Source organism: Actinospongiicola halichondriae (assembly GCF_049103745.1).
GTDB classification, from domain to species: Bacteria; Actinomycetota; Acidimicrobiia; order Acidimicrobiales; family Salinilacustritrichaceae; genus Salinilacustrithrix; species Salinilacustrithrix halichondriae.
The window spans coordinates 614,724-1,068,593 of sequence record NZ_CP171622.1; the positions used below are offsets into that span (position 1 = coordinate 614,724).

Annotated in this window: 449 protein-coding genes, 3 tRNA genes and 7 pseudogenes (2 of these 459 running past the window's edge); 254 read left to right on the forward strand and 205 right to left on the reverse strand. The window is 69.0% G+C overall.

Going from position 1 to position 453,870, the window contains the following annotated elements:
- Nucleotides 1–3,578 carry the 5' portion of a glutamate synthase large subunit gene (gltB, locus tag AB8619_RS03175; protein ID WP_436795007.1) on the reverse strand. Its footprint begins 982 nt before the window's first position, so 3,578 of the gene's 4,560 nt are visible here — the first part of the coding sequence; its start codon is at nt 3,576–3,578; its stop codon lies off the left edge, out of view.
- 190 nt (nt 3,579–3,768) lie between these two features.
- On the opposite strand from gltB, the gene AB8619_RS03180 reads away from it, so the two are divergent.
- A complete protein-coding gene (locus tag AB8619_RS03180) occupies nt 3,769–4,338 on the forward strand; it encodes a cupredoxin domain-containing protein (protein WP_436795008.1) in 570 nt (189 codons plus the stop codon).
- A gap of 133 nt (nt 4,339–4,471) precedes the next feature.
- Entirely contained in the window at nt 4,472–5,407 is a 936-nt protein-coding gene (locus AB8619_RS03185; protein ID WP_436795009.1) for a DUF559 domain-containing protein, read from the forward strand.
- Nucleotides 5,408–5,432: 25 nt separating this feature from the next.
- Here AB8619_RS03185 and AB8619_RS03190 read toward each other — a convergent pair whose 3' ends face one another.
- Both AB8619_RS03190 and AB8619_RS03195 read right to left on the reverse strand, forming a co-directional pair.
- Nucleotides 5,433–5,828: a YchJ family protein gene (locus tag AB8619_RS03190; protein WP_436795010.1), complete on the reverse strand. Its 396-nt coding sequence runs from the start codon at nt 5,826–5,828 to the stop codon at nt 5,433–5,435.
- A gap of 90 nt (nt 5,829–5,918) precedes the next feature.
- The gene (locus AB8619_RS03195; RefSeq protein ID WP_436796342.1) at nt 5,919–8,444 is read right to left on the reverse strand and encodes a DEAD/DEAH box helicase; all 2,526 of its coding nucleotides are present in this window, start codon (nt 8,442–8,444) and stop codon (nt 5,919–5,921) included.
- Nucleotides 8,445–8,512: 68 nt separating this feature from the next.
- Between AB8619_RS03195 and AB8619_RS03200 the strand changes: the two genes are divergently transcribed.
- From AB8619_RS03200 to AB8619_RS03210, 3 genes are read left to right on the forward strand one after another with little or no spacing between them, the layout of a single operon-like run.
- Nucleotides 8,513–9,214 (forward strand): acyltransferase, encoded by a 702-nt coding sequence (locus tag AB8619_RS03200; protein ID WP_436795011.1) that lies wholly within the window; start codon nt 8,513–8,515, stop codon nt 9,212–9,214.
- Nucleotides 9,215–9,267: 53 nt separating this feature from the next.
- Nucleotides 9,268–14,772 carry a carboxyl transferase domain-containing protein gene (locus AB8619_RS03205; protein WP_436795012.1) on the forward strand — a complete coding sequence of 1,835 codons (5,505 nt, stop codon included), beginning with the start codon at nt 9,268–9,270 and terminating at the stop codon, nt 14,770–14,772.
- 11 nt (nt 14,773–14,783) lie between these two features.
- Nucleotides 14,784–15,377 (forward strand): hypothetical protein, encoded by a 594-nt coding sequence (locus AB8619_RS03210; RefSeq protein ID WP_436795013.1) that lies wholly within the window; start codon nt 14,784–14,786, stop codon nt 15,375–15,377.
- 13 nt (nt 15,378–15,390) lie between these two features.
- On the opposite strand, the gene AB8619_RS03215 is transcribed toward AB8619_RS03210, so the two are convergent.
- Entirely contained in the window at nt 15,391–16,095 is a 705-nt protein-coding gene (locus AB8619_RS03215; protein ID WP_436795014.1) for a crotonase/enoyl-CoA hydratase family protein, read from the reverse strand.
- 107 nt (nt 16,096–16,202) lie between these two features.
- Between AB8619_RS03215 and AB8619_RS03220 the strand changes: the two genes are divergently transcribed.
- The 3 genes from AB8619_RS03220 to AB8619_RS03230 all read left to right on the forward strand — a co-directional run bounded on the left by AB8619_RS03220 (nt 16,203) and on the right by AB8619_RS03230 (nt 20,728).
- A complete protein-coding gene (locus AB8619_RS03220) occupies nt 16,203–17,645 on the forward strand; it encodes an AlkA N-terminal domain-containing protein (RefSeq protein ID WP_436795015.1) in 1,443 nt (480 codons plus the stop codon).
- 4 nt (nt 17,646–17,649) lie between these two features.
- A complete protein-coding gene (locus tag AB8619_RS03225; protein WP_436795016.1) occupies nt 17,650–18,147 on the forward strand; it encodes a methylated-DNA--[protein]-cysteine S-methyltransferase in 498 nt (165 codons plus the stop codon).
- Nucleotides 18,148–18,361: 214 nt separating this feature from the next.
- Nucleotides 18,362–20,728: an MMPL family transporter gene (locus tag AB8619_RS03230; RefSeq protein WP_436795017.1), complete on the forward strand. Its 2,367-nt coding sequence runs from the start codon at nt 18,362–18,364 to the stop codon at nt 20,726–20,728.
- Here the strand turns inward: AB8619_RS03230 and AB8619_RS03235 are convergent.
- Nucleotides 20,725–21,315 (reverse strand): Maf family protein, encoded by a 591-nt coding sequence (locus tag AB8619_RS03235; RefSeq protein WP_436795018.1) that lies wholly within the window; start codon nt 21,313–21,315, stop codon nt 20,725–20,727. The genes AB8619_RS03230 and AB8619_RS03235 overlap by 4 nt on opposite strands.
- 5 nt (nt 21,316–21,320) lie before the next feature.
- Nucleotides 21,321–22,463 (reverse strand): tRNA dihydrouridine synthase DusB, encoded by a 1,143-nt coding sequence (gene dusB, locus AB8619_RS03240; protein WP_436795019.1) that lies wholly within the window; start codon nt 22,461–22,463, stop codon nt 21,321–21,323.
- 57 nt (nt 22,464–22,520) lie between these two features.
- Here dusB and AB8619_RS03245 point away from each other — a divergent pair, with 57 nt between their 5' ends.
- Nucleotides 22,521–22,958, forward strand: a complete 438-nt coding sequence (locus AB8619_RS03245) for an SRPBCC family protein (RefSeq protein WP_436795020.1) — start codon at nt 22,521–22,523, stop codon at nt 22,956–22,958.
- Nucleotides 22,959–22,968: 10 nt separating this feature from the next.
- Here the strand turns inward: AB8619_RS03245 and AB8619_RS03250 are convergent, their stop codons facing one another.
- Nucleotides 22,969–23,604 (reverse strand): hypothetical protein, encoded by a 636-nt coding sequence (locus AB8619_RS03250; protein ID WP_436795021.1) that lies wholly within the window; start codon nt 23,602–23,604, stop codon nt 22,969–22,971.
- Nucleotides 23,605–23,788: 184 nt separating this feature from the next.
- On the reverse strand, nt 23,789–24,667 hold the full coding sequence (locus AB8619_RS03255) for an LLM class flavin-dependent oxidoreductase (RefSeq protein WP_436795022.1): 879 nt from the start codon (nt 24,665–24,667) through the stop codon (nt 23,789–23,791).
- Between the two features lie 36 nt (nt 24,668–24,703).
- Here AB8619_RS03255 and AB8619_RS03260 point away from each other — a divergent pair, with 36 nt between their 5' ends.
- Entirely contained in the window at nt 24,704–26,500 is a 1,797-nt protein-coding gene (locus AB8619_RS03260) for an ABC-F family ATP-binding cassette domain-containing protein (protein WP_436795023.1), read from the forward strand.
- Nucleotides 26,501–26,503: 3 nt separating this feature from the next.
- Here the strand turns inward: AB8619_RS03260 and AB8619_RS03265 are convergent, their stop codons facing one another.
- Entirely contained in the window at nt 26,504–27,355 is an 852-nt protein-coding gene (locus AB8619_RS03265) for a patatin-like phospholipase family protein (protein WP_436795024.1), read from the reverse strand.
- A 148-nt stretch (nt 27,356–27,503) separates the two neighbouring features.
- Between AB8619_RS03265 and AB8619_RS03270 the strand changes: the two genes are divergently transcribed.
- Nucleotides 27,504–28,274 carry an SDR family NAD(P)-dependent oxidoreductase gene (locus AB8619_RS03270; RefSeq protein WP_436795025.1) on the forward strand — a complete coding sequence of 257 codons (771 nt, stop codon included), beginning with the start codon at nt 27,504–27,506 and terminating at the stop codon, nt 28,272–28,274.
- A gap of 3 nt (nt 28,275–28,277) precedes the next feature.
- On the opposite strand, the gene AB8619_RS03275 is transcribed toward AB8619_RS03270, so the two are convergent.
- Both AB8619_RS03275 and AB8619_RS03280 read right to left on the reverse strand, forming a co-directional pair.
- Nucleotides 28,278–28,733, reverse strand: a complete 456-nt coding sequence (locus AB8619_RS03275) for a hemerythrin domain-containing protein (protein WP_436795026.1) — start codon at nt 28,731–28,733, stop codon at nt 28,278–28,280.
- A gap of 69 nt (nt 28,734–28,802) precedes the next feature.
- On the reverse strand, nt 28,803–29,642 hold the full coding sequence (locus AB8619_RS03280) for an enoyl-CoA hydratase/isomerase family protein (protein ID WP_436795027.1): 840 nt from the start codon (nt 29,640–29,642) through the stop codon (nt 28,803–28,805).
- Nucleotides 29,643–29,659: 17 nt separating this feature from the next.
- Here AB8619_RS03280 and AB8619_RS03285 point away from each other — a divergent pair, with 17 nt between their 5' ends.
- Nucleotides 29,660–30,313: a NifU family protein gene (locus tag AB8619_RS03285; RefSeq protein ID WP_436795028.1), complete on the forward strand. Its 654-nt coding sequence runs from the start codon at nt 29,660–29,662 to the stop codon at nt 30,311–30,313.
- A gap of 367 nt (nt 30,314–30,680) precedes the next feature.
- On the opposite strand, the gene dxs is transcribed toward AB8619_RS03285, so the two are convergent.
- Nucleotides 30,681–32,543, reverse strand: coding sequence for a 1-deoxy-D-xylulose-5-phosphate synthase (gene dxs / locus AB8619_RS03290; RefSeq protein WP_436795029.1), 1,863 nt, complete (start codon nt 32,541–32,543; stop codon nt 30,681–30,683).
- A gap of 130 nt (nt 32,544–32,673) precedes the next feature.
- Here dxs and AB8619_RS03295 point away from each other — a divergent pair, with 130 nt between their 5' ends.
- Nucleotides 32,674–33,477 (forward strand): adenylate/guanylate cyclase domain-containing protein, encoded by an 804-nt coding sequence (locus AB8619_RS03295; RefSeq protein ID WP_436795030.1) that lies wholly within the window; start codon nt 32,674–32,676, stop codon nt 33,475–33,477.
- A 7-nt stretch (nt 33,478–33,484) separates the two neighbouring features.
- On the forward strand, nt 33,485–34,543 hold the full coding sequence (locus AB8619_RS03300) for a DUF2332 domain-containing protein (protein ID WP_436795031.1): 1,059 nt from the start codon (nt 33,485–33,487) through the stop codon (nt 34,541–34,543).
- On the opposite strand, the gene AB8619_RS03305 is transcribed toward AB8619_RS03300, so the two are convergent.
- From AB8619_RS03305 to AB8619_RS03315, 3 genes are all read right to left on the reverse strand, one after another.
- A complete protein-coding gene (locus tag AB8619_RS03305) occupies nt 34,540–35,412 on the reverse strand; it encodes a phosphatase PAP2 family protein (protein ID WP_436795032.1) in 873 nt (290 codons plus the stop codon). The genes AB8619_RS03300 and AB8619_RS03305 overlap by 4 nt on opposite strands.
- A gap of 13 nt (nt 35,413–35,425) precedes the next feature.
- Complete coding sequence (locus AB8619_RS03310) at nt 35,426–36,394, reverse strand: lysylphosphatidylglycerol synthase transmembrane domain-containing protein (RefSeq protein ID WP_436795033.1); 969 nt, start codon at nt 36,392–36,394, stop codon at nt 35,426–35,428.
- Between the two features lie 90 nt (nt 36,395–36,484).
- Nucleotides 36,485–36,862, reverse strand: coding sequence for a thioesterase family protein (locus AB8619_RS03315; RefSeq protein ID WP_436795034.1), 378 nt, complete (start codon nt 36,860–36,862; stop codon nt 36,485–36,487).
- A 65-nt stretch (nt 36,863–36,927) separates the two neighbouring features.
- Here AB8619_RS03315 and AB8619_RS03320 point away from each other — a divergent pair, with 65 nt between their 5' ends.
- The 4 genes from AB8619_RS03320 to AB8619_RS03335 are packed head-to-tail and all read left to right on the forward strand — an operon-like array spanning nt 36,928 to nt 41,271.
- Entirely contained in the window at nt 36,928–38,319 is a 1,392-nt protein-coding gene (locus tag AB8619_RS03320) for a TldD/PmbA family protein (RefSeq protein ID WP_436795035.1), read from the forward strand.
- Nucleotides 38,316–39,692: a TldD/PmbA family protein gene (locus tag AB8619_RS03325; RefSeq protein WP_436795036.1), complete on the forward strand. Its 1,377-nt coding sequence runs from the start codon at nt 38,316–38,318 to the stop codon at nt 39,690–39,692. The genes AB8619_RS03320 and AB8619_RS03325 overlap by 4 nt, the downstream gene beginning before the upstream one ends.
- 11 nt (nt 39,693–39,703) lie before the next feature.
- Nucleotides 39,704–40,546, forward strand: coding sequence for an undecaprenyl-diphosphate phosphatase (locus AB8619_RS03330; protein WP_436795037.1), 843 nt, complete (start codon nt 39,704–39,706; stop codon nt 40,544–40,546).
- A 56-nt stretch (nt 40,547–40,602) separates the two neighbouring features.
- The gene (locus AB8619_RS03335; RefSeq protein ID WP_436795038.1) at nt 40,603–41,271 is read left to right on the forward strand and encodes a hypothetical protein; all 669 of its coding nucleotides are present in this window, start codon (nt 40,603–40,605) and stop codon (nt 41,269–41,271) included.
- A gap of 7 nt (nt 41,272–41,278) precedes the next feature.
- Here the strand turns inward: AB8619_RS03335 and AB8619_RS03340 are convergent, their stop codons facing one another.
- The 4 genes and pseudogenes from AB8619_RS03340 to AB8619_RS03355 form a co-directional block, all read right to left on the reverse strand.
- Nucleotides 41,279–42,865: an MFS transporter gene (locus tag AB8619_RS03340; protein ID WP_436795039.1), complete on the reverse strand. Its 1,587-nt coding sequence runs from the start codon at nt 42,863–42,865 to the stop codon at nt 41,279–41,281.
- Nucleotides 42,866–42,933: 68 nt separating this feature from the next.
- On the reverse strand, nt 42,934–43,551 hold the full coding sequence (locus AB8619_RS03345) for an SAF domain-containing protein (RefSeq protein WP_436795040.1): 618 nt from the start codon (nt 43,549–43,551) through the stop codon (nt 42,934–42,936).
- A 64-nt stretch (nt 43,552–43,615) separates the two neighbouring features.
- Nucleotides 43,616–44,384: pseudogene (locus AB8619_RS03350) on the reverse strand (S-methyl-5'-thioadenosine phosphorylase).
- An 8-nt stretch (nt 44,385–44,392) separates the two neighbouring features.
- Nucleotides 44,393–44,740: an FmdB family zinc ribbon protein gene (locus AB8619_RS03355; protein ID WP_436795041.1), complete on the reverse strand. Its 348-nt coding sequence runs from the start codon at nt 44,738–44,740 to the stop codon at nt 44,393–44,395.
- 83 nt (nt 44,741–44,823) lie between these two features.
- Between AB8619_RS03355 and AB8619_RS03360 the strand changes: the two genes are divergently transcribed.
- The 4 genes from AB8619_RS03360 to AB8619_RS03375 are packed head-to-tail and all read left to right on the forward strand — an operon-like array spanning nt 44,824 to nt 48,131.
- The gene (locus tag AB8619_RS03360) at nt 44,824–45,411 is read left to right on the forward strand and encodes a glycerol-3-phosphate acyltransferase (RefSeq protein WP_436795042.1); all 588 of its coding nucleotides are present in this window, start codon (nt 44,824–44,826) and stop codon (nt 45,409–45,411) included.
- A gap of 18 nt (nt 45,412–45,429) precedes the next feature.
- Nucleotides 45,430–46,302: a UTP--glucose-1-phosphate uridylyltransferase GalU gene (galU, locus tag AB8619_RS03365; RefSeq protein WP_436795043.1), complete on the forward strand. Its 873-nt coding sequence runs from the start codon at nt 45,430–45,432 to the stop codon at nt 46,300–46,302.
- 40 nt (nt 46,303–46,342) lie between these two features.
- On the forward strand, nt 46,343–46,711 hold the full coding sequence (locus AB8619_RS03370) for a hypothetical protein (RefSeq protein WP_436795044.1): 369 nt from the start codon (nt 46,343–46,345) through the stop codon (nt 46,709–46,711).
- 43 nt (nt 46,712–46,754) lie between these two features.
- Complete coding sequence (locus AB8619_RS03375; RefSeq protein WP_436795045.1) at nt 46,755–48,131, forward strand: HNH endonuclease signature motif containing protein; 1,377 nt, start codon at nt 46,755–46,757, stop codon at nt 48,129–48,131.
- 127 nt (nt 48,132–48,258) lie between these two features.
- On the opposite strand, the gene AB8619_RS03380 is transcribed toward AB8619_RS03375, so the two are convergent.
- On the reverse strand, nt 48,259–48,978 hold the full coding sequence (locus AB8619_RS03380) for a class I SAM-dependent methyltransferase (protein ID WP_436795046.1): 720 nt from the start codon (nt 48,976–48,978) through the stop codon (nt 48,259–48,261).
- Nucleotides 48,979–49,281: 303 nt separating this feature from the next.
- Nucleotides 49,282–50,157 (reverse strand): transglutaminase domain-containing protein, encoded by an 876-nt coding sequence (locus AB8619_RS03385; protein ID WP_436795047.1) that lies wholly within the window; start codon nt 50,155–50,157, stop codon nt 49,282–49,284.
- Nucleotides 50,158–50,258: 101 nt separating this feature from the next.
- On the opposite strand from AB8619_RS03385, the gene AB8619_RS03390 reads away from it, so the two are divergent.
- Entirely contained in the window at nt 50,259–51,500 is a 1,242-nt protein-coding gene (locus tag AB8619_RS03390) for a molybdopterin molybdotransferase MoeA (protein ID WP_436795048.1), read from the forward strand.
- A gap of 13 nt (nt 51,501–51,513) precedes the next feature.
- Here the strand turns inward: AB8619_RS03390 and AB8619_RS03395 are convergent, their stop codons facing one another.
- Both AB8619_RS03395 and AB8619_RS03400 read right to left on the reverse strand, forming a co-directional pair.
- Nucleotides 51,514–52,593, reverse strand: coding sequence for a phosphotransferase (locus tag AB8619_RS03395; RefSeq protein WP_436795049.1), 1,080 nt, complete (start codon nt 52,591–52,593; stop codon nt 51,514–51,516).
- Nucleotides 52,590–52,892 (reverse strand): Dabb family protein, encoded by a 303-nt coding sequence (locus AB8619_RS03400; protein ID WP_436795050.1) that lies wholly within the window; start codon nt 52,890–52,892, stop codon nt 52,590–52,592. Before AB8619_RS03400 ends, AB8619_RS03395 begins: the two co-directional genes overlap by 4 nt.
- A 23-nt stretch (nt 52,893–52,915) precedes the next feature.
- Between AB8619_RS03400 and AB8619_RS03405 the strand changes: the two genes are divergently transcribed.
- Genes AB8619_RS03405 through AB8619_RS03420 form a run of 4 tightly spaced genes read left to right on the forward strand, consistent with a single transcriptional unit; the run spans nt 52,916 to nt 56,043 of the window.
- Nucleotides 52,916–53,830 carry an AAA family ATPase gene (locus AB8619_RS03405; RefSeq protein WP_436795051.1) on the forward strand — a complete coding sequence of 305 codons (915 nt, stop codon included), beginning with the start codon at nt 52,916–52,918 and terminating at the stop codon, nt 53,828–53,830.
- Nucleotides 53,823–54,941 carry a vWA domain-containing protein gene (locus tag AB8619_RS03410; protein ID WP_436795052.1) on the forward strand — a complete coding sequence of 373 codons (1,119 nt, stop codon included), beginning with the start codon at nt 53,823–53,825 and terminating at the stop codon, nt 54,939–54,941. The genes AB8619_RS03405 and AB8619_RS03410 overlap by 8 nt, the downstream gene beginning before the upstream one ends.
- An 11-nt stretch (nt 54,942–54,952) precedes the next feature.
- A complete protein-coding gene (locus tag AB8619_RS03415) occupies nt 54,953–55,267 on the forward strand; it encodes an XdhC family protein (protein WP_436795053.1) in 315 nt (104 codons plus the stop codon).
- Nucleotides 55,264–56,043, forward strand: coding sequence for an XdhC family protein (locus tag AB8619_RS03420; protein WP_436795054.1), 780 nt, complete (start codon nt 55,264–55,266; stop codon nt 56,041–56,043). Before AB8619_RS03415 ends, AB8619_RS03420 begins: the two co-directional genes overlap by 4 nt.
- A 9-nt stretch (nt 56,044–56,052) precedes the next feature.
- Here the strand turns inward: AB8619_RS03420 and AB8619_RS03425 are convergent, their stop codons facing one another.
- Entirely contained in the window at nt 56,053–58,023 is a 1,971-nt protein-coding gene (locus AB8619_RS03425) for a family 43 glycosylhydrolase (protein WP_436795055.1), read from the reverse strand.
- A gap of 81 nt (nt 58,024–58,104) precedes the next feature.
- Nucleotides 58,105–58,473, reverse strand: coding sequence for a hypothetical protein (locus AB8619_RS03430; RefSeq protein WP_436795056.1), 369 nt, complete (start codon nt 58,471–58,473; stop codon nt 58,105–58,107).
- A gap of 91 nt (nt 58,474–58,564) precedes the next feature.
- Here AB8619_RS03430 and AB8619_RS03435 point away from each other — a divergent pair, with 91 nt between their 5' ends.
- The 8 genes from AB8619_RS03435 (at nt 58,565) to AB8619_RS03470 (ending at nt 65,058) form a co-directional block, all read left to right on the forward strand.
- The gene (locus tag AB8619_RS03435; RefSeq protein WP_436795057.1) at nt 58,565–59,941 is read left to right on the forward strand and encodes a carotenoid oxygenase family protein; all 1,377 of its coding nucleotides are present in this window, start codon (nt 58,565–58,567) and stop codon (nt 59,939–59,941) included.
- A gap of 65 nt (nt 59,942–60,006) precedes the next feature.
- The gene (locus AB8619_RS03440) at nt 60,007–60,558 is read left to right on the forward strand and encodes a nucleotidyltransferase family protein (protein ID WP_436795058.1); all 552 of its coding nucleotides are present in this window, start codon (nt 60,007–60,009) and stop codon (nt 60,556–60,558) included.
- Complete coding sequence (locus AB8619_RS03445; protein WP_436795059.1) at nt 60,549–61,271, forward strand: SRPBCC family protein; 723 nt, start codon at nt 60,549–60,551, stop codon at nt 61,269–61,271. Before AB8619_RS03440 ends, AB8619_RS03445 begins: the two co-directional genes overlap by 10 nt.
- Before the next feature lie 17 nt (nt 61,272–61,288).
- The gene (locus AB8619_RS03450) at nt 61,289–61,750 is read left to right on the forward strand and encodes a DUF501 domain-containing protein (protein ID WP_436795060.1); all 462 of its coding nucleotides are present in this window, start codon (nt 61,289–61,291) and stop codon (nt 61,748–61,750) included.
- The gene (locus AB8619_RS03455; RefSeq protein WP_436795061.1) at nt 61,747–62,670 is read left to right on the forward strand and encodes a Ppx/GppA phosphatase family protein; all 924 of its coding nucleotides are present in this window, start codon (nt 61,747–61,749) and stop codon (nt 62,668–62,670) included. The genes AB8619_RS03450 and AB8619_RS03455 overlap by 4 nt, the downstream gene beginning before the upstream one ends.
- Nucleotides 62,671–62,681: 11 nt before the next feature.
- Nucleotides 62,682–63,767 (forward strand): pyridoxal-phosphate-dependent aminotransferase family protein, encoded by a 1,086-nt coding sequence (locus AB8619_RS03460; RefSeq protein ID WP_436795062.1) that lies wholly within the window; start codon nt 62,682–62,684, stop codon nt 63,765–63,767.
- On the forward strand, nt 63,764–64,375 hold the full coding sequence (locus AB8619_RS03465; RefSeq protein WP_436795063.1) for a GNAT family N-acetyltransferase: 612 nt from the start codon (nt 63,764–63,766) through the stop codon (nt 64,373–64,375). Before AB8619_RS03460 ends, AB8619_RS03465 begins: the two co-directional genes overlap by 4 nt.
- Nucleotides 64,363–65,058 carry a hypothetical protein gene (locus AB8619_RS03470; protein WP_436795064.1) on the forward strand — a complete coding sequence of 232 codons (696 nt, stop codon included), beginning with the start codon at nt 64,363–64,365 and terminating at the stop codon, nt 65,056–65,058. The genes AB8619_RS03465 and AB8619_RS03470 overlap by 13 nt, the downstream gene beginning before the upstream one ends.
- Before the next feature lie 15 nt (nt 65,059–65,073).
- On the opposite strand, the gene AB8619_RS03475 is transcribed toward AB8619_RS03470, so the two are convergent.
- Together AB8619_RS03475 and AB8619_RS03480 are read right to left on the reverse strand one after the other, a co-directional pair.
- Nucleotides 65,074–65,826, reverse strand: a complete 753-nt coding sequence (locus AB8619_RS03475; RefSeq protein ID WP_436795065.1) for an enoyl-CoA hydratase — start codon at nt 65,824–65,826, stop codon at nt 65,074–65,076.
- A 13-nt stretch (nt 65,827–65,839) separates the two neighbouring features.
- A complete protein-coding gene (locus AB8619_RS03480) occupies nt 65,840–66,331 on the reverse strand; it encodes a MarR family winged helix-turn-helix transcriptional regulator (protein ID WP_436795066.1) in 492 nt (163 codons plus the stop codon).
- A 102-nt stretch (nt 66,332–66,433) separates the two neighbouring features.
- Here AB8619_RS03480 and AB8619_RS03485 point away from each other — a divergent pair, with 102 nt between their 5' ends.
- Entirely contained in the window at nt 66,434–67,000 is a 567-nt protein-coding gene (locus tag AB8619_RS03485) for a YceI family protein (protein ID WP_436795067.1), read from the forward strand.
- A gap of 14 nt (nt 67,001–67,014) precedes the next feature.
- Nucleotides 67,015–67,500 carry a VOC family protein gene (locus AB8619_RS03490; RefSeq protein WP_436795068.1) on the forward strand — a complete coding sequence of 162 codons (486 nt, stop codon included), beginning with the start codon at nt 67,015–67,017 and terminating at the stop codon, nt 67,498–67,500.
- On the opposite strand, the gene AB8619_RS03495 is transcribed toward AB8619_RS03490, so the two are convergent.
- Nucleotides 67,471–68,502 carry an NAD-dependent epimerase/dehydratase family protein gene (locus AB8619_RS03495; RefSeq protein WP_436795069.1) on the reverse strand — a complete coding sequence of 344 codons (1,032 nt, stop codon included), beginning with the start codon at nt 68,500–68,502 and terminating at the stop codon, nt 67,471–67,473. The genes AB8619_RS03490 and AB8619_RS03495 overlap by 30 nt on opposite strands.
- 7 nt (nt 68,503–68,509) lie before the next feature.
- The gene (locus AB8619_RS03500; protein ID WP_436795070.1) at nt 68,510–69,397 is read right to left on the reverse strand and encodes a lysophospholipid acyltransferase family protein; all 888 of its coding nucleotides are present in this window, start codon (nt 69,395–69,397) and stop codon (nt 68,510–68,512) included.
- Between the two features lie 95 nt (nt 69,398–69,492).
- Here AB8619_RS03500 and AB8619_RS03505 point away from each other — a divergent pair, with 95 nt between their 5' ends.
- Entirely contained in the window at nt 69,493–70,776 is a 1,284-nt protein-coding gene (locus AB8619_RS03505; protein ID WP_436795071.1) for an MFS transporter, read from the forward strand.
- Nucleotides 70,777–70,792: 16 nt separating this feature from the next.
- On the opposite strand, the gene AB8619_RS03510 is transcribed toward AB8619_RS03505, so the two are convergent.
- Nucleotides 70,793–71,728 (reverse strand): PD-(D/E)XK nuclease family protein, encoded by a 936-nt coding sequence (locus AB8619_RS03510; RefSeq protein ID WP_436795072.1) that lies wholly within the window; start codon nt 71,726–71,728, stop codon nt 70,793–70,795.
- An 89-nt stretch (nt 71,729–71,817) separates the two neighbouring features.
- Between AB8619_RS03510 and AB8619_RS03515 the strand changes: the two genes are divergently transcribed.
- On the forward strand, nt 71,818–72,120 hold the full coding sequence (locus AB8619_RS03515; RefSeq protein WP_436795073.1) for a hypothetical protein: 303 nt from the start codon (nt 71,818–71,820) through the stop codon (nt 72,118–72,120).
- 33 nt (nt 72,121–72,153) lie between these two features.
- Nucleotides 72,154–72,468 carry a hypothetical protein gene (locus AB8619_RS03520; protein ID WP_436795074.1) on the forward strand — a complete coding sequence of 105 codons (315 nt, stop codon included), beginning with the start codon at nt 72,154–72,156 and terminating at the stop codon, nt 72,466–72,468.
- Here AB8619_RS03520 and AB8619_RS03525 read toward each other — a convergent pair.
- Nucleotides 72,446–73,024 carry a TetR/AcrR family transcriptional regulator gene (locus AB8619_RS03525; RefSeq protein ID WP_436795075.1) on the reverse strand — a complete coding sequence of 193 codons (579 nt, stop codon included), beginning with the start codon at nt 73,022–73,024 and terminating at the stop codon, nt 72,446–72,448. The two genes, AB8619_RS03520 and AB8619_RS03525, sit on opposite strands and share 23 nt — an antisense overlap.
- A 47-nt stretch (nt 73,025–73,071) precedes the next feature.
- Nucleotides 73,072–74,604: an AMP-binding protein gene (locus AB8619_RS03530; protein WP_436795076.1), complete on the reverse strand. Its 1,533-nt coding sequence runs from the start codon at nt 74,602–74,604 to the stop codon at nt 73,072–73,074.
- Between the two features lie 54 nt (nt 74,605–74,658).
- Here AB8619_RS03530 and AB8619_RS03535 point away from each other — a divergent pair, with 54 nt between their 5' ends.
- A complete protein-coding gene (locus tag AB8619_RS03535; protein ID WP_436795077.1) occupies nt 74,659–75,477 on the forward strand; it encodes a hypothetical protein in 819 nt (272 codons plus the stop codon).
- Nucleotides 75,478–76,153: 676 nt separating this feature from the next.
- On the opposite strand, the gene AB8619_RS03540 is transcribed toward AB8619_RS03535, so the two are convergent.
- On the reverse strand, nt 76,154–77,857 hold the full coding sequence (locus AB8619_RS03540) for a carotenoid oxygenase family protein (protein WP_436795078.1): 1,704 nt from the start codon (nt 77,855–77,857) through the stop codon (nt 76,154–76,156).
- A 74-nt stretch (nt 77,858–77,931) separates the two neighbouring features.
- On the opposite strand from AB8619_RS03540, the gene AB8619_RS03545 reads away from it, so the two are divergent.
- Nucleotides 77,932–79,140 (forward strand): aromatic ring-hydroxylating oxygenase subunit alpha, encoded by a 1,209-nt coding sequence (locus tag AB8619_RS03545; protein WP_436795079.1) that lies wholly within the window; start codon nt 77,932–77,934, stop codon nt 79,138–79,140.
- A gap of 22 nt (nt 79,141–79,162) precedes the next feature.
- Here the strand turns inward: AB8619_RS03545 and AB8619_RS03550 are convergent, their stop codons facing one another.
- Nucleotides 79,163–79,903, reverse strand: coding sequence for an SDR family oxidoreductase (locus tag AB8619_RS03550; protein ID WP_436795080.1), 741 nt, complete (start codon nt 79,901–79,903; stop codon nt 79,163–79,165).
- Nucleotides 79,904–79,960: 57 nt separating this feature from the next.
- On the opposite strand from AB8619_RS03550, the gene AB8619_RS03555 reads away from it, so the two are divergent.
- The 15 genes from AB8619_RS03555 (at nt 79,961) to AB8619_RS03625 (ending at nt 95,627) form a co-directional block, all read left to right on the forward strand.
- Nucleotides 79,961–81,289: an amidohydrolase family protein gene (locus tag AB8619_RS03555; RefSeq protein ID WP_436795081.1), complete on the forward strand. Its 1,329-nt coding sequence runs from the start codon at nt 79,961–79,963 to the stop codon at nt 81,287–81,289.
- Nucleotides 81,286–82,023, forward strand: a complete 738-nt coding sequence (locus AB8619_RS03560) for an SDR family NAD(P)-dependent oxidoreductase (RefSeq protein WP_436795082.1) — start codon at nt 81,286–81,288, stop codon at nt 82,021–82,023. Before AB8619_RS03555 ends, AB8619_RS03560 begins: the two co-directional genes overlap by 4 nt.
- Nucleotides 82,020–82,679: a ThuA domain-containing protein gene (locus AB8619_RS03565; RefSeq protein WP_436795083.1), complete on the forward strand. Its 660-nt coding sequence runs from the start codon at nt 82,020–82,022 to the stop codon at nt 82,677–82,679. Before AB8619_RS03560 ends, AB8619_RS03565 begins: the two co-directional genes overlap by 4 nt.
- Nucleotides 82,676–83,833, forward strand: a complete 1,158-nt coding sequence (locus AB8619_RS03570) for a cytochrome P450 (RefSeq protein WP_436795084.1) — start codon at nt 82,676–82,678, stop codon at nt 83,831–83,833. Before AB8619_RS03565 ends, AB8619_RS03570 begins: the two co-directional genes overlap by 4 nt.
- On the forward strand, nt 83,830–84,795 hold the full coding sequence (locus tag AB8619_RS03575) for an amidohydrolase family protein (RefSeq protein ID WP_436795085.1): 966 nt from the start codon (nt 83,830–83,832) through the stop codon (nt 84,793–84,795). Before AB8619_RS03570 ends, AB8619_RS03575 begins: the two co-directional genes overlap by 4 nt.
- Before the next feature lie 40 nt (nt 84,796–84,835).
- Nucleotides 84,836–86,224, forward strand: a complete 1,389-nt coding sequence (locus tag AB8619_RS03580; protein WP_436795086.1) for a carotenoid oxygenase family protein — start codon at nt 84,836–84,838, stop codon at nt 86,222–86,224.
- A gap of 17 nt (nt 86,225–86,241) precedes the next feature.
- On the forward strand, nt 86,242–87,663 hold the full coding sequence (locus AB8619_RS03585; RefSeq protein WP_436795087.1) for an ABC transporter substrate-binding protein: 1,422 nt from the start codon (nt 86,242–86,244) through the stop codon (nt 87,661–87,663).
- Nucleotides 87,660–88,571 carry a branched-chain amino acid ABC transporter permease gene (locus tag AB8619_RS03590; RefSeq protein ID WP_436795088.1) on the forward strand — a complete coding sequence of 304 codons (912 nt, stop codon included), beginning with the start codon at nt 87,660–87,662 and terminating at the stop codon, nt 88,569–88,571. The genes AB8619_RS03585 and AB8619_RS03590 overlap by 4 nt, the downstream gene beginning before the upstream one ends.
- Entirely contained in the window at nt 88,568–90,400 is a 1,833-nt protein-coding gene (locus AB8619_RS03595) for a branched-chain amino acid ABC transporter ATP-binding protein/permease (protein ID WP_436795089.1), read from the forward strand. Before AB8619_RS03590 ends, AB8619_RS03595 begins: the two co-directional genes overlap by 4 nt.
- Entirely contained in the window at nt 90,397–91,128 is a 732-nt protein-coding gene (locus AB8619_RS03600) for an ABC transporter ATP-binding protein (RefSeq protein WP_436795090.1), read from the forward strand. Before AB8619_RS03595 ends, AB8619_RS03600 begins: the two co-directional genes overlap by 4 nt.
- Nucleotides 91,125–92,366, forward strand: a complete 1,242-nt coding sequence (locus tag AB8619_RS03605) for a hypothetical protein (RefSeq protein WP_436795091.1) — start codon at nt 91,125–91,127, stop codon at nt 92,364–92,366. The genes AB8619_RS03600 and AB8619_RS03605 overlap by 4 nt, the downstream gene beginning before the upstream one ends.
- Nucleotides 92,360–92,806 (forward strand): hypothetical protein, encoded by a 447-nt coding sequence (locus AB8619_RS03610; protein ID WP_436795092.1) that lies wholly within the window; start codon nt 92,360–92,362, stop codon nt 92,804–92,806. Before AB8619_RS03605 ends, AB8619_RS03610 begins: the two co-directional genes overlap by 7 nt.
- 57 nt (nt 92,807–92,863) lie before the next feature.
- Nucleotides 92,864–95,275 (forward strand): transglycosylase domain-containing protein, encoded by a 2,412-nt coding sequence (locus AB8619_RS03615; protein WP_436795093.1) that lies wholly within the window; start codon nt 92,864–92,866, stop codon nt 95,273–95,275.
- A gap of 12 nt (nt 95,276–95,287) precedes the next feature.
- A tRNA-Leu gene (locus tag AB8619_RS03620) sits at nt 95,288–95,373 on the forward strand.
- Between the two features lie 35 nt (nt 95,374–95,408).
- On the forward strand, nt 95,409–95,627 hold the full coding sequence (locus AB8619_RS03625; protein WP_436795094.1) for an amphi-Trp domain-containing protein: 219 nt from the start codon (nt 95,409–95,411) through the stop codon (nt 95,625–95,627).
- A 22-nt stretch (nt 95,628–95,649) separates the two neighbouring features.
- On the opposite strand, the gene AB8619_RS03630 is transcribed toward AB8619_RS03625, so the two are convergent.
- Together AB8619_RS03630 and AB8619_RS03635 are read right to left on the reverse strand one after the other, a co-directional pair.
- On the reverse strand, nt 95,650–96,438 hold the full coding sequence (locus AB8619_RS03630; protein WP_436795095.1) for a siderophore-interacting protein: 789 nt from the start codon (nt 96,436–96,438) through the stop codon (nt 95,650–95,652).
- Nucleotides 96,439–96,453: 15 nt separating this feature from the next.
- Nucleotides 96,454–97,665, reverse strand: coding sequence for a hypothetical protein (locus tag AB8619_RS03635; protein ID WP_436795096.1), 1,212 nt, complete (start codon nt 97,663–97,665; stop codon nt 96,454–96,456).
- A 65-nt stretch (nt 97,666–97,730) separates the two neighbouring features.
- Between AB8619_RS03635 and AB8619_RS03640 the strand changes: the two genes are divergently transcribed.
- Nucleotides 97,731–98,876 (forward strand): zinc-binding dehydrogenase, encoded by a 1,146-nt coding sequence (locus tag AB8619_RS03640; protein ID WP_436795097.1) that lies wholly within the window; start codon nt 97,731–97,733, stop codon nt 98,874–98,876.
- Here the strand turns inward: AB8619_RS03640 and AB8619_RS03645 are convergent.
- The 3 genes from AB8619_RS03645 to AB8619_RS03655 all read right to left on the reverse strand — a co-directional run bounded on the left by AB8619_RS03645 (nt 98,854) and on the right by AB8619_RS03655 (nt 102,130).
- The gene (locus AB8619_RS03645) at nt 98,854–99,924 is read right to left on the reverse strand and encodes an alanine/ornithine racemase family PLP-dependent enzyme (RefSeq protein WP_436795098.1); all 1,071 of its coding nucleotides are present in this window, start codon (nt 99,922–99,924) and stop codon (nt 98,854–98,856) included. The genes AB8619_RS03640 and AB8619_RS03645 overlap by 23 nt on opposite strands.
- Entirely contained in the window at nt 99,921–101,048 is a 1,128-nt protein-coding gene (locus AB8619_RS03650; protein WP_436795099.1) for a DUF1611 domain-containing protein, read from the reverse strand. Before AB8619_RS03650 ends, AB8619_RS03645 begins: the two co-directional genes overlap by 4 nt.
- A 134-nt stretch (nt 101,049–101,182) precedes the next feature.
- Nucleotides 101,183–102,130 carry an NAD(P)H-dependent flavin oxidoreductase gene (locus tag AB8619_RS03655; protein ID WP_436795100.1) on the reverse strand — a complete coding sequence of 316 codons (948 nt, stop codon included), beginning with the start codon at nt 102,128–102,130 and terminating at the stop codon, nt 101,183–101,185.
- A gap of 134 nt (nt 102,131–102,264) precedes the next feature.
- Between AB8619_RS03655 and AB8619_RS03660 the strand changes: the two genes are divergently transcribed.
- Nucleotides 102,265–103,068: a metal-dependent hydrolase gene (locus AB8619_RS03660; RefSeq protein ID WP_436795101.1), complete on the forward strand. Its 804-nt coding sequence runs from the start codon at nt 102,265–102,267 to the stop codon at nt 103,066–103,068.
- 19 nt (nt 103,069–103,087) lie between these two features.
- Nucleotides 103,088–103,585 carry a CinA family protein gene (locus AB8619_RS03665; protein ID WP_436795102.1) on the forward strand — a complete coding sequence of 166 codons (498 nt, stop codon included), beginning with the start codon at nt 103,088–103,090 and terminating at the stop codon, nt 103,583–103,585.
- A 39-nt stretch (nt 103,586–103,624) separates the two neighbouring features.
- Here AB8619_RS03665 and AB8619_RS03670 read toward each other — a convergent pair whose 3' ends face one another.
- Complete coding sequence (locus AB8619_RS03670; protein WP_436795103.1) at nt 103,625–103,768, reverse strand: hypothetical protein; 144 nt, start codon at nt 103,766–103,768, stop codon at nt 103,625–103,627.
- Between the two features lie 204 nt (nt 103,769–103,972).
- On the reverse strand, nt 103,973–104,716 hold the full coding sequence (gene map, locus AB8619_RS03675; RefSeq protein WP_436795104.1) for a type I methionyl aminopeptidase: 744 nt from the start codon (nt 104,714–104,716) through the stop codon (nt 103,973–103,975).
- 97 nt (nt 104,717–104,813) lie between these two features.
- Between map and AB8619_RS03680 the strand changes: the two genes are divergently transcribed.
- The gene (locus tag AB8619_RS03680; protein ID WP_436795105.1) at nt 104,814–106,190 is read left to right on the forward strand and encodes an HNH endonuclease signature motif containing protein; all 1,377 of its coding nucleotides are present in this window, start codon (nt 104,814–104,816) and stop codon (nt 106,188–106,190) included.
- A gap of 246 nt (nt 106,191–106,436) precedes the next feature.
- Nucleotides 106,437–106,754: a hypothetical protein gene (locus tag AB8619_RS03685; protein WP_436795106.1), complete on the forward strand. Its 318-nt coding sequence runs from the start codon at nt 106,437–106,439 to the stop codon at nt 106,752–106,754.
- Between the two features lie 337 nt (nt 106,755–107,091).
- Here the strand turns inward: AB8619_RS03685 and AB8619_RS03690 are convergent, their stop codons facing one another.
- The 6 genes and pseudogenes from AB8619_RS03690 to doeB2 form a co-directional block, all read right to left on the reverse strand.
- Nucleotides 107,092–107,646, reverse strand: coding sequence for an AAA family ATPase (locus AB8619_RS03690; protein ID WP_436795107.1), 555 nt, complete (start codon nt 107,644–107,646; stop codon nt 107,092–107,094).
- Nucleotides 107,647–107,724: 78 nt separating this feature from the next.
- On the reverse strand, nt 107,725–108,828 hold the full coding sequence (locus AB8619_RS03695; RefSeq protein WP_436795108.1) for an alpha/beta hydrolase: 1,104 nt from the start codon (nt 108,826–108,828) through the stop codon (nt 107,725–107,727).
- 5 nt (nt 108,829–108,833) lie between these two features.
- Nucleotides 108,834–110,208: pseudogene (locus tag AB8619_RS03700) on the reverse strand (NAD-dependent succinate-semialdehyde dehydrogenase).
- Nucleotides 110,208–111,413, reverse strand: coding sequence for an ectoine hydrolase (gene doeA / locus AB8619_RS03705; RefSeq protein WP_436795109.1), 1,206 nt, complete (start codon nt 111,411–111,413; stop codon nt 110,208–110,210). The pseudogene AB8619_RS03700 and the gene doeA overlap by 1 nt, the downstream one beginning before the upstream one ends.
- Entirely contained in the window at nt 111,410–112,669 is a 1,260-nt protein-coding gene (locus tag AB8619_RS03710; RefSeq protein WP_436795110.1) for an aspartate aminotransferase family protein, read from the reverse strand. The genes doeA and AB8619_RS03710 overlap by 4 nt, the downstream gene beginning before the upstream one ends.
- Nucleotides 112,670–112,679: 10 nt before the next feature.
- Entirely contained in the window at nt 112,680–113,849 is a 1,170-nt protein-coding gene (doeB2, locus tag AB8619_RS03715; RefSeq protein ID WP_436795111.1) for a N(2)-acetyl-L-2,4-diaminobutanoate deacetylase DoeB2, read from the reverse strand.
- A 135-nt stretch (nt 113,850–113,984) separates the two neighbouring features.
- Between doeB2 and AB8619_RS03720 the strand changes: the two genes are divergently transcribed.
- The 4 genes from AB8619_RS03720 to AB8619_RS03735 all read left to right on the forward strand — a co-directional run bounded on the left by AB8619_RS03720 (nt 113,985) and on the right by AB8619_RS03735 (nt 118,257).
- Nucleotides 113,985–115,190 (forward strand): SPFH domain-containing protein, encoded by a 1,206-nt coding sequence (locus AB8619_RS03720; protein ID WP_436795112.1) that lies wholly within the window; start codon nt 113,985–113,987, stop codon nt 115,188–115,190.
- Nucleotides 115,191–115,269: 79 nt separating this feature from the next.
- On the forward strand, nt 115,270–116,499 hold the full coding sequence (locus AB8619_RS03725; RefSeq protein WP_436795113.1) for a hypothetical protein: 1,230 nt from the start codon (nt 115,270–115,272) through the stop codon (nt 116,497–116,499).
- Nucleotides 116,496–117,062, forward strand: a complete 567-nt coding sequence (locus AB8619_RS03730; RefSeq protein WP_436795114.1) for a hypothetical protein — start codon at nt 116,496–116,498, stop codon at nt 117,060–117,062. Before AB8619_RS03725 ends, AB8619_RS03730 begins: the two co-directional genes overlap by 4 nt.
- 43 nt (nt 117,063–117,105) lie before the next feature.
- Nucleotides 117,106–118,257: a CapA family protein gene (locus tag AB8619_RS03735; RefSeq protein ID WP_436795115.1), complete on the forward strand. Its 1,152-nt coding sequence runs from the start codon at nt 117,106–117,108 to the stop codon at nt 118,255–118,257.
- Here AB8619_RS03735 and AB8619_RS03740 read toward each other — a convergent pair.
- Complete coding sequence (locus AB8619_RS03740) at nt 118,228–119,028, reverse strand: SDR family NAD(P)-dependent oxidoreductase (RefSeq protein WP_436796343.1); 801 nt, start codon at nt 119,026–119,028, stop codon at nt 118,228–118,230. The genes AB8619_RS03735 and AB8619_RS03740 overlap by 30 nt on opposite strands.
- Before the next feature lie 173 nt (nt 119,029–119,201).
- Between AB8619_RS03740 and AB8619_RS03745 the strand changes: the two genes are divergently transcribed.
- A complete protein-coding gene (locus tag AB8619_RS03745; RefSeq protein WP_436795116.1) occupies nt 119,202–120,455 on the forward strand; it encodes an acyl-CoA dehydrogenase family protein in 1,254 nt (417 codons plus the stop codon).
- Between the two features lie 167 nt (nt 120,456–120,622).
- Here the strand turns inward: AB8619_RS03745 and AB8619_RS03750 are convergent, their stop codons facing one another.
- Entirely contained in the window at nt 120,623–121,060 is a 438-nt protein-coding gene (locus AB8619_RS03750) for an ArsI/CadI family heavy metal resistance metalloenzyme (RefSeq protein WP_436795117.1), read from the reverse strand.
- 82 nt (nt 121,061–121,142) lie between these two features.
- Between AB8619_RS03750 and AB8619_RS03755 the strand changes: the two genes are divergently transcribed.
- Nucleotides 121,143–121,469, forward strand: coding sequence for a metalloregulator ArsR/SmtB family transcription factor (locus AB8619_RS03755; protein ID WP_436795118.1), 327 nt, complete (start codon nt 121,143–121,145; stop codon nt 121,467–121,469).
- On the opposite strand, the gene AB8619_RS03760 is transcribed toward AB8619_RS03755, so the two are convergent.
- A complete protein-coding gene (locus tag AB8619_RS03760; protein ID WP_436795119.1) occupies nt 121,459–122,832 on the reverse strand; it encodes an AMP-binding protein in 1,374 nt (457 codons plus the stop codon). The genes AB8619_RS03755 and AB8619_RS03760 overlap by 11 nt on opposite strands.
- Nucleotides 122,833–122,896: 64 nt before the next feature.
- On the opposite strand from AB8619_RS03760, the gene AB8619_RS03765 reads away from it, so the two are divergent.
- On the forward strand, nt 122,897–124,447 hold the full coding sequence (locus AB8619_RS03765; protein ID WP_436795120.1) for an AMP-binding protein: 1,551 nt from the start codon (nt 122,897–122,899) through the stop codon (nt 124,445–124,447).
- Here AB8619_RS03765 and corA read toward each other — a convergent pair.
- Complete coding sequence (corA, locus tag AB8619_RS03770) at nt 124,377–125,477, reverse strand: magnesium/cobalt transporter CorA (RefSeq protein ID WP_436795121.1); 1,101 nt, start codon at nt 125,475–125,477, stop codon at nt 124,377–124,379. The two genes, AB8619_RS03765 and corA, sit on opposite strands and share 71 nt — an antisense overlap.
- A gap of 226 nt (nt 125,478–125,703) precedes the next feature.
- Between corA and AB8619_RS03775 the strand changes: the two genes are divergently transcribed.
- The gene (locus AB8619_RS03775) at nt 125,704–127,023 is read left to right on the forward strand and encodes a hypothetical protein (protein WP_436795122.1); all 1,320 of its coding nucleotides are present in this window, start codon (nt 125,704–125,706) and stop codon (nt 127,021–127,023) included.
- Between the two features lies 1 nt (nt 127,024).
- On the opposite strand, the gene AB8619_RS03780 is transcribed toward AB8619_RS03775, so the two are convergent.
- On the reverse strand, nt 127,025–127,891 hold the full coding sequence (locus AB8619_RS03780; RefSeq protein WP_436795123.1) for an LLM class F420-dependent oxidoreductase: 867 nt from the start codon (nt 127,889–127,891) through the stop codon (nt 127,025–127,027).
- Nucleotides 127,892–128,057: 166 nt separating this feature from the next.
- Here AB8619_RS03780 and AB8619_RS03785 point away from each other — a divergent pair, with 166 nt between their 5' ends.
- Genes AB8619_RS03785 through AB8619_RS03800 form a run of 4 tightly spaced genes read left to right on the forward strand, consistent with a single transcriptional unit; the run spans nt 128,058 to nt 136,007 of the window.
- Nucleotides 128,058–129,779: a hypothetical protein gene (locus tag AB8619_RS03785; protein WP_436795124.1), complete on the forward strand. Its 1,722-nt coding sequence runs from the start codon at nt 128,058–128,060 to the stop codon at nt 129,777–129,779.
- On the forward strand, nt 129,779–132,052 hold the full coding sequence (locus AB8619_RS03790) for an ABC transporter permease (protein ID WP_436795125.1): 2,274 nt from the start codon (nt 129,779–129,781) through the stop codon (nt 132,050–132,052). Before AB8619_RS03785 ends, AB8619_RS03790 begins: the two co-directional genes overlap by 1 nt.
- Entirely contained in the window at nt 132,049–134,970 is a 2,922-nt protein-coding gene (locus tag AB8619_RS03795) for an MFS transporter (protein WP_436795126.1), read from the forward strand. The genes AB8619_RS03790 and AB8619_RS03795 overlap by 4 nt, the downstream gene beginning before the upstream one ends.
- Entirely contained in the window at nt 134,967–136,007 is a 1,041-nt protein-coding gene (locus tag AB8619_RS03800) for a hypothetical protein (protein ID WP_436795127.1), read from the forward strand. The genes AB8619_RS03795 and AB8619_RS03800 overlap by 4 nt, the downstream gene beginning before the upstream one ends.
- Here AB8619_RS03800 and AB8619_RS03805 read toward each other — a convergent pair.
- The 3 genes from AB8619_RS03805 to AB8619_RS03815 are packed head-to-tail and all read right to left on the reverse strand — an operon-like array spanning nt 136,004 to nt 138,694.
- A complete protein-coding gene (locus AB8619_RS03805) occupies nt 136,004–136,900 on the reverse strand; it encodes a TIGR03619 family F420-dependent LLM class oxidoreductase (protein WP_436795128.1) in 897 nt (298 codons plus the stop codon). The two genes, AB8619_RS03800 and AB8619_RS03805, sit on opposite strands and share 4 nt — an antisense overlap.
- Before the next feature lie 13 nt (nt 136,901–136,913).
- Nucleotides 136,914–137,825, reverse strand: a complete 912-nt coding sequence (locus AB8619_RS03810) for an LLM class F420-dependent oxidoreductase (RefSeq protein ID WP_436795129.1) — start codon at nt 137,823–137,825, stop codon at nt 136,914–136,916.
- Nucleotides 137,822–138,694: a DMT family transporter gene (locus AB8619_RS03815; RefSeq protein ID WP_436795130.1), complete on the reverse strand. Its 873-nt coding sequence runs from the start codon at nt 138,692–138,694 to the stop codon at nt 137,822–137,824. The genes AB8619_RS03810 and AB8619_RS03815 overlap by 4 nt, the downstream gene beginning before the upstream one ends.
- 74 nt (nt 138,695–138,768) lie before the next feature.
- Between AB8619_RS03815 and AB8619_RS03820 the strand changes: the two genes are divergently transcribed.
- Both AB8619_RS03820 and AB8619_RS03825 read left to right on the forward strand, forming a co-directional pair.
- Nucleotides 138,769–139,560 (forward strand): hypothetical protein, encoded by a 792-nt coding sequence (locus tag AB8619_RS03820; RefSeq protein ID WP_436795131.1) that lies wholly within the window; start codon nt 138,769–138,771, stop codon nt 139,558–139,560.
- Nucleotides 139,557–140,213: a hypothetical protein gene (locus tag AB8619_RS03825; protein WP_436795132.1), complete on the forward strand. Its 657-nt coding sequence runs from the start codon at nt 139,557–139,559 to the stop codon at nt 140,211–140,213. The genes AB8619_RS03820 and AB8619_RS03825 overlap by 4 nt, the downstream gene beginning before the upstream one ends.
- Here the strand turns inward: AB8619_RS03825 and AB8619_RS03830 are convergent.
- From AB8619_RS03830 to AB8619_RS03840, 3 genes are read right to left on the reverse strand one after another with little or no spacing between them, the layout of a single operon-like run.
- The gene (locus AB8619_RS03830; RefSeq protein ID WP_436795133.1) at nt 140,161–141,831 is read right to left on the reverse strand and encodes a fumarate hydratase; all 1,671 of its coding nucleotides are present in this window, start codon (nt 141,829–141,831) and stop codon (nt 140,161–140,163) included. The genes AB8619_RS03825 and AB8619_RS03830 overlap by 53 nt on opposite strands.
- Nucleotides 141,832–141,854: 23 nt before the next feature.
- Nucleotides 141,855–142,133 (reverse strand): hypothetical protein, encoded by a 279-nt coding sequence (locus tag AB8619_RS03835; RefSeq protein ID WP_436795134.1) that lies wholly within the window; start codon nt 142,131–142,133, stop codon nt 141,855–141,857.
- Nucleotides 142,134–142,176: 43 nt separating this feature from the next.
- Nucleotides 142,177–142,662 (reverse strand): hypothetical protein, encoded by a 486-nt coding sequence (locus tag AB8619_RS03840; protein WP_436795135.1) that lies wholly within the window; start codon nt 142,660–142,662, stop codon nt 142,177–142,179.
- A gap of 66 nt (nt 142,663–142,728) precedes the next feature.
- On the opposite strand from AB8619_RS03840, the gene AB8619_RS03845 reads away from it, so the two are divergent.
- The 4 genes from AB8619_RS03845 to AB8619_RS03860 are packed head-to-tail and all read left to right on the forward strand — an operon-like array spanning nt 142,729 to nt 145,192.
- Nucleotides 142,729–143,187 (forward strand): hypothetical protein, encoded by a 459-nt coding sequence (locus AB8619_RS03845; RefSeq protein ID WP_436795136.1) that lies wholly within the window; start codon nt 142,729–142,731, stop codon nt 143,185–143,187.
- Complete coding sequence (locus tag AB8619_RS03850) at nt 143,187–143,987, forward strand: hypothetical protein (protein ID WP_436795137.1); 801 nt, start codon at nt 143,187–143,189, stop codon at nt 143,985–143,987. Before AB8619_RS03845 ends, AB8619_RS03850 begins: the two co-directional genes overlap by 1 nt.
- A 38-nt stretch (nt 143,988–144,025) precedes the next feature.
- Nucleotides 144,026–144,484 carry a PPOX class F420-dependent oxidoreductase gene (locus tag AB8619_RS03855; protein ID WP_436795138.1) on the forward strand — a complete coding sequence of 153 codons (459 nt, stop codon included), beginning with the start codon at nt 144,026–144,028 and terminating at the stop codon, nt 144,482–144,484.
- 6 nt (nt 144,485–144,490) lie between these two features.
- A complete protein-coding gene (locus AB8619_RS03860) occupies nt 144,491–145,192 on the forward strand; it encodes a glycosyltransferase family 2 protein (protein WP_436795139.1) in 702 nt (233 codons plus the stop codon).
- Here the strand turns inward: AB8619_RS03860 and AB8619_RS03865 are convergent.
- The gene (locus AB8619_RS03865) at nt 145,158–145,418 is read right to left on the reverse strand and encodes a hypothetical protein (protein ID WP_436795140.1); all 261 of its coding nucleotides are present in this window, start codon (nt 145,416–145,418) and stop codon (nt 145,158–145,160) included. The two genes, AB8619_RS03860 and AB8619_RS03865, sit on opposite strands and share 35 nt — an antisense overlap.
- Nucleotides 145,419–145,471: 53 nt before the next feature.
- Here AB8619_RS03865 and AB8619_RS03870 point away from each other — a divergent pair, with 53 nt between their 5' ends.
- Together AB8619_RS03870 and AB8619_RS03875 are read left to right on the forward strand one after the other, a co-directional pair.
- Nucleotides 145,472–146,866 carry a dihydrolipoyl dehydrogenase family protein gene (locus tag AB8619_RS03870; RefSeq protein WP_436795141.1) on the forward strand — a complete coding sequence of 465 codons (1,395 nt, stop codon included), beginning with the start codon at nt 145,472–145,474 and terminating at the stop codon, nt 146,864–146,866.
- 2 nt (nt 146,867–146,868) lie between these two features.
- Nucleotides 146,869–147,252 carry an SRPBCC family protein gene (locus AB8619_RS03875; protein WP_436795142.1) on the forward strand — a complete coding sequence of 128 codons (384 nt, stop codon included), beginning with the start codon at nt 146,869–146,871 and terminating at the stop codon, nt 147,250–147,252.
- 12 nt (nt 147,253–147,264) lie between these two features.
- Here AB8619_RS03875 and AB8619_RS03880 read toward each other — a convergent pair whose 3' ends face one another.
- On the reverse strand, nt 147,265–148,857 hold the full coding sequence (locus AB8619_RS03880) for an acyl-CoA dehydrogenase family protein (RefSeq protein ID WP_436795143.1): 1,593 nt from the start codon (nt 148,855–148,857) through the stop codon (nt 147,265–147,267).
- A gap of 65 nt (nt 148,858–148,922) precedes the next feature.
- Nucleotides 148,923–151,469: a putative bifunctional diguanylate cyclase/phosphodiesterase gene (locus AB8619_RS03885; protein ID WP_436795144.1), complete on the reverse strand. Its 2,547-nt coding sequence runs from the start codon at nt 151,467–151,469 to the stop codon at nt 148,923–148,925.
- 106 nt (nt 151,470–151,575) lie between these two features.
- Here AB8619_RS03885 and AB8619_RS03890 point away from each other — a divergent pair, with 106 nt between their 5' ends.
- Nucleotides 151,576–152,469, forward strand: a complete 894-nt coding sequence (locus AB8619_RS03890; protein ID WP_436795145.1) for an A/G-specific adenine glycosylase — start codon at nt 151,576–151,578, stop codon at nt 152,467–152,469.
- Here the strand turns inward: AB8619_RS03890 and AB8619_RS03895 are convergent.
- From AB8619_RS03895 to AB8619_RS03910, 4 genes are read right to left on the reverse strand one after another with little or no spacing between them, the layout of a single operon-like run.
- Nucleotides 152,410–153,090 (reverse strand): hypothetical protein, encoded by a 681-nt coding sequence (locus AB8619_RS03895; RefSeq protein WP_436795146.1) that lies wholly within the window; start codon nt 153,088–153,090, stop codon nt 152,410–152,412. The genes AB8619_RS03890 and AB8619_RS03895 overlap by 60 nt on opposite strands.
- Before the next feature lie 21 nt (nt 153,091–153,111).
- A complete protein-coding gene (locus tag AB8619_RS03900) occupies nt 153,112–153,630 on the reverse strand; it encodes a UGSC family (seleno)protein (RefSeq protein ID WP_436795147.1) in 519 nt (172 codons plus the stop codon).
- Complete coding sequence (locus AB8619_RS03905; protein WP_436795148.1) at nt 153,627–155,063, reverse strand: thioredoxin family protein; 1,437 nt, start codon at nt 155,061–155,063, stop codon at nt 153,627–153,629. Before AB8619_RS03905 ends, AB8619_RS03900 begins: the two co-directional genes overlap by 4 nt.
- Nucleotides 155,060–155,941, reverse strand: coding sequence for an alpha/beta fold hydrolase (locus tag AB8619_RS03910; RefSeq protein ID WP_436795149.1), 882 nt, complete (start codon nt 155,939–155,941; stop codon nt 155,060–155,062). The genes AB8619_RS03905 and AB8619_RS03910 overlap by 4 nt, the downstream gene beginning before the upstream one ends.
- Before the next feature lie 42 nt (nt 155,942–155,983).
- On the opposite strand from AB8619_RS03910, the gene AB8619_RS03915 reads away from it, so the two are divergent.
- The 6 genes from AB8619_RS03915 to sufB all read left to right on the forward strand — a co-directional run bounded on the left by AB8619_RS03915 (nt 155,984) and on the right by sufB (nt 163,564).
- Nucleotides 155,984–157,033 carry a MaoC family dehydratase gene (locus tag AB8619_RS03915; RefSeq protein WP_436795150.1) on the forward strand — a complete coding sequence of 350 codons (1,050 nt, stop codon included), beginning with the start codon at nt 155,984–155,986 and terminating at the stop codon, nt 157,031–157,033.
- Between the two features lie 84 nt (nt 157,034–157,117).
- A complete protein-coding gene (locus AB8619_RS03920) occupies nt 157,118–157,948 on the forward strand; it encodes an MBL fold metallo-hydrolase (protein WP_436795151.1) in 831 nt (276 codons plus the stop codon).
- 30 nt (nt 157,949–157,978) lie between these two features.
- Nucleotides 157,979–158,455, forward strand: a complete 477-nt coding sequence (locus AB8619_RS03925; protein ID WP_436795152.1) for a flavin reductase family protein — start codon at nt 157,979–157,981, stop codon at nt 158,453–158,455.
- Nucleotides 158,456–158,494: 39 nt separating this feature from the next.
- Nucleotides 158,495–160,291: an ABC transporter ATP-binding protein gene (locus tag AB8619_RS03930; RefSeq protein WP_436795153.1), complete on the forward strand. Its 1,797-nt coding sequence runs from the start codon at nt 158,495–158,497 to the stop codon at nt 160,289–160,291.
- Nucleotides 160,291–162,072, forward strand: a complete 1,782-nt coding sequence (locus AB8619_RS03935) for an ABC transporter ATP-binding protein (RefSeq protein WP_436795154.1) — start codon at nt 160,291–160,293, stop codon at nt 162,070–162,072. Before AB8619_RS03930 ends, AB8619_RS03935 begins: the two co-directional genes overlap by 1 nt.
- Nucleotides 162,073–162,166: 94 nt before the next feature.
- Nucleotides 162,167–163,564, forward strand: a complete 1,398-nt coding sequence (gene sufB / locus AB8619_RS03940) for a Fe-S cluster assembly protein SufB (protein ID WP_436795155.1) — start codon at nt 162,167–162,169, stop codon at nt 163,562–163,564.
- Between the two features lie 164 nt (nt 163,565–163,728).
- On the opposite strand, the gene AB8619_RS03945 is transcribed toward sufB, so the two are convergent.
- A complete protein-coding gene (locus AB8619_RS03945; protein ID WP_436795156.1) occupies nt 163,729–164,868 on the reverse strand; it encodes a low temperature requirement protein A in 1,140 nt (379 codons plus the stop codon).
- A gap of 18 nt (nt 164,869–164,886) precedes the next feature.
- Nucleotides 164,887–167,076, reverse strand: coding sequence for a penicillin acylase family protein (locus tag AB8619_RS03950; protein WP_436795157.1), 2,190 nt, complete (start codon nt 167,074–167,076; stop codon nt 164,887–164,889).
- A 52-nt stretch (nt 167,077–167,128) separates the two neighbouring features.
- On the opposite strand from AB8619_RS03950, the gene AB8619_RS03955 reads away from it, so the two are divergent.
- From AB8619_RS03955 to AB8619_RS03975, 5 genes are all read left to right on the forward strand, one after another.
- The gene (locus tag AB8619_RS03955; protein ID WP_436795158.1) at nt 167,129–167,497 is read left to right on the forward strand and encodes a hypothetical protein; all 369 of its coding nucleotides are present in this window, start codon (nt 167,129–167,131) and stop codon (nt 167,495–167,497) included.
- A gap of 162 nt (nt 167,498–167,659) precedes the next feature.
- Nucleotides 167,660–168,907 (forward strand): SufB/SufD family protein, encoded by a 1,248-nt coding sequence (locus AB8619_RS03960; protein WP_436795159.1) that lies wholly within the window; start codon nt 167,660–167,662, stop codon nt 168,905–168,907.
- On the forward strand, nt 168,904–169,221 hold the full coding sequence (locus AB8619_RS03965) for a non-heme iron oxygenase ferredoxin subunit (protein ID WP_436795160.1): 318 nt from the start codon (nt 168,904–168,906) through the stop codon (nt 169,219–169,221). Before AB8619_RS03960 ends, AB8619_RS03965 begins: the two co-directional genes overlap by 4 nt.
- Nucleotides 169,218–169,952, forward strand: coding sequence for a Fe-S cluster assembly ATPase SufC (sufC, locus tag AB8619_RS03970; RefSeq protein WP_436795161.1), 735 nt, complete (start codon nt 169,218–169,220; stop codon nt 169,950–169,952). The genes AB8619_RS03965 and sufC (AB8619_RS03970) overlap by 4 nt, the downstream gene beginning before the upstream one ends.
- Before the next feature lie 120 nt (nt 169,953–170,072).
- Nucleotides 170,073–172,229, forward strand: coding sequence for an EAL domain-containing protein (locus AB8619_RS03975; RefSeq protein ID WP_436795162.1), 2,157 nt, complete (start codon nt 170,073–170,075; stop codon nt 172,227–172,229).
- 22 nt (nt 172,230–172,251) lie between these two features.
- On the opposite strand, the gene AB8619_RS03980 is transcribed toward AB8619_RS03975, so the two are convergent.
- The 13 genes from AB8619_RS03980 to AB8619_RS04040 form a co-directional block, all read right to left on the reverse strand.
- On the reverse strand, nt 172,252–173,424 hold the full coding sequence (locus AB8619_RS03980) for a hypothetical protein (protein ID WP_436795163.1): 1,173 nt from the start codon (nt 173,422–173,424) through the stop codon (nt 172,252–172,254).
- Nucleotides 173,421–176,522, reverse strand: a complete 3,102-nt coding sequence (locus AB8619_RS03985) for an MFS transporter (RefSeq protein ID WP_436795164.1) — start codon at nt 176,520–176,522, stop codon at nt 173,421–173,423. The genes AB8619_RS03980 and AB8619_RS03985 overlap by 4 nt, the downstream gene beginning before the upstream one ends.
- Nucleotides 176,519–178,933, reverse strand: coding sequence for a branched-chain amino acid ABC transporter permease (locus AB8619_RS03990; protein WP_436795165.1), 2,415 nt, complete (start codon nt 178,931–178,933; stop codon nt 176,519–176,521). Before AB8619_RS03990 ends, AB8619_RS03985 begins: the two co-directional genes overlap by 4 nt.
- Complete coding sequence (locus AB8619_RS03995) at nt 178,930–180,684, reverse strand: hypothetical protein (protein WP_436795166.1); 1,755 nt, start codon at nt 180,682–180,684, stop codon at nt 178,930–178,932. The genes AB8619_RS03990 and AB8619_RS03995 overlap by 4 nt, the downstream gene beginning before the upstream one ends.
- A 117-nt stretch (nt 180,685–180,801) precedes the next feature.
- Entirely contained in the window at nt 180,802–181,320 is a 519-nt protein-coding gene (sufU, locus tag AB8619_RS04000; protein ID WP_436795167.1) for a Fe-S cluster assembly sulfur transfer protein SufU, read from the reverse strand.
- Between the two features lie 19 nt (nt 181,321–181,339).
- A complete protein-coding gene (locus AB8619_RS04005) occupies nt 181,340–182,572 on the reverse strand; it encodes a SufS family cysteine desulfurase (RefSeq protein WP_436795168.1) in 1,233 nt (410 codons plus the stop codon).
- Complete coding sequence (sufC, locus tag AB8619_RS04010; RefSeq protein WP_436795169.1) at nt 182,569–183,330, reverse strand: Fe-S cluster assembly ATPase SufC; 762 nt, start codon at nt 183,328–183,330, stop codon at nt 182,569–182,571. Before sufC (AB8619_RS04010) ends, AB8619_RS04005 begins: the two co-directional genes overlap by 4 nt.
- 151 nt (nt 183,331–183,481) lie before the next feature.
- Complete coding sequence (tatA, locus tag AB8619_RS04015; protein ID WP_436795170.1) at nt 183,482–183,655, reverse strand: twin-arginine translocase TatA/TatE family subunit; 174 nt, start codon at nt 183,653–183,655, stop codon at nt 183,482–183,484.
- A 36-nt stretch (nt 183,656–183,691) separates the two neighbouring features.
- Complete coding sequence (locus AB8619_RS04020) at nt 183,692–184,096, reverse strand: hypothetical protein (RefSeq protein WP_436795171.1); 405 nt, start codon at nt 184,094–184,096, stop codon at nt 183,692–183,694.
- The gene (locus tag AB8619_RS04025) at nt 184,086–184,691 is read right to left on the reverse strand and encodes an MBL fold metallo-hydrolase (RefSeq protein ID WP_436795172.1); all 606 of its coding nucleotides are present in this window, start codon (nt 184,689–184,691) and stop codon (nt 184,086–184,088) included. The genes AB8619_RS04020 and AB8619_RS04025 overlap by 11 nt, the downstream gene beginning before the upstream one ends.
- Before the next feature lie 67 nt (nt 184,692–184,758).
- Nucleotides 184,759–185,553 (reverse strand): Cof-type HAD-IIB family hydrolase, encoded by a 795-nt coding sequence (locus tag AB8619_RS04030; RefSeq protein ID WP_436795173.1) that lies wholly within the window; start codon nt 185,551–185,553, stop codon nt 184,759–184,761.
- Between the two features lie 18 nt (nt 185,554–185,571).
- Nucleotides 185,572–185,982, reverse strand: coding sequence for a type II toxin-antitoxin system VapC family toxin (locus AB8619_RS04035; protein ID WP_436795174.1), 411 nt, complete (start codon nt 185,980–185,982; stop codon nt 185,572–185,574).
- Nucleotides 185,982–186,257, reverse strand: coding sequence for a type II toxin-antitoxin system Phd/YefM family antitoxin (locus AB8619_RS04040; RefSeq protein WP_436795175.1), 276 nt, complete (start codon nt 186,255–186,257; stop codon nt 185,982–185,984). The genes AB8619_RS04035 and AB8619_RS04040 overlap by 1 nt, the downstream gene beginning before the upstream one ends.
- Nucleotides 186,258–186,385: 128 nt before the next feature.
- On the opposite strand from AB8619_RS04040, the gene AB8619_RS04045 reads away from it, so the two are divergent.
- On the forward strand, nt 186,386–187,501 hold the full coding sequence (locus AB8619_RS04045; protein ID WP_436795176.1) for an acyl-CoA dehydrogenase family protein: 1,116 nt from the start codon (nt 186,386–186,388) through the stop codon (nt 187,499–187,501).
- Nucleotides 187,502–187,578: 77 nt separating this feature from the next.
- Nucleotides 187,579–188,037 (forward strand): hypothetical protein, encoded by a 459-nt coding sequence (locus tag AB8619_RS04050; RefSeq protein ID WP_436795177.1) that lies wholly within the window; start codon nt 187,579–187,581, stop codon nt 188,035–188,037.
- On the opposite strand, the gene AB8619_RS04055 is transcribed toward AB8619_RS04050, so the two are convergent.
- Nucleotides 188,030–189,394, reverse strand: coding sequence for a hypothetical protein (locus AB8619_RS04055; RefSeq protein ID WP_436795178.1), 1,365 nt, complete (start codon nt 189,392–189,394; stop codon nt 188,030–188,032). The two genes, AB8619_RS04050 and AB8619_RS04055, sit on opposite strands and share 8 nt — an antisense overlap.
- Before the next feature lie 358 nt (nt 189,395–189,752).
- On the opposite strand from AB8619_RS04055, the gene AB8619_RS04060 reads away from it, so the two are divergent.
- Together AB8619_RS04060 and AB8619_RS04065 are read left to right on the forward strand one after the other, a co-directional pair.
- The gene (locus AB8619_RS04060) at nt 189,753–189,968 is read left to right on the forward strand and encodes a hypothetical protein (RefSeq protein ID WP_436795179.1); all 216 of its coding nucleotides are present in this window, start codon (nt 189,753–189,755) and stop codon (nt 189,966–189,968) included.
- 13 nt (nt 189,969–189,981) lie between these two features.
- Nucleotides 189,982–190,761, forward strand: coding sequence for an alpha/beta hydrolase (locus AB8619_RS04065; RefSeq protein ID WP_436795180.1), 780 nt, complete (start codon nt 189,982–189,984; stop codon nt 190,759–190,761).
- Nucleotide 190,762: 1 nt separating this feature from the next.
- On the opposite strand, the gene AB8619_RS04070 is transcribed toward AB8619_RS04065, so the two are convergent.
- Together AB8619_RS04070 and aceE are read right to left on the reverse strand one after the other, a co-directional pair.
- Entirely contained in the window at nt 190,763–191,341 is a 579-nt protein-coding gene (locus AB8619_RS04070) for an HhH-GPD-type base excision DNA repair protein (RefSeq protein WP_436795181.1), read from the reverse strand.
- A 68-nt stretch (nt 191,342–191,409) separates the two neighbouring features.
- A pseudogene (gene aceE, locus AB8619_RS04075) lies at nt 191,410–194,125 on the reverse strand (pyruvate dehydrogenase (acetyl-transferring), homodimeric type).
- A gap of 68 nt (nt 194,126–194,193) precedes the next feature.
- Here aceE and AB8619_RS04080 point away from each other — a divergent pair.
- A complete protein-coding gene (locus AB8619_RS04080) occupies nt 194,194–195,240 on the forward strand; it encodes an RNase H family protein (protein ID WP_436795182.1) in 1,047 nt (348 codons plus the stop codon).
- A gap of 14 nt (nt 195,241–195,254) precedes the next feature.
- Here the strand turns inward: AB8619_RS04080 and AB8619_RS04085 are convergent, their stop codons facing one another.
- Nucleotides 195,255–195,800 carry a J domain-containing protein gene (locus AB8619_RS04085; RefSeq protein ID WP_436795183.1) on the reverse strand — a complete coding sequence of 182 codons (546 nt, stop codon included), beginning with the start codon at nt 195,798–195,800 and terminating at the stop codon, nt 195,255–195,257.
- A gap of 55 nt (nt 195,801–195,855) precedes the next feature.
- Between AB8619_RS04085 and AB8619_RS04090 the strand changes: the two genes are divergently transcribed.
- The 8 genes from AB8619_RS04090 to AB8619_RS04125 all read left to right on the forward strand — a co-directional run bounded on the left by AB8619_RS04090 (nt 195,856) and on the right by AB8619_RS04125 (nt 205,629).
- Nucleotides 195,856–199,212 carry a hydantoinase B/oxoprolinase family protein gene (locus AB8619_RS04090; protein ID WP_436795184.1) on the forward strand — a complete coding sequence of 1,119 codons (3,357 nt, stop codon included), beginning with the start codon at nt 195,856–195,858 and terminating at the stop codon, nt 199,210–199,212.
- 44 nt (nt 199,213–199,256) lie between these two features.
- Nucleotides 199,257–199,610 (forward strand): hypothetical protein, encoded by a 354-nt coding sequence (locus tag AB8619_RS04095; RefSeq protein WP_436795185.1) that lies wholly within the window; start codon nt 199,257–199,259, stop codon nt 199,608–199,610.
- A 105-nt stretch (nt 199,611–199,715) separates the two neighbouring features.
- Nucleotides 199,716–201,188: a potassium/proton antiporter gene (locus tag AB8619_RS04100; protein ID WP_436795186.1), complete on the forward strand. Its 1,473-nt coding sequence runs from the start codon at nt 199,716–199,718 to the stop codon at nt 201,186–201,188.
- Between the two features lie 120 nt (nt 201,189–201,308).
- Entirely contained in the window at nt 201,309–201,608 is a 300-nt protein-coding gene (locus AB8619_RS04105) for a hypothetical protein (protein ID WP_436795187.1), read from the forward strand.
- 65 nt (nt 201,609–201,673) lie between these two features.
- Nucleotides 201,674–202,450: an SDR family NAD(P)-dependent oxidoreductase gene (locus AB8619_RS04110; protein WP_436795188.1), complete on the forward strand. Its 777-nt coding sequence runs from the start codon at nt 201,674–201,676 to the stop codon at nt 202,448–202,450.
- Nucleotides 202,451–202,846: 396 nt separating this feature from the next.
- On the forward strand, nt 202,847–204,751 hold the full coding sequence (locus AB8619_RS04115) for a putative bifunctional diguanylate cyclase/phosphodiesterase (protein WP_436795189.1): 1,905 nt from the start codon (nt 202,847–202,849) through the stop codon (nt 204,749–204,751).
- The gene (locus AB8619_RS04120) at nt 204,748–205,335 is read left to right on the forward strand and encodes a DUF5317 family protein (protein ID WP_436795190.1); all 588 of its coding nucleotides are present in this window, start codon (nt 204,748–204,750) and stop codon (nt 205,333–205,335) included. Before AB8619_RS04115 ends, AB8619_RS04120 begins: the two co-directional genes overlap by 4 nt.
- Before the next feature lie 9 nt (nt 205,336–205,344).
- Entirely contained in the window at nt 205,345–205,629 is a 285-nt protein-coding gene (locus tag AB8619_RS04125) for a DUF427 domain-containing protein (protein WP_436795191.1), read from the forward strand.
- A 4-nt stretch (nt 205,630–205,633) separates the two neighbouring features.
- Here the strand turns inward: AB8619_RS04125 and leuD are convergent, their stop codons facing one another.
- Both leuD and leuC read right to left on the reverse strand, forming a co-directional pair.
- The gene (leuD, locus tag AB8619_RS04130) at nt 205,634–206,224 is read right to left on the reverse strand and encodes a 3-isopropylmalate dehydratase small subunit (protein WP_436795192.1); all 591 of its coding nucleotides are present in this window, start codon (nt 206,222–206,224) and stop codon (nt 205,634–205,636) included.
- Nucleotides 206,225–206,287: 63 nt separating this feature from the next.
- Nucleotides 206,288–207,700, reverse strand: coding sequence for a 3-isopropylmalate dehydratase large subunit (leuC, locus tag AB8619_RS04135; protein WP_436795193.1), 1,413 nt, complete (start codon nt 207,698–207,700; stop codon nt 206,288–206,290).
- A 61-nt stretch (nt 207,701–207,761) separates the two neighbouring features.
- Between leuC and AB8619_RS04140 the strand changes: the two genes are divergently transcribed.
- Nucleotides 207,762–208,409: an IclR family transcriptional regulator gene (locus AB8619_RS04140; RefSeq protein ID WP_436795194.1), complete on the forward strand. Its 648-nt coding sequence runs from the start codon at nt 207,762–207,764 to the stop codon at nt 208,407–208,409.
- Between the two features lies 1 nt (nt 208,410).
- Here AB8619_RS04140 and AB8619_RS04145 read toward each other — a convergent pair whose 3' ends face one another.
- From AB8619_RS04145 to AB8619_RS04155, 3 genes are read right to left on the reverse strand one after another with little or no spacing between them, the layout of a single operon-like run.
- The gene (locus AB8619_RS04145) at nt 208,411–209,727 is read right to left on the reverse strand and encodes a 1-acyl-sn-glycerol-3-phosphate acyltransferase (RefSeq protein WP_436795195.1); all 1,317 of its coding nucleotides are present in this window, start codon (nt 209,725–209,727) and stop codon (nt 208,411–208,413) included.
- Complete coding sequence (locus AB8619_RS04150) at nt 209,724–210,596, reverse strand: alpha/beta fold hydrolase (RefSeq protein WP_436795196.1); 873 nt, start codon at nt 210,594–210,596, stop codon at nt 209,724–209,726. The genes AB8619_RS04145 and AB8619_RS04150 overlap by 4 nt, the downstream gene beginning before the upstream one ends.
- A 6-nt stretch (nt 210,597–210,602) precedes the next feature.
- Nucleotides 210,603–211,115 carry a GreA/GreB family elongation factor gene (locus tag AB8619_RS04155; protein ID WP_436795197.1) on the reverse strand — a complete coding sequence of 171 codons (513 nt, stop codon included), beginning with the start codon at nt 211,113–211,115 and terminating at the stop codon, nt 210,603–210,605.
- 202 nt (nt 211,116–211,317) lie between these two features.
- Here AB8619_RS04155 and AB8619_RS04160 point away from each other — a divergent pair, with 202 nt between their 5' ends.
- The 4 genes from AB8619_RS04160 (at nt 211,318) to AB8619_RS04175 (ending at nt 215,453) form a co-directional block, all read left to right on the forward strand.
- Complete coding sequence (locus AB8619_RS04160) at nt 211,318–212,316, forward strand: 3-isopropylmalate dehydrogenase (RefSeq protein WP_436795198.1); 999 nt, start codon at nt 211,318–211,320, stop codon at nt 212,314–212,316.
- Nucleotide 212,317: 1 nt separating this feature from the next.
- Nucleotides 212,318–213,235, forward strand: a complete 918-nt coding sequence (locus tag AB8619_RS04165; RefSeq protein ID WP_436795199.1) for a branched-chain amino acid transaminase — start codon at nt 212,318–212,320, stop codon at nt 213,233–213,235.
- Nucleotides 213,226–214,833, forward strand: a complete 1,608-nt coding sequence (gene cimA / locus AB8619_RS04170; RefSeq protein ID WP_436795200.1) for a citramalate synthase — start codon at nt 213,226–213,228, stop codon at nt 214,831–214,833. The genes AB8619_RS04165 and cimA overlap by 10 nt, the downstream gene beginning before the upstream one ends.
- A gap of 86 nt (nt 214,834–214,919) precedes the next feature.
- Nucleotides 214,920–215,453 (forward strand): hypothetical protein, encoded by a 534-nt coding sequence (locus AB8619_RS04175; RefSeq protein WP_436795201.1) that lies wholly within the window; start codon nt 214,920–214,922, stop codon nt 215,451–215,453.
- 30 nt (nt 215,454–215,483) lie between these two features.
- Here the strand turns inward: AB8619_RS04175 and AB8619_RS04180 are convergent, their stop codons facing one another.
- A complete protein-coding gene (locus tag AB8619_RS04180; RefSeq protein ID WP_436795202.1) occupies nt 215,484–215,933 on the reverse strand; it encodes an SRPBCC family protein in 450 nt (149 codons plus the stop codon).
- A 40-nt stretch (nt 215,934–215,973) separates the two neighbouring features.
- Here AB8619_RS04180 and AB8619_RS04185 point away from each other — a divergent pair, with 40 nt between their 5' ends.
- The 5 genes from AB8619_RS04185 (at nt 215,974) to AB8619_RS04205 (ending at nt 219,684) form a co-directional block, all read left to right on the forward strand.
- Nucleotides 215,974–217,389, forward strand: coding sequence for a hypothetical protein (locus AB8619_RS04185; protein ID WP_436795203.1), 1,416 nt, complete (start codon nt 215,974–215,976; stop codon nt 217,387–217,389).
- A 38-nt stretch (nt 217,390–217,427) separates the two neighbouring features.
- The gene (gltX, locus tag AB8619_RS04190; protein WP_436795204.1) at nt 217,428–218,816 is read left to right on the forward strand and encodes a glutamate--tRNA ligase; all 1,389 of its coding nucleotides are present in this window, start codon (nt 217,428–217,430) and stop codon (nt 218,814–218,816) included.
- A complete protein-coding gene (locus AB8619_RS04195; RefSeq protein WP_436795205.1) occupies nt 218,816–219,469 on the forward strand; it encodes a YdcF family protein in 654 nt (217 codons plus the stop codon). The genes gltX and AB8619_RS04195 overlap by 1 nt, the downstream gene beginning before the upstream one ends.
- Before the next feature lie 17 nt (nt 219,470–219,486).
- Nucleotides 219,487–219,558, forward strand: a tRNA-Gln gene (locus AB8619_RS04200).
- A 50-nt stretch (nt 219,559–219,608) separates the two neighbouring features.
- A tRNA-Glu gene (locus AB8619_RS04205) sits at nt 219,609–219,684 on the forward strand.
- An 83-nt stretch (nt 219,685–219,767) separates the two neighbouring features.
- Here AB8619_RS04205 and mbp1 read toward each other — a convergent pair.
- Nucleotides 219,768–219,998 carry a microaggregate-binding protein 1 gene (gene mbp1 / locus AB8619_RS04210; RefSeq protein ID WP_436795206.1) on the reverse strand — a complete coding sequence of 77 codons (231 nt, stop codon included), beginning with the start codon at nt 219,996–219,998 and terminating at the stop codon, nt 219,768–219,770.
- A 144-nt stretch (nt 219,999–220,142) separates the two neighbouring features.
- Here mbp1 and AB8619_RS04215 point away from each other — a divergent pair, with 144 nt between their 5' ends.
- From AB8619_RS04215 to AB8619_RS04230, 4 genes are read left to right on the forward strand one after another with little or no spacing between them, the layout of a single operon-like run.
- Nucleotides 220,143–221,432 (forward strand): adenosylmethionine--8-amino-7-oxononanoate transaminase, encoded by a 1,290-nt coding sequence (locus AB8619_RS04215; RefSeq protein WP_436795207.1) that lies wholly within the window; start codon nt 220,143–220,145, stop codon nt 221,430–221,432.
- On the forward strand, nt 221,429–222,547 hold the full coding sequence (locus tag AB8619_RS04220; protein ID WP_436795208.1) for an aminotransferase class I/II-fold pyridoxal phosphate-dependent enzyme: 1,119 nt from the start codon (nt 221,429–221,431) through the stop codon (nt 222,545–222,547). Before AB8619_RS04215 ends, AB8619_RS04220 begins: the two co-directional genes overlap by 4 nt.
- Nucleotides 222,544–223,194: an ATP-dependent dethiobiotin synthetase BioD gene (gene bioD / locus AB8619_RS04225; protein ID WP_436795209.1), complete on the forward strand. Its 651-nt coding sequence runs from the start codon at nt 222,544–222,546 to the stop codon at nt 223,192–223,194. The genes AB8619_RS04220 and bioD overlap by 4 nt, the downstream gene beginning before the upstream one ends.
- A gap of 11 nt (nt 223,195–223,205) precedes the next feature.
- Entirely contained in the window at nt 223,206–224,093 is an 888-nt protein-coding gene (locus AB8619_RS04230) for an SCO6745 family protein (protein ID WP_436795210.1), read from the forward strand.
- Between the two features lie 3 nt (nt 224,094–224,096).
- On the opposite strand, the gene AB8619_RS04235 is transcribed toward AB8619_RS04230, so the two are convergent.
- The gene (locus AB8619_RS04235; RefSeq protein ID WP_436795211.1) at nt 224,097–224,486 is read right to left on the reverse strand and encodes a VOC family protein; all 390 of its coding nucleotides are present in this window, start codon (nt 224,484–224,486) and stop codon (nt 224,097–224,099) included.
- Nucleotides 224,483–225,595: an alanine dehydrogenase gene (gene ald, locus AB8619_RS04240; protein ID WP_436795212.1), complete on the reverse strand. Its 1,113-nt coding sequence runs from the start codon at nt 225,593–225,595 to the stop codon at nt 224,483–224,485. Before ald ends, AB8619_RS04235 begins: the two co-directional genes overlap by 4 nt.
- A 63-nt stretch (nt 225,596–225,658) precedes the next feature.
- On the opposite strand from ald, the gene xylA reads away from it, so the two are divergent.
- Together xylA and AB8619_RS04250 are read left to right on the forward strand one after the other, a co-directional pair.
- Nucleotides 225,659–226,987 carry a xylose isomerase gene (gene xylA, locus AB8619_RS04245; RefSeq protein WP_436795213.1) on the forward strand — a complete coding sequence of 443 codons (1,329 nt, stop codon included), beginning with the start codon at nt 225,659–225,661 and terminating at the stop codon, nt 226,985–226,987.
- A 2-nt stretch (nt 226,988–226,989) separates the two neighbouring features.
- Nucleotides 226,990–228,126, forward strand: coding sequence for a sulfite exporter TauE/SafE family protein (locus tag AB8619_RS04250; protein WP_436795214.1), 1,137 nt, complete (start codon nt 226,990–226,992; stop codon nt 228,124–228,126).
- Between the two features lie 6 nt (nt 228,127–228,132).
- On the opposite strand, the gene typA is transcribed toward AB8619_RS04250, so the two are convergent.
- From typA to AB8619_RS04295, 9 genes are all read right to left on the reverse strand, one after another.
- Nucleotides 228,133–230,004 (reverse strand): translational GTPase TypA, encoded by a 1,872-nt coding sequence (gene typA / locus AB8619_RS04255; protein ID WP_436795215.1) that lies wholly within the window; start codon nt 230,002–230,004, stop codon nt 228,133–228,135.
- Between the two features lie 159 nt (nt 230,005–230,163).
- Nucleotides 230,164–231,111, reverse strand: a complete 948-nt coding sequence (locus tag AB8619_RS04260) for an ABC transporter substrate-binding protein (protein WP_436795216.1) — start codon at nt 231,109–231,111, stop codon at nt 230,164–230,166.
- Between the two features lie 30 nt (nt 231,112–231,141).
- Nucleotides 231,142–231,906 (reverse strand): ABC transporter permease, encoded by a 765-nt coding sequence (locus tag AB8619_RS04265; RefSeq protein ID WP_436795217.1) that lies wholly within the window; start codon nt 231,904–231,906, stop codon nt 231,142–231,144.
- Nucleotides 231,873–232,553, reverse strand: a complete 681-nt coding sequence (locus AB8619_RS04270) for an ABC transporter permease (protein ID WP_436795218.1) — start codon at nt 232,551–232,553, stop codon at nt 231,873–231,875. The genes AB8619_RS04265 and AB8619_RS04270 overlap by 34 nt, the downstream gene beginning before the upstream one ends.
- Nucleotides 232,550–233,653, reverse strand: a complete 1,104-nt coding sequence (locus AB8619_RS04275; protein WP_436795219.1) for an ABC transporter ATP-binding protein — start codon at nt 233,651–233,653, stop codon at nt 232,550–232,552. Before AB8619_RS04275 ends, AB8619_RS04270 begins: the two co-directional genes overlap by 4 nt.
- A 43-nt stretch (nt 233,654–233,696) precedes the next feature.
- Entirely contained in the window at nt 233,697–235,145 is a 1,449-nt protein-coding gene (locus AB8619_RS04280; protein ID WP_436795220.1) for an NADH-ubiquinone oxidoreductase-F iron-sulfur binding region domain-containing protein, read from the reverse strand.
- Nucleotides 235,146–235,190: 45 nt separating this feature from the next.
- Nucleotides 235,191–235,916, reverse strand: a complete 726-nt coding sequence (locus AB8619_RS04285; RefSeq protein ID WP_436795221.1) for an HAD family hydrolase — start codon at nt 235,914–235,916, stop codon at nt 235,191–235,193.
- Nucleotides 235,913–236,989 (reverse strand): NAD(P)H-dependent amine dehydrogenase family protein, encoded by a 1,077-nt coding sequence (locus AB8619_RS04290; RefSeq protein WP_436795222.1) that lies wholly within the window; start codon nt 236,987–236,989, stop codon nt 235,913–235,915. Before AB8619_RS04290 ends, AB8619_RS04285 begins: the two co-directional genes overlap by 4 nt.
- Nucleotides 236,990–237,037: 48 nt before the next feature.
- Complete coding sequence (locus tag AB8619_RS04295) at nt 237,038–237,502, reverse strand: copper resistance CopC family protein (RefSeq protein WP_436795223.1); 465 nt, start codon at nt 237,500–237,502, stop codon at nt 237,038–237,040.
- A gap of 30 nt (nt 237,503–237,532) precedes the next feature.
- On the opposite strand from AB8619_RS04295, the gene AB8619_RS04300 reads away from it, so the two are divergent.
- On the forward strand, nt 237,533–238,801 hold the full coding sequence (locus AB8619_RS04300; protein ID WP_436795224.1) for an acyl-CoA dehydrogenase family protein: 1,269 nt from the start codon (nt 237,533–237,535) through the stop codon (nt 238,799–238,801).
- Between the two features lie 58 nt (nt 238,802–238,859).
- On the opposite strand, the gene AB8619_RS04305 is transcribed toward AB8619_RS04300, so the two are convergent.
- Both AB8619_RS04305 and AB8619_RS04310 read right to left on the reverse strand, forming a co-directional pair.
- Nucleotides 238,860–239,108, reverse strand: coding sequence for a DUF2277 domain-containing protein (locus AB8619_RS04305; protein ID WP_436795225.1), 249 nt, complete (start codon nt 239,106–239,108; stop codon nt 238,860–238,862).
- A gap of 10 nt (nt 239,109–239,118) precedes the next feature.
- On the reverse strand, nt 239,119–240,585 hold the full coding sequence (locus AB8619_RS04310; RefSeq protein WP_436795226.1) for an ABC1 kinase family protein: 1,467 nt from the start codon (nt 240,583–240,585) through the stop codon (nt 239,119–239,121).
- Between the two features lie 35 nt (nt 240,586–240,620).
- Between AB8619_RS04310 and AB8619_RS04315 the strand changes: the two genes are divergently transcribed.
- Genes AB8619_RS04315 through AB8619_RS04325 form a run of 3 tightly spaced genes read left to right on the forward strand, consistent with a single transcriptional unit; the run spans nt 240,621 to nt 242,631 of the window.
- Nucleotides 240,621–241,457 carry an EamA family transporter gene (locus tag AB8619_RS04315; RefSeq protein ID WP_436795227.1) on the forward strand — a complete coding sequence of 279 codons (837 nt, stop codon included), beginning with the start codon at nt 240,621–240,623 and terminating at the stop codon, nt 241,455–241,457.
- A gap of 20 nt (nt 241,458–241,477) precedes the next feature.
- Nucleotides 241,478–242,356: a phytanoyl-CoA dioxygenase family protein gene (locus AB8619_RS04320; protein WP_436795228.1), complete on the forward strand. Its 879-nt coding sequence runs from the start codon at nt 241,478–241,480 to the stop codon at nt 242,354–242,356.
- On the forward strand, nt 242,356–242,631 hold the full coding sequence (locus AB8619_RS04325) for a hypothetical protein (RefSeq protein ID WP_436795229.1): 276 nt from the start codon (nt 242,356–242,358) through the stop codon (nt 242,629–242,631). The genes AB8619_RS04320 and AB8619_RS04325 overlap by 1 nt, the downstream gene beginning before the upstream one ends.
- 81 nt (nt 242,632–242,712) lie before the next feature.
- On the opposite strand, the gene AB8619_RS04330 is transcribed toward AB8619_RS04325, so the two are convergent.
- Nucleotides 242,713–243,540 (reverse strand): enoyl-CoA hydratase/isomerase family protein, encoded by an 828-nt coding sequence (locus AB8619_RS04330; protein WP_436795230.1) that lies wholly within the window; start codon nt 243,538–243,540, stop codon nt 242,713–242,715.
- 86 nt (nt 243,541–243,626) lie between these two features.
- Between AB8619_RS04330 and AB8619_RS04335 the strand changes: the two genes are divergently transcribed.
- The gene (locus tag AB8619_RS04335) at nt 243,627–244,589 is read left to right on the forward strand and encodes an NAD-dependent epimerase/dehydratase family protein (protein WP_436795231.1); all 963 of its coding nucleotides are present in this window, start codon (nt 243,627–243,629) and stop codon (nt 244,587–244,589) included.
- Between the two features lie 70 nt (nt 244,590–244,659).
- On the forward strand, nt 244,660–245,508 hold the full coding sequence (locus tag AB8619_RS04340) for an alpha/beta fold hydrolase (RefSeq protein WP_436795232.1): 849 nt from the start codon (nt 244,660–244,662) through the stop codon (nt 245,506–245,508).
- Here the strand turns inward: AB8619_RS04340 and AB8619_RS04345 are convergent.
- Both AB8619_RS04345 and AB8619_RS04350 read right to left on the reverse strand, forming a co-directional pair.
- Nucleotides 245,498–246,916 (reverse strand): amidase, encoded by a 1,419-nt coding sequence (locus tag AB8619_RS04345; RefSeq protein WP_436795233.1) that lies wholly within the window; start codon nt 246,914–246,916, stop codon nt 245,498–245,500. The two genes, AB8619_RS04340 and AB8619_RS04345, sit on opposite strands and share 11 nt — an antisense overlap.
- Before the next feature lie 23 nt (nt 246,917–246,939).
- Nucleotides 246,940–247,788 carry a LysR family transcriptional regulator gene (locus AB8619_RS04350; protein ID WP_436795234.1) on the reverse strand — a complete coding sequence of 283 codons (849 nt, stop codon included), beginning with the start codon at nt 247,786–247,788 and terminating at the stop codon, nt 246,940–246,942.
- 102 nt (nt 247,789–247,890) lie between these two features.
- Between AB8619_RS04350 and AB8619_RS04355 the strand changes: the two genes are divergently transcribed.
- Genes AB8619_RS04355 through AB8619_RS04365 form a run of 3 tightly spaced genes read left to right on the forward strand, consistent with a single transcriptional unit; the run spans nt 247,891 to nt 250,887 of the window.
- A complete protein-coding gene (locus AB8619_RS04355; protein ID WP_436795235.1) occupies nt 247,891–249,204 on the forward strand; it encodes an inositol-3-phosphate synthase in 1,314 nt (437 codons plus the stop codon).
- A 22-nt stretch (nt 249,205–249,226) separates the two neighbouring features.
- Nucleotides 249,227–250,306: a phosphotransferase family protein gene (locus AB8619_RS04360; protein ID WP_436795236.1), complete on the forward strand. Its 1,080-nt coding sequence runs from the start codon at nt 249,227–249,229 to the stop codon at nt 250,304–250,306.
- A gap of 17 nt (nt 250,307–250,323) precedes the next feature.
- Nucleotides 250,324–250,887: a DUF1269 domain-containing protein gene (locus AB8619_RS04365; protein WP_436795237.1), complete on the forward strand. Its 564-nt coding sequence runs from the start codon at nt 250,324–250,326 to the stop codon at nt 250,885–250,887.
- A gap of 3 nt (nt 250,888–250,890) precedes the next feature.
- Here the strand turns inward: AB8619_RS04365 and AB8619_RS04370 are convergent, their stop codons facing one another.
- Complete coding sequence (locus AB8619_RS04370) at nt 250,891–251,922, reverse strand: alpha/beta hydrolase (RefSeq protein ID WP_436795238.1); 1,032 nt, start codon at nt 251,920–251,922, stop codon at nt 250,891–250,893.
- 88 nt (nt 251,923–252,010) lie between these two features.
- Here AB8619_RS04370 and AB8619_RS04375 point away from each other — a divergent pair, with 88 nt between their 5' ends.
- Nucleotides 252,011–252,427 (forward strand): pyridoxamine 5'-phosphate oxidase family protein, encoded by a 417-nt coding sequence (locus AB8619_RS04375; RefSeq protein WP_436795239.1) that lies wholly within the window; start codon nt 252,011–252,013, stop codon nt 252,425–252,427.
- Here AB8619_RS04375 and AB8619_RS04380 read toward each other — a convergent pair.
- The 4 genes from AB8619_RS04380 to AB8619_RS04395 are packed head-to-tail and all read right to left on the reverse strand — an operon-like array spanning nt 252,409 to nt 256,017.
- Nucleotides 252,409–253,197 carry an enoyl-CoA hydratase-related protein gene (locus tag AB8619_RS04380; protein ID WP_436795240.1) on the reverse strand — a complete coding sequence of 263 codons (789 nt, stop codon included), beginning with the start codon at nt 253,195–253,197 and terminating at the stop codon, nt 252,409–252,411. The two genes, AB8619_RS04375 and AB8619_RS04380, sit on opposite strands and share 19 nt — an antisense overlap.
- On the reverse strand, nt 253,194–253,355 hold the full coding sequence (locus AB8619_RS04385; protein WP_436795241.1) for a DUF5522 domain-containing protein: 162 nt from the start codon (nt 253,353–253,355) through the stop codon (nt 253,194–253,196). Before AB8619_RS04385 ends, AB8619_RS04380 begins: the two co-directional genes overlap by 4 nt.
- 17 nt (nt 253,356–253,372) lie before the next feature.
- On the reverse strand, nt 253,373–254,803 hold the full coding sequence (locus tag AB8619_RS04390; protein WP_436795242.1) for a class I adenylate-forming enzyme family protein: 1,431 nt from the start codon (nt 254,801–254,803) through the stop codon (nt 253,373–253,375).
- 8 nt (nt 254,804–254,811) lie between these two features.
- Nucleotides 254,812–256,017 (reverse strand): amidohydrolase family protein, encoded by a 1,206-nt coding sequence (locus AB8619_RS04395; RefSeq protein WP_436795243.1) that lies wholly within the window; start codon nt 256,015–256,017, stop codon nt 254,812–254,814.
- Nucleotides 256,018–256,108: 91 nt separating this feature from the next.
- Here AB8619_RS04395 and AB8619_RS04400 point away from each other — a divergent pair, with 91 nt between their 5' ends.
- The 7 genes from AB8619_RS04400 (at nt 256,109) to AB8619_RS04430 (ending at nt 260,812) form a co-directional block, all read left to right on the forward strand.
- A complete protein-coding gene (locus AB8619_RS04400; RefSeq protein WP_436795244.1) occupies nt 256,109–256,738 on the forward strand; it encodes an isochorismatase family protein in 630 nt (209 codons plus the stop codon).
- A 36-nt stretch (nt 256,739–256,774) separates the two neighbouring features.
- Nucleotides 256,775–257,458, forward strand: a complete 684-nt coding sequence (locus AB8619_RS04405) for a TetR family transcriptional regulator (RefSeq protein ID WP_436795245.1) — start codon at nt 256,775–256,777, stop codon at nt 257,456–257,458.
- Entirely contained in the window at nt 257,458–258,213 is a 756-nt protein-coding gene (locus AB8619_RS04410) for an SDR family NAD(P)-dependent oxidoreductase (protein ID WP_436796344.1), read from the forward strand. The genes AB8619_RS04405 and AB8619_RS04410 overlap by 1 nt, the downstream gene beginning before the upstream one ends.
- A gap of 14 nt (nt 258,214–258,227) precedes the next feature.
- Nucleotides 258,228–259,010 (forward strand): SDR family oxidoreductase, encoded by a 783-nt coding sequence (locus AB8619_RS04415; protein ID WP_436795246.1) that lies wholly within the window; start codon nt 258,228–258,230, stop codon nt 259,008–259,010.
- Nucleotides 259,010–259,372 carry an EthD domain-containing protein gene (locus AB8619_RS04420; protein ID WP_436795247.1) on the forward strand — a complete coding sequence of 121 codons (363 nt, stop codon included), beginning with the start codon at nt 259,010–259,012 and terminating at the stop codon, nt 259,370–259,372. Before AB8619_RS04415 ends, AB8619_RS04420 begins: the two co-directional genes overlap by 1 nt.
- Nucleotides 259,372–260,160 (forward strand): SDR family NAD(P)-dependent oxidoreductase, encoded by a 789-nt coding sequence (locus AB8619_RS04425; RefSeq protein WP_436795248.1) that lies wholly within the window; start codon nt 259,372–259,374, stop codon nt 260,158–260,160. The genes AB8619_RS04420 and AB8619_RS04425 overlap by 1 nt, the downstream gene beginning before the upstream one ends.
- Before the next feature lie 70 nt (nt 260,161–260,230).
- Nucleotides 260,231–260,812 carry a DNA-3-methyladenine glycosylase I gene (locus AB8619_RS04430; protein WP_436795249.1) on the forward strand — a complete coding sequence of 194 codons (582 nt, stop codon included), beginning with the start codon at nt 260,231–260,233 and terminating at the stop codon, nt 260,810–260,812.
- A 174-nt stretch (nt 260,813–260,986) separates the two neighbouring features.
- On the opposite strand, the gene AB8619_RS04435 is transcribed toward AB8619_RS04430, so the two are convergent.
- On the reverse strand, nt 260,987–261,748 hold the full coding sequence (locus tag AB8619_RS04435) for a hypothetical protein (protein WP_436795250.1): 762 nt from the start codon (nt 261,746–261,748) through the stop codon (nt 260,987–260,989).
- 57 nt (nt 261,749–261,805) lie between these two features.
- Here AB8619_RS04435 and AB8619_RS04440 point away from each other — a divergent pair, with 57 nt between their 5' ends.
- Entirely contained in the window at nt 261,806–263,002 is a 1,197-nt protein-coding gene (locus tag AB8619_RS04440) for an amidohydrolase family protein (RefSeq protein ID WP_436795251.1), read from the forward strand.
- A 13-nt stretch (nt 263,003–263,015) separates the two neighbouring features.
- Here the strand turns inward: AB8619_RS04440 and AB8619_RS04445 are convergent, their stop codons facing one another.
- Nucleotides 263,016–264,131, reverse strand: a complete 1,116-nt coding sequence (locus AB8619_RS04445) for an AI-2E family transporter (protein ID WP_436795252.1) — start codon at nt 264,129–264,131, stop codon at nt 263,016–263,018.
- 20 nt (nt 264,132–264,151) lie between these two features.
- Between AB8619_RS04445 and AB8619_RS04450 the strand changes: the two genes are divergently transcribed.
- Nucleotides 264,152–265,261, forward strand: a complete 1,110-nt coding sequence (locus tag AB8619_RS04450) for an AI-2E family transporter (RefSeq protein WP_436795253.1) — start codon at nt 264,152–264,154, stop codon at nt 265,259–265,261.
- 1 nt (nt 265,262) lies between these two features.
- On the opposite strand, the gene AB8619_RS04455 is transcribed toward AB8619_RS04450, so the two are convergent.
- Both AB8619_RS04455 and AB8619_RS04460 read right to left on the reverse strand, forming a co-directional pair.
- Nucleotides 265,263–265,961 (reverse strand): hypothetical protein, encoded by a 699-nt coding sequence (locus AB8619_RS04455; RefSeq protein ID WP_436795254.1) that lies wholly within the window; start codon nt 265,959–265,961, stop codon nt 265,263–265,265.
- A gap of 4 nt (nt 265,962–265,965) precedes the next feature.
- Nucleotides 265,966–266,770 (reverse strand): annotated as a pseudogene (locus AB8619_RS04460) (glucose 1-dehydrogenase).
- 59 nt (nt 266,771–266,829) lie between these two features.
- On the opposite strand from AB8619_RS04460, the gene AB8619_RS04465 reads away from it, so the two are divergent.
- Together AB8619_RS04465 and AB8619_RS04470 are read left to right on the forward strand one after the other, a co-directional pair.
- The gene (locus tag AB8619_RS04465) at nt 266,830–268,287 is read left to right on the forward strand and encodes an aldehyde dehydrogenase family protein (protein ID WP_436795255.1); all 1,458 of its coding nucleotides are present in this window, start codon (nt 266,830–266,832) and stop codon (nt 268,285–268,287) included.
- A 19-nt stretch (nt 268,288–268,306) separates the two neighbouring features.
- Entirely contained in the window at nt 268,307–268,708 is a 402-nt protein-coding gene (locus AB8619_RS04470) for a VOC family protein (RefSeq protein WP_436795256.1), read from the forward strand.
- On the opposite strand, the gene AB8619_RS04475 is transcribed toward AB8619_RS04470, so the two are convergent.
- The 5 genes from AB8619_RS04475 to AB8619_RS04495 all read right to left on the reverse strand — a co-directional run bounded on the left by AB8619_RS04475 (nt 268,701) and on the right by AB8619_RS04495 (nt 273,769).
- Nucleotides 268,701–269,357, reverse strand: a complete 657-nt coding sequence (locus tag AB8619_RS04475) for a hypothetical protein (RefSeq protein ID WP_436795257.1) — start codon at nt 269,355–269,357, stop codon at nt 268,701–268,703. The genes AB8619_RS04470 and AB8619_RS04475 overlap by 8 nt on opposite strands.
- A 75-nt stretch (nt 269,358–269,432) precedes the next feature.
- Nucleotides 269,433–271,187 (reverse strand): N-acyl-D-amino-acid deacylase family protein, encoded by a 1,755-nt coding sequence (locus AB8619_RS04480; RefSeq protein WP_436795258.1) that lies wholly within the window; start codon nt 271,185–271,187, stop codon nt 269,433–269,435.
- Nucleotides 271,188–271,237: 50 nt separating this feature from the next.
- Nucleotides 271,238–272,233, reverse strand: a complete 996-nt coding sequence (locus AB8619_RS04485) for a hypothetical protein (protein ID WP_436795259.1) — start codon at nt 272,231–272,233, stop codon at nt 271,238–271,240.
- A gap of 49 nt (nt 272,234–272,282) precedes the next feature.
- On the reverse strand, nt 272,283–272,945 hold the full coding sequence (locus AB8619_RS04490; RefSeq protein ID WP_436795260.1) for a hypothetical protein: 663 nt from the start codon (nt 272,943–272,945) through the stop codon (nt 272,283–272,285).
- A gap of 17 nt (nt 272,946–272,962) precedes the next feature.
- Complete coding sequence (locus AB8619_RS04495; protein WP_436795261.1) at nt 272,963–273,769, reverse strand: SDR family NAD(P)-dependent oxidoreductase; 807 nt, start codon at nt 273,767–273,769, stop codon at nt 272,963–272,965.
- 66 nt (nt 273,770–273,835) lie between these two features.
- Between AB8619_RS04495 and AB8619_RS04500 the strand changes: the two genes are divergently transcribed.
- The 4 genes from AB8619_RS04500 to AB8619_RS04515 are packed head-to-tail and all read left to right on the forward strand — an operon-like array spanning nt 273,836 to nt 277,406.
- The gene (locus AB8619_RS04500) at nt 273,836–274,930 is read left to right on the forward strand and encodes a Zn-dependent alcohol dehydrogenase (protein ID WP_436795262.1); all 1,095 of its coding nucleotides are present in this window, start codon (nt 273,836–273,838) and stop codon (nt 274,928–274,930) included.
- A gap of 19 nt (nt 274,931–274,949) precedes the next feature.
- Nucleotides 274,950–276,095, forward strand: a complete 1,146-nt coding sequence (locus AB8619_RS04505) for an LLM class flavin-dependent oxidoreductase (RefSeq protein ID WP_436795263.1) — start codon at nt 274,950–274,952, stop codon at nt 276,093–276,095.
- 11 nt (nt 276,096–276,106) lie between these two features.
- The gene (locus AB8619_RS04510; RefSeq protein ID WP_436795264.1) at nt 276,107–277,036 is read left to right on the forward strand and encodes a cyclase family protein; all 930 of its coding nucleotides are present in this window, start codon (nt 276,107–276,109) and stop codon (nt 277,034–277,036) included.
- A gap of 4 nt (nt 277,037–277,040) precedes the next feature.
- The gene (locus tag AB8619_RS04515; protein WP_436795265.1) at nt 277,041–277,406 is read left to right on the forward strand and encodes a rhodanese-like domain-containing protein; all 366 of its coding nucleotides are present in this window, start codon (nt 277,041–277,043) and stop codon (nt 277,404–277,406) included.
- A gap of 7 nt (nt 277,407–277,413) precedes the next feature.
- Here the strand turns inward: AB8619_RS04515 and AB8619_RS04520 are convergent, their stop codons facing one another.
- A complete protein-coding gene (locus AB8619_RS04520) occupies nt 277,414–278,187 on the reverse strand; it encodes a class I SAM-dependent methyltransferase (RefSeq protein WP_436795266.1) in 774 nt (257 codons plus the stop codon).
- Between the two features lie 83 nt (nt 278,188–278,270).
- Between AB8619_RS04520 and AB8619_RS04525 the strand changes: the two genes are divergently transcribed.
- Complete coding sequence (locus tag AB8619_RS04525; protein WP_436795267.1) at nt 278,271–279,899, forward strand: AMP-binding protein; 1,629 nt, start codon at nt 278,271–278,273, stop codon at nt 279,897–279,899.
- Here the strand turns inward: AB8619_RS04525 and AB8619_RS04530 are convergent.
- Complete coding sequence (locus AB8619_RS04530) at nt 279,889–280,569, reverse strand: alpha/beta fold hydrolase (RefSeq protein WP_436795268.1); 681 nt, start codon at nt 280,567–280,569, stop codon at nt 279,889–279,891. The genes AB8619_RS04525 and AB8619_RS04530 overlap by 11 nt on opposite strands.
- A gap of 22 nt (nt 280,570–280,591) precedes the next feature.
- On the opposite strand from AB8619_RS04530, the gene AB8619_RS04535 reads away from it, so the two are divergent.
- From AB8619_RS04535 to AB8619_RS04545, 3 genes are read left to right on the forward strand one after another with little or no spacing between them, the layout of a single operon-like run.
- Nucleotides 280,592–281,494: a DMT family transporter gene (locus AB8619_RS04535; RefSeq protein ID WP_436795269.1), complete on the forward strand. Its 903-nt coding sequence runs from the start codon at nt 280,592–280,594 to the stop codon at nt 281,492–281,494.
- A gap of 21 nt (nt 281,495–281,515) precedes the next feature.
- Nucleotides 281,516–281,974: a hypothetical protein gene (locus AB8619_RS04540; protein WP_436795270.1), complete on the forward strand. Its 459-nt coding sequence runs from the start codon at nt 281,516–281,518 to the stop codon at nt 281,972–281,974.
- Nucleotides 281,975–282,029: 55 nt separating this feature from the next.
- Entirely contained in the window at nt 282,030–283,577 is a 1,548-nt protein-coding gene (locus AB8619_RS04545; protein ID WP_436795271.1) for a class I adenylate-forming enzyme family protein, read from the forward strand.
- Nucleotides 283,578–283,581: 4 nt separating this feature from the next.
- Here AB8619_RS04545 and xylB read toward each other — a convergent pair whose 3' ends face one another.
- Nucleotides 283,582–285,021: a xylulokinase gene (gene xylB / locus AB8619_RS04550; protein ID WP_436795272.1), complete on the reverse strand. Its 1,440-nt coding sequence runs from the start codon at nt 285,019–285,021 to the stop codon at nt 283,582–283,584.
- Nucleotides 285,022–285,069: 48 nt separating this feature from the next.
- Here xylB and AB8619_RS04555 point away from each other — a divergent pair, with 48 nt between their 5' ends.
- The gene (locus tag AB8619_RS04555) at nt 285,070–286,077 is read left to right on the forward strand and encodes a hypothetical protein (RefSeq protein WP_436795273.1); all 1,008 of its coding nucleotides are present in this window, start codon (nt 285,070–285,072) and stop codon (nt 286,075–286,077) included.
- A 1-nt stretch (nt 286,078) separates the two neighbouring features.
- Here the strand turns inward: AB8619_RS04555 and AB8619_RS04560 are convergent, their stop codons facing one another.
- The 4 genes from AB8619_RS04560 to AB8619_RS04575 form a co-directional block, all read right to left on the reverse strand.
- Nucleotides 286,079–286,699 (reverse strand): ribonuclease H-like domain-containing protein, encoded by a 621-nt coding sequence (locus AB8619_RS04560; RefSeq protein WP_436795274.1) that lies wholly within the window; start codon nt 286,697–286,699, stop codon nt 286,079–286,081.
- An 88-nt stretch (nt 286,700–286,787) separates the two neighbouring features.
- Nucleotides 286,788–287,528, reverse strand: a complete 741-nt coding sequence (locus AB8619_RS04565; RefSeq protein ID WP_436795275.1) for an LmeA family phospholipid-binding protein — start codon at nt 287,526–287,528, stop codon at nt 286,788–286,790.
- A gap of 56 nt (nt 287,529–287,584) precedes the next feature.
- On the reverse strand, nt 287,585–287,839 hold the full coding sequence (locus AB8619_RS04570) for a WhiB family transcriptional regulator (protein WP_436795276.1): 255 nt from the start codon (nt 287,837–287,839) through the stop codon (nt 287,585–287,587).
- Nucleotides 287,840–287,913: 74 nt separating this feature from the next.
- On the reverse strand, nt 287,914–289,302 hold the full coding sequence (locus AB8619_RS04575) for a PhoH family protein (RefSeq protein ID WP_436795277.1): 1,389 nt from the start codon (nt 289,300–289,302) through the stop codon (nt 287,914–287,916).
- Nucleotides 289,303–289,475: 173 nt separating this feature from the next.
- On the opposite strand from AB8619_RS04575, the gene AB8619_RS04580 reads away from it, so the two are divergent.
- Nucleotides 289,476–289,895, forward strand: coding sequence for an HIT family protein (locus tag AB8619_RS04580; protein WP_436795278.1), 420 nt, complete (start codon nt 289,476–289,478; stop codon nt 289,893–289,895).
- On the opposite strand, the gene AB8619_RS04585 is transcribed toward AB8619_RS04580, so the two are convergent.
- Nucleotides 289,896–290,111 carry a hypothetical protein gene (locus AB8619_RS04585; protein ID WP_436795279.1) on the reverse strand — a complete coding sequence of 72 codons (216 nt, stop codon included), beginning with the start codon at nt 290,109–290,111 and terminating at the stop codon, nt 289,896–289,898. It lies immediately after the preceding gene.
- A gap of 46 nt (nt 290,112–290,157) precedes the next feature.
- On the opposite strand from AB8619_RS04585, the gene AB8619_RS04590 reads away from it, so the two are divergent.
- From AB8619_RS04590 to AB8619_RS04600, 3 genes are read left to right on the forward strand one after another with little or no spacing between them, the layout of a single operon-like run.
- Entirely contained in the window at nt 290,158–291,045 is an 888-nt protein-coding gene (locus AB8619_RS04590) for an SDR family oxidoreductase (RefSeq protein ID WP_436795280.1), read from the forward strand.
- Nucleotides 291,042–291,590: a YqgE/AlgH family protein gene (locus AB8619_RS04595; RefSeq protein WP_436795281.1), complete on the forward strand. Its 549-nt coding sequence runs from the start codon at nt 291,042–291,044 to the stop codon at nt 291,588–291,590. Before AB8619_RS04590 ends, AB8619_RS04595 begins: the two co-directional genes overlap by 4 nt.
- 48 nt (nt 291,591–291,638) lie before the next feature.
- The gene (locus AB8619_RS04600; RefSeq protein ID WP_436795282.1) at nt 291,639–292,052 is read left to right on the forward strand and encodes a cupin domain-containing protein; all 414 of its coding nucleotides are present in this window, start codon (nt 291,639–291,641) and stop codon (nt 292,050–292,052) included.
- A gap of 33 nt (nt 292,053–292,085) precedes the next feature.
- Here AB8619_RS04600 and AB8619_RS04605 read toward each other — a convergent pair whose 3' ends face one another.
- Entirely contained in the window at nt 292,086–292,880 is a 795-nt protein-coding gene (locus AB8619_RS04605) for a PIG-L deacetylase family protein (protein WP_436795283.1), read from the reverse strand.
- Nucleotides 292,877–293,446 carry a 2-phospho-L-lactate guanylyltransferase gene (cofC, locus tag AB8619_RS04610; RefSeq protein WP_436795284.1) on the reverse strand — a complete coding sequence of 190 codons (570 nt, stop codon included), beginning with the start codon at nt 293,444–293,446 and terminating at the stop codon, nt 292,877–292,879. The genes AB8619_RS04605 and cofC overlap by 4 nt, the downstream gene beginning before the upstream one ends.
- A 58-nt stretch (nt 293,447–293,504) precedes the next feature.
- Here cofC and AB8619_RS04615 point away from each other — a divergent pair, with 58 nt between their 5' ends.
- The 3 genes from AB8619_RS04615 to AB8619_RS04625 are packed head-to-tail and all read left to right on the forward strand — an operon-like array spanning nt 293,505 to nt 297,207.
- Nucleotides 293,505–294,518 carry an NAD(P)H-dependent glycerol-3-phosphate dehydrogenase gene (locus AB8619_RS04615; RefSeq protein WP_436795285.1) on the forward strand — a complete coding sequence of 338 codons (1,014 nt, stop codon included), beginning with the start codon at nt 293,505–293,507 and terminating at the stop codon, nt 294,516–294,518.
- Nucleotides 294,515–296,065, forward strand: coding sequence for a hypothetical protein (locus AB8619_RS04620; protein WP_436795286.1), 1,551 nt, complete (start codon nt 294,515–294,517; stop codon nt 296,063–296,065). The genes AB8619_RS04615 and AB8619_RS04620 overlap by 4 nt, the downstream gene beginning before the upstream one ends.
- The gene (locus tag AB8619_RS04625; RefSeq protein WP_436795287.1) at nt 296,062–297,207 is read left to right on the forward strand and encodes an adenylate/guanylate cyclase domain-containing protein; all 1,146 of its coding nucleotides are present in this window, start codon (nt 296,062–296,064) and stop codon (nt 297,205–297,207) included. Before AB8619_RS04620 ends, AB8619_RS04625 begins: the two co-directional genes overlap by 4 nt.
- On the opposite strand, the gene AB8619_RS04630 is transcribed toward AB8619_RS04625, so the two are convergent.
- Nucleotides 297,208–298,011, reverse strand: a complete 804-nt coding sequence (locus AB8619_RS04630; RefSeq protein ID WP_436795288.1) for a polyphosphate kinase 2 family protein — start codon at nt 298,009–298,011, stop codon at nt 297,208–297,210.
- A 34-nt stretch (nt 298,012–298,045) separates the two neighbouring features.
- Nucleotides 298,046–298,387, reverse strand: coding sequence for a hypothetical protein (locus AB8619_RS04635; protein WP_436796345.1), 342 nt, complete (start codon nt 298,385–298,387; stop codon nt 298,046–298,048).
- Between the two features lie 34 nt (nt 298,388–298,421).
- On the opposite strand from AB8619_RS04635, the gene AB8619_RS04640 reads away from it, so the two are divergent.
- Both AB8619_RS04640 and AB8619_RS04645 read left to right on the forward strand, forming a co-directional pair.
- Entirely contained in the window at nt 298,422–299,153 is a 732-nt protein-coding gene (locus AB8619_RS04640) for a ribonuclease HII (RefSeq protein WP_436795289.1), read from the forward strand.
- Nucleotides 299,150–299,623: a hypothetical protein gene (locus tag AB8619_RS04645; protein WP_436795290.1), complete on the forward strand. Its 474-nt coding sequence runs from the start codon at nt 299,150–299,152 to the stop codon at nt 299,621–299,623. The genes AB8619_RS04640 and AB8619_RS04645 overlap by 4 nt, the downstream gene beginning before the upstream one ends.
- A 7-nt stretch (nt 299,624–299,630) precedes the next feature.
- Here AB8619_RS04645 and AB8619_RS04650 read toward each other — a convergent pair whose 3' ends face one another.
- Both AB8619_RS04650 and AB8619_RS04655 read right to left on the reverse strand, forming a co-directional pair.
- Nucleotides 299,631–300,869 carry a hypothetical protein gene (locus tag AB8619_RS04650; protein WP_436795291.1) on the reverse strand — a complete coding sequence of 413 codons (1,239 nt, stop codon included), beginning with the start codon at nt 300,867–300,869 and terminating at the stop codon, nt 299,631–299,633.
- Nucleotides 300,866–301,360 (reverse strand): RNA polymerase sigma factor, encoded by a 495-nt coding sequence (locus AB8619_RS04655; RefSeq protein WP_436795292.1) that lies wholly within the window; start codon nt 301,358–301,360, stop codon nt 300,866–300,868. Before AB8619_RS04655 ends, AB8619_RS04650 begins: the two co-directional genes overlap by 4 nt.
- Before the next feature lie 113 nt (nt 301,361–301,473).
- Here AB8619_RS04655 and AB8619_RS04660 point away from each other — a divergent pair, with 113 nt between their 5' ends.
- Nucleotides 301,474–302,064: a helix-turn-helix domain-containing protein gene (locus AB8619_RS04660; protein ID WP_436795293.1), complete on the forward strand. Its 591-nt coding sequence runs from the start codon at nt 301,474–301,476 to the stop codon at nt 302,062–302,064.
- Nucleotides 302,061–302,837: an SRPBCC family protein gene (locus AB8619_RS04665; protein WP_436795294.1), complete on the forward strand. Its 777-nt coding sequence runs from the start codon at nt 302,061–302,063 to the stop codon at nt 302,835–302,837. The genes AB8619_RS04660 and AB8619_RS04665 overlap by 4 nt, the downstream gene beginning before the upstream one ends.
- A 10-nt stretch (nt 302,838–302,847) precedes the next feature.
- On the opposite strand, the gene AB8619_RS04670 is transcribed toward AB8619_RS04665, so the two are convergent.
- Nucleotides 302,848–304,110: an acyl-CoA dehydrogenase family protein gene (locus AB8619_RS04670; protein WP_436795295.1), complete on the reverse strand. Its 1,263-nt coding sequence runs from the start codon at nt 304,108–304,110 to the stop codon at nt 302,848–302,850.
- A 64-nt stretch (nt 304,111–304,174) separates the two neighbouring features.
- Nucleotides 304,175–304,777, reverse strand: coding sequence for a GNAT family N-acetyltransferase (locus AB8619_RS04675; RefSeq protein WP_436795296.1), 603 nt, complete (start codon nt 304,775–304,777; stop codon nt 304,175–304,177).
- Here AB8619_RS04675 and AB8619_RS04680 point away from each other — a divergent pair.
- A complete protein-coding gene (locus AB8619_RS04680; RefSeq protein WP_436795297.1) occupies nt 304,776–305,168 on the forward strand; it encodes a hypothetical protein in 393 nt (130 codons plus the stop codon). The two genes, AB8619_RS04675 and AB8619_RS04680, sit on opposite strands and share 2 nt — an antisense overlap.
- On the opposite strand, the gene AB8619_RS04685 is transcribed toward AB8619_RS04680, so the two are convergent.
- The 3 genes from AB8619_RS04685 to AB8619_RS04695 form a co-directional block, all read right to left on the reverse strand.
- Nucleotides 305,165–307,363 (reverse strand): M14 family zinc carboxypeptidase, encoded by a 2,199-nt coding sequence (locus tag AB8619_RS04685; RefSeq protein ID WP_436795298.1) that lies wholly within the window; start codon nt 307,361–307,363, stop codon nt 305,165–305,167. The genes AB8619_RS04680 and AB8619_RS04685 overlap by 4 nt on opposite strands.
- Nucleotides 307,364–307,447: 84 nt before the next feature.
- A complete protein-coding gene (locus AB8619_RS04690; protein WP_436795299.1) occupies nt 307,448–308,278 on the reverse strand; it encodes a dimethylarginine dimethylaminohydrolase family protein in 831 nt (276 codons plus the stop codon).
- Nucleotides 308,275–309,498 (reverse strand): TIGR00300 family protein, encoded by a 1,224-nt coding sequence (locus tag AB8619_RS04695; RefSeq protein ID WP_436795300.1) that lies wholly within the window; start codon nt 309,496–309,498, stop codon nt 308,275–308,277. The genes AB8619_RS04690 and AB8619_RS04695 overlap by 4 nt, the downstream gene beginning before the upstream one ends.
- Nucleotides 309,499–309,556: 58 nt before the next feature.
- Between AB8619_RS04695 and AB8619_RS04700 the strand changes: the two genes are divergently transcribed.
- From AB8619_RS04700 to AB8619_RS04720, 5 genes are all read left to right on the forward strand, one after another.
- Nucleotides 309,557–309,895: a hypothetical protein gene (locus AB8619_RS04700; protein ID WP_436795301.1), complete on the forward strand. Its 339-nt coding sequence runs from the start codon at nt 309,557–309,559 to the stop codon at nt 309,893–309,895.
- Nucleotides 309,896–310,288: 393 nt separating this feature from the next.
- Nucleotides 310,289–310,894, forward strand: a complete 606-nt coding sequence (locus tag AB8619_RS04705) for a hypothetical protein (protein ID WP_436795302.1) — start codon at nt 310,289–310,291, stop codon at nt 310,892–310,894.
- 75 nt (nt 310,895–310,969) lie between these two features.
- On the forward strand, nt 310,970–311,671 hold the full coding sequence (locus AB8619_RS04710; protein WP_436795303.1) for a hypothetical protein: 702 nt from the start codon (nt 310,970–310,972) through the stop codon (nt 311,669–311,671).
- The gene (locus AB8619_RS04715) at nt 311,658–313,301 is read left to right on the forward strand and encodes a DNA polymerase Y family protein (protein ID WP_436795304.1); all 1,644 of its coding nucleotides are present in this window, start codon (nt 311,658–311,660) and stop codon (nt 313,299–313,301) included. Before AB8619_RS04710 ends, AB8619_RS04715 begins: the two co-directional genes overlap by 14 nt.
- A 15-nt stretch (nt 313,302–313,316) precedes the next feature.
- Nucleotides 313,317–314,534, forward strand: coding sequence for a multidrug effflux MFS transporter (locus AB8619_RS04720; protein ID WP_436795305.1), 1,218 nt, complete (start codon nt 313,317–313,319; stop codon nt 314,532–314,534).
- Nucleotides 314,535–314,543: 9 nt separating this feature from the next.
- Here the strand turns inward: AB8619_RS04720 and AB8619_RS04725 are convergent, their stop codons facing one another.
- Complete coding sequence (locus AB8619_RS04725; protein WP_436795306.1) at nt 314,544–315,476, reverse strand: LysR family transcriptional regulator; 933 nt, start codon at nt 315,474–315,476, stop codon at nt 314,544–314,546.
- A gap of 77 nt (nt 315,477–315,553) precedes the next feature.
- Between AB8619_RS04725 and AB8619_RS04730 the strand changes: the two genes are divergently transcribed.
- Both AB8619_RS04730 and AB8619_RS04735 read left to right on the forward strand, forming a co-directional pair.
- Nucleotides 315,554–315,817 carry a hypothetical protein gene (locus AB8619_RS04730; protein WP_436795307.1) on the forward strand — a complete coding sequence of 88 codons (264 nt, stop codon included), beginning with the start codon at nt 315,554–315,556 and terminating at the stop codon, nt 315,815–315,817.
- A gap of 40 nt (nt 315,818–315,857) precedes the next feature.
- Entirely contained in the window at nt 315,858–317,105 is a 1,248-nt protein-coding gene (locus AB8619_RS04735; protein WP_436795308.1) for a Glu/Leu/Phe/Val family dehydrogenase, read from the forward strand.
- Nucleotides 317,106–317,108: 3 nt separating this feature from the next.
- On the opposite strand, the gene AB8619_RS04740 is transcribed toward AB8619_RS04735, so the two are convergent.
- Nucleotides 317,109–317,579, reverse strand: a complete 471-nt coding sequence (locus AB8619_RS04740) for a CAP domain-containing protein (protein WP_436795309.1) — start codon at nt 317,577–317,579, stop codon at nt 317,109–317,111.
- Between the two features lie 206 nt (nt 317,580–317,785).
- Here AB8619_RS04740 and AB8619_RS04745 point away from each other — a divergent pair, with 206 nt between their 5' ends.
- The 5 genes from AB8619_RS04745 (at nt 317,786) to AB8619_RS04765 (ending at nt 324,000) form a co-directional block, all read left to right on the forward strand.
- A complete protein-coding gene (locus tag AB8619_RS04745) occupies nt 317,786–321,226 on the forward strand; it encodes an error-prone DNA polymerase (RefSeq protein ID WP_436795310.1) in 3,441 nt (1,146 codons plus the stop codon).
- Nucleotides 321,223–321,858, forward strand: coding sequence for an alpha-ketoglutarate-dependent dioxygenase AlkB (locus AB8619_RS04750; RefSeq protein WP_436795311.1), 636 nt, complete (start codon nt 321,223–321,225; stop codon nt 321,856–321,858). Before AB8619_RS04745 ends, AB8619_RS04750 begins: the two co-directional genes overlap by 4 nt.
- Nucleotides 321,859–321,925: 67 nt before the next feature.
- Nucleotides 321,926–322,678, forward strand: a complete 753-nt coding sequence (locus AB8619_RS04755; RefSeq protein WP_436795312.1) for a hypothetical protein — start codon at nt 321,926–321,928, stop codon at nt 322,676–322,678.
- 4 nt (nt 322,679–322,682) lie between these two features.
- Nucleotides 322,683–323,504, forward strand: a complete 822-nt coding sequence (locus tag AB8619_RS04760; RefSeq protein WP_436795313.1) for an acyl-CoA thioesterase — start codon at nt 322,683–322,685, stop codon at nt 323,502–323,504.
- A gap of 22 nt (nt 323,505–323,526) precedes the next feature.
- Nucleotides 323,527–324,000, forward strand: a complete 474-nt coding sequence (locus AB8619_RS04765; protein ID WP_436795314.1) for a MaoC family dehydratase — start codon at nt 323,527–323,529, stop codon at nt 323,998–324,000.
- Between the two features lie 3 nt (nt 324,001–324,003).
- Here AB8619_RS04765 and AB8619_RS04770 read toward each other — a convergent pair whose 3' ends face one another.
- From AB8619_RS04770 to AB8619_RS04790, 5 genes are read right to left on the reverse strand one after another with little or no spacing between them, the layout of a single operon-like run.
- Nucleotides 324,004–324,624 (reverse strand): YbhB/YbcL family Raf kinase inhibitor-like protein, encoded by a 621-nt coding sequence (locus AB8619_RS04770; RefSeq protein ID WP_436795315.1) that lies wholly within the window; start codon nt 324,622–324,624, stop codon nt 324,004–324,006.
- A 29-nt stretch (nt 324,625–324,653) separates the two neighbouring features.
- Entirely contained in the window at nt 324,654–325,898 is a 1,245-nt protein-coding gene (locus AB8619_RS04775) for a Glu/Leu/Phe/Val family dehydrogenase (RefSeq protein ID WP_436795316.1), read from the reverse strand.
- 12 nt (nt 325,899–325,910) lie between these two features.
- Nucleotides 325,911–326,861, reverse strand: coding sequence for an SPFH domain-containing protein (locus AB8619_RS04780; protein ID WP_436795317.1), 951 nt, complete (start codon nt 326,859–326,861; stop codon nt 325,911–325,913).
- Nucleotides 326,861–327,352, reverse strand: a complete 492-nt coding sequence (locus AB8619_RS04785; protein ID WP_436795318.1) for an NfeD family protein — start codon at nt 327,350–327,352, stop codon at nt 326,861–326,863. The genes AB8619_RS04780 and AB8619_RS04785 overlap by 1 nt, the downstream gene beginning before the upstream one ends.
- A 9-nt stretch (nt 327,353–327,361) precedes the next feature.
- Nucleotides 327,362–328,042, reverse strand: a complete 681-nt coding sequence (locus tag AB8619_RS04790; protein WP_436795319.1) for a hypothetical protein — start codon at nt 328,040–328,042, stop codon at nt 327,362–327,364.
- 39 nt (nt 328,043–328,081) lie between these two features.
- On the opposite strand from AB8619_RS04790, the gene AB8619_RS04795 reads away from it, so the two are divergent.
- The 3 genes from AB8619_RS04795 to AB8619_RS04805 are packed head-to-tail and all read left to right on the forward strand — an operon-like array spanning nt 328,082 to nt 329,579.
- Nucleotides 328,082–328,402, forward strand: coding sequence for a hypothetical protein (locus AB8619_RS04795; protein WP_436795320.1), 321 nt, complete (start codon nt 328,082–328,084; stop codon nt 328,400–328,402).
- A gap of 26 nt (nt 328,403–328,428) precedes the next feature.
- A complete protein-coding gene (gene mca, locus AB8619_RS04800) occupies nt 328,429–329,280 on the forward strand; it encodes a mycothiol conjugate amidase Mca (protein WP_436795321.1) in 852 nt (283 codons plus the stop codon).
- The gene (locus AB8619_RS04805; protein ID WP_436795322.1) at nt 329,277–329,579 is read left to right on the forward strand and encodes an SCP2 sterol-binding domain-containing protein; all 303 of its coding nucleotides are present in this window, start codon (nt 329,277–329,279) and stop codon (nt 329,577–329,579) included. Before mca ends, AB8619_RS04805 begins: the two co-directional genes overlap by 4 nt.
- Nucleotides 329,580–329,588: 9 nt before the next feature.
- Here AB8619_RS04805 and AB8619_RS04810 read toward each other — a convergent pair whose 3' ends face one another.
- Nucleotides 329,589–329,951, reverse strand: coding sequence for a cupredoxin domain-containing protein (locus AB8619_RS04810; RefSeq protein WP_436795323.1), 363 nt, complete (start codon nt 329,949–329,951; stop codon nt 329,589–329,591).
- Nucleotides 329,948–330,787, reverse strand: a complete 840-nt coding sequence (locus AB8619_RS04815; RefSeq protein ID WP_436795324.1) for a polysaccharide deacetylase family protein — start codon at nt 330,785–330,787, stop codon at nt 329,948–329,950. The genes AB8619_RS04810 and AB8619_RS04815 overlap by 4 nt, the downstream gene beginning before the upstream one ends.
- Before the next feature lie 74 nt (nt 330,788–330,861).
- Between AB8619_RS04815 and AB8619_RS04820 the strand changes: the two genes are divergently transcribed.
- The 6 genes from AB8619_RS04820 to AB8619_RS04845 are packed head-to-tail and all read left to right on the forward strand — an operon-like array spanning nt 330,862 to nt 337,095.
- On the forward strand, nt 330,862–332,160 hold the full coding sequence (locus AB8619_RS04820) for a hypothetical protein (RefSeq protein WP_436795325.1): 1,299 nt from the start codon (nt 330,862–330,864) through the stop codon (nt 332,158–332,160).
- Nucleotides 332,157–333,584: an ABC transporter substrate-binding protein gene (locus AB8619_RS04825; protein ID WP_436795326.1), complete on the forward strand. Its 1,428-nt coding sequence runs from the start codon at nt 332,157–332,159 to the stop codon at nt 333,582–333,584. Before AB8619_RS04820 ends, AB8619_RS04825 begins: the two co-directional genes overlap by 4 nt.
- Nucleotides 333,585–334,502 carry a branched-chain amino acid ABC transporter permease gene (locus tag AB8619_RS04830; RefSeq protein ID WP_436795327.1) on the forward strand — a complete coding sequence of 306 codons (918 nt, stop codon included), beginning with the start codon at nt 333,585–333,587 and terminating at the stop codon, nt 334,500–334,502. It begins immediately after the preceding gene.
- Entirely contained in the window at nt 334,499–335,578 is a 1,080-nt protein-coding gene (locus AB8619_RS04835; protein ID WP_436795328.1) for a branched-chain amino acid ABC transporter permease, read from the forward strand. Before AB8619_RS04830 ends, AB8619_RS04835 begins: the two co-directional genes overlap by 4 nt.
- Nucleotides 335,565–336,341 (forward strand): ABC transporter ATP-binding protein, encoded by a 777-nt coding sequence (locus tag AB8619_RS04840; protein WP_436795329.1) that lies wholly within the window; start codon nt 335,565–335,567, stop codon nt 336,339–336,341. Before AB8619_RS04835 ends, AB8619_RS04840 begins: the two co-directional genes overlap by 14 nt.
- A complete protein-coding gene (locus AB8619_RS04845; RefSeq protein ID WP_436795330.1) occupies nt 336,334–337,095 on the forward strand; it encodes an ABC transporter ATP-binding protein in 762 nt (253 codons plus the stop codon). Before AB8619_RS04840 ends, AB8619_RS04845 begins: the two co-directional genes overlap by 8 nt.
- Nucleotides 337,096–337,167: 72 nt before the next feature.
- Here the strand turns inward: AB8619_RS04845 and AB8619_RS04850 are convergent, their stop codons facing one another.
- From AB8619_RS04850 to AB8619_RS04875, 6 genes are all read right to left on the reverse strand, one after another.
- The gene (locus AB8619_RS04850; RefSeq protein ID WP_436795331.1) at nt 337,168–337,626 is read right to left on the reverse strand and encodes a hypothetical protein; all 459 of its coding nucleotides are present in this window, start codon (nt 337,624–337,626) and stop codon (nt 337,168–337,170) included.
- Between the two features lie 28 nt (nt 337,627–337,654).
- On the reverse strand, nt 337,655–338,236 hold the full coding sequence (locus tag AB8619_RS04855; RefSeq protein ID WP_436795332.1) for a thermonuclease family protein: 582 nt from the start codon (nt 338,234–338,236) through the stop codon (nt 337,655–337,657).
- The gene (locus AB8619_RS04860; RefSeq protein ID WP_436795333.1) at nt 338,236–339,414 is read right to left on the reverse strand and encodes a steroid 3-ketoacyl-CoA thiolase; all 1,179 of its coding nucleotides are present in this window, start codon (nt 339,412–339,414) and stop codon (nt 338,236–338,238) included. Before AB8619_RS04860 ends, AB8619_RS04855 begins: the two co-directional genes overlap by 1 nt.
- Before the next feature lie 61 nt (nt 339,415–339,475).
- Nucleotides 339,476–339,736: a GlsB/YeaQ/YmgE family stress response membrane protein gene (locus tag AB8619_RS04865; protein WP_436795334.1), complete on the reverse strand. Its 261-nt coding sequence runs from the start codon at nt 339,734–339,736 to the stop codon at nt 339,476–339,478.
- A 17-nt stretch (nt 339,737–339,753) separates the two neighbouring features.
- Nucleotides 339,754–339,906 carry a hypothetical protein gene (locus tag AB8619_RS04870; RefSeq protein ID WP_436795335.1) on the reverse strand — a complete coding sequence of 51 codons (153 nt, stop codon included), beginning with the start codon at nt 339,904–339,906 and terminating at the stop codon, nt 339,754–339,756.
- A 46-nt stretch (nt 339,907–339,952) separates the two neighbouring features.
- The gene (locus AB8619_RS04875) at nt 339,953–341,341 is read right to left on the reverse strand and encodes an amidase (RefSeq protein ID WP_436795336.1); all 1,389 of its coding nucleotides are present in this window, start codon (nt 341,339–341,341) and stop codon (nt 339,953–339,955) included.
- Nucleotides 341,342–341,401: 60 nt separating this feature from the next.
- On the opposite strand from AB8619_RS04875, the gene AB8619_RS04880 reads away from it, so the two are divergent.
- Nucleotides 341,402–342,235, forward strand: a complete 834-nt coding sequence (locus AB8619_RS04880) for an acyl-CoA thioesterase (RefSeq protein ID WP_436795337.1) — start codon at nt 341,402–341,404, stop codon at nt 342,233–342,235.
- Nucleotides 342,236–342,239: 4 nt separating this feature from the next.
- Here AB8619_RS04880 and AB8619_RS04885 read toward each other — a convergent pair whose 3' ends face one another.
- Nucleotides 342,240–342,728 carry an RDD family protein gene (locus AB8619_RS04885; RefSeq protein WP_436795338.1) on the reverse strand — a complete coding sequence of 163 codons (489 nt, stop codon included), beginning with the start codon at nt 342,726–342,728 and terminating at the stop codon, nt 342,240–342,242.
- Nucleotides 342,729–342,800: 72 nt separating this feature from the next.
- Nucleotides 342,801–343,235, reverse strand: coding sequence for a DUF2752 domain-containing protein (locus AB8619_RS04890; RefSeq protein ID WP_436795339.1), 435 nt, complete (start codon nt 343,233–343,235; stop codon nt 342,801–342,803).
- Nucleotides 343,236–343,274: 39 nt separating this feature from the next.
- Between AB8619_RS04890 and AB8619_RS04895 the strand changes: the two genes are divergently transcribed.
- The gene (locus tag AB8619_RS04895) at nt 343,275–344,240 is read left to right on the forward strand and encodes an LLM class F420-dependent oxidoreductase (protein WP_436795340.1); all 966 of its coding nucleotides are present in this window, start codon (nt 343,275–343,277) and stop codon (nt 344,238–344,240) included.
- A 39-nt stretch (nt 344,241–344,279) separates the two neighbouring features.
- On the opposite strand, the gene AB8619_RS04900 is transcribed toward AB8619_RS04895, so the two are convergent.
- From AB8619_RS04900 to AB8619_RS04915, 4 genes are read right to left on the reverse strand one after another with little or no spacing between them, the layout of a single operon-like run.
- The gene (locus tag AB8619_RS04900) at nt 344,280–345,326 is read right to left on the reverse strand and encodes a methyltransferase domain-containing protein (protein ID WP_436795341.1); all 1,047 of its coding nucleotides are present in this window, start codon (nt 345,324–345,326) and stop codon (nt 344,280–344,282) included.
- Nucleotides 345,323–345,589 (reverse strand): hypothetical protein, encoded by a 267-nt coding sequence (locus tag AB8619_RS04905; RefSeq protein ID WP_436795342.1) that lies wholly within the window; start codon nt 345,587–345,589, stop codon nt 345,323–345,325. The genes AB8619_RS04900 and AB8619_RS04905 overlap by 4 nt, the downstream gene beginning before the upstream one ends.
- Nucleotides 345,586–346,377, reverse strand: coding sequence for an SDR family oxidoreductase (locus tag AB8619_RS04910; RefSeq protein WP_436795343.1), 792 nt, complete (start codon nt 346,375–346,377; stop codon nt 345,586–345,588). The genes AB8619_RS04905 and AB8619_RS04910 overlap by 4 nt, the downstream gene beginning before the upstream one ends.
- A gap of 9 nt (nt 346,378–346,386) precedes the next feature.
- Nucleotides 346,387–347,388, reverse strand: coding sequence for an LLM class F420-dependent oxidoreductase (locus AB8619_RS04915; protein WP_436795344.1), 1,002 nt, complete (start codon nt 347,386–347,388; stop codon nt 346,387–346,389).
- A 69-nt stretch (nt 347,389–347,457) separates the two neighbouring features.
- Between AB8619_RS04915 and AB8619_RS04920 the strand changes: the two genes are divergently transcribed.
- The gene (locus tag AB8619_RS04920; RefSeq protein WP_436795345.1) at nt 347,458–347,718 is read left to right on the forward strand and encodes a glutaredoxin domain-containing protein; all 261 of its coding nucleotides are present in this window, start codon (nt 347,458–347,460) and stop codon (nt 347,716–347,718) included.
- On the opposite strand, the gene AB8619_RS04925 is transcribed toward AB8619_RS04920, so the two are convergent.
- Both AB8619_RS04925 and AB8619_RS04930 read right to left on the reverse strand, forming a co-directional pair.
- A complete protein-coding gene (locus AB8619_RS04925) occupies nt 347,719–348,345 on the reverse strand; it encodes a hypothetical protein (protein WP_436795346.1) in 627 nt (208 codons plus the stop codon).
- A gap of 17 nt (nt 348,346–348,362) precedes the next feature.
- Complete coding sequence (locus AB8619_RS04930) at nt 348,363–349,781, reverse strand: protein kinase domain-containing protein (RefSeq protein WP_436795347.1); 1,419 nt, start codon at nt 349,779–349,781, stop codon at nt 348,363–348,365.
- Between the two features lie 68 nt (nt 349,782–349,849).
- Here AB8619_RS04930 and AB8619_RS04935 point away from each other — a divergent pair, with 68 nt between their 5' ends.
- The gene (locus AB8619_RS04935; protein WP_436795348.1) at nt 349,850–350,041 is read left to right on the forward strand and encodes a hypothetical protein; all 192 of its coding nucleotides are present in this window, start codon (nt 349,850–349,852) and stop codon (nt 350,039–350,041) included.
- A 24-nt stretch (nt 350,042–350,065) separates the two neighbouring features.
- On the opposite strand, the gene AB8619_RS04940 is transcribed toward AB8619_RS04935, so the two are convergent.
- The 3 genes from AB8619_RS04940 to AB8619_RS04950 are packed head-to-tail and all read right to left on the reverse strand — an operon-like array spanning nt 350,066 to nt 352,366.
- The gene (locus AB8619_RS04940) at nt 350,066–350,653 is read right to left on the reverse strand and encodes a phosphatase PAP2 family protein (protein WP_436795349.1); all 588 of its coding nucleotides are present in this window, start codon (nt 350,651–350,653) and stop codon (nt 350,066–350,068) included.
- Complete coding sequence (locus tag AB8619_RS04945) at nt 350,646–351,485, reverse strand: RecB family exonuclease (RefSeq protein ID WP_436795350.1); 840 nt, start codon at nt 351,483–351,485, stop codon at nt 350,646–350,648. Before AB8619_RS04945 ends, AB8619_RS04940 begins: the two co-directional genes overlap by 8 nt.
- Nucleotides 351,486–351,514: 29 nt before the next feature.
- A complete protein-coding gene (locus AB8619_RS04950; protein WP_436795351.1) occupies nt 351,515–352,366 on the reverse strand; it encodes an alpha/beta fold hydrolase in 852 nt (283 codons plus the stop codon).
- Between the two features lie 54 nt (nt 352,367–352,420).
- Here AB8619_RS04950 and AB8619_RS04955 point away from each other — a divergent pair, with 54 nt between their 5' ends.
- Nucleotides 352,421–352,822, forward strand: a complete 402-nt coding sequence (locus tag AB8619_RS04955) for a nuclear transport factor 2 family protein (protein WP_436795352.1) — start codon at nt 352,421–352,423, stop codon at nt 352,820–352,822.
- 3 nt (nt 352,823–352,825) lie between these two features.
- Here AB8619_RS04955 and AB8619_RS04960 read toward each other — a convergent pair whose 3' ends face one another.
- Complete coding sequence (locus AB8619_RS04960) at nt 352,826–353,938, reverse strand: acyl-CoA dehydrogenase family protein (protein ID WP_436795353.1); 1,113 nt, start codon at nt 353,936–353,938, stop codon at nt 352,826–352,828.
- Nucleotides 353,939–354,036: 98 nt separating this feature from the next.
- On the opposite strand from AB8619_RS04960, the gene AB8619_RS04965 reads away from it, so the two are divergent.
- The 3 genes from AB8619_RS04965 to AB8619_RS04975 are packed head-to-tail and all read left to right on the forward strand — an operon-like array spanning nt 354,037 to nt 357,178.
- On the forward strand, nt 354,037–355,665 hold the full coding sequence (locus tag AB8619_RS04965) for a DEAD/DEAH box helicase (RefSeq protein WP_436795354.1): 1,629 nt from the start codon (nt 354,037–354,039) through the stop codon (nt 355,663–355,665).
- A gap of 10 nt (nt 355,666–355,675) precedes the next feature.
- A complete protein-coding gene (locus AB8619_RS04970) occupies nt 355,676–356,728 on the forward strand; it encodes a cupin domain-containing protein (protein WP_436795355.1) in 1,053 nt (350 codons plus the stop codon).
- A 27-nt stretch (nt 356,729–356,755) separates the two neighbouring features.
- Nucleotides 356,756–357,178 (forward strand): DoxX family protein, encoded by a 423-nt coding sequence (locus AB8619_RS04975; protein WP_436795356.1) that lies wholly within the window; start codon nt 356,756–356,758, stop codon nt 357,176–357,178.
- Here the strand turns inward: AB8619_RS04975 and AB8619_RS04980 are convergent.
- Entirely contained in the window at nt 357,171–358,061 is an 891-nt protein-coding gene (locus AB8619_RS04980) for an SDR family oxidoreductase (protein WP_436795357.1), read from the reverse strand. The genes AB8619_RS04975 and AB8619_RS04980 overlap by 8 nt on opposite strands.
- A 74-nt stretch (nt 358,062–358,135) precedes the next feature.
- On the opposite strand from AB8619_RS04980, the gene AB8619_RS04985 reads away from it, so the two are divergent.
- Nucleotides 358,136–358,588, forward strand: a complete 453-nt coding sequence (locus AB8619_RS04985; RefSeq protein WP_436795358.1) for a heme-binding domain-containing protein — start codon at nt 358,136–358,138, stop codon at nt 358,586–358,588.
- Nucleotides 358,589–358,656: 68 nt separating this feature from the next.
- Nucleotides 358,657–359,292, forward strand: a complete 636-nt coding sequence (locus AB8619_RS04990; RefSeq protein ID WP_436795359.1) for an MSMEG_1061 family FMN-dependent PPOX-type flavoprotein — start codon at nt 358,657–358,659, stop codon at nt 359,290–359,292.
- 217 nt (nt 359,293–359,509) lie between these two features.
- Here the strand turns inward: AB8619_RS04990 and AB8619_RS04995 are convergent, their stop codons facing one another.
- From AB8619_RS04995 to AB8619_RS05010, 4 genes are all read right to left on the reverse strand, one after another.
- Nucleotides 359,510–361,135, reverse strand: coding sequence for an AMP-binding protein (locus AB8619_RS04995; RefSeq protein WP_436795360.1), 1,626 nt, complete (start codon nt 361,133–361,135; stop codon nt 359,510–359,512).
- A 27-nt stretch (nt 361,136–361,162) separates the two neighbouring features.
- Complete coding sequence (locus AB8619_RS05000) at nt 361,163–363,532, reverse strand: putative bifunctional diguanylate cyclase/phosphodiesterase (RefSeq protein WP_436795361.1); 2,370 nt, start codon at nt 363,530–363,532, stop codon at nt 361,163–361,165.
- On the reverse strand, nt 363,529–364,911 hold the full coding sequence (locus tag AB8619_RS05005; protein WP_436795362.1) for an ABC transporter substrate-binding protein: 1,383 nt from the start codon (nt 364,909–364,911) through the stop codon (nt 363,529–363,531). Before AB8619_RS05005 ends, AB8619_RS05000 begins: the two co-directional genes overlap by 4 nt.
- 85 nt (nt 364,912–364,996) lie before the next feature.
- Entirely contained in the window at nt 364,997–365,938 is a 942-nt protein-coding gene (locus AB8619_RS05010; protein WP_436795363.1) for a sigma-70 family RNA polymerase sigma factor, read from the reverse strand.
- A gap of 218 nt (nt 365,939–366,156) precedes the next feature.
- Here AB8619_RS05010 and AB8619_RS05015 point away from each other — a divergent pair, with 218 nt between their 5' ends.
- Nucleotides 366,157–367,317 carry an acyl-CoA dehydrogenase family protein gene (locus tag AB8619_RS05015; protein ID WP_436795364.1) on the forward strand — a complete coding sequence of 387 codons (1,161 nt, stop codon included), beginning with the start codon at nt 366,157–366,159 and terminating at the stop codon, nt 367,315–367,317.
- Nucleotides 367,318–367,363: 46 nt separating this feature from the next.
- A complete protein-coding gene (locus tag AB8619_RS05020) occupies nt 367,364–367,834 on the forward strand; it encodes a hypothetical protein (RefSeq protein ID WP_436795365.1) in 471 nt (156 codons plus the stop codon).
- A 60-nt stretch (nt 367,835–367,894) separates the two neighbouring features.
- Here the strand turns inward: AB8619_RS05020 and AB8619_RS05025 are convergent.
- The 4 genes and pseudogenes from AB8619_RS05025 to AB8619_RS05040 form a co-directional block, all read right to left on the reverse strand.
- A pseudogene (locus AB8619_RS05025) lies at nt 367,895–368,863 on the reverse strand (NAD(P)H-dependent flavin oxidoreductase); the annotation flags it as partial.
- A gap of 201 nt (nt 368,864–369,064) precedes the next feature.
- Nucleotides 369,065–370,291 carry an NAD(P)/FAD-dependent oxidoreductase gene (locus AB8619_RS05030; RefSeq protein ID WP_436795366.1) on the reverse strand — a complete coding sequence of 409 codons (1,227 nt, stop codon included), beginning with the start codon at nt 370,289–370,291 and terminating at the stop codon, nt 369,065–369,067.
- Complete coding sequence (locus AB8619_RS05035) at nt 370,288–371,685, reverse strand: wax ester/triacylglycerol synthase domain-containing protein (RefSeq protein ID WP_436795367.1); 1,398 nt, start codon at nt 371,683–371,685, stop codon at nt 370,288–370,290. Before AB8619_RS05035 ends, AB8619_RS05030 begins: the two co-directional genes overlap by 4 nt.
- Before the next feature lie 34 nt (nt 371,686–371,719).
- Nucleotides 371,720–373,378, reverse strand: a complete 1,659-nt coding sequence (locus AB8619_RS05040; RefSeq protein WP_436795368.1) for a VanW family protein — start codon at nt 373,376–373,378, stop codon at nt 371,720–371,722.
- Nucleotides 373,379–373,537: 159 nt separating this feature from the next.
- Between AB8619_RS05040 and AB8619_RS05045 the strand changes: the two genes are divergently transcribed.
- Both AB8619_RS05045 and AB8619_RS05050 read left to right on the forward strand, forming a co-directional pair.
- Nucleotides 373,538–374,443 carry an SDR family oxidoreductase gene (locus tag AB8619_RS05045; RefSeq protein ID WP_436795369.1) on the forward strand — a complete coding sequence of 302 codons (906 nt, stop codon included), beginning with the start codon at nt 373,538–373,540 and terminating at the stop codon, nt 374,441–374,443.
- Between the two features lie 29 nt (nt 374,444–374,472).
- Nucleotides 374,473–375,321, forward strand: a complete 849-nt coding sequence (locus AB8619_RS05050; RefSeq protein ID WP_436795370.1) for a MaoC/PaaZ C-terminal domain-containing protein — start codon at nt 374,473–374,475, stop codon at nt 375,319–375,321.
- On the opposite strand, the gene AB8619_RS05055 is transcribed toward AB8619_RS05050, so the two are convergent.
- The 7 genes from AB8619_RS05055 to AB8619_RS05085 all read right to left on the reverse strand — a co-directional run bounded on the left by AB8619_RS05055 (nt 375,309) and on the right by AB8619_RS05085 (nt 380,998).
- Entirely contained in the window at nt 375,309–375,614 is a 306-nt protein-coding gene (locus AB8619_RS05055) for a hypothetical protein (RefSeq protein WP_436795371.1), read from the reverse strand. The two genes, AB8619_RS05050 and AB8619_RS05055, sit on opposite strands and share 13 nt — an antisense overlap.
- A 14-nt stretch (nt 375,615–375,628) precedes the next feature.
- Entirely contained in the window at nt 375,629–376,093 is a 465-nt protein-coding gene (locus AB8619_RS05060) for an LLM class flavin-dependent oxidoreductase (protein WP_436795372.1), read from the reverse strand.
- A gap of 445 nt (nt 376,094–376,538) precedes the next feature.
- Nucleotides 376,539–377,213, reverse strand: a complete 675-nt coding sequence (gene nucS / locus AB8619_RS05065) for an endonuclease NucS (RefSeq protein ID WP_436795373.1) — start codon at nt 377,211–377,213, stop codon at nt 376,539–376,541.
- A gap of 59 nt (nt 377,214–377,272) precedes the next feature.
- Nucleotides 377,273–377,689 (reverse strand): 5-formyltetrahydrofolate cyclo-ligase, encoded by a 417-nt coding sequence (locus AB8619_RS05070; protein ID WP_436795374.1) that lies wholly within the window; start codon nt 377,687–377,689, stop codon nt 377,273–377,275.
- Nucleotides 377,690–377,751: 62 nt separating this feature from the next.
- A complete protein-coding gene (locus tag AB8619_RS05075; protein ID WP_436795375.1) occupies nt 377,752–379,359 on the reverse strand; it encodes an ABC1 kinase family protein in 1,608 nt (535 codons plus the stop codon).
- Between the two features lie 29 nt (nt 379,360–379,388).
- Nucleotides 379,389–380,216, reverse strand: a complete 828-nt coding sequence (locus tag AB8619_RS05080; RefSeq protein WP_436795376.1) for an enoyl-CoA hydratase-related protein — start codon at nt 380,214–380,216, stop codon at nt 379,389–379,391.
- Between the two features lie 2 nt (nt 380,217–380,218).
- Nucleotides 380,219–380,998: a 3'(2'),5'-bisphosphate nucleotidase CysQ gene (locus AB8619_RS05085; RefSeq protein ID WP_436795377.1), complete on the reverse strand. Its 780-nt coding sequence runs from the start codon at nt 380,996–380,998 to the stop codon at nt 380,219–380,221.
- 81 nt (nt 380,999–381,079) lie between these two features.
- Here AB8619_RS05085 and cysD point away from each other — a divergent pair.
- From cysD to AB8619_RS05110, 5 genes and pseudogenes are all read left to right on the forward strand, one after another.
- Nucleotides 381,080–381,991, forward strand: a pseudogene (gene cysD / locus AB8619_RS05090) (sulfate adenylyltransferase subunit CysD); the annotation flags it as partial.
- A 2-nt stretch (nt 381,992–381,993) separates the two neighbouring features.
- Nucleotides 381,994–383,247, forward strand: coding sequence for a sulfate adenylyltransferase subunit 1 (locus tag AB8619_RS05095; protein WP_436795378.1), 1,254 nt, complete (start codon nt 381,994–381,996; stop codon nt 383,245–383,247).
- Nucleotides 383,248–383,250: 3 nt separating this feature from the next.
- The gene (gene cysC, locus AB8619_RS05100; RefSeq protein WP_436795379.1) at nt 383,251–383,841 is read left to right on the forward strand and encodes an adenylyl-sulfate kinase; all 591 of its coding nucleotides are present in this window, start codon (nt 383,251–383,253) and stop codon (nt 383,839–383,841) included.
- Between the two features lie 5 nt (nt 383,842–383,846).
- Nucleotides 383,847–385,190, forward strand: a complete 1,344-nt coding sequence (locus AB8619_RS05105) for an FAD-binding oxidoreductase (protein ID WP_436795380.1) — start codon at nt 383,847–383,849, stop codon at nt 385,188–385,190.
- Between the two features lie 17 nt (nt 385,191–385,207).
- Complete coding sequence (locus tag AB8619_RS05110; protein WP_436795381.1) at nt 385,208–385,570, forward strand: DUF2237 family protein; 363 nt, start codon at nt 385,208–385,210, stop codon at nt 385,568–385,570.
- Here the strand turns inward: AB8619_RS05110 and AB8619_RS05115 are convergent.
- From AB8619_RS05115 to AB8619_RS05130, 4 genes are all read right to left on the reverse strand, one after another.
- A complete protein-coding gene (locus AB8619_RS05115) occupies nt 385,560–387,833 on the reverse strand; it encodes a xanthine dehydrogenase family protein molybdopterin-binding subunit (RefSeq protein ID WP_436795382.1) in 2,274 nt (757 codons plus the stop codon). The genes AB8619_RS05110 and AB8619_RS05115 overlap by 11 nt on opposite strands.
- A gap of 82 nt (nt 387,834–387,915) precedes the next feature.
- Nucleotides 387,916–389,592, reverse strand: a complete 1,677-nt coding sequence (ettA, locus tag AB8619_RS05120) for an energy-dependent translational throttle protein EttA (protein ID WP_436795383.1) — start codon at nt 389,590–389,592, stop codon at nt 387,916–387,918.
- A gap of 9 nt (nt 389,593–389,601) precedes the next feature.
- Nucleotides 389,602–389,811 carry a hypothetical protein gene (locus AB8619_RS05125; RefSeq protein WP_436795384.1) on the reverse strand — a complete coding sequence of 70 codons (210 nt, stop codon included), beginning with the start codon at nt 389,809–389,811 and terminating at the stop codon, nt 389,602–389,604.
- 55 nt (nt 389,812–389,866) lie between these two features.
- On the reverse strand, nt 389,867–391,063 hold the full coding sequence (locus AB8619_RS05130) for a DUF222 domain-containing protein (RefSeq protein ID WP_436795385.1): 1,197 nt from the start codon (nt 391,061–391,063) through the stop codon (nt 389,867–389,869).
- A gap of 593 nt (nt 391,064–391,656) precedes the next feature.
- On the opposite strand from AB8619_RS05130, the gene AB8619_RS05135 reads away from it, so the two are divergent.
- Together AB8619_RS05135 and AB8619_RS05140 are read left to right on the forward strand one after the other, a co-directional pair.
- Nucleotides 391,657–395,574, forward strand: a complete 3,918-nt coding sequence (locus AB8619_RS05135) for a multifunctional oxoglutarate decarboxylase/oxoglutarate dehydrogenase thiamine pyrophosphate-binding subunit/dihydrolipoyllysine-residue succinyltransferase subunit (protein ID WP_436796346.1) — start codon at nt 391,657–391,659, stop codon at nt 395,572–395,574.
- Nucleotides 395,568–396,143 (forward strand): AAA family ATPase, encoded by a 576-nt coding sequence (locus AB8619_RS05140; RefSeq protein ID WP_436795386.1) that lies wholly within the window; start codon nt 395,568–395,570, stop codon nt 396,141–396,143. Before AB8619_RS05135 ends, AB8619_RS05140 begins: the two co-directional genes overlap by 7 nt.
- On the opposite strand, the gene AB8619_RS05145 is transcribed toward AB8619_RS05140, so the two are convergent.
- Genes AB8619_RS05145 through AB8619_RS05155 form a run of 3 tightly spaced genes read right to left on the reverse strand, consistent with a single transcriptional unit; the run spans nt 396,133 to nt 398,823 of the window.
- On the reverse strand, nt 396,133–397,329 hold the full coding sequence (locus AB8619_RS05145) for a PP2C family protein-serine/threonine phosphatase (protein WP_436795387.1): 1,197 nt from the start codon (nt 397,327–397,329) through the stop codon (nt 396,133–396,135). The two genes, AB8619_RS05140 and AB8619_RS05145, sit on opposite strands and share 11 nt — an antisense overlap.
- Nucleotides 397,326–398,138, reverse strand: a complete 813-nt coding sequence (locus tag AB8619_RS05150; protein ID WP_436795388.1) for an alpha/beta fold hydrolase — start codon at nt 398,136–398,138, stop codon at nt 397,326–397,328. Before AB8619_RS05150 ends, AB8619_RS05145 begins: the two co-directional genes overlap by 4 nt.
- Nucleotides 398,139–398,166: 28 nt before the next feature.
- Nucleotides 398,167–398,823: an HAD-IA family hydrolase gene (locus tag AB8619_RS05155; RefSeq protein ID WP_436795389.1), complete on the reverse strand. Its 657-nt coding sequence runs from the start codon at nt 398,821–398,823 to the stop codon at nt 398,167–398,169.
- Nucleotides 398,824–398,896: 73 nt separating this feature from the next.
- Here AB8619_RS05155 and AB8619_RS05160 point away from each other — a divergent pair, with 73 nt between their 5' ends.
- Entirely contained in the window at nt 398,897–400,318 is a 1,422-nt protein-coding gene (locus tag AB8619_RS05160) for a S1 RNA-binding domain-containing protein (protein WP_436795390.1), read from the forward strand.
- Nucleotide 400,319: 1 nt separating this feature from the next.
- Here AB8619_RS05160 and AB8619_RS05165 read toward each other — a convergent pair whose 3' ends face one another.
- Genes AB8619_RS05165 through AB8619_RS05180 form a run of 4 tightly spaced genes read right to left on the reverse strand, consistent with a single transcriptional unit; the run spans nt 400,320 to nt 404,312 of the window.
- A complete protein-coding gene (locus tag AB8619_RS05165) occupies nt 400,320–401,057 on the reverse strand; it encodes a PaaI family thioesterase (protein WP_436795391.1) in 738 nt (245 codons plus the stop codon).
- A gap of 41 nt (nt 401,058–401,098) precedes the next feature.
- Entirely contained in the window at nt 401,099–401,875 is a 777-nt protein-coding gene (locus AB8619_RS05170; RefSeq protein WP_436795392.1) for an exodeoxyribonuclease III, read from the reverse strand.
- An 11-nt stretch (nt 401,876–401,886) separates the two neighbouring features.
- Nucleotides 401,887–402,378, reverse strand: a complete 492-nt coding sequence (locus AB8619_RS05175) for a DUF2505 family protein (RefSeq protein WP_436795393.1) — start codon at nt 402,376–402,378, stop codon at nt 401,887–401,889.
- Nucleotides 402,375–404,312 carry a UvrD-helicase domain-containing protein gene (locus AB8619_RS05180; protein ID WP_436795394.1) on the reverse strand — a complete coding sequence of 646 codons (1,938 nt, stop codon included), beginning with the start codon at nt 404,310–404,312 and terminating at the stop codon, nt 402,375–402,377. Before AB8619_RS05180 ends, AB8619_RS05175 begins: the two co-directional genes overlap by 4 nt.
- A gap of 52 nt (nt 404,313–404,364) precedes the next feature.
- Here AB8619_RS05180 and AB8619_RS05185 point away from each other — a divergent pair, with 52 nt between their 5' ends.
- On the forward strand, nt 404,365–404,718 hold the full coding sequence (locus tag AB8619_RS05185) for a metallopeptidase family protein (protein WP_436795395.1): 354 nt from the start codon (nt 404,365–404,367) through the stop codon (nt 404,716–404,718).
- Nucleotides 404,719–404,727: 9 nt separating this feature from the next.
- Nucleotides 404,728–405,351, forward strand: coding sequence for a PH domain-containing protein (locus AB8619_RS05190; protein ID WP_436795396.1), 624 nt, complete (start codon nt 404,728–404,730; stop codon nt 405,349–405,351).
- On the opposite strand, the gene galK is transcribed toward AB8619_RS05190, so the two are convergent.
- Nucleotides 405,348–406,379 (reverse strand): galactokinase, encoded by a 1,032-nt coding sequence (gene galK / locus AB8619_RS05195; protein ID WP_436795397.1) that lies wholly within the window; start codon nt 406,377–406,379, stop codon nt 405,348–405,350. The genes AB8619_RS05190 and galK overlap by 4 nt on opposite strands.
- Before the next feature lie 75 nt (nt 406,380–406,454).
- Between galK and AB8619_RS05200 the strand changes: the two genes are divergently transcribed.
- From AB8619_RS05200 to AB8619_RS05225, 6 genes are all read left to right on the forward strand, one after another.
- Complete coding sequence (locus AB8619_RS05200; protein WP_436795398.1) at nt 406,455–407,342, forward strand: alpha/beta fold hydrolase; 888 nt, start codon at nt 406,455–406,457, stop codon at nt 407,340–407,342.
- Between the two features lie 35 nt (nt 407,343–407,377).
- Nucleotides 407,378–408,523, forward strand: coding sequence for a CaiB/BaiF CoA transferase family protein (locus AB8619_RS05205; protein ID WP_436795399.1), 1,146 nt, complete (start codon nt 407,378–407,380; stop codon nt 408,521–408,523).
- A gap of 126 nt (nt 408,524–408,649) precedes the next feature.
- Entirely contained in the window at nt 408,650–409,447 is a 798-nt protein-coding gene (locus AB8619_RS05210) for a PIG-L family deacetylase (protein WP_436795400.1), read from the forward strand.
- A 10-nt stretch (nt 409,448–409,457) separates the two neighbouring features.
- On the forward strand, nt 409,458–409,778 hold the full coding sequence (locus AB8619_RS05215; protein ID WP_436795401.1) for an antibiotic biosynthesis monooxygenase family protein: 321 nt from the start codon (nt 409,458–409,460) through the stop codon (nt 409,776–409,778).
- Complete coding sequence (locus AB8619_RS05220) at nt 409,775–410,137, forward strand: hypothetical protein (protein ID WP_436795402.1); 363 nt, start codon at nt 409,775–409,777, stop codon at nt 410,135–410,137. The genes AB8619_RS05215 and AB8619_RS05220 overlap by 4 nt, the downstream gene beginning before the upstream one ends.
- Nucleotides 410,138–410,177: 40 nt before the next feature.
- Nucleotides 410,178–410,948 (forward strand): hypothetical protein, encoded by a 771-nt coding sequence (locus AB8619_RS05225; RefSeq protein WP_436795403.1) that lies wholly within the window; start codon nt 410,178–410,180, stop codon nt 410,946–410,948.
- Here AB8619_RS05225 and AB8619_RS05230 read toward each other — a convergent pair.
- Entirely contained in the window at nt 410,923–411,159 is a 237-nt protein-coding gene (locus tag AB8619_RS05230; RefSeq protein WP_436795404.1) for an Lrp/AsnC ligand binding domain-containing protein, read from the reverse strand. The two genes, AB8619_RS05225 and AB8619_RS05230, sit on opposite strands and share 26 nt — an antisense overlap.
- Nucleotides 411,160–411,265: 106 nt before the next feature.
- On the opposite strand from AB8619_RS05230, the gene AB8619_RS05235 reads away from it, so the two are divergent.
- Nucleotides 411,266–411,535: a hypothetical protein gene (locus AB8619_RS05235; RefSeq protein ID WP_436795405.1), complete on the forward strand. Its 270-nt coding sequence runs from the start codon at nt 411,266–411,268 to the stop codon at nt 411,533–411,535.
- A 90-nt stretch (nt 411,536–411,625) separates the two neighbouring features.
- Here AB8619_RS05235 and AB8619_RS05240 read toward each other — a convergent pair whose 3' ends face one another.
- Together AB8619_RS05240 and AB8619_RS05245 are read right to left on the reverse strand one after the other, a co-directional pair.
- Nucleotides 411,626–413,425: a phosphoenolpyruvate carboxykinase (GTP) gene (locus AB8619_RS05240; RefSeq protein WP_436795406.1), complete on the reverse strand. Its 1,800-nt coding sequence runs from the start codon at nt 413,423–413,425 to the stop codon at nt 411,626–411,628.
- A gap of 68 nt (nt 413,426–413,493) precedes the next feature.
- Nucleotides 413,494–413,739, reverse strand: coding sequence for a hypothetical protein (locus AB8619_RS05245; RefSeq protein WP_436795407.1), 246 nt, complete (start codon nt 413,737–413,739; stop codon nt 413,494–413,496).
- A 192-nt stretch (nt 413,740–413,931) separates the two neighbouring features.
- On the opposite strand from AB8619_RS05245, the gene AB8619_RS05250 reads away from it, so the two are divergent.
- The 4 genes from AB8619_RS05250 (at nt 413,932) to recG (ending at nt 418,917) form a co-directional block, all read left to right on the forward strand.
- A complete protein-coding gene (locus AB8619_RS05250; protein ID WP_436795408.1) occupies nt 413,932–414,339 on the forward strand; it encodes a DUF4332 domain-containing protein in 408 nt (135 codons plus the stop codon).
- 28 nt (nt 414,340–414,367) lie between these two features.
- Complete coding sequence (locus AB8619_RS05255) at nt 414,368–416,032, forward strand: DAK2 domain-containing protein (RefSeq protein WP_436795409.1); 1,665 nt, start codon at nt 414,368–414,370, stop codon at nt 416,030–416,032.
- A gap of 73 nt (nt 416,033–416,105) precedes the next feature.
- A complete protein-coding gene (locus tag AB8619_RS05260; RefSeq protein ID WP_436795410.1) occupies nt 416,106–416,729 on the forward strand; it encodes a Rho termination factor N-terminal domain-containing protein in 624 nt (207 codons plus the stop codon).
- Nucleotides 416,730–416,811: 82 nt separating this feature from the next.
- Nucleotides 416,812–418,917, forward strand: a complete 2,106-nt coding sequence (gene recG, locus AB8619_RS05265) for an ATP-dependent DNA helicase RecG (protein WP_436795411.1) — start codon at nt 416,812–416,814, stop codon at nt 418,915–418,917.
- A gap of 84 nt (nt 418,918–419,001) precedes the next feature.
- Here the strand turns inward: recG and AB8619_RS05270 are convergent, their stop codons facing one another.
- Entirely contained in the window at nt 419,002–419,187 is a 186-nt protein-coding gene (locus AB8619_RS05270; RefSeq protein ID WP_436795412.1) for a hypothetical protein, read from the reverse strand.
- Between the two features lie 61 nt (nt 419,188–419,248).
- Here AB8619_RS05270 and AB8619_RS05275 point away from each other — a divergent pair, with 61 nt between their 5' ends.
- From AB8619_RS05275 to smc, 13 genes are all read left to right on the forward strand, one after another.
- A complete protein-coding gene (locus tag AB8619_RS05275; RefSeq protein WP_436795413.1) occupies nt 419,249–420,319 on the forward strand; it encodes a DUF3048 domain-containing protein in 1,071 nt (356 codons plus the stop codon).
- Nucleotides 420,316–420,906, forward strand: coding sequence for a 16S rRNA (guanine(966)-N(2))-methyltransferase RsmD (rsmD, locus tag AB8619_RS05280; RefSeq protein WP_436795414.1), 591 nt, complete (start codon nt 420,316–420,318; stop codon nt 420,904–420,906). The genes AB8619_RS05275 and rsmD overlap by 4 nt, the downstream gene beginning before the upstream one ends.
- Entirely contained in the window at nt 420,903–421,379 is a 477-nt protein-coding gene (gene coaD / locus AB8619_RS05285; RefSeq protein WP_436795415.1) for a pantetheine-phosphate adenylyltransferase, read from the forward strand. The genes rsmD and coaD overlap by 4 nt, the downstream gene beginning before the upstream one ends.
- Nucleotides 421,376–422,029, forward strand: coding sequence for a hypothetical protein (locus AB8619_RS05290; RefSeq protein ID WP_436795416.1), 654 nt, complete (start codon nt 421,376–421,378; stop codon nt 422,027–422,029). The genes coaD and AB8619_RS05290 overlap by 4 nt, the downstream gene beginning before the upstream one ends.
- A 3-nt stretch (nt 422,030–422,032) precedes the next feature.
- On the forward strand, nt 422,033–422,557 hold the full coding sequence (locus AB8619_RS05295; RefSeq protein WP_436795417.1) for a YceD family protein: 525 nt from the start codon (nt 422,033–422,035) through the stop codon (nt 422,555–422,557).
- Nucleotides 422,558–422,703: 146 nt separating this feature from the next.
- Nucleotides 422,704–422,883 carry a 50S ribosomal protein L32 gene (gene rpmF, locus AB8619_RS05300; protein ID WP_436795418.1) on the forward strand — a complete coding sequence of 60 codons (180 nt, stop codon included), beginning with the start codon at nt 422,704–422,706 and terminating at the stop codon, nt 422,881–422,883.
- Between the two features lie 80 nt (nt 422,884–422,963).
- Nucleotides 422,964–423,947, forward strand: coding sequence for a phosphate acyltransferase PlsX (gene plsX, locus AB8619_RS05305; RefSeq protein ID WP_436795419.1), 984 nt, complete (start codon nt 422,964–422,966; stop codon nt 423,945–423,947).
- Between the two features lie 214 nt (nt 423,948–424,161).
- The gene (locus AB8619_RS05310) at nt 424,162–424,449 is read left to right on the forward strand and encodes an acyl carrier protein (protein ID WP_436795420.1); all 288 of its coding nucleotides are present in this window, start codon (nt 424,162–424,164) and stop codon (nt 424,447–424,449) included.
- A gap of 19 nt (nt 424,450–424,468) precedes the next feature.
- A complete protein-coding gene (gene rnc, locus AB8619_RS05315; RefSeq protein ID WP_436795421.1) occupies nt 424,469–425,269 on the forward strand; it encodes a ribonuclease III in 801 nt (266 codons plus the stop codon).
- Nucleotides 425,262–426,098, forward strand: a complete 837-nt coding sequence (mutM, locus tag AB8619_RS05320; RefSeq protein WP_436795422.1) for a bifunctional DNA-formamidopyrimidine glycosylase/DNA-(apurinic or apyrimidinic site) lyase — start codon at nt 425,262–425,264, stop codon at nt 426,096–426,098. The genes rnc and mutM overlap by 8 nt, the downstream gene beginning before the upstream one ends.
- On the forward strand, nt 426,086–427,093 hold the full coding sequence (locus tag AB8619_RS05325) for a site-2 protease family protein (protein ID WP_436795423.1): 1,008 nt from the start codon (nt 426,086–426,088) through the stop codon (nt 427,091–427,093). The genes mutM and AB8619_RS05325 overlap by 13 nt, the downstream gene beginning before the upstream one ends.
- A gap of 75 nt (nt 427,094–427,168) precedes the next feature.
- Nucleotides 427,169–429,352, forward strand: coding sequence for an acyltransferase family protein (locus AB8619_RS05330; protein WP_436795424.1), 2,184 nt, complete (start codon nt 427,169–427,171; stop codon nt 429,350–429,352).
- A gap of 3 nt (nt 429,353–429,355) precedes the next feature.
- Nucleotides 429,356–432,832, forward strand: coding sequence for a chromosome segregation protein SMC (smc, locus tag AB8619_RS05335; RefSeq protein ID WP_436795425.1), 3,477 nt, complete (start codon nt 429,356–429,358; stop codon nt 432,830–432,832).
- A 24-nt stretch (nt 432,833–432,856) separates the two neighbouring features.
- Here smc and AB8619_RS05340 read toward each other — a convergent pair whose 3' ends face one another.
- The 6 genes from AB8619_RS05340 to AB8619_RS05365 are packed head-to-tail and all read right to left on the reverse strand — an operon-like array spanning nt 432,857 to nt 438,566.
- Complete coding sequence (locus AB8619_RS05340) at nt 432,857–433,636, reverse strand: M15 family metallopeptidase (protein WP_436795426.1); 780 nt, start codon at nt 433,634–433,636, stop codon at nt 432,857–432,859.
- Entirely contained in the window at nt 433,637–435,037 is a 1,401-nt protein-coding gene (locus AB8619_RS05345; protein WP_436795427.1) for an aldehyde dehydrogenase family protein, read from the reverse strand.
- A 32-nt stretch (nt 435,038–435,069) separates the two neighbouring features.
- Nucleotides 435,070–435,495, reverse strand: coding sequence for a hypothetical protein (locus AB8619_RS05350; protein WP_436795428.1), 426 nt, complete (start codon nt 435,493–435,495; stop codon nt 435,070–435,072).
- 5 nt (nt 435,496–435,500) lie between these two features.
- Nucleotides 435,501–436,469 (reverse strand): VWA domain-containing protein, encoded by a 969-nt coding sequence (locus tag AB8619_RS05355; protein WP_436795429.1) that lies wholly within the window; start codon nt 436,467–436,469, stop codon nt 435,501–435,503.
- Nucleotides 436,466–437,356 carry a DUF58 domain-containing protein gene (locus AB8619_RS05360; RefSeq protein ID WP_436795430.1) on the reverse strand — a complete coding sequence of 297 codons (891 nt, stop codon included), beginning with the start codon at nt 437,354–437,356 and terminating at the stop codon, nt 436,466–436,468. The genes AB8619_RS05355 and AB8619_RS05360 overlap by 4 nt, the downstream gene beginning before the upstream one ends.
- A gap of 25 nt (nt 437,357–437,381) precedes the next feature.
- A complete protein-coding gene (locus tag AB8619_RS05365; RefSeq protein ID WP_436795431.1) occupies nt 437,382–438,566 on the reverse strand; it encodes an AAA family ATPase in 1,185 nt (394 codons plus the stop codon).
- Here AB8619_RS05365 and ftsY point away from each other — a divergent pair.
- From ftsY to AB8619_RS05465, 20 genes and pseudogenes are all read left to right on the forward strand, one after another.
- Nucleotides 438,565–439,719 (forward strand): signal recognition particle-docking protein FtsY, encoded by a 1,155-nt coding sequence (ftsY, locus tag AB8619_RS05370; protein WP_436795432.1) that lies wholly within the window; start codon nt 438,565–438,567, stop codon nt 439,717–439,719. The genes AB8619_RS05365 and ftsY overlap by 2 nt on opposite strands.
- Nucleotides 439,720–439,761: 42 nt before the next feature.
- A complete protein-coding gene (locus AB8619_RS05375; protein WP_436795433.1) occupies nt 439,762–440,184 on the forward strand; it encodes a YtxH domain-containing protein in 423 nt (140 codons plus the stop codon).
- 33 nt (nt 440,185–440,217) lie between these two features.
- Entirely contained in the window at nt 440,218–441,657 is a 1,440-nt protein-coding gene (gene ffh / locus AB8619_RS05380; RefSeq protein WP_436795434.1) for a signal recognition particle protein, read from the forward strand.
- Between the two features lie 13 nt (nt 441,658–441,670).
- Complete coding sequence (locus tag AB8619_RS05385) at nt 441,671–441,898, forward strand: hypothetical protein (RefSeq protein ID WP_436795435.1); 228 nt, start codon at nt 441,671–441,673, stop codon at nt 441,896–441,898.
- Entirely contained in the window at nt 441,891–442,949 is a 1,059-nt protein-coding gene (locus AB8619_RS05390; RefSeq protein WP_436795436.1) for a hypothetical protein, read from the forward strand. Before AB8619_RS05385 ends, AB8619_RS05390 begins: the two co-directional genes overlap by 8 nt.
- A 133-nt stretch (nt 442,950–443,082) precedes the next feature.
- Nucleotides 443,083–443,343: pseudogene (gene rpsP / locus AB8619_RS05395) on the forward strand (30S ribosomal protein S16); the annotation flags it as partial.
- 80 nt (nt 443,344–443,423) lie between these two features.
- Nucleotides 443,424–443,675 carry a KH domain-containing protein gene (locus AB8619_RS05400; RefSeq protein WP_436795437.1) on the forward strand — a complete coding sequence of 84 codons (252 nt, stop codon included), beginning with the start codon at nt 443,424–443,426 and terminating at the stop codon, nt 443,673–443,675.
- A gap of 48 nt (nt 443,676–443,723) precedes the next feature.
- Nucleotides 443,724–444,191, forward strand: coding sequence for a ribosome maturation factor RimM (gene rimM / locus AB8619_RS05405; protein WP_436795438.1), 468 nt, complete (start codon nt 443,724–443,726; stop codon nt 444,189–444,191).
- 61 nt (nt 444,192–444,252) lie between these two features.
- Nucleotides 444,253–445,518, forward strand: coding sequence for a cupredoxin domain-containing protein (locus tag AB8619_RS05410; protein ID WP_436795439.1), 1,266 nt, complete (start codon nt 444,253–444,255; stop codon nt 445,516–445,518).
- Between the two features lie 47 nt (nt 445,519–445,565).
- Nucleotides 445,566–446,330: a tRNA (guanosine(37)-N1)-methyltransferase TrmD gene (gene trmD, locus AB8619_RS05415; protein WP_436795440.1), complete on the forward strand. Its 765-nt coding sequence runs from the start codon at nt 445,566–445,568 to the stop codon at nt 446,328–446,330.
- A gap of 84 nt (nt 446,331–446,414) precedes the next feature.
- Nucleotides 446,415–446,762, forward strand: a complete 348-nt coding sequence (gene rplS, locus AB8619_RS05420; RefSeq protein WP_436795441.1) for a 50S ribosomal protein L19 — start codon at nt 446,415–446,417, stop codon at nt 446,760–446,762.
- 37 nt (nt 446,763–446,799) lie between these two features.
- Complete coding sequence (gene lepB, locus AB8619_RS05425; protein ID WP_436795442.1) at nt 446,800–447,468, forward strand: signal peptidase I; 669 nt, start codon at nt 446,800–446,802, stop codon at nt 447,466–447,468.
- Between the two features lie 39 nt (nt 447,469–447,507).
- Nucleotides 447,508–447,828: a DUF2469 family protein gene (locus tag AB8619_RS05430; protein WP_436795443.1), complete on the forward strand. Its 321-nt coding sequence runs from the start codon at nt 447,508–447,510 to the stop codon at nt 447,826–447,828.
- A 9-nt stretch (nt 447,829–447,837) separates the two neighbouring features.
- Nucleotides 447,838–448,182 carry a YraN family protein gene (locus AB8619_RS05435; protein ID WP_436795444.1) on the forward strand — a complete coding sequence of 115 codons (345 nt, stop codon included), beginning with the start codon at nt 447,838–447,840 and terminating at the stop codon, nt 448,180–448,182.
- Between the two features lie 139 nt (nt 448,183–448,321).
- Nucleotides 448,322–449,098 carry an enoyl-CoA hydratase gene (locus AB8619_RS05440; RefSeq protein ID WP_436795445.1) on the forward strand — a complete coding sequence of 259 codons (777 nt, stop codon included), beginning with the start codon at nt 448,322–448,324 and terminating at the stop codon, nt 449,096–449,098.
- Between the two features lie 142 nt (nt 449,099–449,240).
- Nucleotides 449,241–450,749 (forward strand): YifB family Mg chelatase-like AAA ATPase, encoded by a 1,509-nt coding sequence (locus tag AB8619_RS05445; protein WP_436795446.1) that lies wholly within the window; start codon nt 449,241–449,243, stop codon nt 450,747–450,749.
- A 132-nt stretch (nt 450,750–450,881) separates the two neighbouring features.
- Nucleotides 450,882–451,889 carry a DNA-processing protein DprA gene (gene dprA, locus AB8619_RS05450; RefSeq protein ID WP_436795447.1) on the forward strand — a complete coding sequence of 336 codons (1,008 nt, stop codon included), beginning with the start codon at nt 450,882–450,884 and terminating at the stop codon, nt 451,887–451,889.
- Nucleotides 451,890–451,893: 4 nt separating this feature from the next.
- Nucleotides 451,894–452,787: a tyrosine-type recombinase/integrase gene (locus tag AB8619_RS05455; RefSeq protein WP_436795448.1), complete on the forward strand. Its 894-nt coding sequence runs from the start codon at nt 451,894–451,896 to the stop codon at nt 452,785–452,787.
- Nucleotides 452,784–453,578, forward strand: a complete 795-nt coding sequence (gene whiG, locus AB8619_RS05460; protein ID WP_436795449.1) for an RNA polymerase sigma factor WhiG — start codon at nt 452,784–452,786, stop codon at nt 453,576–453,578. The genes AB8619_RS05455 and whiG overlap by 4 nt, the downstream gene beginning before the upstream one ends.
- 42 nt (nt 453,579–453,620) lie before the next feature.
- Nucleotides 453,621–453,870, forward strand: the start of a protein-coding gene (locus tag AB8619_RS05465; RefSeq protein WP_436795450.1) for a peptidoglycan DD-metalloendopeptidase family protein. Its footprint extends 1,346 nt past the window's final position; only the first 250 of its 1,596 coding nucleotides appear in the window; it begins with the start codon at nt 453,621–453,623; the stop codon falls past the right edge of the window.

Here is a 453,870-nt window from a genome sequence, read left to right on the forward strand (position 1 = left end):
TCGACCCGGCCGATGGCTTCCTCGAGCGTGCGGAAGCCCAACGCCGCCAGGTGCTCGCGCACCTCTTCGGCGATGTACTCCATGAAGTTGACGACGTGGTCGGCCTGGCCGTTGAACCGTTCGCGCAGCTGCGGGTTCTGGGTGGCGACGCCGACGGGGCAGGTGTCGAGGTGACAGACGCGCATCATGATGCAGCCCATGACCACCAGCGGAGCGGTGGCGAAGCCGAACTCCTCGGCCCCGAGCAGGGCGGCGATCACGACGTCGCGACCGGTCTTGAGCTGACCGTCGGTCTGGACGACGATGCGGTCGCGGAGACCGTTGATCATCAGCGTCTGCTGGGTCTCGGCCAGGCCGAGCTCCCACGGGGTGCCCGCGTGCTTCAGCGAGTTGAGCGGCGAGGCGCCGGTGCCGCCGTCGTGCCCGGAGATGAGCACCACGTCGGCCTTGGCCTTCGACACGCCGGCAGCGACCGTTCCCACGCCGACCTCGGACACCAGCTTCACGTGGATGCGGGCGCTCGGGTTGGCGTTCTTGAGGTCGTGGATCAGCTGCTTGAGATCCTCGATCGAATAGATGTCGTGGTGCGGCGGGGGCGAGATGAGCCCCACGCCCGGGGTGCTGTACCGGGTCTTGGCGATCCAGGGCCACACCTTCTGGCCGGGCAGCTGGCCGCCCTCACCGGGCTTGGCGCCCTGGGCCATCTTGATCTGGATGTCGTCGCTGTTGGTCAGGTAGTTCGCGGTGACGCCGAAACGACCCGAGGCGACCTGCTTGATCGACGACCGCTTCGAGTCGCCGTTGGGCATCGGCACGAAGCGCTCGATGTCCTCGCCGCCCTCACCGGTGTTCGACTTGGCGCCGAGCCGGTTCATGGCGATGGCGAGGGTCGTGTGGGCTTCCTCGGAGATCGAGCCGTACGACATGGCGCCGGTCGAGAAGCGCTTGACGATCGATGCGACCGACTCGACCTCCTCGAGCGGGACGGGCTCGCGGCCGCCGTTGGCGGGGTCGCGGAACTCGAACAGTCCGCGGAGCGTCGCCAGCTTCTTCGACTGGTCGTCGATGCGGCGCGTGTACTCCTTGAAGATCTCGTACTTGCCCGAGCGCGTGGCGTGCTGGAGCTTGTAGACGGTCTCCGGGTTGAAGAGGTGATGTTCCCCCTCGCGGCGCCATTGGTACTCGCCGCCCATCCACAGATCGCGGTGCGCGACCTCGGACGGGCGGTCGAGGTAGGCGAACTCGTGGCGACGACGGACCTCTTCGGCGAGCACGTCGAGGTCGACGCCGCCGAGCTTGCTCGTGGTGCCGGTGAAGTACTGGTCGACGATGTCCTGGCCGAGACCGACGGCTTCGAAGATCTGGGCGCCGGTGTACGAGGCGACCGTCGAGATGCCCATCTTGGACATGATCTTGAGGACGCCCTTGGTGCACGCCTTCACGTAGTTGCGGTGCGCCTTCTCGTTCGAGACGCCCTTGATGAAGTCGCCGGCGATGAGATCGTCGATCGTCTCGAACGCCAGGTAGGGGTTGATGGCGCCGGCGCCGTAGCCACACAGGAGCGCCATGTGGTGCACCTCGCGGGCGTCGCCGCATTCGACGACGAGGCCGACCTTGGTGCGGCTCTTCTCGCGGACGAGGTGGTGGTGCACGGCCGCGGTGAGCAGCAGCGACGGGATGGGAGCGAGCTCGGCGCTCGAGTGCCGGTCCGAGAGGATGATGACCTTGGCGCCGTCGGCGATGGCGGCGGACACCTTGGTGTTGACGTCGGCGATGGCCTGGCGCATGCCGGCACCACCCTCGGCGACGGGGTAGAGGCCGTCGATGGCGAAGGGCTTGAAGTGCTCCATGTCGCCGTCGTCGTTGATGTAGAGGATCTTGGCCAGTTCCTCGTTGGTGAGGATCGGCGTCGGCAGCTCGATCTGCTTGCACGAGCTCGGCTGCGGGTCGAGGAGGTTGCCCTCGGGGCCGATCGTCGAGGCCATCGACGTGACCATCTCTTCACGGATGGCGTCGAGCGGCGGGTTCGTGACCTGCGCGAACTGCTGCTTGAAGTAGTCGAAGAGCAGGCGTGAGCGGTCGGAGAGGACGGCCACCGGGGTGTCGGTGCCCATCGAGCCGATCGGCTCGGCACCGTTCTGCGCCATCGGGCCGAGGAGGATCTTCATCTCCTCCTGCGTGTAGCCGAACACGCGCTGGTGCTTGACGACCGACGAGTGCTGCGGGGTGAGCAGGAAGCGGGGCGGGAGGTCGTCGAGACGCACCAGGCCGTCGTGGAGCCAGTCCTCGTAGGGCTCCTGGCGGGCGAGGCCTTCCTTGACCTCCTCGTCCTCGACGATGCGGCCCTGGGCCGTGTCGACGAGGAACATCTTCCCGGGCTGGAGGCGACCCTTGCGGATCACCTTGCTCTGGTCGATGTCGAGCACACCGACCTCGGAGGCCATGACCACCAGGCCGTCCTCGGTGACCCAGTAGCGGCTGGGGCGCAGGCCGTTGCGGTCGAGCACCGCCCCCATGACGGTGCCGTCGGTGAACGCGATCGACGCCGGGCCGTCCCACGGCTCCATGAGCGACGAGTGGTATTGGTAGAACGCCCGCTTCCAGTCGGGCATGGTCTCGTGGTTCTCCCAGGCTTCCGGGATCATCATGAGGACGGCGTGGGGGAGCGAACGTCCACCGAGGTGGAGCAGCTCGAGGCACTCGTCGAAGCGGGCGGTGTCAGAGGCCCCGGCCGTCATGATCGGGTAGGCGTGCTCGAGCGACTCGCCGAAGAGTGGCGACTCGAGGCTGCCCTCACGGGCGCGGAGCCAGTTCTCGTTGCCCTGGACCGTGTTGATCTCGCCGTTGTGGGCGACGATCCGGTACGGGTGGGCGAGGGGCCACGAGGGGAACGTGTTGGTCGAGAAGCGCGAGTGGACCAGCGCCAGCGCACTCTCGAACCGCTCGTCGGCGAGGTCGGGGAAGTAGGGGCCGACCTGCTCGGACGTGAGCATGCCCTTGTAGACGATCGTCCGTGACGACAGCGACGGGAAGTAGATGGTCTCCTCGGCGTCGACCTCGTGTTCGATGCGCTTGCGCAGCACGAAGGCCTTGCGGTCGAGGTCGATGCCGGTGCTGCCGTCGACGGCTTCGACGAACAGTTGACGGAACCGCGGCTCGGCGTCGAGGGCCATCGAGCCGATCATCGAGTTGTCGACGGGGACGTCACGCCAGCCCAGGACGGTCAGGCCCTCGGCGTCGGCGAGCTTGGCGATCTCGGCCACCGCGGCGTCGGCATCGGCCTCGTCCCGGGGGAGGAAGGCGATGCCGGCGGCGTACGCGCCTTCTGCGGGGAGGTCGAAGTCGCACACCTCACGGAAGAACCGATCCGGGACCTGGGTGAGGATGCCGGCACCGTCGCCGACGTTGTCCTCGGCGTTGGTCGCGCCCCGGTGGTCGAGGTTGCAGAGCGAGGCGAGACCGTTCTGCACCATCTCGTGCGAACGGCGGCCGTGCATGTCGACGACGAAGGCGACGCCACAGGCATCGTGCTCGTACGCGGGGTCGTAGAGACCCTGTTTGGGGGGGAAATGGCTCATCAATTGGTCCCGTGGAGAGTCGAGGATGGACTTCGGCTCTGCAACAAGGGACGTCATTGGCCCAAGGCCGCGAGCGGCTTGCAGGTCCGGCCATGGTAGCGATCGGCCGGAGTCGGTCCGAAATGAATCACCTCGCACCGGACGACGCCAGTCTTGACTCACTTCGTTAGGTGGTCTTTACTGTTCGGCCATGCGCACCTCTCTTCGACGGACCGCCATCATCGGACTCGCCCTCGGGCTGACCTTCGGCGCTGCTGCCTGCGGCGACGACGACGGCGAGGCCGTCCGGGAGCTCGGCGACGGCGGATCCGGCAGTGGCGCAGCCTCCGGTTCGGGCACGGCGTCGGGGTCCGGCGTGGCTGCGGCCGACAAGGAGTGCGCTCCGGTGGGCGAGGACCTCGAGGCCGACGCCGACACCACCGTCGACCTCCAGTTGGCCGACTACGAGTTCGTGCCCGACGACGTCGAGGTCGAGGCCGGCACGGTGACCTTCGCCGCCGAGAACATCGGCGAGGAAGCTCACGAGCTGGCCTTCATCCCCGGTGGCGGCGACGTCCCGCTCAACGCCGACGGCGACCCGGACGAGGACGCCCTCGCCGACATGGGTGCGTTCGAGCTCGAGGCCTTCGGCCCCGGCCAGACCTGCAACGCCACCTACGAACTCGAGGCCGGCGACTACACGCTCTTCTGCATCGTCGAGAACGCCGACGGCGAGACGCACGCCTCGTTGGGCATGACCGGCCTGCTCACCGTCGGCTGACCCCACCCCCACCCCGAAAATTTCGTCACTTGCTCAGGACTCACCTGAGCAAGTGACGACAGAACCGCTGGGATCGCGGGACTCGATACGGTGACCTGCACTTCCCCCGACGTCGACAGACGACGGAGGAGACATGTCACGGTTCTTGAGCCTTGCTCGCCCCGTGCTCGAGCGTCAGCACAGCCTCATCACCACTGCCCAGGCCAATGACCTGGGCGCCAACTGCGAACTGCTGAGCGATCTCGTACGTCGGGAGATCTGGGAGCGGTTGGAGCGCGGGCTGTACGGCCCCGTCGGGGTGGCGATGACGTGGCATCGCCGGCTCATGAGCGCGGTGCTCCTCGCCCCGCTGGGATCCCTGGCTTCTCATCGCTCCGCTGCGGCGTTGGTCGGTGTGGGTGGCCTCTCGGCCCCGACGCCGGAGATCAGCATTCCGCGTGGTGCCAGTTTCCGACGATCCGGTGTCATCGTGCACGAGTCGGTGGACCTCCACCTGGCGGAGCCCACGGTCGTCGACCTCGTGCCGACGACGGGTCTCGCTCGCATCGCCATGGACCTCGGCGACGTCGTGTCCGTGGCCCGGTATCGGCAGACGGTGCGCGAACTCCGCCATGTGAAGGGAGTCTCGAGTGACGAACTCCTGCGCACGTATCTGCGACACAAGCAGCGGGGTCGCAATGGCGGAGGCGCGCTTCGCGACTGGCTGGACCGGTACTACGACGTCAGCGGCGTCCCAGAGTCGGGTCTCGAGCAGAGGGCCGTCGACGCCATCCTCGATGCGGGTCTTCCGGCGCCCGTCCTGCAGTTCTGGATCGACACGCCGACCGGGCGGTACCGACTCGATGCGGCGTATCCGGTGTTGAAGTTCGCCATCGAGGTCGACGGTTCACAGCACGAGGACCTCGATGCGAGAGCACGTGACCACGTGCGTGATGCGACGCTTCTCCGGCTCGGATGGACGGTCTGTCGAGTTCGCCGGCGCACCTACGTCTCGGACCTGTCGGCGTTGCTGGGGCAGATCCGAGCCGCCCACACCGCTTCTGTCGTCACTTCCTCAGGTGGGTCCTGAGCAAGTGACGAGATTTTCGGGAGGGTCAGGCGTCCAGCCTCGCCTGCTCGGCGGCCAGGTAGCGCCAACCGCCGTCCTCCCGGATGAAACGGCTCTTCTCCAGCAGTCGCTGGGGGAGGCCGTTGGCTTCGTGGTCGGCCCCGAATGTCACGGTTCCCGTGTCGTCGAAGAGTCCGCCTCGCTCCTGCTCGATGATCTCGAGCCCGGTCCATCGGATCGTGGGGTCGAAGCCGACCGTGGGCGGCCTGGTGGCGTCGGCCCAGGTGTCGAGCAGATAGGGGGCGAGCTTCCGGGCGTACGCCGAGTAGCGCGACCGCATGAGTTCGACCGCTGTCGATGCAGCGCGCCCCGCATGGAACCGTCCGCAGCACGCGTCGTACGCCTTCCCGGTGTCGCAGGGGCAGATCGTGGGCTGGCTCACGGCGACAGCCTGTCGCACCGGCGGTGTTCCCGGCCGATCTGTCGTCAATTCCTCAGGACCCTCCTGACCACCCGACGAAATTTTCGGGGGTCAGCGCCGGTGGAGGCCGTCGAAGGTGGCGACGATCTCGCCGGCCTCGGCCGAGGCCGGTAGGTCGACGGTGACGGCGAGGTACCACTCGTCGTGGCCTTCGGGGTCGGCGACGATCTGCTCGATCGTCCACGTGTCGCCGAGGTCGGAGACGACGAAGCGGTCGGGCCCGCGGGCGTCGCCGTCGATGCCGATCTCGATGCCGGCACCCTCACGAGGATGGGCCTCGGCGTACGACTCGAACTGCTCGCGGAGCTTGCGTTCGTTCCAGCCGTGGTTGCCGATCTCGGTGAGGTCGTCGGACCAGGCTTCCCACTGGCCGGTCGCCGCGTACTGCACCCAGCGGAACACGCGGGTACGGACGAGCGCACGGAAGGCGCGCCGGTCGGTGGTGACGTCGACCTCGGGCTCGGTCACGTCGCCGAGGGCATCGACGTCGGCGGCCGCGGCCTCCGGGTCGAACATGGCGGTCCACTCGTCGAGCAGCGACGAGTCGGTCGCACGGATGACGGCGCCGAGCCAGTCGGTCAACTCGTCGACCTCGTCGCTCCGCGCCTCGTCGGGCACGGACCGCAGGATGGTCTTGTAGACGTCGGACAGGTAGCGCAGCAGGAGCCCCTCGGACCGCTTGATGCCGTAGTACCGGACGAACGAGGGGAAGTCCATGGCCCGATCCCACAGGTCGCGCACGACGCCCTTCGGCGCGATGTTGCGGTCGCCGATCCACGGGTTCGACTCCCGCCACCGGTCGAACACGTCATAGATCTGCTCGCGCATCGGCTGCGGGAAGTTGATCTTGTCGAGCTCGGCGATCCGCTCGTCGTACTCGACCCCGGCGGCCTTCATGGCGGCCATGGCCTCGTCCTTGGCCTTGTCCTTCTGGGCCATCAGGATCGGGAACGGGTTGTCGACCACGGCCTCGACCAGCGCCAACATGGCGAGCGCGTACGAATCGTCCTCACGATCGAGCTGGGGGATGGCGGCGAGCAGGAACGGCGACAGCAACTGGTCGAGGGCGAAGTCGTCCTGCAGCGTGTGGTCGACCTCGACGAAGCGCCCGTACTTGTCGGGAGCATCCAGTTGACGGACGACGCCGGCGGTCCGCAACGCCTTGTAGAGGCTGAGCGTCTTGCGGACGTGGCGGCGCTGTCGGCTGCGTGGCTCGTGGTTGCCGAGCAGGAGGGCGCGGCTGTGGTCCCATGCATCGCCGGGTCGGTCGAGGAGCTGCATCAGCATCCCCGGCGTCATGGTGAACGACGACTCGAGCGGCTCGGGGGTCGCGGCCTGGAGTCTGTCGAAGGTCTCCTCGTCGTACCGGACGAAGTTGCGTGGTGCCGACGCCTTCTTGAGCTTGCGCTTCTTCTTCGGATCGGAGGCCGCCTTGGCCTCGGCCGCGTCGTTCTCGGCCTGGTGCTCGGGAGCGAGCGCGATGACGAGCCCCTCGGTGTCGTAGCCGGCACGGCCGGCACGTCCGGAGATCTGGTGGAACTCGCGAGCGGACAACAGTCGGCTCTCGACGCCGTCGTACTTGTAGAGGCGGGTGAGGATCACGGTCCGGATCGGGAGGTTCACCCCGACGCCGAGCGTGTCGGTCCCCGAGATGACCTTCAGCACGCCCTTCTGGGTCAGCCGTTCGACCAGCCGTCGGTAGCGGGGGAGCATGCCGGCGTGGTGCACGCCCACGCCGTTGCGCAGCAGGCGGGCGAGGTCGCGACCGAAGCCGGCGGGGATCTTGGCCTTGCCCAACTCCTCGGCCACGATCGCCTTGGCCTCGTCGTCGAGCTTGGTCACCGACGCCATCGCCGACGCCATCGCCACGGCGTCCTTCTGCGAGAAGTTCACCAGGTACATGGGCGCTGCATCCTGCGTGAGCAGCTCTTCGATGGTGTGGTGCAGCAGCGTGCGGCGGTACTCGAAGCGCAGGGGGACGGGACGCACGGCGTCGTCGACGAGGGCGGTCGGTCGGCCGGTGCGCCGGGTGAGGTCCTCGCGGAAGAAACGGACGTCGCCGAGCGTGGCCGACAGCAACAGGAACGAGGCCTGGGGCAGTTCGAGCAGCGGGACCTGCCACGCCCAGCCGCGGTCGGGATCGCCGTAGTAGTGGAACTCGTCGAGCACGACGGTGTCGACGTCGGCCTCGGGGCCGTCCTTCAACGCCAGGTGGGCGAGGATCTCGGTGGTCGCGCAGATGACGGGTGCGTCGGCGTTGACGGCGGAGTCGCCGGTGAGCAACCCGACGTTCTCCGGGCCGAGCTGACGGCACAGGTCGAAGAACTTCTCCGACACCAGCGCCTTGACCGGGGCGGTGTACCACGAGCGTCCGGGCTTCCCGGCGAGGTGGCCGGCGACCGATCGGGCGTGGGCGGCGAGCGCCACCAGCGACTTCCCCGACCCCGTGGGGGTGGCGAGGATGACGTTGGAGCCCGAGAGCAGTTCGAGGATCGCCTCCTCCTGGTGCGGGTACAGCTCGAGGCCCGACTCCTCGGCCCATGCCGTGATCGCGAACAGCAGGTCGTCGCCGTCCATGTGGTCCGTGAGGTGGTCGAGGAGACGGTCCGGCACCCACCCACTCTGCCTGGTTACGGTCGCGGTGGATGTTCCAGCCCGGCGAACTCTCTCCCCGCGTGCGGAACTTCGCGGCCGCGATGATCCAGAAGTCGTGGGAGTGGATCTGCGCCGTGGGCGCAACCGGCCCCGACGACGCCCACGGTCGACGGTTCCGCCACATGGGGTTCCAGTCGATGATCGCCTTCCCTCCCGGCCAGTTGTTCAACGAGCACTGGATCGAGATCGGCGACCAGACCCTCATCGGTCCGCACGTCTCGATGTCGGTCGGCATGTGGAACGAGAACCTCGACCGCGACGCGCCGCCGGTGATCCGCATCGGCAACCGCTGCAACATCGGACGGGGCGGGTCGCTGATCGGTCGGATCGGGATCACGATCGGTGACGACGTGACGATCGCCCCCGACCTCTACGTCACCGACCACAACCACGCGTACGACGACGTCGACGTCCCGATCGCCCACCAGTGGCCGCACGAGGCGCCGGTCTCGATCGGGGCCGGATCGTGGATCGGCTCGGGCGTGACGATCCTCCCGGGCACGACCATCGGGGAGCACGTGACCGTGGCCGCGGGGTCGGTCGTCCGCGGCGACATCCCGGCTCGGAGCGTGGTCGCGGGCGTGCCGGGTCGAGTCGTCCGGCAGTGGATCGACGGCGAGTGGGACCCGCCCCTGGGTCCCCGCACGAACGAGCCTCCGGACGACTGGCCGTCGCCGCCGAGCACCGCGTGACCCCGCCGGACACATCGTCTGTAACGACCGGCAGCGAGGCGGGTCTGACACCCGTGGAGAGCTTCCGTCGCGTCGCGATCGTCAACCGGGGCGAGGCCGCCATGCGACTCGTCCACGCCGCCCGCGATTCGTCGTTCCCGCTGACGACCATCGCCCTCCACACGCAGGCCGAGCGTCACGCCATGTTCGTGCGCGAGGCCGACGAGGCCGTGTGCTTCGAGTCGCTCGGCGTGCCCATCGCCGGCACCCCGTACCTCGACCTCGCCGTCCTCGAGGCTGCGCTCGTCGAGGCCCGTGCCGAAGCAGCCTGGGTCGGATGGGGCTTCGTGGCCGAGCGGCCCGAGTTCGCCGATCTGTGCGACCGCATGGGGGTCACGTTCATCGGCCCGTCGGGCGACGTGATGCGCCGCCTCGGCGACAAGATCGGGGCCAAGAAGTTGGCCGAGGCTGCCGACGTGCCGGTCGCCCCCTGGAGCGGGGGTGCGGTCGAATCGGTCGAGCGTGCAGCGGAGGCCGCGGAGGCGATCGGCTTCCCGCTCATGGTGAAGGCTGCCGCCGGTGGCGGCGGGCGTGGCATCCGCCGGGTCGACGACGCGTCGCAACTCGCCGACGCCGTCGAACGAGCTCGGAGCGAGGCGGCGTCGTCGTTCGGCGACGCGACCGTCTTCCTCGAGCGGGTGGTCACCGACGCCCGCCACGTCGAGGTCCAGATCATCGCCGACGCCCACGGGACCGTGTGGGCCCCGGGAGTGCGTGACTGTTCGCTGCAGCGTCGGAACCAGAAGGTCATCGAGGAGTCGCACTCCACGGCGCTGTCGCCGGACCAGGAGCAGCAGCTGCGCGACGCCGCCATCCGTCTGGCGCAGGAGTCCGACTATCGCAATGCCGGGACGGTCGAGTTCCTCTACCAGCCGGCCGAGGACCTCTTCGCCTTCCTCGAGGTCAACACCCGTCTCCAGGTCGAGCACCCGGTCACCGAGGTGACGTCGGGTCTCGACCTCGTCGCGCTGCAGCTCCACGTGGCCATGGGAGGACGCCTCGAAGGCGATTGTCCCGAGGCTCGCGGTCACGCGTTCGAGGCCCGGCTCAACGCCGAGGACCCCGACGCCGGCTTCGCCCCCGCACCCGGACGCATCGAGTCGATGGTCCTCCCCACGGGACCCGGGGTCCGGGTCGACACCGGCGTCGCTGCCGGCGACGTGATCGCGCCGGAGTACGACTCGATGATCGCCAAGATCATCGCCTGGGGACCGACCCGCGACGACGCACGGACCCGTCTGCGCCGAGCGCTGGCCGAGACGACGGTCCTGGTGGCCGAGGGCACGACCAACAAGTCGTTCCTCCTCGACCTGATCGACCGCCCCGAGGTGATCGCCGGGGAGATCGACACCAGTTGGCTCGACCGACTGACCGCGGTCGACGGCCACCGGACCGATCGCCATGCCGACATCGCGCTGATGGTGGCTGCGATCGACGTGCACGAGTGCGAGTCCCGCCTCGACCGCGCCCGCTTCCTCTCGTCGGCGGCCCGGGGACGACCTGAGGCCGACCCCGACGTCGGGCACGAGGTCGAACTCCGTTGGCGTGGCGCCGAGTACCGGGTGCACGTCGCCACCGGCGATCTGGTCGGCTGGTACCGCCTCACGCTCGACGGAGCGGCTGTGGACGTCGTGCTCGAACGACTCGACGAGGTCCACGCGCGACTGACGATCGGCGACCACAGCCATCGGGTCGTGTCGCAGACGTTCCGGGCCGAACACCTCGTCGAGGTCGACGGGGTCGCGCATCGCCTCTCTCGCGACGACGGCGGGTTGCTCCGGGCGCCGGCCGTGTCGCTGGTGGTGTCGCTCGACGTCGCGCCCGGTGACACCGTCGCCGCCGGCCAGCGCGTGGCCGTGGTCGAGGCGATGAAGATGGAGACCGCCGTCACCGCCCCGGCCGACGGTGTCGTCGAAGAGGTGTACGTCACCCCGAACACCCAGGTCGATGCGGGGAGTCCGCTCCTGCGCATCGGTTCGAGTGCGGTCGATGCCTCCCCCACCGCTGACGGCACACGCCTGCGTTTCGCCGGGTCGGGATCGGGACGGGACGAGACCATGGCTCGCATCGACGTCCTGCGAGCGATGTTGCTCGGTTTCGACCTGGTCGACGACAGCGACTCGTCGGTGGTCGACGAGCACCGACGCGACCGGTCGATGGACGATCCGGTCGTCCGCCACCGGGAACTCGAATTGCTGGGCGTGTTCGCCGACCTCTGCGGCCTGACCCGCGAGCGTCGCACGACCGATCGGGATCACGGCCTCGAGTCGCGCAGCCCCCGCGAGCACTTCAACGCGTATCTCCGCTCGTTCGATCCCGACGGCGAGAGCCTTCCCGAGCGTTTCCGTGAGCGCCTGCACGACGCGCTCGCGCACTACGGCATCGAGTCGCTCGACCGCACGCCGATCCTCGAAGCGGCGACGTACCGCATCCACCGTGCGGCCCAGCGTCGCCGTGAGCAGCTCCCGGTCATCACTGCACTCCTCGAGCGTCGGCTCGAGCACTGCGGCGAGGCCGACGAGCGCGACGAGGTGCGCGACACGCTCGACCGCCTCATCGCCGCCAGCCAGGCGCGCTACCCGTCGATCGGCAACCTCGCCCGCAGCGTCCGGCACCGATGCATCGATCGTCCGGTGGTCGACGAGGCGAATCGCAGGGTCGACGCCGACGTGCGAGCGACGCTCGAAGCGCTGGTCGAGGATCCCGGCGACGCAGCGCTGCGTGAGCATCTCGTGGCCTCGGCCATGCCGCTGATGCGCCTGGTCGGCGAGCTCGACGCGCTGTCGTCGTCGCCCGACGTCCGCGCCGCTCTGGCCGACGTGCTGACCCGGCGCTTCTACAAGATCCGCGCGCTCGGCCCGATCGAGCGGCCCCCGTCGGCATGGCCGATCGTCACGACCGGCTACCACCACCGCGACCGCGATGTGCGGGTCGTGGGTGTCGCCGGCGACCTGGCCGACGTCCACGAGATGGTCGAGGAGATCGGCTCGCTCGCGACCCGCCTCGACGCGACCGCTGCCGCGACCACGGTCGTCGACCTCTACCTCCGGATCGACCCGCAGACCACAGTGCACGACGTCGCCGCCGTGATCGACCTGACCCTCGGATCGGTCGAGCTTCCCGATGCCGTGCAGCGCGTCGCCGTCGTCGCTGCGGTGTCCGGGCCGGACCGCCCAGCAGCCGGTGACCACGACGTCCACACATTGACGTGGACGCGTCACGACGGAGCGTTCACCGAGGACGTCGTCTACCGCGGACTGCACCCGATGATCACCCGCCGCCTCAACCTGTGGCGGCTCGAGAACTTCGACGTGACGCGCCTCCCGTCGGCGGACGACACCCACGTGTTCGACTGCGTCGCCGTCGACCAGCCGACGGACGAGCGGCTGATCGCGGTCGCCGAGGTCCGTGACATCACGCCGCTGCGAGACGCCGACGGAACGCTGGTGGCGCTGCCCGAACTGGAGCGAGTGCTCGCCAGCTGCATCGACGGCATCCGACAGGCGCAGGCCGCCGACCCGACGCGACAGCGACTCGAGTGGAACCGGGTCATGTTGTTCGTCTGGCCCCCGGTCGAGATCTCGCTCGACGAGGTCAACGCGGTGGCCAAGCGGCTCGTGCCGATGACCACGGGGCTCGGCATCGAGCAGGTCATGGTGCAGGGTCGCATCGTCGACCCCGACAGCAGCCGCGTCGACGACGTGGTCGTCCGGTTGAGCTACCAGGCCGGCAGTGGGCTCACCTTCAGCATCACCGACCCGCCGACCGCCCCGATGCAGCCGCTCGACGACTACGCGCAGAAGGTGCTGCAGTGCCGGCGTCGGGGTGCGGTGTATCCCTACGACCTGGTGCCGCTCCTGACCGAACGGGACGAGGGTCGCGTCGGATCGTGGGTGGAGCTCGACCTGGTCGACGGCGAGCTCGTCCCCGTCGATCGGGCGCCGGGCTTGAACACCGCCGGCGTGATCATCGGCGAGATCACCACCCCCACCGCCACGCACCCGGACGGGATGCGGCGGATCGCCGTGTTCGGCGATCCGACGAAGTCGATGGGTTCGATCGCCGAGGCCGAGTGCCTCCGCCTCCTCGCGGCGATCGACCGGGCCGAGCGCGACGAGCTGCCGATCGAGTGGTTCGCACTCTCGGCCGGTGCGCGTATCGCCATGGACAGCGGCAGCGAGAACCTCGACTGGGTCGCGGCCGTGCTGCGACGGATCGTCGAGTTCACGCAGGCGGGTCCTGGAGCGAGGAACCGCGAGATCAACGTGATCGTCGCCGGAGTCAATGTCGGCGCCCAGCCGTACTGGAACGCCGAGTCGACGATGCTCATGCACACGCGCGGCATCCTCGTGATGACCCCGGACTCGACGATGGTGCTCACGGGGAAGCAGGCCATCGACTTCAGCGGTGGCGTGTCGGCCGACGACAACCTCGGCATCGGCGGCCACGAACGGATCATGGGCCCCAACGGCCAGGCGCAGTACTGGGCCCACGACGTGGCCGGCGCGGTCGACGTCCTGTTCGCCCACTACGACCACAGCTACGTGGCGCCCGGCGAGGCCGGACCCCGGCGAGCCGAGACCGCCGACCCGATCGACCGTGACGTGTGCGCGGAACCGCATCGCACCGACGACGGCGGGTTCGCGACGGTCGGCGAGATCTTCGACTCGGCGACCAACCCCGATCGCAAGAAGCCCTTCGACATCCGTTCGGTCATGCACGCCGTCGTCGACCACGACCATCGTCCGCTCGAACGGTGGGCCGACATGGCCGAGGCCGAAGGCGCGGTCGTGTACGACGCCCACCTGGGTGGCTACCCGAGCACGGTCATCGGCATCGAGTCCCGCCCGCTCGCCCGCGCCGGGACCATCCCGGCCGACGGCCCACCGACGTGGTCGGCGGGGACCCTGTTCCCGTTGTCGTCGAAGAAGGTCGCTCGTGCGATCAACGCATCGTCGGGCAACCGCCCGGTCGTCGTGTTGGCCAACCTCTCGGGTTTCGACGGATCACCCGAGTCGCTCCGTCGCCTCCAGCTCGAATACGGCGCCGAGATCGGACGAGCGATCGTCAACTTCGACGGGCCGATCGTCCTGTGCGTGATCTCCCGCTACCACGGTGGGGCGTTCGTCGTGTTCTCCGGCCGCCTCAACGACCGCATGCAGGTGCTCGCGGTCGAGGGGGCGCACGCTTCCGTGATCGGCGGAGCGCCGGCAGCAGCCGTGGTCTTCACCCGCGAGGTCAACGCCCGCACGCAGTCCGACGAGCGCATCCAGCGCCTCGAACAGGCGATCGCGACCGCCTCGGTCCACGAGCGTGCGCACCTCCGATCGGAGTTGGCATCCGTTCGTTCGGGCGTACGCAACGAGATGCTCGGCGTCGTCGCCGCAGAGTTCGACGCGATCCACTCCGTCGAGCGAGCGAAGGCGGTCGGATCGGTCCACGAGATCGTCCGCGCCGATCGCCTGCGTCCCGAGTTGATCGCCGCGGTCGAGCGAGGTCTGGCTGCAGGACCGGCTTAGGGTGGTCGTCGATGTGGCGTCCTCTCCTCGGCACCGTGTGTGCGCTCTCGCTCCTGGCGGGCGCAGCGTGCTCGGGTGACGACGACGCCGGGACCAGCACCACGACGACGGCTCAGGCCGAGGGTGCGGCTCGTTTCTGCGACGTGTACCTCGACTACCTGTCGGACTCGACGTCCGAGAACCTGACGGCGGTCGGCGAGGCAGCGGACGACGACCAGGTGCGCGACTACATCGCCATCATGGAGTCGGACGCCGACATCATCGCCGTCGTGGCCGCCACGATCGACCTCGACGACCTGGCACGTTCCCGCTGCCAGCGTGAGTGGACAGCGGGTGCGCAGGGCGCGGGCAACACGGGCGCGGCGGCGCAGGCGTTCTTCGACGCCCTCGTCGCCGGCGACCCCATCGGGGCACGCAACGTCGCGTCGGCCAACGCCATCGCCGTGTTCGAACCCTGGGCACCGATCGCGTCCGACCCCGCGTCGGGGACGCCGGCGATCGGCGACATCGACGGGCAGAGCTTCACCGTGGCGATCGACGAGGCGACGCTGGCGGAGTGCCAGGTCGAGACCGGCGTCGTCGTGGCCTGCCAGATCGCCGAATAGCGACCGTTCCCGATCAGGGCGTCGGCGGCACCATGTCGGCCATGTCGGCGTCGATGCCGGCCAGGATCTCTTCGGCCATCGCGCCGCGGAGCCGACGCTTGGTGAACTTGTAGGCGCTTCCCGGGAGCTGTCCGAGTTGGCGGGCCCGCTCGATGGCCGCCGTCTCGACCTGGTCGCCGGCGACGAGTTCGTCGAGGTATCCGGCATCGACTGCGCCGGCCATGTCGTAGATCTCGGCCTGCAGCACCGACCGCTGGAGATGGCGCATCGACAGGCGGGCTTCACCCAGTCGGACGCCGTACCAGGGGAGGCCCATGCCGATCGCGGTCTCGTTGAGCCCGATCTTGGCGGGGAGGTCGGCCGAACCGATGCGGGTGTCGCACGACAGGCACAGCAGCGCGCCGGCGGCGAGTGCATGGCCGGTGACGGCGGCGACCGTGGGCTGTGGGTGCAGGAACACGCGCACCATGAGACGGCCGCCGTCGCCGACGAGGCCACGGGTGGCGTCGGCACCCTGGGTCATCACCGACAGGTCGAAGCCGGCGGAGAACTTGCCCTCCCGCCCGATGATGGCCACGGCGCTCGCCTCGGCCTCGGCCCGGTCGAGAGCGGCATGGATCGCGTCGATGACGGCATGGGAGACGGCGTTGGCCTTCCCGTCGTCGATGCGGACGACAGCGACGCCGTCCTCGATGGTCACGTTCACTGGTTCGGTCACGCTCGCCATCGTGGCACGACGGACCCGGAGCGGGGTACACCACGCGGCGTCACTCCCATGTCCGGATCCCGCCAGACGTCGGGCCGTCGATCGGGCAGGATCATCTCGTGCGACTCGATCACCAGCAGTGCTACGACGCCCTGCGCAGCCGCGACGCCCGGTTCGACGGACGGTTCTTCGTCGGCGTCCGGACCACGGGCATCTACTGCCGGCCGATCTGTCCGTCGCGCACGCCGCTGGCCCGCAACGTCGACTTCTACGCACACCCCGCTGCTGCCGAGGACGCCGGATTGCGTCCGTGCCGTCGGTGCCGCCCGGAGACCGCGCCCGGCTCGAGCGACTGGGCCGGTGGGGCGGCGATCGTCGAGCGCGCGCTGCGCCTCATCGACGAGGGTGCCCTCGACCGCAACGCGCCGAACGGCGGCGGGGTCGACGATCTGGCCCGACGTCTGCTGGTCGGCGGACGCCATCTCCGGCGGCTCTTCGCCGAGCACGTCGGGGCGGCGCCCGACACCGTCGCCCGCAGTCGGCGGGCCCACCTGGCCAAACGACTCCTGGTCGAGACCGACCTGCGGGTCGCCGACGTCGCGTTCGCCGCCGGCTTCGGCAGCGTCCGGCAGTGCAACGACGTGGTCCGCGAGACGTTCCACGCCACACCGTCGGCGATCCGACGCGACCGGAGGTCGACACCGGCCGGTCCACTGCGCCTCCGTCTGGCCGTGCGCGAGCCCTTCGACGGCGGAGCGCTGATGGACTGGTTCTCGGCCCGGGTCGTCGACGGACTCGAGACGGTCGACGACGGGGTCTATCGCCGGGCCGTTCGCATCGACGGCGAGGTCGGGTCGATCTCGCTCGAGCCCCACAGCGATCACGTCGTGCTCTCGGTCGACCTGCCGCCGTCGACCGGCCTCGGCTCGATCGTCGGCGGAGCGCGCCGCCTGTTCGACCTCGGCGCCGACCCCGATGCCGTCGACGCGCATCTCGCCGCCGACCCGTTCCTGGCCCCGATGGTCGCTCGTCGCCCGGGGATCCGGGTCCCCGGTTGTTGGACGGGCTTCGAGGCCTCGGTGCGTGCGGTCATCGGTCAGCAGATCTCCGTCGCTGCGGCCCGCACCGTGCTCGGCCGGATCGTCGCCACCCACGGCGACGGCACCTTCCCCGACCCCGAAGCCCTGGTCGACGCGCCGCTCGAGACGTTGGGCATCATCGGCCGACGAGCCGAGACGATCCGGACGCTCGCCCGCGGCGTCGTGACCGGCGACCTCGTCCTCGACGGGAGCCTCGACCACGACCGCCTCGTCGAGTCGCTCGTGGCGATCCCGGGCATCGGCCCGTGGTCGGCGTCGTACGTGGCGCTCCGCAGCGGCGAACCCGATGCCTTCCCTGCCGGCGACCTCCACCTCCGGCGCGTCCTCGGCGTGTCCAACGACCGCGACGCTGACGCCCGGGCCGAGGCATGGCGCCCGTGGCGTGCCTACGGCGCAATGCACCTCTGGCAGACCCCGATGCCCTCACGAACGGCCTCACGAACGGCCTCACGAACGGAATGACGACATGACGATCCTGACCCACGAGACCTCGACCCCTGCCGGCGTGCTGTGCAGCGCCTCCCGCAACGGCGTGCTCGTCGCCTGTGGATTCGCCGACCACTGGGACGGACTGGCGGAGCGGGTGGCCGCTCGCTTCCCCGACGAGGAGTGGACGGAGGGGGAGAGCGATGCGACGCGTGCGGTCGACGCCTATGTCGCCGGCGACATCGGTGCGATCGACGCCGTGGAGGTCGACACCGGCGGTACCGAGTTCCAGCAGAAGGTCTGGGCGGCGCTGCGGACGATCCCGGTCGGCGCCACGTGGAGCTACGGCGATCTGGCGGCCGCGGTCGGGAACGTCGGCGCCATGCGTGCCGTGGGCTCGGCCAACGGCGCCAACCCCGTGTCGGTCGTCGTGCCGTGCCACCGGGTGGTGCGTTCCGACGGCTCGCTCGGTGGCTACGGCGGGGGTCTCGACCGCAAGGCCTGGCTGCTGTCGCACGAAGGTGCCCGCCTCGCCTGAGGCGAGGCGTGTGAACGACGACACATGTCACGTCGTCAGATGTCCCGATCGTCCCGATCGGATCGTAGGGTTTCCGTGGCCACCTCCCTGACGTCGTCGGGGACATGCCCGATGGTCGGTGGATGCGGACGTCGGGAGACTGGGTGGAGTCGTCGACGGAGGTCTCGCCGTGTACATGAAGGTCGGACGCTGGTGCTATCGGCACCGTGGAATCGTGGTCGGTGCGTGGATCGCGCTCATCATGGTCGTGGGGGTCATCGGCCAGGCCGTGGGCGTCGACTTCGGTGGTGACCCGGAGGCGCCGGAATCCGAGAGCCGGACCGGCTTCGAGATCCTCGAGGACAACTTCGACAACCCGTCGAGCGGCTTCGGTGGGACCATCGTCATCCAGGCCGAGCAAGGCGTGGACGACCCCGCTGTGCAGGCCGCGTTCACCGAGATCACCGATCTCGCCGACAGCCTCGACGAGGTCACCGTGCAGCTGCCGGGCGACCCGGGAGCGATCAACCAGATCGCGACCGAAGGCGACCAGGCCGGGAAGATCGCATTCGCACGTGTCGAGATCAGCGACGAGCTGACCTTCGAGGAGTCGGGCGAACTGGGCGGCGACCTCCGTGACGCCGCCGACCGGCTCGAGGGCGAGGTCGACGGCCTCCGCATCGAGATCGGTGGCGAGGCGCTCGCAGGCTTCGAGCCGCCGTCGTCCGAGGTCATCGGTCTGGCGTTCGCCATCGTGGTCCTCATCATCTCGTTCGGCTCCGTGCTCGCCATGGGCCTCCCGATCGCCGTCGCGTTGGCCGGCGTGAGCCTGGGCATCACGCTCACGGGCATCATCTCCAACGTCACCGTCATGCCCGACTTCGCCACCGTGATCGGGGCCATGATCGGCCTCGGCGTGGGCATCGACTACGCGCTCTTCATCGTCACCCGTTATCGCGAGGGCCTCCACAAGGGCTACGACCCCGAGACCGCCACCGTCGCAGCCCAGGACACCGCGGGTCGCGCCGTGATCTTCGCCGGCGTCACCGTCGTCGTCTCCCTCCTCGGCTTGTTGCTGATCGGCCTCGAGTTCGTCGCCGGTCTCGGCATCGGCGCAGCCGTCACCGTCCTGTCGACGATGATCGCCTCGACGACGCTCCTGCCGGCACTGCTCGGCTTCGCCAAGCTCCGCATCGAGGTCACGCGCTGGCGTGGCCTGATCGCCGCCGGCCTGCTGTCGCCGGCCCTCCTGGTCATCGGGCTCAACCAGCCCCCCGTGATCGCGCTGGCGCTGGTCGCCCTGTCGGTCGCGACCATCGTCGCCGGCTTCTTCGTCCCGGCCCTGCGCCGTGAGGTCCCCAAGCGCGAGCGGAAGCCGATCGAGGAGAGCGGTTGGTACAAGTGGAGCCATCTGATCCAGGACCGGCCGTGGCCGTTCCTGATCGGCGGCGTCGCGGTGCTGCTGTTCCTCGCGACGCCGTTGCTCGGTATCCGGCTCGGCTTCTCGGACGAGGGCAACTACCCCGAGGAGTCCACGACCCGGCAGGCCTACGACCTGCTCTCCGAGGGCTTCGGCCCCGGGTTCAACGGACCGTTCCTGGCCGTGACCGAGCTCGACGGCCCCGAGGGCCTCGCCGACTTCGCCGCTGTGGTCCGTGCCATCGAGGCCGATCCCGGTGTGGCCGAGGTCCGACCCTCGACCGCCGCCGGCGACCCCATCGACGGTCTTCCCAACGACCTCGAGAACCCGACTGCGGCCCAGGTCTTCGTCGTGCCCGCGTCATCGCCCCAGTCGCTCGAGACCGAGGAGACGATCAAGCGCCTGCGGGCCGACGTCATCCCCGCTGCCGAGGCCGACGCGTCGACCGAGATCGACACCAACCTCACGGGATTCGTCCCGGTGTCCGTCGACTTCAGCAGCTACCTCGGTGGCCGGAGCCTGCTCTTCTTCGGTGTCGTGCTGCTCCTGTCGTTCGTGCTCCTGATGGCGGTCTTCCGGTCGCTGCTGGTGCCGCTCAAGGCCGTGATCATGAACGGCCTGTCGATCGCCGGCGCCTACGGCGTCGTGGTCGCGTTGTTCCAGTGGGGCCACCTGGGCTCGATCACCGGCATCGAGCCGGCGCCGATCGAGCCCTTCATCCCGATGATGATGTTCGCCATCGTCTTCGGTCTCTCGATGGACTACGAGGTCTTCCTCCTGTCGCGGGTGAAGGAGGAGTACGAGCGCACCGGCGATCCGAAGAACTCGGTGGCCGACGGACTCGCCTCGACCGCTCGGGTGATCTCCGCCGCCGCAGCCATCATGGTCGTGGTGTTCGGCAGCTTCCTGCTCGAGGACGCACGCGTCACCAAGCTGTTCGGTGTCGGCCTCAGCGTCGCGGTGTTCCTGGACGCAACGCTCGTCCGCATGCTCCTGGTGCCCGCCACCATGGAGTTGCTCGGCAAGCGCAACTGGTGGATCCCGGCGTGGCTCGACAAGGCACTTCCCCGCCTGTACGTGGAGGGTGCGCCCGACCACGAGGAACAGATCGCCGCCATGCGGGCGGAGATCGCCGCCGAGCAGGCCACCGCCGGTGACGAACCAGTCCCTGCCGGCGTCTAGGGCAACTCGGCCACGGGCTGGCGGGTGAGGGGAACTCCGACCTCGCCGGCCAACCGGGCCACCAGATCGAGCGGGAGCCCGACGACGTTGCTGTGCGAGCCGTCGATGCGTTCGACGAAGTCGGCTGCCAGGCCCTGGATGGCGAACGCTCCGGCCTTGTCCATGGGCTCGCCCGTCGCCACGTAGTCGGCGATCTCCCGGGTCGAGACCGGCCGGAATCGGATGGCGGTGCGGGCGATCGCGCAGCGTTCTTCGTCGCCGCGGATCACGTGCACGCCGGTGATCACGTGGTGGGCCGTGCCGGAGAGGAGGCCGAGCATCCGCCGGGCGTCGGCGTCGTCCTCGGGCTTTCCGAGGATGGTCCCGGCGACGGCCACGACGGTGTCGGCAGCGATCACGAGGTCGTCGGGTTCGCGGTCGACCGCTCGGGCCTTGGCCGCCGCGAGGCGAGCGGCCAGCGAATCGGGACCCTCGCCGGCGGTGGGCGTCTCGTCGACGTCGGCCGGCCGGACGACCGGGGCCACGTCGAGATCGGCCAACAGGGCGAGACGGCGCGGCGATGCCGACGCCAGGATGATCCGGGACACGGAGCTCAGCCGCCGGAGACGGCGAGGTCGGCGAGGCGATCAGGTGGTGTGAGTGCGTCGGCGTCGGCCAACCAGCCTTCGGGCATCGCCACGGGACGCGGGCCGGTCGTGTGGCCTCGCGGTTGGCGGAGCACCTCACGAGGGAAGGGCTGGTGCGGGTCGACCAAGTCGAGCAGGCGGTCGAGTTCGTCGAGGCTCGACACCTGACGCAGGGCATTGCGCACCGGTCGACCGACCGAGAATCCCTGCAGGTACCAGCCGGTGTGCTTGCGCAGTTCCTTCATGCCGGAGAGCTCACCGAACCACTCGGCGAGCAGTTGGCCGTGGGTCCGCAGGGTGTCGACGATCTCGCCCGACGTCGGGGGAGTGGGGATCGGCTCGCCGGCGAACGCTGCGACCAGGTCGCGGAACAGCCACGGTCGACCGAGGCAACCGCGTCCGATCACGACGCCGTCGCACCCGGTCTCGCGCATCATGGCGAGCGCGTCCTCGGCCTCCCAGATGTCGCCGTTCCCCAGCACGGGGATGGTCGTCACCGTCTCCTTGAGCTGGGTGATGGTCGACCAGTCGGCGGTGCCCGAGTAGAGCTGTTCGGCCGTACGGGCATGGACCGCGACGGCCGCAGCGCCGGCGTCCTCGGCCATGCGCCCGGCGACCAGCCAGGTGCGGTGTTCGTCGTCGAGGCCGATGCGCATCTTGACGGTGAGCGGGACGTCGCCGGCGGCGTCGACGGCTGCGGCGACGACGGCACCGAAGAGGCGTGGCCGTACGGGGAGGGCAGCACCCCCGCCGTGGCGGGTGATCTTGCGGGCCGGGCAGCCGAAGTTGAGGTCGATGTGGTCGACGCCGACCTCGGCGATGACCCGCCGCACGGCTTCACCCATCACCGCAGGGTCGGTGCCGTAGAGCTGGATCGAGCGGATCGGTTCGTCCGGGGCGAACCGGGCGATGTCGAACGTGCGCTCGTTGCCCTCGACCACGGCCCGGGCTCCGACCATCTCGCTGACGTAGAGGGCCGCGCCGAACTCCCGGCACAGCGCACGGAACGCGCCGTTGGTCACCCCGGCCATCGGAGCCAGGACGACGGGCGGATCGGCGCGCAACGGCCCGATCTGCAGTGGGGGGAACCCCGGAGGCGGCACAGTCATGTCGCCACCAGTCTGCTGGCGGCGCACCCGCGACCCCAACCAGGCATCCTTGAGGTCGTGCAGATCCGCTCCGATCGATCCCACCACTTCGACCGTTCGGCGGCCGAGGTGTGGGAGGCGCTCACCCGGACCGACGACTACCGCAGCTGGTGGCCGTGGCTCCGCCGCCTCGACGGCGCGGCGATGGAGGCCGGCGCCGAGTGGGAGTGCACCGTGCAGCCGCCGCTCCCGTACGTGCTCCGGTTCGCGATCGCCATCGACGAGGTCGACGAGGCGTTGCGGGTCACCGCGTCAGTGCACGGCGACATCCGCGGAACGGCAGAACTCACGTTGTCGGAGACCGACGCCGGGTGCGATGTCCGCCTGGCCTCGGTGTTGGAGCCGGCGAACCGTGGACTCCAAGTGATCTCGACGCTGGCACCACCGGTCGCCCGGTTCGGACACGATTGGATCGTCCGGACCGGGGTCGACCAGTTCCGCCGCCAGGCGTGGTGAGGGCGGTGACTCAGGCGATGCGCCGTGCCAACGTGCGGGTCGCGCTCCCTTCCTGGAAGAGACCGCCACCGCCGTCGAGCGCCGCGATGTAGTCCTCGTCCTTGGCGATGGCCTCGGCGCCGGCGTCGACCGCGGCGGCGCTGTCGTAGAGACCGAGCCACCGCATCTCGCCGAACCCGCCATAGCCCGAGGTGCACACGAGGACCGACGAGTGCGTGAGTCGGGCGTGCATGTCGGCGATCTCCACCGCCCATGCGCCGGCCTCGGCGAAGTGGCCCTCCGATGGAGTCGCCGCCGTCACCTCGGCATAGGAGCCGACGGCTGGCCGGGTGTACTCGCCTCCGGTGGTGTGGACCATGCGCAGCAGCGAGTCCTCACCCGGTGTGGTGACCCAGTCGGCGGCCTTGGTCTCCAGGTCGAGGTACGCAGCGTCGCTGCCGAGCGCGTCGAACGCGGCCTCGAGCGCGGTCAGGCTGTCGGCGAGCGTGCTCCACGCCAGCGTGCCCACCGGACCACCGAACCTCCCTTGCCACAACGACACCTCGAGATCGGTCGCGCCGTTGACCGTCTCGGTGATGTCCATCGCCCAGGGGACCACCTCTTGTGCCGGCCCCTGGAAGGTCACCATTCGTTGGAAGATGATCACGACTGTTTCCCCCTTCGCGGGGTCGGGTCGTTCCCTCCCTCGACCCATGCTCCGCTCGAGCGTGGCGCATGTCTGCGGCGTACAACGGCCAACGCGCCAGCAAACGGTCCCCGAGGTGGTGAGAAGTGTCACGGTCGAGGCCGGCGCAGGACGATGCGGAGGCGGACTCGCGCCCAGCGTGATCTCAGTCGGCGACGACGACCGCAGCCTCCGTGAGGCAGGCCAGATCGGTGCTCATGGGGACGAGCACGACCTCGTCGGCTCCGGCTGCGGCGGCGCCGTCGAGCACGGCGCGGACAGCGTCGGGGTCCGATGCCGTCACGGTCGAGGCCATGGCGTCGGCGAAGCGGTCGCCGAAGACCCGGAGGTACGCATGGACGCCCTCGCGGAGGCGTGTCCCGGCATCGGGACCCAAGGCGAAGAAGCACCCGGTCACCAGGCGAGGTGACTCGGCTCGGCCGGCTTCGCCCCAGGCCTTCTCGGCCAGTCGGAACGTTCCCGCCATCTCGTCGGCGACGCCCCCGACCGAGAACCCCGTCACGCCGTCGGCCCACTGGGCCGCACGCGCCATGGCCTTGGGACCGAGCGCTCCGGCCAGCAGTGGTGGTCCTGACTCGACCGAAGGACGCGGCCCGAGAGGTGCCGTCGCCCCGTCGGGGATCTCGCCCGACCACAGGCGCAGGAACTCGGCCACCCCGGCATCGAGACGGGCATGACGACTGGCGAAGGGCACACCGACCGTGGCGTAGTCCTCCTCGCGCCCGCCGACGCCGACGCCGACGACCAGCCGTTCGGGAGCAAGTTGTTCGATGGTCAGGAGTTGCTTCGTCACGAGACCGGCGGAGTGCCAGGGGAGGACGACGACGTTGGCCATGACGCGGACACGTTCGGTCAGCGCCGCCGCGGCCGCGAGGGTCGTGAACAGCTCGGGGTTCTGGAAGGTCATCCGTTCGCCGGCCGAGACGCTCGAGAACGGCGAGTCGTCGAGGCGACGACACCACTCCACCGTGGTCTCGCGCGTGTAGCCCGACGCCATCGTGGGCAGTGACATCCCGATGTCCATTCGGGGAGACTAGGGAGCCGGTGGCAGGCTCCGGGCGTGATCCTCGTCGACGCCACCGACCTCCGCGTCGCCCGACCCGACCGTGTGCTCTTCGAAGACCTGTCGGTCACGATCTCGTCCGGCGACCGGATCGCGGTGGTCGGCGTGAACGGCACCGGGAAGTCGACGTTGCTCGGAGCACTGGCCGGTTCTCGCCCACCCGAGGACGGGACCATCCGGCGCGGACAGGGCGCACGCGTCAGTCATCTCGACCAGGACGCGCCCCTCCCCGCCGGCACCGTCGCCAGCGTCACCGGCGACCGGTGGGAGGCCGCCGCCGTACGCGACCGGCTGGGGCTCGCCGGCCTCGACGATCGCCCGACCGACCAACTCTCGGGCGGGCAGATCAAGCGCGTCGCCCTGGCGCGGGCGTTGCTCACGTGTGGTCCTCCCGGTGGTGGCCCTCCCGACGACGCCGATCTGTTGATCCTCGACGAGCCGACCAACCACCTGGACGTGGCCGCGATCGTGTGGCTCGAGGAGTGGCTGGCGTCGTACAAGGGCGGTCTGGTCCTCGTCACCCACGACCGTCACGTCCTCGACCGGGTCACGACGCGGATCCTCGAACTCGACCGCGGCGCTGCCCACGTCCACGAGGGCGGCTACGCCGGGTACCTCGAGGCGAAGTCCGAGCGTGCAGACCGCGCCGCGTCGAGCGAGGCCAAGCGACGCAACCTGGCCAAGGTCGAGCTGGCCTGGCTCCGTCGTGGCGCCCCGGCCCGCACCTCGAAGCCCAAGGCCAGGATCGAGTCGGCCGAGGCGCTGGTCAAGGGCGGACCGCGGAACGACGACATCCGTGGCACGGCGATGGAGCTCCATCTCGGGACGCCACGCCTCGGCGACCGGGTGATCGAAGCCCACGGCCTCGCGGCCCGGGTCGACGGTCGGACGCTGTTCGAGGGGCTCGACGTCGACCTCGACCCCCGTGACCGCCTCGGCATCGTCGGGCCGAACGGCGCGGGCAAGACGACGCTGCTGCGCATCCTCGCGGGGACGCGTGCGCCCGACGAGGGAACGGTCGAGACCGGCCCCACCGTCCGCCTTGCGCACTTCAGTCAGGACGCGGCCGAACTCGACCCGTCGGTCCGGGTGCGCGACCTCGTCACCGGCGGCAAGAAGGAGGTGTCGTGGGAGGACACCGCGCTCATGGAGCGCTTCTGGTTCGACGGTGACGCCCAGTGGGCACCGGTCGGCACGCTGTCGGGCGGCGAGCGCCGCCGCCTCCAGTTGTTGCTCGCCCTGATGACGCAGCCCAACGTCCTGCTCCTCGACGAGCCGACCAACGACCTCGACCTCGACACCCTCCGGATCCTCGAGGACCACCTCGACGAGTGGCCGGGAGCACTGGTCGTCGTCTCCCACGACCGCGCCCTGCTCGAGCGCACGGTGGTCGACGTGATCGAGATCGACGGCAACGGCAACGCGGGTCGTCGGGCCGGTGGCGTCGCCGCACACCTGGCCGACGTGCAGCAGCGACGCGGTCGAGGCAAGAGCACGACGACAGAAGCGCCGGCGCCGAAGGCCAAGAAGCCGGCGCAGCGGTCGACCGAGAAGTCGGGACGATCGCCGTCGACGGTCCGTCGCGAACTCAACGCCGCCGAACGCGAGTTGGCGAAGGCGACCAAGGTCGTCGACGCACTCGCGGTCCGTCTCGAATCGGCGATCGGCGACCACGAAGCCCTGGCCGACCTCGGTCGTCAGATGGCGGCCGCACGCACCGCGGTCGACGGGGCCGAGGAGCGCTGGTTGGCGCTCGCCGAGGAGGCCGAGGAGGTCAACCCCGGGCTCCTGTAGTGCTCAGCCGGTCTGCTGATGGGCCCGGACGTCGAGGAACGCTGCCGTCGACGCGTGCGCCCGCTCGATCAACTCCGCCGTTCGTCCGAAGTCGTTCCGCTTCATGGAGCCAGGATCGACCCCGGGGATGACGATGACCTCGACGTCGTCGGACACGCGAGCGAGGTCCTCGTCGAACCGGAAGTTGCGGGCGATCGAGAACGAGTGCAGCAACACGTCGATCGGCCGTTTCGGCAACGGTCGCGGGCGGTCGAAGTTGCCCACATGGAGCACGATGATCCGATCGACGGCGTGATGGAGCGCTCGGGAGATCGGGACGTTGTCGACCACGGCGCCGTCGATGTAGTGCTCGCCGTCGATCTCGACCGGTGGCAGGGCTGCGGGGAGCGCGGCCGAGGCGAGGACGGCGTGGTCGACGCGCCCTCGATCGAACCAGTGCGCGCGGCCCGTGCGCAGGTTCGTGGCGACGCACTCGAAGGGGATCGGGTAGTCCTCGATGTGTTCGTGCGGAGCGCAGCGGTCGATCAGGGAACGGATCCCCTCGTCGGGGTACAGGCTCGGCGACTTCTTGAGCAGCATCCACGGGCCGCTCATCTTCGTCGCCGGGAACAGGTCGTCGCCCCGCACGTCGAGCCAGATCCTTCGCAGTCGTTCGACCCCATCCGGGCTCGGGTCCGCAGCCATCGCCAGACCGTTCAGTGATCCGACCGAACAGCCGACCACCAGGTCGGGCACCTCGCCCCGGTCGACGAGCGCCCGCAGCATGCCGACCTGGACACTGCCGAGGTTGCCGCCGCCCCCGAGCACCCACGCCGTGCGCGGTCGCCGACGCGTCACCAGATCCGTCACGGTCATGTCTGTCCTCCCTCTCCCGACGACATCATCGGCCGGAGTCGGCGAGACCAGAAGGCCTTGACATGAAACCGACATGCAGAACGGTGCGAATCGGCCGAAACCCGATGCGGCGATCGCATCGGCACGGGCCTGAGTAGCCTCCGCCGGCATGACAGGACTCGCAGGCCGGATCGCTCTCGTCACCGGGGGAGGGCGCGGCGCGGGCCGGGCCATCGCCCTCGGCCTCGCCGAGGACGGCGCCGATGTGGCGGTGAACTATCGCCGCGACGAGGCGTCGGCGGCGGAGACCGTGGCCGAGATCGAGGCACTCGGTCGGCGGGCGATCGCCGTGCAGGCGTCGGTCGACGATCCCGAGGCCGACGCCGCGATGATCGATCGGGTGTGCGGCGAACTCGGACCGATCTCGATCCTGGTCAACAACGCGGGCCAGGCGAGCCGCGGCCAGTCGGTCGCGAAGACCGAGGACTGGGAGGTCGCGAAGCTCCTCGGCACCCATGCCATCGGACCGCACCACGTCTGTCGCCTGGCGCTCCCGCACATGCGCGAGTGCGAACGGGGCGACATCGTGTTCATCTCGTCGGTCGCCACCGACCACCACGCGGCCAACGGTGCGCCCTACAACATGGGCAAGGCGGCGATGGAGGCGCTGGCGATGACGCTGGCCAAGGAAGAACAGCGCAACGGCATCCGGGTCAACGTCGTGGCACCGGGCCTGATCGACACCGAGATGGGGCGGCGCCTCGTGAAGGCGGGCGGCGTGGACGACATCTCGACGTTGAGCGCGGGCTTCCCGTTCGGTCGGGTCTGTCAGCCCGAGGACATCGCTGACGTGGTCCGTTTCCTCGTCGGCCCCCAGGGCTCCTACGTCAGCGGTACGCGCCTCCGAGTCGACGGCGGCGGTCAGACGTTGATGCGGTGACGGTCAGGCGTGTTCGCCGCGCTGGCGATTCATCTCGCCGCGGTACGACGCGGCGAGATCGGCCTTCGCCGTCTCGGTGAGCGCCTTGCCGGCCATCTGGAAGACCTCGCGCTCCTCCTCGTCGAGATGGTGTGTCAGGCGCTCGCGGAGGTCCTTCGCCGTGGTGAGCCACCCGGCCGACGAGCGGTCCTTCTCCTCGAGATCCTCGATGAGCTCCTCGAGTTCATGGTGTTCGGCGACCGAGTGCCGGGCTTTGTCCTGCGTGAGGTCGTGTTCCATCAGCGGGATGTAGAAGAAGCGTTCTTCCGCGTCGGCGTGCGCCGCCATCTCGGTCTTCAGCCGGTCGAACACCGCCGCACGCGAGTCGGAGTCCCCCTCCGTCTGCACCAACTCGTCGGCCAGCGATCGCTGGATCTCGTGGTCGTCGCGTAGGGCCTCGAAAACGGTCAGGTCTGGCACGGGTCTGCTCCTGGGTTGCCGTGGTGGGTACGCGGCCGTCCGTACCCGTACCGAGGGCAGACCAGACCGTCAGCGCCCGCGGAACTCCGGCTCGCGTCCCTCGGCGAAGCTCGAGATGCCCTCGAAGAAGTCCTTGGTTCCGAAGAGCTGCATGGTCTGGAGCAACACGTGATGGGTGTGGGCCGGGAAGTCCTCGGTGAGTCCGTGCCGGTACAGACGCTTCATCGCTCGGATCGCGAGCGGTGCGTTGGCGGCGATCTCGCGTGCCCATGCGTGGGCCTCGTCCACGAGTTGGTCGTCGGGGACGACGGCATTGGCCAGGCCGATGTCCTTCGATGCCTGGGCGTCGAGGTCACGGCCGAGGAACCCGATCTCGGCGGCCTTCGCCCAGCCGACGAGACGGGGCAGGTACCAGGTGCCGCCGGACTCGGGGACCACGCCGCGCTTGGCGAAGCCAGGCATCAGGCGGGACGACTCGCCGAGCAGCCGCATGTCGCAGCCGAGGGCGAGGTCGAGCCCGTAGCCGGCGGCGGCGCCGTTCACGGCGGCGATGATCGGCGTGTCGATCTCGAAGAGGATCGAGGTCGGCAGCGAGCGGGTGTTCTGGAGCACCGTGGCCCCACCACCGCCGCCGTCGCCGCCGGACCCGCCGATGCCGGTGCCCGACATGGCGTCCTTGATGTCGAGTCCGGCGCAGAATCCCTTGCCGGCGCCGGTGAGGACGATGGCGCGGACGTCGACCGAGTCGTCGGCCTTGGTGAGCACCTCCGACAGGCGGTTGAGCATGCGGATCGAGATGGCGTTGCGCCGATGTGGCCGGTTGAGCGTGATCGTCGCGACGTGGTCGTCGCCGACCTCGTAGAGGACCGGATCGGGCTCGGGCGTGTCGATGTCGGTGTCTGAGGCCATCTCGGTAGCGTAGGGGCATGTCCGTCACCGAGACCGAGACTCCCGAACCGAGCGACGAAGCAGCCGACGATGGTGTGATCCTCGCCGTCACCGAGGTCGCGGTCGCCAAGGTGCTCGAGCTCCGCGAAGCCGAGGAAGACGCCAGCGGCCTCGCCCTCCGGGTGTCGGTGACCGGGATCGCCGGTCCCGAGTACACCTACGACCTCACGTTCGAGCCGCTGTCCGAGGCGACCGACACCGACAACGTCTACGACCAGGGCGATCTCCCGGTCATGATCCCGGCCGACTCGATGGACGCGCTCCAGGGCGCCACGCTCGACCTGCCCGGTACCGACGGCCAGGGCGGTCTGGTGCTCCGCAACCCCAACCGGCCCGACCCCCTCGCCGGTGTCGAACTCGACCTGCACGGCACCACCGCCGAGCAGGTCCAGCAGCTGCTCGAGCAGCAGATCAACCCCGGCCTCGCCGCGCACGGCGGGTTCGCCGAGCTCAAGGGCGTCGAGGGCGACAAGGTCTACGTGCTGATGGGCGGCGGCTGCCAGGGCTGCGCCGTCTCGGCCATGACGTTGCGCGAAGGCATCGCGGCATCGATCACGAGCGCGATCCCCGAGATCACCGAGGTGATCGACGTCACCGACCACGACGCCGGCGAGAACCCCTACTACTCGTGACGCGACGAGGCCCGGACCTCGGTCCGGGCCTCTCCCCCTGGTCGCCCCCATGACGTGACAACGAACACAGGATTCCGCATCCTGGCGCGAAGTGCAAGCTGACGGGCGCGCGAACGACGTCTCCGTCGGTCACTACGACCAATCTCGCGTGCGGCCCTGGGGCAGACGAGACGATGCGAAGCATCGTCGGTTTCTCGAACGTCCCCTCAGGGACGGAGAGAAAACCCATTGCACGGGACGCCCCCACTGGGGTCGGATAGCGAAGACGTCCCGGGCAGGGAACACAACGTCTGGGAGGGAACCGCTGACGTTGCTGACCGAGGAACGGACGTCCCGGTCGTTCCTTGCGGTCCCGTGTGAACTTTTTCTACGAGAGGGAGCGGGCGTGGGCGGCGTGCGCCCGGCGGGCCGATCCGGCGATGCCCTCGGCGTCGAGACCGAAGCGGTGCAGGATGTCGTCGACGCCTGCGTGCTCGATGTAGGTGGTGGGGATGCCCAGCGTCTCGACCCTCGGCGTGGCCGAGTCGGTGCACGCATCGGTGATCTCCGTGGTGATGAGCGATCCGGCGCCGCCGTTGCGGTATCCGTCCTCCACCGTCAGCACCAGCGCATGGCCGGCGGCGTCGGCGATCATCGCCGGGTCGAGCGGCTTCACCGATCGGACGTCCCACACGGTCGCTTCGATCCCTTCGGCGGCGAGGGTGTCGGCGGCCTCGAGCGAGGCCTCGAGCATCTTGCCGACCGCGAGGATGCACAGGTCGCTCCCGTCGCGCGCCTTGCGGCCCCGGAGCCCGGAGCCGACCTCGTCCTCTGCCGGACGTGAGGGGAGCGTCTTGGGCCAGCGGATCATCACCGGACCGTCGGAGATGTCGAGGGCGTCGTGCAGCATCACGCCGATCTCCTCGTACGACGAGGGGGCGAGCACGGTCATGTTCGGGACCTTGGTGAACAACACCATGTCGAGCACGCCGTGGTGGGAGGCGCCGTCGTTGCCGGTGATCCCGGCGCGGTCGATGCAGAAGACGACGGGCTGGTCGTGCAGACCGACGTCGAGGTTCACCTGGTCGAAGGCCCGGGACATGAACGTCGAGTACACGGCGATGACGGGACGGAGGCCACCCATCGCCATGCCTGCGGCCGAGGTCACGGCGTGCTGTTCGGCGATGCCCACGTCGAAGACCCGGTCGGGGAACCGCTCGGCGAAGGGCAGGAGACCCGTCGAGTCGGGCATCGCGGCGGTGATCGCCACGACCTCGGGTCGGACGTCGGCTTCCTTGATCAGCGCCTCGGAGAAGGCCGCGGCGCAGTATCCCGGCTTGACCGAGCCCATGTCGTGCATGTGCTTGATCGAGTCGTTCTCGGCCGGCGCGTAGCCCCGGCCCTTCTGGGTGAGGACGTGGACCACGATCGGCCCCTCGTACTCGTGTGCGTCGCGCAGCGCGCTCTCGAGGCCCTCGACGTCATGACCGTCGAAGGGGCCGGTGTAGCGGATGCCGAGGTCCTCGAAGAACGCCGGCGGCTCGAAGTAGTCGCGTAGCCCGGCGAGGGTGGCCTCGAAGCCCCGCTCGAGGCGGTCGCCCAGGAGGGGGACCTCGCGGAGCAACTTCTCGAACCGGGCCTTGTTGCGGAGGTAGCGGGGGTCGAGGCGGATGCGGGCCAGGCTGTCGCCCAGGCGGCTCGCAGTCGGCGCGTACGAGCGTCCGTTGTCGTTGAGGATGATGATCGCGTTCGAGCCGCTGTTGCCGAGGTTGTTGAGGCCCTCGTAGGCCATGCCGCCGGTCAGCGAGCCGTCGCCGATGACGGCGACGATGCGCCGGTCGGTGATCTCGTTGCGGTCCATGGCGGTGGCGAGGCCGTGGGCGTAGCTCACGATGGTCGAGGCGTGGCTGTTCTCGACCCAGTCGTGGGGTGACTCGCTCCGGCTGGGGTAACCGGAGAGGCCACCCTCCTGGCGGAGCGTGTCGAAGGTCTCGCGGCGACCGGTGATCAGCTTGTGCACGTAGGCCTGGTGGCCGGTGTCCCACAGCACGATGTCGCGAGGCGACTCGAACACCCGGTGGACGGCGAGGGTGAGCTCGACCGCGCCCAGGTTGGAGCCCAGGTGGCCGCCGGCGGGGGAGGCATCGATCGCATCGACGATGAACGCCCGGATCTCGACCGCGAGGTCGCCGAGCTGGGCGTGGCTCAGACCTCGCAGATCGGCGGGGCTGTTGATGCGATCGAGCAGCATGGGTCGAGATGACTCCCGTGGCGGAACGTGGGCGGACGAATCCGCCGTACAGGGTTTCTACGGTACCGGCAACGGGTCCGGACGGGCGACGCAGGGGTCCCGACGCCGGGTGGCGTCTAGATTCGGCCCGATGGGGTCGATCGAGCGTGCCCGTGAAGAGGGCCAAGGCGTCGTCGGTGCGATCCGTCGCTCGTTGACCGAGCGCGCGGCGTCGCTGCTGAAGGAGCATCCGGAGTTCGCCGAGGGCGCAGCCGAGGTCGGCCTGGTCGACAAGGCATGGCTCGACGACCCGACCGGCCACCCGATCCGCACCGCCACCTCGCTCGACGTGGTGCAGCGATTCCTCGAGCGTTCGGTCGAGCGCGAGCCCTCCCTCATCGCCAGCATGGGGCTCAACGCGATCCAGATGCTGTCGATGGAGTCCGAGAGCGACGACGGCGGTGGACAGGCCCACCCGATGACGATCGTGTTCACCGACCTCGAGGGGTTCACGCGGTTCACCAGCCGCGAGGGCGACGAGGCAGCCCGAGCACTGCTCGACCGCCACCACAAGTCGGTCGGGCCGGTCATCCGCAGCCGGGGCGGTCGGATCGTCAAGAAGATCGGTGATGGGTTGCTGATCACGTTCGCCGCACCCGAGGCCGCCGTGCTGGCGGCGATCGAGATCGGCGAGTCCGACAGCGGCGACCTCCGTCTCCGTGCCGGGATCCACCACGGCGAGGCCGTGCTCATGGGCGACGACCTGATCGGCCACGACGTCAACCTCGCCGCCCGTGTGGCCGACTCGGCCAAGGGTGGCGAGACGCTCGCGACCACCGACGTGCGATCGGCCGTCGGGCCCCTCGCCAACGTGCGGTTCGGGCGGGCGCGGCGCCGGAACTTCAAGGGAGTGACCGAATCGGTGTCGGTCTGTCCCGTGACCCGGGCTCGCTGAGGCAGCGATGAGCGAGGAACGGCCACGCGACATGTCCATGGAGGACGTGATCGCCCTCCAGGAGCAGGCATGCGCTCGTGCCGGGTCGCACCTCTATGCCGAGATCCTCGCGGCGATCGGCGCGGACTACGCGGCCGGTGGGCCCAGCGCCCGGTTGCTGAGCCCGTGGACGGACAACGCGCTCGCCGATGCGATCCCGCTGCGTCTGCTCGCCGCCGTCCACCGGATCGTCCTCGACGGGCGGGCGCCCGGACTGGCCCGCTTCTTCCCCAGCGCCGGGGGCACCGACGGCGGAAGCGCAGCGGCGGCCTTCCTCGACGTGTTGCGTGACCACCACGCCGAGATCGCCGGAGGGATGCACGACGGTGTGCAGACCAACGAGGTCGGCCGTGCCTGCTCGCTGGTCGGCGGATTCCACGTTGTCGCCGCCGAGACCGGCATGCCGCTGCGGATCCTCGAGGTCGGGGCCAGCGGGGGCCTCCTGTTGCGCTGGGATCAGTTCACCTATGTCGCCGGCGATCGGCGATGGGGCGGTGACGCCGGGCTCCGATTCGACGATCCCTGGACCGATCGGATCCCCGACTTCGTCGACGACCTGACCGTTCGAGAGCGGCGGGGTTGCGACATCAATCCGATCGACCCGACGACACCCGAGGGCGTGAACACCCTGCGTGGATTCCTGTGGCCCGACCAGGTCCACCGGCGTGAGCGACTCGACGCGGCCATCGACATCGCACACCTCCATCCTGCGACCGTCGATCGAGCCGATGCGGGACTGTGGGTCGAGGAACAGTTGGAGCGCCCGACGCCGGGCATGGCGACTGTGGTCTTCCACTCGATCGTGCTCCAGTATCTGCCCCGAGCCAGCTTCGACCGGCTCCGAGCGGCGTTCGCTGGCGCAGGAGACCGGGCGACGCCCGACGCCCCGCTCTACTGGCTGCGGATGGAGCCGGCCGGCGTGGTGGCCGACGTGCGCCTTCGTTCGTGGCCCGGCGGCGAGGACCGGCTGCTGGGGACGACCGGATTCCACGGCCCGCCCGTCGACTGGACGGCCGGCGAGTCCTAGACGGCGACGAGCGGGCGTCGACGCCGCTCGATCAGGTTCGCGAGCGCCGCGCCGGTGCCGAGCGCGAGGAGTCCGCCGACGGCATCGATCCAGTAGTGGTTCGCGGTCACGATGATCGTGAACAGCGTGAGCACGGGATACAGGTAGACGAGCATCCGGAGCCACCGGCGGCGCACGAGCGACGACAGGACGATCATCGACCACACCGACCAGCCGATGTGCATCGACGGCATCGCGGCGTACTGGTTCGTCACCGACGCAGCCTTCTCGTCGTCGAAGGAGATCCATCCGCCGTGCACTGCGAGCGTGTCGACGTAGCCGTACTCGTCGCACCCTTCGACGATCTTCTGACCGGGGGCGGCCGCCTCGGCAGCGTCCGGGGCGTAGACCTGGCAGGCCCCGTACTTGCCGGGATCGTCGAGGAGGCGGGGCGGCATGAGCGAATAGCTGGCGAAGCCGACGAGCGCGACCGCCGTGGTCAGCCCGAGGGTGTTGCGCCAGCGCGAGTAACGACCCTTGCCCGACCGGAACAGCCAGAACAGCGCGCCGGCCGTCACGACGAAGTGCGCGACCCCGTAGAAGATGTTCCAGACCCGGATGAATCCCATCGACGGCAGGTCGAGGTACCACCGCTGGATCGTGTCCTCGAAGTACAACCCGAGCGACTTCTCGAGGTCGATGATCTGGCGTGCGTGTTCGAACGCGACCGAGGCGTCGATGTCGCCGGTCCCCTGCGAACCGAAGAGGTTCCGGACGAAGGAGTAGATGGCGTAGAAGGCGGCGATCATCAGCAGTTCGAGCCACCATCGAAGGCGGACGGTCTGCTGCGGCTCCACCCCCGGTTCGGTCTGGGCCGGGGTTGTCGTCATGGACGCGGGCTCATCATGGGGTGGCTGGTGTCCTGGTCCGTCCGCCGACCGCGAACGCCGGAGCGCCGAGCAGGCTGACCGTGAGGTTGAGCAGGTAGAGCAGCAGACCGAGGGCGATGGCGTCCTCGGTCGCCACGCCGAGCGGGCCGAGGAAGAGGACGAAGGCGCCTTCACGGATGCCGAGTCCGGAGATCCCGATGGGAAGCACCTGGACGATGAGGACCGCGGGGAAGAAGGCGAGGAGCGCCGTCAACCCTGCCGGCTGGAGTCCGAGCGCACGGGCGGCGGCGACGGCCGAGAGCACGAGAACGAACTGGTAGGCGAAGCCGGCCAGCAGGACACTGACGGCCGACCGTGGGTGCGCACGCATGCGGGCCAGGCCGAGGTGGATGGCACCAGCGAAGCGACGCCATCCCTCGCGGACGGCGAACCGGGTGCCGAAGCGGTCGCTGGACACGGCGAAGAGCGTCCCGGCGAGCAACGAGAGCGTGGCCAGGGCGAGAGCGGCGGCCACGACGGTGGCGGTACCGAGCTGGCGGAGGCCGGGATTCACCGCGAGACCGAAGAGGGTGATGACCGGCAGGACGAGCCAGCCGGTCACCCGCTCGAGGACGACCGAGGCGAAGGTGTCGGGCGAGCGTCCCGTGTCCTTGGACAGGCGACTGACCCGCAGCACGTCGCCACCGATCGTGGTCGGCAGGACGTTGGACACGAACTGGCCGGCCATCGTCAGCGAGAACAGGCGACCCATCGGTGACGGCAACTCGAGCGCGGTGAGCACCTGCTTCCAGCGGAGGGTCGCGAGGACCATGCCGACGAGCGTGAGGGCTCCGGCCACGCCGAGCCAGAAGAAGGTGGACGACGTCGGTTCGGGCACGAGTTCACCGAGGTCGACGTCGGGTGCCTGCCACAGCAGGACGCCGATCATGCCGACACTGACGACGATACGGAGGGCGAGCGAGACCGCGGGGTGGAGCTTCACGTCTGTTCCCCCTCCGGCTGGATCATGGTGCTGGGTCGTCGAGTGGACGTGGGCCGGTCCAGCCTACGCCCGACCGTGGGCGCGGGTGGGTCAGCGAGCCTTGTCGAGGAACCGCTCGACGTCGACCACCACGCGGGTCACCTTGCCCGCACCGATGAGGCCTCGCGGATCGCTGGCCGACACGGTGAAGGTGAGGCGGCGCCCCGAGATCTTCTCGAGCGTGGCCTCGGCGGTGACGGGGGCGCCGACCATGGTCGGCGCGAGGTGGTCGAACTGGACGCGTTGGCCGACCGAGGTCGAGCCCGTCTCCAACGCGCCTTCGATGGCGGCGACGGCGGCTTCTTCGCACAACGCGACCAGTCGTGGCGTCGCGAGCACGGGCACGATGCCGGTGGAGAACGACTGCGCGGTGTCTTCGTCCGCGACGAGCAGTTCGATGGACGCGGTCAGACCGGTCTGGAGGGGCACGCCGGTACGCTACGCGGTCCGACTGGGCCTTTGTCAGATCGAAGCCACCGTTCCGGAGGAACCCCATGATCGAACAATCCGTACTCGAGCGCGTCCTGCACACCGCGCTGTCGACGGGCGGTGAGTTCGCCGAGGTGTTCGCCGAGGACCGCCAGAACGGGAACGGGATGCTCGACGACGGCCGGGTCGAACAACTCACCTCCGGTCGAGACCGCGGTGCCGGCATCCGTGTCGTCGTGGGCGACACCACCGGGTTCGCCCACACCGCCGATCTCTCGGAGGAAGGCCTGCGCAGCGCCGCCACCGCCGCCTCCGCTGCCGCTCGCCACGGAGGGGGAGGCGTCCGCGAGGTCGCGCTCACCCGCACCGACGTCCCCTCACCGAACGACGTGCAGATCTTCCCCGAGGACGTCGCCAAGGGCGACCAGGTCGAGATCCTGCGTCGGGCCGACGCCGCGGCCCGCGCTGCCGGCGGCGACATCAGCCAGGTCACCGCTTCGATCGGCGCCGGGCGCAAACGCATGCTGGTCGCCAACAGCGACGGGCTCTTCACCACCGACGACCAGGTCCGGACGTTCTTCTCGGTGAGCGCGATCGCCACCGGCGACACCGGCATGCAGACCGGCCGCAAGAGCATCGGCCACACCATCGGCTTCGAGCTCTTCGACCGCATCGACGTCGAGGAGTTCGCCGGCGAGGCCGCCCAGCAGGCGATCACCAAGCTGCGGGCCCGACCGGCGCCGTCGGGCGAGCTGCCCGTCGTGATCGGCGCCGGTTCCGGCGGCGTGTTGTTCCACGAAGCCTGCGGTCACGGTCTGGAGAAGGACCTGGTCGACAAGGGCGCGTCGGTCTACGCCGGCAAGGTCGGCGAGCTGGTGGCCAGTCCGTTGGTGACACTGGTCGACGACGGCACCATCGCCGAGGAGTGGGGCGCCTTCGCCGTCGACGACGAAGGATCGCCGGCCCGACGCAACGTGCTCATCGAGGACGGGGTGCTCACCGAGTACATGTGGGATTTCCTCCGCAGCCGAAAGGACGGTCGAGCGACCTCGGGCAACGGTCGTCGCCAGTCGTACAAGCACCTGCCCATGGTCCGCATGACCAACACGTTCCTCGAGGCCGGCGAGACCGATCCGGCCGACATCATCGCCGGCACCGACCACGGGGTCTACGTCGCCAAGCTCGGTGGCGGGCAGGTCAACACCGCCTCCGGCGACTTCGTCTTCGGCATGGTCGAGGCGTACCTCATCGAGAACGGCGAGATCACCGAGCCGCTGCGTGAGGGCAACCTGATCGGCAACGGCCCCCAGTGCCTCCGCGACATCGAGGTCATCGGCAACGACTTCGCCTTCGGCGGCCCCGGAACGTGCGGGAAGGACGGCCAGGGCGTGCCTGTGGGCGACGGCTGCCCCACACTTCGAGTGAGCCAGCTCACCATCGGTGGGACGGCAGCATGAGCAGTTCCGTGCAGACCGATGCCGGGACGTCGGTCGAGGCGCTCCAGGCCATCGCCGACCGCGTCGCCGCCCAGGCCGGGCCGGGCGAGCAGGTCGAGGCGTACCTCAGCGCCGGGACGTCGACCGACGTCGACGCCTACGAGGGCGAGATCGAATCGCTGACCCAGGCCGGATCGGCCGGCATCGGCGTCCGCGTGATCAAGGACGGCCGGACCGGGTTCGCCTGGGCCACGAGCCTCGACGACGACATCATCGCGGAGACGCTGGCCGAGGCCCGCGACAACCGCCCCTACGCCGAACCCGACGAGTGGGCCGGCATGGCCGAGCCCGACGGCGTCGCCGCAGTCGAGCTCGACATCCATCGGCCCGAGGTGCTCACCACCCCGGTGGACGACAAGGTGGCCATGGCCATCGAGTTGGAGAAGATGGTGCGCGGCGCCGACCCGCGTGTGCGTGGCGTGCGGTCTGCGACCTATCACGACGCCGAAGGCGCCTACGCGCTGGCCACGTCGACCGGCATCTCGGCCGGCGGCCGGAGCACCGGCGCCTACGTCTCGGTGAGTGCGCTCGCCGACGACGGCGACGCATCGGTGATCGCCGGGGGCTACTCGATCGGTCGTGCCCCGAGCGAGGTGTCGCTGTCGGAGGCGGCCGACGACGCAGTGTCGCGCCTGTTGGCCAAGATCGGCTCGACCAAGCCCGAGTCCGGCGAGGTCACCCTCGTGCTCGAACCCCGTCTGACGTCGACGGTGCTCGGCATCATCTCCGGCATGCTCGGCGGCGAAGCCGTGGCCAAGGGCCGGTCGCCCTTCGCCGAGCGGATGGGCGAGCCGATCGGATCGCCGTTGTTGACGATCGTCGACGACCCCACCAACGCCGACTCGCCCGGTGCCGAGCCCTACGACGACGAGGGCCTCGCCACCCGCCGGGTTCCGCTGCTCCGCTCCGGTGTGCTCGAGGGCTTCCTGCACAACAGCTACTCGGCTCGACGCGCGGGAACGACGTCGACGGCCTCGGCCGCCCGCGGCTTCAGCAGTCGACCGGGCATCTCTGCCCGCGCGCTCACGGTCGAGCCGGGCGAAGGTGATCTCGAGTCGCTGTTGGCCCAGGTCGACAACGGGGTCCTGGCCTCGGCGCTCGGCGGCATCCACTCGGGGGTGAACCCCGTCTCGGGCGACTTCTCGGTGTCGGTCGAAGGGCTGCGCATCCGCGACGGCCAGCGAGCCGAGCCGATCAAGGAGGCAACGCTCGCCTCGACCCTGCAGCGGTTGCTGCTCGACGTGAGCCACGTCGGGGCCGATGTCGAGTGGCAACCCGGCGGGACGGGCGGCGTGACGCTGCTCATCCCCGGGGTGACCCTCTCGGGTCGCTAGACCACCACGACGTGCCTCTCCTCCACGCCATCGTCCTCGGCATCGTCCAAGGACTCTCGGAGTTCGTGCCCATCTCGTCGTCGGGCCATCTCGCGCTCGTGCCGTGGCTGTTCGGGTGGGACGACTTCGGTGATGCCGAGTCGCTGGCCAAGACGTTCGACGTGGCCCTCCACATCGGGACGCTGGCGGGTGCCGTGGCCTACTTCTGGGGCGATCTGGTCGGCTTCGCCCGCGACGGCCTGAAGCTGGTGATCCCCGCCAATCGGGAGCACGCGACCCCGCAGGGCCGGATGGCGTGGCTGCTCCTGGTGTCGGCGATCCCCGCAGCCATCACCGGCGCAGCCCTGACGTCGACGATCGAGAAGCTCGACGACGAGTTCTGGCTCATCGGCGTCATGTTGGTGATCGGAGCGGTCCTCCTCCTGCTCGCCGATCGCCTCGGCGGCCCGCGCGACGACCAGTCGTTCCGCCTCCGCGACGCGCTGCTCATGGGCCTCGGACAGGCGGCGGCCCTGCAACCGGGCGTGTCCCGCTCCGGCGTCACGATCACCGTCGCCCGCGCCCTCAAGTTCGACCGCGTCGCCGCCGCCCGGATCTCGTTCCTGATGAGCCTGCCGATCATCGCCGGTGCCGGGGCCTACAAGTTCCTCGACGTGATGGGCGAGGGTGGCATCCCCGCCGATTTCCGCGTGCCCTTCGTCGTGGGAATGGCGACGTCGGCGATCACCGGGTACGCCGCGGTGTGGGGGACCATCCGCTTCGTGCAGACCCGGACGTTCCGGCCGTTCGTGGCCTACCGGGTGCTGGCCGGGCTGGCGGTCATCGCCCTGGCCGCCGGCGGCTTCAACAGCTGACACTCGACGGTCGAGCGCAGGGGAACCAACGCTCGGGCGGCGACGTCGAATCCGACATGAAGCTCTCGCGCATCCTCCTCGGTTCCACGTTGGCCCTCGCCACCCTGGTGCTCGTGCCCGACATCGCCCGGGCCGACTGCGCCGGCCCGACGATCGAGTACGAGCCCACCGAGGTCGTGCGTGGCGGCCTGTTGACGGTCACGGGCACCGGGTTCGGCGACAACTGCTACGACACCGGTCCGCCGCCCGAAGGCGAGGGTGTGTTGGGCAATCCACTCACCGAGATCGAGATCCACCTCGTCCAGGGCGACGACGAGCGTCTGGTGGCCACGGGGTCGGCTGACGAGGAGTACGGGTTCCGGGTCGACGTCATCGTGCCGGCGTCGTTCACCCCCGGCGCCATGTCGATCACGGTCGACGTCGGACCGGCGTTCGCCGTCTTCGCTTCGCCCGAGGATCCGTTGGTCGTCACCGAGGCGGCGCCGGTCGAGTCGTTGGGCGCCGAGGTCGCCATGTTCGGCCCGCTGGTCGAGTCGGGTCTCGCTCCCACCGACCTCCCGGTCGACGACAGCGTCGACGGACCGGACGACGATTCGGGAGTCACGGAGGAACTGGCCGCCGATGTCGAGGACGAGGACTCGTCACCCTTGGTGATCGTCGGTGCCGTCGCGATCGTCGCGCTGTTGGCCGCTGGTGGCTGGCTGGCGCTTCGCCGGCAGACCTGACCGCCGGTCAGACGTCGGCGGCGACGTCGTCTGCGGGGTCCTTCGGCAGTCGAGTCGACACCCCGAGGCCGATCACGCCGGCGATGAGGGTCCCGAGCAGCGCCAGGCGGAGTGCCTTCGGCGTGGCCTCACGGTTGATCCGCAGCACCTCGTCCCGGTAGGCCGGATCCGACGGGTTCTCCTCGAGGAGTTCGAGCAGTTCGGAGTTGGAGATGATCCGGGCGTCGCTCTCCAACGCCTCGGCCACGATGCCCTGCTCGACCGGCGTCAGGACCTTGGAGCCCTCCGCGAGTTCGGCGAAGTTCGTGGTGAAGCCCATCAACATGACCGTGCCGGCCATCGCCGTGCCCAGCGAGATGCCGAACTGCGACGCGGTGGTGTTGATGCCGCCCGCCTCGGACGCGGCGTCGACCGAGACCGCCGACAGGATCAGGTTGTTGAGTTGGGAGATGACGAACCCCAGCCCCACGCCGATGAGGAACAGGCCGGGCACGATGGGAAGTGCACCGCTGGCCGGGTCGAGCATGACCGTGACCTCGGCGATCCCGCAGAGCATGAGCACGATGCCGAACTGGAGCAGTGAGCGGGAGTGGAACCGCTCCTGGATACGTGGCACCTGGTTGGAGGTGACGAACATCGACAGCGAGAGCGGGAGGATCACGAGGCCGGACTGGAGGGCCGAGTACTCGAGGACGAGTTGGACGAAGATCGGGGTGATGAGCAGGAATCCGCCGATCACGAACTGCTGGAGCAGCGTCAGGACGACGCCGTAGCGGAAGTCGCGGATCTTGAACAGGCTGGCTCGGAACACCGGTGCCGACCCCCGACGCTCACGGAACAAGACCCAGGCGACCAGGAGCGCCACGAGGACCAGACCCGTTCCGAGGAGTGGCCAGATCACGCCTGCTCCGGACCGTGAGCCGGCCAGGATGCCGATGATCACGGAGCCGAAGCCGAAGACCGACAGCAGCGAACCGACGGGATCGAATCGGGTCTTCTCGACTCCTGCCATGCGTGTCGGCACGTGGCGGATCTGCACCAGAGCGATGATCACCACGACAACCTCCAGCACGAATGCGATGCGCCAGGTCAGCAGCGTCGTGAGCACGCCGCCGACCACGGGCCCGACCGCGGCGCCGGCTCCGACCGTCGAGCCGATGAGGGCGTAGAGCTTGGCTCGTTCGGTGCCCTCGAAGTGCGTGCGGACCAGGGCCTGCACGGTGGGGAACAGGAGCGCGGCACCGAGTCCCTCGATCACGGACCAGAACACGATGAGCGAGTTGAGGTCGAAGGCCAGGGCAGTTCCGGTCGAGCCGATGCCGTAGAGCACCAGACCGCCGGCGAAGGCCCGCCGCCGACCGAGGATGTCGCCGAGCTTCGCCCCGGTGAGCAGGAACGACGCCATCACGAGCGAGTAGAGAGCGATGGCGCTCTGGACGCCGCCGATGTCGGTGTCGAGGTCGTCGACCACCGCGCCGATCGAGACGTTCATGATCGTCGTGTCGATCACCACGATGAAGATGGCGAGCGGCAACACGAGTCGGAGCCGACGCTGGACCTCGGTCAGCCCGGACGGTTCGGATTCACTCTGCACGGACACACCGATCGATCACAGGCATGGACCATAGGAGGCCATCACGTCGGTCAGACGTGGCCACGACGTCAACCGACGAGCGCCAGGGTCACGATGCCGTTGGCCAGGGCGAACGCGACCTCGGTGACCCGCTCGCGGGTGACCGCGACGGTCACGGCATCGTCGGCCACGTCGACCACCACGGCGTCGGCGGCAATCACGAGGCTCGGATCTCGGATCGAGAGGGCCGGGTCGAACGATGCGATCACGTCGACGAGGTCACCGGGCTGTGTCGGAGCGATGGCGTCGAACACCGGGATCGCCACCGCCCGCCAGCCCTCGGGGACCAGCGCTGCGGCGCCGGAGTGACCGTCGCCGGCCAGACGCTGCCCGGTGAGGACCTCACCGGCGACGACCGCGGAGCGGACGGCGAGGCCGGTCGGATCGTCGACGACCACGTCGTCGGGGAGGTGGGCGACGGGACGATCGACCAACTCGACGTCACCGGCCCGGATGATCTGTCCGGCGTCGAGATCCTGGCGTGCCACGGCGACGGGACGGGTCGTGCCGAGGGCCGCAGCCCGGGCCGCAGCCTCGGAGGTGGTCCGGTGCACGGCCGTGCCGAGGACCAGTGCGAGCAGGAGGACGACGAGGAGGCGTCGTGGGGGCGGTCGCAGGACCGGGAACCGGGGCGGGCTGGGGCGCATGTCGACCTCACGGGAGTGCGTGCCGGAGGGGGAAGTGCGCCCGGGGGTCCCGGGATGGCCGAATCTAGCGGGGGAGCAGGTCGCCGGGAACGGCAGCGATGGCCCGGAACAGGACCTTGCGCACGACCTCGAGGTTGCGCTCGAAGAACGCCAGCACCTCGTCCTGGGTCACGGCGGGGATCGTGGGGTCGTCTTCGAGACCGGCGTCGAAGTCGGTGATCAGCGCGATCGACGCGTAGGGGATGCGCGCCTCGTTGGCCAGCGCCACCTCGGGGTACTGGGTCATGTTGATGACCTCCCAGCCCTGCCGGTGGTACCACTGCGACTCGGCTCGGGTCGCGAAGCGTGGGCCCTGGATGACCACGACCGTGCCGGTTCCGTGGACGGTGACGCCCTCGGCCCGACAGGCCTCGATGGCGACCTGGCGGAGGCGTTCGTCGTAGGGGTCGGCCATCGACACGTGGTCGGCGGCCCCTTCGTCCCAGAAGGTGTCGGGGCGACCCCACGTGCGGTCGATGAACTGGTCGACGACCACGAAGTTTCCGGGAGCGACGTCGGGGTGCAGCGAGCCGGACGCACACGGCCCGAAGATGGCGCCGACGCCGGCCTGGCGCATGGCGTCGAGGTTGGCCCGGTAGTTGATGCGGTGTGGGGGGTGTCGATGGTCGGCCCCGTGACGTGGGAGGAACGCGACGCGGCGATCGCCGACCTCGCCCACCAGCAGGGGACTCGAACGGCGCGCCGTAGGGGGTCTCGAACGCGACCTCCTCGACATCGTCGAGGAACTCGTAGAAGCCGCTGCCTCCGAAGACGCCGATGTCGGCGATGGCCATGGACGCGCTCAGTCGGACGACGAGGAGTTGGAGGAGGACGACTTCTTCGTGTCGGCCTTCTTCGTGTCGCTCTTCGTCTCGGACTTCTTCTCGGTCGTGGTCGACGAGTCGCTCGACGAGCTCGACGTGTCCGTCGTGGACGACGACGAGGTCGAGGACTTGGCGCCTCCGCCCGACGACGACCGTGCGTCGTTCTTGTAGAAGCCGGACCCCTTGAAGCTGATGCCGACGTTGCCGTACACCTTCTTCAGCTTGCCCTTGCACTCCGGGCACTTGGTGAGGGCATCGTCGGTGAAGGCCTGCACGACCTCGAAGTCGTGTCCACAGTCCTTGCAGCGATATTCGTATGTGGGCATCGGTGGTCTCCGCGTTGGCACTCGCGAGTGTCGAGTGCCAGAGGATAACGGGCGAGACCGCGCGTGCCCATACGCTCGGCGAGATGGAAGGGCTGGCCGCGGTGGCTGTCGTGGTCGTTGCGTACTCGTTGGGCACGTTCCCGACCGCACATCTCGTCGGTCGACGGTTGGGGTTCGACCCGACGACGTCCGGATCGGGCAACCCGGGCGCATCGAACACGACTCGTGTCGGTGGAGCCAAGGCCGGGGCACTCGTGCTCCTGGGTGATGCGGGCAAGGGCATCGCAGCGGCCGGACTCGGCTACGCCGTCGACGGGCGGACGCTGGCCTGGCTGGCCGGCGCGGCGGCGATCGCCGGACACATGTGGCCCATCACCCGGAAGTTGGTCGGCGGCAAGGGGGTGGCGACGGCGGCCGGAGTCGGTCTGGTGTGCGCTCCCCTCGGGTTCCTCGTGCTCGGAGCGATCTTCGCCCTCGTCGCCAAGGTGCTCGACATGGCCGCTCCCGGATCGATCCTCGTCGCCGCGTTGATGCCGGTCGGTGTCTGGGCGCTGGGGCAGAGCGGGGTCGAGATCGCGGTGGCCGGAGCGATCGGTCTGGCGATCATCGTGCGGCACCGGACCAACATCCGTCGGCTCCTCGACGGGACCGAGTCGAACGTCCGGGCCTGACGCCTGCAGAATGGCGCCATGGCTCCCGTTCGCACCGCTGTCATCCCCGCCGCCGGTCTCGGCACACGGTTCCTCCCTGCCTCCAAGGCGATCCCCAAGGAGATGGTGCCGGTCGTCGACAAGCCGACGATCCAGTACATCGTCGAGGAGGCCGTCGCCTCGGGGATCGACGACATCCTCATCATCGTCAGCGACGGCAAGTCGGCCATCGGCGACCACTTCGACCGGCTCGCAGGCCTCGAGGCCGCGCTCGAGTCCAAGGGCAAGGCCGCCGAACTCGACCTCGTCCGAGGTCTGGCCGAACTCGCCGACATCCACTTCATCCGTCAGGGTGTCGCCAAGGGGCTCGGTCACGCCATCGGCATGGCGCGCAAGCACGTGGGCGACCGCCCGTTCGCGGTGATGCTTGGCGACGACATCCAGGTCGACGACGGCGCACTCCTCACCGGGATGATCGCCACGCATGAGGCCGAAGCCGGTTCCGTCATCGCCTGCCTCGAGGTCGAACCGCACGAGATCTCGAGCTACGGCTGCATCGATCCCATCCCGCTGCGCGACAACCTCCACCGCTTCGAGCGCATCGTCGAGAAGCCGTCAGCCGAAGAAGCGCCGTCGAATCTCGCGGTGATCGGGCGCTACGTCTTCACGCCCGAGATCTTCGAGGCCATCGACGCCACGCCGCCGGGTGTCGGGAACGAGATCCAGATCACCGACGCCATCGGCCTGCTCAACAAGACCCAACCGGTGACCGGGTACGCCTTCAGCGAGGGCCGCTACGACTGCGGCAAGCCGCTCGACTACCTCAAGGCCACGGTCGAGATCGGTGCCATGCGGGAGGACCTGGGCCCGGCGTTCCGCGAGTACCTCAAGGCGTTCGTCGCCACCCTCTGATCCTCGCCACGAGGAACCAGTGACGGTCGAGCGTCTCGACGTGGATCAATCCGCGGCATCGTGCGTCGCCGCGTTCTCGGCCGAGACGCTGCGCGCTCGCTCCTTTGCGTTCGACGGGACGGTTGCGACGGTCGAGGAGGCGCAGGACCCGAAGGCGCCCGAGCCGGAGACCGGCATGCTGCGCGTCACTTTCGAGGTCAACGAGTGGTTCGCCGGCGGTGACGGCGACACGGCTGATGTCTGGGTCCCTCGAGCGGTCGTCGTCGGCGACCGCCTTCTCGTCAGCGGTGAGCCGCGGTGGGGCGGCGATCTGCTCGACGATGCCATCGCCTGGACGGGCTGCGGCGGATTCACATCGGCGTACTCACCCGATGACGCTGACCTCTGGCGCAGCGCCTCGTCGGGCTGATCCGTCGGGGGTTCTTGTCATACCCGGTGAGGAGAATGGGGGTGTGACTGGTTCTGCTTCGTACTCCCGAGATGCTGATGTGGCGGTCTCGGCGCGGGTGAAGTTGGATGCTGCGGCGTCGGTGGTGGCGTCGATGGATGCGGCGCAGCGGTCGGCGGTCGGGGCGTTGGTGGAGTTGTGGCCGTCGGCGGCGTGGCTGGCTGCGGGCGTGCGGTCGGCGAAGCAGTGGTTGGTCTCGTACACGGGGTTGTCGGTGTCGGAAGCCCGGCGGTTGGAACGGGTCGCCGAACTCTGTGTCCGGGACGAGCGTCTGTTGGATGCGGTGGTCGAGGGTGGGTTGTCGTTGGGTCGGGCCGAGTCGTTGGCGCGTGCGGTGACCGATGAGCGGGCTCCGTGGTTGGCGGGTTCGGTGGAGGCGTTGTTGTCGGTGTCGGGTGACGACGATGCGTTCGATGCGGTGGTGCGGTTCTGGCGTGAACGTGTGGACGAGCAGTTGGCGCCGCGGCGGGTGCAGGCGCAGTCGTTGACGTTCTCCCGCCGGTTGTTCGGTGGCGGGGAGATCCATGGGTCGTTGTTGCCGGTGGCGTTCGAGAACGTCATGTCCGCGGTGGACGCGTTCACGCCGCCGCCGGATCCCGCAGATGCGCCGTACGTCCGGACTGCGTCGGAGCGGCGCGCCGATGGGCTCGATGACCTGGCCTCGTTCGGTCTGACCCACGACGTCGACGACGATCTCTCCGAGGAGGAGTTGGAGGACGAGCGGTTGCGGGCGGAGGACACCTACGACGGGTCGTGTCCGGGCGATGAGTTGGACGAGGCGTTGGATCCGGCGAACGAGGGGTTGGATCGCCTCGACCTCGTTCGACAGCGGATCCGGAAGGCGGAGCGTCATCGGCGTCGTCGGGCGATGCGTCGGATCCGGGCTCGGTCCGGCGCGTGTATCAACGTGGTCATCGACTTGGAGACGCTCGCGGGCACCCGTGGCATGACGGATCTGGATGGGTTGGTGTTGCGGGGCGAGGGTTGGAACCTGGCGATGTCGGCGGCGGAGCAGTTGTTGTGTGATGCGTCGTTGACGGCGACGTTGTTCAAGGGGAAGACGAGCGTGTTGGACGCGAACGACGCGTCCGAGCAGTTCTCGAAACGTCAACGCCGCGCGATCGCTGCCCGTGATCATCATTGCGTGTTCCCGGGGTGTTCGCGGTTGCCGCGTCATTGCGATGTGCATCATCTGCACGAACGCAATGCGGGTGGCCCGACGACGACTTCCAACGGTGTCCTGCTGTGTCGTTTCCACCATCGGTTGGTGCATCAATTCGGGTGGAGACTGTCCCTCGACGTCGAGACCGGTGCGTGGGTTGCGATCGATGCGCATGGCGTCGAGTGGAAGGGCAGACCCCGCAACTCTGTGGCCGCGTGACGGCCTGGTGACCCGACCCGGATCATGGTCGGGTCATCAACGCGCCCACCGACCCACCGAACCGCCGATCTGTCGACCCCGTCGCCGCCGAACAACGGGCACCTGGTTGGGGTCAGCGAGCGATCGATCAGCTGCAGATGAAGACGAGTTCCAGGCCCGGGCGGTCTGGGGCATCCCGTACGTCGAGGACCACCAGGCCGCTGTCCGACACCGTCCGCTCCACCTCCGAACGGCTTCGGAACCGCAACGTGGAATCGGACGTGATCACATCGCCCGACCGCTCGAATCGATACGTCCAGCGGAAGGAGACCAGCGGAAGCGAGACCTCGAGCAGATCGACCCAGCTCACCACTGCCCCGACACCTGGGATCTCGGTGCGCGTCTCGGATTGCGCTCGGGTCCACGAGCGCCATGCTTCGCGCCCGGGATCACGAACCTCGAACACGACCGCTCCGCCGGATCGGATCGCAGCGCGAATGTCTCGGAGTGCACCGGACAGTTCATCGTCGTCGAGGAACACCTGAGCGACGTTCCCGGTCATGGTGGCCACGTCGGCACCGACAGGAGGCACCATCGTGGCGTCGCCATGGATCCAATGCACGCGTTCGGCACCCGGCTTCGTGCGGGCGACAGCGAGCGATGCTTCCGCCGGATCCACGCCGATGACGTCGACGCCCTGGCTGGCAAGAAGACAGGCAAACGTGCCTGTCCCGCAACCGATGTCGATCACGGACCGGGCACCGAATTCGCGAACGATGCCCAGGTACAGGTCCAGGTCGGGCCGGTCGCCATCGAGCGGGTCATAGATCCGGGCGAGACGCGAATCGGCGAAGATCGGGTCCGGCACGGGTCGCAACGCTACGGCAGTGAGGAGCGACGAGTGCCGGCAGAAGCGCGCGCCCGCGCTCAGCATGGCGGGGGATCTGATCGCCTACCCGAGCGGTCCCATCTGACCGTCTTGAGAGGTCGCTTCGGCACGCGCCCGTTCAGCGTCGGCGCTCGACGACCGAGTCCCGGGCGGACCGGCCCGGACGGCACGAACGACAGCCACGAGGAACCCCGCGAGAAGCAGTGCCAGCACGACGGATACGACGGGCGACCCCATGGGATTCAGTGTGCCTGCCGACCAGACCCCTGTCCACGCGGACCGTCACCGGACGGACTCGAACTGCCCCCGACCGACGTTGAACACCGTGCCGTCCATCCGGAGTGCGTCGTCGCTGTCGTAACGGCTGCGCAGCTCTGCGAAGCGAGCATCGGGGTCGACGGTGAGCTCGGCCACGGAGTCGAAGCAGCGGAGCAGATCGTCGGTGGGCTCCTCGCCGGGTTCCCATCCAGCGCCCCAGACATCCCAGGGGAGCATCTCGACCTTGTTGAGCGCGGCGAGGTCCAGGCGCAGGTTCCCGGCGATCCAGTGCGCACCGTGTTCGTCGATCGCCGAGAGCCCGCATCTCGCGGCGTCGAGGTCGCCGCGACGCCAGGCTCGCCACGCGTGGCCGGCGGTCACGAACTCGTCTCCCGTGATGCCGAGCGGGTCTCCGTCGAAGCCGATCATCTGGCGCCACACGCCGTCGAGTTGCGCGTCGACCATCGTCCAGCGCTGCTGGTCGGCGTCCCAGTACTCGGCGACCCAGTGGTCCTCGAACCAGCCCGGCCGGAAGTACGCCCCGAAGCCGCAGCGAGCGCGGGCCGGTACACCGGCATGTCGGAGGAAGGCGACCGTCAAACGGGTGAAGGCATGACAGCGCGCGCCGACCCGTCGGTCGGCGGGCCGTGGCTCGTCGATGGGGCGAGGGTCGACCGACCGGGCCACTTCGAGCAGCCGCGCCGAGTCGCGCTCGTGGATCGTCTCCTCCTGCTCGGGAGCGAGGTCGACGTCGTAGAACGGCTTGGCGACGACGTCGTAGATCAGCAGTCCCTGGACCGTCCGGACGACCTCGTGGATGTCGGACGACGAGAAGTCCGCCGGTTCGAGACGAGTGAACCGGCCGGGCGCGGCGTAGTACTCGAGCGATCCAGCGTCCACGGCCCGACCATGTCACAGGATTCGTCCTCGCGCACGAGCGCCGCCGCCCCGCCGCCCACATCAGCTCTGGAGGTCACGGATCGGTCGGTAGCGTCGGCGCGGTGATCTCGCTCGGAGAAGCCCGCCGCCATGTCCTCGACCGCGTCCCTCGTGGTGCGGCGGTCCCGACGCCGGTCGGCGACGCACTGGGTCTCGTCCTGGCCGAGTCGGTCGCTGCCGGCGAGGCGGTGCCGCCGTTCGCCAACACCGCCATGGACGGATTCGCCGTGCATGCAGCCGACACGGTCGGTGCGCCGGTCGAACTCGAGATCGTCGAGACGATCGCCGCGGGGCACGCGCCCGTCGTGACCGTGCAGCCCGGGCAGGCCAGCCGCATCTTCACGGGCGCGCCGATGCCCGACGGCGCCGACGCCGTCGTGATGGTCGAACGGACCGAGGCGCTCGACGAGCGCACGGTGCGGGTCGACATCGAGGTGCCGGTCGGCAACCACGTGCGACCGGCGGGAGACGACCTGTCGATCGGCCAGACCGTGTTCGATGCTGGCGTCGTCCTCAGCGCTGGGCACCTGGGTGTCCTCAACAGCCTCGGTGTCGAGGAGGTGCTGGCGTATCCGCGACTCCGCGTCGGCGTGGTGTCGACCGGTGACGAGTTGGTCGAGGGCGGGGGAGTGCTCGAACCCGGACAGATCCGCGACTCGAACCGCCGCACGTTGTTGGCGTTGGCGGCCCAGTCGGGCTGCGACGTGGTCGATCTGGGCATCGCCCGCGACACCGATGCCGCCATCACCGAGGCGATCGAGCGCGGCGTCGCGGACTGCGATGCCGTTCTCACCTCGGGAGGTGTGTCGATGGGCGACATCGACCTGGTCCGGGTCGTCCTCGACCGCATCGGCGACATGCGGTGGATGCAGATCGCGATCAAGCCGGCCAAGCCGTTCGCCTTCGGTCTCGTCGACGGCACACCGGTGTTCGGCTTCCCCGGCAACCCGGTGTCGTCGATGGTCAGCTTCGAACTGCTGGGTCGTCCGGCGCTCCGCCAGGCCATGGGACACGCCGACCTCGACCGCCCCCTCGTGCGCGCGGTGGCCGACGACGACTTCTCGCGACGCGACGACGGAAAGACCCACTTCGCTCGCGTGGTCGCCGAGTTCGGGAGCGAGGGTCGGGTCCACGTGCGTTCGGCCGGTGGTCAGGGAAGCCACCATCTGGGCGCGATGGCGACGGCCAACGCGCTGGCCGTGCTGCCGAGCGGCGACGGGGTCGGCGCTGGTGCCGAGGTCGAGGTGTTGCTCCTCGGCGAGATGGTCTCACCGACCGGTCTCCCGATCGATCCCGCCGGCTGACCGGCGGCCGACGTCAGTCGAGCATCGCCAGGGTGTCGAGTTCGATGGCCATGCGGCCTGAGCGGTTGGCCATCGCCATGAACATCTCGTCGCCGCGGTCGGTCTGCCCCACGATCATCGACGCGCCGACCGCCATGAGGAATCCCGAGAACGCGAAGCGCCGGTAGTCGTTCCAGCACGTCTCCATGGCGTACTCCTTCACGCCGCCCGCGAGCAGACCCTCGTGGTAGCGCTCGACGAGCGTGCGCTCGGCGGTACCGCGTTCGTCGGCGACGAGGCTGGTGCCGAGGAAGTACGACACGTCGGTGACGCCGGGAGCGAGGGTCACGGTCTGCCAGTCGACGGTCGTCAGCGGCGCGCCGCCGGCTTCGGTGGCGAAGAGCATGTTGTCGACGCGGTAGTCGCCGTGGGCTGCGGTGAAGGGCTGGGGTCGGTACGAGATGTAGTCGCCGAGGCGCTCCATGAGCGCGTTGCCGGCCGTGATGACGTCGGCATCGACTCGATCGCCGTAGCGCTCGAGGAAGCCGGGGTAGAGCATGGCGAGGAGCTGGAGGTAGAAGGCCTGACCGTCGTCGGATGCCCGGTCGAGCCAGTCGAAGTCCGACAGGGTCGCGTCGTCCCAGACCGGAGCGTGGAGCTTGGCGATCTCGTCCATGGCCAGTTCGGCGGCGGCGACGTCGCAGCCCTGCATCTGGTCGCCCTGCTCTGCCGGAGCGAGATCGTTCATCAGGAGGACGAACTCGTTGGCCGGCACGTCGATGAGCGCCAGGTACGGCTTCGGGGTCGTGATCGACACCCGGTCGCGGAGGTGTTGGTAGAAGCGGGTCTCGATCTCGTAGGTACGAGTCGCGACCGACGACGCCCGGCTGGTCTCGTCCTCGGCGGGGAACTTGCCGATGACCGTTGCCGGCCCCGGCGTGCCGTCGTACGTCAGCGTGAACCGGATGCTGTCGCCCACCTGCCCGGTGCCCACGGCCTTCGCCGCGACATCGGTGACGGTTCCGTCGTCGAGTTCTCCGGCAGCGCGCAGGACGCGCGTCATCCAGTCCGGGGTCGCGTCGTCGGGATGGCTGATGAGTTCGATGTCGCTCATGACAGCTCGTGCTGCACGGCACCGCGTCCGGCGAGGACCGGAGCGACCTTCTCGACGCCGACGGCGACGTGGGCGGGATGGTCGCGGTAGGTGACGTAGCCGTCCCAGTCGTCGAAGTCGGCGACGATGGCCACGGTGGCGTTGCCGTCGGACTTCCCGACGTCGGCGCCGACCACGTACTGGCGGAGCGCGGGGATCTGGCCGGGGAGGGCACGGAGCGCCTCCACGATGTCGGCGATGGTCTCGGGGGAGGTGTCGTCCCGGAAGGTGAGGGTGACGACGTGTCGGAGTCCTGGCATGGCGCGGACCGTAGCCTGCGACCATGCCTCTCGACGTCGACACCCCGGCCGAGGTCGCCGCTGCCCTGGAGGAGCACGGCTACCTGCCCGATCGCGGGTTGGCGACGGCGATCCACCTCTCGCTCGCGTTGCACCGGCCGCTGCTGCTCGAGGGCGACGCCGGTGTCGGGAAGACCGAGGTCGCGAAGGTCCTGTCGCGCTGGACGGGAGGCGAGCTCCTCCGCCTGCAGTGCTACGAGGGACTCAACGTCAGCCAAGCCGTCTACGAGTGGGACTACTCGAAGCAGCTGCTCCACCTGCGTGCAGCCGAGGCGGCGGGGATCGCCACCGGGTCCGACGTGACGGCGCTGGAGGACGAGCTCTACGACGAGCGGTTCCTCGTGCGGCGCCCGCTGCTGCGGGCCGTCAGCCCGACCGACGGTCCGCCGCCGGTGTTGCTGATCGACGAGGTCGACCGAGCCGACGACGAGTTCGAGGCGTTCCTGCTCGAGGTGCTGTCGGACTTCGCGGTCACCGTGCCCGAGATCGGTACGTTCCGCGCCGAGACGCCGCCCGTGGTGATCATCACCTCGAACCGCACCCGCGACGTGCACGACGCCCTCAAGCGCCGGTGTCTCTACCACTGGGTCGAGCATCCCGACTTCGAACGGGAGGTCGCGATCGTGCGGCTGCGCGTGCCCGGCGTCGGTGAGCGGTTGGCCGCGCAGGTCGCCGCAGCGACCGCTCATCTCCGCGGTGCGGGTCTCTACAAGCCGCCCGGTGTGGCCGAGACCATCGACTGGGCGGTCGCGCTCCAGGTCCTGGGGGCCGACGAACTCGACGTCGAGACCGTCGACGACTCGCTCGGCGCGGTGCTGAAGTATCGGGAAGACCAGACCCGTGTCCGGGCCGCCGGCCTCGACGCGCTGGTGCACGCTGCGGCCCAGCGGAGTGCCTGACCTCGTCCGCGACCCGTCGGTCGCCGCCGTCGCCTTCGGTCGGCTCCTCCGTCAGGCGGGGCTCGACGTCCCGGTCGACGCGACCGCTCGGTTCGTCGAGGCACTCGATGCCGTCGACGTCGCCGATCCCGATGACGTCTACTGGTCGGCCCGAGCGACGCTCGTGCGTCGGGAGGACGACGTCCACGTCTTCGACCTGGTCTTCGCCGGCTACTTCGGTGGCAAGGCGATCGAGCTCGAACCACCGCTCCCGCCCGAGACGGTGACCCTCGCCATCGACGATCCCGATGCCGCCGACGGTGGCGACGAGACCATCGACGGTGACGACTCGATCCAGGTCCGGTTCTCACACGTCGAGACCTTGCGCACCGCCGACTTCGCCACCCTCGACGAACGTGAACTGGCGGAGGCATGGGCGCTCATCGAGCGCATCCGGCTCACCGGAGCACGCCGTCGATCACGTCGTCGGTACGCCGCATCGCGCGGAAGGGTCGACCTGCGGCGCTCGGTACGAGCAGCGCTGCGCACCGGGGGAGAGCCCATCCACCGGGCGACGACGGGACCCGGTGAGCGGTTCCGGCGAGTGGTCCTCCTCGTCGACGTCTCGGGGTCGATGGAGCCCTACGCTCGTGCGCTCCTGCGCTTCGCCCACGCTGCGGTCTCCGCCCGCTCACGCATCGACGCGTTCGCCATGGGAACCCGCCTCACCCGCCTGACCCGCGAACTGTCGCGCCGCGACCCGGACGACGCCCTCGCGCACGCCGCAGCGGCCATCGAGGACTTCTCGGGAGGCACGCGCCTCGGCGAGGGACTGCAGGCGTTCAACGACGAGTGGGGCGTCCGCGGCATGGCCCGGGGCGCGGTGGTCGTCATCCTGTCCGACGGCTGGGACCGCGGCGATCCCGACCATTTCGCCGAGCAGATGCAGCGGCTCGGTCGGGTCGCCCACCGAGTGGTGTGGGTGAACCCGCTGAAGGCGACGCCTGGCTACGCGCCGCTCGCGCGCGGCATGGCGGCTGCGCTCCCGCACGTCGACGCCTTCGTCGAGGGCCACAGCGTCGATGCACTCGAACGTCTCAGCGCCGTCCTCGCCGGCGAAGCCCCCACGTAGGCTGGAGGGCGATGCGCGAGATCCTCGACGACCTCGACCGGTGGCGCCGGGCCGGCACCCGTGCCGCGGTCGCCCGCGTCGTCGACGTCGAAGGCTCCGGTCCGCGTCTTCCCGGCGCGGCGATGGCCGTGAACGAGCGCAGCGAGGTCGTGGGGTCCGTCTCGGGCGGCTGCGTCGAGGGTGCCGTGGTGGCCGAAGCGCTCGACATCATCGAGTCGGGAGACCGACGCATCGTCACCTTCGGCTACTCCGACGACGAGGCGTTCGCGGTCGGCCTGACGTGTGGCGGGACCATCCACCTCTTCATCGAACCGCTCGACTGGTGAGCCTCTTCGACCAACTCCGCGAGTCGGTACGGGGCGAGACCCCGGTGGCGCTGGCCACTGTCGTCGACGGCGCCAACGTCGGCGCCAAGCTGCTGGTGCGCCCGGACGCCGAAGCCGAGGGATCGCTCGGCGACCCCGATCTCGACCGCGTGGTCGTCCGCGATGCCCTGGGTGAGTTGGCGGCGGGGACGAGCGGCGTCCGGCACTACGGCGAACACGGCGAGGCGCGCGAGCGGGCGGTGTCGGTCTTCGTCGAGTCGTTCGCGGCGCCGCCGCAACTGCTCGTGTTCGGTGCCGTCGACTTCACGGGGGCGCTGGTCCGCCTCGGCAAGGTGCTGGGCTATCGCACCACCGTCTGCGATGCCCGTGAGGTGTTCGCCACCAAGGCCCGGTTCCCGTTCGCCGACGACGTCGTCGTCGACTGGCCGCATCGACTGCTCGACCGTGTCGGTGCCGACCTCGGTCCGCGTGACGCGGTGTGTGTGCTCACCCACGACCCGAAGTTCGACGTGCCGGCGGTGCTGGCCGCCCTCGACACCGACGTCGGCTACCTCGGAGCGATGGGATCGCGGCGCACGACCGACGACCGCAACCGACGCCTGCGCGAGCAGGGGGCGACCGACGAGCAGATCGGTCGGGTCATGGCGCCCATCGGGCTGGACCTCGGTGCCCGGACGCCGGAGGAGACCGCAGTCTCGATCCTGGCCGAGATCATCGCGACCCGTACCGCTCGACCAGCACCGTCACTGCGCGACGGCGACGGCTCGATCCACTGAGCCGTCGGTTCAGGAGTACCAGAGGATGTCGTCGTGGCCGTTGCCGTCGAAGTCGCCGACGGTGGTCGTGTAGTACCCGTTGACCTGGCGCGGTCGGCTGGCGTAGCTCCCACCGCTGCGGAAGTTCCACTCGTAGTCGGCCGAGCTGCCGGGGCCGTACCAGACGATGTCGTCGACGCCGTTGCCGTCGAAGTCGCCGGTCATCGGCACGTAGACGCCGTTGGCGGTGCGCGGTTCCGAGCGGTAGGTGCCGTCGGCGCGGAAGAACCACACGTAGTCGGACCTGGTCCCCGGTGCGTACCAGAGGATGTCGTCGGTGCCGTTGCCGTCGAAGTCGCCGACCTGGGGGTACTGGTAGAAGCCGTTGACCGTGTAGCTGCGCTTCGTGGGGGTGTCGCCGGAGAGCTCCCACATCACGTCCGATGTCCCGCCCGGGACGTACCAGAAGATCTGGTCCTTGCCGTCGCCGTCGAAGTCGCCGGTGAGCGGCAGGGCGAACCCGTCCTGCTTCACGGCCGAGGAGTCGATCACGCGGTGCCCGCCCGAGCGGTCGTGGATCCAGAACTCGTCGCCGTAGGCCGTTGTCGGGTGCTCGGGATCGCCGAGCGGCGAGTACCAGTAGATGTCGTCGACATCGGCGCTGTCGCCGTCGAAGTCGCCCACGAGCGGCACGTAGGAGCCGTCGCGTGGTGCGGCGACCGAGGACTTCGCCCCGCCGACGGAGTACTTCCACAGCCGGTCACTCCGGTCGGCCGTGCCGACGAAGTACACGTCGTCGGCTCGGTCGCTCGAGAAGCGCCCGGCGACGGTCGTGTAGACCCCGCCGATGACCTGCCGGGACGACGAGTACGCGCCCTTGCGATAGTCCCACCGGTAGTCGGGTCCCGCGCCACGGTTGTCGTCGGCGCGTACCAGCCGGAGGCCGGACCCTGACGGTGCGAACTGGGCGGTGTGCGGCTCACGGATGCCGCCGGCCGCCTGTCCGCCGCTGCGATCCCATGCGTGGTACTGGAGCATCAGTCGTCCGCGGTCGTCGACGAACGCGTCGCCACCGCCGGCGCCCCAACGCCCCGTCGCGGAGAGGCCGGAGACCGGTCCGCTGGTCGTCTTCTTGGTGCAGGGCCCGAGCGGACCGGAACAGGTCGCGTAGCCCTGCCCGTAGGCGCTGGTCCGGAACTCGTTGCCGCTGTAGAAGAGGTAGTGCTTGCCCTGGAAGAGGACCATCGAGGGGTTCTCGACCAGACCGGCGCCGGTGCTGGGGTTGCTCATCTCCCAGTTCGCCGTGGTCTCCAGGAGCATCCGTCGCTTCGACCCGGGGGCGAATGCCGATCCGTCACCGTTGAGCTTCCGCGACCAGATCCGCGTCGGTGCCGATCCGGGGACGCCCTCGCTCTTCCACATGAGGTAGGCGTTGCCCGCCAGGTCGACGTAGACGTCGGGGTCGATCGAACCGTTCGGGTCGGCGTCGCACACGAACGGCGACGTCGAACTGGTCGTGAACGGGCCCAGGGCCGAGTCGGAATGGGCGCGGTAGATGCAGAAGCGGTTCCCCGACACACGGACGGCCGCGTAGGCGGACCACTTGTTGCCGATGAAGGCCACCGACGGAGCCCAGACCTCGCGCTCCATGCAGCCGTTGTCGATCGTCGGCGTCTGGACGATCATCCCGACGCCCGGGTTCTCCCACGCGTCGTTCTCGTAGCGGTCGTAGCAGGGGTCGCTCGAGTCGGGTTCCTCGGCTCGGGCGGTCCAGGTGGCGTGGTCGGTGGTCCACATCGCAGGCAGGTGGGCACCGCCCTGACCGGTGCTGTAGGCGATCGTGTAGGGGCCGACCGGCGTCACCGACGGGTCGGCGAACTCGTGGTCGAACGGGGCGCCGGGACGGAACCAGTCCTCGGGCGGCGCGGCCGTGGCCGGCGCAGCGGACGCGCCGAACGCGGCCAGTGCCACTGCGATCGCCACGACCATGCGCTTCGTCATCTGTCCCTCGGCTCCCTCGACGTCCTCATTCGAGGATCGGCGCGATGGCGCACCACCTTGAGGGGGCCGGGCGTCGGCGGCTCAGCCCTGCTTGGCGGCGGCAGTCCCGAGCCAGGTCGCGACCGCGGCGGTGGCCGCAGCGGGAATCGCTGCTCGCCACGGGAGATATCCCTTGAGCCCGGCCGCGAACGCAGCCACGGTGTCCGCGGCGTCGACCGGGACGGCTCGCGCCGCCAGCTCCTGCTCGTCGAGCCCCGGAGCGGGCATCAGGAAGGGCGACGCCATGTAGAGCTCGCGGGCCCCGAACAGGCGGGCGAGGTACGGGGCGGCCGGGCTCTCGTCAGCGTCGATGCCGAAGAGCTTGCCGGTGAGGCGGGGAGCGAGGAGGGCGCCGACGCCGAGGGCAGCGCGGATGCCGGCGAGGGTCTTTCGTGCGGTCAGGGGATCCATGGGTCCGATGCTGGCACGATTCCCACACTGATGGTTGACGGTCTGTCTCCGACGGTCCACAATGGACGGTACCGCCACCCAGGAGACTCCGATGACCGACGCCATGATCGACCGCCGCACGAGTGAGAACTCGTATCTCGCCGGGAACTTCGCCCCGTTGCCCGATGAGGTGACGGCCTTCGACCTCCCCGTGGTGCAGGGGCAACTCCCGCCCGAGTTGTCCGGCCGGTACCTCCGGATCGGTCCCAACCCGGTGGCTGCCGAGGCGGAGGGCTATCACTGGTTCACCGGCACGGGCATGGTGCACGGCATCCGCCTCGACGGTGGGAGAGCGGAGTGGTACCGCAGTCGCTTCGTCCGTGCCGGTGGCATCCTCGAACAGCAGGGCTGGGACGACCCCGGCGGTCCCGCCGGCGTGATGCAGGGCGCGGTCAACACGAACGTGATCGGACTGGCCGGCCGGACCTTCGCCTGCGTCGAGGCGGGCTCCAACCCGATCGAACTCAGCGACGAACTCGAGACGATCGGTCGAGCGGACTTCAGCGGTCCGGCGACGGCGGGCATCCCCGGACCGTTCTCCGCCCACCCCAAGCGCGACCCCGACACGGGCGACCTGCACGTGGTGGCCTACTACTGGGGCTGGGACACCGTGCAGTACCAGGTCATCGGTGCCGACGGCGTCGTGAAGCACACCGCGGACATCGCGGTGCCCGGCAAGCCGATGATGCACGACCTGTCGATCACCGAGACCCACGTGATCCTCTACGACCTCCCGGTCACGTTCGACCTCGACATGGCGATGACGGGTGCGGGCCTGCCCTACCGCTGGGACGAGGACTACGGCGCCCGCGTCGGCGTCCTCCCGAAGGGCGGCACGGCCGACCAGGTGAAGTGGTACGACGTCGAGCCGTGCTACGTGTTCCACCCGATGAACGCGCACGACCTGGACGACGGGCGCATCGTGCTCGACATCGTCCGGCATCCGTCGATGTTCCGCACCGACATGCGCGGCCCCAACGAGGGCAACCCGACCCTCGATCGCTGGACGATCGATCCGGCGGCCGGACGCGTGACGGAGGAGCGCCTCGACGACCACCCGCTCGAGTTCCCCCGCATCGACGAGCGTCTCGTGGGCAAGCGAGCGCGCTACGGCTACGCCGGCACGTTCGACGGGACGTCCGGTGGGCTCCAGTTCGGCCCCCTGATGCGCTGGGATTCGACCACGGGGACCCGGATCCTGCACGACTACGGCCCGAACCGGCTGTCGATGGAGGCCGTCTTCATCCCCCGCACGCCCGACTCCGCCGAGGACGACGGATGGGTCATGTCGGTGACCTACGACGTCGCCGAGGACACCAGCCACCTCGTCCTCCTGAACGGACAGGACTTCGCCGGGGAGCCGGCGTGCACCATCGCCCTCCCGAACCGAGTGCCCTACGGGTTCCACGGCAACTGGGTCGCCGACTGACCGACTGGCCGACTGGCCGACTGGCCGACTGACCGACGGACGGCGGATCGGCCACACTCGCGGGCGTGGTCGCCGCCGTCCTCCTCGCTGCCGGGTCTGGCAGCCGCTTCGAGGGTGAGACGCACAAGCTGCTCGCCCCCCTCGGCGACGGCACCGTGTTCTCGCACGCCCTCACCGCCGTCTCTGCTTCGGGCCTCGACGTCTATCTGGTCACCGGCGCGGCCGACCTGGCCGATCTCGTCGGCCCCGAGGTGCGCGTGGTCCACAACGCGGCGTGGGCCGACGGGCAGGCGACGTCGGTGCGCGCCGGAATCGACGCCGCCGGCGCCGACGGACACGACGCCGTGGTCGTCGGGCTCGCCGACCAGCCCTTCGTGACCGCGGAGGCCTGGCGCGAGGTCGCTGCATCCGACGCTGCGATCGCTGTCGCGACCTACGACGGGAAGCGGGGGAACCCCGTGCGATTGCATGCCTCGGTGTGGGACCTGCTGCCGGCGACGGGTGACGAAGTCGGTCGAGCGCTGATGCGGAGTCGTCCCGACCTCGTGCGGCCGATACCGTGCGCGGGAGACGCAACGGACATCGACACCCTGGAGGACCTGCACCGATGGACCTGACGAACGAGTTCACCGTCCCCGTCCCCGTCGAGCGGGCGTGGGAGGTGCTGAACGACGTGGAGCTCATCGCTCCGTGCCTCCCCGGAGCCCAGCTCCAGGAGATCGAGGGCGACGAGTACCGCGGCATCGTGAAGGTGAAGGTCGGGCCGATCACCGCCCAGTACAAGGGTGCGGCCACGTTCCAGGAACAGGACGAGGCCAACCGGCGGATCGTCCTCAAGGCCGAGGGTCGCGACACCCGGGGTCAGGGCAGCGCGAGCGCGATCATCACCGCGACCATGACCGAGTCCGGCTCGGGTGCCGACGTGTCGACCCACGTGGTCGTCGAGAGCGACGTGACGATCAAGGGCAAGGTCGCCCAGTTCGGTCGCGGAATGATCGCCGAGGTCAGCGCCAAGCTCCTCACCCAGTTCGTCGAGTGTCTCGAGGGCAAGCTCGACGGCGAACCGGCGGAGGCGCCGGCCGACGAGACGCCTGCCGAGACCGTCGGCGACGACGCCACGGAGGCCGCGAAGGCGCAAGCCGAGCCTGCTGCCTCGGCTGCCGCAGAGGCGGAACCCGCCGTCCGCAAGGTCGAGCACGAAGCCAGCGCTCCGGTCGACCTGCTCGACAGCGCCGGCGCACCGGTCGCGAAGCGCCTCGCTCCGCTGCTGGCGATCGTGTTCCTGCTGCTCCTGCTCGGCAAGCGGCGCTCCAAGAAGCGCAAGCGCTGACGCTGGCACATCTGCCGATGGCCGACGAGGCAGACATCGAGGCGGTCCGGACGTTGCTCGGCCGCGCACCGCAGGCCGAGTTCGAGGTCGTGGTCCGAGACGACGACGGTGGCCCCGTGGTCATTCGCAACGCGCCCCTCCTCGACGACGGGACGCCGATGCCCACCCGCTACTGGCTGGTGGGCGCCGAGGACCGCGTCAAGATCGGCCGGCTCGAGTCGAGCGGCGTCATCGACGTGGCCGAGGCCGAGATCGGCGACGAGGCCCTCGACGCTGCGCACCGTGCCTACGAGGCCGAACGCGACGCCGCGTTGCCACCGGGACACGACGGCCCGGTCCCCACCGGGGGAGTCGGCGGCACCCGGCGCGGCATCAAGTGCTTCCACGCCCACTGGGCCTGGTACCTCGCCGGCGGACCCGATCCGGTCGGCCCGTGGATCGAGGCCCGGCTCGCCGAAGAAGCAAGGATCGAGGGATGAGCGACACCGTCTTCGCCGCCATCGACTGCGGCACCAACTCGACCCGCCTCCTCGTCTGCAGGGGTTCCGGCCGTGAAAAGGAGGCGCTCGCCCGCGTCAACACCATCACCCGCCTCGGACGTGGGGTCGATGCCAGCGGAGTCCTCGACCCCGCAGCGATCGAGCGAACGCTCGCCGCCCTCCGCTCGTATCGCGAGGTGATCGACGAACACGGGGCGGAACGCATCAGGATCACGGCCACCTCGGCGGCGCGCGACGCCAGCAACAGCGACGACTTCTTCGATGCGGCCGAGGCGATCGTCGGCGTCCGGCCCGAATTGCTCTCGGGTGAGGAGGAGGCGGCGTTGTCGTTCCTCGGGGCGACGGCCGAGCTCGACCCGGCGGTCGGCCCGCATCTGGTTGTCGACATCGGCGGCGGTTCGACCGAGTTCATCGTGGGCACCACCGAGGTCGAGGCGGCCCGCTCGATCGACATCGGCTGCGTCCGATTCACCGAGCAGTACGTCGAGCACGATCCACCCCAGCCCGAGGAGCTCCATGCGTGCATCTCGGTGACCCAGGCATGGTTGGACGACATCGCCCGCGAGCTCCCGGGGATGACGACCGCGAACACCGTCGTCGGCCTCGCCGGGACGATCACGACCGTTGCCGCCGTCGAGTTGGGCCTGGCCGAGTGGGATCGCGACGCCATCCATCACTTCCGTCTCACGCGCGAGGCCATCGAGGACGTCTTCCGGACGCTCGCCACCGAGTCGCTCGAGGACCGCAAGCACAATCCGGGCCTCGAGGAGGCACGGGCTGACGTGATCGTCGCCGGGACCTGCATCTTGGTGGCACTCGTCCGCTGGCTCGACCTCGAGGAGATCCTGGTGTCCGAGTCCGACATCCTCGACGGTCTCGTGGCCTCGCTCGCGCCGTAGGCTCGCCGACCGTGCCCCGCAGCGACCGCATCCTCATGGGCCCCGGCCCGTGCAATCCGTACCCCGAGGCCATCGAGGCGTTCTCCCGCCCGATGCTGGGACATCTCGACCCGGAGTTCCTCGAACTCCTCGACGACGTGTGCGATCGGTTGCGGGGACTGTTCGGGACCACCAACGCCCTCACCATCCCCATCAGCGGGACCGGCTCGGCCGGTATGGAGACCTGCATCGTCAACGTGCTCGGCCCCGGCGATGTCGCGGTCATCGGCGTCAACGGCGTCTTCGGCGCTCGGATGTGCGAGGTCGCGTCGCGGACCGGGGCAGAGGTCGTCCGAGTCGACTTCGACTGGGGCACGCCGGTCACCGCCGACCGTCTGCTGTCTGCCCATCCCTCGCCGACGCTCATCGGCATGGTCCACGCCGAGACCTCGACCGGCACACGATCCGACATCGCCGAGATCGGTGCAGGCAAGGGCGACGCGCTGTTGCTCGTCGACTGCGTCACGTCGCTCGGCGGGCTCCCGTTCGAGGCCGATGCCTGGGGCGTCGATCTCGCCTACAGCGGGACCCAGAAGTGCCTCGGCGTCCCGCCGGGCCTGTCGCCGATCACCGTGTCCGAGCGAGCCCGCGAGCGGTTCGTCGAGCGCAGCCAGTCGTGGTACCTCGACCTCCGGCTGATCGGCAGCTACGTCGGTACACCCGGAGCGACCCGGGCGTACCACCACACCGCACCCATCTCGATGATCTTCAGCCTGCACGGCGGTCTGACGGCCATCGCCGACGAGGGTGTCGATCAGGTGATCGCTCGACACGCCGAGTGCGGCACCGCAGTGCAGGACGGACTTCGGGGCCTCGGCTTCGAGATCTTCGCCCAAGAGGGCCACCGACTCCCGCAGCTCACCACCGTCCGCGTCCCCGACGGCGTCGACGAAGCCGCGCTGCGCGCCTCGTTGCTCCGCGAGTGGGGGATCGAGATCGGCGGCGGCCTCGGTGACTACGCCGGCAAGGTCTGGCGCGTCGGCTGCATGGGCCACGCGGCTCGTCGCCGCAACGTCCTGACGCTGGTCGCCGCGCTCGGGGAGCTGTTGGAGCGGTGACCTGGACGGCCACCAACACCCGCCTGTTGGGGCGTCGGATCGTCCTCCGGCCCATCGAGCTGCGGGACTTCGACAAGTGGCGCGAGGTCCGTCGGCACAACATGGACTGGCTCACCCGTTGGGAGCCCAAGCGGATCCCCGGACAGGCCGACGTCGTCGAGAGCAACGACGCGTTCGCGGCTCGGTGCTCGGCTCGTGCCCGTGAGTGGCAGCTCGGGACCGGGTACGGCTTCGGGATCTTCATCCACGACGGATCGCTGATCGGCGAGATCAACCTGTCGTCGGTCCAGCGAGGCCCCTTCCAGAACGCCTACGTCGGCTACTGGATCGACGAGCGTCACGCCGGGAACGGCTACACGCCCGAGTCGTTGGTGGTCGCCGCCAAGTACGCCTTCGAGGACGTCGGTCTCCACCGGCTCCAGATCGCCATCATCCCGCGCAACGGCGCCAGCCGTCGCGTGGTCGAGAAGCTCGGCCTCCGCGAGGAGGGGGTGGCGCTCCGGTACCTGGAGATCAATGGTGTGTGGGAAGACCACGTGCGGTTCGCCATCACGTCCGAGGAGTGGGACGCCCGCCGTGGGGAGTTGACGTCACGATGGATCGACTGAAGGCCGCCGCTGTCGGGCTCGCGATCGCCCTCGCCGTCGCGGGATGCAGCGGCGACGACGAGACCGCGCCGACCACCACCCAGGCACCCTCGTCGGCGGACCATTCGCCGACGACGCAGGAGCCGAACACCGGTGGCATCGAGGTGCCCGACATCCCGGGCACCTTCACCGCGGCGATTCCGTCGCTCGGGTTCGGCATCGCGGTGCCCGAGGGTTGGCAGGCCACGGTGTTGAGCGACGAAGCGATCGAACGGTTGGAGGCGGCGACGCTGGCGCAGCCGTCGTTCGTCGAGGCGGCTCGCAACGTCGCGGCCTCGGGAGCGGTGTTCTATGCCGCCGGCATCGACGACGAGGGACGTGTGTCCGAGCTCAAGGTCGACGTGCAGGACGGTGCGGACACGTCACCGGCGGGCGTCGCCGCCCTCGCCCGATCGGTCGCCGAGTCCGGCAAGGTCCAGGACGTGTCGATCGTCGACGACCTCGAGCAGGACCGGGTTCGAGTCGACTACCGGCTCGCCGCCGACCCGGACGCCGCACACGGTGACGGTGAGGCGATCGACACCATCGGAAGCCAGCTGTTCGTGCCCGACGGCGATCGGGTCTGGTCGTTCATCGTGACCAGCGAGGATTCGGCGAGTCAGGACGCGCTGCTCGCCATCTTCGAGGCCAGCATCACGTTCTGATCGGAGCGTCGGGCGCTACTTGCTGGAGATCTTCTTCTGCAGCGCAGCGAGCTTCTCCTTGAACGCCGGCTGCTCCATCGACCACACCTGCGGCTCCAACTCTCGGTCGACGGCATCGGCGTGGAGGTCGATGTCGGCCATGGCGAGGATCGAGGCTTTCGTCTTCATCAGCAGCTCACGTGGTGCCTCGGCTGCCTTCCGGCCCATGGCGATGGCGGTGTCGAGCAGCTCGTCGTCGGGAACGCACTTGTAGGCCAGACCGACCCGTTCGGCCTCGCGGCCGTCCATGATCTCGCCGAGGAGGACCGAGGCGACGACCGCCTGCGGGCCCGTGATGCGTCGGAACATCCACGTGTGGCCACCACCGGGGTGGATGCCCAACTGGAGGAAGCGTGAGTCGAACCGCGCGCGCTCGGCGGCGATCCGGACGTCGCAGACGAGCGCGAGGTTGGAGCCGGCGCCCACGGCTGCACCGTTGACGGCAGCGATCGTGGGGAGCGGGCAGGATCCGAAGCGGAGGAAGCCTTCGTAGATCTTCTTGAGCCCGTCTTCCTTCGACGCGCCGAGCTGTGAGAGGTCGGCGCCGGCACAGAACGCCGGCGGCTCGCCGGTGACGACGACAGCGCCGACCGACTCGTCGGCCTCGATCGTGTCGAGGGCGTCGACGATCTCGACGTTCATGTCGAGGTTCAGCGCGTTGCGACGATCGGGGTCGTTCAGCGTGATGACGGCGACGCCGTCGGTGATCTCGGTCCGGATGTAGGTCATCCCGGCGAGTCTGTCATTCCGTGCCGGAACGAACTCCACGGACATGGTTCCGCACCCGCCGGAGCAGGTCGGTGAGTGTCACCAACTCGTCGTGGCCCAGGGCCCCCGCGATCAGGTGGTCGAGGTCGGCGAGGTGGCCCGGTGCCGCGGCCATGACGACGTCGAGGCCGGCGGGGGTCAGCACTGCCCACAGCCCACGACGGTCCTCCGGGCATCGCTCCCGCTCGACGTGCCCGGCCGTCTCGACTCGGTCGATCAACCGCGTCAGTCCGCTGGTGCTCATCGTCATGTCACGCGCGAGCTCGGTCATGCGCAGGCGATGGTCGGGGGTGCGGGCGAGGCGGATGAGCACGCCGAGCCAGGGGACCGGCAGCGATCCTTCCGAGGCCCCGTTCGCGAGCGCGGTCACCAGCTCGTTGTGGGTCTCGAGCAGCATGCCGAACGCCTCGACCCGAGGATCGTCGAGCGCCGCGAGGGCGATGTCGGACTCGGGGATGACGGCCATGCATCCAGGGTACGGATCAGATGTTGCACGCGCAACGATCTACTGCTATGTTGTTGTCACTGCAACAATCCCCCAAGCAATCAAACCCTCACAGGAGTCCCCATGAGCACCACGCTGACCCGCACCGCCGCTGGCACCACCGTCCCCGAGGCCGGCACCTACACGATCGATCCGAGCCACAGCTCGGCGACCTTCCAGGTCCGTCACCTCGGACTCTCGAAGGTCCGAGGCGGCTTCGAATCCTTCTCGGGCACCGTCGAGATCGCCGATGACCCGGCGCAGAGCTCGGTCGAGGTCACCCTCGACGCCGCCAGTTTCACCACCGGCAACGACGACCGTGACGGTCATGTCAAGAGCGCCGACTTCCTCGACGTCGAGCAGTACCCGGCTCTGACCTACCGATCGACCGGCATCCGCCAGGACGGCGACGGCTGGAAGGTCGACGGCGAACTCACGGTGCGCGACGTGTCGCGTCCCGTCACCCTCGACGTCGAGTTCGAGGGCGCCGGCGACGACCCCTGGGGCCACGGCCGCATCGCCTTCTCCGCCACCACGGAGATCGATCGCGACGAGTTCGGCATCACCTGGAACCAGGCGCTCGAGACCGGCGGCGTGCTCGTCGGCAAGACCGTCAAGATCGCCATCGACGTCCAAGCCGTCGCCGGATAGTGGAGACTCGAGCCATGGAACCGATCCAGGTGAGCGAACTCAACCACGCCGTGCTCTACGTGCGCGACGTGTCCGTGGCTCAGGCCTTCTACTCCGATGTCCTCGGGTTCACGGTGGTCTCGGCCGATCCGGGCGGGCGGGCGTCGTTCCTGCGCGCCGGACGGTCGAGCAACCACCATGACCTCGGGCTCATCTCGGTCGGTCCCGGGGCACCCCGCCCGCCCCGGGGCGCGACCGGTCTCTACCACCTCGCCTGGAGGGTCGACTCGATCGAGGAGTTGGCCCGGGCTCGGGGCATCCTCGTCGACCACGGTGCCCTCGTCGGCCAGTCGGACCACGGAGTGAGCAAGTCGCTCTACGCGGCAGATCCCGACGGAAACGAGTTCGAGATCATGTATCTGTTGCCTGCAGCCGAGTGGGGTCCCGATGCCGAGTCCGGCAAGGTCGCCCCTCTCGATCTCGACGCAGAGCTACTCCGCGTCGCGGACGATCGAGGGTGACCGCTTGAAGAAGTCCTCGACTTCGCTCTCGTAGCGGTAGCCCTGCTCCTCGCCGACGGTCCGGCGTAGACGCAGCGCCTCGATGAATGCCCGCACGGTGCCGGCCGAGGTGTGCGTGTACTCGAAGCCCGCGCGCTTGAGGCGGCCGTTGTCGATCCCGCGGCCGTAGCTGAGCAGGTCGACGACCTCGGGCGGGATGTCGATGCCCAGTCGGCGCAGCCCAGCGGCCATCAGGCCTTGGGCGACGGGCGGGAGCGGCACGGTGCGCTTGCCGCAGATCGCCGCCACCTCGCTCCAGGGCAACAGGCCGTCGCCGGCCACGTTGAAGACCCCGGCCAGGTTCTCGTCGAGGACGTGGAGCACGGCCCGGATGACATCGTCCTCGTGGACGAACTGGAACCGTGGGTCGAATCCGAAGATCGACGGCACCACCGGCGCCTCGAGCATCTTCGACAACGGCGTCTCGATCTCGGTCCCCAACACGTTCGAGAACCGCAGCATCGACACCGCGACGTGCGGGTTGTCGACCGCGAAGTCGTGGACGTAGGACTCGACCTCGGACAGTGAGCGTTCGACCCGGTGGCGCGGTGGCACCTGGCGCGGCGTCTCCTCGGTGAACCAGACCGGGTCCCGCGGGTGGCAGCCGTACACGTACGACGACGACTTCACCACGACATTGCGGACCGACGAGTCGGTCGCCGCCGCGAAGAGGTTCATCGTGCCGATGACGTTGATCTCGTGCATCGAACGTGGGGACATCGAGGTCGAGTCGACGACGAGGAACGTGTGCACGATCGTGTCGACCTGGGTCGCCGAGACGATGCGGGAGAGGATCGAGTAGTTCTCGTCGCTGCGGACGTATTCGGTCCGCTCGAGTTCGACCTGGGGTTCGCGGGTGTCGAGGCCCACGATGATGTCGACCGTCGGGTCGGCCTCGAGCGCCTTGGCGACTCGACCGCCCCAGAACGAGCCGAGGCCGGTGACCAGTACGCGTCTGCCCATCAGCGGTTCACCCGCTCCACACGGACTTGCGCTTGCGCAACATGTCGTAGAGCGCTTCCTGGATCTGCTGGCGGATCGCCTCGGACTCGTCCATCACCTTCGAGCGCGAATACCGGGGCTGATCCGGTGGCACGTCGAAGTGCACGGGGTCGAGCACCCGCAGCTTGAACTTGGCGGGGAACCAGAGCGCCGCACCCAGCGGCCCGAGCAGCGAACCGAACGTGAGCATGTTGGCGGTCACGGGGGCGTAGGGGAGGCCGAGCGCCTTGGCGAGCGGCGCCAGGTTGGCGAGCGTCGGCATCGACTCCTCGGCGCCCACGACGGCGATGGGGACGACGGGCACGCCGGCGCGCATCGCGATCTGGACGAACCCGCCCCGGCCGAACCGGCGGAGGCGGTATCGCTCGTTGAACGTCTTGCCCGGTCCCTTGGAGCCCTCGGGGAACACCAGGACGAGCTGGTTCTGCTCGCGGAGGAGGCGGTAGGCGTTGTCGGGGTGAGCGAGGACGCCGCCGCTGCGCGACCACAGCGTTCCGGCGACCGGCAGCTTCTTGAAGAGCTCGTCGGCCAGCCCGTAGACGGGTCGCTCGAGCTCGGTCTCGATCCCGTGCATGATCACCGGAGCATCGCTGGGCAGAGCGCCGGCGTGGTTGGCGACCAGCAGGGCGCCGCCGTCGCTCGGGATCTTCTCCAGACCCTCCCACTCGGCGCGGAACCAGTGTTCGTAGAACGGCCGGAACATCGCTCGGGCCGCGGCGCGGGTGCGTTCGGAGCGGCCCCACTCGTCGACGTCGGAGCGACGGGGGTCCTCGAGCGGGTCGGGTTCCGCCGCCGGCTGGGGCACCGGGACCAGATGCGCACCGGTGCGCGGGACCTCGGTGGTGGGACGGGCCATGAGGCGATGGTACGCGTCGGTCGCGAACCGCAGGGCATCCAGTTCCTGACTGGGATCTGACGGCCGGGGTCGAACGCGCCGATAGCGTCGACCGCGTGACTGCGGCGTCCGACACCCCACCGGCGGCGCCGCGCAAGCCAGGCCTCCGGGAGGCCGGTGCAGCGTTCGCCGTCCCCGAGTTCCGGCGGTTCTGGATCGGGGCGCTGGTCTCCAACAGCGGGTCGTGGATGCAGAACGTGTCGGTGCCGTTCGTGCTCTACCAGATGACCGAATCGGCGACGTGGGTCGGCGTGGCGTCGTTCGCACAGTTCTTCCCCGCCGTCCTGATGGGCCCGCTCGGTGGCTCGATCGCCGACCGGTTCCCACGTCGATCGGTGCTGCTGGTCGCCCAGGCGGCGATGGCCGCGATCGCGTTGGCGCTGTGGGCGTTGTGGTCCAGCGGTTCGGCGGCGCCGTGGAGCATCACCGTCCTGGTGGCGTTGCTGGGCGCCACCTCGGGGGTCGCGATCGGCTCGTGGCAGGCCTTCGTCTCCGAACTCGTGCCGCGCGACCTGCTGCTGAACGCCGTCACGCTCAACTCCGCCCAGTTCAACGGAGCGCGGGCGTTCGGCCCCGCACTCGGAGGGCTGGTGCTGGCGACCCTCGGACCGTCGGGGGCGTTCGCGCTCAACGCCCTGTCCTTCGTGGCCGTGCTCGGAGCGCTGGCGTCGATCCCGGGCCGCCCCGCAGCGATCGACCCGGCCGCCGAGCGATCGTCGGTGCTCGCGGAGACGAAGGAGACCGTCGGCTACATCCGGCGCATGCCGGGGATCGCTGCGTGCGTCCTGGTCGTGGCCTCGATCGGCTTCCTCGGGAGCCCCGTGTTCCCGCTCCTCGCCGTGTTCGCCGAAGAGGTGTTCGCCGTCAGCGACTCGCTCTACGGCCTGCTCGGCGCCGCGTTGGGCATCGGCGGCGTGTTGGCGACGCCGTTCGTCGCCGGCCGGGGGAGCGGGCTGCTCCGCTCGACGCTGGTCGGCCGCGGTCTTGCCATCTACGCGTTGTCGCTGGTGGCGTTCGCGTTGTCGCCGGTGTTCCCGATGGCCGTGGTGTCGTTGGCCGTCGCCGGCGGCGCCTACCTCGCCGTCGCCTCGACCCTGAACACGACGATCCAGGTCCAGGTGGCCGAGGAACGCCGCGGGAAGGTCCTCGCGCTCTACGTCATGGGACTCACGAGCAGCTACCCGATCGGCTCGTTGGTGCAGGGAGCCATCGCCGACCTGGTGGGGGTCCGGGCCGTGACCGCCCTCGCCGGCGGTGGGCTCCTGCTCGTGTGGCTGCGCATCCGGGCATCGGGCCGGTTCCAGATGATGGACCGCGCCGGGGACGACGCCCTCGGCTGATCGGTGACGAGGTCGCTCATGTGACCTCCCGTTCGAGCCCGGGTCGACAGGTCGCTCGACCTGGACACCACGAGCAGTGGGCGCCGGTGCGGAGTCGGGTGGGCGCGGTGCCCCATCGCGTCTCGATCATGGCGGTGACCGTCCGGACGACCCGTTCGGTCGCGGCCTCGAGGACGCCGGCAGTGACCGTCTCGGCGACGGGTTGGCCGGAGTCGAGGTACATGGTGGCGAGTCGGCGTGGCGGGAGGCCGATGCGCAAGGTGTCGATGAGCGCGTAGAAGCGCAGGTCGTCGACGTGGTGCGGATGCGCGCTCCCGGTCTTGAGGTCGATGATCACCTTCCCGGCGCGCAGCGCCTGGCCGAGCGTCAGGTCGGGTCGACCCGACAGCACGATCCGGCCGCCGCAGAGGTCGGCCCGGCTGCGGCCGTCGATGACCGGTCGCCAGCGCGGCTTCAGGGGTGGGAAGCACTCCTCGAACGCGGTCACCAGGTCGACCGAGGCGCTGCGCAGTTCGGCGAGGTCGACGGTCGTGAGGGTCCGCAGGAACGTGCCGGCCGAGCCGTACTCGTCCTCGAGGAGGTGGTCGATCGCGGCGTCGACCGCTCGGCCGGGTTCCACGGGCCCGCGCCAGTTCAGCGTCAACTCGATGGCCTTGTGGCTCACGGTGCCGCGCACCGCCGGGATGCTCCAGGAGAAGGGCGTGTCGAGCTGGGCCTGCCACCGGCCCGGGCACGCGTTGAACGCAGCCAGGGGGGTCTTGCCGACCCACAGGTCGGCACCGTCCGGGATCAGCGTGCTGACGTCGGCCAGGCGCTCCTCGAGTTCGGCGCGGAGCTCGGTGGCGATCTCGGGGCCGAGGTCGGGGGCGTCGTCGTGGTGTCGCCCGAGCAGGTCGATGACCCGCTGCTGCGCCGGTCGGTACTCGAGCGTGGAGGTGGTGGGTTCGCTCATGGGGAGACGATCGCACGAGGGGGGTGACAGGAATCCCTTCGGGCCCAGCCCCGGAGTTCTTGTCACCGGGCGTGGGGATGATGGTCCCGATGTCCTCCACGCTCGCCTTCGCCCACGCGGTCCGCACGCTCAGCGAGTCGTCGCGTCTCCAGGGTCTCGACGTGCCGATGTTCCGCAGTCCGCCCCGCTCGCCCACGGCCGTCCGCACGGTGCGCCGCACGCGTCGCGGGGTCACCATCGCCGTCGTCGTGGCCGACCGACCGTGGACCAATGTCCTCGCCGACCTCATCGACGGCATCGTGCTCGTCAACCACCTCGAGGGTCGTGAGGCGATCCGGTGCCGGACGGCGCTGTGGTCGGCGCTCGAACGCGACGAGGTCCTGGCGGCATGAACGCCGGGATCGGTCGCGTAGCGTCGGACGGCCATGGAGTCGTACCGGATCATCGCCAGCCATGCCGACCTCGACGGGGTGCCGGTCGACTTCTCCTACGCCGATGTCTTCGTGGTCCTCCGCGACGGCGCATCGGATCCGGCGCCCACCGACTGGGAGGCGCAGATCCACACCGACCGTGGGGTGCCCGTCGCCCAAGCTCGCCACGAGCTCGCATTCGAGATCGCTGACGGGACCTGCCTGCGAGGCCCGGCGATCCTGCGGTTCTCCGACGGCCATCGCCACCTGTTCCGGGGCGACGGCGAACTCGACGGGTTCGTGGCCGTCAGCCCCGAAGACCGGCGATGACCATGTCGAGGACGTCGTCGACCAGGCGGTCGACGCCCGTCTGATCGAAACCGAAGTCGAGGCTCAACGCGGTCGCACACCCGTGCACCGCCGCCCACACGGCCAACGACGCCGCAGCGGCGTCCGTCGCCGCGAACTCGCCCGACGCGATCCCGCGTTCCAGGGGCTCGGCGGCGGCCAGGAACACCTTGGTCGCCATGGGGAGTTCGTGCTCGACCCCGGTGCCGCCCACGTCGGGCGGATACAGGAACAGCACCTTGAACAGGTTCGGTTCGTCCAGTGAGTAGTCGATGTAGGCCCGGCTCAGGGCGCGGACCCGCTCGGCCGGATCCTGTGCGGCGACCTCGTCGAAGCGAGCCATGAGTGCGCCGAACTGGCGCTCGGCCAGCGCGCGTCGGAGATCCTCGAGATTCTCGACGTAGCCGTACAGCGCCGGTGCCGTCACCCCGAGTTCGCGGCCCAGCCCACGCAGCCCGAGCGCTTCCACCCCGTCAGACCGAACGATGCGTTCGGCGACGTCGACGATGCGTTCGCGAGAGAGGCCGGGGTCGGTCACGCCCGCGAGTTTACGGCGTTTAGACGGTGGTCCGGACAGATCGCCGTTCAGATGGAGCGGTCGGCCTCGGCCCAGTAGGGAGCGCGGAGATCGCGCTTGGCGACCTTGCCCACTTCGCTGCGGGGCAGCTCATCGACGACCTCGATGCGTCGCGGACGCTTGTACCCGGCCAGCAGTTCGCGACACCGCTGGTCCAACTCGTCGGCGAGACCCTCTGGAGCGTTCGGCGCTTCGACGATCGCCAGCACCGATTCGCCGAACTCGTCGTCGGGGATGCCGAACACCGCAGCGTCGTCGACGCTCGGGTGATCGGAGAGCACGGTCTCGATCTCGGCCGGGTAGATGTTGACGCCGCCGGAGATGATCATGTCGATCTTGCGGTCCGACAGGTGGAGGAAGCCCTCGTCGTCGAAGTAGCCGATGTCGCCCAGTGTGGCGACGCCCGGTTCGAGGTGGGCGTCGGCCGTCTTCTCGGGGGCGTTGTGGTACTCGAAGCTCGTTCCCATGATGCTCTTGAACCACAGGTTCCCGGGCACGTTCGGGCCGACACGGACTCCGTCGTCGTCGGTCACGAAGACCTCGACGATCGGCACGATCCGCCCGACACTGGTCGGTCGTTCCAGCCATTCCTCGGCCGAGATCATCGAGATGAACCCGCCCTCGGTGCCGCCGTAGAACTCCCACACGACCGGCCCGAGCCAGTCGATCATGGCCCGCTTCACGCGCGGAGAACACGGGGCGCCGCCGTGGTGCACGGCCACGAGGCTCGACGTGTCGTACCGCGATCGTACGTCGTCATCGAGACGGAGGAGTCGGGTGAACTGCGTCGGTACGAGGAACGAGTTGGTCACCCGTTCGCGTTCGATCATCGCCAGGAGCGACTCGGGGTCGAAGGCGTGCTGCATGGTGACCGTTGCACCCGACAGCAGCGAGAAGTAGGCGAACACCCACTGGGCCGAGTGGTAGACGGGTCCGGCCAGCGCGTACACGGGCTCGTCCTCGGCGAGGCTGAACATCGAGGTCGACCCGGCGAGCAGTTGCCACATGGCAGCGTCGCCACCGACGCCGGCGAGCGACCCGCGGACGCCCTTGGGCTTGCCGGTGGTGCCCGACGTGTAGAACATCACGCCGCCGCGGATGGGCTCGGGCGTCGTCGAAGCATCGACGTCGGTGAACGCCTTCCAGGTCTCGAAACCCTCGGGTGCGTCGGCGCCGATGACGATCGAAACGGCCGGTGCGCCGGCGCCGATGGCGACGTCGATCCAGCGCTCGTCGACGACGAAGGCGTCGGCTCCAGCGTCGTCGAGGATGTAGCGGACCTCGTCGGCCACGGCGTGCCAGTTGACCGGGACGACGAGGATCCCCGACTGGATGCAGGCCAGCGTCAGCTCGAAGAGTTCGATCTGGTTGCCCGCCATGACAGCGACGGTGCTGCCCTCGCCCAGGCCGCGGCCGGCCAGCGCCTGCCGGACCTGGTCGACGCGGCGGTCGAGCTCGGCCCACGTGACCCGTCGCCGGTCGTCGATCAACGCCACCGCCTCGGGTCGGTCGGTGGCGAAGTCCCCCAGGAGCAGGCTCATGTCCCGGACGCTAGCCCGATTGACCGTTCCAGGTAAACAGTGTTTACTCGCTGGATGGCTGCACTCGGCGGACGACGCCCGCACTCCCTGTCCCGACGCGGACTCCTCGGACGACGTGCGCTCCGGCGCTTCCTCTACGCGCAGATGGCGTTGCGCTCTGCCGTGATGATCGCCATCGGCCGCGAGGCGCCGCTGGTGCGGTTCACGGTCGAGAACGATCCGCCGTCGGTGTACTTCGTGTTCCGCATCCGCGATGCCGAGTGCGACCGACTGCTCGCCGATCTCGAACTCCCCGAGGGGACCGCGCTGGCACCCATCCGCTGCCTCGCCGACGACGCGCCCGAGTACCTGCTCACGCTCAACGTGTACCGGGTGTCGGGCATCACCAATGGTCTGCGGGCCGAGTGGTCGGTCTACGTCGAGGACGAGAACGGCGTGCCCCGCTACCTGGTCGTCGACGCCCGATCGAGCGGCCGTTCCATGGACCCGGTCGACGTCATCACCCCCGCGTCGCGGGTCGAGCATCGGCGCGACGGCGACGAGGTGACGATGGCGATCGGCCCCGAAGGAGCGTCGTTCGACGCGTCGTTCACGGTGCCGTCCGATGCCCCGATCGTTGCCAGCGCTCCGGAGTGGACGACGGCGAACGACGACATCTACTGGCGCAACGGCATCCACGACCGCACCTTCTACGACGCCGGCCTCGCTGCGCCCGACCAGATCCTCGTCGACCCGCCATCGGTGACCCTCACCGATGGATCGGCGTGGGCGGCCTACGTCGAACCGACCCCGGTGCACGTCCTGGTGTTCCGCCAGGCCATCGAGTTCGTCGTGTCGCCGTGGGCCAACGTCGACGAACTCGCCCGTCGCTGACCGGAAGTCGCACGCTGGCGCTCGGTGGGCTGGGGCGCTGAGTGACAGGCGCTCATCGGCGTCCTTGCGGCGGCGCCGAAGAACCGGCACTCGGTACGGCCCGGATTGACTCTGGGTTGCGGATCCGCGCGCCCGTGAAGGGAATCGCAACCCAGAACCAGTGGCGATCCGTTCTGGGCTTCGATTCCGCGCGCTGGTGAGTGGAATCGCAACCCGGAACGGAGAACCCGCACCGAGGTGCCGATATCGCAGGTGCGTCCGGCTGGGGCAGCGCGGCAGAAGGACGGTGCCGAGCGCTTGGTGCGGCTGACCTATCTCGGGGCCACTCAAGACCCGGCAGTCCGTGGGATGGTGGCCTCGATCCGACCGGCCTCGACGCGGACACCGGCTCGCGATTCCCAACTCGGTGTGCGGACGGTCATCCCCGATCCGGCAGTCGGGCCGGATCGGCGAGAGCCTGCCGTTCTTCGTCGTCTGAGTTGCACCAGCGCAACTCAGACGACGAGGAATCGGTCGACTGTTCCAGGTGTCGCTCGGTGGTGGTGGCTGCGTGCAGTGTCGGAGCGACACCCGTCGCCGAAGAACCGGCAACGGCGCTCTGCACGGCGAACTCAACGTCACAGCCGTCGGCCCCCGACGCCCACGACGTCGAGTTCAAGACCCCGAGGGACGTGGGTCAGCCGCCCAGTTCGTCGGCGATCTCGCGGGTGGTCCGGGCGACGTCGGGCTCGAGGGTCGCCAGCACGGCGTCGTCGAGTTCGCTTGCGAACGACATGCGCTCGGCGTCGACGGCGTCGACGGCCTGGGGCATCCAGGCGGCGTGCAGCAGCGCCGGCACGGTCTTGCCGTTCGGTGCCGACGCGACGGCGACCGGTCCGGCCCCGACGTCGCCGGCATCGAAGATCTCGACTCGGAAGCCGCGGTCGTTCTGCACGGCGAGCACGACGTAGCCGTCGTGGCCGCCGGGGTTCGGGCCCTTGTAGCGCCCGCCGGGATCGAGGCGCGGGGCGAAGGTCGGCGAGGTGATGAAGTCGTTGGTGTCCTTGTACTCCCAGCGCGACTTCTCCTCGAGCGACCCGCGCTCGAAGGTGACGAGCACGCCGGGGGTGTCGGAGGTCGGGATCGCGGATTCGTCGATGCGGTCGGCGTAGAAGTCGAGCGACCGGCGGGTGATGGCCCCGGGTCGGCACCCGTGGTACGCCACGTGGTGGAGCGTCGGCTTGGCGAGTCCTTCGGTGCACCAGTCCATGGCGGAGAGCTGGAGGTTCCACGACCAGTCGTCGCGCACGCTGACGACGTCGGTGAGCTTCGAGCTGGTCGGGTCGAGCGTGGCCTCGGACACCGTCTCGGGCGTGAGGCCCATGGAGTAGAGGCCGACGACCGAGGGATCGACAGGGTCGCCGTTGCGGTCGACGTCGTTCGGGCCGATGGGGAAGCCGAGGTCGAGCATGTCCATGTGCTCGAACACCACGCGCACGCCGGCGGTGTCATCCCACTGGCCGTAGAAGTGTCCGGGGGGCGGGCCCATGCGGAACGGAACGGCGGTGACCGGCTGGCCGGGGGGCGTGCGGTCGACCTCTTCCTTGCGAACGAGGTAGAGGCTGATCTCGTCGTCGATCGACACCGACTTCTCGCCGCCGAAGATCGCGACCGGGTCGGCCTTGAAGTTGCCGGAGTCCGACAGGATCAGCCAGTTCTGGGTCTGGGAGATCGTGTGCATCGAGCCGGCGACCTCGGCACCCTCGACCGGCCACTGCTTGGCGGTGGCGCCGTCACCGTCCCAACGCACGATGGTCGGCGCCTGCGCGAAGTCCCGTGCCATGTCGGGAACGAGCTTCACGGTCCACAGGCAGTCGCGGTCGGGGTCGACCACGGGGTGCGCGCTGGTGAAGAGGAACGGGAACACCGAACCCAGCTCGATGCTCTGGCCGCCCCAGGCGTCCATCGAGCCGGCGTCGCCCAGCCACTGGAGGCTGACGGGGTCGAGCTCGCTCGGACGACCGACGTCCCAGGTCGCGAACAGGCGGTCGCCCCAGGGGAGGGGGGCGGTGTTGGCCATGTTGGGCGGGCCGAGCGGCGTGGTGTAGCCGGTCGGGCCGGGGACGAACAGCTCGGGGCGGCGCTCGTAGAGCCGTCGCGACGGCGAGTCGATGATGTTGGTCCGCCACGCCAGCGACGCCGGCCCGGCACCGTGCTTGCCCGGTGCGAGCGACAGCCGATTCATCATCCCGAAGCCGAAGAAGCCATGGGCGAGGGCGGGGTCGGGGAGCGGGCCGCTGATCACCATCTCGCCGGTGAGATCAGCCGGCCACGTGCCGGCGGTGACCTCGAGGTCGAAGTCGCTCGGGCTCGCGCTGAGGAGGGACGTGGGAATCGGCATCGGGAGGCTCCGCGGGTCTGGACGTTTTCCGGAGCGTACAGTAAACACTGTTTAGTGACCAGAGGGGAATGTTGATGGAAGCCACGCTCGAGGAACGCATCCGTGCCGAACTGGCCGACGGTGCGGAACGAACCGGACCGCCCGAGGGTGCGGTGCCGGTGCCGCCGATCCCGGTCGAGCGGTACCGCGACCCGGCCTTCTTCGCGCTCGAACAGGAGCGCCTGTGGGGGCGGACGTGGTTGTTCGCCGGTCATGAATCCGAACTCGCCGAGCCCGGCAGCTACCGGCTGTTCACCCGCTCGGGCGCGCCGATCCTGATCGTGCGCGGCCACGACGGCGTGGTCCGCGCCTTCTACAACAGCTGTCGTCACCGTGGCGCGCCCGTGGTGCGCGACGACTGCGGTGTGGCCAAACGGCTGACGTGTCAGTACCACTCGTGGTCCTACGACACCGTCGGCGAACTGCGCGCCGTTCCCGACTCGCGTTCCTTCGCCGGACTCGACGAGTCGGACCTCGGCCTCGTGCCGGTGCGGTGCGAGTCGTGGCAGGGGTTCCTGTTCGTCACCGAGGACCCGGACGCTCCGGCCCTCACCGACTACCTCGGTCCGCTCACCGAGCAGATGGCCGAGATCGACGGCTCGTCGCTCCGGGTCCTGGGTCGCCAGAACCACCACATCGAGTGCAACTGGAAGCTGCTCGTCGACGCCTTCGTCGAGGTGTACCACATCCGTACGGTGCACCCGGACAACGCCGCGCTGCTCTACGACGACCGCCGGACCACCGTCGCGATGCTCCCCAACGGGCACTCGCGGCTCACCGTGGCCAAGAAGGAGGAGATGATCCCCTTCGTCGCTCCGTCGCCCGAAGCCGACAACCCCTCGGTCGGCGCGCTGTGGCGTGAGACGAGCACCTCGTTCGGCATCTTCCCAAACATCGTCGCTCCCATGGACACCGGCGCCTTCGCCTGGATCTGCATGTGGCCCGACGGCCAACGCGCCACCGACCTCGAGTTGGTGTGGTTCGCCCCGGCGTGGGGCGAGGGTGAGCCGCTCGAGGAACACCTCATGCGGATGACGCTGTTCGAGACCGTCATGGCCCAGGACACGGCGAACATGAACGCCATCCAGCGCTCGGTCGACTCACGTGGCGCGCAGCCGTTCCAGATCGGTTGGCACGAACGGCTGATCCATCACTTCCACCGGTCGCTCGATCTCGCGATCGGCGACGTGCCGGACGGCTGCGCGGTCTCCGATGCGTTGGACGGCCGCGTCGAGCAGGCCTGAGCCTCCGGTGACCGTGCTCGGGTCAGAGCAGTCCGCTGTAGCTGCCCCCGTCGACCGGGATCGCGGCGCCGGTGATGAACCGCGCCGACTCCGAGCACAGGAATGCCGCCACGCGACCGAAGTCGTCGGGGTCGCCGACGGTTCCGGTCGGGACCGTGCGGGCCAGAGCGTCGAGGTCGCTGCCGAGCGAGCGCAGACGGTCGGTGGCGTGCAGACCCGGCTGGACCGAGTTGACCGTGACCCCGTCGCCGGCGACCTCGGTGGCCAGCGTCTTGAGGAAGCCGGTCAGTCCGGCGCGTGCCGTGTTCGACAGGATCAGGTGGGCGATGGGCTGGCGCACCGAGATCGACGTGATGGCGACGATGCGGCCCCATCCGCGCGCACGCATCGCGGGCACGACGCCCTCGCACATGGCCACTGCCGACAGCAGGTTCAGCTCCAGCGCTGCCGGATAGGCCTCGGTCGGCGTGGTGGCGAATGTCCCTGCGGGCGGCCCGCCGGCGTTGGTGACCAGGATGTCGATCCCACCCAGCGCCTCGGTGGCGGCGTCGACGAACGCGGTGGCACCTTCGATCGTGCCGACGTCGCCGGCGATCGGGATCCCTCCGGGGACCGACTCGGTCGCGTCGTGCAGTCGTTCGGCATCGCGGCCGTTCGTGACCACGCTGCATCCGGCGGCGGCGAGCGCTCGCGCCACGCCGAGGCCCAGACCAGCCGAACTGGCGGCCACGGCCGCACGCTTTCCGTTGATGCCGAGATCCATGGCGGGGCACCGTATGCGTCCGCGGCCCACGACGTCCGAACCCCGGGAGCCTGACCGATGACCACCCTGATCCGTGGCGGACGCCTGATCGACGGGACCGGTGCACCAGCGGTCGACGCCGACGTCCTCCTCGACGATGACGAGATCGTGGCCGTCGGACCCGGCCTCGACGACTCGTCGGCCGACGACGGATCGGTCGACGTGATCGACGCCTCCGGGCTCACCGTGATGCCGGGTCTGATCGACGCCCACGTGCACTGCACGTTCGACGACGTGGCCTCGAACGACGAGCTCTTCCACCACCGGAGCGCCGCGACCGCTGCGCTCGTCGCCGGCTTCAACGTCCAGAAGATGCTGCGCGCCGGCGTCACCTCGGTCATGGACCCCGACACGATCTTCGAGATCGGTCCGGCGCTGCGCGACGCCGTCGATGCCGGCGTGGTCGAGGGGCCACGGATCGCCACGGGCGTGTCGGCGCTCCTCACCTCGGTCGGCGGCACGGCCGGGCGGATGATCCCCGATCAGGGCGGCGCCGGATACGCACAGGTGGTCACCACGACGGCCGAGATGGTCGCCGAGACCCGTCGGCACATCAAGCACGGCGCCGACTGGATCAAGATCCACGCCACCGGTTCGATCCCGCGCCACCGCGGCGAGCTCCTGGTGTGGACCGCCGACGAGTTGCGAGCTGTCTGTGAGACCGCCCACGCGCTCGACACGCCGGTGGCGGCGCACTGTCGCAGCGCCGAGTCGACCAGGGTTGCGGCGGAGGCTGGTGTCGACCTCATCCTCCACGCGTCGTTCATGGACGACACAGCGCTCGAAGCGGTGGTCGAGCACGGGGCATCGTTGTGCCCGACGTTCACCTTCCTCGCGAACCTGGCCGACCACGGCCACCTCGTCGGTGCCGGTGTCGGGATGAAGGACATCTTCCGGGGTGAGATCGAGGCCACGGGCGAGATGATGCGCCGGGCCCACGACGCCGGCGTCCCGCTCCTCACCGGCAGCGAGTCGGGCTTCGCCCTCACGCCGTACGGCCACTGGCACGCACGCGAGATCGAACTGTTCGTCGAGGTACTCGGCCTCAGCCCGCTCGAGGCGATCCGCTGTGCCACCGAGCGAGGTGGGATCGCCATGCGCATGCCCGGTGAGGTCGGCGTGATCCGCGTCGGTGCTCGAGCCGACCTCCTGGTCGTCGACGGCATGCCCGATCGTGACGTGTCGGTGCTGTCGGATCGGAGCCGCTTCCGGCACGTCATCAGCCGCGGCACGCCGGTCGACCTCGAACGGCCCTGGCCCGAGCGTGAATCCATCCACGGTGAGCGGGTCTCGGTGTGGGCCTCCGAGGTCCTCACCCGCGAGCGGACGATCGGAGCCGAGTCGTGACCTCCCTCCTCGTCACCGGCGGCGCAGCAGGCATCGGCGCGGCCATCGCCTCCGAAGGCGTGCGCCGTGGATGGCGGGTCGGTGTCATCGACCGCGAAGCGAGCGACGTCGACGGCGTCACGTCGTTCCGCGCCGACGTGACCGATGCGGCGGCGGTCGTCGACGTCGTCGACGAGTTCGGCGCTCCGGACATCACGGTCAACAACGCCGGCTTGGTGCGGTTCGGTCCGCTGGTCGACCTGTCGGTGGACGACTGGCGCTCGGTCGTCGACGTGAACCTGACCGGCACGTTCCTCGTGGCCCGCACGGTGGCCCGTGCCGTCCAGGCCGCAGGGTCGACCGCAGCGATCGTCAACATCTCGTCGATGAACGGCATCGTTCCCGGACCCAAGAGCGGTGCCTACGGCTCGACCAAGGCGGCCATCGGATTGTTGACCCAGCAGATGGCGCTGGAGTGGGCGCCCGACATCCGGGTCAACGCGGTCGCCCCGGGTCTCATCGACGCGGGCATGTCCGCGCCGATCTACGCCGACGCCGAGGCGCGGCGTGCGCGCGAGGGACGGGTGCCGCTCGGACGGCTGGGCACCGAACGCGACATCGTCGACGCCACGCTCTGGTTGGCTTCCGACGAGGCGCGCTATGTCACCGGCCAGACACTGCTGGTCGACGGTGGGGTCACGATGTCGATGCTGACGACGTTGCCCCGGCCGGCCGCAGTCGAGGAGCCCACGTGAGCGAGGTGCTCCTCCTCACCGGGGGCCGCGGACATCCGGCGGAGGCGACGGCGGCGACGCTCACGCAGGCCTTCGGCGACCTCGGTCTCGGCGTCGACGCGACCGACGACGTGGAAGGCGGACTGGAGCGACTCGACGCCGGACGTCATGTCCTGCTGGCCGTCAACGCACTGCAGTTCACGATGACCGACCCGCGCTACGACGAGGTGCGGGAGGCCGAGGCGTTCACCCTCTCGCCCGCCGGTCGGTCCTCGATCGAGGCGTGGCACGCGGGCGGCGGCCCGATCCTGGCGATCCACACCGCCCTGCTCTGCTTCGACGACTGGCCCGGTTGGGCGAGCATCGTGGGCGGGCGGTGGGACTGGAGTCGCTCGTCGCATCCCCCGATCGGAACGGTCGAGGTCCAGGCGGGCGACCACGACTTCACCGTCGTCGACGAGTGCTACCAGGACCTCGACATCGACCCTGGCGTCGAGGTCGTGGCCGCGAGCGCCGGTGGCCATCCGCTCGCCTGGTTCCGACCTCGATTCCGGGACCAGGGCTCCGGGGCCGTCGCCGTCGACCTCCTGGGCCACGACCATCGCTCACTCGACCACCCCGGCCACCGACGCCTGCTCCGCGGTCTGGTCGAACGTCTCCGGGAGACCGACTCATGACCATGCACACCGTCTCGACCCACGACGCTGCGATCGAGGTCTTCCGCAATCGGAACCTCCGCCAGGCCCTCTACGACGCCGGCGACGTCGTGATGGCCGACGTGCTGGTGAACCTGCACGGCGACGAGCACCGCGACCGGCGTCGGTTGGAGAACCGTCTCTACCGGCGCGAGACGCTCGTCCGCTACGAGCGCGAACTGTTCCCCGACATCCTCGAGGACACGTTGGCTCCGCACGTGGAACGCGGTCATGCCGAGCTGGTCTCGCTGGGACACCAGCTCATGATGAACCTCGCCGCGCTGACCGCGGGGGTAGACCGCCCGTTGGGGACGCCCGAGGAGACCGGGCGTCTCTACGACTATCTCCGGATCTTCATCGAGGGCGCGACCCTGGCCCACTACACCGGCGACCGAGAGGCGAAGCGCGCCGAGGTCGAGCAGGCGCTCGTCGACTTCGACGTCGAGTTCCTCGCGCCGTCGATCGAGCGACGGCTGGCGCTGGCGGTCGAGGACCGTCCACGCGACGTCCTGACCGTCCTCCTCGACAACGACGACGACCTCCATCTGCCGCACGAGGTCGTCCGTCGAGAGATCGCCTTCTACCTGTTGGCAGGAGCGCACACGTCGGCGACGGCGTTCACCCGCGTGCTCCACCAGATGTTCGAGTGGTTCGCCGCACATCCCGAAGATCAGGAACTGGGCACCGACATCGACTTCGTCCAGGCGTGCACGAACGAGACCATCCGGCTCGAGCCGTCGAGTCCGGTGGCGGTCCGTCGAGCCGAGGCCGCGGTCTCGCTCGCCTGCGGTCTGGATCTGGCGGTCGGCGACGAGGTCACCATCGACCTGCTCGCGGTGAACCGGGACCGAGCGGTGTGGGGCGACGACGCCGACACGTTCGATCCACGACGGGTGGCTCCTGACCGCGTGCCGGCGTGGGGTCTCTCGCTGGGCAGCGGCATGCACCACTGCATCGGGGCCGAGCTCGCCGCCGGAGCGATCCTCGAGAACGACCGTCTGCGCGGGCTGGTGCCGACCAGCGTGAGTCGGATGTTCGAACTCGGCTGCGCTCCCGATCCGTCCGATGCACCCGAGCGCGACCCCGACACGGCTCGTCCCTACTTCGCTCGCTATCCGGTGGTGTTCACCCCGTGACCCGCATCATCGACGTCCACGCCCACGCGGTCCTGGCCGACACCTTCGGGATGGCCGGGGCGGCCGGGCCCTTCCTCACCGACACGCCGGACGGACCGCGCTTCTCGGTCGGCGACTGGCATCTCGACGGCGTCGACTACCGCGGCACGGCCTTCATGGATCTCGACGTCCGCCTCGCGCGGATGGACGAGGTCGGCGTCGACCTCCAGGTGTTGTCACCGAACCCGCTGACGTGGTTCCACGGCCTTCCGGTCGACGACGCCGTCGCGTTCTGCCGCGCGCACAACGACGCGATGTCGTCGCTGGTGGCCGACCACCAGGACCGTGTGGTCGGTCTCGCCCAACTCCCGGCCCAGGCGCCGGAGGCTGCCGCCACCGAGGCGGCGCGCGCCGTGGCGCTGCCGGGGATCGTGGGCCTCGCCATCGGCACCGCCGTGGGGCGGTCGCTCGACGACCCGGCGTTGGATCCGATCTGGTGTGCGGCCGAGGCGCTCGACGTGCCGATCTTCCTCCACCCCGCCCCGCCCGGAGTGGGCGGCGGAGCCGACGACCGCTTCGCTCGCCACGACTTCGAGTTGTACGGCGGTTTCGCCAACGAGGAGGGGCTCGCGGTCGTCGCCCTCGTGTGCGGCGGTGTGCTGGACCGCTTCCCGGCCCTGGACGTGTGCATCTCGCACGGCGGTGGATCGATGCCGATGCTCGCCGACCGCATGCGGCACGCGATGGCGACCCGACCGGGTGGATCGGGCGATCCCGACGACGTCGACCGCGGTCTCCGGCGTCTGTGGTTCGACAACCACGTCGGGGGAGCAGTCGCCGCGACCGCCCTCGTGGGCACCGTCGGCACCGCCCGGATCGTGCTCGGGACCAACTTCGCCGGTTGGGACGACACCGGCCCACACGCCTACGGGGTCGACCCTGCGGTGCTCGCCGACAACGCGGAGCGCCTCCTGCGCCTGTAGCTCATTGCCCACGATCGCTAAACACTGTAAAGTCGGTCGAATGGCAACGGGGGAGAATCCATACCTGACCGGTGCGCTCGCGCCCGTGGACGACGAGGTCGATCTCGAGGACCTCACGGTCACCGGGCAGATCCCGGAGGCGCTCGACGGGTTGTTCCTGCGCAACGGGCCGAACCCGCAGTTCCCACCGCGGGGCGACTACCACCTCTTCGACGGCGACGGCATGCTCCACGGGCTGTGGCTCCGCGACGGCAAGGCCCGTCGGTACCGCAACCGGTACGTCCGGACCGCAGGGTTCGAGGCCGAACGTCGTGTCGGCAAGTCGTGCTTCGGTGGCATGGTCGACGTCGGCGGTGCCGAGCAGGAAGTCCGTGACGAGGTCGGTCACGTGAAGAACGTGGCCAACACCCACGTCATCCGCCATGCCGACCGCATCATGGCGCTGTGGGAGGTGGGCCTCCCGCACGAGATCACCCCCGAACTCGACACCGTGGGGCCCTTCGACTTCGACGGCCAACTCAACGGGACCATGACGGCCCATCCGCACGAGGACCCCGAGACGGGCGAGCTGCTGTTCTTCGGCTACGGCCTCGTGCCGCCGTACCTCACCTTCTACCGACTCGATGCCCAGGGCGTCCTGGTCGAGAAGGCCGAGATCGACCTGCCCGACTCGGTGATGATGCACGACTTCGCGGTCACGCAGAACCACGTGATCTTCCTCGATGCGCCGGCGATCTTCGACCTGCACGCCGCCCTCGAGGGTGGCGAGATGTTCAACTGGCGTCCCGAGCGCGGAACCCGCCTGGGCGTGTTCGACCGGGCCACGGGTCCGTCGTCGATGCGGTGGTACGACACCGAGCCGGGTTACGTCTTCCACTTCCTCAACGCCTACGAGCTCGACGGACGGATCATCCTCGACGGGTGTCGTCAGGCCCGTCTCGAGATGGGTCTCGACGAGCGGGGTCGGGGCGATCTCGTCCTCCCGAACCTGACTCGCTGGACCATCGATCCGTCGACCGGCGTCGCCAAGCAGGAACAGCTCGACGACGACCACGCAGACTTCCCTCGGATCGACGAGCGGCGGACGGGACTGCCGAACGACATCGGCTACCTGACCGGATGGTCGACGTTCCCCGAACACGGCGGCGGGACCTTCGACATGGTCAGCAGGATCGAGATGGCGACAGGCGCCAAGTCGTCCTACGTGCACGGCCCGGGACGGACCACCGGCGAGACGATCTTCGCCGCCGACCCCGACGGCACCGCCGAGGACGACGGCTGGCTCCTCAGCTATGTCCACGACGCCGCCACCGACAAGAGCGACGTGGTCGTGCTCGACGCCCACGATCCGTCTGCCGGACCGGTCGCGACGATCCACCTCCCGCGACGGGCGCCCTTCGGATTCCACGGCTCGTGGCTCGCGAACTGAGCGGGGGGAGCGGGTCGGTGCGTTCGACCTCCCAGCGCCGAGTCCTTGCGTTCTTGGTGTTGCTGGCATTCGTCGCTGCTGCGTGCGCGCAGACGAACACGCTCGAGGTCTCGCAGCAGACGACCGACGAGGAGCTCGTCGCCGCGACGCCATCGGGCGGGGACTCCGACGGAGTGGGCGACGATTCCGTGGTCGACGGTCTCACCAGCGACGGCTCCGGCGAGTCCTCGGTCGACCCGACCGGCGGCAGCGGCCCGACCACGACCATCGGCAGTGCAGAGCAGACGTTCGAGGGGCCGCTGAAGCTCGGTGTCCTCTCGACCCTCTCCGGGGGCGAGAAGTTCGTCGGCGAACCTCCCTACCGGATCGCGTTGGCGTACGCCGAGCGGCTCAACGACCGCGGCGGCATCAACGGGATCGATCTCGAGATCCTCGGCTACGACGTCTGCGGCAACTGCCCCGACGAGGGCCTCGCCCAGGCGAAGAAGGCGGTCGAGAAGGACGAGGTCTTCGCCCTCGTCAACACGTTCGTGGTCAACGCATCGCTCGACCAGGTCGTGCCGTACCTCAACGACGAGGGGGTGCCGATGGTGCAGGGTTCCAGCGGCGCGCTGACACGGCGTCCCGAGCTCACCCCGTACAACTTCAGCGTCGGTCTGACCGTGCCCAACCGGGCGGCGATCGGTGCGGATTTCGCCAAGAAGTACCTGAAGGAGCAGGGCCTGCCGCCCAAGGTGGCGCTCCTCTACTTCACAGACTCGTTGACCACCTACGTGGCGGAGGAACAGCGCAAGGCGCTCAAGCGTGTCGGACTCGAGATCGTCGACGAGGAGCCCGTCACCTACGACGCCACGATGACCAACCAGTCGAGCCAGGTGATCAAGATGCGCGCCGCAGGCGCGTCGATGGTCATCGGCAGTCACGGTGTGCTCTGCGCGTTCAACATGCAGGCCGCGGACCAGGCCAACTGGTCGGCCCCGTACCTCTGCACGATCATGTACGACCCGTTCACCGCGACGATCGCCGGTCATTCCGCGCTCACTGATCGCGACGTGTTCGCCGACACCGAGGGCTACGCCACGACCGACATGAAGGGTTCGGGCATGGCCGACTACCTCGAGCTCATGGACGAGTACTACCCCGATGGTGACGTCGGGCTGATCACGATGTACTCGTACCTCGGCATGCGGATGGTCGAGGACGGCATCCGGGCCATGGGCAACGACGTGACGCAGGACGGGCTGGTGCGGTACCTCGAGGGGCTGAACGGCTACGACGCCGGTGGGCTCACTGCGCCGTTCACGCTGGGTCCTGACGACCATGGCAGCATCACCGGCGGCCACATCGTGCAGCTCAATCCCGATGCCTCGTTCACCCGCCTCACCGACGACTGGGTCTATCCCTCGGCCGTGCACGACCTCCCGGGACCGGTCCGATGACCGTTGACCTGATCTGGCCGTTCCTCCTCATCGGCCTCGCCTCCGGGGGTGTCTACGCCCTCATGGGGTGTGGGATCGTGCTGGCGTACCGGGCCAGCGGCTACCTGCACATCGCGCACGCTGGAATCGCGATGGTCAGCGCGTTCGCCTACGTCATCATGACTCGTTGGATGCCTGTCGGCGTGGCGATGGCGTTGGCGTTGATCATCGGGACCGCGATCTCGGCGGGGCTCTACGTGCTGGTCTTCGCACGCCTCGAGAACGCGTCGATGGCAGCGAAGGTGACGGTGTCGGTTGCCTGCGGGGTGGGGCTCCAGGCCTTCGGTGGCTTCCTGCTCATCTCCTTCGGGCTGCTCGACGGCAGCCGGCGAGGCTCGGTCTCGCTCTTTTCGGAGACCTCTCGGTACACGTTCTTCGGGGCATCGGTGAACGCTCAGCAGTTGGCGCTGCCGGTGCTGGCCCTCGTGGTCTTCGCTCTGCTCCAGTACGGACTACACCACACCGATCTCGGCCTGGCGTTGCGAGCCAGCTCCCAGAACCCGACGTCGGCCGCACTGGCGGGTCTGCCCGCTGGGGCCGTCACCGTCACTGCATGGGCGATCACGGGCACGCTCGCCGGTCTCGTCGGGGTGCTGTCCATCGCGGCCACGTCGTTCCTCGTGCCCACCTACCTCTTCGCCGAGACAGTGCGCGGTCTCGCCGCAGCGTTGACCGGTGCCTTCGTCGATCTCCGCCGCACCGTCATCGCCGCGTTCGTCCTCGGCGTCCTCGAACAGGAACTCGTCGGTTTCGACGCTCCGTGGAACGCGATGCGCGGGGCGCTGAGCTTCGCGTTGATCACGGTCGTCGCGATCTTCGGACTGTCCCGCCAACTCGACCGCTCCGGTCGTGCGGGGGCCGTGTCGTGATCCGCACAGCGATCCGCCGGATCCACGGGCTCGGCGAGCGACGAGTGCTCGGGGGCGCTGGCCTCTTCGGTCTCACCGTGCTCCTGATCTGGACGATGTTGGCCGGCGACTACGAGTCGTTCCAGCTGGCTCGCTTCTGCATCTTCACCCTCCTGTTCCTGTCGCTGGTCGTGATCACCGGTCAGGCCGGGGTCATATCCCTGTTGACAGCCGCATATTTCGGGGTGGGAGCCTTCGCGACGGCCACCGCGGTGAGTCGCTACGACCTCCCGTTCCTCGTCGGACTGCTCATCGCCGGCCTGGTGACGGCAGCCGCATGCGTCGTCGTCGGCCTCCCCGTTCTCCGACTCCCGCCGGCCGCGTTCATCGTGATGACGTTGGGATTCGTCTCGCTCATCGAAGAAGTCGTCTTCACCAACGAGTGGTGTTGTGGCGGCGGTGCCCTGAGTGTGCCGGCGCCTCGTCCGTCGTTCGCTCAGACCGATCCTGCCTACCTCCTCCTGTGTGCGGGTGTCCTCGTGGCCGTCTTCGCGTTCACGGTGGCGTGGCGGAACGCCCGCGTGGGCCGAGCCCTCATCGCCAGCCGGGACAATCCCCAGGCCGCCGAGGCGCTCGGCGTGAACGTGGTCAAGGCCCGTCTCGTGGCCTTCGCCGTCTCCGGCTTCGTCGCCGGCCTGGCCGGTGGGCTCTTCGCCGGACTCCTCGGCGGTGTGAGTTCTCTCTCGGGTGTGTTCGGCATCGACCGCAGTATCGAGTTCTTCGGCCTCACCATGCTCGGCGGTGTCACGTCGATGGCCGGTCCGGTGATCGCCGCGGGATTCCGGGTGTTGCTGCAGATGACTCCCGTGGGTGAGTGGGAGCACTTCGGTCTCCTGCTCTTCGCGGTTGCTGGTCCGGGCACCGTGTTCGTCTACCTGCGTGCGCCAGAAGGACTCGCCGGGATCGTGCGTGACTGGAAGGACAGGCTGCTCGCCGCGGACGAACGAGTCTCCCACCGGGCGCCTGTCGAGGGCTCCGACGGCGACCGAGCGTTGGAAGACTGGCCTGGCGGTGCCGAGCTCGACTGCCGCTCGATCACCTGTCGTTTCGGCGGGATCACGGCCCTCGACGAGGTCGACCTCCACGTCGCCCCAGGCGAGATCGTCGGACTCCTCGGCACCAACGGGGCCGGCAAATCGACGCTCATCAACGTCATCTCCGGTGTGGTGCCGGCGACCGAAGGTCAGGTGCTCCTCGACGGTGAGGACCTCCTCGATCGCCTCCCGTACGAGCGCGCTGGGCTCGGGGTCAGCCGCAGCTTCCAGCACGCTCGCCTCTTCCCCTCGTACACGGTCGTCGAGAACCTGCTCGTGGCCAAGCATCCGTCTCTGCGCCAGGGTCTGTTCGGCGGAGGCATGCGACTCCCGCGTGCGCGGGCTGAGGAATCCGCGTCCCGGGACGAGATCGCTGCGGTGCTCGACGTCGTCGACCTCTCGCCATTCGCCGACGCTCGCGCCGACGAGCTCTCGTACGGGACGCTCCGCCTTGTCCAGTTGGCGGCGCTGCTCGCGCAGCGTCCGCGGCTGCTGCTGCTCGACGAGCCCGCCGCTGGTCTGGCCGAGGCGGAGGCGAGGGCACTCACGCCGCTCCTGAAGAAGATCTCCGAGCGCACCGGTGTGTCGATCGTCCTCGTCGAGCACGACGTCGCGCTCGTCGCTGCGGTGAGCGACCGGATCGTGGGCATGGACGGCGGCCGGGTGCTCACGAGCGGCACACCCGACGAGGTCCTCGCCGATCCGGCGATGGTGGTCGCCTATCTCGGCCTCGACGATCCGGTGACCACGCCATGACCGCACCGCTCTTCGAGGCCGAGGACATCCACGCCGGGTACGGAAAGCTGCGCGTGCTCGACGGCGTCGACGTGACCGTCGATGCCGGCGAGTCGGTTGCCCTGCTGGGGACCAACGGCGCAGGCAAGTCGACCTTCCTCCGTGTCGTCACGGGCGTGCAGTCGCTGTCGGCCGGCCGAGTTCTGCTCGACGGCGAAGACGTCACCGACGCGGGTCCACAGGACCTGTTGCGCCGCGGGATCGTCCACATCCCCGGGGGACACTGCACGTTCCCCGAACTCACGGTGGACGAATCGCTGCGGATCGCCATGTGGACGTTCCGGCGCGACGCCGGGCGGGTCGAGGCGGCACGCGACCGCGTGTTCGAACGGTTCCCGATCCTGTCCGAACGGCGGTCGCAGGCCGCCGGCTCGCTGTCCGGTGGTGAACAACAGATGTTGGCCCTCGCTCGAGCCCTGGTGCTGGAACCGCGCCTGCTCGTGATCGACGAGTTGAGTCTGGGACTCGCTCCGGCGGTGATCGAGGGACTCATCGAGGTCGTCACCGACCTCCACGCCGAAGGGATCGCACTCCTGGTCGTCGAGCAGCGCCTCGCCACCGCAGCGCGATTCACGGAGCGTGCGTACTTCCTCGAGCGGGGCAAGGTGCAGTTCGAGGGGCCGACGTCCGAGCTGAGCAGTCGGGACGACCTCGTCCGCGCCGTCTTCCTCTCGGGAGCAGACCGATGAATCGACGTTCGATCCGCCACCTGTGCGCTGTCGGGGTGTTCGGTGCCGTCCTCGCCGTGCCGTCGACCAGCGCGGCCCAGGCCGACTGCGAACAGCCGACCGTGAACACGCTGATCACCGCGGAGTCGGCTGTGAGCCGCCCCGTCATCGCGTCACCAGGCGAGTACGCGTTGTCGAACGTCTACAGCCTTGTCGAGCAGGCGACCCGTCCGCTCTTCACCTACGCAGAGGCGGGCCCGCAGTACGCCGGCGCGTTCGAGGCGTTGCTCCCGAAGACGACGCCATCGCCGCCGCGTTCCGTGTCGGCACACCCCTCGACCGACATCCCCGACGATCATTCCGAGGACTGGGGTGGTCAGTCCACCACGTCGGTGACCCCCACCTCGGCCTCGGCCGCGTCGGTCGGTGGTCGTTCGCTCGGAGTCGGGGAGGCCACGGCCGAGACCGTTCGGTCCTGGGTCACGTCGACCGTCGAGTGCGATGTCGTCACCGTGATCGCAGGCTGGGCGGCCTCCGAGGTCGTCCTCGCCCCTGGCGTCACCGTCGACCAGATGGGGGAGCGTGTGACCCTGGTGGTCGGACCCGATGGTTCGTCGGCCGATGTCGAGACGACCCTCGTCGGCGTGGGTGGCGCGATCGGCCCTGATCTCGACGGCCGGCCGACTGATCCGCTGACCGACCCGATCACCGAGAACGGCGGACCGGTGATCGAGGCTGGTGAGCCGAGGACCGAAGCCGACGCCGAGGGGGCGAGCGCCTCCGGTGGTGGGTTCAACTTCTTGCTGACCGATCCGAGCACAGGACAGGGAGCCGGTTATCGCGTCGGATCCGTGAACGTTGCGATCGAGATCCTCGGCGCACTCGACCCGAGCGATCCAACGTCCGTCGACGAGAACGCGAACCCGTTCGAAGACGGTGGCGCCCTCGCCGGCAACGCTCCGACGATCGACCCCCCGGCCAACGTCGCACCGCACTCCGAGTCGGGTTCACCGCCCGACCCGTCCGATGCCGCCCTCGAGGTCGAACGAGTCTCGGTCACCAACACGGTGCTGTCGTCGGTCGAGGTGACCACACGGTCGTGGTATCCGCTCGTGCTCACGGTCGCCGTGCTCCTGGCGCTCGCCGTGAGCATCGGCCTCGGTCGCCTCGCTCGCGGGCGGTTCCCGACGCTCGACTGGATCTTCGTCAAGAGCGACCGTCGGATCCTGCGCTTCCTGGCGGTGTACGTCCGATGGTGAGCCGTGGTGGGGCACTCCTCCTGGGAGCGCTCCTGTTCCTCGCTGCGTGCGGGTCCGCATCGCTGGACGCCGGCGACGTCGACCAGGTCGTACGCGGCGCCTTCGACGATGCGGGAGTCGACGTCGGCGACATCGACGTCGCGTCCGCTCCGATCGACGGCTCGTGGCCGGTGTCGGTCCAGGTCGAGGGCGACCGCCTCGAGCTCGTGGTCGACCAGACGGCCGGGCGGATCACCAGCATCGACTTCGGCACCGGCACGGTGCTCGATCAGGCGACGCTCGAGTCGATCGCCGGGTTCGACGACAATCCTGCGGCCGATCGCCAGGATCGTCGCCGCACGGCCATCGTGATCGTGGGCTTCTTCGCGTTGGTCGGGCTCGGCCTCGGGGTGGCCCGCCGGTTGCGTCTCCGGGAGGAAGCGGCGCTCGCCGAGGGGTGAAAGGTCTGGTTCCGCGCACGCGTGGATACAGATGTCCGGACCCCCCGGAGGAGCACGATGGCCGACGAAGCAGCAGAAGAGACCACGGAAGGCGACGTTCCCGTGTGGCGGGAGCGCGCCGCGAGCGCCTGGGTCTACCTGCGGTGGCCCACGTACGCCGGGGCTGCACTCTTCGCGCTCTTCGTTCTCGCGGGCATCTGGATCTGGACGACGACCGACCTCCCGGCGGCAGCATCGTCGGGGGAATCGGCAGTGCTGCTCGACCGCAACGGCGACGAGCTGGCCGTGCTGGCTCAGGACGGCCTCCGCCTCGAGGTGTCCCTCGACGACATCGACCCGAGCGTGGTCGATGCGCTCCTCGCCGCCGAGGACCAGCGCTTCTACGACCACGACGGGGTCGACCCGGTGGGCATCGTGCGTGCGCTGTGGAACAACGTCCGTCACGACGACCTGCAGGGTGGGTCGACGATCACCCAGCAGTTGGTGAAGAACGTCTATCTCGACAACGACCGCACGATCAGTCGCAAGGTCCGAGAAGCCGTGCTCTCGGTGAAGCTCGAGCAGACCACGAGCAAGGACGAGATCCTCGAGCGTTACCTCAACGCCGTCTACTTCGGCCGAGGCGCGTACGGGATCGAGGCCGCAGCCAAGACCTACTTCGACATCCCGGCGGCGGACCTGGCGCCGGAGCAGTCGGCCTTGTTGGTGGGCATGCTCCGTTCGCCGACCGCGCTCGACCCGTCGTCGTCGACCGAGGCGGCGAAGGACCGACGCAACGATGTCCTGACGGCCATGGTCGACATGGGTGCGCTCGAACCCGAGGAGGCCGAGGCGGCGCAGTCGAAGCCGATCGAGGTGCTCGACGAGATGTCGCCGACGACGCTCAGTGCCGGCGTCGCCCCGCACTTCGTCGAGAAGGTCCGAGCAGACCTCGTCGAAGAATTCGGTGAGCAGGCCCTCTACGACCGTGGACTCGTGGTCCACACGACCCTCGACATCGAGGACCAGAAGGCGGCCGAGATGGCGGTGGCCACGAACCTCGACGACGAGGCCGACCCGCAGGCAGCGGTCATCGGCATCGACCGGTCGGGTGCGATCCGGGCATGGGTCGGCGGGCGTGACTACGACGAGCTCCAACTCGATCTCGTGTCCGACGCGGCCGGCACCGGGCGCCAGCCGGGTTCGACGTTCAAGCCCCTCGTCCTCACGGCGAACTTCGAAGCGGGCAACGGTGCCGGCCAGGAGTTCGCCGCACCGGCGGAGATCACCCTCGACATCCCGCCGGAGCCGTGGACGGTCGCCAACGCCGGCGGTGCGTCGTACGGCACCCTCTCGCTGTTCGAAGCGACGGTGAACTCGGTGAACACCGTGTACGCCCAGGCGCTCGCGCAGGTCGGCCCCGAAGCCGTGGTCGACGTGGCGAGCCGGATGGGCATCGACCGCGAGCTCGATGCGCAGCCGTCGATCGCTCTCGGCGCAGAGGAGGTCTCGCCGCTCGAGCTGGCGACCGTCTACTCCACGTTCTCCCGATCCGGTGAGCGGATCGACCCCTACCGCTACACGAAGGTCGAGACCCGCTCGGGCGACGTCCTGTGGGAGCTCGACGAACCGGAGTCCGAGCAGGCGATCGAGGCCAACGTGGCCGACACCGTCAGCGCGGTCCTCTCCGAGACGCCGCGTCGCGGCACGGCCACCCGGGCGGCACTCGATCGTCCGATGGCGGCCAAGACCGGCACCACGCAGCGCAATGCGGACGCCTGGCTCGCCGGCTACACCCCGGAGTACACGGCCATCGTGTGGATGGGTGGCGCCGACGGGAACACGCCGATGGACACCGTCGACGGCGAGCGGGTCTTCGGTGGCTCGATCCCGGCGCAGATCTGGCACGACTTCATGTCGGTCGCGCTCGAGGACGTCGAGCCCACGCCGTTCCCCGAACCCGATCCTGACCTGCTGGCTGATCCTGCCGGCGATGCCACCCTCGAGGTGTCGCCCGCCAAGGTCGACCCCGGCGCTCGCGTGGTCGTGTCCGGTTCGGGCTTCGACGTCTGTGTGAACGGGTGGCAGGCCGCGATCGCCGGCCAGGGCGAGTCGACCGACGACGAGCCCGCCGCCCCGTTGGACCTCGAGAGCGCGCCCGACGGCGGCTCGACCGAGTCGGACCGTCGCGCCGAGTTCACCATCCCGGACGACGCTGCGCCCGGGACCTACGAGGTGACCGCCCGATGCGATTTCGGCACCGGTCTCCGCCCCTACGGCCCCACCGCCACCCTGACCGTGAAGGGTCCGGAGCCCGACGAGTCGACGACCACGACGACCGAGCCGAAGGACGACAAGGGCAAGGGGAAGGACAAGAAGTCGACGACGACCACGACCTCGACGACGTCCACGTCCACGACCTCGACCACGTCGACGACGTCGACCACCGCACCGGCCAGTGAGAACGCATCGGGCTCGACCGACGCCTAGCGTGTCGGCGTCGCCCGGGTGGCGGAACTGGCAGACGCAGAGGGCTTAAACCCCTCGGCCGCTCCGGCGGCGTGCGGGTTCGAATCCCGCCCCGGGCACGCCTGCTCGTCACCTGTCGTGCTTTCCTGGGTCCATGGACCTGATCGAGATCAAGGAAAAGCGTCGCCTCCAGCGTGAGGAGGCGGCGAAGTGGCTCGTCGAGCTGGCCGACCAACTCGCTCGCCACAACAAGCTCGAGTTCACGGACGACGGGCGTCGCTACACGGTCGACGTGCCCAAGGACCTCGAGATGGAGGTCGAGTTCGAGATCGACGACGACGGGGCGAGTCTCGAGATCGAGCTGAACTGGTGAGCTGAACTGGGGAGGTGTCCGCTCAGGTGGCGGAGCGTCCCCGTTTCCAGTAGCCGCGCACGGTTGCGGCGGAGCGCGTCATCCCGCGTTCGTCGAAGAGGTGTTTGCGGATCTTCTGGACCGCAGCGGCCTCGCCGGCGACCCAGACTGCGGGCGGGATCTCGACCAGCGACGTGACCGCTTCGACGAGGGCCGAGCCCGGAACGGCTCCGTCGTCCAGCACCCGCCACTGGGCATTCGATCGCGGGTGGTCCGGGAGCGCGAGCTGGGCGTCGGGCGTGGTGACCTCGATGATCACCTGTGTCTTGGTGTGCTCGGGCAGGGTCTCGAGGAGCTGGGCGATCGCGGGGATCGCGGTCTCGTCGCCGGCGAGCAGGTAGCTGCCGGCCGAGGTGTCGATCTCGTAGCCCCGTCCCGGCCCCGACACCGCGACCTGTCCGCCCGCTTCCGCGCTCGCCGCCCAGGCCGATGCCGCCCCGCCTTCGTGGAGGACGACGTCGATCGTCAGCTCGCGAGCAGCAGCGTCGAAGTGGCGGGGTGTGAAGGTGCGTATCGGGGCACGTGAGCCGTCGGCGAGTTCGAACTGGTTCCCCGTCCAGGTGGGGAGCAGCAGTTCGCCACCGTCGGTCGGTGGGAGCAGGAGGCGGACGGAGCTCGCCGGCTCGTCGATCACGAGCCCGTCGAACTCCTCGCCGCCGAGCACGATGCGACGCATGTGCGGCGTCAGGTGTTCCGCTCGGATCACCGCGGCCCGTCGGAATGTCGGGGGTTCGCGGCGGATGGGGCTGGCTGGGGTGCCGGAGGGTGTCACGCCATCACTGTGGCATCACCGGTCGGGTTCGAGCTGCCCCAACTCGAGGTACAGGGCCCGGACGGCGAGGATCTCGCGGACGTCGTCGGCGACGTCGGCGGCGAACTGCTCCCGATAGGTGGCGTCGGTGAGGACCGAGACGGCGAACTGGAGCCCGGAGAACGTGCCGACGAATCCGGCGACGACCACGTGAGCCCGGGTGAGGACGACGTCGTCGCCCAGGAGCGTGGCTCGCCACCACACGTCGCGTGACGGGTCGAGGGCGTCGGCGGCGATCCACTGGAGGATCGTGGCCTCGCGCACGGTGAGCAACTCGAACAGCACGTAGAACGCGGTGACGAGGACGGCGACGAGGAGTACCTGGATCGCGACGCCGACGAAGCGCATCAACGACAGGTTGCGCTCGGTCGAGCGATCGAGCGGCGGGAGGTCGACGGTTCCTGCAGGGTCGGTCGGTGCGACGTCGGCGAGGGGCGAGGACGCACAGCAGGCAACGACCTCGGCCCAGGACCCGAAGTGCTGCTCGTCGGCGCGTTCCTTGCGCAGGGACAGTGCGACGAAGCCGGATCCGAGCAACACCAACATGGCCACCACGAGGGCGAAGAACGGCGTCGGGAGGTCGTGGGCCACCTGCCACATCTCCGCGTTGAGGACCAGGAACGCCGAGAACAACAACAGCAGGGGCAGGGTCTTGCCCAGCAGGTCGATGAGCCCGCTCAGCGCCTGGAAGAACCGCACCGCGCTCCAGCGGATCAGCGGGACCAGCCCGTAGCTCACCGTGACGTAGGTGACGCCGAGGACGACGACGTTGGTCAGGATGGCGAGTACCAGCGCGCCGACGGGGGAGTCCTCGTTGACCACCGCAGGGAGCACGGCAGGAACGAGGACGAAGGCCGAGAGCTCCATCCAGCCGATGTCGTCGGGCAGCGAGAGCGCTGGTCGACGGCGGAGCCGGTTCACGACCGCGAACGCCCCGATCACGAACATGACCCCGATCACGAAGACGCCGGCCTGCGACCAGCCGCTCACCCGGTCACCGAAGGCGAGGAACAGTTCGGCGAAGAGGACCAGGGAGAGGAACGGTGTGGCGCGCGTCCAGATGTCGCCGGTCGCGGAGTAGTCGTTGATCAGATGGGGGACACCGCGCCGCACGAACCAGCGCTCGGTGTCGGCGCGGAGACGTCGGTGGTCGTCTGTGCCTGCGCCTGTGAGGGTCCCGTCCGCCATGGTCCCCACATTGTGGCCTGACGGACGGGCGTCTGTTCGGCGTTCTGCCACGCCATGATGGGTCCATGGCCACGACCACCGACCTTCCCGAACACGCGCTCGAACTGCGCTCGACCCTGACCGACGACGGCGTCGTCACCATGGCGGTCCACGAAACCGCAGTGCGTTCGCCGGAAGCCGGCGAGGTCGTCGTCCGCGTCGAGGCCGCGCCGATCAACCCGTCCGATCTCGGGATGATGTTCGCCATGGCCGATCTCGCGGATGCGAGCCCGGCGAGCGGTCCGCTCCCCGGTGTCCAACTGCCGGTCACGCCGGCGGCGGTCGCGGCCATGCAAGCCCGCGTCGGCCACCCGATGCCGGTCGGCAACGAGGGCGCCGGGATCGTGGTCGCCGCAGGCTCCGACGATCGGGCCCAGGCGTTGCTCGGCCGGACCGTCGGCTTCGTCTCCGGGAACTCGTATTCACAGTTCCAGACGCTCGCCGTCGAGAGCTGCCTGCCGATGCCCGAGGGCACCACGCCCGAGCAGGCTGCGGCGCCGTTCGTGAACCCGCTGACCGCCCTCGGCATGGTCGAGACGATGCGTCTCGAGGGTCACACCGCGCTCGTGCACACCGTCGGCGCGTCGAACCTCGGCCTGATGCTCAACCGTGTCTGCGCCGCCGACGGCATCGGCCTGGTCAACATCGTCCGCCGTCCGGAGCAGGTCGAACGCGTCCGCGCCGAGGGTGGCGAACACGTGGTGGTGTCGAGTGCCGACAGCTTCCGCGACGACCTGGCCGAGGCGATCCGCGCCACGGGTGCCACCATCGCGTTCGACGCCATCGGCGGCGGCGACCTGGCGAGCATCCTGTTGTCGACGATGGAGAAGGTCGCAGCCGAGGGTGCTGGCTTCAGCCGCTATGGCTCCGACACCCACAAGCAGGTGTACGTCTACGGCGGGCTCGATCGGAGCCCGACCACCCTGCGCCGTGACTTCGGCATGAGTTGGGGCATCGGCGGCTGGCTGCTCACGCCGTTCCTCGGTCGGATCGGTGGCGAGGCGGCCGAGGTGCTCCGTCAGCGGGTCGCCGACGAGATCACCACGACCTTCGCCAGCGCATACGGTCACCGCCTCACCCTCGAGGAGGCCGTCGACCCCGACCAGGTCCGTCGCTACGGGAAGATGGCGACGGGCGACAAGGCGTTGATCACGCCGAACGGCGCGGCCTGATCTCCTGGGTCGCGAACGGCGACGTCATCGCTCGGAGGAGCGCTGCGTAGTCGGGCCGGAACGCGATGGTCTCGCCCGGGGGCACCCGACGTGGTGTCTCCAGGACGAGGTGATCGCTGCTCGCGGCGAGGACCGTCGTTCCGGCAGGTGGTGTGAGGCCGTCGGGATCGATGTCCTGACGTCCCAGGGCCACGATCGTCTGCCAGATCTCCCCGCGGTCGGCCGGCGGCGACGGCGTGCCGAACGCGGCCTGGGCCACCGAGCCCCAGGGCAGCGTCGGTTTGCGTTTCGACTCGACGACCTCCCCGGAGATCGTGAAGGCGTCGAGGTGGAGGCCGGGGAGCGGACGCCGGTGCAGTGGCTCGCAGCCGAGGAGGATCGCTTCTCCCAAGCGGAGATCGTTCACGCGCCCGACGTCGTCCGTGCTGGCGAGCCAGTCGAGGTTGGCGGAGTTCCCACCGCTGACGATGTCGAGCGTGATCCCGAACTCGGTCTCGACGTCGTCGGCGGTCGTCGACAGTTCCGCCATGTTGCGGTCGTCGGGCACGGTGCCACTGCGACAGGCCAGATTGGTGCCGATCCCCACGAGGGCGATGTGGGGGAGCGTCAACGTCTCCTCGACGACCGCTGCGAGGTCGGCACGGCCGATGCCCTCTCGGAGGTCGCCCAACTCGACCATGAGGACGACCTCGTGCTTCTTGGCAGCGACGCCGGCCGCGTCGGAGAGCGCGTGGAGGACGGCTGGCTCGGTGTTCATGCTGATGTCGGCGCAGTGGACGACGCGTTCCACCTGGCTGATCATCGGTGAGCGCAGGAGCATCGTGGTGGCGGTCACGCCGGCACACCGCATGCGTTCGATGTTCTCGACGCGCGAGTCGCCGAGGCGGGCGACGCCCGCGTCGACGAGGGTCTCTGCATACGCAGGATGGCCGAGCACGGCCTTCGTGACCCCGGTGACCGACACGCCGGAGCGTCCGAGGAGTTCGACGAGATCCGCCGCGTTGGACGCGACCCGGCTCAGGTCGATGCCGACCCGTGCACCCGTCACCGGGAGAAGACGGGCAAGGTCTCCTCGAGTCGGGGGAAGGCCGTCATCACCATGCGCACGAGCTTGTCCGGCGACCGGGTCAATGCGTCGGTCGCGGGGAGGCCGAGCGTCTCCTCGTAGAGGACGATCGCCGCCGAGACCTCGGCGTCGGTCATGTCCTCGTGGTTGATCGTGAGACCGATGACCCGGGTGTCGGCGAACGTCTCGATGAGGTTGATCTCACTCGCCGGCGTGGGCATGGGGACCGTCGGGAAGTCGCTGAGGACCCTGCGTGCGGGGGCGTGCTGGAGCACGACGCCGGCGGGGCAGGTGCCACGCAACACGACGGTCGAGCTCATGTAGGTCGGGTGGCTGAGCGCTCCCTGGCCTTCGACGATGATCACGTCGGGACGCTCGGCATGGAATGCCTCGACCACGGTCGCCTCGAGTTCGCCGGCGCAGAACTGTGCCGGGATGGCATCGAGGGCGACGCCGTACTTCGCGCCCTGGATCAGCCCGGTCTGGCCGGTCGAGACCATGACCGCCTTGACGCCGCGTGCGTTGAGCGCTCGGGTGAGCACGGTCGCCGTGGTGCGCTTGCCGATCGCTCCGTCGGTTCCCAGCACCGCGATGCGCGGGCAGGTCACCTCGTGGATCTCGCCCGTGAACATGCGGAGGTCGCGTTTGGCGCGCGGTCGTCGCACGTCGACGATTTCGACGTCGTGGAACGCGGCTGCGGCAGCGAACTCTGCGTCGTCGTTGAGGAACTCGTGCAGACCGTTGACGATGTTCATCCCGCGGCTCATCGCGTCGAGCACGACCGTGCGCTCGGCGTCGGCCAGCAGACCGCTGGTCGGAGCGACCCCGATGATGAAGTGGTCGGGCACCGACCCGAAGACCGCGATGGCCTCGTCGAGGTCGACATGGATCGGGATGCCCACCGGTTCTCCGTCGAGGACCTGGCCGGCGTCCTGGCCGGCGGTGGTGCTGTCGACGACCGACACGATGGCGTAGCGCTCGCTGTGACGGACGAGACCGTTGGCGGTCTTCCCGTCGATGCGACCGAAGTTCGCCTCGCAGTAGACGACGGCGCTGTTCCGTGTATCACGCGCGCCGAAGAGAGGTACGACGTTTGACTCGGACATGGGAGCTCCTCGAGGGACTCAGAGGAGGCGACCGAGCCGTGTCGGCCGGAATGGCCGCATGTCAGCGAGTGGTCCCCGCGAAGTCAGGGTGTCAGACGCAGCGTACCGGGGTGAGCGCCGAACGAGTCAGCGGCTCAGCTCGGATAGCGCTCGGCGAGTTCGCCGAGCAGGTCGAGGCACTCGCTGGCGCATCGCTGGATGATGTCGGCCACGGGTTCGACCGAGTCGATCCTCCCGGCCACCTGCCCGCACAAGGCGAGGCTCGCCTCCATGTCGCCACCGAAGTAGAGGTCGAGCGTGGTTCCCATCAACGCCGTCATCGCGTTGGTCTCGGTGTCGTGTTCGAGCGCCTCGCTCCGGTTCGTCCGCAGGGCGCGCAGGGCCGGCGACGTGTGGCTGTTGAGGAACACGGTGTCGGTCTCTGCCGCGTCGACGATCGCCTGCTTCCAGTTCTCGTGCACGGGTGACTCGGCGGCCGACACCATGCGGGTGCCCATCTGGACGCCCTCGGCCCCGAGTGCGAACGCTGCCGCCATGGTCGGCCCGTCGACCATCCCGCCGGCCGCGATGATCGGCACGTCGACCTTCGAGCGGATCAGCGGCAGGAGGACCATGAGCGCGACGTCGCGCGGGTTCTTGAAGCCGCCACCCTCGCCGCCCTCCACCACGAGCCCGTCGACGCCGGCGTCGATCGCTTTCAACGCACCGTGCAGTGTCGGGACGACGTGGAACACGGTGAGTCCCGCGTCCTTGAGCAGCCCGGTGTACTTCATGGGGTTGCCGGCCGAGGTCGTCACGAACCGGACGCCCTGGTCGATCACGAAGTCGACGATGCCGGGGTCGCGGACGAACGCCTGGGCGATGTTCACGCCGAAGGGCTTGTCGGTCAGGTCGCGCATCTTGGCGATCTCGGCCTTCACTGCATCGAGTTCGCCGCTCGAGGTCTCGATGATCCCGAGGCCGCCGGCGTTCGACACGGCCGACGCCAGCTGGGACCGTGCGATCCAGCCCATCGGAGCCTGCACGATCGGGATGTCGATGCCGAGCATCTCGGTGATCCGGTTGCGGAAGACGGGTGCCATGACGGCGATCCTTGCCGATGGCACGGCGTGCGCGCTGCTCGATGGCACGGCGTGCGCGCTGCTCGATGGCCCGTTGCTCAAGGGTCCGGCGGCATGCGCCGATGAGAGGAACAGTGTCGGCCACCATGGACTCCATGACCGCCGTGCCTGGCCCCGTGGTCCGGCGCGTGCGTTTCGCGTGGCCGGACGACTTCGATCCGATCTGGACGCGCACGCCCGAGCTGGCGATCTCGGCCAACGCCGTGTCGTTGCTGATGCCCCATGTCGAGCCCTACGTCGTCGATGCCGTCGCCGACACGGTCGGCGACCTCGAGGGGAACCTGGCCGTCGAGGCCCGTGCGTTCGTCCGCCAGGAGCGTCAGCACCACGGCCAACACCGGCGGTTCAACGATGTCGTCATCAGCCGGTTCCCGGCGCTTCGAGTCGTCGAGCGTCTGATGGCCTGGACGTTCGGCCTTCTCCGGCGTCGGATGTCGGCTCGGTTCGCGCTCGCCTTCGCCGCCGGGTTCGAGACCGTCGCCTTCTCCGCCGCTCGTTGGACTGCTGCTCGCCAGCAGCGATTCTTCGACGGGGCCGACCCGACGGCGACCTCGTTGTTCCTCTGGCACCTGGCCGAGGAGGTCGAGCACAAGGGTGTGGCCCACGACGTCTACGAGGCCTCCGGTGGTGGGCGGGTCCGCTACGTGTTCGCCATGACGCTGTCGATGCTGCTACTCGCCGTCTTCACGACGGTGGGGGCGCTCTCGATGCTGTGGACCACCCGTCGGATCTTCCACCCGCTGGCCCACCTCCGGATGCTGGTCTGGTCGATCAGCTTCCTGTTCGAGCTCCTGCCGAACATGGCCATCTCCGTACTTCCCGGTCACCATCCGGCCGACTTCGTCGACCCGATGTTCTTCGCTGTCGACCTCCACGAGCTCGACTCGTCCACCGCCTGAGCCGCCTACGTTGGCGGTCATGGATCTCGACCAACTGCTCGCCCTCGGAACCAGCATCGGCGACCGGCTCATCGAGCGGGGCGAGACGGTGAGCGTCGCCGACGGGTCGTCGGGCGGCCTGATCTCGACCGCGCTGTTGGCTCGTCCCGGGGCGTCGGCCTACTACCTCGGTGGGGCCACGATCTACACCGGTCCCGCGGCCAAGGGTCTGATCGCAGGCTCCGTCACGGCGCCCGCCGGTTTGCGTGGAGCGAGCGAGCCGTGGGTGCAGTACCTGTCCGAGTCGATCTGCGCGCGCGTCGGCACGACGTGGGGGATCGGTGAAGGCGGTGCCACCGGGCCGTCCGGCAACCCCTACGGCGACCCCGCCGGCCATGCCTGGGTCGGCGTGCACGGCCCCAGATCAGCGACGCGCCACGTGCTGACCGGCGACGACGATCGTGGGCGCAACATGGTGGCGTTCGCCACTGCGGCGCTGGCGTTGTTCGCCGAGGTCCTCGCCGACGGAGTTCATTGACGTGGACGACCCGACCGGCGGGCTTCGTCCATCGCCGCGTCACGTGGGCGACGAGAACGTCACCGCGAGCAGCGGGTGGGAGCTGACCCGGGTCCACCAGTCGGCATCGGGCTCGAAGAGCCAACGCTGCTCAGCAGGTGCCCGGGCGTCGATTGCGAGGAACCCGACGGTGCGCTCGTCCACATCCAGGGAGATGTGACCGCAGTACATGGGCTCCGGGAGGCCGCCGGCATCAAGGCCATCACGGCCGCCACCAGTTCGGAATCGTTCATGTGTCCTCTGCGCAACGTCATCGGAGTGATTGGAACAAGCTGAAGAGATTGAAGACAGGCTCGTGCCAGCGATGGAGAGACAGCGTTCCACGATCGGCATCTCGGTGCGGTGTAGTCAGGCCGTGAGCACCAGCGGCTGTCCCGCAGTGATGACCATCGTGTGCTCGACCTGCGCAGCCAGCGATCCGTCAGGAGTGCGCAAAGTCCATCCGTCCGAGTCCTCCACCACCCACGGCGCGCCGGTGCACAGGAACGGCTCGATCGCGATGACCAGTCCCTCCCAGAGAAGCGTGGAGTCGGTTCGATCCTCGACCCCTGGCACGGTCGGCGGTTCGTGGATCGACCGTCCGATGCCGTGGCCTGTGAGCATGCCGATCACACCGAACCCGTGGTTGCGCGCCCGGCGTTCGACCGCCCGGCCGATGTGTCGCAGCGGTCGTCCGGCGACCGCTGCCGCCATGGCGTCCGCCTGGGCGGCTCGTGTGACCTCGACGAGCTCGAACACCGCGGGAGCTGCGTCGCCGACGGCTTGGCTTGCGCCGGTGTCGGCCCAATAGCCGTCGAGCTCTGCGGAGACGTCGACGTTGACGATGTCGCCCGAGCGGAGAACGTCCTGCCTGGATGGCACGCCGTGCGCGACAGCGTCGTTCACGCTGATGCACGTCCAGCCTGGGAACCCGTACGCGAGACGAGGTGCGCTCCTCGCTCCGTGCGAGCGGAGGATCGTGCGACCAATGGCGTCGAGCTCTGCGGTGGAGACACCAGGCACGGCAGCATCGAGCATCGCGTCGCGTGCTTCGGCCACGGCGCTCCCGGCACGTTCGAGGCCCCGGAGATCGTCATCGTCGTCGATCGTCATGAGCGAACTGTACGCAAGCGTCCGGCCGCCGAGGCTTTCGTCGAAGATGGGATCTCGTTCGAGGGTTCTTGTCATACCCGGTGAGGAGAATGGGGGTGTGACTGGTTCTGCTTCGTACTCCCGAGACGCTGACGCAGCGGTCTCGGCGCGGGTGAAGTTGGATCATGCTGCGTCGGTGGTGGCGTCGATGGATGCGGCGCAGCGTGAGGCGGTCGGGGCGTTGGTGGAGTTGTGGCCGTCGGCGGCGTGGCTGGCTGCGGGCGTGCGGTCGGCGAAGCAGTGGTTGGTCTCGTACACGGGGTTGTCGGTGTCGGAAGCCCGGCGGTTGGAACGGGTCGCCGAACTCTGTGTCCGGGACGAGCGTCTGTTGGATGCGGTGGTCGAGGGTGGTTTGTCGTTGGGTCGGGCCGAGTCGTTGGCGCGGGCGGTGACCGAGGAACGGGCACCGTGGCTCAGTGGTTCGGTCGAAGCGTTGTTGTCGGTGTCGGGTGACGACGATGCGTTCGATGCGGTGGTGCGGTTCTGGCGTGAACGTGTGGACGAGCAGTTGGCGCCGCGGCGGGTGCAGGCGCAGTCGTTGACGTTCTCCCGCCGGTTGTTCGGTGGCGGGGAGATCCATGGGTCGTTGTTGCCGGTGGCGTTCGAGAACGTCATGTCCGCGGTGGACGCGTTCACGCCGCCGCCGGATCCCGCAGATGCGCCGTACGTCCGGACTGCGTCGGAGCGGCGCGCCGATGGGCTCGATGACCTGGCCTCGTTCGGTCTGACCCACGACGTCGACGACGATCTCTCCGAGGAGGAGTTGGAGGACGAGCAGCTCCGGGCCGAGGACACCTACGACGGGTCGTGTCCGGGCGACGAGTTGGACGAGGCGTTGGATCCGGCGAACGAGGGGTTAGATCGCCTCGACCTCGTTCGACAGCGGATCCGCAAGGCGGAGCGTCATCGACGTCGGCGGGCGATACGTCGTGTCCGGGCTCGGTCCGGGGCGTGCATCAACGTCGTGATCGACCTCGAGACCCTCGCCGACACCCGTGGTGTCGATGATCTGGACGGGTTGGTGTTGCGGGGCGAGGGTTGGAACCTCGCCAAGTCGGCGGCGGAGCAGTTGTTGTGTGACTCGGCGTTGACGGCGACGTTGTTCAAGGGGAAGACGAACGTGTTGGACGCGAACGACGCGGCCGAACAGTTCTCGAAACGTCAACGCCGCGCGATCGCTGCCCGTGATCATCATTGCGTGTTCCCGGGGTGTTCGCGGTTGCCGCGTCATTGCGATGTGCATCATCTGCACGAACGCAATGCGGGTGGCCCGACGACGACTTCCAACGGTGTCCTGCTGTGTCGTTTCCACCATCGGTTGGTGCATCAATTCGGGTGGAGACTGTCCCTCGACGCCGAGACCGGTGCGTGGATCGCGATCGATGCGCATGGCGTCGAGTGGAGGGGCAGACCCACAGGTTCCGTGGCCGCGTGACGGCCTGATGACCCGACCCGGATCACGGTCGGGTCATCAACGCGCCCAACGACCCAGCGCAGCACGAAACGGGACGCACCACGGACCACTCCGATCCCGAATACCAGCGCGCCGGGGTGCTTGCCGCGGTGGAAGACTGCGACGGTGGACAGGTCGTCGCACGTGGATGCGCTACGCGAGATCCTCGAACCTGCGATGACGAAGCGCGGCTTCGGGTCGGGAGGTCCTGGATACGCTCCCGACGGCGTGGCGACGTTCCTGTTCTGCACCGGGGCGGCGGCGGTCGCTGCGCGCTGGCCGATGACCGTCGAGGCGCTGCGGGTTCGGACCCAAGTCGACGATCACCGGCCTGGCGCGTGCCTCGACCTCACGATTGAGATCTCGCCCGCAGGCGAGATCTGTCGCGCCGACTTCGAGTTCGTGGACCTCGACCAGTTGCTCGTCGACCTGGGCCGCGCGGAGATCGCCGGGCGGTGTTCGACCGATGAGCTCCAGTGCCTGGACTCGAAGGAGCTGGCGCTACAGCTCCGCGCCGCAGTCGAGATACTGATGCCTCTGAAGTGAGATGCGCGAGTTCATGGCAGCCTGATGAGTGCTTCGGATTCTCAAACGGCGACCGGTCGGGTGGCTCGTGGTCGGAATCATCGCCTCTGTCCCCTTCTCCATGGCGCTCGTGGGTGTGGCGGCCGCGCTCGTCGACGGTGCCTTCGCCGCCGCCGCATGGGGCCTCATCGGAGTCCTCTTCTGGTACTGGATCGCTGGGGGTGCATTGCGCCGGACGTCGGAGCCCAGGCCGCGAACGACGCCGCCACGCCACCCGAGCGGATCCCGTGACACTCCTGGACGACGAACGGAAGTTCATCGACCTCCCCGAGTCTCCCGTCTTCCTCACCGACGAGCGTCAGATCGTCGGCTGATCTCGCGCATCGGTTCGGACCTGCAGCGCTCCCGCCGCTCGTGCCTCGGCGATCTGGTCGACGACCTCTCCGACGGAGTCGGACCCGAGGGTGAGCACGTGGCGAGCGGGGACGCTCGCCCGAGCGAACTCCTCGTGCATCTTCCGCGCAGCGTCTTCGTCGCGGAAGTCGTGGCCGGTGCGGCTCGACACTCGGGCGACGCAGGTCTCCACGTCGGGGAGGAGCACCACGTAGTCGAACGCCGTGAGGCCGGTGGCCGATCCGAACGTCGTGAGGAACCACGGACCGACGATCCCGTCATAGACCGTATGGAATCCGCCGTCGGCGAACCGCCCGGTGGCCGCCCCGGCTGCCGAGGTCACGACCGTGTTCTGTTCGTGCGACTCGGGGAGCCAGGGCGGGATCGCGTCCCGGGCGAGGAAGGCGAAGAATCGGTCGCCCTCGATCAGCGCGCCCGGTCCCGCCTGCTCCGCGAGCATCGCGGCCACGGTGGACTTGCCAGACCCCGGCGGCCCGGTCACGACGAGCAACGATCCCATGCGTCTGCAGTCTGGCCGCCATCGCCGTCGGACAGTTGCACCATTCCCGACGACGCCGGCGGGTATGCCCGATCGCAGTCAGGCCCGAGCGTCGATCCATGCCCGGATCAGATCAGCGACGTCGTCACGGCCACCCGTCTCGAAGTAGTGCTCGCCCGGGAGGAACTCGAGCGTCTTGTCGGGCGACGCGAGAGCGTCGTGTACGGCGTGCGCGTCGGACGGGAACACGCCCTTGTCGGCGGTCGATTGGACGACCAGCGCCGGGACGTCGATCCGTCCGAGGTGCGGTGCCCCGACGCACGACGATTCGCGCAGGCTCCACATCGAGAGCCACGACCGCAGCGTGCAGGTGGCGGCGAGTCCGAACGGGGTGCGGTTCGCTCGTGAGGCGTCGCCGCCGTAGCAACCGACGCCGCGGTCGGAAGCGTCGATGGTCAGGTCGACGAAACGCGGGTCGGCCCAGGTGCGGTGGACGTTGAAGACGCGATCCCAGGCTCCGCCGGCGGAGAGTCGGGACAGTTCGTCGACCGCCCATTCGGTGATCCGGTGGTTCCTCGACTCCTGGGCCGCGCGGTAGCGCTCGACGAATTCGACATCGAGAGGAACGTCACGGCCGGGGGCGAAGAGGTCGAGCTCCGAATCGGTCGACAACGGATCGGTCTCGTCGGTGACCGACGGGTCGAGCCACGCCGTGAGCACGTCGGGTCGTCCGGGGTGCGCGTTGAGCGACACGTACAGGTCGGCCGCAGGGAGGTCGAGGACGGCATCGGGAAGCGTGAGATCGCGGGCCGGACGGATCGACGGGTCGGTCGCCTGCGACTGGTACGCGGCCATCAGCGAGCCACCACCGGAGTTGCCGAGCAGCACGACGGCGTCGACGCCGGCTTCGTCCCGCAGCCACCGGATACCGGCCGCGATGTCGACGAGGGCGTGCTCGAGGAGGAAGTAGGCGTCCTGCCCCCGGTAGCGCGTGTTCCACCCGAGGAACCCGATGCCACGCTCGGCGAGGTACGGCGCGAGGTAGTGCTCGCTGAAGTCCACGCTGTAGTGCGTGGCGATGCATGCGACGGTCGGCTTCGATCCCGTCGGGCGGTGGTAGACGCCCTGGCACGGATGGCTGCCGTGGCCGGCGACCCCGGCGGTGGCGGAGGTGGCCGACACCCACTCTCGTTCGAAGGTCATGAGGATCAGTTGGCGACCGGTCCGACCCACACCTGTTGCCGCGTTCACGAACTCGTGGATCCCGTGCGGTCCGAGTTCGCGGCCGTACCCCGAGCGCTTGATGCCGCCGCTGGGCAGCCGGGGGTCGGTCTTGACGATCCCGTTCACGACGACCTGGCCCGCCTCGATGTCGGCGGCCATCGCCTCGCCTCGCTCGGTCGAGGTCCACACGCTCGCCGCGAGTCCGTACGGCGTGTCGTTGGCAATGGCCAACGCGTGCTCGGCCGAGTCGGCCTTCAACACCACGGCCACCGGTCCGAAGGTCTCCTCGGCACATGCCGTCATGTCGTTGGTGACATCGGTGAGGAGCGTCACCGGGTAGAAGAACCCATCGCCGTCGGGAATCTGTCCACCGAGACGACACGTGGCACCGGCATCGACGGTGGCTTGCACCTGTCGATGGAGGGCGTCACGGAGATCAGCACGGGCGAGCGGACCGACGTCGGTCGACTCGTCGCGGGGGTCGCCGACGACCAACTCGGCCAGTGAGGCCTCGAGGCGTTCGACGAACTCGTCGTGGATCGAGGCCTCGACGATGAGCCGCTTGGCCGCGATGCACGACTGTCCGGCGTTGATGATGCGCGACGTCGTGATCGGTGGGATCGCAGCGTCGAGGTCTGCGTCGGCGAGCACGATGCACGGATCGGAGCCGCCGAGTTCGAGCACCGCGGGCTTGATCTCCGACGCGGCGATCGATGCCACGATCGCGCCGGCGCGGTCCGATCCGGTGAACGAGACGGCCCGCACCCGAGGGTCACGGATCGCAGCCTCGACACCCGGCGTCTCGACCAGGAGCGCCTGCATGATGCCCGGGGGAGCGCCGACCGACTCGTCGAACAGGGCAGCGATCGCCTGCGCGCACTTCGGCACGTGCGGATCGTGCTTCAGGACGCAGGTGTTGCCGGCCATCAGCGCCGGGGCGCAGAAGCGGAACGCCAACCAGAACGGCGCGTTCCACGGGAGGATGCCGAGGATCGGGCCCAACGGCAGGTGCTGGACATAGCTCCGGGTCGCGTCCGAGCCCAGTTCGAGCGGCGCCAGGTAGGCCTCGGCGTGCTCGGCGTAATGCTCGGCCGCCCACGCAGCCTTGTTGACCTCGCCGATCGACTCCTTCATCGGCTTGCCCATCTCCTCGGTCATGAGGGGGGCGAGCGTGTCGATCTCGTCGCGCATCCGTGCGGCCACGGCTCGCAGCACGTCACCGCGTTCGGTGAACGACCGTCGCCGCCAGCCGTCGAACGCGTCAGCGGCCCGGCCGATGACGTCGGCGGTCTCCGAGGCATCGAGGCTCGGGATCTCTTCGACGACGGCGCCGGTGGTCGGATCGATGACGGTGAGCACTACGAGATCTCCTCGGTGGGGACGGCGGACAGTGAGGTGGAGGAGGGGGCGACGACGAAGTCCTCGGAGAAGTCGAAGAGCGACTCGCAGCCGTCCTCGGTGACCCGGATGGTGTCGGAGATGCCGCAGGTCTTGTCGCCGTCGACTCCCCACATCCAGGGGATGACGTGGAACGTCATGCCTTCTTCGAGGACGGTGAAGTCCCCAGGATTGAGGCTGAGGATGTAGCCCTCGTCCCAACTCGGCGGGAACGCGATGCCGATCGAGTAGCCCGAGCGGGTCACGAGACGAGCACCCACCTCGTTGTCGCTGATGATGTTGCGAACGAGACTGTCGGCGTCCGACACGGTCATGCCCGGACGCATCATTGACCGGAGCTCGGAGAGTGCGTACTTCATGCGCTCCTCGGCCTTGGCCATCGAGTCGGACTTCTCGCCCACGACGGCGGTTCGCATCATCGCGGTGTGGTAGCGCCGGACGCAGCCGCCGACCTCGAGGAAGACGTGCTCGCCCGGCTGGACCTCGCGGCCCTCCCACGTCGCGTGGCCGATCATGGATCGGGGTCCGGACGTGACGTAGGGCATCACCGCAGGAGCCTCGCCGCCGGCGCGGAACATCGCGGCGGCGATCTCCGCTGCGATCTCGTTCTCGCTCACCCCGACACCGACGGCGTCGAGGCCTGCTTGCATGCCGGCCTCGGTGGCCCTGGCGGCCTTGCGCATCAGTTCGATCTCGACGGCCGACTTCCGCGCACGACCCGCCTCGACGATGCCGAAGCAGTCCATCAGCACGCCGTGTTCGAAGCTCGTGTGGACACGGTCCTGCTGGTAGGCGGGGAAGAAGTAGCTGTTGCGCTCGTAGCCGACGTGTTTGCTCCCGAGGCCGAACTCCCGCAGGCTCGTGATCAGCTGCTGGATGGCGTCGCCGGTGTCGGGATACGGGCGCGACTTCTCCAACCAGGTGCGCTCGATGACGTTCGAGTCCTCCATGGCACGCGTGATCATGAACGGCTCGTCGTCGAGCGGCACGACCAACGCCTGGAAGAACGAATAGCCCGTCGTCTGGTAGTCGGTGAGGTACATGAGGTTCTCGGGGTCGGTGATGACCACGGCATCGAGCAGCCGCGCCTCCATCCGCTCCCGGAGCTCACGGAGCCGGCGCTCGTACTCCTCCGCCGGGAAGGTCATGTCGTCGCGCTGCCTCATGACGCGCTCGCCGCGGTCGAGATGGCCTTCTCCAGGATGTCGAGACCCTCGGCCAGGTCGTCGTCGGGGATCGTGAGCGGCGGGATGAGCTTGATCACCCGACCGCCGGTTCCGCACGGGCCGATGAGCAACCCGTTCTGGAAGGCCGCGTCCTGCGCGGCCTTCGCCAACGCACCGTCGACGACGTCGATGGCCTGCATCATCCCGCGGCCTCGCACTTCCCAGTCGCGTCCGTGGTGGGCGCTGATCGCCGCCAGCCGCTCGCGCATGACCTCTCCCTTGCGCTTCACGTCGTCCATCAACGTGGGCTCGGTGAAGTAGTCGAGCGCTTCGGTTCCGGCGACGAACGAGAGGCCCTGTCCGCGGAATGTGCCCGTGTGTGCCCCGGGCGACCAGTGGGCGTCGACCTCTGGCTTGTTGAGGTTCATGGCGATGGGCGTGCCGAACCCGCCGAGACCCTTCGCGAGGGTGACGATGTCGGGGTCGAGGCCCATGCCGTCGAAGCTGAAGTACGAGCCCGTTCGGCCACAGCCGGCCTGGATGTCGTCGATGATGAACAGCGCACCGACGTCGTGCGCCAGCGTCTGCACTGCCTGCATCCACTCCTGCGAGGCGACGTGCACGCCACCCTCCGCCTGGATGCACTCGACCAGGAACGCTGCGGGAGGGAGGAGCCCGCTCGACCCGTCCTCCAGCGCCGCTCGGTACGCATCGATCGCCGAGATGCCGCCACCGGGCGCCGACACGTTGGGCAGGCGGACGACGTGTTCGAGGGGGACGCCCGCCCACTTGCGGAACGCGTCGTTCGCCGTGAGGGCGAGGGAGCCCAGCGTCATGCCGTGGAAGCCGTGGCTGAACCCGACGATCTGTTGGCGTCCGGTCGCGAGTCGGGCGAGCTTGAGTGCAGCTTCGACCGCGTTGGTCCCCGTGGGGCCCATGAACTGCATCTTGTGGTCCATGTCGCGCGGCTCGAGGATCACCTCGGCGAACTTCTCGACGAACGTGCGCTTGGTCGTCGTGTAGGTGTCGAGGCTGTGGGCCACGCCGTCGGCTTCGAGGAAGGCGATCATCGCCCGCTTCATGCGCTCGTCGTTGTGCCCGAAGTTCAAGACGCCGGCACCGGCGAAGAAGTCGATGTAGGACGTGCCGTCCTCGTCGACCATGCGAGCGTTCGACGCCGATTCGAAGACCGTGGGATATGCACGGCAGTAGCCGCGGATCTCCGACTCGTGCGTCTCGAAGGGGGTCATGTCCATGAGTAACTCCTCAGGAGTGGTGGGTTGCCGGCGCGCCCGCCAAGAAGGCGAATACCCCGGCGACGGGGTCGATCAGACGGTCGTTGAAGTCGTAGCGAGGGCTGTGACACGGCTCGCGGTGGCCGTTGCCGTCGTCGGCGCCGACGAGCGCGAAGGCGCCGGGCACCTCGTCGAGGTAGTAGCTGAAGTCCTCGGACGCCATGATCGGGACGAGGACGTCGCCGTCGTGCCAGTCGTCGCCGAGTCGGCTCGCCAGCGCATCCCGTAGTTCGGTGGCGGGGCCAGGATGGTTGACGGTCGCTCCGTATCGGGTCGTCGGGGTGACGACGACCTCGACGCCGTGGGCGCTGGCGGTCGCCGTGGCGACGTCGTCGATCAACCGGAACACGGCGTCGCGCTGCGTCGTGTCGCTCACCCGGATGCTGCCGCCCAGGGTCGCCGTGTCCGGGGTCGTCGTCGCACTCACGCTGGGCGCGTCGATCGACGTCACGGCGACTACGGCAGCGCGCTGGGGTGCGGTCCGTCGGGCGACGACCTGTTGGAGGGCCACCGTGATCGCCGCAGCGGCGAGGACCGGATCGCGGCACTCCTCGGGTTGGCTCGCGTGGCCGCCGGCGCCGCGGACCTCGATGGTGAAGGTGCCGTTGGCCGACATGACCGGACCGTCAGGGCAGACGGCCTTGCCGAACGGGATGGCCGGCCAGTTGTGCCATCCGAAGATGACGTCGACGCCGTCGAGGGCGCCGTCGGCGATCATCTCGCGCGCACCGTGGCCGCCCTCCTCGGCGGGTTGGAAGAGCAGCGACACCGGTCCGGGGAGGTCGGCCTCGTGCTGGCGGAGCCACGTGGTCGCGGCCATCAGCGTGGCCATGTGGCCGTCGTGGCCGCACGCATGCATGACCCCCGGCGACTCGGACGAGTGGGGGAGCGCGGTGGCCTCGTCGACCGGCATGGCATCCATGTCGGCGCGGAGGGCGACATGTCGTCCGGATGCCTCGGGAGCCAGGGTGGCGACGGTCCCCGTCCCGGCGCAGGCGCGCCATCCGATGTCGAGTGCGTCGAGCCGGCGGCGGATCTCGGTGGCGGTCTGGTGTTCGGACCAGGTCAGTTCGGGTCTGCGATGGAGCAGGCGGCGCCATTCGGTGGCGTCATCGATCAGTTCCGACCAGGCTCGTGTCATCCATCTTCTTCGCAGTTCACCGGCTGGGCACGAGTCGGACCGTAGCGGCTGACCACGCGTCGCGGTGCCCGCCCCCGATCCAATACGCTCCGTGACCCGCGACGAACCGCGGTGGAAACTCGAGAAGGCGGAGCAATGGGACTCATCAACAAGCTCAAGGGCGAACTGGTCGACATCATCGAATGTCTCGACGACAGTCGGACGACATTGGCGTGGCGGTTTCCCCGGTATCAGAACGAGATCAAGAACGGCGCACAGCTGATCGTCCGTGAGGGACAGCAGGCGGTGTTCGTCTACCGCGGCAAGATCGCCGACGTCTTCGAGCCGGGCAGCTACGAGCTCACCTCCGAGAACCTCCCGATCCTGGGCACGCTCCAGGGCTGGAAGCACGGCTTCAACAGCCCCTTCCGTTCCGAGGTGTACTTCCTCAACACCCGCCAGGTCACCGACCTCCGGTGGGGGACCCCGCAGCCGGTCACCGTCCGAGACCCGGACTTCAAGATGGTCCAGGTCCGGGCCAACGGCCTCTGTGTGGTCCGCATCGCCGACGCCGAGATCTTCCTGCGCGAGGTCATCGGCACCGACTCGGCTGTCGAGGCCGAGGAGATCACCGAGTTGCTCCGTCGGGTCATCACCCTGGCGTTCAGCGACATGGTCATGGAGACGGGCCTCGGCGCCATCGACCTCCAGGGCCGCCAGGTCGAGCTGTCCGACAAGCTCCGCGAGTTCGTCCAGGAACGCGTCGACGACGAGTTCGGACTCGAGATCACGTCGGTCACCATGAACATCTCGTTGCCCGACGAGATCACCCAGGCCATGACCCGCGGCGTCGCCGCCGGTGTCGAGGCGGGCGGCTACGCCCACAACGTCGGCGACGTGAACCGACTCCAGCAGGTACGCGCCGCTGACGCCATGCTCGCGGCAGCTGAGAACCCCGGTGGCGGAGTCATGGGCGACGCCATGGGCATGGGAATGGGCATCGCCATGGCCGGCCAGATGGCCAACCAGTTCGGCACCGCGATGGGCGGACAGCAACAAGGCGCTCCCGCTGCCGCTCCTCGCGCAGCTCCGCCGCCGCTCCCCGGCCAGGCGCTCTATCACGTCGAGGTCAACGGGCAGTCCACGGGCCCGTACAACGTGCAGCAGTTGCAGTCCGGCGTCGCCAACGGACAGGTCAACGCAGCAACGCTCGTGTGGACCAACGGGATGGCCGAGTGGGCCCAGGCCAGTCAGGTGCCTGCGCTCGCGCCGCTGTTTGCCGCGCCGCCGCCCCCACCCACGGCCGGCGGCACGCCACCGGCGCCGCCCACCCCGCCCGCTCCGCCTGCCGACGACGCCTGAGCAGATGGAAGAGTCCGAACCCCGCACTCCTCCGCCGCCGCCTCCTCCGCCTCCGGATCCCGTCCCGGGACCCGCGGCGATGCCGCCTCCTCCGCCGTTGCCGGCCGAGGCGCCACGGCCCGCTGCCACGTTCGACGACACCCCCGGCGACGGGGTTGCCGACGCCGATGCGGTCGACGAGATCCGACGCCGGGCCATGCTCCACAGCACCGAACAGACACGGACCTACCCGTGTCTCCAGTGTGGCGGCGAGCTGATGTTCGACATCGGTGTGCAGAAGCTCAAGTGTCCGCACTGCGGCAACGTCCAGGAGATCATCGAGGACGAGGGCAACGTCGTCGCCGAACAGGACTTCCGCGCCGCCCTGGCCGCCCTGCGCAGTGGTGCGATCGGCCGTGACGACGATCGGGTCGCCGGCGACAAGGAGGTCGTCTGCCAGAACTGCGGCGGCCACACGACGTTCAGCGGCTCGCTGACCGCGACGCGGTGTCCGTACTGCGCCACGCCGATCCAGCGAGACGACGTCCACGACGCTCCGGCGCGCCTCCCGGTCGACGGCGTCCTTCCCTTCCAGGTCGACGAGAAGACGGCGAAGACCGCGATCGACAAGTGGATCAGCAGCCGCTGGTTCGCGCCGAGCGAGTTCAAGAAGTACAGCACCACAGGGTCGTTCTCGAGCGTCTACGCCGCGTACTTCACGTACGACGCGTTCACCACCACGCAGTACCGCGGCCAACGGGGCGACAACTACACGGTCACCGTCGGGAGTGGCGAGAACCGCCGAACCGAGACACGGACACGATGGACCCCACGTTCGGGTGTCGTGCGCGACACGTTCGACGACCTCCCCGTGCTCGCCAACGAGGGATTCGAACGACGTCGAATGGACGCCCTCGAGCCCTGGCCGACCGGGGAGGCCAAGGCGTTCAGCGCCGAGTACATCGCCGGGCACCTGTGCCGCACCTACGACCACGACGTCGAGGAGTGCTTCGGATCGGCCAAGCAGCGGATGGACGAGGAGATCAAGAACACCGTCCGCCGCGACATCGGTGGCGACAAGCAGCGGATCTCGTCGATGTCGGTCCACTACGACCAACTCAGCTACAAGCACCTGCTGCTGCCGATCTGGCTCCTCACCGTCATCTACCAGCAGAAGCCGTTCCAGGTCTTCATCAACGGGATGACCGGTGAGGTGCAGGGTCAGCGCCCGTGGAGCAAGGTGAAGATCGCGGTAGCGGTCGTCGCGGCCCTCATCGTCATTGCGATACTGGTGGTCGTGTTCGGTGGATCCGGGGCGGAGCCCCAGTGACGTACCTCGTCCTCTTGGGCATCTGCATCCTCGCGGTGGGCGGCTACGTGGCGCTCCGCAATGCGCAGGACTTCTCCGACGCCAACGAAGTCGTTCCCGGCGTCGCGACCAAGGCCCCCAAGGGTTGGGCGGGTGCCCACTCGCCCGAGGCGCGTCTGCACCGGCGGTTGCGCGATGCGATCCTCGCCCTCCAGGCGAACGCGTCGCTCGACGATCCCGCCATGGCGCCGGTCCGCTCGTCGATCGAGGAACAAGCGCTCGGGGTCGACGACAAGCTCATCGCCGCCGCTGCGTTGCCGAAGGCGCGGCGCGAGGATCCGATCCGTCAGGTCGAGCAGGCGGTGATCGCCATCGAGGGTGCCGTGGCCAGTGTCGTCGACCTGCGCGGTCCGTCGATGACCGCCATCGACCAGGGTCTGGCCGACGTCCAGGCACGAATGCGCAACGTCGAGGCGGCACGTGCCGAGCTCGAGGCGATGACCTCGCCGTCGTCGTCCACGTTCGACGCCATCCGCCAGCACATCGAGGACGAGGAAGACCCCGGCGCGACACCCACCGTCTGAGCGCCTCCACCGAGTCCGGTGGCGCCACCGGTAGCGTTGGCCCATGGCCGGAGCACACCTGCGCGGACGGACCCGCGGTGTCCGGATCATCGTCACGGTCGCCCTCGCGGCCCTCGCCGTCGGGCTGTTGGTGGGCGGTGCGGTCACCCTCGCGCTCATGGGCGACGGCGAAGCCTCCGTCGGGACCGACGACTCGGGCGGCGGCGTCGCGGTGGACGGGCTGGGACTCGCTGCGGCCGACCCGGGCGTGACTCCGGTCGACACCGGCAACGGTCCCATCACGATCGCGTTCGCCGGCGACATCAACGTCGAGCGTTCGCTGGCCACGCGGCTCGAGGACGACCCCGAGGGGTTCGTGGGGCCCTTCGCCGAACTCCTCCGTGGCGCAGATCTCGCCATCGGCAACCTCGAAGCCGCGCTCACCAGCGGTGGGTCACCGATCGACAAGGAGTTCGTCTTCCGAGCGCCCCCGTCGGTGCTCGATGCCCTCGCCGCCGGCGGGTTCGACGTCATCAGCGCGGCCAACAACCACGGCATGGACTACGGCGCCGGCGGCCTCGCCGAGTCGCTCGAGATCAAACGAGCCAGGGCCGACGGGATGGTCATCGGGATCGGTGGCGACGAGGACGAAGCGTTCGCCCCGCACATCAGCGAGGTCGGTGGTCACACCGTCGCCGTGATCGCGGCGACCCAGGTGATCGACGCGAACCTGATCAGCGCCTGGACCGCGACCGAGGAACAGGGCGGGCTGGCCTCGGCCAAGCGCGTCGACCGACTCGTCGAGGAGGTCGAGGCCGCCCGAGCAGTCGCCGACACGGTCGTCGTCTATCTCCACTGGGGCATCGAGACCGAGACCTGTCCGAGCGAGAGCCAGCAGGAACTGGCCCAGACCCTCAGCGATGCCGGCGCCGACCTGATCATCGGCACCCATGCCCACCGCGTGCAGAGCGGCGGTCGGCTCGGGTCGTCGATGGTGGGGTACGGCCTCGGGAACTTCCTCTTCGGCGCAGTGAGCGACGAGAGCGCGAAGACGGGTGTCCTGCTCGTCGAGGTCGACGGGCGCGACGTCCTCGGCTACGAGTGGCGGCCGGGCCGGGTCTCCGATCGGGTGCCGATCCCGCTGGACGGCGATGACGCCGAGGCGGCGGTCGACGAGTGGGACGACCTACGCGACTGCACCAACCTGTCGGCCTGACGTCGAGCGCGCCGTCCAACCGCCGTCGACGGGGATCGTCTGACCGGTGATGTAGGTGCCGGCGTCTGAGGCCAGCAACAGGAGCGGGCCGTCGAGCTCCTCGAGTTCGCCAGCGCGGCCGAGGAGGGTGTTGCGTCGGATGTAGCGCAGACCGGAGTCCTCACCGACGAACATCGCCTCGGTGAGCTCGGTCTCGAAGTAGCCGGGCGCGATGGCGTTGACGCGGATCCGGTGCTTGGCCCACTGGGCGGCGAGCTCGCGCGTGAGGTTGACGAGGCCGCCCTTCGAGGCGGCATACGCCGCCTGTGCATTTGGCGCGGCGGCCACCAGCCCGTGGACCGATGAGATGTTGATGATCGAACCGCCGCGCTCCTGGACGATCATCTGTCGTGCGGCTGCTGCGGCGAGTACGAAGCACACGTTCATGTTGATGTCGACGACGCGCCGGAACTCCGCCGGGTCCTGGTGCTCTGCGGGAGTGACGGCGTCGGTGGTCCCGGCGTTGTTGACGACGATGTCGACATGACCGAACTCGTCGACGGCACGGTCGACGAGGGCCGTGAGCTGCGCATCGTCGGCGACGTCGCAGCCGGCGGCGTGGATGCGGCCGTCGGTCGCCGCGAGCTTCTCGAGACGGTCGACCCGGCGGGCTGCGGCGATGACGGTGGCGCCCTGCTCGGCCAGCACCTGGCTGAACCGGTGACCGATCCCGCTCGACGCACCGGTGACGATGGCCACCTTGTCGTCGAGTCGGAAGTCCGGGGTCGCAATGCTCATCCGGGTGTTTCTACCGGCTGGAGGGTCGCATCGCGATGTCACGCGCCGGCGGTGAACGGGTCTCGGTCGGGCTCGCCTACTGTCCTGGAAGAGACCGCCTCCGATGCAGAAGGACATTTCGCGCAATGGGTACACCGCAGGAATCCCCCGAGCTCTTCGATCTCCGCATGAGCGAGGAAGCTCGTCCGCTGATGAAGCGGGTGACGCAGTTCCTCGAAGAGGTCGTCGCCCCGATGCAGGTCGAGTTCTACGCCCTCGACGCCCAGAAGGAGGACCGCTGGAGCTACGACCCGCGTCAGCTCGAGCTGCTCGACGCAGCCAAGGCCAAGGCCAAGGAAGCCGGGCTCTGGAACTTCTTCCTCCCCGACTCCGAGGTCGGCGGTCTCAGCAACCTCGACTACGCCTACATCGCCGTCGAACTCGGCAAGTACCCGCTCGGTTCGGAATCCCTGAACTGCTCGGCACCCGACACCGGCAACATGGAGGTCCTCGAGCGAGTCGGGACCCCGGAGCAGAAGAAGCAGTGGCTCGAGCCGCTCCTCAACGGCGAGATCCGGTCGGCCTTCGCGATGACCGAGCCCGACCTCGCGAGCTCCGATGCCAAGAACATCTCGATGTCAGCCGTGCGTGACGGCGACGAGTACGTGCTCAACGGCGAGAAGTACTACATCTCCGGCGCCGGCGATCCCCGCTGCAAGGTGATGATCGTGATGTGCAAGACCAACCCGGATGCCGACGCGTACCGCCAGCAGTCGCAGATCCTGGTGCCGATGGACACGCCGGGCGTCGAGATCCTCGGCCCGATGACGGTCTTCGGCCACGACGACGCACCGCACGGCCACATGCACCTCCGGTTCAACGAGGTGCGGGTGCCGGTCGAGAACATGCTCCTCGGCGAGGGTCGTGGCTTCGAGATCAGCCAGGTCCGTCTCGGCCCGGGTCGGATCCATCACTGCATGCGCAGCATCGGCCAGGGCGAGAAGGCGCTCGAGCTCATGATCCGTCGTGGCAAGTTCCGCGATGCGTTCGGCAAGCCGATCCTGAGCCTCGGCAAGAACATGGAGCTCGTCTCGCGGGCCCGCATCGAGATCGACGCCTGCCGACTCATGGTCCTCAAGGCCGCCAAGGCGATGGACGTCCTCGGCAACGCCGAGGCCCGGGTCTACGTCAGCGCCATCAAGGCCATGGTTCCCGAGAAGATCTGCGCCATCATCGACCAGGCCATCCAGGTCCACGGCGCCACCGGCGTCTCGCAGTGGACGCCGCTCGCCGGCATGTACGCCAGCCAGCGGACCATCCGTCTCGCCGACGGCCCCGACGAGGTGCATCACCACGTCGTGGCCCGCAACGAGGCCGCCCGCTACGACTCGCCTTCGGACGTCGGCCCGGGATTCTCCGGCGGCATCTTCACCGGCCCGTAGCCGACCCCCCGACCCCCGCCCCCCCCGACCCCCCGACCCCCCGACCCCCCGACCCCCCCGGACACCTCGACCCCCCAAACCGTTCTGGTGAACGGTCACGACATCTGGTGGTAGCGATCGATCACCAGAACGGAGTTGTGGGTTGGGGTTGGGGTTGGGCTCGGTGGTCAGGCGCAGCCTTCGGGGCCGCAGCAGCCTGCCGACGTGTCCGCCATGGCCGTGGTGCGGACCGCGGCCTCGGGGACGTCGGTGTCGCCCTTCTTGACGTACCACTCCCAGCGGGTGTCGTCGGGGCCGTCGACCCAGGTCTCGGTCTTCTCGGCGTAGCAGCACACCGTGTCGTCGACGCCGGTGGTCTCGAGGCCCACGTCGGTGAGGCGTGCTTCGGCGGCGGTGACCTCGCCAGCGGTCTCGGTCTCGACGCCGAGGTGGTTGATCGTTCCGCCGGTCGTGTTCTCGAACAGCACGAGCTTGAGCGGGGGATCGGCGATGGCGAAGTTGGCGTATCCGGGCCGGATCTTGGTCGGTTCGGTCGCGAACATCTTGGTGTAGAAGGCGATCGACTCCTCGAGGTCGGTGACGTCGAGGGCGAGTTGCAGTCGCATGGTTCACTCCATATCGATGAATGTCGAATTGATGACTGTCGATACCGTGACAGATCCATCGATCTCTGTCAATATGTGATTCGTGGATTGTTGTCCCCCGCTGCACGACCCGCTCGACGAGCACGACGCCGTCGAACTCGCGGGCTCGCTGAAGGCCCTCGCCGACCCGGCGAGGCTCCGGCTGCTCAGCATCATCGGCTCGGCCGAGGACGGGTGGGCCTGCGCATGTGACCTCCACGGCCCCCTGGGTCGATCACAGCCCACGGTCAGCCATCACCTCTCGACGCTGGTGAAGGCGGGGTTGCTCGAACGCGAGCAGCGCGGCAAGTGGGCCTGGTTCCGTGTGCGTGAGGACCGTCTGTCGGCCGTCCGCGACGCGCTGTCGGTCGTCGACCCCGTCAGGAGCTGATCTCGCGGCGGAGTTCGACCTTCTGGACCTTCCCCATGGCGTTGCGGGGCAGCGCGTCGACGAAGCGATATCGCTGCGGATGCTTGAAGCGAGCGAGCGAGTTCTCGCACGCTGCAGCGAGCGTGTCCTCGTCGGCCGATCCGACGATGACCGCGACGATCGATTCGCCGAAGTCCGCGTCGGGGACGCCCACGACCGCAGACTCGTCGACGCCGTCGACCGCGTCGAGCACGACCTCGATCTCCTTCGGATAGATGTTGAGACCGCCCGAGATGATCATGTCGCTCTGGCGGCCGGCGAGGGTGAGGCGGCCGTCGTCGTCGAGGCTGCCGACATCGCCGGTGACGAACCAGCCGTCGTCGGTCATCGACGCTGCGGTCTTGTCGGGCTCCTGCCAGTAGCCGAGGAACAGGCCGTCGGTGCGGACCTCGACCAGCTCGTCGGCGCCGATCCGCAGGTCGACGCCAGGAAGCGGAAATCCGACGGTGCCGGCGACCCGCTCGCCGTCGAGCGGGTTGGACGTGAGGATCATCGTCTCGGTCATCCCGTAGCGCTCGACGATGCGGTGGCCGGTGCGCTCGGAGAACTGGTCGTGACGCTCGGGGAGCAGGGGAGCGGAACCCGACGTGAAGAGCCGCATCCCTCGGCAGTCGTCCGGGTCCAGCCCGGTCTGGTCGAGGAGGCGGTGGTAGTGCGTCGGCACGCCCATCATCACCGTCGACCGCCGGAGGTCGTCGACCACGGCCGAGGGGTCGAACCGGGTGTGGAACCGGACCGCTGCACCCGCGAGGAACGCGCAGTGCAGCGCGACGAACAGCCCGTGCACGTGGAACACGGGGAGGACGTGGACCAGCACGTCGTCGGGTGTGAAGCCCCAGGCATCGTGGAGCACTCGGGCGTTCGAGACCAGGTTGTCGCACGAGAGCATGGCGCCCTTGGAGCGCCCCGTGGTGCCCGACGTGTAGAGCATCGCCGCCCAGTCGTCCCCCGATCGGGGCGCGACGTCGTCGACGGCGGACGTCGCCAGCGTGGGGAGCAGGTCGTCGTCGACGAAGAGGGCCGCAGCGGCGTCATCGACGAACGCACCGACCTCGGCACGGGTGTACGCGGTGTTGAGCGGCACGTGGACGGCTCCGGAGCGGAGGCACGCCAGGTACAGGGCCACGGCGTCGGGCGACTTGCCGACGTGGACCACGACCCGGTCGCCGGCCACGACGCCGTGGGCCGCGAGGCCGCCGGCCATGCACGCGGCACGGTGGTCGACATCGCCGTACGAGAGCACGGTCCCGTCCTCGAGGAGCAGGCACGGCCGTTCGGGATGGGTCGCAGCCGTGCCGAACAGCGCCTCGTAGACCGGGGTCATCACGCCATCTTCCACCAGTGGCACGGCATCGCACGACACCCTCGGAACTGCAAGGATGCGAACCATGACGATCGTCCACACCAGCACGTACCCAGACGTCGAGATCCCCGACATCCCGATCACCGAACTGGTGCTCCGTCGAGCGGAGGAGCTCGCAGACCAGCCGGCCATCAGCGACGTCGGCTCCGGGCGTGGCTACACGTTCGGCGAGCTGTCGCACATGATCAAGTCGCTCGCCGGCGGCCTCCAGGCCCGTGGTTTCGGCCCCGGTGACACGCTGGCGATCATGGCGCCCAACGTGCCCGAGTACGCCGTGGTCTTCCACGGGGTCGCGGTCGCCGGTGGCACCAACACCACCCTGAACCCCACGTACACCGCCGACGAGATCCGGCATCAGCTCCAGGACTCCGGAGCGACCCTCCTGGTCACGATCGAGATGTTCCTCGAGACCGCCACCGCGGCCATCGAGGGCACGAGCGTCACCGAGATCATCACCATGGACGGCGTCGAGGGCACCACGGCGCTCACCTCGCTGTTCGGCGACCCGATCGAGCAGGTCCCGGTCGACGTGGCCGACCACGTCGTCGTCCTGCCGTACTCGTCGGGCACCACCGGCCTCCCCAAGGGCGTGATGCTCACCCACCGCAACCTGGTCGCCAACATCGTCCAGTGCGAGCCGATCCTGACCTACGAGACGGGCGAGATCGCCATCGCCGCCCTGCCGTTCTTCCACATCTACGGCATGCAGGTCCTCATGAACGGTCTGCTCGCCAACGGCGTGCAGGTGCTCTGCATGCCCCGCTTCGACCTCGTCGAGGCGCTCACGACCATCCAGGACAAGAAGGTCACCCGCTTCTTCGCGGTGCCGCCGATGGTGCTCGCGCTGGCCAAGCATCCGATCGTGTCCGAGTTCGACCTGTCGTCACTCGACATGGTGTTCTCCGGCGCCGCTCCGCTCGGTGCCGAGATCGCCAAGGAAGCCGCCGACCGGATCGACTGCGAGGTCGTGCAGGGTTACGGCATGACCGAGCTGTCGCCGGTGAGCCACGCGACGCCCAAGGGCAACTTCAAGCCCGGGTCGTCGGGTCTTTCGGTCGCCAACTGTGAGTGCCGCCTGGTCGACGCCGAGGGCAACGACCAGGACGTCGGCGGTCGCGGTGAGCTCTGGGTCCGTGGCCCGATGGTCATGAAGGGGTACCTCAACAACGACGAGGCCACCCGCAACACCATCGACGAGGACGGCTGGCTCCACACCGGCGACGTCGCCGAACTCGACGAGAACGGTCACTACTCGATCGTCGACCGCGTCAAGGAGCTCATCAAGTACAAGGGCTTCCAGGTCCCGCCGGCCGAGCTCGAGGCCCTGCTGCTCACGCACCCGAAGATCGCCGACGCCGCCGTGATCGGCGTGCTCGACGACGAGGCGGGCGAGTTGCCCAAGGCGTTCGTGGTGGTCGCCCCGGGTCAGGAACTGTCGGCGGAAGACGTCCAGTCGTTCGTCGCCGACAAGGTCGCGAGCTACAAGAAGATCCGCATCGTGGAGTTCATCGACGAGATCCCGAAGTCGGCGTCCGGGAAGATCCTGCGCCGTTTCCTCCGCGACGGCCAGGAGTGACCCGCAGCGGCAGCATCGCCGCTGACGCGAGCCCGCGCCCGACCCGGCCGGCCACCTTGGCCGGCCGGGCGAGGTCGCGGATCTTCGGCCCACCGATGAACCCGCGGCGGACGAAGTAGAGCCACAACGACGCACCGATCACGACCATTGCCGCGAGCACGGAGCCGTAGGCCCAGGGTTGGCGGAGTTCGGGCATGTTCTCGAAGTTCATGCCGTAGATGCCGGCGATCAGGGTCAGGGGCATGAAGATCGCAGAGAACACGGTCAGGACCTTCATGACCTCGTTCATCCGCTCGGCCGCAGCACCGCGATAGGTGTCGAGGACGGTGGCGACCATCTGATGGGCACTGTCGAGCGAATCGACCATGTGGTTGTGGTGGTCGAGCGCGTCGGAGAGGTCGCGTCGGGTGGCGTCGTCGAGGTCCAGCGCAGTACGCGTGAGGACATCGAGCGTCCGCCGCTGCGGCCCGAGCACGCGTCGCAACAGGGCGATGTCGCGTCGGAGCGCGTGGATGTCGGGAAGCACCGACGGGTCGCCCTCGACGGCTTCGTCCTCGAGGTCGAGCACCTGCCCGTCGAGGTCGTCGAGGATCGGGAGATACCGCTCGCCGAGGAACTCGGCGATGCGGACGGCGAGGTGCGCCGGCCCGGTCGCACGGAACGAGGGGCGCTGGATCCGGTCGAAGACGTGGTCGATGCTCTGGAGCGGTTCGGCGTGCACGGTCACCAGCCAGCGGTCGCCGACCAGGATGTCGACCTCGACCGTGCGGACCGCTCGGCTGTCGACGGCGAGGCCGTAGAGCACGAGCATCCAGTGATGCTCGAGGAGCTCGACCTTGGGGAACTGTTCCTCGACCAGGTCCTCGCGCGCCACCCGGTCGAGGTCGAGGATCCGAGCCAACTCGACGATGTCGGCATCGTCGGGATCGGTGACGTCGATCCACATCCAGCCGTCGTCGACGAGGTGGATCGGGCCACCCTCGGCGACGGTGCGGTCCCCGTCTGGGGCGAATCGGACCGTGCGGCGCATGCGGCGAGCGTACGAGCCGGGCGTGACCGGGTCGACACGTCGGTTGCCGATACCGTCGTGCGTCTCCCTCCCTGGACGTGACGTGACCGATCTCCCGCCCCCGCCTCCACCCCCTCCTCCCGGTCAGGGAGGTGGGAACATGCCCGCCGGCCCGCCGACGGGTCCACCGTCTCGGCCCCCGTCCGGCCCTGCGTCTCCGGGTTCCGGTGACGCCACGCTGCCGTGGGTGGTCCCCGGAGGCGTCTCGTCAGCGCCCGGTGGTGGCGAGCAGATCGGCGACGAGCCCCTGCGCCGGCGGACCTGGCTCGTCGTGGCCGCAGTGCTCGGCGCGATGGCGCTGCTCGTGGGGACGGTGGCGTTCGTGGTGTCCGACGACGACTCCGACCCGGTGACGGCGCCGACGACGACCGCCCCACGTTCGTCGACCACGGAGCCGTCGACCCCCTCGACCCAGCCGGCGGAGTCGGTGTCGCCCGAGGCGTTCTTGGCCGTCATCGAGGACCTCGAGGCCTATGTCGCCGAGGCACGCGGCCTCGACTGGGTGTCCGAGGTCGAGGTCGAGCTCCTGGACGACGCGGCCTTCGAGGCCCGGTTGCTCGAGGACTTCGAGGAGGACGCCGACGAGATCGCCGACGCGGAGCTCTTCTACCGGGCGCTCGGACTCCTCCGAGGCGACGCGTCGCTGCTCGACGAGCTGCGGGCGATCTACTCGTCGGGCGTGCTCGGCTTCTACGACCCCGAGACGAACGAGTTGGTCGTCCGCGGGACCAGCCCGACGCCGTACGTCCAGCAGACCATCGTCCATGAGCTCGTGCACGCGCTCGACGACCAGCACTTCGAGCTCGACCGGCCGGAGTACGAGGATCGCAAGGACGAGATCTCGACCGGGTTCAGCGCCGCCGTCGAAGGCGACGCTCGGCGGATCGAGAACCAGTGGATGGGCGAGCAGCCGACCGAGTTCCGCGAGCAGGCGTCTGCGGAGGAGCAGGCGTTCGCCGAGGGCATCGACGTCGAGGCATTCCCCGAGATCCTGCTCTTCCAGATCGGCGCTCCCTACCAACTGGGCGAGATCTTCGTCGGCCAGGTCGTCAGCGACGGGGGCGAGCGTGCTGTCGATGCGGCGATCACCGATCCGCCCGACACCTCCGAGCAGTTCCTCTTCCCCCCGCTGTACCGGGACCGGGAGCCCAGGATCGAGGTGCCTGTCCCACCGGCAGATGGCGAGGTGGTCGACGACTTCGTGGTCGGCGCCCTCTTCCTGTTCGGGTTGCTCACGACGGACGGTGCGCCGGTCAACCAGACCGATGCCGTGCGCGCCGTCGACGGATGGGGCGGCGACTGGGCCGTCGTGTGGACCGACGACGACCTCGCCTGTGTCCGCATCGACCTCGTCGGCGACACCGACGGTGACACGGGCGAGATCGAGGACGCGCTGATGACGTGGTCGGAGGAGACCGACACCGGCCGGGTGTCCACGACCGACGACGGTCGTGTGCGCCTGGAGAGCTGCGCGTCGTCGGCCGGGGCCGTCCCCCCGCAGGTCTAGGTCAGAACTGGCCGATGACCTCGTCGCCGTACTTGGCGAGGGCGTCGGCCGTGTCGCCCCAGAACGCGAACGCCGGGACGACCACACGGTCGACGCCGATGTCCTCGAGGGCCTTGATGGCGTCGACGGCGCCGCCGCCGATCGTCGCACCGCCGGCGGTGAACTCGATCGCGTCGGCGTCGCGTCCGTGCTCCTTGGCGGTGTCGCGGACGATGCCGAACGAGCGGGACAGCTCGCCGAGGTCGCCACGGCCGGGGAAGAATCCGTCGCCCAGACGGCCCGCACGCCGCGCGGCGATGTCGGTGTGTCCGCCGACGTGCACGGGCACGGCGCCGTTGACCGGCTTCGGCAGCGAGATGCAGTCGTCGAAGTTGGTGAAGTCGCTGTGATGTGAGGCCTTGTCGCCGGTCCACAGCGCCCGCATCGCGGCGATGTGGTCGTCGGTGCGCTTGCCGCGCTCGGCGAACGGGACCCCGATGGCGTCGAACTCCTCCTCGAGCCAACCCACACCGATGCCCAGTTCGAGTCGGCCGCCGCTGAGGTGGTCGAGGGTGGCGATCTCCTTGGCGAGCACGACCGGGTTGCGCTGCGGGACGATGAGGATGCCGGTGGCGAGCCGAATCGTCGAGGTCGCCCCGGCGACGAAGCTCAGCCAGACGAGCGGATCGGGGATCGGCATCTCCTCGGGACCGGGCATCTTGCCGCTGGGGTCGTACGGGTAGGTCGACTCGTAGCCCGACGGCACCACGACGTGCTCGACGGTCCACAGCGACTCGAACCCGGACTCCTCTGCGGCTCGGGCCATGGCAGCGGCGGCGGGACCGTCGCTGAAGGGGCCGGTGTTGGCGAAGATGATTCCGAACTTCATGCGCCGGACCATATCCGGGCGTCTCCCCCCGGATGTTGACCCGCGGGTCAAGAAATCTGCGCGAACGGGCAGGAAACGGAAGGATCTCGTCGAACTCTGAGAACAGGGTGGGGGATCTGCCCTGCCGGAGCGAGGGGCTCCGGGGTCGGACATCGTGAGGGGTCACATGAGGAAGCCGAAGATCCGGCTGTACGCGCCGTTCATCGTTCTGGTGCTCGCGCAGGCGGCATTCGTCGCGTTCGCACCGTCGCGCGGCGAGACCAACGACCCGCTGGCCGGGCTCGAGACGATCGGCGATCCGTCCGGCCCGCTGCCGTACGAGGGCGGCGAGGAGTTCGCGGTCGACACCACGCTCCCCGACGGCAGCGACAGTGCGCCCGTCGACGGCGGCGAGGCCGGACCCGGCCCGCAGCAGGGCAGCACACCCGACGGCGCCCCCGGTCCCGACGGGACCACCGAGACGACGAGGGCCGTCGCCGCGGGCGACACGAGCCACTGCGTGGGCGACAAGCAGACCGACCTCCTCGTCAGTTCGCCACCGTGCGCGCCGGCGTTCGGCGGCAGCAACGGTGGCGCCACCTACCCGGGCGTCACCGGCGACAGCATCAAGTTGGTCCTCTTCGAGTGCAACCCGAACGAGCAGGTGAACGCGATCCTGGCGACCCAGGGTCTCGCAGCCTCCCGGGCCGAGACCGACGAGATGGTCCAGGCGACCATCGACTGGATGGAGAAGACCTACGAGTTCTACGGGCGCAAGATCGTGTGGGAGCACACGATCGGCGACTGCGAGCTCAGCCCGCCGGATCCCGCGCGCTCGCGCCAGGCGGCCTCGGAGGTCGCGAAGAAGCAGCCGGCATTCGTGATCCACTACTCGGGCGGATCGACGACCCACGACACCTGGGCGCAGAACGGCATCGTCAGCCTCGGCGGGCCGACCGAGGCCAACCAGTTCTTCGCCGGACGTCGCCCGTTCCGGTGGGACGTGTTCCCCAACGGCACCGAGACGGCCGACTGGATCGGCGAGTACGTCTGCAAGAAGCTCGCCGGGAAGAAGGCCAGCAACGCCGGCCAACTCATCCACCCGTCGATCGGCGGACGGAACACGACCCGCAAGTTCGCGATCCTGACCTTCGACAACGGCACGGGCGAGACCCGGCCCAACGGCGAGCGGGCGAAGGCGATCATCGAGAAGTGCAGCGGCAGCAAGGTGCCGCTCCTGTTCTACGAATCGGACATCAACCGGGCCGAGGAGCAGACCAGGGTCACGGTCGCGAAGCTGATCGAGGAGGGCGTCACGTCGGTCATCTGCCTGTGCGACGCGATCGCTCCGGTGTTCCTGACCAACGGGTTGACCCGCAACAACTACTTCCCGGAGCACGTCCTGTCGGGTGCGTACCTCATGGACTACGACATCCTCGGACGTCTCTACGATCCTGCGCAGTGGGCGCACGCGTTCGGCCCCAGCCACCTGACGAACCCCGTGCCCTTCGAGCAGTCCGACGCAGCCAAGATCTGGCGGGCTTCGGGCCGGAGCGGTTCGCCGTGTGCCTCGTGCAACCTGATCACCGGCTACATGACGATGATCGGATCGATGATCCACAGCGCGGGACCCAACCTCAACCCCGTGACGATCGAGCAGGGTCTGGTCGGGGCACGATCGACGACCGGTGGGTGGGCGGCGACGGGTGGCAACCCGTCCGTCTACCTCCTCAAGTTCGGCCCCGAGGACTACACGGCCATCTCCGACTTCCGTGAGGTGTACTGGAACCCCACCAAGCGGTCGGAGATCGACGGGAAGAACGGCGCCTACGAGCCGATGAACGGCGGCCGCCGCTACGCCGGTGGCGAACTCGACAACACGTTCGCCATCCCGGCGAAGGCGCAATGATGCCCGAGAGCCTGGAGCGCATCTGGAGTCATCGGCTGGGCGGACCAGCGCTCCGAGTCCTCGTGCTGTACGTCGTGGCCGTCGAGGGCATCACGCAGTTCGTCTTCGGTCGGATCACCATCGGCTGGATCGACATCGGGCTGCAGTCCTCGCCCACGCCTCGCTACATCTTCGTGAACGGCGCGTTGATCGGTCTGCTGTACGGCCTGCTCGGCATGGGCCTGATCCTCGTCTACCGGGCGAACCGGATCATCAACTTCGCGCAGGCGCAGCTCGGTTCGGTCGCCGCCGTCCTGGCGTTGCAACTGATCCTCGCGAAGGGCGTGAACTACTTCCTGGTGTTGCCCATCGTGATCCTCGGATCGGCGTTGCTCGGTGCCGCGACCGACGTGCTGGTCATGCGCCGGTTCCGATCGGCGCCACGGTTGATCGCCACCGTGGCGACGATCGGCGTGTCGCTCCTGCTCGTCTTCCTCGAACTGAAGGTGCAGGTCTGGATCTCGGGTGACCTGATCACCTCGAGTGCGTTCACCACGCCGTGGTCGAAGTACGACTTCACCATCGGGACGCTGGTCTTCGACGGCAACTTCATCATGGCGGGCGTGGCCACGGCCGTGATCTGCGCTGCACTCGCGGCGTTCTTCCGGTACACCGACATGGGCATCGCGGTCCGTGCCTCGGCCGAGAACGGTGAACGGGCGTCGATGCTCGGCATCCCCGTGGCGCGCGTGTCGACGATCGTGTGGATCATCGCCGGTCTCCTCTCGGGCATCGCGGTCTTCCTCCGAGCACCCATGGTCGGCCTCACGATCGGATCGTCGATCGGTCCGTCGGTCCTGCTGTACGGCCTGGCTGCGGCGGTGCTGGCACGAATGGAGAAGCTGCCGGCGGCGGTCATCGCCGGCATGGGGATCGGGATCATCAACCAGTCGGCGATCTTCGCGACCAACAAGGGGAACCTGGCCGACGCTTCGATGCTCGTGCTGATCCTCGTCGCGCTGCTCGTGCAGCGTGGAGCGCTCAGCCGAGCCTTCGATGCCGGCGTGGCGACGTGGCAGAGCGCGAAGGAGTACCGCCCGATCCCGGCCGAACTCCGTTCCCGACAGGAGGTGCAGACGGCGAAGGCCGTCCTGGCCGCGCTGGTCGGCGTGATCGCCGTGGTCCTGCCGCTGCTGTTGCCGGAGCGCTTCGCCGGCCGGTTCACGATCGTGGTCGTGACGGCCATGGTCGGCGTGTCACTGGTGATCCTCACCGGCTGGGCCGGACAGATCAGCCTCGGTCAGTTCGCGTTCGCCGGCATCGGTTCACTCGTCGCTGGAGGCATGGCCGTCCGGGGCTTCGACTTCTTCCTCTGTCTGTTGGCCGCCGGACTGGCGGGAGCGATGGCTGCCGTTCTCGTCGGGCTCCCGGCGCTGCGCATCCAGGGACCGTTCCTCGCCGTCACGACGCTGGCGTTCGCGTTCACCGTCGAGAAGTTCTTCCTCAGCCGCGACACGTTCGACTTCTTCCTCCCGCAGTCGGGGGAGCCCGTCGCCCGTCCGAAGCTCTACGGCATCTTCTCGACCGAGTCCGACGTGCGCTTCTACTTCGTGTGTCTGACCTTCCTGGTCCTGTCGCTGTTCGTCGCCCGATCGTTGCGCCGCAACCGACTCGGCCGACTCTTGATCGGTGCCCGTGACAACGGCAAGGCCGTCCAGGCCTACGGGGTGAACCTCGCCGCGACCAAGCTCTCGGCCTTCGCCATCTCCGGGTTCATCGCCGCCGTCGGCGGTGCGCTGCTCGCGTTCCAACTGCGGGCGGTCGACGCCGCGACGTTCAGCCCCGAGCGGTCGGTGTCGGTCTTCACGATCACCGTGATCGGCGGACTGACCTCGCTGCCGGGTGCCCTCCTCGGTGCGATCTACGTCGAGGGTGTGCCGTTCCTGTTCAGCGGCGACGAGACCGTCCGACTCCTCACCAGTTCGGTTGGTCTGTTGATCCTCGTCCTGATCGTCCCCGGTGGGCTGTCCGAGATCGCCTACCGGATGCGCGACGGGTTCCTTCGTTGGGTCGCCGACCGCAATGACATCCACGTGCCTTCGCTCGTCGCCGACTCGTTGCAGACCGTCGACGCCTCGATGGCGGCAGTCGCCGTGGCACCTGCTCCGTCGGGAGAGACGATCCGGTGTCCGGCATGCGGCGACGACATCGCACTGGCCGACGTGACGACGCACGAGCACTTCGCCAAACAGCCTGCCGAAGAAGACGAAGCGGTCCTGGAGGTGCTCCGATGAGCGCACGTCAACGGCTCGACGACATCACCGGTGGAGCGCCGGTCGGGCCGCTGGTGGTCCTCTTCGGCCTCAACTTCGTCGACGAACTCGACCGCATCGCCTTCGGAGTCCTCGCCCCGGAGATCGGAACGACGTTCGATCTCGCCGACTCGTCGGTCATCTTGATCTCGTCGCTCGTCGCGGTCTTCACCCTGGTCGCCGCCCTCCCGTTGGCGGCGCTGGGCGATCGCATGAACCGGGTTCGTCTCGTCGCCTTCGCGGCGATGGCGTGGTCGACGATGGCGGTGCTGACCGGTCTGTCGGGGGTCGTGAAGATCCTCGCGGTGCTCGTCGTCGCCCGCTTCCTCGCCGGCATCGGGCGCGTGATCAACGAGCCCGTGCACTCGTCACTCATCGCCGACTACTACGAGCCGGAGCACCAGCCGAAGGTGTTCGCGGTCCACCGGTTCGCCAACCCGGCGTCGAGTGCGAGCGCGGTGGCGATCGGCGCGCTCGCCCTGGTGATCCCGTGGCAGACGGTCTTCATCGTCATCGCCGTCCCGACCGCGGTCTTGATCCTGTCGCTGTTGCGTCTGCGCGAGCCGCTGCGCGGTGAATCGATCGACGCCGAACTGGCTGCGTTGGAGGTCGACGCCTCCCCGATCGGCTTCGCCGAGGCGAGGCGGCAACTCTTCGGCATCCGCTCGCTCAAGCGTCTCTATCTCGGGTCGTTGTTCCTCGGGTTCGGCCTCATCCCCCTCGGTGGGTTCATCTCGTTCTTCTTCGAGCGGGTCTACGGCTTCAGCACGTTCGAGCGTGGGTTCACCAGCTTCGTGTTCGGTGCGGGCAGCACCGTTGGTCTCGTCGTCGGCGCCCGCCTCGCCGGCCGCGCCGAGCCGGGCAGCGGCGAGCTCGCCAAGATCACCGGCTACTCGTTCGTGACCGGCGGGGTGGCGCTCCTCCTCATGGCGCTGGCGCCGTTCGCCGCGATCTCGGTGGCGCTGCTGTTCGCTTCGGGCATCGGGTTCGGCGCATACATCCCGGCCTACTTCCCGCTGGTCTCGGTCATCGCTCCGCCTCGTGTCCGGACGCAGGCCTACGGGTACTCGCTGATCGCCATCGGCGTCGGCGGACTCCTGGGCGCCGTGATCGCCGGCGGCCTCGGTGACGACAACGGCTACCGCGTGGCGGTCGGAGTCACCGCGAGCGTCGTCGCAGCATCGGGCCTCTTCGCCTGGAGCGCTGCACCGTTCGTGGCCCGTGACCGCGAGCAGGCCGAGCGGACGCTGCGGGCGGCCCGCGATCAGCAGGCAGCGGTGGCCGCGGGGCGCGGCGCGCTCCTGTCGTGCACCGGCGTCGAGGTCGCCTACGACCAGGTCCAGGTGCTCTTCGGCGTCGACCTCCAGATCCAACCGGGCGAGATCGTGGCCCTCCTCGGCACCAACGGCGCCGGCAAGTCGACCCTGCTCAAGGCGATCTCCGGTGCGGTCGACCCGATCGGTGGATCGATCCTCTTCGACGGATCCGACATCACCCACACCGATGCGGTCGCGACCGTGACGGCTGGGATCGTGCAGGTGCCCGGGGGAAAGGCCGTGTTCCCGACCCTCACCGTGGCGGAGCACCTGCGTGCGGGTGGCTGGCTCTACCGCTCCGACGAGGACTACCTGGCGGAGGCCATCGCCGAGGTCTACGAGATCTTCCCGAGGCTCCTCGAGCGCAAGGACCAACTCGCGGGGAACCTCTCCGGCGGCGAGCAGCAGATGCTCGCACTCGGGATGGCGTTCATCGCGAAGCCCAAGTTGCTGATGATCGACGAACTGTCCCTCGGGTTGGCCCCGACCATCGTCGAGCAACTGCTCGGGATCGTCCGGCGGATCCAGGGCGACGGCACCGCGATCATCCTGGTCGAGCAGTCGATCAACGTGGCGCTCTCGATCGCCGAGCGCGCCTACTTCCTCGAGAAGGGCGAGGTCCGCTTCGAAGGTCCGACGTCCGAGCTGATCGAGCGCGACGACATCGTGCGGTCGGTCTTCCTCGAAGGGGCATCGGCGAGCGGCGAGCGTTCAGCTTCGACAACGGCGTCTCCGGTGGACCCCGATCGGCTGCCGATCGGCGAACCGGTGCTCGAACTCCGAGGCGTGGTGAAGAGCTTCGGTGGTGTCCAGGCGGTCACGGGGGCCTCGTTCGAACTCCGTGCGCACGAGATCCTCGGGCTCATCGGCCCCAACGGCGCCGGCAAGACCACGATCTTCGACCTGATCTCCGGGTTCCTCACTCCTGACGAGGGGCGCATCGTCCTCGCCGGAGACGACGTCACCGGCCTCGGCCCCGATCGCCGTGCCTGGCGTGGACTCGGCCGATCGTTCCAGGACGCCCGCCTCGTGCCGTCGTTGACCGTTGCCGAGAACCTGGCCATCGGGCTCGAACGATTCATCGAACTACGCGACCCGGTCGCATCGGCGTTGGGCCTCCCGGCGATCGTCCGGCAGGAGGAAGACGTCGCCTGGACCGTGGGTGACCTGATCGAGCTCATGAACCTCGGAGCGTTCCGCGACAAGTTCGTGCGCGAGCTCTCGACGGGTTCTCGCCGGATCGTCGATCTCGCGATGTGCATCGCTCACGATCCGGACGTCTTGTTGCTCGACGAGCCGTCCTCGGGCATCGCGCAGAAGGAGACCGAGGCGTTGGGTCCGCTGCTGCGAACCATCCAGCACGAGACGGGTTGCGCACTCTTGATCATCGAGCACGACATGCCGCTCATCACCGGCATCTCCGATCGCATGATCGCCCTCGAGTTGGGCGCCCCCATCGCGGAGGGCACGCCGGCCGAGGTCACCAGCGACCCACGGGTCGTCAGTTCGTACCTGGGAGGGGACATGGCCACCATCAACCGATCGAACGGGACGGCACGTCGGACACCGTTGGTGGCGACGTGAAGAATCTCCGCTTCCTCCTGGCCGTCCTGCTCGCAGTCGTCGGCAACGTCGTGTTGTTCGTCCCCACTCCCGCGTCGGCAGCCGCCAGCGCCCCGACGAGCGCGTGGTGGTCCCGCGCGGCGAACCCACAACCGACCGACGAGGTCCCGGCGGCGCTCCCGGTGCCACCACCGGACAGTCCGGTCACGGTGCCGGCCGGAGCCGCCGCCGGCGACGGGCAACTCGTGGTCGAGAGCACCCCGGAGGGGGCGGTGGCGATCGCAGCGGTCCGCTGGGACCTCGCATCGGGCGACTCGAGCCCGTCGTTGACCCTTCCCATCGGGCCGGGTTCCACGCTCAACCCGCAGTCGATCGTCCTGGCGTGTCGTGCAGCCGCACCGTGGTCGTCGCCCGACACCGGCGTCGGGACATGGAACGCAAAGCCGTTGGTCGACGGCGGTGCGTGCGTCAACGGAGTGATCGCCGACGACCTGTCGTCGATCGGCTTCGGCCTCCAGCCGCTCGTGAGCGGCACCACACTCGACGTCGTCCTCACTCCGGGCAAGGACACCACGGTGGCCCCGCCCGAGGGAGCTCCCGAGCCGCCGATCGACCTCGACCGGTCGACGTTCCGTTGGACGTTCGCGGCCCCCGACTCGACTGCGCTCGAGGTCGTCGAAGGTGACTTCGTCGCCGGTGAGGGTGACCAGACCGTGGTGCCTGATCCGGTCGAGGTCGTGCTTCCCGACGACACGGCCGAGGTGCCGTCGCTGCCGAACGGTCCCGCGTTCGACACGCCGACGGCGACCACTGCGCCGCCGCCGCCGGTCGCGGCTCCGGCGCTCGAACCGGATGAGCTCGCAACGGCCGCGCCGGTGCTACGTCCGGCAGCGTCGTTGGGTACGGGCGCCAACCGAACGGTCGGTGTCGTCTTCCTGGTCCTCGCAGCAGCGATGGCGGCGTGGGCGCACCTGTCCGACCCCCGCGACGAGTCGCTGGCGGGTGGGCTCAGCCGCTTCGCCCGGCCCAGGACGGGATCTCCGACGCCGCTGAGCTAGTTCTGGAGCGGCATGAGCACGTCGGCCACCTCGGCGAGGTGGTCGTCCCACCGGTCGGGCTCGACGAACGGCACGACCACGAACTTCGACGCCCCAGCATCGACGAATCGCTCGAGTTGGGCCTTCAGCGCCGGGAGATCGCCGGCGACGACGTCGGCCGGGTCGACGTCCGGTCGGCGCGACTTCAGGAACGCCGCCACGGTGTCCGGCACGCCGTCGACGCCGTAGGGGACCAGCGCGCCGAAGTGTTCCGGGTCGATGGCGCGGTCGTGCTCCGCAGCCACCCGCTCGATCTCGGCGCGACCACTGCGGACGTCGTCGGGGGTGCAGAAGCTCGGGAGCCATCCGTCGCCGAGGCGTCCCGTACGCCGCAGCTCGGAGGGAGCGATCCCACCGAACCAGATCTCGATCGGGTCCTGCACCGGAGCAGGTCGCACGCGCGCTCCGTCGTACTGGAAGAACGTGCCGTCGTGATCGACCGTGTCCTCGCTCCAGAACCGGCGCAGGAGCGGCAGCATCTCGTCGAAGCGCTTGGCCCGTTCCTTGCGGTCGACGCCGAACGCCTGTTGCTCACCGGGGTCCACCTGGCCCAGGCCGAACGCGGGGAGCAACCGACCGTCGGAGAGACGGTCGAGGGTGGCGAGCTCCTTGGCCAGCAGCATCGGGTTGCGCCCGGGGAGCACGAGCACGCTCGTGCCGAACTTCAGTCGGCTGGTCCGCGCTGCGGCGAATGCCATGGCCACGATCGGATCGGGGCAGGCATCGGTGATCTTCTCCGACAACCACAGGGAGTCGAAACGCAGGGCCTCGAGGCTGTCGACGAGGAGCGAGAACCGCTCGGCGTCGTTGGTGACCGAACGGGTGCCGAGCCCGTAGCCGACCCGGACCTTCATCGCCGCCGCCGGTTCACAGCAGCGAGCGGAGCAGGTCCCGCGTACGAGTGCGCTCGTCGTCGGACGAGGCGAACTCGCTGGCAGCGAAATCGGTGACCCCGGCAGCCGCGAGCGCGCTGATGCGCTCGGCTGCGTGGTCCTCGTCACCGATGATCGCGATGTCGGCCGGGCCTTCGGCGCCCTCACGGTCGAGCATCGCTCGATAGCTGGGGAGTTGGCCGTAGATGGCGTACACCTTCGCCGCCCGCTCGCGGGTCCGCTCGACGTCCGAGGTGACGCACACGGGCAGGCCGCAGACGATGCGGGCGACGGGATTCCCGGCGGCGTCGGCGGCGGCGTCGATCGCCGGCTTGGTGTGACCCGAGATGGTCGCAGGGCCGGTCATCCAGGTGATCGTCCCGGCGGTTCGACTGCCGGCGAGCTTCAGCATCTGCGGGCCCAACGCAGCGACCATGACCGGCACCGGCTGCGCGCCGGGGATGTCGAGCGCCAGGTGGGCCGACAGGGTCTCGCCATCGGCCGACACTGCTTCACCGCTCACCAGCGGCATCAGGATGTCGAGGTACTCACGGAGGTGGCGCACCGGCTTGGCGAAGTCCATGCCGAACATGTGCTCGATGACGGGCTGGTGGGAGAGGCCGATGCCCAGCGTGAACCGCCCGCTCGCAGCTGCCTGGGTGGTGAGTGCCTGCGCGGCGAGCATCGCCGGGTGGCGGGGGTAGGTGGGGACGACCGACGTCCCGAGTTCGATCCCCTCGGTCTCCCGTCCGACGACGGCGAGCAGGGTGAGCGCGTCCCAGCCGAAGATCTGGGGGACCCAGTAGCTGGGGAAGCCGTGTTCGTGGGCGGTGCGGACGTCGGCGATGACCTCGTCGATCGACCCCGTGCCCGCGACACCACCGAAGATTCCGATGTTCATCGTCATGCCCGCAACCTAGATCCTGATCGTGCGGTCCGCGCCGTGGCTCCGATGGTGACGCCGACGAGGAGCAACACGATGCCCACGAGGGCTGCCAACGTCAGTGTCTCGCCCACGATCGTGACGCCGAGGAGCACCGCGGTGAGGGGCTCCGCGAGCGAGAGCAACGTCGCCGTCGACACCGGGGTGTCTCGGACCCCACGGGTGAACATCGCGTACGACAGCGTCGTGGCGACGATGCCCAGGTGCAGCGACATCACGATGCCGAGGCCCGTGAACAGCTCACCCACGTCGCCGATCAGGAGGATCGGAAGCATCACGACCGCAGCGCGGGTGAACACCGTGGCCGCCACGTGGTCGGCGTCGCCCTGGCGAGCGAGTTGCTGGAGGGCGTACGCGTAGACGGCGTAGCTCGCGCCGGCGGCGACCGCGAGCGCCAGTCCGAGCGCTGGTCGCTCGGCGTCGCCCGGGTCGCCGGCGACGAGCGCCGCACCGCAGACGGCGATGGCAACGGCGATCACCCACCGTCGGGTGGGTCGCCAGGGCGTGAGTCGCCAGTCGACCAGGCCGCCCCAGATCGGTGCCGAGCCGATGCCGACCGCGGTGCCGAGCGCGACGCCCGCCATCCGGACCCCGCCGAAGAATGTGAGTTGGTACACGGCGATGGACAGGACCGCGACCCACGTCCACCCGCCCGACAAGGTCGCTCGCTCGACCCGTCGCACCCGTGCGAGGACGAACAGCCCGAGCCCACCGATCGCCAGGCGTGCCCAGCCGACCACGAGTGGGTCGATGTCGTCGGGGCCGAGGGCCTGGGCGGTCCCCGTGGTCCCCCACAGCGCGGCAGCGAGGACGACGAGCAGCGCTGCGGGCATCGCCGGACGATACCGGCATCGACCGTCGGGCTACGGTGCCACCGAGGAGGACGAGCAGTGCTGGGGCACACGGGATGAGAGCCACGACACGTGCGGTCGACATCGCGTTCGTCGCCCTGTTGGCCTTCGCATCCTTCGCGGTGGTGGCCGGGGGACAGGAGACGACCAGCGGGAGTTCGGGTGGCGCTTCGTCGTCGTCGGGGTCGTCCGGATCGTCCGACAGCGACGGGTCCTCGGGTGGGTCCGACGATGATGACGACGCTTCTGTCCCGCCATCCAGCGTCCCGTCCAGCGTCGAGACCCCCGACGAGACCGCCGTGCCGACGGTGCCCACTTCCGGGGTGCCCACGTCCGGGGTACCCACGTCAGAGGTCGCGTCGGGCGGCGGCGGTGGCGACGTCGCTCCCGTCGTTCGTGGTGCCGACGGCTCCTCGGGATCGAGCTCGTTCTCGAGCAACGACACCCGGACGGACATCGACGTGACCGAGGTCGACGTCACGATCGAGGACGACGACCAGACCATCCCGGCGACGGTGGCCGTTCTCGCGCTCCTGCTCGCCGTCGCGGGGCTGATCGGCGCCGCCGTGGCGCTCCGCCGGCGTCGTGGCCCGGTCGTGCCGAACGATCCTCCGACCACGGCGCCCAGGTCGGCTCCGTCGACGATGCGTGCTCGGACCCGCTGGTACGACACCGCTGCGCAGGAATGGCGCGAGACCTCGGGCCCGCCTCCGTCCGGTGCCCAGGTGGCGTCGGAGTGGTGGGACGAGTCGGCAGGAGCCTGGGTGCCGGCGCCGCCGGGCACCTGGTTCGACGCCGAGAGCGGTCGGTGGACCGAAGCCGGGGCGGCACCACCGCCGGAGCCATGACCCCGGGATCGGCCATCGCCGACGTGGCGGGACGCCACCCCCGCCCCGCAGCGCTCGCCGGGGTCACCGTCACCGCGATCGTGGTGCGGGGGACCATCGGCGGCGACGAGCGAGCGTGGCCGTATCTGCTCGTCTACGTCGTGCTGCTGGCGGTCGCAGCGCTGACCGCGGCGGGAGGACGGCTCTCCGGCCGGGTGGTGTGGTCGTTGTCGATCCTCGGGGCGGTCCACGTCACGTGTGGTCTCGCCGTCGCTCCCGGGACCACCGACGTCTCGCTGTACGAGCACTGGCTGGTGGACGGATCGCTCAAGCTCGACCAGGTCGTGCATGCCGGCGGAACCGCGGTCCTCACGGTTGCCGCGTCGCAGGTTCTCGTCGGCTGGTTCCGTCCCGGTCCCGCGACGCATCGGGCCCGTTGGTGCACGGCAGGGCTCGTCGCTGTCGGACTCGGCGCGTGCAACGAGGTCTTCGAGTTCGCCATGGCCCTGCGGATCGAGTCGCTCCGGATCGGCGACGCCGCCAACACCGGCTGGGACCTCGCGTTCAACCTGGCGGGCGCGGCCGCCGTGGTGCTGTGTTGCAGCCTCGCCGGGCCGCCGGTCAGCCGCGTGGCTGTTTCATCTGCTTCGACTTCAGGTCGATCGGTCGGCTGACCGAGGCGAAGAAGTCGTTGCCCTTGTCGTCGACGATGACGAACGCGGGGAAGTCCTCGACCTCGATCTTCCAGATCGCCTCCATGCCCAGTTCGGCGTACTCGAGCACCTCGACCTTCTTGATGTTGTCCTGGGCGAGGCGGGCGGCGGGGCCGCCGATCGAGCCGAGGTAGAACCCTCCGTGGCGCTTGCAGGCGTCGGTGACCTGCTGGCTGCGGTTGCCCTTGGCCAGCATCACCATCGACCCCCCTGCGGCCTGGAATGCGTCGACGTAGCTGTCCATGCGGCCGGCGGTGGTCGGCCCGAACGATCCGGAGGCGTAGCCCTCCGGCGTCTTCGCCGGACCGGCGTAGTACACGGGATGGTCCCGCAGGTACTGCGGCATCTCCTCGCCGGCGTCCAGGCGTTCCTGGATCTTGGCATGGGCGATGTCGCGGGCGACCACGAGCGGGCCGGTCAGCGACAGCCGGGTCTTGACCGGCAGCTTCGACAGCGCGGCGCGGATCTGGTCCATCGGCTGGTTGAGGTCGATCTCGACGACGTCGGACGACAGGTCGTCGCCGGTCACGTCCGGGAGGAACCGTGCCGGGTTGGTCTCGAGTTGTTCGAGGAAGACGCCGTCGGCGGTGATCTTCCCCTTGGCCTGGCGGTCGGCCGAACACGACACGGCGACGGCCACCGGCAGCGATGCCCCGTGGCGGGGCATGCGGATCACCCGGACGTCGTGGCAGAAGTACTTGCCCCCGAACTGGGCGCCGATGCCGAACTCCTGGCTCAGCTTGAGGACCTCGGCCTCGAACTCGACGTCGCGGTAGGCGTGGCCGAGCGCGCTGCCCTGCTTCGGCAGCGAGTCGTAGTAGCGGGTGCTGGCCATCTTGGCGGTCTCGAGGGCCATCTCGGCCGACGTGCCGCCGATGACCACGGCGAGGTGGTAGGGCGGGCACGCTGCGGTGCCGAGGGTCCGGAGCTTCTCGTCGAGGAAGGCGAGGAGCTTGTCGGGCGTCAGCAGCGCCTTGGTCTCCTGGTACAGGTAGCTCTTGTTGGCGGAGCCGCCGCCCTTGGCCATGAACAGGAACTCGTACTCGGGCATGTCGCCGTGATTCGGAACGGCGTAGATCTTGATCTCGGCCGGGAGGTTGGTCTTGGTGTTGGTCTCCTCCCACATCGACAGTGGCGCCATCTGCGAGTAGCGGAGGTTGTCGGTGGCGTAGGTCTCGTAGATGCCTCGAGCGATCGACTCCTCGTCACCACCGCCGGTGAGGACTCCCTCACCCTTCTTGGCCTTGACGATCGCGGTGCCGGTGTCCTGGCACATGGGCAGGATCCCGCCGGCCGCCACGTTGGCGTTCTTGAGCAGGTCGAGCGCGACGAACTTGTCGTTCCCCGACGCCTCGGGGTCGTCGAGGATGTTGCGCAGCTGCTGGAGGTGCCCTGGCCGGAGGTAGTGCGCGATGTCGAACATCGCCTCCGCGGTCAGGGCCGAGATCGTGGCCGGGTCGACGCGGAGGAAGGTGTGGCCGTCCAACTCGAGCTGCTCGACACCACCGATGTCGAGCTTCCGGAAGGGCGTGTCGTCGCCGGAAAGAGGGAGGAGAGGCGTGAATTCGAAGTCCGTCACGCCCCCGAGTATCGCGCTCCGGGTCAGCGCCGCCGGAGCCGACGGATCGTGAGGATCGCGGCGACGACGGCAATCGCTGCGCCGCCGACGAGGATCGCCTGCTGACGGTTGCGGATGCGTGCGAGAGTCGTCGACGTCGAGTCCGTCGTCACCGAAGGGGCGCCTGCGGGCTCGTCGCCCTCGGCGACCACACCGAGCCGCTCGGCGAAGGCGTCGAGGTCCGGCTTGTCAGCGTCGTGGGACGGCTGGTGGCCGGGCTGTTGTTCCTCGGGGATGGGTCCGTCGTGTGCGGGGTTCGACATGTCGGCGTCCGTACCCCGGCGCCGGCCATGCCATGCGCGGAATTCAGACGGCGGGAGCGCCGGCGTAGGGCTTGGGGTCGCCGGGGGCCGGGATGTCCGGGCCCTTCCAGCTCATGGCCTTGGCGAGGTTCTCCGAGACCGCGTGCCAGGCGGCCGGGTCCCAACCCTCGGCGGAGCCCAGCAGGCTGGCGTCGAGGCCGAGATGCACGAATGCGGGCAGCGTCTCGAGTCCGACGGACTTCACGAAAGCCTTGTCGGGGTCGCACAGGGCGAAGAGACGGTCGGCCCACGGGCCGAGGAACTCCTTGGCGTCCTCGGGGCTCGCAGTGACGATGAACCCGACCCGGGCGTCAGCCCCGGTGAAGGTCGTGAGGATCCTGCCGGCAGTGTCGAGGAGCCAGGCGCTCTCGTACTCGTACGGGTCGAGCACGGCCACGGCGAGGTGGAACGTGGTCAACCAGTCGTCGAGCGGCAGCTCGGCACCGGACAGGTGCGTCAGGGGGACGTCTCCGCTGGGATCGGTGGGCACGGGCGGCAGATTAGCGAGGTAGGTTCCGCGGGAGCAGATCCTCCCCCTACGACCCAGGAGTTCACCGTGGTCCTCGCCGCGTTCCGAGGCGATTTCGCCTACGACATCATCCTTCTCGTCCACATCCTCTCGTTCCTCGTGGCGTTCGCCCCGGCAGCGATCAATCCGTTGCTCGAGGCCCACTTCGCCAAGAACGCCGACGACGCCACGATGCAGAACTGGGCCAAGTTCACGAGCATGTACACGTCGAGGATCGCCCTCGGATCGCTCGGTCTGCTGCTGATCACCGGTCTGATCATGATCGTGCAGTTCGACGGTTGGGAGTTCTCCCAGACCTGGATCTCGTTGGCCTTCCTCGTGTGGCTGGCCATCGGCGGCGTCGTGAGCGCCATGATCCTCAAGGGGGAGAAGGCCATGGCCGCCGGCGACATGAGCGGACGTGCGTTGGTCGCCAAGGGTGGCCCGATCGCCACCGTCCTCATGGTCATCATGCTCTACCTGATGATCTTCAAGCCCGGGCTGTAGTGCACCCGATCGAGCGGCTCCGCTACGTCGCCCGCTCCGGTGGCGCCGACCACAGCGCCCTCGCCGAGGAAGCCGCCCGCGCCCTCGCCGGGTTCTCCGACGACCCGTCGGGGCTGGTCACGGCGTGTCGACGCATCGTCGACCGGCATCCGACGTCGGGCCCCATGTGGTGGTTGGCGTCGAAGGTGCTGGCCAGCAACGACCCCAGAGCCGAGTCGGTGCGCTGTGTGACCACGCTCCAGGGGGACCCGACCGCGGCCGCCTTCGCGTACGAACTCCCCGACGACGTGACCGTCACGGCCATCGGTTGGCCCGAACAGATCGGCGAGGCGCTGGTCCGCCGGGGCGACATCCGCTCGCTCGTCGTCGACTCGCTCGGCGAAGGCGCCGGTCTGGTGCGTCGACTCGAACACGCCGACTCGCCGTCCGACGAGGTCCCGCCGGCCAACATCGGCGGCGCGGTCCGGTGGTCCAACGTCGTGGCGCTCGAGGCCTCGGCCGTCGGCCCGGACGGGTTCGTGGCCGTCGCCGGGTCGCTCGCCGCAGCATCCGTGGCCGCGACCACCGATGCCGAGGTCTGGCTCGTCGCCGGTGAAGGCCGCCTCCTGCCCGAACGCCTGTGGCAGGCGCTCACCGACCGCCTCGACCAGGCCGGCGAGCCGTGGGAGCTCGACGAGGAGATCGTCCCGCTCTCGCTGGTCGATCACGTCGTGGGACCCAAGGGCAAGGAGTCGGTCGAGGCGATGTTGCGCCGAACCGACACCCCCATCGTCCCCGAGCTGCTCAAGCAGACTCTCTGACCACAACCTGGCCACTGCCACCGAACGAACGGAACCCGATGAGCCGACGCGACCAGATCAAGATGACCGACGCCGAGATGGCCGAGTACCTCGACGGTCGGCACACGATGAACATCGCCACCCTCAACCACGACGGAAGCATCCACCTCGTGGCCATGTGGTACGCCATGGACGGCACCAACCCCGTGTTCTGGACCTACAACAAGGCGCAGAAGATCAAGAACATCGAGCGGGACCCTCGCATCACCTGTCTGGTCGAGACCGGCGATCAGTACGAGGAGCTCCGGGGTGTCGAGTTGGTCGGCACGGCCGAGCTCATCACCGAACGGGACGAGATCATGCCGCTCGGCGAGATGGTCGCCGCCCGGTACACGGGGCCGGTGACCGACGAGACGCGGCCGTTCATCCACGCCGCGGGCGAGAAGCGCTTCGCCGTCCGCGTGCACGTCGAACGCACGGTCAGCTGGGATCACCGCAAGCTCGGTGGCACCTACTGAGCCGCCATGGTCGTCGACGTCGTGATGCCCGCCCGCGACGAGGTCGCGACGGTGGCGGCCAACGTCGCGGCCGCTGCTTCCTGTGCCCATGTCCGGACGGTGATCGTCGTCGACGACGGCTCGACCGACGGGACGGGCGAGGTCGCGGCCGGGGCAGGAGCCACGGTGGTCCGTCGGGACGCGTCTGCGGGGTCGAAGGCCCAGGCGATGCGACTCGGTGTCGAGTCGAGCGATGCGTCACACATCCTCTTCGTCGACGCCGACTGCACCGACCTGCGCGGTGGGCATCTCGACCGGGTCTGCGAGCCGGTGCTCGACGGCCGGGCCGAGATGAGTCTCGGGGCGTTCGACTACGGCTGGCTCAACTGGCTGGTGTTGTACTGCCCGCCGCTGTCGGGCGAGCGGATCGTGCCGCGGTGGGTCTGGGAGGCCGTGCCGCAGGACAAGCTCGACGGCTACACGATCGAGGTCCGACTCAACGAGGTCATCTGCGAGGGCGGCTTCCGCACCTCGGCGCGCACGATGACCGGCGTCTTCCACCGGACCAAGCGCGACAAGTTCGGTCGGATCGAGGGCCTGCGCCGGACCTGGCAGATGTATCGGTCGCTGCTGTCGATGTTGCGTCCGGTCGGCGACGTGCGCTGGCGGACGTACTGGTTCTACCTGCGTGGGCTCACGATCGAGCCGCCGGCCAGCGGCGCATCCTGAGCAACAGGACCGTGGGCACGAGGACGTTGGTGCGTGTCCCCGTCGTGTTGACGCTGTTGCCGCCGGTTCCCGACCCGAGCACGATCACCGCGGCGACCACGGCGATGGCGAGCAGCGCCCAGATGAACTTCTTGGTGACGCTGCGAGAGCGTTGTCGGCGGCTGGCGACCGACCGGTCGAGGCGTCCCGTGGTCGGTCGACCCTTCGGTGGTGTCGTCGCGGGCATGACGGGCACGGTAGGTCAGGGCGACGACCTCGTGCCGAGCAGGGGAATCCTCGATGCCTGATCCGGGTTCGCGTGGTGTGGAACGACACGATCTCCTCGTCATCGGCGGTGGCCCCGGTGGCATCGCTGCGACCGACGCCGGCATCCGTAGGGGCGCGTCGACGCTCGTCGTCCAGGACGGACCGATGGGCGGCGACTGCACCTTCACCGGGTGCGTTCCGTCCAAGACGCTGATCGCCGCGGCGGCGAGGGGGCGGACGCCGACCCGGGCACTCGCAGACGTTCGCGCCGCGATCGATCGGATCGCCGCCATGGAGGATGCTGACACGTTCCGGCGCCGGGGCGCCACGGTGATCGAAGGCCGCGCCCGCTTCGTGGACAGGGGAGTGGTCGAGGTCGCCGGTCGTCGGTACGGGGCTGATGCGATCGTCATCGCGACCGGAGCCGCGCCGGTCGTCCCGCCGATCGACGGTCTGCGCGAGTCCGAGCCGCTCACAAGCGAGACCCTCTGGGACCTCGACGCGCTCCCCGCGTCGCTGGCGATCCTGGGCGGCGGACCGATCGGTATCGAGTTGGCGCAGGCGATGGCTCGGCTCGGCGTCACCGTGACCGTGTTCGAGGCGATGGAGGAGATCCTCGGCCGAGAAGAGCCGGAGACGGCGAGGCTCGTGCGCGCCGCCCTCGCGGACAGCGGTGTCGACGTCCGGGTCGGTGCCCGCGTCGAGCGTGTGGAGCAGATCGGCGAGTCGAGGCGCATCCAGACCGACGGTGGTGACGCCGTGGACACCGACGCGATCCTGGTCGCGATCGGACGTCGTCCGATGACCGAGGGCCTCGATCTCGAGCAGGCCGGGGTCGAGGTCGACGACCGAGGACACATCGAGACCGACGCCCACATGGCGACCTCGGCATCGGGCATCTATGCCGTCGGCGACGTCACGGGGAAGTTCCCGTTCACGCACGCCGCACACGCGCAGGGCCTCGTCGCGGTCGGCAATGCGCTCGGCCGCGGCGGGTGGCGGAAGTTCTCTGCATCCTCGACCCCCTTCGTCACGTTCACCGACCCGGAGATCGCCCGCGTCGGGATGACCGAGGCCGAGGCGTTCGCGGTCCACGGCGCCGACGCGACCGTGGTCGAACTCCCGATGTCGGCGCTCGATCGTGCGATCACCGAGGGTCGGACCGAGGGCTTCGTCAAGGTCATCGCCGCTCCCGGGCGGATTCTCGGCATGCGCGCCGGAGGACAGATCGTCGGAGCGACCATCGTCTCGCCGCACGCCGGCGAACTCATCCACGAGCTCAGCCTGGCGATGCGGTTCCGAATCCCCCCGGCCGCGATCGCCATGGCGACGCACGCCTACCCGACCTGGGGCATCGCCGTGCAACAGGCAGCGAGCGGGTTCTTCATGGACCTCCCGCACGGCGAGACCCGGCCCGCACGAGGTTGACCGTGCAGTTCTGGACCCGCCGCACGATCGCTACCGATACGGCCGATGCCTGGGACCTCCTCACCGACCTCGACCGGTGGCCGGAGTGGGGGCCGTCACTCACCGCCGCCGAGCTGGACGCGCCTGGGCGGTTCGTGACCGGAGCGACCGGACGTATGCGGACATCGATCGGCGTGTCGCTCCCGTTCGAACTGACCCACGTGGTCGACGGCGAACGGTGGTCGTGGGACGTCGGTGGCGTCACTGCGACCTCGCACGCGATTGAACCCTCGGCCGACGGAGTCCGCGTCAGCTTCGGCGTTCCCGTGTGGGCGCCGCCCTATCTGGCGGTGTGCGCGGTCGCTCTCCGCAGGATCGAGACGTTGTTGACGTCCGGTCGCCGCTGACCGGACAGGGGGTCAGCGTGCGCCGGCGACCAACTTGCGGGCGATGACCTTCAGGCAGAGCGTCTCGTCCGCGCCCTCGAAGATCGACAGCACGCGGGCGTCGACCCAGTACCGGCTGACCGGGTACTCCTCGGCGTAGCCGTAGCCGCCGTGGATCTGGAGCGCCTCGCGGGTGACCCACTCGGCTGCCTTGCAGACGTAGGCCTTGACCAGCGTCGCCTCCATCGCGCCCTCGCCCTTGGCCATCATCTTGGCGACGGCGTAGGCGAACTGGCGGCTGGCCTGGATGATCACGGCCATGCGGGCGAGCTTCGCCCGACTCAGCTGGTAGTCGCCGACGGGCGTGCCGAAGACGGACCGGTCCTGGCCGTACTGCACGGCTTCCTCGTAGGCGGCCTGCATGACGCCCACCGCACGAGCGGCGGTCTGGAGTCGGCCGTTCTCGAATCCCTCCATCTGGAGGTAGAAGCCACGTCCGAGACCGTCGTCGCCGCCGATGAGGTTGTCCTGGGGGACGAACCAGTTGTCGAGGGCGATCTCGTAGGAGTGCATGCCCCGGTAGCCGATGGTGTCGATCGGCCGACCCTCCATCTTGCCGCCGTGGTCATCGGTGAACTCGAAGCCGTGGCCGTCGCCCTGGGGCTTGGGGACGATGAACATCGACAGGCCCTTGTGACCGAGCGACCGGTCCGGATCGGTGCGGGCGAGGAGCAGCAGCACGTCGGCCCGGGCACCGAACGTGCACCAGGTCTTCACGCCGTTGATGCGCCAGCCCGCGGTGCCGTCGTCGAGGGTGTCGCGGGTGGCGGTGGTCTTCACGCCGGCCACGTCCGAGCCGAAGTCGGGTTCGGTGACCGCCACGGCGCACATGACCTCGGTGGTGGCGAGCTTGGGGAGCCAGTACTCCTTCTGCTCCTGCGTCCCGCCCTTCTCGACGGCCCTCGTCATGATCTCGGGTCGGGTGATGAGCGAGCCGCCGATGCCGAGCGAGCCGCGTGACAGTTCCTCGGTGGCGACGACCATGCCGATGTAGTCCGACTCGCCGCCGGCGGCGAAGCCGCCGAACTCCTCCGGGATCGAGAGGCCGAATGCGCCGAGTTCGGCCAGGCCGGCGATGACCTCTTCGGGGACGTCGCCGTTGGTGCGGTGCACGTGCTCGGCGTGGGGCTTGATCTGCTCGTCGGCGAAGCGGCGGAAGGTGTCCTGGACCATCTCGAAGTCGTCGTCGAGGTGTCGAGGTCCGTCGCCGTCGATGGACAGGAGGAACTCCGCCGACCGGTAGGTGCCGACGAACTCGCGCGCGCTGTCGAGGGCCGAGGCGTCGACGGCCCACTCGGCCTCGCGGCCGAACAACTTCGCAGCGAGTTCTCCGACGGCATCGGCGGCGAACGCGCACGCGATGCGGGCCTCGGTGTCGCCCTTCGCTCCGTAGTCGAGGAGCGTGGCCGACATCTCCACAGCGGCGGTGGCGTGCGCGAGGTCGTAGGCGAGGACCTGGTTGGCATCGAGGTCGCCGAGGTCTGCGAGTCGAGCCGTCGCTGCGGTCAACACCCCGCGTGCGGTGTCGATGGCGGCGGCAGCGGCGTGGAGGTCTGGCGCGATCATGGCTCGAAATCGTACCGACGCCCGGTTCGGCGGCACGAAGCGAGCCGACAACGGCCGTCTCGTGTTCAGCCGGTGCGTTCGACGGGGGTGCGGAGCATCTGGTGCATCTCCGACGCAGGCACCGGCCGTCCGACGACGTACCCCTGGATGCGGTCGCAGCCGAAGTCACGGAGCTTGCCGAGCGTGGCCTCGTCCTCGACCCCCTCGGCGAGGACGGCCATGCCGAGGTTGTGGGCCAGATCGATCACCGTCCGGACGATGGTGGTGTCGATCTCGTCGGCGAGCATCGATGTGACGAACGACTTGTCGATCTTGATCTCGTCCACCGGGAGTCGACGGAGGTACGACAGGGACGAGTACCCGGTGCCGAAATCGTCGATGGCGGTGTGGACCCCGACATCGCGCAATTCGGAGATCACGGCCATGGCGAGCACGGGGTCGTCCATGACCTGGGACTCGGTGAGCTCGCACTTCATCAGCCGTGGTGGGAGACCGACCTGTTCCATGGTGGCCGACAGCCACTGCACGAGGTTGCGGTCGTACAGGTTCCGGGCCGACAGGTTGATCGCCACACGGACCTCGTGGCCGTCGGCGAGCCAGGTCACGGCGGACTGCATCGCCTCATGGGCCACGAAGCGGGCCAGCGGCTGGATGAGCCCCGAGAGTTCGGCGAGTTCGACGAGCAGTTCCGGGTCGATCCAACCGAACTCGGGGTGGTTCCATCGGAGCAGGGCCTCGGCACCACCGATCCGGTCGTCGGCCAGGTCGAGGATCGGTTGGTAGTGCAGCGTGATGTCCGGGGGCGAGTCGCCGTCCAACTGGTGGTGGAGTTCGGACAGGAGGGTGAGTCGCTCGACCGACGACTGGTCCTGCTGGGGCGAGTACACCGCCCATCCGCCTCCACCGCGCTTTGCGTTGTACATGGCGACATCGGCTCGCTGGGTGAGCAGATCGGCATCGTCGGCGTGGTCGGGGAACAGCGCGACACCGATGCTCGCCGTCGTCTGGACGGTGACGCCCTCGATCTCGAACGGTTCCTGCATCGCCTCGCTGACCTTGCGGACCACGCGCCCGGCACCGACCGTGGTCGCGTCGGTCAGGAGCAGCGCGAACTCGTCGCCACCGAGGCGGGCGATGGTGTCGCACTCGCGCAGGAGTTCCTGGAGGCGGCGCGAGAACGCGACGAGCAGTCGGTCGCCGTACTGATGGCCGAGCGCGTCGTTGACGTCCTTGAAGTGGTTGAGGTCGAGCAGGATGAGGGCGACCCGCTCGTTGCGCCGTCGGGCGTCGGCCAACGCGTACTGGAGCCGGTCGCGGAGCAGGGTCCGGTTGGGGAGCCCGGTGAGACCGTCGTGGAGGGCCTGGCGCCGGAGTGCCGAGGCGACCATCGTGGCTTCGGTGGTGTCGTCGAGCGACAGGCCGACCGCTCCGCCGGGGAGCGGGAACGCTCGGACCGAGTGGCTGCGCTGCCGGTCGATGCCGACTCCGGTGACCCGGTCGACGGTGAACGCCGGGCCGCCGTGGGCGACCGCGACGCAGCGTTCGGCGATGTTGCCCTCGACGTGGTCGAACGAGTCGCGGAGCAGGGTGCCGATGAGCCGGCGCGACGACGTCCCGGTCACCCGAGCCGCTGCCGGGTTGGCGGCGGCCACGACCAGCGCTCCGTGGTGGTTCGGGTCGGGCCGAGCGACGATGATGGCGGTGTCGAGGGTCTCGACGACCTCACCCAGCACGGCCCGCTCGTTCTCTGCGGCACGGCGTGCGGTGATGTCGACGATCACGCCGCGCAGGGCATTGGGACGTGGCGGCGCGTCGGCCTCGCAGGAGATGACCTCGTGGAACCACAGGGTCTCGCCGGCGCCATTCGTGATCCGGTAGTCGCAGCTCTGACGTTCGCCGGTCTGGAGGGAGCGCTGGCGGGTCTGCTGGAGTCGCATCCGGTCGTCCTCGTGGACGTGTTCCATCCAGAACCGGACGTCGCGGAGATTGGCCGACGGATAGTCGAGGATCCGCTCGGCAGCGGGGCTGATCGTCTGGTGTGTCGCGCCCACCGCGAGGTGCCACACGATGGCGTCGATGTTCTCGGTGAGGTCGCGGTTCTCGGTCTCGAGCGACCGTCGAGCGTCGGTGATTCGCGAGATCCCCCACACCGTGAGAGCGATCGAACCGGCGAACGCGACCGTACCGGCGATGAAGACGACGGGGTCCTGGGTCATGTAGCCCACGACACCCGCCATCGCCACGCTCGCCACCGCCGGCCCCATGACCTTTCGTCCGTCGAAGAGCGTGGCGGCGAGGGCGATCGTCGCGGTCATGACCATCAAGACCGGAGCCCACAGCGCGGCGATGAAGAAGGTGGCACCGATGCACACGAGCTGGTCGGCCCATGGCACGACGGCAGGGACCTCTCCCGATCGCTGGGTCACCTGTTCCAACACCAGGTTGTAGGGCAGGACGACGAGGGCGATCACCGCGACGACCCAGAAACGATCCTGGCCGAGGTCGGTGAGGAACGGGAGCGCGAGGGCGAACCCCGTGATCACCCGAGAGCGGATCCGGAACACGCGACCGACGTCAGCCGCGCCGAGGAGGTCCTCTCCGTGTCTCCGCATCGACGTGATGACCCCTGGTCCTTCCTCGCTACTCCTGGTGGCGGCGCCGTCGCGCACAATGGCGGACGCTACAACGAGGCCCCCGTACCACGGTAGGTATCGGCACTTGTCCGACATTCTTGACGAATCAGCGATCACGGAACTGCAACGCCGGCTGCTGAACTGGTGGGCAGTGCACGGTCGCGACCTGCCCTGGCGGGCGAGTCGGGACCCCTGGGCCGTCCTCGTGTCGGAGGCGATGCTCCAGCAGACCCAGGTCGCGAGGGTGGTCGACCGGTGGGAGCGGTTCCTCGACCGGTTCCCCACGGTGACGGCCTGTGCCGCAGCCCGACGGGGTGACGTGGTCGACGAGTGGTCAGGACTGGGCTACAACCGGCGCGCCGTCTCCCTGCATCGGGCGGCCCAGGAGTGCGTCGAGCGCTTCGACGGCGCACTGCCGACGCACCTCGACGACCTCCAGTCGCTCCCCGGCATCGGTCCGTACACCGCTCGGGCGGTTCTGGTCTTCGCCCATGAGGCCGACATCGGCCTCGTCGACACCAACGCCGGCCGATTCGTCGCCAGGGCGCTCGCCGGCGGGCCGGTGACGCCGAAGGTCGCGCAGGTCGCCGCCGACGCCGCGGTTCCGTCGAGTGCTGGTTGGTCCTGGGGGCAGGCGGTCTTCGACCTCGGTGCCACCGTGTGCACCAAGCGATCGCCACGATGCGTTGAGTGTCCGATCGTCGACCAGTGTGCGTGGGCGACGGCTGGACACCCGTTGCCGGACCCGGTCGAGGGGTCGGCCGGGATCAGCGGACCGCAGTCGCGCTTCGAGGGCTCTGACCGGCAGGGTCGCGGTCGGCTGGTCGCGGCTCTCCGCGAGGGGACGGTGTCCGACGACGAGCTGGCGTCGGTGATGGGATGGGCGGGCGAGGACGATCGAGCCCGTCGGGTGGCCTCGTCACTCGTCCGCGACGGCCTCGTCGTGCACGAGCTGGGGCGGTGGGACCTGCCGGGTTAGTCGCCGGGCCCAGGGCTCGCGAGCGTCCCGGCCGACGACCACGGTGTACGTGATGATCGTGGCGGCCCCGAGCAGCGCGATCTTCGACGCAGGGTCGTCCCACACGGGGGCATAGCCGTCGTCGGTCGACAGCCCCGCCGACACGAGACGAGGTGCGACCCAACAGACCACGACCGCCCACGATGCGATGCTGATCTGTCGCATCGAGCGGTCGACCTCGGTACCGGCGAAACCACGGCGTCGATCCCGGAGATGACCTGCGAGGACGAGCACGGTGACACCCAGCGCTGCCGTCGACAGCGCGAACGCGCCGAGGCGCCAGCCGGTCACCGGATCGAACTCCAGCAGCTGTGCGTAGCCGAGATCGCGATCGGGGGTGACGACCACCATGCGCTCGGCGAACGGGTCGAACTGTACGTAGTGATACGGCAACGACAACGTGCCGAGCGATGCGACCGCGCCGACGACGGCGACCGTCGTCAGCAGGGGAGTGGCGAGGCGGGTGGCGGCCCACACGATCAACAACCAACCGACGAGGTCGGGCAGGAGATCGAGCGACGTCGTGCGGAAGTCGAGTCCGATCAGCAGTGCCCCGCCGGCCACGGCGTGCAGTGGCTTCACGAGCGGGATCCTACGACCGGATCACGCGGTGATGGCGGCGACGATCTCGTCGAGTGCTGCATCGGCAAGCGCTCGCATCTCGTCGTCCGTGCGGTCCTGGATGGGATGCGGGACGAAGACGCGCGCGGCGTCGAACCCGAGCGCCGCGGCCTGGGAGGCCGATGCCTCCTCGAACTCCGCGCTCGCGATGAACACGCCGGGGATGCCCCGCCGTTCCAGATCTGCGATGTCGTGCACACTGCACGACGTGCACGAACCTCAGTCGGCCAGTGCCTCGATGATGAGGTCGCACTTGGTCGCTATCTCGTGGCGGAGGTCGACCGGCGCCGGCTTCGTGTACGTCGGCTTGACGTAACGGATCACGTCGGCTGCGCCCCGCTCACGCAGTCCGGCTTCGAGTCGGTCGAGGAAGACGTCGCCTCGCGGCTTGGAGATGTCGAGCAGTCCGACGACCGCGTCGTCGAGCGAGGCGGGCCGGTCGAGGCGGGCGCGTTCGGCGACGGCTCGCTCCGAGGTCGGATCGAGGACGGTGCGGCTCATGCGATCTCCCGTGTCACTGGATCGGACCCTTCTTCACCGTTCACCCAACCACCGATGATGGCCGAGAACAACCCCGCACCACCGCCGGCGTGGCAGAGCAACAGGCCGCTCTCCCGGAACTTCGGGAGCTCCATGCCGGCGAACCCCTCGGGCAGGCCCTCGGTGATGCCGTCGGCACCGGCGATCAGCTCGTCGGAGTCGAGCATCAGCAACTCGGCGAGTCGACCCTCGAGGCGGGCGCGATCCCAGCCGTCGTCGGCCAACACCCGGCCGTGCTCGGGCGAGATCACCAACATGGCGTCGATCTTGATGCAGAGCTTCGGATGCCCGACCGACCGGAGGCATGCCGCGAACGTGCGGGCCAGTGACTCAGCGGTCCGCGACTTCTGGTCGATGATCGACTGCGGACCATGGCCGGCGAAGAGCGTGACCGCGTCGACCCCGGGTTCGATCCCGCGGGCGACCGACAGGGGCGAGAGGGGTGACCCTTCCTCCCGTTCGGGGAAGCACCAGCCCAGTTTGCCGGGCGAGCCCATGGTCGCTCGGTCGACGCCGCCCGGCTTGCCACCGCCGACGTTGCGGATCACGAGCTGGAGCGCTCGGCCGATGGTCGCGTTGGCTCGGTTGCCCTGGCCGAGTGCATTGACCCCGTCGTTCATGCCGATGCGCTGGCGAACGGGTCCGTTGACGACCACGATCGGCCCGGAGAAGAAGGTCGTGGCCAACAGTCCGTGCATGTTGAACTCGCTGGTGCACGCCGCCTCGAGTGCGGTCAGGACGACGGGCAGATACTCGGGCAGGCACCCGGCCATGACGGCGTTGACCGCGACCTTCTCCACGGTGCACTCGACGAGGTCGGGCGGCACGATCGTGACCACGTCGTCGGCCGAGCGCGTGGTTTCCTCCAGCATCCGCGCCACGCGGGCCTCGGTGGGCGGGATCACGGGGAGTCCGTCGCTCCACCCTCGGTCGTACATGGCCTCGAACTCGTCCTCGAGTTCGGCGAAGTCGACCCGACGGCTCCGGAGTCCGGACGAAGAGAACCGGGCCCGCAGTTCGTCGGCTCGCATGGGGTCGACCGACAGCGACCCACAGCCCGGCCGCCAGTCGGGGAGATCGCTGCCGAGCCCGCCCATGCCCGTGAACGACTCCCAGGCGGCGCGCTCCCAGCCGACGATCCGTTCGGTCTCGCGACCGTCGACGATCCGCAGCAGGGTCGGGACCGTCTCGATGTCCCAGTGGTACGAGATCGCGAGGTCGGTGTCGTCGCCCACGCCGGGCAGATCGGGGAAGGTGACGTCGTCCTGCGAGTACACCTGGAGTCCGTCACCGGCCATGGCCTGGAGGACGGGCTCGACCAGCACGCAGGTCGGGCAGTCCCGCTTGACGACGGCGACGATGCCGTCCGGCAACGGGGGACGGACGGTGGTCATGTCGCCAGGAAGTCGACGACGACCTGGTTGAACCGGTCGGGGTCCTCGAGTTGGAGGAAGTGGCCGACGCCGTCGAGCACCTCGACGCGTGATCGTTCGTGGGTCAGGAACGCGGCGCTCGGCTCGGCGAAGTCGACGCCGAGGCAACCGTCGTCGCGCCCGTGGAGGTAGAGCGCTGGGATCCTCACCGGACCCATGCCAGCGTTCTGGATGTCGTCATACTTCGGGTCGACGCCGACGCCGCCGATGGTGGCTCGGTAGTACCCGAGCGCCGCGCTGAGGTTGGTGTCGTCGGCCAGGGCCTGCTTGACCGCGCCGGCCGCTGCGCTCGAGACGTCGGCGTCGAGGCCGGGAGACCAGTCCTTCCAGAGCCCGTCGATGAAGGCCATGTCGTTCATCTGGACGACGGCCTCGGCCAGCGGGTGCTGGAAAAAGAACATGTAGAAGGACCGTTTGATCTGCTCGTAGTCGAACAGGATCCCGGCGGCCACGGCCGGGTGCGGCACGGCCGCAGCGACCATCGCTCGCCAACGGTCGGGCTCGTGGTTGACGGCGGGATACACCGCGGTCGCGCCCCAGTCGTGGCCGATGAGCACCGCGTCGCCGTCGCCGCCGAGCGCCTCGTGGAGCGCGTTGGCGTCCGTGGCGAGCGCGCCCTGCTGGTAACAGCCGTCGTCGGGGACGCTGGTCGGGGCGTAGCCACGCATCCACGGAGCGACGGCGCGGTAGCCGGCGTCGGCGAGCGCGGGGAGCAGGTGGCGCCAGCCGTGAGGACTGTCGGGGAACCCGTGGAGGCACAGTGCCAGGGGGCCCTCGCCCGTCTCGAGGTAGGTGAAGTCGAGCCCATTGGCCCGGATCTGATGCTGCGTCGGCTCCATGACTGGGACCGTAGCCCCACGTCGTGTCTAACCTCGCCGACCATGGCTCCAGGCGACGCGAACAAGACGAATCCCGGCAACTTCTTCGAGGACTTCCGGATCGGGCAGGTCATCGAGCACGCGACGCCGCGCACGGTCACCAGTGGCGACCGGGCCCTCTACGGGGCGCTGTACCCGACCCGCTTCGCACTGCCGTCGTCGGACGAGTTCGCTCGGGCGTGCGGCCTCGACCCGGCACCGGTCGAGGAACTGATCGGCTTCCACATCGCCTTCGGCAAGACGGTCCCCGACGTCTCCCTCAACGCCGTGGCCAACCTGGGCTACGCCGAGTGCCGTTTCCACCGCCCCGTCGTCGCCGGCGACACGTTGCGCTCGCGCTCGGAGGTCATCGGGCTCAAGGAGAACTCCAGCGGCAAGACCGGCGTCGTGTGGGTCCGCTCGACGGCGACCAACCAGCGCGACGAGGTCGCCATCGACTGGGCCCGCTGGGTGATGGTCCGCAAGGCGGACGTCGACGCGGCGGCCCCCGAGACGGTCGTCCCCGACCTGGCCGACGCGGTGGCCGCAGCCGACCTCGTCGTCCCCGACGGTCTCGACTTCTCCGGCTACGACTTCGCGGCCGCCGGTGAACCCCATCGTCTCGGCGACTACTCGGTCGGCGAGAAGATCGATCACGTCGACGGCGTCACGCTCGAGGAGGCCGAACACATGATGGCCACCCGTCTGTGGCAGAACACCGCCAAGGTGCACTTCAACACCGAGGCCCGTGACGACGGCAGTCGCCTCATCTACGGCGGCCACATCATCAGCCTCGCCCGAGCCCTGTCGTTCAACGGGCTCGCCAACGCACAACTCGTCGCCGCCATCAACGCCGGGGCGCACACGGCACCGGCCTTCGCCGGCGACACGGTCTACGCATGGTCCGAGGTGCTCGACGTCGCCGAGACGTCGGCGCCCGGGGTCGGGGCGTTGCGCCTCCGGCTGGTCGCGACCAAGGGACGGGACGAGTCGATGACCCTGCGGGGCGACGACGGCAAGTACCTCCCCCACGTCCTGCTCGATCTCGACATCTGGACGCTCTGCCCCCGCTGATGGTGTGACGCCTGTTACACGACCTTCCACGGCCGGCGACTCGGGGATACCCTGCCTTCACTGCAAACCAGGGGGACCTCGCACGTGAACGTCACCTTCTACGGTGTTCGCGGCTCCACTCCGTGTCCAGCGGAAGGGAACCGGCGCTATGGCGGCAACACCTCCTGCGTCGCGCTCGAAGCTCCAGGCCACGATCCCATCGTCCTCGACCTCGGCACCGGGCTGCGGGTGTACGGCCAGACGCTCCCGTGCGACGGTTCGTTCCGTGGGCATGCGCTCGTCACCCACGTGCACTGGGACCACGTCCAGGGGCTGCCGTTCTTCCTCCCGGTGCTGCAACCGGGCGTGTCGTTCGACGTCTACGGACCGCCGGTTCCCGACCAGTCGTTGGCCGACTGCTTCGAGACATTCCTCGCTCCGCCCTACTTCCCGGTGTCGGTCGAACAGCTCCCGGGCGTCATCACGTTCCACGACGTCGTCGACACGGACCTGGTCGTCGGCGACGCCAAGGTGAAGGTCCGCTCGGTGCCCCACACCGGACTGACCAACGGCTACCGCATCGAGCAGGACGGTGTCGTCGTGACCTACATCTCCGATCACCAGATGCCGGGCGACGACCCCACGTCCGTCGCTGACACCGTCCTCGAACTGTGCGACGGCGCCGACCTGTTGATCCACGACGCGCAGTACACCGACGCCGAGTTCGACGTGAAGCGCGACTGGGGGCACTGCACCGTGGGCTACGCGGTCCACGTCGCTGCCGAGGCCGGTGTCAAACGCCTCGCGCTCTTCCACCACGACCCGTCGCACGACGACGACATGGTCGACCGCCTGTTGTCGGGGGCGCGCGAGCTCGCCCGGGGTCGCGTCGACGAGGTCCTGGCCGCATCCGAGGGACTCACCGTCGTTCTGTAGCGACTGGAACCTGTTCTAGGGTCGCCGTCCATGAGCGCGATCGACCAAGCCACCTACCGACAGGTCCTCGGACACTTCCCGACCGGGGTGACGGTGGTCGCCGGCGTCGCCGACGGCCAGCCGGTCGGTCTCGCCGTCGGATCCTTCTTCTCGCTGTCGATCGAACCGCCGCTCGTCGGCTTCTGCGTCGGCAAGTCCTCCAACAGTTGGAAGGCCATGGAGCCCAGCGGCTCGTTCTGCATCAACGTCCTCGGGGCCGATCAGGAAGACGTCTGTCGCGTGTTCGCCACCAGCGGTGACGACAAGTTCGCCACCATCGGTTGGACGAAGACCGAGTCGGGTTCGCCGTTGATCAACGACGTGCTGGCCTGGATCGACTGCGACCTCGAGGCGGTGCACGACGGAGGCGACCACCACATCGTCGTCGGTCGGGTGCGGGGCATGGACGTCGGGCACGAGGGCGACCCGCTGGTCTTCTTCCGTGGTGGGTACGCCTCGCTCGCCTAGCGGGAAAGTCTTGAACCGCCGGTCAAGTGGGCCGGTAGGTTGGCCGTCATCGAGGGGACGGACACACGAGCTGGCTGGCGACTGATCGCCGAGACGCTCCGTCCACGACGAGCCGGTGTCATCGCCGGGGTCGTGGTCGGGCTCCTCTGGTCGTTGACGAAGGTCAGCATCGGCCTCCTCCTGCGCCAGGCCGTCGACAAGGGCATCGAGGCCGACGCGATGTCGCCGCTCCTGTTCTGGTCGGTGGCCATCGCCCTCGTGGGCTGCGTGTCGGGCGTCCTCACCGGCGTGCGCCGCTACCTCGCGTTCAAGGAGGCCCGGCTGGTCGAGAAGCGCCTCCGCGACCGACTGTTCGCACACGTCCAGCGTCTCCACTTCGCCTTCCACGACGAAGCCCAGGCCGGCGACCTGATGAGCCGCGGGAACACCGACCTCCAGCACCTCCAGAACTTCGTGGTGATGATCCCGCTGACGATCGCGAACCTGATGACCGTCGTCGGCGTGACGGCCATCCTCGTGGTGATCGACCCGTTCCTCGCCGTCCTGTCCCTCGCTGCCCTCCCGTTGATCAACCTGGTCGCCAAACGGTTCGGCTCCCGGTTGTTCCCCTCGGTCATGGGCATCCAGCGCGAGTCGGCGGCGCTCGCGACGGTGGTCGAGGAGTCGGTTGCCGGCGTTCGCGTCGTCAAGGGCTTCGGTGCCGAGGAAGTCGTGAAGACCCGCCTCGGCGGGGCGGCCGACGACGTCTACCGCGAGTCGATGGACGCGGCCCGGATCCGCGCCACCTATCTCCCCGCGCTCCAGTTGCTGCCCAACGTCGGCCTGATCACCGTGCTCGGCGTGGGCGGCCACCGGGTCGTCGACGGGTCCCTGTCGCTCGGCTCGCTCGTGGCGTTCAACTTCTACCTGATCCTGTTGATCTGGCCGCTGCGCATGCTCGGCATGATCATCGCCAACGGCCAACGTGCGTCTGCCGCGGCACAGCGTGTGGCGCAGGTGCTCTCCACCGATCCCGTCGTCGTCGACGCTCCCGGGGCCCGGGCACTCCCCGAGGGTCGAGGAGAGGTCCGGTTCGAACACGTCGACTTCGCCTATGGCGCGTCCGACGAGGCCGCAGACGGGGCGGCGCCGATCCCCGTGCTCGACGGTTTCGACCTCCACGTCGAGGCCGGCACGTCGGTGGCCCTCGTCGGCGCAACGGGCTGCGGCAAGTCGACGGTCGGTCGTCTGATCCCACGCTTCTACGACGTCGACGCCGGGCGCGTCTCGATCGACGGCCTCGACGTCACGCAGGCCAAGGTGAGCGACCTCCGCCGCTCGGTCGGCATCGTCTTCGAGGACACGTTCCTCTTCTCCGACTCGATCGCCGCCAACATCGCCTTCGCCGACCCGGAGGCCTCGCAGGAGGCGATCGAGCGTGCAGCCCGTCTGTCCGGCGCCCACGACTTCATCGTCGCCCTCGAGCACGGCTACGACTCGGTGATCGGCGAGCGGGGCTACTCGCTCTCGGGTGGTCAGCGTCAACGGATCGCCATCGCACGGGCCGTGCTCGCCGATCCACGGGTCCTCATCCTCGATGACGCGACCTCGTCGGTCGATCCCACGAAGGAACACGAGATCCGTGACGCCCTCGGCGTCGTGATGGAGGGTCGGACCACGATCGTCATCGCCCATCGATCGGCGACGATCGCGTTGGCGGACCGGGTGGTCCTGCTCGACGAGGGGCGGGTCGTCGCCGCCGGCACGCACGACGAGCTGCTCGCCACCAACGACCGCTATCGCGAGGTCCTCGCCGCGGCCGACGACCTCGCGGACGACGCCGAGGTGCCGGTCTGATGTGGATGGGCGCCGGCGTCGACGAGGAGGACAAGCTCGACCGCGACGCGGCCAAACAGATCCTCCGGCGGACCTATCGGATGCTGCGTCCGCACCGTCGGCGGATGATCGTCGCCGGCGTCCTCGCCGCGCTGTTCACGCTGGGGACGCTGGCCGGTCCGCTCCTGGTCCGCACCGGCATCGACGACGGGATCAAGGTCGGCGACCGCGGTGTCATCAACACGGTCGTGGTCGCCTACATCGTGATCGCGGTGCTCTCGTACTTCGTGTACCGAGCCCAGGTCGTCTCGATCTCGCGTATCGGTGAGGACTTCCTCAAGGACCTGCGCCTCCGCCTCTTCGAGCACCTCCAGAAGATGTCCATGCCGTTCTACGACCGCGAGAAGGCCGGCGTCGTCGTCTCGCGGATGACGTCCGACATCGACTCGTTGTCGGAACTGGTCCAGATGGGCCTGCTGATGTTCGTGTCGAACGGCTTGTTGCTCGTCGTGTCGGTGCTGGTCCTCGGGGCGGTGAGCCTGAAGCTCCTCCTGCTGTGCATGCTGGCGCTCCCGCCGGTGATCATCGCCAGCCGCAAGTTCCAGCGCGACTCGAACATCGCCTACCTCGACGTGCGCGACGGGATCGGCGCCACGCTCTCGCAGCTGCAGGAGGGCATCTCGGGTGTGCGGGTCGTGCAGGCCTTCGCCCGCGAAGACGTCGAGTCGTCCCGCTTCGAGCGTCGGAACCGACGCCTCTACGACGCCCACATGAAGTCGGTCAAGATCTCGGCCTGGTACCTGCCGATCATCGAGATCGCCGGGCTCGGCACCACTGCCGCGGCGGTCGGCATCGGTGGCTGGTGGGTCCACCAGGGCGACCTGACGATCGGCACGGTCACGTTCTTCGTGCTCACGCTGTCGAACCTGTTCGAGCCCATCCAACAGCTCAGCCAGCTGTTCAACATGGTGCAGTCGGCCGGCGCCGGCCTGAAGAAGGTCTACGAGCTCCTCGACACCGACGTCGACGTGCCCGAGCGGCCGGGCGCCGTCGATCTCCCGGCCCGTGGGTCGATCGAGGTCCGCGACGTGGCGTTCTCGTACCTCGACGGGACCGAGGTCCTCGCCGGAGTCGATCTGACCATCGCTGCCGGCGAACGGATCGCGCTCGTCGGTCCCACCGGAGCGGGCAAGTCGACGCTCGCCAAGCTGATCGCCCGCTTCTACGACCCGACCGCCGGGAGCATCTCGATCGGCGGCGTCGATCTCCGCGACGTCACCCTCGCGTCGCTCCGGCGGACGATGGCCGTCGTGCCCCAGGAGGGATTCCTCTTCAACGGGACGCTGATCGACAACATCCGCCTCGCCCGACCCGAGGCGTCGGACCAGGAGATCGCTGATGCCATGGCGAGCATCGGCATCCTCGACCGCTTCGCCGATCTTCCCGATGGCCTCCACACCGAGGTCCGCGAGCGGGGGAGTCGGTTCTCCGCCGGCGAGAAGCAACTCGTCTCGCTGGGCCGGGCCGCGCTCGCTGCACCTGAGATCCTCGTCCTCGACGAGGCGACCTCGTCGCTCGATCCGGGGACCGAGGCCGTGGTCGAGCAGGCCATGGAACGGCTGGCCGAAGGGCGGACCACCATCGTGATCGCCCACCGGCTCACGACTGCGGCACGGGCCGATCGGGTGGCGGTCGTCGCCGGCGGACGTCTGGCCGAGGTCGGCACGCACGACGAGTTGATCGCCAGCGGCGGTGCGTATGCAGCGTTGTTCGCGGCCTGGGCCGGCGGTCAGCCGGTCTGAGCAGAGTCGGCGTGGGTTCGGGGCCGTCGAATTAGTAAGCTGCCCATAGGAGAAATCCCTTTCCTGTACGCCATCCCTACGCCTGGAGGCCCCTGTGGCCGTCACTGATCTCGATCTCGGCAAGTACAAGCTCGGCTGGTCCGACGAAGAGGACTACGTCTTCAAGCCCAAGAAGGGGCTCAACGAGGACATCATCCGCGAGATGTCGTGGATGAAGGGCGAGCCGGACTGGATGATCAACCTCCGGATGAAGTCGTACGCCCACTTCCTCAAGCGGCCGATGCCGTCATGGGGTGGCGACATGTCGGAGATCTACTTCGACGACATCTTCTATTACATCAAGCCGACCGACCATCAGGTCGACGCCTGGGACGAACTCCCGGACTCGGTCAAGGACACCTACGAGAAGCTGGGCATCCCCGAGGCCGAGCGCAAGTACCTCGCCGGCGTCACCGCCCAGTACGAGTCCGAGGTCGTCTACCACAAGAACCGTGAGGACCTGGAGAAGCAGGGCGTCCTGTTCACGGACATGGACACCGCGCTCCGCGAGTACCCGGAACTGGTGAAGAAGTACTTCGGCAAGACGATTCCGCCGAACGACAACAAGTTCTCGGCCCTCAACACCTCGGTCTGGTCGGGTGGCTCGTTCATCTACGTCCCGCCGGGCGTCGAGGTCGAGATGCCGCTGCAGGCCTACTTCCGCATCAACGCGGAGAACATGGGCCAGTTCGAGCGGACGCTGATCATCGCCGACGAGGGCTCGAAGGTGCACTACATCGAGGGCTGCTCCGCCCCGACGTACACCACCGACTCGCTGCACTCGGCCGTGGTCGAGATCATCGTCAAGCCCCACGCCCGCGTGACCTACACGACCATCCAGAACTGGTCGAACAACGTCTTCAACCTGGTCACCAAGCGTGCCCGGGTCGAAGAGGGCGGCCACATGGAGTGGATCGACGGCAACATCGGTTCGCGCCTGACCATGAAGTACCCGGCCGTCTGGCTCGTGGGTCCCAAGGCCTCGGGCGAGGTGCTCTCCGTCGCCTACGCCGGCGCAGGCCAGCACCAGGACACGGGCGCCAAGATGGTGCACGCCGCTCCCGAGACCACGTCGAAGATCGTCTCCAAGTCGATCTCCAAGGACGGCGGTCGCACGTCGTACCGCGGGCTGATCCGGGTCGAGGACGACGCCTACGGCTGCAAGAGCCACGTGCAGTGCGACGCCCTGATCCTCGACGACGAGTCGGTGAGCGACACCTACCCCTACATGGAGGTCGGTGCCCGCGACGCCAACGTCGGTCACGAGGCCACGGTCTCCAAGGTCGCCGACGAGCAGCTCTTCTACCTGCGCTCGCGTGGGCTCACCGAGGAGCAGGCCATGGGCATGATCGTGAACGGCTTCATCGAGCCCGTCACCCGCACACTCCCCATGGAGTACGCGGTCGAGTGGTCCCGCCTCATCGAGCTCCAGATGGAGGGCTCGGTCGGCTAGTCCCTTCGCCGGCCCCGGCCGGCGGCCCCCCCCACGCGCCCACCCACCACCGATGTGCGCAACGTGCCGATCGGCACGTTGCACCACGAAAACGACGCGGTACGTACCGATCGGCACGTACCGAACACCGGGGGTGGGCGCTCTCGGTGAAGGGCTCGGGTCGCTCAGTGTTCGATGCGCCGGTGTTCCACGACCAGGGTCGTGAGGATCACCACGTCCACGAGCACGAGCAACACGACGCCGTCGACTGCGCCCGATGCTGCGGCGAGCGCCGCGATGACCACGCCGGCGACGAGTCGTTCCTTGGCGACGGCCTGGAAGGCCCGCCAGACGCCAGCGGCGACGCCGGCGATGATGAGTGACAGCCCGCCGACGAGCATCACGCGGAAGTTGGCGGCCAACTCGTGGTCGGGATGGAGCGTGATCTCCTCGAGCGCTGCGGCCGACAGGATCACGCCGGCGACGATCGGCGCGTGGAACCAGGTGTAGACGTCTCGCACGTAGCGGCTGAGGTCCCGGCCGGAGAGCGACCCGGCGTGATGTTCGAGGCCCGGCCCTGGTCGGTCGAAGTAGCCCCACCACAGCAGCCCGGCGAACGCCCCCGACGCGACCAGCGCGATGACGGTCGTGGCTCCGAGACCCTCGCCGGCCTCGAGCGCAGCGACCACCGGGATGCCGATGGCGACGATGACCTCGCCCAGGGCGATGATGATGATGAGACCGTGGCGCTCGGCGAAATGTCCCGGCCGGATCACCCAGTCGCCGCGTCCGGCCATGCCCATCGCGAAGAGCACCACGGCGAGCGATGCCAGCCACGCCACGGTCCGTGGACCCTGGTCGAGAGACGAGCCCACGAGGAGGAGCAGCAGCGCGATCACGTTGATCGACACCCACTGGGCCAATGACGACCGTTCGCTGGCCTCCATGTCGTCGCCGAGCGCCATCGTGGCCATGCCGATCAGCGTGATCACGCCCAGGCAGACGGCGAAGACCGGTCCACCGTCCTCGTAGGCCGTGGACACCGAGGCAGCCATCGGCACGCTGACCGCGGTCGCGACCAGGAACAACGCCCGGACACGGCGGTCGTTGCCCGACACCGCGTTGGCCGACCACGTGAACTGCGACCAGGGGAGCCACAGCAGGCCGAACAGCAGCGCCGACCGGCCGACACCGGCCCAGTCGGCGTGGTGCACGAGGTTTCCCACCAGTTGGGAGAACGCATAGACGAACGCCAGGTCGAAGAACAGCTCGACCGGATCGGCCGTGAAGTCTTGGGTACGTTCCGGAACAGCAATTCCCCGCATGGCGGGAGCGTAGAGCGATCAGTCGAGGGTGGTGACCGATGCGGTGGCGTCGTCGACGGCGCCGGGGGAGTAGCGCATGGGCGCGAGCTGAACGGCAGCCCATCGGTCGAGCTGGTCGGCGTGGTGCGGACTCGTCGGGTCGCCATGCACACCGTGGGGCACGATCCACCCCGATCGATCCCAGTCCGACAGGTCGAAGACGTAGCGCGCCACAGGACTCGTGACCGATCGCATCGACGGGGGGATCGTCCCTGCCGCCCAGATGCTCTCGTTGTCGCCGCCGAGCTCGACCGAATCGGGCCGATCCAACGAGGCCGCGAGGTCGGGACGCAACGCCGCGAGTGGATGATGGAATCCGGCGGTGTGGAGTGCTCCCCACCGCCATCGAGACGGGTCGGTGCCGAGTTGTTGGGTGAGGGCATGGACCGCGGAACGGAACGCCTCGGCCATCATCTCGTCGGGGACCAGGTCGTGGTCGTCGATCAGGAAGCCGATGCGCAGATGGACCACGCGCATCGCCTGACCGAGCGTGTAGCCGAATCCGTCGACCACGGGCGCCCGGTGGAGGCCGAGGTCCGCGGACAACAACCGGACGAGCTCGGCTCGGGTCGCTGCGTAGACGACCGCGGCGCTGGAGGAGGCATCCATGTGGTGATCCCACGACGTCACCTGTGCGTGGGCGGCGCGCTCCGCCGAGGACCGGACGGTGAGGGAGGCGATCCGACGAGCGAACGAGGCCGCCACCGCCGAGTGGGTGTCGCCGAGCACCTCGAGGGCGTCTTCGGTCGACCACGCGTCGCCGTGCGAGAGCAGTTCGGTCAGTCGATCGGAGCGTGCCGGGTGCGCCCAGTCGTGCGAGACGTAGGGGCCGTCGCCGATCGGGTTGTTGGCAGTGAGCAGCACGCCGGTCGACGGGTTGCGGATCCGTGTGAGGTCGACGTCGTCCACGAATGAGGTCCAGGCGTTGGCGCCGTCGACGATGGTCCAGCCGTTCGCGTGCGGGCGGACGGCGAGCCGACCGCGGAAGCGGTAGGCGATGTCACCGGCCCGATCGGCGATCAGCACGTTGTTGCAGGGGATGACCCATCGGGAGAACGCGGCGTCGAGATCGTCGGCCGAGCGAGCGAGCATCTGGGGCAGCAGGCAGTCGTAGGTGGTGTCGGGCGCCGCCGTGGCCGTCCATCGCATCGCCACGCCGACCCCCGCGTCCGGGCCGCCGGCGACGACCGGTCCATTCGCCGTCTCGAGACACTCGACGGTCTCGGCGTGTGCCCCCGCGACCTGGATCGTCTCGATCCGGCGAGCGACCACGGGGTCGTCGTCGCCGAAGTGTTCGAGGAACAAGTCCTGGTCGTCGGCCATGCCGTGGGTGATGCTCCACGCGACGTCGGCGTTGTGGCCGAAGTGGGGGAAGCCGGGGACGCCGGGGAATGACAGGCCGATCACGTCGGCGCCGCCGTCGCCGGCATCGGGCCACGTCACGTGGTTCTGCCAGTAGACGTTGGGCAGGTCGATCGCCCGATGTGGGTCGCCCGCCATGATCGGCATCCCGGTGGCCGTCCGGGACCCCGAGAGCACGAAGTTGTTCGATGCTGCGCCACCGGTCCCGAGCGTCTCGAGGTCGGCGAGCACCTGTGACGTCTCGGCCACGGCGGCGTCGATGTCCATGGTGACGACCTCGTCGACGACCCCAGGGTCGATGTGGACGCCGGGGACCGACGGCCAGAGTCGCGCCGCCATCGCCGGTCCGACGACCGAAGCCACGGCGGAGCGCCACAGCTTCACCTCGGCCGTACCCATCCACAGGTGACGAACCTTGAACACCGCGATGCTGTGCCAGGGCTCCCACGGTGCCGGCGGGGGCGCATCGAGGAGGCCGAACTCCGGCGGCAACGCCGGCAGCGTGGCGAGGGCGTCGTTCACGCCGCGGGCGTACGCAGCGAACATCGCCTGCGTCCGTTCGGAGAGCAGGGCGTGGTCTGCTTCCGCAGCACGGGCGAGGCCGAGACGGAGGTGATAGCGGTCGGCGGCGAGGGCGGACGGGCCGATCACCTCGGAGAGGCGTCCGAGTGCCTTGCGGCGGTCGAACTCCATCTGCCACAGACGGTCCTCGGTGGCGGCGAAGCCCTGGCCACGGAACGCCTCGGTTTCGTCGTCGGCGCGGATGTGCGCGATGCCGTCGGTGTCTCGGATGATCGTCGTCGCCACGACCACAGCATGACGCGTCAGGATCCGCGAGGGTCGGTGGCACAATGGCCCCATGCCGATGCGGCAGGACTGCAAGTACTTCGAATCCCGGAGCTATCCCAACGGTGACACCGTTCGGAAGTGCGATCTCGATCTCGCACCCGAGGCGCCGTGGCGCTGCCCGGCCGACTGTCCTGCCTATGCCCGCCGATCTGTCGACGTGAACTGGAAGCACGGAACGCTCGTCACACCTGCCACCCCCGACGAACCGGTGAGCCTCGCCGACGACGACGGGTCGATCGCCGCTCTGCTCGACGCCGCGGAGGACATCGTGAACGCCGCCGGTCCGGACATGATGGCCGAGGTCGAGCGAGAACGTGAGCGAGCCTCGCTTCCCCGTTGGAAACGGGTCTTCAAGCGACGCCGGAAGGGCAACGACTAGCCGAAATCCCGTCGCCGGCTCACAGCCGGTGTGAGCCAGCGACGGGATTTTCATGGTTGTGTCGGGCTTGGGGAGATCGGCGCGCACGCCGGTAGAGTCAGGGGTTCCGGGGGCCAGAAACTGGCCCCGTTTCCGCGAAGAAGGCAAGGTTCGTCCCGCCCGATGAGCACCGAATTCACCATCGACGCTGCTGGCGCCGTCCCCGGCCCCGCCTGGCAGACCGAACGCCGTCGCGCCGCGGCCGAGCGCTTCGCGGACTCGGCACTGCCGACCGCCGAAGAAGAGGTCTGGCGCTACAGCCGTATCGGCGACCTCGACCTCTCGGCGTTCCGGCCAACCGACGGCTCCGTCACCGACCTCGACCCGACGGTCGACGAGTTGATCGCACTGGCATCGCCCGGTGCGCTCGTGGTCGTGACCATCGACGGTCGGGTCGTCCACCAGCGAGCCGGCGACGGCGCAGCTGCCGTCGTCGAACCCGACGAGGCAGCTTCGTCACTCGGCGCAGCGCTCGACGGTGCCGACGACGCACTCACGGCCCTCCACGACGCCTTCGCCACGCCGCTCGAGATCACGGTTCCCGAGGGTGCCTCGGGTGGCGACGTCGTCGTCATCCACCAGTACCGCTCCGAGGGGGTCGCCAGCTTCCCCCGTCTGGTCGTCCATGCGAAGCAGAACGCCGACGTCTCGGTGGTCGAGGTGTTCACCAGCCCGGACGGCACGCGCAACCTCGCCATCCCGGTCACCGAACTCCTGGTCGACCGCGACGCCACGCTGCGTCATGCCTCGGTCCAGGTCCTCGGCGACCTCGCATGGCAGATCGCCCGTGTGTCATCGACCGTCGGTCAGAACGGCACGCTCACGTCCGGGTCCGCGGCCTTCGGCGGCGACTACAGCCGTCTGCGGGCCGACACGGTCCTCGCCGGCCGAGGTGCACACGGCGACCTGTTCGCCGGGTACTTCGGAACCGGGAGCCAGTTGCTCGACTTCCGCACGTTCCAGGACCACGTCGCCCCGGACACGACCTCCAATCTCCTGTTCAAGGGAGCGTTGGGGGAGAAGGGCGCATCGGTCTACACCGGCCTCATCAAGATCCGTCCCGATGCACGCGGCTCGCAGGCGTTCCAGACCAATCGGAACGTCAAGTTGTCCGACGACGCGTGGGCCGAGTCGGTCCCCAACCTCGAGATCGAGAACAACGAGGTGCAGTGCTCGCACGCGTCGACCGTCGGTCCGGTCGATGCCGAGCAACGCTTCTATCTCGAGAGCCGTGGCGTGCCCACGGGCCGAGCGGAGCGACTGATCGTGAAGGGCGTGTTCGACGAGGTCGTCGAAGCGCTCCCGCTGGCCGGATTCGAGCCGATGGTGCGCGAGCACCTCGACGCCGACCTGGAGAAGACCCTGCCGTGAGCACCCGAATCTGTTCCGTGAGCGACATCGAGCCCGACTCGGCGATCCGGGTCGACATCGATGGCCATCGTCTGGCCGTCGTCCGCTGCGGCGACGACGTCTACGTCATCGGCGACCGGTGCACGCATGCCGACATCTCGTTGTCCGAGGGTGAGGTCGACTGCGCCGACGGCACGATCGAGTGCTGGAAGCACGGCAGTGCGTTCCGCCTCGACGACGGCGAGCCCGAGACCCTGCCGGCGACACGACCGGTTCCGACCTACGCCGTGACCGTCGACGACAGCGGCGACGTCTTCGTGGAGTTGGGCGCATGAGCGAACTCGAGATCAAGGGCCTGGCGGCGACCGTCGCCGGCAAGGAGATCCTCAACGGCGTCGACCTGACGATCCGTAGCGGCGAGGTCCATGCCGTCATGGGCCCGAACGGTGCCGGCAAGTCGACGCTGTCGTACGTGTTGGCCGGCCATCCGGCGTTCACCGTCACCGGCGGCTCGGTCACCCTCGACGGGGTCGACCTCCTCGCCATGGCGGCGTGGGAGCGGGCCCGGGCCGGGTTGTTCCTGGCGATGCAGTACCCGACCGAGGTCCCCGGCGTCCGTCTGGACGAGATGCTCCGTGAGGCAGCCATCGCCGCCGGCCGTGACGTCGAGGCGGTCGCCGATCTGTTGGTGGCGGAGGCCGAGCGCATCGGTTTCGACGCCAAGTTCCTCGAGCGACCGCTGAACGTCGACCTCTCCGGTGGCGAGAAGAAGCGCAACGAGACGCTCCAGTTGGCGACGCTCCAGCCGAAGTTCGCGATCCTCGACGAGATCGACTCTGGTCTCGACATCGATGCGCTCCGTGATGTCAGCCGACGGATCGAAGCGATGAGCGAGCAGGGACTGGGCGTTCTCGCGATCACGCACTACCAGCGTCTGCTGGAAGAACTCCGGCCCGATCACGTGCACGTGCTCGCGCAGGGACGAATCCAGCGTTCGGGCGGGCCAGAACTGGTCGAAGAGCTCGAAAACGAGGGATATGGCGCGTTCGGGACGGCCCAGAACTGACCAACCGGTCATCCCGGCCATGTCTGCAATCGTTGATTTTGCGTCGTACAGTGGTGGCACTTCCGACTACGGAAGCCGGCGAGATCGACGGGAGAGCACCTCAGCTGAGGGTCGCTACGCGTGCCTGAGGACAACGACACCGACCCCGTAGAGGGGACCTCCATCGCCGAGGCGATCGAACAGGGCATCGTGCGAGCCGTGTTCCAGCCGGTCGTGGACCTCGTGTCGGAACGCGCCATCGGTTGGGAGGCCTTCGCACGGGTCGGAGACTCCGAGGTCGGCTTCGACCAGTGGTTGCAGACCGCCACGGACGCCGACCTCGGTGCCGAGTTCCAGTTCTCCGCCCTGCGTGCCATCGCTGCCCAGGGAGTACCGCCCGACGACGGCATCCTGTTCGTGAACGTGAGCGCCGAGCTGCTGCACGACCCGCGCTTCCTCGACGAGTGCACCAACCTGGGACCGCGGCTCGCAGTCGACGTCCGGGGTGCAGAGATCGACGCCCTGACCGGGCTCGACCGTGACCTCGACTCGCTGGCCGCCGCGGGGATCCACCTGTCGATCGACGACACGACGGCAGCGAGCCTGTCGATGATCGCCGAGGTCCGGCCGTCCTTCGTGAAGATCGACCCCTCGGTGGTCCGCGACGTCGTCGGAAACCCCGTCTCACGCTCGATCATCCGGGCGTACCTGGCGTTCGCCGAGTCCGAGGACATCCACATCATCGCCGAAGGGGTCGAGCGCCTCGATCAACTCGAGGTGCTCCGCGACCTCGGTATCCGCTTCGCTCAGGGCTACCTGTTCGGCCTGCCGTCCGACACGTGGAGCCGGCCGTCGACCCGCCGGGTGCGTCCGCCGGCGATCTTCGATGATCGACGTGACATCAACGAGCGGTTCGAGATGGCGTCCGACCTCCACGCGGTCGCCGAGATCGCGTGTGCGGACCTGGCCGTGCGTGGCGTGATGCCGTCGGTCTACGTCGAACGTGAGGGCGTCCTGCGCTGCATCGCCCAGATGGGCTACTGGCAGGTCCTCGACGGCATCCCGGTCCTCGACTCGGTGATGGCGCGAGCCTTCCGGACGGGGCAGAGCATGCTCATCGTGCCCGACGACGTCGAGAGCTTCATCGCCGCGGCCCCGGGCATCGTCGCCGAACTCGCCGTTCCCCTCCGCGTCGGACGACGGATGATCGGCGTCCTCAACGTCGAGTCGACCGAGGAGTTCGACGACGTCCTCGTCGCCGAGGTCGAGTTGGTCGCGCTCGCCATGGAACAACGGCTCGAGGTGGTCGGGGCGAAGCTGGAACAGTCCGCGCTCCACCGTCTCGCCCAGGCCAACGTCGAACTCTCGTCACTCAACGACATCTCGCAGATCGAACATGCCTGCGCCCGCCTCGCCTGTGAGATCTCCGGGTTGTCGTCGGCGGTGCTGACCATGACCGACGACCGCGGCGTCCATGTCGTCAAGACGGTCCAGGGCCCGCTGTCCGCCGAGCTGAGCAGCCTTCCGGCTCACGTGCTCATCACGCTCCGAGCGGATCTCGAGCGGGTGTCGAGCTGTCTGACCAGCGGCGACAACGACGGCCTCACCTCGGTCGCGATGGACAGCCTGCGGGCCGCGGGGGCATCGTCGATCGCCGCATTCCCCATCCGCACCACGGAGACCGGTGAGGGTCTGCTGATCGTCGCCGATCATGCCCCGGTGGGTCTCGACCTCGAGGAACGCGAAGCGATGGAGATGCTGGCTCGCGAAGTCGGCCGATCGCTCGACATGGCTCGGGTGATGGCCGACCTGCGCGACCGGGCGACACGCGATCCGCTCACCGGTCTCGGCAACCTGTCATCGTTCCAGGAGGCGCTGACGGCCCTGGGCGGACGCCGTCGCGGTCGGTGGGCCGTGGCGATGGCCGACGTCGACGGGTTCAAGTCGATCAACGACAACCACGGACACCTCACCGGTGACCAGACCCTGCGCGACCTGGCCGCGGTCATGAACACCGTCCTCCGTTCGGAAGACCGCATGTACCGCGTCGGCGGCGATGAGTTCGCCGCCATCCTCCACGACGTCGACGAGGAGGGAGCCGCCGAGGTCGGCCGCCGGATCTGCGAGGCCGCTGCATCGGTGATGAGCGACTTCGGCGCGGCCTTGTCGATGGGCATCGCGCTCCCGGTCGTGGGCGAGTCACCGACCGACTTCCTCGACCGCGCCGACAAGATGCTCTACCTGGTCAAGTCCGAGGCCCCGGGCACGTCGCGGGTGGCCCCGCCGCCCGAGCCGTAGACCGTCGAGGGCGTCGCCCGGCTCAGAGCCGATGTGGCCGATCGACCCGGTCTCGTCGGAAGCGTCCGATGCCGCGTCCGGTGTCGCTCGGTTGGTCGACGATCGCCGGTGTGTCCACCGCGAGTGCGCCCAGCAGCCGCGGTGGGCGGACCGGAGCGCCTCCGAAGTACCAGAGCGCGCCTCCCAGGAGGAGGAGCGTGAGCACGGCGATGATCCGACCGGCGCGACTCTCGACGAACGGTTCGAGGATCTGCGCGATCGGTTCGGGCAGTGGCGAGGCGAACTCGGCGTCGCCGGCGTCGTCGTCGGGCACGATCCCGCTCCCGTCGGACGAGAACGTCGGCGAGTCCGACCCGAACGAGCTCACCGGGTCGAACGGCACGAGCGGCTCGGGAAGGTTGCCGAAGTCGATCTCGGGGAGCTCGGCGACCGGTGGCGGGAGTTCCTGTCCCTGACTCACGTCCATGCTGTCGTCGCCGGGCGGTTGGAAGTAGACGCTGAAGACGTCGCCCGTGCTCGGGTCGGGAAGGATCACGATGTCGAGGACCCGTTCCCCGAAGGGGAGGAACCCCTGGGGGATGGTGAACGCCACTGACGTCGCGTCTGCCGACAGTCGACCCGTCATCGCGAGCCGATCGCAGTCGTGGGCGGGCCGATCTCCCCATGCCCCCTCGGGGCCGGGTGCGAACGTGCTGAGCGCCGGGCAGGCGACCATCCGGCCGACGGTCGTCGAACCGGGAGCGAACTGGAGTGTCAGTTCGCCGGCACCGATGTCTCCGCGATACCGGATCGCGGAGATCGCCACCGGGCCCGAGGGATCGTTCGCCACCCAGAGCCCGCCGTCGGGAACGGTCGGGTTCGGGGTGCCCGGGCCGGGGTCGTTCGGGATGGTGACCGGTGGCTCGGGCACCGTGGGGACCGGGACCGGGAGTGGGGGCGTGGTCACCGGGCCGCCACCGGGAACGGTCGTGTCGACCGGCAGCGTCGGGTCCGTCGGGACCTCCTGCGTCGGCGTGAACGGCACGGCGCGCGCTCCGGACTGGCCCTCGACGTCACCGGTGAGGGGGAGCCGTCGACTCCACCAGCCCGTGGCCTGCGGACCCTCGGCCCCCGAGGTCACCGGCATCAGCCCGACGGTCAACGCGGCGAGGGCGAAGACGAGCGCCAGGAGCCGTGCGATGCGGCGGCGAGTCATCGTTCGCTCTCGCGTCCGGGAGCGACCAGCGGCTCACGGCGGCGGCGCTGTCCGTCGTCCTCCGGTGGTGGTGGCGTGGCCCGGTCGAGATGTTCCGCCGGGGTGACGAGCGTCTCGTCGTCGGGGCGGCCTCCGGAGCGGTTGATGATGTCGAGGTCGCCACCGAGGTAGGCGTCGACGACACGCTTGTTGCTCAAGACGGTTTCGGCATCGCCCTGCACCACGACCTCACCGAGTTCCAGCGCGATGATCTCGTCCGAGACGCTGGTGATCAGCGGCATGTCGTGCTCGATGACCAACACGGCGCACTTGGCCTCCCGCTGGATGCGCTTGATGAGCGGTCCGAGGGCCTCCGTCTCCTTCTGGGCGATACCCGACGACGGCTCGTCGAGGAGCAGGACCGTCGGATCGTGGGCGATGGCCATGGCCAGGTCGACGATGCGTCGCGAACCGGTCGACAGTTCGGACACGAACTTGTTGCGGTAGTCGCCGAGGTTCATCAACTCGATCAGGTCGTCGACCGTGTACCGGACGTCCATCTCGGAATCGAAGACCGCGGGGAGACCGAGGAGCGGAGACAGGTGGTCGCGGACCTCGATGTGACGTTCGAGGCCGAGGGCGATGTTCTCCGAGACGGTGAGCGACGAGAAGATGCGGGCGTCCTGGAAGGACCGGCCGAGACCGTGCGCCGCCCGCTTCTCGGGCGCCCAGTTCGTGACGTCCTGGCCACGGAAGACGACCCGTCCACCATCGAGCTTCAAGAAGCCGGAGATCTCGTCGAAGATCGTGGTCTTGCCCGCGCCGTTCGGCCCGATGAGGCCGATGATCTGCCCGGGCATCAAGTCGAACGACACGTCGTTCGTCGCGGTGATGCCACCGAAGCGCTTCTGCAGGCCATGGACCGACAGGACGGGCTGGCCCGGGTCGACGCCGGCCTTGTCGGACACGGCGGCGGCGAGAGCGTCGGCGGCGCGCTGGTCCTGGGCCGGGGTCGCCGCTCCGTTCTCGGACGCCTTCCCGCCCGTGCCCTCGAGGAAGACCGAGCGGAGGATGTCGCCCCGCTCGAGCAACTCCTCGGTCTTGCCGTCGAAGCGGACCTCGCCCTTCTCCATGAAGAACGCACGAGTGGCGATGGTCAAGGCGACGTTGATCGACTGCTCGACGAGGATGATGGTCGTGCCCTCGGCATGGATCTCGCGCACCATGCGGAGCAGTTGCTCGACGATGGTGGGGGCGAGACCGAGCGAGAGCTCGTCGATGACCAGGAGCTTGGGCTTGGCGACGAAGGCCATGCCCACTGCGAGCTGTTGCTGCTCGCCACCGGAGAGGTTGCCGGCGAGCTGGTTCCAGCGTTCCTGGAGGCGGGGAAACTCCTCGAGCACCTTGGCCTGGCGCGCCTTGCTCTCCTTCGGGTCCTGGTCGCCGTAGAGCCACGATCCGCACTCGAAGTGTTCGGCGACGGTGAGGGTGGGGAACACGGCCTTGCCGCCGGGAACGACGACGATGCCCATGCCTGAGGTGGCGACCGCGTCGGCGTAGGTGATGTCCTCGCCGTCGAAGATGATCTGTCCGCCGCAGGGCGGGGCGAGGCCGGAGATCGCCTTGAGGATCGTCGACTTGCCGGCACCGTTGGTGCCGAGCAGTGCGATGATCTCGCCTTCGTAGACGTCCATGTCGACACCGAAGAGGATCTGGACCGTGCCGTACTTGAGGTCGACGTCGCGGCAGCGCAGGATCGGGGTTCCCTCGCCCTTCGCGAACTCCTGTGCCGCGGCCAGCGACTTGGCTGCGTTGTCAGCGTCTCCCTGGATGAAGCGTTGCGTCGAGATGCCGATGGCGCCGGCGACCGCGGTGATGAGCGCCATGGCGATGGTCAGGCCGCGGTAGTTGCCCTCCTCGCCACCGAAGGCGCCGAACACGACGACGTAGGCGAGGCCGCCGGCGCCGTAGATCATGACGCCGAAGGCGTAGGCCTGCGAGCGGAGACGAGGCGGCGCCACGGTGCCCAGGAGCGAGAAGTACGAGGGCTGCCAACCGCCGTTGCCGATGGCGATGACGAACGCACCGACCAGGGCGACGGCCGAGACCGGAGCGGCGGCGAGGATGACCATGCCCAGCGCGAACGGGCTGAAGGCGGCGCCGACGATGAAGCCGAGTCGGGGGAGATTGCCCTTGCGGACCTCGTTCGCCGCGAGTCGCGAACCGGCCACCAGGCCGGTGACGGTTCCCGCACCCAGGACGAACTGGACCCAACCGCGAGCTGCGGGACCGAAGTCGAAGACGTTCTCGAAGTAGAGGCTGATCAGGGTCGAGAGTTGGATCGTCCCGATCCCGAAGAAGAACGCGCCCCAGTAGAACCGCTTGAGGGTCGGGATCGCGAAGAGCTGCTTCCGGGCCTCGGCGAAGCCGATCGGTGCCTTGTCGGCCTGCGACGCGGCGAGTTCGGCGTCGACCGACTCTCCACGGTTCGGTTCGCGGAGGCGGAACGCCCCGAGCAGCGCGAAGCCGGTGGGGATCGCGAGCACGAAGAACGCGGCCTCCCAGGAGACAGCACCGGCGATGACGCCGGCGATCGGCCCGGCGATCGGGGCAGCCGCGTTGGCGAGCCGATGCGCGCCGTAGACCTGCGGGTGGGCCTTGCTGGGGTAGTAGTCACTGAGCAGTGAGGGGTGGACGACCTCGTTGGTGATCCGACCGACGCCGGAGAGGAAGCGGACCAGGTAGAGCAGCGGCACCGCCCACACCAGGCCGGTGGCCACGGCGGCGATGCCCCAGAGGAAGCCTGCGGCCACGGAGATCCGTACCCGGTTGGTCCGGTCGGCCAGGATCCCGAGCGGTAGCGCGGCCAGGAGGGCGAAGACCGAGGTGACCGCGGCGACGGCAGTGATGCCGGTGTCGGACAACCCGAATGCGTTGCGGATCTCGGGGGTCAGCGCGGCGAACGCGATGCGGTCGAACTCGTCGACGAAGTTGAGGGTGAACAGGAGGCCGAGTGGCACCAGCGAGTAGCCGGCCGTGGCCTTGCGCAGGCCACGGATGTCGAGGCCCTCGTCCTCGACCTCGATGTGCAGGTCTCTCTCGACGGCGGCGTCGGTCATGATCGGGCCTCCTCGACCGGGTCGATCACCCAGATCTCGTCGTCGTGCTGTGGTCGGAAGTGCGCATGGTCGAGCGCTCCCTGCGGGCTGAATGCGGCATTGCAGACCGGGCACACGAGGACCTGGGCATGGTCGATCTCCTCGGCGTGCTGCTCGGCACGCGTGATGATCGAGTCGTGGCTGTCGTCGTCGAGGTCTTCGACCCGGAGCACGTCGGCGATGAGCGACGGCACGACCAGGCCGTGCTTGCCGGCCAGGTGGCGGAGGTAGCGGTCGCGCAGGGCGAAGAAACCCTCGGCCAGCCCACCGGGGAGGAAGAGGAGCACCACCAGCAGACCCGGTCCGGTCACGAGCAACGAGAGCCCATCGAGTGCTTCCTCGCCGAACAGGCTGATGCCCTTCACGATCACGACGCCGGCGATGGCTCCGCCGAGCGAGGTGAGACCGCCGATCACGGTGGCGACGAAGACGTCGATCGAGTTGGCGATGCCGTAGTCCTCGGAGTTCACGTTGAGGAGGAGGTAGTAGAAGAGCGCTCCGGCGATCGAGGCCATCGCACCCGACACCGCGAAGGCGGCGAGACGGGTGCGGATGATGCTGATCGAGTAGCTCTGCGCCGCCCGCTCGTTGTCCCGTGATGCGATGAGGAGGCGGCCGCCGTGGTTGCGTCGGTAGCTCGATGCGGCCAGGAACATCATGACCAGCAGGACACAGCAGAAGTAGTAGAACCCGCGGTCTCCCGAGAAGAACCCGTTCGGGGCCTCGAGTCGGTAGTCGACGCGGCCCCACAGCACCGGTCGTTCCGGCACGAGGACGTCGCCCGAGGGGAGGATGGCGCGGCCGACCCGGTACTTGTCGTTCTTGTCGACGAACAGATAGCCGGCGGCGGCTGCTGCCAGCGCCAACGACGTGACCGCCAGGAGCAGACCCTGGACCCGCAGGGCGGGGAGACCGACGAGCACGGCAACGACCGCGCCAGCGATGGCAGCGGCGCCGAGCGTGAGCCAGAAATCCCAGCCGTGGTCGACGAAGAGCTTCGCAGCGGTGACCGCACCGACGCCCACGAACGCGAACTGTCCGAGCGAGATCTGCCCGGCCCAGCCCGTGAGGACCACCAGCGAGAGACCCACCATCGCGAAGATCGGGAGGAACGTGAGTCGGGTGAGGTCGGCGTCGCCGACGACGAACGGGGCGCCGACGAAGACGGCGGTGAGCGCCACCAGCAAGATGATCTTGGCGATGCGGACCTCTTTGAGGTGGCGCATCTCGGGCGGCACGGGACGGAATTCCTGGAGCGCCTTGAACGACGACACACCGGTGTCCTTGGCCCGGGCACCGCCACCCTTCTGGAAGATCAGAGCGACGAGGATGAAGACCAGCATCACGGCGGTCGAGATCGACGATTCGCCCACGTTCTGCACGGTGGCGAAGTCGACGATGCCGATCGCCACACCGGCGAGCACCGCGGTTGGAATCGACTCCATCTTGGCGACCACGGCAGCGGCCAGGGCGAACAGGAGCGTGCCGTAGCCGAGTGATCCGTCGAGCGGGATCGAGGTGACCGAGGCCTGGAAGAAGATCACGGTTGCACCGAAGAGACCGGCGATGCCCCAGGCCACCGTCTGGACACGCTTGACCGGGATGCCGAGGAGCCCGGCGCGGTCGGCGTTCTCGGCCGACGCCCGCAGTGCGATGCCGAGTTTGGAGCGCTTGAAGAACAACTGGAGGCCGAGGGCGCAGCCGACCACGGCGAGGAGGGCCGCGATGTTGTTGCCCGTGCCGTAGAGGACGTCGGCGCTGTTGGTGATCCGCAGGCCGCCGAAGGGGGTCTTGTCGGAGAAGTTGCCCGGAGGGAGTCCGTCGATGCCGAGCCACTTGGGGACGTAGAGGTTGATGAACGCGAGGATCTGCGCGATGCCGATGGTCGCGACGGTCACGATCAGCCGGGGTGAGTCGCGGAACCGGCGGACGATGAGGATGTCGGTCAGCGCGCCGAACAGCACACCACCGAGCAGCGCCATGGGGAGCGCCACGATCCACGGGACGCCCTTGGTCAGGACCAGGAGGACGGCGAAGACCGCGGGGACCGCGCCGATCGCGGCCACGGCGAAGTTGATGATCTTGTTGGTCCGGTAGATGAGGATCAATCCCACGGCGAGCAGTCCGTACAGCGTCCCCTGGGAACCACCGTTGGTGATCGTGGGGAGGCTGTTGAGAACGCCGTCCCAGGCGCCGGACATGCCCTCACCCGCCGGGGTGAAGTCGGTCCACCCGTCGCCGGAGAACTTGAGCAACCCGGGCGTGTCGAGCGCGAACAGGAACCCGAAGATGACCAGGCCGACCCGCAGCACCTGGGCGCGGATCGAGGAACCGGTGAACGGCGCCTGGATCGTTTCGACGAGGCGGCTCATCGTGGCGCAGCCGGGAGCACGAGCTTGCTCTTGGTCCAGCCGTCGATCCGCGTCCGCTGTTGGTCGAGTGAGACGTACGTCCCGGCCTCACCGTTGTACGGGCTCTTCTTGGTCGACGACCAGTAGACCCGCATCACGTCCTGGGCCCACTGGTAGTTGCCAGGGCTGATCTGGCGCAGGACGTGGGTGGCGTCGCCGCGGGCGCCCAGACGGAAGGCGCCCTGCTCGAAGGTCTCCGGGTTGAGATTGGGGCCGGCCATCTGGATCGCCGAGGCCGTGAGGTTGAGGTAGTCCCAGTTCGTGTCGGCGTCCTCGTAGGGCGTCGAACCGAGCTTGCCGCCGCCGGCGGCGGTCCAGACACGGTGGCCGCGTCCCGTCTTCGCCTTCTCCTGAGGAGCAGAGGTCGAACGGAAACCGAACGCTCCGGCGAAGGCGCACGGATTCCCTTGGGGACAACCAACGGACCCTTCGTAGGCCTGGCTCGACTGGTCGGTGTCCATGAAGCCGGTGCCGGTGATGATGTTCTCGGGGTAGTACTGCTGGACGTCCTGCTCCTGGTAGAGGAACGCCGGGGCCACGAGGTCGCAGAAGCACATGACCGAGGTCGCGTCGTCGTTGGGGTCGACGGCGTTGCCGCGCTGGGCGAGCACACCGGCCCGTCGCTGCTGATCGGCGGTGGAGATGTCCTGCTCGTAGAAGTACTTGCGGTTCCCGTAGCTCTCGCCGCACTTGGCGAGTTCGGACTTCAGGTCGATCTCGACGGCGTTCTGGTTCTCCGGGTCGTTGGTCGCGATCACACCCAGTTGGCGCTTCTTGCCCTTGTAGCCACGCGAGTAGTCGGCGTTGCCGCCGGCCAACTGGTTGCACCAGAAGCGTCCGGCGTGTTGTGCCAGGCGGGTGCCACTCGCAGTGATGTCGTAGTGGAACGGACGCCAGCGCTGGCCGAACTCGTCGCGGAAGTTCCAGCCACCGAGATTGACCACCTTGAGCTTCGACAGTTCCGCGAAGCACGCCGAGCACAGCGAGGTGTTCCAGATGACGGCGAACGGCTTCTCCTGCTGGACGAGCTTGCGCATCTCGCCCTGGAGGCAGCTGACGTCGGGCGGGATGGTGTTGCAGCGGCCCTCGAAGAGCTTGATCTCGACCTTGCGGCCGTACAACTCGTAGTTCTCGTTGATGAACTTGGCAGCGACGGCGTCGTAGGCCCGGTGCTGGCCGGGCTCGACGAAGGTGCCCTGCGCCTGGAGGATGGCGTTCACGGCGGGGTCCCCGGCTCCGTAGTAGCGCACGATCTTGATGGTGTCGCCGGTGACGCCCTGGTAGGTCTCGCCGGGGTTGATCCCGTCGGACTTGCCGACGCACGGCGGGGCGTAGAAGTCGATCGCCGGGTCGAACTGCCGATCGCCCGCACAGTGGCTGGTGTCGCCCTGCGGCGGTCCTTCCGTGCCGGGGTCCTGCTCGTTGTTCTCATCGCCGGGGTTCGTGGCGTCGGGGGAGTCGATGTCGGGCCCGCCGTCGTCACCGCCGGTGTCGATCGCGACCTCTTCCGGTCCGTCGACTGCCTCGCCCGTGTCCGGGTCGGTGAAGTCGTTCGCTCCGTCACCGGGGGTGCCGAAGTTCGGGTCGACACCTCCCGCGCCCGTCTCGACGGACTGGTTGTTCATCGTCGACGGTGCGACCGCGACGATCAACAATTGGACGGCAACGATCGCTGCGAGCGGGAGATACCGCGCGCCAACAGTGCGCTTCATTTGGGTCCGACCCCTCTGAGAATGGAAAGACAGAGACGCTTGGTTGCGCCTCAGTAGTGTCTTTCGTCACCGCGCTGTCGATTCCCTGTCCGGCGTCCCATCGAAGGGTGCCCAGGTTCAGCCGATGGCTTCGTCGATCCCCTGGGCAAGCGTGTTCCACGAGAGGGTGGCGCACTTGATCCGAACCGGGAACTTCACGACGCCGCGCAGCGCCTCGAGGTCGCCGAGCTTGACGTCCTCGGGGATCTCGTCCGGCACGTCGTCGAGGCCGGAGTCGCCGGATTCCTCGAGGCCTTCGCCCTCACCGGGAAGTGACTGCTCGTGGATCGACATCATTCCCTTGAACGCCTTGGTCAGTTCCTTGACCTCGGCGAGTGTCTTGCCCTTCACCGCTGCCGACATCATCGACGCGGACGACTGGCTGATCGAGCAGCCCTGGCCACCGATCTTGATGTCGGACACGACGACCGGGTCGGCGTCGAGGTCGAGGTCGAGGTAGACGACGATCTCGTCGCCGCAGAGCGGATTGAATCCCTCGGTGCGTGTCGCGGGAGGCGACTCGAGCTCCCCCTTGTTCCGGGGCGAGCGGTAGTGGTCGAGGATGATCTCGCGGTAGAGGTCTTCGAGTCCTGGCATCGGATTGGCGTTTCCTGTCCTAGAAGGTGAAGAAGTCGCCGGCGGCCTCGATGGCGTCGGCCATGGCGTCGATGTCGTCGGTGTCGTTGTACACGTAGAGCGAGGCTCGTGCGGTGGCGTTCACGCCGAGGGTCTTCATCAGCGGCTTGGCACAGTGATGCCCGGCCCGGACGCAGACGTTGTGCTGGTCGAACACCTGGGTCAGGTCGTGCGGATGGATGTCGCGGTAGCTGAAGGAGAACACCCCGCCACGGATCGCCGGTTCGGCAGGCCCGTGGATGGTGATGTCGTCGCCGAAGCGTTCCGTCAGCGACCGCAGCGTGTAGGCGGTGAGTTCGACCTCGTGTTCGCGCACGGCTTCCATGCCCAGCGCGGAGAGGTAGTCGCAGGCAGCGCCGAGTCCGACGGCCTCGGCGATCGGCGGGGTGCCGGCCTCGAACTTCCAGGGGAGTTCGGTGTGGGTGAACCCCTCTTTGGTGACGTTGAGGATCATCTCGCCGCCACCGAGGAACGGCGGTGTCGCCTCGAGTATCTCGTCGGTGCCGTAGAGGACGCCGATGCCCGTGGGTCCGAGGAGCTTGTGGCCGGTGAAGGCGACGAAGTCGGCGCCCCACGCCTGCACGTCGGTGGTGACGTGGGGGACGTGCTGGCTGGCGTCGACCACGGCGATGGCGCCGGCGGCGTGCGCAGCGTCGACGATGCGTTGGACGGGGGTGAGCGTGCCGAGGACGTTGGACATGGCCGAGAACGACACGACACGGGCCCCGTCGACCAGGCGCTCGAGGTCGGTCAGGTCGAGTTGGCCGTCGGGCGTGACCGGGATCCAGCGCAGCTCGATGCCGATGGCTTCGGCCAGCTGATGCCACGGGACGATGTTGGCGTGGTGCTCGAGTTCGGTGAGCACGACCGCGTCGCCCGCACGCAGGTGTTTGGTGCCCCACGACCGGGCCACCAGGTTGAGGGCCTCGGTGGCGTTCTTGGTGAAGACCACGTTGTGGTCGGCGGGAGCGTTGATGAATGCCCGGACCTTGGCGCGCCCACCTTCGAGCGCGTGCGTCGCTTCCTCTGCGATCTTGTAGGTGCCGCGGTGCACGTTGGCGTTGGAGTTCTCGTAGTACGACTCCATCGCGTCGAGCACGGACTGGGGCTTCTGGCTCGTGTTGGCGGAGTCGAGGTAGACGAGGCGCGATCCACCGATCTGGCGGGCGAGGAGCGGAAAGTCCTTCTTGATGGCGGTGACGTCGAGGGTCATGGGGTACCCCGGAACGAGTCGTAGCCGTCGGCCTCGAGCTTCTCGGCGAGCTCCATGCCGCCCGACGCGACGATCCGGCCGTCGACGAGCACGTGCACCACGTCGGGACGCAGATGGTCGAGCAGCCGCTGGTAATGGGTGATCAGGACGACACCGAGTTCGGGGCGGTCGGCCCGGACCTCGTGCACGCCCTTGGCGACGATCTGGAGGGCGTCGATGTCGAGGCCGGAGTCGGTCTCGTCGAGCACGGCGATCTCCGGCTCGAGGATCGCCATCTGCAGGATCTCGTTGCGCTTCTTCTCGCCGCCGGAGAAGCCCTCGTTGAGGTAGCGGTCGGCGAAGCTCGGATCCATGTCGAGCCGCTCCATCCACTCCATGATCGACAGGCGCAGTTCGAGGACCGAGAGGTCGATCCCCTTGCGGGCCGACAGCGCCTGGCGCAGGAAGTTGATGACCGAGACGCCCGGGATCGACTGCGGGTACTGGAAGGCGAGGAACATGCCGGCCTTGCCGCGGACGTCGACGTCCCAGTCGGTGATGTCGTCGCCGTGGAGGAGGATCGAGCCACCGGTGACCTCGTACTCGGGGTTGCCGAGCAGGGTGTTGGCGAGCGTCGACTTGCCGGACCCGTTGGGGCCCATGATGGCATGGATCTCGCCCGGCTGGACCGTGAGGTCGATGCCGTGGAGGATCGTGGCGTCGGGCTGTTCTGCCACCCGGGCATGCAGGTCGCGGATCTCGAAGAGCGGGGCAGACATGCCGACCAGTGTATTAGCACTATGGCCGTAGTGATAATGCGCGTCCGCACTTTCTCGGCCCGTATCCGGACGTGACGAGACCCGGGCGCCGGCCCGGGCCTCCACGTTGGCTGCGATGTCGACGGAACGTCACACGACGTCCCCCGGATCGTCAGGCTTCTGTCGTCTTGTCCTCGTCGTCCTTGGCTGCGCCTTCCTTCAAGCCGGTCTTGAACTCGTTCTGGGCCTGGCCCAGGGAACGAGCGAGCTTCGGGAGCTTGGAGCCACCGAAGAGCACGAGGACGACGATGAGGACGATGAGGAGTTCAGGGCCACCGAGGTTCATATGACTTCTACGGTACCGCACCCTCACCTGGATGATTCACGCACCAGAAGAGTCGCGGAGGTCTTCCTTCCAGGAGCGGAACCGCGTGTGGGTGGCGCCGCTGGGCCCGATGCCGCGGGCGCTGCCGTCGGGCAGCATGTCGATCGTGTGGGCGACGGCCAGGTCGTCAGCCAGTGCGGCCCAGTAGCGGGCGTCGGCCTTGGTGGCCGGTCCGGCACGCCAGAGCAGCCATGGCCCGATGCGACGCTTGTACTCCGCGACGGGTCGGCCGGGGAGATCGTCGCCGAGGATCAACAGATCGTCCGGGGCCTCGACCCACGCAGTGGCGGGGATGTTGCGGTCTCGAACCGGCGTCGGCGGGAGGTCGGCGGTGTGGATCGGCGTGTCGTCGGTGGGGCGCTCGTCGTAGCGCAGCGGACGGTCGAGCGGCTCACCAGCCACGGTCGATCCACTCCTGGAGGTGGGGACGCTCGGTCGCGATCGTGGTGTCGTCGCCGTGCCCGGGGAGGACGAGGGTCTCGGGCGGGAGGGTGAAGAGCTTGCGGTCGACCGACTCGATGATGGTGTCGAAGTCGCCCTCGTCGGACTTCGTGTTGCCGGGTCCACCAGGGAAGAGCGTGTCGCCGGAGAACAGGATGGGCGAGCCCTCCAGGCGGAAGCTCATCGAACCCGGTGTGTGTCCGGGATTGTGGATCGTGTGGAGGCGGAGCCGACCGACCTCGATCACCGACTCGTCCTCGAGGATCTCGTCGTAGGAGGGCAGCATCGCAGCGTCCTCGGCCGTGACGTGGACGCTGTAGCCGGCGTCGCGGAGCGCAGGAACGGCCTGGATGTGGTCCCAGTGACCGTGGGTCTCGATGACCTGGCGCACGCCGAGGTCCCGGCAGAGCTCCAGCAGCAGGTCGTGTTCGTTCGCGGCGTCGACGAGCACGGCGTCGCCCGTCTGCTTGCAGCGCAGGACGAAGACGTTGTTCTCGAAGGGACCGACCACGACCTTGTGGATCTCGGCCTGCTCGTCGTCCCAGTGGAGCGTCATGACCTCGAGCCTACGGATTCTCGACGTCCTGAGCGTCGGGGGCCGACGCTGACGACGTCGAGTTCGGTCAGATCTGGTCGAGGTAGGCGGCGACGGCGTCGTCGGCGTTGGTCCCGATGATCTCGTCGGCGATGGCCTGCACGTCGGGGTGCGCGTCACCCATCGCCACGCCGTGCCCCGCCCACTGCAGCATGGTGATGTCGTTGTGCTGGTCGCCGAAGGCCACGACCTCGCTCCGGTCGATGCCTTCCGCCTCGCACCACGCGGCGACGGCCGAGGCCTTGTCGACGCCGTCGCCCGTGATCTCGACGAAGTCTGCACCGGACGTCGTGCACACCACGTCGTCGGGCATCTGCGCCGACACGACGGCGGCGAGTTCGGCCATCTTCAGGCGGGTGTCCCACGCCATGATCTTGAACAGTCCACGATGGCGGTCTGGATCGAACTCGCCCGGTTCCCATGCCGGATCGGCGTGTTCCGGGCTGTGGTGACGTTCTTCGAGCCATCGCGGATCCCAGCCGAACCCGGCGGCGGACTCCCAGCCGAACGCCATGGTGGGGAAGGACGAGCGGAGGATGTCGACCACGACCGGCAACGTCTCGTCGGCGATGCATCGCGTCACCGTGAACGCCCCCGCCGCCACGTCCCAGGTCGCCGACCCGTTCGACGCGCAGATCGTCTCGATCGACGGGGCGGGGGCCAGCCGGGGGAGCGCCGTGCGATGGCTCCGACCGGTCGCGGCGACGAACCGCACGCCGCTCGCTGCTGTGGCCGCGATGGCCTCGCACGTGCGGTCGGTCAGCTGGTGGTCTGGGCCGAAGAGCGTGCCGTCGAGGTCGGAGACGACGAGGCGGACGGGCATGGAACCGAACCTAGGGATTCAGGCGTCGTAGGGCGCGATCACTTCGAAGCCGAGGGCGGCAGCGGCCGGGATCTGGCGCCGGTCGAAGGTCAGGTAGCGGATCGGCGTGGGGAGGCGGTCGGCCGCCGCGAGGTGGATGGCGTCCACCGAGCGGACCCGGAACGTCGCGCCGATCTCGACGGCCCGGGCGAGACAACGGTCGTCGACCGGCACCACGTGGAACGCGTCCCAGTCGGTGCGCAGGGCGTGCCAGAGGTCGTCGTGCTGCCGTTTACTGACGGCGATCTGGTGCAGCGCCTGCAGCGTCTCGGCGCGAGCGAGGGCGGACGCGCACCAGGTCGGGTCGTCGTCCATCGCCTCGGTCACCAGGCCGTGTCCGCTGCTGCGCACATACCGTCTGACCAGGGCCGACGTGTCGATGGCGAGCATCAGGAGCCGCGGAGCGCGTCGAGCACGTCGTCGAGGCGGATGTCGACAGGTGGGTCGATCGGGTTGGCATCGGTGACCTCGCGCCCGCGTCGCGGGGCCTCGACCAGGCCGGTGGCGACCAGGTCGTCGAGGGTCGGAGCCGAGATGGGTTCGAGCGGGCCGAGCTGTGCCGTCGGAACCCCGTCCACCGTGACGGTGATCCGCTCACCACTCGCGGCGCGTCGGAGCACCGCTGCGACGCTGTTGCGCAGTTCCCGCACGCCGATCGACTCCACGGCCTCGAACGATAGCACCAGGATGTAGCACCGGTGTACACACCTCCGCTTGCCGAGAGGTCGACGACTGCCTAGCTTGACCGCACAGTCAAGTCACCTGAACGAGTCACCTGAACAGGGAGCACCCAGTGAACTTCGCCTTCTCCGAAGAGCAGGAAGAACTCCGGAACATCGTCCGGTCGTTCCTCGAGAACAAGTCGCCCGAAGCCGCCGTCCGCGAGCAGATGGAGACCGACGACGGGTTCGACCCCGCCGTCTGGACCCAGATGGCCGAGCAGATGGGCCTGCAGAGCCTCATCATCCCCGAGGAGTACGGCGGCTCTGGCTACAGCTACGTCGAGCTCACCGTCGTGCTCGAGGAGATGGGCCGTGCGCTGCTGTGCGCCCCCTACTTCTCGACCGTCGTGCTCGCCGCCAACACGATCCTCCAGGCCGGCGACGACGCCGCCAAGCAGGCGCTCCTCCCCGGCATCGCATCGGGCGAGACCAAGGCCACCCTCGCCCTCACCGAGGCCAACGGCCGCTGGGACGAGGACGGCATCGAGGCCACCGCCACCAAGGACGGCGACGCCTGGAAGATCAACGGCGAGAAGATGTTCGTCCTCGACGGCCACACCGCCGACCTGATCATCGTCGCCGCCAAGACCGGCGCCGGCACCAGCCTGTTCCACCTCAACAGCGACGCTGCGGGCCTCACCCGTGAAGCGCTGTCGACCATGGACCAGACCCGCAAGCAGGCCAAGCTCACCTTCGCCGACACCCCGGCGACGCTCATCGGCACCGACGGCGGCGGCTGGGACGTGCTCAGCACCGTCCTCGACCTCACCGCTGTCGCCCTCGCCGCCGAGCAGGTCGGTGGCGCCCAGCTCGTGCTCGAGATGGCCGTCCAGTACGCCAAGGACCGTGTCCAGTTCGGTCGCCCGATCGGCTCGTTCCAGGCCATCAAGCACAAGTGCGCCGACATGCTCCTCGAGGTCGAGTCGGCCAAGTCGGCCGCCTACTACGCCGCCTGGTGCGCAGCCGAGATGAACGACGAACTGCCGTCGGTCGCCTCGCTGGCCAAGGCCTACTGCTCCGAGGCGTACTTCCACGCTTCGGCCGAGAACATCCAGATCCACGGTGGCATCGGCTTCACCTGGGAGCATCCCGCGCACCTGTACTTCAAGCGGGCCAAGAGCTCCGAGCTCCTCTTCGGTGACCCCACCTACCATCGCGAGCTGCTCGCTCAGCGCATCGGTATCTAGCGCACAGCGCTCTCGATCGAAGGGGCCCCGACGGGCCCCTTCGTCGCGTCTGGGGGTCAGGTCGTAGCGTCGTGGCTGTGGGACTGGTCTTCGTCGTCGTCGGTGGTCTGATCGTGTTCGCCATCGCTGCGGCCTTCGTCGGGACCGAAGCCTTCCGGCTCGGGCACACGCCGACCACGGCCGTCTTCGACCTCGACGAGGCCGTCCAGTTCGTGGGCGACGGTCTGCGAGACGACACGGCGGTCGGGCTGACCTACGACGAGGTCCGAGCCCTGATCACGTTCTCGCTCGAGCACTTCCGCTCGAAGGGGATCTCGGCCATGCCCGGCGAGGAGATCGGGCTCGACGTCGTCGGACCACCGGTCGTGGTCGCCGACGACGACGCCATCGCCGTGGTCCTCGGACGGGCCGACGAGAACGACATGGCCGTCACCGACGTCGCCGTCCTCGAGGTCCTCGACCTCCTGCTGGGCCACCTCGTCGAGATCGGCGCCGTGGGGCCGATGGTCGAAGAGCCCCGCGACGACGTCAGCTGAGGTTCATCGGTCCGCCGCGCTGGGCCTTGCGCATCAGGTAGCGGTCGCGTCCGGCGGCGAGTGCCGCCAGGGTGAAACCGAGGAGCCCGATCAGCACCAACGGTCCGCCTCGCGTGCCGGGGATCGTGATCGGACCAAGTGCCCGTTCGTTCCCTGCCGGTTCGAGCGGAGCGACCGTGGTCGACGGGCTCGTGCTCGTCGGGGCAGGGATCTGGGGAGAGGTGACCGGGTCGGCTGATGTCGGGACACCGGTCGAGGGGTCGGTGAGCGACGGCTGCGCCGGCGCAGGCGATCCGCCGAGGAACGAGGTCAGCTCGATGGTGCGGGCATCGGCCTGGACGCCGCCGACCCGAACGGCCGCGAACCCTGCACCGCTCACGGCGCCGAGGACCACGTCGAGGACGGTGACGTACGTGCTGTTGCCGCAGTCGAGGTCGAGCAGGAAGTCGGCGAGTGACGACCGGGCGGGCTGCACCGCCTCGAAGATCGGGCCGAGGATGCCGTCGCGGACCTCACCAGGGACGACGCCGACGCTCAGCGGTGTCAGGGCGATCCCATCGGGGATCTCGACCTGCTGGGGGAACGAGAGCTCGATGCCCGCCCCGTCGAGGACCGGGGCCAGGGCCTGCTCGATGGCTGGCAGCACGTCGCCGGCGGGGAGCGGGATCTCGGCGCCAGCGACGAAGAGCTTCGCGGCGTCGAACTGGGTGGTGGTCACGGCGGGTTCGAGCTGACGGACCGCTTCCCAGCGCATGCCGCGGATCGAGATCACGCCGCCGGCGATGTCGAGGCGTGCGATCTCCGACACTGCGACCGTTCGATGTCCGTCGGCGGTGGAGGTCACCTCGGTCCGCCCGCCGATCACGTCGACGAGTCCGGGAAGTCCGAGCGGCTCGAGCCTGGACATCGCCTTCGACGACGGCACGGAGTCGGCTTGCACGAAGGCGGAGACGAGTCCGGCGACGTCGCTGGAGGAGCCGTCTGCGTCCTCGGGGTTGGCGCTGCTCGCCGAGACGATCTCGGGGATGGCGCTCGGGGGGATCGTCGGATCGCCTCCGTCGCAGCCCTCACTCGTGAGGATCGAACCGATGAACCCGAGGTCGACGGTCCGAGCCTCGCTGGTGGCGCCCAGGTTCTGGTGGCCGGCGAGCGATGTCCCCACCCGCATCGTCAGCGCCAGGTTCGCGATCGCGGGGTCGACCTGGATGAGTTCGGCGATGCCCTGGCCGGCGCCCGGTGCTTCGGTCTGCGCAGGACGGGCGGCCGAAGCGGATGACGCGGACGCCGTGGCGGGGGTGGCCACGACGGCCAAGGAGACGAGGACGGCCAGCAGACGCCGGCGGGGGGATTCGATCATGGCAACCATGGTTGCCAAAACGGGCGAACCGACCGAATCGTTCGGTCTGGATCCGAGAAACCGACGACATCTGGCCAGGAGCATGTGCTGGAATGACCGGCACCAGAGAGAGGAGGTGGTCCAACACCATGGAAGACAGTTGTAACGGGACCCTGGAGGTGGCTGGCCGCTAGGTCAGTCCCTGCGTCTCAAGTCAAGGACCGACCTGGTGGAATCCCACCAGGCCACCGCTGTGTGTCAGCGGCCGGAGGTTGGTCCCATCCGGTGTCGAACGCGCACACAGTCCAACGCAAGAAGTGAACGTCTCGGGGAGGTCCCGCTTGTCGGTGGCCTCCCCGACACGCGTATCGTGCGTGACATGTCGAATCGCCTCGTCCGCATCGAAGAGCACCAGTGGCTCGGAGACAAGCGCACGTTCGTGGTCCATGACCAGGACAACGTGTGCGATCCGGCCGTCCTCGACGACATCGCGAAGGCGGAGTCCTGGGCGACGTTCGGACCCGACACGAGCGTCGAGGCCCGCAATCGCGGGTACAAGGTCTGCAAGGCCTGCGCGGCGAACGCCTCTTCGTGAGGCGTCGTCCCCGGTGAACGAACGCTTCACCTCGGGGTCGCTCACCCTCGTCGGTCACCTCGCCGGGGCCCCGGCCGAGGGGATGCCCCGCGGCCCGCGCCGAGCGGCGGTCGTCCTCGTGCACGGCTACCCGTCGGGGCCGTCGGGGACTGCGGGCGCCGTGTCCGCCATGCCCGAACTCGCGGATCGCATCGCCGACAACATGGAGATCATCGCGTTCTCGCCCTGTCTGCGAGGTATGGCCGGCAGCGAAGGCGACTTCTCCATCCGTGGGTGGGCCGACGACGTCCACGCCGCCGTGGCCCATGTGCGTGCGACGACGAACGCCACCAGCGTGTGGCTCGTCGGGTTCGGCACCGGCGGCGCGCTGGCGATCTGCGCAGGAGCTGACGACCCGGAGATCGGTGGCGTCGCCGCGCTCGCCGCTCCCGCCGATTTCGACGACTGGGCCTCGAATCCACGACAGCTGTTCGAGCACGCGCGGGAACTCGGCATCACGTCGGTCCCGGCCCGGCCCGCGGCCATCGAGGGTTGGACTCGCGAACTCCGTGCGCTGCGAGCGGTCGACGGCGCACAGCGGATCTCCCCGCGGTCACTGCTGGTCATCCACGGATCGGACGACGACGTCGTCCCCAGCTTCGACGCCCGGGTGATCGCCGACGCGCACACCGAGGCCGAGCTCCACCTGCTCGAGGGTGCCGGCCACCGCCTGCGGCACGACCCGCGGGCCATGGCGATCACGCTGGGCTGGCTCGACCGGCAGCGCACGGCGGCCGTCCCCCGGACCGCCTAGTTCACTCCTGCTTGGACTTGCCCTTGGCCTTCTGGGCCTTCTTCCACTTGCGGACCTCGTGCAGCGCCTCCTCGGAGGAGATGTCGGCGACCGAGCGCTTCACGTCGTCGGAGAACGGGGCGGCCACGGTCTCCCAGCCCTTCGGCTTCTTGTCGAAGCGCTTGGCGAGGATGGCCATGAAGATCTTGGTCTTCTCCTCGCCGTAGCCGGGGATCTCGCGGAGGCGGTCGTGGACGACCTTGGCATCGCGCACGCCCTTCCAGATCTTGTCGGCCTGCCCGTCGTAGTGCTCGACGACGTGTTGGCAGACGGCATGGACGCGCTCACCCATCGACTTCGGGAACCGATGGATGGCGGGCTTCGTGCGGCAGATCGCGACGAACTCCTCGCGGTCCATCGCCGCGATCTTCTCGGCGTCGAGGTGACCGAGTCGGTTCTTCAGCGTGTTCGGACCCATGAACGCCCACTCCATCGGCACCTGCTGGTCGAGCAGCATCCCGAGGAGCAGCGCGAGCGGATCCTCGACGAGGAGACGGTCGGCGTCGGGATCGCCGGTGACAGGAAGAACGGGCTTGGCCATGGCGCCACCCTAGGAATTTCCCGTTCCTGGATCACCACAGGTGTGACGGAGCGACGGGATTTTCTGGCTCAGCGGGTCCAGGGTGGTGCGACGTCGGTGTCCAGGCCGTGGGCGGCGATGGCCTCGGCCACCACCGACGGCTCGATCTCGCCGGCGTCCGCGAGTTCGTGGAGCACGGCGACGACGAGGTGTCCGGCATCGACCTCGAAGAATCGCCGAAGCGCTTCGCGGGTGTCCGATCGTCCGAAACCGTCGGTGCCGAGCGAGGCATAGGGGCGGCCGACCCAGCGCGAGACCTGGTCGGGGATCGCACACATGTAGTCGGTGACCGCCACGACCGGGGCGTCGGAGTCAGAGAGACGCTGGGTCACGATCGGGGTCCCGGCGTCGCTGTCGGGATGCAGGCGATGCGCCCGTTCGACCGCCAATGCGTCCTCGCGAAGCCGCTTGTACGAGGTGACCGACCACAGGTCGCAGGCGACGTCCCATCGCTCGGCCAGTTCGTCACGAGCAGCGGCAGCGGCGCCGTAGGCGCTCCCGGAGAACAGGATCGTCGCACGCTTCGACGGACCGTCGGGAGCCTCGTCCCATCGGTACATGCCTTCGACGACACCCTCGGCGACGCCGTCACGATCCGGCATCGCCGGCATGGGGTACGTCTCGTTGTAGAGCGTGAGGTAGTAGATGACGTCGCGCTGGTCGTCGGGCGAGTCGGGGCCATACATCCGCTCGATCCCGGCCTTGATGATGAGGGCGACCTCGAACGCGAACGCCGGGTCGTAGGCCTCGACCGTCGGGACCGTCGACGCCAGCAGGAGTGAGTGGCCGTCCTGGTGCTGGAGGCCCTCACCGGTGAGCGTGGTGCGTCCGGCCGTGGCGCCGAGGAGGAAGCCGCGGGCGCGGGCGTCGGCTGCCGCCCAGATGGAGTCGCCGACACGCTGGAAGCCGAACATCGAATAGAAGATGAAGAACGGCACCATCGGCACGCCGCGGTTGGCGTGCGCGGTTCCGGCGGCGATGAAGCTCGACATCGAGCCGGCCTCGGTGATGCCCTCTTCGAGGATCTGACCGTCCTTGCTCTCGGTGTAGGAGAGGAGGAGGTCGTGGTCGACGGGTTCGTACAGCTGCCCCTTCGAGGCGTAGATCTTGATCTCCCGGAACAGGGAGTCCATCCCGAACGTGCGCGCCTCGTCGGGGACGATCGGCACGACCCGCTGGCCGAACTCGTCGTCGCGGGCGAGGTTGCGCAGCAGGCGGGTGAACCCCATCGTCGTCGCCACCTCCTGCTTGCCCGAGCCGGTCAACAACTCGTCGTAGACGCCGGGGTCCGGCAGGGAGATGGGCTTGCGCGTGGGGAGGGGGCGGGAAGGGAGCGAACCGTTCGAGTGCCTTGATCCGAGCATGGAAGTACTCGTGTTCGGGCGTCCCCTCCTTCAGGGTGATGTAGGGAGGCTCGGCGTCGTCGGTGAGTGACGCCTCGGGCACCTCCTCCTGGAGGTAGAGCCGGTCGCGCAGCGTCCGGAGCTGCTCGATGGTCATCTTCTTGATCTGGTGGGTGGCGTTGCGGCTCTCGACGCCCTCGCCCAGGGTCCAGCCCTTGACCGTCTTCGCGAGGATCACGGTCGGCTTGCCGGTGGTCTCGGTCGCGGCCTTGTAGGCGGCGTAGAGCTTCTTGTAGTCGTGGCCGCCACGGGGGAGGTTGCGGATGTCCTCGTCGCTCAGGTGCTCGACGAGCTTCCGCAGGCGGGGGTCGGGGCCGAAGAAGTCGTCACGGGCATAGCCACCGTCCTCGACGGCGTAGCGCTGGAACTGCCCGTCGACCGTCGTGTTCATCTTGTTGACCAGGACACCGTCGACGTCGCGCTGGAGCAGTTCGTCCCACTTGCCACCCCACACGACCTTGATGACGTTCCAGCCGGCCCCGCGGAACACCTGCTCGAGTTCCTGGATGATCTTGCCGTTGCCGCGGACCGGTCCGTCGAGGCGCTGCAGGTTGCAGTTGACGACCCACGTGAGGTTGTCGAGACCCTCGCGCGCCGCGAGGGAGATCGAGCCGAGCGTCTCGGGTTCGTCGGTCTCGCCGTCGCCGATGAAGCACCACACGCGGCTCTCGCTGGTGTCGTCGATCCGTCGGTTGTGGAGGTACTTCAGGAACCGCGCCTCGTAGATGGAGTTGATCGGCCCCAGACCCATCGAGACCGTCGGGTACTCCCAGAAGTCGGGCATGAGTCGAGGGTGGGGGTACGACGAGATTCCACCGTCGCCCGACTCCATCCGGAAGTGGTCGAGCTGGAGCTGGGTGAGCCGACCCTCGAGGAACGCTCGGGCATAGATGCCGGGTGCGGCATGGCCCTGGAAGTAGACGTGGTCGCCGGGTGTCCCGTCGGCTTTGCCGCGGAAGAAGTGGTTGAACCCGACCTCGTACAGGGAGGCGGACGACGCGAACGTGGCGAGGTGGCCGCCGATGCCCTCGGCCTTCTTGTTGGCCTTGATGACCATGACGGCGGCGTTCCATCGGATGTAGGCGCGGATGCGTCGCTCGACGTGCTCGTCGCCCGGGAACCATGGCTCGCGCTCGGGCGGGATGGTGTTGACATAGGGCGTCGACACGGCCGGGGCGGCACCGACCTGGAGCTCGTCGGCACGGGCCAGCAGCTTGGCGATGATGTAGCGCGCACGGGTCTTGCCATGGGTGTCGACGAGGGCCTCGAGACTGTCGAGCCACTCGCCGGTCTCGCCGGGATCGATGTCCGGGAGTTGGTTGACGTGCCCATCGATGCTCATGCCCCCAGCCAACCAGGATCGACGCCGGATTGCTCCGTTACCGACCGGTAGTTCCTAGTGTTCTGTCGATGACACGTGTGTGGACCGATGGAGCGTGTCGGGGGAACCCTGGCCCCGGTGGATGGGCGTGGGTGGCCGACGACGGCCGGTGGGCCAATGGTGCCGAGGCCGAGAGCACCAACCAGCGCATGGAGATCGTGGCCGCGCACCGGGCGGTGCAGGCGCACGACGGACCGATCACGGTCGTCTCCGACTCGACCTACGTCGTGAACTGTTTCCGCGACGGCTGGTGGAAGGGCTGGCTGAAGCGAGACTGGAAGAACAGCCAGAAGAAGCCGGTCGCCAACCGAGAGCTCTGGGAGCCGTTCATCGAACTCGTGACCAGCCGTGACGACGTCGACTTCGAGTGGGTCAAGGGTCACTCGGGCGACGAGATGAACGACATCGCCGATCGTCTCGCCGTGGCTGCGTCGCACTCCCAGACCGAGGACAGTGGCGACGAGGTCCCCGACGACCTCGGTGAGGCCGACGACGTGGGCCGTCCGACGTCTGCGACACCATCGGCGACGGCGACTCCGGCAGGAGGAGGCAACCGCGACCGACGGCTCCCGGCAGGTCGTCTGGTGGGGATCTTCGGCGTTCGACCCACTGAGTTGGGCGGCTATGACCCCAACCCCGTGGCCGACGCAATGGGCCGCAAGCTCCAGCAGATCATCTCGGCCAAGCGGTTGATGGACGAGGACCTGTTCGTGGTCTCCGGTCTGCGGCTGGGCGCGGAACAGCTCGGGGCCGAGGCAGCGATGGCTGAGGGGATCCCGCTGGTGGCGGTGCTCCCGTTCCCCGACCCCGACTCGCCGTGGCCCGAGTCGTCACGTCGTCGGTTCCGGCAGCTGTGCGAACACGCCGAGGTCGTGCTCACGCTCGAACGCAAGGTGCCCGACACCAAGGCCAAGGTCGGCGGCGCGTTGCGCCGCCGCGATGCGTGGATGGCCAGGAACCTCGACGAGGCCATCGTGGTCTGGGACGGCAAGGATCCCTTCACGGGTCGCCTCGTCGAGACGCTGCGCACCCACCTCGGTGACGACGTGTGGGAAGAGCTGATCCTCCCCGGCTGACCCTGAGTTCCCGGTCAGTTCCCGGTCAACCGTCGAAGCACCGAGTAGGCGACGTTGATGTCGCGGATCGAGGCCTCGGACGTGGCCCGGTGCTCGTCGGAGGCGTCGAGGAGCCGGTCGGGATGGTGGACCTTTGCGAGGCGTCGGTGGGCGGCGGTGATCTCGCTCCAGCTCGCGCCCGGGCGCACGCCGAGCACGGCCCAGGCGTCGTCGGGGTCGTAGTAGTAGTCGCCGCGGGTCCTGCTGCGATCGTCGACCTCGCTGGGGATCTCGACCGGGTCATCGATGGTGGGGACGAACAGCGTCTCCGCCGGGAACGACGAGACGAAGTCCTCCGACCGGGGTGCCGGAGCCTCGTCGACCGGCCTTCGCCCGAATGCCGCACGGAGCTCTTCTGGCGAGGGCGGATGGACGAAACGGGAGCTGACCGCGTCGAGACGCGACGAGAGCTCGTCGTCGTGCGGACGCGTCGCAGGGTCTCGACGATCGGGCACGGTGTCGACGGGCGCGTCGGGGCGTCGTTCGCGACGCTTCCGATCCCACCGCTTCCGCATGGCCATGCAGACAGTGTGTCGTACGAGCGGCCCGGAGGTCGGCGACGGGTACGTTCGCGTCATGCGGATCGGAGCCGACACCGGCGGGACGTTCTCCGATCTCGTCACCGACGACGGCCGGATCCTGAAGGTGCTGTCGACGCCGTCGGCTCCCGATGCAGCGGTCCGCGAGGGCGTCGGGCAACTGGCGGGGAGTGGCGATCGGCCGTCGCTCCTCGCGCATGGGACGACCGTCGCGACCAATGCCGTGCTGGAGGGTGCGCTGGCCGGCGTGGTCCTGGTGTGCAACGACGGGCTCGTCGATGTGATCGAGATCGGTCGTCAGGACCGGCCCAGTCTCTACGACCAGTGGGCCGACCGGCCGGCGCCGCTCGTGCCGCGCGATCGCCGGGTCGGCGTGGTGGGTCGCCTCGCCGCCGACGGCCGCGAGTTGACGCCGCTCGACGTCTCGTCGCTGGGTGAGGTGCCGGAGGGCGTCGTCGTCGCCGTCTGCCTCCTCCACGCCGACATCGAGCCGGCTCACGAGGTCGTGGTGGCCGAGCATCTCCGCTCGCTCGGCCATGAGGTGGTGGCCTCGCACGAGAGCTCACCGGAGTACCGGGAGTTCGAGCGGACCGTGACGACGGTGGTCGATGCCGGCCTCCGTCCGCTGTGTCGTGACTACCTGCTGCGTCTCGACCAACTCGCCGACCAGGTCTCGGTGATGACCTCGGCGGGTGGCCTCCTCGACGCTCGGGTCGCTGCCGACCGTCCTGCGGCTCTGCTCCTCTCCGGGCCCGCCGGTGGCGTACGCGCGGCGGCGGCCGTGGCGGTCGCCTGCGGACACCCCGACGCCATCACGTTCGACATGGGCGGGACGAGCACCGACGTGTGCCTCGTGCAGGAGGGGGAGCCTGCCTTCGCCACCACCCGACACGTGGGTGGGTATCTCGTTCGCTACCCCTCGCTCGACATCCACACGATCGGAGCCGGCGGCGGTTCGATCGCGGCCATCGACGTCGGCGGAGCGCTGGTCGTCGGCCCGGCGAGCGCTGGCGCGGACCCCGGTCCGGCGAGCTATGGCCGCGGTGGCGAGCTCCCGACCGTGACCGATGCCAACGTCGTGTTGGGTCGGATCCCTGCGCAGTCGACATTCGGCACCCTCCAACTCGATCGTGATGCGGCCGTCCGAGCGTTGAACTCCGCCGGGGTCGAAGCCGAGGGGATCATCGAGGTCGTCAACGCCAACATGGTCCGGGCGTTGCGAGCGGTCTCGGTCGAGCGTGGTGTCGACCCGTCGTCACTCGCCCTGGTGGCGTTCGGCGGAGCGGGCGCCCTCCATGCGTGCGCGCTGGCCGACGAGATGGGGATGTCGACGGTGATCATCCCCGCTCGTGCCGGTGTGCTCTCGGCCGTGGGTCTCCTCGCCGCCCCGCCACGCCGGGAGGTGGTGCGGAGCCGAGTCGACCCGGCGGTGCTCGACGGACTCGACGACGAACTGGCCGCGGTGGCGGCGGACGCGCGAGCGCTCGCTGGAGCGCACGACGACGTCGTGGTGGAGATTGCGGTGGACTGTCGGTACGCCGGTCAGTCGCACGAACTCACGGTCGTCGACGTGGCGTCGTTCCACGGCGAGCACGAACACCGCAACGGCTTCGCCCGCCCGGACGCGCCCGTCGAGGTGGTCGCGGTCCGCGTGGCGGCGATGCGGCCTCCCGCGCTCGCCGTCGACGAACTGCCGATCCCACCGCACCGGGTCTCGGCCGAGGAGTGTTCGGGGCCACGCGTGATCGCCGAGCCCGACTGCACGATCTGGTTGGCCGAGGGCTGGACGGCGCGCCCGGGCCCGACCGGCGCGCTCGGTGCTCACACGGAGTGCACCATGACCTCGCCGACGCTCGACCCCGCCAAACTCCAGGTCCTGATCTCGAAGCTCACGGGTGTCGCCGAGGAGATGGGCGCGGTGCTGCAGCGGAGCGCCTTCAGCCCCAACATCAAGGAACGCGCCGACTGCTCGGCTGCGTTGTTCACGCCGGACGGGACGCTCCTCGTCCAGGCGGAGCACATCCCCGTGCATCTCGGATCGATGCCTGCGAGCGTCGCTGCGGTGATCGCAGCCTTCGACGGTCGCGTCGTCGCCGGCGAGCAGTACGTCGTCAACGACCCGTTCGCCGGGGGGACGCACCTCAACGACATCACGGTCGTCGCACCGTGCATTCTCGACGACCGTCTCGTCGGGTGGGCTGCCAACCGTGCGCACCATGCCGACGTGGGTGGCTCCGCTCCCGGGTCGATGCCGGCCGACGCCCACGAGATCTTCGAGGAGGGCCTGCGCCTGCCTCCGGTCCGACTCACCGACGACATCCGCTCCGTGCTGTTCGCCAACTCGCGCACGCCGGTCGAGCGTGCCGGTGACCTCGACGCCCAGGTCGGAGCGAACGCGCTCGGCGTCCGACGTCTGGCCGAACTCGCCGACGCGCCGGTCCACGAGGTCGTCGACTACGGCGAGCGCCGGATGCGCTCGGCCTTGACCGGCATCGACGACGGCTCGTGGTCGGCGACCGACGTGATGGACTCCACGGGATCGGGCGTCGACCAGCAGCGACCGTCCGAGATCCGCGTGCGCCTCGACGTCATGGGTGACCGACTCCGGGTGGACTTCACCGGGTCGGCTCCGCAGTCGGACGGGAACGTGAACGCCGTCGCCGCCGTGACCGAGAGCGCTGTCGCGTTCGCGATCCGCTCGGTGATCGACCCGACGATGCCGGCCAACGGTGGGGCGTTGCGGCCCATCGAGGTCGTTCTCCCGCCGGGTTCGATCGTGGCCGCAGACGCGCCGGCGGCGGTCGGCGCCGGCAACGTGGAGGTCTCGCAGCGGGTCGCCGATCTGGTGCTCGCCGTCCTCGCCCAGGCCGATCCCGAGCGGGTGGCGGCGGCGAACCAGGGGACGATGAACAACCTGCTCCTCGGCGGTCGGGGCTGGGTCTACTACGAGACCGTCGGCGGTGGACAGGGCGGACGGTGGCACGACGGTCATGGCATGCCCGGGCAGTCGGGCATCCAGACGGGCATGACCAACACCAAGAACACGCCCATCGAGGCGCTGGAGCGGGCGTTCCCGTTGCGGGTGCTGCGCTACCGGCTCCGGCGGGGGAGCGGCGGGGGTGGCAGGGCGCCCGGTGGCGACGGCATCGAGCGCGATCTCCAGGTCCTGGAGGACGTCACCGCCTCGCTGATCACCGAGCGACGGGTGTCGCGGCCCGCTGGACTGGCGGGCGGCGAGCCGGGTTCGACAGGGGAGAACTGGCTCCTCCCGCAGGGTGACGAATCACGAGCGGAACGACTGCCCGACAAGTGCACGATCCGGCTCGAGGCCGGCGACGTGTTGCGCATGCTCACGCCCGGTGGCGGGGGCTGGGGCGCTCGGTCCGAGACCTGACCTCGGCCGTCTGCAGGCCGCGAACCGCCGGATAGCCTTCCTGGATGGTTGGCCGATCCGTGCGCATCGCGTTTCTCACGCTTGCCGCATGGGCGGTGCTCTTCGCTCCCGGCGCAGCAGCGTCCGAGGGCGGCGGCGATCCGGCAGTGGTGGAACCGGATCAGGTGGCATCAGCGATGGTCGCGCCGACCTTCGGTCCCGATGGCGTCGTGATCGCCCGGACCCGTCGTCCCGATCACGAGCCCACGAGGGGCTTCCCCGGACCCGCCGGCGACCTGTCCCGCAGCGTCGACCTCGCGCAGGATTCCATCGAGCAGACGGTCGACGATCGCTCGGACGTCGCTCACGGCAACGAACGGACGCGGAGCGTCGCCATGCGCGCTCCGCCAGAGGGCTGACGCCTCCCCCGACCGACACCGTCGGTCCGTGTCCTGTTCACCTGCCGATCGACGGGAGGGCCCGTGCCCATCTCTGGTGCAACGGCAGCACTCTTCTCCACTTCGATGAGCATCGAGCCGGTGCTCTTCGCCGGCGCAGCGTTGACCCTCGCCGGCGTCCTCGCGTCCAAGCTCGCCACTCGGCTCGGCGTGCCCGCGCTGCTCTTGTTCCTCGCGCTCGGCATGCTCGCCGGCTCCGACGGCCCGGGAGGCATCGAGTTCGACGACGCCTCGACCGCGCAGGCCGTCGGCGTGGCGGCCCTCGCGATCATCCTCTTCGACGGGGGGCTCGCCACCCGTTGGAGCGTGGTGCGTCCCGTGCTGGGGCGAGGCATCACCCTGGCAACCGTCGGCGTGGTCGTGACCGCGGGCATCACCGGAGCGGTGGCGACCTGGCTGCTCGACCTTCCGGTCGAGGTCGGGCTGCTGCTGGGAGCGATCGTCTCCTCGACCGATGCGGCCGCCGTCTTCTCGGTCCTGCGATCGCGGAGCACCGGACTCCGGGAAGGGATCCAACCCACGCTCGAGCTCGAGTCCGGCGCCAACGACCCCATGGCTGTGTTCCTCACCATCGGCCTCGTCGACCTCGCGGCCGGGAACGTCTCGTCCTGGACCGAGCTGATCCCGGTGTTCCTGGCGCAGGCGGGCATCGGCACCGTGGCCGGCCTCGCAGCCGGGTACGTGGCGCACGTGCTGCTCAACCGGATCGACCTCGGCAGTGACGGGCTCTACCCCGTGTTGACCTTGACGATCGCGTTCCTCACGTATGCGGGGACGGCGCTCGCCGGGGGGAGCGGATTCCTCGCCGTGTACCTCTGCGGGATGTGGCTCGGGAACCGGGACATCATCCACGGCAAGAGCATCGGTCGGTTCCACGACGCGACCGCCTGGCTCGCGCAGATCGGCATGTTTCTCGTGCTCGGGCTGCTCGTCTCTCCGTCCCGACTGCCCTCGGTCGTCGGACCTGCGCTGGCGGTCACGGCGGTGCTCGTCCTCCTCGCCCGTCCGGTCGCGACTGCGGTCGCGCTCCTCCCGTTCCGGGTGCCGATACGGCACCAAGCAGTGGTCGCCTGGGTCGGACTCCGAGGTGCGACGCCGATCATCCTCGCCACCTTCCCGCTCGTGGAGGGGGTGCCCCAGTCGCAGACACTCTTCGACGTCGTGTTCTTCGTCGTCCTGACGTCGGTCCTCGTGCAGGGCACCACCGTCGGGTCGGTCGCCGAGATGCTGGGTGCCACGAGTCCCGCACCGGCGCGGAACCCGTCGCCGCTGGAGCCCGGTCGTCCGATGCCCGACGGGACCGCGCTCCGCCAGTTGGTCATCGCTCCCGACACCTTCGCCGACGGCCGTGCCCTGGTGGAACTCCATCTCCCCGAACGGGCGCTCCTGGTGCTGGTCGAGCGCGACGGCGTCTACCTCGTCCCCACCGGTGCGACCCGCCTCGTCGCCGGCGACACGATCACCATGCTCGCCGACGACGCGACGTTCGTCCGGACCGAGCACCGGCTCATGGACGTGCAGGAGGAGCGGCCTCACTGACCGATCCGGTCATGGTCGGCGCCGCGATGACTACGCCAGAAATGGTCACGTCGTGCCATATCCCCACGAATGGGACATCGGGATACTTGGTTCGTCCCCCTTCGTGCGACTGGAGCCGCGATGACCATCCTCCGAACGGTCTGCCCCACCTGCGGGGTGGTTCGCGTCCGAGCGCCAGAGACCACTCTGCGCACCTACGACAGCGGGCTGAGCCTCGAGGTCGACTTCTCGTGTCCCGGGTGCGAGAGCCGTGTCGTGCAGCAACTCAACGCTCGTATGTTGCCGTTGCTCGTGAGCGCCGGATGTGTCGTCGAGGACGACTTCCCGTCCGATGCCGAGGGTGCGATCTCCGAATCCGAGATCCGAGCGTTCACGCAGGCGCTCGACCGCGACGACTGGGCCGACGAACTCGCCTACTGAGGCCGCTCGACGACCGCGCCGGCGTCGGTTGGCCGACTTGACCGACCAGTCAATAGTCTCCGGGCATGGAAATCACCGGTTCTTCATCTGTCATCACCGGCGGGGCCAGCGGCCTCGGCGAAGCCACCGCCCGACTGCTCGCCTCGAAGGGCCAGCACGTCGTCGTCGTCGACATGAACGACGAGAAGGGTGAGGCTGTCGCCAAGGACATCGGCGGTGTGTTCGTGCACGCCGACGTGTCGGATCCCGACCAGGTCATCGCTGCGATCGAGGCCGCCAAGGAGATGGGCCCGCTCAAGACCATGGTCACCGCGGCCGGCATCGGCTTCGCGACCCGCACCATCGGCCGCGACGGCCAGTACGAGTCGGCCCACGACCTGAACATCTACAAGAAGGTCATCGAGGTCAACCTCGTCGGCACCTTCAACTGCGTGCGCCTCGGCGCGTCGGCCATGAGCCTCAACGAGCCGGACGAGGACGGCGCCAAGGGTGCCATCGTCACCGTCACCTCGGTCGCTGCGTTCGACGGTCAGATCGGCCAGGCCGCCTACTCGTCGTCCAAGGGCGGCGTCGTCGGCATGACCCTCCCCATCGCCCGCGACCTCAGCGCCGCCGGCATCCGCATCAACTGCATCGCTCCCGGCCTCATCGACACGCCGATCTACGGCGAGGGCGAGGCCTCCGAGGCGTTCAAGGCCAACCTCGGCCAGAGCGTCCTGTTCCCGAAGCGCCTCGGCACCTCCGACGAGTTCGCCTCGATGGCCGCCGAGCTGCTCACGAACAGCTACATGAACGCCCACGTCGTCCGCGTCGACGGCGGCATCCGGATGCCGCCCAAGTGAGGTAGTGCTCTCGGAACCCTGGTTCCGGACAGATCGTGCGAATCCCCCTCCGTTCTGGAGGGGGATTCGTCGGTTTTGCGCCCGGTGCGGAGGGGAACGGCAATCAGGGCCACGCTTGCGGTCTTTCTGTGTGTGGTTGCTTGCGCGCGCTCTGAATCGCGTGGAGCATGTGTGCAGGGTTATCAAGAACAATTGGTTCGCCCGACGGGCGAGGATCGGACGGACATGGACGCAACGAGGATCAAGCTGTATCGGATCGCCGCCACGGTGACCGTCGTGATGGCGGCAGGAGCGGTGCTCGGTGCGCCGTGGAAGTGGACCTGATCTGATGCGCATCGTCATCAAGTGGTGACTCGGGAGCGCGCGCGCCAGGTATTCACCGGTTCCGTCGAACTCGTGGCTGTGGCAGTACTCGTCGCCGCAGGCAGTCGAGGCGCGGACATCGCACCGGACCACCGCTGGTTTGTCGGCGTGCTCTTCGCACTGCTCGTCTGTTCCGAGATCCGGCCGATGCAGTGGCATCCTCGTGGTGGGGAGTTCACCGCGTCGTGGGGATTCGCCGGCGCACTCGCGCTGGTGGCGGAGCCGGTCGTCGGTCTCGCCGCGATCGCGCTGGCGTCCGTCATCGGCGACCTCGTTTCGCGAAAGCGTCTCGACCGCATCGCCTTCAACAGCGCGTCGCTCGTTCTGTCGCTGGGTGCGGGCGTCGGTGTCCTCCATCTCGCTGGCGCACCGGACTTCGTGGTCGCGGGAGCGATTCCGTGGTGGTATCTGGGGCTCACGGTGAGCTTCGCCATCACCGTCTACGTGACGAATCTGGCCCTCATGGCGACCGTGATCCACCTGGATCGTGGGGTGACTGTTCGCTCGATCCTCGAGATCGCCGTGCCGCAGTCGATCTCCGATGACCTCCTGCTCCTCGCCATGTCTCCGGTGTTCGCAATCGTGGGACTCCGCTCGCTTCCGATGCTCGTCCTCCCACTGCTCGCCGTGGTCGCCATCCACCGCAGTGCTCGGCAGGCGGCGGATTCTCGTGTACGAGCGACTCGCGATGAGTTGACCGGCCTCGTCCACCGAGACGAGTTCGTCGATGCCCTTGCCGCCGCGATCCCCGCCGGAACTGTCGTCGTGATGCTCGACCTCGATGGCTTCAAGGGCATCAACGACCGGCTGGGTCATGCTGCTGGCGACCGCACGCTCCAGATCGTGGCGCAGCGCCTGTCGGCATCGGTTCGTCCGACCGACGTCGTGGCTCGCGTCGGTGGCGACGAGTTCGCCGTCGTGATCGAGCAGACCTCGGGCGTCGAGGCGCAGGCGGCCGTCGAACGAATTCGAGCGGCGATACGGGCCCCGATGGAGGTCGATGGCGTCCCACTGCCGTTGGAGGTGAGCCTCGGCGTCGCGGAGTCGCCGATCGACGGCACCGATGTCGAGACGCTCCTGGATCGTGCCGACACTCGGATGCTGACCAACAAGATCGGGCGCCGTGAACCCAACGCAACGATCGTGCCGTCGTTCTCGTCTCGCCTGTCGCTGCTTCGCGATCTGCGGGCCGCGATCACTGACGACACCCTGGGAGTGGCCTTCCAACCGCAGATCGATCTGCGGACCGGTCAAACCGTCGGATTCGAGTCGCTGGTCCGATGGCGCCGCGACGGCAAGGACGTCAGTCCAAGCGAGTTCGTGGCCGCGGCCGAGCACACGGAGCTCATCGGGCCGCTCACCGATCACGTCCTCCACCGATCACTCGAGACGTGTGCGCGCTGGTGGGGTGAGGGCCACGAAGTCCCGGTGTCGGTCAACATCTCCTCGCGCTCGCTCATCGACCCTCGGTTCATGGACGTCGTTCGTTCGTCGCTCCTCGACGCCGGTCTGCCGGGGCGTGCGCTCGAGGTCGAGTTCACGGAGAGCGCTCTCCTCGTCGACGTGGCAGTTGCCGCAGAGACCATCTTCGAGTTGCGAGACGAAGGTGTATCGCTCGCGATCGATGACTTCGGCACAGGGTTCTCGTCGTTCGATCACCTGCGATCGTTGCCTGTCCGTCGGCTGAAGATCGATCGGTCGTTCGTGGGTGGCAGAGACCGCGTCGCCGATCCGAGATTTCTCGGCCCGATCATCACGCTCGCCCACAACCTCGGCGTCTCCGTGGTGGCCGAAGGTGTGGAAGACACAGCGACGGAGCGGGTTCTCGCCGACCTCGGATGCGACGCAGGCCAGGGATGGCTCTTCTCCCGTCCTCTGTCTGCGGACGATTCGGTTCGGTGGCTCAGCGACACGCCGGCCGACGCTGCGTTCGGATGATCGTCCCTGTCGCGATCGCCGGGGTCATCGGGCTGGTCGCGATTCGGTACCGGACACTCGCCCCACTTGGTGAGATCCGGTTCCGGGCGCCGTGGACGGTGGCGATCGCGCTCGCATCGCAGCTCATCCTCATCCAGGTCCTGCCGGCATCGACGCCCACCGTCATCGCCGTCGTCCTCCATCTCGCCAGCTATGGGGCGGCGCTCGCGTTCGTGTGGGTCAACCGCCGCTGGGTCGGCCTCCTGGTCGTTGGTCTCGGCGGGGCGTTGAACCTGGTGGTGATCGCCGCCAACGATGGCGTGATGCCGGCATCCGATCGGGCGATCGAGTCGGCTGGACTCGTCCACGACGACTCGTTCCAGAACTCCGGGCCCGTGGACGATGCCGCCCTCGCCCCGCTGGGCGACGTCTTCGCGGTGCCAGAGCCGTTGCCTCTGGCCAACGTCTTCAGTGTCGGCGACGTGATCATCGTGATCGGTGCCGGCGTTCTCGCCCTCGGGGCCTACCGCAGCGCCGCCAGGCCCGACGATGGAATGAACCTCGCACCGCCCGAGGTTGTTCCTCCTGAAGCCGCCGAGACCTGAGGATCAGCCATGAAGGCAGTACTGAACGGAACCGTGGTCGCCGAGAGCAACGAGACCATCGTGGTGGAGGGCAACCACTACTTCCCGCCGTCGTCGATCAGGACCGAGGCGTTCACGCCGACGGCGCACTCGACGCACTGCCCGTGGAAGGGCGACGCGTCGTACTACACGGTGTCGGTCGAGGGTCGCTCCGAGGAGAACGCGGCCTGGTACTACCCCGAGCCCAAGGACGCCGCCGCCGAGATCAAGGACCACGTCGCCTTCTACGGCAACAAGGTCCAGATCACCGACTGAGTCGTCAGCTGCCGACGGTCGGGAGATAGGACGGACGGGCCGCCTCGAACGCCGTGATCTCGTCCTCGACCCGGAGGGTGAGGCCGATGTCGTCGAGGCCTTCGAGGAAGCGGTGTTGGGTCGAGTCGTCGAGCGGGAACGAGCTCTCGATGTCGCCGGCCTTCACCGTGCGTGACTCGACGTCGACCTGGAAGACGAGGGTCGGGTCGGCCTCGACCGCCCGCAGCAACTGTTCGCCGATTTCGGACGAGACCTGCACCGGGACCAGCCCGTTCTTCGTGCAGTTGTTGCGGAAGATGTCGCCGAAACGAGGCGAGATCACGGCCTCGAAGCCGGCCTGTTGGATCGCCCACACCGCGTGCTCGCGAGACGAGCCAGTGCCGAAGTTGGGCCCACCGATCAAGATGTTGGCGCCCTGGTACTGCTCCTGGTTGAGGACGAACCCGGGGTCGTCCTTCCACTCGGAGAACAGGCCCTTCTCGAACCCGGTGCGCTCGACGCGCTTGAGCCAGTCGGACGGGATGATCTGATCGGTGTCGACGTCGGACCGGTCCAGGGGGACGGCGGTTCCTTCGATGGTGCGTACGGCGCGCATGGCGTCTCCAAGGGGATATTGCGTCAGTTGCTCAGGAGAGTCCTGAGCAACGGACGAAATTTTCTAGTGGTCGAGGTCTGCGGGGGTGGCGAAGTGGCCGGCGATGGCGGTGGCGGCGGCGACCTCGGGGGACACGAGGTGCGTGCGGCCGCCTCGGCCCTGACGGCCTTCGAAGTTGCGGTTGCTGGTGCTGGCGCAGCGTTCGCCGACGGCGAGCTTGTCGGGGTTCATGGCCAGGCACATCGAACAGCCGGGCTCACGCCAGTCGAAACCGGCGGCCCGGAAGATCTCGTGCAGGCCCTCGGCCTCGGCCTGGTCCTTCACGGCGAAGCTGCCGGGCACGACCATGGCGCGAGGGATGGTGACGGTCCGGCCGGCTTCCAGGGCAGTGGCCGCAACGGCCGCAGCCGCGCGCAAGTCCTCGATCCGCGAGTTGGTGCACGAGCCGATGAAGACCGTGTCGACGGTGACGTCGCGCATCGGCGTTCCTGCCGTGAGCCCCGTGTACTCGAGGGCCCGCTCGGCGGCGTCGCGCTCGACCGGGTCGGCGTAGCTGCTGGGGTCGGGTACCTCGGCCGAGATCGGGATCACCTGACCGGGGTTGGTGCCCCAGGACACGTGTGGCTCGATCGTGGCAGCGTCGATCACGACCTCCTTGTCGAAGGTGGCGTCGTCGTCGGTGAACAGGGTCTTCCAGTCGGCCACGGCGGCGTCCCAGTCGGCGCCCTTCGGGGCGTTGGCGCGACCCTCCACGTAGTCGAACGTCGTCTGGTCGGGAGCGATGAGCCCTGCCTTGGCGCCCATCTCGATCGACATGTTGCAGACCGTCATCCGGCCTTCCATCGACAGGGCGCGGATCGCCGACCCGCGGAACTCGATCATCGAGCCGATCCCGCCGCCGGTGCCGACCCGGCCGAGGATGGCGAGCACGATGTCCTTGGCGGTGACCCCGGGCGGGACCTCGCCGTCGACCGTGACGGCCATGGTGCCCGGGCGGGACTGGGGGAGGGTCTGGGTCGCGAGGACGTGTTCGACCTCGGAGGTGCCGATGCCGAACGCGATGGCACCGAAGGCACCGTGGGTCGACGTGTGCGAGTCGCCACAGACGACGGTCATGCCCGGCTGGGTGTAGCCCTGCTCGGGGCCGATCACGTGGACGATGCCCTGCATCGGGTTGCCCAGGCCGTAGTGGGTGATGCCGAACTCGGCGCAGTTGGCCTCGAGCGTCTGGAGCTGCTTCGCGCTGATCGGATCGGCGACCGGCTGGTCGATGTCGGCTGTCGGCACGTTGTGGTCGGCGGTGGCGAGGGTCAGGTCGGGGCGGCGGACCGTCCGGCCGTTCAACCGGAGCCCGTCGAACGCCTGCGGCGACGTGACCTCGTGGATCAGGTGGAGATCGATGAACAGCAGGTCACCGTCTTCGCCGTGGTGGACCAGGTGGCGGTCCCAGAGCTTCTCGCTCAGCGTCTTGCCCATCGTGTGCTTCTTCCCTCGTGCGGGTTGACTGTCTCAACATGTGGGATAGAGTTCCCAACCAATGGACACTGTAAGCGGTATCGGCGTTCTCGACAAGGCGGTCCGAATCCTCGACGTCGTGGCTGCCGGTCCGGTCCGGCCATCGGAGCTCCCGGCCCGCACCGGGATCAGCCGGGCGACCGCGCACCGGTTGGCGGTCGGGCTCGAGGTCCACGGCCTGCTCCGCCGCAACGCCGACGGGGCATTCGTCGCCGGGCTCGCGCTGATCGGCCTCGGTCGTGCCGCGTCCGACTCGTTCCCGCTGACCGTCGCTGCCGCTCCCGCCCTCGAGGCCCTGCGCGACCGGACGGGCGAGTCGTCGCAGCTCTATGTCGCCGAGGGTGACGAGCGGCTCTGCGTCGCCGCGGTCGACTCCGCCCATGAACTCCGGACGATCGTCGGCGTCGGGGCGCGGCTTCCGCTCGAGGTGGGTTCTGCCGGCCGAGTGCTCTCGGGTGAGGTGGGCCGTGACGGGTGGGTCGCATCGGTGGCCGAACGGGCGTCCGGGGTCGCCTCGGTGTCGGCTCCTGTCCGCCGAGACGGTGCGGTCATCGCGGCCGTGAGTGTGAGCGGTCCGATCGAACGGGTGACGCGACGGCCGGGCTCGGCCTTCGGTGGAGACGTCACGGCTGCCGCCCGCGAGATCGAGGCGGCACTGCGCTCCGACTGAGTCAGTGCAGGCCCTCGATCGGTGGGCCGGCGACGTCGACCACGGTCCGGACCAGGATCTCGCGGTCCTCCCGGCTGTCTTCGGCCAACTGGCGACGACCGAACGTCCGTGCCCGCCCGATCACGAGGCGGAGCAGCGTGTAGAGCGGAGCGATCGTCGCGAGCGCGACCGCGCCGCCGACGGCGACCGCCAGCGCGGTGGCCCATGCCCACGTCCCGTCGGCCAGCACCACGCCCGTGACGGCCCAGGTCACGAGCCCGGCGACGAGGCCCACCAGCAGGCGGGTCGTGCCCTTGTTGACCGGGTTGCGCGCAGCGCTCGTCGTGGCCAGGACCAACGCGATGGCGGGGAGGTGGATCACCGCGAGCGCGAGGAGCAACGGCCCGATGAGGAACAGGACGCCGCCGGCGACCGCCGGACGAGCGAGGCGTCGGATCTGGTTCCGGTTCTCGAGATCGGAGTCGCGGAGGCCGATGAGCGAGAGGCGGGTGGCGTAGTCGCGGTAGCTGGCCACGACCGCCGCCCGGTCGTCTGCCGAGGCCTCCGCGAGGTGTCGAGCGAGCAGTTCGACGGTGCCGAACGTCGGGTCGAGCCGCGTGCCGGCATCCCGCGCCGTGACCTCGGCGGCGGCCCGGAGGATGAGTCGTTCGTCGAGGGTGTCGAAGTCGGGCGACACCGCGGCCAGGCGCTTACGGATCCGCTCTGTCAGCGCGAGCACGGCGTCTCGGTCCTCTTCGCCCGCCCCGTCGCGACCGGTCTCGCGACGCCACCCGTCGACCGAGATCGGTTCGCCGACGAACACCGCCACGGCCGGACGGATGTCGACGTGGCTCTCGAAGCTGAGCCCGATGGGGATGATCGTGACGTCGTCGACCGTGCCGAGGGCGCCCAACGCCATGCGGGCAGCGCCCGTCCGGACCTTCTCGAGCGACGGGCGGTCCGACGAGGTGCCCTCGGGGAAGATCGCCACCGTCCCGCCCGACGCGAGCACCGCATGGATCGCCCGGAACGTGGACGCGTTGGCTGCCGTGTCGCCGTCCGCGCGTCGGTACACGGGGATGACGCCGGCCAGTGCGAGGAACGGGCGGGCGATCCACACGTCGAACAGCGTCGCCTTGCCCACAAACCGGGGGACGCGACGGAGTGCTGCCGCCACGACCGCCGGATCGACGAAGCCGTTGCCGTGGTTGGCGACGATGATCGTGGGCCCGTCGATCTGCAGTCGTTCCCGATGGACGACGTCGACCCGACGATGGAACGAGAGGACCAGGACCTGGGCGAGGCGTCCGATGGCGCGGTCGAGGAACGCTCGGATCACGTGGTGCGCTCTCGGGCTCCCGGCGCATGGGCCACGGATGCACAGGCCCGGACGAGTGCCGGGACGAACCGGTCGGCTGCCGTGATGCACCCGCCGTGATCGGCGTCGACGTCGATGACCGCAGCGCCCGGGATGGACGATGCGAGGGTGGTCTGCCGTGCCGGCGGGACCGCCAGGTCGCGGGTCGTGCGGACGACGACGGTGGGGACGTCGATGTCGCCGAGCCACGAGCGGTTGTCGAACCGGCCGATGGCCGCACCGGCCTCGGCCACGGCGACAGGGTCACCGAGGCCGATCTGTGATCGCGCCCATCTGCCGAGGTCGCCGTCCTCGAGTCGCTGCCCGAGGAGTCGGCCGGCGACGGCCTGCCGGGCGCGTGGAGGCGTGAGCCGTCCCAGTCCTGCGACCACGGGAAGCGCGCTGGAGACGATCCGGCCGGCCCCGGAACGCCGGAAGATCGGCGCCGTCGCGCACAGGACCAGGCCGTCGACGAGGGTGCGGTGGCGGTGCCAGGTGAGCATGGCGATGGGTCCGCCCATCGAGTAGCCGGCGATCATCGCCCGGTCGATGTCGAGCGCGGCGCACAGCGCAGCGACGTCGTCGGCGCAATCGGCGAGTCGGAACCTCCGGCGCGAGCGGATGCCCCGGCCGTGGCCCCGGTGGTCGATGGTCACGACACGGAAACGCTCGGCGAGCGCGTCGTAGGAGGGGAACCAGTTGAGGTCGGCGTTCACCGTCCAGCCGTGCAGGAGGACGACGGTGGGCGCGCTGGGGTCGGGGCCGGGCAACTCGCGGACGAACGTGCTCCCGCGTCCGGGGAGGTCGATGACCTGTCCCGGTGGGAGGCGTGGCTCCCAGGCAGTCGCCACGGTGCGCTACTCGATCCCGACGACGGTGACCGACAACGTGGCGCCGGTCGGGGTCTCGTATTCGACCGTCTGGTCGATGCTCGCGCCCATGAGCGACTCGCCCAGCGCCGACCCCGGACTGATGACCTCGAGCTCGTCCGAGCGCTCCTCGATCGAGCCGACGAGGTATCGCTCGGTGTCGGTGTCGCCGTCGTAGCGGATCTCGACCACGGAGCCGACCCGGACCACGGACGATCCGCCGGCTTCGACGATCACGTGGTTCTCGAGGATGGAGAAGATGTGGCCGATGCGACCGGCCATCTTCCCCTGCTCCTCCTTGGCAGCGTGATAGTCGCCGTTCTCGGAGAGGTCGCCCAACTCGCGAGCCGCCTCGATCTTGCGGGCGATGTCGATCTTCTTGACGGTGGTCAGCTCGTCGTACTCCGCCTTGAGTCGGTCGTACGCGGCCTGCGTCAGCTCGTGGACGTGCTTGTCGGGAAGCTCATCCGTGAGCGCGGGGTTGTGCTTCTGAGCAGCCATCGTCCGAGGCTACCGGGAGTGTGGTTGGGTCCGAAGTTGACGCCGGGGCCCGGAGGCGGTTGCATTGAGAGCCGTGAACCCGGTCTCGAGCCTCCTGCGCTTCGTCGCCACCATCATCATTCGCTAGCGCGCACCTGCGGGTGTGCGCTGTTCCGACCGTCCGCCTCTGGTGGACGGTTTCGTCGTTCCAGGGAGCAGACACATGACACACAAGATCGCCGTCGTCGGTGGCGACTACATCGGACCCGACGTGGTGGCCGAGGGCCTGAAGGTCCTGCGCGCCGCCGGCGTCGACTTCGAGGCGACCGAGTTCGAGATGGGTGCCCAGCGCTGGAAGCGCGACGGCGAGGTCCTCTCCGACGAGACGCTCGCCGAGCTGCGGGACTACGACGCGATCTTCCTGGGCGCCATCGGGGGCGCACAGGGAGAGGTCCCGTCGGGGCTGCTCGAGCGGGGCATCCTGCTCAAGACGCGCTTCGAGCTCGACCTCTACGTGAATCTGCGCCCGTTCCTCCTGCCCGAGGAGGACATCGACTTCCTGGTCGTCCGTGAGAACACCGAGGGGACCTACGCCGGTGAGGGTGGGTTCCTGCGCAAGAACACCGAGTTCGAGGTCGCGACCCAGGGCTCGGTCAACACCCGCAAGGGCGCGGAGCGCTGCATCCGCTACGCCTTCGACCTCGCACGGGGTCGGGAGCGCAAGCACCTGACCCTGGTGCACAAGACCAACGTGTTGACCTTCGCCGGCGACCTCTGGCAGCGGACGTTCGACATCGTCGCTGCCGAGTATCCCGACGTCGAGACGAACTACCAGCACATCGACGCGGCGTGCATCCACTTCGTGACCAACCCGCAGCAGTACTCGGTGATCGTCACCGACAACCTCTTCGGCGACATCCTCACCGACCTCGGAGGCGCGGTCGCCGGCGGCATCGGTCTCGCCGCCAGCGCCAACCTCAACCCTGATCGCACCGCACCCTCGATGTTCGAGCCGGTCCACGGTTCGGCCCCCGACATCGCGGGTCAGAACAAGGCCAACCCGGTCGCAGCGATCCTGTCCGCCGCGATGATGATGGAGTTCCTCGGCGACGTCGACGCAGGCGCCCGGATCCGGGCGGCATGCGAGGATGCACCCGAGGGATCCACCACCGAGATCGGCGACGCCATCGCCGCCCGTCTGAGCGAGAACACGGAGAGCTGACATGCCGTTCGAACCGACCGAGAAGATCTGGATGAACGGCGAGCTCGTCGACTGGGACGCCGCCCAGATCCACGTGCTGACCCACACCCTCCACTACGGCATGGGTGTCTTCGAGGGCATCCGTGCCTACGAGACGAGCGACGGTCCCGGGATCTTCCGGCTGACCGAGCACATCGAGCGGCTCCACAACTCGGCGAAGATCCTGATGATGGATCTGCCGTACTCGGTGGACGAACTGGTCGAGGCCACCAAGTTGGTCGTGCGTGAGTCGGGGCTGCCGTCCTGCTACATCCGCCCGATCGCGTACTACGGCTACGGCGAGATGGGGCTCAACACCCTGCCGTGCTCGGTCGACGTCGCGATCGCCTGCTGGCCGTGGGGCGCCTACCTCGGCGACGACGCCGTCACGAAGGGGGTGCGCATGAAGATCTCGTCGTGGACGCGCCACGATCACAACACGATGCCTCCGGCGTCGAAGACGACCGGCAACTACGTCAACTCGTCGCTGGCCAAGGTCGAGGCGCTCAAGTCGGGCTACGACGAGGCCATCATGTTGAACCGGGCCGGGCTCGTCTCGGAGTGCACCGGCGAGAACATCTTCGTGTCCCGCCAGGGGAAGCTCATCACCCCGCCGCTGTCGTCGGGCGCGCTGCAGGGCATCACCCAGCACACCGTGACCACGCTGGCCGAGGAGATGGGGCTCGAGGTCGTCGTCGACGACATCGCCCGCTCCGACCTCTACATCGCCGACGAGATGTTCGTCTGTGGCACCGCCGCAGAGGTCTCGGCGGTGAACAGCGTCGACGACCGCGCGATCCCGTGCCCAGGCCCGGCCACCACCGCGATCGCCGACGCCTACGCGAAGTGCGTGCGGGGTGAACTGCCCCAGCACAAGGACTGGGTGGAGCTGTGTCAGTAGATCTGCCGACCCGGGTCGACGTCTTCGACACGACACTGCGCGACGGTGCGCAGTTCGAGGGCATCTCCCTGTCGGTGGACGACAAGCTCCGCATCGCCGAGCAACTCGACCACCTCGGCGTCCGGTGGATCGAGGGCGGGTATCCGCAGGCGAACCCCAAGGACGCCGAGTTCTTCAAGCGGGCGCCCGACCAGCTGACGCTCTCGACCGCCGAGCTGGTGGCGTTCGGGTCGACCCGCAAGCCGGCGGGCAAGTCCGATTCCGATCCGACGCTTCGGGCGTTGGTCGAGGCCGGAACCACGACGGCGTGCATCGTCGGCAAGTCGTGGGACTTCCACGTCACCGAAGCCCTCGGCACCACCCTCGACGAGGGCGTGGCGATGGTCCAGGACTCGGTGAAGTTCCTCCGTGCCGCCGGCATGCGGGTCTTCTTCGACGCCGAGCACTGCTTCGACGGCTACAAGGCCAACTCCGAGTTCGTGCTCCGGGTGCTCGAGGCCGCGGTGATGGAGGGCGCCGAGTGCGTCGTCCTGTGCGACACCAACGGTGGCTCGCTCCCGCACGAGGTCCAGCGGATCACCTCCGAGGTCGTCGCGCACTTCGGCAGCGACGTCCAGGTCGGCATCCACACCCAGAACGACACGGGTTGCGCGGTGGCCAACTCGATCGCCGCCGTGGTCGGTGGGGCGACGCACCTGCAGGGCACGGTCAACGGCTACGGCGAACGCACCGGCAACGCGAACCTCATGACCTGCATCCCCAACCTCGAGCTGAAGATGGGGATCCCCTGTCTCCCCGAGGGCAACATCTCGCGGCTGACCGCGGTGTCGCGTCACGTCAGCGAGCTCGTGAACCTGCCGCCCCACGCCGCTGACCCGTACGTGGGGGCGTCGGCGTTCGCGCACAAGGGTGGTCTCCACACCTCGGCGCTCGGCAAGGCCGGGAACAAGTCGTACGAACACGTCGACCCCGGCAGCATCGGCAACCACACCCGCGTGCTCGTGAGCGACCTCGGCGGTCGCGCCGGCATGCAGATGAAGGCCGAGGAGTTCGGCATCGACCTCGACGGCAAGGCCTCGGCCGAGATCGCCCAGAAGGTCAACGACCTCGAGGCCCGTGGCTATGTCTTCGAGGCCGCCGACGCCTCGCTCGAGCTCCTGATGCGCCGGGCGACCGGCTGGAACCCGGACGACTTCCGGGTCGAGTCCTACCGGGTGTCGTCGTACCACCGCGAGGGCGACGTGGCCCCGGGGTCCGACATCGAACTCACGAACGAGGCCACGGTCAAGCTCTGGATCGGTGACGACCGCCGCATCGCCGTCGGCGAGGGCAATGGTCCGGTCAACGCCCTCGACTCGGCGCTGCGTACCGCGCTCAACGGCCATTTCCCGGCGCTGAACGACATCCACCTCGTCGACTACCGGGTCCGCGTCCTCGACACCGCGATCGGCACCGAGGCCGTCACCAGGGTGCTCATCGAGTCGTCCAACGGCGATGACTCGTGGTTCACCGTCGGCGTGTCCGAGAACGTGATCGAGGCGTCCTGGATGGCGCTGACCGACGGCATCCGCTTCGGCCTCCTCCACCACGCCACCTGAACAGAGCGACTGCGTTCTGGTGAACGATCGACACCGTCAGGTGACGTCTTCGTCCACCAGAACGGGGTGAGTACGATCGTTCGGCGATGGCAGCGCCCGAGCACGTTCCCACGAAGCCCAACGTCCCGGTCCGGTCGTACTCGTCGCCGCCCCGGCGGCCCGAGAGCTGGAGCGTGGACCGTCCGGCCGACTTCGCCGGCTCCGAGCGGCAGCCCTCGGGCGAACGCCTCGGCAGCCAGGGTCCCGACCAGGGCTACGCGCTGAAGCTCGCTCGGATCATCGAGCCCGAACTGACCCTGGCCGACGGCGAGCACGCTCGTGACGCGCTTGCCGGGATCGTGGCCATCGGCCTCAAGCGGGCGTCACTGCTCGGCCGGGCTCCCGTGATCCACGACCTGCGCATCGGCGCCACGCTCTTCGGCTACCTCGACCCTGCGGCCGATCCGGCGCTCGTCCGGTTCCGCAAGGAACTCTTCGAGGAGGTGGGACACTTCCACCACTACGCCGAGCTGCGACACATCGCCGACCTGGTCGAACCCGCCGTCCTGCGTCAGACACCCGACCAGGTGCGGGCGCGCTACGACGCCGACTGGCAGGACCAGCTCTCGCTCGACGACTGAACGTCGCCGTCAACCTCCAGCTGTCAGTCGTCAGCGGTCGGCGAGCTCGGCGAGGGTGTGCAACATGGTGGTCCAGCCGTGGGCCATGCGTTCTTCGACGCTCGCCTCGATCCGGCCACGCGCCATCTGCTCGACGCGGATCTCGGACCCGAGGTTCGTCTTCTCGATCGTGATCGTGATGTGGCCGACATAGGCGCCGGGCACGAGGACGCCACCGATCTCGAGACGTTCCGGTGGGTCGAACGCTCGGACCGTGCCGTGGAGCGACCCGAACTCGGGATCGTTGCCGCAGTAGACCCGCCCGCCGAGCTGGGGTTCCATCCGCATCTCGCCGCCACCGGCACCGAGGTAGGGCTCGCCCCACCACGACGCGGTCCGCGACACGAGGACATCCCAGACCTGGAGCGGCGGCGCCGAGGCCGGGCTCGTCACGACGACGGTGGTCTCGTCGTCGACCGTGGATTCGGGTGACTCCTGCACGGATCCAGGCTGGCAGGTCGCGGCCGTAGGCTGGCGGACCGTGCAGCCCGTCGTCGTCTTCGAGCTCAACGAGGTCCCGTGGCGGATCATCGACTGGTGGGTCGCCGCGAATCCCACCTCGGCGACCGCTCGCCTGCTCGAGGACTCGTCACAGTGGACGTCGGTCTGTCCGGACGAGGGGCATCTGTCGCCGTGGGTGACGTGGCCGACCCTGCACCGCGGCGTGCCCAACACCGTGCACGGGATCGGGCACTTCGGTCAGGACACCTCGGCGGCCGACGAGATCGCGCCGACATGGTGGGTCCGGGCGGTGCAGGCCGGACGCAGGGTCGGCGTGTTCGGGCTCCTGCACACGAACGAACTCCCGCCCGACGTCGACCGCTACGCGTTCTTCGTCCCCGACACGTTCGCGCCGTCGGCCGACACGCACCCGGCATCGCTCGAGTCGTTCCAGGCGTTCAACCTGTCGATGGCCCGGGCGTCGGCCCGCAACGTGTCGACGTCGATCGACGTCGCGGCGGCACGTCGGTTCCTCCTCCGGGCGCCTCGTCTGGGTCTCCGCCCTGCGACCGTGGTCCGGCTCGTACGACAGCTGATCGACGAGCGGCGGCGTCCGACCACCCGCGTCCGTCGTCGCTCGTACCAGTCGGTGCTGGCCTTCGACCTGTTCGTCGGTCAGCTCCGATCGTCCCGGCCCGATGCTGCCGCGTTCTTCACCAACCACGTCGCATCGGCGATGCACCGCTACTGGGCCGCCACGTTCCCCGGCGACTACGACCCGGAGACCTTCGGCTTCGACGCTGCCTGGATCGACACGTGGTCCGGCGAGATCGCCGAAGCCATGGCGCACGCGGACCGGATGCTCGATCGTCTCCGACGGCACTGTGACGCGACAGGAGCGGCGTTGGTCGTCGCCTCGTCCATGGGACAACAGGCTGCGCAGGGAACGCCGGTCGGGCGCCAGCTGTACCTGCGTGATGTGGATGCGTTCGTCACCGACGCCGACATCGACCCCGCCACGGTGGAACGCCGTCCGGCGATGGACCCGCATGTCAACGTCCAGATCGCCGACCCCGCGGCGCTGGACCTGCTGCGCCGGCGTCTCGACGACCTGCGGATCGGTGGTCGTGAACTCGTGTGGTCCGAGGAGGAGCACGGGTTCGTCTCCATGGAGTTCGGCCAGGCCGACGACGCCATCGGTGCGGTCACGGTCGGCGGGCAGGCGCGGACGCCCGCCGAACTCGGCCTCGAGGTGATCGAGATCGAGGACGAGGTCGCGAGCACCGGCTACCACGTGCCCGGTGGGATCCTGTTCACGTACGACCCCGGCTCCCGTGACGGCGGCACCAGCGATGCGGTCGATCGTTCTCGGAGCGTCGTCTCGACGACGGAGATCGCCTCGATGATCCTCGAGCGGCTCGGTGTCGCCCGGGAAGGCTCACCGACCACGGAGTGACACCGGCGGCGCGGGCGCGCGCCGATACCCTCGGCGCGGTGTCCGCCACCCCCCGTCTCCGTTTCGCGCCGTCTCCCACGGGCTATCTGCACGTCGGCAGTGCCCGAGCCGCACTGTTCAACTGGCTGGTCGCCCGGCAGACCGGCGGCGCGTTCCTCCTGCGGGTCGAGGACACCGATCGTGAGCGGAACCGTCCCGAACTGACCGAGAACATCCTCGACTCGATGCGGTGGCTGGGCCTCGACTGGGACGACGACGTCGTCTACCAGGCCGACAACCTCGACCAGCACGCCGCGGCGGCGCGGTCGCTCCTCGATGCAGGAAAGGCCTATTGGTGTGACTGCACGCCCGAGGACGTCGACGCCCGGCGGACCGAGAAGGGCGCTTCGGGCTACGACGGATTCTGTCGTGACCGGTCCCTCGCCGAAGGCGCCGGCGCTGCGTTGCGTTTCCGTTCGCCCGACGACGGCACGACCGACTTCACCGACGTGATCCGCGGCCCCGTCACCTTCGACAACTCGACGATCGAGGACTTCGTCCTCCTGCGTTCCAACGGGCTCCCCGTGTTCCTGCTGTCCAACGCCATGGACGACGCCACGATGGCGATCACCCACGTGGTCCGCGGCGAGGACCACGTGAACGGGACGCCGAAGTACCTGCTCCTGCGGGATGCGCTGGATCTCGGCCGTCCGGACGTGATCGCGCATCTCCCTCTCCTGGTGAACGAGAGCCGCAAGAAGCTCTCCAAGCGCCGTGACTCGGTCGCCGTGGGCGAGTTCAAGGACCGTGGCTACCTGCCCGAGGCGATGATGAACTATCTCGCGCTCCTCGGCTGGGGGCCCAAGGACGACGTCGAGATCCGCCCGATGAGCGAGATCACCGCGCTGTTCCGTCTCGAGGACGTCAATCCCGCTCCGGCCTTCTTCGACGAGAAGAAGCTCGAGCACTTCAACGCCGAATACGTACGGGCGCTCACCGTCGACGAGTTCGTCGAACGGACGACACCGTTCCTGACCCAGCCTGACGCCACGCTCGGCCCGATCCGTGCGTTGGCTCCAGCACTCCAGCAGCGCGTTCGCCTCCTGCCCGACGCCGAGCCGATGGTCGACTTCCTCCACCTCGACCGACCCGTCCGCGACGAGGCGTCGTGGGAGAAGGTCATGGCCAAGACCCCAGAGGTGGCGGGAGCGATGCTCGCCTCCGCGATCGACGCCTTCGCCACCGTGGAATGGGACGCCGAGTCGTTGCACGCCTCGCTCCTCGCGTTGGGCGAGGCGCAGGGTCTCAAGTTGGGCAAGGCCCAGGCGCCCATCCGGGTCGCGGTGACCGGGAGGACCGTGGGCCCGCCGCTGTTCGAGTCGCTCGAGGTGCTCGGCCGCGACGCCACCATCGAGCGGATGCGCGTGGCGCTCGCCGATCTGGCGTGATGGTCCGACGCCTGCTCCGTCTCGCTGTCCGGATCGGGCTGTTCTGCGTCGGCGCCCTCGCGCTGTACGTCGCGGTCACCTTCGTGCAGGTCCTCGACGCCAGCAACCAGGCACATCAGGAGCCCGCACAGGCGATCATCGTGCTGGGCGCTGCCCAGTACGACGGCACGCCGTCACCGGTGCTCGCCGCACGTCTCGACCACGCCATCGAACTCCATCGGGCCGGCGTGGCGAACACCATCGTCGTGACGGGGGGCAAGCAGGAAGGCGACCGGTTCACCGAGGCCGCCGCCAGCTTCGACTACCTGCGCAAGGCCGGGATCGCCGAGGAGCGGATCCTGCGCGAGGAACAGGGCTCGAACACCTGGGAACAGCTCGCCGCGGCGACCCGTGAGCTGCGGACCCGAGGGATGACCAGTGCGGTCCTGGTGTCGGACGACTATCACGCCTACCGGCTCGACCGGATCTCGGCCGAGCTCGGCCTCGACGCGCAGGTGTCGCCGGTGGACCCAGGACTGTCGGTCGGGGGCAAGGTCCGGGCCATGGGACGGGAGACGGTGGCGGTCGCGGTCGGCCGTGTGATCGGGTTCCGTCGCCTCGTCAACCTCGACGATCAGCTATCGCTTTCGGTCGGGGCGGTGTCCGTCGGATAGCGTGATCCGTTCACCTTTCCGGAGTGGTGTAATAGGTAACACAGCTGGTTCTGGTCCAGTCATTGGGGGTTCAAGTCCTCCCTCCGGAACTCCAACTTTCGGCCGCGGCGAACCGTCGCGGTAGCATCGCATGCTCCCTGCCCCGTTCGTCTAGCGGCCTAGGACACCAGCCTCTCACGCTGGCAGCACGGGTTCGAATCCCGTACGGGGTGCCATGCACAACGCCCAGGTCAGCGGCAATCGCCGCTGACCTGGGCGTTTCTCGTTCTGTGGCCGCGTGAGCTACTGGCGGCGTGAGCTACTGGTACGTCTTCTGCTCGGCTTCCTTGACCTCGGCCTCGGCGCGGGCCTTCTCGGCTTCGGCTTCCTTGGCGGCGACCTCGCGGTTGGCCTCGGCCTTCTCCTGCTGGGCCTCGCCTTCCTTCTCGAGGTCGTCGTTGCCGGTGACGACGCCGACGGCTTCCTTGGCCTTGCCCTTGACGTCTTCGACGACGCCCTTGATGCCGTGCTCTGCTCCGTTGTCTGCCATGGGATTCTCTCCTGGTTCGGTGGTGGGGGAGGGACCGAGTCCCTACCCGTGTCGGTGACCGTGAGAACGAGACGATTGTCACGAGCCACCTGACTGCGCCGTGGACTGTCGGCGGCGACGGGGCCGCAGGTACTGTCGCCCGCCGTGCCGACCCCGGGACACGGAGATCTGGCCGACCGCGATCGTGCGACGGTCTGGCATCCCTACGCGTCGATGCCGGCGACCCTCGACCCGACGCCCGTGGTCGGAGCGGACGGCGCTCGGCTGCACCTCGCGGACGGCCGCAGTGTCGTCGACGGGATGTCGTCGTGGTGGGCGGCGATCCACGGGTACCGCCACCCGGTCCTCGACGCCGCAGTACGCGATCAGCTCGACCACATGGCCCACGTGATGTTCGGTGGGATCACCCACGGCCCAGCCGTCGAGCTGGCCGAGCTCCTGGTCGAGATCACCCCGGCCGGTCTCGAGCACGTGTTCCTCGCCGACTCGGGATCGGTGTCGGTCGAGGTCGCGATGAAGATGGCGCTGCAGTACGCCCGCGGGGTCGGGCGCCCCGAGCGCGAGAAGTTCCTGACGGTCCGCGGGGGCTACCACGGCGACACGCTCCATGCGATGTCGGTGTGTGACCCCGTCAACGGGATGCACTCGATGTTCGCCGGAGTCCTGCCGGGTCAGGTGTTCGCGCCGGTGCCGAGACCGAGCTTCGACGAGCCCTGCACGGACGACGACGTCGCTGCGTTGGCGGCGCTCCTGCGTGACGGCGCCACCGAGATCGCGGCCGTCATCCTCGAGCCGATCGTGCAGGGCGCAGGCGGCATGCGGTTCTACGCCCCGGAGTACCTGGCGAGGGTGCGAGAGCTGTGCGACCAGTACGAGGTGCTCCTGATCGCGGACGAGATCGCCACCGGCTTCGGACGCAGTGGTCGCCTGTTCGCCTGCGAACACGCCGACGTCTCGCCCGACATCTTGTGTGTGGGCAAGGCGCTCACGGGCGGGTATCTCTCCATGGCGGCCACGCTGTGCACCCCGGAGGTCGCTCGGGGCGTGAGCGCTGCCGACTCCGGCGCCCTGATGCACGGGCCGACCTTCATGGGCAACCCGCTCGCCGCCGCGGTGTCGCTCGCCTCGGTTCGGCTCCTGCTGTCGCGCGACTGGGAGGCCGAGGTCGCGGCCATCGAGCGTGGCCTCCGGTCGGGCCTGGAGGCGGCAGCCGACTCGGCCGACGTCGACGACGTACGGGTCCTCGGTGCCATCGGGGTCATCGAGACCCGCGAGCCGGTCGACATGGCGACGGCGACGTCGGTAAGCCTCGACCACGGTGTCTGGCTGCGCCCGTTCGGCCGGCTGGTGTACGCCATGCCGCCGTTCGTCGCATCGGCGGACGACATCAGCGCCATCACCACAGCGATGGTCGCCGTGGCGGCGACGGCGTGAGCCCCCTGCCGGCGAGTTGGGCCGACCTCGTCGACGACGACCTGCGATCGATCGACCAGGTCGGACGACGCCGATCGTTGCGAACGTTCGATGCCTGTGGCCCCACGGGCGTGCTCGACGGCCAGACGGTCACGTCCTACGCGTCCAACGACTACTTGGGCCTGTCGGCACATCCTGCGGTGTGCGCGGCGGCGGCTGACGCTGCCCAGCGGTGGGGAGCCGGATCGACCGCCTCGCGATTGGTCGTCGGCACGCGGCCGGCCCACGTCGGCTTCGAGACGGCCTACGCATCGTGGAAGGACGCCGAGGCGTCGCTGGTGTTCTCGTCCGGCTACGCCGCGAACCTGGCGGTGCTCTCCACGCTGGGTCGGGCGGGGACGACCATCGTCTCCGACGAACTCAACCACGCTTCGATCATCGACGGCTGTCGTCTCGCTGCTGCCACCACCGTCGTCAGCCGGCACAACGACGTGGCGCACGTCGAGGAACTGGTGTCCGGGGCGGCGGGCCCGGTCATCGTCGTGACCGACACGGTGTTCTCGATGGACGGCGACGTGGCACCGGTCGCCGACCTCGTCGACGTGTGCCGCCGTCACGGCGCGTTGCTGGTGGTCGACGAGGCCCACGCGGTGCTCGGCCCCGACGTGCCCGTCGGGGGCGACGTCGTGCGGGTCGGGACGCTCTCGAAGGCCCTCGGTTCCCAGGGTGGCGTCGTCGCCGGCCCCGCACCGATCGTCGATCTCCTGGTGAACCGGGCTCGCTCGTTCATCTTCTCGACCGGACTCAGCCCCGCCGACGTGGCCGCCGCCGGGGCGGCGATGGCGATCGTGCAGAGCCCTGCAGGGAACGAGCTCACTTGTCGCCTCCGCGAGGTCATCGACAGGGTGCTGCCCGGGCATCCGTCGCCCATCGTGCCGATCGTGATCGGCGACGAGCACGACGCGATGGCAGCGGCGGCGGCGCTGCTCGAGCGTGGGATCCTGGTCCCGGCGATCCGGCCGCCGACCGTGGCGCCGGGCACGAGTCGGTTGCGGGTCGCGCTGTCGGCGGCACACACCGACGAGATGATCGACGCGCTCCTGGCGGCGTTCGACGAGATCGGCGTGCGGGCGTGAGGCCGCGTCTCCTCGTGGGGGTCGCCGGCACGGCGACGGAGATCGGGAAGACCTGGACGTCGGCCGCCCTCGCCTCCGACCTGCGACGTCGCGGCCTCGCGGTGGGTGCTCGCAAGCCGGTGCAGTCGTACGAGCCCACCGACACGGGCCCGTTGGACGCCGAGGTGCTCGCCGCGGCGCTCGGCGTCGATCCGGACGAGGTCTGTCCGCCGCATCGCACGCTCCCCGTGCCCATGGCGCCCCCGATGGCCGCCGACGCGCTGGGCCGTCCTCGTCCGGTGCTCGCGGACTTGGTGGCAGAGACCGTCTGGGCCGATGGCCTCGACGTCGGCCTCCTCGAGAGCGTCGGTGGCGTGGCGTCACCGATCGCAGACGACGGCGACAGCACCGACCTGCTGCGCTCGTGCGAGGTCGATGTCACCCTGCTCGTCGCCGACGCCGGCCTGGGGACGATCGATGCCGTCCGGACCGCGCTCCGGTACCTCGGCCGCGGGCCCGTCGTCGTCGCGCTCAACCGCTTCGACCCACTCGACGATCTGCATCGCCGTAACCTCGACTGGCTGCGCACGACCGACGAACTCGATCCGTGCACGTCCGTCGGAGCGGTCGCCGACCGCCTCGTCGAACTCCTCCCCAACCGTCGCTGACCGGAGACCACATGCCCCTCGATCCCGCCCGTGCGCTCGCTGCCGCCCTCGAACCGTTCACCGGGCAGGTGTACTTCTCGCCGGAATGTCACCAGGGCTACGAGGCGCTGGGGTTCGGGCCGAGCAGTGCCGAGGTCGCGGGCGTGCAGATGCCCGAGATCAGCGCCTACTTCACCAGTCGCGGATCGGTGATGGGACAGGTTCCGGGCGAGGTCGTCGCTGCCGCGTTCGGGGTGTTCAAGCCAGCGGTCGTCGTGCCTGCGGTCGCCGCCGGGTGGGCCAAGACCGACGCGACGACGATCGAGGCCGCTCGCACCGACGGCGCGGTGGGGCAGTTGCGTCGGATCCTCGGTGACACGCCGGATGGACTCGACCGTGCGGTCGACCTCCTCGAACGGGCGACCGCCGACCTCGAACCAGCAGGGAAGCCGCTCTACGCCGGCCTCCGTTCGCAGGCGCTGCCCGACGCGCCCTTGGGCGCTGCATGGCGCCTGGGCGACATGCTCCGCGAATACCGCGGCGACGCTCATGTCGCGGTGTGGACCGCCGAAGGGCTCGATGCCTGCGAGATCGGGATGCTCACGGAGCTCTACTGGGGCCTCCCGGCTCGTTCGTACTCGCGCACCCGTGGGTGGGACGACGGCGACTACGCCGGCGCCACCGCTCGGCTGGAGGCGCGTGGGCTTCTCGCTGGCGATGCCCTGTCGGACGAGGGCTCACAGGCCCGGGAGGCGATCGAGGTCGCCACCGATCGAGCGTGTGCTCCCATCGTCGCGGCGTTGGGTGACGATCTCGACGAGCTGGTCGAGATCCTCGGCCGGTGGTCGAGCGCGATCCGCGGTGCCAACGGCTACCCGGCCGCCGGCCCGGTCGAGTTGGCCGAGGCCGCTCGCCGCTGAGGCTCAGGCCTCCTGGAGCAACTCCCAGACGTTCCCCTGCGGGTCGGCGATCAAGGCGTACACCGCGCCGGGTCGGTGAGACGTCGGCGCGGTCAGGACCGCTGCGCCGGCGCGCTGTGCTGCTGCCGCTGTCGCCTCGACGTCGTCGACGTGGAGCGCGGCGTAGGCGAACCCCACATCCCGGAACCAGGGATCGGGGCGGGGTGGCCGTGCAGCGCCGTCGACCGGCGCGTAGAGCTTGCAGTGGGCGTCGTCCCGGCGAAGGCGATGCACGGTGCCCTGCGGGAACTCCGAGGTCGACTCGAGCTGGAAGCCGAGGCCGTCTGCGTAGAACGTCAGCAGTTCGTCGGCGTCGTCGGTGACGATGCCCGCCGACACGTGGGCCGGGCTCACAGCACGCTCAGCGGCTCGTGGTACTCGTAGCCCAGTGCGTCGGCGACCGCGGCCTCGGTCACCCGGCCGGCGATCACGTTGCACCCGTTGCGCAGGTGCGGGTCGGCCTCGACCGCGCCCCGGACGCCGAGATCGGCGAGCGCGAGGACGAAGGGCAAGGTGGCGTTGTTGAGCGCGTGGGTCGAGGTCTGGGGCACGGCGCCGGGCATGTTCGTCACGCAGTAGTGGACGACGTCGTGGAGGACGTAGGTGGGGTCGGCATGGGTCGTGGGCCGGGACGTCTCGAAGCAGCCGCCCTGGTCGATGGCGACGTCGACCAGCACCGAACCGGGTCGCATCGACCGCACCATGTCCTCGGTCACGAGCTTCGGTGCCCGGTCGCCCTTGACGAGGACGCCGCCCACGACGAGGTCGGCCGTCGCCACCAGGTGTTCGATCGCCGTCCGGGTCGAGTACATCGTCTCGAGCGACGGACCGAACCGTGCACCGAGATGCGCGAGCACGTCGAGGTTGCGGTCGAGGACCGTCACCGCAGCGCCGAGGCCGACGGCCATCTCGATCGCGTTCTCGCCGACCACGCCGCCGCCGATGACGACGACCTCGCCCGAGTGGACGCCGGGCACGCCACCAAGGAGCACGCCCGCACCGCCCTGCGCGCTCTCGAGGGCGTGTGCGCCGGCCTGCACCGACATGCGCCCGGCGACCTGCGACATCGGTGCGAGCAACGGAAGTCGCCCGAAGGCGTCGGTGACGGTCTCGTACGCGATGCACGTCGCGCCGGAGTCGACGAGGTCACGGGTCTGGTCCGGGTCCGGGGCCAGGTGCAGGTAGGTGAACAGCACCTGCCCTTCCCGCAGCATCGCCCGTTCGGACGGCTGCGGCTCCTTCACCTTCACGACCATCTCGGCCGTGCCGTACACGTCGGCGGCGGTCGCCACGATCTCGGCTCCGGCGGCGCGGTAGTCGTCGTCGGTCGCCCCGATCCCGAGCCCCGCTCCCGCCTCGATCACCACTCGGTGCCCGTGGGCCACGAGTTCGCGCACGCTCGCCGGCGTGAGTCCGACCCGCTTCTCGGCGTTCTTGATCTCGGTGGGCGTCCCGACGAGCACAGGCTGTCTCCGGTTCGATCGACGTCGTGTTGCCAGCCGACGCTACGTCGTAGTGTCGGCGCCGTGCGTCCGTACTTCGAGGGAGTCGAGAAGATCCGGTTTGCCGGACCCGACAGCGACGATCCGCTCACCTTTCGTTGGTACGACGCCGACCGCGTCGTCGCCGGCGCGACGATGGCCGAGCACTTGCGCATCGCTGTCTGTTACTGGCACAACTTCGTGTGGCCGGGGAGTGACGTCTTCGGGGAGGGGACCTTCGCCCGACCGTGGCACGAGCCGGCGCTCGACCCGATGGACGCAGCGCGACACAAGCTCGACGTCGCCTTCGAGTTCCTCACCAAGCTCGGCGCTCCGTTCTTCTGCTTCCACGACCGGGACGTGGCGCCGGTCGGATCGTCGTTCCGTGAGACGTGCGCCAACCTCGACACGATGGTCGACGAGATCGGCGCCCGCATGGCCGACACCGGCGTCGAGCTCCTCTGGGGAACGGCCAACCTGTTCGGTCACCCCCGTTTCATGGCGGGAGCGGCCACGTCGCCCGATCCCGAGGTGTTCGCTCACGCTGGGGCCCAGGTACGCCACGTGCTCGACGCCACGCACCGGCTCGGCGGTCACAACTACGTGCTGTGGGGCGGACGTGAGGGCTACGAGACCCTGCTCAACACCGACCTGCGACGCGAACAGGCGCAGCTGGCCCGGTTCCTGCACCTGGTCGTGGAACACAAGCGCGCCATCGGGTTCACGGGCACGCTCCTGATCGAACCGAAACCCGCCGAGCCGACCAAGCACCAGTACGACTTCGATGCGGCCACCGTCGCCGGTTTCCTCGACCGGCACGGCCTCGCCGGCGAGATCAAGGTGAACCTCGAGGTGAACCACGGCACGCTCGCCGGTCACTCGTTCCACCACGAGGTCGCCAACGCGATCTCGCTCGACGTCCTCGGATCGGTCGACGCGAACCGAGGAGACCCTCAGAACGGCTGGGACACCGACCAGTTCCCGAACTCGGTCGAGGACATGACGCTCGCGCTGTACGAGATCCTCCGCGGCGGTGGCCTGGGTAGCGGCGGGTTCAACTTCGACACCAAGTTGCGTCGACAGTCGACCGATCCCGTCGATCTGTTCCACGGCCACATCGGTGGCATGGACACGCTGGCTCGCAGCCTCCTGGCCGCAGCGTCGCTGCAAGAGTCCGGTGACCTGCAGCGCGTCGTCGATGCTCGCTACGAGCGTTGGGACAGCGACCTCGGCCGTTCGATCATGGGCGGCGACCGGTCGCTGGTCGACCTCGACGCCTTGGTGACCGAGAACGACGTGGAGGGTGCGCCGGGCAGCGGGCACCAGGAGTTGCTCGAGAACATCGTCAACCGCCACATCGACCAGGCCCGCTGACCGTGGACCTGCTCGGACCGGCGCTCCTGGCGTTCGGTGCAGCGGTGGTCGGCTCGCTCGGCGGGCTGGGCGGAGCGATCCTGCTCGTGCCGCTCCTGGTGGTGACGGGGATGTCGCCGACCGAGGCGGCGCCGTTGGGTCTGGTGATGGTCGCCGCCTCGTCGATCGCCGCCGGGCCTCGCCAGCTACGTGAACGATCGGTGAACCACCGCTTGGGCGTCACGGTCGAGTTGGTGGCGTCGAGCGGTGCCGTGGTCGGGGCGATGGTCTCGGGCTCGATGAGCGAGACCTTTCTCACCTACCTGCTCGCCACGGTCGCCGCCCTGGCCGCGCTGGCCGGAGCCGGGCGCAAGGGCCTGCGGAACCTGCCCGATCCGGCGTGTGTCGACGCCGACGTCGGTGAGCGGGTCGGTGCCATCGCCGGCGCCTATCGGTTGTCGGACGAGGAGATCGTCCCGTACCGGCCCGAGCGGCTCGGTCCCGGGCTGGCGTTCATGTCGCTGGCCGGTTTCGTCGCCGGTAGCGCAGGAGCATCGGGTGGCTTCATCAAGACACCGGCCATGACCGAGCTGATGAAGGTGCCGACGAGGGTCGCGGCAGCGACGACGACGTTCACCGTGGGCATCACCGCCTCGGCAGCGCTGGTGATCTACGCCATCCAGGGCCGCGTCGACGTCGAGACGGCGTCGTTGATCGTCAGCACGAGCCTCCTCGGTGGCGTCGTCGGCGCCTCGGTGCAATCTCGGCTGTCGCCCGCCGTGACTCGCCGCCTGCTCGAGCGCGCTGCTGCTGGTGATCGCCGCGCTCCTGGTGGCACGGGCATGACGGCAGCGCGCACGCCGATCCCCGAGGGTGCCGTCAGCACGGTCCGTGGACGGATCCAGGCGCCGGCGCTGACGTGGCTGACCCGTGTGGTGATCGCGGTCGGCGTCCTCGGCGCGGTGCTCCCGGGTCTCGCCGGCACGGCCGTCGCCACCGCCGCAGTGGGCGCGGTCATGGCCGCGCCCCTGCTGCGAGTGGCGTGGTTGGTGTTCCGATGGTCGCAGGAGCGCGACCGACGGTTCATCGCCGTCGGCCTGGGACTCCTGTCGGTGATCGCCGTCGGCGCCGTGTTGTCGGCGCTCGGGGTCGGGGCCTGACGGCGCCTACGCGCCGCCGGCGGCGGTCTTGGCCCGCTTCGATGCACGTGCCCGGGTGGTCTGGTCGAGGTCGACCTTGCGGATGCGCACGAACGAGGGCGTGACCTCGACGCATTCGTCGTCGGCGATGTGCTCCAGAGCCTGCTCGAGCGACAGCAGGGTCGCGGGGATCAGCTTCTCGAAGTTGTCGGCAGCCGACGCTCGCACGTTGGTCTGCTTTTTCTCCTTCGTCGGGTTGACGTCCATGTCCTCGGTCCGGGCGTTCTCGCCGATGATCATGCCCTCGTAGACGGCCACACCGGGTCCGACGAAGAGTTGACCGCGGTCCTGGAGCGCCAGCAGCGAGTAGCTGCGGGTCTCACCGGTGCGGTCGGCGACGAGCGAACCGTTGCGACGGGCGCGGATCTCGCCGGCCCAGGGCTCCATCTTCTCGAACACGTGGTGGATCAAGGCGGTGCCGCGGGTCTCGGTCAGCAGTTCGGTGCGGAAGCCGATCAGGCCGCGAGCGGGGACGAGGTAGTCGAGGCGGACCCAGCCGGTGCCGTGGTTGACGATCTGCTCCATGCGGCCCTTGCGGACGGCGAGGAGCTGCGACACGACGCCGAGGTAGTCCTCGGGCAGGTCGACGGTCACCCGGTCGACCGGCTCGTGCACCTTGCCGTCGATCTCCTGGGTGAGGACCTGGGGCTTGCCGACGGTGAGCTCGAAGCCCTCGCGTCGCATCATCTCGACGAGCACGGCGAGCTGGAGCTCTCCACGACCCTGGACCTCCCAGGTGTCGGGGCGCTCGGTCGGGAGCACACGGATCGACACGTTGCCGACGAGTTCGGCGTCGAGGCGTGCCTTGACCAGACGGGCGGTCATCTTCGACCCGTCCTTGCCGGCCAGGGGCGACGTGTTGATGCCGACGGTCATCGACAAGCTCGGCTCGTCGATCGTGATGACGGGCAGCGGTCGCGGGTCCTCGGTGTCGGCCAGCGTCTCGCCGATCGTGATCTCGTCGATGCCGGCGATGGCGATGATCTCGCCCGGTCCCGCCGACTCGGCCGGGACACGGTCGAGGTTCTCGGTGATGAAGAGGTCGCCGATCTTGACGCGCGTCTGCGTGCCGTCGGCCTTGCACCACATGACGTTCTGACCCTTGCGGATCTCCCCGTTGCGCACGCGGCACATGGCGAGACGGCCCAGGTAGGGCGACGAGTCGAGGTTGGTGACGAGCGCCTGCAGCGGCATGGCCTCGTCGTACTCCGGTGCCGGGATGTGCTCGACCAGGAGCTCGAGCAGCGGCTTGAGGGTGTCGTCGTCGGAGAGGCCGTCGCCGTCGGCGGGGCGCTCCATCGTCGAACGCCCGTCGCGGGCGACGGCGTAGACGATCGGGAAGTCGATCTGGTGCTCGTCGGCGTCGAGATCGAGGAACAGTTCCTCGACCTCGTTGACGACCTCGTCGATCCGGGCATCCGGGCGGTCGACCTTGTTGACCACGAGGATGACCGGCAGGCGGGCCTGGAGGGCCTTGCGCAGGACGAACCGGGTCTGGGGGAGGGGACCCTCGCTGGCGTCGACCAGCAGGAGGATGCCGTCGACCATGCTCAGCGCTCGCTCGACCTCGCCACCGAAGTCGGCGTGGCCCGGGGTGTCGACGATGTTGATCTTCACGTCGTCGCCGGCGTCGGTCCGGTAGGGGATGGCCGTGTTCTTGGCCAGGATCGTGATCCCCTTCTCCTTCTCGAGGTCCATCGAGTCCATGACGCGCTCGGCGACGTCCTGGTTCTCGCGGAACGCGCCGGACTGCCACAGCATCTTGTCGACGAGCGTCGTCTTGCCGTGGTCGACGTGGGCGACGATCGCCACGTTTCTCAGGTCATTGCGGGTAGCCACTGGAGTCTCCGAACCGGTTCATGGCCGCCGATGGGCGGACGAGCCAGCCTAAGTCCCCATGGTTCTGGGTGCGCGATCGGGACGTGTGGAGTACCGATCGCGCACCCAGAACAGCGTTGGGCGGTGTGGTGTGGTGCGGTGTGGTGTGGCGGCCTGGCGCTAGAGACCGGCGTCGGCGATGAAGTCGGCGGCGATGTCGGCCGCGTCCTCCTTGTCGATCTCGAAGCGCTTGTTGAGCTCGGTGAGGGTGTCGGTGTCGATGGCGGCGCTGATCTCGTTCAGCAGCGTCGTCAGATCGTCGCCGTAGGCCTCGGCCAGCTCGTCGGAGATGACCGGCGTGATGTTGTCGGCGGCCAGCATGTTCATGTCGTCCTCGAGCAGGACCCATCCCTCGTCGGCGATGCGGCCGCTGGTCGAGAAGAGGACACCGATGTTGACGTCGGAACCGTCGGCCAGGGCGTCGGCGACGAGACCGGACTCGAGCGGCGTGAAGCCACCGGAGAGGTCGATGCCGTAGACCGACTCGAGGCCCACCAGGCAGAACGGGTTGGTCTCGCAGTCCTGCGGGGCGCCGAGCTTCAGCCCGCTGCCGTCGGCCGGGAGGTCCGAGATCTTGGTGTAGCCCTCGGACTCCGACGTCTCCTGCGTGATCACGAAGGCGTTGGTGTCGACCGCCGGTGCGGGGTCGAGAGCGACGAGGCCGATCGAGTCGAGCTGGGCCTGGAGGAGTCCGACCGTCTCGGCGGCGTCGCCGGTCGCTTCGCCGGCGCCCTCGTTGAGGAACTCCAGCATCGACGCGGCGTACTCGGCGCTGAGGTTCACGTCGCCGTTGTCGAACGCACCGAGGAGGACGTCGCGGAAGCCGCCGACGCTGACCTGCTCGACGGTGTAGCCGTGGTCGGCGAGCACCTGGCCGTAGATCTCGGCGAGGATCGCGGACTCACCGAAGTCCTGGGCGCCGATCTTGATGTCGGGACCGTCGGGGCTCTCGGAACCTCCGTCGGGATTGCCGCCGGACGAGGCGACCGGGTCATCGTCGTCGCCGCATGCGGCAGCGAAGAGGGCGAGGATCGCCACCAGGGCGATCAGGAACTTGCGGGTCTTCATGGGTTTCCTTTCACAGGGAATTGCGGGAGATCAGATGGCCAGGTCAGCGGCGGCACCGGTCCGGGGTGTCCGGACGCGTGCTGCGCCGACGTTCGGCCGGGACCACGGTGACAGTCGGCGGGCGAGCAGGGCGAAGGCGAACTCGGTGGCGAGGGACAGGAGCGCGACGATCACCGCGGCAGCGATGACCCGTCCGTAGTCGCGGGTGGCGAGGCCTTGGAGGATCGGCGAGCCGAGGCAGCGGAACCCGACGAGGGCGCCGAGCGTGGTGGTGGCCACGACCTGCACCGCCGAGATGCGCACACCGGTGGCGAGCAGCGGCAGTGCCGCCGGCAGTTCCACGTCGAGGAGCACCTCGCGCTCTCGCATCCCCATGGCCCGTGCGGCGTCGACGACGTCGCGGTCGACCTCGGTCACGCCGGTGAACACGTTGACGAAGATGGGCGGGAGGGCCAGGAAGAAGAGGGCCACGAATGTCGGCCAGAAGCCCAACCCGAACCCGTAGCGCAGGGAGAACGGGAAGACGAGGGCGATGATGGCGAACGTGGGAATCGCTCGACTGAGATTCACGACCGTCACCGCGATGCCCCCGCCCCGGCGCCGGTGTCCGAACCACAGCGCGGCGGGGATCGCCACGGCCATCGCGGTGAGGACGGTGAACACCGACAGTCGCACGTGGTTCCACAACAGGTTGACGAGGCCGTTGCGTCCCCACCACGAGTCGGATGCGGTGAGGTAGTCGAGCGTCTCCTGGAGCACGGTCAGGCCTCCGGCGACGCGGTGATCTGCGCCCATGGGGTCAGGACGCGTTGTGCGAGGACGAAGAGGAGGTCGAAGGCGATCGCCATGACGATGGAGAGCCCTGCCCCGACGACGATCGGCGTCGGGAACTGGCGACTCAGCCCGTCGTCGATGAACGTGCCGTAGCCGCCGCTGCCGACGAGGGCGGCAACGGTGACCAGGCCGATGATGGTCACGGTCGCGATCCGAAGGCCACCGACGATGGTGGGGGTGGCGAGTCGGAGGTCGACCGCGAGGAACCGTCGCCACGGTTCGTATCCCATCCCGTCGGCGGCGTCCTTCACCGACTGTGGGACCCCGTCGATCCCGGCGACGATGTTTCGCAACAGGATCAGGAGGGTGTAGCTCACGAGGGCGATCTGGGCCGACCGGTAACCCAGCCCGGTGAAGGGCACGAGGAGGGCGAACAGCGCCAGGCTCGGGATGGAGTAGAGCGCGCCGGAGATGGCGGCGAGTGGCCCGTACAGGAAGCGCCATCGGATCGAGACCATCGCCATCACCATGGCGATGACGAAACCGATGGCGACGGACGAGCCGGTGAGCTGGAGGTGCTCGACGGTCGCGGCTCGGATCTCCTCGGCATGGTCGGGGATCCACTGCCACCGGATGAGCGGCTCTTCGGCCGCGAACATGCCGGTCATTCCCGGACGCCCTCGCTGATGTCCTCGATGCGGACCATGCCGCGGTAGCGGCCGTCGACGTCCTCGACGATCGCAACGTTGGTCGACGAGTTGACGATGCCGTCGAGGGCGTTCCGCAGCGAGTTGGTGGGCTGCACGATCGAGCGGAACGGACGGACGTTGGTGTCGGAGACCGTTCCGTTCAGTTCGTGGCCCCACGTCCAGCCCAGCATCCGTTGGTCGCGGCAGACCCCGAACCAGTCGACGTGGTACTCGGCCATGGCGTCTCGGGCGACGTCGGCCGCATCGCCCACCTCGGCGATCGGACCGTCGACCGGGACGATCTCGTCCACGGTCAGCAGCGCCAGCCGCTTGAGCCCACGGTCCTCGCCGAGGAAGTCGGCGACGAAGTCGGACGCAGGGTTGGCCAGCAGTTCGGCCGGCGTGTCGGCCTGCTCGAGCTTCCCACCGACGTTGAGGATCACGACACGATCGCCGAGCTTGATCGCCTCGTCGACGTCGTGGGTCACGAGCACGATGGTCTTGTGCACGTTGCGTTGCAGGTCGAGGAGTTCGTCCTGGAGTCGCGCCCGAACGATCGGGTCGACGGCGCTGTAGGGCTCGTCCATCAACAGGATGGGGGGATCGGCAGCGAGGGCGCGAGCGACGCCGACGCGCTGTTGCTGTCCGCCGGAGAGCGCGCCGGGGTAGCGGCGGAGCATCTCGGGTTCGAGGCCGACGAGCGCCCCCAGTTCGTCGATGCGCTCCTGGATCCTCTTCTTGTCCCATCCCAGAAGCCGGGGGACGGTGCCGATGTTGGCCCCCACGGTCTTGTGGGGGAACAGGCCGGTGTGTTGGATCACGTAGCCGATCCCACGGCGCAGTTCGTGCACCGGGAGTTCGTCGACCGGCCGGCCGTCGATCTCGATCGTTCCCGACGTGGGTTCGATCAGCCGGTTGAGCATCTTCAGCGTGGTGGTCTTCCCGCACCCGGACGGGCCGACGAGGGCGACGATCTCGCCCGCCGGCATCTCGAGGTCGAGGTGATCGACCGCGGGGCGGTCGGCGCCCGGGTACTGCTTCGTGAGCGCCGCGAGTCGGATCGCCGCCTGCCCGGACATCCCAGGGAACCTATCGACCGCGGCGGGTCCTGCGACCGGACCGTCAGGAGATGCTGACGGCGACGTCGTAGCGATCGGCTGGGGACTGGCCGTTCCAGTGGTCGGCGTGCGTCCAGTCGGGCTGCTTGGTCCGGTGCTCGGTGTCGATCTCCGCTCGACCCTCGTCGTCGAACCCGGTGATCGGCGCGATGAGGACCGGCTCGCTGCTGATGGCGTCGGTCGCCTGTTCGAGCGACTGGTACGCGCAGCGGTCGAGGATGCTGGCCACGACGCGTTCGTGCTGGCGTGCGAGATCGCATCGGGCGCCCTCGGGAACTCGGGCGAGGACGGGCCGGATGGCGTCGACCTCGGTTGACGACGCAGTGCCCTTTCGGACCTTGTCGAGCATGTCGGCGACGTCGAGGCCGTCCTGCTTGCACGGCGTGCACTGTCCGCACGATTCGATCGCGAGGAACCGGGAGACGCCGTGGGCGACGGCGATCGGGTCGGTCGCGGTGGAGAAGACCAGGAATCCGCCGGTCCCGAGACCCGACCCCCGGTCGCCCATCGCTTCGTACGTCGTCGGCGTGTCGAGTTCGTCGGCGGTGAGCACGCCGTTGGCGATGCCGGAGAGCACGAAGGCGATCTCGCCTTCGATCACGTCGCCACCCAGTTCGGTGATGATGTCGCGCACCGGCGTGCCGAGCGGGAACTCACCGACGCCCGATCGTTCGGTGTCACCGGAGACCGTGAAGACGCTGGTTCCGGGTGACTCGTCGGTGCCGAGCATGCGGAACCATCGGTCGCCGTTCTGCACGATCCCGGGCACGTGGGCGAGGGTCTCGACGTTGTTGACGAGCGTCGGGGGAGCGTCGCCGCCCTCCGGTCCGGCCAGGTGGACGCGGCCCGCTCCGGACTGGCCGGCGCCTTCGTCGACGACCTCGGTGGCGCCGTGGCGATAGGGAGGCGCGATGCGTGGGAAGGGAGGCCGTCCGGAGGTCACCTCGAGCAGTGCCGTCTCCTCGCCGAGCAGATAGTGCGCCGGTCCGGTGACGATCTCGATGTCGACACCCGCGAGCGCACCGCTCCCGCGGAGTTCGTCCCGGGCATCACGTAGACGGGTGGTCTCCTCGACGAACCGTTCCTTGGTCGTGACCACGATCGATCGTGCACCAACCGCGTGTGCGGCGATGAGCGCACCCTCGAGCACGCGGTAGGGGTTGGCTCGGAGGATGGCGCGGTCGCCGAAGGTGCCCGGCTCGCCCTCGGCGGCGTTGACCACGACGGTCGGAGCGATCGGACTGCTGACGCTGTTGTCCGCGACGGTGCGCCACTTGACGCCCGTGGGGAACCCGGCTCCACCACGACCTCGCAGGCCGGCGTCGCGGATGATGTCGATCACGACGGCAGGATCGGTCGCGCGTGCCGTTTCCAGGGCGCTCAGTCCTCCGCTGGCAGCGTGCTCGGCGAGGGTGGCGACGGGGATGCGGTCCAGGACGCGACGGTTGGGCATGCCTGGTCCATACCCGACGACGACGACGGACATTCGTGGCGGTTCTCAGCGGCTCCGGAGCAGATCGGGGACCTCGGCGATCGAGTCGATCGTGGCGAACCGTGGGTCGGTGTCGGCATCGGCGACCGCCTCGTGGGCCCAGAGGAACTCGTACGGGACGTGGATCGCCGACGCACCCAACTCGAGGAGTGGGAGGACGTCGGATCGGACGCTGTTGCCGATCATGCAGAACCGCTCGGGATCGACGTCGTGGCGCTCGAGCACGCTGCGGTAGGTGGCGGGATCCTTCTCCGACACGATCTCGACGCCGTCGAAACGGTCGGCGATGCCCGAAGCCGCCAACTTCGACTCCTGGTGCCACAGGTCGCCCTTCGTGATGACGATCAGGCGATGGCCGTCGGCGCGCAGGCGATCGATCGTCGTCTCCACGTCGGGCAACAGGTCGACCGGGTGCTCGAGCATCTCCTTGCCGAACGACAAGATGGTGGCGATGTCCTCGGCGGGGATCGCCCCATCGGTGATCTCGATGGCGGTCTCGATCAGGGAGAGCGTGAAGCCCTTCGCCCCGTAGCCGAACAGCCGCAGGTTGCGGGTCTCGGTGGCGAGCATCCGGGACTCGAGGTCGTCGAACGACACGTCGACGTGGGCCGACAGGAGTTCGTGGTACCGCTGATGGGCCTCGTGGAAGCGGTTCTCCGAGTGCCAGAGGGTGTCGTCGGCGTCGATGCCGACCGTGTCGGTGCGTGAGTAGTCGGGGGGCGTCGCAGTCACCCGAACATGGTGCCCGTTCCGGTCTGCAACGGGAGATCGAGTACCGACAGCAGTCCGGGCTCGGCCGCCTGCACCGCGGGGATGGCGTTGAGGACGCGACCGACGGTGGACACGAGGTTGCCGGTGTTGTGGTCGCCGTCTTCGCCGTGGGCCGCGACATCGACGGTCATCGAGGGGTTGCCCTCGATCACGACCCGGTAGCAACCCGATCCCACGGGCTGCGGCCACTCGGGCATCTGTTCGTCGGCCAGTCGGGTGACGTGTTCGAGGATGACGCGAGCCTTCCCGTAGACCATGCCACGGACCTCGAACCGGAGCGCTCCGGCCGTGCCCTCGGCGACGGTGCCGGCGTCGACCTCGATGTCGCGCTCCGCGGGCACGCGTTCGTACCACTCCTCGATGTCGTCGAGTTCGACGCCGAGGCCCGCGGCCACGACGCGCACGACGGGTCCCCAGGCGTGGGTGAGGATCCCCGGAAGGAGGAGCAGCGGGGTCTCGTCCATGGGCTTGCCGAAGCCCATGGTGTCGAAGAGCACGCTCGCGGCGTCGTAGGTGGCGTAGTTGACGACCTCCATCATGCGGATCGAGTCGATGCGTTCGCAGGTGCCGGCCAGCATCAGCGGCAGGAGGTCGTTGGCCCAGCCGGGGTCGACCCCGTTGGTGAACATCGACGTGTTGCCCGCCTTGCATGCGGCGTCGAGCATGGCGACCATCGCCTGGTCGGCGGCCGGTGGGTAGAGGAGGGGCACGATCGACGTCGACACGACGTCGAGGCCGGCCTCGAGGCACCGGGCCATGTCGGCGGCGGCCTCGCCGGGACGGATGTCGGCGCTGGCGAAGTAGGCGCAGACCTCCGGACGCTCGCCCTCGGGCAGGTCGAGCAGCGGGCCGACGTCGTCGGTACAGGCCACGCCGACCGGGCCGAGGCCGATCAGCTCGCCAGCGTCGACACCCACCTTCGCCGGCGACGAGACGACCACTCCGACCAACTCGAAGTCGGGGCGGGCGATGACGGTGTGGAGACCGAGACGGCCGACGTTGCCGGTGCCCCAGACGATGATGCGAGTGGTCATGGACGTCAGCTTGGCAGAATCTGACGCGCCGTCAGATCGCGACGTCGGTCACGTCTTCTTCTTGCGAGCGCCCGGCCGCAGGAACACGAATGCGGGGATGGCGAGCGCCACCGCCCAGACGAGCCAGATCCCGATTCCGCCGCCGGGTGGCGGCTCGACCGAGAACTGGAACGACCCGGTGCTCTGGCCGTCGCCGTCATCGGACTGCACGCTCCACTCGACCGTGTGGACGCCTTCGGCCAGCGGCTTGACCGGCACGGTGACGACGGAGTCCCGACGCGAGATCACCGCGTCGCCGATCACGAGTTCCTCGCCGTCAGGGCCATGGACGTCGATGATCACCGGGCCGTCCGGGTCGAAGGCGATGAAGGTCATCGACAGCTCGTCGGTGCCGGTCGGGGCGACGCCGTCTGCTTCGGGATCCGATTCGCGGATCTCCGCGTGGGCGCCAGCAGGCGTCGCCGGCGCGAGGACGGCGAAGAGGACGGCGAGCACGAGGAGGACGCGGCGCATCCGACGATTCTGGCAGTACGTTCACCGGCCATGGACTTCCGGCTTCCCGACCACCTGACCACGCTCCTCGGTGAGCTCGACCAGTTCATCGACGACGTCATCGCCCCACTGCAGGCGACCGACGACAACGAACGCTTCTTCGACCACCGCCGTGAGGACGCCCGCACCGACTGGGAGCGTGACGGGCTCCCGAACGAGGAGTGGGAGGCGCTCCTCGGTCAGATGCGCCGCCTCGCCGACGACGCCGGCTTCCTGCGCTACCACCTCCCCGAACGGTTCGGTGGACGTGGTGGCTCCAACTTCGACATGGCGGTCATCCGCGAGCACCTGGCGGCGAAGGGGCTGGGTCTGTTCAACGACCTCCAGAACGAGACGTCGATCGTGGGCAACTTCCCGACGGTGTTGATGATGGAGAAGTACGGATCCGAGGCCCAGCAGGAGCAGTGGATCCCCAAGATGCTCGCGGGCGAGGCCCGCATCGGCTTCGGGCTCACCGAGCCCAACCACGGGTCGGACGCGACGTGGATGGAGACGGTGGCGGTCCGCGACGGTGACGAGTGGGTCATCAACGGCGAGAAGATGTGGAACACGGGCGTCCACGTCGCCACCCACGACTACGTCTTCGCCCGGACCAGCGGCGACGACGGCTCGTCGCAGGGCATCTCCTGCTTCATCGTCCCCATGGACACGCCCGGCGTCCAGATCGAGGAGTACTACTGGACGTTCAACATGCCCACCGACCACGCCCGGGTGTCGTTCACCGACGTGCGGGTCTCGGGTGAGGACCTGCTGGGTCCGCTCGACAACGGGCTCCAGGTGGCACAGCTCTTCGTGCACGAGAACCGCATCCGCCAGGCGGCGTCGTCACTCGGCGCAGCGCAGTACTGCATCGACACGGCGGCCGAGTACGCCAAGAACCGTCGCGTGTTCGGCAAGTCGCTGGCGTCGAACCAGGGCATCCAGTTCCCGCTCGCCGAGTTGCACACCGAGGCGGCGATGCTCCGGGCACTCATCCGCCAGACCGCGTGGGAGATGGACAACGTCGACCACGGGATGGAGATCTCCGAGAAGGTCGCCATGTGCAACTACCGCGGCAACCGCCTGTGCTGTGACGCCGCCGACCGAGCCATGCAGACCTGTGGTGGCATGGGCTACTCGCGCCACATGCAGTTCGAGCACATCTACCGGCACCACCGCCGCTACCGGATCACCGAGGGCGCCGAGGAGATCCAGATCCGTCGCGTCGCCGGCCATCTGTTCGGCTTCACCGGCGCCGGCCAGGGCTCCACCGCCCGCTGACACCCCGAAAATCCCGTTGCTGGCTCACACCTGCTGAGAGCCAGGAACGAGATTTTGGTTAGAGGGGGTGGCCGCGGCGGTTGGGTGGGACCGTCGTCGGGGGCTGCTTGCGCGGCGGCAACTCGAGGAGGAGCGTCTGGGCCGAGGCGGTGATCTCGGCCACGGCCTTGGCGAAGGGTTCCTCGGTGTTCGACGTCGGGTGGCGGATACCGCTGACCTTGCGGACGAACTGACGGGCGGCGGCTTCGATCTCGTCCGGCGTCGCCGCCGGTTCGAGGCCCCGGAGCGTGGTGATGGATCGGCACATGTGGCAGAACCTATTGAGCGGCGAGCCACTCCTGCTCGGCGATGCCGGTCGGCGTCGACGGGGGACCGTCGGTGAAGGGCCAGATCTCCTCGGAGATGCGACGCCAATTGCGGGTGGCGTGCATGTCGCCCATCAGGGCGTAGAGACCGAGGTTGATGCGCTGGACGATCACGAACGACGGAGGGACGTTGGCCGCCTTCATGATCTCGCCGTACGGGCCCGAGGCGTCGAAGAACCGACGGACCGACTCCGACCCGTATTCCGGCGTCATCGTCTTCTCCTCGTCGGCCAGCACCCACTCGTAGAAGTGGCCGAAGTACTCGACGACGAGGTCCTCGTCGAACTCGGCGTCGGCGGGGAGCAGTCCGATCTCGTCGAGCGTGGCCCGGAACGAGACGACGTCGCCGTCGAACACGAACGAGCGGAGCATCGACGAGAAGACTTCGACCTCGTCGTCGGTGAAGCGCTTGACGAGTCCGTAGTCGAGGAACACGACGTGGCCGCCGGGTCGGAAGAGGTAGTTGCCCGGGTGCGGGTCGCCGTTGAACGCCTGGAGTCCATACATGCTCCGGAAGACGAATCGGAAGAGGGTCTCGGCCGCCAGGTCGCGCTCGTCCTGTGACCACTGCAGCATCTCGTCGAAGCGCACGCCGTCGGCGAGTTCGGTGGTGAGGACCCGCCTGGTCGACAGTTCGTCGATGACCTCGGGTACGTCGATGAACGGGTGGTCGCGGTAGGCGTCGGCGAAGAAGCGTTGATTGTCGGCCTCGAGGCGGTAGTCGAGTTCCTCGACGAGGCGCTCACGGAGCTCTTCGACGACCGGACCGGAGTCGAGGCCGGGGAACAACATGGCCAATCCGCCGAAGAGCAGGTTGGCGCTGCCGAGGTCGGACTCGATGGCTTCGTCGACGCCGGGGTACTGCACCTTCACGGCGACGGCGACGCCGTCCTTGGTCATGGCTCGGTGGACCTGGCCGATCGACGCCGAGGCAATCGGGACCGGATCCCACTCGGCGAACACGACATCGGGAGGAGCGCCGAGTTCGGCCTCGACGACCCCTGCCGCGAGCTCTGCGCTCATCGGAGGAGCATCGGACTGGAGTTGGGCGAGGGCCTCGCGGACGTGGGGCGGCATCCCGGCGTCGAGGTAGCTGGCCATCTGGCCCAGCTTCATCATCGCCCCCTTCATGTTGCCGAGGCTCTCGGCGATGTGGGCAGCGGTCTTCATCTCGAACTCGGTGTCGAGCGACTCGCGCCGTTCGGCGTCGGCGAAGACCCGTCGGGCCCGATGGAGTGCATACGTCCCGCCGGCTCGACCACCGATCTTGGCGACCTGCGCCGATCGCGCCACGCCGGAACTCATCGTCGACGTCGAGAGACCCGATGATCCGCGGTCTCGCCCGCGGAGCGTGGTCGTACCGACCCAGGCGGCCGCGCCGAGACCGATGGTGAGTGCGAGCCCTCGCTTCAGACGCATTCGCGGAGGCTAGAGAACGGGCAGACTCGCCGACGATGTCGGTCCTCCTCGCCCTCGGGTCAGCGATCACCTTCGGGATCGCCGACTTCCTCGGCGGCCTCGCAGCGCGGCGTACGGCGGCGTGGTCGGTCGTGATCGGCTCACAATTCTTCGGCGGGCTCCTGCTCGTGGTCCTCCTGCCGGTGCTGCCGCCGGCGACGATCGAGACTCGAGACCTGCTGTGGGGTGCCGCCGCCGGAGTGGCTGGTGCCGTCGGGCTCACGCAGTTCTTCCGAGCGCTGGCGCTCGGTGCCATGTCGGTCGTCGCTCCGGTGTCGGCCGTCGTCTCGGGTGCCGTACCGGTCATGGCCGGGGTCGGCTTCGGCGAGCGTCCGAGCGCGCTGGCATGGGCGGGCATCGTCCTGGCGCTCCCTGCCATCGCGTGCATCGCCCGCGAACACGTCGATGTCGTCGAACGCGTGCGGGCCGACGTGTTGGTATCGGCCGTGGCCGGCGGTTTCGGGTTCGGGATGTTCTTCGTCCTGATCGACCGCACCGCCTCGACCGCCGGCATCCAGCCGCTGATCAGCGCCCGGACCACGTCGGTCCTGCTCCTGGGGATCCTCGGACTGGTGACCGGCCGTCTCGAGGCCGTGCGTGGCCGCCTCCTCGGGATGATCGCCCTGTCGGGAGTGCTCGACATGGGCGCCAACGTGTTGTTCCTCTACTCGGTCCGCGAGGGACTGCTGGCGCTGGGATCGGTCATCTCGGCCATGTACCCCGCCAGCACGCTGGTGCTCGCCCGCACGGTGTTGGGCGAACGGCTCCAGCGGATCCAGGTCGTCGGGTTGGGCATGGCCGGCGTCGCTGTGGGGCTCGTCGCGCTCGGCTGACAGAACGTATGGTCCGGTCCATGACGGGCGAACTTCCTCTGCTGACCACGTCGCAGATGGCCACCTTCGTGGCCCGCGGCTTCCTTCCGCTCCCGGGGATCATCCCTGAGGAGATCAACCAGGCAGCCATCGCCGAGCTCGGTCAGATCATGGCCACGTGGGGATCTCCCGACCGACCGTACGCGCCGTCGACGGGCCAGCATCTGGCCGACATCTATCCCGACGGGTCGGCGATCGGTGACGTGTTGCGCCACCCGATCGTCGCCGGCGCCATCCAGTCGTTGGTCGGTGCCGACCCGGTGTTCGACCACGACTTCGTCCACCACAAGCCTGCGGGCGATCCGCTCGGCCAGTACCTGCACCAGGACGCCATGGTCGACCCGTCGTTGGCGTTCGACCTCCAGGTCTTCTACTTCCCGCACGAGGTGCTCCCCGGTGGCGGCGGTACCGGGTTCGTTCCCGGAACGCACCTGCGCCGGGTGCACGAGACCGACGTCGGCCGGTACGTGCACATGGCCGGCGAACGGCAGTGGGAGGGCCCTGCGGGATCGATCCTGCTCTTCCACCAGGGCATGTGGCATCGGGGCATGCCCAACCCGTCGGACCGCGACCGACTCATGTACAAGATCCGTCTCAACCCAACGGCGCCCCAGGTGCGGCTGTGGGACACCAGCGATCTCGACGGCATGCAGAACGGCGCCGAGGACCACGTCTTCGCCCGCTTCCGATCCGACTCGGTCGCAGGAATCCTGCGTCACCGCGAGCGTTGGTTGGGTGAGGCCGACTATCGCCTCGAGCTGGCGAACCGCGCCGCGTTGTGGCGCTATCTCACCGGTGACGACGGTTTCGACGTCGACTACTACCTCACCCGCACCGAGGTCCGAGAGGCGATCGTCTGATGGACTCCACCACCCAGCGCCAGCAGGTGCTCTTCCTCTACCTCGAACACTCCAACCTCGACGGCCGTGTCGTGGCGTGGACGTTCCACGACGGCGCCGGAGCGTGCTCGGACCTCGAGGGCTCGCCGCCGTATGTCTCGGGCACTGCGGCGCTGCGCGACGGATGGCGCCTGCTGCAGGCGTCGCCCGTGCCCGTGCGTCTTCCCGGTGCCGAGCGGGTCACCGGGCGACTCGAGCACGAGTTCGTCTTCGAGCGCCTCGTCCCCGCCCCCTGACGCACCCCCGGACACACCCCTGATCTGGTTCTGGGTGCGCGATCGGTACTCCACGGATCCCGATCGCGCACCCAGAACGAGTCACCAGCCGAGGTAGTCGGGGTCGCGACGTTCGACGAACGACTGGACGCCCTCGTTGGCGTCGTGGGTCGACATGTTGCGCTCCTGTGCCGACGCCTCGTCCCGGAACGCGGTGGCGCGGTCGACGTCGAGGCTGCTGTTGACGAGTCGCTTGGCGAGCGAGATCGCAACGGTGGGCGAGGCGGCGAGCCGTGCAGCGAGCGCGTCGACCTCGGCCTCGAGTCGGTCGGCGGGAACGACCCGGTTGACGAGGCCGAGCGTCGCGGCGTCTGCCGCCGGGAGGTCGTCGCCGAGGAAGAACAGTTCCTTCGTCTTCTGGATGCCGATGATGCGTGGCAGCAGCCAGGCCCCGGCGCCGTCGGGCACCAGCCCCCGTCGCACGAAGATCTCGACGAACTTGGCGTGCTCGGCCGCGACGACCATGTCGCAGCAGAACGCGAGGTGCGCGCCGATCCCGGCGGCGGTGCCGTTGACCGCGGCGACGACGGGCTTCTCGCAGTCGAGGACGGCGGCCATGAGTCGCTGCGCTCCCTCCTGGATCACGCGTGCGATCTGGCCCACCGGCCGGTCGGGCGCGCCCTCGGGCTTCGGTGGCATCGGTCGGCTGGCGCGGAGATCGGCGCCGGTGCAGAAGTGCCGCTGACCCGCCGCGCCCAGGACGACCACCCGGATGTCGAGGCGACCCGACGCTTCCTCGAGCGAGGCGATGACGCCGTCGCGTTGGTCGGGCGTGATCGAGTTCGCGGCGTCGGCACGGTTCAGCGTGATCCGCCGGACGCCGTCGCGATCGTCGATGAGGAGGTCGGGGCCAGTCGGTGCATCGGTCACGGGGCCGAGGGTAATCACTCCCCGTCGGTGATCTGACACTGCGTCAGATCACGCGGTGTCGGGCGTCAGCGTGGAAGCATGGGCCGATGCGCGCACTGGTCACCGGAGCATCCGGATTCCTCGGGAGTCGACTGGTCTGGCAACTCCGCGCCCACGGCCACGAGGTCGTCGTGCTCCTGCGTCCGACGAGCGATCGAGCGCGCATCGCCGAGGCCGGCCCGGACGTCGCGCTCGGCGACATCACCGACCCGGCGTCGCTCCGGGTGGCGATGCGCGACGTCGACGCGGTCTTCCACACAGCCGCGCAGTACGAGATGGGGGCGAAGGACCCGACGTCGCTGGAACGCGTCAACGTCGACGGCAGTCGCAACGTCTTCGGTGCTGCGGGAGAAGCGGGCATCCCGACCATCTACGTCTCGTCGGTCGCGGCGCTCGGTCCTACCGGCGCGACGCCCGAGGGTGAGGACCACTGGTCGGACGACGAGCCCGTCTCGCACTACCAACGGACCAAGCGCGAAGCGCACCTGCTGGCGCGCCGGTTCCAGGACGAGGGGGTCGACGTCCGCATCGGGTCGCCCGGCGGCATCTACGGGCCCACCGACACGTCGACGCTCGGGCGCCTGATCAAGCTGTACATGACGGTGCCGATGCCGGTCGTGGCGTTCCGTGACGCGATCCAGTCGACGGTGCACGTCGACGACTGCGCCGACGGCCTCCTGCGGATGCTCGAACACGGCGAACCGAACGGCGAGTACGTGCTGTGCGCAGAGTCGGTGACGATGAAGGAGTGGATCTCGGCGATGATGCGGGCCGCCGACAAGCCCGAGCCGCTCTTCTACGTGGCCGACCAACACGTCGCTCGCATCGGCCGTTATGTCGAATGGCTGATCCATGCATTCGACGGCCCGCACGAGTTGATCCACGAGTACATCGCCACCGCGGTCAACAGCTTCGCCTACTCCGGACAGAAGGCCCGCGACGAGTTGGGGTGGAACCCTCGCCCGCTCGACCACGGGCTACGCCAGATGGCTGCCGCCTTCGGTCGCTAGGAGGCGCTCGACCGCCGCGGAAGCGGCGAAGAATCCCGACCCCCGGACCAGGAGTGCAGCACCGATGGACATGGCCACGTCACCGATCGAACTGCCGTCCGGAACGCTGGACCTGTACGACTCCGGCGGGGACGGGCCGCCGATCGTGTTCGGTCACGGCTTGGTGATGGACCACACGCAGTGGCGCTCGGTCATCGCCGAGTTGGCGTCGGAGTTCCGGTGCGTGGTGCCGGTGCTGCCGCTCGGCGGTCACCGCAGGGCGATGGCGCCCGACGCCGATCTGACGATGCGCGCCAACGCGCTCCGGATCGCAGAGGTCATCGACGAGATGGGTCTGCCACCGGTGGTCCTGGTGGCGAACGACTGGGGTGGCCCGCAGATCACGGCGGTGGAGCGTCCCGACCTCGTGGCCGGCCTCGTCCTCACGCCGGAGGAGGCGTTCGACAACTACCCACCGGGTCTGCCGGGAGCGTTCGCTGCGCTGTCGTGCCGCATCCCCGGTGGGCTGTCACTGGCGGCTCGTTCGCTGCGGATCCCGGGGTTCCAGCGGCTCCCGATGACCTTCGGGCGCATGACCCGGCGCCCGATCCCGACCGACATGCTCCGTGGATGGACCGAGGGTCTGCTCCGCGATGCCGGCGTCCGCGACGACGTCCGCCGCTACGTCGCGACCACGCCCAAGGGGTGCCTGGTCGAAGCTGCCGAGGCGCTCCGTCAATTCGACCGGCCGACGACGGTCGTGTGGAGCACCGACGACCGGACGATGCCGCGCCGCCACGGTCAGATGCTCGCCGACCTGATCCCGGACGCCACGCTCGTCGAGGTCGACGACTGTTCGGTGTTGATGCCGCTCGACCAGCCGAGCCTGCTCGCCGGACACATCCGTGAGCTCGGCCGTCGGGTTCACCTCACGCAGTGAGCGTGCTGAGGTCGGCGCGGCGGTCGGCCCAGGGGAGTGCCGACTCGAGCTGCGACGCAACCCGCAACAGCAGCGATTCGTCGAAGGGTGGTGCCACGACCTGCGCCCCGATCGGCAGACCGGAGTCCTCGGCGATGTGGACGGGGAGCGAGATCGCCGGGAGCCCGTTGAGGTTGAACATCGAGGTGAACAGCACCGATGCCAGGACGGTCATCGAGATGTCGGCGGGCGCCGAGGTGATCTCGGCGAGGATCTGACCGGCCGGAGCGGGCTGGATCGGCATCGTCGGTGTCACGAGGACGTCGAAGTCCCGGCCCCACTGGACGTTGACGTCGCGGGTCCACAACTGCAGGGATCGGATGCCCTCGGCGTAGACGAGGCTGCTGATCTGCGCCGCGGCGTCGTAGCTGGCCCGGTTGCTCTTCTGGACCTCGTCCCAGTCGACCGGGTTCGACGCGAGGCCGGCACCCACGACCTCGCCGAAGTGCGCGGCGAACCGGTCGATGTGGGCGTCGAAGTCCACGTCGACGATCTCGTGTCCGGCGTCGGCGAGCGCTCGCACCGTCTTGTCGACGGCTGCGGCACAGGCGGGGTCCGTCTGGACCGACATCGCTGCCGCCGTGGTGAAGGCGACGCGCAGTCGGCCCGGGTCCTGGCCGACCTCGTCGGCGAACGGGCGAGCGGGCGGCGGAGCGTTGTACCAGGAGAGCGGATCGAACCGCGACATGGCGTCGAGGGCGGCGGCGGTGTCGGCCACCGTGTGGCTGACGACGCCCTGGGTCGACGCACCCTCCCAGGCGAACGTCCGGTCGGTCACCCGGCCGCGTGCCGGCTTGAGACCGACGAGACCGGTGCACGTCGCGGGGATGCGGATCGAGCCGCCGCCGTCACTGGCGTGCCCGATCGTGAACATGTCGCCGGCCACCGCGGCCGACGCGCCGCCCGACGAGCCACCAGAGGTGTGGTCGGTGTTCCAGGGGTTACGGGTGATGCCGTATCGCTCGTTCTCCGTGGCGGTGACGCTGCCGAACTCCGGGGAGTTCGACCGGCCGCAGAGCACGAAGCCGGCCTCGACCAGGCGCTCGACAGGCAACGAGGTCTTCGACACCGGCTCGGTCGAGGCGCCGTTCGAGCCGTAGGTGTTGGGCCATCCGTCGACGTCGTAGAGGTCCTTGATCGGGATCGGAACGCCGAAGAACGGCGGCAGGTCGTCGGTGCCGTCGGCCGCGATCCGGTCGGTCGCCGCCTTGGCCCGGGCGCGAGCGTCGTCCTCGTCGAGCCAGATGATGGCGTTCAAGGCGGGGTTGCGCTGCTCGATGGCGGCGAGCGACTCCTCCATCGCCTCGGTCGGCGAGAGGTCCCCTCGGCGGATGGCGGCGGCGAGGTCGAGTGCAGAGGCGTGTTCCATGGGCGGAACGTAGCCCCGTCTGCTCACGTCCGCGTGAGCAACCGCCGGACGAGGTCGTCGCGCACCTCGTCGGGTGCACTCTCGGTCCGTTGCGCGAGCACGAGCCGACGGATCGCCAGCTCCGGTCGCACGACGCGGAGCCCTTCGACCGGCCCGAGGCCGGCGAGGGGGAGCACCGTCCAACCGATGCCCAGCAGCACCATCTCGCGCAGCACTTCCGGTTGGTGCGACTCGGCGACGACGTCGAAGGTCGACCCGACCGACGCGAGCGCGTCGGCGATCACCGTCCGTGAGTGCGATCCCTCGGGGAAGGTGACCCACGGACCCCAGTCGGCCGGCCGGGTCGACGTCGAGTCCGCCGGGGCGAGCACGGCGAGCGGGTCGTCGAGCACCGGTGAGAGTCCGATGCCCGGTGGGATCTCCGGCGGCTGCACGCACCCGACGAGGTCGAGTTCGGCGCGCTCGAGCGCTCGGAGCAGCGTGCCCGACGGTCCGACGGTCAAGCGGAGCTCGACGTCGGGTCGGTCGTCGCGGTAGGCCCGGAGCACGTCGCGGAAGTGATGCGTCGCCGCCGCGTCGATGAGCCCGAGACGGATCGTCCCCGTCGAGCCACCTCGCCGCTGTTCGAGCCAACGGGCGAGGTCCTGCGTGGCGGCCACGGTCCGTTCGGCGTAGCGGAGCACCTCGGGATGATCGGACGAAGGGACCCGCCGTCGGCCGTCGCGTTCGAACAGCGAGATGCCCAGGCGGCGTTCGAGTTCGGCGACGCCCTGGGAGAGCGCCGAGGGGCTGACCCCGACCTGTGCCGCCGCATCAGCCCACGTGTCCGATCGCTCGATGGCGACCAGGTACTCGAGCTGTTGGGTCGTCACCTGCAGATTCGCAACAGGACGGAGTGGGGGCACCTGTCGCAGCATAGTTCAGTGATGCTGAAGTGACCTTGCGCCGAACGCGGAGATCCTTATGATCGCACCATGCCCTCAACACCGACCGCACGTGACATCGCATCCGCCGACGGCAAGCTCGGCGTCCTGCTCCCCGGCCTCGGCGCCGTGGCCTCGACCTTCATCGCCGGCGTCCTCGCTGCCCGCGCCTCGGGCGAGGCACCCATCGGCTCGCTCAGCCAGATGGCCCACATCCGTCTCGGCGAGCGTTCGGAGAACCGGAACCCGCTGATCAAGGACTTCGTCCCTCTCGCCGACCTCAACGACCTGGTGTTCGGCGCCTGGGACCCCATCAGCGCCAACGCTCTCGAGGCCGCCCGGACCGCCGGCGTGCTCGAGGAACGCGACATCGCCGCCGTCTCGGCCGAGATGGAGGGCGTCGTGGCCATGGACGCCGTGTTCGACCAGGATTGGGTGAAGCGCCTCGACGGCCATCGCATCAAGACCGGCGACACCAAGATGGATCTGGCCGAGCAGCTCATGGCCGACATCGAGAACTTCCGCACCGAGAACGACTGCAGCCGTCTGGTCATGGTCTGGTGCGCCTCGACCGAGGCGTACCGCGACGTCACCGCCGTGCACCAGAGCGTCGAGGCGTTCGAGCAGGGCCTGCGCGACAACGACCCGATGATCAGCCCGAGCCAGATCTACGCGTACGCCGCGATCATGTCGAAGGTGCCCTACGCCAACGGCGCCCCCAACCTCAGCTGCGACCTCCCGTGCATGCTCGAGCTGGCCGCACGTGAGGGCGTGCCGATCGGTGGCAAGGACTTCAAGACCGGCCAGACCCTGATGAAGACGATCCTGGCGCCCGGGTTCAAGAGCCGCATGCTCGGCCTGCGCGGCTGGTACTCGACCAACATCCTCGGCAACCGCGACGGCGAGGTCCTCGACGATCCGGAGAACTTCAAGTCGAAGGAGGTCTCGAAGCTCGGCGTGATCGACACGATCCTCCAGCCCGACGCCTACCCGGCCCTCTACGGCAACGTCGACCACGTCGTGCGGATCAACTACTACCCGCCCCGCGGCGACAACAAGGAGGGTTGGGACAACATCGACATCTTCGGGTGGATGGGGTACCCGATGCAGATCAAGGTCAACTTCCTCTGCCGCGACTCGATCCTCGCAGCACCGCTGGTCCTCGATCTCGCGCTCTTCTTCGACCTGGCAGCACGCGCCGGCGAGTCGGGTGTGCAGGAGTGGATGAGCTTCTACTTCAAGGCCCCGATGGTGCAGGACGACTCGCTCAACCCCGAGCACGACATCTTCATCCAGCAGATCAAGCTCAAGAACACGCTCCGCGTGTGGATGGGCGAGGAGCCCGTCACCCACACAGAGATGTGACGCCGTGGGGCAAGATGCCCCGGTGGAGCAACACGACATCACCGTCTCGAGCCGCGACGCCGACGTGCTGCGGGGCGCACTCGACCGATGGATCCAGACTCGCCGACCGGGAGCGGAGATCACATCGTTCGAGCGCCCCGACGGCAACGGCATGTCGAGCGAGACGCTGCTCTTCGACGCGCGTTGGGACGGCGTGGACCACCCGTTGGTCGCCCGCGTCGCTCCCGCCGACGTCGACGTCCCGGTCTTCCGGACCTACGACCTCGACATGCAGTTCCGGGTGATGCAACTGGTCGCAGAACGCTCGGACACCCCGGTGCCCGAATGCCTGTGGAACGAGCCGGACGACTCGGTCATCGGCTCGCCGTTCTTCGTGATGCGTCGCGTCGACGGGCGCGTGCCCCGTGACAACCTGCCGTACACGTTCGAGGGTTGGCTCCTGGAGGCCAGCCCGGTGGAACGCATGGCGATGCAGGACGACACCGTGTGGGCGGTCGCCGGCATCCACGGCGTCGATCTCGACGGCATCGACACCCGCTTCCTCGGTCACGATCCCGATGGCCCCTCGGCGCTCCGCCAACATGTCGACGAATGGCGTGACTACTACGAGTGGCTCGGGCTCGACGAGCCGATCCCGGTCGTCGACGAGGCCTTCGCCTGGATCGAGGCCAACTGGCCGGCCGACGACGGCGGCACGCCGGCACTGAGCTGGGGCGATTCGCGGATCGGCAACGTGATGTACGACGGCTTCCGTCCGGCGGCGGTGCTCGACTGGGAGATGGCGTCGATCGCCCCCCGAGGCGCCGACCTGGGCTGGATGAGCTACATGCACGACTTCTTCCAGGACGTCGCCGAACAGATGGGCTTGCCGGGCATCGCCGGCTTCATGCGCATGGAGGACCTGGTCGAGACGTATGAAGCCCGGACAGGGATCACCGTCGCCGACCCGCACTTCTGGAAGGTCTGGGCGGCCGTCCGCTACGGGTTGATCATGGCGCGGATCCATCAGCGTCAGGTCACCTTCGGTGAGGTCGAACCCAGCGACGACCCGGAAGCCGGCGTGATGCACCGCGACTGGCTGCGGTCCATGCTGGACGTGTGACGCGCGAGGCTGTCGCTGTGACCGACGATCCCACGACGCCCGAATCCGATGATGCCGACCTCGTCCCGCAGACGCTGGTGGGGATCTCGTTCCCCGACGTGTTCCGCGCGCAGGAGTTCCTGACCGCGCTCCAGGGCATGGCGTCGAGGAAGCAGTTGGTCCTCGAGGATGCGGTGCTCCTGGCCAAGGGCGATGACGGCAAGACCCATGTGCGCGAGACGATCGACCCGCAGCCGGGTCAGTCGGCCCTGTCGGGCGGGATGTGGACGGGCCTGTTCGGTCTCGTCCTCGGTGGTCCCGTCGGCTGGGTCGCCGGGGCGGCCATCGGTGCCGGCGCCGGAGCGCTCACGGCGAAGATCGTCGACATCGGCATCTCCGACGAGTGGGTGACGTGGTTCCGCGAGGCCGTGAAGCCCGGTACCGCGACGATCGCGATGCTCGCGAGCGAGATCGTCGAGGACGCGCTCGTGGCCGAGGTGCACCGCTTCGCCGGCGCCGAGTTGGTCTACGCCAACTTCGACGACGAGATGATGGGCCGACTGAAGAAGGCGCTCGACATCACCGACCACCTGCGCCGCTGAGTCTCAGACCTCGCGGCAGAACTGCGCGATGCTCGCCGCAGTTTCTCGGCTGATCTCCGGGCAACAGATGGCGAAGATCTCGGTGCCATGCACGGTGCCCATCACCTGGCGACAGCGGGCGCTCACCCCAGCGCGCAGCAGGAGTCGGTAGAACTCGATGCCCTCGTCGCGGAGCGGGTCGCACTCGTTGACGCTGATCACCGTGGGGACCAGACCGTCGACGTCGGCCTCGGTCGCGAACCCCGGCCAGGCGAGCGGGTTCCCGGCCTCGAACGCCTCGATCCCGTATCCCATCCGTCCCCGGTTGTCGTGGAGGTCGAGGAGGATTCCGTTGTTCTCGATCGATGACGGGTAGCGGTCCTGGGGCCACTCGCCGGCGATGTACGGGCAGAGCGCGTAGAGACCGCGCACCAGGCCCATGTCGCCGTCGTGCTTCAGCTTCAAACCCGTGGCGAGGGTGAGGTTGCCCCCGCCGCTCTCGCCCGAGACGATGACTCGCTCCGGATCGATGCCGAGCGTGCCGGCGTTGTCGATCGTCCACTTGAGGCCGGACACGCAGTCGTTCAAGCCGGCGGGGAACGGTTCGACCTCGGGGGCGGACGAGGGGTCGATGCAGTTGCGGAAGTCGACCATCGCCACGGCCACTCCCTGGGCGGCGATGATCTTGCCCCACGCCCGATACATGCCGTCGAAGGCCGAGAACGAGGCCATGCCGCCGCCGTGGATGTAGTACACGCACGGCAGGATCTCGTCGACGTCGGGGCGGATGAACTGGATCTTGACGGTGTTGCCGTCGGGGTCCGACGTGAACTCGTGCGTCGAGACCGACAGACCGGTGGACGGAGCGACGTCCTCGTTGTCGACGAGGTCGAGCATGCCCTTCATCGCTTCTCGAGTGGCGACGGCTTCGTCGGTGTTGGCCTCCTTCAGCATCATCTCGCGTGACGGGGCGTCGCCCTGCGCGGTGTCCGGGAAGTCGCCCATCACAGCCTTGATCCGTGGATCGATGCGCGGGTCGTCGGTCAGCTTGCTCATGATGGCCCCCTGGTTCGTGGTCAGACGAACGACGCTACGCCAGCACGAGCATCGGTGTTCGTGGGATGCTCGGTCCATGGGACTTGCCATGAGCGTCGACGAACGAGAGAAGTTCCTTGCCGATCTGCACGTGGGGGTCATCGCCGTCGAACGCGCCGGAGGCCCTCCGCTGGCCGTGCCGATCTGGTACGACTACCAGCCCGGCGGCGATCTGTGGGTCCTGACGACCGCGGACTCGGTCAAGGGGCGCCTGTTGCAGGCCGCGATGCGCTTCAGCCTCGTCGCCCAGGTCGAGGAACCGCCGTTCTACCGGTACGTGAGCGTCGAGGGTCCGATCGTCTCGGTGAAGGCGGCCGACGTCGAAGCGGACAGCCGACCGATGGCCCACCGCTACTTCGGCCCGGACATGGGCGACACCTACGTCGACTCGTCGGACGATCAGGCGCTCAAGTTCACCATGCGTCCAGAACGCTGGTGGTCGGTCGACTACTCGAAGCTGGGCTGACGGAACTGCGCGAAGTCCGGATCGCGCTTCTCCATGAAGGCGGTCACGGCCTCGATGTTCTCCGGCGACATCGCGAGGTCCATCATCCCCGCCATCTCCCGACCCACCGCAGCGACGACCTCGTCGTGGCGGGAGGCGAGCATGGTCCGCTTGGTCGCCTGGAGCGCCGACACCGGCCACCTCGCGAGGTCGCGGGCGCGTGCGACGGTGGCGTCCAACAACGACTCGCTGGGGTACAGCGCCGTCGCCAGTCCGTGGGCGACTGCGGCCTCGCCGTCGATCCACTCGGCGGCCAGGAGGAGTTCGCCGGCCCGACGACTGCCGACCACACGTTCGAGCAACACGCTCGCCGCGCCTTCGGGGACGAGTCCGAGCGAGACGAACGGGAATCGCATCCGCAGAGACGTACCCACGTGGACGACGTCGCAGTGGAGCGGGAGCGTCGCTCCGATCCCGATCGCCGCGCCGTCGACGGCGGCGAGCAGCGGCTTGTCGAACGGGATGAGCGAGTGCATGAACGCCTCGTAGTCCGAGGTGAAGCCGTCGGCGCGTTCCTTCTGCTCACCGAAGGCCGACAGGTCGACGCCTGCGGAGAAGTCGCCACCGGCACCTGTGATCACGACGGCAGCGACCCGGCCGTCGAGTCGAGCATCGTCGAGCGCCGCGGCGGCGGCATCCCACTGGTCGCCGTCGAAGGCGTTCTTGCGCTCGGGTCGATCGAGGGTGACGACGAGCACGCCGTGGTCGTCGAGGTCGGTGCGGACGGTCATCGCGTCTCCGGGGAGTCGTCTCGATAGGGGCAGTGACGGCACAGCGAGTCGCAGCAGTGGCCACGGTCGAGCAGGTACTGCGCGGTGAAGACCTGGTAACCGGTGGCGGGGTCGACGTAGGACGGCGCTCCGGTTGCCACCGCTCGGTCGTGTCGCATGCGGATCTCGTCGCTGGTCACGAGAAGTCGACCGGCACGGCGGCGAGGCTCCGTCGATCGATCTTCTGCATCGGCGTCAGTGGCAGTTCGTCGACGAGATGGATCGCTTCCGGGAACTTGTAGGTCGCGATGCGATCCCGGAGATGGGAGCGCAGGTCGTCGAGGGTGGGCGGCGCGCTCGGATCGGCAGCGACGACGTGGGCGACACCACGCTCGCCGAGCACGTCGTCCGGTGCGGCGACGACGGCGACGTCGACGATCGCGGGATGATCCGCCAGCGCGGACTCGACCTCCATGGGATACACGTTGTAACCGCCCCGGATGTACATCTCCTTGCTCCGCCCCGCAAGACGCAGGAGCCCGCGGTCGTCGATGAACCCGAGGTCCCCGGAGTGCAGCCACCGGTCACGGATGGTGGTCGCGGTGGTCTCCTCGTCGTCCCAGTAGCGGTCCATGACAGCGTCGGACCGTAGGCAGACCTCGCCGATCTCGCCGTGGGGGAGTTCCTCGCCGTCGGCACGGATCGACAGCTCGACACCGGCCCGGGGGCGACCGACCGTGTGGAGCGCTTCCTCGTCGTCGGCATCGAAGGCCGTGCCGGTTCCACAACCCCCGCACTCCGTCGACGAGTAGCGGATGGAGTATGGGGCCCCGAACACGTCCCGTGCCTCCGCCACGAGGGCCGGCGACGACGCTCCGCCGCCCATGATGATCGACTGGACACAGGTGAAGTCGAGCGTCCTCGCCTCGGGTGCACGGACCATGAGCGCCACCTGCGGGGCGACGCCCCCGATGCTGGCGATCCGGTGTTCGTCGACGAGGCGGAGGACGTCGCCGGCGTTCCACTTGTCGAGCATGTGGATGGTCGAGCCGAGTCGCAGATACCAGGGGAGCTTGGTCATGAACCCCACGTGGGCGAACTGGGTCGCGGCGATCATGTGCCCGCCGCCGCCCCAACGGCTCTGGACGTCGATCTCGGTGACGGCAGCGAGTTGCTTCTCGGTGAAGACGGCACCCTTTGGGAGGCCGGTGGTGCCCGACGTGAAGACGATCGCGACGTCGCGGCCGGGGTCCGGGTGCACCGGTTCGGGCGTCGGCGCGTCCGAGTCGCGCAGGGCCTGCACATCGTCGTGCCCGTGCACGGTGAGCGCCGGCGAGACCATGGCGACCATCGCGTCCTGCTCGGCGACCGCGAGCTTCGGGTTGATTCCCGCAGTGATCGCGCCGATCCGTGCTGCGGCCAGGTAGGCGAGCACGTAGTCGATGTCCGAACGCATCCGAAGCGCGACGACGTCGCCCTCACCGAGGCCGCGTTGCGCCATCCCCGCAGCGACGCGTCCGGCCGCCTGATCGAGTTCTTCGTAGGTCGTCGTCGTGCCGTCGGGCGCGACGAACGCTGCGACCTCGCCGAAACGTCGGGCGGCTTCGGAGACGACGCCGGGGAGCATCCTCGAGGTCAGGAGTCGAGATCGAGGTGGAGCATCTTGATGGCGTTGCCCCGGACGATCTTGTTCACGACCGGCTGCGGGAGATGAGCCATCAGTTCCTCGGCGACCTTCTTGGTGTGCGGCCACGTCGAGTCGGTGTGCGGGTAGTCGGTCTCGAAGGTGACGTTGTCCTCGCCGATGATGTCGAGGCAGTCGAGGCCGTGCTTGTCGCGGAAGAAGCAGCCGTAGATCTGGCGGTGCCAGTACGTGGAGGGTGGCTCGGGGATGAGGTCGGCGACGCCGCCCCAGGCTCGGTGCTCTTCCCAGACGTCGTCGACGCGCTCGAGGATGTAGGGGAGCCAGCCGATCTGCCCCTCGGAGTAGGCGAGCTTCAGGTCGGGGTGCTTCACGAGCACGCCGGAGAACAAGAAGTCGCACAGCGACGCCATGGCGTTGTTGAAGCTGAGCGAGACGGCGACGGCCGGCGGTGCGTCGGTGCTGGTCGAGGGCATCTGCGACGACGAACCGATGTGCATGTTGATCGTCGTCTGCGTCTCTTCACAGGCCTGGAAGAACGGCTCCCAGTCGCCGGAGTGGATCGACGGCAGCCCGAGCTTGGCGGGGATCTCGCTGAAGCAGACGGCGTGGACGCCGCGTGCGGCGTTGCGGCGCACCTCGGCCGCCGCGAGTTCGGCATCCCACAGGGGCACGATGACCAGCGGGATCAGACGCCCGCCCGAGTCGCCGCACCATTCGTCGACCATCCAGTCGTTGTACGCCTGGACGCAGAGCAGCCCGAGGTCCTTGTCCTTGCCCTCGCTGAACGTCTGGCCGCAGAAGCGGGGGAACGTGGGGAAGCACAGCGATGCCTCGACATGGTTCATGTCCATGTCCTCGAGGCGGGCCTTGGGGTCGTAGCAGCCGTCGCGCATCTCGTCGTACGTGATGGGCGATGCGGTCATCTCGTCGCGGCTGAAGCCGACGGCGGCGATGTGGCGGCGGTGGGGGACGACGAGGTCCTCGTAGAGCCAGACGTCGCACGGGTCGCCGTCGTCGCTCCAGTCGAGCTCGTAGGTCTGGCCGGCCACGTACTTCATCCCGGCGAGCCCGCGACGCTCGACGCGCGGGCCGACGTCTCGGTACTTCGCGGGGAGGCGGTCCTGCCACACGTGGGGTGGTTCGACGACGTGGTCGTCGACGCTGATGATGCGTGGGATCTCCGATTGCGGGGCCACGATGCTCCTCGTGCGAAATCTGCCTGGCTCGCCAAGAATCTGACGGTGTGTCAGATCCTACCTGACGCTCTGTCAGATACCCTCGCCGACCGTGCCTCTCGACCTCTCCACGCTCGTCGATCCCGCCCACACGGCGGTCGTGACCCAGGAGTTGCAGGGCGGCGTCGTGGGGGACGAGTCGGCGTTGCCCGAACTCGCCGCCGCCGCCGCTCCGGTGATCCCCGCGGTCCATCGGCTGGTCGTGGCGGCTCGTGCGGCGGGCGTCCCGGTGATCCACTGCCTGGCCGAGCGCCGAGCGGACGGGCTGGGGTCGAACGAGAACGCCCGGCTCTTCAAGGGCGTGCAGAAGTCGCCGGTGAAGCTCCTGCCGAACTCGTCGGCGTCGGCCCTCGTGCCGGAGATCGGCGTCGAGGAGACCGACCTGGTGTTGACCCGGCTCCACGGCCTCGGCCCCATGGCCGGCACCGACCTCGACCCGATCCTGCGCAATCTCGGGGTGACCACCATCGTCGGTGTCGGGGTGTCGGTGAACGTCGGCATGACCAACTTCGTCATGGACGGCGTCAACAGTGGGTACCAGTTCGTGCTGCCGCGAGACGGCGTCGCCGGGGTGCCCGCGGCCTACGCCGACGCCGTGATCGACAACACGCTCTCCCTGCTGGCGACGATCACGACGGTCGACGACGTGTGTGCAGCATGGTCCGATGGCGGATCGGCATGAGGTCGATCCTGACGCTCCGTCAGTACGCTGCGAACCATGGCTGACGCCCCGGTGGACCCCAACGACGTCGACGACGACGAACTGCGCGCCGCAGATGGCCGGGTTCCCGGCCGCCGCGGTCTCGCCACTCGCCAGCGGTTGCTCGAGCACACCGAGGCGATGCTCCGTGAGTCGTCCTACCGCGAGCTGAAGGTCATCGACATCGCCCGCGAGGCGGGCACCTCGCCGGCCACCTTCTACCAGTACTTCCCCGACGTCGAGGAGGCCATCCTCGTGCTGGCCACCGAGGCGGCACACAACGGCGCGGCGCTCACCGAGATCGCCACCGCCGGTCCGTGGACCGGCACCGCGGGGTATGACACCGCGGTCCGGCTGGTCGAGGCATTCTTCGACTTCTGGGGTTCGCACTCGTCGGTGCTGCGAGTGGTCGACCTGGCCACCGCGCAGGGCGACGATCGCTTCCGACAGGTGCGGGTGCGTCTCCTGAACGAGATCGCCACCGCACTCGCCCAGGTCAACCGCCACTTCATCACCAAGGGGAAGGTCCCGGCCGGCCTCGATCCGATGGCGCAGGCGGGTGTGGTCGTCTCGATGCTCGCCCACGTCTCGGACCATCAGATGGGCTTCGAGTTCTGGGGCATCAAGACCAAGGACATCAAGTCCTCGATGGCCCGGCAGGTGTTCTGGACGATCACCGGCCAGAAGCCGCCAGCGCCGTGATGCACGACCTCCACGGCCAGGTCGCAGTGGTGACCGGCGGCAACGGCGGCATCGGTCTCGGCTTCGCCGAGGGCATCGCTGCGGCCGGCGCCGACGTCGCGGTCTGGGCTCGCAACGCCGACAAGTCGGCCGACGCCGTCGCCCAGTTGGCGGCGATGGGCGTGCGGGCCGAAGCGATCGCCTGCGACGTCGCCGACGAGGAGTCGGTGGCTGCAGCGGTCCGCGACACGGTCGAGCGCCTGGGGCGCATCGACATCTGCGTCGCCAACGCCGGCACGAGTGGACTCGGCGCGTTGCAGGATCTCTCGCTCGCCGAGTGGCGACGGGTGATGTCGGTCAACCTCGACGGCGCGTTCTTGACCTTGCGTGACTGTGCACGTCAGATGATCGAGCAGGGCGACGGTGGGGCCATGGTGGCGATCTCGTCGACCTCGGCCGTGCACGGTGCGCCTGCCAACCCCCACTACGCCACGTCGAAGACGGCGCTCCTCGGCCTGGTCCGCTCTGCCGCGGTCGGCCTCGCCCGTCACAAGATCCGGGTCAACGCCGTGCTCCCCGGATGGACTCGTACCGAGATGGCCGAGGGCGGCTACCAGAACGACGCCTTCCGCGAGGTCACGACCAAGCGGACCCCGGTGCGACGGTGGGCGAGCGGCGAGGACTATCGCCCGCTCGCCGCCTATCTGTGCGACCGGTCGATCGATTTCCACACCGGCGACACCGTCACCTTCGACGGGGGCTACACGGTCTTCTAGATCCAGGGGGAAGCATGGGACTACTCGAGGGGCGCGTCGCGCTCGTGGCCGGCGTGGGGCCCGGGCTCGGAAGGGAGATCGCGCTCGCCTACGCACGAGAGGGCGCCGACGTGGTGTTGTGCGCCCGCAAGACCGAGCAGTCGGAGGAGGTCGCCTCGATGGTCCGCGATCTCGGGCGGCGTGCCGAGGTCGCTGCGGTCGACGTCACCGATCGTGCCGCCTGCGATGCTGCGGTCGCCGTGGCGGTCGAGCGGCTTGGCGGGCTCCACATCCTGGTGAACAACGCATTCCACGGCGGTGACTTCGCCAAGTTCGAGGACGCCGAACTTCGTCGCTGGTCGCGGACGATGGACGTCAACTTCTTCGGCGCACTGACGATGACGCAGGCCGCCCTGCCCGCCCTCAAGGAAGCGGGCGACGGGCGAGTGGTGATGATCAACACCATGTCGTCGACCAACAACATCGAGAAGGCCTACGGCGCCTATGCCGCGTCGAAGGGCGCTCTGGCGACGGCCACCCGAACGCTCGCCATGGAGCTCGGCGAACACGGGATCCGGGTCAACGCCGTGCACCCCGGCTACATCTGGGGTCCCAACGTCGAGATCTACTTCGACATGCAGGCCGCAGAACGAGGCGTCACGTCGCGGGAGATCTACGACGAGGTCGCGGCGAAGACCGCACTCGGGTACCTCGCCCCGGCGGCGGAGATCGCCGGTGCAGCGGTCTTCTTCGCCTCGGACCTCGCCCGGCCGATCACCGGCCAGGCGATCGGTGTCGACGCGGGGCAGTGGATCTGATGATCCGCCTCACCGCGCTGCTGCACCGGAACCCTGCGCTGACGCACGAGGAGTTCCTCGATCACTGGCACAACGTCCACGGTCCGTTGATCCGCGAGACGCCGGAGCTGGCCCGCCACATCATCCGCTACGAGCAGCACCCCGGCACCGACGACCGTGGCGCCGGCAGTGGCCACGACGGCGTCGCGATGCAGTGGCTCGAGTCGATCGACGCCCTGTTCGCGTTCATCTCCGAGCCGGCCTACGCCGAGAAGCTGGCGCCGGACGAACAGCATCTGCTCGACATGAGTCGGGTGCAGGTGATCTTCACCGAGGAACCCCGGGTCGTCATCGACGGGCCAGTAGACGGCGGGACCCGCTGATGGGACTGCTCGACGGCCGGAAGGCGCTCGTCACCGGTGGTGGCTCGGGCATCGGCGCGGCGGCGTGTCGACGGTTCGTCGAGGAGGGCGCGACGGTGGTCGTGCTCGATCGCAACGAGGACGCTGCCCGCCAGGTCGCCGCGGCGCTCGACGCCCATGTCATCCCGTGCGACGTCGCCGACCGAGAGGCGTTGTCGAACGCCGTGGAGGAGGCGGTCGACGTGATGGACGGCCTCACCACGTTGTTCAACAACGCGGGGTTCGGGATGCTCAAGACGCTCCACGAGTACTCCGACGACGAGTGGGACCGACTGCTGGCGGTGAACCTCACGGCCACCTTCGTCGCCATCCGGGCGGCCGTACCGCACCTGCGCGCCGCTGCGGGTCGAGGGGTCTCGGCGTCGATCATCAACAACGTCGGCGGCGTCGGGGTCCGGCCCACCCGCGGCGAGGCGCCCTACTCGGCAGCCAAGGCCGGGATGATCGCGCTCACCAAGTCGGCTGCGGTCGAGTACGCGCCCGACATCCGCGTCAACGTGGTCTCGCCGACGTTCGCCGAGACACCGATGACGGCACCGCTGCTCGCCGACCCCGGTCTACGCGCCGACGTCGAGAGTCGGATCCCGTTCGGTCGCGTCGGTACGGCGGACGAGGTCGCCGACGCCGCGGTGTTCCTCGCCTCGGACCTCGCCCGCTACGTCACGGGACTCGAACTCGTGGTCGACGGCGGCGCCCAGTTGGTGAGCGCCCAGGCCGACCACCTGCTCAAGGCCTTCCTCGACACCTGAACCCGATTCTCGACGTCATCGTCGTCGGGGGCCGACGCTGAAGGCGTCGAGTTCGGCCTACGGTGCCGACGTGTCTGAATCACTGATCGTCGGGAGCGACGGCGTCACCCGCTGCTGGTGGTGCGGCGACGATCCGCTCTACGTCGCCTACCACGACCAGGAGTGGGGGCAGCCGACCCGCGACGAGCGCGAGCTGTTCGAACTCCTGTCGCTCGAGGCGTTCCAGGCAGGGCTGGCGTGGATCACCATCCTGCGCAAGCGTGAGGCATTCCGCGAGGCGTTCGACGGGTTCGACATCGCGACCGTGGCGGCGTACGGCGAACCGGAGATCGAGCGCCTGCTCGGCAACGCCGGCATCGTGCGGCACCGAGGAAAGATCGAGGCGACCATCCGGCTGGCGAACCTGTGCCTCGAGCTCGCCGACGAGGACACCTCACTCAGCGAGTTCGTGTGGTCGTTCGCCCCGCCAGCGAGGTCGGCCCCGCTGACGTCGATCGACGAGGTCCCCGACAACACCGAGGTCGCCGTCGAGCTGTCGAAGTCCCTGAAGAAGCGCGGCGCCAAGTTCGTCGGCCCGACGATCGTCTACGCGTTCTTGCAGTCCGCGGGCATCGTCGACGACCACCTCGCTGGCTGCCACCGCGCACCCTGAAGGGCGAAGCCCGTCCCGGCTGACCAGCCCTGACGTTCCTCGAACCCCATCGTTCCTCGAACCCCATCGTTCCTCGAACCCCATCGTTCCTCGAACCCCATCGTTCTGGTGAACAGCTGCGTCATCTGGTGGTGCCGATCGTTCACCAGAACGGGGTGTGGGGGTGGGGGTGCGTCAGAGTTGGTCCATGTAGGTGTCGGTGCCGGGGATGGTCGGTTTGAACGGGCCGGCCCAGAGCAGGCGGCCGGTTTCGGCGATCGACTCGCCCCACGCTGCGACCTCGGCCATGACCGTCTCGGCCGGGGCGTCGGCGAACCACAGCGTCAGTTGGCGGTTGCGCGTGTTCTCGAAGCGCTTCTGCGTCAACGGAGCGTCCTCCGGCATCGGCGCGGGATGTGATCGCTCGACCAACTCGGTGACGCCGCCGGCCAGGTCGGGGTCGGCCGGCCATTCCTTGTCGTGGCGTTCGATCCAGGCCGCGACCACCGTCTGGTAGCGGTGTTCGAGGGCGAGTTCGACCGGGGTGCCGTCGGCGTCGCGTTCGGCGGTGGAACGGTGGGTGTACAGGTTGGTGTGGACGTGCTCTCGATGCGGGAACATCCGGCCGTTGTCGTGGAGCCAGCGCACCTGGCGTGACCCCCAGTCGAAGTGGTCGCCCATCTTCCCGTCGATGACCCAGTAGATCGACAGCGTCGACCCGTCGTGCTCGCCGAACAGGTCGGGTTCGTCGCCGATCCGCATGGCCTTGAGGTCGGCCGTGGCCACGAACCGTGCGCCGCTGAAGAGCCACGGGCCGATCATGCAGCCGGCGTAGAAGTGATCCCGCTCGTACCAACGGTTGTAGGCGACCTCGTGGCCGGGATGGGGCTCGATCATCGTGAACAGGTAGCTGCCCAGCTTGATCTCGCCGCCGACGTCCATCTCGTACTCAGCCATGGCGCGCACACTAGGGCGAAATCTGACACCGCGTCAGATTCGGATACGCTGGCGGACATGGCTCACATCCCGCGCATCGTCTCCGTCGATGACCACGTCATCGAGCCTGCCAACGTCTGGCAGGACCGGCTGCCGTCGAAGTACGCCGACGTCGGTCCCCGCGTCATCCAAGAGGCCGGGAACATGAACTTCGTCGGCGGGAACTTCACCTACGAACCCGACCCGGACGGCCAGTTGTGCGACTGGTGGGTGTACGAGGACAAGCGTGTCCCGCAGACCCGTCTGTCGGCTGCGGCCGGCTTCGACCGCGATGAGGTCAAGGTCGTCGGCATCACGTACGAGGAGATGCGAGACGGGTGCTACGACCCGAAGGCCCGTCTCGAGGACATGGACGTCAACCATGTCGAGGCGTCGTTGTGCTTCCCGAGCTTCCCCCGCTTCTGCGGTCAGACGTTCATGGAGGCCGACGACAAGGTGCTCGCGAAGCTCTGCGTCGAGGCCTACAACGACTGGATGGTCGACGAGTGGTGTGGCGATTCCGGTGGGCGTCTGATCCCGCTGTGCATCATCCCCCTGTGGGACGCCGAACTGGCGGCCGCCGAGATCCACCGCAACGCGGCCCGCGGGGTGCGAGCGGTGTGCTTCAGTGAGATCCCTCCGTACCTCGGCCTGCCGAGCGTCCACGACGCCGACGGGTACTGGGAGCCGTTCGTCCGGGCATGCGAGGAGACCCAGACGGTCATCAACATGCACATCGGCTCGTCGTCGAAGATGCCCTCGACGTCCGACGACGCTCCGGCGGCCGTGGGGTCGACGCTGACGTTCAACAACGCCATGGCATCGATGAGCGACTGGCTCTTCTCCGGGCTGCTCGAGAAGTTCCCGTCGGTGAAGATCGCGTACTCCGAGGGTCAGATCGGCTGGATCCCCTACATCCTCGAACGGGCCGACAAGGTCTGGGAGGACAACCGGGCCTGGGGCGGTGTGGGCGACAAGGTGCCCGAGCCGCCGTCGACCTACTACTACCGCCAGATGTACGGCTGCTTCTTCGACGACGAGGTCGGCCTCGAGATGCTCGACCGGGTCGGTGTCTCGAACATCACCTTCGAGACCGACTACCCGCACTCCGACTCGACGTGGCCGCACACCAAGGAGGTGGCCGAGAAGTTGATGGGCCACCTGCCCGACGACGTCATCCGCAAGTTGGTCCGGGGCAACGCCATCGAGATGCTCGGCCTCGACCTCGAGGCCTGACGACGACGGTGGATCAGTCGTCGTCCTCGGTCGGCGACGGCCGGGTGATGCCGACGAGGTCGATGCGTCCGTCGGACCGATCACGAAGGTAGAGGACCTTGGCGGCGCCGATGATCGGTGTCGCGATGAGTGCGCCCGGCACGCCGGCGACGGCACCGCCGATCATGGCAGCGAGCATCGTCGTCGGCGGTGTGAGGTCGACGGCCTTGCCGACCACGGCCGGCTGGATGACGTTGTTCTCGATGTTCTGGTAGACGAGGAACACCGCCGCGGCGATGGCGGCGACCACCGGCCCCTCGGTGAGGGCCAGCAGCACGAGGAACGAGCCGCCGAGGAACCCGCCGATCTGCGGGATCAGGTTGGTGAGCGCCGACCACAGCCCGGCCAGGGGCGCCAGCGGGATGCCGAGCGCGAGCGCGAGCGTCAGCACGACGAGTCCATTGAGGATGGCGACGAACAGCGATCCGGCGAAGTAGTTGCCGAACGTCCGGTAGACGATCTGGCCGATCGCGTCGATCTGCTCGCCGCGCTCGGGCCGGACGACGGCTCGGAAGCGCTCGACGAGTCGTGCGCCGTCGAGCATCACCGCGACCGCGGTCACGAGGACGACCACGGTGGTGAGGAGTCCGCCGAGGAGGTCTTCTGCGTAGCGACGGATGGAGGCGTTGTCGAGCGTCGAGGGCAACTCGTCGATCGCGTTCTCGACCGCCATCGCTGCGTCGCGTTGTTCGAGTTCGGCGCCGACGATCGGCCAGCTGTAGGCGTCCTCGATGGTCGCCGGGAGGTCGTCGCGGAGACTGCTGGCCTGGTCGATGGCCGCGGGTCCGAGGACGACCAGGACCCCGAGGAAGACCATGCCCAGGATCGTGCCCACGAGTCCGACCGCCGTCCCGCGCTGCCACCGGAAACGCTTCTGGACGCGGACCACCACGGGGTCCAGCGCCAGTGCCAGCACGATCCCCACGCCGATCTTGGTGAGCATCGACGGCGCCTGCTGGACGAGTGCGAGGACGGCCGCGGCGCCGAGCGCGACCACCAGGAGACGGACGACCGATCCGGCGTCGATCTCCGCGATGGTGCGATCTGGCGGTGCTCCGACCTCGTCTGCATCACCGATGGGCTGCGACACGATCGGTACCGTACGGGCCGGTGTCGGACCTGACGCGGATGACGAGTGACGTGCGGGTGCGGACGATCCGCCTCACGTGGACGTCGGCCGTGCTGGCGGTCGGTGCGGTGATCGGCTTCCTGGTCCTGCGCGGTGCGTTCGTGGCCGCCCACCGGGTGCTGGGATGGACGGCGGCGGCCATCGCCGTGGCGGTGTTCATCGAGCCCGTCGTCGATCGACTCGGTCGCTGGATCCCTCGGGTGCTCGCCGTGATCCTCACGTTCCTCGTCGTGGCCGGCGCCGCCGGAGCCCTGGTGTTCGGCACAGTCGACGACCTCGACCGCGAGGTGGGTCGGCTCAAGGACGTGACACCCGATGCGATCGAACGTCTCGAGGCCCGCGATGACGAGGTCGGTCGCATCGCCTCCGAGATCGACCTCTCGACACGGGCCGAGACGTTCCTCGATGCGCTCGACGAGCGCGTCGGCAGCGGCGGTGGTGCGCTGGCGGAGAACGCGCCGACCGCCCCCGTGTACTTCGTGTCGGCGATCCTGTCGATCTTCCTCCTCGTCTACGGCCCGGCGATCGCGAAGGGGGCGATCGACCAGGTCACCGGACCGCGCCATGACCTCGTGATGACGGTGGTGACCGTTGCGGCACACCGCGCTCGACGGACGGTCTCGGCCCTCCTCGGTCAGGGCGTCGTGGTCGGCCTCCTCACGTTCGGCTTCGCCGCGTCCATCGACCTGCCGGCACCGATCGTCCTCGGGCTGCTTGCGGGCGTGACCGCGATGCTCCCCGACGTCGGCATCCTCATGGGGACGTTCCCGACGGTCGCGCTCACCGCGGCGCTCGAGGGCGTCACCATCGCCGCCGTCCTCCTCGCGTGCATCCTCGGCGTGCAGCTGTTCGAGGCGTTCTACATCCGTCGCCGGATCCGTGACTTCGGAGTCGACGTCGGCCCGGCGGTCATGTGGATCGTGGCGCTGGTGGGCTTCACGGTCTACGGGCCGGGCATGGCCTTCTACGGCGTGGCGTATGCGATCTTCGCCCTCGCCGTCATCGACCAGATCCCCGCCGCACGGAAGGCCGCCGAGGCGGCGGAGGCCGCTGAGGCGGCGGAGGCCGCGGAGGCGGCTGAGGTGGTCTGACTCAGCGCTCCCAGGGTGCGCTGTGGAGGAGGATCTCCTCGGTCGGCGCGGTCTGGAGTCGGTCCATGTCGGCGAAGGTGACGAGGTCTTCGTTGATCTTCGCCATGGCGTCCTGCCACGGCAGCGCCGGCTCGCCGACGCCGTAGAACCGGCTGGGGTCGAGCAGGTCGTCGGCGGCGAACACCTCGGTCACGATCGCGTCGGCGGTCGGGCCGTCGCCCAACGCCCGGGTGACCACGTTGCGGATGTACCGCTTCACCGGGTGGATCTCGAAGGTGAGCTCCGAGTGCGAGCCGTGCCAGCGCCGCCAGAAGGTCTCGTGGTCGATCGAGTCGATCTTGGGGAACGCTGTGAGGAGGGCGATGCCGGGGGAGCGGATGCCGTCGACCCAGTCGCGCGCCGTCCACTCGAGGGGAACCGACTCGGTGAGCAGGTAGGGCGTGGTCCGAGCCGTCGCCGGGAGTTGGTCGCAGATCTCGGTCACCTGCTCGTGGCGGTCGACCCACACGGTGAGCCCGGACGACAGGACGAAGCCGTCGGGGTCGTCGCCGTAGCGGAACGCGGCGGCATCGCCGGTGTGTTCGACGTAGGCGGTGGCCCAGTGGCCGGCCCGACAGATGCGGTCGGCTGCGGTGAGGAGCGCATCGGTGTCGGGGGCATCGTCGCCGCGGCGCCAACGCATGATCGCGAGCTTCTCCATCAGATCACTCCGGAGGTCCGGTCAGGTCGGGCATGCCCAGGGGGAGGTTGGTGGTCTCGATGCCGCCGTCGACGGCGAGGACCCGTCCGGTCACGTACGACGACGCGTCCGATGCCAGGTACAGCGCGGCGGCGGCGATGTCGTCCGTGACGCCGATCCGGCGCATCGGTGTGTTGTCGACGAGTGCCTTGGTCAGCCCCTCGTCGGTGGTGACGAGCTCGAGCGCCGGCGTGTCGATCGCCCCGGGTGCGATCGCGTTGACCCGCACCCGGGGCGCCAGGTCGTGGGCGAGGTTCTTCGTCATCGCCAGCATGGCGGCCTTCGCCGTGCCGTATCCCAGGAACCCCCGCTCGGGGTAGAGACCGGTGGCCGATGCGATGTTGACCACAGCGCTGGTGTCGTGCGCGAGCAGGTGTGGTGCAGCGAGCTGGGTCAGGTTGAACGCGGTCATGACGTTCCACTCGAGGGCCTTGCTCATCGCCCGCTCGCTGGTGTCGAGGAACGCCGTCGGGAACGAACCCCCGGCGTTGTTGACCACGACGTCGATCCGGCCGAACTCGGCGGCGACCGCGTCGACGTAGCCCGCCATCGCGTCGCGGGTGGTCAGGTCGGCGGGATGCACCAACGCCTTCACGCCGTGCGCTTCGATGCGCTCGGCGACGGCGTCGAGGTCGCCCTCGGTCCGGGCCGAGATCGCGACGTCGGCGCCGGCCTCGGCGAACGCCTCGGCGATGGCGGCGCCGATCCCACGGCTGGCGGCGGTGACGACGGCGACGCGCCCGTTCGAGTCGGAACAGTTCGAGGACCATGGCGGCCGACTGTACGTCACGTTTCTGACGGTGTGTCAGATCGGTGTACCGTCCCGACCATGACTGCGTCGTATCGACTGTTGATCGGTGGCGAGTGGGTCGAGGGGGAGCGGGGCACGTACCCGATCATCAACCCGGCCACCGAGCAGGAGGTGGGCGGGGCTCCCGAAGCGTCGGTCGCTCAAGCCGTCGCGGCGACCGAGGCCGCCGCCGCGGCCTTCCCGGCGTGGAGCCGGACGACGCCGGAGCACCGGGCCGATCTCCTGGCCAAGGCCGCCGACCTGGTGCGGAAGCGGATCCCCGATCTGGTCGAGCTGGTGCAGGCCGAGACCGGCGCCACCATGCGGGTCGCGAAGACCATGCAGCTCCCCAGCGTCGCCGACCGTCTCGACCGCTATGCGCGTGGCGCCACCGAGCAGCACTCGATCGCCTTCCCGCCGGCCGAGATCCCGACCACGCCGCTGGCCCCGGGCGCTCTGATGGGTGCGGTGGTCGAGCGTCGTCCCGTGGGCGTCGTGGCCTGCATCACCCCGTACAACTTCCCGGCGGTGAACTGCGCAGGCAAGATCGGCCCGGCGTTGGCCATGGGCAACACGGTGGTGATCAAGCCGGCGCCGCAGGACCCGTTGGCCGTCATCCGCCTGGTCGAGGTGTTCGACGAGGTCGGCTTCCCGCCGGGCGTGGTCAACATCATCACCGGCTCGGGGCCCGAGGTGGGCGAGGCGATCGTCGCCAGCCCCCACACCGACATGATCTCGTTCACCGGCTCGACCGGCGTCGGCCAAGCCATCGGTGCTGTCGCCGGGGGCTCCATGAAGCGACTGCTCCTCGAACTCGGCGGCAAGGGCGCTGCGGTCGTCTTCGACGATGCCGACCTCAAGAAGGTCATCCCGCAGCTCGTGTCGACCTGGGCATTCCACTCCGGTCAGATCTGCACGGCGCCCACCCGGATCATCGCCCACCGCGACGTGTACGAACCGCTCCTCGCCGGCATGGCCCAGGCGGCAGGACACCTCAAGGTCGGCGACCCGACGGCCAAGGACACCGTCGTCGGGCCGGTCATCACCGAGACGCACCGCGACCGGGTCCAGGGCATGATCGATGCCGGGAAGACCGCAGGCGCGTCGGTGCGGGCGGGCGGCGAGCTGCCCGACATCGACACCGGCTACTACATCGCCCCGACCCTCCTGGCCGACTGCAAGGCCGACGACACCGTCGTGCAGAGCGAGTTCTTCGGACCGGTGGTGGTGGCGATGGCGTTCGACGACGAGGACGAGGCCATCGCCTTGGCCAACGGAACCGAGTTCGGGCTCTACGACTACGTCTTCAGCGGCGACACCGGCAGAGCCATGCGCGTCGCACGGCAACTCCGGTCGGGCAACGTCGGGCTCAACACACTCCAGCGACATCACGAGGCTGCCTTCGGTGGCATGAAGCAGTCCGGTGTGGGGCGCGACGGTGGGAGTTTCGGGCTCCATGCGTACAGCGAGATGCAATCGGTGATCTGGCCGAGCTGATCGCGGCAGAATCGGGCGCATGGCCCACACGTTCCAGGTGACCGTCGACGCCGCCGACCCACGCGGGCTCGGCGCCTTCTGGTGCGAGGTGCTCGGCTACGTCGAGCAACCCCCGCCGCCGGGATTCGACACCTGGGAGGACGCACTCGACGCGTTCGGGATCGACCGGTCAGACCCCAACCGTGCGTTCGCGATCGTCGACCCCGAGGGTGTCGGTCCGCGGGTGTTCTTCCTCAAGGTCCCCGAGGGGAAGACCGCCAAGAACCGGTTCCACCTCGACGTGCATCTCGGCGACGGCCGTGGCGCCAAGGCTGCCGAGCTCGAGGCCCTGGGGGCGACGATCGTCGGGCACTTCGACGAGCCCGAGGGCTCGTGGATCGCGATGCTCGATCCCGAGGGGAACGAGTTCTGCCTCAACTGACGGGGCAGGTGACCGTGAACGTCCCCTCGATGATCACGGAATCGTCGTCACGGTCGACGAACGTCGCCGTGCCCTCCGCGTGGTTGCCGTCGGGCGAGAATCCCCACTCGACCTCGGAGGCTCGTTCGGGGAGCTTCGTGGTCCACGCTCCGCCGTCGATCTGGAACTCCAACTCGGGAGTGAAGGTCGCGTTGAACGGCAGCGTGACGAAGAGCGTGTTGAAGAACCCCTCGGCGCCGACCTCGGGCACGGGATCGCCGGCAGCGTCGACGTTCTTCATGATGGCCTCGAGTTGGTCGGCGAACTCGCCGTGGCGGCAGTAGCCGTCGCGCTCGTCGTCCGGGTCGCCGACATCCAGGAACTCGTAGGTCGAACCGTCGATGGTCAGCGTCGCGACCCCTTGGTCCACCGGTGCCACGGCATCGACCTCGTAGGGGCTCTCCGTGGAGTCGCTTTCCGGGTTGCCTTCCGGGTCACTGCTCTCCGCACCGTCGCCGACGTCGGAACCGCCCGTCTCGGTCGCCTGGTCGCCGCCGGCCGGCGCAGCGTCGTCGTCGGAACTGCCGCACGCGCTCGCTGCCAGGACCAGTGCGACACCTGCGGCAGCGATCCGTGCTCGGCTTCTGTTGGATCCTCGGTGCAGCCTCATCGATCGAACGTACGTCGGAACTCTCCGACGACCGCTACTCAAACGGGGCGGACGATTACTCAGTGAGATCGGGGCTCAGGCGCCGGGAACCGACACCGTGGTGGTGTCGACGCCGGAGCGCAGCACCTTGCCGGGGACGTCGCCCGTGGTCTCGCCGTCACGGACGATGGGCACGCCGTTGACCATGACCAGGTCGACGCCGACGGCATCGCACATCAGTCGGGACGACTCGCCGGGGAGGTCGTCGACGAGTCGGACCATGGTGGCGTCGATCGCTTCGGGGTCGAAGACCCACAGATCGGCGTGGAAGCCCTCGGCCACCTGGCCACGGTCGGTGATGCCGAACAGGGCCGCGGGCTCGGTCGTCATCATCTGGATGGCTCGCTCCATCGTGGTGAGCTTGCGGCCGCGGAGACAGTCGCCGATCCACTTGGTCGGGTAGGGAGCGCCACACATGCGGTCGAGGTGGGCGCCGGCATCGGAGCCACCGATCATGACGTGCTCGTTGTCCCAGATCTCGGCGCGCAGGGCCCACGAGTCGGGATCGTTGTCGGTGGCCGAGGGCCACACGACGGTGCGCAGGTCGTCGGCGAGCACGATCTCGATGAGGGTGTCGAACGGATCGGTGCCACGCTCGGCCGCGATCTCGTGGACCCGTCGGCCGGTCAGTCCCTCGTTCTCGTCCGAGTAGGTGTCACCGATGACGTAGTTCGGGAAGTCGATGATGCGACGAAGCGCGCCTGACGTCTTGTCGGCGGCGTCAGCGGCCATCTGACGTCGGACCTCGGGGTCGCGGAGTCGTGGCATGCGGTCGGCCACGCTGTCGGCGAGCACGTCGCCCCAACCGGGCAGCATGTTGAGCGCGCAGAACGAGTGAAAGTTCATGTTCATCGGCACGAGGATCGGCATGGTCAGCGCGATGATCCGACCGCCGCGCTCTGCGGCGGTCTCGCCCGCCTGGATCTGGTGCCAGGTGCGCTCGGGATCGGCGCTGTCGACCGAGAGCACGTTCCAGTTGATGGGCCGTCCGCCGCGCAGGCTCATGTCGGTGAGGAAGGCGACCTCGTCGTCGGAGAACATGTCGAGGCAGCCCTCGACGATGACCTCGAGGGTCGTGCCTTCGTTCGCCTTCACCACGTCGCACAGGGCGAGGATCTCGTCGTCGGTGGCCCACCGCGAGGCCACGGGCTTGCCGTCGCCGTCCTGGTGGCCGGACCGCCCGGTCGAGAACCCGAGGGCCCCTGCCTTGAGCATCCCGTCGAGGAGTGCGGCCATCTCCTCGGTCTGCTCTGGTGTCGCCTCGGACCCGACCGCGTCCTCGCCCATGACGTAGCGGCGGATGGCGCAGTGCCCGGCCATGAAGGCGGCGTTCACGCCGATGTTGCCGTCGAGGCGGTCGAGGTACTGGGGGAACGACTCCCAGTTCCAGTCGACGCCGTGTTCGAGTGCCGGGAGCGGCATGCCCTCGACCCGGGCCATCATCCGTCGGAGGTAGTCGCCGTCGCCGGGTGTCAGGGGCGCGAGGCCGAAGCCACAGTTGCCGTTGACGATGGTCGTGACGCCGTGGAAGTTCGACGGCGTGGCCAGCGGATCCCAGAGGAGCTGCGCGTCGTAGTGGCAGTGGGGGTCGATGATCCCCGGGGCCACGATCCGTCCGGTGACGTCGATGATCTCGCCGGCTTCCGCGTCGGCGGCGATGTCACCGACCGCCGTGATGCGCCCGTCCGTGACGCCGACGTCGGCGAGACGGGCCGGGGCGCCGGTGCCGTCGACGACGGTGGCGCCCCGGAAGATGAAGTCGAATCCCTTGGCTGGTCGCTGTGCTGACACGCTGTCGAGCGTATCTGACACACCGTCAGATACGCGACGGGTGATGAGCGTCAGCCGGTGAACGTCGGTGTGGACGTGACCGCCTCGGCGGCGGGAGAGACGTCGATGTCCTCGGGCGTGCTGGTCGAGGTCGTGCTGGTCGGAGTCGAGGTCGTGGACGTCGACTCGGGCTCAGGCGTCGAGAGGCTGATGGTCTCCAGGTACTGGGCGGCGTCGAGCACGGCCAGCCTGTGCGAAGCCCAGTCACGCAGGAACCAGACGTCGTCGCAGTCCGCTTCGGAGTACTCCGAGTCGCCGCCGAAGATGAAGTCGTCGAGGGCCTCGACGGCGGCGATCAGATCGGCGTCGGTCTCATCGGCGACGGGGTTGTCGTCCCAGCATTCGGCGAATGCCGTCGCGAACGCAGCGCTGGCGCTGGCGTCGGCATCGGCGGCGATCAGATCGAGGGCCCGTTGGTCGGGGTCGGCGCTGTCGAAGTCGATGAAGTGGTCGTCGAGGAGGTGCATCCCGGTGGGCGACTCCAACGTGTGCTCGTCGGGAATGCCGGCGACCCGGAAGGCGACGCTCAGCACTGGCCCGATGTCGGTGACCTCCTGGTGGAGATTGACGGACGGGTAGGCGTAGTGCCCCGGCCCGGGGAAGGGGACATCACCCAGGAACCCCCCGTACCAGTCGTCTTCGTCCCACTCCTGCTCGGTGATCTCGGTCGGCGTGCACTCGACAGTGCCTTCCTCGCCCTCGATGACGAGCACCACGCCGGTGTCGTCCGGAACGGCGTGATCGACGCCGTCTTCGCCGTTCGTGTCGGCGACATCGAACTCGACGACGTTGGCCCCACCCGCTCGCTTGCCGAAGCCGAAGTACGCCTCGCACGACTGGAGGACGCCACCGCCTGCGGCGGCTCCCGCCGTCGCGTCGACGGCGGCCGGCTCGGCCAGCGCCGGCGCGACGTTCGTGGTGGTGACGACAGCGCCGACGGCCGTGACCGCAACCGTCACACCGCCGACGACTGAAGTCATGCGATGGCCGTGGACTCGATCACTCATCAGAACGCTTCTTCCGCTGTCCGTCGATAGGTCCGTCGGACCCTACGGCCTACGCGTCGTCAGCGGTTCGATCCGAAGGATCCATCGGTGGCATGACCTCGTCGAGCGGTGCGATGCGGTCGGGGTGACGGAGTCCGGCCACCAGTGACTGGCCCATGGTCGTGCGTCGCCCGTCGCTGCTTAGCCGCCCCGGCCATCCATGGAGTTGGTGGTACGCCGATGCCGCGTAGATGAGGGCGGAGGCGACGTGGCGGCGCCGCCACTGGTCGCCGACGTAGACCTGGTCGACCACGGCCTCGTCCGTCCACCAGCGGATGGCGCCCACTTGGTCGTCGTTCGCGACGGGTAGGTGGAAGAACGTCGCATCGTTGACCACCGAACCTGCCGGGATCGCGTCGTGGGCGTAGCCGACGAGGGTCATCGCCGGGCGTGATCCGCCACGCTCGGGCAACGCGACGAACCACATCGCCGGAGCGCCGGGCACGGCATCGGGATTCACCTGCACCCACGGTCGGCCCTCGCCGTCGAGCGCGGCATGCCAGATCTCGAAGCAGTCGGCGATGTCTCCAGGTTCCTCGACGATGTTCCCATCGGGGTGGTGGTCGCTGAAGTAGCACCGGGTCTGCCACCGCCCACCGGGTAGCGCTCCGATTCGGTGGTACCAGGCGTTCGTGCCCGAAGTCGGTACCGGATCGTCGTCGTTGTCGGCCACGAGCGAACGCTACGCGTCTATTCACGCCCCGTCGGATCGAAGCGGACACCGGTGAGCGCAGCCTCCACGATCCGCCTCGGTGCTTCGTTCAGCCAGAAGTTGGTCGAGAGCCGTCGCGGATGGCGGACGTGACGCTTTCCGTCGCGCACGGCGGCCACCGTGCGGTCGGCGAGCACGTCGGGCGCGAGTTTGGGGAGGAGTTGGAGGCGTTCGAATCGCCGCCGGACGTTTCCCGGTGTGCCGGTCATGTCCTCGTAGCGGTCCCACATCTCGGTGTCGACCGGCCCGGGGGCGACGATCGTGACGCCGACGCCGTGCTTGCGCACCTCCCAACGCACCGAGCCGGCGAAGTTCATGATCCCGGCCTTGGTCGCCGCGTAGTGGCTCATCGTCGGGAACGATGCCGTACCGGCGAGCGACGAGAGGTACACGAGGTGGCCCGATCGCCGTTCGAGCATGCCGGGGAGCACCTGGCGGGTGAGGACCATCGGCGCCTCGACGTTGAGGCGGGTCACGCGTCGGATGGTCTGGATCTCGATCGCCGCTGCTGGGCGTGACGAGTCCAGCCCGGCGTTGTTGACGAGGACGTCGATCGGGCCGTGGGCGGCCTCCACGTCGGCGATGAAGCGGTCGGTCTGCTCGGGGTCGAGCAGGTCGACGGGGTGCGCCAACCCGCCGGTCTCCGCCGCCAGGGCCTCGAGCTTGTCGACCGACCGGGCGGCGAGGACCACGGTGCTGCCGGCGGCAGCGAAGGCCCGTGCCAGCGCGGCGCCGATGCCCTGCGACGCCCCGGTGACGACGACGGTCTTCCCTCGCAGCTCCATGGCGGGAGTGTGACACGGTCCGGAGCAGTTGTCTCCGCGAAACTAGAACGTGTTACAGTTTTGGCCATGTCTTCCGGAAGTACGGCGCTCAACGGACTGGTCTGGACCGGCGAACTCGAAGTTCGCGACGACATCGAGCTGCGGGGTCTGCGCAGCGGCGAGGTGCGGGTTCGCATCGAAGCCGCGGGCCTGTGCCACTCGGACGTGTCGGTGGTGAACGGCAACATCCCGTTCCCGACGCCCGTCGTGCTCGGGCACGAGGGTGCCGGCGTGGTCATCGAGGTCGCAGACGGCGTCACGAGCGTCAAGGAGGGCGACCACGTCGTCCTCACGACGCTCGGCAACTGCGGGTCGTGTGCTGCGTGTGATCGTGGCGAACCGACCCACTGCCGCTCGACGATGGGCCGCTTCGGGCGCCCCTTCACCGTCGGTGGCGAGAAGGCGTTCCAGTTCGCCAATACCGGCGTGTTCTGTGAGGAGACGGTCGTCCTCGAGAACCAGGCCGTCGTCATCCCCGACGACATCCCGTTCTCGAGCGCCTGCCTCGTCGGCTGTGGCGTGGTCACCGGCGTGGGTGCCGTGCTCAACCGAGCGAAGGTCCGGCCGGGCGAGACGGTCGTGGTCATCGGCACCGGCGGCATCGGGCTCAACGTGCTCCAGGGTGCGCGCATCGCCGCCGCCGGTCGCGTCATCGCCATCGACATGAACCCGGCCAAGGAGGCCGAGGCCAAGCGCTTTGGCGCCACCGACTTCATCGACGCTTCCGCCACCGAGGACACCACGGCGGCTGTGAAGGAACTGCTCCCCAACGGCGCCGACCACGTCTTCGAGTGCGTCGGGCATCCCGCGCTGATCCGCCAGGCGATCGACATGCTCGACTGGGGCGGCAACTGCGTCCTGGTCGGTGTGCCCAAGCTCGGCACCGAGGCCAGCTTCGTGGTCAACGACCTGTACAACGACAAGTCGATCATGGGCTGCCGCTACGGCACGACCCGGCCGCACCACGACATCCCGATGCTCCTCGGCCTCTACCAGCAGGGTCGGCTCATGCTCGACGAGCTCGTCTCGTGCACCTACCCGATGGCCGACGTGCAGCAGGCGCTCGACGACCTCCACGACGGCAAGCTCAACCGCGGCGTGTTCGACGTCTCGGGTTCGTAACTCCAGGAAGGCAACCCCGATGGAATTCGGCATCTTCGCCCAACTCTTCGTGCCCAAGTTCGAGCGCGAGGCCAACCCGCGCGCCGAACACGACCGCATCATGCGCAATGTCGACGTCGCAGTCGCCGCCGACCAGAACGCCTTCAAGTACGTGTGGGCGCCGGAGCACCACTTCCTCGACGAGTACAGCCACATGCCAGGACCCGAGGTCTACGGCAGCTTCGTCGCGGCCAAGACCGAGCGGATCCACATCGGCTCGGCCATCTTCAACATCACCGCCAAGGTCAACCACCCGGCTCGTATCGCGGAGAAGGTCGCGCTGATGGACCACCTCTTCGGGGGACGGTACGAGTTCGGGACGGGCCGCGGCTCGTCGACGACCGAGGTGTTCGGCTTCGACATCCCGGATCTCGAGGTCACCAAGGAGATGTGGGAGGAGTCGATCCGCGAGATCCCCAAGATGTGGAAGCCCGGCACCTACTCCTACGAGGGCGAGTTCTTCCGGCTGCCCGAGCGCGAGGTCTTCCCGAAGCCCAACGGGTGGGGTCACCCGGCGATGTGGGTCGCGGCCGGTTCGCCTCCCACCTTCGGCAAGGCGGCCGAGAAGGGTCTCGGCACCTTCTGCTTCACCACGGGTTCTCCCACCCGCCTCGCTCCGCTCGTCGAGAACTACAAGAAGGAGATCGGCAACGCGACGCCGGTCGGCGACTACGTGAACGACAACATCATGGGCGTCACCAACATGGTGTGCATGGAGGACCGCAACAAGGCCTTCGAGGTCGCGGCCGGGATGCAGATGAACTACTACTCGAGCCTCGCCTTCCACTGGCTCGACAACATCCCGAAGCCGAAGGGTCTGCCCGAGTGGCCCGAGCGCCTGCCCGAGCCCACCCCGGAGATGGTCGAGAAGATGGCCGACGACGGCCTCGCCATCGTCGGCGACCCCGACGACTGCGCCCGTGGCGTGCAGGCCTGGGCCGACTGCGGGTTCGACCAGCTGACCTTCAGCCCGACCACGAACACGCTCGACACCGAGTCGGTCATCGCGTCGATGGAGCTCTTCGGCAAGGAAGTGATCCCGCAGTTCGACAAGGACCCGGAGCACTCCACCACCCGGTACCGCCGTGAAGCCGCAGCCAAGGCCGGAGCCACCTACCAGCCCTAGGGTCTGCTCCCATGAGCGTGAAGGACATCGTGCGCGAGCTCGCGCAGCAGGTCTCCAACTGGGGGCGCTGGGGCGACGACGACGAGCGAGGCACGGTCAACCTGATCGATGCCGCGGCCGTGCTCCGCGGTGCTGCCGCCGTCGTGGACGGGCAGTCCGTCTCGCTGGCGATCCCAGCCGACCCCACGGGGCCCCGACTCATGGGGCAGGCGTCCCGTCTGCCTCCGCTGCGCACCCTGACGATGCGCAACTTCGCCTGGACCGGCGATCCGTCCACGGGTGAACTCAACGACGACACCGTGACGATGGGACTCCAGTCGGGTACCCACTGGGACGCCCTCAGCCATGTGGGCTACGACGGCATGCTCTACAACGGTTTCCCCAACACCACCGTGACCGTCGAGGCGGGCGCCACCCGTTGCGGCATCGACAAGGTGGGGGCGATCGTCACCCGCGGCGTCCTGCTCGACATCGCCCGCACGCAGGCGACCGACTGCCTCGACCACGGTGCCTTCGTCACGCCGCAGCAACTCGACGACGCCCTCGGCGTCGCCGGAGTCATCCTCGAACCGGGCGACGTCGTGTTGATCCGCACCGGGCAGATGGGCCGGTTCCTCGCCGGTGATCGCAAGGCCTACGAGCACGGCTCGCCCGGCCTCGCCCCCGAGTGCGCGACCTGGTTCCGCCGCCACGACGTCGCGGCGTACGCGATCGACTCGCAGAACCCGGATCCGTTCCCGCCCCAGGACGACTCGGTCTTCCTGCCGTTCCACCTGCTCGCGCTGCGCGACATGGGCATGCTGCAGGGGCAGAACTGGAACCTCGAGGCGCTGGCCGCCGCATGCCACGACGACCGTCGCTACACGTTCCAGTTGTCGGCGACACCGGAGCCCTTCACCGGAGCGAGCGGAGCCCCCGTCGCTCCCGTCGCGATCCGCTGATCCGATGGACATCGAGTCGTATCGGAAGGCGGTCCAGGCGCGCCTCGACCGTGTCCGCGCCGAAGACCTCGCCGCCGAGATCGCGGCCGGAGCGCTGGTCGTCGACACCCGCCCGGCCGAGCAGCGGGAACGAGACGGCGTGCTCGCCGGCGCCGTCGTGATCGACCGCAACGTGCTCGAATGGCGACTCGACCCCCGGAGCGAGTGGCGGATCCCCGAGGCCTCCGATCACGACCGGCGCGTGGTCATCGTCTGCAACGAGGGCTACTCGTCGAGCCTCGCAGCTGAGATGCTCCAGACCCTGGGGATGCGCCGTGCGACCGACCTCGTGGGTGGGTTCCAAGCGCTGCGTGCCGCAGGGCTGGCCTGACGTTCGATCACGCGAAGAAGCGGAGCACCTCGACGCGGTAGGGGAGGGTGAACTGGCCCCCGCGCTCGTCGATCGCGTCCCGTACCGCGCCGTGCAACTCGGCGCGGTGGTCGGGTTCGAGCAGTCGGTGGTCCGACTGCGTCTCGAGGAGACCGATCCACTGGTCGCTCGTGTAGGTCCGCTCCCAGCCGAGTTCGTCGCGTCGCACCGCAGTGAATCCGGTGGGCGGACGGCCGAGTTCGACGCCGGGCAGTTGGCCCTTGGGCCCGGTGCCTCTGCCACGGAGCGAACTCTGCATGTCGGGGGCCAGGCGGTCGTAGATCTCGTCGAGGGCTCCCCGCAGGTCGTCCTGGACGAACGCCGGGCGGTTCCAGAACAACGCCAGCACGCCGCCCGGCCGCAACAGGGCGGCGGCCTTGGCGAGGCCCCGGTCGTGGTCGATCCAGTGCCAGGCCTGCGCGCACGTGATGAGCGGCCAGTCGCTGCGGTCTCCGGCTCGGCACGCCTCGAAGTCGGTGGTCTCGATCGTCCAGGTGTCCGGCAGGTTCGTGCGTGCGATCGCTGCCATCTCGACACTCGGTTCCACGCCGATGCCCCGCAGCCCGCGCTCCGCCAGGGCGACTGCGGCCCGGCCGGTGCCGGTGCCGACGTCGAGCACGTCCTCCACCGATCCGTCGCCGACGAGGAGGTCGTACAGCGCGTCGGGGTAGCCGGGGCGATGACGTTCGTACTGCGCGGCCACCTCGCCGAACACGAGACGTTGCGGTCGGGCGCCGGACATCCTGTGATTGTCGCACCGGTGCGGGCCGCGTGCTCGCTCCAGATCTGACACCGCGTCAGATCCAGATCGCTACGATCGCCGCCATGTCGCTCGAGCCGACCACTGCATTCGCCGACCTGTGGGAGTTCGTCATCGACGAACTGGAACGCCGCGGTGAGACCGGGCGCGACGCCCTGGTGATCGTCGGCAACGACGACGACGGCACCGGACGTCGGACGTTCGCGCAACTCGAGGAGAACGCCAACCGTTTCGCCCAGCACCTCACGTCGCTCGGCGTCGGTGTCGGCGATCACGTGGCGCTGTATCTCGAGAACCGTCCGGAGTACCTCGAGGCGATGCTCGGCGCGTTCAAGATCCGCGCCGTCCCCATCAACGTCAACTTCCGTTACGTCGAGTCCGAGCTGCAGTACCTGCTGCACGATTGCCAGGCACGTGTCGTGCTGCACGAGCGCCACTTCCGCGACCACCTCGAGGCGGTGCGTCCGCAGCTCCCGGACGTCGAGCACACGATCGAGATGGGCGCCGAGTACGACGCGGCCATCGCCGGTGCTGCTGCCACCCGGCCCACCATCGAGCGCAGCGGTGACGACCACTACGTCCTCTACACCGGTGGGACCACCGGGATGCCCAAGGGCGTGGTGTGGCGCCAGGACGACGCCTTCTTCGCCTGCCTCGGCGGCGGTGACCCCATGCGCATGCTCGGTCCGGTCGACGAGGTGGGCCAACTCGCCGATCGCATCGTCGACGGATTCTGCGCGGTCCTCCTCGCGCCGTTCATGCATGCGGCCGGATCGTGGGTGACGCTCATGTGGGCGCTGGCCGGTGGGAAGTCGGTCCTGCCTCGCGGAACGCTCGACCCCGAACTCGTGTGGGACACGGTCGAGGCCGAGGGAGCCAACATGATGACGGTCATCGGCGATGCCGTCGGCCGGCCGATCCTCGACACCTGGCTCGCGCATCCCGGCCGCTGGGACGCGACCAGCCTCTTCTCGATCTCGAACGGCGGCGCACCGATGTCTGCGGCTCTCAAGGCCCGCATCGCCGAGGCGTTTCCGAACATCGTGCTGGTCGACGGATTCGGGTCGTCCGAAGCCGGTGCACAGGGGAGTTCACGGTTGGGCGCAGACGACATCAAGTCGGCCCGCGGCGTGGCGCAGTTCCAGCCGATGGACGACACGACCGTGGTGTTGGGCATCGACGACACACCGCTCGCTCCCGGATCCGACGAGACCGGCCGGGTGGCGCGCCGGGGACGGCTGCCGATCGGCTACCTCGGCGACCCCGACAAGACGGCGCGTGCGTTCGTGACCATCGACGACGAACGATGGCTGATCACCGGTGATCTCGCCCGTGTCGCCGCCGACGGGACCATCGAACTCCTCGGGCGCGACTCGGCGACGATCAACACCGGCGGCGAGAAGGTGCACGGCGAGGAGGTCGAGAACGTCCTCAAGGCCCACCCTTCGGTCTACGACGTGATCGTGGTGGCGGTGCCCGACGAGCGATGGGGGTCGTCGGTGTGCGCCGTGGTCCAGCCGGCACCCGGTGTGTCGCCGACCCTCGAGGACCTCGTCGAGCACTGCAGCGGCCAACTCGCCCGCTATAAGCACCCACGTCACCTCGTGGTGGTCGAGACCGTGGTCCGTTCGCCCGCCGGCAAGGCGGATCTCCGCTGGGCCGCGGCCGCAGCGAACGAGTCGGTCAACGGCTGAGGAAGTCGCGCAGGTGGTCGACCCACCCGGAGGTGTCGCCGATGCGGCTCGTCACGTGCAGGTCTGCCGCCGGGAGGAGGTCGCGCAGCCGCTCGGCCGTCCGCACGGGATGGATCGGGTCGAATCGCCACGCCAGCACCAACGTCGGGGCGGTGATCTCCGCGATGGCGACCGGGTCCGGCAGGTCGGACTCCGCCGCACCGCGCAGGACGAGGGCCCGTCGGCGAGACCGCCCGATCGGAAGACGCTCGGAGACCATCCCGCCGAAGCGGTAGAGCCCGGCGGACCGGCTCCGCGACTCCCACGCTGTCGGTGGCAGGGCGAGAACCAGGCGATCGACCCGCTCGGGAGCCGTCACCGCAGCCCACAGGGCGGTGGCCGCGCCCATGGACGCTCCGCCGATCGAGAAGCTGTGCAGACCCTGCCGGTCGGCGAGCGCCAGTGCATCTCGGGCGAGTGACGGCCACCGGCATTCCCCGGATGCTGTCGGCGTCGGCGACTCGCCGTGGCCGCGTGCGTCCCAGCGGACGAGTCGGACGTCGGGGAGGTCGACGTCCGGCCACTTGATCGGTCCTGAGGAGTCCTCGGAGGCCATGCTCGAGAGCAGGCCGTGGCCCCACAGGAACGGGAGGCCGTCGCCCACGGTCGAAACGGCGAGAGGAGCGGGCACGGCGCGAATCTAGGATGCGCCGGTGTCCGAACCCGCCGTGCTCGCCGAACCCGCGGTCCGGACGGGCGCGGGCATCGCCGCCACCGGCCTCGCGGTGACCATCTGGGGCGCGGCATCGGTGCTGGTCAAGTCGATCGACGGGATCGACGGCGTCGGCATCAGCTTCTACCGGCTCCTGTTCGGGACCGTCCTGTTGTCGGCCGTCTACCTGGCGACGGGTGCCCGGTTCAGCCGTCGGATGCTGTGGCTGTGCATCCCCGGCGGCATCGCCTTCGGCCTCGACATCCTCCTGTTCTTCTCGGCGTTGCGCGAGACGTCGACCGCCAACGCCACCGTCATCGGCGCGCTCCAGCCGATCCTGCTCCTCCCGATCGGGATCCGGATGTTCGGCGAGTCGGTCGATCGCCGGGTCATGGCGTTCTCGTTCGTCGCCGTGGCCGGGACGGCCGTCGTGGTCTTCGGCGGCAGCGGGTTGCCGCAGTGGAGTCCCTACGGCGATCTCCTGGCGACCGGAGCGCTCTGCACGTGGACCGCCTACTTCGTGGCGTCGAAGTCCGCCCGCAAGGAACTGGGCGCCCTCCAGTACTTCACCGGCCTCACCGTCGTGGCGTTCGTCATCGTCACGCCGTACACGTTCGTGTCGGGGGCCGATGTCAGCCCTGGCGACGGGAGCGACTGGATGGCGATCATCGCCGTGACCGTCTTCAGTGGGGCGCTGGGCCACGTGCTGCTCAACTGGTCGCACGGACGTGTCCCGCTCCAGGTGATGTCGCTCCTCACCTTGTTGGTCCCCGTCGTCGCCACGGTCGGAGCGGTTCTCTTCCTCGACGAGCCCGTCGACGGACTCCAGTGGGTGGGGATGGCGGTGGTGCTCGCCGCCCTGGCCGTGGTGGCCAGGCAGAGTGCGCGAGCGGAGACGGCCTGAGGCGTCGATAACGTCGTGCGCATGGAGCTCCACGACCAGATCCGCGAAGCGCTCGAGCTGCAGGCCATCGAGGCCGACGGTGAGAACGCAGCCAGAGTCATCCAGGCGGCGATCATGGACCACACCGCCATCGGCGTCGGCGACGCGCTGCTCGATGCCGGTGCCGTGGTGCTGCGACGCATGGTGCTCGAGACCGAACAGGCCCTCGTGGCACCCGACCTGCTGAGCCGACTGGCCCTCGACGGCGCCGTTCCCGAGGAGCGCATCGAGTTGCTCACCGACACCATGACGATGGCCGCGGCGACCGCCGGCGGCATCCGTCCCTCGGTCGAGGCGCTGGTCACCCGCGTCGGGGTCGAGAACGCCATGTTCGGGCTCTGGCTCGGGCTGCTCACGCTCATCCGTGTGACGGCGATGGTCCTCGACCACACCGAGGCCGAGCTGGTCGAGGACGTCCTGAACTCGCTCGAGCCCATCTAGTATCTGACGCGGTGTCAGAAACCGCGACGGATTCCTGCAGGGGGAGAGCGCAGCAATGATCGAAGGACGCAATCTGTGGGAGCTGGTCGAGGCCCGAGCCGCGGCCACGCCCGACGCCGTGATGCTGATCGACCAGGAGGGGACCGAGGTCACCTTCGCGGGCTACAAGGAGCAGGCCGAACGGGCAGCCGCCGGCTTCCACGATCTCGGCATCCGTGCCGGCGACGTCGTCTCCTGGCAACTCCCGACCTGGCCCGAGACCATCGTGTTGGTCGCCGCGCTCGCCCGGATCGGTGCCTCGCAGAACCCGATGCTGCACATCTACCGCGAGCGCGAGGTCGGCTTCGTCACCGCACAGGTGAAGCCGAAGCTCCTGGTCGTCCCCGGCGTGTGGCGTGACTTCGACTTCGAGGCCATGGCCCGCTCGATCGCTGCGGCGCAGCCAGGGCTCGACGTGCTCGTCGCCGACCATGCACTTCCCCAGGGCGATCCGGCCACGCTTCCACCCGCACCCGTCGGCACCGACGATCCTGCCGATGCGCCGGTCCGCTTCTACTACTACACGTCGGGGACCACGGCGGATCCAAAGGGTGCGCAGCACACCGACATGACGATCGACGCCGCTGCCCGCGGGATGTGCGACCAACTCGAGGTCACCGAGTCGGACCGGATCGGCTGTGTGTTCCCGTTCACCCACATCGCCGGTGCGGTCTACGTCGTCAGCGCCCTGCGCTACGGCTGCACGATGATCGTGGTCGAGGCGTTCGACGCCCAGACGACGCCCCCACTCCTGGCGAAGTACGGGGTCACGCTCGCCGGCGCCGGGACGCCGTTCCACATGGCGTACCTCGCCTACCAGCGCGCCAACCCCGACGCCGCGCCGCTGTTCCCCGAGGCCCGTGCCTACATCGGCGGCGGTGCCCCGAAGCCTCCGCAACTCCACCACGACATCAAGAACGAGATGGGTGGCGTCGGCATCGTGTCGGGCTACGGCATGACCGAGGCACCGATCGTGACCATGGCGTCGGTCCGCGCCGCCGACGAGGAGCTGGCCAACACCGAGGGCGAGCCGGTCGAGGGCGTCGACATGCGCCTCGTGAAGCTCGACGGGTCGATCGCCGGGGCCGGCGAGGAGGGGGAGATCCGGCTCAAGGCGCCGATGCTCATGCGGGGCTACACCGACCCCGCGCTCGACGTGGCCGCCTTCGACGAGAACGGCTACTTCAAGACCGGCGACCTCGGACGTTTCACCGCGGCGGGGAACCTGATGATCACCGGCCGGGTGAAGGACATCATCATCCGCAACATGGAGAACATCTCGGCCAAGGAGGTCGAGGACCTGCTGTTCTCGCATCCGGGTGTCGCCGACGCCGCCGTCGTCGGTCTGCCCGACGACCGGACGGGTGAGCGTGTCTGCGCCGTGGTCGTTCCGGCGGACCCCGCGTCGCCGCCCACCCTCGCCGATCTCCTCGAGTGGACGGTCGAGAAGGGTCTGGCCAAGCAGAAGACGCCAGAGCAACTCGAGATCGTCGACGTCTTGCCGCGCAACCCCACCGGCAAGGTGCTCAAGTTCGAACTGCGCGACCGGTACGGCGCCTCCTGAAACGTCAGGTGTCGCGGACGGCGGCGTAGGCCTCGCGCACGGCATCGGGGTCGATGCCGCTCGGCTCGGTGATCGTGCCCTCGCCCAGACCCCACGCGTCGATGACCTCGTCGGGGTTGACCCCGGCCAGCGCAGCGGCCGCCTGGACGCAGGCGCCCTTGGCCACGTGCTCTTCGCCGTCGACGGTCATCACCGGGCGTTCCGAGAGGTCGGCCAGGATCTGGCGATAGGCGGCCGAACGAGCGCCGCCACCGACGAGCCGGATCGGCGTGTTCGACAGCGGGACTCCGGCAGCGTGCAGCGCGTCGACGCCGTCGAGGAGCGAACAGATCACTCCCTCGAACGCGGCTCGCGCGATCTGCTCTCGGGTCGCATCACTGCGCAGTCCGCGGATCTCGCCCGTCGCGGTCGGTCGGTCGGGGGTCCGCTCGCCGTCGAGATAGGGGAGCAGGACCATGCCGCCGGCACCGGCGTCCTGGGACATCGCCATGGTGCCGAGGGTGTTCTCGTCGACGCCGAGCAGGCGGGCGACGGTCGCGGTGACCTTGGTGGCGTTGTTGGTGCACACCAGCGGCAGGAAACGGCCCGTGGCGTCGGCGAACCCGGCGACCGCGCCGGTGGGGTCGGCGGTGGGCTGCTCGGCGACCGTGAACGCAGTCCCGCTGGTCCCGAGCGAGAGGCAGGTCTGACGGGGCCGGAGCCCGATGCCCAACGCCGCCGCCATGTTGTCACCGGTGCCGGCCGCGACGATGGGGCGGCCGCGCAGCCCGACCAGTTCGTGGACGGGTGCAGCCAGCCAGTCGGCACGCGCTGCGGGACCGAGCACCTTGGGAAGCCGGTCGAGCCAGCCGGCCTCGCCCACCGATGGATCGAGGCGGCGGAGGATGTCGGGACGCCACTGGCCCTGGGTAGGCGACCAGTAACCCGTGCCCGACGCGTCGCCCCGGTCGGTGACGACCCGTCCGGTCAGTCGGAAGGTGAGCCAGTCGTGGGGGAGCATGATCCGGCCGATGCGGTCGAACACCGCGCGCTCGTGGCGTGACAGCCAGGCGAGCTTGGTGACCGTGATCGCCGCACGCGGGACGAGCCCGACCGACGATGCCCACCGTTCGGCGCCGAACTGCTTCACGAGCTGCGCCGCCTCGGGCGCCGACTCGGTGTCGTTCCAGAGCTTGGCCGGACGCAGGACGGCCCCGGCCTCGTCGGTCACGATCATGCCGTGCTGCTGACCGGCGACCGAGATGGCGGCGATCTCCCGCTCGCCGGTCTGCCGGATCGCCTCGATCAGCGCGGTCCACCAGGTCGACGGGCTCTGCTCGCTCCGCGGCGGCGTGGTCACGGGGTGTGGCGATCGTCCGGTGGCCACGAGGGCTCCGGTGTCGGCATCGCGCACCTCCACCTTGGTCGACTGCGTCGACGAGTCCACTCCGAGCACCAATGACATGGCGGGTAGTCAACCATCGGGGCGGGTCGACCGGTAGGTTCGCCACCGATGCAGCGGCTGCCCCGTCGATACTGGATCGCCTGTGTCGGGGTGTTCTTCGTCGGTGTCGGGCTGCGTCTCGTGGCCGATGCGGTGGACGATCTCGAGACCGCCGGCGAGACGCAGTCATCGGTGTCCGAGGCCGCCCTGCGCCTGCTCGAGGCGGATGCCCCGACGGTCCGCACGGTCGACAGCTACGACGGACTCGGGATCTGGGTCGACGCGTTCGACTTCGAGCCGGGCTATCAGGGCGAGGGAGGGGGCCCGCCGCCGTTGACCCCGGCGGTGGTCGACGACTTCGCCGCGGTCGGGGTCGAGACCGTGTACCTGCAGGCCGCGCGACGTGACGACCGGGCACCCGGGCTGCTGCTCGACGAGGGGCTGCTCGCCGAGTTCCTGCTCCGAGCCCACGCCCGGGACATCGACGTCGTCGGCTGGTACCTCCCGCTCTTCGACGACGTCGACGCAGATGTCGAGCGTCTGGTCGCCATCGCCGACTTCGCGGTGCGGGGTCATCGCTTCGACGGGGTCGCCGTCGACATCGAGTACATCGAGGCCGTGCCCGACGCCGAGGACCGCTCGGGTCGCCTGGTCCACCTGTCCCAGGAACTCCGCAAGGCCCGGCCGGACGACGCGCTCGGCGCCATCGTGCCCCCTGCCGTCCAGTTGGAGGTCGTGAACACCGCCTACTGGCCCCGCTTCCCGTGGCGGGACCTCGACCGCTACTACGACGTCTGGATGCCGATGGCGTACTGGACGGTCCGCACCGAGGCGTCGGGTTACCGCGATGCCTACCGGTACGCCGAGGAGTCGACGCGCCGGATGCGGGCCAACCTCGGCCGCGACGACGCCCGGGTCCACATCATCGGCGGCATCGGGGACGAGACCACGACCGAGGACCTCGACGGGCTACGACACGCGATCGAGGACACGGCGTCGATCGGCGGGTCGATCTACGACTGGCAGAGCCTGTCGCCCGAGCGCCGGGCGGAGTTGCCGGCGTCGATACCGGGGTAGGTCAGCCGACGGCGCGGAGTCGGGTGCCGCCGGGATTGTCGATCCGGCGCGACGCGGTGTTCCAGCGGCGCTCGGCGAGGATCCGCGCGAGACGGGCATCGGACGAGGCGTAGGCGTGCAACGCCTCCCGCGACAGGTCGTGGATCCGGGTGCGGTCGACCTCGACGGGAGCGAGTCCGACGAAGCGGGCGATCGACTTCAGCGAGCACGAGATCCGCAGCGCCGGACCGACGTCGTCGCGGTAGAGGCGATAGGCGTCGAGGTGCGAGTGGTCGTACCAGGTGGCCCGGTAGCAGTGGTCGTGGCCGGGCAGCGGGTCGTGCCGGTGACGGATGCGCGGATCGGCGGTGATGGCGAGACCCATGGGGAGCTGCCACAGCGCCGAGCGGTCGGCGATGAACGGGAGGTCGAACGCCGACCCGTTCCACGTCGCGATCACCCCGGGAGGCAGCTCTTGCAGGCGCTGGTCGAGCGCCCACAGGATCTCGTCCTCGGGGCCCTCGAAGAGTTCGTCCACCTGGGTCGACAGGGCCACCGCGACGATGCTCGACACGGCAGGGTCGAGCCCGTCGACCGTGGTGTCGGTTTCGATGTCGAGTCCGTAGATCGGCGTCCGTCGCACGTGTCGCCCCCTGGTCATCTGCCCGTGCACAAAGCGTAGGGATCCCGCTGCCCTCAGGGGTGGACCCACCGGCGAGCGGCGGGCCGACTCACAGGCCGGGGAGGGGGAGACGCAACAGTTGCCGGAGGCGCTTGGTGACGTCCGGGGTCAGCGACTGGCTGAACTCGTCGATCCGCAGGGTCAGCGTCAGCTCGCCGTCGGCGGGCTCGACCGACTCGAGGACGGCGTGCCGGGGCAGCGGCGGGAGTGGGAGGTACCCGCGCAGGAACCGGACCATCGGCGCAGGAACACCGAGGAGCGATGCCCGTTGCGGACGGAGCCGGAGGAACCCGCCGCTGATGTCCGGGACCGTCAGCACCTCGCTCACCTTGATGCCTCGGATGCCGGTGGTCGTGAGCACCCCGTCCGAGGTCAGGCGGAGGCGGATCGGGAGTCCTCGGTCCTTGGTCCAGCGATCGATGTTCGCCTGGGACACCACGGCTCGCAGACCGACGGGACCGGCCGTGAGCAGAGGCGGCAGACCGGGGATGATGCGGACGTGCTCGGCGCGGATGATGAAGCGGTCGATCACCAGTCCTGCGATCGCGTACGCCGGGAGTTCGACCTTGACCAGGTCGATCTCCCCGCGGAGCAGGCCCGCGGGCGTGATCTTGAGCCGCGGGCGCAGTGGTCGCCCGAGTGTCGCCTCGGACACGGTGTCGAGGAACGCGACGAACAGGTCCTGCGCCGGGTGGTAGTCGGCCGCCTCCTCCGGTGTGGGGATGCGCGGTCGTCCGTCGTCGGCGTCGGGTTGATGAGGCTCGGGGAGGTCGGGGTGCGCGTCGCTCAACGTGGTGATGCTACGAAGCGCCGCCACCGTCGGGTCGGATGGCTGGCGGGATCGACTCAGCTCGCCCGACGCCGGGCGCCGATCGGGTTCGGGACGGCGAAGCCTGCCAGCGTCCGCTCCTCCTCGTTCTCGCCGCCCCAGAAGCCGAACTCCCGGTTCGCTCGAGCGACGTCTCGGCAGTGGATACGGGAGTCACACCGCAGGCACAACTGCCGTGCCTTGCCTTCCCGCCTGACTCGTGCCTGCGGTCGTTCCGCGACGGGCGCGAAGAACAACGACCCATAACCAACACATGCGTACTGCGATTCCATGCCCACTCCAGCTTCGGCGACTTCGGGTCGACGCGGAGTGGGCTGTACCACGCGTCGGAAGTCACGATACCGGGTCAGAGCAGCCGTGCGGCCAATTCCGCCAACGGCGATCGCTCGCCCCGGAGCAGTCGGACGTGGCCGAAACAGTCCTGTCCGGCGAACGCCGTCACCAGTGCGGTCAGGGCGTTGGTCTGTTCGGAGAGGAACGCCGCGTCGATCTGGCTCGTGTCGCCGGTGAACACGACCTTCGAGTCGGCGGCGATCCGGGTGAGGATCGTCTTGCCGACCTGGGGGGACAGGTTCATCGACTCGTCGATGATCACGAAGCTCGAGTGCAGTGTCCGGCCACGGAGGTGGGTGACCGACTCCATGGTGAGCTGGCCTCGAGCCCGGATCTGTTCGAGCACCTCGGTGGCGCTCTCGCGGCTGCGGTCGCCGCCGTGGTCGGTGCCGGTCAGCGTGTAGACGGCATCGGTGATGGCGGCCATCCACGGGTCGAGCTTCTCGTCGAGCGTGCCGGGGAGATAGCCGACCTCGGCCTTGCCGACCGGCACCACCGGTCGGTAGACGCAGATGCGGGAGTAGCGCCGTTCCTCGACCACCTGCTGGAGCGCGGCGGCGACCGCGGTGAGGGTCTTGCCGGTGCCCGCCGGACCGTCGAGAGCGACGACCTTGATGTCGTCGTCGAGCAACAGGTCGAGGGCGAACCGCTGTTCCTTGTTGCGCGGGCGCAGGTCCCACGCATGGTGGTCGGCGGGAAGGAGCCCGAGCCCCCAGGCGTGGCGCCGCACGAGCGCCGACTGGCTGCCGGCGTGGAGGACCCCGAACTCGTTGACCCGCAGCCCGGACACGACCTCGGCGGATCCCTCCGGTTCCGGCGTGCCGGCATAGAGCGCGTCGACCACGTTCGGATCGACGTCGAACTCCCGCCAGCCGAGGTCGTCGTCGCCCCAGTGGCGGACGTCGAGCGGGTCGTGTTCGACGGCATCGAGCCCGAAGGTCGCGGCCTTGACCCGCATGCCGGTGTCGTTCGACACCAGGCGCACGTGGGGGCCCTCGTCGAGACGCTGGCCCAGCGCCGTGCCGATGATGCGGTTGTCGGGCTTGTCCGGATCGAGTCCGTGCTCCCGCAACAGCGAGGTCTGCACGCCGTTGAGCGCGACCCGGAGCGTCGCGCCGCACGGCAGCGGCTGTCGGGCCTCGAGGTCGCCACCGGCGTCGACGCGGACCTTCTCGATGCGTCGCAGGACGTCGCGCGCCGATGCCCCCACCGAGTCGAGGCGCTTCTTCAGGCCGTCGAGCTCCTCGATCACCGTCAACGGGATGATGAGGTCGTCGTCGGGATAGGCATCGAACACCCCCTCCGAGTCGGCCACGAGGGCCGACGTGTCGAGCACGACCTGCGTGCGTCGAGCCGCTTCCGGCGTCCGTGTGGGCGCGTCGGATACGAGGATGGGGTCCATGGTCATTCCGCCTCCGTCAGGTCGGGCCAGGGCGCTCGGGGGTACGGCGAGGCAGATCCACACGTCGGTGTAGATCCCTGTCGTACCAGAACACGATCGAGCACTGTCACCGATGATGGTCCTCGCGCGGTGATGGTGCGCGGATGCTCCCGCCCGCGCGTCAGCATGCGTTCATGTCCTGCGTCTTCTGCGAGATCGTGGCCGGCCGACAGCCGGCGCACGTGGTGTTCGACGACGACGTCGCCGTGGGCTTCCTCGACACTCGTCCGCTGTTCCCCGGTCACGTGCTCCTCGTCCCGCGCTCTCACGTCGAGACGCTGGCCGACCTCCCGGTCGAGTCGGTCGGTCCGCTGTTCGAGCGAGCCCGCCTCCTGTCGGCGGCGATGCCCGAGGCGATGGGTTCGCAGGGGAGCTTCGTCGCGATGAACAACACCGTCAGCCAGAGCGTGCCCCACCTCCATGTCCACGTCGTCCCGCGGACGAAACGCGACGGCCTGCGGGGCTTCTTCTGGCCGCGGACGACCTACGACGACGACGCTCACGCGGCGTCGGTGGCGGCGCAGATCCGAGCCGTGGTCCAGCCCGGACCGTGATCAGGGCTCGAAGACGACCGAAGGCACACCGTCGGCCACGGTGATCGTGGCCGGGATCCCGAGCAGGTCGGTCTCGTCGCCGTGCCAGTCGGTGGTGCGCAACGACACGACCGCGCCCTTGTGATCGCCGCTCAGGATCGTGAGTTCGACGGTGATCTCGTCACCCTCGGTCTCGGCGTCGAACGCCAACGCGTCATAGTTCCCGTCCTCGAGCACGGGCTTGACGATGTCACGGATCGCACCCGGATGTCAGACTCCGGCCATGAGTCCTGCATCGCCGAAGGTCGTCGTCGTCACCGGAGCCAACTCGGGGATCGGTCGTGCTGCTGCCGTCCACCTCGCCGCGGCCGGGCACACCGTGTACGGAACGATGCGCGACCTGGGCAAGGGCGACAAGCTGCTCGCGAAGGCAGCACAGGCGGGAGCGACCGTGCACACCGTCGCCCTCGACGTGAGCAACGACGAGTCCGTGGCCGAGGGCATGAGGCAGATCCTCGACGCCGAAGGTCACGTCGACGTGTTGGTCAACAACGCCGGCGTCGGCATGAACGCCGTGGTCGAGGAGGTCGACATCGACGAGGCCAAGGCGGTCTTCGACGTCAACTACTTCGGCGTCATCCGCTGCACGCAGGCGGTGCTCCCGACGATGCGCGAGCGTCGTTCGGGAACGATCGTGAACGTCTCGTCGGTCGCCGGACGGATCGCCGCGCTGGCGCAGGCCGTGTACGCATCGTCCAAGTGGGCGGTCGAGTGCCTCAGCGAGAACCTCGCCCAGGAGTTGGCACCGTGGGACATCCGAGTCCGCATGGTCGAGCCCGGCGTCACCCGCACGGCGCTGCTGGCCAAGCACACCGACCTCAACGAGGACTCGGACTACGCCGACGCCTACCGGCGGATGTTCGCCATGTACCTGGCCGGGATCGAGGCCGGGGTCGGAGCCGACGTGGTGGCGGCGGTCATCGCCGAGTCGATCGACGACCCTTCCGATCGGCTGCGTTACGTCTGCGCCTACGGGGGCGAGGAGCTGGGCGACGGTCGGGTGGGCGTGAGCGACGCCGACTGGGTCGCACTGGGGCGGGCAGCCAGCGACGACGAGTACTTCGAACGGTTCCGGACGGCGTTCGGCCTCGACATCACCCCCGACTCGTGAGCCTCCGGGGTCGGCTGTTGGTGGCCGAACCGACGCTCGCCGACCCCAACTTCCATCGCACCGTCGTGTACCTCATCGAACACTCGGACGAGGGGGCCTTGGGTGTGGTGCTCAACCGGCCGACCGAGACGCCGGTGCACTCGGTGGTGCCGACGTGGTCGCCGTACGTGAGCGATCCCAAGACGGTGTTCACCGGCGGACCGGTCTCGCCCGACGCCGCGATCTGCCTCGGCCGGTGTGAGGACGGCACGGCGTCGCCGTTGTGGACCCCGCTGAGCGACGGTGTCGGCGTGCTCGATCTCAACGGCGACCCACTCGACGCTCCTGCCGGTGTGACCGGCCTCCGGGTCTTCGCCGGCTACTCGGGATGGAGCGCGGGTCAACTCGAGGCCGAGATGGCGATGGATGGTTGGTTCGTCCTCGAAGCCGAGGCCGACGACGTGTTCGCCGAGACCGCCGACGAGTTGTGGCGTCGCGTGCTGGCCCGTCAGGAAGGGCCCCTGCGCCGCTTCGCCCCGTTCCCCGAGGACCCGTCGGTCAACTGAGGCGTCGACGCGGGAAAGCCGTGCTCGAGGGGAGATACGGTCTCCCGCATGGCAGCGAACGACTCATCGATCGGCTTCATCGGCGACATCGAGAAGGCGACACTCGACAACCCACACTTCCGCGAGGTGCTCTTCACCGGCGGCAAGCTGCAGTTGACGGTGATGACCATCCCGCCCGGCGGCGAGGTCGGCCTCGAGATGCACGACCACCTCGATCAGTTCATCCGCATCGAGGCCGGCACGGCCACGGTCACGCTCGGATCGTCGCAGGACCAGGTCGACGAGACGCACGAAGTGTCCGACGACTGGGCGGTGATCATCCCTGGCGGGACGTGGCACAACGTCCTGAACACCGGGACCGAGCCGCTGAAGCTGTACTCGATCTACAGCCCGCCCGAACATCCCGACGGGACGATCCACGAGACCAAGGCCGACGCCGACGCCGACGAACACGACCACTGAGGCTCGTGCCGTCGGCTTCCCCCGACTGGTCGGTCAGAGGCGGTCGATGAGTTTGAAGCCCTCGCCGCGGGCACAACCGCCGAGCTGACCCCATTCGGTCAGACGATCGTGGATGCGGTCGGCGAAGACGCCCCACTGGGCCTCGGCGCGTGGGTCGTCCGGGTCGACGCCCATGGTCGAGCGGAACTGCGAGGTGTGCGCCCGCAGCGCCGTGAGCTTGGCTTCGACATGGTCGGTCACGTCCTCGACGTGGTCCGCTTCGTCGGCTTCCCACAGCAGCAGCGCGTCCGGGCGATGGTGCGGGAGTTCCTGTTCGGGGAAGAACAGCGGGTCGCGTGCCGACACGATGCCCTCGACGGCCAACAGGCCGGCGTGACGATGATCCGGGTGGAGGCGGTAGCGCTTCCACGGGTCGTGGCCGAGGACGACATTCGGTCGGAGCTTGCGGATCCAGTACGAGACCTGCCAGCGCTGGCGGAGCGACGAGTCGAGTTCGCCGTCCGGCCACCCGAGGAAGACCACCTCGCCGGTCGAGCCCAGGGCGGCGGCAGCGTCACGCTGTTCGGTCTGGCGTGTGGCGACCAACGCCGCCGGGTCGACGTCGGGGTCCCACGTGCCCTTCGAGCCATCGGTGCACACGAGATGGTTGATGACGCAGCCGGCGGCGGCCCACTTGGCCAGCGTGCCGCCGCAACCGAACTCCACGTCGTCGGGGTGGGCCCCGATGGCGAGGGCGCGGGCAGGGACGGGGAGGTCACGGCCGACGGTGGCGCCGCTGCTGGGGCCGGGTACGGGCAGGTCGGGAACGGGCAGGTCGGAGGCGCTCATGGGCAGGCGGGGAGTACGAGGTCGGTGGGCAGGTCGACGTCCCAACTGAGTCGAGCGTCGTTGACGATGCGGATCTGTTGTCCGAGGCGGGTGGCCTCGGCCCGGTGGGCGGTGAACGAGCCGGCGCCGTAGGCGAATCGGAACCCGATGTCGGTGGGGACGGCGAGGACGTTGGTGCCGTCGTGGCGTCGGTCGGGCACGAGGGTGACGCCCGGGGTGGCCGCGACGAACGCGAGCTCACGCGCGAGCGGCAGGTCGGAGTGCGCCACGATCGCGGTTGCGCAGCCCTCGTCGGCGAGTTGGTCGACGCCGGCCTGCACCGCACCGTTGAGTCCGAGTCCCGGCGTCCAGATCACGCGAGCGCCCTCACTGGTGGCCCAGTCGCGGACCGGTTCGCTGTCGCACACGATCACCACGGGCAACGGCGCGGCGGCTCCGACGACGATCGAGGCCATGCGCCGTGCGAGGGCCTCGCGCTCGGAGGGATCGAGCTCGGGAGCGAGGCGCAACTTCGCACGCGTGAAGTCCTTGACCGGGATCACGACGCTCGCCACGGGTTCCGACATCGGCCCGCAGTGTACGAACCATGTTCGGGTCTGCGGGCACCTCACTAGGGTGCGCCCCATGTCGTCGATCAGAGTGGCCGTCCTCGGAGGCGGATCTTGGGGTACCACCGTTGCCCACCTGTGCGCCCACAACGCCCCGACGGTGTTGTGGTGTCGTTCGGAGGACACGGCGTCGGAGATCAACGCCGATCACCAGAACAAGAAGTACCTCGAGGGCTACGACCTGCATGAGTCGCTCACCGCGACGACGGACATGGCCGAGGCACTCGACCGTGCCGACCTGCTCGTGATGGGCGTGCCGTCCAGCGCATTCCGCCAGACCCTGCGGGCCGCTCGATCGTCGGTGCGTCCCTGGATCCCCGTGGTGAGCCTCACGAAGGGCTTCGAGATCGACACCGGGATGCGGATGACGCAGGTCATCCACGACGAGATGCCCGGTCACCCCGTCGGCGTGCTCACCGGTCCGAACCTGGCCAAGGAGATCCTCGCCGGTGCCGCAGCAGCCTCGGTGGTGGCCATGCACGACCATGCCGTGGCCGAGTCGCTCCAGGACGTGTTCCACTCCAACCTGTTCCGCGTCTACACCAACGACGATCTCGTCGGTTGCGAACTCGGTGGCGCGTTGAAGAACGTCATCGCCATCGCCTCCGGGATGGCCGACGGTCTCGGCGCCGGCGACAACACCCGCGCTGCCGTCATCACCCGTGGACTCAACGAGATCACCCGGTTGGGCGTGGCGCTCGGCGGTGACCCGCTGACCTTCGCCGGCCTCGCCGGCATGGGTGACCTGATCGCCACGTGCATCTCCCCGCAGTCCCGGAACCGAACGGTGGGCCAGAAGTTGGGAGAAGGCATGTCGATCGACGAGGTCATCGCCGACATGAACCAGGTCGCCGAGGGCGTCAAGAGTTGCCGGATCGTGCAGGCCAAGGGCCGCGAACTCGGCGTGCAGACGCCGATCACCGACCAGGTGGTCGCGGTGTGCCATGAGGGCGCGACGGCGCTCGACGCGTACTCGGGCCTGCTCGGCCGTGAGAATCGCGCCGAGATGCACGGACTCGAGCGACCATGAGCGGCACCACGATCGGCAACCTGGGATCGCGTCTCGACGCGTTGGTCGACAGCGCAGGCGTGGTCCGGCCGGGCCACGCCTCCTGGTCAGTCGACTGGTCGGTCGGTGCCGAGGACCGGTGGCACGATCCGACCGAGAGCGCCAACGTCCGCCAGGTGCTCCTCGGCGATGCTCCAGTGGTCGAGACCCGCATGCGTGTCCCCGGTGGCGACATCATCCACCGCTCCTACGCCATGGTGGCCACGGCGGCGGACGGCGGTGGCGACCTGGCCATCATCGAGGTCGAGAACGACTCAGCCGTGCCGGTGGCGATCTCCTTCGGGGTCCGGTCCGGCGGCGCCGTCGTCGCAGCCGACGACTCGACCGTGCTCGTCGACGAGAACGCGGCGCTGCTCCTGCCGCGGCCGCCGAACGAGGTGACGGCCGACGACCCCGGACGGGTCACCTGCACGTTCCCGTTGCCGCACAGCGCGACGATCCGGGTGGCGGTCCCACTGTCCCTGCCGCCCCGTCGTCCCGGCCTCTTCCGGCGGAGCCGAACTGCCCCGGCGCAGGTGTTCCCCGCGGCAGTGCCGACCCATGAACAGGTCGTGAGCGGTTGGCGGAGCCAGACCGACCGCGGGATGCGACTGGTGCTCCCGGACGAGCGACTGCAGTCGGCCGTCGATGCCACGCGCCGCTATCTGCTCCTGCGCCACTCGGCGGTCGACGTCGACTTCACCGCCGTGGCGTTCCGGCTGGCTGCACTCGATCGGTTCGGGTTCCATCGCGAGGTGGGCGAGGCGTTCCTCCCGTTCGCCGACGATCAGCCCAAGCACGGCTCGCTGTTCGCTCGCGACGCCGAGGGCAACGCGGCGGCGCTGTGGGTCCTGGCCCACCACTGGGACCTGACCCGCAACGACGACCTGCTCCGGCACCTGTCGCCGGCCATCGCGGGTGCAGCCGAGTTGGTGGCGCGTCGCGGCGGCGGTGATCCGTGGTCGCTCGCCGGGCTCCGTGGCGCACCGAGGCTCCTGCGAGCTGCGGGCGAGGATGCTGCCGCCGACCATGCCGATCGTCTGGCCTCGCCGGCGTCGCTCGACGACGGTGTCTCGCTCCCGGACGACGCACTGGCGCACGTCGACACGATGCTGTCCGATGCCAGCGCGACCTGGACATGGGGAGCCGGCGAGGAGGACGACGGGCGATCGTCGTCTGCTCGATTCGCATCGTTGGTCCGGGCGGCGTTGGTTCGTGAGACCGACGAGGGGCTGGCGTTGTTGTCCTCGGTGCCTCGCCGCTGGTTCGGCCAGGGAATCGAGGTGCACGACGCCCCGACTCGCGTCGGCACGCTCTCGTTCGCCGTTCGTTGGCACGGAGAACGGCCGGCGTTGCTGTGGGAGTTGGAGCGCCACGATCCGTCCGCGGCCGTGACGATCACCTGTGCGGGCTTGGACCCAGCGTGGCGGACCACCGACGAGCGCGGCGACGCACTCCTCGAGGCGCCGGAGCCGCCGGCCGACATGGCGACGGTTCCCGGCCCCGAGCAGGGTGATTCGTTCGGATGACCGAACCGTCCGGCGAGTCTCCGGCGGTGGACGAGACGGACATGGCCGCGCTCCTCGCCCTGGCCGGCGTGGACGAGAGCGAGATCGACCGCGCCGTCGCAGCCGGGACGCTTCCGCTCCTCGCGGTCGAGACCATGATCCTCACCGATCAGCGCTACGACATCGACGATGTCGCAGACGAGACGGGCATCAGCGGTGAGCGCATCGCCACGCTGTGGACGGCGCTGGGATTCGCGACGCCCCGCCCGGGCGAGCGCATCTTCAACGGGACCGACCTCGAGCACCTGCGCGCCGTGGCCGACCTGGTCGAGTCGAACTTCGCGGATCCGGAGATCATCATCCAGCTCACGAGGATGCTGGGCGCATCGATGGCCCGGATCGCTTCGCTCCAGGCGGAGCTCGTGTTGTCACGCGGCCGCGCCAGCGACTTCGACGCGGACACCGCGCTGGTCTGGTTCGGTGATCGCTTCGGTCAAGTGCTCGAGCAGGTGTGGCGTCGCCACCTCCAGGCGGCGGCTCGGGCGCGGCTCAGCGCACCCATGGGTCCGGAGGCGCCGGTCCAAGCAGTGGGCTTCGCCGACCTCGTCGGGTTCACGGCCTTGTCGCAACAGCTCGACAGTGGGGCGCTCGCTGCGGTCGTCGACCGTTTCGAGTCGGTGGCCTATGCGACCGTGGCGCAACACGGCGGCCGGGTCGTGAAGATGATCGGTGACGAGGTCATGTTCACCGTCGACGATCCTGCGGACGCCGCCCAGTGCGCGCTCGACCTGGCCGAGTCGTATCACGATGCCGACGATCTCTCCGACGTGCGGGTCGGCGTCGCCTACGGCACCGTCATCGACCGCGAGGGCGATCTCTTCGGACCACCGGTGAACCTCGCCAGTCGGATGACGTCGATCGCGTACCCCGGCTCGGTGCTGGTCGACGAGGCGATGTACGAGCTGTTGGACGAGCACCCGGCGTTCTCGTTCAAGTCGATGCTGCCCCGCCGGCTCAAGCACATCGGGCTCGTCCGTCTGCACGTGCTCCGCGAAGCCGGCGAGGAGGACCAACATCGCCGCCAGCGCCGCGAGCGTCGTCGCGCGCGGGTCGCAGAGATGACCGTGGGGCTGCTGCCCGGTGGTGACGACGTCGACGAGTGACTACTCGATGACGACGTCCTCCAGGTCGTCCTCCGGGTCGGGATAGCGGAGGTCGAGGCTCTCCATCGTGTCGATGAGGATCTGCGACACGACGAGGTTGCGGTACCACTTCCGGTCGGCGGGGACGACGTACCAGGGAGCATCGGCGGTCGACGTCTCGCCGATGGCCTCGGCGTAGACGCGCTGGTAGTCGTCCCAGAGCTTGCGCTCCTCGAGGTCGCCGGTCGAGAACTTCCAGTTCTTGTTGGGCTCGTCGAGCCGTGCCTGGAGGCGTTCGGCCTGCTCGTCCTTGCTGATGTGGAGGAAGATCTTGACGATCGTGGTTCCCTCGTCGGTCAACATCTGCTCGAACTCGCGGATGTGTCGGAACCGCTTGTGGGCGAGGTCGTCGTCGACCCACCCGTGGACCCGGACGACGAGCACGTCTTCGTAGTGGCTGCGATTGAACACGACCAGCTCGCCGTCACCCGGCACGTGCGGATGGACCCGCCAGAGGTAGTCGTGGGCGAGTTCGACCTCGGACGGTTTCTTGAAGCTGCGCATGCGGACGCCGATCGGGTCGACGTGGTGGAACACGTGCCGGATCGTGCCGTCCTTCCCGCCGGTGTCCATGGCCTGGAGGACGACCAGCAGCCGGTGCTTCCCCTGGGCGTAGAGCACGTCCTGCAGTTCGGCGAGGCGATGCTGGCGCTCTGCGAAGACCCCTGCAGAGGCTTCCTTGTCTCCGTCGAACGTCGGCGTGGCCCGGGTGTCGATCGTCGAGAGGTCGACGCTCGTGCCGGGTGCGATGCGGTGGGGGTTCACGGCGCCGAACCTAGGACCTCCGGCGAGGGGTCGCTCAGCGAGTGGCGGCTGCGGTGATGGTCGCCACCGTGGCGAGCCCCTTGGCGGCGCGCTCGCTGGTGGCGCGGACGAAGTGATCGCCGCGGCCGCCGATCGAGAAGAACGACCAGCGCGAGAGGAGGCTGCCGACCGAACCGACCGAGAGGATGCTCCCGGCGGAACCGACGGAGAGGATGCTCCCGGCGGAACCGACGGAGAGGATGCTCCCGGCGGACCCGAACGAGAGGATGCTTCCGGCGGAGCCGACCGACAGCAGGCTGCGCGCCGAGAGAGCGCTGAGTCGCGAGTCGGTGGATCGGACCGAGAGCACCGAGTCGACGCTGTCGAGCACATCCATCCACTTCATCGCGCTGACGATAGCGTCGCCGCTGATGTCCTCGTCCGGAACCACGCTGCGACCCAGCCTGCGGCGCAAGGCCCCGGGGACCCGCAACGAACGGACGCTCTGGGAGGCCGGGCACGACGTGGTCGTCGGGATCGACGAAGTCGGTCGGGGAGCATGGGCCGGTCCGCTGACCCTCGGGGCAGTGGTGATCCCCAAGGACAAGCGGCTCACCAAGGTGCGCGACTCGAAGCTGCTGACCGAGACCGAGCGCGAGCGGATGTTCGGACGCATCGTCGAGTGGAGCGACGTGTTCGCCGTTGGTCACGCCAGCCACGAGGAGTGCGACGAACTCGGCATGTCGGCGGCGCAGAAGCTCGCAGCCCGGCGAGCGATCGCGGCGTTGGGGGTGCGGCCCGACCGCGTGCTGCTCGACGGCAACTGGGACTTCGTCAGCGGCGACGACGTGGATCCCGGCGCGGTGGAGTTGATCGTCAAGGGCGATGCCACCTGCTTGTCGATCGCCGCAGCATCGATCGTGGCCAAGGTCACGCGCGACCGCATGATGCGTGCCGTCGCCGACGAGCACCCCTGGTACAGCTTCGAGACCAACAAGGGATACCCGTGTCCGCGTCACAAGACGGCGCTCGCCGGCGTGGGGCCCTCCGCCATCCACCGCCGCAGCTGGGTGTTCATGGAGCATCTGCCGTGGCCGGGAGCGGTTCGATCCGTGCCCCGGCATCTGCGGCCTGACGAGAACCAAGGAACCCTGTTCACATGAGCGCCTCGCCGGAACGACGAGCCGTCGAGCTCTCCCGCCTGCTCGACGACCTGTCACGTCTGCGTCTCCCTGCATCCGACTGGGAGGTACTCGAGGCCGACCTCGTGGCGGTCCCAGCCGCTGCTGACGACGTGGTCGACCGTGTGTCGCAGATCGCGTTCGAGGCCAATGTGCAGGGTCGATTCCACGGCGGGCGAGCGAACAGTTCTCTCCCGCCGACGAAGCAGACATCGGCGCTGCCGTGGGTCGGCCTGTTCTGCGCGCTGTTGCTGCTGGCGGTGGGCGGCGCGCTCGGCGGCGGCGTGGTCCTCTTGATCGTGGCCGCCCTCGCCGTCGGCGTCTTCCTCGTCGCCTTCGCCGGCTCGCGGGTCGCGCATCGAACGCGTGCGACCGATGACGACGACCCGGTCGCGCTCGCGGTCCCCGCGCCGCCGGCGGTGGTGGCCGAGATCTCCCGACTCCGCCCGTAGCGGTCGCTCAGCCGCAGCGGACGCCGGCCATCGACACGTCGGCGCAGATCGTGGCGTTGGCGACCTTCCACCCACGGTCGGTGAGGACGGCTTCGCCGATCCTCCCGGACAGGATCGGCTCGAGGTCGTAGAAGAGGAACGCGTGGGTGGGGGAGTCGAAGACGATCTCGCCGACGACGGCTTCGATCTGTCCCCGGTACTGGTCGAAGGTCTCGCTGGTGTCGAGTTGTTCGAGCACCGGAGCGATCGCCGCCGGATCCGCGAACGCGTCGACCTGCCCCTCGCCGCCCTGGTAGCCGCGTTGGTAGGCCTCGACGATCTGGGTCCGGGCCGCGTCGGGATCCGCCGGTTGTTCACCCGCCGGCGGCAGCGCTGGTGGCGGCGGCTCGCACTGGCGGTAGAACTCCTCGTCGACAGGTCCCGACCACGAACGGATCGGGGTCTCGGCGCCGCCGGCGATGACGGTGGCGGTCGTGTCCCCGACGAGTGGGTCATCACCGACGCCGGGAGCCGGGGCCGCGGCGGCGAAGACCCCGTCCACGACGGCGGCATCCACCGACTGGCCGTCGGCGAAACGAACGGTCACGGCGGTCGCGTCGGTCGTACCCACGGCCAGCCAGTGGGGATCGCCCTCGCCGACGCCGACCGGCTGCACCACGCCCTCGGTCGGGGTCAGTCCGAAGGTGTCGCCGGCGAGCGTCGCGACCATCGCGCCGGTTGATGCCTCGCCGATGACGAGTCCGGTCGAGTAGCACCCTGCCGGCGGATCCCAGGTGGGGTTGCCGTCGTCCGGGGTGCCGTGGTCGACCCGGAACAGGCGGATGGTCATGTCGCCGACCGTGACGACGCCGACCGGTTCCATCGGGACGCCGTAGCCATGACCGTACGAGGACATCGCCCGATCGGCGGAGAAGCCCCCGGCGCCGTCGCCGACCACCGTGGTCGCGGGGCCGCTGGCCATGTCCTGGTCGGTGATCGGTGTCGCAGCCACGTCGGATGCGGGATCGCCTTCGGACGCGACGGACGCCTGCTCGTCGTGGCCGATCGCATCACCGATGCGGTAGCCCACCAGCGGTCCGGTGGCGAGGGCCACGGCCAGCGCGCCACCGAGCAACTGCTGGCGTCGCCGGGCCCGCCTTCGGACACGCTCCAGCAGATCGGTCGTGTCGGGTGCCGCGTGCACGGTGCTCGCGTTGGTGTCCAGCAGGTCGGTGAGCTGGGTCTCGAGATCTCCGTGATCGCTCATGACAGTTCCTTCCGGAGCCGGGTGAGGGCTCGGCTCAACAGACTGCCGACGGTTCCCGGGCGGCAGCCCAGGGCGACGGCGATCTCGTCGTGTGTGCACTGATGGTGGAATCGCAGGATGACGGCGGCGCGTTGGCGATGGGGGAGCCCACCGAGCACGTCGCTGAGTTCGTCGGCGTCCTGGACGACGTCGTCGGGTACGGGCAGTGCGGTCCGATCGCGTGTGCGTCGACGTCGCAGCCAGGAGTTGCTGCCGTTGACGATGGACCGCCGTAGGTACGCCCGTGGATCGTCGACGTCGTTCCACTTGCGATGGAGTCCCACGAAGGCGTCCTGGGCGATGTCGCGAGCGGTCTCCTGGTTGCTGCAGAGGAGGTACGCGAGTCGGACTGCTGCCACATACTCGCGCTCGTAGAGGCTCGTGAAGTCACCACCGCCGGGGACAGACACCAGAGGAGCGCTCCGCCGACTCCGGTTCTCGATCTGCTCCACCGCGCGCCCCTCCATCACCTACCAAGACGCATGAGACGTCGGATCCCATGCATCTGGTTCCCGTGCGTCGCTCGGTGTTGACAAATATTCTTGTCAAGCGCGAGGATTGAGCCATGCTCGACGTCGCCGTCCTCGAGGAACCCGGGGCGACAGCCGCAGCGGTCGATCCGATGCGGGCCCGCCTGCTCGCGCTCCTCGCCGTCGAGGCTTCGTCGGCTGCTGCACTGGCCAAGGCCGTGGACGTCGCCCGGCAGAAGGTGACGTACCACCTGCGCGTGCTGGCCGAGCACGGCCTGGTGGTCGAGGTCGGTCAGCGGAAGCATGGCGGCCTGACCGAGCGGCTCTACGCGGCCAGCGCGAAGTCCTACGTCGTGTCTCCGGCGACCGTGGGAGCGGCCGGTGCCGATCCTGCTCGGGTCGGTGACCACCTGTCCGCCTCGTACCTGCTCGCGCTCGCCGGTCGAGCGATCCAGGAGGTGGGGGCGTTGCTCCGCGGTGCCGATGCTGCCGGGAAGCGCCTGTCCACGCTGTCGGTCGACACCGACATCTGCTTCCGATCGGCCGCCGATCGGGCGGCGTTCACCGAAGATCTGGCTGCGGCGGTCCGCGAGTTGGCCACCCGCTATCACGACGAGTCGGTCCCGAACGGGCGCTGGCATCGATTCGTCGCCTTCTCCCATCCGCGTCCCGAGGAGCACACATGAGCCGTGAGATCGAACTCGAGGTCGAGGTCCCGGGGACCGTCGACGAGGTGTGGCAGACCATCGCAACCGGCCCGGGGGTCACGTCGTGGTTCATCCCCATGTCGGTCGAGGAGCGCGCCGGCGGCGAGGTGGTGATGGACTTCGGGGACCATGGCTCGGAGACCGCAACGGTCGCTGCATGGGAACCGCCGCACCGAGTGGTGTTCGAGGGCTCCGGTGAGCGTGCGCTTGCCTACGAGTGGCTGGTCGAAGCCCGCGACGGCGGCACGTGCGTCGTCCGACTGGTGAACTCGGGCTTCGGCGACGGCGCCGACTGGGACGGCGAGTACGACGGCATGTCGGGCGGATGGCGGATCTTCCTGGAGCACCTGCGCATCCACCTCACGCACTTCCGTGGTCGCCGCTCGACGACCTCCACTCCGTCGGTGATGGTGCCGGGACCGAACGCCGCGGCGTGGCGGTCAGCCTGTGCAGCGCTCGGTGTCGATCCGGAGCTGGCGGTCGGCGACCACGTGACCACCGGCGACGACACGCCGGGGCTCTCCGGCGTGGTCGAGTCGATGCTGACCAGTGGCGCGGCGACGGCCGCGCTCCTCCTGCTCGACGGTGGGGTCGGCACGGCGTTCCTGTCGGTCGAGGGTGACGGTGACCTGGTGGCCACGAGCCTCTATCTGTATCGCTACGCCCCCGAGGGCCCCGACGGCGAGGCCTGGAGGCGCTGGCTCGCCGACCGACTTGCCCCGTCCAGCGCCGATCCTCCGGTCGCCACCTGAGGCTGGGTCGTCAGTTGCTGGCGAGGTCCTTGAACGGGCTGGTGGTGTCGATGCCCTGGTCCTTCGGGAGGCCGAGGACGCGCTCGCCCACGATGTTGCGCATGACCTCGTCGGATCCACCGGCGATGCGCATTCCCGGCGTGCCGGTGACGAACTCGTTCCACGCGAACGTGCCCCACTCGCCGTTGTCGGCAGTGATGCGTGGGCCGAGGACATCGGTCACGAACTGACTGAGGTCGGTCAGGTTCTGGGTCAGGGCGAGCTTGCCGATCGACATCTCGGGGCCGGGGAGTTGGCCGGCCTTGACCTTGTCCATGCCCCGCTGGCCGGTGTACTTGGCGACCTGGAAGTTGATCCAGATCCGGATCAACTCGTCACGCAGGACCGGGTCGTCGGCCTTGTCGAAGTGCTGGAGCATGCCCGACAACCGGGCGATGGACGACACGCCGGCGCCCATGCCGCCGCTGCCCGAACCGATGGAGGCTCGCTCGTTCATGAGCGTGGTGAGGGCGACCCGCCACCCGTCGTTCACGTCGCCGAGTCGGTGGTCGTCGGGGACGCGGACGTCGGTGAAGAAGACCTCGTTGAAGCTGGCCCCGCCGGTCATCTGGCGCAGCGGTCGGACCTCGACGCCCGGGGCGTGCAGATCGACGACGAAGCCGGTGAGGCCCTTGTGCTTGGGCATGTCGGGGTCGGTACGGCAGATGACCTCGCCGATGTCGCAGTACTGCGCGCCCGACGTCCACACCTTCTGGCCGGAGACCAACCACTCGTCGCCGTCGCGCACCGCACGTGTCTGGAGTCCGGCGAGGTCGGAACCGGCGCCGGGCTCGGAGAACAACTGGGCGCCGACGATGTCGCCGCGCCACATCTTGCGCAGGTAGGCGTCTTTGGTGGTCTCGGTGCCGTGGGCGAGGATCGTGGGGGCGACCATGCCGAGTCCGATGCCGAAGAAGCCCATGTTGGGCGTCTCGTACCTCGCCTCGAGTTGGCCGTAGAGGCGCTCGTGGGCCTGGGTCAACTCGCGGCCGCCGTATGCCTCCGGCCCGGTGATGTAGCCGAGCCCGGCATCGAAGCGCTTGGCCCGCCACTCCTTCGCCTTCGCCAACTGGCGCTGTTCCTCGTCGGGGTCGACCTCCTCGAACATTGCGACCGAATCGGAGCCTTCGCCCCACACGAACGTGCGGTCCTCGGTCGCCTCGCGCTTGGTCGCGTTGGCATCGAGGAAGGTGGTGACCTCGGCTTCGAAGTCGTCGAGGGAGATGTCGCTCACGGTGGTGCCCCTGGTATGTCGTCGGAGAACTTGACTGGTCGGTCAAGTTTAGACGGGCGACGTCTCAGTCGATCCAGAACCGTCGCTTGGCGATGCCGTCGGTGGGGTCGTCGACACAGGACTCGAACACGCCGCCGTTCCGTTCGATCACCGCTGCCGAGGCGTCGTTGTCGTGATCGCAGGTGACGAGCACCCGGCCCACGCCTTCGGACCGGGCGATGATCAGACTCTGACGCAGGATCTCGGTGGCGTGGCCGCGACCACGGTGCGCCGCCAGCACCCCGTAGCCGACGTGCCCGGCGTACGCGGCCAAGTACTCGTTGAGTTCGAAGCGGACCGACGCCCGGCCGACCACCGTCTTGTCCACCTCGGCGAGGAGAAGGGCGGCGGGGACGCGGTCGGGCGGCAGGTCGATGCCTCGTCGATGCCGATCGAGGCGCGAGACGAACTCGGCCCACGGTTCGCTCGGTCGGTGGTCGAGGAGGAACGGAAACCGGTCGACGGCCAACTCCGCGTGCGCGGCGACACACACGGCCTCGTCGTCGAGTCGGAGCGGGCGCAGTCGAAGTCCGGTCACGTCGGCCATGCGCACGATCGTGCACCAGAGCACACCGTGCCGCCGACCGGATTTTGGATCAGCGCCGGCATCGGTAGCGTCGCGTTCCATGCCGACGAAGTCGCTCCGCCCCGCGTTGCTCCTCGCCGTGTGGACCGTGCTCGTCTGGACCACCCGGATCCGCAACATCTGGACCGACGAGGCGCTGTCGACCAACGGTCAGATCTGGCGGACAGCGCTCGCAGGCGTGTTCACCGTGTTCGCGATCGGCACCGTGGTGCTGTGGCGGCGTCGTGCCGACGCTGCTGGCTGGGTGCGTGCCTTCGCCGTGTGGACCGTCGGCGTGTGGGCCATACGAGCCGTGCAGATCGGACTCGCCGACCACGGTGCGGCCTTCAAGATCGTCCACACCGTGCTGGCCGTCGTGTCGACGTGCCTCGCGCTGTGGGCGGACCGTGAGGCGAACGCATCCACCCCACGGTCCGAGCCGGCGACGATCTAACCCTTCTTGGGCTTGTTGCTCCCTCGGCCCTTGCCCTTGCCGGGCTTGTCGCCGGGGCCACTCGGGCCTCCCGTCGACTCGTCCGGGCCGCAGACGTCGAGGTCGACGGTGGTGCGCTGACCGCGGTCGACGATGACCGGGACCTGCTCGACGGCGACGCCGTCGATCTCGCACGTGAGCGTCCAGACCTCGATGAGCCCCGTCGTGGTCTCGACCGAGCCGTCGAATGCGGCGACGTCGAGCGTGAACTCCTGCCCGGGCACGGCGGCGAAGTTGATGATCCGGAACACGTAGTCACCAGGGGTGACCGGGCTGAGGAGCGTCGACTCCTTCTCGCCCGGCGAGTTGCCCGAGCTGGCGACCTGGGTCTCCTGGCCGTTCTCGACCCGGTAGACCTCGAGGTCGAGGTCGTCGGGCAGAGCCCAGTCGAGGTCGATCGACGCGAGGTCGGCCGACTCGGTCGGGCTCCACGCGATGTCGATCGACTCGTTGGGCGCGGGCACCATGCCGGTGAAGGTCTCACCGAACTTCGGCGTCTCCGACAGGACCTTGTACTGCTTGCCCTTGGCGAGCGGACGGGTCGAGGGGTTGGTGTGCCACTCGAACGTGCCGTCGGCGGGGACGGTCAGCACGGTGTCGACGGAGTCGGTGAACGACCCGCTCCACGTGGGGGTCGAACCCGTACGGGACAGCCGCAGGGTGGCGCCCGGTGTGGCGGTTCCGGCGACGATCGAGTGCGTGGCCGGGTCGACCGCAGCCTCGAGGGCGATGAGGTACGCCTCGCGGTTGCCCCGCCCTGCGTGCTCCCCGGCCCCGAGGTACTCGTCGACGACCTCGGGGAACGGCGGATGGAACTCGTTGGCGCCGATCTCGAACGTGTAGCCGAAGCCGCCGGTCGCGTTGTACGACCAGTCCTCGGTGGTGCCGGTCGTGTCGTAGAGCTCCCAGCCGTGGATGTTGGCGTACCCGTTCTGGGCGGCCATGTCGGCGCCGAGCGCCTTCAACGCCGCCTCGTCGGGAGCGTCGCCGATGGGGAGTCCGTCGGGGCCGATGGTCTGGGGGTTCACGCCGTTGGGGCGCAGGATCAGGTTCGAGAACGTGTGGTTGCTGATGAGCATGGTCACGTGGCGCTGGCTGACGAGCTCGCGCACGTTCTGGGTCTCGGGCTCCGAGAAGCCGGAGGGGCCGTGGTAGATCGGCGAGACCGGCTCGGCGTCGGCGCCGGGGCCGCCGAAGAACGCGCCGTAGTTGCGGTTGAGGTCGACACCGATGCCGTAGCCACCGGGCGACGGGGCGAGGGAGCACAACAGGGGCACGCCGTCGACGCCGTCGTGGATGCGGCAGTTCTTGCGCTTGTAGGCGTTGTTCGGCGTCGCCAGCACCGAGGTCGTGCCTTCGAGCGGGTCGATCGCGTTGAGTTCCCGCAGATCGAGGGCCATGCCGTCGGTGACGGACTTCTCGAAGCCGTCGACGTTGACGACGGGGATGACGACGACCCGACCCTGGTCGAGGAGACCGGTGATCCGCTCGTCGCCGGCAGCGACGCCGTTGACCAGGTCGTGAGCGAACTCCATCGTGTGTTCGCCCGAGGGCCATTCGCGGGCGTGGTGGACGCCCATGAGCAGGAAGGTCGGCCGTTCGTCGTTCGTGGACGTGACGTCCGTGGCGATCTCGAGCCCGAGGATCGTCTTGCCCTCGATGCTCTTGTGGGGGAGTTCGATCAGATCGACGAGGCCGGGGTGCTCGGCGGCGAGCGCCTGCATCTCGGCGTTGTAGTCCTCGAGCGTCCGGTAGGCGGTGCGTCCCGACGGGAGCCCCGAGGTGGCGACGGTGGCCGCGTACGAGCGGTTGATCTCCTGGACCTCGGCTTCACGGCGGTCGAGGTCGTCGATGCGCACGTGGAACGGCAACCCGAGCGACTCGAGGAGGTCGAGGTCGGCGGGGGAATGCACCACGACCTCGACGTAGTCCTGCCCGACGTGCTCGGTGACGTCGAGGCCGCTGTCGGCGATGACGTTTCGTTGCGCGAGGTCGGCGGTGACCGTGACCAACTGCGGGGCGAAGGTGTCGAGCTCGGTCGGATCACCGAGCCCCAACAGGCCGTCGGCATCGGCCTGCGGGAGCAGAGCCAGACAGAAGGCGGCAGCGGCACCGGCGGCGACGACCGCTCGGTGGGTGGAACGACGTGAGAGCACGAGACGACCCCTCGTAGTGGACAGTGTGCCGTCTTGTTCTCCGCCGAAGCGTGGGGTTCCTGTCGGTACGGGCCGACAATCTGCCTAGTGGTCGAATGTCACATCCAGCGCGAGTGTCAGACACCGACAGCCGCCGCCGGCCTTGAGGAACTCGTCGACGGGGCAGACCGTGATGTCGAAGCCCCATTCCTCCAGGATCCGGCCGATCCTCGGTGGGCACGAGGGCATCACGATGTTGGACCCGACGACGACCGAGTTGGCGCAGAAGGCGAGTGCCTCGTCGTCCTCGAGCCACAACGGCTCGGGAACGAGGGCCTCGACGACCTTGCGTCCGTAGTCGTCCCATCCGAGCGGCGCGCACATGGCGTGCCGGTCGTCGAGCGGACAGAACGTCAGATCCAGATGGTAGAGCCGCTCGTCGACGAGTTCGAGGGTTCGCACGGGTACGTCGAGCAGTTCGGTCAGGTGGTTTCCCGCCACGGCGTCCGAGCGTGGCCGATAGCCGGAGACGAGGACGTCGCCGAACGGGAGTGCATCGCCGGCGCCCTCGTGACCGACCTCGTCGGGCAGTCGACGGACGTCCCATCCGTGGTCGGTGAACCACGACGCGAAGACCTCGGTCTCGGGCTGGCGTTCCGTGTGGCGGAAGTGCGACGGGACGAAGATCCTCGAAGTCGCGTCGAGCAGGCCCGCGTTCGCCGTGAACACCAGGTCGGGCACGCCCTCGGGTTGGTCGATGGTGTCGACGGTCGCACCGGCGTCGAGCAACGCTCGGTGGAGCGCCTCCCACTGGCCGAGCGCGAGGTCGACGTCGACCTCGACCTCCTGGTGCATCCACGGGTTGATCTCGTAGAGGACACCGAAGTGCCGGGGCGGGCAGAGCAGGTAGTGGTGACCCCAGTCGAGTGCGGTCATCGGTCGAGCAGATCGTCGGCGAGTTGGCGGACGAAGACGCCGATGTCGGTGACGATCCCCACGGCCTGGTGTGAACCGCGGTCGGCGAGCTTGGTGACCACGGCCTGGTTGATGTCGACGCAGAACGTCTCGACCGTGGCCGGGAGCACGTTGCCGGTCGCGATGGCGTGCAGCGTGGTCGCCAGCATGAGCGCGACCCGGACGCCGCCGATCTGGTCGCGCATGGCGTCAGCGGCGTCGGCGACGTCGGTCATGGTGTCGGGGAGGGGGCCGTCGTCGCGGATGGACCCGCCGAGCACGAACGGCACGCCGGCCCGCACGCAGGCGTGCATGACCCCACCGGTCACGTAGCCGGCGTCGACGGCCCGGGCGATCGAGCCGTGCCGTCGGATCTCGTTGATCACCCGGACGTGGTTGGCGTGGCCACCCTCGACCGGCACGCCGTCGCCCACGCCCACGCCGAGCGAGGTCCCGAGGACGTTGGACTCGAGGTCGTGGGTCGCGAACCCGTTGCCGGTGAAGAGGCAGTGGATCCACCCGTGCTCGACGAGGGCGGCGATGTCGGGGCCGGCGCCGGTGTGGATCGCCGCCGGGCCGGCAACGAGCAGGACCTTGGTGCCATCGGCACGGGCGGCCCGCATCCGGTCGGCGACGTGACGGATGAGCAGGCCCTTGGGCTTCTCCGACGACACCTCCGAGTTCATGAACTCGAACGACCCTGCGCCGTCGCTGCGAGCCGGGACCTGCACGCGTACGCCGTCGCGGCCGACCACGATCCGATCGCCCGCCGTCACCCGGTTCATCGGGATCGTCCGGACCCGTCCGTCGTCGTGGACCACGATGCCGCAGTCCATCTCCGGGTTCTCGACGCGGTGCCACGTCCCGTCGATCAGCACCTCGGTCTCGAGGTTGGTGGTCGAGTGGAAGCCCGACGGGAGCACGCCGTCGGCGTCGGCTTCGACCAGGACGGCGTCGGAGTGCTCGACGCGGTTCGCGCCGTGGATCCGCAGGTCGTCGAGGAGCGGGTCGAGCACCTCGCTCGCCGCCGTGACCTCGATGGTCGCCGACGAGGTGTCCTTGTTGGTCTTGCCGATGTGCACGTCGACGAGCTCGTAGTCGGCGCCGGAATCGAGGATCGTGTCGAGGATCTTGGCGAGGAGCAGCGAGTCGACGATGTGGCCCGCGACGTGGATCGTCTCCGAACGCCGCGCAGGGGACATGTCCGGGATTGGTGCCATTGCAGGTCATCTTCGCGCTGGCAGATAACCTCTGCGCCGCATGGGACAGAGCGTGACCGTCATCGAGAAGTCGTCGACCAATCCAGAGGTCCTGCGGTTCGAGATCAACCGCAGCCTCACGGGTATGGGTCATGAGCGGTATTCGTCGCTCGACGACGTCGTCCGCGACCGTCCGGTCGACGAGGTCGCACGACGGATCCTCGCCCACGGCGGGGTCGATTCGGTCCACGTCAACAGCTCGATCATCACGGTGCGCCTCGCAGGAGGCAGCACGGGTGACGGTCTCCGCGAGATCATCGAGCACCTGTTCCGGTTCTATCCAGATGGCGGCGCGGCAGTGCCCGGTGACGACGAGGCCGTCACCGCGAACGTGGATTGAATCGCCAGGGAACCCGAGACCAACCCGTGGCGGACGACGAACCAGGCGTCCGTTGGCCCTTCATCGCCAAGCTGGGCATCGTCCTCGCGGCCGTGACCCTCGTCGGCGGCGTCGGTGCTGCGCTGGTGGCGGCGTTCGTCATCGACCGCAGCGACGAGCCCAAGGTCATCGTCTCCGGCATCGACCAGCCGCTGGCCCCTGTGGCGTTGGCCGAGGGCGGTTTCCTCTACGGCGAACGGACCACCGGACGGATCCTGCGGTCTGATCGAGCCGGCGTGACGGCGGTGACCGTCGAGATCCAGGACCCGCTCGCCACCGACGGCCAGCGCGGCCTGCTCGGGATCGCCACCAAGCGGGTCGGCGACGCGGTCGACGTCTACGCCTCGTGGACCCGTGCCTCCGACGGTCGCCTCGTCGTGGGCCGCGTGGCCTCGGACCGCGAGACCCTGGTCTGGGAAGGCCCCGTCGAGCGCGGAGCTCGCCAACGGGGGGACCCTCGCGTTCCGGGGCGACCGTCTGCTGATCTCGATCGGCGATCTCCAGGATCCCGACGCGGTCGACGACCCCGATGCGCTGAACGGCAAGATCCTCTCGCTCGACCCGATGGGGTCTCCCGACCAGGAGCCCACGTTCGTCTCGGGCGGATGGAACAACCCCTTCGCCATGACCGTGGTTGCCGGCGACATCTGGCTGGTCGACAACGCTCCCGGTTCGCAGCCCGAACGGATCGTGCGGATCGCTCCCTCGGGTGAGGAGTCGGTGCTCGAGCTCACGGGGGAGCGGGCACCGTCGTCCCTCGACGTGTTGCCCGACGGCGATCTGGTGCTGTGCGGCTTCGTGTCCGAGGTCGTCGAACGGATCCCCGTTCCCGACACCGGAGTCGTGGCGCCGACCGAGGAGCTCGGTCCACCGTGCTCGACCGGGGTGGCAGTCCTGGCCGACGGGTCGATCGTGACCACGACGGTCGACGCCATCTGGCGCGATCCCCGCCACCAGTAGCGACGGAATCCCCGCTCTCCCTGAAGGTGTCGACGACGGTTGACGTGCATCGAACAGGTGTTCGATACTGAGGGCATGGGTCGAGCGGAGCTTGCAGCAGCACTGGTCGAACAGGTCGAGTCGCCGGCGCTCGCCCGTGAACGACGTCTCCCGGTCCTGCCGGCCCTCGAGTCGTTGATCCCCGGTGGTGGTCTCCGGCGGGGGTCGACCCTGGCGACCGATGGCCCCGCCGCCACGTCGCTGGCGTTGGCCGCGGCCTCGGCCGCGTCGCAGGACGGCGCCTGGGTGGCCGCGGTGGGGTTCCCGTCGTTGGGGTTGTCGGCCGCAGCCGAACTCGGCATCGCCCTCGAGCGGTTCGTCCTCGTCGCATCGCCCGACACCGAGATCGGTCCCGACAACGAGGAGACCGCATGGGCGGCAGCGGTCGCGGCGTTGGTCGATGCGTTCGAGATCGTGTTGGTACGGGCGACCCATCGGGTCAAGGCCCGTGACGGCCGGCGACTCGCCGCTCGGGCTCGGGAGCGAGGGGCGGTGTTGGTCCAGGTCGGCTCGTCGGGGTGGGCCGAGGGGGCCGACGTGACGCTCGAGGTGACCTCGGCGTGCTGGGAGGGCCTGGCCGACGGTCATGGCCACCTGCGCGCTCGCCGGGTGACGGTGGTGGGCGGGGGGCGCCGCGAAGCGTCGCGGCCTCGACGATCCGAACTGTGGCTGCCGTCGGGTGTCGGCCTGGTCGAGTCCGTGGTGGCCGATCCGGTGCCGATCCATGTCCCCGCCTGACGCCCCGGGTCGGGTCATGGTGGTGTGGGTTCCGGACTGGCCCCTGGTGGCGGCCGGGACCCGGGCCGATGAACCGGCCGCGGTCTTCGTGTCGAACCGAGTGGTGGCGTGTACGGCAGCAGCGCGCGCCGCCGACGTCCGTCGACACATGCGGCGGCGTGAAGCCCAGGCCCGGTGTCCGTCGCTGCAGGTCCTCGATCGCGACGTCGAGCGCGACGCTCGGATGTTCGAACCGGTGGTGCGGGCGCTCGAGGCCTTCACCCCACGGGTCGAGGTCACGCGGCCCGGCCGGTGCGCGTTCCCCACCCGGGGCCCCTCCCGCTACTTCGGTGGCGACGTGGCGCTCGCGGAGCAGGTGGTCGAGGCGGTCGCGGCGATCGACATGGCGGGTGTGGCGATCCTCGCCGCGGTGGGGGTGGCCGACGGGCCGTTCGCTGCCGAGCACGCGGCCCGGACCGCGTACCTCGCGGCGCAGCGAGGCGATCCCCCGGTCTGGATCGTGGAGCCGGAGGCTTCGGCCGAGTACCTGGCGCCCCTGTCGCTCACCGCCCTCGACCTCCCCGACTTCGCCGACGTCCTGCGCCGACTGGGGCTCCACACCCTCGGCGATCTCGCCGCGCTCCCCGCCGGCGACGTCCTCGGCCGGTTCGGTCCGACCGGTGTGGAGGCCCACCGGCTCGCCCGGGGTCTCGATGCCCGACCGTTGCGGACCACGCCACCACCACCCGACCTCGTGGTCTCGGTCGACCTCGACCCGCCCGCCGAACAGGTCGCGCCGATCGCGTTCGTCGCCCGGGGACTGGCCGACGAACTCCACCGTCGTCTCGACGCCCGGGGATCGGTGTGCACCCGGGTCGTGGTCATCGCCGAGACCGAGAACGGCGAGCGGTCCGAGCGGGCGTGGCGCCATGCCGAGAGCAGTTCGTCCGGGGGGAAAGGTGCGGGACTGAGCGCGGGGGCGATCGCCGACCGGGTCCGGTGGCAGATGGACGGGTGGATCAACGCCTCGGTCCGGCAGCGACCCACGGCCGGCATCGTCCGTGTCGAACTGCATCCGGACGAGGTCGTGGCCGCCGACGGTCGTCAACTGGGGTTCTCGGGTCAGGGGTTCGTGGGCCGGGACACCGGCGCGGCCGAGCGCGCCGTACGGGCCATCGCCCGGGTGCAGGGATTGCTCGGCGCCGACGCCGTCTCGGTGCCGGAGTACGCCGGTGGGCGCGACCCCGACGAACAACTCCGGCTCGTGCCCGCCGGCGCGGTCGACCTCACCGTCGACCGCCCGTCCGTCCGGTCCGACTGGATCACCGCACCGTGGCCCGGCCGTCTCCCCAATCCCTCGCCCGCCACCGTGCACCCCGAACCACTCCCGGTCGACGTGCTCGACGGCACCGGTCGGATCGTGATGGTCGACGGTCGATGCACGCCGACGGCCCCACCCGACCGGTTGCGGGTCGGGGGGCGGACGCAGCGCATCCGTTCGTGGGCCGGACCGTGGCCGGTCGACGAACGATGGTGGGATCCCGAGCGGCACTCACGCCGGGCCCGTTTCCAGGTGATCACCGACGACGGCGTCGCCCGCCTGGTGGTCCTCGAGCGTGGCCGCTGGAGCGTTGCGGCCACGTACGACTGACGGCAGACTCGTTCGGTGAAGACAGCGCCCCCGATCCGACGAAGCGAGATCGGTCGACGCGAACTCATCGCCCTGTTGGCCATGGCCACGGCGCTCACGGCCCTGGGCATCGACCTGATGCTCCCCGCGTTCGGCGACATCCGCGCCGACCTGGGCCTGGCGCCCGACTCCACCGCCGTCACGGGCCTGGTGACCGCCTACTTCGTGGGCCTCGGCCTCGGCACGATCTTCTACGGACCCATCGCCGACAACCGTGGCCGTCGCAGTGCGATGCGGCTCGGTCTGGCGATCTACATCGGGGGAGCGCTCCTGGCCACGCTCGCCCCCTCGCTGCCGACACTCTTCGCCGCCCGGGTCCTCTGGGGACTCGGTGCCGCGGGTCCCCGAGTGGTCGCCCTCGCCATCATCCGCGACCGCTTCGACGGCGACGAGATGTCGAAGACCATGTCGACGATGATGGCGATCTTCATCCTGGTGCCGGTGGTCGCCCCGACCCTCGGCTCGGCCGTGCTCTCCATCGCCCCCTGGCGCTGGCTGTTCGCGCTGTGTGCCGTCTGGGCCTGTGTGATCGCGGTCTGGGTGCGTCGCCTCCCCGAGACCCTGGCACCGGAGCACCGCATCCCCGATCTCCGCTTCCATCGTGTCGTCACCGCAACTCGGTTCGTGGTGTCGAACCGGGTCGCGTTCTCGTATGCCGTCGGCGTGACGGCGCTCTACGGCGTGTTCGCCTCGTACCTCGGTTCGGCCGAGGCGATCGTCGACAAGACGTTCGGGGCCTCCGACCGCTTCCCGCTGGTGTTCGGCGTCCTCGCCGGGGTCATGGGTCTGGCCTCGATCCTGAACGGCCGGATCGTCTCGACGGTGGGGACCACACCCATGGTCGTCTGGGCGCTCGGCGGCTACGTGGGACTGGCGGCGGTGATGCTCGCACTGGCCATCACGACCGACGGGCGCCCCAGCCTCGTCGCCTTCATGGTGGTGATGGGCGCAGTCCTCGCCTGCCATGCGTTGCTCCTGCCCAACCTCAACACGTTGGCGATGGCCCCGATGGCGGCCGTCGCCGGCACGGCGTCGTCGGTCATCGGCGCGTTCCAGTTGGTGGTCGGCGCAACGCTCGGTGGCGTGCTCGACCGGTTCTTCGACGGCACGATCACGCCGCTGGCGATCGGCCTGGCGATCTCCGGCACCGCGACCACGATCGCGGTGACGTCGGCGCGGGCCGCGACGCCCTGACGGAACGCGTCAGTCGACGAGCGTGTTCTCCGGTTGGAGGACGGCCGCGCCGACCTCCCGGGCGAGGGTGGCGAAGTGGTCAGCCGCAGGTGGGAGGCTCCGGTCGGTCCGACGGGTGAGTTGGATGCGTCGGGGGTCGACCGGCGGGTCGAGTTCGAGGACGTCGACACCGGGGTCGTCGGGGTCGATGGCGAGGTAGGGCATGATCGCCCGCCCCATCCCCGAGCGCACCATGCCCTGGACGGCGCCGTTGTCCTGCGACCGGAAGACGTAGTCGGGTCGTACGCCGACCGCGTCGAGACGGCGGTCGATGAGCATCTGACACACGTTGGCGGCGGGCTGGCCGATCATGGGGTGGCCGGTGAGGTCGGCGGGCGCGGCGGTGGGGCCCTCGATCTCGCCTTTGGCAGCGAGGACGACGAACGGGTCGTAGCCGAGGTGCACGGACTCGAGGCGGGGGTCGGGCTCGGCATCGACGGTGAACGCGAGGTCGAGGTCGTCGTCGAGGATGCCGCGGATGAGGGCGGTCTGGTCGTCGGTCTCGAACAGGCGGATGTCGACGTCGGGGACCTCGGTGCGCATGCGGCCGATGAGCGGCGGGAGCACCTTGCCGGAGACGGACTGGAAGGTCCCGATCACCAGACGACCCGAGATGCCCCGCCGGAGTCGGTCGAGTTCGTCGTCCATCTCTTCGACACGGCTGAGCACTTCGCGTGCATAGCCCAGGAGCAACTCGCCGGCCGGCGTGAGCTCGGCGGCCTTGGGCCCGCGGGGTCGATCGAGGACGGGGAGGCCAGCGGCCTTCTCGAGTGCCGCGATCTGCTGGCTGATCGCCGACTGGGTGAACCCCAGAGCCTGCGCGGCCTTCGCGAAGGAGCCTTCGTCGACCACGGCGGCCAGGGCCGCGAGATGACGGATGTCCACGTCCTTGAGTGCGCTCATGGGTCATCAGTCTAGCTGATCAATGTGGTGAGTGAATATCGCTAGCCCTGATCATTTGATCTCCGTACGGTGGAGACATGACCCCCACCGCAGCCACCCAACTCGCCGAATCCGTCGTCGAAGACGGCTTCGCTGCTCATCGTGCCGCCGTCGCCGCCCTCCTCGCCGGAGCGCGTCGTCGGGGCGTGTCCGAGACCCTCGTCGGCATCGTCGGCGATCCCACGGCTCCACGTCCTGTCCGCGAACGTGCGCTCGGCCGACTCGTGTTCCTGTACGTGCGGAAGTGCGATTCTGGTCCGGACCCCGTCACGTCGCCGGTCGGGGAGTGCGTCGCAGCCTGACCTCCACGCGGAGCGTCGCCGGGCCTGCCACACTCGGAGCGTGGTCGCCAGTCCCTGGGACGCTGTGCTCGGTCGCATCGACGATGCGGTGGCGGTCGCCGGTATCGACCCGAGCATCCACGCCATGGTCCGCCGTTGCGAGCGCGTGCTCGAGGTGTCGGTCCCGGTGCGTCGCGACGACGGGTCGGTCGACGTGTTCGCCGGATGGCGGATCCATCACAACACCGTCCGCGGTCCGGGCAAGGGCGGGATCCGCTTCCACCCTGCCGTCGACGCCGACGAGGTGCGGGCGCTGGCCGCGCAGATGACCGTCAAGACCGCAGTGTGTGGTCTGCCCTACGGCGGAGCGAAGGGTGGTGTGTGCGTCGATCCTCGTTCCCTGAGCCTCGCCGAACTCGAGCACCTGACTCGGCGGTTCACCCTGGGGATCTCCCCGCTGCTCGGCCCGGACCGCGACATCCCGGCGCCCGACGTCAACACCGACGGACGGGTCATGGCGTGGCTGCTCGACACGCTGCAGATGACCGGCGGCGGCGTGCATCTGCCCGGCGCCGTGACCGGGAAACCGTTGTCGGTCGGTGGAACACGAGCCCACGCCGGCGGCACGGCCGCGGGCGTGGTGGTGTGTGTCCGTGCGGTCTTCGAGGCGCTCGGGATCGAGCTCCCGGGTCGGCGGGCCGTGATCCAGGGCTTCGGCAAGGTGGGCGGTCCGCTGGCCTACCTGCTCCAGTCGGCCGGGATGCGCATCGTGGCGGTCAGCGACGTGACGGGTGCCGTCGGCAACCAGGGTGGTCTCGACACCGCCGCGCTCTCGGACCACGTCGTGGCCACCGGAGGCGTGGTGGGGTTCCCGTTGGGCGACCCGGTCGATGCCGACGACATGCTCGCGATCGACTGCGAACTCCTGGTCCCGGCGGCCCTCGGCGGCGTGATCGACGCCGCGGTGGCCGAACGGTTGGGCGCCCGTGTGGTGGTCGAGGCGGCCAACGGGCCCACACTTCCCGAGGCCGACGCCGTGCTCGATCGACGCGGGATCACCGTCGTTCCCGACGTGCTCGCCAACGCCGGCGGGGTGACCGCCTCGTACTTCGAGTGGGCCCAGGCCCGGCAGGGGTTCCCCTGGGAAGAGGACCTGTTCGCCGAGCGTCACCACAAGGTGATGTCCGACGCCTTCGCCGACGTGTGGGCGGCCAGCCGTCGCTGGGACGTCAGCCTGCGGCGAGCGGCCTACGCCCTCGCCCTCGAGCGGGTGGCGGCGGCAACGGCCACCCGGGGCATCTTCCCCTGACCGTCAGCGCTGGACGAAGACGTGGACCACGTAGGTCCGGCCGTTGCCCTTGGCGACGCCGACACCGACGTGGGTGAAGCGGCGGTCGAGGATGTTGGCACGGTGGCCCGATGACGCCATGAACTGGTCGTGGACCCGGCTGATCGAGGCGGTGCTGTAGCCGACGTTCTCGCCGAGACGCTTCCAGCCGTCGTCCATGCCGGAGGCGAGGTTGCTGTGCTCGAGCTTGTTGATCTCGACCAGGTGCTCGGCCCAGAGCTGCGCCTTCTTCTTGGCGGTCTCGTCGTGCTCGAGGGCCGGGACACCGGCGTCGGCACGGGAGGCGTTGATCATGTCGAACGCAGCCTGCTGGTCGCCGTTCATGCACGCCGACAGGAGGATGGCTCCGGCAAGCAGCACCGGCACGATGGCGAAGCGATGACGGCGGGACCGAGTGACGGTCGTGTTCGGAGCGAGCGTGGCGTTCGAGCCCATGGTGCGGTTCCTTCGTGGTGCGGCTGGGTGTCTGTTCTGTGCATCGGCAGCCCACCCGCGAACCTCAAGGGTCCGAATGACCCATTCACTTTGCATTCTCATGACGGTCCGACGCAAAACCGTCATGAAATGCTGACGAACGTGGTCCGCTTCCCACTCGAACACCCGTTCGACAACGAACGGGCGTTCGCATACCATCGAATGCTGTGGGGTTCAACAACCCGGGCGTCTCCTGGTCCGAACTCGAGCGAACGCTCTCCGACGGCACCGCTCGTCGCTCGCCGTCCGGACGCGCCGCCAGACCCGCACCGGCCGCCGGCGATGGTGGGGACAGCCCGGCGTGGTCGTACCGCCGGCCGGAGTACGCGGCGCCCGAAGGTCTCGAGCGTCGCCGGGGCACGGTGCCCTACGCCGAGCTGCACTGCCACTCGAACTTCTCGTTCCTCGACGGGGCGTCGCATCCCGAGTCGTTGGCCGAGGAGGCCGCCCGGCTGGGTCTCGAGGCGCTGGCGCTCACCGATCACGACGGCTTCTACGGCGTGGTCCGCTTCGCCGAGGCCGCCCGGGAGGTCGGACTCCCCACCGTCTTCGGAGCCGAGCTCTCCCTCGGGCTCCGCCAACCGCAGAACGGGATCCCGGACCCCGAGGGTTCCCACCTGCTGGTGCTCGCCCGGGGGACCGCTGGCTACGCCCGGCTCGCCGACGTCATCTCCACGGCGCAGCTCGCCGGTGGGATGAAGGGCAAGCCCGACTACGACTCGATCGACTGGGCGCGTGCCCACGGTGGCGAGTGGTTGGTGCTGACCGGGTGTCGCAAGGGGGCGGTCAACAAGGCGTTGATGGACCACGGTCCGGCGGCGGCCGAGTCGGCCCTGCGAGGGATGGTGGAGACCTTCGGCGCCGACAACGTCGTGGTCGAGTTGTGGGATCACCACGACCCGCTCGACTCGGCTCGCAACGACGCGCTGGCCCAGATCGCCGATCGGGTGGGGGTCGAGGTCGTGGCGACCAACAACGTCCACTACGCCACGCCGGCCGAGCGCCCCCTGGCCACGGCGTTGGCCGCGGTGCGGGCGCGGCGCGACCTCGACGGTGCCGACGGATGGCTCCCGCCGGCGGCGACCGCGCACCTCCGCTCGGGGATCGAGCAGGCCCGCCGGTTCTCCCGGTACCCGGGCGCGGTCGAGCGGGCGGCCGCGCTCGGCCTCGAGTGCGCGTTCGACCTCCATCTGGTGGCGCCGAACCTTCCGCCGTACCCCTGTCCGGACGGTCTGGACGAGATGCAGTTCCTGCGCCGGCTCACCGAGGCCGGCGCCGAACGCCGCTACGGACCTCGCTCCCGACCGAACACGCCGGGGGCGTGGGAGCAGATCGATCACGAACTGGCGCTGATCGAGACGCTGGGGTTCCCCGGCTACTTCCTCATCGTGTGGGACCTGGTCGACTTCTGCCGCCGGGCCGACATCTTCTGTCAGGGCCGGGGGAGCGCGGCGAACTCGGCGGTGTGCTTCGCCCTCGGGATCACGAAGGCCGACGCGGTGAAGCTCGGGTTGTTGTTCGAACGGTTCCTGTCGCCCGAGCGTGACGGGCCGCCCGACATCGACATCGACATCGAGTCGAACCGGCGCGAGGAGGTCATCCAGTACGTCTACGAACGCCACGGTCGACGCCATGCCGCCCAGGTCGCCAACGTCATCACCTACCGGGCCAAGTCGTCGATCCGGGACATGGCCAAGGCGCTCGGGTACGCCACCGGGCAGCAGGACGCGTTCTCGAAGTCGACCGACGCCTGGGGAGGTGTCGCCGACGCCGACGGCCTCCCCGCCGACGTGTCGGCCATGGCCGCCGAGGTCGAGCACTTCCCCCGTCACCTCGGCATCCACTCCGGGGGCATGGTGCTCTGCGACCGACCCGTGGTCGAGGTCTGCCCGGTCGAGTGGGGGCGCTTCACCGGGCGTGCCGGCGGGACCATCCGGTCCGAGACGCCGATCCGGAGCGTGCTGCAGTGGGACAAGGACGACTGCGCTGCCGTCGGGCTCGTGAAGTTCGACCTCCTCGGGCTCGGGATGCTCACCGCCCTGCACGAGACGGTGCGGCTGGTGCGCGAGGCACACGGCATCGACGTCGACATCGCCGAGTTGCCCCAGGACGACGCGGTCTACGACATGTTGTGCGAGGCCGACACCGTCGGGGTGTTCCAGATCGAGTCCCGTGCGCAGATGGCGACACTGCCGCGGTTGAAGCCCCGGACGTTCTACGACCTGGTGGTCGAGGTGGCGCTCATCCGTCCGGGCCCGATCCAGGGTGGATCGGTGCACCCCTACATCCGGCGGCGCAACGGGCAGGAGGAGGTCACCTATCTCCACCCGCTGCTCGAGAAGTCGTTGAAGAAGACGCTCGGCATCCCGCTCTTCCAGGAACAGTTGATGCAGATGTCGATCGACGTCGGTGGCTTCACGGCCTCCGAGTCGGACCAGCTCCGTCAGGCCATGGGGTCGAAGCGGTCGCCCGAGCGGATGGAGCGCCTGCACGACCGATTCCGGCAGGGGGCCCGCGAGCGGGGCGTCCCCGACGACGTGATCGAGGAGATCTGGATCAAGCTCGCCGCCTTCGCCAACTACGGGTTCCCCGAGAGCCACTCGGTCTCGTTCGCCTACCTCGTCTATGCGTCGTCGTGGTTCAAGCGCTTCCATCCGGCGGCGTTCTGCGCAGGGTTGTTGAACGCCCAGCCGATGGGTTTCTGGTCACCCCACTCGCTCATCCAGGACGCCCGCCGCCACGGGGTCGAGGTCCGCACCGTCGACCTCAACACCTCTGCCGCCGACGCCACCCTCCTCCCACCCCTCTCCCCACAAAACCCCGCTTCTGGGTGCGCGATCGGGATCTCAGATGGCGATTCGCGCACCCAGAAGCCGGGGGGTGGGGTGGGGTGGGGGGTCGGGGGGCCGGTGGTGCAGCTCGGGTTCCGGGAGGTGCGGGGGATCGGGATCGACCTGGCGGGCGAGATCGCCGCGGCCCGGGAGGCGGACGGTCCGTATGCATCGATGGAGGACCTGGCGCGGCGGGTCGAGCTCACGCTGCCCCAACTCGAGTCGCTGGCGACGGCCGGGGCGTTCGTGTGCCTGGGGCTGAGTCGGCGCGAAGCGATCTGGCAGGCGGGAGCGGTCGCGCAGGGCGGGGTCGACCGACTGCCCGGCATCGTCACCGGCGACCAGCCACCGGCCCTGCCCGGCATGGACGATTTCGAGACCGCTCGGGCCGACCTGTGGGCCACGGGCATGAGCCCCGAAGGACACCCGACCCGGTTCATCCGTGACGACCTCGACCGGATGGGGGTCGTGACATCGGCCGGACTGTGGGACGTCGAGCCGGGGGCCAAGGTCCTCATCGGGGGAGTCGTGACCCACCGCCAACGTCCGGCCACCGCCGGCGGGACCATGTTCCTCAACGTCGAGGACGAGACCGGCCTGATCAACGTCGTGGTGTCGAAGGGATGCTGGAACGCGCACCGTCGGGTGGCACTCACCGCACCGGCGATGCTGATCCGGGGACGGTGCGAGCGCAGCGACGGCGTGATCAACATCGTGGCCGAGAAGCTGTCGTTCCTTCCGGTCACCGGCACGCCCAAGAGCAGGGACTTCCGGTGACCGCGCCGATGCAGACGTCGCTCTTCGGGGGCGGTGCACCGGACTTCGATCCCTTCCTCACGGGGATCGAGCGGACCGAACTGTCGGACGGTGCCTGGGTCGAGTACCTGCCGAACTGGTTGCAGGGCGAACAGACCCTCTTCGACCAGGTCACGTCGGAGACCGAGTGGAAGGCGAGCCGGCGACCGATGTACGACCGGGTCGTCGACGTCCCCCGACTCACGGCGTCGCTGCCGAAGAACGGGCCGACACCGCCGGTGCTGCGGTCGATCGCTCGGCTCCTCACCGAGCGCTACGGCGAACCCTGCCGTCGGATCGGCTTGGCCTGGTACCGCGACGGGCGCGACTCGGTGGCACCCCACGGCGACCAGATCGCCCGTGACATGCAGACGACGGTGATGGCCACGGTGTCGTGCGGGGCGCGTCGCCGGTTCCTGTTGTCGCCGGCCGAGCGTGGTGGCGGCGGTGGGCCGGTGTCCCCGGTGTCCTCGGTGTCGTTCGACCTCGGCCAGGGAGATCTGCTCGTCATGGGCGGGACGATCCAACGCACCTGGCGACACGGCGTCCCCAAGACGGCGCGCCCCGTCGGCCCGCGCCTGTGCATCATGTTCCGCCCACCCTGGGTGGGCTGAGGCGGGACGGGGCGTCCGGCATCGACTCGGCTAGGGGGCCGCCCGCCCTGCGATCTACGGTCGCGGCGTGGCTTCCTCGAAACCCAGCAAGTCGGAACGGCAACGCCGGAACCGAGCCCGACGAGAAGCGCGTCAGGCGCGGTCGGCGCACGCCGGCGAGGCGACCGAGATCGCACGGGACGGCGGCCGGCCGGACGCGGTCGAGTCGCCAGAGGGAGGGGCCACCAAGGCCTCGTCGACCAAGGGGGCAGCGGCCAAGGGGAAGACCACCCGCGGCGGTCGACAGAACCCGTTCACGATCCCGGGCCAGCGCGCCGTCATGTTGGCGTTCCTCTTCAGCATCGCGTCGATCGGACTCCTGCTCTTCACGCCGGTGCGCGTCGCTCGCGAAGCCGACGCCGATGATCCCCGGATCGAGCAGGCGGAAGACGTCGAGGTCAACGACGACGGGACGGTCTCGTTCACCGAAGACGTGAAGTTGCTCGACGAGGAGTCGCTCCCCGTTGCCCTGCTCATCATGTTGACCCCGGTCGCCATCACCGGCGCTGCCGTGTTCTTCACCAAGCACGAGAAACGCTCCACCATCTGGACGATGGCCATGCTCGCCATCGCGGGCTACGTGTTCTTCATCGGCGGCGCCTATGCGATCTACACGCTGCCGTCGTTGGTGGCGTTGGGCGTCGGCGGTTTCCAGACGAGGCGGGCGGAGAATGCTGATCGCGTCGCGGAACTGAAGGCGCAACGGGCCGCTCGGAAGGCTGCGAAGGCCTCCGGCAAGGACATCATCGACGTCGACGCGATCGAAGAAGACGGCGACTGACGCGATGACCAGCCGGTTCGCGACCGACACGGCCGTCGAATCCGTGACCATTGCGGACGACGGCAGCACCTACCGAGCCACGATCGATCGATCGTGGTGGATCATGCGCGGTCCCAACGGCGGGTACCTCGCAGCGATCATCGCCCGGGCGTTGCGGGCCGAGATCGCCGGGACCGGCCAACGCCTCCGATCGATGACACTCCACTATCTCCGTGCGCCGGCCGAGGGGCCGTGCGAGGTGGTCGTGACGGTCGAACGTCGGGGACGCACGCTCACGTCGTTGTCGGTGCGTCTGGTGCAGGACGGCGTGGTCATGGTGCTCGGCCTCGCCGCCACCGCCGTCGACCGGGAGGGCCCGAGCTTCGCCGACCTCCCGATGCCCGCAGTCGCGCCGCCGGAGGCCGACGCCCCGAGGGTCGAGCCGCCTGTGGGCATCTCGATCCCGATGCGTGACCACTACGAGATGCAGTCACGCCTCGGCCCGGACCGCTGGTCGGGCGAGATCGCCGACGAGGCCGTCACCGGTGGATGGATCCGCCTCGCAGAGGGCGACCCGGTCGACGACGTCGTGGTCGCGGCCCTCACCGACGCCTGGACCCCTGCGATCTTCAACCGGTGCGCCGACCGCCTCGGCGTGCCGACGATCGACCTGACGATCCACTTCCGCGACGAGCCGCCGGAGCAGGCCGACTGGTCCTTCGTCCGGTTCACCTCACGCCACGCCGCCGGCGGCTACGTCGAAGAGGACGGCGAGGTCTGGAGCAGCGACGGTCGACTGCTCGCCCAGAGTCGACAGCTCGCGGTCGAACTCCCCATCCCGGAGTAGCGACCGCGTAGGGTCCTGCGCCATGACTGCAGCAGAGACAGCGTTCGAGAAGTTCCAGGCCCGCCTCGGTGAGACCGACGGCTCCGGTGAGTGGTTCGAGATGACGCAGGAGCGGATCAACGACTTCGCCGACGTCACGATCGACCACCAGTTCATCCACGTCGACGTGGAGGCCGCCAAGGCCGGCCCGTTCGGCACGACCATCGCCCACGGCTTCTTGACGTTGTCGATGCTGACCCACCTGTCCGCGTCGGTTCCCCAGGACCCCGAGACGTTCAAGGGCGTCATCATGGGCGTGAACTACGGGTTCGAGAAGGTCCGCTTCGTCTCGCCGGTGCCGAGTGGCTCGAAGATCCGCGCCACCAGCGTCCTCAAGGACGTGCAGCTCAAGGGCACCGACAGCATCCAGGTCACCCGGACCTACACCATCGAGGTCGAGGGCTCCGAGCGTCCGGCCGTCGTCGCCGACTGGATCACCCGCCTCACCTACGCGTAGGCGTCAGCCCTGGGCGGCGTACCGCCCGATCAACAGCGTGGACGAGATCGCCGCCGCTTCGATGAGGGCGATGGCGTCGCGACCCTCGAGCCCGGGCGTGAGTCCGATCGGTTCGGCCATGGCGTAGACGGAGAAGACGTAGTCGTGCGGCGCGTCCCCGGCCGGCGGGCACGGCCCGTCCCATCCGTCGATCCCGCTGTCGGTCTTGGCGGTGACCGCCGACGGCGGGATCACGCCCGACTCGAGTTGGGTCGTCGCCGCGGAGAGGTTGGTGACGACCCAGTGCACGAACCCGTCGGCCGAGCGGTCCACCATGGTGACGGCGAGTTCGGCGGCGCCGGCCGGGGTGCCCCCGATGACGAGCGGCGGCGGCACGTTGAGGCCGTCGCAGGTGAAGTCGGGATCGAGCATCTCGCCACCGGCGAACGACGGACTGGACAGGTTCAGGCCGATGGTGGGGTCGTCGGTGGTGAAGCCGGCGTCGGGGCCGGCGACGGTCGTCGTCGTGGTCTCGGGTGCGACGGGGACCTCCGGCGCGGGTGCGAGCGTTCGGCCGTCGGACCCGCAGGCCGCCAGCACGAGCGCACCGGCGACGAGGCAGACGGACAGGCGCGGTCGGGGCATCCGGGCATCGTGCCACCCGCGGCGACGGGTCACACGTACCCGCGCATGCGAGATGCCGCCGCGACGCGAGAGACGCCGATGCTGTACGCCGCACGGCGCAACGTGCAGTCGTTGGCGTCGGCGAATGCCTGGGTGGCGGCATAGGCGGTGCGCAGCCGCTCGGCGAGCTCGTCGTTGAAGGTGGACACCTTCCAGGTGAACTGTTGGATGTTCATGGTCCACTCGAAGTACGACCCGGTCACGCCGCCGGCGTTGGCGAGGATGTCGGGGATGACGACGACGCCGCGGTCGTTGAGGATGGCATCGCCGTCCGGGGTCACCGGGTAGTTCGCGCACTCGAGCACGACCGTCGCATGCACCTCGGCGGCGTTCTCGTCGGTGATGACCTGGCCGAGCGCCGCCGGGACCAGCACGTCGCAGTCCAGGGCCAGGAGTTCGTCGTTCGAGAGCGCGTCCCCGATGCCGGCGTCGACCACCGACCCACCGGCGTGCACCGTGGCGCACAGTTGCTCGATGTCGAGTCCGGTGGCCGAGTGCACGCCCCCACCCACGTCGGAGACGGCGATCACGGTCGCCCCGCGCTCGACCGCGGTGCGGGCCGTCCAGGTGCCGACGTTGCCGAAGCCCTGGATCGCCAATCGCAGACCCTCGAGCGACCGTCCCTCGTGTTCGCACCACGCGCCGAGTACGTCGATCGAGCCTCGACCGGTCGCCGACTCCCGGCCGGGCGCGCCGCTGAGGCCCACCGGCTTCCCGGTCACGCAGGCCGGCGTGTAGCCGTGGACCTGGGAGTACGCGTCCATCATCCACGCCATCGTCTGGGCGTCGGTGTTCACGTCCGGCGCAGGGATGTCGCGGTAGGCGCCGAGGACGTGGTGGATCGACTTGGTGAACCGCCGGGTCATCTCCTCCTTCTCGCGTGCCGACATGCCGGTCGGATCGACCTCGATCCCGCCCTTGGCGCCGCCGAAGGGGATGTCGAGCAGCGCGGTCTTCCAGGTCATCAGCGACGCGAGCGCGCGGACCTCGTCGAGGTCGACCGTGGGGTGGTAGCGGATGCCGCCCTTGTACGGTCCACGAGCGCCGTTGTGCTGGACACGGAAGCCACGCAGGACCGCCAGCGATCCGTCGTCGCGCCGGACGGGGACCTGGGCAGCGACCTCGCGATACGACGAGGTCAGGATCGGAGTCATCTCGTCGTCGAGACGGATGATGGACGCCGCCTCCTGGAAGTACTGGGTGACTGCCTGGTGGGCGGTGAGGCGTTCGGGCATGCGCCCCGTCTATCAGTTGCTGCTGTCGCCCTGACGGCCGAGCAGCTCGGTCACGCCCGCGAGTGCTCCGGCGACGCCGGACAGCTCGGTCGGCACGATGATCTTGGTGGCCTGACCGTCGCCCAGCTTCTGGAGCGCCTCGAGGTACTTGATGGCCAGCAGGTCGTTCGACGGGTTGCCGTCGTGGATCGCCTGGTAGACGCTGCGGATGGCGTCTGCCTCACCCTCGGCCACCGCCTGCTGGCGGAACTTCTCCGCATCGGCGAAGGTCCGCACTGCCTCGGCGCGACCCTCGGCCTCGAGAATCGATCGTGCCTTCACACCCTCGGCCTGGAGGATGGCCGACTGCTTCTCGCCCTCGGCGGTCGTGATCGCCGCGGTACGGCGACCCTCGGCCTCGGTCACGACCGCACGCCGGGTCCGCTCGGCCTTCATCTGCTCGTGCATGGCCGACATGACGTCCGGCGGCGGGTCGATGCGCTGGATCTCGACCCGGACGACACGCACGCCCCACTTGTCGGTCGCGTCGTCGAGGATCTCGCGGAGGGCGACGTTGATCTTGTCCCGCGACGTGAGCGACTCGTCGAGTTGGAGGTCGCCGATGACGTTTCGGAGGTTGGTCTGGGCCAGCTTGGTCACCGCGAGGATGAAGTTGGCGACGTTGTAGACGAGGCGCTGCGGGTCGGTGGGCTCGTAGTAGATGACGGCGTCGACCGACACGGCCACGTTGTCCGAGGTGATGACCTCCTGCGGCGGCACGTCGACGACCTGCTCGCGCATGTCGACGGCCCGGATGGTCTGGACGAACGGGATGATGATCCGGAGACCGGGATCCACCGTCTGCTGGTACTTGCCGAGCATCTCGACGATGCCGCGCTGGTACGGCCGGATGATGCGTACGCCCGCCGCCACATAGGCGAACAGCAGGATGCCGATGACGGCGAGGACGACGACGAGGGCCATCAGATGGGCCTTTCCGGAGGGGTCGAGGGGATGATTCGTTCGGTCGGATGCACGACGACGCGTGTCCCGCGGACCTCGGTCACGGTGACTCTCGTGTCGCGAGGGACGGAGGTGCCGTCGGGTGTCTGTGCCCGCCACTCCTCGCGGCCGACACGGATGAGTCCGACCTCGTCGAGTCCGGCGGGGATGTCCTGGAGGACGATGGCCTGCTCGCCCACGAGCCGTTGCGCCCCGACCCCGGTGGGGTTCCCGCCAGCGGCGTCGAGCCTGCGGGCGAGCGGACGGAGCGCAGCGAAGGAGACGAGGGAGACGACGATGAAGACCAGCCAGCTGACGCCGACGACGGCACCGAGGAGCGCCGCCGCTGCGGCGAAGGCAGCGGCGACGGCGAAGGGGGCGAGGAAGAAGGAGCCGGGGCTCGCCATCTCACCGAGTCCGAAGACCAAGGCGGCGCCGAGCCACACCCACTGCCAGAGATCGGGGTCGTCCACGTCCGGAGGCTAGTTGTCCCCGCCGGTGTCCGGTCGGACGAAGGTGTTGTCGGGGATCTCGGTCGTGTAGTCGGTCGCCTCGATGACCTCGTCTCCCTGGGCCACCCGGAGCAGCGCCCCTTCGGGCGAGACGCAGATCGTGCCGCTGTCGGCGAGTTCGGCTCGTTCCCGTCCGGACTTGACGTTGGTCACGAGACAGCGGGCTTCCACGCCGGCGATCGCCGATGTCTCGAGCGTGAAGTCGAAGTCGTCGATGCGGTCGGCGAGCGAGGCGCTGAGGGAGTCCATGGCGGCAGTGCCGAAGGCGCCCGGCGGTTCGACGATCGCGTCGGTGCGTTCACACGACACGATCTCGCCGGCCTCCTCGTCGCGTGGGCAGGTGTACCCCACGCCGTCGAGCGAGATCTGGACCTGCACGATGAGGTCGTCGGCCACGACGTCGACGCGACGGTCCGGTGGCCGGTTGGCGACGACCACGGAGGTGCCGGCATCCGGCCCCGGATATGTCGCCTGGTAGGTGGCCGTCTGCCCGCGGGCAGCGAGTGCGAGGAAGTCGGCGACGTCGGCGTCGAGGCCGGCGTCGAGCGCTGCCGTCCGTGCCTGGTCTGCTCGGTCGTCGCCGACGTCGGTCCCGTCGCTGCAGGCCGTGACCAGCAGTCCGAGGACGATGAGGATGGTCGCGGAGCGCACAGCCGGATCGTACGGACCCGGCACTACCGTGGTCGCACCATGGCCGATCCCACGCTCGACGACGACGGAGTTGCCGACCCGGCGACGCGGCCGCTCGGCCGGTCGGTCCTGGTCGGGGTGGTGATCGCGCTCACGTCGGCGGCGATCGTGTACTTCCTGATCGCGATCCCGATCTATCTCGTCGCATCCTTCGAGTCGAACGGGATGGACCGTCCGATCATCCGGACGGGGTTGTTGAAGGTGGCCCTCCCCATCGGTGCCGTGCTCGGGATGGTCATCGGGGTCGTGAGCGGTCGTTGGTTCCGTCGCGGGGGTTCGTGGACGCTCGACGACGGCAGCGACCGCTACAGCAACCGCTAGCTGCTCCGCTCGGTAGCGTTGGCGCCGTGACCGATCGCTGCCTGCTCACCGTTCACGCGCACCCGGACGACGAGTCGTCCAAGGGCGCCGGATCCGTTGCCCGCTACCACCGGGACGGGGTGCGGACCGTGCTCGTGTGCTGCACGGGTGGCGAGGAGGGCGACATCTTGAACCCTGCGATGGACCGACCCGAGGTGCGTGCGGATCTCGAGGCCGTTCGTCGACAAGAGCTCGACGAGGCCGCGCGGATCATCGGCTACGACGAGGTCGTGATGCTCGGGTACCGCGACTCGGGCATGCCCGACAGCGAGGCCAACGCGCGCCCCGAGGCGTTCGCGAACGCACCCCTCGACGAAGCGGTCGGTCGACTGGTCGCGATCATCCGCAGGGAGAAGCCGCAGGTGGTCGTGACCTACGGCGACGACCAGAAGGGGTACCCGCATCCCGACCACCTGATGGTCCACGACGTGACCATGCCGGCCGTGGAGAAGGCGGCGGACCCCGACGCCTACCCCGAGGCAGGCGAGCCCCACCAGGTCGCCAAGGTGTACTGGACCACCTGGTCACGAGCCCGCATGTTGGCGATGCACGAGAAGTTCCAGGAGTTGGGCCTCGAGTCGCCGTTCGACGAGTCGTGGTTCGAGCGGGAGTCGCAGGATCATCGGATCACGACGCGGGTGTCCACCGAGGGGTTCGGCGACGTCCGTTGGGACGCCCTGCTGGCCCACGCCACGCAGGTCGACCCCACGTCGCCCTTCTGGTTCGGCCTGCCCCGAGAGGTGGCGGGCGCGATCCACCCGTGGGACGAATACGTGCTCGCGGTCAGCCATGTCGAGTCCGACGAGTCGACCGGCGACCTCTTCGACGGCGTGGCATGACGACCGTCCAGTTCGAGGTCGGCAAGGGCAAGACCGACACCGAGGTGTTCCACGTCGTGCTCGACGACGGTCCCGGGATCGTCACCGAGGGTCCCGCCGACGACGTGGACTTCACGATGATCCTCAAGCCTGCCGACTTCGCTGCCGTGGTGGCGGGGGAGCGCACGCTCGACGTCGGCTACATGCAGGGTTGGGTGAAGGTGACGGGCAATGTCGGTCGCCTGCTGTCGGTGCTGCCGATGTTCACCACGCCGGAGTTCGCCGGCACCCTCGCCGATGCGTCGGAGCGAACCGGCTGAGGACGTCGGTCAGGGGCTGACCACGACCGTCATCGTCGAGTCGTCGTCTTCGGTGTCGAAGAGCGTGTAGCGCCCCGGAGTGTCGAAGAGGATCAGGGTGAACTCGTCGGGCAGCAACGGCCCGGAGTCGATCTCGTGGTCGGCAGTGCGGACACCGTGTTCCTCGACGTCGACGTTGCGGAACTCGACGAGATCTGCGGTCGTCACCTCGAGTTCGGCCTGGTCGAACCCGTCGGCGCCGACCGTGACCTCGACCGTCGCGTCGACGGGGACCTCGGGGAGGTCGTCGCGTGAGATCGCGCGCCGCTCGCTGTCGCAGGAGGTCACGCCGAGTCCCGCGAGCAGCACGAGGGCTGCGAGCGCCGCCCTCATGCGTTCCGCTGCGCGTCGCGCAGTTCGCGGTACCCGATGGTCGAGGCGCCGGCGGAGCGGATCAGGCCGGCGAGGTCACCGTTGGTCACGAAGTCGAGGTCGTCCTGCCAGTCGGCCCAGTGCTCGCTGATGGCGCGGACCTCGGGGGTGTCGAGCGCCGGCTGGACGTGGATCTCGGTCACCCCGGGGCGGAGTTCGGCGAGCGCCGCAGCGATGCGGCCTCGACTCGGCGGACTGGCGACGTCGACGAAGTGGTCGGGGAACAAGATGCCCTCCTCGGATGCCAGCGTGCGGAACGGGAAGCCGATCGCTCGCTGGGTCGACGCATCGGACAGCCGGATGGGTAGCCGGTACTCGACGGCCAGGTCGAGGTAGACGTCGAAGAGCTCGGGGCGCAGTTGGAGGATCTTCATGTGGCTGTCGAGGTGGCTGACGTCGAAGCCCCACAGGATCGCCCGTTCGATCTGGGCTCGGCACTCGCGCCTCACCTCGCTGGGATCGGCGTGTTCCCACGCGTCGACGAGCGTGCGTGGGAAGCCGCCGTCGCCGTCGAGCAGGCTCGGCGCCTGGGTGATGGGCCCCCAGCGGTAGCGGTCGTGCTCCGAGGTGAGGGTGAGATGGACGCCGACGTCCTCCCCTCGGTGGCGGCTGGCGGCGTCTCGCGCCCAGGGGCACGGGACCATCAACGACGCACTGGTCGCGACGCCGTCGCGCAGCGCCTCGTACACACCGAGGTTCGATGCGTGTGACAGGCCGAGGTCGTCGCAGCTCACGATCACGAGCTTGGCGTCGGCCGGGTGCCCGAGACGTTCGAGCAGTTCCGTCCCCTCTGGCACGGCGGCCACGCTACCTGCAATTGCCTCTCCGACTACGGGACCGGAGAGGCCAATCGGTACGATCCGTCCCGCTCATGTCTCGTTTTGTCCGGATCGTCGTCGCCGTCGCCCTGGCAGCAGTGGGTGTGTTCGGGTTCGTCTCACCCGGCGGAGCCGCCGATCAGCAACAGGTCGCGCAGGTCCAGAAGACCGCCTATTACACCCGGCCCGCAAGCACGGCGACGCCGCCGACGCTGACCAACGGCTTTCCGCCGAGCACGGCCTGCCTGGTCGCCGGACTGGCCGGACTCCCGGAACTCTGCGGCGAACAGGTCGCCGACATCGGCGACCAGCTCGGACTCGGCGGAGGCCTCCCCGTACCCGAGACCATCGACTCGAGCCTGGTCCAGCCCGTGCTCCCGGCGACGTTGCCGATCGGCATGGCCGGCGGTCAGGAGCGGTACTCGTCGCTGATCCGCTTCGAGCTCCCCGAGCTCCCCGAGGGCCAGGAGTTCGCCAAGATCGAGCTGCTGATGCGTCCCGACGGACTGTCGTATGCCGTGGAGTCTCCGGTGTTCCGCGAGCTCGTCCTCGCCGCCATCTCCCAGATCAGCGAGCAGGACCCGTCGCAGTTCGCCGATGTGTTCAGCGATGTCGCCTCCGGTGAGACGGCGGTGTTCGCCGAGTCGATCACCGGGATCGAGGCGTGCCCCGCAACCGAGGCGTGGGACGACGGCAACGCGCAGAACGCCGGCGTCGACGGCGAACGAGTCCCCGACGTCGACTGCCTGGTCGGCACCACCGGCGAGTTCGACACCTCGAACAGCACCTGGGTCTTCGACATCACGTTCGCCGCCCAGGCCTGGACGACCGGTGGGCTGAGCGGCGAGAGCCTGGCCAACGAGGGACTGCTCCTGCGCCCCCTCGGCGCCGACAACCTCGCCTACGGCGATCCCGACGTGTCGACGAACTGGATGGTCTCGCTCGCCAACCAGGACGCAGCGGACGATCTCAAGCCACGGCTGCGGTACTCGATCGCCCCGTCCGCCCCGGCGGTCGAGTCGATCACTCCCGATCTCGACCTGACGCCGTCGGCGCCGAGCGCCACGCCCTCATCGCCCGCCGGCCCGTCTTCCCAGATCATCGAGAACACCGCGGCGCCCCAGACCCAGACCGTCCTCCCCGGCGGGATCCGTGCTCGGTACGCCCAGCCCGCATCCGTGTCCACGGGCGGATCATCTCCGTGGTGGCTCCTGCTGATCGCACCGCTGCTCCTCGGCGGCGCATGGAGCCTCGGCGAGTCGATCTTCGCCCTGCCAGACCGCACCTCGCATCGCGCCGGCGCGCTCGATCGCCTCATGCGCACCCACGCCAACCAAGGAGACGTCACGTGACCCCCCGGTTCGTGCGCACAAGCGTCCTGCTCATCGCCGTCCTCATCGCCGCTGCCTGCGGTCAGAAGCCGGGGGTACACGACGAATCGGCCGACGCACTCCCCGAGATCATCATCGAGACCGGCGTCGGCGGAGGCGGTGGCGTGGCGGTCGTCGCCGATGGCGACGCCGGGACGCAGACGGTGACCGACGGCAGCACGTCCGGTGGCGGCGACGACGGCGCGGTCAGCGACGGTGGCGACGGGGCCGGTGCCGGCGACGACGCAGCCTCGCCCAGCGGCGGTGGATCGGCATCGATCACGGGCAGCGATCGCACCGGCGTGACCGACGACAGCATCACCCTCGCCGTGCACGCTCCGGTGACCGGTGCAGCACCGCTCCCGGCGACGGCCTTCGAGAAGGCTCGGGACCTGTACTGGCGCTACGTCACCGAGATCAAGGGCGAGAAGGTCCTGGGGCGTTCCAAGGTCAACGTCCAGTTCAAGGACGACAAGTACACGCCCAACACGGCCATCCAGGCGTGCCGGGAGTTGGCGTCGTCGTCGTTCCTGCTCGTGGGCGGGGGCGGCACCGACCAGATCCAGGCGTGTGGCCAGTTCGCCGAGCAGGCGGGCGTCCCGTACCTGTCGGCCGGTGTCACCGAAGCCGGCCTCCGGGGACTGAACAACTACTTCGCGACGTCGATGTCCTACAAGCAGCAGGGCCCGCTCCTGGCGGCGTACGTGAAGAAGAACTTCCCCGGCAAGAAGGTCGGCGCGATCGTGACCGACACCCCGAACTTCGACGATGCCGTCGCCGGGTGGGAGGACGGGATCGCCAAGCAGGGCGTGCCGTACTTCAAGACGCTGCGTCACCCGAAGGGCAACAGCTCGTGGATCACCAGCTTCGCGAGTGACATGAGCAAGGCCGACGTCGACGTGATCTTCATGCTCACGGCGCCGACGGATTACATCCAGTTCGCCCAGCAGTCGGCGTCGCAGGGCTACAACCCGCAGTTCGTCGGCGTGGGCATCTCGATGGGTCTCAACGCCCTGTTCAGCGCCGGCTGTCCCGACATCGACGGCGGCATCTTCTTCTCGCCCTTCCCCGGACTCGACTACGCCCGGAGCAACATCTCCGAGTTCATCGACGCCGGCAAGCAGCTCGGCGTGCCGACCGACGACATCGCGTTGGCGCTGTGGGGCCAGGCCAAGGCCCAACACGAGATGTTCAAGCGCTACGAGACGACCTACGGCTCGACCGACCTGACCCGCGAGGACTTCACGAAGATGCTCGCGACCCAGGAGGGCATCAAGACCGACGTCGTCCCGCAGCTGTCGTACTCGCCGGACAACCACTTCGGAGCCAGCCAGGTCCATGTCCTCGAGGCCGACTGCAACGCGGAAGAGCACAAGACCCTCGCCACCTTCGCCTCGGGGTTCTAGATGCTCGACTCGATCGCCGAGATCCTGATCTTCGGCATCCAACGCGGTGCCGTCTTCAGCCTCGTCGGGCTCGGCTTGGCGCTGGTCTACAAGTCGACCAAGGTCCTGAACTTCGCCCAGGGCGAGCTCGGGACCATCCCGGCCTTCGTGGCGTACCTCGTGATGACGGGGTTCGCGCACGGTGACGACGCCGAGGTGAACAAGGGATTGTTCGTCCCGGCGGCGCTCGTGGCGATCGTCGTCGGTGCCGCCCTCGGCGTGGTCCTCTACCTCGTGGTGATCCGTAAGCTCGGCGCAGCCTCTGCCGCGACGACGCTGGTGGCCACGGCCGGTGTCGCACTGCTCGCGACCTCGGTCGAGCTCAACGTCTTCGAAGCGAAGGTCCGGCGCTTCCCCCGCCCGGTCTCCGGCGGGTTCCGGCTGACGGGAACCGACGTGATCGTCGAGTACCACACCATCGTCATCCTCGCCGTGCTGTGCGTCGTCGCGTTCGCGCTCGCCGTGTTCTTCCGCAGCCAGGCCGGCGTGGCCCTGCTGGCCACCGCGCAGGACCCCTACGCAGCCGAACTGCAGGGCGTCCCGGTCGAGCGGATGCGAGCCCTCGCGTGGGGCGCCGCCGGCGCGCTCGCCGGGATCGCCGGGGTACTCGGCGCGGGCGTGTTCGAGAACCTCCGCCCCGGACTGATGACCTCGGACTTCCTGATCCCCGCGTTCATCGGTGTCGTGCTCGGCGGCATCACGTCGATGGTCGGCGCCGTCGTCGGCGGCTTCCTCCTCGGCATCGTGAGTGCCGCTGCGATCGAGATCGTGACGACCTTCGAACTCGACGTGCCCGGACCGCCGCAACTCGCAGTGATGGTGGTCCTGCTGGCCGTACTGCTGTTGCGACCCCGGGGCCTGTTCGGAGAGGCGGCATGACCGCCATCTCGGCCGAGACGGCTGTGGCCGACGTGACCTCGACTCGTGGTCGGCGTCTCCGTCGCCTCGTCGGCGGTGCCGCCGGTCTGCTGGCGATCCTCGCCCTGGTGAACGTGGTTCCCGACATCTACACGAACGTCGTCAGCCGTGCAGCCATCTACGGCATCGTCGCCCTGTCGATGAACATCATCGTGGGGTACACCGGGCAGGTGTCCCTGGGCCACGCCGCGTTCGTCGGCGTCGGTGCCTTCGGTGCCGGATACACCCTCACCGAGTTGGCGATGCCGTATCTCGCCGCGTTGCTCGTGGCCGCGCTCACCGGCGCCATCGGCGCCCTGATCCTGGGCGCAGTGGCCCTACGGGTGACGGGTCTGTACCTGGCACTCGTGACCATCGCCTACGGACTCATGGCCCAGGAGACGTTGTTCAACATCCGGTCGCTGACCGGTGGCGGTGCAGGGCTCTCGGCGGCGCGACCGTCGTTCTTCGAGACCGACCACCGCTATGCCGGGTTCTGCATCGGCATGCTGCTCCTCGCGCTCGTCTTCGACTGGCGGCTGGTGTCGTCCCGAGCCGGCCGGGCCATCCAGGCGCTGCGTGACGACGAACGGGTGGCGGCGTCGTGGGGCATCAACGTGACCGGCTACAAGCTCGCCGCCTTCGTGATGTCGGGTGTGCTCGCCGGCGTGGCCGGCGCGCTCTTCGCATCGACCGAACAGATCGTGTCGAAAGAGGACTTCCCGCTCTCACTGTCGATCACGTTCTTGTTGATGACCGTGGTCGGTGGTGTCGGGAACCGCTGGGGCGTGGTGTCGGGCGGCGTCCTGTTCGCCACCCTGCCGACCCTCCTCGATCGTGCACACGCCAACTTCCACTTCTTCCCGTTCAGTCTCATCGAGGCGACCTGGGAGCCGGCGATCGGCGCGCTCCTCCTGTTGTTGACCCTCATCTCGTTCCCCGGCGGACTCGTCCAGCAGGCCCACTTCGTGCTCGAGAAGGTCGGGCTGCGCGAGAGCGACGGCAAGGACGCCGGCGCCGGCATGACCTCAGGAGGTGGTATCGGTGCCCGTCCTTGAGACCCGCGACGTCTCCATCCGCTTCGGCGGCGTGCAGGCGCTGGCCGACGTCAACATCAAGGTCGACGAGGGCGAGATCGTCGGCATCCTGGGCCCGAACGGCGCCGGGAAGACGACGCTGTTCAACTGCATCTCCGGGTTCTACACGCCGACCTCGGGCACCGTTCGCCTCTTCGACGAGGACGTGACCGAGGAGAAGCCCGAGGAACGCGCCCGACGCGGCCTCGGTCGGACCTTCCAGCAGGTCGGTCTGGTCCGGAGCTTCACGGTCCTCGAGAACCTGGTGGTCGCCCAGCACAAGAACGTGCAGCACAGCGATTCGTCCGGAATCCTCGCGGCACCCTGGGCACTCGCAGGCGAGCGTGACCTGCGCAAGCGAGCCAGAGTCCTCCTCGACTACCTCGACCTCGGCGCTGTGGCCGATCGTCCGATCAACGGCCTCCCGTACGGAACGCTCAAGATGGTCGAGGTGGCGGCGGTGCTGGCGACCGACCCGCAGCTCCTGATCCTCGACGAACCGCTCGCGGGCGCCAGCCCGGAGGAGGGCGCGATCTTCTGCGACCGGCTGGGCGTGTGGCGCCGCGACCTCGGCCTGTCGATCGTCATGATCGAGCACCACGTGCCGCTTGTGCTCGGCACCTCGGACTACGTGTACGTCTTGAACTTCGGATCACTGCTCGCCCAGGGACTCCCGGACGAGGTGCGCGGCAACGTCGACGTGGCCGAGGCCTACATGGGTGAGGGGGCGACGGCACTTGTCTGACGTCGACCCCACCCTCGTGTCCCATCCGCCGACGGCCGTGACCGACGCGCCCGTGCTCTCGGTGCGCGACCTCAAATCGGGCTACGGCAACCTGCCGGTGCTGCACGGGCTGTCGTTCGACATCACCGCGGGGTCGGTGGCGGTCATGCTCGGCCTCAACGGTGCCGGCAAGTCGACCACGGTCAAGGTCCTCTGCGGCGCACTCCCGGCCTGGGAAGGGTCTGTCCACTACCAGGGTCAGGACATCACCGACTGGAAGATCGCCCAGAGCGTCGGCGCCGGCATCGTGATGGTCCCCGAGGGACGACGGGTCTTCCCCGATCTGTCGGTCGAACGAAACCTGCAGGTCGGCGCCTGGTCGCAACGCAGCAACGCCGACTGGGTCGAGGCCCAACGAGCCCGGGTCTACGAGTACCTGCCTCGCCTCGACGAGCGCCGCACGCAGATGGCGGGGACGTTGTCGGGTGGCGAGCAGCAGATGCTGGCGATCGGCCGTGGGCTCATGGCCGATCCGAAGTTCCTCATCATCGACGAGGCGTCGCTCGGCCTGGCGCCGGTGATCGTCCACGAGATCTTCGAGATCGTGAAGCAGATCAGTGCCGACGGCACGACCGTGATCCTCGTCGAGCAGAACGTCGGTGCCCTCGAGATCGCCGACGTGGGCTACTTCATGCAGCAGGGCGTGATTCACACGACCTTGCGTGGCGACGAACTGCTCGACAACGCCAGGGTCCGCGAGCTCTACCTCGGCTGACGTCACCGGACGTCGGTTCTGCCGGTTCTCGTGACGTGATGCCCGCCTGGGGCGCGTCTCGCGTCGCAGGAATCAGGCGGAGGTGACCTCGGGCTGGCAGATCCGACACGGGGTGAGACCCTTGGCCGCCGCCGCTTCGGGGCTGATCGGGCGGTAGTCGTCGCGTCCTTCGGCGATGCGGCAGCCGGGATCGTGGAAGGTCGAGCGACCGGCGACGACGAGCGTGCCGTCGGGGACCACGGTGGGGCCGCTGGCGGCGAAGCCACCGGTCTCCTGCAGTGCCTCGATCACCTGGTCGAGGCGCTGCGTGATGGCGTCGGTGTCGCGCCGTCGGGTCTGGACGAGGATCGTCGTGATCCCTGCCCCGGCGACCACCAGTCCACCGATCCCGCCGGAGATGACGTAGGGGATCTGGCCCTCGACGAAGTCCTTGCTCGCCGCGCCGTTCCACGCCAGGAAGATGGTGACGAGGCCGATGACGACGAGTCCGACACCGATGCTGACGGGTGAGTTCTGGATCCAGTTGCGCACGATCTCTGAGGCTACCGACCAGCGGCGCTCAGCCAGGAGCCGGAGCGATGTCGACATCGGGGCCGCCACAGGCTGACCACAGTCCGACGCCGCCGGAGCGTGCGGCGGACTCGGCGGCGACGAAGGTGTCGTAGAGGGCCTCGTTGTCGCCGTAGGTGACGGCGTCGGCGAACCCCTGCTCGATGAGGTCGAGGTTCACCAGCAGGTCGTCGTCGACCCGGTAGAGGTACGCGAGCAGCCGGCCGTACTGGTCCCGGCTCACCTCGTCTCGCTCGAGGCGGACGGCCGTCCCCTCGGGGAGGAGTTCCTTGGTGTGCGCCGATGCCTCGACGCCGTAGCACTGGATCGGCCGCTCCGGCGCCACCGCTTCGGGCGTGTCGACGCCGATGAGGCGGACCCGCTCGACGGCGCCGTCGACGTCGACGTCCACGGTGTCGCCGTCGATCACGCGGACGACGACACCCTCACCAGCAGCCGCTGTCGGGCCACCGGAGGAGTCGAGCGCACCCGACCACGCCGCGAACAGGGCGGCGACCGCGACGGCGGCCGCCACCACCATGATGCGGATGACGTCTGGGCGACCCGCGGGTCGCGGGTCGCCCGGGGCCATCAGACGCGCTGGATGATGGTGCCGGTGCCCAGGCCACCACCGCAGCACATGGTGATCAGGGCGTTCTCCTTGTCGGCTCGTTCGAGCTCGTGGAGGGCCTTGGTGAGGAGGACGGCACCGGTGCCGCCGAGGGGGTGTCCCAGGGCGATCGCGCCGCCGTTGGGGTTCACCGTGTCCATGTCGGGGTTGTGTTCCTTGGCCCACGACAACACGACGGAGGCGAACGCCTCGTTGATCTCGGTCACGCCGATGTCGGACATCGTCATGCCGGTGCGCTCGAGGAGGTGGGTCGTGGCATCGATGGGGCCGGTGAGCATGAGGACCGGGTCGACGCCCACGTTGCAGGTGTCGACGATGCGAGCCTTGGGCGTGAGGCCCAGCTCCTTGGCCTTGTCGGCGGTCATGATCAGCACGGCGGCGGCGCCGTCGGAGATCTGGGAGGCCGAGCCGGCGGTGTGCACGCCGTCGGGGCGGGCGACCGGCTTGAGGGTGCCCAGCTTCTCGAGCGTGGTCTCGCGGAGGCCCTCGTCACGGGTGACCTCGTGCGTCGTGTCGAGGAGGTTGCCCTCTTCGTCGGCGTCGGGTGCGGTCACGGGGACGATCTGGGTGCCGAAGCGATCCTCGGCCCAGGCCTGCGCGGCCAACTGCTGCGAACGGAGACCGAAGGCGTCGGTGTCGGCCCGGGAGATGCCCCACTTGTCGGCGATGCGTTCGGCGCCCTCGAACTGCGAGGTCATCTCGTAGCGCGGGAAGTAGGTCTTGGGGATCGGGATGCCGAGACCGAAGTCCTTGCGGCCGCTGCTCCCGATCGGGATGCGGCTCATGGTCTCGACGCCACAGGCGACGGCGACGTCGACGACGCCGCTGCCGACCAGGGCGGTGGCGAAGCTCGTGGCCTGCTGCGACGAGCCGCACTGGGTGTCGACGGTGGTGTTGGCCACCGACTGGGGGAGTCCGGCGGCGAGCCACGCGGTGCGGCCGATGTTGAAGGCCTGCTCGCCGACCTGCGACACGCAGCCGGTGACGACCTGGCCGACCTGGGCCGGGTCGATGCCGGTGCGGTCGATCAGCGCCTTCTGGGCGACTCCCAGGAGCTCGCCCGGGTGCATGGTGGACAGGCCACCGCCACGGCGACCCACGGGGGTGCGGACGGCATCGATGATCACGACTTCGGTCATGAGTTCACTCTAGGTCGGATCTTGACCGATCGGTCAAGAGCGGGTGGGTGGAGGGCCTGGGTCAGCGGCGGCGCGATGCGCCGGTGATCGCTCCGTAGGCGAAGAGGAGCACCGTCGCTCCGATGAAGGCCACGAACATCGAGCGGAGCCCGAACTCGCCGATGCCATCGTCGCCGGCGGCGTTGAACAGCGCGCCGCCCAGCAGTCCGCCGATCACACCGACGGCCATCGTCGTCAGGCACCCGTTGCCGCGGACGCCGGTGACCCGGCCGGCGAGACCGCCCGACACGAGGCCGACCATGATCCATCCGAGGACACCCACGGTCGGGATCGTAGTGATCAGGCCGCAGTGGCGTGGTCGGTGTCGGTGGCTGCTCTGGCATGGGCTTCGGCCAGGGCCGCACGGGCCTTGGCCAGACCACGCTTGCCAGCCTCGCGGCTGGCGTTGTCGAGGTGGAACTTGGTGGGGATGAGGCGGGGTTGCGTTGCCATGACCCCAGTATCCGCAGGGGGTCTGACAAGAACTCCCGGAAGCGCCCTAGGCCGGTGCTCCGGGGGCGACGAGGGGCCAGGGGAGGGTCCGTTCGACGATCCGAGCCAGGTCGAGGAGGAGGGCGTCGTCGTGGTGGCGGGTCATGATCTGCATGCCGACCGGGAGCCCGAATGCGGGGGCCACGGGCACCGAGATCGCCGGGTTCCCGACGATGTTGGCGGGGATGGTCAGCGCCCCGTTGTTCTCCAGCCCCACCTTGGTGTCGCCGACCCGCGTGTTGGCGGTGATCTCGGCCGGATAGGCGACGTCGGGGTTCGTGGCACAGATGATGAAGTCGGCCTCGTCGAACACCGCCGCCATCTTCTCGTTCATGTCGGTGCGGTTCCGCTCGACGGTCGCCGCCATCCCCAGGTCGTACGAGCCGTGGGCCATCTCGAGGCCGAACGCCATCTCCTTGGTGAGGTCGTCCTTGCAGTCGGGCCACAGGTCGCGGAGGTCGTTGTACAACTGGGTCAGGTTCGACATGGCCCACTCGAGGCCCAATCCGGGGAACTGGACCGCGACGTCGACCTCGACCAGCCCGGCGTCGCTGATGAGCGCCGAGGCGGCCTCCCGGACGTTGGCCTCGACCTCGGGACGCAGCACGGCCTTGCCGAGATCCGGCGAGACGACCACCTTCATCCCGGCCAGGTCGTGCGTGCCGAGGTCGGCCTCCCAGCGGCCGTGGGAAGGCAGCGAGTAGGGGTCGCGCATGTCGTAGCCGGCACAGACGTCGTACCAACGGGCCACGTCGCGCACGGATCGTGCCTGGCAGCCCTTGACGACGGTCAGGGGCGCGATCTCGGTCTTGGGGCCACGGGGGATGCGCCCGGCGGTGCCCTTCATGCCCACGAGTCCGTTGAACGCCGCCGGGATGCGGATGGAGCCGCCGCCGTCGCCGCCCGTGGCGATCGGCACGAGTCCGCCGGCCACGGCGGCCGACGATCCACCGGACGATCCACCGGCGGTCTTCCCGTGCTCCCACGGGTTGTGGGTGGTCCCGTTCAGCTTGGTCGTCGAGACGTTGAGTCCGCCGAACTCCGACGCCGTGCACATGCCGACCAGGGCGGCGCCGGCGTCGACCAGTCGGTCGATCATGGTGTTGTTGACCGTGCCGACGCGGCCCTTGAACGCCACCGACGCCTCGGTGTCGGGCCAGCCGGCGACCTTGTCGAGTTCCTTCACGCCCATCGGCACGCCGCCGAAGGGGAGCGAGGTGTCCGCGTTCTTCGCGGCGTCGAGCGCCCGCTCGGCGTCGACATGGGAGAAGGCGTTCAGCTCGGACGCCTCGATCGCGGCCAGGCAGGCCTCGGTCTCGGCGACCGGGTCACGGTCGCCGGAGCGGTACGCATCGACGAGGGAGCAGGCGTCATCGAGCCATGGGGTGGTGGTCATGGCCCCTGGTTCTACAGCGAGTGACGGGAACCCTGCCCGTCGCTCCTAGAGTCGCCCGCCGTGGATGCGAAGACGTTCCTCGGCCTCGAGTCGACCCACAACCCGAACCGCTGGATCCTCCCGGTGACCCCGGGGGTGAGCACCCGCGGGAACTTCTTGTGGGGCGGGTGCGGGCTCGGCGCTGCGATCGAGGCGATGGAGGGCACCACCGGCCGCCCCGTCATCTGGGCCACGGCGCAGTACCTGAGCTACGCGAACCCACCGTCGATCATGGACATCGACGTGGTCGTGGCGAACGCCGGTCGGTCGGTCACCCAGGCCCGCGCCACCGGTCATGTGGGCGACCGCGAGATCCTCACGGTCAATGCCGCGTTGGGCGAGCGCGATGTCGACGCCAAGGGCGCGTGGGAGTCGATGCCCGACGTCCCACCCCCGGAGGAGTGCGAGCAGCGGTTCGCGCTCGACGACACCGAGGGCATGATGTCGCGGCTCGACTTCCGCCTGGCCGACGCCAGGAACTGGGACGACATCGACGGGAACCCGTCACCGGACGGCAACTGCTCGATGTGGGCTCGCATGCCCGACGTCCTCGAGATGTCGGGCGCGGCGCTCGCCATCCTCGGTGACTACGTGCCGTTCGGCCTCGGTCAGGCCCTGGGCAAGCACGCCGGGGGAAACAGTCTCGACAACACCCTGCGGATGGTCGAGATCGTCGAGACCGACTGGGTGCTGCTCGACATCCGGGTCCATGCCATCGCGAACGGCTTCGGACACGGGCTCGTGCACCTGTGGGCGCAGGATGGGACCTTGCTGGCCACGGCCAGTCAGTCGACCATCCTGCGCTTCCACGAGGAGTTCGAGGCCCGCCGTCACAAGCGGGCCTCGTCGGACTGAACGACTAGGGCTTGAAGATCTCCGGCCCGAACGCCTGCTTGGGCTGGTCCTTGAGCACGACGGTCTTCATGATCTTGTCGGCGAAGGTCTGACGGTTCTCGTCCCAGAGCGGGAACAGGTAGCCGATGAAGCACGTGATCGAGTCGACGATGTGCGCGAAGTAGCGCACGATCCCCATGCCGCCACCGATGGGCTGGCCGGTCTCCATGTTCACGGTCTTGAGGCCCATGACCCGCTTGCCGGGGTGCGCGCCGGTCTCACCGTCGAGGTAATAGAAGTAGATGCCCGCGGCGAACGTGATCAGGCTGGCGAGCGTGTTCGACACCAGACCGATGACGAACGACAGCACGATCAGCGGGACGAAGTTGACCAACGCAGCGATGGCTCGATCGCCCCACGAGGCCAGCGGCCCGAACGCCGAGACGCCGCCGCCGCCGGAGGGTGGTGGGGGCATGTTGCCCGGAGGGGGAGGAGGGGGAGGCATGTCGCTCATGTCATTTCCTGCTTTCGTTCCGCCGATGGAGTACCGCTGGACGATATCCCACGCACCGAACGCGCAGCGTGATCACCGGGTGACGAAGCCGCCACCGAGGAGTGTCGTCGACCAATGCACGACGACGGCCGCGAATCCCAGCGCGAGCACCGGCGTCGTCGATGGCCACCGTCGAGGCCTCCACCCCAGCCGGGTCGCGACGCCGACACCGGCGAGGAGCGCCAACAACAGCACGAGGACGAGGCCGCCGGGGTCACGCGCGAGGACCTCGGCCACGTTGCCGTGGACCAGGTGGTCGGTGAGGCGGGTGATGCCGCAGAACGGGCACGGGATGCCGGTCGTGGACAGCAGCGGACAGGAGAGATCGAAGGGGAGGATGCCGCGACCGAGCACCCAGGTGCCGCCGATGGCCGCCGTCGTCAGCGCTGCAGCGCCGTACCGCTCGAGCGCCGGCTCGGCCTCGGAGAGTTCGAGACTCGTGTCGATGGCCCAAGCGTAGGCAGTCACCGCGTCGGGCCGCGGAACCGACGTGGCAGGCTGCGAACCATGCAGCGCTACGGCATGACCATCCCCTTCGACGGACCGCTCCACACACAGCGGGACCGCTTCACCGAACTCGTGGACCTCGGCTACACCGACGTGTGGTCGGCCGAGGCCGACGGGCACGACGGCTTCACGCCCTTGGCGCTCGCCTCGGTGTGGGCGCCCGAACTGCGCCTCGGCACGGCCATCATCCCGGCCTTCACACGAGGCCCGGCGTGCATGGCGCAGTCGGTCGGTTCGCTCGCGCAGGCTGCGCCGGGACGCTTCGCCATCGGCATCGGTACGTCGTCCGACGTGATCGTCGAACGATGGAACGGCATCCCGTTCGAGGAGCCGTACAAGAAGGTCCGCGACATGGTCCGCTTCCTCCGGACGGCGCTCGCGGGCGAGAAGGTCGTCGAGGACTACGACACCTTCTCCATCAAGGGCTTCCGTCTCAAGGCCAAGCCGCCCGAGCCGGTGCCCATCGTGGTCGCGGCGTTGCGTGAGGGGATGCTCAAGCTCGCCGGCCGGGAGGGTGACGGCGCCATCATCAACTGGCTGTCGGCCGAGGACGTCAAGACGGTCGCGCCGATCGTCCACGGGGCTGCTCCCGACGGGGCGGAGCGCGAGATCGTCGCGCGCATCTTCTGCGCGCCCGTCGACGATCCCGACCTCGTCTACCCGGCGGCCAAGTTCGCCATCGCGGCGTACCTGAACGTCCCGGTGTACGCGAAGTTCCACGAGTGGATGGGTCGGGGCGAGCAGCTCGCTCCGATGTGGCAGAAGTGGAAGGACGGCGACCGCCAGGGAGCGCTCGACTCGATCCCGAACTCGCTGGTCGACGAGCTCATCGTCCACGGCCCGCCCGAGAAGTGCCGCGAGCAGATCGGCGAGTACATCGCCAACGGCGTCACGACGCCAGCGCTCGCCCCGCTCCCGTTCGGCTACGACATGGCCCAGGCCGTCCGCGACCTCGCCCCCCGCTGAAACCCGATTCTCGACGTCGTGAGCGTCGGGGGCCGACGGCTATGACGTCGAGAATGCGGTGTGGAGGTGGTCGGTGAGGTCGGCCTGGGTGCTGTGGGCGTTGAGTCCCGACGTCGAGGGCATGACGTAGACGGGCCTGCCGCCCAGGGTCCGGTGCTGCCAGCCCGCCGTGGCCTTGCGGTCGACGGCCGTGCGCCACCCGGCGAGCCCGACCATGCACACGGCCCCCGGCTGGAGGCGTTCGCACAGCCGATCGACCCGGGCGAGGCCGTCGCGATACTCGCGTGGCCCGAGCTCGTCGGCCCGCGTCGTGGCTCGTTTCGCCAGGTCGGTCATGCCCATGCCGTGATGACGGGCGGCGTGGAACGGATCGCGGTCGACCGTCGCCAGACCGACTGCGAGTGCCGCCGGCCAGAAGCGATTCCCGGGTGTCACGAATCCGACCCCGGCGTCGGCCGCGTGGAGTGACGGGTTCAGTCCGCAGACGAGCAGACGCATGCTCGGCCGGACGGTGTCGGGGAGGCTCCGCGCCCGAGTGGCACGCACGAATCGCGGGCGGTGACCGGAGAGTTCGACGTCGTCGAAGCCGGCGCCGACGAACACGTCGACGAGGTGTTCGTCGGACCATCGCCAGAAGTTGCGGCCAGGGAGGTCGTCGTCGGCGACGTAGCGGTCGTCGGGGCCGGCGATGAACGAGGCCACGACCGGCGCCCCGACCGGCAACGCCCGATGGAGCTCGGCCAGGGCGAGCGGGAGGTCGGCATGGGGGACGTGCAGGTAGCTGTTGCGCGCCCAGACGGCGGCGATCGAGCCGCGGGCGAACGGCAGGCGGCCCAGGTCGGCGCAGACGAGCGGTCGCCCCGGAGATCGGGCGAGGTCGAGCATGGCCGTCGACGCGTCGAGCCCGACGACCCGCTCGCCGAGCGACGGCAGGTAGGCGCCGGTCCCGCAGCCGGCATCGAGCACGGCGCCGTCGACCGACGCTGCGAGCGATGTCGCCTCGTCGGCGAAGCGGGGCGGACGGTTGGCCTCGTAGACGGCGGCCTCGCGTTCGTAGACCGCCAGCGTCTCGGGGTCGACGGTCACGTGTCGCCGAAGAGGTCGAGCTGTTCGGTGCGGGCGACGATCTCGGTGAGCGGGGTCCAGACCTTCCCGCCTCGCGGCCCTCGCTCGGCCACCTCGATCAGCTCGACCGGGATGGCACGCGATCGTCCACGGGCGTCGCGCAGATCGATCGAGCCGTCGCTCTCACGCCCCATGACCTTGCCCGGCATCCACCGCTCGCCGTCCTGGCGCCGGAAACGGATCTCGGCTCCGGCGCGGAGTCCGAGGGCGACGAGCCAGTTCATCCGCCCTGGGTACGGGCCTGGAGCTTGCGCATGCCGCCGAGCCAGCGGTCGTAGTCGTTCACCTTGTGCGCCCAGTAGTCCTGGACCTCGGGGTGGGGGAGGACGAGGAAGCGCTCGTCGGCGAGCGCCTCGACGACGGCAGCCGCAACGTCGTCCGGTTCGATCACGCCCTGCGAGCGGACGGTGTCGGCCCCGACGTCGGATCCGTCGTCACCGTCGGGGAAGAGCATCTTCGTGCGAACGCCCTGGGGGCAGAGACACGAGACCTTGATGCCCTGGTCGCCGTGGGTGATGGCGAGCCACTCGGCGAGCGCCACAGCGGCATGCTTGGTCACCGAGTAGGGGCCGGCCCCGATGTTGGTGAGCAGCCCTGCGGCCGAGGCGGTGTGCAACAGGTAGCCCTCACCACGGGCGAGCATCGCGGGGAGCGCCGCACGGACGGCCCAGACGTGGGCCATGACGTTGATGTCCCAGATCCGGTACCAGTCCTCGTCGGGGGCTTCCACGCCCCCGCCGACGGCGATGCCTGCGTTCAGGCACAGAAGGTCGATGGGCCCGTGTTCCTCCGCCGTGCGGATGACCTCGACGTTGCCGGCCTCGGTCGAGAGATCGGCGGCCACGGCGATGGCCTGGCTCCCGATCCCCTCGGCGACCGCACGAGCGGAATCTCCGTCGACGTCGGCCACCACGACCAGCCGCGCTCCCTCGGCGGCGAAGCGTCGGGCCATGGCGCTGCCGATGCCCCCGCCGCCGCCGGTCACCACTGCGAGCTTGTCGTCGAGTTCCATGGTCCGACCCTACGAAACGAACGCGCGCATCGTGTCGGTGATCACGGCCCGGCGATCCGGGCCCCAGGGGAGGGGCATCAGCACGGGGACGTCGACGCCGGCGTCGACGTAGGACCGGGCGAAGTCCCGGACCTCGTCGGCGTCGCCCATGAAGTCGATGGCGTCGACGAACTCGTCGCTGACGGCTGCCACTGCGCCCTCACGGTCGCGGGCGGCGTGGCGCTCGCGTACCTCGGCGACGTCGTCCCCGAACCCGGCCCGTTCGAAGTTGCGGGCGTAGGCGTCGACCACGGCGTACGAGAACAGGTCCTTGCGGGCGTTCTCCTCGCCGTGTTCCCGTTCGGTGACGCCGGCGTGGACGTAGGCGAAGACCGTCGGGTCGATGCCGTCGGAACGCTCTGCTGCTCCGGAGCGGATCTGCTCGACCGACCAGGGCACGTGCGACGCCGGCAGGTAGTTGAGGAGCACGCCGTCGGCGACCTCGCCCCCGAGCGCCAGCATCTTGGGGTTGAGCGCACCGAGTACGACCTTGGGCTTCTTGTCGCCGAGACGCACACCGAGTCGGCTGCGCTTCAACGAGTAGAAGTCGCCGTCGAACGTCACGGCGTCGCCGGCCCAGATCTCCTTGAGCAGGGTCATGTACTCGCGGCACCGGGCCAGCGGCCGGTCGCCGTAGTCGACGCCGTGCCAACGCTCGGTCACGACCGGCGACGAGATGCCGATGCCGACGTACACGTCACGCTCGGGCTGGAGTGCCTGCAGCGTGGCCGCCGCCATGGCCACGACCATCGGGGTCCGGAGCTGGAGGGCGAGCACGCCGGTGCCCAGGTCCATCGAGGGCGCGGCGCCGCCGGCGGCGGCGAGGAGCGAGAACGCCTCGGGTCCGGTCGTCTCGGCCGTCCAGAACGAGCGATAGCCGAGGTCCTCGGCCTCCTTGGCGGTCTCGACCGCCAGCTGTGGCCCCAGGGCCATGATGCTGGCGAAGGTGAATCCGGCCTGGTCCATTCCCATGTGGCGGACGGTACCCAGCCGACCGCGGGAGTACGGAATGCGCGAGGACCCCGTGCGGTTGTAGGTGGCGTGACCGACACCACCACCGAGGCGATCACCTTCTACTGGCGACCGGGTTGCGGCTTCTGCATGATGCTCGACCGCAAGTTGTCCAAGTTGGGGATCCCGATGGACAAGCGCAACATCTGGGACGACCCGGAGGCCGCGGCCACCGTTCGTTCGATCGCGAACGGCAACGAGACGGTGCCCACCGTCGTCGTCGGCGAGATCTCGATGGTCAATCCACGAGCTGCTGACGTGATCGAGGCGATGGGCCAGCGCGCCAGCTGATCAGCGGACGGTGACCGAGTAGGTCACGACGTCGGGGCCGATCTCGTAGGAGATCGTGAACTCGCCGGCGACGTCGGCGCGGTAGACGTCGACGTGGAGATCGGCGCCGTCGTCCGGCGTGTGCGATGCCACCAGTTCGAGGCCGCTCGCCTCGATGGTGTCGGCCTCGCCGTCGTCGCCGGAACGCACGACGACCACGTGGCTTCCACGGTCGGTCACGAAGTCTTCTCCAGCGCGGGCGACTGCGGTGCCATCGCTGAACGGTTGGTCTGCATCGCCGACGACGAGATCCCACACCTGGATCTGTCCGTCGACGGTGTCGAGCTGGACGAGCAGGGTGCGCCCGTCGGCGAGACCGGTGAACAGCCGCCGTTCCTCGGCCGGTTGGTCGTCGGCGGCGGTGCGTGAGTCGGCCTCGCGGAATGCAGCGCCCTCCTCGAACACCGCCGGGTCGGGAGCGACGACGTCGACCCAGTCGTCCCTGGCTGGATCGTCGTCGTAGGTCAGGACCCGCAACTGGCCGACCTCGGCGTCGATCTGCGGAGCACCGGCCTCGAAGATCTCGGCCTCGTCGAACGCGCAGGCCGCCACGAGGACCAGGGTGGCGATGAGCAGGCGGCGGAGCACCGGGACATCCTGCCGGATCAGAAGCTGCCCGACCGCTCCAGCACGTAGTTCTCGGCGCTGCGGTCGGTCCCGGTCGGCGTGACGACGGCCGCGTAGTCGCCACTGTCGCTCTGGAAGCAGCGGGGGTCGGACACCGCGATCTCACCGGTCACGCCGTCGGCCGAGACCGCCTCACCCAACACCCGGTCACGGCTGTCGACCAGGACCAGTCGCAACGTGGTCCCCGCCGGTGCGGTGAGACGCAGACGGAGCGTGTTGTTGCAGAGCAGGTCGCCCTCGTCCTCGACACGCAGCGGATAGCGGTCGGTGTCGTCCCTGGGCACGATGGTGGCCTCCAGGCGGTCGCGGAGAAGCGATCCGTCGACATCGTCGGGTGCGGCTTCGCACCCGTTCGCAGCGACTTCGTCGTAGTCCTCGTGGTCTCCGAGACAGGCACGTCCGTCGGTGTTGGGGGCGTTGCGTCCGCCGCACGGTCGATACGGCAGCGGCACGCACGGCGCTTCGGTGGTCGTCGACGCCGTGGTCGTGGTGACCGGCGCGGCGATCGTTCCGGTGTCGTCGGTGAGCGCTCGCACGCCGAGGACGAGCGCCAGGGCAGCGGCGATCGACCCGACCACCAGCCACGGCCGTTGCCGTCGCCCGACCATCGGGATCGGGTCGGTGTCGGATGCGCCGCCGGCCAGCGCCGCTGCCGAGGGACGTCGTTCGGGACGGCCGTCGAGCATGGTCACGAGCATGCGACGCAGGTCGCGGTCGAGGTCCCGGTCGACCGACGCCTTGGCCCGTGAGGTGCGCAGCAGCACGGCGGGTGCGTCACCCCCTTCGTAGGGACTCCGTCCCGTCGCCGCGAAGTGCAGGGTCGCCCCGAGGGCGGCGATGTCGGCGGCAGCGGTGACGGTCTCGCCCCGGGCCTGTTCGGGGGAGAGGAACCCCGGAGTCCCCACGACCATCCCCGTTCGGGTCAGGCCGTTGGTGTCGTCGCGGGTCGAGGCGACGCCGAAGTCGGCGAGGTGGGCACGGCCGTCGCTGTCGAAGAGGACGTTGGCCGGCTTGATGTCGCGGTGGATGACGCCGGCGCGGTGTGCCACCGCGAGCGCAGGCAGGAGTCGGGACGCGATCGCCCGCACCCGTTCGGTCGACAGCGGCCCTTCGGTGCGGAGCACCTCTCCCAGGTTGCCGCCGTCGAGGTAGGGCATGACGAGGACGATGTCGCCGTCGTCGTCGACCACGTCGAGCAGCGGGACGATGGCGTCGTGGCGCAGCGAGGCGAGCACGGCGAGCTCACGCTGGAACCGTGCCCGAGCGTCCTGCATCTCGGCTGCGGTCCCGTGGAGTCCGAGGCGCTTGAGCGCGACGAGACGTCCGTCGGGGCCCCGGGCCAGATCGACCACGCCCATGCCACCCCGGGCCAGGCGCCGGACGATCTCGTAGTCCACGGTGGCAAGGCTAGAGGTGGCGTGGGTTGCATCCGCTCGTCGGCAGCGCAGGAGTACCCTCGCGTGTGATGACCGACACGCGTGATCTGGACCAACTGGACTTCGCGATCGACTCCGTGGTCGCTCGCATCGACACCGAACTCGTCACGCTGCTCAAGCGTGAACTCATCTCCACCAACGAGGTGGCTGACCTGTTGCTCGACGTGCGGATGCTCCTGGTGCCCGTGCAGGCCGAGGCGCCGGACCCCGTCCCGACCTGAACGTCAGCGGTCCGTGAGGGCCGGTCAGCGTCGCCCGGGGAGCCATCGACGCATCGCCGCGCCGAGGGCGGCCCCGACGACCACGCCACCGACGACATCGGAGGCGTGATGGATGCGCACGTAGATCCGTGACACGGCGACAGTTGCCGCCGCGGCCACGTACAACGGGGCGAGCTTGTCGTCCTCGGACGCCATGACGACGAAGACGGTCGCCGCCGACGCATGCCCCGAGGGGAAGCTCGACGACCGGGGCTTGCGCAACCGGTGCGGCCGGGGCACGTCGGTCACCGGCCGGGAGCGGCGGAAGATCGACTTGATGCCGGCGTTGACCAACAGGGACTCGAGCCCCAGCGCACCGACGAGGCGGAGCGTGCCCTCGAGGTCGTCGCCCCGACGCAGGCCCTTCGTGGTCGCCACCAGGTGCCAGATGAGGCTGAAGTCGCCCAGTTCGGACGCGGTGTAGAAGATCCGGTCGGCGGTCGGGTTGCCTCGCAGGTGGTCGAGGGCGCGATCGACGGCCGCGTCGAAGTGGACGATCGCCGCCTGGGCCGGATGCTGGCGTTCGGCTTCCTCGACTGCGGGTTCGACCGGGGTCGGTGAGGGTTCAGACATGGAGGAGGGGCTCCTGACCGGCGTCGGCTCGTTGGCCGATCTCGACGTCGACGGCGGCCCTGGCCGGGTCGCCACCGAACGAGGGGCACCACTGCTGGAACGAGCACCAGTCGCACAACGCCGAGGGGCGGGGGCGGAAATCCTCGTGTTCGCAGGCGGACTCGACGGCGGACCACACCGCCTGGAGGCGCCGTTCGAGGGCACGGGTGGACTGCTCGGTGGGCTCGGCGATGACGGCCACGGGCTCGGCGAGGTGGAGGAGTTGCACCCGCACGGGTCGGCGCCCGAAGAAGCGCTCACACATGAGCGAGTAGACGTGCACGCCCTGCATCCGTGACCGGGCGCTGATGTCGCTGGGAGATCGACCGGTCTTGTAGTCGGTGACGACCAGTTCGCCGTCGACGAGGTCGAGCCGGTCGATGATGCCGCGGAGCTTCAGCCCGCCGATGTCGACCTCGAGCTTCAACTCGATGCCCATCGTCGTGACCGTCGCCGGATCCTCGAGCAGGAACTCGTTGGCGACCAGCCGGCGAGCCTCGGCGACCATCGCCGCCTCGGTCTCGTCGTCGAGGCCGAGGTCGGTCCATTCGGGGTCGTCGCGGTAGGCCGCGAACGCGACGTCGACGCAATGGTCGGCGATCGCCGGGACCCGCTCCTCGGGAGGAAGGGTGAAGAGGTGCTCGAGGGCGGCGTGGACGAGGGTGCCGCGGGACGTCGCCTGCGTGGGGGGCTCGGGGATGCGGTCGATGTTGGCGAAGCGGAATTGCAGCGCGCACGTCGTGAAGCTCGAGAGCTTCGACGGCGACAATGCGGACGGGACCGGCAACGGCATGGGTCGAGCGTACGCCGGGGCAGTGACAGTCAGGACGCACCGCCGGCGTCGTCGCCGAGGAAGTCGCGCACGACTGCGGCGAAGGCGACGGGGTCCTCGAGGGGGCCGAAGTGGCCGAGCGACGACAGGTCGACCAGCGTGGCATCGGGGAGGGCGTCGGCGATCTGGGGCGCAGCGACCGCCGGGAATCCACCGTCGCCACCGTGGACGATCTCCACCGGACACGCGACCTCCGACAGATGGGCGAACGCCCCGTGCTGCGACCCGGTGTCGTAGGTGCGTGCTTCGTGCTCGCGGCGGGCCTTGAGCGTGATGCCCCCGTCGTCGTTCGGACGGAAGCCGTGGCGGACGTAGTCGTCGAGGACGTCGGACCGCAGCGAGCCGAGCGGTGGCTTCGATCCGAACCGTTCGATCGCTTCCTCGAATGAGTCGAAGTGCTCACGCCGCCGACGGGTCATGGTCGCCAGCGGGTTCTCGCCTGCGGGCATCGCCCCTTCCGGCGCCGGCGGGAAGACGATGGGCTCGAAGCAGACCAGTCGATCGAAGGTCCCGGGTCGGGCGATCTCGGCCAGGAGCAGCGCGGCACCACCCTTCGAGTGACCGACGGCCTGGACGTCGACGAGTCCGAGGTGGTCGATGACCGCGAGGACGTCGTCGGCGAAGCCCTCCCAACGGAGCTCGCCCTCCTGCTCGGTCGAGTCGCCGTAGCCGCGGAAGTCGAGCGCCAGGCATCGACGGTCGGGGAGTTCGGCCGCCAGCGCGCGCCAGACCCGGCCGTGGAAACCGGTGGCGTGGCACAGGAGCAACGGGCGGCCGGTGGGGTCGTCGCTGAGGTCGTGCACGGCGAGTCGGACGCCGTCGGTCGATGGCACGGTGAGCATCGGCTCATCCTGGCAGCGCCGGTCGAGGCTCCCCAACCGTTACGGTCGGCCGCGATGAGCGACACCGACGCGGTCGACGTGCACGATGCCAACGCCGCGTTCTACGACGCCTTCGAACGACGCGACCTCGACGCCATGTCGGACGTGTGGGAACACAGCGATCGGGTGGCGTGCGTCCATCCGGGGTGGGCGATCCTGCGCGGCTGGGGGTCGGTGTCCGCGTCGTGGTTCGCCCTCTTCGACGGTCCGCAGCGACTCCAGTTCATCGTCACCGACGAGCACGTGACGGTCGTCGGTGACCTGGCCTGGGTGACCTGCAACGAGAACCTCATCGACGGCGGTAACGCCCAGGCGGTGGCGGCCACCAACGTGTTCGCTCGAGCCGACGGTCAGTGGCGGCTCGTCCACCACCATGGGTCACCGGTGATCCAGCGGGTGCCCGAGCGCGACACCTGAGGGTCAGCGCGGCTCCCGCGGGAGGCCGAGGATGCGTTCGCCGATGATGTTGCGCTGGACCTGTGCGGTGCCACCGCCGAACCACCCTCCGGGCGCCTGGAGCAGCGCCGCCGAGTCCGAGCCGGCGAGCATGCCGTGGGCACCGGCGGTGTCGGTGCGCAGTTCGGCCAGGTCGAAGAGGTAGCTCGTCATCGCCAGCTTGCCGAGCGACGAGTTCACCGAAGCCGTTGGGCCCTGCATCTGGGTCATCGCCAGGTAGGCGCGCCCGTGGACGTAGAGCTGGACGAGGCGGTCGCGGGCGACGGGGTCGAGCGTCCGCCCATCGGCGGTGGCGAGCGCTCGGATCGAGTCGAGGCGCTTGGTGATGGCACGGCCCATGCCGCCGATGAAGCCCCGTTCGTTGGTCAGCGCAGACATGGCGATGGCCCAGCCGGCGCCCCGGTCGCCGAGCAGCGCCTCGCGGGGAATCCGGACGTCGGTCAGGAACACCTCGTCGAACTCGGCGTCGCCGGTCATCTGCTTGAGCGGACGGGTCTCGACGCCGGGTGTCGACATGTCGAGCAGGAAGAACGAGATGCCCTCGTGCTTCTTCGCCTCGGGTTCGGTGCGGGCGAGGAGGATGCCCCAGTCCGAGGCGCGTCCTCCCGAGCACCAGACCTTCTGGCCGTTGACGACCCACTCGTCGCCGTCGAGCACGGCGGAGGTCCGAAGGCTCGCGAGGTCCGAACCGGCGCCGGGTTCCGAGAAGAGCTGGCACCACACCCGTTCGCCCTTCACCGTCGGCGGCAGGTGCCCTGCTTTCTGGGCGTCGGTGCCGAAGAGTTGGATGGCGCTCCCGGTGAGCACCAGCCCGACCATGTTCAGGATCGCCGGGACCCCGGCGTCGACGCACGCTGCCGTCCACGCCTGGTGATGTTCGATGGTCAGGCCCCGGCCGCCGTACTCCTCGGGCCAGTGGACGCTCGCGAACCCGGCGGCGTGGATCCGCTGTTGCCACTCCAGGCCCTGCTCGCGGCGATCGGGGGGCATGATCGCTCCCCAGTCCGGGGGAGCGGTCGGGCCTTGCTCGTCCAGCCACTGCTCGGCCTCGGCCCGGAAGGCCTCCACGGTGATCATGGCGGCGACGGTAGTCCGCGTGGCACAGATTGGCTACGTCTGTTGCCAGTACCAGGTGCCGGGAAGTGTCCGGTGTGGCTCCTATGCTCGGACGCTCCATGGCGCGCACGATCCGACTCCGACGGTGGCAGAAGGACGCGCTCGAACGCTTCCGCACCACCGAGGGGTCCGACTTCCTCGCCGTGGCCACGCCGGGAGCCGGAAAGACGACCTTCGCGCTCACCGCAGCCCGCCACTGGTTGGCCGAGAACCCCGACGCCCGACTGGTCATCGTCGCTCCGACCCAGCACCTCAAACGCCAGTGGGCGCAGGCCGCGGCGGCCTTCGATCTCGATGTCGAACCGTTCTGGAAGGCCGGGGATCCGTTGCCGGCCGACATGGACGGCCTGGTCACGACCTATCAGCAGGTGGCATCGAACCCCCAGAGCATCGCCCGTCTCGCCGTCGGCGGGTTCGCGATCATCGACGAGATCCACCACGCCGGCGACGAGCGCGCCTGGGGTGACGGGCTCCGCCTGGCGTTCGGCGACGCCGCGCAGCGTCTGTCGTTGTCGGGGACACCGTTCCGGTCCGACACCACGCCGATCCCGTTCGTTCGCTACGAGTGGGAGGAGGCGGTGCCGGACTTCGAGTACGGCTACGGCGACGCGCTCACCGACGGCGGTGTCGTCCGTCCCGTGCACTTCCCCCGCATCCAGGGGCAGATGGAGTGGGTCGCGCCCGACGGGACGTTCCACGCCCACGACTTCGACGACGAACTCGACCGGGTTCGGGCCAACCAACGGCTGCGGACCGCGCTGTCGACCGACGGTGAGTGGTTGGCGGCCGTGCTGGGCGACGCCCACCGCCGACTCCTCGAGGTCCGCCGCACCCATCCGGAGGCTGCGGGTCTGGTCATCGCCATGGACGTGGAGCACGCCAGGGCGATCGCCGAACTGCTCGAGCAGCGGTGGCGGGTCCGGGTGACGGTGGCGACATCTGACGACCCGATGGCATCGGCGCGCATCGCACGCTTCGCCGCGTCGAACGATCCGTGGATCGTGGCCGTGCGCATGGTGTCCGAAGGCGTCGACATCCCGCGTCTGCGGGTCGGCGTGTTCGCCACCAACACGACGACCGAACTCTTCTTCCGCCAGGCCGTGGGGCGGCTGGTCCGCTGGACCCGTGGCCTGCGGACGCAGCGAGCGTGGCTCTACATCCCCGACGACCTCCGACTCCGCCGTCTGGCCGAGGGGGTGGCCGAACAGCGCCGCCACTCGCTCTACAAGCGGGCCCGCGAGGACGACGACGGCTTCGACGACCCCGACGGCGAACTCGACGAAGCCCCCGACATGGGCGACGACGAGCAGCTGTCGTTGTTCCAGGCCATGTCGGCGGTCGCCACCGGCGTGGCCGACGCCCCCGACGAGGGCGAGGAACACGAGTTGGTCTGGGAGGAGGACGAGGGTGACGAGTCGCTCGACATCGATCTCCCGCCCCTGCCACGCCGTCGTGCCGGCGGGGTCCTCGTCGCCGCAGGAGGGCCGAGCCTGTCGGAGCAGAAGTCGAAGCTGCGCAAGGACAACGCCTCGCTCGTCGCCCATCTGGTCCAGATCACCGGCAAGTCGCACCGCGAGGTCAACGGTGAGCTGAACCGCATGTCGGGCGTGCGCAAGATCACCGAGGCCACGGCCGAACAGCTCTCGCGTCGACTGACCGAGGGCGAACGCTGGGTCCGGACGCTGTAGACACGGAGCCATGGCTGCTGCTCCCGGCGTCGCCGAGGTCGTCCTCCCGTGCATCGATCTGGCGTCCACGCTGCAGTTCTTCACCGACCGGCTCGGTTTCCGGGTCGAGGTGGTGTTCCCGGCCGACGATCCACGGGTGGCGGTGCTCTCGGGCCACGGGACCCGGATCCGGCTCGACCCCGACGCCAGCGGAGACCCCGGCGTGGTGCGTCTGGTCGTCGACGACCGGACCGGTGAGGAGATCGCCCCGAACGGCACACGGATCGTCTGGGGCTCCGATGCGATGGTCCTGCCCGACGTGGTTCCGTCGTTCACCATCACGAGGGCGGGTGACGACTGGGGCGTCGGCCGCGCCGGCATGGAGTACCGCGACCTGATCTCCGACCGCCTCGGTGGCCGGTTCATCGCCTCGCACATCCGCATCGCCGAAGGCGGTCCCGTCCCCGACTGGGTGCACTTCCACGAGATCCGGTTCCAACTGATCGTGGTACGACGTGGATGGGTCGAGGTGGTCTACGAGGATCAGGGCGATCCGTTCGTGATGGAGGCGGGGGACTGCGTCCTCCAGCCGCCGGAGATCCGCCATCGTGTCCTTCGGTCGTCCGACGGCCTCGAGGTGATCGAGATCGGCTGTCCGGCCGAACATCGGACCGTCGCCGACCACGACCTCGCGCTGCCCACCGACGTCGTCGATGCCAGTCGCGACTTCGGCGGCCAGCGCTTCGTCCGCCACGTGTCGTCGGACCGGGACGGGCAGACCGAGCCGTGGCGACACGGCGGATTCGATGCCGTCGAGACCGACATCGGCGACGCAACCGATGGTCTCGCCGGTGTCCGGTTCGTGCGCCCGGGCGCCGGAGGGCCGGTGGTTCCGTCGACCCACGCCGGCGAGTTCGCCTTCGGGTTCGTGCTCGACGGTGCCGTCACCGTCGTCGTCGACGGCGAGGAGCACCGCCTCGCAAGCGGTGACTGCGTGACCGTTCCGGCAGGTCTCGAGCATGCGTGGACCGACCCGACCGCCGATCTCCACCTCCTCGACGTCACGCTTCCCGCGCATCTGTGACGCCACGGGCGCCCCTACGCTGCCCCGATGCACGAAGAGGATCGGGAACCCGAAGACCAACGGCGGCGGCGATCGCGGTTCGCGCTGGCGGCAGTGATGCTGGGGACCGGCACGCTCCACTTCGTGGTCCCGAGGTTCTACGAGCAACTGATCCCCGACGCGCTCCCCGGTGGACCGCGTGCATGGGTCTACGGGTCCGGCGTCGCCGAACTCGCTGCGGGCGCGTTGCTGGTCGATCGCCGGACCGAGCGCCTCGGGGCGTGGGCGACGTTCGCAGTGTTCGTCGGTGTGTGGCCGGGGAACATCCACGACGCCATCCAGCACCCGCCCACCGATGCGCGGGGCATCGGGAGCCTCATCCGGCTCCCGATGCAGATCCCCTTGTTCCTGTGGGCGCTGCGGCACACACGCCCGGAGGCGCAGGCGCAGACCCGGGACGCGACTAGCTGAGCGCCTTGAGCGTCATGCCCATCTCTTCGTTGAGGTTGGCCGGGACCTCGTAGCCCTCTTCGTCACGGATCTGGGCGAGGTTCGCTGCGACCGACTCGACCGAGAGCTCGGGGTCGGTGAAGCCCTGGGTGGCACCGATGAACACACGAGCGACGCGACCGCCGCCACAGGTGTAGATCTCGCCGGTGACCTCGCAGTCCTCGCTCGCCAGGTAGACGGCGATCGGGGTGATGTATTCCGGGCCGAGCTTGTCGAGGAGCGGGCCGAGCAGGTCCTCGGTCATGCGCGTGGCCGCGACCGGGGCGATGACGTTGGCCTTGATGTTGTACTTCGCGCCCTCGACGGCGAGGACGTTGGCGAGGCCGACGAGGCCCATCTTCGCGGCGCCGTAGTTGGTCTGGCCGAAGTTGCCGAAGATGCCGGCGCCCGACGAGGTGTTGACGATGCGGCCGTAGCCCTGCTCCTTCATGTGGAGGAAGGCGGGCTGGGTGACGTAGAACGCGCCCTTGAGGTGCACGTCGAGGACCGGCTCGAGCTGCTCGGGGGTCATCTTCGCGAAGCTGGTGTCGCGCAGGATGCCGGCGTTGTTGATGACGATGTCGACCTTGCCCCAGGTGTCGATGGCGGTCTTGACGATGTTCGCGCCGCCCTCGGGCGTCGCGACCGAGTCGTGGTTGGCGACGGCCTCGCCGCCGGCGGCGGTGATCTCGTCGACCACCTTCTGCGCTGCGGAGTCGTCACCGCCGACGCCGTCGATCGAGCCGCCGAGGTCGTTGACCACGACGAACCCGCCGCGGCGGGCGATCTCGAGTGCATGCGAACGGCCCAAGCCACCACCGGCACCGGTGATGATCGCGACCTTGCCATCGAAGGAGAGAGTCATGGCGGCGAGGCTAGATCGGTGCGCCGGCAGCACTTCAATCAGCGCGGTCCTCGGGGGAGCGTCATGATGAAGTCATGGGACCGACCGCGCGAGCGTTGTACCTGCGGTTTCGGCTCGTCATCGGGATCGTCCTGTTCGTCGCGCTGGCCATGCAGTTCGTTCCCTACGGCTGGGATCACTCCAACCCGCCCGTCGTCGACCCCGTTCGTTGGCCGTCGGCCGAGGCCGAGCGTGTCGCCCGAGCCTCGTGCTACGACTGCCACAGCAACGAGACCGAGTGGCCGATCTACTCCTACGTCGCCCCGATGTCGTGGCTGGTCCGCCACGACGTCGACGAGGGGCGGTCTGCGCTCAACTTCTCGGAGTGGGACGACTTCGACTCCGAGGCCGACGACGCAGCGGAGGAGATCATCACCGGATCGATGCCGCCGGCGGAGTACGTCCGGCTGCATCCGGACGCCTCGCTGAACCAGGTCGAGAAGCGACTGCTCATCGACGCGCTCGCGGAGATCGACGAGCGCGACTGAGCCCGGCGCTGCGTCGTCGATCCGGGACGTGCCACTCGGGTCTTGACCGCGGTGGAAGACTTCCTGGGATGAATGCCACCCCGTCCTCCGATCCGCATGCCGTCACCTCCGACGAGGAGTTGGAGGAGCTCATCGGTGCTCCCGATGCACGGGTGCAGATGAAGCTGCGCACGGAGATCGACGACACGGCCCGAGAGTTCATCGAGCGCTCGCCGTTCGTCGTCGTGGCCACCTGCGATGCCGACGGGCGGCTCGACGCATCACCCAAGGGCGACCCGGCCGGATTCGTCCGCGTGATCGACGCCACGACGATCGCCATCCCGGAACGGAAAGGGAACTCGCTGGGCTTCGGCCCGCGAAACGTGTTGGCCACGGGCCGCATCGGACTGATCTTCATGGTCCCCGGACAGCGCGAGACGTATCGGGTCAACGGAGCAGCCCGCCTGACGCGGGATCCGGAACTGCTCGATCACCTGGCTGTCGATGGCAGACCTGCCCTGATGGCGACCGTCGTCACGGTGGAGGAGGCCTTCTTCCACTGCGGGAAGGCGATGATCCGATCCAAGCTGTGGGCAACGCCCGATGAGTCCGAAGCCGATCGGAATCCCATCGCCGAGCAGTTCGCCGGGCTGTTGGGTGATGGCGACCTCGTACCGGTCATCGCCGCCGACCTCGAGCAGAACTACCGCGACGATCTCTACTGAATCACCGGGTTGCGATTCCTGTCACCGGCGCGCGGATCCGCAACTCAGAATCAGATCGAGCACGACCACTCCTGAACGGCGCCAGCTCCCGGTTCTCAAGCGGCCCCGCAAGGGGACAGCCGCACCGAACGCTCGACGCCGTCGCTCCGACACTGCACGCAGGTACCACCCTCGAGCTGCCCTCGCCGATCGACGCCGGGTCAGCTTGCTGCCGAAGTCAGGGCATGGTGATGCCGAGTGCGTCGGCGGCGTGGGCGGTCCAGCGCTTGTAGTCGACCTTGCCGTTCGCGGCGCGGCCGAGTGAGTCGACGGGGACGACCTGCTTGGGGGCCTTGTAGGCAGCGAGACGGGACTTGACGTGGCCGATCAGGTCGGCGTCTCCGAGATCGGCGCCGACGTTCATCTCGACGACTGCGGTGATCGCTTGACCGAAGCGCTCGTCGGGCAGGCCGACGACGACGGCGTCGTGGACGAGGGGGTGCTCCTTGAGCGCCTCCTCGACCTCCTCGGGGAAGACCTTCTCGCCGCCGGTGTTGATGCACACCGAACCTCGGCCGAGGAGCACGAGCGTGCCGTCGGCCTCGACCCGGGCGTAGTCGCCCGGCATGGAGTAGCTGTCGCCGTCGACGCGGACGAAGGTCTCGGCCGACTTGACCGGATCCTTGTAGTAGCCGATCGGCACGTGGCCCTTGATCGCCACCTTGCCGATCTCGTCGTCGCCGGGGGAGAGGAGGCGACCGTCGTCGGTGATGACCTGGGTCTTCGGCCCGAGCGTGAACGTGGCGGTCTTCGCGGAGTCGTTGTCGCCGCCGGACACGGAACTGGCCATGCCGATGGCCTCGGACGATCCGAGTGAGTCGACGAGCAGCATCCGTGGGTTGTGGCGCAGCAGGCCGTCCTTGCTCGCCTGGCTCCACATCACGCCCGACGACAGCACGACTCGCAACGAGGAGATGTCCCAGCGTCCGGACTCGGCCTCGAGGGCAGCGAGGATCGGTCGGGCGAACGCGTCGCCGACGATGGCGGTGTTGTTGACCTGCTTGGCCTCGATCGTGTCGAGCAGTTCGACGGCATCGAACTTCGCACCCGTCAGGGTGACGACCGACCCGCCGACGGTGAGTGCCGTGAAGGCGTTGAACGCACCCGTGCCGTGCATGAGCGGACACGCCGGCAACGTGCGGATCCCCGGGCTCGCGCAGACCGTACGGACGTGGTCGAGGTCGACGTCCTCGGGGAACTGACGTTTGCGCGGCGCACCTTCGTTGAGCACGAGGAGCAGGTCGTCGTTGCACCACATCACGCCCTTCGGCATGCCCGTGGTGCCCCCGGTGTAGAGCAGGTAGAGGCTGTCGCCCGACCGACCCCACGGCGCCGAGGTCCGACGTGCGCCTGACGTCGCGGCGTCCTCGTACGGCAGCGCCCAGTCGGGTATGTCGCCGGTGCCGTCGTCGACCCACAGCCAGGCCTTGACGTCGGGGACCCGGTCGCGGAGCGACTCGATGCGTTCCGTGAACTGACCCTCGAAGACCACGACCGAGGTGTCGGCGTTGTCCCAGAGGTAGACGAGTTCGTCGTCGACGTAGCGGTAGTTCGTGTTGACCGGTGCCAGGCCGAGCTTGAACGCGGCGTACACCGACTCCAGGTACTCCGGCCGATTGGTCAGGTACTGCGCGACCGTCGTGCCCTCGGTCGCCCCGACGTCGAGCAGTGCCTGGGCGACGCCGTCGGCCCGCGCATCGAAGTCGGCCCAGGACACGACACGGTCGCCGTGGAGCAGCGCGGCCGCCTCCGGGATCGTCTCGGCGATCGTTTCCCAGGTGTCTGCGAAGTTCCAGCCGGTCATGGCCGCATCGTAGGGAAGCGCCCCGCGCTACTCCGGATCGGTACGCCCGGACGTCACTGTCTCGTCGACCTGCGCTCGGTGGAGATCGCGGATTGCCGCAGCGACATCACGCGCCGGCACCGGCGGGCAGATCCACCGACCTTGCGCACGGTCACATCCGACCGACGCGGCCAGCGCGTGCGTCGTCTCGTCCTCGATGCCCTCGATGACGGTCGTGAGCCCGAGCGCGCGAGCGAGGTCGGTCACGACCTGCACGAGCGTGGCTCCGCCACCATCGTTCGTGTCGACGAGCGAACGATCGATCTTGAGGATGTCCACCGGGAGTCGACGGATCTGGGCGATGCTCGTGTAGCCGGTGCCGAAGTCGTCGATCGCCACAGCGACGCCGGCATTCCGTAGTCGGCTCAGGTTCTCGGCCACAGTCGCGAGATCGGCGAGGAACGCGGTCTCGGTCACCTCGATGACCAGATCGGCGGGTGATCCGCCGGCCTCGGCGATGATCTCGAGCGCACGCTCGGCGAACGACCGGTCGAGCAGCGTCGTGCCCGACACGTTCACCGCGATGCGCAGATCCGGAACAGCGGCATCCTGGCGGATCGACTCCGTCATCGCCGCACACAGGCGGAGCATTCGGAGGTCGAGGCCACGGATGACCCCGCTGCGTTCCGCTGCCGGGATGAAATCGACAGGATCGACCGGGCCCAGCACCGGGTGGAGCCAGCGGATCAGCGCTTCGACCTCGTGGACCCGACCGCTCGCGGTCCCGACGATCGGTTGCAGATGGATCTCGAGTTGCTTGTCCTCGGCCAGCGCCTCGATCAGCTGCGCATGGAGTCGTGACTCGTCCTCGAGCGCAGCGTGGAAGGCCGCGGTGTAGGTGACACGTGACCCTCGGGACGACTTGGCAGCATCGGCAGCCAACATCGCGCGCTTCACGAGTTCGTCGGCGCCGTCGATGTCACCCGAGGTCGCGAGACCCATCGACACCCCGGTGTGTACCTCGCTGTCGTCGAGTTGGTACGGGACCTGGAGCGCTCGATGGAGCGTGTCGGCGAAGATCTCGGCGTCGGCGTCAGTCGCGAGATTGGGAACCGCGGCCAGGAACTCGTCGCCCCCGAACCGTGCGACGACCCCGTCGGGCCCGACGACCCGGCGCGCCCGAGCGGCCGCGCCGCGTAGGAGCAGATCGCCAACGGGGTGCCCGTAGCCGTCGTTCACCTTCTTGAATCGGTCGAGATCGAAGAACGCGACGGCGATCGTGCCCCGGTCTGTGCGGAGGAGTCGCTCGACCTCGGCCATGGCCGTGGGGCGGTTCGCTTCGCCGGTCAGACCGTCGACTCGGGCGCGCGCGGCGAGTTCTGCGGTGAGTCGGTGTTGCTCTCGGTTGATGCGCAGCGTCCACATGAAGGAGACCACGACAGCCGCCATGGACGACAAGATCGCTGCGAGCGCGAGGAGGAGGTTCGCCCTTGCGTTCGCCTGCTCGGACGTGCGCCGCCGCCCGGCGGCATCGGCGACGACAGCAACAGCGTCATCGTGGGCCGACTCGAGCAGACGCTGGCGCGCCAGGCCGTCGCCGACCGCCCGAACGATCTCCTCGTCGACGAAGGCGTCCGCGGCCAGCGTGCCGTCGTCGAGGAGAAGTGTCGTGTCGACGGCCCGGTCCATCCGCCCTCCAGCGTCGCCGACGGGGGCGGCGAGACCCTGGTACTCGCTGGACCAGCGGCCACGGAGCTCGGTGAGGTCGGCGTTGCGGGCATTGGCGCCGAGATCGGTCGACGTCCAGACCGCGATCGCCCCCGTGACGAACTCGATGTGCGCGGTGGTCGCCTCTGCAAGATGGTTCGCTCGGTCGAGTGAGAGCACCGTGGTGTCATCGCCGAGCGCGACGACTTCGGCCGTCACCGCAGCGTGCTGCAACTGCGCGGCGCGGTCGGCCAGGTCCTGCACCTGGTCGAATCGCGTCGACACCGTCCGGTCCCTCGCTCCGGAGTCGACCGCGTCGCGCGCCCGCTCGAGCGCGATCTGCAGTTGGTCGTCGAGCCAGCGCGTCGCCTCGATCGCCTCGTCGGTCCGCTCACGTGGGTCTCCGGCAAGTGTCTGTATGGCCTGGAGTACGGAATCCGTGTCCTCCCCACCGGACCCGAGCCACTGGTTCAACTGCGCATCGAGTCGTTCGTGCTCGAGGGCGACCTCGAGCGCCTGCACCGCTGCCAGCCGCGTGAGCGCGGCCTCGACGTGCTCTGCGCTGTCGGCCTTGCGCGTCGACTCGCCGGCCGAAGAGAGCGTCGATGCAAGGAGCAGCCCCAGGGGCACCACGACGACGCCGACGATGCGGAGCGCAGTCCCGCGGCGCCGGCCGCTCCAGTGCAGGTGGGCGAGTCGTTTCTCGCTCACGACGCCGCGAACGCCGTCGTCAGGTCGTCGACCAGCGCTTCGATCGCGCTTTCGAGGTCCAGGTCTGGATCCGATCGCAGTCGCTCACCGAAGTCGTCCAGGAGTTCTTGGGAACGCGGCATGCCGGGGAGCAACGCTTCGTGGCTGGGGATGTCCGGTCGGGTCAGGCTCTCCTCGACCACCGACCAGGACTCGACGGAGGGGAACCGGTTGGCGAGGTCCTCGAGGAACTCGTCGCGCTGATCCAATCTGGCCGGGAACGACGAGTAGGCCCGCAGCAGGTCCGCCGACCCCGCACCCTGCAGGAAACGGAGGACTTCGATCGCCGCTTCCGGATGGGGGGTCGTGGCGAGGACACGGAAGGTGTCTGCATGGATCTTCGCCGTCGCCGTCCCCTCGTGGCTGGGGACGACGGCGAGGTCCCAGAAGTCGAGCGGTCGGTCTTCGTCGTCGACGATGCTGCTCGCATACCAGAGGTGGGTGAACGCCATCGCCACGTGTCCGGTCGCGAAGGCGTTGCGATCATCGAGGAACGTGCTGTTCGCCTCGTCAGCGTCCGGGCTGATTCCGCTCGTGAACATGGCGTCTCGGTACCAACGCCATTCGTCTCGCCAGGCGTCGGGTATCTGGGCGCTGCCGTCGTCGGCCACCAGCGATCCGGCACCGAAGAACGAACCATGCGCCCGGACGTCCTCGATCCATTGATGGTGGAAGCCGAACTGGACGACTCGCTCGGGGTCGAATCCCGGCTCGTCGGCATGTCGGCCCTGCGCGTCCAGTGTCAGGCGCGTCGCCACCCTGGTGAGCGCCTCGATGTCCCAGGGGAGACCCTCGTAGGTCTCGCCGAAGTACGCCGGGGGATAGGCGATACCGGCACGGTCGAAGAGCTCGCGGTTGTAGAAGATTGCCGACGGGAACACGCCGAACGGCAACGCCGTCACCTTGGTGCCCTCGCGCCAGATCTCGAGCTGTACGGGGTCGTACTGGTCGACCTCGAGTTCGGCGAGGAACGGGCGGAGATCGAGGAACTCCCCGGCGAACCGGTTGGCGCCCTGGATGCCGACAGGACCGACGACGTCGGGCGGATCGCCCGCGTCGATCCGCTCCCGCAGCACGGTGTGCGCGTCGTCGGGATCGACGAACGTGATGGTGAGCTCCACGTTCTCGTGCGCAGCGTTGAAGTCGTCCACGACTGCTTCTTGCGCGGCGAACTGTTCCGGTTGTGCGCCGGTGCCGAGGCCGACGAACCACTCGACCTCGACCGCGTTGGATTCTGTCGTCGACGCGTTGTCGGCCTGGGTTCCGCCCGCGCACCCAGCGGCCACGATCACTGCGACCACTGCGACCACTGCGACCAGTGCGTGTCGCTTGGACGTCAAGAGTGGTCCGAAGCGCACGCAGAGTGGTTCGTCAGGGCGCGGACATTCTCCTACCCCCCGGCGTCACGCCACGTTTCGAGGCGGGCTACGAAGCGAGGTCGGCGAGGATGCCGGCGTTGGCCGGGTGCCGCAGCTTCGACATGGCGCGCGCCTCGATCTGGCGGATGCGCTCGCGGGTCAGGTCGAAGTGACGGCCGACCTCGTCGAGGGTGCGGGGCTCGTGGCCGTCGAGGCCGTAGCGCAGGATCAGGATGCGCTGTTCGCGGTCGTCGAGGCCCTTGAGACCGGCGAGCACGTCGCCACGGGTGGCTTCGGTGACCGCATCGCCCTCGGGATCGTCCTCGGCGACGGCGGCGAGGTCGCCGAGCGTCATGTCGCCGTCATCGGACAGGCCGTCGTCGAGCGACTTGGCGATGCGGGCCGATGCGAGGATCTCCTCGATCTTGGCCGGCGGGTGGCCGACCTCGACGCTGAGTTCCTCGAGGGTCGGCGGGCGGCCGAGCTTCGACTCGAGCATGCCGCGGGCCTTGTCGATCTGCTTGAGCAGGTCGTGGGCGTGCACTGGCAGGCGGATCGTGCGGGCCGTGTTGGCCACACCACGGGTGATCGCCTGGCGGATCCACCACGTTGCGTAGGTGGAGAACTTGAAGCCCTTGCGGTGGTCGAACTTCTCGACCGCATGGATCAGGCCGAGGTTGCCCTCCTGGATGAGATCCAGCAGCGGCAGTTCGGTGCGGTGGTACTTCTTCGCGATGGAGACGACGAGGCGGAGGTTCGCGTTGACGAACTGCTCGGTGGCTCGATCGCCGGCGCGGACCTGGCGGCGCATCTTGGCCTTCTCGGCCGGCGTCACGTCCTCTTCGGCGGCAAGGCGCTCGCGGGCGTCGACACCTGCCTGGACCAAGGCGCCGAGACGGGCCTCGTCTTCCTTGGTCAGGAGCGCATGGCGCCCGATGTCGTTCAGGTACAACCGGACGATGTCTTCGTCGGATTCACCCGAACGTGTGGCGCGTGCTGCGGGGCTCACGGGTACGACGACCTCCAGGACGGGGAGATTGGGAGAGTTCTACGGGGCACGTCGGGGAAACGTGGCATGGCCAGGAAAACCACCCGGCTTCCGATGCTACCTGGGAATTCCCGGTTCGACGGAAGAAATCCTGCCTGCGGGTGGTTTCGCGCAGAATTTCTCGTGGGAGTCGATCCGGGATCCCGGTTCGGGTGCTCGCGCAGCCTACGGTCCCGGCCGTGGATTTCGACTTTCCTGGTGATGACGATCCCCGTAGGCAAGCGGTCCGGGCCTGGATCGCCGAGCATCCGGATCCGACCGGTCGCGAGCTGGCCGAGGCGGGCTACGTGGCTCCCCACTGGCCGGCACCGTGGGGCCTCGACGCCGATCCGATCCATCAGATCCTGATCGACGAGGAGCTGAAGGCGGCGGGAATCAAGCGTCCGACCAACACCATCGGGATCGGCTGGGCCGGTCCGACCATCGTCCATGCCGGGACCCAGGAGCAGAAGGAGCGGTACCTGTTCCCGCTGCTCTCCGGCGAGGAGATCTGGTGCCAACTCTTCTCCGAGCCCGGCGCCGGCTCCGACCTGGCCAACCTCTCGACCCGGGCGGTCCGCGACGGCGACGAATGGGTCATCACCGGGCAGAAGGTCTGGACGTCGGGAGCGCGTGAGTCGGCGTTCGGGATCCTGATCGCCCGCACCGACACCGATGTCGCCAAGCACGCCGGCGTCACCTACTTCCTGTGCCCCATGGACACGCCGGGCATCACCATCAACCCGCTGCGCGAGATGACCGGCGTCGCCCTGTTCAACGAGGTGTTCCTCGACGAGGTCCGCATCCCGGACAGCTTGCGCGTCGGTGACGTCAACCAGGGGTGGGGCCTCGCCAAGGTCACGCTCGGCAACGAACGCGTGTCCTTGTCCTCCGGAGGCCTCCTGTGGGGGCTCGGGCCCACGTCGTGGGACTTCTTCGACGAGGTGATCGCCGCCGGGGGCACCGATGACCCCGTGCTGCGCGACCGGATCGCGTCGCTGTACATCGAGGCCAAGATCCTCGACCTGATCCGTCTGCGGACGGTTTCGGCCAAGGTCCGTGGCGAACAGCCCGGTCCGGAAGCCTCGATCCGCAAGGTCATGGCCGACGAACACGGCCAGGCGATCATGGAATTGGCCAAGGACCTCGCCGGGACGCACGGGATGCTCGAACACGTCGGCCCGTTCCAGCGGCCGGATCTGCGGGGATGGCACTTCGGCTACCTGTTCGCTCGCGCCCTCACCATCGGTGGCGGCACGGGAGAGGTCCAGCGGAACATCCTGGCCGAGCGGGTGCTGGGGTTGCCCCACGACGTCGATGTCGAGGCCGGCAAGACCTGGTCGGAGGCCCGCCGGGGTTGACCGCGGAGTTACGGACCGGCAGCAACGGCGTGCCAACATTGCCCCCATGGTGACCGCCCCAGCGCTGCTGTCTCGCGACGACATCTCCGACGCCGACATCGCTCGGGAGATCGGCAACGACGCCGACCTCGCCCGCAAGGCGAAGGTCGCGGCGTTCGTCGACCTCCCCGGTGTGCCCGAGGGGACGACGGGCAAGATCGCCCTCGTCGACGGCTGGGACAAGTGGATCCGCTACACGGTCCTCTTCGACAACGGCGTCGACATCGGCTCGGTCAACCGGGCGCTGCTCGTGCCGGCCAAGAAGTACGCCGAGTTCGATGCCCTCCGCACCCAGGCGATCGAGTCGGGAGCGTTCGACAAGAGCTCCGCCGACGAGTCGGGCGACGGCGACGGCGACGCCGACGCCGGCGCCGGCGCCGCCGCGGCCGGTGGCGACTCACCCGTCGTCAACGGTGTGACGATCCCGGCCTACCTGATCGAGCGGTCGAAGTCCGCCCGCGAGCGTCTGGGCGCCTGAAACCCCGATTCTCGACGCCGTAGGCGTCGGGGGCCGACGCTCACGACGTCGAGAACGGCTTCAGAGGGCCTTCGTGGCCCGAGCGAGCGCCGCTTCGGCTTCGTCGACGAAGCGTTCGACCAACACGCCGGCGGGGACGAGTTCGTCGATCCCGCCCGCACCCTGGCCGACCGGCCAGAACTCCTTGTCGGGGTCGAGGTCGGCCGGTGCTCCCTCGGCGCCCAGGTGGTTGGCGCCGTCGTTCATCGACTTCACGAACTGCATCGGGAACGGTTCGGGCTTCGCCCCGGACGCCTCGAACGCCTCGGTGTACGAGTTGCGGGCCACGCGGCAGGTCTTGCCCGTGTACACGCGGGTGATGGTGGTCTCGTCCTCGGCCATGGCGACGATCCGCTCCTTGTAGCCGTCGGTCGTGTGCGCCTCGGGCGTGGCGATGAACCGGGTGCCGACCCAGATGCCGTCGGCGCCCATGGTGAGGGCGGACGCCAGGCCGCGACCGTCGAAGATGCCGCCGGCAGCGACGACGGGGACACGATCGCCCACGGCATCGACGATCAGCGGGAGCAGGGTGTTCGACGCCACGGTGCCGGTGTGGCCGCCCGCCTCGGTGCCCTGGGCGACGACGAGATCGCAGCCCGCCTCGACAGCGGCGACGGCGTGGCGGACCTTGCCGCACATCGACATCACCAACACGCCGGAGGCGTGGCACAGTTCGATGACCTCGCGGGGGACGCCGAGGCCGGCCACGTACATGGTCGCTCCGGCGGCGATGATGCGCTCGACCTTGGCGGTCTGGTCGCCGGCGGCGGTGAGCAGATCGACGCCGTAGGGCTTGTCGGTGGCCGCTCGGACCGCCGCCATCTCGGCGTCGAGTTCGTCGTCCGACATGGTCGAGGCGCCGAGGCAACCGAAGCCGCCGGCCTCGGAGACCGCGGCGGCGAGTGCGTGGTACGAGACCCCGCCCATGCCGGCGAGCATCACCGGGTGGTCGATCTCGAGGACGTCGGTCAGTCGTGTGCGCATCGCGGCATGGTGGTCGCTCGTCGGCGACGCCGCAAGACCGAGGCGCGATCCGTGTCAGGACGCGAGAGGGCCCGGTGCACACAGGGGGAGTGGGTGCACCGGGCCACCGAAGGAGATCGCACCGCCGAATGCGTCTCTCGGTACCTCTGGCAAGGTAACGAGGCCCTGTTTCGTCGACGTGTCGCCGAGGTGAAGGCTCGATGGCCCTCAGCCGACTTCGCGGTAGGCCCCCGGGCCGGTGAACACGCCGCGATGCCAGCGTCCTGGTGTGACCGCGACGGCTCGCGGGTAGTCCTCGAACAGCCAGCGGGCGAAGTTCCGGCGGGTCCACGGCGTCAGCCCGGCGACGCGGATCGCGATCCTGGCGCCCTTGCGGTGCTGGATCGCCCGGACCAGGAGCGACGACATCCGGTGGTCGGCGACGAGGTGGTGATCGACGGCCTGTTCGTAGTGATCGGTCGCCACCCGTGCACCATGGGGACCGGTGGTCTCGATGGCCTCGGCGGCGAGCATGCCGGTCAGGAGTGCCTGGCCGATGCCCTCCCCGGTCATCACATCGGTGACGGCGGCGGCGTCGCCGACGAAGAAGGTGCGCCGGCCGGTACGTGGCATCGAGTCCACCCGCGCCGGGATCGGCCAGGCGGTGTGACGTGCTTCGGCCACGGCGCCGTCACCGAGGAAGTCGCGGATCGCCGGCCGCTCGAGCAGGCGGTCCCACAACGGTCCCATCTCTCCGACGGCGACCTTGCCGCCCCGCTGGATCCCGTAGCCGAAGTTGGCGACTCCCGGTCCGGCCGGGAACGACCAGGCATAGCCGGGGAGGAGATCGGCCTCGAACCACACGCGCAGTTCTCGTTGCGCCTCGGGTGACACGTTGCGGAAGTAGGCGCGGAACGTGTGCCACTCGCCTCGATAGCCGGGGACGGCGAGCCCCAGCGCCTTTCGCATCGGCGACCACATGCCGTCGGCGGCGACGACGTAGCGCGCCTGCACGCGACCGAGACCGTCGACGTCGAGGGTCACCCGGTCGTCGCTCTCGACGGCGCCTCGGACGGCATGGCCTTCGAGCACCTCGGCGCCGGCGTCGCGGGCGAGGTCGACCAGCGCAGCGTCGTACTCCATCCGGCGGGCCACGGCAGCATGGATCCCCGGGCCCTCGGGGAGCGGGAACCGGATGGCGTGGCCGCTCGGACCGCTGACGGTCGCGCCGGCGATCGGCGTCCACGAGGGGATGGTCGACGGATCGAGTCCGAGGCGCTCCGACAGTCGGAGCGCGAGCGCGGTGATGCCGTCGCCACAACACTTGTCGCGGGGGAACGTGGCCTTGTCGATGACCAGCACCTCACGGCCGGCACGTGCCAGCGAGATCGCCGCAGCCGCGCCGGCAGGACCTGCGCCGACGACGACGACGTCGGCGGTACGCGCGACGGTCACGCCAGCTCGAGGAGCGCGTCGAACGACGCCTGCATGCAGTCGCGGAGCACCTCGGGGTCGGGGACCGCCGCGAGGTCGCAGTTGATGCCGAGGTGCACGTCGTCCCGGTTGGACAGCAGTGTGACGTTGACGGCGGCACCGGCGAGTGGTCCGAACGGGACCATCATCTCGATCTCGGCGCCACCCATGAAGACCGGGATCGGGGCGCCGGGCACGTTGGACGTCGTGAAGTCGACGCCCTTGAGCATCGATCCGAACAACGACGTGGTGATCGTGGTGGGCAGCCGGTTGAGCAGCCCGGACATCGGTTCGAGCAGTGCCAGCGCCGGCTCGCCCCGTTGGCCGGCCACGAGCTCGCGGACCGCCGCCATCGCCTCGAGCGGATCCTCGATCGAGACCGGAACGGCGAAGCGAGCAGGCGCGAACTGGTTGCCGGCCACGTTCTCGGTCTCGTCGGTCCGCACGTTGATCGGCATGTTCATCCGCAACGCCTCGACCGGAGCGTCGTGGATCTCGTGGTATCGGCGCAGACCACCGGCGACGCCCGCCACGAACGCGTCGTTGAGTCGGCCGTCGGCCTTCTTGGCGGCCGCCTTCATGTCGGCGAGCGGGAAGGTCAAGGTGTCGAAGTGCACGGAGAGCGACCGCTCGGTCATGACCGGGCTCAGCGGCTCGGTCGCCGGGGCCATCATCCGGGCCATCGACGCAGCCGTCTCGCCGACGCCCCGCACGAGTGCGAACGGATCGGCCAGGGCGCCCACAGCGGCGCCGGTCACCGTGCTCCGAGCACGCCGTGCGATGCCGAGGTTGCGGCGTGCGATGTGACCGACCGCGTCGGCGGTGCGTTCCGCCGGGGAGAGCACCTTGCCCTCGGGCAACGGCGGCATCGGTTCTTCGTCGCCTGCTGGGTCGCGCTCGAGGTCGAGCAGGAGCATCGCGATGGCGATGCCGCCCACGCCGTCGGTGATCGCGTGGTGCAGTTTCTGGATCATCGCGGCCTTGCCGTCGGCGAGGCCCTCGACGATCATGAACTCCCACAGCGGACGAGCGCGGTCGAAGCCCTGCATGGCGATCGGCTCGGCGATGTCGAGCACGTCGCGCAGCGTCCCTTCGCCGCCGGCGTTCGTCCACCGGACGTGGTAGCGGAGGTCGAAGTTCGGATCGATCTCCCAGCGCGGGGGAGCGAGCGAGAACAGGTTCCCGACGACCCGCTGGCGCAGACGGGGCACCAGCCGCGTGCCTCGTTCGAGCTTGTCGAGGAGTCGCGCGCGGTCGGGCGCCCGATCGAGGACGGTGAGCGCGGTGATCGTCGATCGGAGGATCGGGTCCTTCTCGATGTGCCACATGAGCGCATCGCTGTCGCTCATGCGGGACTCGAACTCCAGGTCGCTCATGTCAATGTCCCTCTGGTCCGGCGAACCGGATCGGTCAGCAGTTGACGCCCTCGGATGGGCGATATCGGGCGCTGACCGTATCGCTGTCGGTGCGCCCGTCGGGATACGTGCGGGTCCGGGGCGTGGTCCAACGCGTGCAGTTGCCCGAAGGCGCCGACGTCGGCTCGCCGACCGTGACGTCGATGTGGCGTGTGCTGTAGAGGCGCACGGTCAGCGACGTGTCGGTGTACTCCGGCCAGATCATGACGCCGTACTCGGTGTTGTTGACGATCTCGAGGTCGGGATGCTCCCAGGAGATCGTCGCCTCGTGCCCACGCGGGTAGCGGCTGATGTAGAGCGAGTGCGACTGGTACTCGCCGAAGTCGAGTCCGGCGAAGAGTGCGGCGTTGAACAGTGTGGTGGCGAACTGGCTCACGCCGCCGCCGACATCGGCGGTCACCACACCGTCGTAGATGACGCCCGCTTCGACGAAGCCCTTCTCACGCGTTCGCTGGCCGACGAATCCGTTGACCGAGAAGGTCTCGCCCGGCTCGATGATCGCGCCGCGGACGATGTCGGCGATGCGGTGGATGTTGGTGACCCGGCCTTCGCAGCAGCCGTGGTTGGTGGTGGGGCCGAACTCGCTCGGACTCCCGACCTCCTCGACGATGCCGAGCGCCTCGGCTTCCTCGGTCGACCGATCGGGTTCGGTCCGGGTGAGCTCGATGGTCACCGCCGACTCGCCGGCGAGGAGCGCGGTGTTGACCGCCTCGACGTTGCCGAGGTCGCAGCACGACAGCCCGGTGACCGACGGGCTGATGACGGGACGCCCGCCGTCGAGCGTGAACGTGGCGTCGACGGCGTCGACCTCGAGCTCGTCGAACTCGGTCGCCAGGACGGGGAGGAGCTTCTCGGGGTCGAGGCGTATGGCGATGGTGTCTTCCAGCTCCTGGACCTCGGCGAGTTGCCGGAGCTCGCGCGGCACCAGTTGGAACGTCACGCCTTCGGCAGTGATCGACATCGTCGTACTGGTCAGCTCGTTGGCCTCGTCGGCGGCGTCGCGTGCCACCTGGTCGTCGAGACGCGGCGACAGATCGCTCTGGCGGACCTTGACCGAGACGGCCTCGTCGATCGGGGTGTCCTCGGCTGCTGCGCCGAGCGCGATCGCGAGGGTGTCGGGATCGATGCCCGACCCGGGCTTGCCCGGGACGACGGTGAACGCGTCGCCGTTGATCGACTCGATCGTCGGTTCGACCGGTGACGCGAGGGCATCGCCCTCGAGTTGCCGGAGGGTGACGCGAGCCTGCTCGGGATCGACGACGTAGTCGACGGCGACCTCGTGCGGCCGGAAGAAGCTGGCCAGCCATCCGAGCGGCCGGATCGGCAGGATGGCGGTGCGTCCCTCGTCGAGCGCGGCCTGGGCGGTCGCCTCGACGTCGACCGACAGCCCGATGGCCTCGGCCGTGGTCTCGTAGGTGTCGTCGGGGGTCTCGATCTTCACGACACGGTCGCGCGCGGCGTCGTCGAGCGACTCGATCTGTTCGAGCAGTTCGTCGGACGCCAGCCCACCGATGTCGATGCCCTCGACCTCGACGTTGCGCAGGACTTCGCCGCCCGCCGCTCCGGTGTCGATCGCCCAGGCGGCAACCACCGTGAGGAGCAGGACGACGGGCGCGAGCACGCCTGCCCAGAAGATTCGACGACGGGGAGCCATGGGACGAACAACCCTGACACGCGGCACCCATCGTCCTGTAGTCATCGCGTGTGACGATCCTGCGTCAGCCCGTCATACCCTCGCGGCCAGGCCGTTGCTCTATGGTCACGGCCGTTTCCAAACCGTGAAGCCAAATCGTGAAATGTGAAGGGGACCTCGATGAGTGGGATCAATGACGGCCGTGTGGCCATCGTCACCGGAGCCGGCCGTGGGATCGGTCGTGAGCACTCGCTGATGCTCGCCGAACAGGGCGCCAAGGTGGTCGTCAACGACCTGGGCGGATCGATGGACGGCGACGGCTCCGACGCCGGTCCCGCGCAGCAGGTGGTCGACGAGATCAAGGCCATGGGTGGCGAAGCGGTCGCCAACACCGACGACATCTCGTCGTGGGACGGCGCCAAGTCGCTCGTCGACCAGGCCATCTCGGAGTTCGGCAAGCTCGACATCCTGATCAACAACGCGGGCATCCTCCGCGACCGGATGCTCACCAACATGACCGAGGCCGAGTGGGACGCGGTCATCCAGGTCCACCTCAAGGGCACGTTCGCTCCCAGCCGCCACGCCGCCGCCTACTGGCGCGAGCAGTCGAAGGCCGGCAACGAGGTCGACGGCCGCATCATCAACACGTCGTCCCCGTCGGGGATCTACGGCAACGTCGGCCAGACCAACTACGGCGCCGCCAAGGCCGGCATCGCCAGCTTCACGATCATCGCGGCCAAGGAACTCGGTCGCTACGGCGTCACCGTCAACGCGATCGCGCCGGCGGCCCTCACCCGCATGACCGAGGGTCTCGGCATGGGTCAGCTCCCCGAAGAGGACAAGGAGCGGATGTCGCCGCGCTACATCGCTCCGATCGTGGTCTGGCTCGCCAGCCCCGAGTCCAAGGACGTCACCGGTCGGGTGTTCGACGTCTCCGGGCGTGCGCTGTCGGTGTCCGAGAGCTGGCACCGCGGACCGACCATCGACATGCCGGGCGACGACCCCGCCGCCCTCGGCGCCGACGTCCTGCGCATCGTGGGCGAGGCCCGCCCCAACGCCAACATGATGGGCTTCGACGAAGCCTGAGTCCGGAACGCAGAGACTGAGGAGACACGATGCCAATCAATCCAGAAGCCGTCGGCGCGACCAGCGAACCGACTCGGAGCTCGTGGACGTCGAAGGACGCGCTGCTCTACGCCGTGGGCGTGGGCGCCGGCCAGTCGCCGCTCGACGAACTGCAGTACACGACCGAGAACTCGGCCGACATCGACCAGAAGGTGCTGCCGACCATGTCGGTGGTGCTGGGCTTCGGTGGCGGCTTCGACAAGATCGGTGACTTCAACCCGGCGATGCTCGTCCACGGCGAGCAGTCGATCGAGTTGCACCGCGAGATCCCGGTCGAAGGCGAGATCGAGACCGTCGGCGAGATCACCGGCATCTACGACAAGGGCAAGGGCGCCGTCGTGGTGTCCGAGTCGCGCTCGACCCTGGTGAGCGACGGCCAGCCGCTGTTCACCAAGACCATGTCCGCGTTCATCCGCGGCGAGGGTGGATGGGGCGGCGACTCCGGCCCGGCGCTCGAGTGGGAGCAGCCCGATCGTGACCCCGACGAGTCGGTCACCTACACGACCCGGCCCGAACAGGCGCTGATCTACCGGCTCTCCGGCGACCGCAACCCGTTGCACGCCGACCCGACGTTCGCCGCCATGGGTGGCTTCGACCGGCCGATCCTCCACGGACTGTGCACCTACGGCTTCACCGGCCGTGGGCTGCTGCACGCGCTCTGCGGTGGCGACTCGTCGAAGTTCCAGGCGATGTACGGCCGCTTCTCGTCACCGGTGTTCCCGGGCGAGGACCTCACGGTCAACATCTGGCGCACCGGCGATGGTTCTGCCGTGTACCAGACCCAGGGCGGCGACGGCCGCGTGGTGCTCGACAAGGGCACGTGTAGCTACACCGCGTAATACATGCGGAGGTACTGATCGAGGGACTCCTCGATCGCTGCGAACTGCCGTTCGTGGCGGTCGGGGAGGATCCCGATCTTCTGCACGGTGGTGGCGACCCACTCCGTCGTGATCGCGTCGATTGCGCCGACGGCCACCGTCACCCGCGTGTTGCGGGTCTCGAGTGTGAGACGTCCACGCTCCGCGTCGACCGCGGTGAGCGTGAACCCCGCAGTGGGCAGCGTCTTGACCATCGCGTCGAACACGACCGGCCATGGCTGGTCGACGACGTGGATCTCGGATCGGGCTCCCACATCGGCACGCTAGGTCAGGCGAGCGCTCGGGCGACGTCGCCGGCGAGCTCGATGGATCGCACCGCCTCGTCCTGGGGGATGCCGACCATCGTCCGGATGATGACGTCGGTGAAGCCCAGTCCGGCGAAGACCGCCAACTGCTCCGTGACGGCGTCGACGTCTCCGTAGGCCACGCTGCCCCGGGGCTGCCCGCCGCGGTAGCCGGCGTCGATCATCCGGTCGCCGACGGAGCGGGCGTGATCGCCGTCGTCGGAGACGAACACGTCCTTGCGGATCGCCATCGTTCCCGGCGGTCGGCCGTGGCGCTCGCATGCGGCGAGGTAACCGGACATCTGACGCGCTGCGATGGACGCGTCGATCCCGGCGTCGGCGTACCAGCCCGTCCCGAGCCGAGCAGCCCGGTCGAGGGCCGCGTCGGAATGCGCACCGATCCACCATTCGACGTCGCCGGGTGGTGTGGGCGCGATCTCGCGCGCCACCGACCCGCTCGCCAGCGAGGAGTGCCTGAACGGTCACGATGCCGTCCTCGAGTGCTCGTCCCCGATGAGCGACGTCGAGGCCCATCGCGTCGAGTTGGTCGCGTCCACCGAGGCCGGTCTGCACGATGAAGGTTCCCTCGGCGAGCGCCGCCAGCGTTCCGATCTGCTCGGCCATGAGCACGGGGTTCCACGCCGGGACCAGGAACAGGCATCCGACGGGTCGGTCGTCCCACTCGGCCAGCATCCGGCCCATCATCGGCACGTTCTGCACGTAGGGCATGGGTCCGGTTCGAGTGGTGATCGCCGATCGTGAGGCTCGAGAGTCCCGCAGCGCCCGCGGCGCGTGCCCGTTCCAACACCCACTGGACCGACTCGCGGCTCGATGCTCCGGGTTGTGCGCTGGCGAGGGAGATGCCGACCTTCATGGCCTGATCATCGCGCGACGTCAGAACAGACGGAGTTCGGACGACTCGATGCCCTGGAGCTCGTCGTAGCTGACCTCGACCCAGCCGATGCCCCGCTCGTCGGCCAGAGTCTTCGCCTGCGGCTTGATCTGCTCGGCGACGAACATCCCGCGCACCGGAGCGAGGCGCGGGTCCTTGTTCATGAACTCGAGGTACCGGGTCAGCTGCTCGACCCCGTCGATCTCGCCGCGCCGCTTGATCTCGACCGCGACGGCGACACCGTCGGCGTCGCGGCAGAGCAGGTCGACGGGCCCGATCTCGGTCGGGTACTCACGACGGACCAGCGAGAAGCCGGCGCCGATCACCTCGGTCCGTTCGGCGAGCAGCTCCTGGAGATCGGCCTCGACGCCGGCCTTGACCAGCCCGGGCTCGACGCCCAATGACGTCGCGGTGTCGCTGTGGATCTCCTCGAGGGTGATCTCGAGCTCCTCGCCCTTCTTGCCCTGGACCAGCCAGGTGCCCGTCCCGTCGTCGCCGGCCGACTCGGTGATCGTGCATGGCGGGTTCATCCAGTTGAGCGGCTTGAAGGCACGGTCGTCGGAGTGGATCGAGATCGACCCGTCGGCCTTGACCATGATCAAGCGGTTGGCCGTCGGCAGATGGGCCGACAGCTTTCCCCGGTAGTCGACGGAACAACGGGCGATCACGAGGCGCACGCCGCCAGATCGTAGGACGCACCCACCAACTCGACGTCATGGGCGTCGGCCCCCGACGACTACGACGTCGAGAACAGGGTGGTCTCGGTGGCGAGGTGGGTCATGGGGCGGTCGTGCGGTTCGCGGGGGAGTTCGTCGACGATCCGTGCGGTGCAGGTGATGCCGATGACTGGGACTCCCGGCTGGAGGGTCGGCAGCAGTCGGTCGTAGTGACCTCCGCCTCGGCCGAGGCGATATCCGTTGCGATCGAAGACTCGGGCGGGGACCAGCACGGCAGCGATCTCGTGGGGGGCGAGTGGGCTCCCGTCGGCGTCGAGCAGCAGTCGTCCGTCGGCGTCGAGACGGGCGATCGCGTCGACGTCGACGCCGAGCGGGACCTCGTCGGGGAGCGACTCGTACCCGAGAACGAGCCCATCGACGTCGCGGAGCAGTTCGACGACCTGTGCTTCGACTGCCGCAGCGACGTCGGCAGGCACCGGATCGAGGGTTCTGGCCCACGCCCGCCACTCGGCCTTCGTGGCCGTCGATGCCGGCGCCGTCACGTCATCTTGCGGCCCTCGAGCCGCTTCCGGATCGTCTCTCGTCGTTCCTGGAGGTCGCGGTAGGTCAGGCGGTCGACGTCGTCGCCGAGTCCGAACCCGGCCTTCACGCCATCCATGTCGAGCTTCCAGGCGTCGTCGCCGAGCCCGAGTTGCGAGGCGATCATCTCGCCGTGCTGGGTCGCGAAGTACATCGTGATGTCGGCGATCTCGGAGAGGATGTCGAGATCGGGGGCGAGGGTCGCGATGGCGCCGTCGACGAACATCAGGTTCTTCACGAAGAGCATGAGCTCCTTGGGCATGCGGGCGCCGTACCCCAGGAGCGCCTTGACCGTCCGCTGGATCTCCTCGACCAGCGCGTCGGCGTCGACCTGGGTGGGGTCGAACACCTCGCCGGTGTCGAGGCCGAGGTCCCGGACCACGGCGTCGAGGTCGGTGTCCATGGGCAGGGCACCCAGGTCGCGGAACGCTGCGAGCTGGCCCTTCGGGTCGTTCGAGGTGCCCGACATGAGCACGCGCAACAGGGCCGTCCGCTTGAAGTCGTCCAGCCGACCGGTGATGCCGAAGTCGAGCAGCGCGGTGCGGCCGTCGGCCATGACGAACAGGTTCCCGCCGTGGAGGTCGCCGTGGAAGATGCCGTGGATGAACGCGCCCTCCATGAAGCCGATCATCCCGGTGCGCACGACCTTCTCGGTGTCGACGCCAGCGTCCTTCATGCCGGCCACGTCGTCGAACTTGAACCCGTCCAGACGCTCCATGACCAGCACGCGACGGGTGACGAGGTCGGGGTGGGGGCGAGGGATGACGTAGTCCCGCTGACCGAGGTCGGCGAACGACTTGGCCACGTCGAGCATGTTCTCGGCCTCGAGGCGGAAGTCGAGTTCCTCGGCGATGGTCTCGGCGAAGAGTTCGACCAGCGCCGGCGGGTTCGCGAGCGCCGAGATCGGGATGCGGCCGACGAGCTTGGGTGCGATCCAGGCCATGACCCGCAGGTCCTGGCGGACCAGGGTCGCGACGGTCGGGCGTTGGACCTTGACGACGACGTCCTCGCCGGTGAGCAGCGTCGCCCGATGGACCTGGGCGATCGAGGCGGCGGCGAGCGGGGTCTGCTCGAACGTCGAGAAGATCTCGGGGATCGGTCGCCCGAGCTCCGACTCGACCACCTGCCGCACGGCGTCCCACGGTTCGGCGGGCACCTGGTCGCGGCACTTCTTGGTCTCGGCCACGAGTTCCTCGGGGAAGAGCCCTTCGCCACCCGAGATGATCTGGGCCAGCTTGATGTAGGTCGGACCGAGCTTCTCGGCCGCGACACGGAGTCGCTTCGAGACGTCGGCCCGGGATGCGGCGCCACCCTTGCGGCGGGCACTGATCGCCCATCGGCCCATCGCCCAACCCAGATGCCGCGTGACGGTCGTGACCCGCCGCGCCGGAGGGAGGAACGTGGAGCGTGTCAGCCGGGGGAGGTCGGAACGGACGACCTCGCGTGCGACGGCGAGCGGTGGCAGCCACGAGATGTGGTCGCGATCGATCGTCCACGGCGGGTTGTCGCTGAAGGCGCCGACCTCGTGGTCAGCAGGACGGTCCGCTTCGGTGGGGGTCGACGCCATCGGACCATTGTCGCAGGGGATCGACCCGATCAGAACTCGGGTGGGCGGTGCTCGGACAGGGCACGAGAGCCCTCGGCGAAGTCGGGGCCCGTCGCCATCTCGGCGAGGAGGTCGATCGACTCGCGGACCGAGCGCGCTGGATCGGAGTGCAGGAGATCGCCCCACAGTTGCCGCTTGGTCACCGCGGTCGACGCCGGCGACACGTGGCGGGCCATCGTCGTCGCGTAGTCGTCCACGTGGGCGGCGAACGATGCAGGGTCGAGCACCGCGGAGAACAACCCGACGTCGTGGGCCTCGTCGGCGTCGAAGACCCGGCCCGACAGGAGCCAGTCGGCCGCCCGGCCGGCGCCGACGAGCCGGGGGAGCAGCCACGAGAGGCCGTACTCGGCCGGGAACCCGAGCTTGGGTGCTGCGGTCGTGAGCTTGGCGCCTCGGACGACGAAACGGATGTCGGCGAAACAGGCCACGGCGAGGCCGACGCCGGCGGCGGCGCCGTTGACTGCGGCGATGATCGGGGTCGACATGCCGAGTTGGAAGGCGAAGTCGGCGGCGAAGGGAACCTCGACGTCGGGCATCGGGGGAGCGATGCCGCCCAGCCCGTCGTCGTACGCCCCGGCGGCGCGGTGCCCGTCGAGCGCCTTGGTGTCGGCCCCCACGCAGAAGGCCGTACGGCCGTCGTCACTCTCGGCCCCCGTGACCACGATGACCCGGACGTCGCGGTCGGCCTCGGCCGCGGTCATCGCGGCCCGGTACTCGTGGTGCATGCGGCCCGTCCACGCGTTCCGTCGGTGCGGGCGGGCGAGTGTGAGCCTCGCGATGTGGCCGTCGACGACGTAGCGGGTGGCGTTCGCCTCCACGGTCAGGCTGCCAGGGCCGCCAGCGTCGCCTGGGCCAGTTCGGCTCGGCAGACCAGCAGGTCGGGGAGGTACGGATCGGCGTTGTTGTAGACCAGCGGCGATCCGTCGAGGCGTGAGGTGTGCAGCCCGTGGTGGCGGGCGACCGCGGCGGGTGCCGCCGAGTCCCACTCGTACTGGCCGCCGGAGTGCGGGTAGCAATCGACCTCGCCGCGCAGGATGGCCATCGTCTTCGCGCCGGCCGAACCCATGCCGACGAGGACTCCGCCGAGGGCATCGCGGACGGTGTCGGCCTCGGCCGGGGGACGGGTCCGCGACACGACGATCCTCGGCTCGGCGGGGATCGGCGGGAGGGTCAGCGGTTCGTCGGCGGTGGAGAAGCACGTGCCGAGCGCCGGGAGCGCCACGGCGCCGCACACCGGCGCGCCGTCGATCACGAGGGCGACGTGCACTGCCCAGTCGGACCGTCCGGCCTCGGAGAACTCGCGGGTTCCGTCGAGGGGATCGATGATCCACACGCGAGGAGCGGAGAGTCGCGACTCGTCGCCGTGGGTCGCCCGCGCCTCCTCGGACAGGACGCCGTCCTCGGCCGGGGCGTGCGTCGCCAGCTCGGCCATCAGGAACTCATTGGCCTGCCGGTCGCCCTCGTCCTTGATGGTCTTGGGGTCGGCGCCCTCGTCGTTCAGCGCCTGACGGACCCCGAGCAGGAGCTCACCTGCCTCGATCGCCAGCCGTCGCGCCAGGGCGTGATCGGATTCGGAGACGGAGGGTGAGGGAGCGGACACAGGGATTGTCTATCAAGCAGGCCCGCCCGTACATTTGTCCGTTCAGTCCCTGTCGAGCCGGACCACCGGTGGAGTGTTGCCCGAACGATGACCTACGAGCTGTCCCACCTCCGTGCCCTCGAGGCCGAAGGCATCCACATCATGCGCGAGGTGGCGGCGGAGTTCGAACGCCCCTGCCTGCTCTTCAGTGGCGGCAAGGACTCGGTCGTGATGCTGGAACTCGCGATCCGAGCGTTCGCCCCGGCGAAGATCCCGTTCCCGGTCATGCACGTCGACACCGGCCACAACTTCCCCGAGGTCATGGCGTTTCGCGATCGTCGCCTCGAAGAGGCTGGCGCACGCCTGGTCGTGGCATCGGTGCAACAGTCGATCGACGAAGGCAAGGTCACCGAGCAGACGGGACCCCGGGCCAGCCGGAACCCGCTGCAGACCGTCACGCTGCTCGAGGGCATCGAGGCCAACGGCTTCGACGCCGTCTTCGGTGGCGCCCGACGCGACGAGGAGAAGGCGCGAGCCAAGGAGCGGGTCTTCAGCTTCCGCGACGACTTCGGCCAGTGGGACCCCAAGGCACAGCGTCCCGAGCTCTGGAGCCTCTACAACGGCAAGCATCGTCAGGGCGAGCACATCCGGGTCTTCCCGATCAGCAACTGGACCGAACTCGACGTCTGGCAGTACCTCAAGGAAGAGGACGTCGACATCCCCGAGATCTACTTCTCGCACAAGCGCCGGGTGTTCGAACGCGACGGCATGCTGCTGTCGGAGTCCGAGTACATCGAACTGATGGACGGCGAAGAGGTCTTCGAGGAGACCGTCCGCTACCGCACCATCGGCGACATGACCTGCACCGGTGCCGTCGAGTCGGAAGCCTCCGACTGGGACGAGATCATCGCCGAGGTCGCCGCCACCCGCATCACCGAACGCGGCGCCACCCGCGCCGACGACCGAGTGTCCGAAGCCGCCATGGAAGATCGCAAGCGCGAGGGGTACTTCTAGAGATGGAACTCCTCCGATTCGCCACGGCCGGCTCGGTCGACGACGGCAAGTCCACCCTCATCGGGCGACTGCTCTACGACTCGAAGACGATCTTCGAGGACCAGATGGCCGCCGTCGAAGCCACCTCGCAGGCACGCGGTGACGAGTACACGAACCTCGCGCTGTTGACCGACGGCCTTCGGGCCGAGCGCGAGCAGGGCATCACGATCGATGTCGCGTACCGCTACTTCGCCACGCCCCGTCGCAAGTTCATCATCGCCGACACGCCGGGGCATACGCAGTACACGCGCAACATGGTCACGGGCGCCTCGACTGCCGACGTCGCCCTGATCCTCGTCGATGCCCGCAACGGCATCATCGAGCAGTCGCGTCGTCACTCGTTCCTCGCCTCGCTGCTCCGCATCCCGCACCTCGTGGTCTGCGTCAACAAGATGGACCTCGTCGACTGGAGCGAGGAGCGGTTCGAGGAGATCAAGGCCGAGTACCGCGAGTTCGCGATGAAGCTCGACGTCAACGACCTCACCTTCATCCCGGTGTCGGCCCTGCTCGGCGACAACGTCGTCGACAAGTCGGAGAACATGAAGTGGTACGAGGGGCTCCCGCTGCTGCGGCACCTCGAAGAGGTCCACATCGCGTCCGACCGCAACCTGATCGACTCCCGGTTCCCGGTGCAGTACGTGATCCGTCCGATGTCGTCGGAGGGTCTCGACTACCGCGGCTACGCCGGCACCGTCTCCGGTGGCGTGTTCAAGCCGGGTGACGAGGTCGTCGTGCTGCCCAGCGGCTTCACGTCGCGCATCAAGGCCATCGATGGTCCCCAGGGCCCGGTGACCGAGGCGTTCTCGCCGATGTCGGTGACCATCCGGCTCGAGGACGAGATCGACATCAGCCGCGGCGACATGATCTGTCGACCCAAGAACCAGCCGACCGTCGGCCAGGACATCGACGCCATGGTCTGCTGGATGTCCGAGACCGGCTCGCTCCAGCCCCGGCAGAAGCTCGCGATCAAGCACACCACCCGGTGGGCGCGGACGATGGTGACCGACTTCCAGTACCGACTCGACGTGAACACGTTGCATCGGGACGAGGCGGCGACGTCGCTGGCACTCAACGAGATCGGCCGCGTGTCGCTCCGGACGACGGCACCGCTGTTCTTCGACGAGTACCGCCGCAACCGCCGGACGGGGAGCTTCATCCTCGTCGACGAGGGGACCAACAACACGGTCGCCGCGGGCATGATCATCGGCGAGAGCTGAGTCGTGGGTCGCGTCACGCCGAACACGGTGTGGCATCCGTCAGCGCTCGACCGGACGGCTCGCCCGACCGTGGGAGCCACGCTCTGGTTCACCGGGTTGTCCGGCTCCGGCAAGTCGACGGTCGCGGTCGAGGTCGAGCGCCTGCTCGTCTCGGCCGGCCGGCCCGCCTACCTGCTCGACGGTGACAACCTGCGCCAGGGACTCAACGGCGACCTCGGGTTCTCGGCCGAGGACCGCACCGAGAACGTGCGCCGGGTGGGCGAGGTCGCACGGCTCTTCGCCGACGCCGGTGTCGTGGCCATGGTCCCGGTGATCTCGCCCTACGTCGCCGACCGTGACCGGGTGCGCGAAATCCATGCGATGGCCGGCGTGCCCTTCGCCGAGGTCTTCGTCGACACCCCGATCGAGATCTGCGAGCAGCGCGACCCCAAGGGCCTCTACGCCAAGGCACGGGCCGGGGAGATCACCGGGTTCACGGGGATCGACGACCCCTACGAGGCGCCGGTCTCGCCCGAGCTCCGACTGACGCCGGCCGACGGCGATCCGGGTGCGCAGGCGACCAAGGTGCTGGCGCTGCTCGAACGACTCGCCTGACCGACATGGTCACGGACGAACTGCAACGACGACTCGGCCCCGACGTCGCGGTCATCGACCCCGATGTGATGGATGCCTACCGGTTCGACCGGGCGATGACCGTCGAACCCGGTCACCCGCTTGCGGTCGTGCGCGCTCGGTCGACCGCCGACGTGGTCGCGACCATGGAGATCGCCAGCCGCCACGGGATCCCGGTCGTGACACGCGGAGCGGGCACGGGCCTGTCCGGTGGGTCCGCAGCGATCGAGGGCTCGATCACGTTGTCGACGCGGGCGATGGATCAGGTTCGGATCGATCCGGCAGCGATGACGGCGACCGTGCAGCCGGGGGCGCTCAACGCCGAGGTGAAGGCGGCGGCGAGGGAGCACGGCCTCTGGTACCCGCCCGATCCGTCGTCGTTCGAGATCTGCAGCATCGGCGGCAACCTCGCGACCAACGCCGGGGGACTGTGCTGCGTGAAGTACGGCGTGACCACGGACTACGTCCTGGGAATGGAGGTCGTGCTGGCCGACGGGCGGGTGCTCCGTCTCGGCGGAACCACGATCAAGGACGTCGCCGGTCTCGACCTCAAGCGGCTGTTCGTCGGGTCGGAGGGAACGCTCGGCGTGATCACCGAGGCGACGCTCCGGCTTCGCCCGCTCCCGCCGGCGCCGTGCACCGTGGTGGCCACCTTCGCCGACACCGTTGCTGCGGGCGAGGCGGTGACGCGGATCATGGCGTCGATCCGCCCGGCAGCGCTCGAGCTGATGGACGGCGCCGCCGTCGCTGCGGTCGAGGCCGTGAAGTCCATGGGTCTCGAATCGGTTGGTGCCCTCCTCCTCGCCCAGACCGATGGCGACGAAGGTGAGGCCGCGCGCATCGCCGCGTGCTGTGAGGCATCCGGCGCCACCTACACCGCGGTCACCGCCGACGCCGACGAGGGCGAGATGCTGATGGCGGCACGGCGAATGGCCATCCCGTGTGTCGAGCGGCTCGGAACCGTCCTCATCGAGGACGTCGGCGTGCCGTTGCCCCAGATCCCTGCGTTGTTGGCGAAGGTGGCCGAGATCGCCGAGCGACTCGACACCGCCATCCCGGTCATCGGACACGCCGGCGACGGCAACTTCCACCCGCTGGTGACGTTCGATCCCCGCGACGAGGCGGCGCGTGATCGGGCGGCGCTGGCGTTCGATGCCGTCATGTCGGCGGCACTCGAACTGGGCGGGACGATCACGGGCGAGCACGGGGTCGGTTCGCTCAAGACCCGGCACCTGACCGAGCAGCTCGGCGACGAGGTGATGGGCGTGAGTCGTGCCATCAAGTCGGCGCTGGACCCGGCCGGAATCCTCAACCCGGGGAAGTGGCTCTAGAACCGCCACACTGGGACATGGCCACCAACGTGCTCGGAACCGAACTCGCCTCGTGCTCGACCGACCCGATGACGGGCTTCTACCGCGACGGGTGCTGCAACACCGGCGGTGACGACACCGGGGTGCACACCGTGTGTGCCGTCATGACCGACGACTTCCTCGAGTACTCGAAGGCACAGGGCAACGACCTGTCGACACCGATGCCGCAGTTCGGTTTCGCCGGGCTCTCGTCCGGAGACCAGTGGTGCCTGTGTGCACCGCGCTGGCAGGAGGCTTACGAGGCGGGCATGGCGCCGAGGGTGGTTCTCGAGGCGACGCACATCCAGTCACTCGAGTGGTGCGACCTCTCGGCGCTCCAGGAGCACGCCGTCACGCGTTGACCGCGTCCTGGACCGCCGACCACACCCGTTCGGGGGTGAGGGGCATGTCGATGTGGCGCACACCCAGATGCGACACGGCGTCGACCACGGCGTTCTGGACCGCCGGTGTGGCCCCGATGGTGCCCGCCTCGCCGATCCCCTTCGCACCCAACGGGTTGTGGGGCGTCGGCGTCTCGTGGACGACCCGCTCGAACGACGGGAACTCGGCGGCGGACGGGAACGAGTAGTCGGCCAAGGTCGTCGTGAGCGGGTTCCCGTCCTCGTCGTAGCGCACCTCCTCGAACAACGCCTGGCTGACACCGGCAGCGACACCGCCGTGGACCTGCCCGTCGAAGATCAGGGGGTTGATGATCGTCCCCGCGTCGTCGCAGGCGATCATGCGCAGCAGGCGGACGGCACCTGTCTCGGTGTCGACTTCGACGACCGCCACATGCGCCCCGAAGGGGAACGTCGAGCCCCCGCCGGCGAAGTCGTTCTCCGCGAAGAGCTTCTCGATGCCCGCAGCGGGTGCGGCGGCGGCCAGATCGGCCCACGACTTGGCCGAGACCGGGGTGCCGGCGACGGCAAAGGTGCCGGTCGACGAGTCGTGCACGATGTCGTCGGGGTTGGCCTCGAGGAGCTGGGCGGCGAGCGCTCGTGCCTCGTCGACGACGAGTTCGGCTGCAGCTGCCGCTGCGGCGCCACCGATCTGGAGTGACTTGGACCCGCCGGTGCCGGTACCTCGCGGCACGTCGGCGGTGTCGCCGTGACGGACCTCGATCGACTCGACCGGGATGCCGGTGCGGTCGGAGACGAGCATCGCCCACGCGGTGTGATGGCCCTGGCCGTGGGCCGACGAGCCGGTGCGCACGATGGCGCCGCCCTCTGGTGTGATCTCGACCGAGCCGTACTCGGTGTCCTGGAGGACGTTGGTGATCTCGACGTAGGACGACAGCCCGATGCCGAGCTGCTTCACGTCGCCGCTCGCACGGCGTTCGGCCTGCTGGCGGAGGAGGTCGTCGTAGCCGGCGGCAGCGAGCGCCTTGTCGAGGACGACTGCGTAGTCGCCGCTGTCGTAGTTGCCGCCGGTCGCGGTCCGGAGCGGGAAGGCCTCGGGTGCCAGGAGGTTCTTGCGTCGGACAGCGGCCGGGTCCATGCCGATCTCGTCGGCGAACCGGTCGACCATCCGCTCGATGGCGGCGGCGGCCTCGGGTCGACCGGCGCCGCGGTAGGCCCCGACCGTCGACGTGTTGCTCACCACCGACCGGATGCGCACGCGGACGTCGTCGATGGCATAACAACCCGGAGCCATCATCCGCGTCATGTAGGGAAGGACGCAGCCGGTCCCGGCATAGGCGCCACCCTCCTGGATGACGTCGAGCCGGTAGCCCGTGATCGTTCCGTCCCGGTTGCCGGCGAGGCTCGCGTACTGGACCTGTCCCCGGCCCTGGACCATGCCGACCAGGTTCTCCGATCGCGTCTCGGTCCAGCGGACGGGCCGGTCGAGCCGTCGGGCGAGCCAGGCCACCAGGATCTCTTCAGGAGTCGTGCCGTGCTTGGCACCGAAGCCGCCGCCGACGTCGGGCGCGATCACGTGGACCATCGAAGGATCGATCCCGAACACCGCAGCCAGACCGTCTCGGGTGCCGTGGGCGCCCTGGGTGCACGCCCACTGGGTGAGGACGCCGTCGTCCCACCGTGCTGCGGCCACGCGTCCCTCGAGGGGCACCGCGGCCATGCGCTGGTTGATCAGGCGTTCGGTCACCACGACGTCACCCGAGAGGTCGTCGGGTCCGACGGGCTCGCCCTGGTCGAGGACGACGTTGGTGCCGAGGTCGGCGTGGACGACGACCGAGTCGGCAGCAGCTGCCTCGGGGTCGGTCACCGCGTCGAGCGGCTCGACGTCGGCCCACACCGACTCGGCGGCGTCGACGGCCTGACGTGCGGTCTCGGCCACGACGGCCACGACGGGTTCGCCCACGTAGCGCACGGTGCCGGTCGCCAGGATCGGTTGGAGGACCTGATGGGCCAGCAACGGCGACGACTGGAGCGGGCCGATGTCGAGGTCGTCGCTGGTGACGACGTCGACGACGCCGGGCATCGAGCGGGCGTCGTCGATGTCGATCGACTCGATCCGACCGTGCGCGGTCATCGCCCGGACGAAGGCGACGTGGAGCGCGCCGGGCGGCGCGATGTTGTCGATGTAGGTACCTGCGCCGCGCAGGAGCGCGGGGTCCTCGATCCGTTGTACGCGAGTCCCGAGGATGCTGCCGCTGGAAGCCATGACCGAGTTTCTAGCCCGTGGTCACGGCGCGTTGGGCCGTCCCAGCAGGAATCCCTGACCGAATCTCGATCCGGATCTCTTGTCAGGTGCGGGTGACCGGCTTGTACTTGATTCGATGGGGTTGGTTGGCGTCGATGCCGAACTCCTTGCGACGCCACTCCTCGTACTCGGTGAAGTTGCCTTCGAACCAGCGCACCTGCGAGTCGCCCTCGAACGCGAGGACGTGGGTGGCGAGGCGGTCGAGGAACCAGCGGTCGTGCGAGATCACGACGGCGCAGCCGGGGAACGTCTCGAGGGCGTCCTCGAGTGCGCGCAGGGTGTCGACGTCGAGGTCGTTGGTCGGTTCGTCGAGGAGGAGGACGTTGCCGCCCTCACGGATCTTCCGGGCGAGGAGGACTCGGTTGCGCTCGCCGCCGGAGAGGACACCGACCTTCTTCTGCTGGTCAGAGCCCTTGAAGTTGAAGCTCGACACGTAGGCGCGGCCGTGGATCTCGCGCTTGCCGATCATCAGGTTGTCGACGCCGCCCGTGATCTCCTCGTAGACGGTCTTGTCGTCGTCGAGGACGTCGCGGTCCTGGTCGACGTAGGAGAGTTCGACGGTCTTGCCGATCGTGATCTCGCCGTCGTCGGGCTTCTCGTTACCGGTGATCAGCTTGAACATGGTCGTCTTGCCGGCACCGTTGGCCCCGATGACGCCGACGATCCCCGCAGGCGGGAGCTTGAACGTGAGGTCGTCGATGAGCAGGCGGTCGCCGAAGCCCTTGGTCACGTTGTCGAACTCGATGACGACGTCGCCCAGACGGTTGCCGGGCGGGATGGCGATCTCGAGCTTCTCGAGGCGCCCACCACCGGCATCGGCCTGCTTGGCGAGTTCCTCGTACGCCTTGATGCGCGCTCGCCCCTTGGACTGCTTGGCCTTGGGGGAGCTGCGGATCCAGTCGAGCTCGCGGGCGAGGGTCTCGCGCCGCTTCATGTCGGAGTTGTCCTCGGCCTCGAGGCGGTTCTTCTTCTGTTCGAGCCAGCCCGAGTAGTTGCCCTCGTAGGGGTAGCCGCGACCGCGGTCGAGTTCGAGGATCCAGCCGGCGACGTTGTCGAGGAAGTAGCGATCGTGGGTGATGGCCACGACGGTGCCGGCGTAGTCCTGGAGGGTGCGTTCGAGCCAGGCGACCGAGTCGGCGTCGAGGTGGTTGGTGGGCTCGTCGAGCAGCAGGAGGTCGGGCTTCGACAGCAGGATGCGGGCGAGGGCCACGCGACGTCGTTCACCACCGGAGAGGTTCGTGACCGGCGAGTCGCCCGGCGGGCAGCGGAGCGCGTCCATCGCGATGTCGACGGTGCGGTCGACGTCCTCGTTGCCCGATGCGGCCATCTTGGCCTCGAGTTCGGCCTGGCGGGCGCCGATCTTCTCGTAGTCGGCGTCGGGGTCGGCGTAGCTGGCGAGGACGGCGTCGTACTCCTCCTGGAGGGCGACGGTGTCGCCGACACCGTCCATCACGTTGCCGCGGACGTCCTTCGACTCGTCCAGGTGTGGCTCCTGGGGCAGATAGCCGACGGTGTAGCCGGGGGAGAGGCGGGCGACGCCGTCGTACTCGTCGTCGAGTCCGGCCATGATCTTCAGCAACGACGACTTGCCCGAGCCGTTGTGTCCGATCACGCCGATCTTGGCGCCGGGGAAGAACGACAGGTTGATGTTGCGCAGGACCTCTTTGTCCGGCGGGTAGAACCGGTTGAGGTTCTGCATCTGGAAGATGAATTCAGCCACCCCGGCAGCCTATTGCCGTGTCTGGCCTCCGCCGATTCTCATGATTTCGTCGAGGGGCACGACGACGTCGAGGTCGTCGGCACCGATCAGCCAGACCGACGAGCGACAGCAACTGACGATGGTGCCCGTGACCTCACCGTCGAAGGTGACCAGGGTGACCGTGGTGTCGGTGAGCGAACGCAGCCGCTCGACCGGCGATGTCGTCGTGGGACTCGCCATGTCTTCGGTCTAGCGCCTGCGTTCGCGCGAGTGGTGGCTCTCCGCAACCGCCCGTTCATTCACGCTGGGGGTATGCGGGCGGGTCGGGGTCGCCGTGGAACCGACGTTGCGGGCGGGTGCGGTTGCACGGGTGGCAGGCGCCGCGTCCGTTGGACGGGGTGGTCCTGCCTCCCTGGTGGTGCGGATGGATGTGGTCGACGGCGCCGCGACGGGTGTCGTTGGTGCAGCCCCGGCCGGTGCATCGTCGGTCTCGCAGCAGGATCGCGGCACGGAGTCGGCCGGTGTAGAGGCGAGCGGCGGGGTTGTAGCCGATCGGTTGGGCCTCGTCGCCGAACGTGTAGCGCTCGATGTCGGGGTCGTTCGCCAGGAGTTCCGCGAGTTGGCGAGGCGACAGGACGGTCCCGTTCCAGAGTTCGGCGAGCCCTTCAGCGAGGGCATCGAGTCCCGTCACGACGGAGATCAGCGGTCGCGGTTCCCGGCCGTCGGGTGTCCCGTGCCTGTGGGCACGGCCGGCCATCTCGACCAGAGCGTCGGCGCGGCGTTGGGCATTGGTCCGGCGGAGCTCGGACATCTTCGGCTTGCGGTCGAGGCGCTCTCTGGCCTCGGTCCAGTCCTCGTGGAACAGTTCGTCGACCAGAGAGTCGAAGACGTCCTTGAAGCTGGCGCCACCGATGGGGTCGAGCATGGCGTCGGCCTTCACCGCGCCCTCGAACGTGGTGGAGACGTGGGCGTCGCGGTCACGCAACAGGCGAGCGTCGAGATCGCCGTCGGGGTCTGCATGGAGCCGCCATGCCCGGATCGACTTGCGCAGACCGGCATGGTCGAGCGTGGCTGCGTGATCGGCGAGCGTTGATTCCCACTCGTCGAAGAGCTCCTCTGTTCCCTCGGTGCGCGCCGAGGCGACCAGTCGGGCGTGTTCGGCGCTGATCTCGCCCGCCGCCCACCTCTTGGCCACCGTCGGCAGGTGCACCAGGTCGCGAGCCAGAGCGCCGACTCGACCGGCGACGTGATCAGAGCAGCGGAGCCGGTCTCGTTGCCACTGTGCGATGGTGCGGTAGCCGAGGTCCAGGAGCATGCCGGACCGTTCCAGTTCGCCGGTGCGGACATGGCGTTGGTGATCGAGACGTCGCAGCTCGACGCTGACACCCTCCAGCAGCGCCGCGCGTTCCGGCGCGCTCAGGTCGGTTGCGTCGACGGCAGCGATCGCGTCGATCGCCTCACCGAGGTGTTGGAGCGCAGCGGTCACGTCCATACCGAAATCGTATGGATGGGGTCTGACAAGAACCCCGGACGGACGAGGTCGTCGCTTCGAGTTCCCGCCGGTGATCTGTCGTGTCACGGGAGTCGACAAGCACGTGCGCGAACCGGCACTCGGTACGGCCCGGATTGACTCTGGGTTGCGGATCCGCGCGCCCGTGAAGGGAATCGCAACCCAGAACCAGTGGCGATCCGTTCTGGGCTTCGATTCCGCGCGCTGGTGAGTGGAATCGCAACCCGGAACGGAGAACCCGCACCGAGGTGCCGATAGCACGGGGTGGTCGCCCGGGCCCGGTGCGACAGAGCGACGGCGCCGAACATTCGGAGAGACCCGCCCCGAGTCGGGAATGCGTTCCTCGCCGCCGGCCTACTTCAGGTGGGTGGTTCGAAGACGAGGAACGGCGGGTCACGTGGACACGGCGATCGGTCGAATGCTCCCTGCGACGTCCGTCCGGGGTCCAGGGGCGTCGAGCGGCTGGTTCGGGTCAGTGCGTCAGTGGCCGGCGGCATCGGTGATCGGCCCCGACCGAGGGAAGAAGTCGCGGAGTGCCGCTTCCCGGTGAAGAGCAGGTTCTCCTCGGCGGTACGATCCGGAACGTGCCTGAACAGCAGCTCCCCGATCTCACCGGACCGAATTCGTGGATGGTCGACGAGATGTACGAGTCGTACCTCGCCGACCCCACGTCGGTCAGCGAGGCATGGCAGGACTTCTTCGCCGACTACAAGCGGGACATCGACGCCGAGCCGTCCGTGGCCGTGAGCAGCGTCGCCGACGCCCCGGCAGCCACCCCGGCCCCCGCCGCGGCAGCGAAGCCGGCGGAGTCGAAGCAGGCCGAGAAGAAGGCCGCGGCCGAGGCCGACGTGCCCGGGGAGCCCATCCGCGGCGTCGGAGCCCGCATCGTCGAGAACATGGAGAAGTCGCTCGAGGTCCCCACGGCCACGAGTTTCCGCCAGATCCCCGCGAAGCTGCTCGAGGTCAACCGCCGGGTGATCAACGGCTACCTCGGACGGACCCGCGGCGGGAAGGTCAGCTTCACCCACCTCATCGGCTACGCCGTCGTCCGTGCCATCACCGACACCATGCCGGTGATGAACGACAGCTTCGCCGAGGGGCCCGACGGAAAGCCCCGGCGGGTCAAGAACGAGCACCTCGGTCTCGGCATCGCCGTCGACCTCGAGAAGCCGGACGGCTCCCGCACCCTGATGGTCCCGGTCATCAAGGATGCCGACACCCTCGACTTCAAGGGGTTCTGGGCCAGCTACGAGGAACTGATCCGCAAGGTCCGCAACAACAAGCTGAGCCCCGACGACTTCAGCGGGATCACCGTCAGCCTCACGAACCCCGGGACCATCGGCACCGTCCAGTCGGTCCCTCGCCTCATGCCCGGCCAGGGCCTCATCGTCGGCGTCGGCTCGATCGACTACCCGGCCGAGTACCAGGCCGCCGATCCCGACACCCTCGCCGACCTGGGTCTGTCGAAGGTCATCACGATCACGTCGACCTACGACCACCGGATCATCCAGGGTGCCGAGTCGGGCATGTTCCTCAAGCGGGTGCACGAACTGCTGCTCGGTGAGGACAGGTTCTACGACGACATCTTCCGCGCCATCGGCGTTCCCTACGAGGCGGTCCAGTGGCGCACCGACGTGCGTCCGGTCGATCAGGAACAGCATCGGCTCGAGAAGCAGATGGCCGTCCAGCGGCTCATCAACATGTACCGGGTGCGTGGGCACCTCATCGCCGACCTCGACCCGTTGCGCTGGCGCGAGCCGCACATGCACCACGAGCTCGACCCGCTCAGTTACGGCCTCACGATCTGGGACCTCGACCGCGAGTACCTGACCGGCGGCCTCGCCGGCAGCGACCGGATGACCTTGGGCAACATCCTCAAGGTCCTCCGTGACGCGTACTGCCGCACGCTCGGCATCGAGTACATGTACATCCAGGAGCCGGAGCAGAAGGCCTGGATCCAGGAGCAGGTCGAGGGCGTCTCGGTCGAGCTCCCGCCCGAGGAGCAGCAGCACGTCCTCGGTCGCCTCAACGCCGCCGAGGCGTTCGAGAAGTTCCTGGCCACCAAGTACGTGGGTCAGAAGCGCTTCGGGCTCGAGGGTGGTGAGTCGGCGATCGTGATCCTCGACGCCGTGCTCGAGGCCGCCGCCGACAACTCGATGGACAAGGCGATCATCGGCATGGCCCACCGCGGTCGGCTCAACGTCCTCGTCAACATCGCCGGCAAGCACCACGACAAGCTCTTCAGCGAGTTCGAGGGCCACGTGCCGGAGAACTCCGTCCAGGGGTCCGGCGACGTGAAGTACCACCTCGGCCAGGAGGGGGTGTTCGAGTCCCGCCACAACACCAAGATCCCGGTGGCACTCGCCGCCAACCCCAGCCACCTCGAGGCCGTCGACCCCGTCGTCATCGGCATGGTCCGCGCCATCGAGGACCAGATCGACCAACCCGACGCCTTCTCGGTGTTGCCGATCCTGATCCACGGCGACGCCGCGTTCGCGGGCCAGGGCGTCGTGGCCGAGACGCTGCAGATGTCCGACATCCGTGGCTACCGCGTCGGTGGCACGGTTCACCTCATCATCAACAACCAGATCGGCTACACGACGACACCCGAGGCGAGCCGGTCGGGCTTCTATTCGACCGACGTGGCCAAGATGGTCCAGTCGCCCGTGATCCACGTCAACGGCGACGACCCCGAGGCCTGCGTACGCGCCGCCCGCCTCGCCTTCGCCTTCCGGCAGAAGTTCAACAAGGACGTCGTGATCGACATGGTCTGCTACCGGCGCCATGGTCACAACGAGGGCGACGACCCGAGCTACACCCAGCCGCTGATGTACGCCGCGATCGACCAGCACCGCTCGGTCCGCAAGCTCTACACCGAGTCGCTCGTCAAGCGCGGCCACCTCACCCTCGAGGAGGCCGAGCACGCCCTCGACGACTTCCAGCAGCGTCTGCAGGAGTCGCTCGACGAGACCCGTTCGTCGGCTCCCGATTCCGAGGTCGTCGCTGCGGAACCACCGCCGCCCCCGGGCGTGTTGCCCCATGTCGACACCCACGTCGACCGTCCGGTGCTCGACCATGTCTTCGCCACGCTCGATTCGTGGCCCGACGACTTCAACATCCACCCGAAGCTCGAGCGCCAGTTCAAGACCCGCAAGAAGATGTGGGACGAGGGCGAGGTCGACTGGGGTCTGGCCGAGTCGCTGGCCTACGGCACCCTCCTGATCGAGGGCACCGACATCCGTCTGGCCGGACAGGACACGCGGCGAGGCACCTTCGCCCACCGCCACGCCGTCTACCACGACCATCTCAACGGCGCCGAGTACACGCCGCTCGCCAACCTCACGAGCGACCCGGCCGAGCAGGGCAAGTTCTGGGTCTACGACTCGCTGCTCAGCGAGTACGCAGCCCTCGGGTTCGAGTACGGCTACGCCGTCGAGAACAAGGACGCACTCGTCCTCTGGGAGGCGCAGTTCGGCGACTTCGTCAACGGCGCGCAGATCGTCATCGACCAGTTCATCGTCGCCGCCGGCGACAAGTGGAACCAGGACGCCGGTCTCGTCATGCTCCTGCCCCACGGCTACGAGGGACAGGGCCCCGAGCACAGCTCGGCACGCATGGAGCGCTTCCTGCTGCTCTGCGCCGAGGACAACATCCAGGTGGCCAACTGCACCACGTCGGCGCAGTTCTTCCACCTCCTGCGTCGCCAGCTCAAGCGGGAGATCCGCCGGCCGCTGGTCGTGTTCACGCCGAAGTCGCTGCTGCGGGCCAAGTCGGCACGCTCACCGATCGATGAGTTGGTCAACGGCACCTTCGAGGAGGTGCTCCCCGATCCCGCAGAGCTGGATGCCAGCGCCGTGAACCGCGTGGTGCTGGCGTCGGGCAAGGTCGCCCAGGACGCACTGGCCGCTCGCGATGAACGCGGCGCTCCCGTGGCGATCGTGCGGGTCGAGCAGCTCTACCCCTGGCCGGAGGCCGCGTTGCAGGAGCAGGTCGGTCGCTACCCGAACGCCACCGAGTTGGTCTGGCTCCAGGAGGAGCCCGAGAACATGGGTTCGTGGAACTTCGCAAAGGGTCGTCTCTACGACGGCTTCGGCGACAGCCACAAGATCCAGCGTGTCTCGCGCTTCGAGTCCGGGTCGCCGGCGACCGGCTCCAACGCCATCCATCACCAGGAGCAGGCGGCGATCCTCGACAAGGCCCTCTCCTTTGAACGCCCGGTCCTCTTGAACGTCGGCCGGCGCCTCTCGCGAACTGGTCCTCGAGACGTGTCCGAACCGTCGTACTCGCCGGCGTCTGACAGAGCATCGGACGACGCGACGCAGCGGGTGCACCATCACGCGTGGACGTCGCATCCGGCGGTCGTGCCGGTCGGTGCGGTGGTGACGCTGTGCGGGCTCACGCTGTCGGGCCCTCGACCTGACGCGTCCGAGTTGCCGTGTTGCCCGATGTGCGCTGCCGAGATGGAGACGCTCGGTCACCGCTGCCGATGGTGACGGAGCGCCCGACCGTCGTCTTGATGGTGGGGGAGCCCGGCAGCGGGAAGACCACGCTCGGCTCCGCGTTGGCTCGCGTGCTGCGGATCCCGTTCCTCGCTCGCGACGACGTCCGGACCGGCATCTGGTTCACCGGCGGAGCCTGGGGTGATGCTCCGGGCCCGGCCCCGTCGCCGGAGCACGCGGTCGACGCGTTCTTGACCCTCGTGGAGCAGATGGCCACCCTTGGCGTGAGCGCCGTCGTCGAGTACGTGTTCCGTGCGTCGCGACCTCAGGACCTCGACCGGCTCATCGAGGTGGCCGACTGTGTCGTCGTCCGGACCACCTGTGGCGACGCTGCGGGCAGACGGGTCGCCCGTGACCTCGCCGACCGGCTCCTGGCCAGACGACCGGTGCTCGATGCCCTGGGTCATGACACCATCGAATCGCAGGTCGAAGCATCGACGGCGAGGATGGCCGCCGTGACGGAGCAGATGCGCGTCGACTTCGACCTGCCGGTCCTCGACGTCGACACCGACGGCGGCTACGAGCCGTCGATGGACGAGATCGTCGCGTTCGTCACCCGTTGACCGGGGGAGTGGCGCGGAGCACCAGCACGGCGATGTCGTCGCGGGCGTCGCCGCTTTGGAAGTCGATCGCAGCGTCGGCGAGTGTCGCAGCGACCTCCTGCGCGGGATGGCGTGCAGTCCGCTCCAGGATCTCGGCGATCCGGTCCTCGCCGAAGAACTCGTCACCGCGGCGCGCTTCGAGGACGCCGTCGGTGAACAGCACCAGGGTCTCGCCAGGGGCGAGCACCCGGTGGGCATCGTGGAGGCGAGGTGGCCCGAGCATGCCGAGGAGTGCACCGGGGGTGCCGAACTCCTCGATCGATCCGTCGGTGTCGACGAGGAGCGGGAGATGGTGACCACCGACCGACACGCTCACGCGGATGCCGTCGGCGCGCCTCCTCACGCGCAGGTAGACCGCGGTGCAGAACCCCTGGGTGTCGCTGTGCTCCATCGCATGGTGGAGGTCCGACAACACGGCACGCGGCGACCGGGTTCGCATGGCGGACGCCCGGACCGTGTATCGGGCGAGGGCGGTGTCGACGGCCGCTGCCGCGCCCTTGCCGCAGACGTCACCGAGGACGACGCCCCAGGCGCCGTCGCTGATCTCGAAGACGTCGTAGAAGTCGCCACCGACGATCGTCCCGTCCCCAGCGGCGTGATACACCCCGGCGACGTCGACGCCGTCGATCTCGGGAAGCGACGGCGGGAGCAGCGTTCGCTGCAGGGTCTCGGCGAGCTGCCTGGACCGCTCGGCCGCATCTTCCGCCTCTCGGCGCGCTCGCAGCAGTTCGTGTTCGTACGCGCGACGTTCACGGGCGTCGAATACGGCGATGCGAACCGTGCTGCGACCGTTTCCCGCTCCCTCGACACGCGACAGGTTCAACAGGACCGGCAACGCCTCGCCCGACGCACAACGCACCTCGACGGCGAGTTCGCGTCCGACCCCCTGCATCTCGAGTGCCGGAGCGATGCTGGTCTCCCAGAAGATCCGGTCGCCGACGGAGAGCAGGTCGAGGAACGACTGCCTGGCGATCAGGTCTTCTCGCCGGTGCCCTGTCCAGTCGCAGAACGTCTGGTTGGCCTTGATGATCGTACGGTCGGCGTCGATCGACACGTACCCGCACGGAGCGGTCTCGTAGAGCTCGACCGGGTCGTCTTCGAGGAGTGCGTCGAAGAAGGCAGATGAGGGTCCGTCGAGGTCGGTCACGCGGAGGGCGAGTCGCCGGCGAGGTATGCATGGATCGCGTCGGCGGTCTCGTCCGGAGCGCTCAGGTTCGGGCAGTGGCCGCTGGCGTCGAGGAGCACGAACTCCGACGTCGGGAGATGGTCGTGGACGTAGCGACCGACGGGCTCGGCCGCGATGATGTCGTTCCGGCACTGGAGAACGAGACAGGGGGTCTGCACCGAGGTCAGATCGTCGCGGTTGTCGGACGTGAAGGTGACACGGGCGAAGCGACGCTGGATGTCGGGATCGGCACGGCAGAAGCTCTCGGTCAGTTCGTGGCCGAGCTCCGGGCGGTCGTCGTTGCCCATGATCATCGGCGCCATCTGCGCCGACCAGCCCAGGTAGTTGCTGTCGAGCGAGTCGAGGAGGCCCTCGATGTCGTCCTCCGTGAACCCCCCGACGTAGTCGCCGTCGTCGATGTAGCGGGCCGATGGGCCGACGAGGACGAGATGGGCGAAGAGGTCGGGTCGACGGATCGATGCGAGGACGCCGATCATCGCGCTCACGCTGTGGCCGACGAACACGACGTCGCGCAGGCCGAGGTCGTCGCAGAGGTCGATGACGTCGATCGCGTATCCGTCGAGCGACGAGTGGCGGTCGACGTCGTAGGTGTCCGGGTCGGCGTGGCCGGCACCGGCATGGTCGAAGAGGATGCAGCGATGCGTCGCTGCGAACCGTGGAACCACACCGCGCCACATGTTCTGGTCACAGCCGAACCCGTGGGCGAACAGCATCGGCGGACCGTCGGCCACTCCGGAGACCGTGACGTTGTGGCGATCAGCGATGGTCATCCCTGGTCAGGGTACCGATCGTCCCGGTTCATCGGAGAGGGAAGCCCACGACCGCCTCGAGTTCTGCGATCGCGACGTCGGGGTCGACGACCTTGATCGTCGTCATGCCCATCGCCGCCGCCGGCTTGAGGTTGATGCCCAGATCGTCGAGGAACACGGCTTCGCCGGGGTCGATGCCCAACTCCTCGCACGCGATCTCGTAGAAGCGAGGGTCAGGCTTGCGGCAGCCGGCCTTCGACGACTCCACGACCACGTCGAAGAGGTCCATGACCCCGTCGAAGCTCTCCGGGTCCATGCGTGCCCGGTCGTCGTCCTGTGACGGTGCGACGAAGTTGTTGGTCAGGCAGGCGGTCTTGAGGTGCTCGCCGCAGCGGCGGAGTGCTTCGACCATCTGTGGGCGGATCGTGCCCCGCAACCCGGCGAGGATCGCCGCAGCGTCGACCGTGTGGCCGGCGGCTCGGGCTTCGGCCTCGAAGCGCGCGCAGAACTCCGGGATGGTGACCTCGTTGCGTTCCATCTTCGCCCAGGCGTTGTCGTCGGGGTTCGTCGCGTTCAGGCCGCGGATGAAGTCGACGGGGAGTCCGTTGGCTCGCTCGTAGTCGGCGAACGCCTCGAAGGGACTCGACAGGATCACTCCGCCGAAGTCGAACAGCGCTGCGGTGATGGGTCGTGAACCGGAAGACATGAGCGAGGTGTAGCACGCTCTCCGCGCAGGGTCCGTACTCGCGGGCGGGTGCCGTGGTTGACTGGCGTCGCCAATGGCCAAACAACCACACCTCGTCGTCGACGGCTCGAACATCGCCACGGAAGGCCGTTCGTTGCCGAGCCTCCAGCAGTTGCTGGATGCTGTTGACGCGGTCACCAAAGAGTTCAGTCCCGACAACGTCACCGTCATCGTCGACGCCACGTTCGGTCACCGCATCGACGCCTCCGAGAAGGAGGAGTACGACGAGAAGACGAGCACCGGAGCGATCATCACGCCTCCGGCCGGTGTGATCGGACGTGGTGACGCCTTCATCCTCGAGGTCGCCGATCGTGCCGATGCCGTGGTCCTGTCGAACGACTCGTTCCAGGAGTTCCACGGCAAGTTCGACTGGCTCTTCACCGAGGGTCGACTGCTGGGTGGCAAGCACGTCCCCGGTGTCGGATGGATCTTCCTCGCTCGCTCTCCCGTGCGAGGCCCGACGAGCCGCAAAGCGGTGTCCGAGGCCAAGCGGAAGCGTCGCGGGTCCAAGCAGGCAGCGTCGACGTCGCCTCGGAAGAAGGCCGCCTCGAAGTCCACGGCGAAGTCCGGTGGGTCGAGAAAGAGCGCAGCCAAGCCCAAGTCCGGTTCGAAGTCGGCGTCGAAGTCGGGGAACGACTCGGCGCGCAAGAGCGGCGGCAAGGAACCCCAGCCGTACAACGAGCCCCTGCCCTTCATCGAGTTCGTCGGTGCACATCCCGTCGGTTCGGTCGTCGCCGGCGAGGTCGAGCAGTTCTCGTCGCACGGGGCCTACGTGCTCGTCGACGGGACCCGCTGCTACATCCCACTCAAGGCGCTGGGCGATCCCGCCCCTCGCAGCGCACGCGACGTCCTGACCATGGGCGAGACCCGCGACTTCGTGGTCGACGCCATCGACACCCCGCGTCGGGGCATCGACCTGGTCGTCTCCGAGCTCCCGTCGAGCGGCCCCGCGGCCGAACCCGACGACGAGCCCACACCCTCGGCGGAGCCTGCTCCGCCCAAGGCGTCAGCCGCAGCGACACCGGCCGGCGGAAATCAGAAGCTCAGCGTGTCGCAGCGACGGAAGTTGCGGGCGCAAGAGGCCGCAGCCGCCGCGGAAGCCACCACGGAAACCAGCGAACCGGTGAGGGAGACGATGGCAGCGAAGAAGGCATCGAAGAAGAAGGCAGCGACCAAGAAGAAGGCTCCGGCCAAGAAGGCGCCTGCCAAGAAGAAGGCTCCGGCCAAGAAGGCGCCAGCGAAGAAGAAGGCTCCGGCCAAGAAGGCGCCTGCCAAGAAGAAGGCTCCGGCCAAGAAGGCGCCTGCCAAGAAGAAGGCTCCGGCCAAGAAGGCGCCTGCGAAGAAGAAGGCTCCGGCCAAGAAGGCGCCTGCGAAGAAGAAGGCTCCGGCCAAGAAGGCGCCTGCGAAGAAGAAGGCTCCGGCCAAGAAGGCCGCGAAGCGAGCCCGCAAGCGCTGAGTCAGTCGGGGCGCGGTGTCCCCGCCCCGTGGTGGTCGTCCCGGGCCTGTTCCATCTCTGCCAGCCGACCGAAGTCGATGGAGATGAACAGGCCCTGGGCCTCCGCGCAGAGACGGTCGCCGACGTGCAGCGTGCCCGTCGTGAAGTTCTTCCGGCCCTCGCGGCCCTCGAAGATCCCGGTGAACACGAGCTCCTCGTGGAGCGGCGTCGGCGAGCGGTAGTCCACCGAGAGTCGCCCGGTCATGCCCGGGGTCCCGGACAGCGACTGGGTCGCGCCCAGCACCTCGTCGAACGCGGCAGCGATGTAGCCGCCGTGGACACAGCCAGGCGGGCCCTCGTAGCCCCCGGCGAAGGTCACGACACCCTTCATGGTCTTGTCGTCGAGGACCGACAGCGCGATCGGCGGCGCCAGCGGATTCGAGTGCCCGAGCATCGGGCCGTGCTCGAAGAAGCCCTGTGGGTCGCCGGCGTTGGCCGACTCGCCGAACCCTGCGTACATCGACCGGGTCGTCGAGCGGTCGAAGGCCGACGCGACGGTCTCGAGCTGCGTCGCGGCGTCGCGTAGGACGTCGACGTCGAGGTCGGTCATCACCATGCCGTGCACCACGCGGCGGGCCGCGTCGGCCACACGTCGGAGTTCCTTGCCCCGCTCGGTGTGCACGCCGGCCGCGAGCGTCTCGATGTGTTCGAGCCACGCGCTCCGGATGTCGTCGGGTACGGAGTCGGGGAGATCGGTCACGGTGCCTTGGCTACCACGTCGCCAGCCCGCTCGTGAGCCGATCAGTCGGCGAAGTCGACCAGCAGCGGGGCGTGATCGGACGGGCCTTCGCCCTTGCGGGCGTTGCGGTCGACGACCGACCAACGGAGTCGTTCGGTCACCGAACGCGACGTGAGGACGTGGTCGATGCGCATCCCCTTGTGCTTGTGGAAGTTGCCGGCCCGATAGTCCCACCAGGTGTAGAGCCGATCGGTGTCGGGATGACAGTGGCGGAAGGCGTCGTCGGTTCCCCAGTCGAGGAGCGCCTGGAAGCGGGCCCGCTCCTCCGGGGTGATGTGCGTCGAGCCGTGGATGTCGGCCACGCTCCAGACGTCGCGGTCCTCGGGAGCGATGTTGAGGTCGCCACACACGATGACGTCGTCCGAGGGATCGGCGACCACGTCGAGATGACGCACGAGTCGGTCGAACCAGTCGAGCTTGTAGTGGAACTGCTCATGGCCGACCTCGCGACCGTTCGGCGCGTAGGCGGTGACCACGACCGTGGACCCGCATCGTGCCGTGAGGAGACGGGCCTCGTCGTCTGGTGGACCGTCGTCGGCGAAGCCATGGACGACGTCGTCGATGCCGATGCGGGACAGGATCGCGACGCCGTTCCATCGGCCCTGCCCGTGGTGGACGCCCTCGTAGCCGACCCCGGCGAGCGAGAGCGCGGGGAACGCGTCGTCGGCGAGCTTGGTCTCCTGGATGCAGAGCACGTCGGTGTCGGTCTCGCCGAGCCATGCCTCGACGCGGTCGAGGCGGGCCTTGAGCGAGTTGACGTTCCAGGTGGCGAGGCGCACGGACGGCGACGCTACCGGCCGTCGAGGAATCGTTCGACCACGCCCTGTTCGTCGGCGAGGTGCTCGCGCAGGCCGGAGGCGATGGCGCCCTCGACCGCTCGTCCGACGAGGGGGAACGAGATGTTGATCTCGATGTTGCCGATGCGCTCGCAGCCGTCCGGCGTGTCGACGAAGCGGTAGGTCCCGCGACCCCGGAACTGACTGGCGTGGTGATCCGGATGCAGCGTGAAGGTCACGAACTGTCGGTCGAGGTCGTGGACCGACTCGTCGACCCACGTGAGCTTGGCGCGGTCGACGGCCAACCGTGCCGCGCCGTTGAGTTCGCCGTCGAAGCGGTAGCGGACACGCATCCGAACGGTTGCCCCGTCGGTGTCCTGACTCAGGACCTCGGGAACACCGACCTTCGGGAGGTCGGCGAACGTGGGATAGAGCGCCGGATCGGTGAACGCCTCGGCACAGCGAGCAGCGGGGTGGTGGAACCGCTGCGTGACGGTGAACTTCACGTCCGCTCGACGGAGCGTTGCACGATGGCCAGGACCTCGGGAGCGAAGCGCCGCGCACGAGCGGGCCCGATGCCCGGGACATCGGCGATCGCTTCGACGCTGTCGGGCCGGCGTCGGGCGATCTCGCGGAGGGTGTCGTCGGCGAGCACCACCTGGGGCGAGGTCCGAGCCGCACGGGCTCGTCCGGCACGCCACGCCTGGAGCGCTGCGACCAGCGGGTCGGGTGCGGGGCTGGTACCCACCACGGCCCGTAGCGCGTCGAGGTGGGAGTACGGATGGTCGGTGGCCGTCGACTCGCCCGTCGCATTCGACTCGTCGAAGCGGGCCAGGAACGGGCTGCGCTCGCGGTCTCGCTGGACTCCCTTGATGGTCCGGACCCGTGCCCAGTGGAGGTGGACCTCGACCGCGGCGCGGGTGATCGCGACGTAGAGGAGCCGCGCCTCCTCGTCGCGTGCGGCTCGTCGTCGGGCGGAGATGTGGGGGATCGAACCGTCCTCGCACCCGACGATGTGCACGATCGGCCACTCGAGACCCTTCGCCGCGTGGATGGTCGACAGGGTGACCGCATCGATGCGGCCGGGCCGGTCCGAGAGCCGTGCATAGGCCCATCCCGAGAAGTCGCGGCCGGTCGTGCTCGGCTCCATCTCGACCCGATCCTCGGCGATCTCGGCCAGTTCGGCGACGGCGTCGCTGTCGCGTTCCGCGTCGGTGATCGCGTCGCCCAGCGCCGAGAGGAGCTGGCGGTCGTCCTGACTCAGCCGATAGAGCACTCGTCGCACCACCGGATCGCCGGTCAGGCTCGACTGTCGACGGACCTGGGTCGGCACGCCGACCGCACCGAGTCCGCGCTCGAGCGCCACCACCTGGTCATGCGTCCGGGCGAGGACGGCGAACGACGACCACGGCGCGTCAGGGCCCCGCCGTCGGCGGATGTCGGTCCCCACTCCCGTGACCTCCGCGACCTCGTCCCGGTGGGTCCGGAGTCGCGCCGGTGGTCCGGCAGCGCCCGTGGACACCGGGTGTCGGTCGGGGAGTCCCGCTGCCCGGATCACGTCGGCCGCCGCAGCCGTGATCTGGGGCGTCGAGCGGTGGGTCCGGTCGAGGTGGATGGTCTCGAGCGCCGACCAGCGATCGCCGAGCGTGTCGAGCAGGGTCGGGTCGGCGCCGTTCCATCCGTAGATCGACTGGTGCGGGTCGCCGACGACGAAGACGTCCCACCGGTCGCCCCGCCAGGCCTCGAGCAGCGAGAACTGCAGCGGGTTGACGTCCTGGAACTCGTCCACGAACAGATGGCGGAAGCGCCAGCGCTGCGCGGCGGCGAACGCACGGTCGCCCTCGATCGCACTGGTACACGCGGCCAGCAGGTCGTCGAAGTCGACGACGTGGCGTCGGGTCTTGGCCGTCTCGAACTCCTGGAAGCGTTGCGCGACCCATCCGGCGGGTCGGCGGGTGCGTCGTCCTGCAGCCCGCGCCGCCTCCTCGTAGCCGTCGGGGCGGACCATGCGCGCCCGTGCCCATGCGATCTCGCCGGCGAGGTCGACGATCTCGAGTGGCGTGGCGTTCGGTGCGACCTGTTCGCGCAGGAAGGGCCGGACCTGGTCGAGTAGTTGAGGAGCCGCTCGGCCGGTGGAGGCCCAGCGATCCTTCAGCAGACGCCACGCCACGCCGTGGAAGGTGCCGGCCTCGATGGTGTCGTGCAGGCCGAGCGACCGCAGTCGTCCCTGCAGCTCGGCGGCCGCCTTCCGAGTGAACGTGACGCACAGGATGTGGTCGGGCTCGATGTCGCCGGTGGCGACCCGGTGGGCGATACGCGAGGTGAGGACGCGCGTCTTGCCCGATCCGGCGGGAGCGACCACCGCCAACGGCATGGCCGGAGAGACCACTGCTCGGCGCTGCGCCTCGTCGAGTCCGCCGAGTACGGCGTCCGGGTCCATCGGACCCAGGCTAGAGATGGCAGCGACCGTCCGGCGCTACCGTCGCCGGCCGATGGTCGACATCGACGCCCCCACCTTCGAGCGCCTCGTCGCCGCGGCCCTCGACGAGCTCCCCGAGCCACTCGCCGACGCGCTCGACAACGTCATGGTCCGCATCCGCACCGGGCGTCGAACCGGCAGTCTCCTCGGCAAGTACGAGGGCATCCCGCTCACCGAACGCGAGGACTACGGGGGCTGGGGGCAGGCGCCGATGCCCGACCAGGTGACGATCTACCGCCTCCCGATCTGTGCGATCTGTTCCACCGAGGACGAGGTCGTCGAACAGGTCCGGATCACCGTGATCCACGAGCTCGCGCACCACTTCGGGATCGACGATCACCGACTCGACGAGTTGGGGTGGGCGTAAGATCCGGCCGTGGCGTTCCCCCGGAAGTTGCTCAATGACACCGAAGAGATCGTGCTCGACCTGAATCCACACGTGTGGTTCCTGGCCAAGCAGACGGTCCTGTTGGTCGTGTCGCTCATCCTCGGCGTGGTCGTGCTCGTCCTCGACTGGCCCGACATCGTCAAGATCCTCGTGGGACTCCTCATCCTCGGAGCGCTGGGATGGCTCGGTGTCCGCTGGATCGACTGGCGCTCCACCAACTTCGTGGTCACGACCGATCGGCTGATCTACCGCCACGGCGTGTTGACCAAGAAGGGGATCGAGATCCCGCTCGACCGGGTCAACAACGTGATGTTCTCCCAGACCGTCCTCGAGCGCGTGCTCGGCGCCGGTGATCTGGTGATCGAGTCGGCGGGCGAGAGCGGCCGCCAGGCCTTCTCCGACGTCCGCAAGCCGACGGCGGTGCAGAACGAGATCTACCGGCAGATCGAGGCGAACGAGAACCGCAAGTTCGACCGCATCGGTGGCAACGCCGCTGCCGCCGGTGGCTCGTCGAAGGCCGATGAGTTGGCCAAGCTCGACGACCTCCGTGCCCGAGGCGTCCTCAGCGCCGAGGAGTTCGCGGTCGAGAAGGCTCGCCTCCTGGGTTCCTAGAGGTCCGGTTCCCGGAGGTCCGGCGCATCCTGGGCGTCGACCCGGGCCGGCCCGCCTGGTCGCACGCGCCACCCCTCCTCCAGCGCGCCGGGTTCGGTGACGGCGACGACGCAGCCGCCCCACCCGCCGCCGGTCATCCGGGCGCCGTGGACGCCGGGTGTCGCGACGAGGCGAGCGACCGTGTCGTCGACCGTCGGGGTCGAGCACTCGAAGTCGTCGCGCAGCGAGTCGTGGCTCGCCGAGAAGAGCAGGCCCAGGCCGCGGAGGTCGTGGTCGGCCAGCGCTGCGGTGGCCGAGCGCACACGGGCGTTCTCGCTCACGACGTGCCGGGCGCGGCGTCGCAGCGTTCGGTCGGTGATCGTGCGCACGTCGTCGAGCGAGGCCGATCGCAGCGGGCCGATCTCGGCCTCGGCCGCCTCGCACTCGGCTCGGCGCTCCGCGTAGGCCGAGCCGGCGAGCGTGCGTTCCTGGCCGGAGTGGACCACGACGACCTCGAGGTCGTCGGGAAGTCGGATCGGCTCCGTGGTGAGCAACGAGCAGTCCATCAGCAGGGCGTGCCCCTCGACGCCTCGGGTCGACGACAGTTGGTCGAGGATCCCGCACGGGACGCCGCTGGCCCGCTGTTCCGCTCGCTGGCAGAGCGCGGCGACGGCATGGCTGTCGCCCTCGATGCCGAGCGCCATGGCCACGGCGACCTCGAGCGCTGCCGATGACGACAGCCCCGCTCCGATCGGCAGGTCGGACGTGACCACGCCACGGAATCCCCTGGTCGGGCCGGCTTCGGCGACGACGCCGGCGACGAAACGGGCCCACGGGGGAGTGACCTGCGCGGGGTCGTCGATGTCGATCGGGACGACGGCGGCGCCATCGGCGCGGTCCGAGGTCAACTCGACGACGTCGCCGCCACGGCTGCCGCGGATCGTGACGCCCAGGGTGAGGGCCATCGGCAGGCAGAGTCCGCCGGTGTAGTCGGTGTGATCGCCGAGGAGATTGACCCGGCCAGGGGCGAAGGCGACCACGTTGTCCACTTCGGGAACCGTACCCACCGCTCACCGGTACGCCGGTTCTTGACCACTCGGTCAAGGACCGGCAAGCATCCCCCCATGGGGGAGACCATCGTGAACGTGAACGGCATCGAACTGTGCGCCGAGGTGCGCGGTCCTGAGGCCGGCGAGCCGCTGCTCCTCGTCATGGGGCTGGGGGCGCAGAAGGCGAGCTGGGACATCGGCTTCGTCGAGTCGTTGATCGACCGGGGATACCGAGTCGTGTGGTTCGACAACCGCGACGTCGGTCTGTCGACGAAGTTCGACGACCAGCCTGTCGACATCGGTGAGTTGATGACCGCCGTGTTGTCGGGAGAGACGCCCGACGTGCCGTATCTGCTGGCCGACATGGCCGCCGATGCTGCCGGTCTGCTCGACGCCCTCGACATCGACGCTGCGCACATCGTCGGGGTCTCGATGGGCGGCATGATCGTGCAGCAGATGGCCATCGACCATCCCCACAAGATCCGTTCCGTGACGTCGATCATGTCGACGACTGGTGACAGCGATGTCGGACAGCCGTCGAGCGAGGCGTCGGCAGCCCTGCTGCGTCCGCCGGCGACGACGGTCGACGAGGCCGTGCAGGCGGCGCTCGAGGCCGAGCAGATCTGGGGCAGTCCGGCGTACCTCGACCCCGAAGCCGCGGAGACCCGCGCTCGCCGTGAGTGGGATCGCATGCAGTACCCCGCCGGCGTCGCGCGCCAGATCGCGGCGATCTTCTCCTCGCCCAGCCGCACGGCGGCGCTCGGTGAGGTCACGATGCCCTTCGGTGTCATCCACGGACTCGCCGACACGCTGGTGACCCCCTCCGGAGGAGCGCGAACGGCCGAGGCTGTGCCGCATGCCACGCACCTCGAGATCGAGGGCATGGGCCACAACCTCCCCAAGGCGCTGTGGCCGACGATCATCGACGCCATCTCCGCCACGGCCGCCGCAGCGACCGCCTGAACCACCCACATCACCAGAAGGAATCACGCACCCACATGGGACCCCTCCACGGAACCACCGTCCTCGAGATCGCCGGCATCGGCCCGGGACCGTTCTGCGCCATGCTCCTCGCCGACATGGGCGCCGACGTCATCCGCGTCGACCGGGCCGGTCAGGTCATGGGTGGCGACCCCGAGTCGCCGCCCGCCGACATCTTGAACCGCGGGCGCCGCTCGATCGGCCTCGACCTCAAGAACCCCGAGGGCGTCGAGGCGCTGCTGACCCTGGTCGAGAAGGCCGACGTCCTCATGGAGGGCTTCCGCCCCGGCGTCACCGAGCGTCTCGGCATCGGCCCGGACGAGTGCCTGGCTCGCAACCCGAAGCTCGTCTACGGACGGATGACCGGGTGGGGCCAGGAAGGCCCGTACTCGCAGGCCGCCGGCCATGACATCAACTACATCGCCCTCGCCGGCGCGCTCGATCCGATCGGACGACGCGGCGAGGCCCCGGTCCCGCCCCTCAACCTCGTCGGTGACTTCGGCGGCGGCGGCATGTTCCTCGCGTTCGGGATGGTGTGTGCGCTCCTCGAGGCCAAGAACTCGGGCGAGGGTCAGGTCGTCGACGCGGCGATGGTCGACGGCAGCGCGATCCTCACCACGATGTTCCACGCCTTCCGGGCGATGGGAATCTGGCACGACGAGCGCGGCACCAACATGCTCGACACCGGCGCCCACTACTACGACGTCTACGAGACCAGCGACGGCAAGTACGTGTCGATCGGGTCGATCGAGCCGCAGTTCTACGCCCAGCTCCTCGAGTTGTCCGGGTTGGGTCAGGAAGCGGATCTGCCGCATCAGCAGGACCGCGACCAGTGGCCGGCCATGAAGGAGAAGGTCGCCGCGATCTTCCGTTCGAAGACCCGCGACGAGTGGTGCGAGATCATGGAGCACACCGACGTCTGCTTCGCCCCGGTCCTCTCGCTCGGCGAGGCGCCGTCGCACCCGCACAATGTCGAGCGCGGCACGTTCGTCGAGCGCAACGGCGTCGTGCAGCCGGCCCCCGCCCCACGCTTCTCGCGCACCACGGCCGAGATCCAGCGTCCCCCGGCCCACGCCGGCCAGCACACCGACGAGGTCCTCGATCAGTTCGGCTTCGACGCCGACAAGATCACGGCGCTCCGCGCCGCCGGCGCCATCGCCTGACACCCCCTCCCCACCCGTTCTGGTGAACGGATGACACCACCAGGTGTCGCCGGTGTTCACCAGAACGGGTGGGGTCGGACGGTCGTGGGGAGCGGACCGGCGTCGTGGCCGCGGCATACTCGTCCGATGGCGACCATCGTCTCGTTCCACGCCCACCCCGACGACGAGTCGATCGCCACGGGAGGGACGCTCGCGCGTGCTGCCGCGGAAGGTCACCGGGTGGTCCTCGTGTTCGGCACGAGGGGCGAGTGTGGCGAGGTGGCCGAAGGCTTCCTCGCAGACGGAGAACCGCTCGGCGAGCGACGAGCGCTCGAGGTCGCGGCCTCGGCGGAGGCACTCGGCGCCCACCGGTTCGAGTTCCTGGGCTACCGCGACTCCGGGATGATCGACGAACCCACGAACGACGCGCCCGACTGCTTCTGGCAGGCCGACGTGGAGGAGGCGGCGGAACGTCTGGCCACCATCCTTCGTGACGAGCAGGCCGACGTCCTCACCGTCTACGACGACCACGGCGGCTACGGCCATCCCGACCACATCCAGGTCCACCGGGTCGGCCACCGGGCGGCCGAGATCGCCGGGACTCCGCACGTCTACGAGTCGACGATGAACCGCGACCACCTCCGTCGAGCGATGCAGGCGGCCGCGGCCGACAACCCCGACTACGACGGCCCCGACTTCGACGACCCCGACTCGGACTTCGGATCGCCCGAGTCGCTGATCACCACCACGGTCGACGTCACCGACTGGCTCGACGCCAAGCGGGCCTCGATGGCCGCCCATGCCTCGCAGATCCCCGACGACAGCTTCTTCCTCGCCATGCCCCCGGAGGCGTTCGCCATGGCGTTCGGCCACGAGTGGTTCATCCGGACCTCGCCGGCAGCACCGGGCACCGACGACTGGCTCCTGCCCACCGGCGTGCAGTAGCAAGACGCACGTGACCGTCATCAAGATCAACGCCATCACCGTCCCGGAGAACTCGGGCGACGAGCTCGCCAAGCGCTTCGCTGCTCGTGCCGGGGCCGTCGACGACCAGCCCGGTTTCGAGGGATTCGAGCTGCTGCAGCCGACCGACGACCGGAATGTCTGGCTGGTCGTCACCCGTTGGGCCGATCAGGAGAGCTTCGACACCTGGGTCGCCTCCAAGGACTTCGCCCACGGTCATCAGGGTGCGGACAAGCCCGCGCCGAGTGGCGGCCCCGTCTCGGTGTCCGCCGAGCTCTGGAGCTACCAGGTCGCCGGCGGTTCCGCGGGGTGATCCGCACGCTCCACGCCGACCTGGCGTGGTTCGTCATCATCGGCAATGCGCTCGCGGGTTGTTGGGCGCTCGGCGCCCACTGGCTGGAATCCCTCCGCGTGCGCCAGCTCTGGATCGCCACCACGGTGGTCGAGCTCTCGATCTTCGTCCAGGTGGCGCTCGGCGTCGTGCTGCTGAGTGTCGAGGACATCGAACTCGACCAGTTCCACACGTTCTACGGTTTCGTCGCGCTGGCGACCGTGGGGATCATCTACAGCTATCGAGCGCAGCTCGAGCCCTACAAGTACCTCCTCTACGGCGGGGGCGGGTTGTTCTTGATGGGTCTCGGCCTCCGGTCGATGCAGTTCAGCCCGTCGTGAGGTCGCGAGCGCGCTCGACGCCGGTCACTAGGGTCACCTCGTGATCGCCGTCGTCATCACCTGCGTGGTCGTCATCGCCGCGTTGGTCGTCGCCAACCTCCGACTGCGCTCGCATGTCGAGGCCGTGACCGATCTCGGTCGCGTCACCGCCGACGAGCGCGATGCCGCCCGCGCCGAAGCAGCAGTCGCGGCCGACGACGCGACGTTGGCCCGCAAGCAACGCGACGAGGCCCTCGAACGTGGGCATCGCTCTCGTCGTGACGCGGCCGAAGTCGCCAACCGACTCAGCGCCGAGACCGGCGCACGCGCCAGCCTCGAGACCGAGCTCGAGGTGGTGCGTGGCGAACTCGAGGAGATGCGGTCTGCCGCCGCCCTGGTCGACGTGTTGTGGAATCTCTCCGTCCGTCAGGCCGAATCGACCTGGAGGGTGAGCGTGGCCGTCGACCGCGACGCGGTCTCGCCCTTCGTGCAGACCCGTGACGCATTCCGCACCGCGGTGGAGATCGAGGTGGATGCCGCCCGCGAAGAGGCCGGCGCCGATCTCGAGTTGTCGTGGGACGGAGACGCCCCGGTGCCCACCGCGCACGCGCTCCTGGCACTGGCCGTCGTGCGCGACGTGGTCAACGCGTTGGGAACGACGACCGCGCGCACGATGCTCACGGTGCGGCGGCTCGACGATGCGGTCGAGGTGGCGGTCGGTGCTGTCGACGGTGACGGCCAGGTCGTCGCCGTGCCCTTCCCGGCAGGGTTGGAGACGTCGCCCGGAACGGTCCGGGTCGACGGATCTAGAGGTGGACGACCGGGCAGGTGAGCGTCCGGGTGATCCCGGCGATCATCTGCACCCGACTCACGACCATCTTGCCGAGCTCGTCGACGGTGTTCGCCTCGGCCCGAGCGATGACGTCGTAGGGGCCGGTCACGTCTTCGGACGAGGCCACCCCGTCGATGGTCCCGACCTCGGCCGCGACCTCGGCGGCCTTGCCCACCTCGGTCTGGATGAGGATGTATGCGCTGACGGCCATGGCTCGACCTTCCGTTCCGACGGACTGAGAGCGCCGACTCTATCGGCCGGGAGAATTTCTCGACCGGGACAAGGGGTGCGTCCGAATCGGGGCGAACAACACCGGTATGGACGAGCACGAGCAGTTGGTGACACGGGTGTCGGAAGAACAGGGCGACATCCTCGGAACCATTCAGCTCGTCGAAGGAGACGAGGCGCTGCACGAGCTGTTGTTCGAGCAACTCGTCGATCTCCTCGTCGAGGGCATGTTCCTCGACGTCCGTGACGAGTACTTGGCCGGCGAGCTCGACCACGATGCGTATCTCGCTTCGGTCTCCGATCTCGCCGACAAGTGCCGCGAGGGCGGTTTGCTCCCGCTACCATCGCGACACAGCTGACGGCTTCCTGTCCGAACCGCCGCTGACGCGAAGAACCCCGATCCGAGTCTCTCGGATCGGGGTTCGCTTCGTTTTCGACTCGGATCTCGTCTACGAGCTGAGGCGCTTCTCGAGGTCGGCCAGCTGATCCTCCAGCGTCTCGGGCAGTCGCTCGCCGATGAAGGCGAACTGCGCCTCGATCAGCGGGATCTCCTGGCGCCACGACTCGGCGTCGACCGAGAGCAGCTCGTCGAGCACGCCGGCGTCGATGTCGAGGTCGGACGTGTCGAGTGCGTCGGCGGTCGGGACCCTGCCGATCGGGGTGTCGGTGGCATCCGCCTGATCTTCCAGACGCTCGAGGACCCACTTGAGGACTCGGCTGTTGTCACCGAAGCCCGGCCACAGGAACGAACCGTCGTCGCCGCGGCGGAACCAGTTGACCCAGAAGAGCTTCGGGAGCTTGGCCCCGTCCTTCTTGCCGATGTCGAGCCAGTGCTGCATGTAGTCGCCGGCGTTGTAGCCGATGAAGGGGAGCATGGCGAAGGGGTCGAAGCGGACCTCGCCGACCTTGCCGGCTGCGGCCGCCGTCTTCTCGGAGCTCATGATCGAGCCGAGGAACACGCCGTGCTCCCAGTCGCGAGCTTCGGTCACCAGCGGGACGTTGGTGGCGCGACGACCGCCGAAGAGGATGGCCGAGATCGGCACGCCCTTCGGGTCCTCGAACTCGGGGGCGATCACGGGGCACTGCGCCGCAGGAGCGGTGAACCGGGCGTTGGGGTGCGCGGCGGGGGCATCGGACTCGGGGGTCCAGTCGTTGCCCTTCCAGTCGGTGAGGTGGGCGGGGGGCTCGGACATGCCCTCCCACCAGACGTCGCCGTCGTCGGTGGCCGCGACGTTGGTGAAGATCGAGTTGGCGTCGACCGACCGCATGGCGTTCTGGTTGGTCTCGTCGCTCGTGCCCGGGGCGACGCCGAAGAAGCCGGCCTCGGGGTTGATGGCGTAGAGCTGGCCGTCGTCGCCGAACTTGAGCCAGGCGATGTCGTCGCCGACACACTCGACCTTCCAGCCCGGGAGGGTGGGGACGAGCATCGCCATGTTGGTCTTGCCACACGCCGACGGGAACGCCGCTGCGACGTACTTCTTCTCGCCGTTCGGGGGCGTCACGCCGATGATGAGCATGTGCTCGGCCATCCAGCCCTCGTCGCGGGCCATGGTCGAGGCGATGCGCAGGGCGAAGCACTTCTTGCCGAGCAGGGCGTTGCCGCCGTAGCCCGAACCGTACGACCAGATCTCGCGGTCGTCGGGGAAGTGGCAGATGTACTTGTTCTCGGCGTCGCAGGGCCATGCGACGTCGGGACGCTCGTTGCCGTCGGCGTCGACCAGCGGGTAGCCGACCGAGTGGAGGCACTTGACCCACTCGCCGTCACCGAGGACGTCGAGGGCGCCCTGACCCATGCGGGTCATGATCTTCATGTTGACGGCGACGTACGCGCTGTCGGTGAGCTGGACGCCGATGTGGGCGATGGGGGAGCCGAGCGGGCCCATCGAGAACGGCACCACGTACATGGTGCGGCCCTTCATGGCGCCTCGGTAGAACGAGAGCACCTCTTCCTTCATCTCGGCCGGGGCCCGCCAGTTGTTCGTCGGGCCGGCGTCGATCTCCTCGGCGGAGTTGATGAACGTGCGCTCCTCGACCCGGGCCACATCGGCGGGGTCGGAGTTGCACAGGAAGCTGTTCGGACGCTTCGCGTCGTCGAGGCGGGTGAACGAACCCTGCTCGACCAGGAGACTCGTCAGGCGGTCCCACTCCTCGTCGGAGCCGTCGCACCACTCGATCGCGTCGGGCTGGAAGATCTCCGCCCATTCCGCCACCCAGGCCTTGAGCTTGCTGTTCTCGGTCGTCGAAGACATTTGGTCCTTCTCGCTTCCGTCGCGCCGTTGCGACTGGGGGAATCGGGGTGGGAGCGACCGCGGACGGGTCAGATCCCGGTGTGCAGGGGTACGTCGTCCTGTGGGAAGTGCGGCGTGGCCATGTCCACCTCGGAACCCAGTCGAAGGCCGCTCGCACGGCCGTCGTCGTCGATGTCGAAGACGACGCGCTGACCCTGGCGGAGCATGCGGAACACCGTGCCCTCGAGTGCGCCGGCGGCGATGTCGTACTCGGCGAGGTCGGTGTCGGCGAGGATCACTCCGTCTCCGCTGCCGGGGTCGTACGACTTGATCACGCCCTGCACTTGGCACCTCTCGGTTCGCTCGTCGATCGTCGCGACTTCATCGGTCTGCAACTGGGTTCGGTCACCCTAACCGTGGCCTCGCGGCGGAAACCACACGGCCCCGAGCGAGCGGCCCACCGTTCTCCTAGGGTCCGGTCTGCGAGCGGTCGGCGATGGGTCGGGCTGCGCGACGGAAGGGCAGCCATGGCCACCATCTCGGCGATCGAGGGCATCGGACCGAAGTACCGCAAGATCCTCCAGGGCGCGGGCGTGCGGACCTGCGAGGCCCTGCTCGACAACGGCGCGACCCGCAAGGGGCGCAAGACCCTGGCCGATCTGACCAAGTTGGGCGACAAGCGGATCCTCGAATGGGTCAACCGCGCCGACCTGATGCGCGTCAAGGGCGTGTCGACCCAGTACTCCGACCTCCTCGAGGCGGCGGGAGTCGACACGGTCAAGGAACTGAAGAACCGCAATGCCGAGAACCTCGCTGCGGCGATGGAGAAGGTCAACAGCGGCCGCAAGAAGCTGGTGCAGCGCACGCCGTCGGCCAAGGTCGTCCAGGGATGGATCGATCAGGCGAAGAAGCTGCCCGCAGTCGTCAAGTACTGACCGGGTCCGTCGGTAGGATCGCCGCCGAATGACGACGCTCGAACAACTCGCGGCATCCGACCTGGCCCGCGCCGTCTCGGCTTTCGGTGACGCGCTGACCACCCACCAGGACGCCATCAACCGACTCAACGTGTACCCGGTGCCCGACGGTGACACCGGCACGAACATGATGCTCACCGTCCGGTCGGTGGCCGAGGCCGTGGCCGGCGCGGGCGAGAGCCCCGACATGGCGACGACCTGCAAGGCCATCGCCCACGGCTCGCTCATGGGCGCCCGCGGCAACTCGGGGGTGATCCTCTCGCAGCTCCTTCGGGGCATGACCGAGATGATGCGAGACCACGAGGTCGCCGACGCCTCGGTGTTCGCGGCCGCGATCACGCGGGCGTCGGAGCTGTCGTACGAGGCGGTGCAGCGACCGGTCGAGGGCACGATCCTCACGGTCGTCCGTGAAGCCGCCGACGAGGCCAGGGCCGCGGCCGAGGCCGGCGACTCGCTGGTCGACACGCTGGCGCGCACCCGGCTGGCCGGACAGACCTCGCTCGACAACACCCCCGAGCTGCTCCCGGTCCTCAAGGACGCCGGCGTCGTCGATGCCGGCGCGGCCGGATTCCTGCTCTTCGTCGACGCGCTGCTGCTCGTCGTCGACGGTCGAGCGATCCCGGCACCGCCCGACGCGCCCGAGGGTGCAGCGGAGCGGGCCCGAGGTGGCGAGCAGGCGATCACCCCGGAGACGGGAAAGCACGTCTCCGAACTGCGCTACGAGGTGATGTACCTCCTCGAGGCCCCCGACGAGTCGATGGCCGGCTTCCGTGAGGTCTGGGCGGGGATCGGCGACTCGATCGTGGTCGTCGGCGGCGAGGGCATCTACAACTGCCACATCCACACCGACGAGATCGGCGCCTCGATCGAGGCAGCCATCGAGATCGGTCGTCCGCGCGAGATCCGGGTCACCGATCTCCTCGACGAACTGCACGAGATCGAGGAGGAGCGTTGGGTCCGCGAGGCCGACACCGGCCCCGAGCCCGAACCGGAGCCGGTTCCGTGTGGCGTCGTCGCGGTGGCGACCGGCGAGGGGATCCGACGGATCTTCGCCAACCTCCGGGTCCAGCAGGTGGTCACCGGCGGTCAGTCGATGAACCCCTCGACGGCGCAGCTGCTCGAGGCGGTCGAGGCGGTGCCGGCCCCCGAGGTCGTCATCCTCCCGAACAACAAGAACATCATCGCCGTGGCCGAACAGGTCGACGAGCTCACCGACAAGACGGTGCGCGTGGTGCCCACGCGCTCGATCACCGAGGGATTCGCCGGGCTCATCGGCTACGACCCCGAGGCCGACGTCGACACCAACGCGGCAGCCATCGGCGAGCTGGCGAGTGCCGTGGTCCCGGGCGAGATCACCCAGGCGGTGCGCGACTCGACCTGTGACGCCGGACCGATCGCCGAGGGCGACTGGTTGGGCATCGCCCGCGACGGCATCCGCTTCGTCGCTCCCGACATCGTCGACGCCTGCGTCGGTCTGCTCGACATCCTCATCGACGACGAGCGCGAGATCGTGACCGTGATCGAGGGCGACGGCGCATCGGCCGGCATCACCCGCCAGATCACCGAGTGGCTCGACGAGCACCGGCCCGACGTCGAGGCCGAGGTGCACCACGGCGGCCAACCGCTGTACCCGTACCTCTTCGGCGTGGAGTGAATCGCCAACCGTCCGAGGCATGACTTCGGTCACGTCCTGCATGAAAGATGCAGCATCGGGTAGAGGGTGAGACATGACACTCACCGACACGATCGACACCCAGATGCAGGAGTTCGCCCGGGTGACCGGCGCGAACACCGCCCGGCTCGCCGAGCGCACGCCGCCTCCGGTGGATGCGTTGGTCCTCCGACTCGGTGCCATCAACGCCGAGGCGATCCGTCAGACGGGTCTCTTGACCGTCACCTCCATCGACGCGGTGCGCGACCTCGTCACGGTCGCGTGGAGCGGCGCCTCCGACATCGTCGGCACGACCGGCACGGCTGCGGACCGCTCGACCCGACTGCTCCGCGACACCGGCCGCCAGGTCCTGGGCGATGTCCGCCAGGCCCGCTCGACCATCACGAATCGGGTGACCAGCGCGGCCGACGGCCTCGGTCGCTCGCTCAAGCTGGTGACCGACCGGGCCGACGACGTGGGCGACCGCGTCGCCGACGCCGCCGGTGACGCCACCGACCGTGTGATCAAGGCCGCCGACAGCGGCGTCGCCGAGTCGGCCAAGACCGGCTCCCGTCGCCCCTCGGGTGCCTACGCCAACTGGTCACGTGAGGAGCTCTACGAACGGGCCCAGGAACTCGACATCGAAGGTCGTTCGTCGATGACCAAGAAGGAGCTCGTCACCGCGCTCCGCTCCGCCTGACGGGTCCGCTCGCCCGGCACGTTCTGAGCAACCCCCGGATGGTCCCCTCGGACTGTCCGGGGGTTGCGTCAGTATTGGGCGCATGGGACGAACGCTCGCGTCGCTGACCGATGTCGACCTCTCGCGTCTGGCGGGGGTCGGCCCGGCCAAGGAGAAGGCGCTCGCAACGTTCGGCCTCCACAACGTGTTCGACCTGCTCACGCACTACCCGCGGCGCTACATCGACCGCACCAAGGAGGCGCAGATCCGTGATCTCGAGCTGGGGGAGACCGCCTCTGTGCTCGCCCGGGTCACCGAGATCCAGTCCCGCCGGGTCAAGGGCGGCCGGGTGATGATCACGGGAACGGTGCGCGACGACTCGGGCACCATGAAGATCAGCTTCTTCAACCAGGCGTGGCGTGAGAAGCAGCTGGCGCCCGGCACCGAGGCGGTCTTCTTCGGCAAGCTCGAGGACTTCCGTGGCCGGCGGCAGATGACCAACCCGGTCGTGGACCTGATCGGCGACCGGACCGGCAAGGTCGTCCCCGTCTACCCGCAGTCCGAGAAGGTCCGCCTCACGTCGTGGGACGTGGGCCGGTGGGTGGCGGAGTCGCTCCGGCGGGCCGGCGAGTTCGACGACCCGGTGCCCGAGTTCCTCCTCGACCGCCACGACCTCGTCGACCGCACCAGCGCGTTCCGGGGCATCCACGTCCCCGAGACGTGGGGTGAGTTCGTCGTCGCTCGGAAGCGACTGGTGTTCGACGAGTTGTTGCGAGTGCAGTTGGCGCTCGTGTTGCGCAAGCGAAAGCTCGAGGCCACGACGGCCGGCATCGCACACGAGGCCTCCGGCTGGCTGGTCCGCCGCTTCCTCGACGGGCTCCCGTTCGAACTGACCGACGGACAGAAGACGGCGTCGGCCGAGATCACCGCCGATCTGCGCCAACCCGCCCCGATGCACCGACTGCTCCAGGGCGACGTCGGCGCGGGCAAGACCGTCGTCGCCGTGGCGGCGATGCTCGCCGCGGTCGAAGGCGAGCGGCAGGCCGCGCTGATGGCCCCGACCGAGGTGCTGGCGGAACAGCATGCGTCGAGCGTGAAGGCGATGCTCGACGGGTTCTCCGTGGGGGAGGAGGGCGCGTTGTTCGATCGGCCGCTGCGGGTCGAACTGTTGACGAACCGGGTCCCGGCCGCTCGCCGCCGCCAGATCACCGAAGACCTCGCCACTGGTCTGGTCGACATCGTGATCGGCACGCACGCCTTGTTGTCGGCCGACGTCGACTTCGCAGCCCTGGGTGTCGTGGTGATCGACGAACAGCACCGGTTCGGCGTCGAGCAGCGAGCGGCGTTGCGCGACAAGGCAGGCGGCGTCGTCCCGGATGTCCTGGTGATGACCGCGACGCCGATCCCGCGTACGGCCGCGATGACGGTCTACGGCGACCTCGACGTCTCGCGCATGCGTCAGATGCCACGCGGGCGGACGCCGATCGAGACGATCTGGCCCCGCACCGAGGAGGCCCAGGCCGCCATGTGGGAGCAGGTGCGTGCCGAGGTCCGGGCGGGGCGACAGGCCTACGTCGTGTGCCCGCTGGTCGAGGAGTCCGAGAAGCTCGAGGTCACCTCGGCGACGGAGACGTTCGAACTGCTGCAGGCGACCGAACTCGAGGGATCCCGTGTCGGGCTCCTGCACGGACGGATCAAGGGCGACGAGAAGGAGACCACCATGGATGCCTTCCGTCGCGGCGACCTCGACGTGCTGGTGGCGACGACCGTGATCGAGGTCGGTGTCGACGTGCCGAATGCCACCGTCATGGTGATCCTCGACGCCGACCGATTCGGGATCGCGCAGCTGCACCAGTTGCGGGGCCGCGTCGGCCGCGGGGAGCATCCGTCCACCTGCTATCTCGTGGGCGAAGGCAACACCGAGGACGGAGCGGCGCGGATCGAGGCGCTCGTCGCGTCGACCGACGGGTTCGACCTCGCCGAGGTCGACCTCGACCTGCGTGGCGAGGGGACGATCATGGGTGCTCGCCAGAAGGGGATGAGCGACCTCAAGCTGGCGTCGCTGCAGAAGGACCGAGCGGTCGTCGAGGATGCCCGTGCCGCGGCGTTCGACCTGGTCGACGGGCCCGACGGCGTGCCCGAGGCGTTGCTCGACGAACTCCGGCTGTTCCTCGACGAGGAGGAGCAGGAGTTCCTCTTCAAGTCCTGAAGTCTGCGGACCGAGCGGTGCTGTGTGTTGGGGGGAGCAACTCGAGAAGCGGAGCAGGCAGACGAAGTCTGCGGGCGGAGCGACCTAGTCGGGGCGGCCGCGCTCCCAGTCGATCTCCTCGGGAACCTCGAGGTACCAGGCGTCGAGGCAGTCCTCGCAGCGATAGACGGTCACGTCGCCCGGCGCCCAGCCGTCCTCGGGGGCGTAGGAGTTCAGGTGCGCCTTGCCCCCGCAGTCGATGCAGGTGATGACGCGATCGGGCTCGAACACGTGACCGACGGTACAACCGACTGCCGCGAACGCCGCACCCTGCACTGGCACACTGGGCTCGATGAGCAAGAAGCAACAGGCAATCGCCGGCGGCATCGGTGCCGTCATCCTCCTGATCGTCGGCTTCCTGGTGTTCGGTGGCGGGGGCGACGACGAGCCCATCGTCGCGGCCACGACCACCACCACCGAGGAGACGACCACCACGACGACCGAGCCGCCGCGCACCACGTCGGCGCTCACCGGTCTGCCGGTCGAACAGGAGGTCCTCGACGCTCCTGTGGTCGCGGTCAAGATCGACAACGTCGACGGCAAGTCCACGCCCCAGGTGGGCATCACGGCCGCCGACGTCGTGTACGAGATCCAGGTCGAGGGGAGCGTCACCCGCCTCCTCTCGCTGTTCCAGAGCACCGACGCCGCTCCGATCGGGCCCGTGCGTTCCGCCCGCGGCTCCGAGATCGGGGTCCTCGAGGAACTCAACAACCCGCTGTTCACCTGGCATGGCGAGAACGGCATCCTCGGACCGATGGTCCGCGCCGCCAAGGTGCAGGCGCGCTCCATCAACGAGATCAGCGGACTCTTCTACCGTGAGGGCGGCCGTCCGGCGCCCTACAACAGCTTCGTGCAGGGCAGCGCCCAGATCCGCGAGACGGCCGATGAGGGCTCCACCGGTCCGGTCGAGCCGATCTTCACCTTCGCCGCCGAGGGCGAGAGCCCGTCGCCGCTGGCGACGCCGGCGTCGAGCGTCCATGTGCAGTTCAGCGGAGGCGCCGGTGGCGCTCCCGTGGACTACGCGTGGGACGGGACGGTGTGGAAGCGGTCGCAGAAGGGGCATCCTCACGTCGATGCCGACGGCAACCAGGTCGCCGTCGAGAACGTCATCGTCCGGTTCGTCCAGGGCATCGACTCCGGCACGCGTGACAAGGCCGGGTCGGTCGTGCCGACGGCGCAGGTGATCGGCGAAGGCGAGGTCTGGGTGCTCTCGCAGGGAACCGTCACCAAGGGGACCTGGAAGAAGGCCGACGGCGTGTCGGTGACCCAGTACCTCGACGCCGACGGCAACCCGATCAAGCTGACCCCGGGCAAGACCTGGATCTCGATGCCCTACACCGCGGCTGGCTCCTCCGTCGGGTGAGAGTCGTTGCCGGGACGGCACGGGGACGGCGACTCCGCAGCCCCGACGGGGAGACCACCCGTCCCACCTCGGACCGGGTCCGCGAGGCGGTGTTCAACGCGCTGCACAGCCAGGGACTCGTCCAGGACGCCCGGATCGCCGACCTCTTCGCCGGCAGTGGCGCCCTGGGCATCGAAGCCCTGAGCCGCGGCGCGGCCCATGTCTGGTTCGTCGAGTCCGACCGCGGCGCCCAAGCCGTGATCGACGACAACCTCCGCACGCTCGACCTCGCAGACGACGCGACCGTGATCCGCTCGACCGTCGATCGAGCGCTGGCGCCGGCCTTCGCCGATGACCTCGACGTGGTCCTCGCCGATCCGCCCTACGCCTTCGACGGGTGGGAGGAGTTGTGCGCAGCGGTCGCCCCGATGCTCGTCGACGACGGACTCCTCGTCGCCGAGTCGGGCGAAGCGATCACCCTCCCCGCCGGGTGGGAAAAGATGAGGGAGCGGACCTACGGCGGTACCGTGATCACGTTCGCCCTCCCTCCCCGTGGGGACCCACCGGAACCTGCGTTTCCGGACGACCGATCAGGAGCAGATGCGTGAGGACTGTCCTCTATCCAGGGACGTTCGACCCGATCCACAACGGCCACCTCGAGATCATCGAGACGGCCTCACGCCTGTTCGACCGGGTGTACGTGGCCGCGATCAGGAACTCACAGAAGGGCGATCCGCTCTTCGAGTACGAGGTCCGTGAGGCGATGATCCTCGAGAGCACGGCTCATCTCGGCAACGTCGAGGTCGCCCCGCTCACCAGTCTGGTCGTCGATCTGGCGACCGAACTCGGCGCCGACGTGATCGTCAAGGGTCTCCGTGCGGTCTCGGACTTCGAGTCCGAGATGCACCAGGCACACATGAACCGGAAGATCTCCGGCGTCGACACCCTGTTCATCCCGTCAGCGACCGAGCACTCGTTCGTGGCATCGAAGCTGCTGCGTGAGATCGCACGCTTCGGCGGCGATGTGACCGAGATGGTGCCCACGCCGGTCGCCAAACGACTCCAGGAGAAGTTCCGATGAGCAGCGGGGGAGAGCAGGACCATCCCGGCCGTCCGGAGCGGCCCGCCGACCGTCCCGGCCAGTCGCCGTACTCGGCGCCGCAGGTCGAGTCGGTGTTGCGCGAGATCCGCGATCTGATCGAGCAGGCGCGGCCGATGCCGGTGTCGCGCTCGGTGATGATCAACCAGGCCGAGGTCCTCGACCTCGTCGACGAGGCGGCCGAACGGCTTCCCGAAGAACTCCGTGCCGCGAAGTGGCTCCTGAAGCAGCGCGAGGAGTTCCTCGCCCGGACCCGCCGTGAAGCCGACGAGATCGTGGCTGCGGCGCAGGCACGCGCCGATCAGATGGTGCAACAGACCGAGGTCGTCAAGGCCGCCGAGGCCCGTGCTCGTTCGGTCGTCGATGCTGCTGATGCCGAGTCCCGTCGTCTCAAGCTCGAGGCAGAGGACTTCTGCGACCAGCGGCTCGCCAGCTTCGAGATCGTGCTCGAGCGCACCATGAAGGTGGTCAACGCCGGACGGGCCAAGCTCCAGGGCAGCCCGACCCGCGACGAGGAGGCGGCGGCAGCGTCGTCGCGACCTCCGGGCGAGCGTGAGGACATGACCGGACGTCCTCGTCTCGAGGCCGTACCGGACCACGCGCCCGCGTTCTTCGACCAAGACGACGGCTGAGCGATGGCCCGGCCACTCGTGGTCCGGGTCGGTGATCTCCTGCGGGAGCCGGGGAGCCGACGCGACATCGACGTCGAGACCGACGTCCCCGACCATGCGACCACCGCAGCCAGGACCATCCCCGGGACGCCGCTGACCGTGCGCGGCCAGGTGATGGCCATGTCAGGGGGTGTCGAGATCACGGGCGACTTGGGCTTCGACTGGTACGGCGAGTGCCGTCGGTGTCTCGACGAGATCCACGGACACGTCGACGTGTCGTTCCGTGAGGTCGCACAGCGTGAGCCGATCGACGACGAGGTGTTGCCGATCGAGGGCGACCTCCTCGACCTCGAACCCCTCGTCCGTGAGCTGATCCTGTCGGGTCTGCCGCTGGCGCCCCTGTGCCGCGAGGACTGCATCGGTCCCGACCCCGAGCGCTTCCCGACGACCACCGAGGCCGAGGTCGAAGCCGAGGCCGCCGCGGCGGAGCCGGCGCCCGACCCCCGATGGGCCGCGCTCTCCGAACTCGATTTCCCCGACACCCCCTGACCCCCGTTCTGGGTGCACAAACCGTACGCACGTTGGCGGATCGCGCACCCAGAACCGCGGTTGGGTGTGGGGGAGGGGTCGCCGCTACAGTGTTCCGTTCGTGCCGGGACCGGCGCGTCGCATCCGTCATCCGAGGTTGAGCAGTCATGGCCGTTCCGAAGCGAAAGACATCCAAGGCGAAGGGCCGTAGCCGGCGCGCCGCCAACTGGAAGCTCGAGCGCCCCTCGCGCAGCCTCTGCCCCCGTTGTGGCGTCGCGAAGCTGCCGCACGTGGTCTGCCCCAACTGTGGTTGGTACCACGGCCGCCAGGCCGTCGACGTCGACTAGGACCGTCGGTCGCGTCGCGGCCCCGGTTCTCCGGACTTCTTCGGCAGGGCCTCAGAACTCCTTTTCCGTGGAGGTACGAGATGTTGCCCATAGCCATCGACGCGAACGGCGGCGACAAGTCACCTGACGACATCGTCGCGGGTGCACGTCGGGCACGTGAGGAACTCGATGTCGACGTGGTCCTCGTGGGGACCCCGGACGTTGCCGACATCGCCGGCGATCTCCCCCTGATCGAGGCGTCCGAGGTCATCGCCATGGACGCCGACCCGGGCGCCAGCGTCCGTCGGATGAAGGACTCGACGCTCGTCCGCGCCGCCGAGGCGGTCCGCGACGGCAAGGCCTCGGCCATGATCTCGGCCGGCAACACCGGTGCGACGATGGCGTCGGCCCTGTTGCGCATGGGGCGGGTCAAGGGTGCGAAGCGCCCGGCGATCGCCACCCCGCTCCCGGTCCCGTCCGGTGGGCACACCGTGATGCTCGACGCCGGAGCGAACGCCGAGTGCCAGCCCGAGTGGCTGGTGCAGTTCGCGCAGATGGGCGCCGCCTACGCCACGGCCCGCTACGCGATCGAGGAGCCCCGCGTCGGGCTGCTCTCGATCGGTGAGGAGCCCGGCAAGGGCGACACACTCCGCAAGGAGACCTACGAGTTGCTCGTCGCCGACGGCGTGTTCTCGGCATCGGGCGGCACGTTCATCGGCAACGTCGAGGGACGCGACATCCTCACCGACGACGTCGACGTCGTCGTGACCGACGGCTTCACCGGCAACGTCGCCCTCAAGTCGCTCGAAGGCGGGATGAAGGCGCTGGTCAATCGGCTCCTCGAGGCGTTCGGCGCCAACGACGAGACCCGCGCCGCCGCCGATGTGCTGATGCCCGAGCTGTTGCCCCTCTATGCCTCGCTCGATCCGGAGAACACCGGCGGAGCGATGCTCCTCGGCGTCGACGGCGTGTGCATCATCAGCCACGGCTCCTCGGGTGAGACCGCCGTCGTGAACGCGGTCCGCGTCGCACGCGACATGGTCTCCGGCGACGTCGTCGGCGCACTCACCGCCGCCATCGCCTGACCCGTCTCCCGTTCTGGTGAGTCAATGCGACCACCAGATGGCGCGATCGTTCACCAGAACGAGGGGTTTGGACGTTCCGTAGGCAAGATTGTACGGAGAGTAGGCACTTTGCAGGGCTTTCGCGGCGATCCGAGGACCTTGGGGGGAAGTCGCTACAGTGACCGCTCGCCGCAGCACTGCGGCACGAAGCCGAAGTCGAGTCCAGGAGGCGCCGGTGCCCGCAGAGACCCACGTGGAAGGTGGCGAGATGAGTCGTGACGAGGTCCTCAACCTCATCCGTGACCGCCTCGCCGACATCCTCGAGATCGAGCCGGACACCATCAAGGAAGGCGACAGCTTCGTCGACGACCTCGACGCCGACTCGCTGGCCCTGATCGAACTCGTCGAAGCCCTCGAAGAGGAGATCGGCGAACGCAGTGTCGGTTTCCGCATCGACGACGAAGACCTCGAGGACCTCAAGTCCGTGCGCGACGCCGTCGACTACGTCGTGTCGCGACTCTGATCGGGTCCGGGTTCACACCGTGTCCGCTGCGGCAGGAAGCAACCGCCGCAGTGATGCCCGCGCGCTCCTGCTCGAGCGGCTCGACTACGTGCCGCTCGACGCGGCCCTCTTCGACCAGGCGTTCAACCACCGTTCCTGGTGCGCCGAGCATGCCGAGGACGAGTCGAACGAACGACTCGAGTTCCTCGGAGACTCCGTGCTGGGGTTCGTCGTCGCCGACCTGGTGTACCGCCGGGAGGCGGCGCTCGACGAGGGCGCACTCACCGATGTCCGCAAGGCCGTCGTGAACGCGGTGTGCCTCTCGGAGGTCGCACTCGAACTCGACCTCGGAGCCCACCTCCGCCTCGGCAAGGGCGAGGAGGCCTCGGGCGGCCGCGAGAAGCCGTCGATCCTCGCCGACGCCATGGAAGCGGTCCTCGGGGCCGTATACCTCGACGGCGGCATCGATGCCGCGTCCGATCTGGTCGACCGGCTCCTCGGTGATCGCATGCAGGCGGCGATCGACAACGGTGGCCGGAACCAGGACCACAAGAGCCGCCTCCAGGAACACCTGGCCGCGACCTCCGGTGCCACCGCCCGCTACGTGTTCGTGGCCACCGGACCCGACCATGCCCGCGAGTTCACCGCCACGGTCTCCGCGGGCGGCGTCGAACTCGGCGTCGGCGGCGGACGCTCCAAGAAGCAAGCCGAGCAGCAGGCCGCACGTGCCGCGCTCGTCATGCTCGAATCCGAATCCGAATCGACCGATGCGAACCATCGGTCGGCTTCTGGCCCGCAGGGGTCAGAAGGCAACGCCCAGGGAGGCGTCACCGATGGCTGAACTGCCCGAGGTCGAGACCATCCGCCGTCAGCTCGAACGTGAGGTGGTCGGACGCAAGGTCAAGACCGTCGACGTCCACGACACCAAGCTGATCAAGCGCCACGCGAACAAGAAGCAGTTCGCCGAGATGCTCGAGGGGGTCAAGCTCAAGTCGCTCATCCGACGCGGCACGTTCCTGATCTTCACCCTCGACTCCGGCGATCGGTTCATCATCCAGCCGGGCGCCGACGGCGAGCTGCGCAAGACGCCGGCCAAGGACGACCTCGACAAGGGGACGGCCGTGGTGTTGACGTTCACCCAGGGCGGTCAGCTCCGCTACATCGATCCCAAGCGGACCGGTGAGCTGTGGATCCTCACGCCTGAGGAGGTCGCCGAGGGCGTCGACGAGATCGAGCTGCTCGGCTTCGACGTCGTCGACACGCCGGTCCCGTGGGCCGACTTCGCCAAGCTGGTCATGAGCCGCTCGATGAAGCTCAAGACGTTCTTGAACGACGAGGACCAGCTCGCCGGCATCGGACCGGTCTACGCCGACGAGATCCTCTACGACTCGGGCCTGCGCTACGACCGCATCACCGACTCGCTCTCCGTGCAGGAGGTCCGCCGCCTGTACCGCAGCGTGATCGAGATCCTGCACGACGCGATCAAGCACACGGGCACGACGCTGGACGACGACGGGTGGCACGACCTCCACGGCGCCGCCGGCGGCTACCTCGAGTACCACCAGGTGTTCGCCCGCGACGGGCAGCCGTGCCGGCGTTGCCGCGACGTGATCTCGAAGGCGAAGTTCGGCGGCAAGCCGACCTACTTCTGTGAGCAGTGTCAGACCTGATCACCCTGTTCGTCGTGCTCGCCGTCTCGGTGGCGGCGCACGAGCTCGCTCATCTGGCGTCCGCACGCCTGGTGGGCCACGAGGTGTTCGAGATCCAGATCGGCGTCGGTCCCTCGTGGACCGAGCGCGTCGGTCGCATGGAGTTGCGGGTCGGCCTTCTGCCGATCGGCGGGCACGTGCAGACGGGATCGCGATCGGCGGACGGATTCCGTTGGCGATCGGCCGTGGTGGCCGGGTCCGGTGTCGTGGCCAACATCGTCCTCGTGGTCGTCGGCGGCGCCGTATCGATCCCGGCGCTCGTCGTCTTCAACGTCGCAGCGGTCCTCGCGAACCTCTGGCCGGGTCGACGCCGCCGACTCGGCGAGCCGTCGTCGGACGGTCGCACGCTGCTCGACCTGCTGCGCGGCGATGTCGACGCGATCGCCGAGGAACGGAGCGGATGGTTCTGTGTCGAGGCCGATCGGGCCCGCAGCGAAGGTCGCCTCGACGAGGCGTCGGAGATCGTCGACGACGGCTTCCGTGAGGTCGGCACCACTCGGGCGCTGCTCGCGGTGCGTGGGGTGGTCTCGTTCGAGCAGCGCCGGTTCACCGATGTCGTCGACGCCTATGCCCAGTTGATCGACGACGACCGGGTGACGGTCACGGGTCGAGCCGGCTTCGCCGCCGACGCCGCGTGGGCCGCATCGCTGTCCGGCGACCCGGAACTCGCGCGGCTCGCCGAACCGTGGGCCGGGTTCGCCCGTGCTGCCCGGCCGTCGGTCCCGCGCCGCCGGATCGTCCACGCGCTGGCGTTGGTCGATGCCGGCCGACCGGAAGCCGCCGTCGAGGCGATTGACGGTGTCGTCGATCCGTCGGCCGACGCGATCCGCGTGCTGGTGCTCGCCGAGAGCGGCGACCGTGACGCCGCCCGCACGTTGTTCGACACTGCCGTCGGGCCGTCGTTCTCGCCCGATCATCCGTTGATCGAGCGGGTCGTCGCGGCGCTGGAGGACTGACCGGGAGCGACGGCGCAAGGAACTGACGGATCGGGCGTTTCTCTCGCCGAGTATCCCTCTCTGAACGGGTTCCCTGTGCGCCAACGAGTCCATGCCCTCCACCAATCCCGCGCGCCCCAGCGACGCCTCGTCCATCGACGGCTCGCCCACACGCACGCGCTCGACGGCCTCCGCGCGCTCGCCTTGGTGGGCGTGTTGCTCTACCACCACGAAGCGGGGCTCGCGCAGGGCGGCTGGCTGGGGGTGTCGCTGTTCTTCACGCTCTCCGGCTTCCTGATCGCCGGGCTGCTCCTCGCAGAGTTCGACGAGACCGGCACGATCCGGCTTCGCACGTTCTGGGAGCGTCGCATCCGCCGGCTCGTCCCGGCGTCGCTCCTGGCAGTCGGGTTGGCCGTCGTCGTGGTCTTCCTGTCGGGGATCCACACGATGGCGGACGCCGCTCCCGATCTGCGCGCTGCGGTTCTCAACGTGGCCAACTGGCGTTTCGTGTTCGCCGACGTGGCCTACGCCGGTGCCGACGTGGCGCCGTCTCCCGTCAAGCACTACTGGTCGCTGGCGATCGAGGAGCAGTTCTATCTCGTGCTCCCACTCCTCGCGGTCGTGGCGCTGCGTCGCGGCTGGTTCGGTCGAGTCGTGCTGGCCGTTGTCGGGCTGTCGCTCGCATCGACCCTGTTCTCGGGTGGTGGGCTCGACCGGTTGTACTTCGGCACCGACACCCGCGCTGCCGAACTCGCCGTGGGCGTCGGCCTCGCGATCGCCTGGCCGCACCTGTGCCACCTCATCGCTGATCGCACGTGGTTGGCAGACGTGTGGGGCATCGGGTCGGTCATCGCCGCGGTGTTGCTCTTCCGGAACGCGGTCCTCGAGGAGTCGTTGCTCCGTCACGGTGGGCTGATCGCCGTCACCGTGGTGTGGGTCGGCCTCATCGTGGCGGCGGTCCTCGGTCGATGGGTGCCCCGAGCGCTCTCGCTCCCCGGGCTGCCCGCGCTCGGACGGGTGAGCTACGGCGCCTACCTCTTCCACTGGCCCGTGTACGTGCTCTTCACGTCGCCGCGCACCGGACTGGCGGGAACCCAGCTGCTGGCGGTTCGCCTGGCGGTCACGCTCGTCCTGGCCGTGGGATCGGCCGCCGTCGTCGAGATGCCGATCCGGCGCGGCGCCATCCGGCCACGACTCCTGGTTCCCGCGCTCGGCACGGCCATCGCGGCCACTGTCGCCTTCTCGGTCGTGACCGGGGTGCCGAAACCGCAGTCGGAACTGGCCTCGCTCGGGATCCTCGAACCGCCGACGGTGTCGACGTCGATCGCGACCACCGTTCCCACCAGCGGTCCGACGGATCGCCCGACCGGCAGCACGCCGGCTCCGACGACGCCCGTCACCGACGGTGCAGCGCCGCCGACCCCCTCGACCACCGTTGCACCGGCACCGGTGGCGCCGGCATCCGTCCGGGTCCCGAGGATCCTCGTGCTCGGTGACTCGACGGCAGGGTTCACCGGCCGGGGGCTGCAGAAGGCAGCGGCCCAGGACGGCACCGCCGAGATCTACGTCCTCAACGACAACGGCTGCACCGTGTTGCCCTATGCCGAGGCGATCTACCGGGCCGGGATGGTCACGAAGACGTCGTGCCACGACATCATCGGCCAGGGCGTCGCCGCCGTCGACAAGGTCGACCCCGACCTGATCGTCGTGTTCCTCGGTTCGGCGCAACTGGTGGATGCCCGCTTCGACGACCTCGTGGGCGTCCACTCGATCCTGGAGGAGAAGATCCGCACCCGGTACCGGCGCGCACTCGGTGCGGCAGTGGCGGATCTCGACGCCCTGGGCATCCCGGTGCTGTGGGCCGACCTCCCGCCGGTCGAGTGGGACGTCGAGGCCTTCAACGAACTGACCGGTGCCAGCTTCCCCGGCGTGGGGCCGGTGTCGACCAACGACCCTGCTCGGGCGGCGACCCTGAACCGCATCGACGCAGACGTGATCGGCGCCGCGCGGAACGTGCGGCGTTGGGACTACACGGCGGGCATCACCGGCCCCGACGGCACGATCTCGCTCGCCGACCGACCCGACGGTCTGCACCTCGCCCCGGCTGCGGCGACGCGCATCGCTCGGGAGTCGCTCCTGCCGCGGTTGACCGAAGCATTCCGCCGACTCGTCGGGGACTCGTCGGCGACGCTCGCTCCTCGGGAACCGACGACCTGGCACCAGGTCGGGAGCGCAGCCGAGGATGCATCGACCGTCCCGGGTGGGGCACTACCGTCGTGAACGGTGTTTCTCAAGAACCTGACCATCAAAGGCTTCAAGTCGTTCGCAGACACGGCTGACCTCGGCCTCGAACCCGGCGTCACCGTCGTGGTCGGACCCAACGGGTCGGGGAAGTCGAACGTGGTCGACGCCATCGCCTGGGTGCTCGGTGCCCAGGCGCCCTCGGCGATCCGCTCGCAGAAGATGGACGACGTCATCTTCGCGGGGACCGACAAGAAGGCCGCCCTGGGTCGGGCCGAGGTCAGCCTCACCATCGACAACTCGAGCGGGATGCTCCCCATCGAGTTCTCCGAGGTCACCATCAACCGGACGCTCTTCCGCTCGGGCGACTCCGAGTACTCGATCAACGGCGTGCCCTGTCGTCTGCTCGACATCGCCGACCTCCTGTCGGACTCCGGCGTCGGTCGTACCCAGCACGTCATCATCAGCCAGGGCCAGATCGACGCGGTGCTCAACGCCAAGGCGACCGACCGACGCATGATCATCGAGGAGGCCGCCGGCGTCCTCAAGTACCGCAAGCGCAAGGAGAAGGCCGAGCGGCGTCTCAACGCAACGGAGGCCAACCTGACGCGGGTCCAGGACCTGCTGCGTGAGGTCCGTCGAGGGCTGCGGCCGCTCGAACGCCAGGCCGACGCCGCTCGTCGCCACGGTGCGCTGATCGACGAGTTGGGCGCCCTGCGCAAGTTCCTCGCCGGTCGCGAGCTGTCGCAGCTGCGGACCCGGCTCGAGAACACGACCCGTGACCGCGCCGGCCACGGCGAGCGCGACGAAGCCCTTCGGTCCCGCCTCGCCGAACTCAACACCGCGGTGCTCAAGGCCGAGGCCGAACTCAACGCCATCGGTGGCACCGACCTCGGCGACGAACTGACCAGGTTCGAAGCACTCCGGGAACGTGGACGCGGCATCGCCGCGGTCCTCCAGGAGCGCGAGCGGAGCCTGGCCAAGGAGCGCGAGTCGAGCGTCGACGCCGAGCTGATCGCCTCGCTCGAGTCCGACCAGGCCAACCTCCGCAGCGCGCTCGAGTCGATGGACGCGGCCGCGACCACGCTGCTCCCCGATGCCGACGAGGTCGGTCGGGCCGAGGCCGGACTCGCCGAAGCACGTGCCCAGTTCGAGGAGCGGTGGGGCGAAGGAGTCGCCGGCAGTTCGGGCGAAGCGGCCGAGGTGCGTGGCGAGCTCGCCGGACTCCGCAACTCGGTGCAGCGAGCGCTCGCCGAACTCGATCGTTTCGACGGCCGCAACCGCAGCCTCAGCGACAAGCGCGCCCGCCTCGTGTCCGAGGTCGACCGCCTCCGCGAGGAGATCGCTGCTGCCGACTCGGCGCTCCCGTCGCTCGAGTCCGACCAGGAGCGTCTGGCCACGGAGCACACCGCGGCCGAGGCCGCACTCGAGGCCGCGTCATCCGAACTGGCCGACGCCGAAGCCGATCGTCGTTCGTGGATCGCCCGAGCCGATGCGCTCGCCGAAGCCCTCGACGCCGCACGATCCGCTGCCGGCGCGGAGCGCCTGGCCGAGATCGACGGCGTCATCGGCACCCTGCTCGACCTGGTCGAGGTCGACGCCGGGTGGGAGGCAGCCTTCGAGGCCGCCGCATCCGACGCGCTCGCGGCCGTCGTGGTCGACGGACCCGAGGCGGCCCGTGCCGCGTTCACCTCCCTCGTCAACGGCGACGCCACCGGCGCGGTCCTCGCGCTCGGCGTCGATCGTCCGACCACGTCGCCGCCCCCCATGGGGGAGCCCGTCCGAGGTCACGTCCGTTCCAACCGCCCCGATGTCGAGGACCTCCTCGACGCGGTCATCGGCTCGGCCGTGGTGGTCGACGGCAACTGGCCCGCCGGTCTCGACGTGGCGCTCTCGCACCCCGACGCGGTCGTGGTGACCAACGACGGTGCCCGGTTCGGTCCGGGTTCGTGGCGGATCGGGAACGCCGCCACCGGCGCCACCGGCGCAGCCCTCGAGGAGGCGCTCGCCCGAGTCGACGCATCGGTGGGCGAGGTCGCCGTCGCGGCCGAGGCCCGCGACGGCGCCCGATCGCACCTGGGCGAGGCCAAGGCCGCCGCCACCGCAGCACGCCAGGCGGCCGAGAAGACCGCAGCCACCCGGCGCCGGGCAGCCGAGGCGCTCGAGCGCGGCGAACGGGAACTGGCGGAAGCGACCAAGGACCTCGGCGGCCAGTCGGACGAGCGGTCCGAGCTCGAGACCCGGATCGAGACCGAGCGAGCCCGAGTGGCCGAGCTCGAAGCGGCACTGCCCGCGCTCGAGGCCGAAGAAGCCGCTGCTGCGGAAGCAGCCAAGGCCATGGCCGACGCACGCGACGCGCTCGACGAGCGGGCTTCGGCCGTCGTCGCCCTGCGCAGCGATCTCGAGGTCCGTGCGGCCCAGATCGAGGAGCGCCAGACCTCGCTGCGCAACCGACTGGCCGAGGTCGACTCCCGTCTCGAACGCAACCAGGCGGCTGCGGCCGAGGCTGCGGAGCGACGCGAAGCCCTCGAGGGGAAGGCGACGGCCCTGGCCGGCCTGATCCGTGCGTGCAGCGCATCGCTCGCCAAGGCGGAGGAACGACTCGTCGTGCTGCGCGAGGAGCGCAAGGCGCAGTCCGAGGCCCAGCGGAGCGTTTCGTCGGCGCTCGACGGCCTGCGACGTGAGCGGGCAGCGGCCGAGAAGGAACTCGGCGAGGTCCGCGAGCGCGTGCAGCGCGCCGACATCGACCTCAACGAGGTCAACCTGCGGATCGAGACGTCGGTCGAGACCATGCGCCGCGACCTGGGGATCTCACCCGACGAGGCGCTCGCGGCCGAGTGCCCGGAACTCCCCGAGACCACGTCGCCGGCGGCGCGGACCCGTGAACTCGAGCGTGAGCTTCGTCTGATGGGGCCCATCAACCCGCTGGCCCTCGAGGAGTACGAGCAGCTCCAGGAGCGCCACGAGTTCCTCCAAGCCCAGCTCGACGACGTCAAGGGCAGCCGGCGTGAGCTGAGCAAGGTGATCAAGGCGGTCGACGAGGAGATCGTGAACGTCTTCGCCGCCGCCTTCGCCGACGTCTCGCAGAACTTCACCCAGCTGTTCTCCACCCTGTTCCCCGGCGGCGAGGGAAGCCTCAAGCTCACCGATCCCGAGAACCTGCTCGAGACCGGTATCGAGCTGTCGGCCAAGCCCTCGGGCAAGAACGTCAAGAAGCTCTCACTGCTCTCTGGTGGCGAGCGCTCGCTGACCGCCCTCGCCTACCTCTTCGCCGTGTTCCGCAGCCGGCCGTCGCCCTTCTACGTGATGGACGAGGTCGAGGCCGCGCTCGACGACGTGAACCTCCACCGCTTCCTCGATCTCGTGGCCGAGTTCCGCAACGAGGCCCAGTTGGTCATCGTGAGTCACCAGAAGCGCACCATGGAGGCCGCCGACGTCCTCTACGGCGTCACGATGTCGCCCGGCGGATCGTCGAAGGTGGTGTCCGAGAAGGGCGCCGCTGCTGTCGGCGCGAACTAGCCCCGCGCCGACCGGCACGGTCGGTCAGGTGTCGAAGTGCTGGTAGTCCTGGCCACTGGTCCAGTAGCCGCCCCATGACCAGGATCGGGCCGCGAACGCCATGACGACGGCGTCGGCGTCGAAGATCATCCCGGGACGGGGATCCGTGCGATCGGCCCACGGTTCACCCTCGGGCGGGTCGATCGATCCCCGCTTCACATAGGGGTTGTGCAGGGGATTCACGTCGATGGCCTTGCCGCGGGCGTGGTTCGACAGGGTGGAGGTGCCGGCGACGGTGCGGCAGTTGTACCCGCTGGTGTTGTTGGCCCGCATCGAGGCCTGATCGTCGGCCCCGTAGCGGTCGATCGGCTCGATCCGCTCGATGGGAAAGCGGGCGTCGTAGAGGTCGGAGAAGATCGCGGCGACGGCGTCGGCTTCGGTCGCGGCGACGATGATCCGCCCCTCGTGCACGGCCCCGTCATATCCCCAGTGCACGAGGTCGATGGCGCGGAGCTCGCCCGGTTCGGTGCATCCGAGTCCCGGTGTGTACGAGGCGCCGAGCATCTCGGTGGTCACGGTCGAGATGCTCGACCGGTAGGGCGGCGGGTCTGGCGTCGTCGACGACGTGGCGACGGTCGACGTCGTCGAACCGGTGGTGTCGGTCGTCGATGTGCTCGCGGAGGGAGTGGTGGTGGTGGAAGCAACGCCCGCGCTCGCCCGGGGTGCGGTCTGGCGAGCGGGCCAGAACGCGATGGCGATGGCGATCGCGCCGACGAGCGTCAGCCCCGCGATGACTGCGTGGCGCCGCCGCGACCGGTCCGCCATCTAGACCATCTTCTTGAGCACCTTGGTCTTGAACCCGGTGTACGGCGGGTACATCAACGAGATCTCGGGCTTGGTCGGCTTGGTGAGCACCGGCTTGAGGTTCGAGAGCTCGTCGAACCCGGACTGGCCGTGGTAGCGGCCATGTCCCGACGGTCCGACGCCACCGAAGGGCAGGTCGGGTGGGGTGATGTGGAACAGCGTGTGGTTGATGCACACGCCACCGGACGACGTGTCGGCCACGATGGCGTCGGCGTCGTCGCCGTCCTTCGAGAAGACGTAGAGGGCGAGAGGCTTGTCGCGGCCGTTGACGAACGCGATGGCCTCGTCGACGCTGTCGACCACGATGATCGGCAGCACGGGGCCGAAGATCTCCTCCTGCATGAGGCCGGAGTCGGGATCGGGATCGACGATCACCGTGGGAGCGAGCTTGCGGGTCTCGGCGTTGACCGTGCCGCCGCACACCACCGTGCCGCCGTGGCCGTCGAGCAGTCCTTCGATCCGCTTGACGTGCCGGTCGTTCACGATCTGGGTGAAGTCGTCCGACGTCGAGGGATCGGCGCCGTAGAACTCGCCGATCGTGCTCACGAGCGCATCGACGAGGGCGTCCTTGCGGGAGCGGTCGACGAGCACGTAGTCGGGGGCGATGCAGGTCTGGCCGGCGTTGAGGAACTTGCCCCAGGCGATGCGATGGGCAGCGATGTCGACGTCGGCGTCGGCGGTGACGATCGCCGGCGACTTGCCGCCGAGTTCGAGGACCATCGGGGTGAGGTGCTCGGCGGCGGCACGGGCGACCACCTTGCCGACCGCGGTCGAGCCGGTGAAGAAGATGTGGTCGAAGCGCTCCTCGAGGAGCGCCGTCGACACGTCGACGCCGCCTTCGATCACGGCCACGGCCTCGGGGTCGAGGTTGGCGCGCAGCAGCTGCGAGAGCACCCGCGAGGTCTCCGGGGTGAGCTCGGACGGCTTGGCCACGATGGCGTTGCCGGCGGCGAGGCTGGCGGCCATCGGCGCGACCAGCAACTGCACGGGGTAGTTCCACGGGGCGATCACGAGCGACACGCCGAGGGGCTCGGGATGGATGACGCCGGCGCCGGGCCGATCCTTCATGCGGAGCTTGGCCTTGCGGGGTGCGGCCCACTTCGCCATGTGCTTGCGGATGTGCTTGACCTCGGTGACGGTGAAGGCGATGTCGGTGGCGTGGGCCTCGACCTCGGGCTTGCCGAAGTCGGCCTGCATGGCGGCCACGAGCTGCTCACCGCCCTCCTCGAGGACCCGCAGGAGACCGTCGAGTTGACGCTTGCGCCACTCGATGGGGCGGGTCCGTCCGCTCTGGAAGCTGTGGCGGATCGCCGCCACGATGCCGGGGATCGTTTCGGTCTCGGTGCGTTCGTCGATGCTCATCGGCATCCACCGTAGCTTCGGTCTCGCCGGTGTCACTCGCCGGCGTCGCTCGTTTCGTCCTGGTCGCAGGCCGCTGTCGCAGCGTTCTCGACCGAGACCGCAGCCTCCTCGTAGTCGGCCGCCGCCGTGCGGTAGCGCAACGTGTCGAGGTTGCGTGGGTCGAAGTCGGCGCCGCGCAGGTGGTCGATGAGGGCATCGACCGTGTCGGCGTAGCGATCGGCGCTCGGCCGCAGGTCGTCCGGCGCAGCATCGGCGATCCGCTCGACACCCTCGCTGAGCTGGTCGAACGCGGTCCGCATCTCACCGGGGGAGGCGACGTCGAGGTCGGCGAAGGGGTCGTTGGCCTCCAACTCGTCGACCGCGGCGCAGAACGACGCGAGGTCACCGCCGGCGTCATCGCTGCAGCCGCCGACGGCCAGCGCGGAGACCAGGACCACGAGGACGATGGATCGGCGCATCGCCGTCACGGGATGCGCTGGAACCACAGCAGCGACAGTGCCGTGCTGAGGAGCAGGAGGGCCACTGCGTAGCCGACGAAGCGGTCGGTCACCTCGACCTCTTCGGTGTCGTAGCCGATCGACGATCCGATGTCGGCGTAGACCGACTCGAGTTCGCCGAGCGACTCGGCCTCGAAGAACTGCCCGCCGGTGCCGTCGGCGATCTCCCGCAGCGCCACCCGCTCGACCGGGACGGGCTGGATCTCACCGTCGATGACGATCGTCCCGCGGTCGGTGCCGAACGCGATGGTCGAGATCGGGATCTCGGCCTCCACGGCAGCAGCGGCGCCGTCGGCATCGGGGCGCCCGACCGTGGTCTTTCCGTCGGTCATGACGACCATCGTGGCCGGGACCGGTTCGCCCTCGACATCGACGATCGGCGCGGTCTCGATGGCGTCGAGGCCGGCGAAGATCGCCTCGCCGATGGCGGTGGCCGGACCGAGTTCGAGGGTCTCGATCGCCGAGCGCACCGGGCGACGGTCGGTCGTCGGTGTCACCCGGACCCGAGCGACCCCGTCGAAGGTGACGAGACCGACGTTGATCTGCTCGGGGAGGCCCTCGATGAACGACAGTGCGGCGGTCTTCGCCGCCTCGATCCTCGAGGGGGTGATGTCGGCGGCCTCCATCGACAGCGAGGTGTCGATGGCGAGGACGACGGTGGCGCGCTCCTTGGGGACGAGGACCGCATCGGACGGCTGCGCCCAGGCGACCACCATCGACGCGATGCCCGCCAGGAACACGGCGGCAGCGGCGTGACGTCGCCACCCGGGTCGCTTGGGAGCGACGGTGTCCAGCAGCGGGAGGTTCGTGAACTTCACGGTGTAGGCGCTGCGTCGGAAGCCGAGGACCAGGTACGCGAGCGCGACTCCGATGACCGCCAGCAACCCGTACAGGCGGTCGGGCGACAGGAACCCGTCGGGCCAGAGGGCGTTCATCGGGCGCCCCGGGTGCGCTTGCGCGACGCCACGAACCGGACGATGTCGAGCACCCAGTCGCGGTCGGTGCGCAGCTGGAGGTGGCCGACGCCGGAACGCCGGAACCGGGCGGCGATGTCCGCACGCTGGGCTGCCGCAGCTGTTGCATAGCGCTCGCGGGTCTGCCGGTTGGTCGGGACCTCGCGCTCCCGGCCGGTCTCGGGGTCGACGACGGTCAGCATGCCCACCGCAGGCAGTTCCAACTCTCGGGGGTCGACGACCTCGATCGCCAGCACCTCGTGGCGGGCCGTCAGCGCACGGAGCGGCCGCTCCCAGTCGTCTGCTGCCAGGAAGTCGGAGACCACGACGACGAGGCCACGACGACGCGGTGGGACGACCAGATGGCGCAGTGCGGCGCCCAACTCGGTCGTGCCGATCGACGTCGTCGACGGGGGAGTGGCGATGAGCCCGTGGAGAAGCGCGAGGAGGTGGTTCCGTCCGGGACGGGCGGGGATGATCCGGGCGCCGTCGCCGCCGACCACGACGGCGCCGAGGCGGTTGCCGGTCCGGGCCGTGAGGAACCCCACGGCGCCCACGGCCGAGACGGCGAGCTCGGCCTTGGTCGTGGCCGCCGTCCCGAAGTCGAGGCTGGCCGATCGGTCGACCAGCAGCCAGGTCTCGAGCTCGCGGTCGGCGATCGACTCGCGTACATGGGTCTCGGTCGAGCGGGCCGAGACGTTCCAGTCGATGTGGCGGACGTCGTCGCCGGCGACGTAGGGGCGGGTCTCGCCCGATTCGGAGCCGTGACCGGGGACCAGCCCGCGGTAGTCGCCGTGGAGGAGGCCGTCGAGGCGACGGGTCACGGTCAACTCCAGGCGCGCCAGGATCTCCGCGGTCCGGGACTCCATGGCGGCGGGAGCGGACGACACCGGGTCAGAACCCCGACGCGGCGGTACCGGGGACGGCGGGCGCGGGCACGGTCGACAGGAGCCTGGCGAGCACGTGGTCGACCTCGACGCCCTGAGCCAATGCCTCGTACGACAGCACGAGCCGGTGACGGAGGACGTCGGGGGCGACGTCGAAGACGTCCTGGGGGACGACGAAGCTCCGCTGGCGCAGGAGCGCGAGGGCCTTTCCTGCGGCGATCAGCCCGAGCGTTGCTCGTGGCGACGCGCCGTAGGAGACGTAGTCGACCAGGTCGGGGAGGCCGTAGCCGGCGGGGTCCCGCGTGGCATGCACGAGATCGACGGCGTACTGGAGGGTGCCGTGGTCGAGGGTCACCTCGTCGGCGGCGCGCTGCAGTTCGAGCAACGTCTCCGCGTCGAGCGTCACGCCGGCCTCCGGGGGCGTCACGCCGTGTCGCCGGACGATCTCGGCCTCCTCGGTGGGCGAGGGGTAGTCGATGAGGATCTTCATGAGGAAGCGGTCGCGCTGGGCCTCGGGCAGGGGGTACACCCCTTCGGACTCGATCGGGTTCTGTGTCGCCATGACGAGGAACGGCTCGGGGACGTGGTGGGTCTCGCCGCCGATCGTCACCTGGTGCTCGGCCATGACCTCGAGGAGCGCCGACTGGACCTTGGCCGGGGCACGGTTGATCTCGTCGGCGAGCAGGAAGTTGACGAACACCGGGCCGAGTTCCACGTCGAAGCGCTCGACGCTCTGACGCCAGACGCGGGTACCCGTGATGTCGGCGGGCAGCAGGTCGGGCGTGAACTGGATCCGGGCGAACGTGCCGCCGACGGCGCGGGCGAGCGTCTCCATGGCCAGCGTCTTGGCGAGGCCGGGCACGCCCTCGAGCAGGAGGTGGCCGCGTGCGAGCAGGCCGACGAGCAACCGCTCGACGACGCGGTCCTGGCCGACGATGACCCGCTTGACCTCCTGGGTCACCGCGTGCAGCTCGGCGGCGCCCTTCGGTGGCGTCGGCGGCGTGATGGTCGACGGCGTCGGCGGCACGGCTGGTGGTGCAGCCGGGGGCGCGTCGGGGCTCGTCTGATCGGGTTCGGGCTGCTCCACGTCCCGCACGATAGAGGGGTGTCGGGTGCCTCCGGACGGCAGGCCACCCGTCGACGGGCCCGGATCCGGCGGGCGGCAGGTCGCTCGGTAGGCTCGCCGCCCCATGGAGATCCTCCTTCTGATCGCAGCCCTGGTCGTCCTCGTCGGAGGCCTCGGTGTCCTCGTCGTGAGCCGACGTTCCGAGTCGTCGCCCGGCATCGAGCCCCCGGCGACCCGAACGGCAGTCGTCACCCCACCCGCCGTCAGTGAAGACGACGCACCGGGCGATGCCGCTGCCACCGATGCGCCGGCCGCCGTCGACGAGGCGCCCCCCGAGCCGGAGCCGGTTGTCGAGACCGTCGAGAAGCCGACGTTCCGCGACCGCCTTTCGAAGGCCCGCAGCACGTTCAGCGGCTACGTCGGGTCGCTCCTGTCGCGCAGCGACATCACGGCCGAGACCTGGGACGAACTCGAAGAGGCGCTGATCCGCGCCGATGTCGGCGTCACGCTCACCACCGCGCTGCTCGACGAGCTCCGCGCCACGGTCAAGGCCGAGGCGATCACCGAGCCGCCGGTCCTGGTCGAGGCCCTCAAGTCGCAGCTCAAGGCGAAGCTCGCCGCCGGCGACCGAACGCTGCGGCACGAACCCGGCGGCCCCAACGTGTGGCTCTTCGTCGGCGTCAACGGCGTCGGCAAGACCACGAGCATCGGCAAGGTCGGCAAGCGCCAGATCGACGAGGGCCGGTCGGTGATCATGGCCGCGGGCGACACCTTCCGCGCCGCCGCCGCCGAACAGCTCCAGACCTGGGCCGAGCGCTCTGGTGCCGACTTCCACCGCGGCGAAGAGGGTGGCGACCCGTCGTCGGTCATCTTCGACGCCGTCGCCAAGGCCGGCGCACGCGACATCGAACTCGTCCTCGCCGACACGGCGGGGCGTCTGCACACCAAGTCCAACCTGATGGACGAACTCGCCAAGGTCCGGCGTGTCGCCGACCGCGACCCCGGCAACGTGACCGAGGTGTTGTTGGTCCTCGACGCCACCACCGGCCAGAACGGGCTCCAGCAGGCCAAACAGTTCTCGGAGGCGACCCAGTGCACGGGCGTCGTGCTGACCAAGCTCGACGGCTCGGCCAAGGGCGGGATCGCCCTCGCCATCGCCCTCGACCCCGAGGTCGGTGGGCTCGGACTGCCGATCAAGCTCGTCGGCCTCGGCGAACAGGCGGAGGACCTCATCGACTTCGACCCCGACGCCTTCGTCGACGCGCTGTTCGATGTGTGACGGGTCGATGTGTGACGGGTCGATGTGTGATCGGATGGTGTGATGATCTGGCTGCTCTGGAAGCTCATCACGCTGCCCTTCCGGCTCGTCTTCGGAACGATCTCCACGACGTTCAAGACGGTTCGCTTCGTCGGGATCAGTCGCCTCCTGGCCTTCGGTGCCGGCGTCGGCGTCGGGATGGCGGTCGCTCCCACCAGTGGTGAGCAGCTCCGCGCCCGCCTGTCCGACGGCTATGCGTCCGCGGCCTCGGCCGCCGGCGACCTGGGCGAGACCGTCCGGTACGAACTCGCGGACTCGCCGCGGACCTGGCACCTGCCCCAGCCGGTGGTCACCGTCGAGGGCAACCGGGTGACGCTGACCGGCGAGGTCCCGCACGAGACCGCCCGGGGCGACCTCGGCCGGACTGCGGGCGCGGTCGTCGGCGTGGCCGCGGTGGACAACCGGGTCACCGTCAGCACCAACTGACCGCAACCCGACGAGAGATAGAGTCGTCCGTCCATGTTCGAGGCACTCAGCGACCGGTTCGAGACGATCTTCAGCGGCATCCGCGGCAAGGGGAAGCTGCGCGAGGCCGATGTCGACGAGGCGATGCGGGAGATCCGCCTCGCACTGCTCGAGGCCGACGTCAACTTCACCGTCGTCAAGAACCTGATCGCCCGCATCCGTGAGCGCTCGATCGGCACCGAGGTCAGCCAGGCCCTGAACCCGGGCCAACAGGTCGTCAAGATCGTCAACGAAGAGCTCGTCGAGTCGCTCGGCGGCGAGACGATCAAGATCTCCTACGCCTCCAAGCCGCCCACCGTCGTGTTGATGGCCGGGCTCCAGGGTTCGGGCAAGACGACCAACTCGGCGAAGCTCGCACGCTGGTTCAAGAGCCAGGGTCGCAACCCGCTCCTCGTCGGCGCCGACCTCCAACGTCCCGCCGCAGTCCAACAGCTCCGCACCCTCGCCGGCCAGATCGACGTGTCGGTCTTCTCGGCCAGCGACGAGATCGTCGCGTCGGGGACCGGTGACCCGGTCGCCGTCGCCAAGGACTGCATCGACGAGGCGCGTCGTCTCGGCAAGGACGTGGTCATCGTCGACACCGCGGGTCGTCTGGCGATCGACGCCGAGTTGATGGAGCAGGTCCGCCAGATCTCCGAGGCCACCAGCCCCGACTACACCTTCCTCGTCGTGGACGCGATGACCGGCCAGGACGCCGTCACGGTCGCCGAGAACTTCAACGAGACCCTGGCGCTCGACGGCGTCATCCTCACCAAGCTCGACGGCGACGCCCGTGGCGGCGCCGCACTGTCGGTCAAGGAGGTCGTGGGCAAGCCCATCGCCTTCGCCTCGACCGGCGAGAAGCTCGACGACTTCGACCTCTTCCACCCTGACCGCCTCGCCGGCCGCATCCTCGGCATGGGCGACGTCCTGACCCTCATCGAGAAGGCCGAGGAGGTGTTCGAGGAGAAGGAGGCCGAGGCCGCAGCCCAGAAGCTGATGGACGGCCACTTCACCTTCGACGACTTCCTCGAACAGATGCAGCAGGTCAAGAAGATGGGCTCGATCTCGAGCCTCCTCGGGATGATGCCCGGCATCCCCAAGGAAGTGAAGAACGTCGAGATCGACGACAAGGAGATCTCGCGCATCGAGGGGATGATCCACTCGATGACCCGGGCCGAGCGCACCGATCCCTCCATCATCGACGGCTCGCGTCGGGCTCGCATCGCCGCCGGCTCCGGCTGCGACGTCGGGCAGATCTCCCAACTGGTCAAGCAGTTCCAGGAGATGCAGAAGATGATGAAGAACATGCCGGGCCTGGCCGGTCGGGCGATGAAGAAGAAGAACAAGAAGAAGAAGGGCAAGGGCGGCGGTCGTACGACCCCCAAGGGCGGACGCACGACCCCGGCCGGCGGCGACAAGAAGCCGTTCTCGCTCCCGGGCCTCGACCAGTAGGACCGGGCGACACATGGCCACGGTGGGGGAGATCGCCGGCGTCGTCGGCCTCGACGAGGACGCGTGCGCGTTCCTCGGCGCAGCATCGGTGGCCGAGCGGCGCTCGCTCGTCGCCGCCATCGAGCGCGCGGCGAAGGACCGTGACCGGGAGTTGCGCGCCGCGGTCGACCATGCCCTCGGGTTCATCCCCCGGCCATTGCGTGGGCGCGTGCTCAAGATGTTGGGCGGCTCCCGTGGGTGAGCTCGCGGCGCTGGCCGAGCTCGGTCACCTCCGCCGTGAACTCGACCTCGGCGACGACGACCTCACCTTCCTGGCCGACTTCACACCCGACGAGGTCCGGCGTCTTCGCATGGCCGTCGCCGAATCGCTCGCCGCCCGGCATCGCAAGACCTTCCGGTCGATGGCTGCGGTCAGCAAACTGCTCCCCAAGCCGATCCTGGCGACCATCGGCGAGAAGGCGGTCGGCCCGCTCATCTGTTCGAAGATCGCGGCCGAGATCGAGCCGGGCCACGCCCGCAAGATCGTCGGGTCGTTCTCGGTGCCGTTCCTCGCCGACCTGTGCCGCACCCTCGACACCGTCTCGGCGCAGCCGGTGCTCCTCGCGATGACGAAGCGGGTCGCCGTGCCGGTCGGGCGCGAACTCTACGAGCGCGGGGACCTCGACACGCTGGCCCGGTTCATCGACGTCGTCGACATCGGGCTGATCCCGCCGATGCTCGAGATCATCGACGACGACGCACTCATCCGCATCGCCATCGTCGCCCAGAGTCGTGACCGACTGTCGGAGATCTTCGAGTTGCTCGACGACGGGCGGCTCCTGGCCGTGGTCGAGGCCGCCGTCCGTGGTGGGGTCCTCGACCAGGCCGTCGTGATGGTGTCCGAGCTCTCCGGCCCGCAGGTGACGCGCACGATCGAGGTCGTGGTCGGCTCCGGCGACCTCCTGATCACCGACGTCGTCGCCGCCGTGGCCGAACTCGACGCCTGGGACCGGCTGCTGCCGATCCTCGCGGGCCTCGACCCCGCCGACGTGGCCACCGTGGCCTCGTCGCCCGTGCTGACCCGACCCGACGTGTTCGAGAGCATCGTCGACCACGTGACGGCGGCCGACGCGCTCGACGACCTGGTGGCGCTCATCGGTGCACTCGACGACGGCCAGCAGGAGGATCTGGCGGCCGCGCTCGCAGGGTCCTCGCCGGCCATCGCCCGGCGCCTCGTCGACCTCTCGACCGAGCGTGACCTCGGTGGCGACCTGCCCGCCGTGGCCGTGCTCCGGCGGCTGACGGACGCCTGATCCGGGGCTTCGGCGTCGTCAGGTTGCGGTCCGCGCCCTGAAACACGCAGACTGGTCCGCTGCGTTCCTCACCCGAGCGCGCCGTTCGATCAACACCCCCGAAGAGACCAGAACCCTCGAAAGTAGAGCACCTGTGGCCGTCAAGCTCCGCCTCATGCGGATGGGCAAGAAGAAGCAGCCCACCTATCGCATCGTCGCCGCCGACTCGCGCTCCCCGCGCGACGGCCGTTTCATCGAGATCCTGGGTCACTACGACGCACGGCACGAGCCGTCGATCATCAAGGTCGACAACGAGCGGGCCGTCCACTGGCTCCGCCACGGCGCCCAGCCGACCGAGACCGTCGGCAAGCTGCTGACGATCTCTGGTGCGATGGCCGAACTCAAGGGCGAGAAGGCCCCCGAGGGCGCCGAGCAGTACCAGAAGGGCCACGACGCCCCGGTTGCTGACGACGCCGCTCCCGTGGCCGCCGACGCATGAGCACGGAGATCCCGACCGCTGTCGCCGTGTGCGAGTACATCTGCAAGTCGATCGTCTCCGATCCCGACGCCGTCGAGATCGACGTCGACGGTGACGACGGTCGCTACGAGCTGACGGTCACCGTCGGTGACGGCGACACCGGCCGCGTGATCGGCCGTCGTGGTCGCACCGCGCAGGCCATCCGCGCCGTCGTCCGGGCCGCTGCGGCCAAGGACGACGCCGAAGTCGACGTCGAGTTCGCTGACTGAGCCGTGCACAGGGTCTGCGGCTCCGCCGCGACCGTGTGAAGCGAGATGGTGACGGAACTCCTGGAGGTCGGCCGCATCGCGAAGCCCCATGGGCTGCGCGGTGAGGTGATCGTGTCGTTGACGACCGATCGCACCGAGCGACTCGACGCCGGCTCCGTCCTGGAGACCGATCGAGGGCCGCTCACCGTGGTCTCGGCCGTCCCGCACCAGCATCGCTGGCGCGTCCAGTTCGAGGGCTGTGCGTCGCGTGAGGACGCCGACGCGCTCCATGGTCTGGTCCTGCGTGCCGAGGCCATCGACGACCCCGACGTGTGGTTCATCCACGAATTGATCGGCCTCGACGTCGTGCTGGAAGACGGCACCGTCGTCGGCACCTGCACGGCCATCGCAGAGAACCCGGCCTACGACATGGTCGAGATCGACGGGTCGATCCTGGTGCCGATGCCCTTCGTGACGTCGGTCGACGACTCGTCGATCGCAATCGCTCCCCCCGACGGGCTGCTCGACCTCGACTGATACCCTGAGCGACGGCCTGGGGCTGACATTGCGCCAAATGGTGCAGAGGGGACATCGAGACGTGAAGCGGATACTTTCCTTCATCGGCGCGGGCGCACTGGTGGTTGCTGCGTGCGGGGGGTCGGACGACCTCGAGGCGTCGGAGACCACGACCACGTCGATCGACACCGCGACCGTCGAGCAACTCAACGCCTACGTCGCAGAGGCGGCGGCGTTCGACCAGGCCGGTGCCGACGCGCAGTTCCCCGAGGGTCTCGAGTTCTCCGCCGGCGGCGCGCCCGGCTACTCGCGCTACGTGTTCCGCGAGCACAGCGAGGGTGTCGTCCCCACGCTGGTCGAGGGCCCACTCGGCGACCAGGTCCGGTGCCTGCAGTCGGACCTGCCGTGCTCGATGGACGAACTCGTGGCGCTCCACGAGAGCGGCGATCCGATCCCACCCGAGCTCGAGATGACCGATGCCGAGCTCGAGGAGCTCGTCGGCCAGCTCCAGGAACTGCGGGCGTTCGCCGTCGCCCACGAGGACGTCGACTCGGCCTGCGCCGAGGGGTTCACCTCGGACCGGATCCAGACCCCGAACATGGGCTCGCACTTCTACAAGGCCGAGTGGATCGCCGACGGCTTCGATCCGTCGCGGCCGGAGATCCTGCTCTACACGCTCGCGGACGGCTCGGTCCCCGACGGGCCCGTCGGCCAGTGTCGCGACGGCGTCTGGGAGGGCGAGCCCATGAAGCTCGTCGGAACCTCGTTCATCATCCCGCCGCAGGTCATCGGTGACGACCACCCCGACACCTTTGCCGGACCACTCGACAACTGGCACATCCACTACAACCTCTGCCGCGGCAACGCGCAGGGTCGCGACACGTTCGTGCCCAAGAGCGAGTGCGAGGCCGGTGGAGGAAGCTTCTCGGCGGCGCTCGGTTGGATGATCCATGCCTGGGTCGCCCCCGAGCACGACAACCAGCTGGGCGTGTTCGGCATGTGGAACGACACCATCGCTCCCCAGACCTCCGAGGACCAGATGCTCGACTCCCGACAGAGTCGGGGGTCGGACTTCCCCGCCGGTGCCGAGCAGTCGCTGATCTCGGACTTCCTCTTCGGTGGCGATCTGCGCACCGAGGTCGGACAGTCGCTGTTCTTCAGCAACGTCGACTCGGTGCCACACACCGTGACGGCGGGGACGCCGTCGAGTCCGTCATTGGACCGTTTCGACTCCGGACTCCTCGATCCGGGGTCGAACTACGCCGTGAGCTTCGACTCGCCGGGGGAGTACTCGCTGTTCTGCAGCCTCCACCCCGACATGGTCGCCACGGTCACCGTCGACCCCTGAGCGGCGATCGGGCGCGGAGGCCTGCGCCGTCGTAGCGTGGCGAACCCGTGCGCATCGACGTCTTCACCATCTTCCCGGACCTCGTGACGTCGTTCGCGAGCGAGAGCCTGCTCGGCAAGGCGCAGGCCAGCGGTCTCCTCGACGTCCGCGCCCACGACCTGCGGGCGCACACCGACGACGTGCACCGGACGGTCGACGACTCGCCATTCGGTGGCGGCGCAGGGATGGTGCTCAAGCCGGAACCGCTCGTCGCGGCGATCGAGGCTGCGGACCCTCCCCGCCCGCTGCTGCTCCTCGGTCCGGGGGGCGACACGCTCGACCAGGACCGGGCCCGCACGCTCGCCGCGTCCGGCGGGTTCTCGTTGCTGTGCGGGCGCTACGAAGGCGTCGACCAGCGCGTGGTCGACCACTGGTGCGACGGCGAGTTGTCGATCGGCGACTACGTGCTCGCCGGTGGCGAGGTGGCCGCCATGGTGGTGCTCGAAGCCGTCGGCCGCCTGGTCCCCGGGGTGATGGGCAACGACTCCAGTGCGACGGAGGAGTCCTTCTCGTCCGGTCTGCTGGAGTACCCGCAGTACACGAGACCGGCGGAGTTCCGCGGCCACGCCGTGCCCGACGTGCTCCGCTCGGGCGACCACGGCCGGGTCGAGCGCTGGCGGCATGCCGAGTCGCTGGTGCGGACGGCGCGCAACCGTCCCGACCTGCTGCGACACCGAGGCCTCGACACACACGACCGCACGGTGCTGGCCGAGTTCGGTCTCGTCGACGAGGTCGACGCCCTCGTCGAGCGACCGGTTGGTGGCGGCGGGTGACGCGCATCTACACTGTCCCGTTCGCCGGTCCGGGTGTCCCTGGACCCATCTGGCCGACCCAATTCTGACGAACAGAGCCTTGCCATGAACCCCACCGATCTCGTCGACCGCGCCAACCTCCGCGACGACATCCCCGACTTCGCCCCCGGCGACACGCTCAACGTGCACGTCCGCGTGGTCGAGGGCAACAAGGAGCGGGTCCAGCAGTTCAAGGGCGTCGTCATCAAGCGCCAGGGCGCTGGTGTCCGCGAGACCTACACGGTCCGCAAGCTCTCCAACGGCGTCGGCGTCGAGCGGACCTTCCCGGTCCACTCGCCGGTCGTGGCCAAGATCGACGTGGTCACCCGCGGCGACGTGCGCCGGGCCAAGCTGTACTACCTGCGCGATCGCATCGGCAAGCGGGCCAAGGTCCGCGAGAAGCGCGACTTCTGATCCTGGCGCCGAGCGCTCACGCAGTCTCGGACCACACATGATCGACTGGCGGGGGATGCGTTCGGGCGAGCCCGACGCTGCCCTGCGTCCGCTCGATCCTGACGAGGCCGACGGCACGTCCCCCTGGCGACTGCTGGTCGAGATCCCCGTCCTCGTCGTCATCGCGGCGGTCATCGCCATCTTCATCAAGGCGTTCGTCGCCCAGGCGTTCTTCATCCCGTCCGCATCGATGGAACCGCAGCTCACCGCAGGCGATCGGGTCGTCGTGTCCCGTACGGCGTACGAGCTCCACGACGTGCGTCGGGGCGACATCGTCGTGTTCGACGATCCTGCGGGCGTGGCCGGCGAGGACGACTCGTTCGTCGTGCTGCGGCTCGGTCGCGACGCGCTCGAGGCCGTCGGCGTCGTGCGCCCGGAGGACTCCGAGTTGATCAAGCGTGTCGTCGGTCTGCCGGGCGAGACCGTCGAGGGCCGCGCCGACGGTGTCTACGTCGACGGCCGGCACCTCCACGAGCCCTATCTCGACGACACCGTCGTCACCTCGGAGTTCCCCGCGACCCAGATCCCCGACGGCCACGTGTTCGTCATGGGTGACAACCGGACCAACTCGAAGGACAGTCGCAGCTTCGGGCCGGTGCCGGCCGAGTCGATCGTCGGACGTGCGTTGGCGCGCGTCTGGCCGCCCGGCCGCCTCGCCTATCTCTAGTCGCCGACGCTGTCACCCCCTGCGGGTTACGGTGCCCGCATGAGCACCGACGACCTCGAGCAGTACGAGGCCGACATCGAACTGCAGCTGTACCGCGAGTACAAGGACATCAGCCCGACGTTCGCGTACGTCGTCGAGACCGAGCGCCGCTTCTACCTCGCGAACGAGGTCGACCGGGTCGTGCGTGACGAGTCCGGGACGCCGTTCATCGAGCTCACGTTGCGCGATGCGTGGGTGTGGGACATGTACCGGACCACTCGGTTCGTCTCCAAGGTGCAGATCGTGACGTTCAAGGACGTCAACATCGAAGAGCTCCCCAAGGCCGACCTCGACCTCGAGGCCTTCCGCAAGAAGACCTGAGGCTCGACCGTGACCGTCGGCCGCCAGAAGCTGGGAGCGCACGGCGAGCGGTTGGCGGTGCGCCGCTACGAGGCCGAGGGATACACGGTCGTGGCGCGCAACTGGCGATGCAACGAGGGGGAACTCGACCTGGTGCTCCGCGGCGACGGCGTCCTGGTGTTCGCCGAGGTGAAGACCCGTTCGTCCGATCGCTTCGGCGTGCCGGCCGAGGCCGTGACCCCGGCGAAGCAGCGTCGGATCCGAAAGCTCGCGCAACGGTTCTGTGCCGACTCCGGCGAGCGGGCACGGACCCTGCGCTTCGACGTCGTCTCGGTCCTGCGCGGGCAGGTCGAGATCATCGAGAACTGCTTCTGAGCGACCTATCCGAAGAAGGCCCAGAGCACGAGCAGGAGCGCGACCACCAGGCCTGCCGCGACGAAGACCAGGTCGCTGTCACGACGCTTCTGCGGACGGTTCGGGTTGAAGCCCATGCCCCATGAGTATCGTCCGATCGATGGAAGAGCTGCAGATCGAGCGGGCCGGGGCCATCGTCACCGTCACGCTGAACCGCCCCGAGAAGAAGAACGCCGTCATCGCCCCGATGTGGGTCGAGATGGGCGATCACTTCGACCAGATCGCCCGCGACCCGTCGGTCCGTGCCGTGGTGGTGACCGGGGCCGGCGGGGACTTCTGCTCCGGTGCCGACCTGTGGGCGCCCCCCGGCGAGGAGGCCCCGCCGCACCAGCTCACCGCGATGCGCACCGTGGCCCGGGCGATCCAGGGGCTCCACGACCTGCCCCAGCCGACCATCGCCAAGGTCCCGGGCGTCGCCGCCGGCGCCGGCTGCTCGCTGGCCCTCGCGTGCGACCTGATCGTGGCGTCCGACGCCGCCCGCTTCAGCGAGATCTTCTCCAAGCGCGGCCTCGCGCTCGACGGTGGCTCGTCGTGGTTCCTGCCTCGCATGGTCGGTCTGCACAAGGCCAAGGAGCTCACGTTCTTCGCCGAGATCCTCTCCGCTGCCGAGGCGGCGGAGTTCGGCCTGGTGAACCGGGTCGTCCCCGCCGACGAACTCGACGCGTTCGTCGACGACTGGGCCGCTCGTCTGGCCGCCGGACCTCCGATCGCGCTCAGCCTCAGCAAGAAGATGCTGAACAACTCGACCCACGTGACGTTGGCCCAAGCGCTCGAGGACGAGGCCCGCTCGCAGTCGGTGACGCTCGTCTCGAAGGACACGGCCGACGCGTTCCTCGCGTTCGTCGAGAAGCGGGAACCGAACTTCCGAGGGCGGTGATCCGTCTCCCGGCCGCCGCCGGGAGACAGTGTCAGCACCCCTGATCTAGAGTCATCACTGGCCGGTTCACTCCGGCCCGCTCGATGCGTCGGCGTCACGACCGTCCCCGCCGCCCGGAAGGGCCGCACCAGGGAGACGCTCCGTGCTCGCCATCATCCAGTCCTCGTCGTTGCTCGGCGTCGAGGGTCGCTGCGTCCGTGCCGAGGTGCACGTCGGCAACGGCCTTCCTTCGTTCACCATGGTCGGCCTCCCCGACGCCTCGTGCCGCGAGGCGCGCGATCGGGTGCGGTCGGCGGTGCTGTCCAGCGAGTTCGAGTGGCCGATGCGGCGACTCACGATCAACCTCGCACCGTCGGCGTTCCCGAAGCTGGGCACCTCGCTCGACCTCGCGATCGCGATCGGCGTGCTCTCGGCGGTCGGACAGGTGCCCGACGAGTCGACCGAGCGGTGGGCCTTCCTCGGCGAACTCGGCCTCGACGGCTCGGTTCGACCGGTGCGGGGGATGGTGCCGCTGGTGGCCGCACTGCGCGGCGTGGTCGAGGGCGTCGTGGTCGGTGCGTCGGCCCACAGCGAGGCGGCGTTGGTGCCCGGCATCGAGGTGCGCAGCGCACCCGACCTGGGCCGTGTGGTCCGGGCGTTGCGCGGTGAGGCGCCGTGGAGCGATCCGCCCGTCGAGCCCCCGCGGGAGCCTCCGCCGCTGCCCGACCTGCTCGACGTCCGCGGTCAACCCGTCGGCCGCCAGGTGCTCGAGATCGCCGCCGCCGGCGGACACCACCTCCTGCTCAGCGGCCCGCCCGGGGCCGGCAAGACGCTGCTCGCCAGCCGGCTGCCCGGGCTGCTCCCGGACCTCGACGACGATGCCGCGCTCGAGGTCACGTCGATCCACTCCGCTGCCGGCGTTCCCGTCGAGGGGGAGTTGATCCGCAGGCCACCGTTCCGGGCGCCGCACCACACCGCCTCGGCGGTCTCCCTGATCGGCGGGGGGACCACGGCGATGCGGCCGGGCGAGATCTCCTTGGCGCATCGCGGCGTCCTCTTCGCAGACGAACTGGGCGAGTTCCCACCGACGGTCCTCGACGCCCTTCGACAGCCGATCGAGGAGGGTCGGGTCCGGGTGAGTCGGGCGCGGGGGACGGTGGCCTATCCGGCCCGGTTCCAGTTCGTCGCCGCGACCAACCCGTGCCCGTGTGGGCCGACGGCCACCGGCTGCCGGTGCTCGGAAGCAGGCCTGGCCCGCTACGCACGGCGGTTGTCCGGCCCGCTGCTGGACCGGTTCGACCTCCGGTTGCACGTGGGCCGGCCCGATGCCGCCGACCTGCTCGGCGCTCCCGACGGGGAGCCGACCGCTGTGGTCGCCGGCCGGGTACTCGCCGCTCGTCGTCGTGCCGATGCGCGCGGCCACGGAGTCAACGCCAGCCTGCACGGGCCTGCGCTCGACGTGGTCGCGCCGCTGACCCCGAGATCGGCGACCCTCCTCGAGGACCTGGTGCGAAGAGGCACGTTGACCGCACGAGGTGTCGAGCGGGTGCGTCGGGTGGCACGCACGATCGCCGACCTGGCCGAGCAGGACGGAGCGCTCGACGTCGACCACGTGGCCGCGGCGGCAGCCTTGCGGGTGCCCGTCGGCGAGTCGGCAGCGGTGGCGTCGTGACGGCCCCGGCATCGTTGGTCGGGCTCCTCGCGTTGCCGGCGCTCGGCCCGTCGCGCCTGCCGCGACCTACTCGACGCGTTCGGCTCGGCCGATCGGGCCTGGGACGCCGTTCGTCGAGGCGCCCTCGACGACGTGCGGTTCCGGTCGGCGGCAGCGTCGCGGGTCGCGCTGGCCGAGCGATGGCGGTCCGCGGCCGCCTCCATCGACGCCGACGCAGTCGTTGCTGCACACCGGGAGGCGGGCGTCGAGATCATCGCACCGGGTTCGGCCCACTGGCCCCCGACGCTGGTCGACGATCCCGAGCCACCGCCGCTGCTGTTCGTGCGAGGCGACCCGGAGCTGCTCGCCGCCGTGTCGGTCGCCATCGTGGGGACACGTCGGTGCTCGGCGGCCGGCACATCGACGGCTCGAGCGCTGGGCGCAGGCGTCGCCTCGGCGGGAGTCGGCGTCGTGTCCGGGCTCGCACTGGGCATCGACGGCGCCGCCCATCGGGGTGCGCTCGACCGCGGCGGTCCGGTGATCGGCGTGGTGGCGACGGGGCTCGACGTCGTCTACCCCCGTCGCCATCGAGCCCTCTGGGACGAGGTGGCGTCGGCGGGCGTTCTCGTGTCCGAGGCGCCGATCGGCACGACCGCCGAGCGATGGCGGTTCCCGGCGCGCAACCGGGTGATCGCTGCGCTCTCCCGCCTGGTGGTCGTGGTCGAGTCGGGGCGCACCGGTGGCTCGATGTCGACCGTCGAGTCGGCGATCCAACGTCAGGTCGACGTCGGCGCGGTGCCAGGACCCGTACAGGCCGCGACGTCGGCCGGAACCAACCAGCTGCTGGCCGACGGCTGTCTCGTGGTGCGCGACGCCACCGACGTCCTCGTGGCGTTGGGCGTGCACGCCTTCCCGGCGGGAGCCCCCGACGAGCGCCAGCCTGCGCCGCTCCTGAGCGCTGATCCGGTCACCAACGCCGTGGCGTGGACGCCGACGTCGTTGGACGACATCGTCGCCGCCACGGGTCTGCCCTTCACCGAGGTCGCGGCGCGGTTGGCCACGCTCGAGCTCACCGGCGTCGTCGAGCGCGAGCCCGATGGCTATCGGCGGGTTCCGACGTCGGGGATGGCGCCGGACGCGGACAGGGGCTCGGTACGGTGACCGGGTGCCCTGGTACGTGGATGACTTCGCTCGGTCCCTCACCGATGCTTCGCCGGCGACCGTCGACGCGTACCGCCACGACGTCGAGGCGTTCATCGGCTTCGCCGAGCGCCATGGGGTCGACGACGTCGGCCAGATCGACCGCCGGCACCTGCGCCGCTACGTCGCGCACCTGGGCACCCGCGACTACGCCCGTTCCACGATCGCCCGCCGGGTCGCCGCGCTGCGGCGGTATTTCCGCTGGCTGGTGCGTCGCGGCCACGTCGTGGTGGACCCGACGCTCGGCCTGCGGCCACCGGCCGGGTCGAGTCGGCTGCCGCGGGTGCTGCGGCAGGAGGAGATCGACGGCTTGCTCGACGGCCCCCGGGCCGAGGGCGACGACGACCCGCCGCACCGTCGACTCCGTGACGACGCCGTGCTCGAGCTGCTCTACGGCAGCGGACTCCGCGTGGCCGAGGTCTGTGGGCTCCTGCGGTCCGAGGTCGACCTCGACGCGTGCGCGATCCGGGTGTTGGGCAAGCGCAGCAACTGGCGCCAGCTCCCGATCACCCCGTCGGCGGCGACGGCGCTGGCCGCGTGGCTCGAGCGCGGCCGTGCCGAGCTCGAGACGCCGGAATCACCCACCGACGTGGTCTTCCTCAACCTGCGGGGCCGCGCGCTCGGGCCACGGGACTGTCGTCGCATCCTCGACCGTCGTGCTGTCGAGCCCACCCACCCCCACGCACTGCGACACACGTTCGCCACGCACCTGCTCGACGGGGGCGCCGATCTGCGTGTCGTGCAGGAACTGTTGGGTCACAGCGACCTGCAGACCACACAGCGGTACACTCACGTCAGTGCTGGCCGCCTTCGCGCGGTGCTGGCAGCAACACATCCCCGTGCCGAGGGCCGTTCGTGACCGACTCCGCAGTACATGCCAGAGCGACTGCCGACGTCGATCGTCTGTGGGCGACCTACAAGGCCGGCGGATCGCAGCGCGCCCGCGACCAACTGATCGTCCACTACTCGCCGCTCGTGAAGTACGTGGCCGGTCGTGTCGGCGTCGGCCTGCCCCAGAACGTCGAGCAGGCCGATCTGGTGTCCTACGGACTGTTCGGGCTGATCGACGCCATCGACAAGTTCGAGCCCGAGCGTGGTTTCAAGTTCGAGACTTACGCGATCTCCCGGATCAAGGGGAACATCCTCGACGAGCTCCGCTCGATCGACTGGGTGCCACGGTCGGTGCGGGCCAAGGCCCGCCAGATCGAGACCGCCTACGCCAAGCTCGAGGCCAAGCTCCACCGTGCGCCGACCGAGGACGAGGTCGCCGACGAACTCGACATGACGGTCGATCAACTCCAGACCTCACTGTCGAAGATCTCCTTCGTCGGCGTCATCGCGCTCGACGAGTTCGTGGGATCGTCCGACCGCGAGGGCGGCGCCACGCTGGGCGACACGATTGCCGCCGACGACGAAGGCCCTGGCGACCTGTTCGAGGTCCAGGAGATGCGCGGCCTGCTGAGCGAGGCGGTCGAGCGACTGCCCGAACGCGAGAAGGTCGTGCTCACCCTCTACTACTACGAGGGCCTGACCCTGGCGCAGATCGGCGATGTCATCGGCGTCACCGAGAGCCGCGTCTGTCAGATCCACACCAAGGCGATCCTGCAGCTGCGCTCTCGCATGGCCGCCGCCGACCGCGAACTCGCCTAGACCCACTCCGCTTCCCCCGGCATCAGAGCAGGAGGAAGCCCCATGGGCATCCGGAGTGGAGCGTGCGTGCTCGCGCTCGTGGCGGCAGTCGTCGTCCAGAGCGCCGTCCCGGCAGGAGCCGACGACGTCGTCACGTACCGACCGCCGGTCGACGCACCGATCAGTGACCCGTTCCGCCCGCCGAAGTCGGCCTACGGGCCGGGCAATCGGGGCCTCACCTACGAACTCCCGCCGGGGACGCCGGTTCATGCGGCGGCGCCCGGCCGTGTGGTGTTCGCAGGTTGGGTGGCGG

Bases quoted from the DNA above. Each gene is read 5' to 3' on its own strand.
- AB8619_RS03180 (WP_436795008.1), top strand. From the start codon at position 3,769: ATGCGCACCTCTCTTCGACGGACCGCCATCATCGGACTCGCCCTCGGG.
- AB8619_RS03185 (WP_436795009.1), top strand. From the start codon at position 4,472: ATGTCACGGTTCTTGAGCCTTGCTCGCCCCGTGCTCGAGCGTCAGCAC.
- AB8619_RS03195 (WP_436796342.1), bottom strand. From the start codon at position 8,444: ATGGACGGCGACGACCTGCTGTTCGCGATCACGGCATGGGCCGAGGAG.
- AB8619_RS03200 (WP_436795011.1), top strand. From the start codon at position 8,513: ATGTTCCAGCCCGGCGAACTCTCTCCCCGCGTGCGGAACTTCGCGGCC.
- AB8619_RS03210 (WP_436795013.1), top strand. From the start codon at position 14,784: ATGTGGCGTCCTCTCCTCGGCACCGTGTGTGCGCTCTCGCTCCTGGCG.
- AB8619_RS03225 (WP_436795016.1), top strand. From the start codon at position 17,650: ATGACGATCCTGACCCACGAGACCTCGACCCCTGCCGGCGTGCTGTGC.
- dusB (WP_436795019.1), bottom strand. From the start codon at position 22,463: ATGACTGTGCCGCCTCCGGGGTTCCCCCCACTGCAGATCGGGCCGTTG.
- AB8619_RS03255 (WP_436795022.1), bottom strand. From the start codon at position 24,667: ATGGACATCGGGATGTCACTGCCCACGATGGCGTCGGGCTACACGCGC.
- AB8619_RS03265 (WP_436795024.1), bottom strand. From the start codon at position 27,355: ATGACCGTGACGGATCTGGTGACGCGTCGGCGACCGCGCACGGCGTGG.
- AB8619_RS03270 (WP_436795025.1), top strand. From the start codon at position 27,504: ATGACAGGACTCGCAGGCCGGATCGCTCTCGTCACCGGGGGAGGGCGC.
- AB8619_RS03280 (WP_436795027.1), bottom strand. From the start codon at position 29,642: ATGGCCTCAGACACCGACATCGACACGCCCGAGCCCGATCCGGTCCTC.
- AB8619_RS03285 (WP_436795028.1), top strand. From the start codon at position 29,660: ATGTCCGTCACCGAGACCGAGACTCCCGAACCGAGCGACGAAGCAGCC.
- dxs (WP_436795029.1), bottom strand. From the start codon at position 32,543: ATGCTGCTCGATCGCATCAACAGCCCCGCCGATCTGCGAGGTCTGAGC.
- AB8619_RS03295 (WP_436795030.1), top strand. From the start codon at position 32,674: ATGGGGTCGATCGAGCGTGCCCGTGAAGAGGGCCAAGGCGTCGTCGGT.
- AB8619_RS03300 (WP_436795031.1), top strand. From the start codon at position 33,485: ATGAGCGAGGAACGGCCACGCGACATGTCCATGGAGGACGTGATCGCC.
- AB8619_RS03305 (WP_436795032.1), bottom strand. From the start codon at position 35,412: ATGACGACAACCCCGGCCCAGACCGAACCGGGGGTGGAGCCGCAGCAG.
- AB8619_RS03320 (WP_436795035.1), top strand. From the start codon at position 36,928: ATGATCGAACAATCCGTACTCGAGCGCGTCCTGCACACCGCGCTGTCG.
- AB8619_RS03325 (WP_436795036.1), top strand. From the start codon at position 38,316: ATGAGCAGTTCCGTGCAGACCGATGCCGGGACGTCGGTCGAGGCGCTC.
- AB8619_RS03335 (WP_436795038.1), top strand. From the start codon at position 40,603: ATGAAGCTCTCGCGCATCCTCCTCGGTTCCACGTTGGCCCTCGCCACC.
- AB8619_RS03345 (WP_436795040.1), bottom strand. From the start codon at position 43,551: ATGCGCCCCAGCCCGCCCCGGTTCCCGGTCCTGCGACCGCCCCCACGA.
- AB8619_RS03355 (WP_436795041.1), bottom strand. From the start codon at position 44,740: ATGCCCACATACGAATATCGCTGCAAGGACTGTGGACACGACTTCGAG.
- AB8619_RS03360 (WP_436795042.1), top strand. From the start codon at position 44,824: ATGGAAGGGCTGGCCGCGGTGGCTGTCGTGGTCGTTGCGTACTCGTTG.
- galU (WP_436795043.1), top strand. From the start codon at position 45,430: ATGGCTCCCGTTCGCACCGCTGTCATCCCCGCCGCCGGTCTCGGCACA.
- AB8619_RS03395 (WP_436795049.1), bottom strand. From the start codon at position 52,593: ATGAGCGACATCGAACTCATCAGCCATCCCGACGACGCGACCCCGGAC.
- AB8619_RS03400 (WP_436795050.1), bottom strand. From the start codon at position 52,892: ATGCCAGGACTCCGACACGTCGTCACCCTCACCTTCCGGGACGACACC.
- AB8619_RS03405 (WP_436795051.1), top strand. From the start codon at position 52,916: ATGCCTCTCGACGTCGACACCCCGGCCGAGGTCGCCGCTGCCCTGGAG.
- AB8619_RS03415 (WP_436795053.1), top strand. From the start codon at position 54,953: ATGCGCGAGATCCTCGACGACCTCGACCGGTGGCGCCGGGCCGGCACC.
- AB8619_RS03425 (WP_436795055.1), bottom strand. From the start codon at position 58,023: ATGACGAAGCGCATGGTCGTGGCGATCGCAGTGGCACTGGCCGCGTTC.
- AB8619_RS03430 (WP_436795056.1), bottom strand. From the start codon at position 58,473: ATGGATCCCCTGACCGCACGAAAGACCCTCGCCGGCATCCGCGCTGCC.
- AB8619_RS03435 (WP_436795057.1), top strand. From the start codon at position 58,565: ATGACCGACGCCATGATCGACCGCCGCACGAGTGAGAACTCGTATCTC.
- AB8619_RS03445 (WP_436795059.1), top strand. From the start codon at position 60,549: ATGGACCTGACGAACGAGTTCACCGTCCCCGTCCCCGTCGAGCGGGCG.
- AB8619_RS03450 (WP_436795060.1), top strand. From the start codon at position 61,289: ATGGCCGACGAGGCAGACATCGAGGCGGTCCGGACGTTGCTCGGCCGC.
- AB8619_RS03455 (WP_436795061.1), top strand. From the start codon at position 61,747: ATGAGCGACACCGTCTTCGCCGCCATCGACTGCGGCACCAACTCGACC.
- AB8619_RS03470 (WP_436795064.1), top strand. From the start codon at position 64,363: ATGGATCGACTGAAGGCCGCCGCTGTCGGGCTCGCGATCGCCCTCGCC.
- AB8619_RS03475 (WP_436795065.1), bottom strand. From the start codon at position 65,826: ATGACCTACATCCGGACCGAGATCACCGACGGCGTCGCCGTCATCACG.
- AB8619_RS03480 (WP_436795066.1), bottom strand. From the start codon at position 66,331: ATGGCCGTCATCCCCGAGTCCGACATCGCCCTCGCGGCGCTCGACGAT.
- AB8619_RS03485 (WP_436795067.1), top strand. From the start codon at position 66,434: ATGAGCACCACGCTGACCCGCACCGCCGCTGGCACCACCGTCCCCGAG.
- AB8619_RS03490 (WP_436795068.1), top strand. From the start codon at position 67,015: ATGGAACCGATCCAGGTGAGCGAACTCAACCACGCCGTGCTCTACGTG.
- AB8619_RS03495 (WP_436795069.1), bottom strand. From the start codon at position 68,502: ATGGGCAGACGCGTACTGGTCACCGGCCTCGGCTCGTTCTGGGGCGGT.
- AB8619_RS03500 (WP_436795070.1), bottom strand. From the start codon at position 69,397: ATGGCCCGTCCCACCACCGAGGTCCCGCGCACCGGTGCGCATCTGGTC.
- AB8619_RS03510 (WP_436795072.1), bottom strand. From the start codon at position 71,728: ATGAGCGAACCCACCACCTCCACGCTCGAGTACCGACCGGCGCAGCAG.
- AB8619_RS03515 (WP_436795073.1), top strand. From the start codon at position 71,818: ATGTCCTCCACGCTCGCCTTCGCCCACGCGGTCCGCACGCTCAGCGAG.
- AB8619_RS03520 (WP_436795074.1), top strand. From the start codon at position 72,154: ATGGAGTCGTACCGGATCATCGCCAGCCATGCCGACCTCGACGGGGTG.
- AB8619_RS03530 (WP_436795076.1), bottom strand. From the start codon at position 74,604: ATGAGCCTGCTCCTGGGGGACTTCGCCACCGACCGACCCGAGGCGGTG.
- AB8619_RS03535 (WP_436795077.1), top strand. From the start codon at position 74,659: ATGGCTGCACTCGGCGGACGACGCCCGCACTCCCTGTCCCGACGCGGA.
- AB8619_RS03540 (WP_436795078.1), bottom strand. From the start codon at position 77,857: ATGCCGATTCCCACGTCCCTCCTCAGCGCGAGCCCGAGCGACTTCGAC.
- AB8619_RS03545 (WP_436795079.1), top strand. From the start codon at position 77,932: ATGGAAGCCACGCTCGAGGAACGCATCCGTGCCGAACTGGCCGACGGT.
- AB8619_RS03550 (WP_436795080.1), bottom strand. From the start codon at position 79,903: ATGGATCTCGGCATCAACGGAAAGCGTGCGGCCGTGGCCGCCAGTTCG.
- AB8619_RS03555 (WP_436795081.1), top strand. From the start codon at position 79,961: ATGACCACCCTGATCCGTGGCGGACGCCTGATCGACGGGACCGGTGCA.
- AB8619_RS03570 (WP_436795084.1), top strand. From the start codon at position 82,676: ATGACCATGCACACCGTCTCGACCCACGACGCTGCGATCGAGGTCTTC.
- AB8619_RS03580 (WP_436795086.1), top strand. From the start codon at position 84,836: ATGGCAACGGGGGAGAATCCATACCTGACCGGTGCGCTCGCGCCCGTG.
- AB8619_RS03590 (WP_436795088.1), top strand. From the start codon at position 87,660: ATGACCGTTGACCTGATCTGGCCGTTCCTCCTCATCGGCCTCGCCTCC.
- AB8619_RS03600 (WP_436795090.1), top strand. From the start codon at position 90,397: ATGACCGCACCGCTCTTCGAGGCCGAGGACATCCACGCCGGGTACGGA.
- AB8619_RS03605 (WP_436795091.1), top strand. From the start codon at position 91,125: ATGAATCGACGTTCGATCCGCCACCTGTGCGCTGTCGGGGTGTTCGGT.
- AB8619_RS03610 (WP_436795092.1), top strand. From the start codon at position 92,360: ATGGTGAGCCGTGGTGGGGCACTCCTCCTGGGAGCGCTCCTGTTCCTC.
- AB8619_RS03615 (WP_436795093.1), top strand. From the start codon at position 92,864: ATGGCCGACGAAGCAGCAGAAGAGACCACGGAAGGCGACGTTCCCGTG.
- AB8619_RS03625 (WP_436795094.1), top strand. From the start codon at position 95,409: ATGGACCTGATCGAGATCAAGGAAAAGCGTCGCCTCCAGCGTGAGGAG.
- AB8619_RS03635 (WP_436795096.1), bottom strand. From the start codon at position 97,665: ATGGCGGACGGGACCCTCACAGGCGCAGGCACAGACGACCACCGACGT.
- AB8619_RS03640 (WP_436795097.1), top strand. From the start codon at position 97,731: ATGGCCACGACCACCGACCTTCCCGAACACGCGCTCGAACTGCGCTCG.
- AB8619_RS03650 (WP_436795099.1), bottom strand. From the start codon at position 101,048: ATGTCCGAGTCAAACGTCGTACCTCTCTTCGGCGCGCGTGATACACGG.
- AB8619_RS03655 (WP_436795100.1), bottom strand. From the start codon at position 102,130: ATGGCACCCGTCTTCCGCAACCGGATCACCGAGATGCTCGGCATCGAC.
- AB8619_RS03660 (WP_436795101.1), top strand. From the start codon at position 102,265: ATGACCGCCGTGCCTGGCCCCGTGGTCCGGCGCGTGCGTTTCGCGTGG.
- AB8619_RS03665 (WP_436795102.1), top strand. From the start codon at position 103,088: ATGGATCTCGACCAACTGCTCGCCCTCGGAACCAGCATCGGCGACCGG.
- map (WP_436795104.1), bottom strand. From the start codon at position 104,716: ATGACGATCGACGACGATGACGATCTCCGGGGCCTCGAACGTGCCGGG.
- AB8619_RS03690 (WP_436795107.1), bottom strand. From the start codon at position 107,646: ATGGGATCGTTGCTCGTCGTGACCGGGCCGCCGGGGTCTGGCAAGTCC.
- AB8619_RS03695 (WP_436795108.1), bottom strand. From the start codon at position 108,828: ATGACCTTCGAACGAGAGTGGGTGTCGGCCACCTCCGCCACCGCCGGG.
- doeA (WP_436795109.1), bottom strand. From the start codon at position 111,413: ATGAGGCAGCGCGACGACATGACCTTCCCGGCGGAGGAGTACGAGCGC.
- AB8619_RS03710 (WP_436795110.1), bottom strand. From the start codon at position 112,669: ATGGACATGACCCCCTTCGAGACGCACGAGTCGGAGATCCGCGGCTAC.
- doeB2 (WP_436795111.1), bottom strand. From the start codon at position 113,849: ATGACACGAGCCTGGTCGGAACTGATCGATGACGCCACCGAATGGCGC.
- AB8619_RS03720 (WP_436795112.1), top strand. From the start codon at position 113,985: ATGGGACTCATCAACAAGCTCAAGGGCGAACTGGTCGACATCATCGAA.
- AB8619_RS03725 (WP_436795113.1), top strand. From the start codon at position 115,270: ATGCCGCCTCCTCCGCCGTTGCCGGCCGAGGCGCCACGGCCCGCTGCC.
- AB8619_RS03735 (WP_436795115.1), top strand. From the start codon at position 117,106: ATGGCCGGAGCACACCTGCGCGGACGGACCCGCGGTGTCCGGATCATC.
- AB8619_RS03745 (WP_436795116.1), top strand. From the start codon at position 119,202: ATGAGCGAGGAAGCTCGTCCGCTGATGAAGCGGGTGACGCAGTTCCTC.
- AB8619_RS03750 (WP_436795117.1), bottom strand. From the start codon at position 121,060: ATGCGACTGCAACTCGCCCTCGACGTCACCGACCTCGAGGAGTCGATC.
- AB8619_RS03760 (WP_436795119.1), bottom strand. From the start codon at position 122,832: ATGACCCCGGTCTACGAGGCGCTGTTCGGCACGGCTGCGACCCATCCC.
- AB8619_RS03765 (WP_436795120.1), top strand. From the start codon at position 122,897: ATGACGATCGTCCACACCAGCACGTACCCAGACGTCGAGATCCCCGAC.
- corA (WP_436795121.1), bottom strand. From the start codon at position 125,477: ATGCGCCGCACGGTCCGATTCGCCCCAGACGGGGACCGCACCGTCGCC.
- AB8619_RS03780 (WP_436795123.1), bottom strand. From the start codon at position 127,891: ATGAAGTTCGGAATCATCTTCGCCAACACCGGCCCCTTCAGCGACGGT.
- AB8619_RS03785 (WP_436795124.1), top strand. From the start codon at position 128,058: ATGAGGAAGCCGAAGATCCGGCTGTACGCGCCGTTCATCGTTCTGGTG.
- AB8619_RS03790 (WP_436795125.1), top strand. From the start codon at position 129,779: ATGCCCGAGAGCCTGGAGCGCATCTGGAGTCATCGGCTGGGCGGACCA.
- AB8619_RS03795 (WP_436795126.1), top strand. From the start codon at position 132,049: ATGAGCGCACGTCAACGGCTCGACGACATCACCGGTGGAGCGCCGGTC.
- AB8619_RS03805 (WP_436795128.1), bottom strand. From the start codon at position 136,900: ATGAAGGTCCGGGTCGGCTACGGGCTCGGCACCCGTTCGGTCACCAAC.
- AB8619_RS03810 (WP_436795129.1), bottom strand. From the start codon at position 137,825: ATGACGATGAACATCGGAATCTTCGGTGGTGTCGCGGGCACGGGGTCG.
- AB8619_RS03815 (WP_436795130.1), bottom strand. From the start codon at position 138,694: ATGCCCGCAGCGCTGCTCGTCGTCCTCGCTGCCGCGCTGTGGGGGACC.
- AB8619_RS03820 (WP_436795131.1), top strand. From the start codon at position 138,769: ATGAGAGCCACGACACGTGCGGTCGACATCGCGTTCGTCGCCCTGTTG.
- AB8619_RS03825 (WP_436795132.1), top strand. From the start codon at position 139,557: ATGACCCCGGGATCGGCCATCGCCGACGTGGCGGGACGCCACCCCCGC.
- AB8619_RS03835 (WP_436795134.1), bottom strand. From the start codon at position 142,133: ATGTCGAACCCCGCACACGACGGACCCATCCCCGAGGAACAACAGCCC.
- AB8619_RS03855 (WP_436795138.1), top strand. From the start codon at position 144,026: ATGAGCCGACGCGACCAGATCAAGATGACCGACGCCGAGATGGCCGAG.
- AB8619_RS03860 (WP_436795139.1), top strand. From the start codon at position 144,491: ATGGTCGTCGACGTCGTGATGCCCGCCCGCGACGAGGTCGCGACGGTG.
- AB8619_RS03865 (WP_436795140.1), bottom strand. From the start codon at position 145,418: ATGCCCGCGACGACACCACCGAAGGGTCGACCGACCACGGGACGCCTC.
- AB8619_RS03870 (WP_436795141.1), top strand. From the start codon at position 145,472: ATGCCTGATCCGGGTTCGCGTGGTGTGGAACGACACGATCTCCTCGTC.
- AB8619_RS03880 (WP_436795143.1), bottom strand. From the start codon at position 148,857: ATGATCGCGCCAGACCTCCACGCCGCTGCCGCCGCCATCGACACCGCA.
- AB8619_RS03885 (WP_436795144.1), bottom strand. From the start codon at position 151,469: ATGCGGAGACACGGAGAGGACCTCCTCGGCGCGGCTGACGTCGGTCGC.
- AB8619_RS03905 (WP_436795148.1), bottom strand. From the start codon at position 155,063: ATGACCACCGTCCGTCCCCCGTTGCCGGACGGCATCGTCGCCGTCGTC.
- AB8619_RS03910 (WP_436795149.1), bottom strand. From the start codon at position 155,941: ATGGAGCCGACGCAGCATCAGATCCGGGCCAATGGGCTCGACTTCACC.
- AB8619_RS03915 (WP_436795150.1), top strand. From the start codon at position 155,984: ATGGCTCCAGGCGACGCGAACAAGACGAATCCCGGCAACTTCTTCGAG.
- AB8619_RS03925 (WP_436795152.1), top strand. From the start codon at position 157,979: ATGAGCGCGATCGACCAAGCCACCTACCGACAGGTCCTCGGACACTTC.
- AB8619_RS03935 (WP_436795154.1), top strand. From the start codon at position 160,291: ATGTGGATGGGCGCCGGCGTCGACGAGGAGGACAAGCTCGACCGCGAC.
- AB8619_RS03945 (WP_436795156.1), bottom strand. From the start codon at position 164,868: ATGCGGGGAATTGCTGTTCCGGAACGTACCCAAGACTTCACGGCCGAT.
- AB8619_RS03955 (WP_436795158.1), top strand. From the start codon at position 167,129: ATGCCGATGCGGCAGGACTGCAAGTACTTCGAATCCCGGAGCTATCCC.
- AB8619_RS03960 (WP_436795159.1), top strand. From the start codon at position 167,660: ATGAGCACCGAATTCACCATCGACGCTGCTGGCGCCGTCCCCGGCCCC.
- sufC (WP_436795161.1), top strand. From the start codon at position 169,218: ATGAGCGAACTCGAGATCAAGGGCCTGGCGGCGACCGTCGCCGGCAAG.
- AB8619_RS03980 (WP_436795163.1), bottom strand. From the start codon at position 173,424: ATGACTCGCCGCCGCATCGCACGGCTCCTGGCGCTCGTCTTCGCCCTC.
- AB8619_RS03985 (WP_436795164.1), bottom strand. From the start codon at position 176,522: ATGACCGACGCCGCCGTCGAGAGAGACCTGCACATCGAGGTCGAGGAC.
- AB8619_RS03990 (WP_436795165.1), bottom strand. From the start codon at position 178,933: ATGAGCCGCCTCGTCGAAACGATCCAGGCGCCGTTCACCGGTTCCTCG.
- AB8619_RS03995 (WP_436795166.1), bottom strand. From the start codon at position 180,684: ATGAAGCGCACTGTTGGCGCGCGGTATCTCCCGCTCGCAGCGATCGTT.
- sufU (WP_436795167.1), bottom strand. From the start codon at position 181,320: ATGCCAGGACTCGAAGACCTCTACCGCGAGATCATCCTCGACCACTAC.
- AB8619_RS04005 (WP_436795168.1), bottom strand. From the start codon at position 182,572: ATGACCCTCGACGTCACCGCCATCAAGAAGGACTTTCCGCTCCTCGCC.
- sufC (WP_436795169.1), bottom strand. From the start codon at position 183,330: ATGTCTGCCCCGCTCTTCGAGATCCGCGACCTGCATGCCCGGGTGGCA.
- tatA (WP_436795170.1), bottom strand. From the start codon at position 183,655: ATGAACCTCGGTGGCCCTGAACTCCTCATCGTCCTCATCGTCGTCCTC.
- AB8619_RS04025 (WP_436795172.1), bottom strand. From the start codon at position 184,691: ATGACGCTCCACTGGGACGACGAGCAGGCCGAGATCCACAAGGTCGTG.
- AB8619_RS04030 (WP_436795173.1), bottom strand. From the start codon at position 185,553: ATGCCCGTCCGCCTCGTCGTCTCCGACCTCGACGGCACGCTCTTCGGC.
- AB8619_RS04035 (WP_436795174.1), bottom strand. From the start codon at position 185,982: ATGCTCGCCATCGACACGTCGGCCCTGGTCAGACGGTATGTGCGCAGC.
- AB8619_RS04055 (WP_436795178.1), bottom strand. From the start codon at position 189,394: ATGATCGAATCCCCCCGCCGGCGTCTGCTGGCCGTCCTCGTCTCCTTG.
- AB8619_RS04060 (WP_436795179.1), top strand. From the start codon at position 189,753: ATGTCGAATCGCCTCGTCCGCATCGAAGAGCACCAGTGGCTCGGAGAC.
- AB8619_RS04070 (WP_436795181.1), bottom strand. From the start codon at position 191,341: ATGGCCAAGCCCGTTCTTCCTGTCACCGGCGATCCCGACGCCGACCGT.
- AB8619_RS04080 (WP_436795182.1), top strand. From the start codon at position 194,194: ATGACACGTGTGTGGACCGATGGAGCGTGTCGGGGGAACCCTGGCCCC.
- AB8619_RS04085 (WP_436795183.1), bottom strand. From the start codon at position 195,800: ATGGCCATGCGGAAGCGGTGGGATCGGAAGCGTCGCGAACGACGCCCC.
- AB8619_RS04090 (WP_436795184.1), top strand. From the start codon at position 195,856: ATGCGGATCGGAGCCGACACCGGCGGGACGTTCTCCGATCTCGTCACC.
- AB8619_RS04095 (WP_436795185.1), top strand. From the start codon at position 199,257: ATGGTTGGCCGATCCGTGCGCATCGCGTTTCTCACGCTTGCCGCATGG.
- AB8619_RS04100 (WP_436795186.1), top strand. From the start codon at position 199,716: ATGAGCATCGAGCCGGTGCTCTTCGCCGGCGCAGCGTTGACCCTCGCC.
- AB8619_RS04105 (WP_436795187.1), top strand. From the start codon at position 201,309: ATGACCATCCTCCGAACGGTCTGCCCCACCTGCGGGGTGGTTCGCGTC.
- AB8619_RS04110 (WP_436795188.1), top strand. From the start codon at position 201,674: ATGGAAATCACCGGTTCTTCATCTGTCATCACCGGCGGGGCCAGCGGC.
- AB8619_RS04120 (WP_436795190.1), top strand. From the start codon at position 204,748: ATGATCGTCCCTGTCGCGATCGCCGGGGTCATCGGGCTGGTCGCGATT.
- AB8619_RS04125 (WP_436795191.1), top strand. From the start codon at position 205,345: ATGAAGGCAGTACTGAACGGAACCGTGGTCGCCGAGAGCAACGAGACC.
- leuD (WP_436795192.1), bottom strand. From the start codon at position 206,224: ATGCGCGCCGTACGCACCATCGAAGGAACCGCCGTCCCCCTGGACCGG.
- leuC (WP_436795193.1), bottom strand. From the start codon at position 207,700: ATGGGCAAGACGCTGAGCGAGAAGCTCTGGGACCGCCACCTGGTCCAC.
- AB8619_RS04140 (WP_436795194.1), top strand. From the start codon at position 207,762: ATGGACACTGTAAGCGGTATCGGCGTTCTCGACAAGGCGGTCCGAATC.
- AB8619_RS04155 (WP_436795197.1), bottom strand. From the start codon at position 211,115: ATGGCTGCTCAGAAGCACAACCCCGCGCTCACGGATGAGCTTCCCGAC.
- AB8619_RS04160 (WP_436795198.1), top strand. From the start codon at position 211,318: ATGACACACAAGATCGCCGTCGTCGGTGGCGACTACATCGGACCCGAC.
- AB8619_RS04165 (WP_436795199.1), top strand. From the start codon at position 212,318: ATGCCGTTCGAACCGACCGAGAAGATCTGGATGAACGGCGAGCTCGTC.
- AB8619_RS04175 (WP_436795201.1), top strand. From the start codon at position 214,920: ATGGCAGCGCCCGAGCACGTTCCCACGAAGCCCAACGTCCCGGTCCGG.
- AB8619_RS04195 (WP_436795205.1), top strand. From the start codon at position 218,816: ATGGTCCGACGCCTGCTCCGTCTCGCTGTCCGGATCGGGCTGTTCTGC.
- mbp1 (WP_436795206.1), bottom strand. From the start codon at position 219,998: ATGGCAGACAACGGAGCAGAGCACGGCATCAAGGGCGTCGTCGAAGAC.
- AB8619_RS04230 (WP_436795210.1), top strand. From the start codon at position 223,206: ATGCCCCTCGATCCCGCCCGTGCGCTCGCTGCCGCCCTCGAACCGTTC.
- AB8619_RS04260 (WP_436795216.1), bottom strand. From the start codon at position 231,111: ATGAAGACCCGCAAGTTCCTGATCGCCCTGGTGGCGATCCTCGCCCTC.
- AB8619_RS04265 (WP_436795217.1), bottom strand. From the start codon at position 231,906: ATGGGCGCAGATCACCGCGTCGCCGGAGGCCTGACCGTGCTCCAGGAG.
- AB8619_RS04270 (WP_436795218.1), bottom strand. From the start codon at position 232,553: ATGACCGGCATGTTCGCGGCCGAAGAGCCGCTCATCCGGTGGCAGTGG.
- AB8619_RS04275 (WP_436795219.1), bottom strand. From the start codon at position 233,653: ATGTCCGGGCAGGCGGCGATCCGACTCGCGGCGCTCACGAAGCAGTAC.
- AB8619_RS04280 (WP_436795220.1), bottom strand. From the start codon at position 235,145: ATGCCCAACCGTCGCGTCCTGGACCGCATCCCCGTCGCCACCCTCGCC.
- AB8619_RS04290 (WP_436795222.1), bottom strand. From the start codon at position 236,989: ATGACCACTCGCATCATCGTCTGGGGCACCGGCAACGTCGGCCGTCTC.
- AB8619_RS04295 (WP_436795223.1), bottom strand. From the start codon at position 237,502: ATGCGCCGCGTCCTCCTCGTGCTCGCCGTCCTCTTCGCCGTCCTCGCG.
- AB8619_RS04300 (WP_436795224.1), top strand. From the start codon at position 237,533: ATGGACTTCCGGCTTCCCGACCACCTGACCACGCTCCTCGGTGAGCTC.
- AB8619_RS04305 (WP_436795225.1), bottom strand. From the start codon at position 239,108: ATGTGCCGATCCATCACCACGCTCCGGGGCCTCGAACCGGCGGCGACG.
- AB8619_RS04310 (WP_436795226.1), bottom strand. From the start codon at position 240,585: ATGCGTCTGAAGCGAGGGCTCGCACTCACCATCGGTCTCGGCGCGGCC.
- AB8619_RS04315 (WP_436795227.1), top strand. From the start codon at position 240,621: ATGTCGGTCCTCCTCGCCCTCGGGTCAGCGATCACCTTCGGGATCGCC.
- AB8619_RS04320 (WP_436795228.1), top strand. From the start codon at position 241,478: ATGACGGGCGAACTTCCTCTGCTGACCACGTCGCAGATGGCCACCTTC.
- AB8619_RS04325 (WP_436795229.1), top strand. From the start codon at position 242,356: ATGGACTCCACCACCCAGCGCCAGCAGGTGCTCTTCCTCTACCTCGAA.
- AB8619_RS04335 (WP_436795231.1), top strand. From the start codon at position 243,627: ATGCGCGCACTGGTCACCGGAGCATCCGGATTCCTCGGGAGTCGACTG.
- AB8619_RS04340 (WP_436795232.1), top strand. From the start codon at position 244,660: ATGGCCACGTCACCGATCGAACTGCCGTCCGGAACGCTGGACCTGTAC.
- AB8619_RS04345 (WP_436795233.1), bottom strand. From the start codon at position 246,916: ATGGAACACGCCTCTGCACTCGACCTCGCCGCCGCCATCCGCCGAGGG.
- AB8619_RS04355 (WP_436795235.1), top strand. From the start codon at position 247,891: ATGCCCTCAACACCGACCGCACGTGACATCGCATCCGCCGACGGCAAG.
- AB8619_RS04370 (WP_436795238.1), bottom strand. From the start codon at position 251,922: ATGAGCAAGCTGACCGACGACCCGCGCATCGATCCACGGATCAAGGCT.
- AB8619_RS04375 (WP_436795239.1), top strand. From the start codon at position 252,011: ATGAGCGTCGACGAACGAGAGAAGTTCCTTGCCGATCTGCACGTGGGG.
- AB8619_RS04380 (WP_436795240.1), bottom strand. From the start codon at position 253,197: ATGACCGTCCGCACCGACCTCGACGACCACGGCGTGCTCGTCGTCACC.
- AB8619_RS04385 (WP_436795241.1), bottom strand. From the start codon at position 253,355: ATGCGACACGACCGAGCGGTGGCAACCGGAGCGCCGTCCTACGTCGAC.
- AB8619_RS04390 (WP_436795242.1), bottom strand. From the start codon at position 254,803: ATGCTCCCCGGCGTCGTCTCCGAAGCCGCCCGACGTTTCGGCGAGGTC.
- AB8619_RS04405 (WP_436795245.1), top strand. From the start codon at position 256,775: ATGGCTGACGCCCCGGTGGACCCCAACGACGTCGACGACGACGAACTG.
- AB8619_RS04410 (WP_436796344.1), top strand. From the start codon at position 257,458: ATGCACGACCTCCACGGCCAGGTCGCAGTGGTGACCGGCGGCAACGGC.
- AB8619_RS04415 (WP_436795246.1), top strand. From the start codon at position 258,228: ATGGGACTACTCGAGGGGCGCGTCGCGCTCGTGGCCGGCGTGGGGCCC.
- AB8619_RS04420 (WP_436795247.1), top strand. From the start codon at position 259,010: ATGATCCGCCTCACCGCGCTGCTGCACCGGAACCCTGCGCTGACGCAC.
- AB8619_RS04425 (WP_436795248.1), top strand. From the start codon at position 259,372: ATGGGACTGCTCGACGGCCGGAAGGCGCTCGTCACCGGTGGTGGCTCG.
- AB8619_RS04435 (WP_436795250.1), bottom strand. From the start codon at position 261,748: ATGGCTGAGTACGAGATGGACGTCGGCGGCGAGATCAAGCTGGGCAGC.
- AB8619_RS04440 (WP_436795251.1), top strand. From the start codon at position 261,806: ATGGCTCACATCCCGCGCATCGTCTCCGTCGATGACCACGTCATCGAG.
- AB8619_RS04455 (WP_436795254.1), bottom strand. From the start codon at position 265,961: ATGGAGAAGCTCGCGATCATGCGTTGGCGCCGCGGCGACGATGCCCCC.
- AB8619_RS04465 (WP_436795255.1), top strand. From the start codon at position 266,830: ATGACTGCGTCGTATCGACTGTTGATCGGTGGCGAGTGGGTCGAGGGG.
- AB8619_RS04470 (WP_436795256.1), top strand. From the start codon at position 268,307: ATGGCCCACACGTTCCAGGTGACCGTCGACGCCGCCGACCCACGCGGG.
- AB8619_RS04475 (WP_436795257.1), bottom strand. From the start codon at position 269,357: ATGAGGCTGCACCGAGGATCCAACAGAAGCCGAGCACGGATCGCTGCC.
- AB8619_RS04485 (WP_436795259.1), bottom strand. From the start codon at position 272,233: ATGAGTGATCGAGTCCACGGCCATCGCATGACTTCAGTCGTCGGCGGT.
- AB8619_RS04495 (WP_436795261.1), bottom strand. From the start codon at position 273,769: ATGGAGCTGCGAGGGAAGACCGTCGTCGTCACCGGGGCGTCGCAGGGC.
- AB8619_RS04500 (WP_436795262.1), top strand. From the start codon at position 273,836: ATGTCTTCCGGAAGTACGGCGCTCAACGGACTGGTCTGGACCGGCGAA.
- AB8619_RS04505 (WP_436795263.1), top strand. From the start codon at position 274,950: ATGGAATTCGGCATCTTCGCCCAACTCTTCGTGCCCAAGTTCGAGCGC.
- AB8619_RS04510 (WP_436795264.1), top strand. From the start codon at position 276,107: ATGAGCGTGAAGGACATCGTGCGCGAGCTCGCGCAGCAGGTCTCCAAC.
- AB8619_RS04515 (WP_436795265.1), top strand. From the start codon at position 277,041: ATGGACATCGAGTCGTATCGGAAGGCGGTCCAGGCGCGCCTCGACCGT.
- AB8619_RS04520 (WP_436795266.1), bottom strand. From the start codon at position 278,187: ATGTCCGGCGCCCGACCGCAACGTCTCGTGTTCGGCGAGGTGGCCGCG.
- AB8619_RS04525 (WP_436795267.1), top strand. From the start codon at position 278,271: ATGTCGCTCGAGCCGACCACTGCATTCGCCGACCTGTGGGAGTTCGTC.
- AB8619_RS04540 (WP_436795270.1), top strand. From the start codon at position 281,516: ATGGAGCTCCACGACCAGATCCGCGAAGCGCTCGAGCTGCAGGCCATC.
- AB8619_RS04545 (WP_436795271.1), top strand. From the start codon at position 282,030: ATGATCGAAGGACGCAATCTGTGGGAGCTGGTCGAGGCCCGAGCCGCG.
- xylB (WP_436795272.1), bottom strand. From the start codon at position 285,021: ATGTCATTGGTGCTCGGAGTGGACTCGTCGACGCAGTCGACCAAGGTG.
- AB8619_RS04555 (WP_436795273.1), top strand. From the start codon at position 285,070: ATGCAGCGGCTGCCCCGTCGATACTGGATCGCCTGTGTCGGGGTGTTC.
- AB8619_RS04570 (WP_436795276.1), bottom strand. From the start codon at position 287,839: ATGGAATCGCAGTACGCATGTGTTGGTTATGGGTCGTTGTTCTTCGCG.
- AB8619_RS04575 (WP_436795277.1), bottom strand. From the start codon at position 289,302: ATGGACCCCATCCTCGTATCCGACGCGCCCACACGGACGCCGGAAGCG.
- AB8619_RS04580 (WP_436795278.1), top strand. From the start codon at position 289,476: ATGTCCTGCGTCTTCTGCGAGATCGTGGCCGGCCGACAGCCGGCGCAC.
- AB8619_RS04590 (WP_436795280.1), top strand. From the start codon at position 290,158: ATGAGTCCTGCATCGCCGAAGGTCGTCGTCGTCACCGGAGCCAACTCG.
- AB8619_RS04600 (WP_436795282.1), top strand. From the start codon at position 291,639: ATGGCAGCGAACGACTCATCGATCGGCTTCATCGGCGACATCGAGAAG.
- AB8619_RS04605 (WP_436795283.1), bottom strand. From the start codon at position 292,880: ATGAGCGCCTCCGACCTGCCCGTTCCCGACCTGCCCGTACCCGGCCCC.
- cofC (WP_436795284.1), bottom strand. From the start codon at position 293,446: ATGTCGGAACCCGTGGCGAGCGTCGTGATCCCGGTCAAGGACTTCACG.
- AB8619_RS04615 (WP_436795285.1), top strand. From the start codon at position 293,505: ATGTCGTCGATCAGAGTGGCCGTCCTCGGAGGCGGATCTTGGGGTACC.
- AB8619_RS04620 (WP_436795286.1), top strand. From the start codon at position 294,515: ATGAGCGGCACCACGATCGGCAACCTGGGATCGCGTCTCGACGCGTTG.
- AB8619_RS04625 (WP_436795287.1), top strand. From the start codon at position 296,062: ATGACCGAACCGTCCGGCGAGTCTCCGGCGGTGGACGAGACGGACATG.
- AB8619_RS04635 (WP_436796345.1), bottom strand. From the start codon at position 298,387: ATGGATGTGCTCGACAGCGTCGACTCGGTGCTCTCGGTCCGATCCACC.
- AB8619_RS04640 (WP_436795289.1), top strand. From the start codon at position 298,422: ATGTCCTCGTCCGGAACCACGCTGCGACCCAGCCTGCGGCGCAAGGCC.
- AB8619_RS04645 (WP_436795290.1), top strand. From the start codon at position 299,150: ATGAGCGCCTCGCCGGAACGACGAGCCGTCGAGCTCTCCCGCCTGCTC.
- AB8619_RS04650 (WP_436795291.1), bottom strand. From the start codon at position 300,869: ATGAGCGATCACGGAGATCTCGAGACCCAGCTCACCGACCTGCTGGAC.
- AB8619_RS04660 (WP_436795293.1), top strand. From the start codon at position 301,474: ATGCTCGACGTCGCCGTCCTCGAGGAACCCGGGGCGACAGCCGCAGCG.
- AB8619_RS04665 (WP_436795294.1), top strand. From the start codon at position 302,061: ATGAGCCGTGAGATCGAACTCGAGGTCGAGGTCCCGGGGACCGTCGAC.
- AB8619_RS04680 (WP_436795297.1), top strand. From the start codon at position 304,776: ATGCCGACGAAGTCGCTCCGCCCCGCGTTGCTCCTCGCCGTGTGGACC.
- AB8619_RS04675 (WP_436795296.1), bottom strand. From the start codon at position 304,777: ATGGAACGCGACGCTACCGATGCCGGCGCTGATCCAAAATCCGGTCGG.
- AB8619_RS04690 (WP_436795299.1), bottom strand. From the start codon at position 308,278: ATGACCGCACTCGACTGGGGTCACCACTACCTGCTCTGCCCGCCCCGG.
- AB8619_RS04695 (WP_436795300.1), bottom strand. From the start codon at position 309,498: ATGTCCCCTGCGCGGCGTTCGGAGACGATCCACGTCGCGGGCCACATC.
- AB8619_RS04700 (WP_436795301.1), top strand. From the start codon at position 309,557: ATGGGACAGAGCGTGACCGTCATCGAGAAGTCGTCGACCAATCCAGAG.
- AB8619_RS04710 (WP_436795303.1), top strand. From the start codon at position 310,970: ATGGGTCGAGCGGAGCTTGCAGCAGCACTGGTCGAACAGGTCGAGTCG.
- AB8619_RS04715 (WP_436795304.1), top strand. From the start codon at position 311,658: ATGTCCCCGCCTGACGCCCCGGGTCGGGTCATGGTGGTGTGGGTTCCG.
- AB8619_RS04725 (WP_436795306.1), bottom strand. From the start codon at position 315,476: ATGAGCGCACTCAAGGACGTGGACATCCGTCATCTCGCGGCCCTGGCC.
- AB8619_RS04730 (WP_436795307.1), top strand. From the start codon at position 315,554: ATGACCCCCACCGCAGCCACCCAACTCGCCGAATCCGTCGTCGAAGAC.
- AB8619_RS04740 (WP_436795309.1), bottom strand. From the start codon at position 317,579: ATGGGCTCGAACGCCACGCTCGCTCCGAACACGACCGTCACTCGGTCC.
- AB8619_RS04760 (WP_436795313.1), top strand. From the start codon at position 322,683: ATGACCAGCCGGTTCGCGACCGACACGGCCGTCGAATCCGTGACCATT.
- AB8619_RS04765 (WP_436795314.1), top strand. From the start codon at position 323,527: ATGACTGCAGCAGAGACAGCGTTCGAGAAGTTCCAGGCCCGCCTCGGT.
- AB8619_RS04770 (WP_436795315.1), bottom strand. From the start codon at position 324,624: ATGCCCCGACCGCGCCTGTCCGTCTGCCTCGTCGCCGGTGCGCTCGTG.
- AB8619_RS04775 (WP_436795316.1), bottom strand. From the start codon at position 325,898: ATGCCCGAACGCCTCACCGCCCACCAGGCAGTCACCCAGTACTTCCAG.
- AB8619_RS04780 (WP_436795317.1), bottom strand. From the start codon at position 326,861: ATGGCCCTCGTCGTCGTCCTCGCCGTCATCGGCATCCTGCTGTTCGCC.
- AB8619_RS04795 (WP_436795320.1), top strand. From the start codon at position 328,082: ATGGCCGATCCCACGCTCGACGACGACGGAGTTGCCGACCCGGCGACG.
- AB8619_RS04805 (WP_436795322.1), top strand. From the start codon at position 329,277: ATGACGACCGTCCAGTTCGAGGTCGGCAAGGGCAAGACCGACACCGAG.
- AB8619_RS04810 (WP_436795323.1), bottom strand. From the start codon at position 329,951: ATGAGGGCGGCGCTCGCAGCCCTCGTGCTGCTCGCGGGACTCGGCGTG.
- AB8619_RS04820 (WP_436795325.1), top strand. From the start codon at position 330,862: ATGTCTCGTTTTGTCCGGATCGTCGTCGCCGTCGCCCTGGCAGCAGTG.
- AB8619_RS04830 (WP_436795327.1), top strand. From the start codon at position 333,585: ATGCTCGACTCGATCGCCGAGATCCTGATCTTCGGCATCCAACGCGGT.
- AB8619_RS04835 (WP_436795328.1), top strand. From the start codon at position 334,499: ATGACCGCCATCTCGGCCGAGACGGCTGTGGCCGACGTGACCTCGACT.
- AB8619_RS04855 (WP_436795332.1), bottom strand. From the start codon at position 338,236: ATGGCCCCGGGCGACCCGCGACCCGCGGGTCGCCCAGACGTCATCCGC.
- AB8619_RS04860 (WP_436795333.1), bottom strand. From the start codon at position 339,414: ATGACCGAAGTCGTGATCATCGATGCCGTCCGCACCCCCGTGGGTCGC.
- AB8619_RS04870 (WP_436795335.1), bottom strand. From the start codon at position 339,906: ATGGCAACGCAACCCCGCCTCATCCCCACCAAGTTCCACCTCGACAAC.
- AB8619_RS04875 (WP_436795336.1), bottom strand. From the start codon at position 341,341: ATGACCACCACCCCATGGCTCGATGACGCCTGCTCCCTCGTCGATGCG.
- AB8619_RS04885 (WP_436795338.1), bottom strand. From the start codon at position 342,728: ATGAGCGACATGCCTCCCCCTCCTCCCCCTCCGGGCAACATGCCCCCA.
- AB8619_RS04895 (WP_436795340.1), top strand. From the start codon at position 343,275: ATGCAGCGCTACGGCATGACCATCCCCTTCGACGGACCGCTCCACACA.
- AB8619_RS04905 (WP_436795342.1), bottom strand. From the start codon at position 345,589: ATGAACTGGCTCGTCGCCCTCGGACTCCGCGCCGGAGCCGAGATCCGT.
- AB8619_RS04910 (WP_436795343.1), bottom strand. From the start codon at position 346,377: ATGGAACTCGACGACAAGCTCGCAGTGGTGACCGGCGGCGGCGGGGGC.
- AB8619_RS04915 (WP_436795344.1), bottom strand. From the start codon at position 347,388: ATGGGAATGGACCAGGCCGGATTCACCTTCGCCAGCATCATGGCCCTG.
- AB8619_RS04935 (WP_436795348.1), top strand. From the start codon at position 349,850: ATGACCGACACGCGTGATCTGGACCAACTGGACTTCGCGATCGACTCC.
- AB8619_RS04940 (WP_436795349.1), bottom strand. From the start codon at position 350,653: ATGTCTGAACCCTCACCGACCCCGGTCGAACCCGCAGTCGAGGAAGCC.
- AB8619_RS04945 (WP_436795350.1), bottom strand. From the start codon at position 351,485: ATGCCGTTGCCGGTCCCGTCCGCATTGTCGCCGTCGAAGCTCTCGAGC.
- AB8619_RS04950 (WP_436795351.1), bottom strand. From the start codon at position 352,366: ATGCTCACCGTGCCATCGACCGACGGCGTCCGACTCGCCGTGCACGAC.
- AB8619_RS04955 (WP_436795352.1), top strand. From the start codon at position 352,421: ATGAGCGACACCGACGCGGTCGACGTGCACGATGCCAACGCCGCGTTC.
- AB8619_RS04960 (WP_436795353.1), bottom strand. From the start codon at position 353,938: ATGATCACCGTGGAGGCCTTCCGGGCCGAGGCCGAGCAGTGGCTGGAC.
- AB8619_RS04965 (WP_436795354.1), top strand. From the start codon at position 354,037: ATGGCGCGCACGATCCGACTCCGACGGTGGCAGAAGGACGCGCTCGAA.
- AB8619_RS04970 (WP_436795355.1), top strand. From the start codon at position 355,676: ATGGCTGCTGCTCCCGGCGTCGCCGAGGTCGTCCTCCCGTGCATCGAT.
- AB8619_RS04975 (WP_436795356.1), top strand. From the start codon at position 356,756: ATGCACGAAGAGGATCGGGAACCCGAAGACCAACGGCGGCGGCGATCG.
- AB8619_RS04980 (WP_436795357.1), bottom strand. From the start codon at position 358,061: ATGACTCTCTCCTTCGATGGCAAGGTCGCGATCATCACCGGTGCCGGT.
- AB8619_RS04985 (WP_436795358.1), top strand. From the start codon at position 358,136: ATGGGACCGACCGCGCGAGCGTTGTACCTGCGGTTTCGGCTCGTCATC.
- AB8619_RS04990 (WP_436795359.1), top strand. From the start codon at position 358,657: ATGAATGCCACCCCGTCCTCCGATCCGCATGCCGTCACCTCCGACGAG.
- AB8619_RS04995 (WP_436795360.1), bottom strand. From the start codon at position 361,135: ATGACCGGCTGGAACTTCGCAGACACCTGGGAAACGATCGCCGAGACG.
- AB8619_RS05020 (WP_436795365.1), top strand. From the start codon at position 367,364: ATGGTGACCGCCCCAGCGCTGCTGTCTCGCGACGACATCTCCGACGCC.
- AB8619_RS05035 (WP_436795367.1), bottom strand. From the start codon at position 371,685: ATGAGCGACCTGGAGTTCGAGTCCCGCATGAGCGACAGCGATGCGCTC.
- AB8619_RS05040 (WP_436795368.1), bottom strand. From the start codon at position 373,378: ATGGCTCCCCGTCGTCGAATCTTCTGGGCAGGCGTGCTCGCGCCCGTC.
- AB8619_RS05045 (WP_436795369.1), top strand. From the start codon at position 373,538: ATGAGTGGGATCAATGACGGCCGTGTGGCCATCGTCACCGGAGCCGGC.
- AB8619_RS05050 (WP_436795370.1), top strand. From the start codon at position 374,473: ATGCCAATCAATCCAGAAGCCGTCGGCGCGACCAGCGAACCGACTCGG.
- AB8619_RS05075 (WP_436795375.1), bottom strand. From the start codon at position 379,359: ATGGCGTCGACCCCCACCGAAGCGGACCGTCCTGCTGACCACGAGGTC.
- AB8619_RS05095 (WP_436795378.1), top strand. From the start codon at position 381,994: ATGGAACTCCTCCGATTCGCCACGGCCGGCTCGGTCGACGACGGCAAG.
- AB8619_RS05105 (WP_436795380.1), top strand. From the start codon at position 383,847: ATGGTCACGGACGAACTGCAACGACGACTCGGCCCCGACGTCGCGGTC.
- AB8619_RS05110 (WP_436795381.1), top strand. From the start codon at position 385,208: ATGGCCACCAACGTGCTCGGAACCGAACTCGCCTCGTGCTCGACCGAC.
- AB8619_RS05115 (WP_436795382.1), bottom strand. From the start codon at position 387,833: ATGGCTTCCAGCGGCAGCATCCTCGGGACTCGCGTACAACGGATCGAG.
- AB8619_RS05125 (WP_436795384.1), bottom strand. From the start codon at position 389,811: ATGGCGAGTCCCACGACGACATCGCCGGTCGAGCGGCTGCGTTCGCTC.
- AB8619_RS05130 (WP_436795385.1), bottom strand. From the start codon at position 391,063: ATGGACGTGACCGCTGCGCTCCAACACCTCGGTGAGGCGATCGACGCG.
- AB8619_RS05140 (WP_436795386.1), top strand. From the start codon at position 395,568: ATGGTGACGGAGCGCCCGACCGTCGTCTTGATGGTGGGGGAGCCCGGC.
- AB8619_RS05150 (WP_436795388.1), bottom strand. From the start codon at position 398,138: ATGACCATCGCTGATCGCCACAACGTCACGGTCTCCGGAGTGGCCGAC.
- AB8619_RS05155 (WP_436795389.1), bottom strand. From the start codon at position 398,823: ATGTCTTCCGGTTCACGACCCATCACCGCAGCGCTGTTCGACTTCGGC.
- AB8619_RS05160 (WP_436795390.1), top strand. From the start codon at position 398,897: ATGGCCAAACAACCACACCTCGTCGTCGACGGCTCGAACATCGCCACG.
- AB8619_RS05180 (WP_436795394.1), bottom strand. From the start codon at position 404,312: ATGGACCCGGACGCCGTACTCGGCGGACTCGACGAGGCGCAGCGCCGA.
- AB8619_RS05185 (WP_436795395.1), top strand. From the start codon at position 404,365: ATGGTCGACATCGACGCCCCCACCTTCGAGCGCCTCGTCGCCGCGGCC.
- AB8619_RS05200 (WP_436795398.1), top strand. From the start codon at position 406,455: ATGGGGGAGACCATCGTGAACGTGAACGGCATCGAACTGTGCGCCGAG.
- AB8619_RS05205 (WP_436795399.1), top strand. From the start codon at position 407,378: ATGGGACCCCTCCACGGAACCACCGTCCTCGAGATCGCCGGCATCGGC.
- AB8619_RS05210 (WP_436795400.1), top strand. From the start codon at position 408,650: ATGGCGACCATCGTCTCGTTCCACGCCCACCCCGACGACGAGTCGATC.
- AB8619_RS05230 (WP_436795404.1), bottom strand. From the start codon at position 411,159: ATGGCCGTCAGCGCATACATCCTCATCCAGACCGAGGTGGGCAAGGCC.
- AB8619_RS05235 (WP_436795405.1), top strand. From the start codon at position 411,266: ATGGACGAGCACGAGCAGTTGGTGACACGGGTGTCGGAAGAACAGGGC.
- AB8619_RS05240 (WP_436795406.1), bottom strand. From the start codon at position 413,425: ATGTCTTCGACGACCGAGAACAGCAAGCTCAAGGCCTGGGTGGCGGAA.
- AB8619_RS05250 (WP_436795408.1), top strand. From the start codon at position 413,932: ATGGCCACCATCTCGGCGATCGAGGGCATCGGACCGAAGTACCGCAAG.
- AB8619_RS05255 (WP_436795409.1), top strand. From the start codon at position 414,368: ATGACGACGCTCGAACAACTCGCGGCATCCGACCTGGCCCGCGCCGTC.
- AB8619_RS05260 (WP_436795410.1), top strand. From the start codon at position 416,106: ATGACACTCACCGACACGATCGACACCCAGATGCAGGAGTTCGCCCGG.
- recG (WP_436795411.1), top strand. From the start codon at position 416,812: ATGGGACGAACGCTCGCGTCGCTGACCGATGTCGACCTCTCGCGTCTG.
- AB8619_RS05275 (WP_436795413.1), top strand. From the start codon at position 419,249: ATGAGCAAGAAGCAACAGGCAATCGCCGGCGGCATCGGTGCCGTCATC.
- AB8619_RS05290 (WP_436795416.1), top strand. From the start codon at position 421,376: ATGAGCAGCGGGGGAGAGCAGGACCATCCCGGCCGTCCGGAGCGGCCC.
- AB8619_RS05295 (WP_436795417.1), top strand. From the start codon at position 422,033: ATGGCCCGGCCACTCGTGGTCCGGGTCGGTGATCTCCTGCGGGAGCCG.
- rpmF (WP_436795418.1), top strand. From the start codon at position 422,704: ATGGCCGTTCCGAAGCGAAAGACATCCAAGGCGAAGGGCCGTAGCCGG.
- plsX (WP_436795419.1), top strand. From the start codon at position 422,964: ATGTTGCCCATAGCCATCGACGCGAACGGCGGCGACAAGTCACCTGAC.
- mutM (WP_436795422.1), top strand. From the start codon at position 425,262: ATGGCTGAACTGCCCGAGGTCGAGACCATCCGCCGTCAGCTCGAACGT.
- AB8619_RS05340 (WP_436795426.1), bottom strand. From the start codon at position 433,636: ATGGCGGACCGGTCGCGGCGGCGCCACGCAGTCATCGCGGGGCTGACG.
- AB8619_RS05345 (WP_436795427.1), bottom strand. From the start codon at position 435,037: ATGAGCATCGACGAACGCACCGAGACCGAAACGATCCCCGGCATCGTG.
- AB8619_RS05350 (WP_436795428.1), bottom strand. From the start codon at position 435,495: ATGCGCCGATCCATCGTCCTCGTGGTCCTGGTCTCCGCGCTGGCCGTC.
- AB8619_RS05355 (WP_436795429.1), bottom strand. From the start codon at position 436,469: ATGAACGCCCTCTGGCCCGACGGGTTCCTGTCGCCCGACCGCCTGTAC.
- AB8619_RS05360 (WP_436795430.1), bottom strand. From the start codon at position 437,356: ATGGAGTCCCGGACCGCGGAGATCCTGGCGCGCCTGGAGTTGACCGTG.
- ftsY (WP_436795432.1), top strand. From the start codon at position 438,565: ATGGAGATCCTCCTTCTGATCGCAGCCCTGGTCGTCCTCGTCGGAGGC.
- AB8619_RS05365 (WP_436795431.1), bottom strand. From the start codon at position 438,566: ATGGGGCGGCGAGCCTACCGAGCGACCTGCCGCCCGCCGGATCCGGGC.
- AB8619_RS05375 (WP_436795433.1), top strand. From the start codon at position 439,762: ATGATCTGGCTGCTCTGGAAGCTCATCACGCTGCCCTTCCGGCTCGTC.
- ffh (WP_436795434.1), top strand. From the start codon at position 440,218: ATGTTCGAGGCACTCAGCGACCGGTTCGAGACGATCTTCAGCGGCATC.
- AB8619_RS05385 (WP_436795435.1), top strand. From the start codon at position 441,671: ATGGCCACGGTGGGGGAGATCGCCGGCGTCGTCGGCCTCGACGAGGAC.
- AB8619_RS05400 (WP_436795437.1), top strand. From the start codon at position 443,424: ATGAGCACGGAGATCCCGACCGCTGTCGCCGTGTGCGAGTACATCTGC.
- rplS (WP_436795441.1), top strand. From the start codon at position 446,415: ATGAACCCCACCGATCTCGTCGACCGCGCCAACCTCCGCGACGACATC.
- lepB (WP_436795442.1), top strand. From the start codon at position 446,800: ATGATCGACTGGCGGGGGATGCGTTCGGGCGAGCCCGACGCTGCCCTG.
- AB8619_RS05430 (WP_436795443.1), top strand. From the start codon at position 447,508: ATGAGCACCGACGACCTCGAGCAGTACGAGGCCGACATCGAACTGCAG.
- AB8619_RS05440 (WP_436795445.1), top strand. From the start codon at position 448,322: ATGGAAGAGCTGCAGATCGAGCGGGCCGGGGCCATCGTCACCGTCACG.